The organism is Nocardiopsis terrae, from assembly GCF_014651695.1.
GTDB classification, from domain to species: domain Bacteria; phylum Actinomycetota; class Actinomycetes; order Streptosporangiales; family Streptosporangiaceae; genus Nocardiopsis; species Nocardiopsis terrae.
Map to the genome: position 1 here is coordinate 368,529 of NZ_BMXJ01000003.1, position 448,563 is coordinate 817,091.

The 448,563-nt window shown below is 71.3% G+C and carries 418 protein-coding genes, 14 pseudogenes and 1 CRISPR repeat array (1 of these 433 cut by a window edge); of the genes and pseudogenes, 205 read left to right on the top strand and 227 right to left on the bottom strand.

What is annotated here, in order from left to right; all coding sequences use genetic code 11:
- Together IE195_RS26575 and IE195_RS26465 are read right to left on the bottom strand one after the other, a co-directional pair.
- Positions 1–1,027, bottom strand: the 5' portion of a protein-coding gene (locus IE195_RS26575) for a S8 family serine peptidase (RefSeq protein ID WP_191269706.1). The gene continues 737 nt to the left of window position 1, outside the view; the window shows 1,027 of its 1,764 coding nt (coding positions 1–1,027); the start codon lies at positions 1,025–1,027; its stop codon lies off the left edge, out of view.
- 95 nt (positions 1,028–1,122) lie between these two features.
- Positions 1,123–4,002, bottom strand: a complete 2,880-nt coding sequence (locus IE195_RS26465) for an ATP-binding protein (protein WP_191269708.1) — start codon at positions 4,000–4,002, stop codon at positions 1,123–1,125.
- A 294-nt stretch (positions 4,003–4,296) separates the two neighbouring features.
- Here IE195_RS26465 and IE195_RS09450 point away from each other — a divergent pair, with 294 nt between their 5' ends.
- Complete coding sequence (locus IE195_RS09450; protein WP_191269710.1) at positions 4,297–5,004, top strand: 4a-hydroxytetrahydrobiopterin dehydratase family protein; 708 nt, start codon at positions 4,297–4,299, stop codon at positions 5,002–5,004.
- Between the two features lie 87 nt (positions 5,005–5,091).
- Here the strand turns inward: IE195_RS09450 and IE195_RS09455 are convergent, their stop codons facing one another.
- The 4 genes from IE195_RS09455 to IE195_RS09470 form a co-directional block, all read right to left on the bottom strand.
- Positions 5,092–6,546, bottom strand: a complete 1,455-nt coding sequence (locus tag IE195_RS09455) for an FAD-dependent oxidoreductase (RefSeq protein WP_191269712.1) — start codon at positions 6,544–6,546, stop codon at positions 5,092–5,094.
- 99 nt (positions 6,547–6,645) lie between these two features.
- Positions 6,646–8,763, bottom strand: coding sequence for a molybdopterin oxidoreductase family protein (locus tag IE195_RS09460; RefSeq protein ID WP_191269714.1), 2,118 nt, complete (start codon positions 8,761–8,763; stop codon positions 6,646–6,648).
- On the bottom strand, positions 8,760–10,151 hold the full coding sequence (locus IE195_RS09465) for an MFS transporter (protein ID WP_191269716.1): 1,392 nt from the start codon (positions 10,149–10,151) through the stop codon (positions 8,760–8,762). Before IE195_RS09465 ends, IE195_RS09460 begins: the two co-directional genes overlap by 4 nt.
- Before the next feature lie 347 nt (positions 10,152–10,498).
- On the bottom strand, positions 10,499–10,657 hold the full coding sequence (locus tag IE195_RS09470) for a glycine zipper domain-containing protein (protein WP_191269718.1): 159 nt from the start codon (positions 10,655–10,657) through the stop codon (positions 10,499–10,501).
- Between the two features lie 94 nt (positions 10,658–10,751).
- Here IE195_RS09470 and IE195_RS09475 point away from each other — a divergent pair, with 94 nt between their 5' ends.
- Positions 10,752–11,087, top strand: coding sequence for a DUF2000 domain-containing protein (locus tag IE195_RS09475; protein ID WP_191269720.1), 336 nt, complete (start codon positions 10,752–10,754; stop codon positions 11,085–11,087).
- A gap of 109 nt (positions 11,088–11,196) precedes the next feature.
- Here IE195_RS09475 and IE195_RS09480 read toward each other — a convergent pair whose 3' ends face one another.
- Complete coding sequence (locus IE195_RS09480) at positions 11,197–11,718, bottom strand: GNAT family N-acetyltransferase (protein ID WP_191269722.1); 522 nt, start codon at positions 11,716–11,718, stop codon at positions 11,197–11,199.
- 308 nt (positions 11,719–12,026) lie between these two features.
- Here IE195_RS09480 and IE195_RS09485 point away from each other — a divergent pair, with 308 nt between their 5' ends.
- Positions 12,027–12,527, top strand: a complete 501-nt coding sequence (locus IE195_RS09485; RefSeq protein WP_191269724.1) for a hypothetical protein — start codon at positions 12,027–12,029, stop codon at positions 12,525–12,527.
- Positions 12,528–12,557: 30 nt separating this feature from the next.
- Here the strand turns inward: IE195_RS09485 and IE195_RS09490 are convergent, their stop codons facing one another.
- The gene (locus IE195_RS09490) at positions 12,558–13,370 is read right to left on the bottom strand and encodes an NAD(P)H-binding protein (protein ID WP_191269725.1); all 813 of its coding nucleotides are present in this window, start codon (positions 13,368–13,370) and stop codon (positions 12,558–12,560) included.
- An 85-nt stretch (positions 13,371–13,455) separates the two neighbouring features.
- Between IE195_RS09490 and IE195_RS09495 the strand changes: the two genes are divergently transcribed.
- Positions 13,456–13,869: a winged helix-turn-helix transcriptional regulator gene (locus IE195_RS09495; protein ID WP_191269727.1), complete on the top strand. Its 414-nt coding sequence runs from the start codon at positions 13,456–13,458 to the stop codon at positions 13,867–13,869.
- Positions 13,870–13,908: 39 nt separating this feature from the next.
- Here IE195_RS09495 and IE195_RS26580 read toward each other — a convergent pair whose 3' ends face one another.
- Both IE195_RS26580 and IE195_RS09505 read right to left on the bottom strand, forming a co-directional pair.
- Positions 13,909–15,222, bottom strand: coding sequence for a DUF2716 domain-containing protein (locus tag IE195_RS26580; RefSeq protein WP_191270497.1), 1,314 nt, complete (start codon positions 15,220–15,222; stop codon positions 13,909–13,911).
- 270 nt (positions 15,223–15,492) lie between these two features.
- Positions 15,493–15,579, bottom strand: a pseudogene (locus IE195_RS09505) (MerR family transcriptional regulator); the annotation flags it as partial.
- A 223-nt stretch (positions 15,580–15,802) separates the two neighbouring features.
- On the opposite strand from IE195_RS09505, the gene IE195_RS09510 reads away from it, so the two are divergent.
- Complete coding sequence (locus tag IE195_RS09510; protein WP_191269729.1) at positions 15,803–16,612, top strand: thioesterase family protein; 810 nt, start codon at positions 15,803–15,805, stop codon at positions 16,610–16,612.
- Between the two features lie 197 nt (positions 16,613–16,809).
- Here the strand turns inward: IE195_RS09510 and IE195_RS09515 are convergent, their stop codons facing one another.
- From IE195_RS09515 to IE195_RS09530, 4 genes are all read right to left on the bottom strand, one after another.
- Complete coding sequence (locus IE195_RS09515) at positions 16,810–18,138, bottom strand: helix-turn-helix domain-containing protein (RefSeq protein WP_225942436.1); 1,329 nt, start codon at positions 18,136–18,138, stop codon at positions 16,810–16,812.
- Between the two features lie 740 nt (positions 18,139–18,878).
- A complete protein-coding gene (locus IE195_RS09520) occupies positions 18,879–19,763 on the bottom strand; it encodes a metal ABC transporter permease (RefSeq protein ID WP_191269731.1) in 885 nt (294 codons plus the stop codon).
- Positions 19,751–20,497 carry a metal ABC transporter ATP-binding protein gene (locus IE195_RS09525; protein ID WP_191269733.1) on the bottom strand — a complete coding sequence of 249 codons (747 nt, stop codon included), beginning with the start codon at positions 20,495–20,497 and terminating at the stop codon, positions 19,751–19,753. Before IE195_RS09525 ends, IE195_RS09520 begins: the two co-directional genes overlap by 13 nt.
- Before the next feature lie 14 nt (positions 20,498–20,511).
- Complete coding sequence (locus IE195_RS09530; RefSeq protein ID WP_191269735.1) at positions 20,512–21,450, bottom strand: metal ABC transporter substrate-binding protein; 939 nt, start codon at positions 21,448–21,450, stop codon at positions 20,512–20,514.
- A gap of 258 nt (positions 21,451–21,708) precedes the next feature.
- Here IE195_RS09530 and IE195_RS09535 point away from each other — a divergent pair, with 258 nt between their 5' ends.
- Entirely contained in the window at positions 21,709–23,295 is a 1,587-nt protein-coding gene (locus tag IE195_RS09535; protein ID WP_191269737.1) for a serine/threonine-protein kinase, read from the top strand.
- 67 nt (positions 23,296–23,362) lie between these two features.
- A complete protein-coding gene (locus IE195_RS09540) occupies positions 23,363–24,331 on the top strand; it encodes an exonuclease domain-containing protein (protein WP_191269740.1) in 969 nt (322 codons plus the stop codon).
- Between the two features lie 16 nt (positions 24,332–24,347).
- Here IE195_RS09540 and IE195_RS09545 read toward each other — a convergent pair whose 3' ends face one another.
- Positions 24,348–24,995, bottom strand: a complete 648-nt coding sequence (locus tag IE195_RS09545) for a TetR/AcrR family transcriptional regulator (protein ID WP_191269743.1) — start codon at positions 24,993–24,995, stop codon at positions 24,348–24,350.
- Positions 24,996–25,072: 77 nt separating this feature from the next.
- Here IE195_RS09545 and IE195_RS09550 point away from each other — a divergent pair, with 77 nt between their 5' ends.
- From IE195_RS09550 to IE195_RS09570, 5 genes are all read left to right on the top strand, one after another.
- Positions 25,073–25,990 (top strand): SDR family oxidoreductase, encoded by a 918-nt coding sequence (locus tag IE195_RS09550; RefSeq protein ID WP_191269745.1) that lies wholly within the window; start codon positions 25,073–25,075, stop codon positions 25,988–25,990.
- 144 nt (positions 25,991–26,134) lie between these two features.
- Positions 26,135–27,289, top strand: a complete 1,155-nt coding sequence (locus IE195_RS09555; protein ID WP_191269747.1) for a Gfo/Idh/MocA family protein — start codon at positions 26,135–26,137, stop codon at positions 27,287–27,289.
- Complete coding sequence (locus IE195_RS09560) at positions 27,286–28,446, top strand: dihydrodipicolinate synthase family protein (RefSeq protein WP_191269749.1); 1,161 nt, start codon at positions 27,286–27,288, stop codon at positions 28,444–28,446. The genes IE195_RS09555 and IE195_RS09560 overlap by 4 nt, the downstream gene beginning before the upstream one ends.
- Positions 28,443–29,357, top strand: a complete 915-nt coding sequence (locus tag IE195_RS09565) for a sugar phosphate isomerase/epimerase family protein (protein WP_229826143.1) — start codon at positions 28,443–28,445, stop codon at positions 29,355–29,357. Before IE195_RS09560 ends, IE195_RS09565 begins: the two co-directional genes overlap by 4 nt.
- On the top strand, positions 29,354–30,430 hold the full coding sequence (locus IE195_RS09570) for a mandelate racemase/muconate lactonizing enzyme family protein (protein ID WP_191269751.1): 1,077 nt from the start codon (positions 29,354–29,356) through the stop codon (positions 30,428–30,430). The genes IE195_RS09565 and IE195_RS09570 overlap by 4 nt, the downstream gene beginning before the upstream one ends.
- Before the next feature lie 78 nt (positions 30,431–30,508).
- Here IE195_RS09570 and IE195_RS09575 read toward each other — a convergent pair whose 3' ends face one another.
- The 5 genes from IE195_RS09575 to IE195_RS09595 form a co-directional block, all read right to left on the bottom strand.
- The gene (locus IE195_RS09575) at positions 30,509–31,540 is read right to left on the bottom strand and encodes a LacI family DNA-binding transcriptional regulator (RefSeq protein ID WP_191269753.1); all 1,032 of its coding nucleotides are present in this window, start codon (positions 31,538–31,540) and stop codon (positions 30,509–30,511) included.
- Between the two features lie 77 nt (positions 31,541–31,617).
- On the bottom strand, positions 31,618–32,511 hold the full coding sequence (locus tag IE195_RS09580; protein ID WP_191269755.1) for an NAD-dependent epimerase/dehydratase family protein: 894 nt from the start codon (positions 32,509–32,511) through the stop codon (positions 31,618–31,620).
- Between the two features lie 44 nt (positions 32,512–32,555).
- Entirely contained in the window at positions 32,556–33,395 is an 840-nt protein-coding gene (locus IE195_RS09585; RefSeq protein WP_191269757.1) for a DUF6807 domain-containing protein, read from the bottom strand.
- Positions 33,392–34,564, bottom strand: coding sequence for a Gfo/Idh/MocA family protein (locus IE195_RS09590; RefSeq protein ID WP_191269759.1), 1,173 nt, complete (start codon positions 34,562–34,564; stop codon positions 33,392–33,394). The genes IE195_RS09585 and IE195_RS09590 overlap by 4 nt, the downstream gene beginning before the upstream one ends.
- Positions 34,564–35,874: a Gfo/Idh/MocA family protein gene (locus tag IE195_RS09595; protein WP_191269761.1), complete on the bottom strand. Its 1,311-nt coding sequence runs from the start codon at positions 35,872–35,874 to the stop codon at positions 34,564–34,566. The genes IE195_RS09590 and IE195_RS09595 overlap by 1 nt, the downstream gene beginning before the upstream one ends.
- Before the next feature lie 422 nt (positions 35,875–36,296).
- Between IE195_RS09595 and IE195_RS09600 the strand changes: the two genes are divergently transcribed.
- From IE195_RS09600 to IE195_RS09615, 4 genes are all read left to right on the top strand, one after another.
- The gene (locus IE195_RS09600; protein WP_191269763.1) at positions 36,297–37,274 is read left to right on the top strand and encodes a carbohydrate ABC transporter permease; all 978 of its coding nucleotides are present in this window, start codon (positions 36,297–36,299) and stop codon (positions 37,272–37,274) included.
- The gene (locus tag IE195_RS09605) at positions 37,264–38,136 is read left to right on the top strand and encodes a carbohydrate ABC transporter permease (RefSeq protein WP_191269765.1); all 873 of its coding nucleotides are present in this window, start codon (positions 37,264–37,266) and stop codon (positions 38,134–38,136) included. Before IE195_RS09600 ends, IE195_RS09605 begins: the two co-directional genes overlap by 11 nt.
- A gap of 17 nt (positions 38,137–38,153) precedes the next feature.
- Entirely contained in the window at positions 38,154–39,479 is a 1,326-nt protein-coding gene (locus IE195_RS09610; RefSeq protein WP_191269767.1) for an ABC transporter substrate-binding protein, read from the top strand.
- A 74-nt stretch (positions 39,480–39,553) separates the two neighbouring features.
- Positions 39,554–40,876 (top strand): ABC transporter substrate-binding protein, encoded by a 1,323-nt coding sequence (locus IE195_RS09615; protein WP_191269769.1) that lies wholly within the window; start codon positions 39,554–39,556, stop codon positions 40,874–40,876.
- A 103-nt stretch (positions 40,877–40,979) separates the two neighbouring features.
- Here IE195_RS09615 and IE195_RS09620 read toward each other — a convergent pair whose 3' ends face one another.
- Positions 40,980–42,473 (bottom strand): aldehyde dehydrogenase (NADP(+)), encoded by a 1,494-nt coding sequence (locus IE195_RS09620; protein WP_191269771.1) that lies wholly within the window; start codon positions 42,471–42,473, stop codon positions 40,980–40,982.
- The gene (locus IE195_RS09625; protein ID WP_225942435.1) at positions 42,470–43,432 is read right to left on the bottom strand and encodes a 5-dehydro-4-deoxyglucarate dehydratase; all 963 of its coding nucleotides are present in this window, start codon (positions 43,430–43,432) and stop codon (positions 42,470–42,472) included. Before IE195_RS09625 ends, IE195_RS09620 begins: the two co-directional genes overlap by 4 nt.
- A 139-nt stretch (positions 43,433–43,571) precedes the next feature.
- Between IE195_RS09625 and IE195_RS09630 the strand changes: the two genes are divergently transcribed.
- Complete coding sequence (locus IE195_RS09630; RefSeq protein ID WP_229826144.1) at positions 43,572–44,375, top strand: IclR family transcriptional regulator; 804 nt, start codon at positions 43,572–43,574, stop codon at positions 44,373–44,375.
- A gap of 24 nt (positions 44,376–44,399) precedes the next feature.
- On the opposite strand, the gene IE195_RS09635 is transcribed toward IE195_RS09630, so the two are convergent.
- A complete protein-coding gene (locus IE195_RS09635; RefSeq protein ID WP_191269775.1) occupies positions 44,400–45,305 on the bottom strand; it encodes a LysR family transcriptional regulator in 906 nt (301 codons plus the stop codon).
- A gap of 59 nt (positions 45,306–45,364) precedes the next feature.
- Here IE195_RS09635 and IE195_RS09640 point away from each other — a divergent pair, with 59 nt between their 5' ends.
- Both IE195_RS09640 and IE195_RS09645 read left to right on the top strand, forming a co-directional pair.
- Entirely contained in the window at positions 45,365–46,177 is an 813-nt protein-coding gene (locus IE195_RS09640; protein WP_191269777.1) for an NAD(P)-dependent oxidoreductase, read from the top strand.
- A gap of 145 nt (positions 46,178–46,322) precedes the next feature.
- Complete coding sequence (locus tag IE195_RS09645) at positions 46,323–46,691, top strand: VOC family protein (RefSeq protein ID WP_191269779.1); 369 nt, start codon at positions 46,323–46,325, stop codon at positions 46,689–46,691.
- A 116-nt stretch (positions 46,692–46,807) separates the two neighbouring features.
- On the opposite strand, the gene IE195_RS09650 is transcribed toward IE195_RS09645, so the two are convergent.
- Positions 46,808–47,962, bottom strand: coding sequence for a baeRF2 domain-containing protein (locus IE195_RS09650; RefSeq protein ID WP_191269781.1), 1,155 nt, complete (start codon positions 47,960–47,962; stop codon positions 46,808–46,810).
- A gap of 176 nt (positions 47,963–48,138) precedes the next feature.
- Positions 48,139–49,428 (bottom strand): MFS transporter, encoded by a 1,290-nt coding sequence (locus tag IE195_RS09655; protein ID WP_191269783.1) that lies wholly within the window; start codon positions 49,426–49,428, stop codon positions 48,139–48,141.
- 205 nt (positions 49,429–49,633) lie between these two features.
- Between IE195_RS09655 and IE195_RS09660 the strand changes: the two genes are divergently transcribed.
- The gene (locus IE195_RS09660) at positions 49,634–50,512 is read left to right on the top strand and encodes an AraC family transcriptional regulator (protein WP_191269785.1); all 879 of its coding nucleotides are present in this window, start codon (positions 49,634–49,636) and stop codon (positions 50,510–50,512) included.
- Between the two features lie 72 nt (positions 50,513–50,584).
- Here the strand turns inward: IE195_RS09660 and IE195_RS09665 are convergent, their stop codons facing one another.
- The 3 genes from IE195_RS09665 to IE195_RS09675 all read right to left on the bottom strand — a co-directional run bounded on the left by IE195_RS09665 (position 50,585) and on the right by IE195_RS09675 (position 53,638).
- Entirely contained in the window at positions 50,585–51,439 is an 855-nt protein-coding gene (locus tag IE195_RS09665) for an alpha/beta fold hydrolase (protein ID WP_229826145.1), read from the bottom strand.
- Between the two features lie 107 nt (positions 51,440–51,546).
- Positions 51,547–52,779, bottom strand: coding sequence for an MFS transporter (locus IE195_RS09670; protein WP_191269787.1), 1,233 nt, complete (start codon positions 52,777–52,779; stop codon positions 51,547–51,549).
- Positions 52,780–52,993: 214 nt separating this feature from the next.
- The gene (locus IE195_RS09675; protein WP_191269789.1) at positions 52,994–53,638 is read right to left on the bottom strand and encodes a TetR/AcrR family transcriptional regulator; all 645 of its coding nucleotides are present in this window, start codon (positions 53,636–53,638) and stop codon (positions 52,994–52,996) included.
- A gap of 122 nt (positions 53,639–53,760) precedes the next feature.
- Between IE195_RS09675 and IE195_RS09680 the strand changes: the two genes are divergently transcribed.
- Both IE195_RS09680 and IE195_RS09685 read left to right on the top strand, forming a co-directional pair.
- Positions 53,761–54,711, top strand: a complete 951-nt coding sequence (locus IE195_RS09680) for an NAD(P)-dependent alcohol dehydrogenase (RefSeq protein ID WP_191270508.1) — start codon at positions 53,761–53,763, stop codon at positions 54,709–54,711.
- A gap of 269 nt (positions 54,712–54,980) precedes the next feature.
- Positions 54,981–56,594 (top strand): alkaline phosphatase D family protein, encoded by a 1,614-nt coding sequence (locus IE195_RS09685; protein WP_191269792.1) that lies wholly within the window; start codon positions 54,981–54,983, stop codon positions 56,592–56,594.
- A 324-nt stretch (positions 56,595–56,918) separates the two neighbouring features.
- On the opposite strand, the gene IE195_RS09690 is transcribed toward IE195_RS09685, so the two are convergent.
- Positions 56,919–57,617 carry a metal-dependent transcriptional regulator gene (locus IE195_RS09690; RefSeq protein ID WP_191269794.1) on the bottom strand — a complete coding sequence of 233 codons (699 nt, stop codon included), beginning with the start codon at positions 57,615–57,617 and terminating at the stop codon, positions 56,919–56,921.
- A gap of 329 nt (positions 57,618–57,946) precedes the next feature.
- Between IE195_RS09690 and IE195_RS09695 the strand changes: the two genes are divergently transcribed.
- Positions 57,947–58,909 (top strand): bacteriocin fulvocin C-related protein, encoded by a 963-nt coding sequence (locus IE195_RS09695; RefSeq protein ID WP_191269796.1) that lies wholly within the window; start codon positions 57,947–57,949, stop codon positions 58,907–58,909.
- Here IE195_RS09695 and IE195_RS09700 read toward each other — a convergent pair.
- The 3 genes from IE195_RS09700 to IE195_RS09710 all read right to left on the bottom strand — a co-directional run bounded on the left by IE195_RS09700 (position 58,842) and on the right by IE195_RS09710 (position 61,517).
- Complete coding sequence (locus IE195_RS09700) at positions 58,842–59,573, bottom strand: DUF4291 domain-containing protein (protein ID WP_191269798.1); 732 nt, start codon at positions 59,571–59,573, stop codon at positions 58,842–58,844. The genes IE195_RS09695 and IE195_RS09700 overlap by 68 nt on opposite strands.
- 95 nt (positions 59,574–59,668) lie before the next feature.
- Positions 59,669–60,364 (bottom strand): type 1 glutamine amidotransferase domain-containing protein, encoded by a 696-nt coding sequence (locus IE195_RS09705; RefSeq protein ID WP_191269800.1) that lies wholly within the window; start codon positions 60,362–60,364, stop codon positions 59,669–59,671.
- Positions 60,365–60,557: 193 nt separating this feature from the next.
- Positions 60,558–61,517 carry a GlxA family transcriptional regulator gene (locus IE195_RS09710; RefSeq protein WP_191269802.1) on the bottom strand — a complete coding sequence of 320 codons (960 nt, stop codon included), beginning with the start codon at positions 61,515–61,517 and terminating at the stop codon, positions 60,558–60,560.
- 71 nt (positions 61,518–61,588) lie between these two features.
- Between IE195_RS09710 and IE195_RS09715 the strand changes: the two genes are divergently transcribed.
- On the top strand, positions 61,589–62,542 hold the full coding sequence (locus IE195_RS09715; RefSeq protein WP_225942434.1) for an NADP-dependent oxidoreductase: 954 nt from the start codon (positions 61,589–61,591) through the stop codon (positions 62,540–62,542).
- Positions 62,543–62,601: 59 nt separating this feature from the next.
- Here the strand turns inward: IE195_RS09715 and IE195_RS09720 are convergent, their stop codons facing one another.
- The gene (locus tag IE195_RS09720) at positions 62,602–64,101 is read right to left on the bottom strand and encodes an amidase (protein ID WP_191269804.1); all 1,500 of its coding nucleotides are present in this window, start codon (positions 64,099–64,101) and stop codon (positions 62,602–62,604) included.
- 117 nt (positions 64,102–64,218) lie between these two features.
- A complete protein-coding gene (gene pabB, locus IE195_RS09725; RefSeq protein WP_191269805.1) occupies positions 64,219–66,249 on the bottom strand; it encodes an aminodeoxychorismate synthase component I in 2,031 nt (676 codons plus the stop codon).
- Between the two features lie 213 nt (positions 66,250–66,462).
- Between pabB and IE195_RS09730 the strand changes: the two genes are divergently transcribed.
- Positions 66,463–66,711 carry an SHOCT domain-containing protein gene (locus IE195_RS09730; protein WP_229826146.1) on the top strand — a complete coding sequence of 83 codons (249 nt, stop codon included), beginning with the start codon at positions 66,463–66,465 and terminating at the stop codon, positions 66,709–66,711.
- A gap of 297 nt (positions 66,712–67,008) precedes the next feature.
- Positions 67,009–68,679 carry an ABC-F family ATP-binding cassette domain-containing protein gene (locus IE195_RS09735; protein WP_191269806.1) on the top strand — a complete coding sequence of 557 codons (1,671 nt, stop codon included), beginning with the start codon at positions 67,009–67,011 and terminating at the stop codon, positions 68,677–68,679.
- Between the two features lie 150 nt (positions 68,680–68,829).
- Here IE195_RS09735 and IE195_RS09740 read toward each other — a convergent pair whose 3' ends face one another.
- Entirely contained in the window at positions 68,830–70,254 is a 1,425-nt protein-coding gene (locus tag IE195_RS09740; protein WP_191269807.1) for a sugar porter family MFS transporter, read from the bottom strand.
- A gap of 309 nt (positions 70,255–70,563) precedes the next feature.
- Between IE195_RS09740 and bioB the strand changes: the two genes are divergently transcribed.
- Entirely contained in the window at positions 70,564–71,625 is a 1,062-nt protein-coding gene (gene bioB, locus IE195_RS09745; protein WP_191269808.1) for a biotin synthase BioB, read from the top strand.
- 84 nt (positions 71,626–71,709) lie between these two features.
- Here the strand turns inward: bioB and IE195_RS09750 are convergent, their stop codons facing one another.
- Entirely contained in the window at positions 71,710–72,000 is a 291-nt protein-coding gene (locus IE195_RS09750; protein WP_191269809.1) for a YiaA/YiaB family inner membrane protein, read from the bottom strand.
- Positions 72,001–72,130: 130 nt separating this feature from the next.
- Entirely contained in the window at positions 72,131–73,249 is a 1,119-nt protein-coding gene (locus IE195_RS09755) for an NAD(P)/FAD-dependent oxidoreductase (RefSeq protein ID WP_191269810.1), read from the bottom strand.
- Positions 73,250–73,393: 144 nt separating this feature from the next.
- Between IE195_RS09755 and ddaH the strand changes: the two genes are divergently transcribed.
- A complete protein-coding gene (gene ddaH / locus IE195_RS09760) occupies positions 73,394–74,188 on the top strand; it encodes a dimethylargininase (protein ID WP_191269811.1) in 795 nt (264 codons plus the stop codon).
- Positions 74,189–74,270: 82 nt separating this feature from the next.
- On the top strand, positions 74,271–74,675 hold the full coding sequence (locus IE195_RS09765) for a RidA family protein (protein WP_191269812.1): 405 nt from the start codon (positions 74,271–74,273) through the stop codon (positions 74,673–74,675).
- Between the two features lie 99 nt (positions 74,676–74,774).
- On the opposite strand, the gene IE195_RS09770 is transcribed toward IE195_RS09765, so the two are convergent.
- Positions 74,775–75,320, bottom strand: coding sequence for a CGNR zinc finger domain-containing protein (locus IE195_RS09770; protein ID WP_191269814.1), 546 nt, complete (start codon positions 75,318–75,320; stop codon positions 74,775–74,777).
- A gap of 55 nt (positions 75,321–75,375) precedes the next feature.
- Between IE195_RS09770 and IE195_RS09775 the strand changes: the two genes are divergently transcribed.
- Together IE195_RS09775 and IE195_RS09780 are read left to right on the top strand one after the other, a co-directional pair.
- Positions 75,376–76,584 (top strand): MFS transporter, encoded by a 1,209-nt coding sequence (locus tag IE195_RS09775; protein ID WP_191269816.1) that lies wholly within the window; start codon positions 75,376–75,378, stop codon positions 76,582–76,584.
- A gap of 25 nt (positions 76,585–76,609) precedes the next feature.
- Positions 76,610–77,572: a helix-turn-helix transcriptional regulator gene (locus IE195_RS09780; protein WP_191269818.1), complete on the top strand. Its 963-nt coding sequence runs from the start codon at positions 76,610–76,612 to the stop codon at positions 77,570–77,572.
- Between the two features lie 50 nt (positions 77,573–77,622).
- Here IE195_RS09780 and IE195_RS09785 read toward each other — a convergent pair whose 3' ends face one another.
- A complete protein-coding gene (locus tag IE195_RS09785; protein WP_191269820.1) occupies positions 77,623–78,204 on the bottom strand; it encodes a Uma2 family endonuclease in 582 nt (193 codons plus the stop codon).
- A 190-nt stretch (positions 78,205–78,394) separates the two neighbouring features.
- On the opposite strand from IE195_RS09785, the gene IE195_RS09790 reads away from it, so the two are divergent.
- The gene (locus IE195_RS09790) at positions 78,395–78,781 is read left to right on the top strand and encodes a DUF2784 domain-containing protein (protein WP_191269822.1); all 387 of its coding nucleotides are present in this window, start codon (positions 78,395–78,397) and stop codon (positions 78,779–78,781) included.
- 103 nt (positions 78,782–78,884) lie between these two features.
- On the top strand, positions 78,885–79,817 hold the full coding sequence (locus tag IE195_RS09795) for a GNAT family N-acetyltransferase (protein WP_191269824.1): 933 nt from the start codon (positions 78,885–78,887) through the stop codon (positions 79,815–79,817).
- Here the strand turns inward: IE195_RS09795 and IE195_RS09800 are convergent.
- Positions 79,795–80,811 carry a Gfo/Idh/MocA family protein gene (locus tag IE195_RS09800; RefSeq protein WP_191269826.1) on the bottom strand — a complete coding sequence of 339 codons (1,017 nt, stop codon included), beginning with the start codon at positions 80,809–80,811 and terminating at the stop codon, positions 79,795–79,797. The genes IE195_RS09795 and IE195_RS09800 overlap by 23 nt on opposite strands.
- 113 nt (positions 80,812–80,924) lie before the next feature.
- Here IE195_RS09800 and IE195_RS09805 point away from each other — a divergent pair, with 113 nt between their 5' ends.
- Positions 80,925–81,308 carry a hypothetical protein gene (locus IE195_RS09805; RefSeq protein ID WP_191269828.1) on the top strand — a complete coding sequence of 128 codons (384 nt, stop codon included), beginning with the start codon at positions 80,925–80,927 and terminating at the stop codon, positions 81,306–81,308.
- Between the two features lie 15 nt (positions 81,309–81,323).
- On the opposite strand, the gene IE195_RS09810 is transcribed toward IE195_RS09805, so the two are convergent.
- The 3 genes from IE195_RS09810 to IE195_RS09820 are packed head-to-tail and all read right to left on the bottom strand — an operon-like array spanning position 81,324 to position 84,296.
- Positions 81,324–82,295, bottom strand: coding sequence for a DUF4097 family beta strand repeat-containing protein (locus IE195_RS09810; RefSeq protein WP_191269830.1), 972 nt, complete (start codon positions 82,293–82,295; stop codon positions 81,324–81,326).
- A 49-nt stretch (positions 82,296–82,344) separates the two neighbouring features.
- Positions 82,345–83,043 carry a response regulator transcription factor gene (locus IE195_RS09815; protein ID WP_373295647.1) on the bottom strand — a complete coding sequence of 233 codons (699 nt, stop codon included), beginning with the start codon at positions 83,041–83,043 and terminating at the stop codon, positions 82,345–82,347.
- Positions 83,040–84,296 carry a sensor histidine kinase gene (locus IE195_RS09820; protein WP_225943197.1) on the bottom strand — a complete coding sequence of 419 codons (1,257 nt, stop codon included), beginning with the start codon at positions 84,294–84,296 and terminating at the stop codon, positions 83,040–83,042. The genes IE195_RS09815 and IE195_RS09820 overlap by 4 nt, the downstream gene beginning before the upstream one ends.
- A 354-nt stretch (positions 84,297–84,650) precedes the next feature.
- Here IE195_RS09820 and IE195_RS09825 point away from each other — a divergent pair, with 354 nt between their 5' ends.
- From IE195_RS09825 to IE195_RS09845, 5 genes are all read left to right on the top strand, one after another.
- Positions 84,651–85,418 carry a (2Fe-2S)-binding protein gene (locus tag IE195_RS09825; protein ID WP_191269836.1) on the top strand — a complete coding sequence of 256 codons (768 nt, stop codon included), beginning with the start codon at positions 84,651–84,653 and terminating at the stop codon, positions 85,416–85,418.
- A 414-nt stretch (positions 85,419–85,832) separates the two neighbouring features.
- Entirely contained in the window at positions 85,833–86,264 is a 432-nt protein-coding gene (locus IE195_RS09830; RefSeq protein WP_191269838.1) for a helix-turn-helix domain-containing protein, read from the top strand.
- A gap of 50 nt (positions 86,265–86,314) precedes the next feature.
- A complete protein-coding gene (locus tag IE195_RS09835) occupies positions 86,315–86,683 on the top strand; it encodes a DUF4180 domain-containing protein (protein ID WP_229826147.1) in 369 nt (122 codons plus the stop codon).
- Between the two features lie 202 nt (positions 86,684–86,885).
- Positions 86,886–87,689, top strand: coding sequence for a class I SAM-dependent methyltransferase (locus tag IE195_RS09840; RefSeq protein ID WP_191269841.1), 804 nt, complete (start codon positions 86,886–86,888; stop codon positions 87,687–87,689).
- Between the two features lie 121 nt (positions 87,690–87,810).
- On the top strand, positions 87,811–88,218 hold the full coding sequence (locus IE195_RS09845) for a MarR family winged helix-turn-helix transcriptional regulator (protein ID WP_191269843.1): 408 nt from the start codon (positions 87,811–87,813) through the stop codon (positions 88,216–88,218).
- A 16-nt stretch (positions 88,219–88,234) separates the two neighbouring features.
- Here IE195_RS09845 and IE195_RS09850 read toward each other — a convergent pair whose 3' ends face one another.
- The gene (locus IE195_RS09850; RefSeq protein ID WP_191270517.1) at positions 88,235–88,798 is read right to left on the bottom strand and encodes a GNAT family N-acetyltransferase; all 564 of its coding nucleotides are present in this window, start codon (positions 88,796–88,798) and stop codon (positions 88,235–88,237) included.
- Between the two features lie 197 nt (positions 88,799–88,995).
- Here IE195_RS09850 and IE195_RS09855 point away from each other — a divergent pair, with 197 nt between their 5' ends.
- Positions 88,996–89,715: a sensor domain-containing protein gene (locus IE195_RS09855; protein ID WP_191269845.1), complete on the top strand. Its 720-nt coding sequence runs from the start codon at positions 88,996–88,998 to the stop codon at positions 89,713–89,715.
- A 52-nt stretch (positions 89,716–89,767) separates the two neighbouring features.
- Here the strand turns inward: IE195_RS09855 and IE195_RS09860 are convergent, their stop codons facing one another.
- Entirely contained in the window at positions 89,768–90,607 is an 840-nt protein-coding gene (locus tag IE195_RS09860) for an alpha/beta fold hydrolase (RefSeq protein WP_191269847.1), read from the bottom strand.
- A 158-nt stretch (positions 90,608–90,765) separates the two neighbouring features.
- Between IE195_RS09860 and IE195_RS09865 the strand changes: the two genes are divergently transcribed.
- Positions 90,766–92,652, top strand: coding sequence for an ABC transporter ATP-binding protein (locus IE195_RS09865; RefSeq protein ID WP_191269849.1), 1,887 nt, complete (start codon positions 90,766–90,768; stop codon positions 92,650–92,652).
- 128 nt (positions 92,653–92,780) lie between these two features.
- On the opposite strand, the gene IE195_RS09870 is transcribed toward IE195_RS09865, so the two are convergent.
- Positions 92,781–93,167: a VOC family protein gene (locus tag IE195_RS09870; RefSeq protein WP_191269851.1), complete on the bottom strand. Its 387-nt coding sequence runs from the start codon at positions 93,165–93,167 to the stop codon at positions 92,781–92,783.
- Between the two features lie 148 nt (positions 93,168–93,315).
- Between IE195_RS09870 and IE195_RS09875 the strand changes: the two genes are divergently transcribed.
- Positions 93,316–94,050, top strand: coding sequence for an SDR family oxidoreductase (locus IE195_RS09875; RefSeq protein ID WP_191269853.1), 735 nt, complete (start codon positions 93,316–93,318; stop codon positions 94,048–94,050).
- A gap of 503 nt (positions 94,051–94,553) precedes the next feature.
- On the opposite strand, the gene IE195_RS09880 is transcribed toward IE195_RS09875, so the two are convergent.
- Positions 94,554–94,931, bottom strand: coding sequence for a VOC family protein (locus tag IE195_RS09880; RefSeq protein WP_191270518.1), 378 nt, complete (start codon positions 94,929–94,931; stop codon positions 94,554–94,556).
- Positions 94,932–95,011: 80 nt separating this feature from the next.
- Here IE195_RS09880 and IE195_RS09885 point away from each other — a divergent pair, with 80 nt between their 5' ends.
- The 6 genes from IE195_RS09885 (at position 95,012) to IE195_RS09905 (ending at position 98,139) form a co-directional block, all read left to right on the top strand.
- Positions 95,012–95,437 (top strand): fluoride efflux transporter FluC, encoded by a 426-nt coding sequence (locus tag IE195_RS09885; RefSeq protein ID WP_191269855.1) that lies wholly within the window; start codon positions 95,012–95,014, stop codon positions 95,435–95,437.
- On the top strand, positions 95,434–95,802 hold the full coding sequence (gene crcB, locus IE195_RS09890) for a fluoride efflux transporter CrcB (protein WP_191269857.1): 369 nt from the start codon (positions 95,434–95,436) through the stop codon (positions 95,800–95,802). The genes IE195_RS09885 and crcB overlap by 4 nt, the downstream gene beginning before the upstream one ends.
- 36 nt (positions 95,803–95,838) lie before the next feature.
- Positions 95,839–95,979, top strand: a complete 141-nt coding sequence (locus tag IE195_RS26135; RefSeq protein ID WP_225942433.1) for a hypothetical protein — start codon at positions 95,839–95,841, stop codon at positions 95,977–95,979.
- A gap of 12 nt (positions 95,980–95,991) precedes the next feature.
- A complete protein-coding gene (locus IE195_RS09895) occupies positions 95,992–96,498 on the top strand; it encodes a class I SAM-dependent methyltransferase (protein ID WP_225943192.1) in 507 nt (168 codons plus the stop codon).
- Between the two features lie 120 nt (positions 96,499–96,618).
- The gene (locus IE195_RS09900; RefSeq protein WP_191269859.1) at positions 96,619–97,251 is read left to right on the top strand and encodes a class I SAM-dependent methyltransferase; all 633 of its coding nucleotides are present in this window, start codon (positions 96,619–96,621) and stop codon (positions 97,249–97,251) included.
- Positions 97,252–97,440: 189 nt separating this feature from the next.
- Positions 97,441–98,139 (top strand): DUF4287 domain-containing protein, encoded by a 699-nt coding sequence (locus IE195_RS09905; protein ID WP_191269861.1) that lies wholly within the window; start codon positions 97,441–97,443, stop codon positions 98,137–98,139.
- 166 nt (positions 98,140–98,305) lie between these two features.
- Here IE195_RS09905 and IE195_RS09910 read toward each other — a convergent pair whose 3' ends face one another.
- Both IE195_RS09910 and IE195_RS09915 read right to left on the bottom strand, forming a co-directional pair.
- Positions 98,306–98,728, bottom strand: a complete 423-nt coding sequence (locus IE195_RS09910) for a hypothetical protein (protein WP_191269863.1) — start codon at positions 98,726–98,728, stop codon at positions 98,306–98,308.
- A 48-nt stretch (positions 98,729–98,776) separates the two neighbouring features.
- Entirely contained in the window at positions 98,777–99,652 is an 876-nt protein-coding gene (locus tag IE195_RS09915) for a hypothetical protein (protein WP_225942432.1), read from the bottom strand.
- A gap of 205 nt (positions 99,653–99,857) precedes the next feature.
- On the opposite strand from IE195_RS09915, the gene IE195_RS09920 reads away from it, so the two are divergent.
- On the top strand, positions 99,858–100,859 hold the full coding sequence (locus IE195_RS09920) for an ArsR/SmtB family transcription factor (RefSeq protein WP_191269865.1): 1,002 nt from the start codon (positions 99,858–99,860) through the stop codon (positions 100,857–100,859).
- A 320-nt stretch (positions 100,860–101,179) separates the two neighbouring features.
- Here the strand turns inward: IE195_RS09920 and IE195_RS09925 are convergent, their stop codons facing one another.
- Complete coding sequence (locus tag IE195_RS09925) at positions 101,180–101,599, bottom strand: RidA family protein (protein ID WP_191269867.1); 420 nt, start codon at positions 101,597–101,599, stop codon at positions 101,180–101,182.
- A gap of 80 nt (positions 101,600–101,679) precedes the next feature.
- Between IE195_RS09925 and IE195_RS09930 the strand changes: the two genes are divergently transcribed.
- Entirely contained in the window at positions 101,680–102,054 is a 375-nt protein-coding gene (locus tag IE195_RS09930) for a winged helix-turn-helix transcriptional regulator (RefSeq protein WP_191269869.1), read from the top strand.
- A 113-nt stretch (positions 102,055–102,167) separates the two neighbouring features.
- Here IE195_RS09930 and IE195_RS09935 read toward each other — a convergent pair.
- From IE195_RS09935 to IE195_RS09950, 4 genes and pseudogenes are all read right to left on the bottom strand, one after another.
- Positions 102,168–102,882, bottom strand: a pseudogene (locus IE195_RS09935) (IS701 family transposase); the annotation flags it as partial.
- A 295-nt stretch (positions 102,883–103,177) separates the two neighbouring features.
- Positions 103,178–103,705, bottom strand: a complete 528-nt coding sequence (locus tag IE195_RS09940; RefSeq protein ID WP_229826149.1) for a TetR/AcrR family transcriptional regulator — start codon at positions 103,703–103,705, stop codon at positions 103,178–103,180.
- Positions 103,706–103,853: 148 nt separating this feature from the next.
- Entirely contained in the window at positions 103,854–104,321 is a 468-nt protein-coding gene (locus IE195_RS09945; RefSeq protein WP_191269873.1) for a nuclear transport factor 2 family protein, read from the bottom strand.
- Positions 104,322–104,590: 269 nt separating this feature from the next.
- Positions 104,591–106,879, bottom strand: coding sequence for an ATP-binding cassette domain-containing protein (locus tag IE195_RS09950; RefSeq protein WP_191269875.1), 2,289 nt, complete (start codon positions 106,877–106,879; stop codon positions 104,591–104,593).
- Positions 106,880–106,960: 81 nt separating this feature from the next.
- Between IE195_RS09950 and IE195_RS09955 the strand changes: the two genes are divergently transcribed.
- Together IE195_RS09955 and IE195_RS09960 are read left to right on the top strand one after the other, a co-directional pair.
- Positions 106,961–107,803 carry a TetR/AcrR family transcriptional regulator gene (locus IE195_RS09955; RefSeq protein WP_191269877.1) on the top strand — a complete coding sequence of 281 codons (843 nt, stop codon included), beginning with the start codon at positions 106,961–106,963 and terminating at the stop codon, positions 107,801–107,803.
- A gap of 66 nt (positions 107,804–107,869) precedes the next feature.
- The gene (locus IE195_RS09960) at positions 107,870–108,430 is read left to right on the top strand and encodes a pyridoxamine 5'-phosphate oxidase family protein (RefSeq protein WP_191269879.1); all 561 of its coding nucleotides are present in this window, start codon (positions 107,870–107,872) and stop codon (positions 108,428–108,430) included.
- Between the two features lie 193 nt (positions 108,431–108,623).
- Here the strand turns inward: IE195_RS09960 and IE195_RS09965 are convergent, their stop codons facing one another.
- Positions 108,624–109,388 (bottom strand): class I SAM-dependent methyltransferase, encoded by a 765-nt coding sequence (locus IE195_RS09965; protein WP_191269881.1) that lies wholly within the window; start codon positions 109,386–109,388, stop codon positions 108,624–108,626.
- Between the two features lie 98 nt (positions 109,389–109,486).
- On the opposite strand from IE195_RS09965, the gene IE195_RS09970 reads away from it, so the two are divergent.
- On the top strand, positions 109,487–109,954 hold the full coding sequence (locus IE195_RS09970) for a pyridoxamine 5'-phosphate oxidase family protein (protein ID WP_191269883.1): 468 nt from the start codon (positions 109,487–109,489) through the stop codon (positions 109,952–109,954).
- A gap of 93 nt (positions 109,955–110,047) precedes the next feature.
- On the opposite strand, the gene IE195_RS09975 is transcribed toward IE195_RS09970, so the two are convergent.
- Positions 110,048–110,908, bottom strand: a complete 861-nt coding sequence (locus IE195_RS09975) for a helix-turn-helix transcriptional regulator (RefSeq protein ID WP_191269886.1) — start codon at positions 110,906–110,908, stop codon at positions 110,048–110,050.
- Between the two features lie 143 nt (positions 110,909–111,051).
- On the opposite strand from IE195_RS09975, the gene IE195_RS09980 reads away from it, so the two are divergent.
- Complete coding sequence (locus IE195_RS09980) at positions 111,052–111,990, top strand: alpha/beta hydrolase (protein WP_191269888.1); 939 nt, start codon at positions 111,052–111,054, stop codon at positions 111,988–111,990.
- A 170-nt stretch (positions 111,991–112,160) separates the two neighbouring features.
- Here IE195_RS09980 and IE195_RS09985 read toward each other — a convergent pair whose 3' ends face one another.
- Positions 112,161–113,135, bottom strand: coding sequence for an NsdA family TPR-like regulatory protein (locus IE195_RS09985; RefSeq protein ID WP_225942431.1), 975 nt, complete (start codon positions 113,133–113,135; stop codon positions 112,161–112,163).
- A gap of 693 nt (positions 113,136–113,828) precedes the next feature.
- Here IE195_RS09985 and IE195_RS09990 point away from each other — a divergent pair.
- Entirely contained in the window at positions 113,829–114,149 is a 321-nt protein-coding gene (locus IE195_RS09990; RefSeq protein WP_191269890.1) for a MerR family transcriptional regulator, read from the top strand.
- Between the two features lie 120 nt (positions 114,150–114,269).
- On the opposite strand, the gene IE195_RS09995 is transcribed toward IE195_RS09990, so the two are convergent.
- A complete protein-coding gene (locus IE195_RS09995; protein ID WP_191269892.1) occupies positions 114,270–114,776 on the bottom strand; it encodes a DinB family protein in 507 nt (168 codons plus the stop codon).
- A gap of 307 nt (positions 114,777–115,083) precedes the next feature.
- Here IE195_RS09995 and IE195_RS10000 point away from each other — a divergent pair, with 307 nt between their 5' ends.
- Together IE195_RS10000 and IE195_RS10005 are read left to right on the top strand one after the other, a co-directional pair.
- On the top strand, positions 115,084–115,428 hold the full coding sequence (locus IE195_RS10000; protein ID WP_191269894.1) for a hypothetical protein: 345 nt from the start codon (positions 115,084–115,086) through the stop codon (positions 115,426–115,428).
- A 118-nt stretch (positions 115,429–115,546) separates the two neighbouring features.
- A complete protein-coding gene (locus tag IE195_RS10005) occupies positions 115,547–116,521 on the top strand; it encodes an aldo/keto reductase (protein WP_191269896.1) in 975 nt (324 codons plus the stop codon).
- A 99-nt stretch (positions 116,522–116,620) separates the two neighbouring features.
- On the opposite strand, the gene gdhA is transcribed toward IE195_RS10005, so the two are convergent.
- On the bottom strand, positions 116,621–117,988 hold the full coding sequence (gene gdhA, locus IE195_RS10010; RefSeq protein WP_191269898.1) for an NADP-specific glutamate dehydrogenase: 1,368 nt from the start codon (positions 117,986–117,988) through the stop codon (positions 116,621–116,623).
- Between the two features lie 188 nt (positions 117,989–118,176).
- Positions 118,177–119,472 (bottom strand): FAD-dependent oxidoreductase, encoded by a 1,296-nt coding sequence (locus IE195_RS10015; RefSeq protein ID WP_191269900.1) that lies wholly within the window; start codon positions 119,470–119,472, stop codon positions 118,177–118,179.
- 172 nt (positions 119,473–119,644) lie between these two features.
- Here IE195_RS10015 and IE195_RS10020 point away from each other — a divergent pair, with 172 nt between their 5' ends.
- The gene (locus IE195_RS10020; protein ID WP_191269902.1) at positions 119,645–120,241 is read left to right on the top strand and encodes a TetR/AcrR family transcriptional regulator; all 597 of its coding nucleotides are present in this window, start codon (positions 119,645–119,647) and stop codon (positions 120,239–120,241) included.
- A gap of 125 nt (positions 120,242–120,366) precedes the next feature.
- On the opposite strand, the pseudogene IE195_RS10025 reads toward IE195_RS10020, so the two are convergent.
- Positions 120,367–120,647 (bottom strand): annotated as a pseudogene (locus tag IE195_RS10025) (DUF418 domain-containing protein); the annotation flags it as partial.
- On the opposite strand from IE195_RS10025, the gene IE195_RS10030 reads away from it, so the two are divergent.
- Together IE195_RS10030 and IE195_RS10035 are read left to right on the top strand one after the other, a co-directional pair.
- Positions 120,605–121,126, top strand: a complete 522-nt coding sequence (locus tag IE195_RS10030) for a TetR family transcriptional regulator C-terminal domain-containing protein (protein ID WP_191270569.1) — start codon at positions 120,605–120,607, stop codon at positions 121,124–121,126. The pseudogene IE195_RS10025 and the gene IE195_RS10030 sit on opposite strands and share 43 nt — an antisense overlap.
- 244 nt (positions 121,127–121,370) lie before the next feature.
- A complete protein-coding gene (locus IE195_RS10035) occupies positions 121,371–122,195 on the top strand; it encodes an aminoglycoside phosphotransferase family protein (protein WP_191269904.1) in 825 nt (274 codons plus the stop codon).
- An 11-nt stretch (positions 122,196–122,206) separates the two neighbouring features.
- Here IE195_RS10035 and IE195_RS10040 read toward each other — a convergent pair whose 3' ends face one another.
- Positions 122,207–122,767 carry a helix-turn-helix domain-containing protein gene (locus tag IE195_RS10040; protein WP_191269906.1) on the bottom strand — a complete coding sequence of 187 codons (561 nt, stop codon included), beginning with the start codon at positions 122,765–122,767 and terminating at the stop codon, positions 122,207–122,209.
- Positions 122,768–122,808: 41 nt separating this feature from the next.
- Between IE195_RS10040 and IE195_RS10045 the strand changes: the two genes are divergently transcribed.
- Both IE195_RS10045 and IE195_RS10050 read left to right on the top strand, forming a co-directional pair.
- Entirely contained in the window at positions 122,809–123,327 is a 519-nt protein-coding gene (locus IE195_RS10045; protein ID WP_191269909.1) for a GNAT family N-acetyltransferase, read from the top strand.
- A gap of 118 nt (positions 123,328–123,445) precedes the next feature.
- Positions 123,446–124,471: an EamA family transporter gene (locus IE195_RS10050; protein WP_191269911.1), complete on the top strand. Its 1,026-nt coding sequence runs from the start codon at positions 123,446–123,448 to the stop codon at positions 124,469–124,471.
- 35 nt (positions 124,472–124,506) lie between these two features.
- On the opposite strand, the gene IE195_RS10055 is transcribed toward IE195_RS10050, so the two are convergent.
- Together IE195_RS10055 and IE195_RS10060 are read right to left on the bottom strand one after the other, a co-directional pair.
- Complete coding sequence (locus tag IE195_RS10055; RefSeq protein WP_191269913.1) at positions 124,507–125,436, bottom strand: ribonuclease Z; 930 nt, start codon at positions 125,434–125,436, stop codon at positions 124,507–124,509.
- Between the two features lie 106 nt (positions 125,437–125,542).
- Positions 125,543–126,304, bottom strand: coding sequence for an MBL fold metallo-hydrolase (locus IE195_RS10060; protein ID WP_191269915.1), 762 nt, complete (start codon positions 126,302–126,304; stop codon positions 125,543–125,545).
- Positions 126,305–126,579: 275 nt separating this feature from the next.
- On the opposite strand from IE195_RS10060, the gene IE195_RS10065 reads away from it, so the two are divergent.
- The 3 genes from IE195_RS10065 (at position 126,580) to IE195_RS10075 (ending at position 129,598) form a co-directional block, all read left to right on the top strand.
- Positions 126,580–127,584 (top strand): pirin family protein, encoded by a 1,005-nt coding sequence (locus tag IE195_RS10065; RefSeq protein WP_191269917.1) that lies wholly within the window; start codon positions 126,580–126,582, stop codon positions 127,582–127,584.
- Positions 127,585–127,868: 284 nt separating this feature from the next.
- Positions 127,869–129,485 carry a sodium-dependent transporter gene (locus IE195_RS10070; RefSeq protein WP_191269919.1) on the top strand — a complete coding sequence of 539 codons (1,617 nt, stop codon included), beginning with the start codon at positions 127,869–127,871 and terminating at the stop codon, positions 129,483–129,485.
- A complete protein-coding gene (locus IE195_RS10075; protein WP_191269921.1) occupies positions 129,485–129,598 on the top strand; it encodes a methionine/alanine import family NSS transporter small subunit in 114 nt (37 codons plus the stop codon). The genes IE195_RS10070 and IE195_RS10075 overlap by 1 nt, the downstream gene beginning before the upstream one ends.
- A gap of 103 nt (positions 129,599–129,701) precedes the next feature.
- On the opposite strand, the gene IE195_RS10080 is transcribed toward IE195_RS10075, so the two are convergent.
- The 6 genes and pseudogenes from IE195_RS10080 to IE195_RS10100 all read right to left on the bottom strand — a co-directional run bounded on the left by IE195_RS10080 (position 129,702) and on the right by IE195_RS10100 (position 134,215).
- Positions 129,702–130,244 (bottom strand): type 1 glutamine amidotransferase domain-containing protein, encoded by a 543-nt coding sequence (locus IE195_RS10080; RefSeq protein ID WP_191269924.1) that lies wholly within the window; start codon positions 130,242–130,244, stop codon positions 129,702–129,704.
- A gap of 162 nt (positions 130,245–130,406) precedes the next feature.
- Complete coding sequence (locus tag IE195_RS10085; protein ID WP_191269926.1) at positions 130,407–131,552, bottom strand: RNA polymerase sigma factor; 1,146 nt, start codon at positions 131,550–131,552, stop codon at positions 130,407–130,409.
- A gap of 6 nt (positions 131,553–131,558) precedes the next feature.
- Positions 131,559–131,966 (bottom strand): YciI family protein, encoded by a 408-nt coding sequence (locus IE195_RS10090; RefSeq protein WP_225942430.1) that lies wholly within the window; start codon positions 131,964–131,966, stop codon positions 131,559–131,561.
- A 175-nt stretch (positions 131,967–132,141) separates the two neighbouring features.
- The gene (locus IE195_RS10095) at positions 132,142–132,297 is read right to left on the bottom strand and encodes a hypothetical protein (RefSeq protein ID WP_191269928.1); all 156 of its coding nucleotides are present in this window, start codon (positions 132,295–132,297) and stop codon (positions 132,142–132,144) included.
- Positions 132,298–132,581: 284 nt separating this feature from the next.
- A pseudogene (locus IE195_RS26750) lies at positions 132,582–132,758 on the bottom strand (DUF6199 family natural product biosynthesis protein); the annotation flags it as partial.
- 80 nt (positions 132,759–132,838) lie between these two features.
- Entirely contained in the window at positions 132,839–134,215 is a 1,377-nt protein-coding gene (locus tag IE195_RS10100; protein WP_191269930.1) for an FAD-binding oxidoreductase, read from the bottom strand.
- 274 nt (positions 134,216–134,489) lie between these two features.
- Here IE195_RS10100 and IE195_RS10105 point away from each other — a divergent pair, with 274 nt between their 5' ends.
- The gene (locus tag IE195_RS10105) at positions 134,490–135,233 is read left to right on the top strand and encodes an SDR family oxidoreductase (RefSeq protein ID WP_191269932.1); all 744 of its coding nucleotides are present in this window, start codon (positions 134,490–134,492) and stop codon (positions 135,231–135,233) included.
- A 13-nt stretch (positions 135,234–135,246) separates the two neighbouring features.
- Here the strand turns inward: IE195_RS10105 and IE195_RS10110 are convergent, their stop codons facing one another.
- From IE195_RS10110 to IE195_RS10125, 4 genes are all read right to left on the bottom strand, one after another.
- Complete coding sequence (locus IE195_RS10110) at positions 135,247–136,128, bottom strand: ABC transporter permease (protein ID WP_225942429.1); 882 nt, start codon at positions 136,126–136,128, stop codon at positions 135,247–135,249.
- Positions 136,125–137,120, bottom strand: a complete 996-nt coding sequence (locus tag IE195_RS10115; protein ID WP_191269934.1) for an ATP-binding cassette domain-containing protein — start codon at positions 137,118–137,120, stop codon at positions 136,125–136,127. Before IE195_RS10115 ends, IE195_RS10110 begins: the two co-directional genes overlap by 4 nt.
- Positions 137,117–137,941, bottom strand: coding sequence for an alpha/beta hydrolase (locus IE195_RS10120; RefSeq protein ID WP_191269937.1), 825 nt, complete (start codon positions 137,939–137,941; stop codon positions 137,117–137,119). Before IE195_RS10120 ends, IE195_RS10115 begins: the two co-directional genes overlap by 4 nt.
- A 205-nt stretch (positions 137,942–138,146) precedes the next feature.
- Positions 138,147–138,620 carry a hypothetical protein gene (locus IE195_RS10125; protein ID WP_225942428.1) on the bottom strand — a complete coding sequence of 158 codons (474 nt, stop codon included), beginning with the start codon at positions 138,618–138,620 and terminating at the stop codon, positions 138,147–138,149.
- A gap of 235 nt (positions 138,621–138,855) precedes the next feature.
- On the opposite strand from IE195_RS10125, the gene IE195_RS10130 reads away from it, so the two are divergent.
- The gene (locus IE195_RS10130) at positions 138,856–139,680 is read left to right on the top strand and encodes a nucleotidyltransferase domain-containing protein (protein WP_191269939.1); all 825 of its coding nucleotides are present in this window, start codon (positions 138,856–138,858) and stop codon (positions 139,678–139,680) included.
- 30 nt (positions 139,681–139,710) lie between these two features.
- Here IE195_RS10130 and IE195_RS10135 read toward each other — a convergent pair whose 3' ends face one another.
- The 3 genes from IE195_RS10135 to IE195_RS26660 form a co-directional block, all read right to left on the bottom strand.
- On the bottom strand, positions 139,711–140,250 hold the full coding sequence (locus tag IE195_RS10135) for an MOSC domain-containing protein (RefSeq protein ID WP_191269941.1): 540 nt from the start codon (positions 140,248–140,250) through the stop codon (positions 139,711–139,713).
- 107 nt (positions 140,251–140,357) lie between these two features.
- Complete coding sequence (locus tag IE195_RS26475; RefSeq protein WP_264081831.1) at positions 140,358–140,483, bottom strand: hypothetical protein; 126 nt, start codon at positions 140,481–140,483, stop codon at positions 140,358–140,360.
- Entirely contained in the window at positions 140,422–140,679 is a 258-nt protein-coding gene (locus IE195_RS26660; RefSeq protein WP_373295648.1) for an MmyB family transcriptional regulator, read from the bottom strand. The genes IE195_RS26475 and IE195_RS26660 overlap by 62 nt, the downstream gene beginning before the upstream one ends.
- A 138-nt stretch (positions 140,680–140,817) precedes the next feature.
- Here IE195_RS26660 and IE195_RS10145 point away from each other — a divergent pair, with 138 nt between their 5' ends.
- Positions 140,818–141,822: an aldo/keto reductase gene (locus IE195_RS10145; RefSeq protein ID WP_191269943.1), complete on the top strand. Its 1,005-nt coding sequence runs from the start codon at positions 140,818–140,820 to the stop codon at positions 141,820–141,822.
- A gap of 23 nt (positions 141,823–141,845) precedes the next feature.
- Here the strand turns inward: IE195_RS10145 and IE195_RS10150 are convergent, their stop codons facing one another.
- Together IE195_RS10150 and IE195_RS10155 are read right to left on the bottom strand one after the other, a co-directional pair.
- On the bottom strand, positions 141,846–143,066 hold the full coding sequence (locus IE195_RS10150; RefSeq protein ID WP_191269945.1) for an FAD-dependent monooxygenase: 1,221 nt from the start codon (positions 143,064–143,066) through the stop codon (positions 141,846–141,848).
- On the bottom strand, positions 143,063–143,641 hold the full coding sequence (locus tag IE195_RS10155) for a TetR/AcrR family transcriptional regulator (protein WP_191269947.1): 579 nt from the start codon (positions 143,639–143,641) through the stop codon (positions 143,063–143,065). Before IE195_RS10155 ends, IE195_RS10150 begins: the two co-directional genes overlap by 4 nt.
- 531 nt (positions 143,642–144,172) lie before the next feature.
- On the opposite strand from IE195_RS10155, the gene helR reads away from it, so the two are divergent.
- The 4 genes and pseudogenes from helR (at position 144,173) to IE195_RS10170 (ending at position 148,383) form a co-directional block, all read left to right on the top strand.
- Entirely contained in the window at positions 144,173–146,332 is a 2,160-nt protein-coding gene (helR, locus tag IE195_RS10160) for an RNA polymerase recycling motor ATPase HelR (protein ID WP_191269949.1), read from the top strand.
- Between the two features lie 621 nt (positions 146,333–146,953).
- The gene (locus IE195_RS10165; protein ID WP_191269951.1) at positions 146,954–147,658 is read left to right on the top strand and encodes an AAA family ATPase; all 705 of its coding nucleotides are present in this window, start codon (positions 146,954–146,956) and stop codon (positions 147,656–147,658) included.
- Between the two features lie 258 nt (positions 147,659–147,916).
- Positions 147,917–148,105, top strand: a pseudogene (locus tag IE195_RS26665) (transposase); the annotation flags it as partial.
- Between the two features lie 59 nt (positions 148,106–148,164).
- On the top strand, positions 148,165–148,383 hold the full coding sequence (locus IE195_RS10170; protein WP_191270523.1) for a hypothetical protein: 219 nt from the start codon (positions 148,165–148,167) through the stop codon (positions 148,381–148,383).
- Here IE195_RS10170 and IE195_RS10175 read toward each other — a convergent pair.
- Positions 148,376–149,149 (bottom strand): SDR family NAD(P)-dependent oxidoreductase, encoded by a 774-nt coding sequence (locus tag IE195_RS10175; protein ID WP_191269953.1) that lies wholly within the window; start codon positions 149,147–149,149, stop codon positions 148,376–148,378. The genes IE195_RS10170 and IE195_RS10175 overlap by 8 nt on opposite strands.
- A 53-nt stretch (positions 149,150–149,202) precedes the next feature.
- Between IE195_RS10175 and IE195_RS10180 the strand changes: the two genes are divergently transcribed.
- A complete protein-coding gene (locus tag IE195_RS10180) occupies positions 149,203–149,568 on the top strand; it encodes an ArsR/SmtB family transcription factor (RefSeq protein ID WP_191269955.1) in 366 nt (121 codons plus the stop codon).
- A 184-nt stretch (positions 149,569–149,752) separates the two neighbouring features.
- Positions 149,753–149,941 (top strand): annotated as a pseudogene (locus tag IE195_RS26140) (DUF4158 domain-containing protein); the annotation flags it as partial.
- A 296-nt stretch (positions 149,942–150,237) separates the two neighbouring features.
- On the opposite strand, the gene IE195_RS10190 reads toward IE195_RS26140, so the two are convergent.
- Genes IE195_RS10190 through IE195_RS10205 form a run of 4 tightly spaced genes read right to left on the bottom strand, consistent with a single transcriptional unit; the run spans position 150,238 to position 155,028 of the window.
- The gene (locus tag IE195_RS10190) at positions 150,238–151,161 is read right to left on the bottom strand and encodes a TniQ family protein (RefSeq protein ID WP_225942427.1); all 924 of its coding nucleotides are present in this window, start codon (positions 151,159–151,161) and stop codon (positions 150,238–150,240) included.
- Entirely contained in the window at positions 151,158–152,198 is a 1,041-nt protein-coding gene (locus IE195_RS10195) for a TniB family NTP-binding protein (RefSeq protein WP_191269959.1), read from the bottom strand. The genes IE195_RS10190 and IE195_RS10195 overlap by 4 nt, the downstream gene beginning before the upstream one ends.
- Positions 152,195–154,264 carry a TnsB C-terminal domain-containing protein gene (locus IE195_RS10200; protein ID WP_191269961.1) on the bottom strand — a complete coding sequence of 690 codons (2,070 nt, stop codon included), beginning with the start codon at positions 154,262–154,264 and terminating at the stop codon, positions 152,195–152,197. Before IE195_RS10200 ends, IE195_RS10195 begins: the two co-directional genes overlap by 4 nt.
- The gene (locus IE195_RS10205) at positions 154,261–155,028 is read right to left on the bottom strand and encodes a TnsA-like heteromeric transposase endonuclease subunit (RefSeq protein WP_191269963.1); all 768 of its coding nucleotides are present in this window, start codon (positions 155,026–155,028) and stop codon (positions 154,261–154,263) included. The genes IE195_RS10200 and IE195_RS10205 overlap by 4 nt, the downstream gene beginning before the upstream one ends.
- A 231-nt stretch (positions 155,029–155,259) precedes the next feature.
- On the opposite strand from IE195_RS10205, the gene IE195_RS10210 reads away from it, so the two are divergent.
- Together IE195_RS10210 and IE195_RS10215 are read left to right on the top strand one after the other, a co-directional pair.
- Positions 155,260–157,119 (top strand): ATP-dependent nuclease, encoded by a 1,860-nt coding sequence (locus IE195_RS10210; RefSeq protein ID WP_191269965.1) that lies wholly within the window; start codon positions 155,260–155,262, stop codon positions 157,117–157,119.
- Positions 157,120–157,469: 350 nt separating this feature from the next.
- Positions 157,470–160,085: a DEAD/DEAH box helicase gene (locus IE195_RS10215; protein WP_191269968.1), complete on the top strand. Its 2,616-nt coding sequence runs from the start codon at positions 157,470–157,472 to the stop codon at positions 160,083–160,085.
- A gap of 433 nt (positions 160,086–160,518) precedes the next feature.
- On the opposite strand, the gene IE195_RS10220 is transcribed toward IE195_RS10215, so the two are convergent.
- Both IE195_RS10220 and IE195_RS10225 read right to left on the bottom strand, forming a co-directional pair.
- Positions 160,519–161,280 (bottom strand): hypothetical protein, encoded by a 762-nt coding sequence (locus IE195_RS10220; protein ID WP_191269970.1) that lies wholly within the window; start codon positions 161,278–161,280, stop codon positions 160,519–160,521.
- Positions 161,281–161,326: 46 nt separating this feature from the next.
- Positions 161,327–161,494, bottom strand: a pseudogene (locus IE195_RS10225) (ISKra4-like element ISCot1 family transposase); the annotation flags it as partial.
- Positions 161,495–161,735: 241 nt separating this feature from the next.
- On the opposite strand from IE195_RS10225, the gene IE195_RS10230 reads away from it, so the two are divergent.
- From IE195_RS10230 to IE195_RS10250, 5 genes are all read left to right on the top strand, one after another.
- Complete coding sequence (locus tag IE195_RS10230; RefSeq protein WP_229826173.1) at positions 161,736–162,137, top strand: transposase; 402 nt, start codon at positions 161,736–161,738, stop codon at positions 162,135–162,137.
- A 107-nt stretch (positions 162,138–162,244) separates the two neighbouring features.
- Positions 162,245–162,832 carry a recombinase family protein gene (locus IE195_RS10235; protein ID WP_229826150.1) on the top strand — a complete coding sequence of 196 codons (588 nt, stop codon included), beginning with the start codon at positions 162,245–162,247 and terminating at the stop codon, positions 162,830–162,832.
- 179 nt (positions 162,833–163,011) lie between these two features.
- Positions 163,012–163,362 (top strand): hypothetical protein, encoded by a 351-nt coding sequence (locus IE195_RS10240; RefSeq protein ID WP_191269975.1) that lies wholly within the window; start codon positions 163,012–163,014, stop codon positions 163,360–163,362.
- 1 nt (position 163,363) lies between these two features.
- A complete protein-coding gene (locus tag IE195_RS10245; protein ID WP_191269977.1) occupies positions 163,364–163,912 on the top strand; it encodes a hypothetical protein in 549 nt (182 codons plus the stop codon).
- Positions 163,913–164,816: 904 nt separating this feature from the next.
- Positions 164,817–165,599, top strand: coding sequence for an SDR family NAD(P)-dependent oxidoreductase (locus tag IE195_RS10250; protein WP_191269979.1), 783 nt, complete (start codon positions 164,817–164,819; stop codon positions 165,597–165,599).
- Here the strand turns inward: IE195_RS10250 and IE195_RS10255 are convergent.
- Entirely contained in the window at positions 165,563–166,522 is a 960-nt protein-coding gene (locus IE195_RS10255) for a phosphotransferase family protein (RefSeq protein ID WP_191269982.1), read from the bottom strand. The genes IE195_RS10250 and IE195_RS10255 overlap by 37 nt on opposite strands.
- A gap of 318 nt (positions 166,523–166,840) precedes the next feature.
- Here IE195_RS10255 and IE195_RS10260 point away from each other — a divergent pair, with 318 nt between their 5' ends.
- Positions 166,841–167,311 (top strand): LysR substrate-binding domain-containing protein, encoded by a 471-nt coding sequence (locus IE195_RS10260; protein WP_268249163.1) that lies wholly within the window; start codon positions 166,841–166,843, stop codon positions 167,309–167,311.
- A gap of 772 nt (positions 167,312–168,083) precedes the next feature.
- On the opposite strand, the gene IE195_RS10265 is transcribed toward IE195_RS10260, so the two are convergent.
- The 3 genes from IE195_RS10265 to IE195_RS10275 all read right to left on the bottom strand — a co-directional run bounded on the left by IE195_RS10265 (position 168,084) and on the right by IE195_RS10275 (position 170,959).
- The gene (locus IE195_RS10265) at positions 168,084–168,974 is read right to left on the bottom strand and encodes a dihydrodipicolinate synthase family protein (RefSeq protein WP_191269986.1); all 891 of its coding nucleotides are present in this window, start codon (positions 168,972–168,974) and stop codon (positions 168,084–168,086) included.
- Between the two features lie 8 nt (positions 168,975–168,982).
- Positions 168,983–170,284, bottom strand: coding sequence for an aminotransferase class I/II-fold pyridoxal phosphate-dependent enzyme (locus tag IE195_RS10270; RefSeq protein ID WP_191269988.1), 1,302 nt, complete (start codon positions 170,282–170,284; stop codon positions 168,983–168,985).
- A gap of 363 nt (positions 170,285–170,647) precedes the next feature.
- Positions 170,648–170,959, bottom strand: a complete 312-nt coding sequence (locus IE195_RS10275) for an MBL fold metallo-hydrolase (RefSeq protein ID WP_225942425.1) — start codon at positions 170,957–170,959, stop codon at positions 170,648–170,650.
- Between IE195_RS10275 and IE195_RS10280 the strand changes: the two genes are divergently transcribed.
- Complete coding sequence (locus tag IE195_RS10280; RefSeq protein WP_229826151.1) at positions 170,947–171,180, top strand: TetR-like C-terminal domain-containing protein; 234 nt, start codon at positions 170,947–170,949, stop codon at positions 171,178–171,180. The genes IE195_RS10275 and IE195_RS10280 overlap by 13 nt on opposite strands.
- A gap of 317 nt (positions 171,181–171,497) precedes the next feature.
- Here the strand turns inward: IE195_RS10280 and IE195_RS10285 are convergent, their stop codons facing one another.
- Positions 171,498–171,818, bottom strand: a complete 321-nt coding sequence (locus tag IE195_RS10285) for a winged helix-turn-helix transcriptional regulator (protein ID WP_373295649.1) — start codon at positions 171,816–171,818, stop codon at positions 171,498–171,500.
- Positions 171,819–171,961: 143 nt separating this feature from the next.
- Here IE195_RS10285 and IE195_RS10290 point away from each other — a divergent pair, with 143 nt between their 5' ends.
- The gene (locus IE195_RS10290) at positions 171,962–172,801 is read left to right on the top strand and encodes an SDR family oxidoreductase (protein WP_191269991.1); all 840 of its coding nucleotides are present in this window, start codon (positions 171,962–171,964) and stop codon (positions 172,799–172,801) included.
- Positions 172,802–172,992: 191 nt separating this feature from the next.
- A pseudogene (locus tag IE195_RS26670) lies at positions 172,993–173,282 on the top strand (hypothetical protein); the annotation flags it as partial.
- A 611-nt stretch (positions 173,283–173,893) separates the two neighbouring features.
- Here the strand turns inward: IE195_RS26670 and IE195_RS10305 are convergent.
- Positions 173,894–174,607: a DUF6518 family protein gene (locus IE195_RS10305; protein ID WP_225942424.1), complete on the bottom strand. Its 714-nt coding sequence runs from the start codon at positions 174,605–174,607 to the stop codon at positions 173,894–173,896.
- 995 nt (positions 174,608–175,602) lie between these two features.
- Positions 175,603–176,583 (bottom strand): NAD(P)/FAD-dependent oxidoreductase, encoded by a 981-nt coding sequence (locus IE195_RS10310; RefSeq protein WP_191269995.1) that lies wholly within the window; start codon positions 176,581–176,583, stop codon positions 175,603–175,605.
- A gap of 225 nt (positions 176,584–176,808) precedes the next feature.
- On the opposite strand from IE195_RS10310, the gene IE195_RS10315 reads away from it, so the two are divergent.
- Positions 176,809–177,831 (top strand): aminotransferase class V-fold PLP-dependent enzyme, encoded by a 1,023-nt coding sequence (locus IE195_RS10315; RefSeq protein ID WP_191269997.1) that lies wholly within the window; start codon positions 176,809–176,811, stop codon positions 177,829–177,831.
- Between the two features lie 28 nt (positions 177,832–177,859).
- On the opposite strand, the gene IE195_RS10320 is transcribed toward IE195_RS10315, so the two are convergent.
- Positions 177,860–178,522: a class I SAM-dependent methyltransferase gene (locus IE195_RS10320; RefSeq protein ID WP_229826153.1), complete on the bottom strand. Its 663-nt coding sequence runs from the start codon at positions 178,520–178,522 to the stop codon at positions 177,860–177,862.
- A gap of 121 nt (positions 178,523–178,643) precedes the next feature.
- Between IE195_RS10320 and IE195_RS26675 the strand changes: the two genes are divergently transcribed.
- Both IE195_RS26675 and IE195_RS10330 read left to right on the top strand, forming a co-directional pair.
- Positions 178,644–179,288, top strand: coding sequence for an ArsR/SmtB family transcription factor (locus IE195_RS26675; protein ID WP_191269998.1), 645 nt, complete (start codon positions 178,644–178,646; stop codon positions 179,286–179,288).
- A 181-nt stretch (positions 179,289–179,469) separates the two neighbouring features.
- Positions 179,470–180,132 carry a pentapeptide repeat-containing protein gene (locus IE195_RS10330; protein WP_229826154.1) on the top strand — a complete coding sequence of 221 codons (663 nt, stop codon included), beginning with the start codon at positions 179,470–179,472 and terminating at the stop codon, positions 180,130–180,132.
- Positions 180,133–180,214: 82 nt separating this feature from the next.
- Here the strand turns inward: IE195_RS10330 and IE195_RS10335 are convergent, their stop codons facing one another.
- Both IE195_RS10335 and IE195_RS10340 read right to left on the bottom strand, forming a co-directional pair.
- A complete protein-coding gene (locus IE195_RS10335) occupies positions 180,215–180,682 on the bottom strand; it encodes a TIGR03618 family F420-dependent PPOX class oxidoreductase (RefSeq protein WP_191269999.1) in 468 nt (155 codons plus the stop codon).
- 108 nt (positions 180,683–180,790) lie between these two features.
- On the bottom strand, positions 180,791–181,213 hold the full coding sequence (locus tag IE195_RS10340) for a MerR family transcriptional regulator (protein ID WP_229826156.1): 423 nt from the start codon (positions 181,211–181,213) through the stop codon (positions 180,791–180,793).
- A gap of 243 nt (positions 181,214–181,456) precedes the next feature.
- On the opposite strand from IE195_RS10340, the gene pip reads away from it, so the two are divergent.
- Positions 181,457–182,410 carry a prolyl aminopeptidase gene (pip, locus tag IE195_RS10345; RefSeq protein ID WP_191270000.1) on the top strand — a complete coding sequence of 318 codons (954 nt, stop codon included), beginning with the start codon at positions 181,457–181,459 and terminating at the stop codon, positions 182,408–182,410.
- A 74-nt stretch (positions 182,411–182,484) separates the two neighbouring features.
- On the opposite strand, the gene IE195_RS10350 is transcribed toward pip, so the two are convergent.
- Positions 182,485–183,648 (bottom strand): aminotransferase class V-fold PLP-dependent enzyme, encoded by a 1,164-nt coding sequence (locus tag IE195_RS10350; RefSeq protein WP_191270531.1) that lies wholly within the window; start codon positions 183,646–183,648, stop codon positions 182,485–182,487.
- Positions 183,649–183,839: 191 nt separating this feature from the next.
- Here IE195_RS10350 and IE195_RS10355 point away from each other — a divergent pair, with 191 nt between their 5' ends.
- The gene (locus tag IE195_RS10355) at positions 183,840–184,823 is read left to right on the top strand and encodes an adenosine deaminase (RefSeq protein WP_191270001.1); all 984 of its coding nucleotides are present in this window, start codon (positions 183,840–183,842) and stop codon (positions 184,821–184,823) included.
- Between the two features lie 70 nt (positions 184,824–184,893).
- Here IE195_RS10355 and IE195_RS10360 read toward each other — a convergent pair whose 3' ends face one another.
- Both IE195_RS10360 and IE195_RS10365 read right to left on the bottom strand, forming a co-directional pair.
- The gene (locus IE195_RS10360; protein WP_373295651.1) at positions 184,894–185,871 is read right to left on the bottom strand and encodes a DUF2332 domain-containing protein; all 978 of its coding nucleotides are present in this window, start codon (positions 185,869–185,871) and stop codon (positions 184,894–184,896) included.
- Positions 185,872–185,905: 34 nt separating this feature from the next.
- Positions 185,906–186,896, bottom strand: a pseudogene (locus tag IE195_RS10365) (GlxA family transcriptional regulator).
- 220 nt (positions 186,897–187,116) lie between these two features.
- On the opposite strand from IE195_RS10365, the gene IE195_RS10370 reads away from it, so the two are divergent.
- The gene (locus IE195_RS10370; protein ID WP_191270005.1) at positions 187,117–187,812 is read left to right on the top strand and encodes an ABC transporter ATP-binding protein; all 696 of its coding nucleotides are present in this window, start codon (positions 187,117–187,119) and stop codon (positions 187,810–187,812) included.
- A gap of 9 nt (positions 187,813–187,821) precedes the next feature.
- On the top strand, positions 187,822–188,286 hold the full coding sequence (gene soxR, locus IE195_RS10375; RefSeq protein ID WP_191270008.1) for a redox-sensitive transcriptional activator SoxR: 465 nt from the start codon (positions 187,822–187,824) through the stop codon (positions 188,284–188,286).
- A 123-nt stretch (positions 188,287–188,409) separates the two neighbouring features.
- On the opposite strand, the gene rnhA is transcribed toward soxR, so the two are convergent.
- Entirely contained in the window at positions 188,410–188,883 is a 474-nt protein-coding gene (gene rnhA, locus IE195_RS10380; RefSeq protein ID WP_191270010.1) for a ribonuclease HI, read from the bottom strand.
- A 642-nt stretch (positions 188,884–189,525) separates the two neighbouring features.
- On the opposite strand from rnhA, the gene IE195_RS10385 reads away from it, so the two are divergent.
- Positions 189,526–190,281 (top strand): hypothetical protein, encoded by a 756-nt coding sequence (locus IE195_RS10385; RefSeq protein WP_191270012.1) that lies wholly within the window; start codon positions 189,526–189,528, stop codon positions 190,279–190,281.
- A gap of 42 nt (positions 190,282–190,323) precedes the next feature.
- Here IE195_RS10385 and IE195_RS10390 read toward each other — a convergent pair whose 3' ends face one another.
- The 3 genes from IE195_RS10390 to IE195_RS10400 form a co-directional block, all read right to left on the bottom strand.
- Positions 190,324–191,097, bottom strand: a complete 774-nt coding sequence (locus IE195_RS10390) for a bestrophin-like domain (RefSeq protein WP_191270014.1) — start codon at positions 191,095–191,097, stop codon at positions 190,324–190,326.
- 197 nt (positions 191,098–191,294) lie between these two features.
- Complete coding sequence (gene def / locus IE195_RS10395) at positions 191,295–191,960, bottom strand: peptide deformylase (protein ID WP_191270016.1); 666 nt, start codon at positions 191,958–191,960, stop codon at positions 191,295–191,297.
- A 91-nt stretch (positions 191,961–192,051) separates the two neighbouring features.
- A complete protein-coding gene (locus IE195_RS10400; RefSeq protein WP_017580370.1) occupies positions 192,052–192,495 on the bottom strand; it encodes an SMI1/KNR4 family protein in 444 nt (147 codons plus the stop codon).
- A 435-nt stretch (positions 192,496–192,930) separates the two neighbouring features.
- Between IE195_RS10400 and IE195_RS10405 the strand changes: the two genes are divergently transcribed.
- Together IE195_RS10405 and IE195_RS10410 are read left to right on the top strand one after the other, a co-directional pair.
- Positions 192,931–194,202, top strand: a complete 1,272-nt coding sequence (locus IE195_RS10405; protein WP_191270018.1) for a sensor histidine kinase — start codon at positions 192,931–192,933, stop codon at positions 194,200–194,202.
- Positions 194,154–194,801 carry a LuxR C-terminal-related transcriptional regulator gene (locus IE195_RS10410; RefSeq protein ID WP_191270020.1) on the top strand — a complete coding sequence of 216 codons (648 nt, stop codon included), beginning with the start codon at positions 194,154–194,156 and terminating at the stop codon, positions 194,799–194,801. Before IE195_RS10405 ends, IE195_RS10410 begins: the two co-directional genes overlap by 49 nt.
- Before the next feature lie 324 nt (positions 194,802–195,125).
- Here the strand turns inward: IE195_RS10410 and IE195_RS10415 are convergent, their stop codons facing one another.
- The 4 genes from IE195_RS10415 to IE195_RS10430 form a co-directional block, all read right to left on the bottom strand.
- Entirely contained in the window at positions 195,126–197,129 is a 2,004-nt protein-coding gene (locus tag IE195_RS10415) for an AMP-binding protein (protein ID WP_191270022.1), read from the bottom strand.
- A 142-nt stretch (positions 197,130–197,271) separates the two neighbouring features.
- Entirely contained in the window at positions 197,272–198,471 is a 1,200-nt protein-coding gene (locus tag IE195_RS10420) for a multidrug effflux MFS transporter (protein WP_225943171.1), read from the bottom strand.
- Positions 198,472–198,681: 210 nt separating this feature from the next.
- Positions 198,682–199,110: a DUF3037 domain-containing protein gene (locus IE195_RS10425; RefSeq protein WP_191270027.1), complete on the bottom strand. Its 429-nt coding sequence runs from the start codon at positions 199,108–199,110 to the stop codon at positions 198,682–198,684.
- Positions 199,107–199,874, bottom strand: coding sequence for a HipA family kinase (locus tag IE195_RS10430; protein WP_191270029.1), 768 nt, complete (start codon positions 199,872–199,874; stop codon positions 199,107–199,109). The genes IE195_RS10425 and IE195_RS10430 overlap by 4 nt, the downstream gene beginning before the upstream one ends.
- 523 nt (positions 199,875–200,397) lie before the next feature.
- Between IE195_RS10430 and IE195_RS26680 the strand changes: the two are divergent.
- Positions 200,398–200,891, top strand: a pseudogene (locus IE195_RS26680) (helix-turn-helix transcriptional regulator).
- On the opposite strand, the gene IE195_RS10440 reads toward IE195_RS26680, so the two are convergent.
- Positions 200,888–201,601, bottom strand: coding sequence for a hypothetical protein (locus IE195_RS10440; protein ID WP_191270031.1), 714 nt, complete (start codon positions 201,599–201,601; stop codon positions 200,888–200,890). The pseudogene IE195_RS26680 and the gene IE195_RS10440 sit on opposite strands and share 4 nt — an antisense overlap.
- A gap of 147 nt (positions 201,602–201,748) precedes the next feature.
- On the opposite strand from IE195_RS10440, the gene IE195_RS10445 reads away from it, so the two are divergent.
- The 5 genes from IE195_RS10445 to IE195_RS10465 all read left to right on the top strand — a co-directional run bounded on the left by IE195_RS10445 (position 201,749) and on the right by IE195_RS10465 (position 206,632).
- Positions 201,749–202,816, top strand: a complete 1,068-nt coding sequence (locus IE195_RS10445) for an AAA family ATPase (protein ID WP_191270033.1) — start codon at positions 201,749–201,751, stop codon at positions 202,814–202,816.
- Between the two features lie 187 nt (positions 202,817–203,003).
- Positions 203,004–203,972 (top strand): DUF58 domain-containing protein, encoded by a 969-nt coding sequence (locus IE195_RS10450; protein WP_191270035.1) that lies wholly within the window; start codon positions 203,004–203,006, stop codon positions 203,970–203,972.
- Between the two features lie 72 nt (positions 203,973–204,044).
- Positions 204,045–204,992, top strand: coding sequence for a VWA domain-containing protein (locus IE195_RS10455; RefSeq protein WP_191270037.1), 948 nt, complete (start codon positions 204,045–204,047; stop codon positions 204,990–204,992).
- Between the two features lie 129 nt (positions 204,993–205,121).
- A complete protein-coding gene (locus IE195_RS10460) occupies positions 205,122–205,853 on the top strand; it encodes an HAD family hydrolase (RefSeq protein WP_191270039.1) in 732 nt (243 codons plus the stop codon).
- Entirely contained in the window at positions 205,850–206,632 is a 783-nt protein-coding gene (locus IE195_RS10465; protein ID WP_229826157.1) for an NUDIX hydrolase, read from the top strand. The genes IE195_RS10460 and IE195_RS10465 overlap by 4 nt, the downstream gene beginning before the upstream one ends.
- A gap of 92 nt (positions 206,633–206,724) precedes the next feature.
- Here the strand turns inward: IE195_RS10465 and IE195_RS10470 are convergent, their stop codons facing one another.
- Entirely contained in the window at positions 206,725–207,987 is a 1,263-nt protein-coding gene (locus tag IE195_RS10470; RefSeq protein ID WP_191270041.1) for an APC family permease, read from the bottom strand.
- A 327-nt stretch (positions 207,988–208,314) separates the two neighbouring features.
- Complete coding sequence (locus tag IE195_RS10475; RefSeq protein ID WP_191270043.1) at positions 208,315–208,818, bottom strand: dsRBD fold-containing protein; 504 nt, start codon at positions 208,816–208,818, stop codon at positions 208,315–208,317.
- 138 nt (positions 208,819–208,956) lie between these two features.
- Here IE195_RS10475 and IE195_RS10480 point away from each other — a divergent pair, with 138 nt between their 5' ends.
- The 6 genes from IE195_RS10480 (at position 208,957) to IE195_RS10505 (ending at position 215,164) form a co-directional block, all read left to right on the top strand.
- Complete coding sequence (locus IE195_RS10480) at positions 208,957–209,622, top strand: class I SAM-dependent methyltransferase (RefSeq protein WP_191270045.1); 666 nt, start codon at positions 208,957–208,959, stop codon at positions 209,620–209,622.
- A 117-nt stretch (positions 209,623–209,739) separates the two neighbouring features.
- Positions 209,740–210,300, top strand: coding sequence for a TrmH family RNA methyltransferase (locus IE195_RS10485; protein WP_191270047.1), 561 nt, complete (start codon positions 209,740–209,742; stop codon positions 210,298–210,300).
- Positions 210,301–210,528: 228 nt separating this feature from the next.
- Positions 210,529–211,908 (top strand): hemolysin family protein, encoded by a 1,380-nt coding sequence (locus IE195_RS10490; RefSeq protein ID WP_191270048.1) that lies wholly within the window; start codon positions 210,529–210,531, stop codon positions 211,906–211,908.
- On the top strand, positions 211,905–212,915 hold the full coding sequence (locus tag IE195_RS10495; protein WP_191270049.1) for a CNNM domain-containing protein: 1,011 nt from the start codon (positions 211,905–211,907) through the stop codon (positions 212,913–212,915). Before IE195_RS10490 ends, IE195_RS10495 begins: the two co-directional genes overlap by 4 nt.
- A 281-nt stretch (positions 212,916–213,196) precedes the next feature.
- Entirely contained in the window at positions 213,197–213,796 is a 600-nt protein-coding gene (locus IE195_RS10500; RefSeq protein WP_191270050.1) for an SDR family NAD(P)-dependent oxidoreductase, read from the top strand.
- A 162-nt stretch (positions 213,797–213,958) separates the two neighbouring features.
- Positions 213,959–215,164 (top strand): low temperature requirement protein A, encoded by a 1,206-nt coding sequence (locus tag IE195_RS10505; protein ID WP_191270051.1) that lies wholly within the window; start codon positions 213,959–213,961, stop codon positions 215,162–215,164.
- Positions 215,165–215,585: 421 nt separating this feature from the next.
- Here the strand turns inward: IE195_RS10505 and IE195_RS10510 are convergent, their stop codons facing one another.
- The 3 genes from IE195_RS10510 to amaB all read right to left on the bottom strand — a co-directional run bounded on the left by IE195_RS10510 (position 215,586) and on the right by amaB (position 218,270).
- Complete coding sequence (locus tag IE195_RS10510) at positions 215,586–216,014, bottom strand: organic hydroperoxide resistance protein (RefSeq protein ID WP_191270052.1); 429 nt, start codon at positions 216,012–216,014, stop codon at positions 215,586–215,588.
- A 49-nt stretch (positions 216,015–216,063) separates the two neighbouring features.
- Positions 216,064–216,552 carry a MarR family winged helix-turn-helix transcriptional regulator gene (locus IE195_RS10515; RefSeq protein ID WP_191270054.1) on the bottom strand — a complete coding sequence of 163 codons (489 nt, stop codon included), beginning with the start codon at positions 216,550–216,552 and terminating at the stop codon, positions 216,064–216,066.
- 170 nt (positions 216,553–216,722) lie between these two features.
- The gene (gene amaB, locus IE195_RS10520; RefSeq protein ID WP_191270056.1) at positions 216,723–218,270 is read right to left on the bottom strand and encodes an L-piperidine-6-carboxylate dehydrogenase; all 1,548 of its coding nucleotides are present in this window, start codon (positions 218,268–218,270) and stop codon (positions 216,723–216,725) included.
- A 205-nt stretch (positions 218,271–218,475) separates the two neighbouring features.
- On the opposite strand from amaB, the gene IE195_RS10525 reads away from it, so the two are divergent.
- The 3 genes from IE195_RS10525 to IE195_RS10535 all read left to right on the top strand — a co-directional run bounded on the left by IE195_RS10525 (position 218,476) and on the right by IE195_RS10535 (position 222,252).
- Positions 218,476–219,549 (top strand): PA0049 C-terminal domain-containing protein, encoded by a 1,074-nt coding sequence (locus tag IE195_RS10525; RefSeq protein WP_191270058.1) that lies wholly within the window; start codon positions 218,476–218,478, stop codon positions 219,547–219,549.
- A gap of 151 nt (positions 219,550–219,700) precedes the next feature.
- Positions 219,701–221,305 (top strand): polysaccharide deacetylase family protein, encoded by a 1,605-nt coding sequence (locus IE195_RS10530; RefSeq protein WP_191270060.1) that lies wholly within the window; start codon positions 219,701–219,703, stop codon positions 221,303–221,305.
- A 218-nt stretch (positions 221,306–221,523) separates the two neighbouring features.
- Positions 221,524–222,252, top strand: a complete 729-nt coding sequence (locus tag IE195_RS10535) for a polysaccharide deacetylase family protein (protein ID WP_308428423.1) — start codon at positions 221,524–221,526, stop codon at positions 222,250–222,252.
- An 87-nt stretch (positions 222,253–222,339) separates the two neighbouring features.
- On the opposite strand, the gene IE195_RS10540 is transcribed toward IE195_RS10535, so the two are convergent.
- On the bottom strand, positions 222,340–223,749 hold the full coding sequence (locus IE195_RS10540; protein WP_191270062.1) for an aldehyde dehydrogenase family protein: 1,410 nt from the start codon (positions 223,747–223,749) through the stop codon (positions 222,340–222,342).
- A 59-nt stretch (positions 223,750–223,808) separates the two neighbouring features.
- Here IE195_RS10540 and IE195_RS10545 point away from each other — a divergent pair, with 59 nt between their 5' ends.
- Positions 223,809–224,447 (top strand): TetR/AcrR family transcriptional regulator, encoded by a 639-nt coding sequence (locus tag IE195_RS10545; RefSeq protein ID WP_191270064.1) that lies wholly within the window; start codon positions 223,809–223,811, stop codon positions 224,445–224,447.
- A gap of 57 nt (positions 224,448–224,504) precedes the next feature.
- On the opposite strand, the pseudogene IE195_RS10550 reads toward IE195_RS10545, so the two are convergent.
- The 3 genes and pseudogenes from IE195_RS10550 to IE195_RS10560 form a co-directional block, all read right to left on the bottom strand.
- Positions 224,505–224,872 (bottom strand): annotated as a pseudogene (locus IE195_RS10550) (ATP-binding cassette domain-containing protein); the annotation flags it as partial.
- Positions 224,873–224,898: 26 nt separating this feature from the next.
- Positions 224,899–225,696, bottom strand: a complete 798-nt coding sequence (locus IE195_RS10555; RefSeq protein WP_191270067.1) for a DUF4097 family beta strand repeat-containing protein — start codon at positions 225,694–225,696, stop codon at positions 224,899–224,901.
- Positions 225,697–225,776: 80 nt separating this feature from the next.
- Positions 225,777–226,310 (bottom strand): histidine kinase, encoded by a 534-nt coding sequence (locus IE195_RS10560; RefSeq protein ID WP_373295652.1) that lies wholly within the window; start codon positions 226,308–226,310, stop codon positions 225,777–225,779.
- 535 nt (positions 226,311–226,845) lie between these two features.
- On the opposite strand from IE195_RS10560, the gene IE195_RS10565 reads away from it, so the two are divergent.
- The 5 genes from IE195_RS10565 to IE195_RS10585 all read left to right on the top strand — a co-directional run bounded on the left by IE195_RS10565 (position 226,846) and on the right by IE195_RS10585 (position 230,721).
- Positions 226,846–227,448 (top strand): DUF6368 family protein, encoded by a 603-nt coding sequence (locus tag IE195_RS10565; RefSeq protein ID WP_191270071.1) that lies wholly within the window; start codon positions 226,846–226,848, stop codon positions 227,446–227,448.
- Between the two features lie 288 nt (positions 227,449–227,736).
- Positions 227,737–228,138: a hypothetical protein gene (locus IE195_RS10570; protein WP_191270073.1), complete on the top strand. Its 402-nt coding sequence runs from the start codon at positions 227,737–227,739 to the stop codon at positions 228,136–228,138.
- Positions 228,139–228,299: 161 nt separating this feature from the next.
- Positions 228,300–229,115 carry an NAD(P)H-binding protein gene (locus IE195_RS10575; protein WP_191270075.1) on the top strand — a complete coding sequence of 272 codons (816 nt, stop codon included), beginning with the start codon at positions 228,300–228,302 and terminating at the stop codon, positions 229,113–229,115.
- A 74-nt stretch (positions 229,116–229,189) separates the two neighbouring features.
- The gene (locus IE195_RS10580) at positions 229,190–230,278 is read left to right on the top strand and encodes an Rv2578c family radical SAM protein (protein ID WP_191270077.1); all 1,089 of its coding nucleotides are present in this window, start codon (positions 229,190–229,192) and stop codon (positions 230,276–230,278) included.
- 137 nt (positions 230,279–230,415) lie between these two features.
- The gene (locus IE195_RS10585) at positions 230,416–230,721 is read left to right on the top strand and encodes a YrhK family protein (RefSeq protein ID WP_191270080.1); all 306 of its coding nucleotides are present in this window, start codon (positions 230,416–230,418) and stop codon (positions 230,719–230,721) included.
- Between the two features lie 65 nt (positions 230,722–230,786).
- Here the strand turns inward: IE195_RS10585 and IE195_RS10590 are convergent, their stop codons facing one another.
- Positions 230,787–232,034, bottom strand: coding sequence for an MFS transporter (locus IE195_RS10590; protein ID WP_191270082.1), 1,248 nt, complete (start codon positions 232,032–232,034; stop codon positions 230,787–230,789).
- 113 nt (positions 232,035–232,147) lie between these two features.
- Here IE195_RS10590 and IE195_RS10595 point away from each other — a divergent pair, with 113 nt between their 5' ends.
- Complete coding sequence (locus IE195_RS10595; RefSeq protein ID WP_225942423.1) at positions 232,148–232,696, top strand: CGNR zinc finger domain-containing protein; 549 nt, start codon at positions 232,148–232,150, stop codon at positions 232,694–232,696.
- Between the two features lie 95 nt (positions 232,697–232,791).
- Here the strand turns inward: IE195_RS10595 and IE195_RS10600 are convergent, their stop codons facing one another.
- On the bottom strand, positions 232,792–234,615 hold the full coding sequence (locus IE195_RS10600) for a PASTA domain-containing protein (protein ID WP_191270084.1): 1,824 nt from the start codon (positions 234,613–234,615) through the stop codon (positions 232,792–232,794).
- A gap of 344 nt (positions 234,616–234,959) precedes the next feature.
- On the opposite strand from IE195_RS10600, the gene IE195_RS26155 reads away from it, so the two are divergent.
- On the top strand, positions 234,960–235,472 hold the full coding sequence (locus IE195_RS26155) for a glutaminase (RefSeq protein ID WP_225942422.1): 513 nt from the start codon (positions 234,960–234,962) through the stop codon (positions 235,470–235,472).
- A 130-nt stretch (positions 235,473–235,602) separates the two neighbouring features.
- Here the strand turns inward: IE195_RS26155 and IE195_RS10610 are convergent, their stop codons facing one another.
- From IE195_RS10610 to IE195_RS10645, 8 genes are all read right to left on the bottom strand, one after another.
- The gene (locus IE195_RS10610) at positions 235,603–236,379 is read right to left on the bottom strand and encodes a hypothetical protein (RefSeq protein ID WP_191270086.1); all 777 of its coding nucleotides are present in this window, start codon (positions 236,377–236,379) and stop codon (positions 235,603–235,605) included.
- Positions 236,376–236,987: an ABC transporter ATP-binding protein gene (locus IE195_RS10615; RefSeq protein ID WP_191270088.1), complete on the bottom strand. Its 612-nt coding sequence runs from the start codon at positions 236,985–236,987 to the stop codon at positions 236,376–236,378. Before IE195_RS10615 ends, IE195_RS10610 begins: the two co-directional genes overlap by 4 nt.
- Positions 236,987–238,669 (bottom strand): polyprenyl diphosphate synthase, encoded by a 1,683-nt coding sequence (gene uppS / locus IE195_RS10620; RefSeq protein ID WP_225942421.1) that lies wholly within the window; start codon positions 238,667–238,669, stop codon positions 236,987–236,989. Before uppS ends, IE195_RS10615 begins: the two co-directional genes overlap by 1 nt.
- 623 nt (positions 238,670–239,292) lie before the next feature.
- Positions 239,293–239,949 carry a DNA alkylation repair protein gene (locus IE195_RS10625; protein ID WP_225942420.1) on the bottom strand — a complete coding sequence of 219 codons (657 nt, stop codon included), beginning with the start codon at positions 239,947–239,949 and terminating at the stop codon, positions 239,293–239,295.
- 138 nt (positions 239,950–240,087) lie between these two features.
- Entirely contained in the window at positions 240,088–241,302 is a 1,215-nt protein-coding gene (locus tag IE195_RS10630; protein WP_229826158.1) for a helix-turn-helix domain-containing protein, read from the bottom strand.
- A gap of 550 nt (positions 241,303–241,852) precedes the next feature.
- Positions 241,853–242,830, bottom strand: a complete 978-nt coding sequence (locus IE195_RS10635; protein WP_191270095.1) for a mechanosensitive ion channel family protein — start codon at positions 242,828–242,830, stop codon at positions 241,853–241,855.
- A 308-nt stretch (positions 242,831–243,138) separates the two neighbouring features.
- The gene (locus IE195_RS10640) at positions 243,139–243,318 is read right to left on the bottom strand and encodes a DUF397 domain-containing protein (protein ID WP_191270097.1); all 180 of its coding nucleotides are present in this window, start codon (positions 243,316–243,318) and stop codon (positions 243,139–243,141) included.
- Positions 243,315–244,076: a Scr1 family TA system antitoxin-like transcriptional regulator gene (locus IE195_RS10645; RefSeq protein ID WP_191270099.1), complete on the bottom strand. Its 762-nt coding sequence runs from the start codon at positions 244,074–244,076 to the stop codon at positions 243,315–243,317. The genes IE195_RS10640 and IE195_RS10645 overlap by 4 nt, the downstream gene beginning before the upstream one ends.
- Positions 244,077–244,173: 97 nt before the next feature.
- Between IE195_RS10645 and IE195_RS10650 the strand changes: the two genes are divergently transcribed.
- The 4 genes from IE195_RS10650 to IE195_RS10665 all read left to right on the top strand — a co-directional run bounded on the left by IE195_RS10650 (position 244,174) and on the right by IE195_RS10665 (position 246,094).
- Complete coding sequence (locus IE195_RS10650) at positions 244,174–244,455, top strand: hypothetical protein (RefSeq protein WP_191270570.1); 282 nt, start codon at positions 244,174–244,176, stop codon at positions 244,453–244,455.
- 166 nt (positions 244,456–244,621) lie between these two features.
- Positions 244,622–244,804, top strand: a complete 183-nt coding sequence (locus tag IE195_RS10655) for a hypothetical protein (RefSeq protein ID WP_191270101.1) — start codon at positions 244,622–244,624, stop codon at positions 244,802–244,804.
- A gap of 174 nt (positions 244,805–244,978) precedes the next feature.
- Positions 244,979–245,539, top strand: coding sequence for a dihydrofolate reductase family protein (locus tag IE195_RS10660; RefSeq protein ID WP_191270103.1), 561 nt, complete (start codon positions 244,979–244,981; stop codon positions 245,537–245,539).
- Positions 245,540–245,734: 195 nt separating this feature from the next.
- Positions 245,735–246,094 (top strand): VOC family protein, encoded by a 360-nt coding sequence (locus IE195_RS10665; protein ID WP_191270105.1) that lies wholly within the window; start codon positions 245,735–245,737, stop codon positions 246,092–246,094.
- Positions 246,095–246,262: 168 nt separating this feature from the next.
- On the opposite strand, the gene IE195_RS10670 is transcribed toward IE195_RS10665, so the two are convergent.
- Together IE195_RS10670 and IE195_RS10675 are read right to left on the bottom strand one after the other, a co-directional pair.
- A complete protein-coding gene (locus tag IE195_RS10670) occupies positions 246,263–246,985 on the bottom strand; it encodes an SDR family oxidoreductase (protein WP_191270107.1) in 723 nt (240 codons plus the stop codon).
- Positions 246,985–247,242 carry an Atu4866 domain-containing protein gene (locus tag IE195_RS10675; protein ID WP_191270109.1) on the bottom strand — a complete coding sequence of 86 codons (258 nt, stop codon included), beginning with the start codon at positions 247,240–247,242 and terminating at the stop codon, positions 246,985–246,987. Before IE195_RS10675 ends, IE195_RS10670 begins: the two co-directional genes overlap by 1 nt.
- A 144-nt stretch (positions 247,243–247,386) precedes the next feature.
- Between IE195_RS10675 and IE195_RS10680 the strand changes: the two genes are divergently transcribed.
- The 4 genes from IE195_RS10680 (at position 247,387) to IE195_RS10695 (ending at position 252,893) form a co-directional block, all read left to right on the top strand.
- Positions 247,387–248,274, top strand: coding sequence for a helix-turn-helix transcriptional regulator (locus IE195_RS10680; RefSeq protein WP_191270110.1), 888 nt, complete (start codon positions 247,387–247,389; stop codon positions 248,272–248,274).
- Positions 248,275–248,802: 528 nt separating this feature from the next.
- The gene (locus IE195_RS10685; RefSeq protein ID WP_191270111.1) at positions 248,803–250,362 is read left to right on the top strand and encodes an alanine/glycine:cation symporter family protein; all 1,560 of its coding nucleotides are present in this window, start codon (positions 248,803–248,805) and stop codon (positions 250,360–250,362) included.
- Between the two features lie 246 nt (positions 250,363–250,608).
- A complete protein-coding gene (locus IE195_RS10690; protein WP_191270112.1) occupies positions 250,609–251,880 on the top strand; it encodes a glutaminase in 1,272 nt (423 codons plus the stop codon).
- Positions 251,881–252,071: 191 nt separating this feature from the next.
- Positions 252,072–252,893 (top strand): SAM-dependent methyltransferase, encoded by an 822-nt coding sequence (locus tag IE195_RS10695; protein ID WP_191270113.1) that lies wholly within the window; start codon positions 252,072–252,074, stop codon positions 252,891–252,893.
- Positions 252,894–253,009: 116 nt separating this feature from the next.
- Here the strand turns inward: IE195_RS10695 and fahA are convergent, their stop codons facing one another.
- The 5 genes from fahA to IE195_RS10720 form a co-directional block, all read right to left on the bottom strand.
- Positions 253,010–254,221 (bottom strand): fumarylacetoacetase, encoded by a 1,212-nt coding sequence (fahA, locus tag IE195_RS10700; RefSeq protein ID WP_191270114.1) that lies wholly within the window; start codon positions 254,219–254,221, stop codon positions 253,010–253,012.
- 20 nt (positions 254,222–254,241) lie between these two features.
- Complete coding sequence (locus IE195_RS10705; protein WP_191270115.1) at positions 254,242–255,090, bottom strand: hypothetical protein; 849 nt, start codon at positions 255,088–255,090, stop codon at positions 254,242–254,244.
- Positions 255,087–256,307, bottom strand: a complete 1,221-nt coding sequence (locus tag IE195_RS10710; RefSeq protein WP_191270116.1) for a homogentisate 1,2-dioxygenase — start codon at positions 256,305–256,307, stop codon at positions 255,087–255,089. Before IE195_RS10710 ends, IE195_RS10705 begins: the two co-directional genes overlap by 4 nt.
- A gap of 81 nt (positions 256,308–256,388) precedes the next feature.
- Positions 256,389–258,053: an FAD-dependent monooxygenase gene (locus IE195_RS10715; protein ID WP_191270118.1), complete on the bottom strand. Its 1,665-nt coding sequence runs from the start codon at positions 258,051–258,053 to the stop codon at positions 256,389–256,391.
- A gap of 131 nt (positions 258,054–258,184) precedes the next feature.
- On the bottom strand, positions 258,185–259,147 hold the full coding sequence (locus tag IE195_RS10720; RefSeq protein WP_191270120.1) for an MBL fold metallo-hydrolase: 963 nt from the start codon (positions 259,145–259,147) through the stop codon (positions 258,185–258,187).
- A 270-nt stretch (positions 259,148–259,417) separates the two neighbouring features.
- Here IE195_RS10720 and IE195_RS10725 point away from each other — a divergent pair, with 270 nt between their 5' ends.
- The 5 genes from IE195_RS10725 to IE195_RS10745 all read left to right on the top strand — a co-directional run bounded on the left by IE195_RS10725 (position 259,418) and on the right by IE195_RS10745 (position 265,111).
- The gene (locus IE195_RS10725) at positions 259,418–259,957 is read left to right on the top strand and encodes a MarR family winged helix-turn-helix transcriptional regulator (RefSeq protein ID WP_191270122.1); all 540 of its coding nucleotides are present in this window, start codon (positions 259,418–259,420) and stop codon (positions 259,955–259,957) included.
- A 159-nt stretch (positions 259,958–260,116) separates the two neighbouring features.
- Complete coding sequence (locus tag IE195_RS10730) at positions 260,117–261,178, top strand: aminotransferase class V-fold PLP-dependent enzyme (protein WP_191270124.1); 1,062 nt, start codon at positions 260,117–260,119, stop codon at positions 261,176–261,178.
- Positions 261,179–261,321: 143 nt separating this feature from the next.
- On the top strand, positions 261,322–262,581 hold the full coding sequence (locus tag IE195_RS10735) for an MFS transporter (RefSeq protein WP_191270126.1): 1,260 nt from the start codon (positions 261,322–261,324) through the stop codon (positions 262,579–262,581).
- Positions 262,582–262,825: 244 nt separating this feature from the next.
- A complete protein-coding gene (locus IE195_RS10740) occupies positions 262,826–263,461 on the top strand; it encodes a maleylpyruvate isomerase family mycothiol-dependent enzyme (protein ID WP_191270128.1) in 636 nt (211 codons plus the stop codon).
- Positions 263,462–263,728: 267 nt separating this feature from the next.
- Positions 263,729–265,111, top strand: coding sequence for a PepSY-associated TM helix domain-containing protein (locus IE195_RS10745; protein ID WP_191270130.1), 1,383 nt, complete (start codon positions 263,729–263,731; stop codon positions 265,109–265,111).
- On the opposite strand, the gene IE195_RS10750 is transcribed toward IE195_RS10745, so the two are convergent.
- The 5 genes from IE195_RS10750 to IE195_RS10770 all read right to left on the bottom strand — a co-directional run bounded on the left by IE195_RS10750 (position 265,108) and on the right by IE195_RS10770 (position 269,037).
- Positions 265,108–265,665 carry a copper chaperone PCu(A)C gene (locus tag IE195_RS10750; RefSeq protein ID WP_191270132.1) on the bottom strand — a complete coding sequence of 186 codons (558 nt, stop codon included), beginning with the start codon at positions 265,663–265,665 and terminating at the stop codon, positions 265,108–265,110. The genes IE195_RS10745 and IE195_RS10750 overlap by 4 nt on opposite strands.
- Positions 265,666–265,727: 62 nt before the next feature.
- The gene (locus IE195_RS10755) at positions 265,728–266,993 is read right to left on the bottom strand and encodes a Dyp-type peroxidase (RefSeq protein ID WP_191270134.1); all 1,266 of its coding nucleotides are present in this window, start codon (positions 266,991–266,993) and stop codon (positions 265,728–265,730) included.
- Complete coding sequence (locus tag IE195_RS10760) at positions 266,990–267,610, bottom strand: SCO family protein (RefSeq protein ID WP_191270136.1); 621 nt, start codon at positions 267,608–267,610, stop codon at positions 266,990–266,992. The genes IE195_RS10755 and IE195_RS10760 overlap by 4 nt, the downstream gene beginning before the upstream one ends.
- Before the next feature lie 38 nt (positions 267,611–267,648).
- Positions 267,649–268,245 (bottom strand): RNA polymerase sigma factor, encoded by a 597-nt coding sequence (locus tag IE195_RS10765; protein WP_191270138.1) that lies wholly within the window; start codon positions 268,243–268,245, stop codon positions 267,649–267,651.
- Positions 268,246–268,464: 219 nt separating this feature from the next.
- A complete protein-coding gene (locus IE195_RS10770; RefSeq protein WP_191270140.1) occupies positions 268,465–269,037 on the bottom strand; it encodes a hypothetical protein in 573 nt (190 codons plus the stop codon).
- Between the two features lie 270 nt (positions 269,038–269,307).
- Here IE195_RS10770 and IE195_RS10775 point away from each other — a divergent pair, with 270 nt between their 5' ends.
- The 3 genes from IE195_RS10775 (at position 269,308) to IE195_RS10785 (ending at position 273,546) form a co-directional block, all read left to right on the top strand.
- Positions 269,308–270,948 carry a transposase gene (locus tag IE195_RS10775; RefSeq protein ID WP_191270142.1) on the top strand — a complete coding sequence of 547 codons (1,641 nt, stop codon included), beginning with the start codon at positions 269,308–269,310 and terminating at the stop codon, positions 270,946–270,948.
- 98 nt (positions 270,949–271,046) lie between these two features.
- Positions 271,047–272,438: a hypothetical protein gene (locus IE195_RS10780; RefSeq protein ID WP_191270144.1), complete on the top strand. Its 1,392-nt coding sequence runs from the start codon at positions 271,047–271,049 to the stop codon at positions 272,436–272,438.
- A gap of 145 nt (positions 272,439–272,583) precedes the next feature.
- Positions 272,584–273,546 (top strand): SDR family oxidoreductase, encoded by a 963-nt coding sequence (locus tag IE195_RS10785; protein WP_191270146.1) that lies wholly within the window; start codon positions 272,584–272,586, stop codon positions 273,544–273,546.
- Positions 273,547–273,561: 15 nt separating this feature from the next.
- Here IE195_RS10785 and IE195_RS10790 read toward each other — a convergent pair whose 3' ends face one another.
- Positions 273,562–273,900, bottom strand: a complete 339-nt coding sequence (locus IE195_RS10790; RefSeq protein ID WP_191270148.1) for a hypothetical protein — start codon at positions 273,898–273,900, stop codon at positions 273,562–273,564.
- Positions 273,901–273,927: 27 nt separating this feature from the next.
- Here IE195_RS10790 and IE195_RS10795 point away from each other — a divergent pair, with 27 nt between their 5' ends.
- From IE195_RS10795 to IE195_RS10835, 9 genes and pseudogenes are all read left to right on the top strand, one after another.
- Entirely contained in the window at positions 273,928–274,551 is a 624-nt protein-coding gene (locus IE195_RS10795; protein WP_225943158.1) for a hypothetical protein, read from the top strand.
- A gap of 59 nt (positions 274,552–274,610) precedes the next feature.
- Entirely contained in the window at positions 274,611–275,249 is a 639-nt protein-coding gene (gene ribA, locus IE195_RS10800; RefSeq protein ID WP_191270149.1) for a GTP cyclohydrolase II, read from the top strand.
- Complete coding sequence (locus IE195_RS10805; RefSeq protein WP_191270151.1) at positions 275,246–275,896, top strand: CDP-alcohol phosphatidyltransferase family protein; 651 nt, start codon at positions 275,246–275,248, stop codon at positions 275,894–275,896. Before ribA ends, IE195_RS10805 begins: the two co-directional genes overlap by 4 nt.
- Positions 275,893–276,870 carry a zinc-dependent alcohol dehydrogenase gene (locus IE195_RS10810; protein WP_191270154.1) on the top strand — a complete coding sequence of 326 codons (978 nt, stop codon included), beginning with the start codon at positions 275,893–275,895 and terminating at the stop codon, positions 276,868–276,870. The genes IE195_RS10805 and IE195_RS10810 overlap by 4 nt, the downstream gene beginning before the upstream one ends.
- A gap of 25 nt (positions 276,871–276,895) precedes the next feature.
- Entirely contained in the window at positions 276,896–277,294 is a 399-nt protein-coding gene (locus tag IE195_RS10815; RefSeq protein ID WP_191270155.1) for a 6-pyruvoyl trahydropterin synthase family protein, read from the top strand.
- Positions 277,291–278,325, top strand: a complete 1,035-nt coding sequence (locus IE195_RS10820) for a glycosyltransferase family 4 protein (RefSeq protein WP_229826159.1) — start codon at positions 277,291–277,293, stop codon at positions 278,323–278,325. The genes IE195_RS10815 and IE195_RS10820 overlap by 4 nt, the downstream gene beginning before the upstream one ends.
- 207 nt (positions 278,326–278,532) lie before the next feature.
- Positions 278,533–280,116 carry an MFS transporter gene (locus IE195_RS10825; protein ID WP_191270545.1) on the top strand — a complete coding sequence of 528 codons (1,584 nt, stop codon included), beginning with the start codon at positions 278,533–278,535 and terminating at the stop codon, positions 280,114–280,116.
- 208 nt (positions 280,117–280,324) lie between these two features.
- The gene (locus tag IE195_RS10830) at positions 280,325–281,179 is read left to right on the top strand and encodes a class I SAM-dependent methyltransferase (RefSeq protein ID WP_191270157.1); all 855 of its coding nucleotides are present in this window, start codon (positions 280,325–280,327) and stop codon (positions 281,177–281,179) included.
- Positions 281,176–282,000 (top strand): annotated as a pseudogene (locus tag IE195_RS10835) (lysylphosphatidylglycerol synthase domain-containing protein); the annotation flags it as partial. The gene IE195_RS10830 and the pseudogene IE195_RS10835, both read left to right, overlap by 4 nt.
- On the opposite strand, the gene IE195_RS10840 reads toward IE195_RS10835, so the two are convergent.
- A complete protein-coding gene (locus IE195_RS10840) occupies positions 282,001–282,801 on the bottom strand; it encodes a creatininase family protein (protein ID WP_191270159.1) in 801 nt (266 codons plus the stop codon). It abuts the pseudogene before it with no gap.
- Between the two features lie 440 nt (positions 282,802–283,241).
- Between IE195_RS10840 and IE195_RS10845 the strand changes: the two genes are divergently transcribed.
- Positions 283,242–284,732, top strand: coding sequence for an MDR family MFS transporter (locus IE195_RS10845; protein ID WP_191270162.1), 1,491 nt, complete (start codon positions 283,242–283,244; stop codon positions 284,730–284,732).
- 43 nt (positions 284,733–284,775) lie between these two features.
- Here IE195_RS10845 and IE195_RS10850 read toward each other — a convergent pair whose 3' ends face one another.
- A complete protein-coding gene (locus tag IE195_RS10850; RefSeq protein WP_191270164.1) occupies positions 284,776–286,611 on the bottom strand; it encodes an immunity 49 family protein in 1,836 nt (611 codons plus the stop codon).
- Between the two features lie 547 nt (positions 286,612–287,158).
- On the opposite strand from IE195_RS10850, the gene IE195_RS10855 reads away from it, so the two are divergent.
- The gene (locus IE195_RS10855) at positions 287,159–288,181 is read left to right on the top strand and encodes an alcohol dehydrogenase catalytic domain-containing protein (RefSeq protein ID WP_191270166.1); all 1,023 of its coding nucleotides are present in this window, start codon (positions 287,159–287,161) and stop codon (positions 288,179–288,181) included.
- A 25-nt stretch (positions 288,182–288,206) separates the two neighbouring features.
- On the opposite strand, the gene IE195_RS10860 is transcribed toward IE195_RS10855, so the two are convergent.
- Positions 288,207–289,577: an MFS transporter gene (locus IE195_RS10860; RefSeq protein ID WP_191270168.1), complete on the bottom strand. Its 1,371-nt coding sequence runs from the start codon at positions 289,575–289,577 to the stop codon at positions 288,207–288,209.
- A 252-nt stretch (positions 289,578–289,829) separates the two neighbouring features.
- Here IE195_RS10860 and IE195_RS10865 point away from each other — a divergent pair, with 252 nt between their 5' ends.
- Positions 289,830–291,263, top strand: coding sequence for a gamma-aminobutyraldehyde dehydrogenase (locus IE195_RS10865; RefSeq protein WP_191270170.1), 1,434 nt, complete (start codon positions 289,830–289,832; stop codon positions 291,261–291,263).
- A 32-nt stretch (positions 291,264–291,295) separates the two neighbouring features.
- On the opposite strand, the gene IE195_RS10870 is transcribed toward IE195_RS10865, so the two are convergent.
- The gene (locus IE195_RS10870) at positions 291,296–291,961 is read right to left on the bottom strand and encodes a TetR/AcrR family transcriptional regulator (protein ID WP_191270172.1); all 666 of its coding nucleotides are present in this window, start codon (positions 291,959–291,961) and stop codon (positions 291,296–291,298) included.
- A gap of 217 nt (positions 291,962–292,178) precedes the next feature.
- On the opposite strand from IE195_RS10870, the gene IE195_RS10875 reads away from it, so the two are divergent.
- The 4 genes from IE195_RS10875 to IE195_RS10890 all read left to right on the top strand — a co-directional run bounded on the left by IE195_RS10875 (position 292,179) and on the right by IE195_RS10890 (position 298,161).
- The gene (locus IE195_RS10875) at positions 292,179–293,618 is read left to right on the top strand and encodes a flavin monoamine oxidase family protein (protein ID WP_191270174.1); all 1,440 of its coding nucleotides are present in this window, start codon (positions 292,179–292,181) and stop codon (positions 293,616–293,618) included.
- A gap of 126 nt (positions 293,619–293,744) precedes the next feature.
- A complete protein-coding gene (locus tag IE195_RS10880) occupies positions 293,745–295,277 on the top strand; it encodes an APC family permease (protein ID WP_191270176.1) in 1,533 nt (510 codons plus the stop codon).
- A gap of 83 nt (positions 295,278–295,360) precedes the next feature.
- Positions 295,361–296,437, top strand: coding sequence for an agmatine deiminase family protein (locus tag IE195_RS10885; protein ID WP_191270179.1), 1,077 nt, complete (start codon positions 295,361–295,363; stop codon positions 296,435–296,437).
- Complete coding sequence (locus tag IE195_RS10890; protein WP_191270181.1) at positions 296,437–298,161, top strand: amidase; 1,725 nt, start codon at positions 296,437–296,439, stop codon at positions 298,159–298,161. Before IE195_RS10885 ends, IE195_RS10890 begins: the two co-directional genes overlap by 1 nt.
- A gap of 208 nt (positions 298,162–298,369) precedes the next feature.
- On the opposite strand, the gene IE195_RS10895 is transcribed toward IE195_RS10890, so the two are convergent.
- Both IE195_RS10895 and IE195_RS10900 read right to left on the bottom strand, forming a co-directional pair.
- Entirely contained in the window at positions 298,370–298,693 is a 324-nt protein-coding gene (locus IE195_RS10895; protein ID WP_191270183.1) for a hypothetical protein, read from the bottom strand.
- A 102-nt stretch (positions 298,694–298,795) separates the two neighbouring features.
- The gene (locus IE195_RS10900) at positions 298,796–299,263 is read right to left on the bottom strand and encodes an ATP-binding protein (protein ID WP_191270185.1); all 468 of its coding nucleotides are present in this window, start codon (positions 299,261–299,263) and stop codon (positions 298,796–298,798) included.
- A 304-nt stretch (positions 299,264–299,567) separates the two neighbouring features.
- Here IE195_RS10900 and IE195_RS10905 point away from each other — a divergent pair, with 304 nt between their 5' ends.
- From IE195_RS10905 to IE195_RS10935, 7 genes are all read left to right on the top strand, one after another.
- On the top strand, positions 299,568–300,389 hold the full coding sequence (locus IE195_RS10905) for a helix-turn-helix domain-containing protein (RefSeq protein WP_229826160.1): 822 nt from the start codon (positions 299,568–299,570) through the stop codon (positions 300,387–300,389).
- The gene (locus tag IE195_RS10910; RefSeq protein WP_191270187.1) at positions 300,379–300,558 is read left to right on the top strand and encodes a DUF397 domain-containing protein; all 180 of its coding nucleotides are present in this window, start codon (positions 300,379–300,381) and stop codon (positions 300,556–300,558) included. Before IE195_RS10905 ends, IE195_RS10910 begins: the two co-directional genes overlap by 11 nt.
- A 168-nt stretch (positions 300,559–300,726) precedes the next feature.
- Positions 300,727–301,182: direct repeats of the CRISPR family, unit length 29 nt; unit sequence CGGTCCATCCCCGCGTGCGCGGGGCTCAC.
- Positions 301,183–301,395: 213 nt separating this feature from the next.
- A complete protein-coding gene (locus IE195_RS10915; RefSeq protein WP_225942419.1) occupies positions 301,396–302,022 on the top strand; it encodes a TetR/AcrR family transcriptional regulator in 627 nt (208 codons plus the stop codon).
- Positions 302,015–302,623: a GNAT family N-acetyltransferase gene (locus tag IE195_RS10920; protein ID WP_191270189.1), complete on the top strand. Its 609-nt coding sequence runs from the start codon at positions 302,015–302,017 to the stop codon at positions 302,621–302,623. The genes IE195_RS10915 and IE195_RS10920 overlap by 8 nt, the downstream gene beginning before the upstream one ends.
- 435 nt (positions 302,624–303,058) lie before the next feature.
- Positions 303,059–303,394, top strand: a complete 336-nt coding sequence (locus IE195_RS10925; protein WP_191270192.1) for a hypothetical protein — start codon at positions 303,059–303,061, stop codon at positions 303,392–303,394.
- Positions 303,381–303,641, top strand: a complete 261-nt coding sequence (locus IE195_RS10930; RefSeq protein WP_191270194.1) for a hypothetical protein — start codon at positions 303,381–303,383, stop codon at positions 303,639–303,641. Before IE195_RS10925 ends, IE195_RS10930 begins: the two co-directional genes overlap by 14 nt.
- 164 nt (positions 303,642–303,805) lie before the next feature.
- Positions 303,806–304,786, top strand: a complete 981-nt coding sequence (locus IE195_RS10935) for a DUF6994 family protein (RefSeq protein WP_225942418.1) — start codon at positions 303,806–303,808, stop codon at positions 304,784–304,786.
- A 219-nt stretch (positions 304,787–305,005) separates the two neighbouring features.
- Here the strand turns inward: IE195_RS10935 and IE195_RS26685 are convergent, their stop codons facing one another.
- The 6 genes from IE195_RS26685 to IE195_RS10965 all read right to left on the bottom strand — a co-directional run bounded on the left by IE195_RS26685 (position 305,006) and on the right by IE195_RS10965 (position 309,267).
- Positions 305,006–305,227 carry a helix-turn-helix domain-containing protein gene (locus tag IE195_RS26685; RefSeq protein ID WP_191270196.1) on the bottom strand — a complete coding sequence of 74 codons (222 nt, stop codon included), beginning with the start codon at positions 305,225–305,227 and terminating at the stop codon, positions 305,006–305,008.
- A complete protein-coding gene (locus IE195_RS10945) occupies positions 305,224–306,102 on the bottom strand; it encodes a VOC family protein (protein WP_191270198.1) in 879 nt (292 codons plus the stop codon). Before IE195_RS10945 ends, IE195_RS26685 begins: the two co-directional genes overlap by 4 nt.
- Before the next feature lie 116 nt (positions 306,103–306,218).
- A complete protein-coding gene (locus IE195_RS10950; RefSeq protein WP_191270199.1) occupies positions 306,219–307,451 on the bottom strand; it encodes an MFS transporter in 1,233 nt (410 codons plus the stop codon).
- 165 nt (positions 307,452–307,616) lie between these two features.
- On the bottom strand, positions 307,617–308,099 hold the full coding sequence (locus IE195_RS10955; protein WP_191270200.1) for a hypothetical protein: 483 nt from the start codon (positions 308,097–308,099) through the stop codon (positions 307,617–307,619).
- Positions 308,100–308,175: 76 nt separating this feature from the next.
- On the bottom strand, positions 308,176–308,709 hold the full coding sequence (locus IE195_RS10960; protein ID WP_191270201.1) for an NUDIX hydrolase: 534 nt from the start codon (positions 308,707–308,709) through the stop codon (positions 308,176–308,178).
- A 141-nt stretch (positions 308,710–308,850) separates the two neighbouring features.
- A complete protein-coding gene (locus IE195_RS10965; protein ID WP_191270202.1) occupies positions 308,851–309,267 on the bottom strand; it encodes a GNAT family N-acetyltransferase in 417 nt (138 codons plus the stop codon).
- Positions 309,268–309,481: 214 nt separating this feature from the next.
- Between IE195_RS10965 and IE195_RS10970 the strand changes: the two genes are divergently transcribed.
- The 4 genes from IE195_RS10970 to IE195_RS10985 all read left to right on the top strand — a co-directional run bounded on the left by IE195_RS10970 (position 309,482) and on the right by IE195_RS10985 (position 312,643).
- On the top strand, positions 309,482–309,838 hold the full coding sequence (locus tag IE195_RS10970) for a DUF3817 domain-containing protein (protein ID WP_191270203.1): 357 nt from the start codon (positions 309,482–309,484) through the stop codon (positions 309,836–309,838).
- A 108-nt stretch (positions 309,839–309,946) separates the two neighbouring features.
- The gene (locus IE195_RS10975; protein ID WP_229826161.1) at positions 309,947–310,837 is read left to right on the top strand and encodes a LysR family transcriptional regulator; all 891 of its coding nucleotides are present in this window, start codon (positions 309,947–309,949) and stop codon (positions 310,835–310,837) included.
- A 109-nt stretch (positions 310,838–310,946) separates the two neighbouring features.
- Positions 310,947–312,032 carry an S-(hydroxymethyl)mycothiol dehydrogenase gene (locus tag IE195_RS10980; protein WP_191270204.1) on the top strand — a complete coding sequence of 362 codons (1,086 nt, stop codon included), beginning with the start codon at positions 310,947–310,949 and terminating at the stop codon, positions 312,030–312,032.
- Positions 312,029–312,643: an MBL fold metallo-hydrolase gene (locus tag IE195_RS10985; protein WP_191270205.1), complete on the top strand. Its 615-nt coding sequence runs from the start codon at positions 312,029–312,031 to the stop codon at positions 312,641–312,643. Before IE195_RS10980 ends, IE195_RS10985 begins: the two co-directional genes overlap by 4 nt.
- Positions 312,644–312,756: 113 nt before the next feature.
- Here the strand turns inward: IE195_RS10985 and IE195_RS10990 are convergent, their stop codons facing one another.
- From IE195_RS10990 to IE195_RS11025, 8 genes are all read right to left on the bottom strand, one after another.
- Positions 312,757–313,512, bottom strand: coding sequence for a DUF4352 domain-containing protein (locus tag IE195_RS10990; RefSeq protein ID WP_225942416.1), 756 nt, complete (start codon positions 313,510–313,512; stop codon positions 312,757–312,759).
- 254 nt (positions 313,513–313,766) lie between these two features.
- Positions 313,767–315,509, bottom strand: a complete 1,743-nt coding sequence (locus tag IE195_RS26480) for a protein kinase domain-containing protein (RefSeq protein ID WP_191270206.1) — start codon at positions 315,507–315,509, stop codon at positions 313,767–313,769.
- Positions 315,506–317,809 carry a transglutaminase-like domain-containing protein gene (locus IE195_RS11000; RefSeq protein WP_191270207.1) on the bottom strand — a complete coding sequence of 768 codons (2,304 nt, stop codon included), beginning with the start codon at positions 317,807–317,809 and terminating at the stop codon, positions 315,506–315,508. The genes IE195_RS26480 and IE195_RS11000 overlap by 4 nt, the downstream gene beginning before the upstream one ends.
- Positions 317,797–318,927, bottom strand: a complete 1,131-nt coding sequence (locus tag IE195_RS11005) for a DUF58 domain-containing protein (RefSeq protein ID WP_191270208.1) — start codon at positions 318,925–318,927, stop codon at positions 317,797–317,799. Before IE195_RS11005 ends, IE195_RS11000 begins: the two co-directional genes overlap by 13 nt.
- Positions 318,927–319,961: an AAA family ATPase gene (locus tag IE195_RS11010; protein WP_229826162.1), complete on the bottom strand. Its 1,035-nt coding sequence runs from the start codon at positions 319,959–319,961 to the stop codon at positions 318,927–318,929. The genes IE195_RS11005 and IE195_RS11010 overlap by 1 nt, the downstream gene beginning before the upstream one ends.
- Before the next feature lie 27 nt (positions 319,962–319,988).
- Positions 319,989–320,375: an ABC transporter permease gene (locus IE195_RS11015; RefSeq protein ID WP_191270209.1), complete on the bottom strand. Its 387-nt coding sequence runs from the start codon at positions 320,373–320,375 to the stop codon at positions 319,989–319,991.
- A gap of 25 nt (positions 320,376–320,400) precedes the next feature.
- On the bottom strand, positions 320,401–320,697 hold the full coding sequence (locus IE195_RS11020) for a WXG100 family type VII secretion target (protein WP_191270210.1): 297 nt from the start codon (positions 320,695–320,697) through the stop codon (positions 320,401–320,403).
- 58 nt (positions 320,698–320,755) lie between these two features.
- On the bottom strand, positions 320,756–321,088 hold the full coding sequence (locus tag IE195_RS11025) for a hypothetical protein (protein ID WP_191270211.1): 333 nt from the start codon (positions 321,086–321,088) through the stop codon (positions 320,756–320,758).
- Between the two features lie 393 nt (positions 321,089–321,481).
- Here IE195_RS11025 and IE195_RS11030 point away from each other — a divergent pair, with 393 nt between their 5' ends.
- Positions 321,482–321,901: a hypothetical protein gene (locus IE195_RS11030; RefSeq protein ID WP_191270212.1), complete on the top strand. Its 420-nt coding sequence runs from the start codon at positions 321,482–321,484 to the stop codon at positions 321,899–321,901.
- Between the two features lie 41 nt (positions 321,902–321,942).
- On the top strand, positions 321,943–324,552 hold the full coding sequence (locus IE195_RS11035) for a TPR repeat domain-containing protein (RefSeq protein ID WP_191270215.1): 2,610 nt from the start codon (positions 321,943–321,945) through the stop codon (positions 324,550–324,552).
- Between the two features lie 76 nt (positions 324,553–324,628).
- On the opposite strand, the gene eccD is transcribed toward IE195_RS11035, so the two are convergent.
- Positions 324,629–325,975: a type VII secretion integral membrane protein EccD gene (eccD, locus tag IE195_RS11040; protein ID WP_191270217.1), complete on the bottom strand. Its 1,347-nt coding sequence runs from the start codon at positions 325,973–325,975 to the stop codon at positions 324,629–324,631.
- 327 nt (positions 325,976–326,302) lie between these two features.
- Here eccD and eccCa point away from each other — a divergent pair, with 327 nt between their 5' ends.
- A complete protein-coding gene (gene eccCa, locus IE195_RS11045) occupies positions 326,303–330,202 on the top strand; it encodes a type VII secretion protein EccCa (protein ID WP_229826175.1) in 3,900 nt (1,299 codons plus the stop codon).
- A gap of 127 nt (positions 330,203–330,329) precedes the next feature.
- Here the strand turns inward: eccCa and IE195_RS11050 are convergent, their stop codons facing one another.
- The 4 genes from IE195_RS11050 to IE195_RS11065 form a co-directional block, all read right to left on the bottom strand.
- On the bottom strand, positions 330,330–330,791 hold the full coding sequence (locus IE195_RS11050) for a hypothetical protein (RefSeq protein ID WP_229826163.1): 462 nt from the start codon (positions 330,789–330,791) through the stop codon (positions 330,330–330,332).
- 41 nt (positions 330,792–330,832) lie between these two features.
- Positions 330,833–333,004: a fibronectin type III domain-containing protein gene (locus IE195_RS11055; RefSeq protein ID WP_191270220.1), complete on the bottom strand. Its 2,172-nt coding sequence runs from the start codon at positions 333,002–333,004 to the stop codon at positions 330,833–330,835.
- A gap of 254 nt (positions 333,005–333,258) precedes the next feature.
- Positions 333,259–333,723, bottom strand: coding sequence for a GNAT family N-acetyltransferase (locus IE195_RS11060; protein ID WP_191270222.1), 465 nt, complete (start codon positions 333,721–333,723; stop codon positions 333,259–333,261).
- 89 nt (positions 333,724–333,812) lie between these two features.
- Positions 333,813–337,001 carry an AfsR/SARP family transcriptional regulator gene (locus IE195_RS11065; protein WP_191270224.1) on the bottom strand — a complete coding sequence of 1,063 codons (3,189 nt, stop codon included), beginning with the start codon at positions 336,999–337,001 and terminating at the stop codon, positions 333,813–333,815.
- A 188-nt stretch (positions 337,002–337,189) separates the two neighbouring features.
- On the opposite strand from IE195_RS11065, the gene IE195_RS11070 reads away from it, so the two are divergent.
- The 4 genes from IE195_RS11070 (at position 337,190) to IE195_RS11085 (ending at position 340,697) form a co-directional block, all read left to right on the top strand.
- The gene (locus tag IE195_RS11070) at positions 337,190–337,951 is read left to right on the top strand and encodes an SDR family oxidoreductase (RefSeq protein WP_191270226.1); all 762 of its coding nucleotides are present in this window, start codon (positions 337,190–337,192) and stop codon (positions 337,949–337,951) included.
- A gap of 250 nt (positions 337,952–338,201) precedes the next feature.
- Positions 338,202–338,738: a pyridoxamine 5'-phosphate oxidase family protein gene (locus IE195_RS11075; protein WP_191270228.1), complete on the top strand. Its 537-nt coding sequence runs from the start codon at positions 338,202–338,204 to the stop codon at positions 338,736–338,738.
- A 148-nt stretch (positions 338,739–338,886) separates the two neighbouring features.
- Positions 338,887–339,096: a hypothetical protein gene (locus IE195_RS11080; protein ID WP_191270229.1), complete on the top strand. Its 210-nt coding sequence runs from the start codon at positions 338,887–338,889 to the stop codon at positions 339,094–339,096.
- A 317-nt stretch (positions 339,097–339,413) separates the two neighbouring features.
- Positions 339,414–340,697, top strand: coding sequence for an AI-2E family transporter (locus IE195_RS11085; protein WP_229826164.1), 1,284 nt, complete (start codon positions 339,414–339,416; stop codon positions 340,695–340,697).
- A gap of 46 nt (positions 340,698–340,743) precedes the next feature.
- Here the strand turns inward: IE195_RS11085 and IE195_RS11090 are convergent, their stop codons facing one another.
- Both IE195_RS11090 and IE195_RS11095 read right to left on the bottom strand, forming a co-directional pair.
- The gene (locus tag IE195_RS11090) at positions 340,744–341,964 is read right to left on the bottom strand and encodes an aromatic amino acid transaminase (protein ID WP_191270233.1); all 1,221 of its coding nucleotides are present in this window, start codon (positions 341,962–341,964) and stop codon (positions 340,744–340,746) included.
- Positions 341,958–342,920, bottom strand: coding sequence for a DMT family transporter (locus tag IE195_RS11095; protein WP_191270235.1), 963 nt, complete (start codon positions 342,918–342,920; stop codon positions 341,958–341,960). The genes IE195_RS11090 and IE195_RS11095 overlap by 7 nt, the downstream gene beginning before the upstream one ends.
- 82 nt (positions 342,921–343,002) lie before the next feature.
- On the opposite strand from IE195_RS11095, the gene IE195_RS11100 reads away from it, so the two are divergent.
- The 3 genes from IE195_RS11100 (at position 343,003) to IE195_RS11110 (ending at position 345,938) form a co-directional block, all read left to right on the top strand.
- Positions 343,003–343,467, top strand: coding sequence for an Lrp/AsnC family transcriptional regulator (locus IE195_RS11100; protein ID WP_191270237.1), 465 nt, complete (start codon positions 343,003–343,005; stop codon positions 343,465–343,467).
- Between the two features lie 25 nt (positions 343,468–343,492).
- Positions 343,493–344,590, top strand: a complete 1,098-nt coding sequence (locus tag IE195_RS11105) for a M20 family metallopeptidase (RefSeq protein ID WP_191270239.1) — start codon at positions 343,493–343,495, stop codon at positions 344,588–344,590.
- 139 nt (positions 344,591–344,729) lie between these two features.
- Complete coding sequence (locus IE195_RS11110) at positions 344,730–345,938, top strand: cysteine desulfurase-like protein (RefSeq protein ID WP_191270241.1); 1,209 nt, start codon at positions 344,730–344,732, stop codon at positions 345,936–345,938.
- Between the two features lie 31 nt (positions 345,939–345,969).
- Here IE195_RS11110 and IE195_RS11115 read toward each other — a convergent pair whose 3' ends face one another.
- Positions 345,970–346,704: a MerR family transcriptional regulator gene (locus tag IE195_RS11115; protein ID WP_191270243.1), complete on the bottom strand. Its 735-nt coding sequence runs from the start codon at positions 346,702–346,704 to the stop codon at positions 345,970–345,972.
- Positions 346,705–346,886: 182 nt separating this feature from the next.
- On the opposite strand from IE195_RS11115, the gene IE195_RS11120 reads away from it, so the two are divergent.
- On the top strand, positions 346,887–347,504 hold the full coding sequence (locus IE195_RS11120; RefSeq protein ID WP_191270245.1) for a stage II sporulation protein M: 618 nt from the start codon (positions 346,887–346,889) through the stop codon (positions 347,502–347,504).
- Between the two features lie 200 nt (positions 347,505–347,704).
- Here IE195_RS11120 and IE195_RS11125 read toward each other — a convergent pair whose 3' ends face one another.
- Positions 347,705–348,457 (bottom strand): TetR/AcrR family transcriptional regulator, encoded by a 753-nt coding sequence (locus tag IE195_RS11125; protein WP_191270247.1) that lies wholly within the window; start codon positions 348,455–348,457, stop codon positions 347,705–347,707.
- Positions 348,458–348,534: 77 nt separating this feature from the next.
- Here IE195_RS11125 and IE195_RS11130 point away from each other — a divergent pair, with 77 nt between their 5' ends.
- A complete protein-coding gene (locus IE195_RS11130; protein ID WP_191270249.1) occupies positions 348,535–350,403 on the top strand; it encodes a CPBP family glutamic-type intramembrane protease in 1,869 nt (622 codons plus the stop codon).
- A gap of 199 nt (positions 350,404–350,602) precedes the next feature.
- Positions 350,603–351,049 carry a carboxymuconolactone decarboxylase family protein gene (locus IE195_RS11135; protein WP_191270251.1) on the top strand — a complete coding sequence of 149 codons (447 nt, stop codon included), beginning with the start codon at positions 350,603–350,605 and terminating at the stop codon, positions 351,047–351,049.
- Between the two features lie 79 nt (positions 351,050–351,128).
- Here the strand turns inward: IE195_RS11135 and IE195_RS11140 are convergent, their stop codons facing one another.
- The 18 genes and pseudogenes from IE195_RS11140 to IE195_RS11220 form a co-directional block, all read right to left on the bottom strand.
- Positions 351,129–351,932: a methyltransferase gene (locus IE195_RS11140; RefSeq protein ID WP_191270253.1), complete on the bottom strand. Its 804-nt coding sequence runs from the start codon at positions 351,930–351,932 to the stop codon at positions 351,129–351,131.
- Complete coding sequence (locus IE195_RS11145) at positions 351,932–353,545, bottom strand: class I adenylate-forming enzyme family protein (protein ID WP_191270255.1); 1,614 nt, start codon at positions 353,543–353,545, stop codon at positions 351,932–351,934. The genes IE195_RS11140 and IE195_RS11145 overlap by 1 nt, the downstream gene beginning before the upstream one ends.
- Entirely contained in the window at positions 353,545–355,197 is a 1,653-nt protein-coding gene (locus tag IE195_RS11150) for a CoA transferase (RefSeq protein ID WP_191270257.1), read from the bottom strand. The genes IE195_RS11145 and IE195_RS11150 overlap by 1 nt, the downstream gene beginning before the upstream one ends.
- A complete protein-coding gene (locus IE195_RS11155; protein ID WP_191270259.1) occupies positions 355,194–356,801 on the bottom strand; it encodes a class I adenylate-forming enzyme family protein in 1,608 nt (535 codons plus the stop codon). The genes IE195_RS11150 and IE195_RS11155 overlap by 4 nt, the downstream gene beginning before the upstream one ends.
- Positions 356,801–358,147, bottom strand: a complete 1,347-nt coding sequence (locus tag IE195_RS11160) for a protoporphyrinogen/coproporphyrinogen oxidase (protein ID WP_191270261.1) — start codon at positions 358,145–358,147, stop codon at positions 356,801–356,803. The genes IE195_RS11155 and IE195_RS11160 overlap by 1 nt, the downstream gene beginning before the upstream one ends.
- Positions 358,144–359,130 (bottom strand): UbiA family prenyltransferase, encoded by a 987-nt coding sequence (locus tag IE195_RS11165; protein WP_191270263.1) that lies wholly within the window; start codon positions 359,128–359,130, stop codon positions 358,144–358,146. Before IE195_RS11165 ends, IE195_RS11160 begins: the two co-directional genes overlap by 4 nt.
- Positions 359,131–359,159: 29 nt before the next feature.
- Positions 359,160–359,489, bottom strand: coding sequence for a hypothetical protein (locus IE195_RS26165; RefSeq protein ID WP_225942415.1), 330 nt, complete (start codon positions 359,487–359,489; stop codon positions 359,160–359,162).
- An 83-nt stretch (positions 359,490–359,572) separates the two neighbouring features.
- Positions 359,573–360,715, bottom strand: a pseudogene (gene iscB / locus IE195_RS11170) (RNA-guided endonuclease IscB); the annotation flags it as partial.
- Positions 360,716–360,806: 91 nt separating this feature from the next.
- Positions 360,807–361,952, bottom strand: coding sequence for a DegT/DnrJ/EryC1/StrS family aminotransferase (locus IE195_RS11175; RefSeq protein WP_191270265.1), 1,146 nt, complete (start codon positions 361,950–361,952; stop codon positions 360,807–360,809).
- Positions 361,949–363,154 carry a DegT/DnrJ/EryC1/StrS family aminotransferase gene (locus tag IE195_RS11180; protein WP_191270267.1) on the bottom strand — a complete coding sequence of 402 codons (1,206 nt, stop codon included), beginning with the start codon at positions 363,152–363,154 and terminating at the stop codon, positions 361,949–361,951. The genes IE195_RS11175 and IE195_RS11180 overlap by 4 nt, the downstream gene beginning before the upstream one ends.
- 94 nt (positions 363,155–363,248) lie before the next feature.
- Entirely contained in the window at positions 363,249–363,776 is a 528-nt protein-coding gene (locus IE195_RS11185; protein ID WP_191270269.1) for an EF-hand domain-containing protein, read from the bottom strand.
- 159 nt (positions 363,777–363,935) lie between these two features.
- Positions 363,936–364,406, bottom strand: coding sequence for a DUF6917 domain-containing protein (locus tag IE195_RS11190; RefSeq protein WP_191270272.1), 471 nt, complete (start codon positions 364,404–364,406; stop codon positions 363,936–363,938).
- Positions 364,403–365,326 carry a Gfo/Idh/MocA family protein gene (locus IE195_RS11195; RefSeq protein ID WP_191270274.1) on the bottom strand — a complete coding sequence of 308 codons (924 nt, stop codon included), beginning with the start codon at positions 365,324–365,326 and terminating at the stop codon, positions 364,403–364,405. The genes IE195_RS11190 and IE195_RS11195 overlap by 4 nt, the downstream gene beginning before the upstream one ends.
- Positions 365,323–366,462, bottom strand: a complete 1,140-nt coding sequence (locus IE195_RS11200) for an Ldh family oxidoreductase (protein ID WP_191270276.1) — start codon at positions 366,460–366,462, stop codon at positions 365,323–365,325. Before IE195_RS11200 ends, IE195_RS11195 begins: the two co-directional genes overlap by 4 nt.
- Entirely contained in the window at positions 366,459–367,739 is a 1,281-nt protein-coding gene (locus tag IE195_RS11205; protein WP_191270278.1) for a M20/M25/M40 family metallo-hydrolase, read from the bottom strand. Before IE195_RS11205 ends, IE195_RS11200 begins: the two co-directional genes overlap by 4 nt.
- The gene (locus IE195_RS11210; RefSeq protein ID WP_191270280.1) at positions 367,736–368,614 is read right to left on the bottom strand and encodes a sugar phosphate isomerase/epimerase family protein; all 879 of its coding nucleotides are present in this window, start codon (positions 368,612–368,614) and stop codon (positions 367,736–367,738) included. Before IE195_RS11210 ends, IE195_RS11205 begins: the two co-directional genes overlap by 4 nt.
- Positions 368,598–369,611, bottom strand: coding sequence for a Gfo/Idh/MocA family oxidoreductase (locus IE195_RS11215; RefSeq protein ID WP_191270282.1), 1,014 nt, complete (start codon positions 369,609–369,611; stop codon positions 368,598–368,600). Before IE195_RS11215 ends, IE195_RS11210 begins: the two co-directional genes overlap by 17 nt.
- 251 nt (positions 369,612–369,862) lie before the next feature.
- A complete protein-coding gene (locus IE195_RS11220; protein WP_191270284.1) occupies positions 369,863–370,171 on the bottom strand; it encodes a hypothetical protein in 309 nt (102 codons plus the stop codon).
- Between the two features lie 371 nt (positions 370,172–370,542).
- On the opposite strand from IE195_RS11220, the gene IE195_RS11225 reads away from it, so the two are divergent.
- Positions 370,543–371,463: a ketopantoate reductase family protein gene (locus IE195_RS11225; RefSeq protein ID WP_191270287.1), complete on the top strand. Its 921-nt coding sequence runs from the start codon at positions 370,543–370,545 to the stop codon at positions 371,461–371,463.
- Between the two features lie 67 nt (positions 371,464–371,530).
- Here IE195_RS11225 and IE195_RS11230 read toward each other — a convergent pair whose 3' ends face one another.
- On the bottom strand, positions 371,531–372,325 hold the full coding sequence (locus IE195_RS11230; RefSeq protein ID WP_191270289.1) for an SAM-dependent methyltransferase: 795 nt from the start codon (positions 372,323–372,325) through the stop codon (positions 371,531–371,533).
- Between the two features lie 288 nt (positions 372,326–372,613).
- Here IE195_RS11230 and IE195_RS11235 point away from each other — a divergent pair, with 288 nt between their 5' ends.
- Positions 372,614–373,135, top strand: coding sequence for a hypothetical protein (locus IE195_RS11235; protein ID WP_191270291.1), 522 nt, complete (start codon positions 372,614–372,616; stop codon positions 373,133–373,135).
- A gap of 68 nt (positions 373,136–373,203) precedes the next feature.
- On the opposite strand, the gene IE195_RS11240 is transcribed toward IE195_RS11235, so the two are convergent.
- On the bottom strand, positions 373,204–374,061 hold the full coding sequence (locus tag IE195_RS11240; RefSeq protein WP_191270293.1) for an SDR family oxidoreductase: 858 nt from the start codon (positions 374,059–374,061) through the stop codon (positions 373,204–373,206).
- Positions 374,062–374,177: 116 nt separating this feature from the next.
- Between IE195_RS11240 and IE195_RS11245 the strand changes: the two genes are divergently transcribed.
- From IE195_RS11245 to pdxA, 3 genes are all read left to right on the top strand, one after another.
- Entirely contained in the window at positions 374,178–374,576 is a 399-nt protein-coding gene (locus tag IE195_RS11245; RefSeq protein WP_191270295.1) for a winged helix-turn-helix transcriptional regulator, read from the top strand.
- 151 nt (positions 374,577–374,727) lie between these two features.
- Complete coding sequence (locus IE195_RS11250) at positions 374,728–375,207, top strand: hypothetical protein (protein ID WP_191270297.1); 480 nt, start codon at positions 374,728–374,730, stop codon at positions 375,205–375,207.
- Positions 375,208–375,299: 92 nt separating this feature from the next.
- Positions 375,300–376,325, top strand: a complete 1,026-nt coding sequence (pdxA, locus tag IE195_RS11255; protein ID WP_191270299.1) for a 4-hydroxythreonine-4-phosphate dehydrogenase PdxA — start codon at positions 375,300–375,302, stop codon at positions 376,323–376,325.
- A 69-nt stretch (positions 376,326–376,394) separates the two neighbouring features.
- On the opposite strand, the gene IE195_RS11260 is transcribed toward pdxA, so the two are convergent.
- The gene (locus IE195_RS11260) at positions 376,395–378,227 is read right to left on the bottom strand and encodes an ABC transporter ATP-binding protein (RefSeq protein WP_373295653.1); all 1,833 of its coding nucleotides are present in this window, start codon (positions 378,225–378,227) and stop codon (positions 376,395–376,397) included.
- A complete protein-coding gene (locus tag IE195_RS11265; protein WP_191270301.1) occupies positions 378,224–379,951 on the bottom strand; it encodes an ABC transporter ATP-binding protein in 1,728 nt (575 codons plus the stop codon). The genes IE195_RS11260 and IE195_RS11265 overlap by 4 nt, the downstream gene beginning before the upstream one ends.
- Before the next feature lie 277 nt (positions 379,952–380,228).
- On the opposite strand from IE195_RS11265, the gene IE195_RS11270 reads away from it, so the two are divergent.
- The 7 genes from IE195_RS11270 (at position 380,229) to IE195_RS11300 (ending at position 387,327) form a co-directional block, all read left to right on the top strand.
- Entirely contained in the window at positions 380,229–380,996 is a 768-nt protein-coding gene (locus IE195_RS11270) for a siderophore-interacting protein (RefSeq protein ID WP_191270562.1), read from the top strand.
- A gap of 92 nt (positions 380,997–381,088) precedes the next feature.
- The gene (locus IE195_RS11275; protein ID WP_191270303.1) at positions 381,089–382,090 is read left to right on the top strand and encodes an iron-siderophore ABC transporter substrate-binding protein; all 1,002 of its coding nucleotides are present in this window, start codon (positions 381,089–381,091) and stop codon (positions 382,088–382,090) included.
- Between the two features lie 148 nt (positions 382,091–382,238).
- The gene (locus IE195_RS11280) at positions 382,239–382,808 is read left to right on the top strand and encodes a TetR/AcrR family transcriptional regulator (RefSeq protein ID WP_191270305.1); all 570 of its coding nucleotides are present in this window, start codon (positions 382,239–382,241) and stop codon (positions 382,806–382,808) included.
- An 88-nt stretch (positions 382,809–382,896) separates the two neighbouring features.
- A complete protein-coding gene (locus IE195_RS11285) occupies positions 382,897–384,078 on the top strand; it encodes a GDSL-type esterase/lipase family protein (protein ID WP_191270307.1) in 1,182 nt (393 codons plus the stop codon).
- A 257-nt stretch (positions 384,079–384,335) separates the two neighbouring features.
- A complete protein-coding gene (locus tag IE195_RS11290; protein ID WP_191270309.1) occupies positions 384,336–385,496 on the top strand; it encodes a FecCD family ABC transporter permease in 1,161 nt (386 codons plus the stop codon).
- Positions 385,496–386,281 carry an ABC transporter ATP-binding protein gene (locus IE195_RS11295; RefSeq protein ID WP_191270311.1) on the top strand — a complete coding sequence of 262 codons (786 nt, stop codon included), beginning with the start codon at positions 385,496–385,498 and terminating at the stop codon, positions 386,279–386,281. Before IE195_RS11290 ends, IE195_RS11295 begins: the two co-directional genes overlap by 1 nt.
- Positions 386,278–387,327, top strand: a complete 1,050-nt coding sequence (locus IE195_RS11300; protein WP_225942414.1) for an ABC transporter substrate-binding protein — start codon at positions 386,278–386,280, stop codon at positions 387,325–387,327. Before IE195_RS11295 ends, IE195_RS11300 begins: the two co-directional genes overlap by 4 nt.
- Positions 387,328–387,385: 58 nt before the next feature.
- Here IE195_RS11300 and IE195_RS11305 read toward each other — a convergent pair whose 3' ends face one another.
- The 4 genes from IE195_RS11305 to IE195_RS11320 are packed head-to-tail and all read right to left on the bottom strand — an operon-like array spanning position 387,386 to position 390,937.
- The gene (locus tag IE195_RS11305) at positions 387,386–388,405 is read right to left on the bottom strand and encodes a pyridoxal-phosphate dependent enzyme (RefSeq protein ID WP_191270313.1); all 1,020 of its coding nucleotides are present in this window, start codon (positions 388,403–388,405) and stop codon (positions 387,386–387,388) included.
- A complete protein-coding gene (locus tag IE195_RS11310) occupies positions 388,363–389,430 on the bottom strand; it encodes a GHMP family kinase ATP-binding protein (RefSeq protein ID WP_191270314.1) in 1,068 nt (355 codons plus the stop codon). Before IE195_RS11310 ends, IE195_RS11305 begins: the two co-directional genes overlap by 43 nt.
- Before the next feature lie 11 nt (positions 389,431–389,441).
- A complete protein-coding gene (locus IE195_RS11315) occupies positions 389,442–390,218 on the bottom strand; it encodes a Rossmann-like domain-containing protein (protein WP_191270315.1) in 777 nt (258 codons plus the stop codon).
- Positions 390,215–390,937, bottom strand: coding sequence for a class I SAM-dependent methyltransferase (locus tag IE195_RS11320; RefSeq protein ID WP_191270316.1), 723 nt, complete (start codon positions 390,935–390,937; stop codon positions 390,215–390,217). Before IE195_RS11320 ends, IE195_RS11315 begins: the two co-directional genes overlap by 4 nt.
- Positions 390,938–391,464: 527 nt before the next feature.
- Here IE195_RS11320 and IE195_RS11325 point away from each other — a divergent pair.
- The 3 genes from IE195_RS11325 to IE195_RS11335 all read left to right on the top strand — a co-directional run bounded on the left by IE195_RS11325 (position 391,465) and on the right by IE195_RS11335 (position 394,130).
- On the top strand, positions 391,465–392,700 hold the full coding sequence (locus tag IE195_RS11325; protein ID WP_191270317.1) for an MFS transporter: 1,236 nt from the start codon (positions 391,465–391,467) through the stop codon (positions 392,698–392,700).
- A gap of 143 nt (positions 392,701–392,843) precedes the next feature.
- Positions 392,844–393,164, top strand: coding sequence for a hypothetical protein (locus tag IE195_RS11330; protein ID WP_191270318.1), 321 nt, complete (start codon positions 392,844–392,846; stop codon positions 393,162–393,164).
- Between the two features lie 111 nt (positions 393,165–393,275).
- Positions 393,276–394,130 (top strand): SDR family oxidoreductase, encoded by an 855-nt coding sequence (locus IE195_RS11335; RefSeq protein ID WP_191270319.1) that lies wholly within the window; start codon positions 393,276–393,278, stop codon positions 394,128–394,130.
- A gap of 179 nt (positions 394,131–394,309) precedes the next feature.
- Here the strand turns inward: IE195_RS11335 and IE195_RS11345 are convergent, their stop codons facing one another.
- The 3 genes from IE195_RS11345 to IE195_RS11355 form a co-directional block, all read right to left on the bottom strand.
- On the bottom strand, positions 394,310–394,726 hold the full coding sequence (locus tag IE195_RS11345; protein WP_191270321.1) for a ChaB family protein: 417 nt from the start codon (positions 394,724–394,726) through the stop codon (positions 394,310–394,312).
- A 160-nt stretch (positions 394,727–394,886) separates the two neighbouring features.
- Positions 394,887–395,306: a CBS domain-containing protein gene (locus IE195_RS11350; RefSeq protein ID WP_191270323.1), complete on the bottom strand. Its 420-nt coding sequence runs from the start codon at positions 395,304–395,306 to the stop codon at positions 394,887–394,889.
- A gap of 264 nt (positions 395,307–395,570) precedes the next feature.
- A complete protein-coding gene (locus IE195_RS11355) occupies positions 395,571–396,962 on the bottom strand; it encodes a carboxylesterase family protein (protein ID WP_191270325.1) in 1,392 nt (463 codons plus the stop codon).
- 280 nt (positions 396,963–397,242) lie between these two features.
- On the opposite strand from IE195_RS11355, the gene styA reads away from it, so the two are divergent.
- On the top strand, positions 397,243–398,493 hold the full coding sequence (gene styA / locus IE195_RS11360; protein ID WP_191270328.1) for a styrene monooxygenase subunit StyA: 1,251 nt from the start codon (positions 397,243–397,245) through the stop codon (positions 398,491–398,493).
- Here the strand turns inward: styA and IE195_RS11365 are convergent.
- Complete coding sequence (locus IE195_RS11365) at positions 398,490–399,443, bottom strand: DMT family transporter (RefSeq protein ID WP_229826166.1); 954 nt, start codon at positions 399,441–399,443, stop codon at positions 398,490–398,492. The two genes, styA and IE195_RS11365, sit on opposite strands and share 4 nt — an antisense overlap.
- A 37-nt stretch (positions 399,444–399,480) precedes the next feature.
- Between IE195_RS11365 and IE195_RS11370 the strand changes: the two genes are divergently transcribed.
- Entirely contained in the window at positions 399,481–400,896 is a 1,416-nt protein-coding gene (locus IE195_RS11370) for an aminotransferase-like domain-containing protein (protein WP_191270332.1), read from the top strand.
- 12 nt (positions 400,897–400,908) lie between these two features.
- Here IE195_RS11370 and IE195_RS11375 read toward each other — a convergent pair whose 3' ends face one another.
- Positions 400,909–401,475, bottom strand: coding sequence for a TIGR03086 family metal-binding protein (locus tag IE195_RS11375; RefSeq protein ID WP_191270334.1), 567 nt, complete (start codon positions 401,473–401,475; stop codon positions 400,909–400,911).
- A gap of 129 nt (positions 401,476–401,604) precedes the next feature.
- On the opposite strand from IE195_RS11375, the gene IE195_RS11380 reads away from it, so the two are divergent.
- Positions 401,605–402,783 carry a saccharopine dehydrogenase family protein gene (locus IE195_RS11380; RefSeq protein ID WP_191270337.1) on the top strand — a complete coding sequence of 393 codons (1,179 nt, stop codon included), beginning with the start codon at positions 401,605–401,607 and terminating at the stop codon, positions 402,781–402,783.
- Between the two features lie 15 nt (positions 402,784–402,798).
- Here the strand turns inward: IE195_RS11380 and IE195_RS11385 are convergent, their stop codons facing one another.
- Positions 402,799–403,263: a hypothetical protein gene (locus IE195_RS11385; RefSeq protein ID WP_191270339.1), complete on the bottom strand. Its 465-nt coding sequence runs from the start codon at positions 403,261–403,263 to the stop codon at positions 402,799–402,801.
- 197 nt (positions 403,264–403,460) lie between these two features.
- A complete protein-coding gene (locus IE195_RS11390) occupies positions 403,461–404,486 on the bottom strand; it encodes a hypothetical protein (RefSeq protein WP_191270341.1) in 1,026 nt (341 codons plus the stop codon).
- A gap of 214 nt (positions 404,487–404,700) precedes the next feature.
- Here IE195_RS11390 and IE195_RS11395 point away from each other — a divergent pair, with 214 nt between their 5' ends.
- Positions 404,701–405,126 (top strand): GNAT family N-acetyltransferase, encoded by a 426-nt coding sequence (locus IE195_RS11395; RefSeq protein WP_191270343.1) that lies wholly within the window; start codon positions 404,701–404,703, stop codon positions 405,124–405,126.
- Positions 405,127–405,252: 126 nt separating this feature from the next.
- On the opposite strand, the gene IE195_RS11400 is transcribed toward IE195_RS11395, so the two are convergent.
- Both IE195_RS11400 and IE195_RS11405 read right to left on the bottom strand, forming a co-directional pair.
- Positions 405,253–406,746, bottom strand: coding sequence for an aminopeptidase P family protein (locus IE195_RS11400; protein ID WP_191270345.1), 1,494 nt, complete (start codon positions 406,744–406,746; stop codon positions 405,253–405,255).
- Between the two features lie 148 nt (positions 406,747–406,894).
- On the bottom strand, positions 406,895–407,431 hold the full coding sequence (locus IE195_RS11405; RefSeq protein WP_191270347.1) for a GNAT family N-acetyltransferase: 537 nt from the start codon (positions 407,429–407,431) through the stop codon (positions 406,895–406,897).
- Between the two features lie 194 nt (positions 407,432–407,625).
- Here IE195_RS11405 and IE195_RS11410 point away from each other — a divergent pair, with 194 nt between their 5' ends.
- Complete coding sequence (locus IE195_RS11410; RefSeq protein ID WP_191270349.1) at positions 407,626–408,723, top strand: pyridoxal-phosphate-dependent aminotransferase family protein; 1,098 nt, start codon at positions 407,626–407,628, stop codon at positions 408,721–408,723.
- Positions 408,724–408,840: 117 nt separating this feature from the next.
- Here IE195_RS11410 and IE195_RS11415 read toward each other — a convergent pair whose 3' ends face one another.
- Positions 408,841–409,275, bottom strand: coding sequence for a CBS domain-containing protein (locus IE195_RS11415; protein WP_191270351.1), 435 nt, complete (start codon positions 409,273–409,275; stop codon positions 408,841–408,843).
- Between the two features lie 49 nt (positions 409,276–409,324).
- Positions 409,325–410,308 carry an oxygenase MpaB family protein gene (locus tag IE195_RS11420; protein WP_191270354.1) on the bottom strand — a complete coding sequence of 328 codons (984 nt, stop codon included), beginning with the start codon at positions 410,306–410,308 and terminating at the stop codon, positions 409,325–409,327.
- Positions 410,309–410,514: 206 nt separating this feature from the next.
- Between IE195_RS11420 and IE195_RS11425 the strand changes: the two genes are divergently transcribed.
- Positions 410,515–411,225 (top strand): nuclear transport factor 2 family protein, encoded by a 711-nt coding sequence (locus IE195_RS11425; RefSeq protein WP_191270356.1) that lies wholly within the window; start codon positions 410,515–410,517, stop codon positions 411,223–411,225.
- Positions 411,226–411,291: 66 nt separating this feature from the next.
- On the opposite strand, the gene IE195_RS11430 is transcribed toward IE195_RS11425, so the two are convergent.
- Together IE195_RS11430 and IE195_RS11435 are read right to left on the bottom strand one after the other, a co-directional pair.
- Positions 411,292–411,981, bottom strand: coding sequence for a response regulator (locus IE195_RS11430; RefSeq protein ID WP_191270359.1), 690 nt, complete (start codon positions 411,979–411,981; stop codon positions 411,292–411,294).
- Positions 411,948–413,333, bottom strand: coding sequence for a sensor histidine kinase (locus IE195_RS11435; protein ID WP_191270361.1), 1,386 nt, complete (start codon positions 413,331–413,333; stop codon positions 411,948–411,950). The genes IE195_RS11430 and IE195_RS11435 overlap by 34 nt, the downstream gene beginning before the upstream one ends.
- Positions 413,334–413,486: 153 nt before the next feature.
- On the opposite strand from IE195_RS11435, the gene purB reads away from it, so the two are divergent.
- Both purB and IE195_RS11445 read left to right on the top strand, forming a co-directional pair.
- Positions 413,487–414,917 carry an adenylosuccinate lyase gene (gene purB / locus IE195_RS11440; RefSeq protein WP_191270363.1) on the top strand — a complete coding sequence of 477 codons (1,431 nt, stop codon included), beginning with the start codon at positions 413,487–413,489 and terminating at the stop codon, positions 414,915–414,917.
- A 214-nt stretch (positions 414,918–415,131) separates the two neighbouring features.
- Positions 415,132–415,395, top strand: coding sequence for a hypothetical protein (locus tag IE195_RS11445; protein WP_191270365.1), 264 nt, complete (start codon positions 415,132–415,134; stop codon positions 415,393–415,395).
- Between the two features lie 40 nt (positions 415,396–415,435).
- Here IE195_RS11445 and IE195_RS11450 read toward each other — a convergent pair whose 3' ends face one another.
- From IE195_RS11450 to IE195_RS11460, 3 genes are all read right to left on the bottom strand, one after another.
- Positions 415,436–415,840, bottom strand: a complete 405-nt coding sequence (locus tag IE195_RS11450) for a four-helix bundle copper-binding protein (RefSeq protein WP_191270367.1) — start codon at positions 415,838–415,840, stop codon at positions 415,436–415,438.
- Between the two features lie 114 nt (positions 415,841–415,954).
- On the bottom strand, positions 415,955–417,979 hold the full coding sequence (locus tag IE195_RS11455; protein ID WP_191270369.1) for a CocE/NonD family hydrolase: 2,025 nt from the start codon (positions 417,977–417,979) through the stop codon (positions 415,955–415,957).
- Between the two features lie 11 nt (positions 417,980–417,990).
- Positions 417,991–419,304, bottom strand: a complete 1,314-nt coding sequence (locus IE195_RS11460; RefSeq protein WP_191270371.1) for an ATP-grasp domain-containing protein — start codon at positions 419,302–419,304, stop codon at positions 417,991–417,993.
- A 212-nt stretch (positions 419,305–419,516) separates the two neighbouring features.
- On the opposite strand from IE195_RS11460, the pseudogene IE195_RS11465 reads away from it, so the two are divergent.
- Together IE195_RS11465 and IE195_RS11470 are read left to right on the top strand one after the other, a co-directional pair.
- Positions 419,517–420,757 (top strand): annotated as a pseudogene (locus tag IE195_RS11465) (SDR family NAD(P)-dependent oxidoreductase).
- Positions 420,758–421,061: 304 nt separating this feature from the next.
- The gene (locus IE195_RS11470; protein ID WP_373295656.1) at positions 421,062–421,955 is read left to right on the top strand and encodes a sigma-70 family RNA polymerase sigma factor; all 894 of its coding nucleotides are present in this window, start codon (positions 421,062–421,064) and stop codon (positions 421,953–421,955) included.
- A gap of 55 nt (positions 421,956–422,010) precedes the next feature.
- Here the strand turns inward: IE195_RS11470 and IE195_RS11475 are convergent, their stop codons facing one another.
- The 3 genes from IE195_RS11475 to ctaD form a co-directional block, all read right to left on the bottom strand.
- Positions 422,011–422,868, bottom strand: a complete 858-nt coding sequence (locus IE195_RS11475; RefSeq protein WP_191270375.1) for a Rieske (2Fe-2S) protein — start codon at positions 422,866–422,868, stop codon at positions 422,011–422,013.
- A 226-nt stretch (positions 422,869–423,094) separates the two neighbouring features.
- On the bottom strand, positions 423,095–423,451 hold the full coding sequence (locus tag IE195_RS11480) for a hypothetical protein (protein WP_229826167.1): 357 nt from the start codon (positions 423,449–423,451) through the stop codon (positions 423,095–423,097).
- Positions 423,452–423,506: 55 nt separating this feature from the next.
- On the bottom strand, positions 423,507–425,174 hold the full coding sequence (gene ctaD, locus IE195_RS11485; protein ID WP_191270379.1) for an aa3-type cytochrome oxidase subunit I: 1,668 nt from the start codon (positions 425,172–425,174) through the stop codon (positions 423,507–423,509).
- A gap of 547 nt (positions 425,175–425,721) precedes the next feature.
- Here ctaD and IE195_RS11490 point away from each other — a divergent pair.
- Complete coding sequence (locus IE195_RS11490) at positions 425,722–426,111, top strand: DUF2267 domain-containing protein (RefSeq protein WP_191270381.1); 390 nt, start codon at positions 425,722–425,724, stop codon at positions 426,109–426,111.
- Between the two features lie 100 nt (positions 426,112–426,211).
- Here IE195_RS11490 and IE195_RS11495 read toward each other — a convergent pair whose 3' ends face one another.
- From IE195_RS11495 to IE195_RS11505, 3 genes are all read right to left on the bottom strand, one after another.
- Entirely contained in the window at positions 426,212–426,517 is a 306-nt protein-coding gene (locus IE195_RS11495; RefSeq protein WP_191270383.1) for a hypothetical protein, read from the bottom strand.
- Between the two features lie 65 nt (positions 426,518–426,582).
- Positions 426,583–428,391 (bottom strand): thiamine pyrophosphate-requiring protein, encoded by a 1,809-nt coding sequence (locus tag IE195_RS11500; protein ID WP_191270385.1) that lies wholly within the window; start codon positions 428,389–428,391, stop codon positions 426,583–426,585.
- Positions 428,392–428,439: 48 nt separating this feature from the next.
- Positions 428,440–429,624, bottom strand: a complete 1,185-nt coding sequence (locus IE195_RS11505) for an alcohol dehydrogenase catalytic domain-containing protein (protein WP_191270387.1) — start codon at positions 429,622–429,624, stop codon at positions 428,440–428,442.
- 430 nt (positions 429,625–430,054) lie between these two features.
- Here IE195_RS11505 and IE195_RS11510 point away from each other — a divergent pair, with 430 nt between their 5' ends.
- Positions 430,055–430,399: a DUF3140 domain-containing protein gene (locus IE195_RS11510; protein ID WP_191270389.1), complete on the top strand. Its 345-nt coding sequence runs from the start codon at positions 430,055–430,057 to the stop codon at positions 430,397–430,399.
- 117 nt (positions 430,400–430,516) lie between these two features.
- Here IE195_RS11510 and IE195_RS11515 read toward each other — a convergent pair whose 3' ends face one another.
- Positions 430,517–432,607, bottom strand: a complete 2,091-nt coding sequence (locus IE195_RS11515) for a catalase (protein WP_191270391.1) — start codon at positions 432,605–432,607, stop codon at positions 430,517–430,519.
- Positions 432,608–432,862: 255 nt separating this feature from the next.
- On the opposite strand from IE195_RS11515, the gene IE195_RS11520 reads away from it, so the two are divergent.
- Positions 432,863–433,288, top strand: coding sequence for a hypothetical protein (locus IE195_RS11520; RefSeq protein WP_191270564.1), 426 nt, complete (start codon positions 432,863–432,865; stop codon positions 433,286–433,288).
- A gap of 72 nt (positions 433,289–433,360) precedes the next feature.
- Here IE195_RS11520 and IE195_RS11525 read toward each other — a convergent pair whose 3' ends face one another.
- Complete coding sequence (locus tag IE195_RS11525) at positions 433,361–433,981, bottom strand: TetR/AcrR family transcriptional regulator (protein ID WP_191270393.1); 621 nt, start codon at positions 433,979–433,981, stop codon at positions 433,361–433,363.
- Positions 433,941–434,519: a DUF7134 domain-containing protein gene (locus IE195_RS11530; protein ID WP_191270395.1), complete on the bottom strand. Its 579-nt coding sequence runs from the start codon at positions 434,517–434,519 to the stop codon at positions 433,941–433,943. The genes IE195_RS11525 and IE195_RS11530 overlap by 41 nt, the downstream gene beginning before the upstream one ends.
- Positions 434,520–434,866: 347 nt before the next feature.
- Here IE195_RS11530 and IE195_RS11535 point away from each other — a divergent pair, with 347 nt between their 5' ends.
- Entirely contained in the window at positions 434,867–435,799 is a 933-nt protein-coding gene (locus IE195_RS11535) for a PASTA domain-containing protein (RefSeq protein ID WP_225942413.1), read from the top strand.
- A 45-nt stretch (positions 435,800–435,844) separates the two neighbouring features.
- On the opposite strand, the gene IE195_RS11540 is transcribed toward IE195_RS11535, so the two are convergent.
- Entirely contained in the window at positions 435,845–436,804 is a 960-nt protein-coding gene (locus IE195_RS11540) for a threonine ammonia-lyase (protein WP_191270397.1), read from the bottom strand.
- A 49-nt stretch (positions 436,805–436,853) separates the two neighbouring features.
- Here IE195_RS11540 and IE195_RS11545 point away from each other — a divergent pair, with 49 nt between their 5' ends.
- Positions 436,854–437,447 (top strand): flavin reductase family protein, encoded by a 594-nt coding sequence (locus IE195_RS11545; RefSeq protein ID WP_191270399.1) that lies wholly within the window; start codon positions 436,854–436,856, stop codon positions 437,445–437,447.
- 28 nt (positions 437,448–437,475) lie between these two features.
- Here IE195_RS11545 and IE195_RS11550 read toward each other — a convergent pair whose 3' ends face one another.
- The 6 genes from IE195_RS11550 to IE195_RS11575 form a co-directional block, all read right to left on the bottom strand.
- Complete coding sequence (locus IE195_RS11550; RefSeq protein ID WP_191270402.1) at positions 437,476–438,147, bottom strand: maleylpyruvate isomerase family mycothiol-dependent enzyme; 672 nt, start codon at positions 438,145–438,147, stop codon at positions 437,476–437,478.
- A gap of 95 nt (positions 438,148–438,242) precedes the next feature.
- A complete protein-coding gene (locus tag IE195_RS11555) occupies positions 438,243–439,304 on the bottom strand; it encodes a lytic polysaccharide monooxygenase (protein ID WP_191270404.1) in 1,062 nt (353 codons plus the stop codon).
- 76 nt (positions 439,305–439,380) lie between these two features.
- Positions 439,381–440,736 (bottom strand): cellulase family glycosylhydrolase, encoded by a 1,356-nt coding sequence (locus tag IE195_RS11560; protein ID WP_191270406.1) that lies wholly within the window; start codon positions 440,734–440,736, stop codon positions 439,381–439,383.
- Positions 440,737–440,792: 56 nt separating this feature from the next.
- Positions 440,793–442,193: an endo-1,4-beta-xylanase gene (locus tag IE195_RS11565; protein ID WP_191270408.1), complete on the bottom strand. Its 1,401-nt coding sequence runs from the start codon at positions 442,191–442,193 to the stop codon at positions 440,793–440,795.
- 76 nt (positions 442,194–442,269) lie between these two features.
- A complete protein-coding gene (locus tag IE195_RS11570) occupies positions 442,270–444,948 on the bottom strand; it encodes a glycoside hydrolase family 48 protein (protein ID WP_191270411.1) in 2,679 nt (892 codons plus the stop codon).
- Between the two features lie 248 nt (positions 444,949–445,196).
- Positions 445,197–446,966: a glycoside hydrolase family 6 protein gene (locus tag IE195_RS11575; RefSeq protein WP_191270413.1), complete on the bottom strand. Its 1,770-nt coding sequence runs from the start codon at positions 446,964–446,966 to the stop codon at positions 445,197–445,199.
- Between the two features lie 293 nt (positions 446,967–447,259).
- Between IE195_RS11575 and IE195_RS11580 the strand changes: the two genes are divergently transcribed.
- Positions 447,260–447,478, top strand: a complete 219-nt coding sequence (locus IE195_RS11580) for a hypothetical protein (protein WP_191270415.1) — start codon at positions 447,260–447,262, stop codon at positions 447,476–447,478.
- Positions 447,479–448,563: the final 1,085 nt, after the last annotated feature.

The following is a 448,563-nucleotide window of genomic DNA, read 5'->3' on the forward strand; positions in this document are numbered from 1 at the left end:
AGTCGCCGCCGGGCATGGTGGAGGTGATGCAGGAGCCGGGGGCGGCGATGTCGACGGTGGTGCCGAAGTTGGAGAAGTAGGACAGGGTGTCGTCGTCATCTCCGGTGCAGCCCAGGGAGCCTCCGTTGCCGCCGGGGGCGCCGTCGGAGTCGGCGAGGGAGGAGACGGTGAGTACGTCGGGGTGGTTGGCGGGGAAGAAGTTCACCGCGTCGCTCGAGCTGTTGCCCGCGGCCACGGCGTAGGCGACGCCCTCGGCGACGGAGTTGGTGATGGCCTGGCTCAGGGCTTGGTCGGTGCAGCCCTCACAGCCCAGGCTCATGTTGGCCACGCCGATCTGGTCGGCGTTGGCGGTGACGTAGTCCACGCCGGCGGCGATCCCGGCGAGGGTGCCGCTGCCGCCCGAGGTCAGGACCTGCACGTTCCACACGTCGGCGCCGGGGGCGACACCGACCACGCCGAGGCCGTTGTCGACGGCGGCGGCGCTGCCCGCGACGTGGGTGCCGTGGCCGTTGCCGTCGGAGGCGGTGTTGGACACGCAGGTGCCGCTGGTGCAGTCGACCGACTCCACGACGTTGAGGTCGGGGTGGGAGCCGTCCACTCCGGTGTCCAGGACGGCGACGGCCACGTCGGGAACGTAGTCTTCCTCGCCGTTGACCTGGAGGTTGGGGTTGTCGGGGGCGAAGGTTCGGGCGATGCCGTCGGGGGTCTGCTGGTCGAAGGTCTCGACGACCTGGTCCTCCTGCACGTAGGCCACGTCGGTGTCCTGGAGCAGGTCGGCGGCGTCGGCGGCGGTCATTTCCGCGGCGTAGCCGGTGAGGGCGTGTTCGTAGACGCCCAGGGGGGCGTCGCCGTTGCGGTCGGCGACGTCGTCGGGGTCGGCGTCCTCGTCCAGGACGACGATGTAGGTGCGCTCGGTGGGGTCGTTCGTGTTGAGGAAGGAGGGCAGATCGGGTTCTGCTGCGGCGGGCGCCACTGCCAGGATCGGCAGTAGGACAGCAGCCGCGATCACTGCACCGAACTTGCGCATGTGTGCGGGGACCCTTCTGTGACGGGGGATTGTGGAAGGGTGGCCACCCGAGAGTCATGATCTGTTGCGCGGTGCGGCCAGACAATACGTAGTTACTACGTAGTTCGGTCCGTTGTCGGGGACCACGTAGTGGGTTCGGGGCTCGTGGGGGCGGTCAGGTCTCGGCGTGAGCGCAGGCCGAGTTTGGCCAGGGCGTTGGCCACGTGGGTTTCCACGGTGCGTGGTGACAGGTGCAGCAGTGCGGCGATCTCGCGGTTGGTGTGGCCCTGTGCGGCCAGCACGGTGATCTCGTTCTCCCGGGGTGAGAGGCGGTTGTCCCCCGTGCCCCCGCTTCTGGCGGGGGGTACGGCCACGCCGTGCTCGCGCAGTCGGCGGCGGACCCGTGCGGCGTCCCAGGTGGCGCCGAGTTCGGTGTACTCGGCCAGGGCCGCCTGGAGTGCGGTCACCCCCAGCGCCGGGTCCTGCCGCCGGTCCGAGGCCAGGTGGGTGTGGGCGCTGGCTTCGCGGGCCAGTGCGGCGTCGTAGGGGCGGGGCATCTCCCGGTAGGCGGCTTCGGCCTCGGTGTACAGGTGCAGGGCCCGGTCGTGGTGGCCGCGGTGGTGGGCCAGGGCGGCCTCGAACCGGACCAGGGCGGCCTGGGCGGCGGGGGCGCTGGTACCGCGCAGGCCGGCGCGCAGCCGGGTGCACAGGTCCTGGGCCACGGCCTGGCGTCGGCACAGCAGAAGGGCCTCCATGCCCGGGACCAGGTCGGCGGCCCACACCCAGATGCCTTTGCTGGCGATCAGTGAGACCAGGCCCTCCACCTGTTTCCAGGCGGTGTTCGGGTCTTCCTGGGCCAGGGCCAGGCGGGCCAGGAGTCCGGCGGCGAAGGCGCGTACGGGCACGGTGTAGTCGGGGCCCTGGTGGTGGGAGCCGGGCAGGATCCGTTCCAGGTGGGTGCGGGCGGTGGCCGGGTCGCCCTGGGCCAGGGCCAGGGCCGCGCGGACCACGGTGAGTTCGGCGGTGACCGAGTGCAGGTGGGCCAGGCGGCGTGAGCGCAGGTCGTGTTCGGTGCGTTCGGCCAGGTCGGACCAGTGTCCGCGGTTCCAGTCCAGGATCAGGTGCAGAACGCGTGCGCTCTCGTGGATGTAGGGGTCGCAGGATCCGGTGGCGTCGCTCAGGTGCCGGTCGGCGCGGTCGTAGTGGCCCAGGATGACGGCGGCGTCGGCGAGGTTGAGGGAGGCGCGGGCGAATTCGCGGCGCCGGGCCAGGGCTTGGGGGTCGGTGCGGGGTGAGGTGGTGCCGGGGTCGGGCAGGGTCACCTCCCAGGCGGTGGGGTCGCCGATCTGGGCGAGCAGGGTGGCCTGGTTGACGCGCACGGTCTGGTCCACCGCCGGGTCCTGGCTGCGTTGGGCGGCCGCCACGGCCTGTTCCATCCAGCGGCGGTGGGTGGAGACCGGGTCGGGGGTGGAGCGGGGTACGGCCAGGGCGCACATGACCCGGGCGGCCAGGGCGGGTCGGGAGGAGAGTTCGGCGGCGGCGCGGACGAGTTCGCCGCGGGCGGAGCGGTTCTGGGAGGCCTGGTTGAGCAGGAGCAGGCCCAGTTCCATCCGGAGTTCGCCGCGTTCGGTCGCCGACAGGCCGGGGGTGTCCAGGACGTCGCGCAGCAGGTCGATGGTGTGTTCGGCGGACAGGCCGGTCAGGGCGGCCCGGCCGAGTTTGAGGGCGAGGGCGCAGCGGCGTTGCGGCGGTAGGGAGTCGCGGTTGAGGGCGTCGCGCAGCAGGGCGACGGCGGTGGCGTCCTCTCCGCGGGTCAGGGCCTGGTCGGCGGCGTGTTCGGCGTGGTCGGTCCAGGTGTCCAGGAGTCCGGCCTCGCGGGCGTGGTGGGCCATCCGGTCGTGGGGCGGCTCGTGCTGTTCGCCCAGGACGTGCAGGCTGGCCCGGTGCAGGTGGCGGCGTTTGTCGCGGGGCAGGGCGGTGTAGCAGGCCTGGCGCAGTAGCGGGGTTCGGGGGGCCAGGGTGGTGGGGTCGGTGGGGTGTAGCAGGCCGTGTCGGTGGGCGCGGGCCAGGGCCCTGTCGGCGCGGGTTTCTGGGAGGTCGGCCACGCGGGCCAGTTGGGTGTCGGTGGCGGGCCGGTCCAGGACGCAGGCCGCGCGTACCAGGCGGCGGGTGTCGCGGTCCACCGAGCGCAGTTGGTCCAGGATCCAGTCGCGCAGGGGTGCGGGCACGGGCGGGGTGGTGGGGACGGCGGGTTCGCCTGGGGCGGTGGGCAGGTGGGACAGGTGGTGCAGGGTCTCGACCACGGCCAGGGGGAGCCCGCCGGTCCAGGTGTGCAGGCGTCGGGCGTCGGTGTCGGTGGGATCGGTGGTGAGCAGGTGCTGGGCCAGGGTGTGGACGTGTTCGACGGACAGTGGGCCCAGGGTGATCTCGTGGTGGGTGGTGCCGGGCGGGGTGCGGGCGGCCAGGGCGGCGACGGGGAAGGTGTGCGGGAGTTCCTCGGGCCGGTAGGTCAGGACCAGGGTGAGGTTCGGGGGCAGGCGGGGTGCCAGGTAGGCGAGCAGGTCGCGGGTGGGCGGGTCGATCCACTGCATGTCCTCGAGGACGAGGACGGCGGGGCCCAGGGCGCCCAGGAGTTCGGTGAGGGCGCGGTAGGTGCGGTGGTGTTCCGCTGCGGGGCCGACCGGGGGCAGCGGTGGCGGCAGGGCGGTGCCGTGTTCGGGTAGCAGGGGCGCCAGGGCGCCGCACAGCGGGCTGAGGCCGGTGGGGATCGGGGCTTCGTGCAGGGCCTCGATGACGGGGGCGTAGGGGAAGGGGGCGGCGCGGGGCGGGCAGTGGCCGGTCAGTACGGTGCCGCTGGTGGCCTCGTGCAGTTCCTGGACCAGGCGGGTCTTGCCTGTTCCGGCCGTCCCTGCCAGCAGGACGATGGTTGCGGGAACCGCTGCCTCGCGCAGCTGCCGTCGTTCGGCCTCGCGCCCGACGAGTGGGGGGGAGCACACGCGGTCACGGTATAGCGACAGCGGGCTGTGCGGTAGGGGGAGAGCTGTTACGTATCGGCTTCGTAGCCGGTGGGTTCCGGAGCGGCACGTGGTGGAGGCCGTGGACTGTGGCGCCCGGTGCGCGGGACTGCTTCGATGAGGGTATGACGTGCCCCCCGGGGACGGCACGGTCGGGAAAGGGCGGGCGCGTTCACATGGCGAAGACGGTGTTCGTGGTCCTACCGGTGCCGGCCGGCGTGCTGACCGGGGGACACGGATCCGACCGCAACCCCCCACCCGGAAAGAGTCCAACTGATGCACCTGAGCAGACAGGAGGCCTCCGAGGCCGTCGCCGACCTGGGCTGGCGTTACCTGCTGGGGAACCTGCGCACCTGCGTTCCGGTCCCCTCGATGGACCATGCCGCCGAGGTGAGTGCGATCGCGGTGGATGCCTGCGGGCCGCGCGCGGACGCACACCTGAGCGTCGACCTGCGGCCCCGCCGGGTCGTGTTGACCCTGCAGACGGCTGAGGTGGCCGACTTGACCAGGACCGACCTGGATCTGGCCAGGCGCGTCAGCGCCGCACTGGAGCGGGCCGGGGCCCGCACGGGGGCCGACACCGACGACGGGGCCGGCGGGGCGCCGAGAGCGGTCCAGATGCTGGAAATCGCTGTCGACGCCCTGCACCCCGAGCGGATCCGCCCGTTCTGGAAGGCGGTCCTGGGATACGTCTGCGAGCCCGGCCACGACGGCCCCCGGGACCCGCTGGTGGACCCGCTCGGCCAGGGTCCGGCGGTGTGGTTCCAGCAGATGGAGCACCCCCGCCCCCAGCGCAACCGCATTCACTTCGACGTGTGCGTGCCCCACGACGAGGCGCGGTCCCGGTTGCGGGCCGCTCTCGGGGCGGGAGGCGTCCTGGTCGCCGACGAGCGCGCCCCGGCTTTTTGGGTGCTGGCCGACACCGAGGGCAACGAGGTCTGCGTGACCACTTGGCAGAACCGGGACTCACCCGCTCGGTCGTGAACGAAGGGGCGGCGGTGCCGAACCGCGAAACTCCCACCGCCCGGCCCCCGGGGGCCGCCAGGATCCCGGGGGCCGGGCGGGGAGCGCTCAACCCACCGGTTCGGCGCTGCGGCCGCCCTCCATGCCCGCCAGGAGGGCGTTGACGTCGCGCACGCAACCGCCGCACCCGGTGGTGGCGCGGGTGCGCTCGGCGATGGTCTCGCGGGTGCGGGCCCCGTCCAGCCAGGCCTGCTCGATGTCCTCGCGGCTGACCGCGTTGCACCGGCACACCAGGGCCGGAGCGGCCTGGGGGTCCTCCTGCGGGGCCACGGGCAGCCCCTGGAGCAGGGCGAGCCGGTCGGCGGGCACCGGGGCGCCGGTGTCGTAGAGCTGGGACAGGTTCGCCGCGGCCTGCGGGAAACCGAGCAGGACCGCGCCGACCACCCGCTCCCGGCGGACCGCGAGCTTGGCGTAGCGGCGCCCGTGCGGGTCGCTGACCGTGACCGTCTCCGTTTCCGGGCCCAGGTCCTCCTCCTGGACCAGGCCGAACGCGGTGAGTTCGATGCCCTCGGCCTTGAGCCGGGTCAGCGGGCGCGCGCCCGTGTAACGCGCCTGGGGCGCCTGCCCGGTGAGCCGCCGGGCCAGTACCGAGGCCTGCTCCCACCCGGGTTGGACCAGGCCGGCGCCGCCGCCGGGGTGCTGGGCGCAGTCACCGATGGCGTGCACCCGGGAGTCGGAGGTGGCCAGGCAGTCGTCCACCACAACGCCGTGCTCGACCTCGATCCCGGCGCCGGTGGCCAGCTCGGTGTTGCCGCGGACCCCCGCGGTGACCACCAGGGCGTCGCCGGGCAGGACCCGGCCGTCGTCCAGCTCCAGGCCGGTCCCGGGGATCCATCGGGAGGCCACCCGCCACGAGTGCACGCTCACCCCCAGGTCCTCGTAGCAGCGGGCCAGGGTCCGGGCGGCGTCCTGGTCGATCTGGCGGCGCATGATCCAGGGCGAGGACTCCACGACGCACACCCGGGCTCCGCGCCCGACCAGGCCCCGGGCGGCCTCCAGTCCCAGGACCCCGCCGCCCAGGACCACCACCGGCGCGCCGGGGCGGGCCAGGGCGAGCAGCCGTTCGCAGTCGGCGAGGTCGCGCAGCGCGGTGACGCCCTCGCCGGGCCGGCCGTCGGGGGCCGTGACCCCGGTGATGGGCGGGAAGGCGGCGCGGGCGCCGGTGGCCAGGACCAGTTCGTCGTAGGTCAGGTGGGTGCCGTCGTCCAGGTCCACGCGGCGCTCGGCGGTGTCCAGGCCGGTGGCGGCCACTCCCAGGCGCACGTTGACGCCGGGGGTGTCGGGCATCGGCAGACTGATCTGGTCGGGTGTGTACTCTCCGGCGACCACGCCCGAGAGCAGTACCCGGTTGTAGGCCCGGTGGTGCTCGGCGCCCACCACGGTGACGTGGACACGTTCGCCGTCGGGGTCCAGGCGGGCGACCTCCTCGGCGAAGCGGGCGCCGACCATGCCGTTGCCCACGACGACGATCCGACGCGGTGACGCGCTCTGCACGGTGCTCAACTGCTGCCTCCTGGTGGGTGGTGCCTGCCCGGGCGGCCTCGGCCGGGAACTGCGGCGGCGGGTCGGTTCCCGCGCGGGTTCGAGGGACGGGTGTGGTGGTCAGGGGGTGCCCGGGGCGGTGGGTGCGGGTTCCAGGCGTACGGCGCTGACCTTGAACTCCGGCATGCGGCTGGTGGGGTCCAGTGCCGGGTGGGTGAGGTTGTTGGCGGACTGCGCGCCCGCGTAGTGGAAGGGCAGGAACACCGTGTCCAGGCGGGCCGTGGGGTCCAGGCGCACCCGGGCGGTGGTGCGGCCCCTGCGTGAGGTGATCCGGGCCAGGTCACCGGCGCCCAGGCCGGCGCGGGCGGCGGTGTCCGGGTGCACCTGTACGTACACCTCGGGTTCGGCTCCGTGGAGTTCGGGCACCCGGCGGGTCTGGGCCCCGGACTGGTAGTGGCCCATGAGTCGTCCCGTGGTGGCGATGAGCGGGTGGTCGCCGTCGGGTTCCTCGGCCGGGGGCCGGTGTGCGACGGCGACGAACCGGGCGCGCCCGTCGGGGTGGGCGAAGGAGTCCAGGAACAGGCGGGGCGTGGGCTCCTGGCCCACGCGTACCGGCCAGTGCAGGGCCTCCTCCGACGCCAACCGTTCGGGGGTGACGCCGGAGTAGTCGGCCGCTCCCCCGGCCGAGGCGGCGCCCAGTTCGGCCAGGACGGTGTCGGGGTCGGTGGGGAAGCGCTCGGCGGGCTGGCCCAGCCGCACGGCCAGGGCGGAGAGCACCTCCAGGTCGGTGCGCACCCCCTCGGGCGGCGGGACGGCCCGCCTGCGGCGCAGTACGCGCCCCTCCAGGTTGGTCATGGTGCCCGACTCCTCGGCCCATTGGGCCACCGGCAGGACCACGTCGGCCAGGGCGGCGGTTTCGGAGAGCACGAAGTCGGCGGCCACCAGCAGGTCCAGGTCGCACAGCCGGGATCGGACACGCTCGCTGTCGGGGGCTGAGACCACCGGGTTGGAGCCGAACAGCAGCATCGCCCGCGGGCCGCCGGGGGTGCCCAGGGCGTCCAGGAGTTCGAAGGCGCTGCGGCCCGGTCCGGGCAGTGTGTCGGGGTGCACGCCCCACACCCCGGCCACGTGGCGGCGGGCCTCGGGGTCGTCGATCCTGCGGTATCCGGGCAGCTGGTCGGCCTTTTGGCCGTGTTCGCGCCCGCCCTGGCCGTTGCCCTGGCCCGTGATGCACCCGTAGCCCGAACCCGGGCGGCCCGGCAGGCCCAGGGCCAGGGACAGGTTGATCCAGGCCGAGACGGTGTCGGTGCCCTTGGCGTGCTGTTCGGTGCCGCGCCCGGTCAGCACGTAGGCGGACCGGGCGCGCGCGGCCCGTCCCAACAGGTCGGCGGCGGCGCGGATCTGGGTGGCGGGCACTCCGGTGGTGAGTTCGGCGTGCTCGGGCCACCAGGCGGCGGCGTGCTCCCATGCCTGATCGAACCCGCTCGTGCGCTCGGCCACGTAGTCCTCGTCGACCCAGCCCCGGGCGCGGACGGCGTGCAGCAGGCTCAGGGCCAGGGCGAGGTCGGTGCCGGGGCGCGGTGCCAGGTGCAGGCCGCCGTTGTCCAGGGCGACCTGGGCGGTGGCGGTGCGGCGGGGGTCGATGACGATGAGGGCGGGTGCGGACAGGTGGCCCATCATCGGTGGCATGGTCTCGGCGGGGTTGGCCCCGGCGAGCAGGACCACCTCGGCCGAGCCGACGTCGGTGAGGGGGAAGGGCATGCCCCGGTCCAGGCCGAAGGCGCGCATGCCCCCGGCCGCCGCGGAGGACATGCAGAAGCGGCCGTTGTAGTCGATTTGTGAGGTGCCCAGGGCCAGCCGGGCGAACTTGCCCAGGGCGTAGGACTTCTCGTTGGTCAGGCCGCCGCTGCCGAAGACCGAGACGGTGTCGGGGCCGGATTCGGCGCGTAGCGCCAGGATGCGGTCGGCGACGTGGTCCAGGGCGGTGTCCCAGTCGACCTCGGTGAACTCCGAGGTGCGGTCCTTGCGCAGCAGGGGGCTGGTGAGGCGGTCGGGGACGGTGAGGACCTCGGCGGAGGTCCAGCCCTTGCGGCACAGCCCGCCCCGGTTGGTGGGGAAGTCGGCTGGGCGGGCGGACAGGCGTCCCTGCGGTCCGGTGTCCAGGTGCATGGCGCACTGCAGCGCGCAGTAGGGGCAGTGGGTCCGGGTGCTCTGCGGTGCGGGCTCTGCCGGGTTCATCGGGTGACCGCCTCGGTGGAGGCCGGGGCGGGTGCCGCGGCGGAGGTGGCCGGTCGGCGCATGTACACCAGGTAGGTGATGGCCGCGCAGACCAGGTAGAAGACCCCGAAGGCGATAAAGCCGGGGGCGGCCGACTCGGTGGCGCGGAAGGATTCGCGGAAGACCAGGTTGATGGCGACGCCGCCCATGGCGCCCATGGCGCCGATCAGGCCGAGCATGGAGCTGGCGATGCGCTTGTTGTAGGAGAGGGTCTCCTCGCGGGGGGCGCCCTGGGTGATGGCGTTCTGGGCCTTGGCGGCGTAGATGGAGGGGATCATCTTGTAGGTGGAGCCGTTGCCGATGCCGGTCAGGACGAACACGACGCAGAAGGCTCCGATGAACAGGGCCAGGGAGTCGGCGTTAATGGCAGCGACGACCACACCGGTGCCGGCGACCATCGCGACGAAGTTCCACAGGGTGACGCGGGCGCCGCCGAAGCGGTCGGCCATCCTGCCGCCGACGGGGCGGATGAGCGAGCCGATCGCCGGGCCCAGGAAGGTGACGGAGGCGGCCTGAAGGGGTTCGAGGCCGAACTGGTTCTGCAGCAGCAGGCCGAAGGCGAACCCGAAGCCGATGAAGGAGCCGAAGGTGCCCACGTACAGGAACGACATGATCCAGAAGTGGCGGTCCTTGGTGGCGGCCAGCTGTGCGGAGGCGTCGCTGCGGGCGCTGGCGAGGTTGTTCATGTGGCGGACCGCGACCCAGATCGCCAGCAGGATGAACGGCACGTAGAACAGCGGGACGAAGTGTCCGGCCTGTGCGGTGAAGAGCGCGATGACGCCGAGGCCCACGAGCTGGACGGTGGCCACCCCGATGTTGCCGCCGCCGGCGTTCATGCCCAGGGCCCAGCCCTTCTCCTTCTCGGGGAAGTAGAAGTTGATGTTGGCCATGGAGGAGGAGAAGTTGCCGCCGCCGATGCCGGCCACGGCCGCCAGGACGAGGAAGAGCCAGTAGGGCGTCTCGGGTGCCTGGATGAGGAAGACGGCCAGGCCGGTGGGGACCAGCAGCATCGTGGAGGAGATGATCGTCCAGTTGCGGCCGCCGAAGAAGGGCACCGCCAGGGTGTAGGGCACACGCAGGACCGCGCCGACGAAGGCGACCACGGACACCAGCAGGAACTTCTGTTCAGGCGCCCAGTCGAACCCGGTGGCGGGGGTCATGAACAGGACCAGGACCGACCAGATACTCCAGATGGAGAAGCCGATGTGCTCGGAGAAGATCGAGGCCCACAGGTTGCGCTTGGCGACGGGGCGTCCCTTCTCCTGCCAGAACGCCTCGTTCTCCGGATCCCAGTCGGAGATCCAGCTCGGTCCGGTGCGTGGCGTGCGTGTTCTGGTCTCGGGGGTCACGACCAGGCCTTCCTGCTTGACGGTTGCTGACGTAACCGAAGGTAGGTAGGGGGCATTGCCTGGAGGTGTCGGGCCGTAACACGCGGGAAACACCTGCCTCACCCGGGCGTCGAAGGTGCGGTGAGACCGGTGTTTTCCCTGGTCGTCGGGGGCATGTCGGAATGGGGAGTGTGTCAGGGAACACTCTCGTGTTCAGGGTGTTGCCGGGGTTCGGGAGGTCCACGATCGCAGATCGCGGCCGGGACGGCCACCACGGTAGGCGATTTCCCGGTTGCTGAACGGGACGGTTTCGGGGTGTTTTCCGCTTTGCGGCGCCGGGGGCGGGTCGCCCGTGGCGGTGGCTTTGGTTACTCCTCGCGCTTCCTGGACTGGGAGGCGCCGAGGGTCAGGCCGAAGACCAGCCCGAGAGCGATGCCCAGGCCCAGGTTGTCGAACAGTATTCCGAAGGCGACGCCGAAGGCCAGTCCGAGCGCGAGTCCGGTGCTCTGGTTGTACTTCTTGCTCATGCGTTCTCTCCCTCTGAGTACTTCTGTCCACTATCAGACGTTTCGCCGGTTTTTCGGGTTCCCCTGACCGCGGACGGCGGATCGGGGCGGGGCCGTGCTCGGGCTGGCGTTGGGGGCACGGCTGGAGAACTCACTGGGCGCCGCCGGCAAGGACGCGGACGGCACCGTGCACGCCGGGATCAACCCGCATCCGGTACCGGCCCTGTCCGCCACCGGCGAGGAGCTGCGCCGGATCAAGGCTCTGGCGGACCAGCGCGACCTGACGGTGGTGGGCTTCAACGAGGTGGCCCGCAGCTCGTGCACCTACGTCGAGTACCTGGACCGGCTCGCGGTGACCGAGCCGCAGGAGTTGGAGTACGTGGGCCTGGCGCTGTTCGGTCCCAGGCAGGACGTCAACAAACTCACCGGGAAGCTGTCCCTGGCCACCTGAGCGGGAGAAGCAGGGCAGCGGCGGGTCCCGTCTGGTTGGAGCACTGGGAAGGGGCGTGCCCGCCGCGGGGATGCCGCGGCGGACACGCTGTTTCACCCGGAAGGCCGGATCAGATACCGAAGGCCGCCGGGTACTGGATGGTGCCGCGCGGGGTGGGGCGCGACGGGTCCAGGGCCAGGGCCATCATGGCCTCGTCCGGAACCTCCATCGGGGCGTACACACCGAACCCGGAGGCGGGGGTGAACCCGAACCGCGGGTAGTAGCCGGGGTGGCCCAGGACCAGGACGAGGTTCTCCCCCATCGCACGGGCGCTCGCCAAGCCGGTGCGGATGGCGGCCGAACCGGCGCCGGTGCGTTGGAACTCGGGCAGGACCGCACACGGGGCCAGCGCCAGAGCCGGTCGTTCGTCGACGTGGCAGCGGGTGAACAGGGCGTACCCGGCGAGGGTGCCCTCGCCGGACTCGGCGACGATGGACAGGCCGTCGATCCACGCCCCGGTATCGGCGCGCAGGGCGTCGACCAGGTCGGCCTCGGCCGGGGTGTCGAAGGCGGCGCTGTTGATCGCGTGAACGGTGGCGGTGTCGGCACTGGTCTCGGGTCGGGTGGACCAGGTGCGAGCGGAATGGAACAACTCAAGGACCTTCGTGTTCGGGGGTCCCGTCGTTTGATCAGGCCGGGACCCGGAGGTGGGAAGTACTGGGGGCGCTGGTCACGACAGCCATCAACTCACCTCGGTCCGCGCGGCCGACCCTCGGCTCCGCGAAGGCCCACGTTAGCAGGGGGCTGGGGGTTTCCCTCGGTGGGAGCGGTGGAGACGTTCCCGGGGCGGCACGGTGTTCTCGGGACCTCCTGTGCGGAACCGTTCGGCTGGCTAGGGTGTCTTATCCACGGGGCTTTCCGAGCGCTCGGAAAGCCCCGTGGACACAGTGGTGGGACGGCATGGAGGGTGACGCGGTGGAGCTGTTCGAGGAAGGCGCCAGGGTCCTGACCCAGGAGATGGTCAAGGGCAGCTGGACCATGGTCCAGGGGTGGATCACCCAGATGTTCCAGGGCGACGAGGCCAAGAGGCAGAAGGCCCTGGCGGAGCTGGAGGAGTCCCGCAGGGAGCTGGACGAGGACGCAGGGGAGGCCGTCTCGGCCCAGGAGATGGAGCAGAACTGGAAGACCCAGCTGCGCCGCCTGCTGCGGGAGGACCCCGAGGCCGCCGCCGAGCTGCGCGCGATCCTGGACGAGGCGGCTCCGGAACGCGGCGGGACCCAGATCATCACCAACACCGCCCGTGACGTGCACGGAACACTGATCCAGGCGGGCACCGTCGGCGGGGTCGAGCATCACGAGACCCGCTACGGGGGCGACCACATCGACATGCGCGGTGTCGAGGCCGAGGGCGACGTGATCGGCACCCAGCACAACCACGGTGACCGCCCCCGGAAGAGCTAGCAGGAGTGCGTGTCGGAGCCCGGTCGGCCCCTACGCGAGGACCGCTGAGATCGGAGAGCGGGGTGCTCGGCCCAGCAGCCGACGCAGATCACCACCGGTGCGGGCCATGAATCCGGCAGCGATGGCGGAGCAGGTGCCGACCAGCATCGGAACCTGGAACGGTTCGGCTCCGGAGGCAGCGACGCGCGCACGGGTCCGGGACATCGCCTCCGGCTCGTAGGTGACACGGGGACCGTGCGCCTGTGCCAGGTCGGCGCCGCCAACGCTCTGCTCTCCGACGAGTTCGTAGACGCGCCCCGCATGAGCGGGTGCCTCCACCGCGACGCGTGCTGCGGCCTCGGCCAGGTCCGCGCGTGCGACAGCGGCCAGCCGGCCCTCACCGAGAGGGGCCGTGATCCGCCCCTCCGGTGACGGCGCCGCGATCTCGGCCAACAACTCCGCGTAGAGGCCGTTGCGCAGGATCGTCCAGGCCATACTGCTCTCCCGCAGTCGCCGTTCGGTCCAGCGGTGCGGCAGTGCGTACGGAAGATGATCGCCGTCGGCGGTCAGGCTCGTATAGACGACATGGCCCACACCCGCCCTTTCCGCGGCCTCGACGGCAGCACCGTGCCGTGCGATGACGGTGTCGTCCTCACCTGCTCCCGCGGAGATCATCAACAGCACGTCCACTCCCTCGAAACCCGTGGCGAGGGTGTCGGGATCGTCGAAGTCGATGCGGCGCGCAGGCAACGGGGACCGGGTTCGCCGGAGGTCTCGGGTTCCGAGGGCGACGTCCGCACGGTCGGCCAACCGCTCGGCGACAAGCGTGCCCAGAGCGCCAGCAGCACCGGTAACCAGAATCATCAGGGTCTCCCTGCTCAGATAGGTTCTCTTCGGTAACCAGGAACATCCTGCTGTTTTCCGTCAGAGAGCGTAAGGAGGCACTTCGGTGTCAGTCGGGCACACAGAGGTAACCACCGCCCCTGTCGTCAGCTGCGGGGAGCAGCACGAGGACTGCGGGATCCGTGAGGTGCTCGACCGCATCGGGGACAAGTGGTCGGTCCTGATCGTGGTCGAACTGGCCCGGGGAGTACACCGTTTCCGTCAGTTGCAGCGTGCCGTTCCCGGCATCTCGCAGCGGATGCTGACGCTCACGGTGCGCCGGTTGGAACGAGACGGGTTGGTCACCCGGACGGTGCATCCGACGGTGCCCCCACAGGTCGAGTACGAACTCACGGCGATGGGCCACAGCCTTACGCATCTGGTCAGGGCCCTCGCGGACTGGTCGGCGGAACACCGTGACGCGATCGCACAAGCGCGACAGGAGTGGGACGCCGAACATCCTGACTCGGGGATCCGCTGAACGGACGTTCCCCGTGTCACCGTGTGCCGTTCCGTCCGTTCAACCGGTGGCGCGCCCGTCCCTGCGGATCGGGGCGCCGAGCAGCCGGTGGAGGTCCTTCTCCACCTCGGCCAGCAGCTCCGCGCCGAACACGCACAGGGTCCCCCGGCCGTGCGGGCCGCTCTCCCAGGGGTGGCCGAACGTGCCCAGGCGCAGGTCCCCGGTGAGGTTGATGTAGTAGTCCCCGTCGGGGAAGACGAACGCCGGGTGGGGAGGCTGCCCGGGTCCGCCGACCCGGCGCGGGTCGTAGCGGCGTCCGATGTGCTGCCAGTCCAGGGAGTACAGGGACTCCCCCGCCGGGATGGCAGCGGCGAGTCCGCGCCGCACCGCCCGGTCCAGTTCGGCCACGTGCTCGGGGCGCTCGTCGGTTTCGTGGAGCGGCCAGGTCACCGAGGGGGTGGGGTCGACGATGCCGGGGAAGACCGTGGTGCTGGGGGTGAAGAAGAACCGTTCGGTGAACCGGTCCCACAGGTCGTCGTGTTCGCGGTCGTCGAAGAGTTCGGTGACCGGCCGGGCCACGGCGGGGATCCCGAGCGGTTGCCAGGTGTGGGTGCGCACGGTGGTGATCTCGTGGAAACCCGAGTCCAGGAGCATGCCGTACAGCTCCGGTTGGGCTGCGGGCTCGACCTCGGCGGTCATGAGTCGGGCCTGAGCCTGCCCCCAACCCCACCACAGGCCCCGGCCGGGTCCCGCGTTGCGGGCCCACTCCCCCAGGAACTCCGGGCGGGGGGCGGTCATCCCCTCCAGGACGAGGAACGGGGTCTCCTTGCGGAGGGCGGCCCAGCTGGCCGCGCGTACCCGTGTCCTGCGCACCAGGGCGAGGGTTCGGTGCTCGAAAGAGATCCCGTCGGCCTCGTGCTCCGCCAGGGGGCGCCGGTGCGGTCCGGAGGTCGCGGCCAGCTCCCGCACGGCCTGGGCGGACATCCGGTCGTTCTCCCGGAGTTGTTCGTCCTGTGCGGGCGGCACGGAGGGCAGGGCGGAGAGCTCGGCGACCAGGACGGAGCGTTCGGGGCCGGGGGTGAAACCGGCCGCGTGCAGGGCGTCTTCCAGGGCGGGCGGGTCGTGGGCGTGCACCGGCCAGTGCGCGGGTTCGGTGCGCGCCTCGAACCGGTCCCGCTGGCGGGCGACCAGGGCGGGCAGGTCCGTGTCCGGTGGCAGTGGGCCGTGGTCGACGCTGCCGTGGGTGCCGTAGTGGGAGCGGACCAGGCGGGCACCGGTCAGGTGCGGGTCCGGCAGGTGTACTGCCCCGGCCCTGGGCGGTGTGGGGAGGTGACCGCGCAGGTGGGTGTCGTAGGCATGGCGGAGGTCGTGCATGGTGGCAGCCAGAGAGAGGGTCGGGCCCGGGCGGAGGGAGGAGGGCGAGGGGCGAAGCGGCGGAGGCGGCGCCCATTCTGCCAGGGCCGGGGTCCGGACGCCCGTCCCCGTGGCGGGGCGCTGGGCCGGAAGCCGGGGCGGTGGTGTCCGATTGTCCTGGCCGGTCCGTAACCTCGCTCCGGGACCGGGCGAACGCTCCGTCGGGGGGTCGCCCCAGCTCTGGCGGTCCTCCTCGGTGCGGGTGTCGCCGTCGAAGTGGAGGCGGTAGCCGGCGAGTGTGCGCTCGGCCGGGACGAGGAGCCCGATCCAGTCGTAGTGGTGCAGGACGCGCACGGTCTGTCCGGTGATCCGGGCGACCTCGCCGACGGTGCGGCCCGCGGTCTGCCTTCCGCTCTTGCTGGTGGTTTCGGCCCCGTTCCCGGTGCAGTGGTGACGAAGCTGGGGCCCGACGTCGCGTCAGGGTCAAGCGGCGCGCGGATGCCGCCCGTGGTCGCGGGTGTCGGTGTGGGGGTGCCCACATAACCGAATAGTGTTCGGTTGTGGTGTGGCCAGCGGTTCTACTCGTCGGTAACATAATCGCATGAGCCTTGACCACCCCGCCGAGGGTTACGAGTTCGACCAGGACACCCGGGTCGAGAAACGAGCCGACGGCGAGTTCACAGCCACCCTCACCGACGGCTGGACCACGTTCACCTCGCACCCCAACGGCGGCTACGTCCTGGGGACGGCACTCAACGCGCTGGGACAGACCCTCGCCCAGCCCGACCCCCTGGTGGTGTCCGCCTTCTACCTGCGCCCCGCCGCCCCCGGCGAGGCCGCGCTGCGCACCGAGACCATCCGGGAGGGGCGCCGCACAGCTACCGGCGCCGTCGTCCTGGAACAGGGCGGCAAGGAGATCGTGCGGGCCACCGCCACCTACGGCGACCTCAGCGCCGAGGGCCGCGAACTGCATCTGCAGGGCCCGCCGGAGCTGCCCGCCCCCGAGGAGTGCGAGGTCCCCGCCGAGTTCGCGGGCAAACCGGAGGGCGTGACCATCGCGCACCGGGTCGAGTACCGCTACCCCCAGCGCCCCCAGTGGCTGGACGGCCGCAAGGACGGCAACCCCCAGGTCGACTTCTGGATGCGTTTCGCCGACGGACGCGACGCCGACGTGCACTCCCTGCCCGCCATGGTCGACTTCGCCGTCCCGGCGGTTCTGGAGATCGGTGAGTTCAGCACCATCACGGTGGAGCTGACCACCCACATCCGAGCCAGGCCCGCGCCCGGCTGGCTGGCCTGCCGGGTCTGGACCAAGCACGTCTCCCACAGCCTCCACGAGGAGGACATGGAGATCTGGGACAGCGAGGGAAAACTCGTCGCCCAGGCCCGCCAGCTGGCCATGCTGATCTGATTCTCCGAACCTCCTCCGGGCCGCCGCTCTCCGCCGAGCCGCGGCCCGTTGTGCTTTTCCGTCCCCGTCCCGGGCGCTCGACGCAAAGCCGCCTGCTCACTCGCACGACGACGAAGGGCTCTGCCGACCTGCGAGGAAGAGGAACCCTCCCGCCGTCCGGCACACCCCCCGGGCGACCGGGGCAGCCTGGGGGCGGATCAGCCGACTGCGGTCAGCGCGGGTACGGCTTCGGGAGTGTCGGTGCCCTCAGGTCGCCGGGGACGCTCGAACCGCTCGCGCAACTGGTCCAGGAGAGTCAGGGTCTGGGGTGACAGTCCCGAGGTGCGGGCGGATCGGACCGTGCTCTTGGCGACCGGATCGGCGGCGGGTGCGCGTTCACCACCGTTCAGGGAGACGAGCATCCGTGCCCGCAGCTCTGGGACCAGGGCGGCTTCCGCCGAGCCCGGGGGAGGATCCGAAGGCTCCGGCCCAGGCGCGCTCCGGGGTGCGCGCTGGGGCGGCGGGTTGGCTCCCCGCCCGGGTTCGGGCATGATCTGGCCGGGCTCCGACCGGCACGGCTCACCGCAGATCGTGCAGTTGCCACCGGGGAGGTTGCGCGTGTTGTCGTGCACGGGGCAGGTGCCGGTGGCCCGCCCCAGGCTGTCCAGCCGGAACTCCTCGGGCCGGATGGAGGTCTCGTCCCCGTACGAGCCCGGCCACGGGATCGTCCGCGGGGGTGACGTGTGGATGCCTCGGCCCAGTGAGCCGTTGAGGAAGTTCAGTGCGTACGTGATGTCGCCCAGGCGCCGCATCAGCGCCGGGAACGGTCGGTGCAGCCGTTCCATCCCCGAGAACAGGGCTCGCACGTCGGGTTCGCCCAGCCCCTGACGCAGGAGTTTCTCCACAGCCAGCGCCAAAAGGTCCCGGTCGGTTTCCGGAGAGGCCAGGAATGAGTTGGGTATGCGATTGATAAGGCCGAAGATTCCGATCCGTGGCCTTTGTCGAGTTTGTTCTCCTGTGCTTGAGGTGCCACGGACGGAACGATCCACCTCGCTGCCAGAACCGTCACCAGGGGAACAGTCTGTGGGTCGATCTGAGCTGGGGGCGGGGTCAACCTGAGCCGGGGTCCGGCGGCGCTTCAGAGGAGGTCGGTTGTGCACGGTGAGGGGCTCCTCCCCCAGTTGGGCCCGGCAGGCGTTGATCTCTTCGAGCACCAAATCGGTGTAGTCCTGAGCCGGGACGAGCAGCTCCAGTACGCACGGCAATTGGTGGGCGGAGCGGCCTCGGTTGATGCTTTGGGCGAAGAACTCGATGGTCTCCGAGCGAGTGAGCTTGCGCACGATGCCCGCTTCGACCAGGTCGTCGATGGCGCGCTTGAGGCTGCTGACACTGAGGAGGCCGCCGGAGCGCTTGGCCAGGTTCTCCAGCAGGAAGTAGCACCACCGCCCGTCGGCGTCCACCACGTCGGCGATGGCCATCAGGGCCAGTACCGAACGAGGCTTGGTCAACAGGCCCTTGTTGAAGATCTGCTGGACCCAGATGGCCATAATGAACCCGATGCCCTTGAGTGCGCCTTTGGGGCGCTTGCGGGGCGGAGAGAACCCAGTCGGATTCGTGGTTTCGGCTGTGCTGGCGGGGATCGAGGCGTTAGACTCCATGACGAGTCGCCTTCCTGGTTTGTTCAGGGAGGTGGCGGAGTCGACAAACCTGGTAACGCAGGCGTCGGCCACAACCCGACCAGGTGTTGTCAGCACCTGGTCGGGTTTTTTCTTGTCGCGATCCAAACTAGCGACCCGAACAAGAGTTCGCCGGGATTTCTCTCAAATTCCCGCACGGGAAAACAGCCCACAGAGCCAAGAAGTCGCACTTGTCTATTTCCATGGAAAAGCGACACCCTTGCCCGCAATGTCGACGTTGGGCCAGTGTGGAAATCATGGAGAGGACCGGTGCAGCAGGGTCGCCGCGGGGCGGGACCTGGACCGGGCCCTGTGCGCCTGGCCGGGGAAGGGTTGGACAGAGGTGGTCTGGGAGGACCGCCGCGGGCGCATCTCCGGTGTCACCGTGGACGGGGACGGCCGCTCGGAGCTCATCAGGCTGCTGTCCGACTCCCGAGGCGCACTGGCCCTGTCCGTCTACGCGGCCGAGGATCCCCGCTGCTTGCCGGGGTACTTCCGGGCCCCGACGGTGTGCTGCGCGTCCGCACCGGCCCCTGCCAGGGTGACCGAACCCCTCCCGCACTCCCCCGGTGCCCGGGTGCGCCCGTGTCGCCGCACCCTCCTCCGCTCCTTCAGCGCCCGGTGCGCGCCGCCCGCCTGGCCCGGGCGGTGCGTCCCTTCCACAGCACGCCCTGCCTGGGCGAGAACAGGTAGGCCAGGGCGAACGCGACCGCCTGGGCCAGCACGATGCAGCCGCCGGTGGACACGTTCAGGTGGAAGCTGGTGAACACCCCGGCCACGGCCGCGACGAAGGCCACCGCGGCGGAGATGACCAGCATGCGCTCGAAGCGGTCGGTGAGCAGGTAGGCGGTGGCGCCGGGGGTGATCACCATGGCCACGACCAGGATGATGCCCACGGCCTGCAGCGCCACCACGACCGTCACCGACAGCAGCCCCAGCAGCAGGGTCTCCAGCAGGCGCGGGTTGACGCCGATGGCGTGGGCGTGGACCGGATCGAAGGCGTACATGGTCAGGTCGCGGTGCTTGTACCAGACCACGGCCAGCACCACGGCGGCCAGCAGCAGCACCTGGAGGATGTCGCCGTCGGACACCCCCAGGACGTTGCCGAACAGGATGTGGCCCAGGTCGGTCTGGCTGGGGACCCGCGAGATCATCACCAGGCCCAGGGCGAACATGGCGGTGAAGACCACCCCGATCACCGCGTCCTCCTTGACCCGGGAGGTGCGGTTGACCACCCCGATCAGCGCCACCGAGCCGGCCCCGAAGACCAGGGCGCCCAGCGCGAAGGGCATCCCGAACATGTAGGAGAGCACCACTCCCGGCAGGACCGCGTGCGAGACCGCGTCGCCCATCAGCGACCAGCCCACCAGGGTCATCCAGCACGAGAGCACCGCGCACACCACGCCCGCGACCACGCTCACCAGCAGCGCGCGTTGGACGAACTCGAACTGCATCGGCACCGTGAACCACTCCACGAGCGCGGTCAGCGGGTCCACTGGCGTCCCTCCTCACTGGGGTGGATACCGAACGCCTCCAGGAGTACGTCCGGTTCCAGTACCTCCTCGGGGGTGCCGTGCGCGATCACCCGGCGCTGCAACAGCACCGCCTCGTCGCACAGCACGGGCACCTGGGCCAGGTCGTGGGTGGACACCAGCAGGGTGTGTCCGGCCCGGCGCAGCTGTAGGAGCAGGTCGGTGATGGTGGCCTCCGAGCGTTTGTCCACGCCGGCGAAGGGTTCGTCCAGGAGCAGCACGTCGGCGCCCTGGGCGATGGCGCGCGCCACGAAGGCGCGTTTGCGCTGGCCGCCGGAGAGCGCGCCGATCTGGCGGTCGGCCAGTGAGGTGAGGTCGGTGCGGGCCAGGGCGTGGTCGACGGCCTCGCGGTCGGCGGGGCGGGGCCTGCGTCTGCGTCCCATGTGCCCGTAGCGGCCCATCATGACCACGTCGCGCACCCGTACGGGGAAGGCCCAGTCCACCTGTTCGGACTGGGGCACGTAGCCGACCAGTCCCCTGCGGCGGGCGGCGGTGTTGTCGGTGCCCAGGAGGCGGACCCGGCCGCGGTCGAGGGGGACGAGGCCGAGCACGGCCTTGAACAGGGTGGACTTGCCCGAGCCGTTCATGCCCAGGAGTCCGCACACCCGTCCGGGTCGCACGGACAGGTGCACGTCTTCCAGGGCGAGGACGTCGCCGTAGCGGACGGTGGCTCCGGTGACCTCGATGGCCGCTGTCACGTCGGTTTCCTCCCTCACACGCCGGTCAGCCCGGCGACGATGGCCTGCGCGTCGTGGCGGAGCAGGTCGAGGTAGGTGGGTACGGGGCCGCCGGGTTCGGAGAGGGAGTCGACGTAGAGGGTCTGGCCCATGACGGCGTCGGTCTCGCGGATCACCGACTGCTGGGCGCTGTCGTTGACGGTGCTCTCGCAGAACACGGCGGGTACGTCGTTGTCGCGGACGAACTCGGCCACGGCGGCGATCTTTTGGGGGGTGCCCTCGCGTTCGGCGTTGACCGGCCACAGGTACTGCTCGGTCAGGCCGGCGTCGCGGGCCAGGTAGGAGAAGGCGCCCTCACAGGTGACCAGGGCGCGAGCGGGTTCGGGGACCTCGGCGAGTTCGTCCTCCAGGTAGGTGCCGACCTCGGTGATCTCCTCCTTGTAGTCCTCGGCGGCCTCGGTGAACTCCGTCTCGCCCTGGGGGTCGAGTTCGATGAGGGCGTCGCGGATGTTGTCGACGTAGACCAGGGCGTTGTCGGGGGACATCCAGGCGTGCGGGTTGGGTTCGCCCTCGTAGCCGCCCGAGGTCACGGGGATGGTGTCGATGCCCCGGCTCAGGACGGCGGTGGGGGCGTCCACGCGTTCGGTGAACTGCTGGAACCAGGCCTCCAGACCCAGGCCGTTCTCCAGGATGAGGTCGGCGCCCTGGCCGCGCACCAGGTCGTCGGGGGTGGGTTCGTAGCCGTGGATCTCGGCTCCGGGCCTGGTCAGTGAGGTGACGTCCACCCGGTCGGCGGCGACGTTCCCGGCCATGTCGGCGATGACGGTGAACGTGGTCAGGACGAGGGGGCGCTCGCCCTCCTGGCCGCTCTGCCCGGAGGAGGTGGAGCAGGCGCCCAGGGCGAGGGAGAGCGCGGCCGCGGGGATCACCGTCGACACAGTCTTTGAAGAGAACCAATCTCTAAAGTTCGGCACGCCTAACTTTTTATCACAACCAGGCCAAACTGCGCATCGGGGGCTGGTCCCGAGGGGCTCCTCGGGCTGGGGCGGGCGCACTCCCGTAGCGCCGCCGACCGCCTGGTCCGCGACTTCCCGACCGAGCCCTCCGCCTGAGCCCCGCGGAGGTGCGCGGTAGGGGCAGAACCTTCCTAGAATGAGCCCCTTGGCGCGCGATCTCCCGCTCCCGCGGCTGTCGCGTCGCCCATTCACCCACCCCCACCCCAGGAGTTCCAGGTGGTCAATCCCCACCGCACGCTGTGTGGACGCTACGAACTCGTCTCCGAGGTCGGACGAGGTGGCATGGGGAGGGTGTGGCGGGCCCGCGACACCGGACTCAACCGCACGGTGGCGGTCAAGGAGATCCTGTGGGGACCGGGCCTGGACGCCGACGAGCGCTCCCGGGTCGCGGCACGGGCCTGGCGTGAGGCCCAGGCCACCGCGATGGGCCAGCACCCCCACATCGTCACCGTGCACGACATCGTCGAGGACGACGGCCGCCCCTGGATCGTCATGGAGTTCCTCGAAGGGGAGTCCCTGCACCGCCTGGTACACGACCGGGGCCCGATCCCGGTCGAGCGGGCCGCGGCCTGGGGGCTGGACCTGCTGGACGCGCTGACCACCGCGCACGACCAGGGCATCACCCACCGCGACGTCAAACCCGAGAACGTCATGGTCACCGGATCCGGCCGGGTGGTACTCACCGATTTCGGCATCGCCACCATCGTCGACACCGCCGCGATCACCCAGACCTCCGGTGTCATGGGCTCCGCCGCCTACGTGGCCCCCGAACGGCTCGCTTCCGAACCGGCGACCCCGGCCAGCGATCTGTGGTCGTTGGGCGCCACCCTCCACCACGCGGTCACCGGGGTGTCCCCGTTCCAGCGCGAGGGCGTTCCGGCCACCCTGCACGCGGTGCTCAGCGCGGAACCGCCCCCGACCCCGCCCGGGCCGATGGGAGAGGCGATCCGGGGACTGCTGGCCAAGGACCCCGCCGGGCGGCTGGACGCCCGGGGCAGCCGGGAACTGCTGACCGCCGCGGCCCGGGGCGAGCGTCCGACCGGCTTCCACAGGCCCCCCGCCGCCCGGGGTGGAACGACTCCTCAGGAAACCCTCCCCGACCTGTCCCCCGCCCCGCAGGCCGAGGGCGCCGCCGTCAGGGCCCGGCCCGGCCGTCCCCGGCGCCTGTCGTGGCCGGTGGTGGTACTCACGCTGGGGCTGGCCGCCCTGGTGGTGGCCGCCGCCCTGGTCGTCGTCGACCCCTGGGGAGACGGCGGGCAGGGGCTCGGCCAGGCGGGCCAGGACGCACAGACGTCCCCCTCCCCTGACGTGGACGCCGCGGACCAGGCCCCGGTCGAGGAGGCGAACGGGGAACCAGCTGCGGAGGGCATGACCTGGACCCGGGATCCCGAAGGCTTCGCCCTCCTGGTCCCCGACGGCTGGCCCCGCCGCACCGAGGGCGCGAGCGTCTTCTACGACTCCCCCACCAGCAACGCCTATCTGCAGATCGACCGCACCCCGCACTCCAACGACGACGAGTACGCGCACGTGGTGGAGCAGGAGAGCGACTCGGTCGCGCAGAACCGGCTGCCCGGGTACGAGCGGATCAGGCTGGAGGACGTCACCGCCCGTACGTCCTTCGCCTCGGCCGCCGACTGGGAGTTCTCCTGGGACGGGGGTGAGGGCCCCCGGCGGCTCCTGGCCCGCAACATCGCAGTCGGCGAGGGCGACTACTACACGCTGGCGTGGAGTTCCTCCGAGAGCCTGTGGGCCGAGGACGCCCGGTGGCGTGAAAAAGCCATCGACTCCTTTGACCCGTTCTGACCTCGGCGGTGTGAACGCCCCGGTACGCTCGACCCGTTCCGACGCAAGTACAAGGGAGGTAGCGGGGGTGTCCCACACCTGGACCGCGATCGACTTCGAGACCGCCAACCAGGACCGCGGCAGCGTCTGCGCCGTGGGTCTGGTCCGGGTGAGCGAGGGGCGGGTGGTGGACCGGTTCAGCACCCTCATCCGCCCGCCGGAGCCGGTGTCCTTCTTCTCCCGGCACAACACCGCCGTGCACGGCATCACCGCCGCCGACGTCGCCCGGGCGCCCGGCTGGGAGGCGGTGCGCGAGCAGGTGCTGGAGTTCGCACAGGGCGGGGCGCTGGTGGCGCACAACGCCGCCTTCGACATGGGGGCGCTGCGCCAGGCGTGCGCCCACACGGGCCAGGCGCTGCCCGCCCTGGACTACGCCTGCACCCTGGCCCTGTCCCGGCGCACCTGGGACCTGCCCGACCACCGCCTGCCCACGGTGTGCGCGCACGTGGGCCACCAGATCACCCGGCACCACCGGGCCGACGCCGACGCCGAGGCGGCCGCGCACATCATGATCGCGGCGATGCTCCGCTACGGCACCAGCTCCCTGCCCGAACTCTCCCGCGCCGCGGGTATGCGGCTGGGCCGCCTGGAAGCGGTCCGGGCCGCGGTCCGCCTCCCGGACGCCGCCCCCGCCACGTCGGCGGCGCCCGTCGTGGAGGACCGTTACGGCCGCTGGCAGCGGGCCGCGCAGAGCCCTCTTCCCGAACCCTCGCCGGAGGCCGACCCGGCCGGTCCGCTCTACGGCCGCACGGTGTGCGTCTCCGGCGACCTGCGGGCGATGGACAAGCCCGAGGTGTGGAAGCGCGTCGCCGAGGCCGGAGGGGTTCCGGCCAAGAACGTCACCAAGAAGACCGACGTGCTGGTGGTGGGTGACAGCGACCACGGCGGTAAGACCTCCAAGCACAGGCAGGCCGAGGCCTACATGGCCAAGGGCCAGCGCATCGACATCATCACCGAGTCCGAACTGATGCTTCGTCTGGGCATGGCCTCCGCCTGATCCCCGGCCTCCCCGTTCAACTCCCCGAGTCCGGGGGGCCGATGAGCTGGTGGCTGACCGCGTCGGCGGCCCAGGCGGCCCAGCGGTCGGTGCTCCAGCCGAGTTGGCCGGTGTAGAGGGTGTACAGCTCGGGGCTGAGCAGACCCAGCAGGGTGTCGGCGGCCTCCTGCGCGTCCAGGCCCCCGCGCAGGGCGCCCCGGTCGGCCAGGGCCCGGGCGAACACGGTGTGGACGGTGCGTCGCTGCTCGGTGTTGGTCCGCCACAGCTCGGCCAGTTCGGGCTGGGAAGGGGCCGCGCCGCGGAGCACCTCCACCAGGGCGGCGACGCGGACCATCACCCGGGCGGTGCCCCGCACCTGGAGCCGGACCAGCTCGTGCGGGTCCTGGGCGGCCAGTGCGGCGCGGACCCAGGGGCGCTCGAGGGTGGCCACGGGTTCGGCGTCTCCGGCCACGGCCTGGTCCAGGGCCTCCTTGAGCACGGCCGCCTTGGTGCCGAAGGCGTAGTAGACCGTCTGGGTCGCCACCCCCGCCTCCTCGGCGATGCTCGCGATGCTGGTGGCGGTGTAACCGCCGGTGGTGAACAGCCGTGTCGCGGCCCGGGCGACCCGGACACGGGTGGCGGCCGAGCGCGCGGCGCGGCCGTCGGCGGTTTGTCGTATGTCCATGGTCACCATCCTACGACTTGACTGTAGTGCCACTACAAATATCTTATTGTAGTTCTACTACAGAAAGTTGGGCGGAGATGCGAGTACTCGTCCTGGGCGGTTACGGGGCCGTGGGGGCTCCGGTCGTGGAGGCGCTGCGCGGAGCCGGGCACACCTGCGTGGTCGCCGGACGCGACCCCCGGCGCGCGGATCGGACGGTGGATCTGGCCGAACCCGGCCTGGCGGGCTACCTGAGCGCCCTGCGGGGTGCGGACGCCGTGGTCAACGCCTCCGGGGCCGAGGATCCGGCCCTGGTCCGGTCCGCGACCGACCGGGGCGCGGCCTTCGTCGACGCCACCGCCACCTCCGGCTACGTCACCGAGGTCGAGCGGCTCCGGCCGCGCGCACCGGTCCTGCTCAGCGTCGGGCTGGCCCCCGGGCTGACCAACCTGCTCGCCGCCGACCTCCCCGGAAGGGGGCCCGTCGACCTGGGGGTGGTCCTGGGGTCGGGGGAACGGCACGGGGCGGCGGCCACGGAATGGTCCCTGAACCTGCTCGGCCGGTCCTTCCCCGATCCGGCCACCGGGGAGGTCGTCCGCAACCTCACCCGGGGGCGGACCTTCGACCTGCCCGGTCGTCGGCGGCGCCTGTACCGGGCCGACTTCTCCGACCAGCACACGCTCACCCGTGACCTCGCGCGCCCGGTCCGCACCCACCTGGGCCTCGACTCCGCGGCTGCCACCACGGCCCTGGCCCTGCTCGCCCGGTTGCCCGGGGCGGGGGCGGGGGCGCTGCGGAGCGTCCCGCATCTGCCCGGCTCCCGGGAGTGGACCCTGGTGGCGGTCTCGGGAGGACGCCGGCGCTGGGCGCGCGGGCAGGGCCAGTCCCGGGGGACGGCGGCGGTGACCGCATGGGCCGCCTCCCTGACGCTGAACCTGTCCGCCGGGGTGCACCACCTGCACGAGGTGGCGACCCTGGCCGATCTGCCGCCCACGGAGGGGATCTCGCTGGGCTGAGGCGCCCTCCAGGGGTCGGGCCCCCTGCGGAGCCGAGTCCTCCGCAGGGGGAATTCCCCGTCCCCGGTCTCGACACCTCTGGCGGGGCGGGGTAGCTTTGCCCTAGTCTGGAAAGCGCTTTCATCTGAGAGGTGGTAACAAGCCATGAGTGATCACGTGCTGGGCGTCGCGATGAACGGCGTCACCGGCCGCATGGGGTACAGGCAGCATCTGACCAGGTCGGTGCTGGCGATCCGGGACTCCGGCGGTGTCGAACTACCCGACGGCTCCCGCGTCATACCCGAACCCGTACTGGTGGGCCGGTCGGAGCGCAAACTGCGCGCCATCGCCGACAGACACGGCATCGAGCGCTGGACCACCGACCTGGACTCGGTCCTGTCCGACGACAACGTCCCGCTGTACTTCGACGCCCAGATCACGCACGCCAGGGAGGACGCCGTCCGCTCGGCGATCGCCGCGGGCAAGCACATCTACGTCGAGAAACCCACCGCCGGAACGCTGGACGCCGCACTCGAACTGGCCAAGCTCGCCGAGCAGGCCGGGGTGCGCAACGGCGTGGTCCAGGACAAGCTCTTCCTGCCGGGCCTGCTCAAGCTCCGCCGCCTCCTGGACAGCGGTTTCTTTGGAAAAGTCCTTTCCATCCGCGGTGAGTTCGGCTACTGGGTCTTCGAGGGGGACTGGCAGCCCGCCCAGCGCCCGAGCTGGAACTACCGGGCCGAGGACGGGGGCGGCATCGTCCTGGACATGTTCCCCCACTGGCACTACGTCCTGGAGCACCTCTTCGGCCCGGTGCACACGGTCACCGCCAAGACCGCCACCCACGTCCCCCGGCGCTGGGACGAGCAGAACGAGTCCTACGAGGCCACCGCGGACGACGCCGCCTACGGCATCTTCGAGGTGGGCGAGGGCATCATCGCCCAGATCAACTCCTCCTGGAGCGTGCGCGTCAACCGCGACGAACTGGTGGAGTTCCAGGTGGACGGCACCCACGGCAGCGCCGTGGCCGGGCTGCGCTCCTGCCGGATCCAGCACCGCGCCACCACCCCCAAGGCGGTCTGGGACCCCGACGCCGTCGACCCCGTCCGCTACCGCGAGGACTGGAAGGACGTCCCCGACAACGGGGAGTTCCCCAACGGGTTCCGCGCCCAGTGGGAGGACTACCTGCGGCACGTGGTCCTGGGCACCCCCTTCCACCACGACCTCCTCTCCGGTGCGCGCGGCATCCAGATGGCCGAGGCCGGGCTGCTCTCCGCCCGCACCGGCCGTACCGTCGAACTCGGTGAGGTCTCCACCACGTGAACGCACTGAACCTGCCCTCCGGAGAGGGCACCATCGTCCCCTACACCCTCAGCGGGGCTGCGGCCGACGCCTCGCCCCTCCCCCCGGCCCGCCTGCGCACCGCCTACGCGGCCGCGCACGTGGTCGCCGACCCCTGCGCCGTCAACGCTCCCGGGGCCCCGGCCGCCCTGGACTGGGAGGCCACCCTGGCCTTCCGCCACCACCTGTGGGACCAGGGGCTGGGCGTGGCCGAGGCCATGGACACCGCCCAGCGGGGCATGGGGCTGGACTGGCCCGCCACCGCCGAGCTGATCCGCCGCACCGGGGCCCAGGCCCGTGACCGCGGGGCCCTGCTGGCCTGCGGGGTCAACACCGACCACCTGGAGTCTTCGCACGTCGATCTGGAAAGCGTTATCACCGCTTACGGTGAGCAGTTGGAGGTGGTCCAGGAAGCCGGCGCCACCCCCATCGTGATGGCCTCCCGGGCCCTGGCCGCGGTGGCCGAGAGCCCCGAGGACTACGCCCGGGTCTACTCCGCCGTCCTCAAGCGGGCCGAGCGGCCGGTGATCCTGCACTGGCTGGGCACCGCCTTCGACCCGGCTCTGGCGGGCTACTGGGGCTACGACTCCCCCGAGGAGGCGATCGAGCCGGTCGCCGAACTGATCGCCGCGCACGCCGACCACGTCGAGGGCATCAAGGTCTCCCTGCTCGAAACCGCGCTGGAGGTACGCCTGCGGCGTCTCCTCCCGTCGGGGGTGCGCCTGTACACCGGGGACGACTTCCACTACCCCGAACTCGTGCTCGGGGACGAGCACGGCCACTCCCACGCCCTGCTCGGCGTGTTCGCCGCCATCGCCCCGGCCGCCGCCCGGGCGCTTGCCGCCCTGGACCGGGGCGACACCGACGGCTACCGCGCCCTGCTGGAACCGACCGTGCCCCTGGCCCGTCACCTGTTCTCCGCGCCCACCTACTACTACAAGACCGGTATCGCCTTCCTCGCCTGGCTCAACGGGCACCAGAAGGGGTTCCACATGGTGGGCGGCCTGCACAGCGCCCGCGACCTCCCGCACCTGGCGCAGACCCTGCGCCTGGCCGACGCGGCGGGGGCGCTCAGCGACCCGGCCCTGGCCGAGGAGCGCATGCGCGCCCTGCTCCGGGTCTCGGGGGTGGACCAGTGACGACCACCCCCCGACACCGACCCGTGGTCCCGGCCCCGGTGGACGTCCCCTCCGGCAGGTCCGTGCACACCGAGACCCCGGCCCCCGGCGACCCCCGCCTGGCCCGGCTCTCACTCAACCAGGCCACCGTGAAGCGCTGGAGTCTCACCCAGGCCGTGGACGGGTGCCTGCGCGCCGGGCTGCCCGCCATCGGGCTGTGGCGTGAACACGTCCAGGAGACCGGCCTGGAACGCTCCGCCCGCCTGGTCCGCGACGCGGGGCTGAGGGTGTCCTCCTACTGCCGTGGCGGTTTTCTGAGCGACCCCTCCCGTACCGACGCCCTGGAGGACAACCGGCGGGCCATCGACGAGGCCGCCGAACTGGGTGCGCCGGTGCTGGTCATGGTCGCGGGCGGGCTCCCCGAGGGTGACCGGGACCTGGCCGGTGCCAGGGAGCGGGTGGCGGAGGGGATCCACGCCCTGGCACCGTACGCGGCCGAACGCGGCGTGCGCCTCGGGCTCGAACCCCTCCACCCGCTGTTCTGCGCCGACCGTGCGGTCCTGTCCACCCTGGGCCAGGCCCTGGACCTGGCAGAACAGTTCTCCCCGGAGGTCGTGGGAGTGGTCGTGGACACCTACCACGTGTGGTGGGACCCGGCGGTCTTCGACCAGATCGCCCGGGCCGGCGCCGCGGGCCGCATCACCTCCTTCCAGGTCTGCGACTGGATCACGCCCCTGCCGGTGGACTCCCTGCTGGGCCGGGGCATGGTCGGCGACGGACACATCGACGCGCGCGCACTGCACCGGGCGGTTCTGGCCGCCGGTTACGAGGGCGACGTGGAATGGGAGGTCTTCAACGAGGACGTGTGGTCCGCCGACGGTGACGAGGTCATCGCCACGATGGCCCGCCGCCACGCGGAGTGTGTGCTGTGAGGGTGACCCGGGTGACGGCCCGCGCCCACCGGTTGCCGCTGCGCCGGGCCTGGGACGGCGGGGTCGATCGCAACGACGTCGTCGTGGTCCGGGTGCACACCGACGAGGGCCTGGTGGGAACCGGTTTCTCCTGGACACCGCTGATCGGGGCGCGGGCCGTGGAGGCGCTGGTCAACGACGACCTCGCCCCTGCCCTGCTGGGACGGCGGGCGCATCCGGCCCTGTGGGACGAGGCGCTCTGGCACCTGCGCGAGGCGGGCACGACGGGGTTGACCCTGATGGCCCTGGCCGGTGTCGACATCGCCCTGTGGGACCTGCACGCGCGCTCTGCGGGCGTGCCCCTGGTGGAGCTGTTGGGGCGGCGCCGGGAGAGCGTCGCCGCCTACGGCAGCGGTGTGAACCTGGACTACTCGCTTTCGGACCTGCTGGCACAGGTCCGGGGGTGGGTGGAGCGGGGGCACCACGCGGTGAAGATCAAGGTGGGTTCGGCCTCGGTCGACCGCGACGTGGAACGGGTGGGCGCGGTACGCGACCTCCTGGGCCCGGAGCGGTTGCTGATGGTCGACGCCAACCAGCGGTGGGACGTCCCGGGTGCGGCCCGGGCGCTGGAACGGTTGGCGCCCTTCACGCCGCACTTCGTGGAGGAGCCGCTGCCCGCTCCGGACCTGGCGGCCCACGTCCGGCTCCGGGCGCGTACCGCGCTGCCGTTCGCGCTGGGTGAGAACCTGCGGTCGGTGGCGGAGTTCGAGCGGTTCGTGGACGCGGGTGTGTGTGATGTCGCCCAGCCCAACGTCGTACGGGTCGGGGGCATCACCCCGTTCCTGCGCATTGCCGAGTCGGTGGCCCGGCGGGGGGTGCCGGTCGCCCCCCACCTGCTGCCGGAGCTTTCGGGCCAACTGGCCCTGTGCCTGCCCGAGGTGGCCATGGTCGAGGACATCGACCACGCCTCCTTCGCCGCGCTGGGGGCTTTGGCCGCCCCGAGCGGGGTGGAGTTGGCCGACGGCCGCCTGACCGCGCGGACCGGCCCCGGCCACGGGCTGGTGTTCGCGGAGGACCTCGCCCCGCTCCCCTAGCGCTCGGCGGCACTGGGCGAGGAACGGCGGCGGTCCCCGGTCGGGGACCGCCGCCGCGGGTGGCGCCCGCGAAGGCGCTCAGTTCCTGGGAGGTGCGGTGCTCTCCCTGGCCATGACCGTGCCCTCGACGCTGACCACCCTCGGTTCCCCGTGGTGGTCGGAGTCCAGGGCCAGGGCGGCGGCGCGTTCGCCCATCTCCTCCAGGGGCAGGCGCACCGTGGTCAGCGAGGGGGTGAGGTCCCGCAGCGTGGGGATGTCGTCGAAACCGGCCACGGACAGGTCCTCGGGAACGGTCTTGCCCATGGCGCGCAGCGCGGCGATGGCTCCGGTGGCCATGACGTCGTTGACGGCGAACAGGCAGGTGGCGTCGGTCCCCAGGGCCATCAGGCGCCGTGTGGACTCGTATCCGCCGTCCCGGGTGAAGTCCCCGTGCACGACGTTGTGGTGGGCGAGTTCGAGTCCGGCGGCCGAGAGCGCGCAGTGGAAGCCGTCCAGGCGTTCGCGTGCGGTCCGCAGGTTGGGAGGGCCGGCCAGGATCGCGAAGCGCCGGTGCCCCTGAGCGACCAGGTGCTGGGCCAGGGCCGCGGCCCCGGAGTGGTTGTTCGGGGTGACGGTGTCGGCGGGCAGGGTGGCCTGGGAGACGAGGGCGACCCTGCCGCCCTGGCGCCCGAAGGCCTCGATCTCCTTGGCCAGACGGGCGTCGCTCTCCTCGCTGGTGGTACGCGAACCGGCGATCACGATCGCCTTGGCCCGGTGGGAGCGCAGCGCGGAGATGATGCGCGTCTCCGCCTGCGTGGAGCGGTTGGTGGTGCCCAGCACCAGCACCAGCCCCAGCTCCTCGGCGTACCGGGTGACCCCGGCCGCGATCTGGGAGAAGTACGGGTCGGCGATGTCGTGCACCACCAGGCCCATCAGGGAGCTGCTGTTGCGGGCCAGGGTCTGGGCGGAGGCGTTGGCCAGGTATCCGAGCTCGTGGGCGCTGGCCTCCACCTTCTCCCGGAGCCGCTGGCTCACCTGCCGTGTGCTCCCGTTGATCACGCGTGAGGCGGTCGCCAGGGAGACCCCGGCGTGTTCGGCGACCTGTTCCAGAGTCACGTAACCGGGATCCACGGCCCTGCCCCTCCTACCACCGTTGGGAAAACTCTTTCCCAGAGTAGCGGAGGGGCGGGGTCCTTCCCTCGTTGCCACTAGGCCTCTTCCGTCTGGTGCAGAAGGTCGCGCCAGGTGCGTTCGGGCCTCCACCCCAGGTCGCGGCGGGCCCGCTCGGAGGAGAACACCGCCCGTCCGTCGGCCAGCGCCGGAGCGTGTTCGGCCGTGGCCGGGTGCAGTCGGGCCAGGTCGGCCTCGACCGGGCCCCGGGCGAGGGGGTCGGGGGCGATGGCGTTGTAGACGGTGCCGCCGGTGACGCGCTCGGGGTTCTCCACGATCAGCGCGAACAGTTCGGCGGCGTCGTGGGCGTCCACGTAGTTGAACAGGGAGCCGGCGGCCAGGGCGGGGTCCTCCAGGCGTTCGCTGAGGGTGTGGCCCTGCTGGGTGACCGCTCCCCGCCACTCCTCGGGAGAGACCACGTAGCCGGGGCGGACGGCGGACAGCACGCACTTGTCGGAGGTCCGGGCCAGGGCCCGGACGGTCTCCTCCACCATCACCTTGCTCAGGCCGTAGGCGTGCCAGGGCGCGACGGGGTGCTCCTCGTCCAGGGGCAGGTACCGCGGTTTCCAGGAGGGGGTGTTGTACCCGTAGACGGTGGGGCTGGAGGCCGCGACGGCGCTGTGGGCGCCCGCCCCGACGGCGGCGCTGAGCACCTCCCAGGCCAGGGTGGCGTTCACCCGCAGGGTCTCGGCGTCGGGGCGGGCGAAGGGCACGGCGATACCCGCCAGGTGCACCACCGCCTCCGGGGCGGCGCGGGCGAACAGCTCCGCGCGGGCCCCGCTGTCCAGCAGGTCGCAGACGGCCGGGGTGATCCCCTCCGGCCACGGGTGTTCGGCGGTGTCCACCGAGGTCACCTCGTGTCCGCGTGAGGCGAGCACGGTCACGACGCTTCGCCCCAGTCGTCCGGAGCCTCCGGTGACGAGCACGCGCATGTGTGCGGTTCCTTTCCAGACCCCGGTGCGGGGTGTCGTGGTGGTCAGGCCAGCGCCGCGACGGCTGTGGCCAGTGCTTCGTGGTCCGTTACCGGGCCGTCGGTGACGGCGGTGCGCAGCCCCAGTTCCAGGGTCCGGTCGGCGCCCAGGCGCAGCCGGGTGTCCCAGGCGGGGGCCGGGCACACGCCCGGGTACTCCTCGGCCCGCAGGAACCAGGGGTCCGTGCGCGGGCCGGGTTGGAGGAAGAGCAGCGTCCACGGGGCTCGGTGGGAGGCGGTGGAGGAGAGGGCGAGCCAGCGGGCGTGTGAGCCGTGCAGGGCCTCCTCCCCCTTCGCTCCGTCGGGGCCGGTGACCGAGGGCGGCAGGTCACCGATCGGCGCCCGCCAGAACACCCCGCCGTACCCGGCTCCGGGGCGGCCGTTGGTGGCGGGGCTGCCGATCCCCAGCTCCCGGCCCGAGGTGTTGTGCAGTGACGAGTGCAGGTCCAGGACCCAGGTCTTGGTGTCCAGGGTGAGGGCGCGGACCGTCCTGTGCTCCCGGAGGAGCTCGGTGCCCTCGGGGTCGGTCCAGGAGAGCACCTCGACGGTCCGGTCCGCGGAGCACTCGCCCCAGGACAGGTGTTCCTGGCGGCCGTGGTTGTCGAGCATGACCGATCCGTGCTCGCGGGTGAAGGTCCGACCGCCCCAGAAGCTGGTCCCGGAGACGTCGGCCAGGGTCACGCTGACCCCCAGGTGGTGGCGGTGGTCGGCGGGGCCGGTCTCGGTCACCTCCGTTCCCGCGAGGGTGCGCACCGGGTGCAGGTAGGGGCGTGGTGAGAGTTCGGTGGGCACGGAGGTACCGCTGTGGTGGGTGGCCACGAGGGTGTGGCCGAGGGACAGGTTCACGTGGTGACCTCCGTGGGGGCGGGGCTGGCCCAGGGGGCGTCGAGTTCGGAGAACAGCGCCAGGGAGTTCGCGCTCTCGTGCACCAGGTCGGTGATCCGGGGGATGCTCCGGTGGGTGACCCCCTCCTCCTGGTGGACCTGCTGGTGCCGGGCCGGGATCGGCCGGGGGTCGGGGGCGGTGCGCACCGCGTCCAGGACGTGGGTGAAGCCCCGGGTGCGTTCGGGCGGCACCAGGAGGGGGGACTGCCCCCGGATGTGTGCGACCAGGTTCTCCAGGAGGTTGACGCGCCCGTGGGTGGTGGTTCGCGGTGCGTGGCCGGGCCGGTGGAGGGTGATCCGGTCCAGGGTGTACTCCAGTGTCAGGCTTGCCCGGTCGCCGTGGAGCGTGATGGCGGGGGGTTGGCTCTCGGGTGCGCACAGGGTGACGGCGACGGTGAGGACGGTGCCGCTCCGGGTGCGCAGGCGCAGGGAGGAGGTGTCGTCGCTCTCGATGGGGTGGGCGTGGTACATCTCCAGTTCCAGGGAGCGGGGGGCGTCCTGTTCGGCGCGGGCCAGGGCCAGGGAGGTGGCCACGGCGTGGGCGAAGGGGTTGGTGAGGGCTCCGTCCACCACCTGGTGCCCGTCCAGCTCGCGCCGACCGGCCCAGGGTGCGCGGTCGTAGTAGGCGGAGGTGCGTTTCCAGGCGCCGGCCGCTCCGATCCCGCGTAGTTCGCCCAGGACGCCCTCGCCCACGAGTCGGCCGACCTCGTCGATCGCCTGCGAGCCCAGGCTCTGGAAGCCGATCTGGCAGGCCAGTCCGGAGTCGTGCACCGCCTCTTCCAGACTGGTGAGCTGGGCCAGGGAGGGGGTGGTGGGTTTTTCCAGCAGCAGGTGTGAGCCGTGCTCCAGGGCCACCCTCGCCAGGGGCAGGTGGGTGTGGATGGGGGTGACCAGGACGGTCAGGCGTGCCTGTGTCCGGTCCAGGGCGGTGGCCAGGTCGTCGAAGAAGGGGACGTTTCCGTGCCCTTCCAGGTCGTCGTCGGGTGCGGGGGGCCTGCGGTCGCAGACCCCGACGAGGCGGACGGTCCCGGCCCTGGCCAGGGGCAGCAGCGCGCGCAGGTGGGAGCGGCCGTGCCCGTGGATGCCCACCAGGAGCAGGGGCAGCGGTGCGGTGTCGTCGGTTCGGGGCATCAGTGCTCGCCCGAGAGCAGGTCGGCCACGCGCACGGGTGCGCCCGAGGCCATGGAGGCGTTGGCGGCCAGCCCGGTCAGGAGGGCGTTGCCGCCGTCGGCGTGGTCGGGGCGGATACCGTCGTCGGTCCCGCCGAGCAGGGAGTCGAGCATGGCGTTGTCCCCGCCGCCGTGGCCGCCGCCGCCCACGCGCACGGGGATCTCCTCCGGGGGCTGCCAGTGGCGGCGCAGCAGGAGCCTGGCCTCGGTGTTCTCCTTGGGGGCGGGCATTCCGCGCACGGGGTGCGCCTCGTCCTGGCCCGGTGTGGTGCTGGCGAACTCGGTCATGTCCAGCTCGAGTCTGCCGCGGCTGCCGGTGAAGGAGATGCGGTAGCCCTCCCAGGGGGCGTAGGCCACGAGGTGGTAGCTGAGGCGCACACCGGTGTCGTACCTGACCATGACGGACATGTCGTCCTCGATGGTGATGTCGGGGCCGAAGACGTTCAGGTCGCGCCGGTAGCCGTCCTCGTGTTCGGCGTCCAGGTACAGGGCGGTCAGGTCGGGGCTGTCCCGCATGTGCAGGGCGAAGGGGTCGCTCTCGGCCGCCTCGGCGTCGTGCCCGCGCTCGTAGTCGTTGAGGAGCCCGTGGCGGCGTCCGTTGTCCTGGCCGTAGAAGAACAGGCCGCCCCAGGCGAAGACCTCGCGGGGGTGCGCGTTCACCCACCAGTTGACCAGGTCGAAGTGGTGGCTGGCCTTGTGTACCAGCAGTCCGCCGGACTTGGTCTTGTCCCGGTGCCAGCGGCGGAAGTAGTCGGCTCCGTGGCGGAGGTCGAGGAGCCACTCGAAGTGGACGGAGCCCACCTCGCCGATGGCTCCGGAGGAGATCAGCTCGCGGACCTGGCCGTGGACGGGGTTGTAACGGTAGTTGAACCCGACCGTCACCCGGCCCCCGGTGCGGGCCTGGGCGTCGTTGATCCGGCGCAGGCCTTCGAGGTCGGCGGTCATGGGCTTCTCGGTGATGGCGTCCGCGCCGGCTTCCAGGGCGGCCACGACGTAGTCGGCGTGGGTGTGGTCGACGGTGCACACGATCACCTCGTCCACGGCCTGTTCGCGGAGCATGCGGGTGAAGTCCTCGGCCCCGTAGGCGGGCACGGCCTCCGCTCCTGCGTCGGTGATGATCCGGTTGTGCACGGCCATTCGCGTGCGGTTGGTGTCGCACAGGGCGACCAGGCGCCCCCGGTCCCGATGGGTGTCCACCAGGGCTCGGGTGTACATGCGGGCCCTGGAGCCGGTGCCGACGATCGCGTACCTGCGTTGAGTGGTGTCGTTCACACAGGAATGGTAAACGCTTTCCGAAGCGCACGACAAGAGGGGGTGCACGACTGGGGGGCGTGAGCGGTTTTCCGTGCCAGCCGAGAGATCGAAGCTCAGAGTGTTCACTCGAGCACCAGGAGCGACTATTTACCCGAATGGGAGCCCCGCGGTGAAGATAACGATCTGGTGGGTGCTCGGGGGCGGGGGTGAAACAAGGCGTTGACAGCCATGTAACCCGGTGCTAGAAACTGAACATCCTAATATCTGGATAGCGCTTACCAAGCCATGGCCTGCGAAATTCACCAGTGTTCTCAGCCACATAGTGTGAGCGTCTCCCTCATCAGTGCGTTTTCCGACCAGATTGGCGGTCACCACATGAACCCCGGTCCAGGCGTGCCGACGGCACGCACGACAACGGCTCGGGAAGGAGGTGTGTCGTCTTGACCGCTCTTCTCCACAGCAAGGCGGGGGCGTCCGACGGCCCCGACACCGGGGCGCGCCCGCCCCGGACCCGCCGCAGGGCCGCGGCTCCCCGCAAGGGGGAGCGCAGGTACGAGAACCTCGCCGCCCTGGGGTTCCTCGGCCCGTGGTTCCTGGGCCTGGCGCTCATCACCGCGGGACCCCTGCTGGCCTCCCTGTACTTCTCCTTCACCGACTACAACCTCATCGGTGAGCACCAGTGGGTGGGCGGGGAGAACTACGAGCGGATGCTGACCGACACGCGCCTGCACAGCGCGCTGAAGGTCACCTTCGTCTACGTGTTCGTCTCCGTCCCCCTCCAGCTCGCGATGGCCCTGGCCCTGGCGATGGTCCTGGACCGGGGACTGCGGGGACTGCCCCTCTACCGGTCGGTGTACTACCTGCCCTCGCTGTTGGGCGGCAGTGTCGCGGTGGCCATCCTGTGGCGCCAGGTCTTCGGCGCCGAAGGCCTCATCAACCAGGTCCTGGCGTTCTTCGGAATCCAGGGCGAGGGCTGGGTGTCCCACCCCGACTACGCCCTGGGCACCCTCATCGTGCTCAACGTGTGGACCTTCGGTGCGCCGATGGTCATCTTCCTGGCCGGACTGCGGCAGATCCCGGCGATGTACTACGAGGCGGCCGCGGTGGACGGAGCCAGCCCCATGCGGCGGTTCTGGCACATCACGGTCCCCATGCTCACGCCGATCATCTTCTTCAACCTGGTACTGCAGATCATCAACGCCTTCCAGACCTTCACCCAGGCGTTCATCGTCAGCGGCGGTACCGGCGGCCCCTCGGACTCCACCCTCTTCTACACCCTCTACCTGTACCAACGCGGATTCGGCGCCTTCGACATGGGCTACGCGTCCGCGATGGCCTGGCTGCTCCTGATGATCATCGGGGGGTTCACCGCGGTGAACTTCCTCGCCTCCAAGTTCTGGGTCTTCTATGGCGACTGAGACCGCGGCCTCCGCCCCCACCCGGCGGACCAAGGCCGAACGCACACGGCGACTGCTCATCCACCTGGGACTGATCGGCTTCGGCCTGATCATGCTCTACCCGCTGCTGTGGATGCTCTCCAGTTCCTTCAAACCCACAGCCGAGATCTTCCGGGAACCCGGACTGATCCCCTGGAACTTCACCCCCAGCAACTACACCGAGGGGTGGACCGCACTCCAGCAACCGTTCCACCGCTACCTGCTGAACTCGGCGATCGTGGTGGGCGGAGCGATCATCGGCAACCTCATCGGCTGCTCGATGGCCGCCTACGCCTTCGCGAGGCTGGAGTTCCGCGGCAAGCGCCTGTTCTTCGCGATCATGCTCGGCACGATCATGCTGCCGATCCACGTGGTGATCGTGCCGCAGTACATCCTGTTCGCGCAGCTGGACTGGATCAACACCTTCTACCCGTTGATCGTGCCCAAGCTCCTGGCCACGGACGGCTTCTTCATCTTCCTGATGGTGCAGTTCATCCGAGGACTGCCCAAGGACCTGGACGAGGCGGCCCGCATCGACGGCTGCGGACACGTGCGGATCTTCTGCCAGATCATCCTGCCCCTGTCCCTGCCGGCCCTGGCCACCACGGCGATCTTCACCTTCATCTGGACCTGGAACGACTTCTTCAGCCAGCTGATCTTCCTGACCAGTCCGGACATGTACACGGTCCCCGTGGCACTGCGCACCTTCGTCGACTCCACCTCCCAGACCTCCTGGGGTCCGCTCTTCGCCATGTCCGTCGTGGCCCTGGGGCCTGTCTTCGGCTTCTTCCTGGCCGGACAGCGCTACCTGGTCAAGGGCATCGCGACCACCGGAATCAAGTAGAGGAAAGGAAGCCACCCATGAGCCTCCCCGCCGGTGGTGCGCGCCCGCCGCACCGACACCGCCACACGCTCCGCACGGCCGCGATGGCCGGTGTGCTCGCCATGGCCGCGACCGCCTGCGGGGGAGGATCGGGCTCCGGGGACGACGTCGTCGAGCTGCGGTTCTCCTGGTGGGGCTCGGACGACCGGCACACCCGTCTCCAGGAGGCCATCGAGGTCTTCGAGGAGCAGAACCCCGACATCAGGATCTCGCCGGACTACACCGACTGGGCCTCCTACTGGGACCGCCTGGCCACCAGCACCGCGGCCGGCGACGCCCCGGACGTCATCATGCAGGACGAGAGCTACCTGCGCGAGTACGGCGAACGCGGCGCCCTGGCCGACCTCGCCGAGCTCGGTGACTCCCTCGACCTGTCCGGCCTCGACCCGAACGTCGCCCAGAGCGGCGAGATGGACGGGCAGACCTTCGGCGCCGCCACCGGGGTGAACGTCTCCGCGATCCTCGCGGACCCGGAGGCGTTCGAGGAAGCCGGTGTCGACATGCCCGACGACACCACCTGGACCTGGGACGACTACATCGAGATGTCGGTGGAGATCAGCCGGGCCACCGACGGTGAGATCGTCGGCACCCAGGGGATGACCAACGAGAACGCCTTCCACGTCTTCGCCCGCCAGCACGGCGAGAACCTCTACGACGAGGACGGGAACCTGGCCTTCTCCGCCCAGACCCTGACCAGTTGGTACGAGATCACCGAACGGCTGCTGGAGGACGGCGGACAGCCCTCCGCGACCGAGGGCGTGGAGATCGCGGCCGGCGGCCCCGACCTGTCCGTGCTCTCCACCAACACCGGTGCCACCGCGTACTTCTGGACCAACCAGCTCGGTGCGATCACCGAAGCCTCCGGGCGTGACATCGAACTGCTGCGCTTCCCGGGCGAGACCGAGCTCGAACGCACCGGAATGTACTTCAAACCCGCGATGTACTACTCGATAGCGGCCGGAAGCGACCACCCCGAGGAGGCCGCGCGCTTCGTCGACTTCCTGCTCAACAGCACGGACGCGGCCGAGTTGGTGCTGTCCGACCTGGGACTGCCCGCCAACCTGGACGTGCGCGAAGCCGTCGCGGACGACCTGCCTCCGGCAGGCGAACGCGGAGCTGCCTTCCTCACCGAGGTCGAGGACGAGATCGTCGACGGCAACCCGCCACCGCCGGTCGGCTCGGGCGAGATCGCCAACATCAACGAGCGGATCTACCAGGAGCTGGTCTTCGGCAACCTCACCGCCGAGCAGGCGGCCGAACAGTTCATCGAGGAGCTGGAAACGGCCATCGGCAACGGCCCCTGAACCCGGTTCCGGCTTCAACACCCGGCCAGAACCCCGTACTCACGTTCATCACGCACAGAGAGGTCAATCCCCCCATGAACCCATTCTCCGGCAGTGCACCCGCACGGCGCCGACGCCGTCCCCTGCTCGCCACGACCGCGGCGGTCGCCGCCCTGGTCATGGCCGCCACCGCCTGCGGTTCCTCCGAGTCCGACGGCGACGTCGTGGAGCTGCGCTTCTCCTGGTGGGGCGCGGACGACCGCCACTCCACCATGCAGGAGGCCATCGACGTCTTCGAGGAGCAGAACCCCGGCATCAAGGTCTCCCCGGACTACACCGACTGGGGATCCTACTGGGACCGCCTGGCCACCAGCACCGCGGCCAACGACGCCCCCGACATCTTCATGCAGGAGGAGCGGTACCTGCGCGAGTACGGTCAGCGCGGCGCCCTGGCCGACCTGAGCCAGTACGGTGACCAGCTCGACCTGTCCGCCCTCGACCCGCTGGTGGCCGAGACCGGTGTGCTCGACGGGCAGACCTTCGGCATCCCCACCGGCGTGAACGCCTACGCGATCATGGCCGACCCCCAGGCCTTCGAGGAGGCGGGGGTGGAGATGCCCGACGACACCAGTTGGACCTGGGACGACTACGTCGAGATCGCGAACGAGATCTCCGAGGCCACCGACGGCGAGCTCGCCGGTGTGCAGAGCATGGCCTACAACGAGTCCGGGTTCCAGATCTTCGCCCGCCAGCGCGGGGAGAACCTCTACGCCGAGGACGGCACCCTGGCCTTCTCCAAGGAGACCATGACCTCCTGGTTCGAGATCACCGAACGGCTGCTGGAAGGAGGCGGGCAGCCCAGCGCCTCGGAGAGCGTCGAGATCGAGGCCGGCGGCCCCGACCAGTCGGTACTGTCCACCAACCAGGGGGCGATGGCCCACTTCTGGACCAACCAGCTCGGCGGGATCAGCGAGTCCTCCGGTCGTGACATCGAACTGCTGCGCTACCCGGGTGAGACCGAGCACGAGCGCACCGGGATGTACCTCAAGCCCGCGATGTTCTACGCGGTCTCCGCGAACTCCGAGCACCCGGAGGAGGCTGCCAAGTTCGTGGACTTCATGCTCAACAGCGAGGACGCCGCTGAGCTGACCCTGTCGGACCTGGGGCTCCCGTCCAACGTGGACATGCGCGAGCACATCCTGGGCGACCTTCCGCCCGCGGACGAGCGCAGCGCGGCGTTCCTGGAGGAGATCACCGAGGACATCGTCGACGGCAACCCGCCGCCGCCGATCGGTGCGGGCGAGGTCGTGGAGATCACCAAGCGGACCTCCGACGACCTCGGCTTCGGCGACCTGACGCCCGAGGAGGCCGCGGAGCAGTTCGTCAACGACGTCAGCGAGGCCACCGGCAGCTCCTGATCAGTGGTGTGGGCGCGCTGCCAGCGCGCCCACATCCAGGGTGCGGTAACCGATGAAGCGGCCCCGGGATCATTCCCGGGGCCGCTCTCGTGTGTCTGGTGGGTCAGGACTCGCGTCGGGCGACGGGGTGTTCGGGCTCGTCGCGCAGCTCGTCCGGCAGCAGGTCCGCGGGGGCGTTCTGCCAGCTCACCGGGCGCAGGAAACGCCGCAGGGAGGTCGCGCCCACCGAGGTGTGCAGGGCGTTGGTGGTCGCGGGCCAGGGGCCGCCGTGCTGCATGGCGGCGCTGACCGCCACCCCCGTGGGGAAGCCGTCGTGCACCAGACGGCCGGTCCGGGTCAGGAGGCGTTCCGCCAGCCTGCCCCGCAACCCGCGCTCGTCGGACTCGGAGAAGAGCGAGGCGGTCAGGGAGGCCGGCAGTTCCTCGATGAAGCGGAGCAGTTCCTCCTCGTCGTCGTAGGTGGCGACCAGGGTGAGGGGGCCGAAGCACTCGTCGAGACCGTCGGGGGTGAGCTCGGCGAGCCGGGCCTGCAGCAGCCGTGCGGGAACGGACCAGCCCTCCTCGTCCGCCGGGCCCTCGGCGACCAGGCGGCCGGGAAGCTCCGCGGAGGTGTAGGCGGCCTTGATGCCCTCGGTCAGCAGGGTCTGGGCCGGGTGGGTGCGCACGGCCTGTGCCAGCCGGTCGACCAGGGCCGAGCCGGCCTGGTCGCCGGGGAGCAGGACCAGACCGGGCTTGGTGCAGAACTGTCCCGCGCCCAGGGTGAAGGAGCCGAACAGGCCCTCCGCGATCTGCTCACCGCGGGCGGCGGCGGCCGCGGGGGTGACGACCAGGGGGTCGAGGCTGCCGAGTTCGCCGTAGAAGGGGATGGGGTCGGGCCGGGAGCAGGCCAGGTCCCACAGGGCGCGGCCCGCGCGGGTGGAGCCGGTGAAGGCCGCGGCTCGGATCTCGGGGGCCAGGACCAGGGCGCGTCCGGATTCGAGGCCGTGTACGAGTCCCAGCAGCCCCTCGGGGGCGCCTACGGCCCGGGCGGCCCCGGTCAGTGCCTCGAAGGTGCGCTGTGAGGTCGCGGGGTGGGCGGGGTGCGCCTTGACCACGACCGGGCAGCCCGCGGCCAGGGCCGAGGCGGTGTCCCCGCCGGGTACGGAGAAGGCGAAGGGGAAGTTGCTCGCCCCGAACACCGCGACCGGGCCCAGGGGCACCAGCATGCGGCGCAGGTCCGGCCGGGGGCCCGCGGGGGTCTGGCCGGGGCGGTCGACGACCGCCTCCAGGTAGGCGCCCTCGCGGATCTCCTCGGCGAAGGTCTGGAACTGGTAGGTGGTGCGGGTGAGTTCGCCGTTGAGCCGTTGCGGGCCCAGGGCGGTCTCGCGGTCGGCCAGTCGGACCAGCTCCTCCCGGTCCTTCTCCAGGGCGTCCGCGCACGCCTGGAGGAGGTCGGCCCGCCACAGGCGGCCGAGGCGGGCGAGGGCGGGCGCTGCGTCGGCCGCGGCCCGGCAGGCCTGCCGCACCTCCTCGGTGGTGCTCTCCCGGGTGACCGTCTCCACGTCCTTGCCGGTGCGGGGGTCGATGCTGGTGACGGGGGTGGTTTCGGGGTTGGTCATCGGACGATCTCCAGACCGGCGCGGATCAGGGTCCGGGCCTCGGCGAGGTGTTCGGGGGCGGGCTGGGCCAGCGGCGGTCGCACCGGGCCCACGTGGTAGCCGAGTTCGTCGGCACGGTCCTGTGCGGCGGCCTTGACCAGGGAGACCGCGTAGCCGGTGCCCCGGTCCCGCAGTCGGACCCAGGGCACGAAGAACTCGTTGAGCAGGCGGTCGACCAAGGCGTCGTCACCCCGCCCGAGGGCGGCGTGGAAGGCGTGGGAGATCTCCGGGGCCACCGCGTGGATGGCGGACGAGTAGGCGCTGACGCCGATCGCCGCGTAGGAGCGTGCCTGGAGTTCGGCGGTGGGGACACCGTTGAAGAACAGGAAGCCCTCGGGGGCGGCGAGGACCAGGCGCTGCATCTGGTCCAGGTCACCGTGGCCGTCCTTGACGCCGACCAGGTTGGGGATGGCGGAGAGCTCGGTCAGGCTCTCGGGGGTGAAGGAGACCTGGGAGCGCTGGTAGGCGATGACCGGCAGGCGGGTGGCGGCGCACACGCGGCGGGTGTGCTCGACCAGGCCCGCCTGGGGCCCGTTGACCAGGTACGGGGGCAGCAGGAGGACCGCGTCCGCTCCGGCCCGTTCGGAGGAGCGGGCGAAGGCGCTGGCCAGCGGGGTTCCGTGGCCCGCTCCGGCCACGACCGGGATCCGGCCGTCGGCGACCCGTACGGCGGCGGAGACCAGGGCCTCGTGTTCGTCCAGGTCGAGGGAGAAGTACTCACCGGTGCCGCAGGCGACGAAGAGGGCTCCGGGGTCGGCGGCCAGTTGGTGTTCCAGGTGGGCTTCGAAGGCCTTGAGGTCCACGCCCCCGTCCTGGTCGAAGGGGGTCAGGGGGAAGGCGAGAACCGAGCGGTCCATGCCCTGGGACAGGCGTTGGGCCACCTCGGCGACGTGTTCGGGGCGTTCAACGGGGGAAACCAATGTTGTCTCCGTATGTAGATGGTATTCTCATATACAAACAGAGGCTATGTTTGTGATCGGAGGACGTCAACACCCGGCCGAGAACATCCGCGGCGGGGCGCGGCTAGACTCCGCTCGACGGCGAACGGAAGGCACAGACGTGAGGACAGGTGTGGACGGCGAGAAGGAGGGCGTGCGCGAGGTCAAGTCGGCGGCCCGCACCGTGGAACTGCTCGAACTGCTGAGCGGACTGGGCCAGGCCGCCTCGCTCCGTGTCCTGTCCCAGCGCATGGGGGTGCCGCGCAGCAGCCTGTACGCGCTCCTGCAGACCCTGGTCCAACGCGGCTGGGTGCGCACCGACGCCACCGGCACCCTCTACACGCTCGGTATCCGCGCCCTGCTCACCGGGACCGGCTACATCGACGCCGACACCCGCACCGCCCAGGTCCGCCCCCACCTGGACGCGCTCTCCGAACGCACCGGGGAGACCCTGCACTTCGCCCGCCTGGACGGCGCCGACGTCGTCTACCTGGCCACCCGCGACTCCCGCCACTACCTGCGGCCCTACAGCAGGGTGGGCAGGAGGCTGCCCGCGCACGCCACCGCCCTGGGCAAGGCACTGCTGGCCGAGCGCACCGATGCCGAGGCCGACGCCCTGCTCCCCGACGCGCTGGCCCCGCTCACCGCGAGCACCGTCACCGACCGCCGGGTGCTGTTCGCCGAACTGGCCGCCATCCGGGACCGCGGTTACGCCACCGAGGACGGGGAGAGCGTCGAGGACGTCCGCTGCCTGGCGGTCCCGCTGCGCTACGACCGCCCCGCCACCGACGCCCTGAGCTGCTCCATCCCCGCGGCCCGCCACAGCGAGGAGCTCGAACGCGAGAGCCTGGCCGCCCTGCGCCAGACCCGCAGCCTGCTGGAGCAGAGCGTGGTCACCGAGGCCTTCACCAGCGCCGCCACCTGAGCAGGACGCGGGGCGGGGTCCTCCTCACGTCGCCGCTCCGGCCAGGACGGCCCGGGCCGCGGCCCGCAGTTCCTCCAGGAAGGCCTCGGTGGCAGGGGCGGTGCGCCGGTCCGCGGGCAGGGCCACGTACACGCCGCGGTGCGGCAGCTCCCCCGGGTCCATCGCGGCCAGGGCGATGTCCGGGCGGGCCGAGGCGGCCGCCAGCGCGGGCAGCAGTGTCACGCCCAGCCCGGCGGCGACGAAGCCCTGTTTGGCGATCCACTCGCGTACCACGTGCGCAACCCTGGGTCGAAACCCCGGACGTACCGCCGCGGCCAGCAGGGTGTTCTCGGGACGCTCTCCCCCGGCGATCCACTCCTCCCCCTCCAGCTGCGCGAACCGCACTCCCCGCCGCCCTGCCAGCGGGTGTCCGGCCGGGAGCGCCACCAGAACCGGTTCGTCCGCCAGGTGCGACAGGCGGACCCGGGCGCCGTCGGGCGGTGAGCTGACCACGGCCAGGTCCAGTCCGCCCTGCTGCACCCGGTCCAGCAGGTCCACGGTGAACCCCTCGTCCCGGGACAGGTGGACACGGGGATGGCGTGTGCGGAAGGCGGCGATGGCACGGGGCACCAGGGCGGCGTCGGCGGTGGCGAAGGAGCCCACCCGAAGGCGCCCGCCGTCCAGGCGGCGCAGGGCCTCCAGGTCGGTGCGGGCCGCCGCCAGCCGTGACACGACCGCCTCGGCATGGGGCACGAGGACGTGTCCGGCCTCGGTGAGCGCCACGCCCCTGGGCAGCCGGTCGAACAGGGCCGTGCCGAGGTCGTGTTCGAGGGTGTGGACCTGGCGGGAGACCGCGGACTGCGTGTACCCCAGGCTCCGGGCGGCGGCGGTCAGGGAGCCGGCTTCGGCCACCCGGAGGAAGGTCTCGTACGCGTCATGTCGTTCCAGCATGCCTCCCATGCTAGACATTCGCTTGTGGCATGGGTACGCGCGGCCCTAGCGTCGAGGGCATGGACACGATCGCCTTTCTGGGGCTGGGCCACATGGGCACGCCCATGGCCCGCCGCCTCCTGACCGCCGGACACGACCTCACCGTCTGGAACCGCACCACCGACAAGGCACGGAGCCTGGGCGCGGAGGGGGCCACGGTGGCCGACTCCCCCGCCTCCTGTGTGGCCGGGGCCTCGGTGGTGATCACGATGCTGGCCGACCCGGCCGCCGTGAGCTCGGTCGCCGAACAGCTGCTCCCCGCCCTGCGACCGGGAACGGTCTGGGTGGAGATGTCCTCGGTGGGCCCGGACGCGGTCGCCGACCTGCGGGCCCGCCTACCCGAGGGGGTGTCGTTGGTGGACGCCCCGGTGATGGGCAGCGTGGACCGTGCGGCCTCCGGTGAGCTGCTCATCCTGGCCGGGGGCGCGGCTGCTACGACGGAGAACGACGCGGCGGCGAACGCAGCGGAGAAGGCGCTCAACCTGTTGGGGACCGTACGGCACTGCGGTGGGCCGGGGTCGGGAGCCGCGCTCAAACTGGTGTTGATCAACGCGGTGATCGGCGGGGTGGCGGTGGTCGCCGACAGCCTCAGGCTCGCCCGCGAACTGGGGGTTCCCGAGGCGGAGGCACGCGAGGGGCTGCTGGCCGGACCCGCGGGCGGGGTGGCCGGTCGGGCCTTCGCCGCCGAGGCCCTGTACCCGGTGCGCCTGGCGGCCAAGGACGTCGCCCTGGCCACGGCTAAGGCGGAGCTGCCGGTGCTGGAGACGGTTCACCGGGTTCTGGTGGAGGACCCCGAGTTGGCCGAGCGGGACCTGGCTGCCATCCGCCCCTGACCGGGAGGGGGGCGGAGACCGGGGTGTCAGGAGCCCGGGACGCGCAACACCGCCAGGACGCGGCGGCCGTACTCGTCGGGGCCGGTGCGACCGCACCGGGATGTTCGCCCCCGTTCTGTCGGAGCCATCGGGGACAATGCCCGGCATGAGTGAATCAGCGCAGCACCGGCACCACGCCCTGGACTACGTCGAGATCTCGGTCACCGACATGGAGGAGGCCAAACGGTTCTACGCCGAGGCGTTCGGGTGGCGGTTCAACGAGTACGGGCCCGCGTACACGGGGATCCGGTCGCCCGACGGGGAGTCCGAGGTGGGCGGACTCAACCCGAACGGTGAGGTGCGGGGAGGAGGGCCCTTCGTCCTGCTCTTCTCCGAGGATCTGGACCGGACGGTGAAGGACGTGGAACGCGCCGGCGGCCGGATCCTGGAAGCCCCCTACGCCTTCCCCGGCGGGCGGCGTTTCCACTTCGCCGACCCGAGCGGGAACGAACTGGGTGTCTGGGCCCAGTCCTAGGCATCGTGGCCCACGGGCGATCCCGGCACACGCACACGGGGCCCGGCACACGGGGGCGCCCCGCTCCCCCACGGACGGGAGCGGGGCGCCGGCTTCTCGGGCCTGTCGGGGTCCCGCTACTTCGGGAACCGCAGCGTGGCACACGCCTCCACGGGGTGCACGTCCTCCTCCGGAGGGGCGCTCTGCTCGGTCTGGGGCAGTTCGGTGAAACCGGCGTCCGACATCACCGCCGCACGCAGCATCAGCGCGCTGGCCGGAGCCTTGAAGCCCGCGTTCGGGTCGTCGAGATTCCTGGGTGAGGTGTCCACCAGGACCGGTGAGTGGTACGAACCCCACAGCTCGGGCTCGTTGATCCGGTCGGAACCCAGCAGCAGCGTCTCCACCCGGGCCTCCGACAGCATCGGCAGGACGGACTCGGTGCCCCTGACAGCCTGGTCGTGGGCGAGCTTGCGCTGGTAGTCGGAGAAGGCCTGTGCGTGCTCCTCCCGGATCAGCTCGTGAAGGCACTCCTCAGCGGCCTCGTGCAGGCGCTCCTCGGCGTCGGCGCCGCCGCGCCCGCCCGCGACCACCTTGATCGGGATCGTGAGCTGGCGGGGGCCGAGGTTGTCACGCAGGTAGGCGATGGCCTCGTCGTCACCGCCGACGATGATCGCCGCGGCGTCGACCTTGCGTACCGCCTGACGCACCATCTCGGCGACCTGGGCGGTGTTCTCCTTCCACAGCTCCTGGGAGATGTTGGTGTCGGCACGGCGGCCTCCGGCATCACCGCGCTGGCCGGGGTGGACTCGTCCCTGCGATTCCATGTCCTGCAGGTCGTAGCCCTCGTTCTCCATTTCCACCGTGGGTTTGGCAGCGGGCTGTGCGGTGTAGGCGAACACCTTGGCGTGGATCCGGTCCAGGGCCACCAGGACGTAGGGGACGCTACGGCCCCGGTCGACCGCCAGGGGGAGGACATCGGGGATGGGAAGCAGCGAGGCCCGGTCCTGCCTGGGTGTTTCGGCGAGTGTGTGAGCCCCCAGCAGACGCCCCTCGGAAGCGTAGAGCGCCTGTCCGTGGTCGCCGTAGGCGCGGGAGTCACCCTGCCCGATGGCCTCCTCCAGGACGTCGAGTGTGGCTTTGTCGGTCCCGAGATCGGCCAGGTGTTCGCGCAGGTGCCGCCAGCGCAGTTCGATCTTCTTCTCGGCGTCCGTGGTGTCGCGGCTGGTGTCCAGGTGCACCGAGGCCACTGGGCCGTCGCTTTCGTACAGAGGTCGCAGAAAACCAAGGTCCATAGTCTGCGGGGCGTGTGTACCCCCGCCCCGCCCACCTCCTTCTCGGGGTCGGCCTGCGAGTCATCCTGGGGGCCATGGTGGTGTCCGACAGCACGCCACGTCGAACGAGACACGGTCCTTGCCCGATGATTTCCAGATTTTTCCCGTCCGTACCTCCCGGGTGAGCCCGGGGACGGTCAGGCCGGATCCGGGGCCTCGGCCAGTGCCCGGTCGATCGCCCCGGCGGTGAGCACCAGGGCGGGGGCCCAGGCCAGGGCCAGACCGATCAGCCCCGCCCCCACGAAGGGGGCCGACAGCGCCCACTCGCGCCCCAGCGGCCCCTCCAGGGCGGCGGCCAGGGCCCCGCCCAGGGCCAACCCCACCGACAGCATCCCCCAGGACAGGGTCCGGTGGGCGCTGAAGGCCCGGGAGCGCAACCGGTCGGGGGTCAACCGCTGGAACAGCGAGAGCACGGTGATGTTCCACCAGGTCGAGGCGAACCCGGTGAGGAGATAGCAGACCGCGAACACCGCGACGTCGTGCAGCAGGCCCACGGTGAGCGCGCTCGCACCCAGGACCGCCAGGATCACGGTCAGGGCGGTGGAGGGGTGGATCCGCGCGGAGAAGGAGGGCACCACCAGCGCCCCCAGGACCGCCCCCGCCGCGGTGACGGTCATCAGAAGCCCGTATCCCTGCGGCCCCACATCCAGCACGTCCTGGGCGAAGAGCACCAGCACCGACCCCATCAGCGCCGAGGCCAGGTTGGACGCCCCCGTGACCAGCGCCAGCGGGCGCAGTACCGGGTGACGCCACAACCACACCATCCCCTCACGCAACATGGAACGGACGGAGGGCCGGGGTCCCCCGGCCGGTGCCGGGTGGAAGTTCCCGCGCAGGCTGAGCAGGCAGACCACGGCCAGCAGGACGAGTACGGCCTGGGCGCCGAAAGCCCACGCGGTGGAGGCGGCCAGCAGCGCACCGGCCAGCGGGGCGCCCAGGAACTTGTTGAGTACCCGCTCCACCGCCTGGAGGTAACCGTTGGCCCGCTCCAGCCGCGAGTGCGGTACCACGGTGGGCACCACCGACTGCGCGGTGTTGTCGAAGAACACCTCGCACGCCCCCACCGCCAGGGCCACCGCGATCAGCAACGGGATCGACCCGGCTTCCAGGGCGACCACAGCGGTCAGGGAGACCAGCAGCAGCGCCTTGGCTCCCCCGCCGGCCACCATCAGGCGGCGCCGGTCGACCCGGTCGCCCACCACCCCGGCGACCAGGGCGAACAACCAGGGCAGGCGGGTGGCCGCGCCCACCGACGCGACCAGGAAGGGGTCGTCGGTGAGGGTGGTGGCGTACCAGGGCAGTGCCACCACCGCGATCCCATCGCCCAGGTTGCCCAGGCCCACCGCCCCCAGGAGTTTACGGAACTCCACGCCCAGGGGGGCGCGGCGGGGGCGTTCGGCCGCGGGCTGCGGTGTTTTCTGGGCCATGGGGCCTTCCGGGTGGGGGTGGAGCGGTCTGAGGCCGACACGGTGAAGCGTAGGCGGACGGGACGACAGGCGGTCTTCCCTCGGCAGAAACCCGTCCGGGGCACAGGTCGAGGAGGGGAACCGACCTGACCGGAGGCGAACCCGAACTGTCGGGTCGGGGCGGGGGCGCCGTCCGTAACTTGGCTGGTGAACGAGGGAGGAACAGGTGCTGGACCGGTTGAACGAGGCGCTCGGACGGGTCGAGGAGAACCCGGGGGAACCGGTGGACGTGGCCGCGATGGCACGGGCCGCGCTCACCTCCGAGCACCACTTCCGGAGGATGTTCTCGGTGCTGGCGGGGATGCCGATCTCCGAGTACGTGCGTCGGCGCCGCCTCACCCTGGCCGGGGCCGAGGTGATCGAGGGCAGGGACACCCTGCTCGACATCGCGGTCCGCTACGGCTACGGGTCGGCGGAGGCCTTCGGGCGGGCGTTCCGGGCCGTGCACGGGATCAGCCCGGGCCAGGCCCGGCGCTCGGGTGCCGCGCTCAGCTCCCAGTCACGACTGACCTTCCACCTCACCGTCGAAGGGAGCACCGCCATGCGTTACCGGATCGTCGAGAAGGAGGCGTTCCGCCTCATCGGCCCCGGGACCCGGGTCCCGCTGGTCCACGAGGGCGTCAACCAGCCCGTGGTCGAGTTCGTCCGGGGTCTGGGCAGGGACGTCCACGAGCGGGTCGGGGAACTGTCCGACCAGGAGCCGCACGGCGGCCTGTCGGTCACCGTCACCCACGATCCCGACCAGCGGGAGGGCAGCGACGTCGACTTCTACGTGGCGGCCGCCAGTTCCGCCCCCGAGGTCCCCGAGGGCATGGAGGCCCTGGAGGTACCCGCGGGCACCTGGGTGGCCTTCCAGTTCGAACGGGTGACCTCTCCCGAGTCCATCCAGCGGATCTGGGTGTACGCCCACTCGGAGTGGTTCCCGGCCAATCCCGCCTACCGGGCCAGGCAGGGCCCGCAGATGGTGAGGGTGGAGTACGAGGGGCCGGACGGAAACCTCGCCACGGGCGAGGTGTGGATGCCGGTGGAGAGAACCGTCGTCTGACCCGGTCCGCCCCCGGCCCGACGGTCCGTCCGGTCCGGGGGGCGGGCGTTCCCGGGGCAGAGCGCCCCGGGATCAGAGTGCGCGGGAGCGGGTGCGGGCCTGTTCCAGAAAGCGGCGCAGGACCTCGTTGAACCGGTCCGGGCGCTCCAGGTTGGGCAGGTGCCCGGCGCCCTCGATGATCTCCACGACCGAGTCCGGGACCTGGACGTGCATCAGCTCGGCTCCCCCGGGCGGGGTGAAACCGTCGTGCTGTCCCACCAGCAGCAGGGTGGGCGCGGAGATGCGTTTGAGCAGCGGGGTGTGGTCGGGGCGTTCGGCCCTGCCCAGCTGTGCTGCGGCAGCCCCTTCGGGCGGGGCCGCGTACATCATGGCGCGCACGTGGTCGGCGACCGCGGGCAGGTCGCGTACGTTCTCGGCGGTCATCATGCCGACCAGCATCTCGTCGGCGTAGCCGCGCATGCCCTCTTCGCGCAGACGTGCGGCCATCCTCTTGCGGGAGAGCCTGCCCTGGTCCGTCTCGGGCATCGGGTTGGTCGCCGCCAGGGTCAGTGAGTCCACCCGGTCGGGGAAGAGCCGGTACATCTCCAACGCGACCTGTCCGCCCATGGACAGGCCCACCACGTTGACCACGTCCAGCTCCAGGTGGTCCAGGAGCGCGGCCAGATCCCGGGCCAGGGTGTCCATCGAGGTCACTCCGGGCACGACGGTGCTGCGCCCGTAGCCGCGCAGGTCCGGGACGATCGCCCGGTACCCGCGTCCGGCCAGTGCCCGGACCTGGGGTTCCCACATGCTCTTGTCGAAGGGGTGGCCGTGGATGAACAGGACGGGGCACCCTGCTCCACGGTCGGTGTAACTGACGCTGATCCCGCGCACGGACGCAAGGCCCGGGCCGTCACTGTTCGCGGTGTTCGTCGTCTGGTGTGTCACAACAAACGATGCTATTCACGGATGCAAGGGGATGAACAGGGGGCGCCGGGAAAGCGGGCGGGCCGCAGGCGGTTCCTCCCCGCCCACGGCCCGCGCACCGTATCAGTTCATCGCGCCGACGCCCGGCGGTTGCCGCCCCGGGCCATCAGCACGGCCGTGAGGAGGTAGGGGGCAGCGAACAGCACGAAGGCCGGCCCGTGCCCGAGTACCAGGAACGCCCCTGCGTACAGCGGGAAGGACAGGATGTTCACCGCCTCCGTACCCAGACCGGCCAGGGAGGTGACGGTGGCCCGGCCGGGTCCGGTGATGCTGTCCTGGAGCCGGGCGTCGACTACCACGTTCATCATTTGGCACACGCCGAAACCACCGCCGAGCAGGATCCAGCCGACCGGGTTCCCCAACAGGGCCCCCGCGCCGATCGCCACGGCGGCCAGGGCCAAGAGCACCCCGAGGGTCCGCGGGGACAGGCGGGAGGCGGGGCCGGCGAGCAGCCCGCCCGCGGTGACGCAGACCCACACCGTCAGCACCACCAGTGGCACGTCCTGGTCGGCCACCCCGGCGGAGGCGGCCAGCAGGGGGACGTACTCCTCGAGCATCTCCCAGAACACGGTGACGACCACGACCAGCACGATCGCGTGGCGCACGGTCCGGCTGCCGCGCGCCTCGGTCAGGCCGGCCCGCAGGGTCCGCAGGTAGCCCGGAGCGGGATCAGCTCCTTCTGCCAGGTCGGTCGCGGTGCCGTCGGAGCGCGGGGGGCGGTTCTCCGGCAGGGCCGTACCGGCGAGCGCGCACAGCACGCAGGCGGCCACGCTGGCCGCACCGATCGCCGCGTAGCCGCCGTGGGCCATCACCGGCACGGCGAGCAGGGTCGCCGTGCCCACCGAGGCCACGCCCAGGGCCCGGGCCACCCCCATGACCCGGGCGTACCGGCCGGCGGCGCCGCGGTGCGCGAGTTCGGTGTAGACGAGTGCTTCGAGGGCGCCCGAGGACAGTGCGCCGCCCGCGCCCCACAGGACGAACCCGAGGGCGAACGCCCAGTAGGACGGGAGGAGCAGCCACAGTGCGAACCCGGCGCCGGCCAGGAGCGGTGCGGCGGCGATCAGGTGGCGGCGGGGCACGACGTCGGCCCAGGCGCCGACCGGGATCGCCAGGAGCGCGCTGGTCAGGGACCACAGGACGAAGAGCGAGCTGATCTGTGCGACGGACAGCCCGGTCTCGGTGAAGAGCAGGGCGTACAGCGGATAGAGGAGGACGAACTCCTCGAGGAGGGCGTAGGCGTAGAGCGGCCGGGTCAGCCCGGACGGGCGCGTGTCGGGCACGCGCGAAGGCAGGGTGGTCATGGAGGACTTTCGGTCGGGCGAACTGGGGCACCTGGGGTGGTGGTCACCCGGCGGTGCCCGGGCGTTCGCCTCGGACCGGCCTCGGCCGCAGCCTAGGAGTTAATGTCGCTGGTCCATGCGTCCAGGATAGGCGCCGGGGGCGGAGCGGCGCGAGGGGTTGCGGACTCCTTCGTCGGGCGCCGTCCCGGGGCCGGACGCTCGCATGGCCAGGCGTTCACCGCCAGTGCGGCCCCCGCAGGGCCGGATGCGGACCGAGCCTGGGGGCGGGCGGAAGGGGGTGGCGTTCGGGGACGGCCTGGAAGGCCTGGACCAGGTAGGCGGCCAACCTTCGGGAGGCGGCCAGGGCGTCCTCCCCGGAGTCGGCGGTGATGCCGCTGTTGGCCATCATCACCAGAGTGAGGTCGTCGCGGACGAAGTCGGGGCGCAACCGCCCGACGGCCTTGGCGCGGCGGGCGAGTTCGGCGAGGGCGTTCTCGACCCGGACCCGTTCCTGCTCGAAGACCGTGATGTCGGGGACGGAGGCCAGGAGCACGGTGGTGAGCCCCCGGTCGACGGCCTGCAGCTCACACAGTTGCTCGATCACGGTGCGGAAGCCGTGCCAGGGATCGGGGTCGGCGAGGGCGCGGTCGATGGCCGCCACGCACTCGGTGATCTGATCGGTGAACACCTCGATGACCAGGTCGCTCTTGGCGGGGAAATGGCGGTAGAGAGTGGCGATCCCGACCCCGGCCCTGCGGGCGATCTCGGTCATGGACACGTCGAGGCCGCCCGCGGCGAAGGAGGTACGGGCGGTGCCGAGGATGCGGTGGTGGTTGTGCAGGGCGTCGGAGCGCGGCTTCCGAGAGGATTCCGTCGGCATGCCTCTCACTTTAACGCCAAACGGATCGCCCCCTCCGTTTAGCTTGTTAGCTTCGACGACGAGGGCGGGGGACGACCAGCTCCTCCCCTGGATCGGAACGGACGGAGAAGACCTTGGCGGAGATGCGCGCAGCCCGCTTCGACGGCTACGGGGCACCCGAGGTGCTGTACGAGGGCAGGGCCCCCCGCCCCGAACCTGGCCGGGGCCAGGTTCTGGTGCGGGTGCACGCCAGCAGTGTCAACGGCGGTGAGCTGCTGATGCGCGCGGGGCGGCTCGCTCCACTGACCGGTCGGCGCTTTCCCAAGGGTATCGGCATCGACTTCGCTGGTGAGGTCGCGGAAGTGGACGCCCAGGTGAGCGGGCTCGCCGTGGGCGACCGGGTGTGGGGCACCGTGGGACGGGCCGGAGGCAGCGCCACCGCCGAGTACGTGGCCGTGCGCCCGGAGCAGGTGTCCCTCAGCCCCGCCGGGCTCGACCCGTTCCAAGCGGTCTCGTTGCCCGCAGGGGGCACCACCGGGATCACCGCGCTGCGGGACAAGGCGAGGGTCAGGCCGGGGGACCGGGTGCTCGTACGCGGGGCCGGCGGCGGGGTCGGCAGCGTGGTGGTCCAACTGGCCAAGGCCATGGGAACACACGTGACCGCACTGGCCGGGGCACGCAACCTCGACTTCGTCCGCGGCCTCGGCGCCGACGAGGCCTTCGACTACGCGACCACCGGCCCCGGGGAACTGGCCCGGCTGGAACGGTTCGACTCGGTCATCGACATCGTCGCCACCGACCTGCCCGCCTACCGCCGGCTGCTCGCCCCGGGCGGACGCATGGTGGCCGTGAGTTTCGGGTCGTTCGCCTCGGTACTGCACATCCTGGGTTCGCAGGTGCTGGGGCGGCGTCGGACCATCTTCTTCAGCGGGAATCCCAAGACCGCGCTCTTAGCCGACCTGGCCGGGTACGTGGAACGCGGTGAGGTCCGCCCGGTCGTGGACACGGTGCACGAGCTCACCGACATCGCCAAGGCCCACCGCGCACTGGAGGCCGGGGGTGTGCGGGGCAAGCACGTCATCAGCCTGCTCTGAGCCGTGCTCGAGGTGACCAGGGGTCGGCGCCGGACCGGGGATGACGCGGGGCGCGGGCACGGGGCGGAAGGCGGCGGCGACACCAACGCCTGGAAATTACAGAAACGCCCAGTTCACAACCCTCAGTTACTTTTCAGTCACTCTGGGGAGGACAATGTTCACCGTGCAGTGGTTGGGACGTACTGCTTTCCGTGGCGGGATGGAGCACGGCTTCTCCCGTCCTGAGCGCTCGCCGGGGCGGCCCCCACGTGAACTCCAGGAGACCGTGCATGCCGGGTACACCCGTATCGCCCGCATCCCCCGCAGCTTCCGTACCGTCCGGTCCCCCCGTGGCGGGGTCCGCCACAACCCGCCGCCAGGCCCTGGTCGGTGGAGCCGTCACCCTGGGCGCCGCAGCCCTGGGCGGTGCCCTGGGCGCGCCCTCCGCGTTCGCGGCCGCTCCCCGGGGCCCCGTGATCACCGAACCCTTCTCCCTGGGCGTCGCGTCCGGCGACCCGCGCCACGACGGTGTCGTGCTCTGGACCCGGTTGGCCCCCGACCCCCTCGCGGAGGACGGTCTGGGCGGGATGCCCGCCCGCACGGTCGAGGTGGAGTGGCAGGTCTCCCACCGGGAGGACTTCTCCACGCTCGCCGCCTCGGGCACTGTCGAGACCGGTCCCGAGCAGGCGCACTCGGTACACGTGGAACTGGAGCACCTGCGCCCCCGGGCCGACTACTTCTACCGTTTCCGGGTCGGCAACGAGATCAGCCCGGTCGGCCGGACCCGGACCGCTCCGGTACCCGGTACCCGGCTGGACCGGTTCGCCTTCGCGTTCGCCAGTTGCCAGAGCTACACCCACGGCCACTACACCGCCCAGGCCCACCTCGCTGACGAGGACCTGGACCTGGTGGCCTTCCTCGGCGACTACATCTACGAGACCGGCGACCAGGGCGAGATCGGCCGCGGGCACTTCCCCGGGAGGGAGGTCCGTTCCCTGGCCGAGTACCGGCTCCGGCACGCCCAGTACAAGACCGACCACAACCTCCAGGCGGCGCACGCGGCCTTCCCCTGGGCGGTGGTCTTCGACGACCACGAGCTGGAGAACAACTGGGCCGACGACACCTCCTACGGGGAGGACGTGCCGCCGGAGGAGTTCCTGCTGCGCCGGGAACACGCGCTCAAGTCCTACTACGAGCACATGCCGCTGCGCGCCGCCCAGCGCCCGGCAGGCCCCGACCTGCACCTGTACCGCAGACTGACCTTCGGCAACCTGGTCGACATGCACCTGCTGGACACCCGCCAGTACCGGGACGCGCAGGTGGAGGACTCCGAGCGCGACGACCCCGAGCGCACCCTGCTGGGCGCCGACCAGCGCCGGTGGCTGTCCCGGGGGCTGGCCGATTCCACCGCCACCTGGAACGTCCTGGCCCAGCAGGTGTTCTTCTCCCAGCGCGACTTCGCCGAAGGCGGGGCCACCAACTTCAGCAACGACGCCTGGGACAACTACCGGGTCGAGCGGGACGGCGTCCGCGACGAGCTCGCCGGGGTGTCCAACCCGGTGGTCCTCACCGGTGACGTGCACGCCAACTACGTGGTGGACGTCAAGGCCGACTTCGACGACGAGTCCTCGGCGACCGTGGCCACCGAACTGGTGGGCACGTCCTTCACCAGCGGCCGGGACGGGGTGGAGCAGAACCCGGGCGACGCGGTCCAGCTCACCGAGAACCCGCACATCAGGTTCATCAACCGCAACCGGGGCTACGTGCGCAACACGGTCACCCCGACGGAGTGGACCGCCGACTACCGGGTGGTCGACTACGTGAGCGAACCGGGGGCGCCCATCCGCGACCGGGCCAGGTTCGTCATCGACTCCGGCAACCCCGGCGTGCGCCCGCAGAAGTAGGTCACGGGCCTCCTGAGCGGCCCGCCGCCCCGGTGGCGGGCCGTCCCCGTGCTGTTGGGCACTCCCCTGCCGGAACCGTCTCCGGGAGAGCTGTCCTCGCTGACAGGCCGCCCTGACCAGCTGTCAGTCCCCGCCGGGCCAGAGTTGACCGAGGTCGATGTCCGTGAAAGGCGCTGAGCGCCTGAACCGGCCCCGGTGCGCGCGGAGGGCCGGGAGCAACCACCGGCGGTCGGACCGTTCTCGTTGCCCGCGGCGGCCGATCCTTTCGCCTGGTCACCGGGCTTTCGGGGAACTTCCTCCCCGGGATTCCGGAGGCGTCCTGGTCTACCTGTCCTCGGGGCTGAGCCAGAGGGCTTCTGCGGCGACCAGGCCGAGGGCCTGGCCCCTCTCCTCGCCGCCCTTCTCCGGGTGCACCGAGATCTGGATGGAACCGGCGAACGGAAGCCGTTCCACGACCTCCACGCGCATACCGATGCCGATGTCGATGTCGGCCAGGTAGCGCAGGAGTTCGGGGTCGGTGTCGTTGACCCGGACGATCACCCCGGACGTTCCGGCCTCGGCCTCGGAGAGCAGTACGGACTCGCGTTCGACGATGGTGCCCTCGCGGGTGGGGATGGGGTCGCCGTGCGGATCCACCACCGGTTCCCCCAGGTGTGCGGCGATGCGGTCGACGAACTTGTCCGAAACCACGTGTTCGAGGATTTCGGCCTCGTCGTGCACCTCGTCCCAGGAGTAGCCCAGCTCGGCCACCAGGTAGGTCTCCAGCAGCCGATGGCGGCGCAGTACCGCCAGGGCGGCCTTGGTCCCGGTCTCGGTGAGGCTGACGTTGCCGTACCGCTGGTGCTCCACGAAACCGAGCTCGTTGAGTTTGCGGAGCATCCCCGACACCGAGGAGTTGGACACCGAGAGCCGTTCGGCCATCCCGGAGATCGTCACCGGCCCGGTGCCGCGTTCCTGGAGGTCGTAGATGACCTTCACGTAGTCCTCGGCCGAAGTGGACGGCCGTGCCGGTGTGTTCCCCATGCCCGTAACCGTATCGCGGACCGTCCTGGGACAACGATTTCCGCCACCCGCCCTGTGGACGACCTCCGCGAGCGTTCTCGTCAACGGACTCTCCCCCGATCACGTTCCCCGAAGGGTTCACGACTCGGAGCAGTTGGTGCACAAGGGCGAACCCGGGTTCGAGTAGTACCGAAACGAGTGAGAACGGGCGGTGCGAGCGCGGATTCATCCGTGTTCGCGCCGTTTCTGCCTTCGGTTCCCACTGATTGGGCATGCCAAGTTCCGAAAACCCGCCCCACACCGGGGTCCGTGCCCCAACACTGGGATGCGGCGGTTGGGGAAGGGAGAACATGAGGAACATTCGGACTCGGTACGTACTGGCCTTCGACTCCTCGTGCGACAGGTGCGCCGACATCTCCCACGCGGTGGAGGCCGTGTCCGGCGGCAGGCTGGAGACGCTGCCGCTCACCCACCCGGACGTTCGGGAGTGGCGGGGCCGCCAGTGGGGGCCGAACGCCCCCTGGGTGCCGACGCTGGTACGCCACCGCGGCGACGATGTCCGCTGCTGGAGCGGGGCGGCGATGGTCCGTCCGTTCGTGCGCGGCCTGGGCGCGCGGGTGGCGCTGCGGGTCCTGGAAGCACTGGGGGAACTGAGCCGCCAACGCTGCCGCGCCCCCTGGGAACGGGCACGGGTCTCCGCCGCCCGCGTCCCGGTGCGGCCGCGCCTGCTGCGCTGGGCTGCGGGCGGCGCCGCGCTCGTGACCCTGGCGCTGGCCGGACGCACCCCCGGGCTGGCCCGCTCCGACCACGCCCTGGCCCGGGAGTGGGTGGAGACCAACCGGGACCGGCTGCCGAGGGACTACGACGCGTTCGTGTCCCACCCTCTGGTCCGCCGCCGCCTCGTCTTCGCCGAACTCCCGCCCCTGGCCCGCCGTGACCTGTGGCTGGAGCACCTACGCCGCTACGAGCGGGCCCACCCCCACCTCACGGCCGCCCAGCGCGAGGTCGTGGACCTGGCCCGCCGGACGCTGTCCGACGTGCTGGTGTTCCGGGACGGACTGGACCCGATCCGGGAACGGGAGCTGCGCGGCCTGGCCGTCTCGGCCTTCGGCACCGAGGAGGCCCATGCGCTCCTGGCCACCCTGGGTCCCGACGAGCCGGATCCGGACGGTGCCGCCCACGCGGGGAAGGGGCGTTGCGGAGCCTGGGAGCCGTGTCTGTCGAAGGGGTGCCGGGAGCTCCCCTTCACCTGCGGAACCGCCTGGGCGTACACCCGTGACGGCATCCGCGTCCGTGCGGAACCGGCCGGTTAGCGCTCCGCACGGAAGGTCCCGGAGCGGGAGGGAGGCCCCTGCCGGGTCGGTCCGTCCGGGCCGAACCGGGGTCCGGGCGCAGGTGGGCGATCGTCCCCTCCGCGACCGGGTACGGGTGCTCCCGCGGCAACAGCTCGGACGCCGCGTCCAGGTCACCCTTCCGCACCAGGCCGTGCACCTCGTGGGCCAACGGGGTCACGTCGGTGATCGCCACCGTCCACTCGTCGGCGTAGCGGCGCGAGGCCTCACCCGACAGGCCGAGCTGGAGCGAACGGTGGCCCAGCGGGTTCAGGCGCAGGTCGCGTTCGGGATCCCACTGCACCCGTGCGGGGGCCTCGCGCAGTTCGCGCTTCCAGGCCTCCCGGTCGGCGTGCACGCCCCGTTCGTAGTGCGACAGTGCCGAGTTGCGCAGTGCCCACTCGAACCCTGCGCGGTCGACCTCCACCGCCAGGACGGTCTCCTGGTTCTCCTTGAGCCCCCAGCCGCAGCGGTACATCATCCACCGGAACGACGGTTTGACCCAGGTCATCCGCTCGCGCTTCCACGAGGGCGGAAAGCGGCCGTCGCGCGCCGCGGGGACGCCGATGGCGGGGCTGTAGGCCTGGTAGACGGTGACCGTGGTGTCGGTGTACCGGGCACGGATCTGGAACGGGGGGATGCTCACGGGACACCAGGGTGCCGCTGGCCAGCGGCCGGGGCAACCGGTTTTCCGCCGGCCAGCGCAGGTCCCGGTGCGGGGCCCGCCCGTTCGGACTCCGCTCAGCCCAGCTGCTTGAGCAGCTCCTGGGCCAGCGGGGCGGAGGAGGCCGGGTTCTGGCCGGTGACCAGGTTCCGGTCCACCACGACCTTGGGCGCCCAGGGCTCCCCTTCCTGGAAGTCCACCCCGGCCTCGACCAGGCGGTCCTGGAGCAGCCACCGGGCCTTGTCGGCCAGCCCCGCCTGGGTCTCCTCGTCGTTGGTGAAGCCGCTGACCCGGTAACCGGCGAACGCGTTGGTGCCGTCGGCGCGCTCGGCTGCCAGCAGGGCGGCCGGTCCGTGGCAGACCACGCCGAGCGGCCTGCCCGAGTCCAGGGCGTCGGTGAGCAGCCGGCCGGAGGTGGTGTTCACGGCCAGGTCCTCCATGGGGCCGTGCCCGCCGGGGTAGTAGACCGCGGCGTACTCGTCGAGGTCGACCTCCTCCAGCTTGACGGGCGAGCGGAGTTCGGTGAAGGAGTCCAGGGCGGCGGCGACCCGGTCGGCGTTCTCCTGGCCGCCGTTGGCTCCCGCGGCCAGACTGCCCTGGTCGACGGGGGGAACGACCCCGCCGGGGGTGGCGACCACGATTTCGTGTCCGGCGTCCTTGAAGGCCTCGTAGGGTGCCACGGCCTCCTCGGCCCAGAAACCGGTCGGGTGCGGGGTTCCGTCGGCCAGTGTCCAGTGGTCGGCGCCGGTCATCACAAAGAGGATCTTGGACATGCTGTGTCACTCCGAAGGTGCTCGGGCGGTGGGCCTGGATGATGTGTTGCCTGTCGCTGACCCTGACGGATCGCACACGGAGAGTCAGGACCGCGACCTCACCGACGCTAGTTGCCTGAGCAATTATTTTCCAATGAGGCACCCTATGTCTGTCATCAGTATTTCAATGAGTTCCTGATCAGCACCCCTGACCTCAGGAAACACCGGCCACGGCGCCTCGGAACGTGCGCCGGTAGGTGAGCGGGGACACCCCGATCGCGGCCCGCAGGTGTTGTCGCAACGAGGTCCCGGTGGCGAAGCCCACCTGCCCGGCGATGTCCTCCACCGGCAGGTCGGTGGACTCCAGCAGGTGCCGGGCCCGCAGTATCCGCTGCTGGGTCAGCCACCGGCCCGGACTCACCCCGACCTCCTCGTTGAAGCGCCGGATGAAGGTGCGCAGGCTCATGTTGGCGTGCGCGGCCAGGTCGGTGAGGGCGAGCGGTTCACCAAGGTGTTCCAGGGCCCAGCCCCGGGTGGCGGCTGTCCCGTCCCGACCCTCCTCGGGCACCGGCTGTTCGATGTACTGGGCCTGGCCGCCGTCCCGCCAGGGCGGCACCACGCAGGTCCGCGCCACCCGGTTGGCGACCTCGCTCCCGTGGTCGGCGCGCACCAGGTGCAGGCACACGTCCACCCCCGAGGCGGCACCCGCGGAGGTCAACAGGTCTCCGTCGTCGACGAACAGGACGTCGGGGTCCAGGTCGACCCGCGGGAACCACTGCCGGAAGAGCGGTACGAGCTTCCAGTGGGTGGTGGCCGGGCGCTCGTCGAGCCACCCCGCGGCGGCCAGGAGGAACGCCCCGGTGCAGATGGAGACCACGCGGGTCCCCGGTCGCACCGCGTCCAGGGCCGCACCGGCGGCGGAGGGCAGCCCTTCGGAGAGCAGGTGGTGGTCGAAGGGCGGGATCACCACGGTGTCGGCGGTGGACAGGAGTTCGGGTCCGTGTTCGACGGTGATCGCGAAGTCGGTGTTGGTGCGCACCGAGGAACCCTCGATCCCGCAGGTCAGCACCTCGTACAGACCCTCGGCGGACCCGAGTACCCGGTTCGGGATGCCCAGCTCGAAGGGGTAGACGCCCGGCAGGGCCAGGACCACGACACGGTGCGGAGTGCTCATGGCAAGATCCTATCCAAAGATGGCAATCATGCCATGGTGCCGACGGCGCCCGATCCGCCAACCTGGGAACCATGAGCAACGACAGCAACGCCACCATGCGCGCCATCAGTCAGGACACCCACGGCGGACCGGAGGTCCTGCACGAGGTCCGGGTCCCCCGCCCGGCACCGGGCCCCAGCCAGATCCTGGTCTCCGTCCGCGCCGCCGGGGTCAACCCCACCGATTGGAAGCACCGTGCGAGCGGTCTCTTCCTGAACCGTCTCCCCCTCGTCCTGGGCTGGGACGTCTCCGGAGTCGTGGAGTCCGTGGGTTACGGCGTCACCCTGTTCAAGCCCGGTGACGAGGTCTTCGGGATGCTGCCCTACCCGCACGGGGTGGGCTCGCACGCCGAGTACGCCCTGGGCCCCGCGCGCGCCTTCACCCACAAACCCGCCTCGGTCGACCACGTCCAGGCCGGAGCGCTGCCGCTGGTCTCCCTCACCGCCTACCAGGCACTGGTCGACACCGCCCGGCTCCGGGCCGGACAGCGCGTGCTGGTACACGCCGCCGCCGGAGGGGTCGGACACGTGGCTGTGCAGATCGCCAAGTCCCTGGGCGCGTACGTCATCGGCACAGCGAGCGAGCCCAAGCACGCCCTCCTGCGCGAGCTGGGCGCGGACGAGGTCATCGACTACCGCACGACCGACTTCACCGAGGCCACCGGGGACATCGACGTGGTCCTGGACCCGTTGTCGGGGGAAACCCGGACCCGCTCCCTGGAGGTGCTGCGCCCGGGCGGGACCCTGGTCTCGCTCCTGCCCGGCCAGGACCCGCAGGAGGAGGCCCGGGCGCGGAGCCTGGGGGTCCGGGTCGAGACACTGCTGGTGGAGGCCGACCACCAGGGTATGAACGCGATCGCCGGGTTGGTGGGCCGGGGAGAACTGCGGGCCCACGTGGAGACCGTCCTCCCGCTGGCCGAGGCGGCCAAGGCGCACGCCCTCGGTGAGACCGACCGCACCACCGGCAAGATCGTCCTGACCGTTTAAGGGCACGAGCAGGTGCGCCGGTGCAGCCCCCGCCGCGGCGGGGGCTGCCGGGGGCCGGTTCACGCCGGGGCGGGGTACGGCACCCCCGTCGGGCGTCGGTGCGCCCAGGGGCTGGCCTCCTCCAGTTGGGCGGCCAGGCGCAGCAGGAGCCCCTCGCCCGCCGGAGCCGCGACGAACTGCACGCCCAACGGCAGGCCGGAGGCCGTCCAGTGCAGCGGCACCGACATGGCGGGGGTGCCGGTCAGGTTGGCCGTCAGCGTGAACGGGGTCGCGGTCAGGTTGTTCATGACCTCGGTGGTCACCAGGTTGGTCGCGGTGACGACGCGTTCGGTGCGGGTGCGTACCAGCAGGCGTTCGACGGTGCGCAGCCACGGCGGCGGGTCCAGGCGCCCCACGGTCACCGGCGGGCCCGCGATGGTGGGGGTGAGGAGAAGGTCGTGGCGGGAGTGGAAGCCGGCGAGCGCGAGGACGTGGTCGTTCCAGCGGTTGTTGCCGCGCACGTAGTCGGCGGCGGTGCGGGTCCGGCCCATGGCGGCGAGCATGAGGGTGTCGGGTTCGAAGTGGTCGTCCGAGCAGCCGGTGTCGGCCTTGACCCCGTCCACCAGGGCGGCCATCGAGCCGTACCAGAGCGTCAGGAAGTCCTCGGTGAGCGCCCGGCCGTCGATGTCGGGTTCGGCTTCGACCACCTCGTGGCCCAGCCCCTCGAGCAGTGCGGCCGCCTCACGGACCGCCCGGACCGCCTCGGGGTGCACCCGGGTGCCCAGCGGCGAGCGGTCGGTGAAACCGATCCGCAGCCGCCCCGGGTCGCGGCCGACCTCCTCGGTGTAGGGGCGATCGGGCGGAGCGATCGGGTAGGGCGAGGTGGCCTCGGAGCCCGCCGTCGCCTGGAGCAGAGCGGCGCTGTCACGCACGGTTCGGGTGAGGACCCCGTTGACCGAGGCGCCGTGCATGGGCTCGCCCCCGTTGGGCCCGAACGGCACCCGGCCGCGCCCGGGCTTGAGCCCGAACAGCCCGCAACAGGCGGCGGGGATACGGATGGAACCGCCGCCGTCGTTGGCCCCCGCGGCCGGTGCGATGCCCGCCGCCACGGCGGCCGCCGAACCGCCCGAGGAGCCGCCGGGGGTGTGCGCCGGGTTCCAGGGGTTGCGGGCCGGGCCGAACTCGTCGGACTCGGTGACCCCCTTGGCGCCGAACTCGGGGGTGTTGGTCTTGCCGAAGGGCACCAGGCCGGCCGAGAGCCAGCGGTTCACCACCTCGGAGTTGCGGTCCGCGGGCAGGCGGCGCAGGGCCCGGTTGCCGGCGGAGGTGGGATATCCGGCGTAGTCCTGGAAGAGGTCCTTGAGGAGGAAGGGAACACCGCCGAGCGGGCCCTCGGGGAAGGCCGAGGCGAGGCGTCGGCCCTCCTCGTACATCGGGAGGATGATCGCGTTGAGCGCGGGGTCGACCTGCGTGGCGCGCTCGATGGCGGCCTCCAGGACTTCGGCCGGGGTGACCTCCCCGGCCCGGACCAGTGCGGCCAGGCCGACGGCGTCGTGTTCGAGGTACTCGTCTACTCGCATGGCCGGAACCTAACACCGTGCTGCAACACGTTCTAGTTCGCCGACGGGTGTTGTTACCGACGAGTTGGAAGCTAGCCCCGGGAGTGCCCCCTCGGGATCGCTGAGGGGGCGGACGCCTCAGCGCCCGCGAAGGGGGACCTCGGCCTTGAGCAGCATCTCCCCGTACTCCTCCTCCGGGTCGGAGTCCAGCACGATCGCGCCGCCCGCACCCACGCTGACCTCGCCGTTCGCGCGCACGGCGGTACGGATGACAATGCTCAGATCCGCCTCACCCGAGTGCGAGACGTACCCCAGCGCACCCGAGTACACCCCGCGGGCCGAGGACTCCAGGCGGTCGATGATCTCCATGGTCCGCAACTTGGGGGCACCGGTCATCGAACCGCCCGGGAAACTCGCCCGTACCGCCTCCACCGCCGACACCTCCGGACGCAACCGCCCCCGGACCGTGGAGACCAACTGGTGCACGGTGGCGTAGGACTCGGTGTACATGAACGCGGGCACCTCCACCGAACCCACCTCGCACACCCGGCCCAGGTCGTTGCGGAGCAGGTCCACGATCATCAGGTTCTCCGCGCGGGTCTTGGCTCCGGTGCGCAGCTCCTCGGCGACGCGGGCGTCGGTGGCGGGGTCCCCGTGCCGCGGCGCGGTGCCCTTGATGGGCCGACTCTCAGCAGTCCGGTCGGCGTCCACGCGCAGGAAGCGCTCCGGGGAGGCGCTGAGCACGGTCACCCCGCCCAGCCGCAGGAAGGCGGCGTAGGGTGCGGGGTTGGCTGCTCGGAGCCGACGGTAGAAGTCCAGGTCGTCCCCGCCCGGGTCGGGCAGCCGGACCCGGTTGGTCAGGCAGATCTCGTAGCTCTCCCCCTCGGTGAGGTGGCCCAGGCACGCCTTGACGTCGTCGACGTACCCCTCGCGCGGCCGCTCCAGCAGGCCGGGCAGGTCGACGGGGTCGGCGGAGGGGGCGGGCCCGGGGAGCGGAGGCAGGTCCAGCAGCGCGGCGCGGGTGTCCTCGGCCCAGGCGCGGGCGTCGGCCGCCCCGTCGGCGCAGACCACGTAGGTGCGGTCCTCGTGGTGGTCGACGGCGACGAAGCGGTCGCAGCGCATCCACACCGCGTCCGGGGTGGAGGCGTCGTGGGCGCGTACACCTCCGGTGTCGGCCTTGAGCTCGTAGCCCAGGTAGCCCACGTAACCGCCGGTGAAACCGAAGGGCAGGCCGGTGCCACGGGGCGTGTGGCCGGTGCGGCGCTCCAGCGCCTCGAACACGCCTCCGGGCTCGATCCGGGTACCGGTGGCGGTGCGTACCCGCACCCCCGCATCGCCCACGTCGTAGGTGAGCACCTCGGCGGTGGGGCCCGAGGCCTCGCCCAGGAACGAGAACCGGGCTGGCCCCTCGGGGCGGGAGCTGTCCAACCAGAACGCGTACTCGGCGCCTGCGTGCAGCCGGGCGAAGGCGCGTTCGGTGTCCACGGCCCGCGCGATCTCCACCACCACGGGTTCGGGGGCCGCCGCGGCGGCCGGGCGCGGTGAGGAGGCCCCACGGGGGGCCGGGTCCGGGCAGGTGCGTACACGCGCATGCGGGCGGGCCAGGTCCAGGAAGTTGGCGACCAGGTCGGAGCCGTGGTCGCTGGCGGTCGACTCGGGGTGGAACTGCACGCCCCAGCGCGGGAGTTCGCGGTGTTCCAGGCCCATGACCACACCGTCCTCGGCCCAGGCGGTGGCCGCCAGGGAGCCGGGGAGGGGCTCGGGGACGGCCAGTGAGTGGTAGCGCACAGCCGTGAAGCCCTGCGGTACCCCCGCGAAGAGTCCCGCACCGTCGTGTCGCACCCGGGTGAGGTGACCGTGGCGGGGCTCGGGTGCCGAGGACACCTCGGCCCCGGCCATGTGGGCGATGGCCTGGTGCCCCAGGCACACTCCCAGGACCGGCAGGCGGGTGTGCGCCAGCAGTGCGGGAACCCGTCCCAGGTCGCGGGCGGTCTGCGGGCGGCCCGGCCCCGGGGAGACGACCACGGCGTCCACGGAGGCGGGGTCCAGGTCCGCCCAGCCCGGGCCGTCGTTGGTCAGCACCCGGGGCTCCTCGCCGAGTACGCGGGCGAGGAGCTGGAACAGGTTGTACGTGTATGAGTCGTGGTTGTCCACGAGGAGAACGCGCATCCCGCCCTTTCTGGAACGGCTTCCGGATCGCGATATCCCAGGTTACGGCGGTTTGTCCGGTCCCGGGTGCGCTCGGACCCCCGACCGGCCCCTGCCCGGCTCCGTCCGGGCCCTCACCGAGCCGGTCCCCGCTCTGGCGGGAGGCACCCGGAAGAGAGTAGACAGGGAGGAGGTGAGGTACACCGGCCCTCGCACAGCCAAGGGAGTGGGTCTGTGAACATCTTCGTCGCCGCGGTCATGATCCTGGTCATGTTGGCGCTGGCCTTCTTCTTCGTGCTCACCGTCACCGAGGTCAGCCGGGCCCTCAGGCAGCGCCACGGGAAACCGCTCCCCGAGGCTCCCCGGCGGCCCGCCTCCCCGGAGCTGGACGCCGCCGCGCAGGAGCTGCGGATGCGCTACGCCCGAGGTGAGATCAGCCGGGAGGAGTACCTCCAGCGCAAGATCGACCTCGAGGAGTACTGACCTCCTCCTCCGCGGCCTCCCCGCGCCTCCCTCACCGGAGCCCCCGGAAAACGGTTGACAGCACGGACCGGATGGGTAGGGTACTCACGTCCTGTCGTCTCCGATAGAGGTGGACGTTGCGCATCTGAGGTTCGCGATCATCACGCGGTACGGCGCCGGTAACCGGCCTGCCCGTCGCGTGTATGGAACCTCGGTGTATGAGCCGTCCCTGACCACTCCAGGACCCTCTCGCCCGTCTGCCGCGTGGTGCTCGCACACGAAGCCCTTTCCACACCGCTTCTGACTGCGAGAACACCCATGTCAAAAACCAGTACCACCGCGAGTGCCGCCGCGGCCTGCTCCGACCTGTCCTTTCGGTGGAAGGACGGCACCGCGGTCTTCGACGGGCTCTCCCTCACCCTGGGCAGGGGCCGTACCGGGCTGGTCGGCACCAACGGCGCAGGCAAGTCCACCCTGCTCCGGCTGCTGGCCGGGCGGTTGCGCCCCGCCCGGGGCTCGGTGACCGTCGGCGGCAGCCTGGCCTACCTGCCGCAGAACGTCACCCTCGACACCGGCCTGCGGGTCGACCGGGCCCTGGGCATCGCCGACAAGCGCGCCGCGCTGCACGCCATCGAGGCGGGCGACGCCTCGGAACGGCACTTCGAGACCGTCGGCGACGACTGGGACATCGAGGAGCGCACCCTGGCGACCCTGGGCTCACTCGGCCTGGGCGGCATCGGACTGGATCGCACCGTGGGCCAGCTCTCCGGTGGCGAAACCGTCCTGCTGCGCCTGGCCGCGGTACTGCTGGAGCGCCCCGACGTGCTCCTGCTGGACGAGCCGACCAACAACCTCGACCTGTACGCGCGCCGCAGACTCCACGAAACCGTGGAGACCTGGCGCTCCGGTTCCCTGATCGTGGTCAGCCACGACCTCGAACTCCTGGAACGGGTGGACCGTATCGCCGAACTGCGCACCGGCTCCGTGACGGTCTACGGGGGCGGCTGGTCCGACTACCAGGAGGCCTTGGCCGTCCAGCAGGAGGCGGCCGAACGTATGCTGCGCTCCGCGGACGCGGACGTGCGCCGACAGAAGCGCGAACTGGAGGAGACCCAGGTCAAACTGGCCAAACGGCAGAGCAGGAGCAGGAGGCTGGACGCCCAGGGCGGTGTCCCGAAGATCGTCGCGAACGAGTTGAAGAAGGCCGCCCAGCAGTCCGCGGGCAAGCTCCGCGGTGTGCACGAGGACCGGCTGGAGGAGGCCCGCGAGCGGCGGGAGGAGGCGGCCGACGCTGTCCGCAGGGACGCCGAGATCAGGGTGGAGCTTCCGCACACCGAGGTACCCAACGGCCGTGACGTGCTGGAACTGAGCGGGCTGCGTCCCCGGTTCGGCAGACTGGTCGGGGGAGACCTCATGGTGCGCGGCCCCGAGCGGATCGCCCTGGTCGGCCGTAACGGCTCCGGTAAGACCACGCTGTTGCGCACCCTCACCGGATCGGACGAACCGGTGGAGGGCCGGGTCAGGGTGTCCGTTCCGGCCCGGTTCCTGCCGCAGCGGCTGGACGTGTTGGACGAGGAGTTGAGCGTCTTCGAGAACGTCTCACGGATGGCGCCGGGCGTGACCGCCCAGCACATCCGCGCCCAGTTGGCCCGATTCCTGTTCAAGGGGTCGCGGGCCGCGCAGACCGCCGGGACGCTGTCCGGTGGTGAGCGCTTCCGGGCCGCCCTGGCAGCGACGATGCTGGCCTCCCCTGCCCCGCAGCTGCTGATGCTGGACGAGCCGACCAACAACCTGGACCTGTCCAGCGTGCGGCAGCTGACCAACGCCCTGGAGGCCTACCGGGGAGCGCTTCTGGTCGCCAGCCACGACCTGCGGTTCCTGGAGTCGGTCGGGATCACCCGGTGGTTGCTGCTCGATGACGAGCTGCGGGAGAGCACGGCCGAGGAGGTGCGCGACCTGTTCGAGGGCCGGGCGCCCGGTCAGGTCTGAGCGGACGGCCTCCGAGCCCCGCCCCGAACGGCCGGTGCGGTTCCCGTGCACGGGAACCGCACCGGCCGTTCGCCCTTCCTGCCCCCCATCTGCCCCCCCCGGAAGCCTCAGCTGCTGGCTCGTGGCAGGCGGGAAAGGGCCGCCGGGCGATCAACCCCGCATCTCCTCCAGGGTCTTGCCCTTGGTCTCCTTGACGAACTTCCACACGAACAGGAACGACAGCAGTGCGAACCCGGCGTACATCACGTACGTACCCGGCAGGCTCCAGTCACGCAGACTCGGGAAACTCACGGTGATGAGCCAGTTGGTCAGCCACTGGGTCGCGGTGGCCACACCCATGGCGGCGGCGCGGATACGCAGCGGGAACATCTCACCCAGCAGCACCCACACGACCACACCCCAGGACAGCGCGAAGAACAGCACGAAGGAGCTGGCCGAGACCAGTGCCACCACACCCCAGTCGAACGGGAGGACGACCTCCTCGCCCCGGACCACGGCGTTGCTGAACGCGTAGGCGGTCGCCGCCAGTGCCACGGTCATCCCGGCCGAACCCACCAGCAGCAGGGGTTTGCGGCCGACCCGGTCCACCAGCAGGATCGCGATCACGGTACCCACGATGTTCACCACCGAGGTGAACAGGCTCAGCAGGAGCGAGTCCGACTCGGCGACGCCCACCGACTGCCACAGGGAGCTGGAGTAGTAGAAGATGACGTTGATGCCCACCAGTTGTTGGAAGGCCGAGACGGCCATACCGATCCACACGATCGGCAACAGCCCGTAGCGCCCGGTGAGGTCGCGCAGCCGGGTGCGGACCTCCGCCCCCAGGGCCTCCCGGATCTCACCGATACGCTGCTCGATCCGCGCGGTCCCGCCGCCCTCGACACCGCTCAGGATCTCGCGGGCCTGGTCCACCCGCCCCACCCGGACCAGGTACCGGGGGGACTCGGGGATGACCAGGCTCAGGCTCAGGTAGACCAGGGCGGGCAGCACCTCGATGCCCAGCATCCACTGCCAGGCCTGCACGGGCCCCAGCGCGTTCTGCGCGCTGCCGCCGGCCGCCTGGGCGATCGCGTAGTTGACCAGTTGCGAACACGCGATGCCCAACACGATGGCGAGCTGCTGCAGGGAGGCCAGCCGACCGCGGTAGGCGGCGGGTGAGACCTCGGCGATGTAGGTCGGCGCGATCACCGAGGCCATACCGATGGCCGCCCCGCCGACGATCCGCCACAGGGTCAGGTCCACCACCGAGAACGGCAGGGCCGAGCCGATGGCGCTGACGGCGAACAGCACACCGGCGATCTGCATGACCCGGATCCGGCCCAGCCTGTCGGCGAGGTTGCCCGCCGTCGCCGCGCCCACCACACAGCCGAGCAGGGCGGCGGCGATGGTGAACCCGAGCACCCCGGGGCCCACCTCGAACCTCTGCTGGATGGCGTCGACCGCACCGTTGATCACCGCGCTGTCGTAGCCGAACAGGAATCCGCCCATCGCGGCCGCCGCCGCGATCATCGTCACGTGGACCAGACTGACGTCCCCGCCGGACCCCCCAACCTGGCTGCTTCCGACTCCACTCACTCCGGACTCCCTCCCCTGGGCGTGCCCGACTGCCCGGGCTGGCACCACGATGCAGCACGTTCCGGGGGAATGTGTGAACGCAACGCTGAGAAGGCCGAACACACGCCGACGCCCGCCCCTGTGGCAGAGGCGCGAGCCCCGGCCCGGCCACCGGCAACGGCCCCCCTGAAGAGCCGTGGCCGGATACGGCCAAACTCCCCCGAGAAGGTTCCTGACCAGGCACACTTGCGCAGCACACAAGACTTCGGCCGGATTCTTGGCGGGTTCGGCAACTGTGCGGGCGCGCTCCCAGCCTCCAGGATCGACCCCGTGACGACATTCCACACCCTGGCCGAGAAGGCCCTTCGCCGTGAGACGCCCACCCGCGACGAACTCCTGGAGGTGCTGACCAGCACCGACGACGACCTGATGGACCTGGTCGCCGCCGCGTCACGGGTCCGCCGTCGCTACTTCGAGCGCCGCGTCAAACTCAACTACCTCGTGAACATGAAGAGCGGACTGTGCCCGGAGGACTGCTTCTACTGCTCCCAGCGCCTGGGTTCACAGGCCGAGATCGTCAAGTACACCTGGCTCAAACCCGACCAGACACGTGAGGCCGTCTCCCACGGGGTCAGGGCCGGGGCCAGCCGCGTGTGCCTGGTCGCCAGCGGACGCGGCCCCACCGACCGCGACGTGGCCCGTCTCGCCCCGGCGGTGGAGGGGATCAAGGACGAGTACCCCGGTGTCGAGGTCTGCGCCTGCCTCGGACTGCTCTCCGACGGCCAGGCCGAGAAGCTGCGTGAGGCCGGGGTCGACGCCTACAACCACAACCTCAACACCTCCGAAGAGCGCTACGCCGACATCTGCACCACACACGAGTTCACCGACCGGGTGGAGACCGTCGAACAGGCCAAGCACGCGGGGCTCTCCCCCTGCTCGGGGCTGATCGCGGGCATGAAGGAGAGCGACGACGACCTCGTCGACGCCCTGTACGCCCTGCGCGAGCTCAGCCCGGACTCGGTTCCGGTCAACTTCCTCATGCCCTTCGAGGGCACACCGCTGGAGGGCACCTGGGACCTGACCCCGCAGCGCTGCCTGCGCATCCTGGCCGCCACCCGGTTCGTCTTCCCCGACGTGGAGGTACGCCTGGCGGGCGGGCGCGAGATCCACCTGCGCTCCCTCCAGCCCCTGGCGCTGCACATCGCCAACTCGATCTTCCTCGGCGACTACCTCACCAGTGAGGGGCAGGAGGGCAGGGACGACCTGGAGATGATCGCTGACGCCGGTTTCGTGGTGCAGGGCGCGGGCGAGCCCACGCTCCCCGGCGAACGCCACGACCTGCTCAGGACACGCCAGCGGGGCGCCGGGACCGCCCTTCCGCCCAACGCCTGACCGCTGACGTGCCCGCCGGAACGGCGCCGCCCCCGCCGGCGCCGTTCCGGCGGGCACCGCGCTCCCCCGGCGCGGTGCCCGGCTTCAGGACCTGGGCTGGACCTGCTGGTCCCCCTGCCATATCGGCAGCTGCTGGTAGTACTGCGCCTGCTCGGCCATGGCCGTGTCCTCCTGCCGGTCACGGACGCACTTGGCGAGTGTGAAGGTGGAGGTGATGACGAACAGCAGGCTCATGCCGAGGAAGGCACGCATCCACAGGTCGACGGGGAGGAAGACGATCCCGACGCCGGAACCGGCGGCGGAGACCGCGAAGGCCAGCATCGACTGCAGGTAGAACTGGGGGGTGGACCGGGGCTGAGGGATCGGTGCGTTCATGGGTCCATGGTGGCCGAGTCCTCCGGTCAACGCCTGAGTATCCCTACTCAACCGCCCGCCCCGCCGCCGACCGGGGACCGAAGACCGCGACGACCGGGCCCGTGCCCCCCGATACCCGGTCCGATCGGAGTCAGCGCGGTGTCTGGCTGCGTTCGGGAACGAAGGCGGACAGGTCCACGCCGGGGTCCTCCCCCATCGCCAGACGGGCGGCGACCAACCCCTGGAAGGGACCGAAGGTCAGCCCTTCCGAGCCCAGACCGGTGGCCACCAGCACTCCGGGGAGGCGTTCGACCGGGCCGAGCAGCTGATGTCCGTCGTGGGTGCCGGGCCGGAAACCGACCCTGGTCTCGACCACGGTCGCGTCGGCCAGCCCGGGTAGGACCTCCATGGCCGTGGAAAGGTTGTGCAGCAGGCCCGTGGCCGTCACCCTCCGGTCGAAGCCCGCCCCGGGTTCCAGGGTGCCTCCGGTCACCACCCGGTCGGGGCCGAACGCCAGAGCGAAGTAGTCCCGCTCGCCGAAACGCACCACCGGCCAGGCACGCGTGTCCCTCCCGGGCAGGGCGAAGTGGGTGATCTGGCCCCGGACCGGGCGCACCCCCAGCTCGACGCCGGTCACCGCCAGCAGGTCGGCCGACCAGGCTCCGGCCGCCACGACCACCACCGGCGCCTCCAGGTCCTCGGCGCCCACCCGGACCCCGGTGACCCGGCTCCCGTTCCACAACAGCCGGGCGTCGCCCTTGAAGTAGTGCAGGCCCCGTTCCTCGGCGGCGTTGAACAGCGCCGTGCGCGCCCTCACGGCGTTCAGCCGGGCCATGCCCTCCACGTACACCCCGCCGTAGGGTTCGGGAACCAGCGGGAAGCGCTCGCGCGGCTCGCCCTCCGCCAACCGTTCCACGCGCCCCATCGACGCGTACTCGGGCAGCTCCGCCAGGGTGCTGAGCAGCTCGTACCCCGCGTCCTCGCCCTCGCGGTCCACCGACATCCCGCCGACCACCTCGTAACCGGTGACCTGACCGTCCTCGGCCAGCTCCGCCATCAGCCGCGGGTAGTGCTCGGCCGCACGAGCCTTGAAGTCCCGCACCGGAGGCGGGTCCCAGGGGAACGGCCAGGGGAAGACCACCCCCGCTCCGGCCGCCGTGGCCTGCCCCGGGTGCGAGGAGTCCACCAGCGCCGTGGACACGCCCTTCCCGGCCAGGTGGAAGGCCGCGCTGGTTCCCACGATCCCGCCGCCGACAACGATGACGTCCATATGTCCCACCCTGCCCCGACCAGCTCCCACGGACAAGCCGCCGGGCCCGCGTGCCGGTCCCGGAAACGGGGTATGGGAGCGCGATACGCTGCGGCTTCCCAACGGAGCCCGGCCCCCTTTCCCTGACCAATCCCAGGAGGTCGTATGGACGGTTACACCTACCACGGTGTCGCCCTGATGCGTCGTCCCAGCCCCCGGCTGGCGGAGGGCATCGTCACGCACATCCCCCGGACCCCGGTGGACCCGGTGCTGGCGGCGCGCCAGTACACCATCTACCAGGAGACGGTCGCCTCGGCGGGCTGGCGGGTGCACGAGGTGGACCCCGCACCGGAGCACCCGGACTCGGTGTTCGTCGAGGACCCGCTGGTGGTGTGCGAGGACCTCGCTGTCCTGACCCGGCCCGGGGCCGAGACCCGGCGCGGTGAGGTCGAGGGGGTGGAGGAGGCCGTCCGCGCCCTGGGGCTGCGGGTGGCCCGGATCGAGGCGCCCGGAACCCTGGACGGCGGCGACGTCCTCCAGGTCGGGGACACCGTCTACACGGGTGTGGGCGCCAGGACCAACGAAGAAGGCGTCGAGCAGCTCGAACAGCTCCTGGCGCCGCTGGGCCGCAAGGTTCACCGGGTCGCCCTGGGACGGGCGCTCCACCTGAAGTCCGCGGTGACCGCTCTGCCCGACGGCTCACTCGTCGGTCTGCCCGAACTGGTCGACTCCCCCTCCCTGCCGCCGATCCGGCGCGCCCCCGAGGAATCGGGCGCGCACGTTCTGCCCCTGGGCGGACGGGACGTCCTGGTCAGCGCAGCCGCCCACGAGACCATCCGCGGGCTGACCGCGGACCACTGGCGGGTGCTGCCTGTGGACATCTCCGAGTTCGAGAGGCTGGAGGCCTGCGTGACCTGCCTGAGCGTCCTGATTCCTGACGGGGCGCGCAGCCGCGCCTGACGGATTTCCGCCTCGGGGCGGAACCGCGGGCCGCGCGCAGCCGTTGTCCCCCCGAAACCTCCGAACGGCGGGAAGGGAATCCATGAGCGGTGCGGTCAAGCTGATCCGCAACGAGGAACTGACCTCGGTGGTGGAGTACGCCTACGCGGCCTCGGCGCAGTCCCCGGCACGCGTGGTGTGGACGGCGGGGGCCTGCCCGCTGGACGAGCACGGCGCCACGGTGGCCGTGGGCGACCACGCGGGCCAGGCCCACCAGGTGATGCGCAACCTGGCCACCGCCCTGCGCGGGGCCGGTGCCGAACTCACCGACATCGTGCAGATGAGGATGTACGTGGTCTCCGACAGACAGGAGGACCTGGTCGAGGTCTGGAAGGTGGTGCGCTCCCACATGGGAGAACACGACGCGCCAGGCACCCTGCTGGGTGTGTCCGTGCTGGGCTACGAGGACCAGCTGGTCGAGGTGGAGGCGGTGGCCGTCACCCCCTGAGGCCGCCCGGAGAGGTCCGGCGCCGGGTCCGGACGGAGGACCTGAGCCTCGGTCTGCCCGACCGGCGACGGGCCGGAACGCCGTCGGACCCGAACCCGGTCACGTGCGTGCGCGGTGGGCGGCGACCCGCTCCCGGGTGGCGCAGCGGCGGGAGCAGTAACGGCGGCGGCTGCCGTGCGCGGTGTCGACGAACACCCGCTCGCAGCCGCCCGCCGCGCACACCCCGCCCGGGAGGCGTTGGCGGTCACTGATCAGCAGGGCCAGCACCAGACCGGCGGAGGCCAGGAACCATTCGGCCAAGGGCGCCTCCTCATCGTCGCTGTCCACGTGCACGTGCCAGCTGAAGGCGCCGCCGTGGTTGCTCAGCCGGGGCGGGTGCGCGGTGCGGGCCAGCAGGGCGTTGACCCGTTCGGCGGCCAGGTCCAGGGTGGGGGCGGCCAGCACGGAGCGGAGTTCGGTGGCGGCCCCGCGCAGGGCCGCCACGTCCTCGGGGGTGGGGTCGGGGCCGGTCTCGCCGTGCTCACGCAGGACCACGGCCACCTCGGCGGGGGTGACTACCTCGGATGCCAGGGTGTCGAGCAGGTCGACGGTGCGATCGACCACGGACTGGACCGCCCCCACCGCAATCACGCCGGGTGTCTCCATGACTCCAATGTAACGCCCATGGTGCCTTCTGGCGTTACTTTGTAGCGTCCTGTGGATGATCCGACGCCACGCACTGCCCCGGTACCTGTTCGGTGCGGCCACGGCCCGCACCGGCGACGAGATGTCGGGCCCCGCTCTGCTGCTCCTGGGGGTGGCGGCGACCGGCACCGCCGCCACGGGTTCGGCCCTGCTCGCGGGGATCACCGCGACCGCCGCGGTCGGCGGGCCCGCAGTGGGTGTCCTGCTGGACCGCGCACTGCGCCCCGGCCGTGTTCTGGCAGCTGCTCTGGCTGTCTACACGGCCGGGCTGGCCTCCGTGGCACTGCTGTTGGAGCGGATCCCGCTCGCCCCGGTGGTGGTGCTGGCTCTGGGCACCGGCCTGCTGGGGCCCGCGTTGTCCGGCGGCTGGACGGCGCAGCTGCCCCGGCTCCTGTCCCCGGAGCGCATGGCCGGGGCGAACGCCTGGGACGCGATGACCTTCAGCACGGCCGGCCTGCTCGGGCCGGCACTGGCCGGAGCGGTCGCGGTCTGGGCCGGTGCCACGGCGGCGGTGGTGACCGCGGTGGTCCTGATCGCCCTCGCGGTCCCCGTGGCCTGGGCGCTGCCTGCCCGCCCCGCCCGTCCCGACCCCTCTCCCGTGCTGGGCGAGCTCGCCGCCGGGGTCCGTGCCGTGCTGGGCAAACGGGCGCTGCTGCGGGTCACCCTGGTCTCCACGGTGTCGGTCACCGGGACCGGCATGCTCGTGGTGAGCGCGCCGCTCCTGGGCCAGCGCCTGCTGGGCGGGGCCGAACACGGGGCGATCCTGTTGTCGGTGACGGCCGTGGCCTCTGTACTGACCAACCTGTTCCTGGCCCGCCGCCCCTTGCCGGTGCGCCCGGACACCGTGGTGCTGGTGTGTGTCCTGGTGCAGGCGGTGGGGGTGGGGTGCGTACTCGCGGCGCCCTCCGCCCCGTGGCTGGTCCTGGCCGCCATCGCGGTGGGCGCCGCCGAAGGCCCCCAGCTGACCAGCCTCTTCGCGGTCCGCCACCGGGAGGCGCCCGAGCGCCTGCGCACCCAGGTCTTCACCACCGCGGCGAGCCTGAAGGTCAGCGCCTTCGCGGCCGGGGCCGCCCTGGCCGGTCCCCTCGCCGACCGGTCCCCGGACCTGTGCCTGGGGGTGGCCGCCGCGCTCCAGGTCGGTGCCGCCCTCGCCCATGTCGCGGTACGTCCCGAGCCCCGGAGGGTACGGCGTCCACGCAGCTGTCGACTGAAGGACAGGGACTGACCTGGACTCCTGGCAGACTCAGGGCATGAAGTCGACATCGGCCCGACTGCTCCAGCTCCTGTCCCTCCTCCAGACCCGCAAGGACTGGCCCGGATCGGACCTCGCCGACCGCCTGGCGGTGAGTCCGCGCACCGTACGGCGCGACGTGGACCGGCTCCGGGACCTGGGCTACCCCATTCAGGCGACCATGGGCACCGGCGGCGGCTACCAGCTGGGGGCGGGCGCCGCGCTGCCCCCGCTGCTGCTGGACGACGACGAGGCGGTCGCGGTGGCGGTTGGTTTGCGAACGGCCGCCCAGGGCGGGGTCTCCGGGATCGAGGAGACCTCGGTGCGGGCTCTGGCCAAGCTCCTGCAGGTCCTGCCCTCCCGGTTGCGCCGCCGGGTGGACGCGCTGGGCGCCTTCACCGTGCCGATGCCCTCCGAGGGGCCCACGGTGGACGCCGACACCCTGGCCCTGATCGCGGCGACCTGCCGCGACAGCGAACGGCTCCGGTTCGACTACGAGAGCCACGGGGGTGCGGCCAGCCGCCGGATCGTGGAGCCGCACCGGCTGGTGTCCCACGGGCGCCGCTGGTACCTGGTGGCCTGGGACACCGGCCGTGAGGACTGGCGGACCTTCCGGGTGGACCGGATGCGCCCGCTCACGCCCACCGGCCCGCGCGTGCCGCCGCGCGACCCGCCCGAGCAGGGGGTGGCGGCCTACCTGGCCGAGCGGATGAACCTGCACATGTGGCCGATCAAGGCGCGCGTTCGCCTGGGCGTGTCCGCCGAGGAGGCGCTGGAGGGCCCGGCCGCCCGCTACGGGCCCATCGAGGCCGTGGACGAGCACTCCTGTGTGCTGTTGTGCGCGGGTCAGGAACTGGTGGGCATGGCCTGCTACCTGGCCATGCTGGACGTGGAGATGGAGGTCGAGGAGCCCGCGGAACTGCGCGCGGAGATGGCCCGCCTGGGCGAGCGCCTCACCCGCACGGGCCGGACCCCGAGTTGAAGGTGGAAGCGGCCCCTGCCCACGGCACGGGCGCCCGAGCGCTGCCCGGCTCAGATCCGGTGTCGGACTTCGTCCAGGTCGATGTCGATGGGGTACGGCTGATCGACCCTGACACGGCCGTGATAGATGCCCGTAACGACATAGCAGGATTTGACGGGTTCCAGTTCGTGGACGTACACCACCGGAGACCCGTCGTTGTCCTCGATCCGCCAGAAGTGCGGGATACCGGCCTGGGCGTAGATCTGAGGCTTCCGGTAGCGGTCGCGCTCAGCGGACTCGGGTGAGACCACCTCGATCGCCAGGAGTACGGAGTCGGCCGTGTACCCGGTCTGGTCCTTACCGGTGGAGGCGTCCGCCCTGACCACCATCAGGTCCGGTTCGGGGCGCTGCCGGGGAGCCAGGGTCACCGATATCTCCCGGCGGACTCGGTACTCGCGAGGGGTCGCCAGATACAGGGCCGCCACCAGCACGTCGATCAGGATGCTGTGGAAGACCTTCTGAGGGCTCACGAGGACGAGGCTCCCGTCGATCAGTTCGGTGTGCGGCGGCAGGTCCGGCAGATGGTCCAGGTCCTCCGCTCTGAACCCCTCCGTCGGTGGGATGAGCCAGTCAGGCACGGGCTGAGCGCACATCTTGCCTCCACTGATCGGGTTCCTCGACACGAGGATAGCCGCGGGTGCTCCTCCGCGCCCGGCTCCAACGAACGACGGCCGGGACGGACCCCGGCAGCGGCACGGGCCAACCCGCATGAGTACGGGCACCCACCGGCAGTGGGTACGGGAACCGATGGGCGCGGGGCCCCTCTCCGCCTAGGTTCGTGCCATGCCGCACCTCCTCATCGGCCACACGGCCATGGTCCTCCACTACCTGTTCTTCGCCTACGTGGTCCTCGGCGGGTTCCTCTCCTGGAGGTGGCCGCGGCTGTTCTGGCCGCACCTGTTCGTCGCCGCCTACGCGCTGGGGATCGTCATCGTCGACTGGCCGTGCCCGCTCACCGAGATCGAGAACTGGTCGCGGCTGAACACCGGCCGCGAGGTGATGGGATCCGGGTTCATCGACCACCACATCACCGGATCCCTCTACCCGGCAGAACACCTGATGACCTCGCGTTACGTCATCGCGGGCCTTGTCGCGCTCTCCTACGCGGGGGCCGCCCGGGGCCTGCGCCGGAGGCGGGCCGCGAGGGTCGAGGGGGCCCTGTCCGGGTAGTCCCGGGAACCTCCGAATGAGCCAACCCGGCCCGGGAACACCCCAAAGACGCTACGTTAAGGAGTCGTTTACTTTCGTAGAGTAATGAAAGTGGGGCTTCCGCGTGCCCGACCAGACCCGACTCCCCTGCCCGGAACTGCGCGAACTCAGTGTCCCCCCGACGGTTCGCCCGCTACGGCCCGGCTACCGCATCGCCCGCTGGGACACCCCGGCCGACCTGGCACCCGAGTGCCGGGAACTGCTCCACACCACCCTGCGCGACCTGGCGGCCCGGGCCTTCGGAGCCGACCACTCCGGTTACTGGCGCGCCCGTATGTCCGCCGGCTTCTTCGACCAGGTCTCCTCGCTCGCCCTGGTCCTGGGGCCCGACGGCGTCCCCGTCGGCTGGGGCGGCTACCACCGGCGCCGCTTCGCCTCCCGCCGCGCCCTGTACCTGGACGCCGCCGGTGTGGTCCCCGCCCACCGGCGCTCCGGTCTCTCGGCCGCCCTCATGACCCACTTCCTGGGCCGCGAGGTCATGGCCCACCCCCTGTCCAACACCTACGTCGTCCTGCGCACCCGGCATCCGGCCGTCTACGCCGGCTGGCGCAAGGGGGTGGGGCGTGCGCGGGTCTTCCCCCGCCAGGGCCGTCCCGTCCCGAGCCTGGTCCGCCGGATCGCCGCCGACGCCGCCGACTGGCTCGGTGACGGACCCCGCCTGGACCCGGACAGCCTGCTCGTCCGCGACGCCTACCGCATGTTCGACGGCGAGATCTACGGGGTCGCACCGCGCAGCGGCGACGCCGCCCTGGACGCGCGCTTCGCCCGCGACGTCGGCCCCAAGGACGCCGTTCTGGTGGTCGCGCGCATGGGCGCGCTCCCCCTGGCCCGAGCCAATCTGGGCCGGGTCCTGCACGCCCGCGCACCCCGCGGCACACACCGCGCGCCCGCCGGCGGAGGCCGACCCGTCCGGGGCTCGGTTCCCACGAACCTCACCGGCCGGGCCGCCCCCACCGGGGCGGGCGCGAGCGGTCTCATCCCAGGGGGACGGCTTTGACGGTGGTCGGACTGTAGACCAGTCCGCCCACGTCCCGCACCTGGTCCATGACCCCGGCCAGCCGCAGACTCTCCGCCCAGGGCATGTCCGGGCTCTCCCGCTCCCCCGCGGCCAGACAGCGGCCCACCTCCTCGGCCTCGTACTCGTAGCCGTTGGCCCGGAAGGGGCGGTGGAACCGCTCCGGATCGTGCCCGTCACGGTGCAGAACCACATCGGTGGCGGCCCAGAAACGCGGGATCTCCAACCAACCCGCCGTCCCCGCCAGCACCGCGCGGTTGGGCAGAGCGGTGCGCGAGGCACAGCTCAGGGTGGCCGAGGCACCGTTCTCTCCGCGGGCCAGGACCACGGTGTGGGTGTCCACCATCCGGTCCGGGGACAGTTGCCGGGTCGCGCCCACCACGGTGAGCTCCCCCAGGTACTGGGAGGCCAGGGCCAGCGGGTACACACCCAGGTCCAACTGGGCGCCGCCGCCCAGGTCGACGTTGAACAGCCGGTGGTCGGGGTCGTAGGGGACGTTGATCCCGAACTCGGCCGAGACCGTGCGCAGTTCGCCGAGGGCGCCCTCGGCGACCAGTTCGCGGACCAGCCGGGAAGCGGGAAGACAGCGCGTCCACATAGCCTCCATCAGGAAGCGGTCGTTGGCCCGGGCCGCCGCCACCATCTCCGACACCTGGAGGGCGTTCATCGCCATGGGCTTCTCTACCAGCACGTGCTTGCCGGCGTTGAGCATCAGCAGGGTGTTCGGATGGTGCCAGGGGTGCGGTGTGGCCACGTACACCACGTCCACCTCGGGGTCGGCGGCGAGCTCCTCGTAACTGCCGTGGCGGTTCGGGATCCCCCACGCCTCCCCGAACTCCTCAGCACGGATTCGGGTGCGTGAGCTCACCGCCGTTACCCTGGCCGAGGGGACGGCCCGGAGCCCTTCGACGAAGGCGTGCGCGATACCGCCGGTTCCCACCACGCCCCAGCGCGGCCCACCGTTGTGTTGTGTCATACAGGCATCCTAAAAACCCGGTCATGTCCGGGTCGAGGCGGGGAAGGTCCTCGGATTCGACGCGGTGGAACCGTACGGTGGCCGAGAGACCACGAAGGTGAAACGGAGGAGGAATGTCGGAGACACTCGCCCGGAGGCTCGGGGTCGAGCCCGGGGACCGGCTGCTCGTCCTCAACGCCCCGGAACGCTACCTGAGGCTGTTGGACCCACCGCCCGACATCCACATCGACCTCGGGCCGATCGAGGGCGCCGAGTACGACGACGTGCACATGTTCGCCCTGGACCGGGGGACCGTCGATCGGGAGGGGCCGCGTGCCCTGGAACTGGCGGGCGCCGCTGGGCGGCTGTGGGTGTGTTTCCCCCAACGGGGAGGGACCATCATCACCGATCTGACCGCGGACAAGGGCTGGGACACCCTCACCGACGCCGGATGGCGCAGCACCGCCCAGGTGCCGATCGACTCGGACTGGGCGGCGCTGCGCTTCGAACGCCGCTGACCGACCGGCTGTCGCCTAGTGGAGAACCTGCACCGATCCGCTCGTGGTGTTGACGTCGATGCGGCTGTCGGCGCCGGAGGAGGTGTCCACATCGAACTCGCGTGAGCCGGACACCGACTCTCCGGTGATCTCGTAGACCCCTTCGGGGACGGACGCCTCGACCCTGCCGCTGACGGTCTCCACCGACATCAGGTCGAAGGGGGTGCCGGTCGCGATGTCCACACTGCCGGAGGTGGAGGACGCCTCCAGGGTGGTGAACCCGCCGCCGAGTTCCAGGGAACCGCTCACCGACTCGGCCCGGACCTCCTCGGCCGTGAAGTCCGCGGCGCTGACCGTCCCCGAGGTCGTGGAAACGTCCAGGAGGGGGCCCTCCCCTCCGGCCGTGATACCGCCGCTGGTGGAGTGGGCCGTGACCGCGCCTTCCATACCTTCGAGCGTGATCCGGCCCGAGACCGTCTCGATCCGGGTGTCGCCGTTCTGCTCGGCCACCTGCACCCCGCCGCTGACACCCTCCACGCTCAGCTCACCCTCCAGACCGCGGGCGTGGACCCCGCCGCTGACGGTCTCCACCGTCACCCGGGTCCCCGCAGGGACGGTGACCTCGTAGTCCACCGCGCAGGTGGTGAAGAACGGGAAGCCGTCGCAGTCGGTGTCGACCGCCAGTGTGTCGCCGTCGGCGTCGACGTCCTCGTCCGGTTCCGACAGGGGGCTGCCGCGCAGGCTGCGCTCCAGGAGGACCTCGTCCCCGTCACCGCCGCGCAGCGTCACCTGCCCGCCGGTCTCGTTGGTCAGTTCGAGCGCGGACACCCCGGCGAAGGAGTCGTCGCGGTCCGTCTGGTGGACGACCACGTTGCCCAGCACGGACACCGCCGTCACCACCACGAGGATCAGCACGAGCGCACCGCCCAGGACCATCCACGGGCCCCAGCGGAAGCGCCCCCGCTCCTTGCTCGACGAGGCGTACAGACCCCGTGCTCTGAAAGTCATGTTCTTCCTTCCCCGGAAGGCCTGGCCCTCCTTCTTCGGTCGGTTCGCGTCAGTCACGGTCGGTGCCGCGCAGGTAGCGCAGTACCGCCTGGACCCTGCGGTGGTCGTGGTCGTCCTGACCCAGGTCGAGCTTGGTGAAGATCGACCTGATGTGCTTCTCCACGGCCCGTTCGGTGATGGAGAGCCGACCGGCGATCCCCGCGTTGTTCAGGCCCTGCGCCATCACCTCCAACACCTCGGTCTCGCGCGGGGTGAGCCGCTCCAGAGAACGGTCACGGTGCCTGCTCAGCAGTTGTGAGACCACCTCCGGGTCGATCGCCGCGCCGCCGTCGGCCACTCGGCGCAGTACGGACAGGAACTCCTCGATGTCGGCCACCCGGTCCTTGAGCAGGTAGCCGACCTTGGACGCCCCGCCGCCGAGCAGGTCCGCGGCGTAGCGGCTGACCACATGCTGGGACAGCAGCAGAACCGCCACCTCGGGGTGGGCCTGCCGGATCCGCACGGCCGCCTGGATGCCCTCCTCTGAGTAGGTGGGCGGCATCCGGATGTCGACCAGGCACAGGTCCACCTCGGGGTACTCGGCCACCGCACGGGTCAGCGCGTCGGCGTCCCCCACCGAGGCGAGGACCTCCACCCCCGCGTCCTCCAGCAGCCGGACCATGCCGCTGCGCAACAGCACCGAGTCCTCGGCGATGATCACGCGCGGCCCGGGCCGCTCCTGCTGTGTGTCGGCCGCACTCACGGTCATGCCTCCCATGGGATGTTCGCGGTCAGGACGGTGCCCCCGCCGGTCGGGCTGTGAACGGTCAGCACACCGTCGACGGCGTCCACCCGGTCCCACAACCCGTAGAGGCCGGTGCCCGCTTCGGGGTCGGCGCCCCCGACACCGTCGTCGGTGACGGCGATCCGCAGCAGGTCGCCCTTGCGCCCGGTGCCCGCGACCCGTTCCGCGGCCACGGTGACCTGCCCGGCGCCTGCGTGCTTGGCGATGTTGTTCAGGGCCTCGCAGACCACGTAGTAGGCCACGCCCTCGGCCCGCGCGGAGGGGCGCTCCTCCAGGTCCACGTCCACCCGCACGGGGACCGGGGAGCGCCCGGCCGCGACCGGCAGCGCCGATCCGAGCCCGTGGTCGGTCAGGACGCGGGGGTGCAGACCGCGCGCCACCTGGCGCAGTTCGGTCATGACCTCCTTGGACTCCTCCTGGGCCTCGGTGATCAGTTCCCGGGCGCCGTCGGGGTCGTCGGTCAGCCGGGCGCGCGCCAGGGTCAGGGTCATGCTCAGTGCGAGCAGGTGCTGCTGGGCGCCGTCGTGCAGGTCGCGTTCGATGCGGCGGCGTTCGGCCTCGGCCGCGTCCACCATGCGCAGGCGGCTGTCCTGGACGTGCAGCAGGCGGCGCCGCATCCGCACCTCGGGGGCGTCGAAGAGCAGGATCCGGTGCAGGAGGACCTCGGAGGAGATCATGTACGGGGTCAGGCGCAGTCCGACCAGGACGGCCAGGGGCCCGAGGGCGACCAGGGCCAGAGGTCCGACGATGTCCTTGGCCGAACCCTGGGCCAGGACGTAGATGATGCCGAAGAACGCTCCGAGGGCGGCGGCCCCGCCGCACACCACGAGTACGACGATCAGGCCCGCGGCGACCAGGCCGTGGACACCGGCCACGGTGCTGTAGACCACCATCGACCAGGCTTCGCGGCCGAACACGTAGCGCAGCGCACGCAGCCAGACGTTGTCCTCGGCGAGGGGGTCGGGGGGATTGGTCTCCACGACCCCGAACACGTTCGCCAGGCGGTTGCGCTGCACCTGGCAGGCCAGGCGGGCCAGCAGGGTCGTGGCCACCGGCGGCAGGGCGGCGAGGAACAGCACCTCCACGGCGAGCCGACCCGCGCCGTGGCTCTCCGGAAGCATCCAGGGCAGGAACAGCACGAGTCCGAGCCAGGAGGCCGCCGCGACCAGTAGCACGGCAGGGAGCAGGTAGAACAGGGCCAGCGCGAGGGAGGTCATCAGGTGCAGGACCTCGACCAGGAGGGCGCGCCAGGATCTGCCCTGGGTGTCGGCGAGGAAGGGTACGTCCACGCGGGCGGTCGGCCGGGGCCTCACCCGCCGCTCCGCCCTGCGCCCCGCGCTCGGCGCCCGTCTTCCCTGTCTCCCGTTCACAGCACCAATCTAGGTTTCGCGGGCACACCGGTACGAGGCCATCAGCACGAGAAACGCGGGTGGTGCTGACACTACCGTTCCGGTGGCGCCGCACCGGAGCGTTCGCACTGGTAGGGCCCGGGCCGGTGGCCCGGTTGGCGCCGCGGTCCCGGACGTGGTCCGATGGTGCCGCGCACGGCGGGTGTTCGCGAGGGGGTTCCGATGTGCGGCCACGAGTACCACCTGTCCACCGCGTTCCCGGCCGGGGGTCCGCCGCTCACCCCGGTACTCCGGGACGTCGGTCAGATCAACATGTTCTTCCGGGTGGAGCCCGGGCCGCCGACACCGGGGTGGGTCCCGGTCACCGGTGACGGGCTCACCCGGGAGCGGGTCGCCGAGGAGGTGGAGCTGGTGCGGGCCCGGCTGGGGGCTTTGTCGGGCGGGCCCGAGGACGTGGAGTGGCGGGTGGGCGCGTCGCTGTTCCACCAGGGTCTGGCCTCCCGACTGCTGTCTCCCGTCCTGGCTGCCGCACTGTGCTACGGGGTGCGTCTGCGGGCCGGTCGCTTCCTTCTCGAACCCGAGCGTGCGGGGACGCTGGTGCTGCGCACGGCACAGACCCGCGCCGAACCGGTGTCCGACCGCCCCGGGGAGGTCGTGGAGTGGCTGGACCAGGACGTGGTGGGAGGGGTCCTGGCGGGTACCGAGGCGGCGTTGGCCGGGGTCGGGCGGATCTCCCCGGGCCTGTTGCGCGGCAACACCGCGTCGGCGCTGGCTGGTGCGGCCCGTGCCCTGGGCGGTGCCCGGCCCCACCATCGCTCGGGAGCCGAGGAGGTGGTCCGGCTGATGCTGGAACGCCCCGCGCTGAAGGGGGCCGGCGCCTACACGGGGGTGGACCGGTCGGGGCTGGCGGTGTTCCGGCGCACCACCTGCTGCCTGTACTACCGGTTGCCCGAGGGCGGTCTGTGCGGGGACTGCGCGCTGCGTTCCTGAGCGGGTCGGAGCGAGGGGGCAGGTGCCGTCGGCGGCCCGGCGCACCATCTCCAGGTCGATCCGGCGCATCATGAGCATGCTGGGTGGCCCGGTGCGCTCGCTCGGGGCCTGGATCCTCCAACAGGGTGTTCAGCTCCTCCGGGTGAACCTGCCAGGACAGTCCGAACCTGTCCCGGAGTAGTCGCATGGGCTCTCCTGGCCGCCGTCGGTGAGCCGGTCCCAGGAATGGTCGGACTCGGCCTGATCCCGTGCAGGAGCGCCATGGTCCTCTCCTCTCCCCCTCGGGGGTCTCCCCCTCTCATCCGTCCCGGCCTCTCATTCCAGCACCCAAATCCTCAAACTACTCTTTCCTTCCTTGCCATCAAGTACGATTAGGGAAATTTGAGGTTGAATAAGACGTTAGTGAGGAGAGACGTGGCCCAGCAGTACTACTCGGTGGACCAGGTTGCGGACCTTCTGGGTCTGCACGTCAAGACCGTGCGCGCCTACGTCCGGGAGGGGCGCCTGGCGGCCACCCGGATCGGGAAGCAGTACCGGATCCGGCGCCGTGACCTGGAGGAGTTCACCGGTGGCCCCCTGGCCGAGGAAGGACCCCCCGCAACAGAGGAGGCCCTCCGCGCGGAGGCGTCCACCGTCGTGCAGGTCGACGGGGTCGACCGGGCCACAGCCGACCGTCTGACCACCCTGCTCACCGTCACCGGGCGGCCCGAGGAACGAGGACGCTCGCACGTCCAGGTCGTCCACGACCCGGAGCGCTCCCGGCTGAAGGCCGTCATCGTGGGTGACCTGGCATCCACCGCCGTCCTGCTGGGGTACATCGACTCCCTCACGGGTGATCAGCCGTGAACCTCCCGAACACGCCCGACCCGAGCCCGGACGGAAGGCAAGCAGAACCGGTGTCCGAGACCCTCCCCGAAACCCGCCGGGTGGGCGGGTGCCCGGTCATGTTCTGCCCGTCGGGCGGCCCGCCCCTGCGCGAGGCCGCGGACGTGATCGGGGACGCCTTCCACCACGGCGTCACCTGGATCGCGGTGCCCGTCGAACGCCTCGACCCCGACTTCTTCCGGCTGCGCACGGGCGTGGCGGGCGATTTCCTCCAGAAGTTCGCCAACTACCGGCTCCGCCTGGCCCTCGTCGGGGACGTCTCGCGGCAGGTGGCGGCCAGTGACGCCTTCCACGCCCTCGTCCGCGAGTGCAACCGCGGCACACAGTGCTGGTTCGTCCCCGACCTGGGCGCGCTGGGGCGGCGACTGGCCGCCGCCTGAGTCGTGCTCCTTGGCCTTTTCGGGGTCCTGCCCCAGGTGGGTGAGGGACTCCGCCGGCTCGTCGGGATCGGGCAGCGCCGGACGTTTTCCCGGCCGAGCAGCCCCAACAAGAATTGTCTCACATGACGAGAAAGGCATCTCATTTATAGAGACAACAGGGTAGGGTGACCGACCAGGAACCCGGAACGAAGGACGGCACGCGATGGCGCGGTACACCCACGGACAGCATCCGACGGTCACCACCTCCTACCTGTGGCGTGACGCGGAGAACTCCGCCGCCTACGCCCTGGGCGAGATACGGCCCGGCCGCTCCCTGCTGGACGTGGGCTGCGGCCCGGGCAGCATCACCGCCGACCTCGCCCGCAGGGTCGCCCCCGGCCGGGTCACCGCGGTGGACAACTCCGCCGAGGCGGTCGAGCAGGCCCGTGCGGGCGCTGAGGAGGCGGGGGTCGCCAACATCGACTTCCTGGTCGGCGACGTCCACGACCTGGACCTGCCCGACGACACCTTCGACGTCGTCCACGCCCACCAGGTCCTCCAGCACGTGGACGACCCGGTACGCGCCCTGGCCGAGATGGGCCGCGTCGCCAGACCGGGCGGTGTGGTGGCGGCCTGCGACAGCGACTACTCGGCCATGCACTGGTACCCGCGCCTGCCCGAACTGGACTCCTGGATGGACCTCTACCAGAGCATGGCCCGCCTCAACGGAGGTGAACCCGATGCCGGGCGCCACCTGCTCGCCTGGGCGCACGCGGCCGGGTTCGGTGAGGTGAGCTATGTCGCCGAGGTCTGGAACCACTCCGCGCCCGACCGCCGTGCCTGGTGGGGCGGCATGTGGGCGCGTCGGATCCTGGAGTCGGCGATGGGCCGCGACGCGGTTCGGAAGGGGTACGCCACAGAGGAGGAGCTGGCGGACATCTCCGCGGGCTGGCGTCGCTGGAGCGAACACCCCGACGCCGTGTTCGTCATCCCCCGCGGCGCGATCCTGTGCCGGGTCCCCGACTGAACCACCGCGACAGGGCCGGTCGGCGAACAGTTCGGACACCCTCCGGGAACGCTGGCCGAGCCCAGGCCGACGATATATCGTTGATCTATCGGCACGTAGTCATTGGCCACCCGGAGGAACCATGTCCGACCTACCGATCGGATTCTGGCTCAAACACCTGGACCGACTCATCGAGAACGACTTCGACCGCGCCCTGGCCTCGGAGTCGCTCGGGCGCCGCCAGTGGCAGGTGCTCAATTCCCTGCACGGCGAACCCGGAACGGTGCACGACCTGGACCAGCGCCTGACCCCGTTCCTGGATGAGGACGAAACCACCGTCGCCCCGGTCGTGGAGACTCTGCGCCGACGCGGCTGGGTGAGCGGATCGGAGCCGCTGAAACTGACCCCGGAGGGCCACCGGGCGCACGGAGAACTCCTGGAACAGGTCCAGCGGACACGCAGCCGGTTGTGCGAGGGCATCAGCGACCAGGAGTACCGGGACACCGTCAACGTCCTGGAACGGATGTCGGCCAACCTGGAGCAGACCTGACCCGGGCTCCCCGCCGCTAGTCGGCGGGCAGTTCCCGGGTGAGTTCGACGAAGGCCAGGTCGTCCCGCTTGGGCAGCCCGAACGCCTCGTCGCCGTAGGGAAAGGGCTCGGTCCTGCCGGTGTTGGTGTAACCCCGCCGTTCGTACCAGGCGATCAGTTCGGGGCGCTGCTTGAGGACCTTCATCCGCATCAGTCGGCACCCCCACTCCCGGGCGGCCATGCGCTCGGCCTCGGCCAGGACGATCCTGCCCAGCCCCGCGCCCTGGAGTCCGGGGCGCACCGAGAACATCCCGAAGTACGCTCCGTTGCCACTGCGCTGCAGCTCACAGCAGGTGACGATCTCCCCTTCGGACTCACCGACCAGCACCAGGGTGTTGGGGCGGGAGAGCAGCTCGGCCATGCCTTCGGCACCCACCCGCTGGCCATCGAGGAAGTCGGCCTCGGTCGTCCACCCCTGCCGGGAACTGTCGCCCCGGTAGCAGGAGTTGACCAGATCCACCAGGGCGGGGACGTCCGCGGCCGCCGCGCCCCGGAAATCGATCTTGGCCTGTTCGTCCGGCATGCCCCGGCCGCTCCGCATGGTGCCCACGCCCCGCTCCCCTCGGTTCCGTCCGACTACGCCACCCAGTATGTACAAGTTCGGGAAGTACTCGCGCCCGGCCCGGGGTAGTTCCACCGGGGAACGTCCGCGCCAACGGCCGGTGGGGCTGGCACCACCACGGACTCGCCCGCCCGCAGCCATGACTCGGGCGAGCCTCCCGGCGTAGCGTCGGGAACATGAGCTCCTCCCTCTTCACCCGTGTGGGTCGGGACACCCGCTACGTCCTGTTGGGCTTCCCGCTGGCGCTCCTCTCCTTCGTCCTCGTCCTGGCCGGTCTGGCCGTCGGAGCCGGAACCTCCGTGCTCTTCGTGGGCCTGGCGCTGTTGTCCGCCACCCTGGTCGCGGCCCGGGGGCTGGCACACGTGGACCGCATCCGCCTCTCGGACCTCTACGGCCACCCGGTGGTGCGCCTGCCCTACCGCGGGGCTCCGCAGGGGGCCGGGCTCCTGCGGAGCCTGCTCAACCCGCTGACCTGTGCGCGCACCTGGCTGGACGCACTGCACCCCCTGCTGCGCCTCCCGGTCTCCCTGGTCACCTTCGCCGTCGCGGTGACCTGGTGGGCGCTCGCTCTGGGCGGCCTGCTCTACCCGCTCTGGGGCTGGTCGCTGTACTTCATCCCCGGTTACACCGACGTGGGCAGCTTCGTCCTCCCCGAGTACCCGGTACTGGCCACCCTCGCGGTCCACATGGTCGGCGGGGCGCTGTTCGCCCTGACCCTGCCGGCGGTCCTGCGCGTGCTGGCCCAGGCCGAGTCCACCCTCGCCCGCGCGTTGCTGCTCGCTCCCGAGGGCACCGGTGTGCGGGTCCTGTCCGCCCCGGGCCCCAAGGACCCGTCCGCCCCCGCATCGGGATCCGGTCAACGGCTACGGCGGCACAGGTTCGTGTCCACTCGCTGAGCGCAGGGGAGGTTCCTCGGAGAGGGAGGGGCGGCCGGGAGGCCGAGGACGCTCACCCCCGTAGGAAGTCCAGCACCGGTTCGGTCTGGCCGAGGACCGCATGGCCGACCCCGGGCAGAACTCTGACCTGGGCGTGCGGGACGCACTCGCGTACCCGTCGTGCGGTCTGGTCGGAGTCGAACATCAGATCGTGCGCCCCCACGGTCACCTGGACCGGCACGGCCAGGGTGCGCAGGGCCTCGTCCGGGAAGACCGGCAGGGTTTCGGTGCGCGGACGGAACTGGGCGAAGCTTTCGACCACCGAGTCCAGCACCGCCTGGTCCCCGGGCCGGTCCAAGCCGGTCATCAACCGGGCGGCCAGGCGTTTGCCCCGGCGCCCGAACAGCATCAGCAGGGCCGCGCCCAGGATGCGCCACCGCCTCTGGGCACCCACTCCACCAGGGCACAGCAGGGACAGCCGGGTGACCCGGTCGGGGCGGCGGATCGCGTAGTCCAGCGCGGTCCAGCCGCCCAGGGACATCCCCGCCACAGCGGCCTGCTGCAGGCCGAGTCCGGCGAACACGTCGTCCAGCCACAGCGCGCCGGCCTCGGTGGCCAGGTCGGGGCGTGAGGGCGCGCTCAGCCCGGGTTCACCGGGCAGGTCCACCGCGTACACCCGGAAGTGCTCCGACCAGGCGGGTAGGTCTGCGAACCAGGCGGCGGTGTTGGCCCCCGAGCCGTGCAGCAGTACCAGCGGCGGGGCCTGCTCGGGCCCGCAGGCGAGCACGAAGGTCTCTCCCTCGCGGGTGGGCAGGTACAGGTGCTCGGCGGGGACCGGTCCTTCCGCCAGGGCCTGGCGGTACCGCTCCTGCAGCCTCAGTCCTCCGGCTTCGGTTCGGTAGATCATACTCATGACATGGAACCTCCTTGTGGTTCTCTAAATTACCCTAAAGTTCCCTCGCATAGTGGAACATGAGGATCATAAGAGGAGTATGCTTGAAAACTTGACCTCAACTAATGTTGAGGTTCTACGGTTCAAGGGAACCCAACCCAACGGACCGGTGGACGACCATGAGTATGGAAATGGCCGCGTGGAACTCGATCTACCACGCGATGCACGCCCAAGAGGACCAGCGCCCCTTCTCCCTGCCGATCCTGCGCAGGATCGCCTCCTTCGCCCGCCCCCACTCCCGGCACCTGGGCTGGTTCCTCGCCCTGAGCGTGCTCACAGCGGTCCTGGCCGTGGCCTCCCCGCTCCTGGCCGGGGAGGTCGTCAACGCCATCGTCAGCGGCTCCGCGATCGAACCCGTCCTCCGCCTCGCCGGGCTCATCGCCCTGGTCGCGGTCGCCGAGGCGGCCCTGTCCCTGATCGTGCGCTGGCTGTCCGCCAGGATCGGCGAAGGACTCATCCTGGACCTGCGCACCACCGTCTACGACCACGTCCAACGCATGCCGGTCGCCTTCTTCACCCGCACCCGCACCGGAGCCCTGGTCAGTCGGCTCAACAACGACGTCATCGGCGCCCAACGCGCCTTCAGCGACGTCCTGTCCGGGGTGATCAGCAACCTCGTCACCCTCGTCCTCGCCCTGGTCGTCATGGCCACCCTGTCCTGGCAGATCACCCTGATCGCGCTCCTGCTGCTGCCCGTCTTCGTCCTGCCCGCCCGCCGCATGGGCGCCCGCCTCGCGAAGATCGAACGCGAACGCACCCTCCACAACGCCGCCATGGGCACCCAAATGACCGAGCGCTTCTCCGCACCCGGTGCCACCCTGGTCAAGCTCTTCGGCCGCCCCGGTGAGGAATCCGCCGAGTTCGCCCGCCGCGCCTCCCGCGTCCGCGACATCGGCGTACGCACCGCCATGGTCCAGGAGGTGTTCTTCACCGCCCTGACCCTGGTCTCCGCGCTCGCCCTGGCCCTGGTCTACGGGCTCGGCGGCTTCTACGCCCTGCGCGGCCAGATCGACGCCGGAACCGTCGTGTCCATGGGAATGCTCCTCACTCGCCTGTACGCGCCGCTGACCGCCCTGGCCAGCGCCCGCGTGGAGGTCATGAGCGCCCTGGTCAGCTTCAGCCGGGTCTTCGAGATCCTCGACCTCAAGCCACTGGTGGACGAGAAGCCGGACGCGCGTCCGGTCCCCGAGGGGCCGGTGTCCCTGGAGTTCGACGGCGTCACCTTCGGATACCCCACCGCCGACAGGGTCTCCCTGGCCTCCCTGGAGGAGGTCGCCACCCTCGACACCACCGACAACGGGCCCGTCCTGCACGAGGTGTCCTTCCGCGTCGAACCCGGACAGACCGTGGCCCTGGTCGGCTCCTCCGGCGCGGGCAAGTCCACCATCGCCCAACTCACCCCCCGCCTGTACGACGTGGACGAGGGCACCGTCCGCCTGGCCGGAACCGACGTCCGCGACCTCACCTTCGACTCCATCCGCGCCACCCTGGGCATGGTCACCCAGGACGGCCACCTCTTCCACGAGTCCATCCGCGCCAACCTTCGCCTGGGCTCCCCCGAAGCCACCGACGACCGGATCTGGGACGCCCTGCGCCGGGCCCGCCTGGACACCCTGGTCGCCTCCCTGCCCGACGGCCTGGACACGGTGGTCGGTGAACGCGGCTACCGGTTCTCCGGCGGTGAACGCCAGCGGCTGACCATCGCCCGCCTCCTCCTGGCCGGACCCGAGGTGGTCATCCTGGACGAGGCCACCTCCGCCCTGGACTCCACCTCCGAAGCCGCGGTCCAGGCGGCCCTGGCCGAGGCACTGGAGGGCCGCACCGCCCTGGTCATCGCCCACCGGCTCTCCACCGTGCGCGCCGCCGACGCCATCCTCGTGATCGAGGCCGGACGGGTCGTGGAGCGCGGCACCCACACCGAACTGCTGGCCCGGGGCGGACGCTACGCCGAACTCCACCGGACCCAGTTCGCCGAGGGGAACCCCGAACCGGCCACGGTCAGCTAGGCGCCCCCCAGCAGCACGGGAGGGCCGGGGCCCTCCGGAGCCGGAACCCTGCCAGGAACCCCGTCCCCCGGTGGCGCCACACCGGGGGACGGCCGTTTTCGGCCACGGGGATGGCGGAGCGGGTTCGCTCAGCCGAGCAGGTCCCAACGGTTTCCGGCGATGTCGAGAAAGACCGCGACACGACCGTAGGGCTCCGTGCGCGGCTCGGTGACGAACCGGACCCCGGCGGCCGCCATACGCGTGTGGGCCGCCTGGAAATCGTCCACACGCAGGAAGAAACCGACGCGTCCGGCGACCTGGTCTCCGACCACCCCGGCCTGTCTGTCACCGTCGGCCCGGGCGAGGAGCACGCCCGTCCCCGATCCGCGCGGACGTACCACGACCCAGCGTTTGGGGCGCCCGTCGTTGGTCAGCGAGGGCGAATCCTCCACGAGCTCGAAGCCCAGGGCGCTGACGAAGAATTCAATCGCGGGATCGTAGTCGTCGACGACGATGGTGACCAGGTCCAGGTTCATGGCTTCAGCCTAGGGAGTTCCGGCAGGGTGAACGGGGGCGAAGCCGAGCGGGACCGCGCCCCGGCCGGCGGACGAGCGCGGCCCGAGGGCGGGGCGGCACCCGTAAATCCGTGGCCCCTGGCACGGCGCCCGTGCCAGTCTCTCCGCCATGACAGCGAACGAGGCACACGAAGCGTCCCTGCCCGACGGTACGGATCCGGTCAGCGGCAGGGTCCTGGTCAGCGGGGCGACCGGCGGGATCGGCTCGGCCCTGGTGGACGCTCTGGTGGCGCGAGAATGGTCGGTGACGGCCCTGGGCCGTGACCGCGAACGCCTCGCCGCACTCTCCCGCGGACGTCCGCGGGTACGTACGGTGCGAGCCGACCTGCGCCGTCCCGAAGCCCTCGCCGAGGCGGTGGCCGACCTCGGGGAACTGGACGCGTTCGTGCACTGCGCCGGGGTGTCCCCGGTCGCCCCGGTCACGGACTCCCCGGTGAGCCTGTGGCAGGAGGTGCTGGCGGTCAACCTGGTCTCGGCCGCCGAACTCACCCGCGTCCTGCTGCCCGCCCTGCGCGCCAGCCGCGGGCACGTGGTGCTGGTCAACGCCGCACCCGGTCTGCGCGAGGTACCGGGGTGGGCGGCCTTCGCCGCGAGCAAGGCGGGGCTGAGCGAGCTGGCGGGCTCCCTGCGCCAGGAGGAGGCCGCGCACGGGGTGCGGGTGACCGGTGTCCACCCGGGCGGGACCGCCACGGAACTGCTGCGCGAGGTGCGGACTGCGTTCGGGCGTGACTACGACCCGGCGGAGTGCATCCAGCCCGCCACCCTGGCCCGCGCCGTCGTCGGTGTACTGGAGCTGCCGAGCGACGCCCAGGTCACCGAGATCCACCTGCGCCCGGGCGCATGAGACGGCTCGCCCGCCGCCCCGGGCCGCCCCCGCGTTGAACGGGGACGGCCGGGCACAGCGGCCGGGCTCGGACCGGTGGTCCGGAACGGCCGACACGCCGGTCCGGTCAGAGGATGCGCCTGACCGTTCCTTAACAGTGTGCGGGAGTGCCCTGTGGTGTTCTCCCGGTACTGCGCGCGTCCCGAACGGTGTTGGACGCGCTGGTCCCCCGTGTTCTTCGTTCCCCGGTTCGGGCACGCGCATCGTGTGCGCGCTCCGGGGCCGGGCGGCGGGTTCCCTCGCGCCCGGGGACACCACGATCGGCCTGGGCGGTCCGAGGCCCGCGCCCATCGCCCCGGTGGGTGCGGGGCGGTGCCGTCCGACGCCGGACCGCGTGCCCCTGGGCGCGCCGCCGACCGCGATGCTGGCCGCATCGTGACGGGAGGTCTTGCGTTTCTTGTTGGTCAGTCAGAAGGCCATGGGGGATGCCCCTGAACACTCCCTGAGCCGGACCCTCGGACGCCTCAGCCGTCGATCAGGCAGAACTCGTTGCCCTCGGGGTCGGCCAACACCACCAGGCCGGGGTGGCGGTCCGCCACCCGGGCTCCCAGGGCCAGCAGTCGATCCAGTTCCGCACCGTCCCCGACCAGGTCGACGTGCATCCGGTTCTTGACCGCCTTGGATTCGGGGACCCGCTGGAAGAAGAAGGACGGGCTCCCCTGAGGGCCCTCCACCATCACCTGGGGGTCGTCCTCGGGGTCGTGGACCCTCAACGAGCGGAGCCGCGCCAGCTCCTCCTCGCCGTAGGGCGCCACGGCGTACCCGTCCATGGCCGCGGCCCAGAAGCGGGCCAGTGAGGCGGGATGGCGGCAGTCCAGGACGATGTCGCGCAGTCGGGCCAGGGCTTTTCCCGCACGGCAGGGGTGCCTTCGGGCGCGGGGCCGTGTACGGGGAGGGAGTCTCCCAGGTGCAGAATGAACCCATGTCCTCACCCGCACGGGGCGCTCCGTGGCCCCTGGTCGCCGCCGTGTCCGCGGGCGGGGCTCTGGGCGCACTGGTCCGCCACGGCCTGGACGTGCTCGGACCGCAGTCGGCCTCCGGGGTCTCCTGGACGGTCCTGGCGGTCAACGTCAGCGGCAGCCTGCTGATCGGCCTGCTCATGGAGCTGATCGCCCACCGCCGACCCGGGAACCGCTTCGTCCGGCCCTTCTGGGGCACAGGGTTTCTCGGCGGCTACACCACCTTCTCCGCCTACGCCATGGACGTGGTGAGCGCCCTGGAACGGGGAGCACCACAGGTCGCACTCGCCTACCTCGCCCTCACCCTGGCCGGGGCGCTCACCGCCGCCTGGGCCGCCTCGTCCCTGGCCCACCGCTTCCTGAGCCACGGAGGGGGACGCGACCGGTGAGCGCGCTGATGGTGGCCCTGGGAGCCGCCCTGGGAGCCCCCGCCCGATTCCTCGTGGACCTGGCGCTCAAACGCCGGTTCGGGGAGGACTTCCCCTGGGGAACTCTGCTGGTGAACGCGGTGGGCAGCCTGTTCCTGGGCGCGTTGACGGCGCTGCCGCTGTCCTCCGAGGCTGCGGCGTTCCTGGGCACGGGGCTGTGCGGGGCTCTGACCACCTACTCCACGTTCGCCCACGAGAGCGTCCAGCTCACCAGGGCCAAAGCTCGGGGCCGGGCCCTGTCTTACGTGCTGGCGAGCCTGTGTCTGGGGCTGGGCTCGGCGTGGTTGGGCCTGACCGTGACGGCCCTCCTGCTCGGCGTGGACTGATCGCCGCCCCCATCCCGATCTCACTACTGTGGTCGCATGCCCCTGCTGACACCTCTGCTCTCCCGTCTGGACCGGTTCAACCGGCGTCACCCCTGGAGCCACAACGACCGCCTCTCCCCCTGGGTGGTGCGCAGGGTTGCGGCCAGCGGGGCACGCGAGGTCCTGGACGTGGGGTGAGGCACCGGAAACCTGGTCGCCCGCCTGGGCCGCCGAGCGGACTCGGTCACAGGTCTGGAACCAGACCCGGAAACCGCGCGGATCGCCGCGGCCCGCTTCGTGGACACCCCCGGCGTCACCATCACCGGGGCCCGGTTCGACCAGCGCGACTCCACCCGCCGCTGGGACGCCATCACCCTGGTCGCGGTCCTGCACCACCTGCCCCTGGAACCGGCCCTGCGCGAACTCCGCGGCGCTCTGTCCTCCGGCGGGCGCCTGGTGGTCGTCGGCTGCCACCGAGACGAAGGTCCGGCCGGCCAGTTCGCAGGATTGGTCTCACTCCTGCTCAACCCGCTCGTGGGTCTGTGCCGACACCCGGCCCCGGCTGCTGGTCCGCCTCCGCACATGCGCGCGCCCACCACGGAACCGCGGGAGACCCTCTCCCGCATTCGTGCCGTGGCCGCCAGGGAGCTGCCCGGGGCGCGCGTGCGCAGACGCCTGTTCTGGCGGCACACCCTGGTCTACGATCACCCGGCCTGACCCACACCCAATTATTGCCGTTCCGGCAACAAGCTTTGCCGCAGAGCCGGTGGTCGGGGCACCGTGGTGGCGGAGGAGGTCAGCAGGCTCCTCCGAACCCCGTCACCGAGGAGACCGACCATGGACGCACAGTTCTGGGACGACAGGTACGGCAGCCGCGCCCAGCTCTTCAGCGGTGACCCCAACGGCGTCCTCGTCACGGAGCTGGCCGACCTGCCGCCCGGGCAGGCCCTCGACGCGGGCTGCGGCGAGGGCGGCGACGCGCTGTGGCTGGCCCGCCGGGGCTGGCTGGTCACAGCCGTCGACCTCTCCCAGGTCGCCCTGGAACGCGCGGCCACCGCCGGAGCCGACGTCCAGGGACGGGTGTCGTGGAAACACGGCGACCTGACCATCACGCCTCCTCCGGCTGAGGCCTTCGACCTGGTCTCGGTCCACTACTTCCCACTCCCGCGCCGGGCCGACCACTCCGCGCTGCGCGGCCTGCTCTCCGCAGTCGCTCCGGGCGGCACACTCCTTTTCGTCGGCCACGACATCACCGGCCTGCCCGAGCGTTTGGACGACGGCCACGTTCCCGCGGACTACTACCAGCCAGCCGAGGTCGCCGATCTCCTGGGCCCCGACTGGGACATCTCCGTCAACGAGACCCGCCCGCGGGTCGTCCCCGCGCCGCCGGGTTCGCACCACACCCATGACACCGTCCTGCGGGCCCATCGCACACGGCGCCCCAGCCCCCTCCCCGACCAGGGCTGGTGACCCAGCGACGATCGGAGTAGCGTGGGAGGCGGCGCGGTCCCGCGCCCAACCTCCGGCTCCGGCGCCCACGCCGTCGGCCTCGCGGAGGCAAAGGGGACCCTGGAGTTCTCGGGACGCCGGTCTGACGTGTGGCCCTTCCGGCGGGGCGGCGGGAGCGTGGGGCTCGTCGCGGACCGCCGAGGAGCCGTCATGACCAGCCAGAAGTCCTTCAAGCAGCTCGTGCGTTCCCGGATGGACAGGACCGGCGAGAGCTATACCGCCGCCCGCGCCCACCTGATCACGGACCCCGAACCCGTGCCGAGCTCCGCTCCCGCCGACGAACCCGCCCCGCGTGCGGGCACCGGTGCCGCCACCATCCGCGAGCGCGTCTCCGGCACCAAGCTCGCCGAGGCCACCGGCCGCGACTACGAGGTCTGGTTCGCGCTGCTGGACGCCTGGGAGGCCACCGCGCACACCCACACCGAGATCGCTGCCTGGTTGGTCGAGGAGCACGGTATGAACGGCTGGTGGGCCCAGACCGTCACCGTCGCCTACGAGCAGGAACGCGGTCTGCGCGTCCCGGGCCAGAAGAAGGACGGTTTCGCCGCCAGCGCCAGCAAGACCGTCAACGTTCCGGTGGAGCGGCTGTTCGCGGCCTTCGCCGACCCCGGACTGCGTGCCCGCTGGCTGCCCGTCGAGGCGGCCGCGCGTACGGCCAAGCCGGGCAGGCGCTTCACCGCGGACCTGCCCGAGGCCACCCGTATCGCCGTGACCTTCCAGGCCAAGGGCGAGGCCAAGGCCCTGGTCGGCATCGAGCACACCCGCATCACCACCGCCGAGCGCGCCGCGGGGTGGAAGGGCGACTGGCGCACCTGGCTGACCGACCTCAAGAAGCTCCTGGAAAGCTAGAACGACGAGTGCGCGCTACTGGGATACGCGGGCCTGTCAGTCTTGACACCCGGACACTGGAGGAGGGCCTTCGGGACGGAAAGGACGGTCGTCCCCACCGCCCCGAAGGCCCCGCCTTCCCGAGCCGGTCACGGGCCGTGCGGACCCGCCGCGGTCGGCGCATCGGTCACAGGTTGATCCACATGTGGGAGGAGATGTTGTTGTTCAGCGTCTGGCCGGAACCGGCGCCGGTGTCGGCGTCGAAGTACCAGTGGCTCAGGTTGGCGAAGGCCATGCCGTTGCGCACTCCCCGGTGGGCACCGGAGTGGTTGAGCCCCCAGTAGACCCGCACGTCGTCGAGGTTGCCCGGGTAGCCGTTGTTCCACAGTGAGGACGTGGTGTTGCGGCACGACCCCCAGTGGGAGGAGTTGCCCTCCCAGGACCCGCAGTAGTTCTTGTAGTCGAAGCCGTGATAGGCGTGCAGCCTGCCGTCGGCGGCCGAGGCCGCGGTGGGGGAACCGACCTCCTCGGCCTGCGCGACGGGGGCGTTGAACAGGGTCGCGGCGGTGATCGCCGCGGCGACCAGGGCCGTCATGCGCTTGGTCCTCATGGTTTCTTGCCTTTCTCGCCGTGTCTCTTACTCCCCCGGGGGTGGGGATCACCCCCGGTGTTCGGGGCCCTCGGTTCGCTCCGCCTCACCGACGACGGTGCGGGCCCGGGGCAGGGCGTCAAGTTGCAGACGCCGCTGCGTCTCCAGCGCGGAGCGGTGGCGCTCGCGCAGTTCCTGGTCGTGCTGTTCGTCCAGTTCCGCCACGGTCCCGGCCAGTCCGGAGTCCGTGGCGCAGCGGGCTTCCGCCAGTGCGAGCCCGATCTCTTCCTGCCGGGGCAGGGGGTCCTGCAGTGGAGGCAGGGAGGCGCGGACGTCGGCCGGTGTGGCGTAGTCGTGTCCGGCGGCGCGCATGCAGTCCGCCCAGGGCCGGACGGCCTCCAGGTAGCGCGGATCGTTGACCACGCCCTGGTGGCGGAGCGCGGGAAGGGCGTCGACGGTGGTTCGGGCCTGGAACCAGGAGGCCAGGTCGCCGTAGAGTTCTCTGTCGGCCTGCGACTGGCATCCCTGGTCGCTGCGGCCGAGTTCCATCCCGTCGGGTGTGGTCGCCGTCAGTCCGACGGGACTGGGCCCGTTGGCGGCCACCAGCGCCTGGGCCCGGCGTTCGGGAGACAGGCTTTCGAAGTAGCGCTCGTTGGGGTCGTTCTCGCGCAGTTCCACGGCCTCGCGCTGAAGCTCGGTTCCGTAGCCGTGCTCAGAGGCCCATTCCGGATCATCGATGACGTAACGGAATTCCTCAAAATCGGCGACAGTGTCGCCCGAAACGACCTGGTATTCAAATCCGCGGCTTTCCATGCATTCTCTGAGCAGGAGTTGCCCGGCCGCCTCCAGCAGGCTTTCCTCCTCCGGTGTGACGTCCCGCGCGTGCGCGTCCCGGTCCTCGTGGCCAGGGGCGCAGGAGGTGGCGAGAAGGCTGGTCAGGGCCAAGACGACGAGAGGAGTGCGAGCACCTCCCGCGCGGGCCCCCCGGCGCCTGCCACGCCCGGCTGCCGCTTCCTCTTTCATGGAATTCCCTCCCTGCCCGTAACGCTCACCCTTCGCTGCTTTCCTGGTTATTATTAACACTCGCTTTCGGGTTCGTGCGTACGTTTTCCTCCTGGCGACAACATGGCCGGAAATGGGAAAGTCCGAAATGTCAAAAAACAGCACAAAGCTGAGCATTTATTTCAGCAGTGACGACCTCATGCGCCTGCGCCTGGCCGACTCCGCCAACCCCCTGTGGGAGACCGTCAACAGCCTCCACATGCTGCAGCACAGGCAGGGCGCCCTGTTCTTCGACGAATGGCGGGAAGCCGTGCACCGGACGCTGCTGGACGGCGGCCCCCGGGAACGCACGTTGCGGTTGCTGTTGGCGCTGGTCCCCTACGGGAACTACTGTCCCGACTTCCTCACCCCGACCGATGCAGACCCCGACCCCGACCTCGGTATCGAGTCCGTGCTGACCACACCGGTCCCCCGAATCCGTCAGGAGCTGGGCACCCTGGCCGACCACGCCCGTTCGCCCTCGTCACTCGGCTGGCTGGCCTTGGGCGAGGCCGGGTCCATGCGCCTGCTCGGTGGTGCCCTTCGCACCTACCACCGCGCCGCGCTCGCGCCGTTCTGGACTCGGATCCGCGCCCAGGTGCACACGGACCTGGTGCACCGTGCACGTGCCCTGCGGGGCGGGGGCTCCGAAGCGCTCCTGGCCTCTCTGGGCCCCACCGCGCTCTGGAGGTCACCCGTTCTGGAGATCGACTACCCCTTCGACCGCGAACTCCACCTGCAAGGCCGCGGCCTGCTCCTGGTGCCCTCCTTCTTCTGCTGGGGCAGGCCCGTGGCTCTCGCCGACCCCGGTCTCCCCCCGGTACTGGTCCACCCGATCGAGCACAGTCTCGGCTGGGCACGACCGGCCCCGCACCCAGTCGGCCTCGCCCCGCTCCTGGGACCCACGCGCTCCCGACTCCTGGAGCTGGTGGCCGAGGGCGGGGTGTGCACCACGACGGGCCTGGCCCGCAGACTCACCGTTTCCCCCGCCACGGCGAGCAAGCATCTGAACGTGCTCCGCGAGGCCCACCTCGTGCAGAGCCGTCAGGAGGGCCGATACGTGCTGCACAGCGTCACCGGCCTGGGCCTGGGCCTGCTGCGAAGGTCGTGAGCGCTCGCGCCTCCGCGCGGCCGGACGAATCGCCCGCAGTCCGGTGCCCCGCGTTTCACGGGAGGGGGCGCACCCGGGCCCGGACCGTGGTGAGAGCCCGCCCAGCCCGAGGGCTTCGGCTCGACGAAGGTCCGGCGGGCTCGAAGGCGAGCGCGTCCTCGTGCGGGTCCCGTCCCGCCCGGGTCGCGCTGAAGCCGTCGGCCCAGGAACCGCCTCCCAGGAAGGCGCGCATGTCCCGACCGGGCGGATGGAGTAGTCATGCGGGCCAGTATCGCGGGGCGGCCTCCGGTCTGAACGAACTCGGAGGCCGTCGACGCCGGTCAGTCCAGGACGGCGTACGCCTCGACCTCGACGAGCACGTCGGGCTCGAACAGGTAGTCGACGCCGATGGCCGACACCGGAGGCAGCGGCTGCGGGAGCCCGAGTTCGTCGGTGACGTTCTCGATACCCGCCATGAACGCGCCCACCTTCTCTCCCCGGTCAGGGCCCCAGCCGGTGAGGAAGAAGCGCAGGCGTACGACGTCGGAGAAGGTCGCTCCCGCGCCGGCCAGGCCGCGCCCGGCGTTGCGCAGGACCTGCTCGACCTGGCCGGTGAGGTCACCGGTCGCGATGAGGGCGGCGTCGGCGTCGCGCGCGATCTGGCCGGCCACGTGTACCTGGCGGGTACCCGTGCCGATCGCGACGTGGTGGTAGGGGACGGGCTGGAACATGCCCTCGGGGGTCAGCAGCTGCACACTCATGGAAGGTTCCTCCGTTTGGCGTTTTCCGGTATCCAATGTCTACTAGGTAGACAAAGGGAACCTCAACGAGACCAGGTGTCATGCAGGAAACCGCCCACTCCCCGGCCACCCCGCCCCAGATCAGCGCGGAGCACCGAGAACTGCTCGACCAGATGCTCGACAAGTGGTCGCTCCACGTGCTCGACCGGCTGTGCGAGCAGCCCTCGCGCTTCAACGAACTGCGCCGGGCGATCCCCGCCGTCACCCAGAAGTCCCTCACTGCGACCCTGCGGCGCCTGGAGCGCAACGGGATGGTCGAGCGGGTCGTGGTGAGCACGCGCCCGCTCGCCGTCGAGTACCGCATCTCATCGCTCGGAAAGACGCTCCAGGACCTCATCGACGCGTTGCTGCGCTGGACCACGGTCAACATGCCCGAGGTCGAGCGCGCACGCGAGCGGTTCGACGAGCAGACCTGACCGTGCACCGAGCCCCGGAGGGCCGCAGTAGGCGTGCTCAGAGCAATCGGTACATGACGTGCAGCCCGACGTGGCCGTGCACGGGGTGGCGGAAGCCCTCCGGCAGCGTGGGGGGTCGAATCAACGGGCCGTTGTGGTGCCGGGTCGGCGGCGAGGGCGGTCAGGAACGCCAGCGCGAGCATGGCGAGCGTGATGTGCCGGTGCCAGGAGGTCCAGTGCCTCACCTGGTAGTGGTCGAGTCCGACCTGGTCCTTGGCGGCCTGGAAGCACTCCTCGACGCTCCAGCGGACACCGGCGACGCGGACCAGTTCGGACAGGGCCACCTTTGTGGGTGACCAGCACAGGTAGAAGGCGAGTTCACCGGTGGTCCGGTTGCGACGGATGAGCAGGTGGCGGTGGCAGTCGGTGCCGATAGAGCCGACGGTCGATCAGGGCCCGTCCCCGGCTGGTGGCGTAGGCGAGGAAGATGCCGACCCGAGAGTTTTCGATGCGTCCCGCGGTGCCGGTGTACTGCCGTTGTACACCGGCCGAGGCCCGGCCCTTCTTCAGGAAGCCGGTCTCGTCGACGACGAGAACGGCGCCGTCGGCACCGAGGTGTTCGGCGGTGTACGAGCGCAGGTCGTCGCGGACCGCATCGGCGTCCCAGCGGGCGTAGCGCAGCAGGCGCTGCATCGGCCCGGGTCGGCTGTGGCCGGCCTGTTCGGCCAGCTGCCAGCAGTTCTTGCGCTCGACGTTCGACAGTAGCCCGAGCAGGTAGCCGCGGGCCGCGGCCCGCGGCTCAACTCGCCCGAAGCGGCCCGCGATCCGGTCCATGGCCTGGTCGAACATCGTCCGCCAGCGAGCAGGGTCTACGCTATGGCCCGCAACCACCGCACGATCGTCATGAGTCCACACAACCCTTGATGATCACGCGGTGGCCGTACCCGTTCCCAGCCGGGTCCGCGACAAGATCGCGAAACCAGACTGGAGTACTAACCCGGGACGCACCTGTGGCACAACTTCTGGGACGGTCCTGACCTGGGCAGTGTCGATCGACGTCGACACCGTCGGACGGCGTCCCAGTTCCAAGGAAGTGGGACGGCCTGGCCGGCCGCCTACATAGCCGCCTGTTTTTCGGCGGAAGCTACGGCGACTCCCGGTGGGCGAAGCTACCGCCGTCCGAACGAGACCGTTGTCCGCTGAGGGTCCGCGCCCAGGGCTCGTCGACGTCGGCCAGGCCGAGGGTCAGCGTGACATTTTCGAGCATACCGGCGCCGAACCAGTGCCGGACCGCAGCGTCGTCGTGGTTCAGGAGCTCACTGACGAGTTCGACCTGCCTGGCATAGCACGTGCGCAACGCCTCAGCCACGAGCGGCTCATCGGCTGCGCAACTGGCCTGCATGAGGAACTGCATGACGTCCCGGTCCTCGATCAGGGTGCTGTAGGCGGACCGGATCGCACGCATCACCGCCTCCGGCTGCCGGTGCGGCCCGGCCTCATCGGCGCCGGTCAGAGCATCCGAGATCAGCTCGGACACGTGGAGGATGGCACCGGCGAACAACGCCTCCTTGCTGGCGAACAGGCGGTAGACGTAGGGCTGAGAGATTCCGGCCCGTTCGGCGATCTCACCAGTGGTCGTGCCGTAGTAACCCTTGCGCGCAAAGCAGGCCACGGCAGCGTCCAGCACGACTCGACGGCGTTGATCGCTCTTCACTCTGGAGCCAGGGGCGGGCATGTCTCCCAGTCTCTCACTGCGGAGTGGGACAGGGTGCGATGGGGCAAGACGGGTGGGTGACCTGTCTCACCCCGTCGAACCGGGATCAACGCTCCGAGGGCCACGACACGTCTTGGCCGCTGGCCGTCTCGTCGGGGGTCATGGCCTCGATGACCACGAGAGGATTCCAGTAGTCGACGAACTGCTCGACCAGGCCCGCCTCGTCGAGGCGGATCACCGTGATGACTGTCTGCTCGTACGGCTTGCCGGTGCTGAGGGCGATCCCCTCCGAGCGGTATTCGGCGACCGCGGTCCGGGGGTTGGCCGTCTCGATGAACTTCACGTCGACGAACTTCACGTCGAAGGTCTGCGGGAAGCCGCGCATGTGGGCGATCAGCGCCTCGCGTCCCTGCACCAGGGTAGGCACACCGGCGGGGGCGAAGGGGAACTCGACCGTGCCGTCCGCGGCGTACAGCTCGATCCACTCGTCGATCTGGCCGGACGACACCAGCCGAAGGTGCTCTGCCAGGGCGTGCTGTGCGGGGGTGAGCTCGTGGGTCGGGTTGACGCTCATGAATACTCCTCTGTTAGTGGTTGAACAATAACAAACGTAACAGGGAGACGTCCGAGGAGTAAGGGTGAGGGCCGTCACGGCCCAGCCAGGACAGACGTCGGTAGTCCGACTCTGGTTGTAGTAATCCTCCTCGACCCCCGCGTGTCCGCCCCCTCGAAGCCGAGCGACTCGTACAGTCGCACCGTATTGGCGTTGGTCGCCACGACGGCGTTGACATGCGGGGCCCGTCCCGGGAGACGGGCCCCGTGCCGGGTGGCATCGTCCTCGTCCTAACCGTCCTGCACCTGGCGCCCCAGGTAGGCGCGCAGGTGGCGGGCGGTCAGGGTCTCCGCCCCGTCCACCAGTCCGGCGGGGGTCCCCTCGAACACGACCCGGCCGCCGTCGTGACCCGCTCCGGGGCCGAGGTCGATGACGTGGTCGGCATGGGCCATGACGGCCTGGTGGTGCTCGATCACCACCACCGTGTTGCCGTCGTCCACCAGACGGTCCAACAGCGCCAGCAGCCGGTCCACATCGGCCAGGTGCAGGCCGGTGGTGGGTTCGTCGAGCACGTACACCGCGCCCTTCCTGGCCATGGAGACGGCCAGCTTCAGGCGCTGGCGCTCACCACCGGACAGGGTGGTCAGCGGCTGCCCCAACCCCAGGTACCCCAGGCCCACGTCGTACATCCGGTCCAGAATGGTGCGGGCGTTGCCCGAGGGGAAGAAGTCGCGCGCCTCCACCACGGACATGGCCAGCACCTGGCTGATGTCCCTGCCGCGGAGCTTGTGTTCGAGCACCTCGGCCTTGAACCGGCGCCCCTCACACTTCTCGCAGGTGGAGGCGACCCCGGCCATCATCGCCAGGTCGGTGTAGATGACCCCGGCCCCCCTGCACTCACCGCACGCCCCCTCGGAGTTCGCACTGAACAGGGAGGACTTGACCTTGTTGGCGCGGGCGAAGGCGGTGCGGATCGGGTCCAGCAGCCCGGTGTAGGTGGCCGGGTTGGAGCGGCGCGACCCCCGGATCGCCGACTGGTCGACCACCACCACGTCCTCGCGGCCGGGCAGCGCCCCGTGGATGAGTGAGCTCTTGCCCGAACCCGCCACCCCGGTGACCACGGTGAGCACACCCAGCGGGATGTCCACCGACACGTCCCTCAGGTTGTGCGAGCTGGCCCCGCGGATGGGGATGGCCCCGGTGGGGGTGCGCACGCTCTCCCGGAGCTGGGCCCGGTGGTCCAGGTGGCGCCCGGTCAGCGTGCCCGACTCGCGCAGCCCGGCCACGTCTCCGGTGTAGGTGACCGTGCCGCCGTCGGGGCCGGCGCCCGGGCCCAGGTCCACGACGTGGTCCGCGATGGCGATGGTCTCGGGCTTGTGCTCGACCACCAGTACGGTGTTGCCGTTGTCGCGCAGGCTGAGCAGGAGGTTGTTCATCCGCTCGATGTCGTGCGGGTGCAGGCCCACAGTGGGCTCGTCGAAGACGTAGGTGACGTCGCTGAGGCTGGAGCCCAGGTGGCGGACCATCTTGACCCGCTGGGCCTCACCGCCGGACAGCGTGCCCGACTCCCGGTCCAGGCTCAGGTAGCCCAACCCCACCTCCACCAGGGAGCCCAGGGTGTGGGCGAGGTTGTCCACGAGCGGCTTGACGGAGGGCTCGTCGATGCTCCTGACGAAATCGGCCAGGTCGCTGATCTGCATGGAGGCGCACTCGGTGATGGTGCGCCCGTTGACCCTGACCTGCCGTGCCGCGGCGTTGAGCCGGGTACCCGCGCACTCGGGGCAGACCGAGAAGACCACGGCCCGGTCCACGAAGGCGCGGATGGAGGACTGCATCTTCTCCCGGTCCTTGGCCAGGTAGGTTCGTTTGATCTTGGGGACCAGGCCCTCGTAGGACAGGTTGCTGGTGCCGACCTTCACCTTGGTTGCGGGCTGGTACAGGAAGGACTGCCACTCCTCGTCGGTGTAGTCGCGCAGCTTCCGGTCCGGGTCCAGCAGTCCGGAGTGGGCGAAGACCTGCCAGTACCAGTTGTCCACCGCGTACCCGGGGACCGTGATGGCGCCCTCGTTCAGGGACAGGTCCCGGTCGTAGAGCTCCGCCACGTCGATCTGGTTGGTGCGACCCAGCCCCTCGCACTCGGGGCACATGCCTTCGGAGTTGTTGAAGCTGAAGACACTGGAGGGCTCCAGGCGCGGGGTGCCCGCACGGCTGAAGACGATCCGCAGCATCGCGTGGGCGTCGGTGGCGGTGCCCACGGTCGAGCGCGAGTTGGCGCCCATCCGCTCCTGGTCCACGATGATCGCCGCACTGAGGTTGCGCAGTGCGTCCACGTCCGGTCGGCCCACACTCGGCATGAAGGACTGCAGGAACGCGGTGTAGGTCTCGTTGATCAGCCGCTGGGACTCGGCGGCGATGGTGCCGAAGACGAGCGATGACTTGCCCGATCCGGACAGGCCGGTGAAGACGCTCAGTCTCCGCTTGGGGATGTCCAGGGAGACGTTGTCGAGGTTGTTCTCCCTGGCCCCGCGGACCTCGATGGTGTCGTGGGTGTCCGCCATGGTGGTGGGTTCGGAAGGCAAGCTGCTCCTCAGGGTCCTGGGAATCCTTATGCGGTAAACTAACAGCCAGCGAACATTAGTTTATTCCGTAAGGAGATGCAAGTGGTGGTCTACGCCGGACAGGGCGACCCGCGCCGCTCCATGGCACTGCTGTGGCGCGGCCAGGAACCGACCGAACGCACCGGCCCCGGCCCCAAGGCACAGCTGAGCGTGGACCTGGTGGTGGAGACCGCCATCGAGGTCGCCGACACCGAGGGCATGCAGGCCCTGTCCATGCGCGCCGTGGGTGAGCGGCTCGGCCGCACCGCAATGTCCCTGTACACCTACGTGGCCAGCAAGAACGAACTCATCGACCTCATGTACGACCACGCCTTCGGTGAACTGGTACGCGAGTGGGAGGAGAACCTCCCCGAGGCACCCACCCTGCAGGACACCGACGACGGAACGGGCTGGCGCGAGGCCGTCCTGGACTGGGCCGGGAACCTGTGGCGCTTCTACCTGCGCCACCCCTGGAGCCTGGAGGTCTCCCAGGCACGGCCGGTCCTGGGACCCAACGACTACCGGCTCTTCGAGGCGTTGGCCGCGGTCCTCCACCGCGCGGGGCTCGGCCCCAAGGCCATCAGCAGCGCCTACGGCAGCCTGTTCAACCTGGTCCGAGGCATGGTCCGTACCGCCGCAGAGGCCCGCCAGGCCCAGACCGTGACGGGGATCGCCGAGGACGAGTGGTGGTACGCACGCTCCGCCCAACTGGAGGAGGTGGCGGTGGACTTCTCCGAACGCTTCCCCACCCTGACCCTGATGAGCCAGGGCGGCGCCTTCGACAACGCGGATCCCGAGGAGCCCTACCTGGAGCAGGAAGCCTGGGAGACCTTCCGTTTCGGCCTCAACGCGCTGCTGGACGGCATCCAGAGCCAGATCGACGGCCCCTCATCCGCCGCCCCCTGAGCCGCACGGCCCCGGCCGTGCGACCTCCCCGCGGCCGGGGAACACCCGCGTGCCACACTTTCGGCCATGGGAAGGATCCACGAGACCATCGGGCCACGGCTGGAACGGTTCCTCCTCGACCAACCGGTCTTCTTCGTCGGCACGGCACCGCTGGACTCCCAGGGCCACGTCAACGTCTCCCCCAAGGGCATGGGCGGCACCTTCGCCGTGCTCGGCGAGCGCCGGGTGGCCTACCTCGACTACACCGGGTCGGGTACCGAGACCATCGCCCACCTGCGGGAGAACGGTCGCATCGTGCTGATGTTCTGCGCCTTCGAGGGGCCGCCGAACATCGTCCGCCTGCACGGGCAGGGCCGCGCCGTCCCGCCCGGCACCCCCGAGTTCGACGACCTGCGCCCCCATTTCCCCAAGGAGCGCACCATCGGACAGCGCTCGATCATCGTGGTCGAGGTCCAACGCATCGCGGACTCCTGCGGGTTCTCCGTGCCCCTGATGGACCTTCGCGAGGACCGCGACCTGTTGGACCGGGCCCACGAACGCAGCGGTCCGGAGTACTTCGACAGCTACTGGCGCAGACACAACGCCGCCAGTATCGACGGCCTGCCCGGAGTGCCCCCGCCCCGGTGAATCCGGGCGCCCCTCAGACACACCGCGGATCAGCAGGAGCTCAGCAGGAACAACAGCAGCGCGGTCAACGCGATCGAGACCAGCAGGGACGTCATACAGCCCCACCGGCTGTTGTAGAAGACGAACACGGGCACCTCCCTCAGCTCCGTGAGCTTTCCGGTGCCTCTTATCTACCCCGACCCGACGACGCTTCTCAGGCCGGGCGGGCGAAGGTGATGATCTCCGGGCTCGTACCGGTGAGCGGACTGCGGTCCCAGTACCCGTACTGCGCGCTCACCGCCAGCCCGGCCCCGGCCAGGAGAACGTTGAGGGTCTCCGCGTCCAGGAACCGCAGGGTGCTGCGGCTGACCTGGGACTGCGCCCAGCCCTCGACGCTGAAGCCGGAGGTGAAGGTGACCAGGTCGCCCTCCACCCCGCGCAGGCGGTGCACGCAGGTGGCCCTGTGTCCGTCCGGGCCCGCCACGGTGCGCGCCCGTTCGGGGTTCCAGGCCTCCCAGCCCCGCACGGCGGGGTTGCGGGTCTCGAAGACGAACCGGCCATCGTCGGTCAGCACCCTGCGCACCGCGGCCAGATTGGCGTGCACCTCCTCGTCGGTGAGGAACACCTGAAAGGCGTGCCCGGACATGATGACCAGGTCGAACCCGCCCTCCTCCAGCGGTTCGGCCTCCCCCTCGTAGGGACCCGCCACCAGATCGCCCAGGATCCACTCGATGTCGTCCCGCTCGCGGCGGCCCACCTCCAGCATCGCCTCGGCCGGATCCAGCCCCACCAGGCGACCGGTGTGCCCGCGCTCGCGCGCTACCCGCTGGATCTTGCCGGTTCCGCAGCCCACGTCCAGGACCGAGCGGGCTCCCATCACCAGGTCGAGGTAGAAGTCGTCCTGTGGGGAGACCTGCCAGTGGTCGAAGTAGTCGTAGAGCTCGGCCAGGTCCGGGTGGGAGAAGCATCGATCGACCATCCGCACATTGTGGCGTTCCGCTCCCCTGCGGCCAACGGGTTTTCCACAGCCTTCGGGCGCCTCTTCTCCCGCGCTTGATCGCGACCTAGCCTGAAGGGGTGACCGACATTCCCGGCAGCCCTCGGCAGGACCATCCCTTCGACGTCGACGCCTTCCTTGCCCGACCCCTGGTCGCCCGGGTGGCCACCACCAACACCTCCGGCGAACCCACGGTCAGACCGGTCTGGTTCCTGTGGGAGCAGGGATGCTTGTGGTGGATCACCGGGGAGTACGCGGTCATGGCCAAGCACCTGGAACGCGACCCGCGTACCGCCGTGGTGGTGGACACCTGCGACCTGGAGCGGATGGAGTTCCTCCAGGTGGTCATGCGCGGCAGAGCCGAGGTGGTGCCCTTCGACCCGGTGCTCGCCCGACGGAAGTTGAGCCGTTACCTGGGAGCGGACGAGGCGGCCTGGCATCCGGACTTCCGGCACTACGCCGACGACGCACGCCTGGTCCGTTTCCGACCCGAGCGCACCGTCGTCAAGGACCTGTCCAAGACCATGCCGTCCATGAATCGTCCGTGAGCGCATGAAGCATCCTGTTCGGCGGATGCACGACTTCGAACTCGCTTCCGGGAAGAGCGGCGTCCCGCCACGGTATGAACCCGCTCGGAGCACTCAGGCTTCGGGCGCACCTCGTGACGCCGAGACGAGGGTTGCCAGGGCATGGGCGTCAGGGCTTCCGGCCTCGGCCGACCACAGGATGAGCTGCTGTCGTGCCGCGCCTGCGTAGCTGAAGGAGTCCCAGTTCAGGCGCATCCGTCCTGCGGTGGGATGGAGCATGACCTTGGCTCCGAAATCCTGCTCCGCGACGCGGTGCTCGGCCCACCACCGGCGAAAGTCGTTGCTGGCGATGGAGAGCCGCCCAACGAGGCCGACCAGTTCCGGGTCGTCGGGGTTCTCCGCGGCCTCACGTCGGAGAATCCCCACGCACGTGCGTGCGACAGAGCTCCAGTCCTCGTACAGGTCCCTCATCCCGGGTGTGGTGAAGGTGATCGAGACATAGTTGCGTTCGGTGGCTGGAAGCCGTGCGAAGTCGGTGATCAACGTTGCGGCGGGGCCGTTCCAGGCAAGGACGTCCATCCGGGGCCCGAGGACGAGAGCTGGAAGTTCGGTGAGCTGGTCCAGCAACAGCTGGAGCCGGTTGTGGGCGGCCTCTCGCCCAGGCACTGTCATCACGTAGCCGCGGGCGTGGTTGAGGAGGTCCTCGGCGTAGGCCCTCTGTTCCGAGGACAGCGCGAAGGTTCGGCACAGTAGCGCGAAGACCTGGTCGGAGGGGGCGAGTCGCCCCTGCTCGACCCGCGTGTAGTAGTCGACGCTGACCGCGGCCAGTTGCGCCACCTCCTCCCGCCTCAGACCAGTGACGCGTCGTCGTCCGGCGGCGCTCACGACGTGTGCGGGGACCGTGTCCGGGGAGATCTCGCCGCGTCGGGCGCGGAAGAACTCACCTAGGGCCTTGAGCTGGGGTGACGAGGACATAGCGTCACCCTAGAGCGGGACCGCACCCGTTGTCCTGGGACAGATCGTTCCTGGGCGGGAACGCGGACTGGTTCGGCTCCCGGTCAGGACGGAGGGTGGATGTCACGACGGGGAACAACCCCAGCCACGACAGAGGGGGCACCATGACCACCGGGGCCATCGAGCACATCACGTTCCGCAACTCCGACATGTACTGGGACATCGCAGCGGATCTCCACTTCCCGCCGGACTTCGACGCGTCGAAGTCCTACCCGGCGATCGTTGCGGCGCATCCGATCGGAAGCTGCAAGGAGCAGACCGCCGGCAGCGTCTACGCCCCTGCACTCGCAGAGGCCGGACACGTGGTGATCGCGTTCGACGCCAGCTTCCAGGGGGCCAGTGGCGGCGTGCCACGGTTCCTGGAAGACCCGTCCCAGCGGATCCAGGACTTCAGCCGCGTCGTCGACCACCTCGTCACGCTGCCGTATGTCGACGAGGACCGCATCGGTGTGCTCGGCGTCTGCGGCGGCGGTGGGTACACGCTGGCCGCGGCGAAGACCGAGAAGCGTTTCAACGCCGTCGTGTCGATCACCGGGGTGAACTTCGGCCGCATGCAGCGCGACCTGGCCCGACAGAACGGCGGGGTCCGACAGGCGCTCGAGGGCATCGCCCAGCAGCGCACGGCTGAGGCCCGCGGGACGGAGAGCGCGGTCAACGGCTTCCTGCCCGAGACGGCCGAGGCGGCGAAGCAGACCGGGGACATCGACATCATCGAAGCCTTCGACTACTACCGGACCCATCGGGGCCGGGCCGAGAACGGCTGTGTGCTCTTCGAGGCTGCGCACGGCACGACCGCACTGGGGTGGGACGCGTTCCATCTGGCTGATGAGCTTCTGGACCAGCCCCTGCTGATCGTGGTCGGCGACAGGCAGGGCGCGTTCGGCGCCTACCGCGACGGCCACGAGATCTACGAGAGGGCCGCTTCTGCGGACAAGCAGCTTCTCGAGCTCGGGAACGTCTCCCACTACGACCTCTACGACCGCCCCAACGGGGCAGGAGAGGCCCTGAAGAGGGTCGTTCCGTTCTTCGCCGAAAAGCTCTGACCTTCACAGGCCGGAACCAGGCCAGGACAGAGGCCGACCATCAGGCACTCACCCGGGTCGGTCCTTGTCCTGCCCCCCGTGCCGGAGATCCACAGTTCTGCGCGACATCCGGGCTTGCTCGGACCGGTAGGGAGCGAGCAGGACAGGCAGCCCCGGGTCAGGGGCGCTGGTCAGAGCTGGCGGGCCGCCTCGCGCAGGGAGGGCCTGCGACGGGCTCCGTCCAGCAGGCGGGCGGCATGGTCGAGTATGCGTCGGGTGCGCACCGAGGCCACCTCTCCCCGGTGGGGCAGGACGTCGCGCACCAGTACGGTCTCGGCCTCGTCCCAGGAACGGGCCTTGGCCAGCGCACACAGCAGGCTCGCCCGGTAGACGGCGATCGATCGTCCGCGGTTCGGGGTCCCCTGGCAGGCGGCGTGGAAGAGTTCGGCGGCCTGCCCCCAGTCCCCGGCGTCGACCCGGATCATGGCGTGGTGCCAGCTGATCTCCGCCTCGGTCAGCCACCACGCCCATGCCGGATCCTCCGGTCGGGTTCCGTCCAGGTGGCGAGCGCGTGTGTGGCGTATCAGGAGTCGGGCGCGGGCGTGTTCGCCTGACTGGGCGGCGGCTCGCGCGGCCCGGAGGGTGAACAGGGCGGCCACACTCCCCCGGGCACCGCCGGAGAGGGCGGTGTCGCAGATCCGTGCGGCCTCGGCCGGTCGTCGGAGGTGGACGTCCTGCATGGCCAGTTGGCTGAGTACGAAGTACTCCATGGACCGGTCCCCGGCCGCCCGGGCGAGCTGCAGGGCCGTCACGCTCATCCGTCTGGACAGGTCCTGGTGTTCGGAGTCGAAGGCGATCCACCCGGCGACCTGGTGTGCCTCCGAGGCGGCTGCCAGGACGTCCCTGTGGTCGGCGAACCCTGCCGCGAGGGCGCGGCGCGCCAGTGCGGCTGCCCCGGCCGCCGTGTCCACCACGTCGCGGGCACCGAAACGGGTGTCCAGGGCGATGATGCGCGCACTCGTGGCCCGCACCGCGACGGTCGTGTTCTCGGCTCCGCCTTTGCCGAGAAGGCCAGGGGTGCTGGCCCGGGCGGGGCCGGTGTCCGGCCTTCCGGTCAACTGGGGCTGTCCGTGTTCACCGGGACTGACGGGGGTTTCGAAGGACATGATCGGTCTCTCTCCACAGTGAAATGTCCCCAACCGCCCCCTCTGGCGGCCAGCTCGGATACCTCATCGCGGGACACGAAAAAATCTATAGCGGCCACTGTAGACATCCCCATGGGGTGCTGTTAGATTTCCTGTCGTAGGAACAGAGATCCACCAGCATGACCACCGGATACGCCGGTGGGAGCAGGACAGAAGTACCGCAGGACCGGTCCTCCGCCCGCACGGGGAGGACCGTGCAACAAGGAAGAGAGCAGGACGGCTCGACCAGCGTGCACGTGCTTCAAGACGCTGGGGGCCGGTAGGACCGCAGTACGCATCACCGCAGGACGGAGTCCCGCCCGCACGGGGGACGCCGAGCAGGACGAAAGGCGCAGTAAGGCTTGACCGGCGCATGGTTGTAGGCGCCGGGGGCCGGTAGCACCGTAGTAGTGAGAAGTGCACGAACTGAGATCGAGAGGAGTAGTTGCCATCAGGATCGCCTGGGCGCGCGAGAACACAGCCCGGGTACCGCAGGCCCCGGTTCGGAAGAAGGTGGTCCACGGTCACACAACCGCGATCCCCGCTATCCCGTCCCAGCTTGACCCCGGGAAGCGGAAGACCGGCAGCGGCCGGTAGGTGGTAATGAACTCTCGGGCCCCAGCGCCAAGCGGCGCTGGGGCCCTCGACGTGCGATCAGGAGAGAAAGAGAAACGCTTGTCCCGTCCCGCAACCGGTGACCAGTTCGACGATGACGACTACCCCGCCTACACGGTGGGCAACGCCGCGGAGATGCTCGGCACCACGCCGGCGTTCCTGCGCGCACTGGGTGAGGCCCGGCTGATCGAGCCGCTGCGCTCGGAGGGCGGACACCGCCGTTACTCCCGCTACCAGCTCAGGATCGCCGCCCGGGCGCGTGAACTCGTGGACGAGGGCACCCAGATCGAGGCCGCGTGCAGGATCATCATCCTGGAGGACCAGCTGGAGGAGGCCAAGCGCATCAACGAGGAACTGCGCACCGCCGACCCGCCCGACTGAGGGCGCACCGCCCGGACCCGGAGACCAGCCCAAGCCGTCTTCCGGGAGGCCTCTTCCTGGCGTGGAGTGCGGCAGGGCCGACACCGGAACCGCTCGGGCCCGTGCAGGCCCGAGCGCTGGCTACTCCCCCGTGGCTCCGTCGATCCGCTCCCGAATGAGGTCGGCGTGGCCGTTGTGGCGGGCGTACTCCTCGATCATGTGCACCAGGATCCAGCGGTACGAGCAGTCCTCGCCGTGCCGTTGGGCCTTGCCCACCGCGTCCAGCGGCAACCCCTCAGACACCTCGCGGGCGTGCCCGATCTCGGCCCGCCACAGCGCGAAGGCCTCCTCGGGCGAGGCGGCATCCACGTCCAGGAAGTCACCGTCGGGGTTGTCGGGGGTCTTGACCGGGGAGCGGCACTCCTCCCCGTTGAGGACGACGCGGAACCACATGTGCTCCACGTGGGCCATGTGCCGGACCAGGCCCAGCAGGGACATCGGCGAGGGCGGTGCGGAGCGTTCGCGTAGCTGCGGAGCGGACAGGCCCTGGCACTTGACCGCCAGGGTCTGGCGGTGCCAGTCCAGCCAGTTGTTCAGCATCGTGCGCTCGTCGGCGATGAAGGGCGGATCGGTTCGGGCGTCGTTCATGAGCCGTGACCCTAGGGCCCCGCTCCGCTCCGGGCAACGGGTTTCTCGGCAACGGGTCTCCCGCTCCCCCCCGCCCGCGGCGACACCGGTCGTCGTCGGTGGGCGCACCGAACCGGCTCCGAGGTGTACCTTCGCCCCAGACGGCGGCATGGTCCCGGGCGGCGGGGCCGACCACGAGCTCCCCCCCCGGGTACGGCGGTGGCCGCGGCAACGGTCTTCGGCGCGCCTGGCCTGACAGCGGGTGGGGAGACCGGCCCCTGACCGGGGAGTGGGACACGGCCCACGGTTTCGAGGAAGGAGCGCACACATGAGCGACCGGATCCGCACCTTCGAGGTCATCGTGTCCGGTTACGCCGACTTCGAGGAGGTGATGGCGGCCAACAGCCGTGTGGCACTGCTGCTGTGCCCCGAGCCCGACCACTCCGGCCCCTGCGAGGTCCCCTGGAGTCTGGCCGCGCGCACCGAGCCCGAGGAGGAGTACCCCACGGGCACGGGGGAGAGCGTGGTCGCGGCCATCTGCGCCACCCCGGAAAGGGCCGAACGGACGGCCGAGAGTATCGGCGCGCTGCTGGGGCGTCCCGCCCGCCTCGTGGAGGCCGACCACGGGGAGCTGCTCGATCAGTACCGGGCCGAGCGCGGTCTGACGGACTGACCTCGCGTGCAGCTGACCAGCCGCACGGGCCGGTCGGCGGCACCTGGACCGCCACCGAATGCGGTCCGGGGCCAAAGGCCCGACTGGGAGCGATTCCAGAGGGCCTAGGATCACGTGCATGGACACACGTGTACTCGGTACCATCGCCGACGTCGGCGCCGTGGGCTTCGGTGCCTGGCAGATCGGCTCCGCCTGGGGCGAGGTCAGCGAACCAGACGCCATGAGCGCCCTGCACACGGCGGTGGAGGAGGGCGTCACCTTCATCGACACCGCTGACGTCTACGGCGACGGGCGCAGCGAACGGCTCGTCGGACAGCTCCTCAAGGAGCACCCCCATCTGACCGTGGCCACCAAGATGGGCCGTCGCATGGCCCAGGAGCCCGCCCACTACAACTCGGGCAACTTCCGGGCCTGGAACGACGACTCACGCCGCAACCTGGGTGTGGACACCGTCGATCTCGTCCAGTTGCACTGTCCGCCCTCGACCGTCATCGACAGCGACGCCGTCTTCGACGACCTGGACGCCATGGTCGACGAGGGCCGCATACGCGCCTACGGGGTGTCGGTCGAGACCTGCGACCAGGCCCTGGCCGCCATCGCCCGACCGAACCTGGCAAGCGTCCAGATCATCCTCAACGCCTTCCGCCACAAGCCCCTGGAGCGCGTTCTGCCCGCAGCCAGGGAGGCCGGGGTCGGTGTCATCGCGCGCGTCCCCCTGGCCAGCGGTCTGCTGTCGGGCAAGTTCACCGCCGAGAGCCGGTTCGGCCAGGACGACCACCGCAACTTCAACCGCCACGGTGAGGCCTTCGACCGCGGCGAGACCTTCTCGGGCATCGACTACGGAACCGGGCTGGAGGCCGTGGAGCGCCTGCGCCCGCTGGTCCCCGAGGGCGCCACCATGGCCCAGTTCGCGCTGCGCTGGATCCTGGACCAGGACGGGGTGAGCGTGGTCATCCCGGGCGCCCGCAACGCCGAGCAGGCCCGCGGCAACGCCGCCGCCGCGCAGTTGCCTCCGCTGGACGCCAAGACCCACGCGCAGGTGCGCGAGGTCTACGACGAGCTCATCCGCCCCCAGGTCCACCACCTGTGGTGAGATGACCCCTGCTTCACCCGGCGGGCCGGGGCCGACAGAGCGCGCCGGCCCCAGCCCGGGCCAAGTTCTCGGGGCCCCGCGGGGCCCCGAGAACACCGGCTAGATGAGCCCCTGGGCCAGCATCGCGTCGGCGACCATCTCGAATCCGGCCACGTTGGCGCCCAGCACGTAGTCGCCCCTGGCGCCGTGCCGCTCCGCGGCCTCCTCGCAGCGGTCGTGGATACCGGCCATCGTCTCGGCCAGCTCCGACTCCGCGTGCTCGAAGGACCACGAGGTGCGGCGCGCGTTCTGCCGCATCTCCAGCACGCTGGTGGCCACACCGCCGGCGTTGGCCGCCTTGCCGGGCGCGAACAGCACCCCGGCGTCCCGGAGGACCTTGACCGCCTCGGGGGTGGTGGGCATGTTCGCGCCCTCGGCCACCGCCAGCACGCCGTTGTCCACCAGGGTCCGGGCCGCCTCGGCTCCCAGCTCGTTCTGGGTGGCCGAGGGCAGCGCCACCTCGCACGGAACGTCCCACACGCTGCCGCCCTCGACGAACCTCGCGTCGCCGCGCCGCTGCGCGTAGTCGCTGATCCGCCCGCGCTCGACCTCCTTGACCTGTTTGATCAGGTCGAGGTCGATGCCCTTGTCATCCACCACGTAGCCGGTGGAGTCGGAACAGGCGACCACGGTGGCGCCCAGCTGCTGGGCCTTCTCCACCGCGTAGATCGCCACGTTGCCCGACCCCGAGACCACCACACGCATGCCGTCCAGATCACGGCCGTTGCGCTCCAGCATCCGCTGGGTGAACAGCACCGCCCCGTACCCCGTGGCCTCGGTACGGACCGCCGAACCACCCCAGTCCAGGCCCTTGCCGGTGATGACCCCGGCCTCCCAGCGGTTGCTCAGCCGCCGGTACTGCCCGAACAGGTAGCCGATCTCGCGGGTGCCCACCCCGATGTCGCCGGCGGGGATGTCGGTGTACTCGCCCAGGTGGCGGTGCAACTCGGTCATGAAGGACTGGCAGAAGCGTTCGATCTCCGTGGCCGAGCGCCCCTTGGGGTCGAAGTCGCTGCCGCCCTTGCCGCCGCCGATGCCCATCCCGGTGAGCGCGTTCTTGAAGATCTGCTCGAACCCCAGGAACTTGACCACCCCGAGGTTGACGCTGGGGTGGAAGCGCAACCCGCCCTTGTAGGGGCCGAGCGCGCTGTTGAACTCCACCCGGAAACCCCGGTTGACGTGGACCCTGCCCTGGTCGTCACGCCACGGCACCCGGAAGATGATCTGGCGTTCGGGCTCACAGAGGCGCTCCAGGACGCGCTCGGTGGCGTACTCGGGGTGTCGGGACAGGGCGGGCGAGAGGCTGTCGAGTACCTCCAGGACAGCCTGCTGGAACTCCGGCTCGTCGGGGTTGCGGCGCGCTACGTGCTCGTAGGCGCTGCGGACCCCCGGGTGGTGGTCCTCCCGGTCGCCATTGGAAAACGGCATGCGTGTGTGTTCCCTTCTCACCGCTGGAACGGGCAGCCCGCACGCCGTTGTGCCGGGAACCTCGATCGTCTGGAAGCAGGCGGGGCGCCGCCCCAGGGCCCTTACAGGTGGCGGCCCCCGCTCGTGTTGCCAGTGTATTGCCCCGGTGTAAACACGCCCGTTGGGTCCGAGCCCGTCGACGGCCCCTCTCAGGGCCGGGCTGGGTTCTCCTGCCGTGCCGTGCGCCGAGCCCACACGGGCACCCTTTCCGGCCGCGGACCGATACCGATGAAGGCCGCGGGCAGCGCGGTCAGGGCGGGGACGCGGCGGACCAGGGCGAGGAGCCCGCGGGGCGGTTCGGTCACTTCGCCGTTGAGCGCGGGAGCGATGACACGGGCGTGCGCGAAGCGTTGCACGGCCTGGACGGCGACCGTGGGAAAGGTGCGGCGCCGCTGCACCCGAGCGAGGAAGCGCCTGCTCCCCGAGTTCCTCAGGAAGCCGCGGGCCAGGGGGCGGGCGAGCAGGCGGGCGGCGGCGACGGCGTCCTGCACGGCGAGGTTGATGCCCACACCACCGACCGGTGACATGGCGTGGGCGGCGTCGCCGATGCACAGCACCCCGGGTGCGTGCCAGCGCCGCAGGCGGTCCATGCGCACGTCGAGGTGTTTGACGTCGTCCATCGATGCGATTCCCGAGACGTCCTCGGCCAGTTCGGGCATCATCGAGGCGGTTTCGGCGCGGAGGGCCTGCACACCCCGCGCGCGCAGTGCCGCATCGGTCCCCTTCCGGCCTATGTACGCGACCTGCGCGTAGCCTTCGCGCGGAATGGTCACGATGACCCGCCCCTTCGCCATGCGCGGCAGCAGTGATTCGGCCAGCCGGCGGGGGGTGGGTACGCGGTACCACCAGACGTCGAAGTCGACGGGGAACTCCTTGCTGGGCAGGTCGACGGCGCGCCGCACTGCCGACCACCGCCCGTCGCAGGCGACGACCAGGTCGGCGTGGAGTCGGCCCGGGCCCTCCGGGGAGTCGTAGTCGACGCCGCTCACCCGACCGCCCTCGCGGACCACGCCGGTCACCTCGTGCTCGGTGCGCAGGGTGAACGTCGGTTCCGTCTCGGCGGCCTCGGCCAACAGGTTCAGCAGGTCCCACTGCGGGACCATGGCGATGTAGGGGTGGCGCAGCGGCAGCCGTCCGAAGTCGGCGACCGGGACCTGCCGCCCGTCGGGGAAGGTGAAGGCGGCCTGCTTCAGGTGGGACTGCGGCAGGGCGTCGAAGCGGTCGAAGAGGCCGAGGTCGTCCAGCATGGCCAGGGTCGTGGGGTGGACGGTGTCGCCGCGAAAGTCCCGTAGGAAGTCCGCGTGCTTTTCGAGCACCGTGACCCGGACTCCGGCACGGGCGAGCAGGAGCCCCAGGACGAGCCCTGCCGGTCCGCCGCCCACCACGGCGCAGGTTGTCCTGGACGTTCCGACGGAGGCGGACGGGGCCTCGGGTGTGTCGGCCATGACGGTTTCCTTCCGGTTCGGAGTGAGGGGCTGCTGCAGGGCACCTGCGGCGCGTGGGCCTCACTGTTCCAAGCCTTCCCACTGTCCGTGCCGCGCAGCCTCCTTCTTCCCTCATCATCGCCTCAACAACTGATGATGTCAACAGGTGATGATGTCCGGGTAGACTGCGAACATGAGGAACGGTGAGCGCACGGGCAGGCCTGCTGGCAGCAAAGGCGGTAACAAGGAGCGGATCCTGGAGGCCGCGCGCGCGGAGTTCGCCGCCAAGGGCTTCCGCGGCACGACGATGCGCTCGATCGCGACCGGGGTCGGCCTCGACGTCGCTCTGCTCTCGCACTACTTCGGAAACAAGGAAGGCCTGTTCGCCGCCACCATGGAACTGCCCGAGGAGGCGCAGGACATACTCACCGAGGCCCTGTCCGGCCCCTTCGAGACCCAGGGCGAGCGCCTCACCCGCGGCTACCTGGGTCTGTGGGAGAACCCCGCCACCGGACCGCAGATGCAGGTCCTGGCCCGGTCGGTGCTGGGAAACGAGGCCGCCACCGAACGCATGCGCACCCTGGTCACCGGCGCGATCACCGGACCGGGTGTCACCCCCCTCATCACGGACCGGCAGAGCGGGTTCGCCCTCGCCATGACCCAGCTCGTCGGTGTGGCCTTCGCCCGCTACCTCGCTCACATCCCGCAACTGGCCGAGCTCGACTTCGAAACGCTCGTCGCGCGTACCGCGCCCGCCGTCCAACTCCACCTGGGTGCCGCCGACGACTGAGGGGGCGTGATGCCAGCCGTCGACTCCTCCCGAAGGCCCGCCTTTCCCGCTGACGAGGCGACAGGCAGGTCCCTGACGCGGGTCGAGGAGGAGCCAGAGATACACGGCACCGGCCCGCGCCTCCCTCAGGGCCGAGACCGTTCCGGGCGATAGGTCAGCCTGCGCAGCAGTACCTCCGCAGGGCCCCGTCGGTCCACCCGCTCCAGCGCGGCCGCACCGGCCACGGTCGCCCCCCAGGTGAGCACCGCCAGCAACGACGCCGACCAGCTCGACAGGTGCGCGCCCAGCCCAAGCCCCCAGGCGGCCAGCACAGGCCCCACACCAGCGGCTGCGCCAGGTACCCGCTCATCGACCGTCGTCCCGGTGCCCCGATCCAGCGCACCGGCCGCGCCGCGGCCGCCGCACGCCCTACAGGACGCGGTACTCGCGGGGATCCACGAGACGGTGTTCCCGGGCGACCCCGTCCATGACACGGAGCTGCCCGCCCGGGACCGACTGGTCGCCTGCCTGCGGCAGCTCCTCGCGCCCGCCGGGACCGGGGAGGAGGCGAGGAAGACCTGGGCCACGATGCACGAGACGTACTTCGCCCGGGAGCCGACCGAGGAAGCACGGCAGGCCTACCTGGTCATCGAACGCCGGATGCGGCACCGTGTGGAGCACTGGCTGTCGGTCCTGGGCGACGAGGGGGCGCTGCCCCGCGGTGACAACGCCCAACGCGCGGAGTTCCTGCTCACCCTCGTCAACGGCCTCATGTTGGAGCGGTCCCTCCCGGGCGCGGAGGCCCTTCTCACGTCCGAGACCGCGCCCCTCTTCGCCGCCGCCGACAGCGTTCTGCGCGGTTGGGACCCGTGCGCCGTGCGTCACGTGAGCCGCCCGCAGGTGTGAGTGCGGGCCTTTCTCGCCGTGCCCGCCCCGACGTCGGGGACCGTCGCCAGCCTGAACCGGCGTGAGCGCAGCCGGGCCGACCCCCGGCTGCGCTCACGACCGGATGGTTGAGCGGCAGACTGGACGGGTGCGAGAGCACCTTCGTAAGGCAGGAGCGGGGCTCCTTCGGCGCCGATGGGACGGTGCACGGTACCGGCGGGTTCTCGCGCAACTTCAGGGATTTTCGAGGGAGTCGACACCGGATATGACCGCCAACCCCCAGAACGGGGACCAGGACCGGCCGTTGAGCGGCGGCATGATGAACACCGTCATCCGCCGTGGTGACCGGGTCCTGCGCACTGCCCCGCCCCAGGCCCCCGCCTTGCAGGCCTTCCTGGCGGCCCTGGCCGGAAGCGGGTTCGAGGGCGCTCCCCGCCCGTTGGCCCTGCACGGCGACGGCACCGAGGAACTCACCTTCGTCGAGGGCGACGTGGCCGTGCCGCCCTTCCCGGACTGGTCCGCCCGGGACCGGGTGGTGACCGCCTCGGCCCGCCTGCTGCGCCGCTACCACGACGCCGCCGCCCGTACCCCCTTCGACCCCGACGCGAACTGGCCCACGCACCTGAGTGACCCCGAAGGCGGCACCCTGCTGTGCCACAACGACCCCTGCCTGGAGAACCTGGTCTTCCGCGGCGGTGAGGCCGTCGCCCTGATCGACTTCGACCTGGCCGCCCCGGGCCGCCCCGTGTGGGACCTGGCCGCCCTGGCCTTCTACCTGGGGCCGACCCTGCCCCCGGAGGCGCTCGCCGACACGGAGTTCGCCGGGGCCGACGTGCTGCGCCGTCTGCGCCTGCTCGCCGACGGCTACGGCATGACCCCCGAGGACCGACTGCTCCTACCCGAGGCCATCGACCAGTACGACGAGGCCTCCCAGGCCTTCGTCAAGGGCATGGTCGAGCGGGGCGAACCCCTGTTCGTCCAGGAGGTGGAACGGGTGGGCGGACGGGCCGAATGGGAGCGCCGCAGGGAACGCCGCAGCGCCTGGATGCGGCAACAGCGCCCCGCCTTCCTGACGGTCCTGACCGGGTAGCCGGACCCGTCCTAACCCCGTCGGGTGACGGCCACCAGATAGCGACAGGGCTTCCCGGTCGGATTGCGGTACTCACAGGGCACCGGTGCACCGAGCCGGAGGCAGTCCCCCCGTTCGAGAACGTGCTCCTCCGAACCCTCACCGAAGGCGAGCGTGCCCTCCAGTACCCAGATCTGGTGGTGGGTGAAGCTGTAGGACTCGGCCGGGTAGGCCACCCGTGCCCCGGGGGGTAGTTCGACCTCCACCAGTTCGAGCGGTCCGCCGGAAGTGGGTGAGACCGCGCGGCGGCGATAGCCGGTCTCGGGGTCGGTCCAGGTGGGTTGTTCGTCCAGCCGGGCCAGCCGGCGGTCGCCCTGTTCGGCCCGGGCGATCAGTTCGGACAGGGTGATGCCCAGGGCCCCGGACAGGCGGCCCAACAGGGAGGCGGTGGGCTGGGCGTCCCCGTTCTCGATCCGGCTGATCATGGCGCGGGAGACCCCGGAGAGTTCGGCCAGGGCGGCGCCGCTCAAGCCGCGGTCCCGGCGCAGGGCCTGCAGGGTCACGGCGAGGGCGGGGCCCAGTTCGTCGCTCATGCGTTCACCATAGTCGACACGATCGCTTATCATGTTCAACTATGGATTCCCTGCTGACACGCCCCGGTATCCGCGACGCCACCGTCGCCGACGCGGCGGCGTGCGCGGCCCTCTACGCGCCCTACGTCACCGACACCGCCATCACCTTCGAACTCACCCCGCCCCCGCCCGAGCAGATGGCCGAGCGCATCACCGCGGCCCAGCGCGAGCACGCGTGGATCGTCCTGGAGGACGAGGAGGGGGTGGCCGGTTACGCCTACGGCGGCACCTTCCGCACCCGCTCCGCCTACCGGTGGACCTGCGAGGTCAGCGTCTACCTGCAACGGGGGCGGCACCGCCGCGGCGCGGGCCGGGCGCTGTACGCAGAACTCCTGCCCCGCCTGGCCGAACGCGGCATGCGCACCGCCATCGCCTGCATGACCCTGCCCAACGACGCCAGCCAGGGCCTGCACCGGGCCATGGGGTTCGAGGACGTGGGCGTCATGCGGCGGGTGGGACACAAACACGGCACCTGGCACGACGTCGCCTGGGCACAGCTGGAGCTCGGCCCCGCCGGCTGAACCACGACCCGGACCCCGGCGGGCGGGCCCGCTCCTCACGCCCCCTCCGCGCAGATCGGCCACACCCCAGGCCCGACGCGATCCCCTCCTTCGCCCACTACCCTCCCTGGAGCGCCCCGTGTCCGCGCACACCGCCCGCCACCGCCCCTCGGGGCTGGCCTTCGCGCTCGCCTCCGCACTGGCCTTCGGCGGCGCCGGGGTCTTCGCCCGCCCCCTGCTGGACGCGGGCATGGACTCCCTGCACGTGACCTGGCTGCGGTTGGCCGTCGCCGCGCTGATCCTGCTCCCGATCGCGATCCGGCACCGCCGCATCGTCCGGCGCAGACCCCTGCTGCTCCTGGCCTACGGCATCTTCCCCATGGCCGGTGTCCAGGCCCTGTACTTCGCCGCCGTCGCCCGCATCCCGGTGGGTATCGCACTGCTCCTGGAGTTCCTCGGCCCGGTGCTGGTCCTGCTGTGGGTACGGGTGGTGCGCCGCCACCGGGTCTCCCCCGCCGCGGTGGCGGGCGTGGTCCTGGCCGTGGCCGGGCTCGGACTCCTGCTGGAGGTCTGGGCGGGGATGCGCCTGGACGCGATCGGCGTCGGCCTGGCCCTGGGGGCCGCCGCCGCCCAGGCCACGTTCTTCCTGCTCGGCGACGCCATGGGAGAGGACACCGACCCCCTTGCGGTCATCGCCTTCGGCGCCCTGGTCGCCACGGTCCTGCTGGGCGTGCTCGCCCGCCCCTGGACCCTGCCGTGGGGCCTGCTCGCCGAACCGCTTCCGCTGGGCGGCGTCCCCCTTCCGGGTTGGGGTGTCGCGCTGTGGCTGGGGCTGGTGTGCACCGCCCTGGCCTACTTCGTCGGGGTCTCGGCGATCAGGCGACTGTCTCCACAGGTCGCCGGGGGTGTGGCCTACCTGGAGGTGGTCACCGCGATCGTGCTGGCCTGGGTGCTGCTCGGCGAGGCGCTCACCCCGGTGCAGCTCCTCGGCGCGGCGGTCATCGTGACCGGGGCCTTCATCGCCCAGACCGCCGTACCCGCCTCGCCGGCCGCCGCTTCCGCGGCCGACGAGGCGGCGGCCGGGAACACAGGCCGCACCCCCAACCGGCCTGAGCCGCGCGGGCCCGGTCCTGATCAGGACCACGCGGCCCCGGAACGTTCCTGAGGGCCCGCCCGATCCGTGTCGAGCAGTACACCAGGTCAGCGCCGTGCGGGCAGCGGAATCCGGTCCAGGTCGGCGGCCAACACCACCGACCCGTCGAACTCCTCACCCGCCTGGGCCACGAAACGCTCCTCCTCGTCCTCCTCGTAGCGCTCCGACAGATGGGTCAGTACCAGCAGGCGCACACCCGCCTGCGCGGCGATCCTGCCGGCCTGCCGTGCGGTCAGGTGCCCGTACCGCTCGGCCAGTTCCTCCTCGGAGTCCAGGTAGGTGGACTCGATGACCAGCATGTCCGCTCCCCGGGCCAGCTCCACCGCCTGGGCGCACACCCCGGTGTCCATGACGAACGCGAACACCTGCCCGGGCCTGGGCTCCGCGCAGTCGGCCAGGTCCACCACCCGCCCGTCCCCCAGCACCAGCGACCCCTCGCGCAGCAGACGGGAGACGTCGGGCCCGCGCACCCCGAAGTGCCCAAGCCGTTCGGGTAGCATCCGCCACCCGTCCGGTTCGGCCAGCCGGTACCCGTAGGCGGGCAGCGAATGGCGTAGTGGCAGCGCCGTCACTGTGAAGGGCTCCCCCTCCCCCACCGGACAACTCCCCGACCCGCCCACCGGCTGGGGGAGGACCACGTCGGTGTCGTGGAAGGACGTGGCGTGGCGCAACCGGCGCCAGTACTCCTCTCCGGCGCCGGGGTAGGCCACCCGCACGGTGTGCGGCACCCGGTCGCGGGAGATGCGCTGGATCGTCCCCGGCAGGCCGAGGCTGTGGTCACCGTGGAAGTGCGTCACACAGATCCTGGTGATGTCGCTGGCGGCCAGCCCGGCGAAGCGCATCTGCCGCTGCGTGCCCTCCCCGGGATCGAACAGCACGCCCTGGTCGCCCCAGCGCAGGAAGTATCCGTTGTGGTTGCGGCGACGGGTGGGCACCGCGCTGGAGGTCCCCAGGATGACGAGTTCGCGTACGGACATGGGGTGCATTGTCCCACCACCGTGCACCCCCTGGGCCTACGACAGGGGCGCCCCCGACCTGGCCTCTGAGCGGTCAACGCAGAACAGCACGGCCCCGGCGGTCCGTTCAGCGCACCCCCGTGGAGCGGGCCCGCACGGCCGCCAGGCGCGGTCCGTCAGTGAAAGGGTCACCGTGTCCGGGCAGCACCAGCGTGTTCTCGGGCAGCGCGGCCAGCCTGTCCAGCGAGTCCAGGGCCAGCACGGAGTCGTGCGTGGACATCCGGCTCACCACCCGGGGCCCCACACAACCGGTGGTGGGGTCGTCGGTGACCAGGGCGTCACCGCTGAACACCACACCGCGGTCCTCGAAGAGCACCAGGGAACTGCCCGGGGTGTGCCCCGGAACCGACAGCACCCGGGGCGCCCCCGGCACCTCTTCCAGCACCTGGTCGTGGCCGAAGGTGGTGTACTCACGCACCCGTGCCGAACTGAACGCCCCGGCGTATCCCAACCGCATCAGCGTCTGAACGGCACTGGGGCGGCGCAACAGGTAGGAGAACAGCGGGCGTTCGGGGCGGGCGTGGATCACCGAACTGGTGGGACCGTCATCCAGGATCGGCGCGTCGGCCTCGTGCACCCACACCCGGGCCCCGGCCTTGTCCCGGGCACGCTCGGCCAACCCGGTGTGGTCGGGGTGGGCGTGGGTGAGCACCACGGCACGCAGCCTGCCGCCCACCCAGGCGACCGTGTCCAGGAACCGGCCGCTGTGGGCGGGCAGCCCCGCATCGACCATGACCAGCCCTTCGGCGGTCTCCACCAGGTAGAAGTTCACGAGTTGGTCGCCGAGCCGGTGTACACCCGGGGCGACCTCGGAGGGGACATGGCTCATGGCTGCCTCCCGGTGAACCGTGTGTGAGCACCCGGCATGGATCCTCAACCCATTTCTACCCACGAATGTCCCCTCGGCCCCTCCCGACCCGCAGGAAACACCGGTCCCGTCCTCGAAGCGAGGGCGCCCTCCGCGCCGAGTGCGGGCACCCCCCCTGCTGGTCCGGGGACTGCCCGGTCTCACCGGACAAGGGCACATGCGCCGGTGGTCGGAGACCGCCCGGCGGGGCACGCCGGTCCGGGTCCGCCGCGGCCGACTGGGTTAGCGTCAACCACGTGAGCAACGTAGAACCCCATCCCACCGAACAGCGGGTCTGCGGAGGCGAGGTCGACCGGACCGGCCCCGAACCCGACACCGAACTCCTCGAAGCCCGCGAGGTACCCCTGGGCGGACCGCGCGCGATGCTGGTCCACCGCGTCCTGCCCGGCAAGAACCGCCGCATGGTCGGCGCCTGGTGCTTCGCCGACGTCTACGGGCCCACCGACGTCACCGTCGGGGCGGGCATGCAGGTGCCGCCCCATCCCCACATCGGGCTGCAGACCGTGAGTTGGCTGGTCCAGGGCGCCGTCCACCACCTGGACGGCCTGGGTTCGGACCAGATGGTCCGCCCCGGCCAGCTCAACCTGATGACCGCCGGGCACGGCATCGCCCACTCCGAACGCACACCTTCCGGTGCTCCCGGCCTGCTCCACGGCGCACAGCTGTGGGTGGCCCTGCCCGCGGACACGCGTGAGGGCGCCGCCCACTTCGAGCACCACGCCGACCTGCCGGAGTTCACGGTGCCGGGAGCGCGGGTCACGGTGATCATAGGAGAACTGGACGGGCACCGCTCACCCGCGAGCACCCACACGCCCCTGGTGGGGGCGGAGATCATCGTGGAGGCGGGCCAGAGAGTGCACCTTCCGGTCGATCCCGCCTTCGAACACGGCCTGCTGCCCCTGGACGGCCCCGTCCGAGCGCACGGACACCGGGTCGTGCCCGGCTCCCTGCTCTACCTGGGCACCGGGCGGGAGGGCGTACGGGTGCACGCCGACGAACGCACCCACCTGCTTCTTCTGGGCGGGGAACCCTTCCGTGAGGACCTGGTGATGTGGTGGAACTTCGTGGGCCGCGACCACGAGGAGATCGTGCGCGCCCGTACCCAGTGGGAGGAACAGCGCGACGGCCGGACCGGGGGGACGCGCTTCGCTCCCGTGACGGCGGACGGGGGTGAAGCACTGCCCGCCCCGGAACTGCCCAACGCCCGGCTGCGCCCCAGACCTCGGCACCGCGAATCCTGACACCCGCCGAGAGGGGCGCGCCCCGTCGGGCCCGGCGCGCGTGACGACCTCGGCGGGGCCGGGTCCGCCACGCGCGCCGCCACAGCCGTACTGAAAGCGTCCGGTAAGCCCGCCTTGACAGCTTTCGTCCCTGCCTCCCGCTCTCCTGGGGTCTAGACAAAACAGAACCAAAGACACTCATCACAAAGACATCCAGCCCACGGGCCAGGCTCCACCGTGCTCAGAGGGCCAAATCCTGCTACCGTGCGGATCGCGAACTACGGGATGATTTAGGAGACCTGAACATGGGGCAACAGCCTCGCGAGCAGTGGGGGACGCGCGCGGGATTCCTCATGGCCGCGATCGGATCGGCCATCGGACTGGGCAACATCTGGCGATTCCCCTACATCGCCTACGAAAACGGGGGCGGGGCCTTTCTCCTGCCCTACCTCATCGCCCTGCTGACCGCGGGTATCCCGCTACTCATCCTCGAGTACAGCATCGGCCACCGGTACCGTTCCTCGGCGCCGCTCTCCTACCGGCGCATCTCCCGACCGGCGGAGGCCATCGGCTGGTGGCAGGTGGCGATCTGCTTCGTCATCGCGAGCTACTACGCCGTCATCGTCGCCTGGGCCGTGCGCTACGCCTGGTTCTCCGTCGGCCAGCAGTGGGGCGATGACCCGGACGCGTTCTTCTTCAACGACTTCCTCCAGGTCGGCGAGGAACCCGGGATGATCTCCGGGTTCGTCGCCGGCGTGGCCTGGCCCCTGGTGGCCGTGTGGGCGATCGTCCTGGTCGTGCTGGCCCTGGGCGTGCGCAAGGGCATCGAGAAGAGCACCAGGATCTTCATCCCCCTGCTGGTCGTGCTCTTCGTACTGCTGGTCATCCAGGCGCTCACCCTGGACGGTGCCGCCGCGGGACTGAACACCCTGTTCACCCCGGACTGGAGCAAGATGCTCGACGGCGGGGTGTGGATCGCCGCCTACGGACAGATCTTCTTCTCGCTGTCCATCGGGTTCGCCATCATGGTCACCTACGCCTCCTACCTGCGCCGCAAGGCCAACCTGACCGGATCGGCCATGGTCGCGGGCCTGGCCAACAGCTCCTTCGAGCTCCTGGCCGGTATCGGTGTCTTCGCCGCGCTGGGCTTCATGGCCACCGCAGCGGGAACGAGTGTCGACGAGGTCGCCACCTCCGGGATCGGGCTGGCCTTCGTCGCCTTCCCGCAGATCATCTCCACACTGCCGCTGGGCGGGACGCTCTTCGGGGTGGTGTTCTTCCTCTGCCTGGTCATCGCCGGCCTCACCTCACTGATCAGCATCGTCCAGGTGATCATCTCGGCGGTGCAGGACCGCACCGGGCTGGGCCGCGTCCAGACCGTGCTGGTGGTGGGCGGCGCCACCGCGCTCGCCTCCATCCTGCTCTTCCCCACACCCGAGGGCCTGTACATCCTCGACGCCGCGGACCGCTTCATCAACCAGTACGGCATCGCCCTTGCCGGTCTGGTGATGGTCCTGGTGTTCGGCTGGATCCTGCGCAGGCTGCCGCTGTTCGAGAAGCACGCCAACGCCGTCTCCTCGATCCGCCTGGGCTGGTGGTGGAAGATCGCCCTGGGCGGGATCACCCCGGTCCTGCTGGGCTTCATGATGTGGGACAGCCTGCGCACCGAGCTGACGACCAACTACGAGGGCTACCCGGAGAGCTTCCTGCTGGTCGCGGGCTGGGGCGTGGCCATCGGAGCGATCGTCTTCGGCATCGTCATCTCCTGCATCCCCTGGCGGCGCGCCGACACCATCGCCCGACTGGACGCCGAACGCGGCGCCCAGGGGGACGGGCAGACCCCGGTCGAACTGGACGAGCCCGACAGGATCGCGCCCCTGGGCCGGCCCGCCGAAGACACAGACAAGGAAGGGGACCGCTGATGTCCGCCAGCGCCATCACCATGATGGTCATCTCCATGGTCGTGCTGTGGGGCGGCCTGGTGGCCGCCATCCTCCACCTGCGCAACCACCCCGACGAACCCGAGTCTCAGTAGCCCGCCGGGGAGAACCGACCACACCGAGGGGGTCGCGGACACGTGTCCGCGACCCCCTTTCACGGCCTCCGGACAGGCCCGGGCCGATCCGTCCGCGGGAGGCTCAGCCGGCGAACTCCCGCACGATCCGTTCACAGAAAGCCGGGAGATCGTCCGGGTTGCGGCTGGTGGTGAGCCCGTGGTCGGTGACGACCTCCTCCTCCACCACCACGCCCCCGGCATTGCGGATGTCGGTACGGATGCTGGGGTAGGAGGTCAGGGTGCGTCCGCGCACCACGTCGGCCTCGACCAGGATCCACGGGCCGTGGCAGATCGCCGCGACCGGCTTTCCCCGGGCCACGAAGTCGCGCACGAACCGCACCGCGTCGCCGTCGGAACGCAGGTTGTCCGGGTTGACGGTGCCGCCCGGGACCACGAGGGCGTCGTAGTCGTCCACACCGACCTTGGACACCTCCCGGTCCACCGTGAACTGGTCAGCCGGTTCGATGTCCCCGTTCATCGCCTGGATCCGGCCGTCGTGCAACGAGACCAGTTCCACGTCGGCGCCCTGATCGACCAGTGCCTGCCTCGGTTGGACCAGCTCCACCTGTTCGACCCCGTCGGCGGCCAGAACCGCCACGCGGCGTCCGGTGAGTGCGTCAGCCATGACGTTCCCCCTCACGTACTGCGGCGTCGTTCTCTGGTACCGGGCCCCTCCGACAAGCCCCGTACCGCGTTGGCCGCCCTACCCGCCCAGGCGTGGCCACTCACCTGCCCGGTGCCCCGAATGTTGGCGAATGTACCGATCAGAGGCTCTTCGGATGGAAACTCAACCGCGCAACCGCACGTTGAGCCGTGCGGCCTGCCGCGTGAGGTGGTCGCGTTCGGGAAGGTTGGGCGCCGCCCGGGCGGCCCGGGCGTAGAGCCGCGCCGCGGTGACCGGGTCGCCGTCACGTTCGTGCAGGTACGCCGCCGCCGCGGTGTGCCGGGGCACGCCGGGGTCCAGTTCGGCCAGGGCGGCCAGCCCGGCCCTCGGCCCGTCGGCCTCCCCGACCGCGACAGCCCGGTTCAGACGCACCACCGGGCTGTCGGTGAGCCGCACCAGTTCGTCGTACCACTCGACGATCTGCACCCAGTCGGTCTCCTCCGCCGTACGGGCGTCGGCGTGCAGAGCGGCGACGGCGGCCTGGGCCTGGAACTCCCCCAGACGGTCACGGGCCAGGGCCGCCTGGAGCACGTCGACTCCCTCGGCGATCAGGCGGGTGTCCCACAGGCCGCGGTCCTGCTCGGCCAGGGGCACCAGCCTGCCGTCGGCTCCGGTGCGGGCCGAGCGTCGCGCGTGGTGCAGCAGCATGAGCGCGAGCAGACCCGCGACCTCCTCGTGGTCGATCCCTGCCGCCAGCCGGCGAGTGAGCCGGATCGCCTCGCCGGCAAGGTCGACGTCACCCGAATAGCCCTCGTTGAAGACCAGGTAGAGCACCCGCAACACGGTGGCGATGTCACCGGGCCGGTCGAACCGGACACCGGAGACGGTCCGTTTGGCCCGGCTGATGCGCTGGGCCATGGTCGCCTCCGGCACGAGGTAGGCCCGCGCGATCTGACGTGTGTTCAGACCGCCGACCGCGCGCAGCGTGAGCGCGACGGCCGAGGCCGGTGTCAGGGACGGGTGCGCGCACAGGAAGTACAACTGGAGGGTGTCGTCCACCGCCCGGCCCGGACCGGGAACGGGTTCCGCCTCGACCCGGACCTCGCGCCGACGTCGGGAGATCTCGGCACGGGTGGTGTCGAGGAACCGGCGCCAGGCCACGGTGACCAGCCAGCCCTCGGGGTTGCGCGGCGGCTCCCGAGGCCACACGCGCACGGCCTCGACCAAGGCGTCCTGCACGGCGTCCTCGGCCGCCGCGAAGTCGGCTCCGCGACGGACGAGAACGCCGATCACGCTGGGGACCAGGGCCCGCAGCAGAGCTTCGTCCACCGTGTCTCACTCCGTGATGGTCGGCGGTGCGGCCAGGAACGGGCGCACCTCGAGCCACTCGTGGATCGGCCCGCCACCCGCCCCCGGGGCCGCGGACAGCTCCCCGGCCAGCTCCAGCGCCCGCTCATGGGTCTCCACGTCGATCACCATCCAGCCGGCGATCAGGTCCTTGGTCTCCGCGAACGGGCCGTCGGTGACCGGCGGCCGCCCCTCGCCGTCGTAGCGCACGAACGTGCCCTCCGGGGAGAGCGCCTGGCTGTCGACGAACTCGCCGGTGCCCTCGAGCCGGTCGGCGAAGTCCTGCATGTACTGCACGTGGGCCGAGACCTCCTCCGGTGTCCACCGGTCCATCGGTACGTCGTTGACCGCCTTCGGCGCGCCCCGGTAGTGCTTGAGCAGCAGGTACTTGGCCATCATGTCCTCCTCGGTGCGGCACGACCCATTGTGGCCGTGTTCACCGGGGAGACGGAGCCGCACACCGATTCTCGACATCCCACCGGAACGTTTTCCAGCGAACTTCGAAACTCGGAACGCTGTCGGGCGGGGACTGAGCCGTCCTTGGCCCGCCACCCCACTGCTCCGGGCCCGCTCAGGAGTCGAACGTGATCTCGTCGCCATTGGTGTCCACGACCGTCCGGTCCCCCAGCGGTGCGTCCAGCTCCACGAGCGCTCTGTACGTTTCGGGCTCTTCCCAGACCTCCTCGTCGTCGTTCCCACAGAAGATCGAGCCACGGGTGATCTCCACAGCGAAACGGACGCTCTTCTCCCCTCGACGGCCCGCACGTCCAAAGGCGCCAGAGGGTCACGCACACACCCCTTGACCGAGGCAGAGATCATGACCTCCTCTTCCTCCTCCAGCACCCTGTAGTAGCTGATCCAGCCCGTTTCGGTCACGGTGTCCGTCAGGGAGACGGTCTCCTGTGCGGGTATCCCGTCCTCAGGTACTGCTGCGGACTCCTGCGCGGTGACGGACTCCGACGCCGCCTCGTCCGGGTCGCTCTCCCACGTCAAGGACCACGCGAACAGGCACAGCACGATCGCCACGGCTGCGCCGACCCGGTGCAGTGTGAACCATGTGTCGCTGGGGTAGTTGGCCTCCGGGTCGCGGTACTGCCACGCCCGCACATACCACGCCACCTGGGGTTTGGCCACGATCAGGGCCATCCACCCGATCACGGCGGCCAGCAGCAGATGTAGGAGGACCACAAGCAGCCTTTCCGATCCAGCGGTGGGGCGGGCACGGGTATATGCAGGAGGCGAGCGGGCGCCGTGGTTCCCCGGCCCGGCTAGGCGAACACCTTGCCCGGGTTGAAGATGCCCCGGGGGTCCAGCGCCCCCTTGACCGCCCGGTGCATCGCCAGCACGGACGGGCCCAGCTCGTCAGCGGCACCGCGCATCTTCAACAGACCCACCCCGTGCTCACCGGTAACCGTCCCGCCCAGGGCCAGTGCCTCGTCCACGATCACCTCGAAGGCCTGCTTGGCCCGCTCCCGAGCAGCATCGTCACCGGCAGGAACGATGAACAGCGGATGCAGGTTCCCGTCGCCGGCGTGCGCGATGTTTCCGATCCGGGTCCGGAACCGCTCCCCGACCGCCTCGATCGCCTCCAACATGTACGGCACCTTCGCCTTGGGCACACACACGTCCTCGGTCAGCAACGGCCCCAACCGCTCCAGCGCCGGATAGGCCAGACGACGCGCCTGGAAGAGCGCCTCAGCCTCCTCCTCGTCGGTGGAACGCACCGCGTAGACCGCCTTCTCCCGCTCGAAGCACTCCAGGATCCGGTCAGCCTCCGCCTGACCCGACTCCCCGGGCAGGTCACTGCGGGCCAGCAACAGCACCTCACCCTCCGCGGACAGCCCCATGTTCTTCCACTCGTCCACGGCCCGCAGGCAGAACCGGTCGATGAGCTCCATGGCCGAGGGCACGATGCCCGCCGCCGCCACCGCGGCCACCGCACGACCGGCATCGGTCAGGGAGTCGAAGTAACCCACCACGGTGTGCTCCACCCCGGTGCGCAACGGCACCAGCCGCAACGTCACCTCGGTGACCAGACCCAGCGTGCCCTCGGAACCGACCATGAGCCCGGCCAGGTCGTACCCGGTCACCCCCTTGGCGGTGGTCCGACCCAACCGCACCACCTCACCGGAGCCCACCACCGCCTCCATGCCCAACACGTAGTCCCGGGTCACCCCGTACTTGACGCAGCACAGCCCGCCCGCGTTGGTGGCCACGTTGCCGCCGATGGTCGACCACGGCGCCGACGCCGGGTCCGGCGGATACCACAGCCCGTCCCGGGCCACCCGCTCACGCAGGTCGCCGTTGACCACACCCGGCTGCACGGTGACGGTCTGCTGGACGGCGTCGACCTCCAGCACCCTGTTCATCCGCTCGAAGGAGACCACCACCCAGCCCCGGCCCGCGTTGGCCGCACCCGACAGGCCGGTCCCGGCACCGCGCCCCACCAGAGCGACACCGAGGTCGGCACAGACCCGCACCACCCGGGCCACGTCGGCGGTGTCACGGGGACGCACCACCGCGGCCGGTCCGCCGTAGGGAGCCCACTCGGCCTCGTCATGGGAGTAACCCTCCATCACCGCGGGATCGGTGATCACCTGTTCCGCTCCGATCGCGGACAGCAGCTCCTCAACGACCCCCGGCATGGGCACACCCCTCATCACTGTGACTCAGCGCTCACTGCGCCAACGCTGCCCAGCACTCTAACCGGGACGGCCCACCCCACAAGGGGCACAGCAAGGAGCAGGGCGGGACAGCTACGGGATCCGCTCCCGGGGCCAGGCGGGAAACCAGAGGCAGGAGACCCGGGCCCGAACGCACCCCCACGACGACCAGCACCGAAAGCACACCGAATACCCGGAAACCTCCCCCCTTCGGTGTTAGCGTGATCCCCTGAGCAACGGACTCGGAGGTGGGGACTTGAGCACGATCCTGGTCACCGGCGCCACCGGCACCCTGGGCACGCCCGTGGTGGAACAACTACGCCAGACCGACCACGAGATCCACACCCTGAGCCGCCACCCCGGTTCCCTGGAAACCACCGCCCACGCCGTGGACCTGCGCACCGGACACGGACTCGACCAGGCCCTGAACGGCGTCGACACCGTCGTGCACTGCGCCACCAGCCCCACCGGCGGCGACCTCCGAGCCGCCACCCACCTCATCCGCTCCGCCCGCGCAGCCGGAGTCACCCACCTCGTCCACGTCTCCATCGTCGGATGCGACCAGATCCCCCTGGGCTACTACCGCACCAAACACACCGTCGAGGAGGCCCTCCTGGCCTCCGGCCTGGGCGTCACCGTCCTACGCGCCACCCAGTTCCACCAACTGGTCCGGAGCATCTGCGCCCGCGCGGCCCGCCTGCCCGCCATGCCCTACCCCGACATCGACGTCCAACCCGTCGACGCCGCCGAGGTCGCCCTGCGCCTGGCCCGCCTGGCCCAGGAGGAACCCGCCGGACGCGTCCCCGACCTGGGCGGACCCCACGTGGAGTCCTTCCGCGACCTGGCCCGCGCCTACCTGGACGCTACCCACGCCCAACGCCGCCTGTGGCCGCTACGCCTGCCCGGCCGGGTCTTCGCCGGCTACCGCTCCGGCGCCCACCTGACCCCCGACCGGGCCGTGGGCCGCACCACCTTCGCCCAGTTCCTCGCCCGAGGCTGAACCCGCACCGCACTCAACGACTCAACCGCCGGTAACGCCGCACCGCCAACGGCACGAACACCACCATCAGCACCAGCGGCCACACCACCGCCATCAACAGCGCGTTCTGCGCCACCCACGACTCACCCACCACCGTGGTGTTGCCGAACAGCTCCCGGCAGGCCAGCACCGTGGCCGACAACGGGTTCCACTCGGCCACCGGCGCCAACCAACCCGGAATCACCTCGGTGGGCACGAACGTCTCCGCCACCATCGCCAACGGGAACACCAGCGAGAAGAACTTCATCGCCGCCTCGGGACTGCGCACCAGCAACCCCAGGTAGATCCCGATCCAGGTGAAGGCCAACCGCAACAGCAACAGCAAACCCAGCCCCGCCAACGCCGCCCAGGGACCGTGGTGCCACTGCCACCCGATCAGCAGCCCCATCCCCACCAGGACCAGCAGATCCACCACCGCCGAAACCACATCGGCCATACTGCGGCCCACCAACAGCGCTGACGGCGCCATGGGCAAGGTACGGAAACGATCCACCACACCACGGCCCACATCCGTGACCACCGCGATCGTCGTGTTGCCGATCCCGAACGCCATCGTCAACGCGAACAGCCCCGGCATCAGGAAGTCACGGTAGTCCTCACCGCCCACCCCCATGGCCGCGCCCATCGCCTCACCGAAGACGAACCCGAACAACAGCACCGCCAGCACCGGGATCATCAGGGTGCCGACCACCTCGTCAGGCTTGTACACCAGGTGCGCCAGGTACCGGCGTGCCACCACCGCGGAGTCGGCCACCGCCCACCCCGCCCGGGCCGCCCACACGCGAGGGCCCCGGGGCTCACCCCCGAGGGCGTCCGCGCTCTGCTCCCCGTCCGGGGCGCCCAGCACCCGCGTCATGACCGATCCCCTTCCGCGCTCTGCTCCCCGGCCACCGGTTCCCGCGTACTCTGGTGCCCGGTCAGACTCAGGAAGACGTCATCCAGTGTCGGTCGGCGCAACGCGATGTCCTCCACGTCCAGACCCGCCTCGTCCAGGGCCCGCACCACCTTGACCAGCGCCCCGCCCCGGCCCCCGACGGAGGCGCACACGCTCAACGCGTCCCGGTCGACCACGGGCGGCGACCCCGCCATCCGGCCCATCACCTCCGCGGCCACCGGCAACTCGTCCGCCTGCGAGACCACGACCTCGACCCGGCCGCCACCCACCCGCGACTTCAACTCCTGCGGGCTCCCCTCAGCGATCACCCGCCCCGCGTCGACCACCGAAACCCGGTCGGCCAACCGGTCGGCCTCCTCCAGGTACTGGGTGGTCAACAGCACCGTCGTGCCCGCCTCCACCAACTCACGCACAGCCCGCCACACCTCGGCGCGACTACGCGGATCCAACCCCGTCGTGGGCTCGTCCAGGAACAGCACCCGGGGATCCAGCACCAACCCCGCGGCCAGGTCCAACCTGCGCCGCATCCCACCCGAATAGGTGCGCACCGAACGGTCGGCGGCCTCCACCAGGCCGAAACGCTCCAACAACTCCACGGCCCGCTCCCTGGCCCGCCGCCTGCCCAGGTGGTAGAGCCGACCGAACATCTCCAGGTTGCGCCGCCCGCTGAGGATCTCGTCCACCGCCGCGTACTGGCCCACGAACCCGATCCGGGAACGCACCAACCCGGCCTGAGCGGACACGTCGGCGCCGGCCACCCGGGCCCGGCCCCCGTCGAACCCCAACAGGGTCGCCAACACCCGGACCGAGGTGGTCTTGCCCGCACCGTTGGGCCCCAACAAACCGTGCACCGTCCCGGGGGCCACGGCCAGATCCACACCGTCCAGCGCGACCCTGCCGCCCGGATAGAGCTTGCGCACCCCCTCGGCCAGGATCACCGGTTCGCCGTTCACCGAACCACCGTCTCCCCCGCCCGCACGTCCCACGACCGCCGCGGAGCGGGCACGCGCACCGGGGTCACCTCGGCGTGGCGCCCCACCGCGATCCGCGCGATGTTGCGCACCGACTCACTGCCCTGCTGGTAGTACGAACAGTGCCCCGGGATGTCACCGGTCTCGAAGAGCCGCGCCCCGTACCCCCGCCGCACCGGCGAGGGGCCGTGCCCGATCTCGCCCACATGCCCCCGGGGAAAGAACCGGATCCAGTCGTTGGGCCCCAGCGCCGCCCACAGGTTCCCCCCGAACCCCAACTCGGCACGCTCGCGCACCCCCATCCCGGGGCTGCCCAGCGCCACGCAGTCACTGACCCGCCCCTGTTCCAGGGCCAGACCGCACACCACCGTCCCGTAGCTGTGCCCCACCAACGTCACCCGCGCCGTACTGGGCAGGAACTCGGTCAACCGCACCAGGTCCCGGTACCCCTCCAGGGCCGGGCGGCGTGAGAACGCCTCCCGGAAGCCGCGCGGGGTCCGGTAACCCACCCACACCACCACCGCCACGCGCTCCCCCGGAGCCACCAGGCGCATCGTGTCCAACAGCGTCTGCGCGTTGACCCGCGGCCGTGTGAGCCTCTTCTGGTTGAAGTAGTTGCCCAGGTAGTTGTCGTTGCCCGGAACCAGCACCGCGATGTGGTCCGCGGTGGCCGCGTCCCCCAACTCCTCCACGATCCGACCGTCCTCGGTCTCGTCACAGGCCAGCAGATGAACGCCGTGCCCCACCCTGCGCTCGTAACGCAAGGGACCGGTAACCGGAACAGCGGTTGGGGCCGCGATCATGACTCTCCCCGAGGATCCGTACAACAGGCTCTCTGACCTGTTCCACGCTAGATCTACGGAGATGACCGGCACGATGACGCAGACACCCTCTTCCAGGTCCAGCCCTACCCACCAAAAACAGTGGTGCCAGCACTACCGGACCCCTCGGCCAGCTCCCTGAACGGCCCAAACCCGATTGCCGGCCAAAGCCGCCACTGGGACTCGCTCAGTCCGCACGCACAGCGGCCAGCCGGTCCTCCAGCGCGGCCAGGCGGCGGGCTTTGGCGTGCCACTCCCGCCGGGACCGGTACCCGCCCGGTGCCTTCTTGGTGCCCCTGGCATCGACCGGCAACGACAACCGACGCCGGAGGGTGGCGATCCCCGCCTGGAGGGAGCGCAGGTGCGCCGCCTGGCTGCGGCGGGCCAGCGCCCACTGCTCATGGGTGGACCTGGTGATCGACCCCGCCCACCGCGCCGACGACACAGGGGTCAGCACCCGCTTACGCGCCGCCCACGTGCGAGAGTCGTGGTCCACACCATCAGCGCACCGGGCCTTGAGATCCCTGGCCGCCAGCGAGCCCAGATGGGCGCCGACCCGCCGCAACACCTCCTCGTCCTCGACGGTGAGGTGCTTGAGGCGGGTGCGCACCGCCACACCGGTCGGGCCCGGGGCCAGACAGGGCGCAGCGATCGACCGCACACCCTGCTCCTTGGCATGCACCGTCCGCCCCTCACCCCCGCCCCCTGACCCTGACCCGTTCATGTGTTCGAGAACGACGCTAGCCGCACCCGCAGGCGCGTGTCCCAGAAACCGGAAAACTCCCGTGACCGGGTTGGGTGCGGACCGGTCGGGTCCGGCACCAACGCCCTTCACCAGCGGAGCGGTTCGAGGTGTGCACCCGCGTACATTAGTGTGCGCTCATGTGACCTCACACATGAACAGACGAGAACCCCCGCCCCCGCCCCGGGGACTGCGTCCCGACGGCACCATCGCCCGCGAGGGCTCAGTGGACCAGGTCCCCGCTGCCTTCGCGCCAGCGGTCACCGCACTGCTCGCCCGTATCCCCGAGGTCTTCGGCCCCCGTCTGCACAGCGCCTACCTCTACGGGAGCATCCCCCGCGGTACCGCCCTCCCCGGCAGTTCGGACCTGGACGCCCTGGTGGCGCTGCACACCGGCCCCGACGAGACCGAACACGCACGGACCCGAGCCCTGGAGAACGAACTCGACTCGACGTTCGCCCAGGTCAACGGGGTCGGCATCCTCCTCGAGGGGATCGACTTCCTCACCAGCGCACCCGAACGCCACGACTCCGGGTTCTTCCTCGCCTGCCTGTGCACTCCGGTGCTCGGCCCCGACCTGGCCGAACAACTACCCCGGTACCGGCCCACTCCGCTGCTGGCCCGCCAGACCAACGGCGACCTGCACCAGGTCCTGCCGCGCTGGCGCGCCGGCATCGCCCGGGCCACCACCCGGGCCGAACACCTCAGCCTGAGCCGGAGGATCTCCCGCCGGCTGGTCCGCACCGGTCTCACCCTGGTCATGCCCGCCTGGGGCGGCTGGACCAGCGACCTGGACCTGGCCGCGGACGTCTTCGGCCACTACCATCCCGCCCGCCACGACCAGATGCGCACCGCCGCCCACACCGCGCAGTACCCGACCACCGACCCCGACCACCTGCGTGAACTCGTCGAGGACCTAGCCCCCTGGCTGGCCGCCGAGTACACCGCCACCCACGGCCGCAAGACCCCCGGCCCCTGAACAGCGAGCGCTCCCTGGAACAGGTACGGGTCAGACCCGTTCCAGCGGCACGTGCGCACCGGCGGGCTCACGCACACCGATCGCCATCCCGGGTTCGACTACACCACCCTCCAACACCACTCCCATCACCCCGGCCCGACGCACCAGACCACCCTGTTCGTCCCGGTACACCATCTGCCTGAGCAGCCCCGGGGAGAATCCGTCGATCTGCGCGCACGGGTTACGCAACCCGGTCACCTCCACCCGCGCAGACCCGAAGCCGAGCACGGTGCCCCGGGACAGTCCCAGCAGGTCCAACCCCCGGGTGGTGATGTTCTCGCCCATCTGCCCCGGCCGGACCCCGAACCCGGCCAGGGCCACCTCCTCGAGGAGTTCGGCGTGGATCAGGTGCACCTGGCGCAGGTTGGGCCGGGTGGGATCGACCGCCACCCTGGACCGGTGCTTGACCGTGCGTCCCAGGTGAGCGTCACCCTCCACCCCCAACCCGGCCAGAAGCCGGATGCGGGGCCGGGCCGGTTTGCTGAACGTGTGCTCGGGACTGCTACTGACGGATTCCACCACGGGGGCCACCGCGGCCCTCCCCTCTGCTCACACCAACGGGCACCCCGAGCCTAGGGACCCCGAACCGAACAACCCCCGGCCGGGGCGGGGCCCACGAGAACGCACCCGAAGAAGCCCTAACCGCCCACCATGCGCAACGCGGACCGGTTGAGCCGCTCCAGGGCCTCGGCGGCAACCTGGTCAGCGGGCAGGTAGACCACCAGGTACTGGCCCTCCGCGTCCAACAACCCCAACGGCCTCATAGCCCGCGGTGTACGCCAACGTCTCACCGAGCCGGTTGAACAGGGCCGCCGGAGTCGGCTCCAGCCGGTCGAGCAGCGCCCGCATCGTCGCACGCACCCACCCTCTCCGGCGGCAACCCGCCCGGACCCAGCGCGCCCGCCCCCGAAGCCACTCACGACACTCACGCAGGAACGCACCCATACCGCTCTCGTCCATGCGCTGAGTCTACGAGCGCACCGCCCGGCCGAACCTGGCCCTGTCAGGGCCAGTCCCGCCACGGCCTCCCCCCGGGCGCCCGGTGGTCCCACCACAGGCCGGGCCCATGAACGCCACCCACGCCCTGGAGACCCCCTGATGCACTACCGAATCCTGGGGACCTCAGGACTGCGTGTCTCCCAGCTCTTCCTCGGCGCCATGACCTTCCGCAGCCCCGAAGAGGCCCGCCGCATGCTCGACCTCTACCGGGAGGCGGGCGGCAACACCATCGACACCGCTTCCGCCTACGGCGACAGCGAACAGGTCCTCGGAGAGCTCCTGCGCAAACATCGCGACCGCTTCGTCCTGGCCACCAAGTTCACACTGCCCCGTGACCCCGCCGACCCCAACACAGGCGGCAGCCACCGCAAGAACCTCACCCGCACCCTGGAGCGGAGCCTGCGCCGCCTGCGCACCGACCACGTCGACCTGCTGTGGGTGCACTCCTGGGACGAGTACACACCGATCGGGGAGACCATGCGGGCCCTGGACGACGCCGTGCGCGCGGGCAAAATCCTGCACGCGGGCGCCTCCAACACGCCCGCGTGGGTCGTCGCTCAGGCCAACACCCTGGCCCGACACCACGGGTGGACCCCTTTCTCCGCACTCCAGGTGCCCTACAACCCGCTGCGCCGCGACATCGAACGCGAACTCCTGCCCATGGCCCGCTCACACGGACTGAGCGTGGCCACCTACAACGGGCTGGCCGCCGGGGTGCTCTCGGGCAGGTTCACCGGCCCCGGCGCCGCCACCAGCGGGCGGGTCGACCCCGCTTCACTCACCGACCACGAACACCGGGCCGCCCGCACGCTTCAGGAGGCCGCCCGGGAGCTGGACGCCACCGCGGCGCAGGTCGCCATCGCCTGGGCCCTGGCCCGCTCCCCGCGGATCCACCCCGTCATCGGGGCCAGTAGCGCCCGCCAGCTCAGGGACAACCTGGACGCCACCGCCCTGGCCCTGCCGCTCCGGACCATGGAGCGCCTGAACGCGCTGGCCGACTTCGCCCCCGGCTATCCCGCCGACCAGCATCCGCAGACCCAGGCCTGGTTCGACGGCGGCCACCGGGTCCACCCGCCCGTCTTGGAGCGCCCCTTCGGCAACTAGCCCAGGAAGGGCGCCGGCCCCGCTCAGTCCTGCGCGGTGGAGGCCAGGTCCTTCACCACCCGGGTCGGTTTACCCGACAGGGACGTCGCCACCAGCCGGTCCACTCCTGGCAGGGCCGACAGCCGCAGGAACATCCGCCGCAACCGCAACCGCGTGGGGGTGTCCGGTAGGAACCAGGAGGTGCCGGTGCGGGCCGTGCGCTGACGCTCCTCCACCACCGGGCGCCACCGCTGCTCGTAGCGGGCCAGACCCTCGGCGAGACCGCCGGCACGGGCCAGCTCCTCCCCCAGGACGTAGGCCCCGCCCACCCCCAGCGAGGCGCCCTGTCCTGCCAGCAGCGACACCGCCTGGCAGGCGTCACCCAGCAACACCGTGCGCCCGCGGCTCCAGCACCCCATCTCGATCTGGGCGACGTGGTCGTAGTAGACCCGCTCCGGAGGCGGGCACAGCTCCAGGGCCCGGGGTACCACCCAGCCCAGCCCGGCACAGGCCTCGCGGACCGCGGCCCGGGGGTCCTCGGGAAGGCGGGTGTCGCGGGTGCGGTGCACGGTGAAGGCCGCCACCCGATCCCCGGCCAGCGCGTACAGTCCCATCTGGGCTCCCAGGCTGTCAGTGAGCTGGAAGCGGCCCCGGGTGGCAGCGTGTACGCGGGCGTCGTCGAAGGTGTAGGCGGCGGTGTGGAACCCCAGGTGGCGCAGGTACTGTTCCTCCGGGCCGAAGACCAAACGGCGCACGGTGGAGTGGATGCCGTCGGCCCCCGCCAGCAGGTCGGCCTCCAGTGCCGTGCCGTCGGCCAGACGCACGCCCACCCCCTCAGTGCCTTCTCTGACCTGCACGACCTCGCTGTCATAGCGCAGTTCCACCCGGGAGGGCAACGACTCGCGCAGCGCCAGTTCCAGGTCGGGGCGCATGATCGAGACCAGGGAGCCGCCCAGGGATTCGGCGAAGCGCTCGAAACCGACCGAGGCCCGTCGGCGGCCCCGTTCGTCGACCAGGACGGCCTCGGTGAAGTGGTGGCCCAGTTCGTGCAACCGGGGAAGGAGCCCCATCGCCTCCGCCGCGTCGTAACCGGGCCCGAAGAAGTCGATCATGTACCCCTGCGGGCGCGGCCCCGGAGCGCGTTCCAGGACGCTCACCCGCCAGCCGTGGTGGTCCAGCCGGTGGGCCAGGGCCAGCCCGGCGATACCGGCGCCCACGATGAGCGCCCGTCCCGTTTCCCGCCCCGTCGGGGGCGCGGCGTTCACCTCTCCCCCTCGGTGGCGACGGGCACGGGTTGCAGGATCCGCCGTAGGACGGGGGCGACCGCGCCTGCGGTCAGGTCGGGGTCCAGGGCCCGGTGCAGCATGATGCCGTCCACGGCCGAGGCCAGGACCCGGGCGGTGGCCTCGGGGTCGGGGACCCCGCCCGCCCTGAGCCAGTCGGCCAGTGCGGCGCGGAAGCGTTCCAGGACGTCGGTGATGCCCCGACGCAGTTCCTCGTCGCGTCCGGCCGCCAGGTAGGCCTCGATGAACAGGGCCGAGGTGGGGTCGTCGCCGGGGTAGGCGTCCAGGGCGCCCAGGGCCAGGTCCAGCCCCTCCTGGGGTGCGGTGCCCCGCAGGTGGACCGCTGTCTGGTCGGCCACCTCGGCCAGCACCCCCAAGGCGGCCTCGTTGAGCAGGGCGTTCAACGAGGGGTAGTGGTAGTGGACCAGCCCGGGCCCCACCCCGGCCCTTTCGGCCAGTACCCGTGTGCTCACCGCGGACCATCCCCGCTCCCCGATGAGTTCGGCAGCCGCTCCGAGCAGGCGCTCGCGCACCTGTCGGCTCCGTTCGGTCGTCATGTCCGTCCTCTCGACACCATTTTTGGGCACTCGCACTGAACAAGTGCACTGGGCGATCGTCCAATTATTAGCATGGCACGAACCCCGACCCGTGTACACCCCTCGAGTGCACCCACTGCGGGAACGAACGCCCCCAGACCCTGGTCCACGGCTGGTGCTCAGTCTGAGTGCTGGGCGCAGAGCACGAGGAGACCTTCACCGGGGACACCACGCTCAGCGATCCGAGCCTGGGACGCCTACGTGCACCGGTGGGCGACAAGGCGCCCGTGCAGGGCGCCGGCGCGCCCGCCGCGACGCGCACCGCACCGAGGGTGCTGTCCGAACCCGCGGGCGCCCCAGGAGGAGAGGGCGCGGGGCGGCGCGGAAACCCCACGCGAAAAGACCGCCCCCGAAGGGCCGCACAAGAAAAGGCGGGATTCTGGACACTCCCCGCCACTCTTAACTTATAGCGCCCCCCGGGGCTTGCGGCAAGACCCGGGGCATGCCGCACAATCGTCGTCCGTGACCAGAACACACCAGTCGCAAGACGACATGAAACCACTGATGAACAGCGCGTTCGCCCTTCCGGACCACCTCTCCGCCAAAGCCGATCCGGCCCTGATCGCCAACGACGATCAGCACTTCGCAACCATCGCGAACAGCCTCCAGGACTCGGTCACCGACCTGACCGAGCGCCTGGCCGCCGAACGACGCGCTCCCCGCGGCACCGGCCGGGAGGTCCTGGAACGGGACCTGCAGGTCCACCGGATGAGTGCCCGGCTGCGCACCCTGCGCCGCTTCGGCCTGGACCTGTGCCTGGGCCACATCATCAGCGAGGACCACCCCGAACCCGTCTACGTCGGACGGCTCGGCCTCACCGACGGTCAGGGGCGCCGACTGTTGATCGACTGGCGCTCCCCCGCCGCCGAACCGTTCTTCGCAGCCACCCACGCCAACCCGATGGGGCTGAGGAGCCGCCGCAGGTACCGCTGGACACACGGACGCATCAGTGACTACTGGGACGAGGTGTTCACCGAGCAGGGACTCGAAGGGCACGCCGCACTCGACGACCAGTCAGCCTTCATCGCCAGCCTGGGCAGTAGCAGGTCGGACCGGATGCGCGACGTGCTGGGCACCATCCAGGCCGACCAGGACGCCATCATCCGTGCCGGCTCGGCCGGAGCCCTGGTCGTCGACGGCGGCCCGGGAACGGGAAAGACCGTCGTCGCCCTGCACCGCACCGCCCACCTCCTCTACTCCGACCCCCGCCTGAGCCACCGCCGGGGCGGCGTGCTGTTCGTGGGACCACACCAGCCCTACCTGGCCTATGTCGCCGACGTCCTGCCCAGCCTGGGAGAGGAAGGGGTGCACACCTGCACCCTGCGGGACCTGGTTCCGCAGGGCGCCGAGGCGGTGGCCGAAACCGACCCGGGCGCCGCACGGTTGAAGTCCTCGGCAGACCTGGTCGGGGCGGTCGAGGAAGCCGTCAGGTTCTACGAGCAACCGCCCACCCGGGGGATGACGGTCTCCACGGACTGGTTCGACCTGTGGTTGGGCGCCGAGGACTGGGCCGAGGCCTTCGACGCACTGGACACGGGGACCGCGCACAACGAAGCACGTGACCAACTCCTGGAGGAACTGGTCACGATCCTGGTGGACAAGTACGGCGGCCACGACGATGACGAGATACCGCCCGACCTGGTCCGCAGGTCACTGCTACGCAACACGGAACTGATCGGGGCCCTGTACCGGGCATGGCCGCTGATCGAGGCGGAGGACCTGGTCGGGGACCTGTGGTCGGTACCCGCCTACCTACGCAGGTGCGCGCCCTGGCTCAGCCCGCAGGAGATCCACAGACTGCAACGCCAGGACGCCCAGGCCTGGACGGTGCAGGACCTGCCGCTACTGGACGCGGCACGCCAGCGGTTGGGCGACCCGAAGGCCGCAAGCCACAGGCACCACCGCGCGGCCTCCGCAGCCGTGGAACGCGAACGCATGTCCCACGTCATCGACAACCTGCTCCAGGCCGACGACGACGGCGAGGGGCTGGTGACGATGCTGCACGGCCAGGACCTGCGCGAGAGCCTGGTCGACGAGTCAGCCCTGCCGGGCACCGAAACGGACGTGTTGGCCGGCCCGTTCGCGCACATCGTCGTGGACGAGGCCCAGGAGCTGACCGACGCTCAGTGGCAGATGTTGCTGCTGCGCTGCCCCTCCCGCAGTTTCACCATTGTCGGGGACCGAGCCCAGGCCCGGCACGGCTTCACCGAATCGTGGTCGCAGCGGCTGGAGCGGGTCGGGTTCGACCGGGTCGAACTGGCCCCTCTGAGCGTGAACTACCGGACGCCGCAGGAGGTGATGGCACAGGCCGAACCAGTGATCCGGGAGGTGCTCGCCGACGCCAACGTGCCGACCTCGATCCGCAGCAGCGGCATCCCCGTGACTCACGGGAGCGTCACGGACCTGGGCGCGGTCATCGCGGAATGGTTGGCCCAGAACACCGAAGGAGTGGCCTGTGTGGTCGGTGACCCCTCCTTCGAGGCGGGGCCGCGCGTGCGGTCGTCGACCCCGAACCTGGTCAAGGGCCTGGAGTTCGACCTGGTGGTCCTGGTGGATCCGCAGGAGTTCGGCAGGGGGACCGAGGGAGCGGTGGACCGCTACGTGGCGATGACCCGGGCCACCTGGCAACTGGTCGTCCTCACCAGCGGGTGAGGACGACCAGTTGCCCAAGGTTGTCGGACCCGGGGCGGCGGGAACGGTCCCGGCCGAAGCGGAACCCGTGGCGGTTCACGCCCCCGACACCAGGAAACCGGGTGAAGCCTCCAGGCAGCCGGACCGGAACAGGGCTCACCACGGTTCCGGTCCGGTGATCACGGCACGGGCGGTGGCGCGCCCTTCGGGGCGGGTGAGGATGTCGGTGCTGTCGACACACTGGTCCAGGGCACCGACGCTGGTCGAACGGTTCTCCCCTGCGCGGTGAGCGCAGAGAACAAGCCGCGTGACCCCGACTGCTCTTTGAACGTGACACCTGCTTTCACCCGCCTCCAGGCCGAACCCGGGATCGGCTCTGCCGGGCCGTCCGTGCGCGCCCGCTCATACGGCGTTCGAGGCCGCGCGCGACCAGCCCCGTGTCAGGTCTGGAGAGATCATGTCTTCACCTGTTTGTTGGGCGTGGCAGCACGGGCGTTCACGCCCGGCAGGAAACGCCCCGATCGTCGGCCAGGGCGTGTTTCGTGAGTGGATCAAGGTCATACGATGATCATGTCTCGTGGCTCGGAGAGATCTGACAGACGCTCAGTGGGCGGTGCTGGAGTCGTTGAGGAGCTACCAAAGATGTTCCAGGGTCTGGCGCGGTATGTGCCCACGATGAATGACGCGATGGTGCGCGGAGCGGTCTACCCTCGGCGGTCCCTGATTCTGGTCGCCGGGGTACCCGGGGCTGGGAAGAGCACCCTGCTGCGGCGGCTGTTCGGTCTCCACGGGGACGAGGAACGCCCCGTGCTCACCGCGGACGGTGTGCGGGTGATCGACTCGCTGCAGTCGCGGTACCAGCTGGGACCGCTGCTCGCCCGGGTCCCCTACCCCTTGTGGCGCTGGGTGGTGCATGTGCTGCACCTGGCCCAGGTGGCCGCGGCGCTGCGCGGCGGCCCGGTGGTGGTGCACGAGTGCGGGACCCGGCGCCCGATCCGCGTGCTGCTCGCCCTGCTCTGCCTACTCCGCCGGTACGAGGTGCATGTGCTGATGATCGACGCCACCCCGCAGGAGGCCCGGAGCGGGCAGAACGCCCGGGGGCGGCGGGTGACCGAGCGCAGCCACCGGGCGCATTCGCGGCGCTGGCGACGGCTGCGCGCGGCCACCCGGAATGGTCCGGCGGCGTTCGCGCCGGGCGCGCGCAGTCTGCTCGCACTCGACCGGCGTCGGGCCCGGGAGCTGGCCTGGATCCGATTCGGCCCCTGTACGAATACCCGTGGTCCCCTGCCCACCGCGATGGAGTCGCCCCCTACCCAGTTTGAACTCGTGATGTCCGATACCCAGTGACACTGGCTGGTCACGGCGGCACGACGTCCCATGAGATACGCGCCAGGGGAACGGGTCGGCGCCCCAGGAGCAACAGCGACGAAAAACGGGGGCGGCTACGGGCGGCCGGGCTCTTCACCCGTGGTGACAGGAGCGGGACCACCGCCAGGGATCTGCGGGTGACCGCGCGGTCGGTGTGAGGCTGGCGACGCGCCTGGGGCCAGGGACTGTTCTTCGGGGGTGGGAGCGGAGCAGGACCCGCCCTGGCGGGCTGTGAACGTGCCCGGCCGTCATGAACTCACCGATGCCGAGTGGGCCCTGCTCGCCCCGCTCCTGCCCGACGACGCGTCCGAAGGCAAGAAGCGGGCTGACCACCGATGCATCATCAACGCGATCCTGCTTCCGCACCCGGCACCGGCTATCCCCTGGCGTGAGGTACCCGAACGCTACGGCCCCTGGGAGACCGCAGCCGCCCGGACCGACTCCGGGAAGACAAGGCCTGCTCCAGCCGCGCCAACCAGGACCACATGCGCAAACGCAAGATCAGGGCGACGATCCCCCAACCCTGCGACCAGCGTGAGCACCACCGAGGCAAGGGGGGCGGCGGGCGGTGGGCCCCGGCCTTCGACCAGGTGGCCCACCGCGACCGCAACACCGTGGAGCGGGCCCTCGACCTGCTCAGGCAGACCAGAGAGGTCGCGCCCCCTGCACACAGGCCCCTGGGGCGCGGCCCCGGGATCAGGTGAGTTCGAGGCCGCCGTCAATGGTGAGGACCTGCCCGGTGAGCCAGGTCGTGCCCGGGTCGGCGAGCCGCAGCACCCACTGGGCGACCTCCTCGGGTTCACCGCGGCGGCCCAGCGGGATCTGCGCGGCCTCGCTCTCCTTGATGCGGGCCACACCGGCCTCGGTGAGCCCGGCTGCTGACAGCGCCTCGCTTTCGGTGGGGCCCGGCGCCAGGGCATTGACCCGTACCCCCTCCGGGGCCAGTTCCAGCGCCCAGCAGCGGGTCAACTGCTCGATGGCGGCCTTGGAGGCCGCGTAGTGGGCGGCGCCGGGCAGCGGCCGGTGCCCATAGGTGCTGGAGATGTTGACGATCGTTCCCTTCTGTTCGCGCAGGTGCGGCAGGGCCGCGGCGGCCAGGAGGCTGGGGGCGGTGACGTTGAGCGCGAACAGCGCGGCGATGCGGTCCGCATCGGTTTCGGCCAGCGGCATCATCGCGGTGGCACCGGCGTTGTTGACGAGCACGTCGATGCGGCCCCACCGTTGCGTCGCGGCCTGGGCCACCCGGGCGGGGGCGTCGGGGGCGCGCAGGTCGGCGGGGTGGACGGCGATGCCGGGGTGGTGGGAGGCGGTGGCCTGAAGCGCTTCGTGGCGCCGGCCCACCCCCAGGACGCGGGCTCCGGCGCGGGCCATGGCGATCGCGGTGGCGCGGCCGATGCCCGATCCGGCGCCGGTGACGATGGCGACCCGGCCGTCGAGGTCAGTGTGTTGGTGGTGTTGCGGCTCGGTCAACCCGACCCCTTTGTTCGTTGTTCGTCGAATATCGAACAAGCTAGCATGGGCTCATGAGACACGCACACCACCCGGCGACCGAGGAACTGTCGTTGCCCGAGACGATGGCGGCGCTCAGCGACCCGTTGCGGATCGGGCTCGTGCGGGTGCTCGCCGACGGCGCCGAGCGCGGTTGGGGGGAGTTGCGGGCGCCGGTGGCCAAGTCGACGCTCAGCCACCACCTGCGGGTCCTGCGCGATGCGGGGGTGACCCGCACCCGCCAGGAGGGCACCCGTTGCTTCGTCACGCTGCGCCGCCAGGACCTGGACGAGCGCTTCCCCGGGCTGGTCGAGGCTCTGCTGGGGGCGGCCGACGCCGAGGACGTGGGCGGCGGCGTCCACCTCGCACCCGGCGCCGACTCCACGGGCGCTTGCCGCTGACACCTGGTGCGGGTGCACCGCTGGCATCGAGCTGCAGAGGAGACTCGACACCGGTCACACGGTGCCTCGGGGCTGAGGAACAAGCGGGCAGGATCCGGCGCTGAGCCCTTCCCTCCTACTCGTAGCTTCTGGGGGCATGCGGTTGGGTTCCTCACTGATGAGCGAGCGGCCCGCTGCGGCCGCTATGCCGATCCGCCCTCGCACGCACCTGGACCGCTTCTTCCACCTGGACGACCCCGCCTGCCTGAACGACTACGCCGCCCGGGAGAGGACGCGGCTCGAACATGCCTGGGAGATCCGCGACGCATGCGGGTTCGAGGACTTCGCCGCCAGGCAGGACGAGCTACGGGCGTGGCTGCAAGCCCAGGTGCGGACCACCACCGCCGGCCCCAAGGCGCGCTCTTCGACTGCGCGGTGTCCTGGCTGCGCCGCCGCGCGGTGCTCCTCCGGGGCGTCTCGCCCCCGGCCCGGCTGGACGCCCCACCCGGTAGGTGGCCGGGAGGTTCTCACACCGGTGGTTCCGATGGATGAGTCACTTCCGGCTTCTGTGCTTGGCCAGAGCGTGCACCACGGCGTGGCGGCCGCATGGCGGTTCCAGGGGCCCACAGCAACTGTCCGTTCTCATTTGAAGTGGCGAGTGAGATGCCCTCTGAACTCGGGCTCGCCAGTTCACCTGGGAAAGAACAGTGAGTGTTCTTCTCGTCTGAACTGGCGATTTCCTGACCCATCGCGCTTGGCCTGCTCAGCGCGCTCTTGGATCAGGAGGTACCAGAGCGTGAACAGCTCGATCCCGGTGTGCTCACTCGCTGCCGTGAGGTACGAGCGGGGCACCGGGCCAAACGTTTTCGGAGGGCACCCCCACGTGGGGTCAGTGAGGAATCGGGTAAGGGCCACGGTTTCGGGAAACCGGATGAGTTCCAAACGTCGGAACGTCAAAGCGCTGCCGGGTCCGGGGACCTCCAGGCGCGCCGCACGTTCTCTCCACCGCAAAACGTTGGGGAAGCCCCGCTCTCGTACCTTGCCGCTCTTCATGATGTGGCGGGCTCTCCGGTACCAAAACAGGATGTGGGGGCGTGTCCCGATGAGCTTGCGGAACTGCCGGTGGGCCTTGACGACTTCGGGGGTCGTCGCGAGATCGTGGTGTTCCCAGTACGTCCACATGCCGTGGCGCTCGCAGACGCGGCGGGTCGCGGCGTTGTGCAGCAAGATGACGCCAGTCCATCCGATCTGGAGGGTGCAGCGCCGACATGCCCGCTGCGGACTGAACTTGCGCGACCACAGTTGGGGCTGGTCTGTGACGGTGCTGGGGTCGTGGGCGAAGGGGATACGGAACAGAGGAAGGGCGCGGGCCAGACCTTGCGGGCTGTGTCCGCACAACACGGCGAGCCGTTGGACGGCTGCGGCGTTGAGGTAGGCCTCAGTGCGCGGAAGCCAGTGTTTGCCGGGAGTACATGGTGCGATGTGTCGAAACAGCGTGGGGTAGCGGAGGTGGTTGGCCTCGGCGAGTCGGTAGACGTAGGAGAGGACGCTCTCGTTGCCCATCGGGCGCACGGTGATGGGTAGAGCGCGCGGTGGTGTCTGCCATGCCTTCATCCGGCTGCCTTGCGGTTGCTCACCCGCTTGGGGCTGCGCCTCCTGGGCGGGGTCGCGGCTTGGGCCGCGGTGTCCACGGGGATGCCTTCCAGGAGAGATTTGGTGATGCGTTCGCTGCCATCATGGATCGCCTGACTGGCGGCGGCTCTGATCAGGTGTGTGAGGCTGCCGATCATGCCCGCGGAGCGATCATGAAGGTAGGCGGCCTGCCCGAGGAGTGTGCCGTCGCGGTGGTGGTGCAGGCACAGGGAGTGTTCGAGTCTGGCCACCAAGGCTTGCCAGTCGCGGCGATGTTGCGGGGTGGAGTGGCGGAAGGGTTCGGTGAGCTGGGTGACGAAGCGTCCGGCGATCTGTCGCCCGCGTGGACCGGCGAATAGACCAGCGTACTCGACGTCGATCCCGGCGTAGATGAACGTGGCCGGGATCCGCTCGGACAGGTACTTGAGTTGGTCGGAGGCTTCGGCTCCGGAACGGGTTGCCAGGTTGAGGTTGTGAATCTCGTCCACGATGACCAGGTCACAGCCCAGCTCGCACAGCACCGAGCAGACTGCGTTGGTGATCTCCACCTGGCTGTGGCGCGTGTTGACCGGCAGCCCAAGGAAGCGAGCAAATTCCACTGCCAGGATCTTGGGGGTGGCAGCTGGTGGGACCGTCACGTACACGACCGGCATGCGGCCGGCCCCGTTGGGGAGGCGGCGGCGTACGCTGTAGTGGTGGGCCTTGCCGAACTGGGTGATCGCGGTCGTCTTCCCGGTTCCTGGGGCTCCGGTGACGATGAGGCCGCGTCGGGCGGAGATCTGGTGTCGGTTGATCACCAGCAACTGCTTGCCAGTCGTGACAATGGAGCGCATCGTGGGAGTGGTGACCGTGACCAGGCGCGTCTCGTTGTAAACGGCTCGCTCGGTGGAGTCCAGACGCTGGAAATCCTGCTCGGGCAGCAGTGTCGGCGTTGGTCGCAAGGCGGCGGTGGCGAAGGCGTCCCACCCTTCCCTGGTCGTCAGCGGGAAGTGGGTGCCGACCTCGTTTCCTACGCTCACCAGGCGTCTCCTTCCTCGAAGGGGTTGAACTCCTCGAACGGGATGACCTTGGCTACGGTCTCCACTTCCTGTTCGGCCCCGTCCCCGTCGTCTCGGGTTTCCTCATCCAGGTCCTGTGGCGTGGGCGGTGGAACGCGTGGGCGTTGGGGCATATCGGTGGAGGCCCTGGCCCGAGCGGTGGCGGCTTGGTCGGGGCCTGGGCCGTCCTCGCAGCGGCGGAGCAGTGCGGCCAGTACCACGGCCAAAGAGGTCTCGTTGGTGGTGTCGACTCCGCGCTGGGTGGCGAGCCTGCGCGCATAGCGCCATGTGAAGTCGGCGAAGGGCCGGTTGACCAGCCCCTGGTGGACCCAGGGTGCCTCGATCCAGCCCTGGTCCCGGTGATGGTCGCGTACCCAAACTCGGCTCAGGTCGTAGGGGTCATAGTGGATCTCCCACTTGCCGGACTTGGCGCTCATCGGCGAGGGTTGGCGCCGGTAGGGGTTAAGTTCAGCGCTGTCGTAGGTGCGGTAGTCGATCTGCACGCCGTAATCGTTGATGGATCGCCACACTGCGGGCAGCATTTCGATGTAGGCGTCGCGGTCCAACACGACCGGGACGTGCCCAGCGGCCGCGACCAGCGCCGCATAGGCATCGTTGGGTGACAGGATTCGCTCAGGCGCATATGGGTGGCGCAGGCCCTCGTGGGGGCGCACCTGCCATCCGGCCACCACCCACTCATCCAGCAGGTCCTGTAAATCGGCCACGTTCCACACTGTGTCCGCATCGACGCGGGCGCCGCGGCGGGTGACATCCCGGCCGGTGTATCCGGTCACGTGCTGGCAGAACAGCGTGTTGATCGAGGAGAAGGTGCGCTCCACCACGCTCTTGTCGGTCGGGGTCCCCGGGTGCGCGGGCTGGACCGAGATCCCCAGGCTCTGGCAGGCGCGCAGGAACGTCTCGGAGACGAAGACCTTGCCGTGGTCGATTACGATGGTCTCCGGGGCGATCACCGGTTTGGCCGCAGCATGTTCCATCCGCTGGTCGACACTCATCAGTCGGGTGTGCGGGATGCGCGAGGCCGACATCCTCAGCGCCTCGGACCAGCCGGGCCGCATCGGCTCGGGCACCAGCATCCGGGCCAGCAGAAGCGAGGCGTCCACCGCCTTGGGTCGCGCCGGGTGAAGGAGCGCGGCGCAGATGGTGCGTGTGGCGACGTCAACCGCGATGGTCAGCTCGGCTCTGCCGACCACGCCGTCGTCCATCACCGTCATCACGTCCAAGGGCGTGGTGTCGATCTGGACCTGCTCGCCCGGACGAGCGGCCGTGGTCGGGGTGAACGGTCGGGTGGGGCGGTTGGCCGAAGAACGGCGAGTGGCTGCCGACCCGAAAGTGTGGCGGCCCACGGACAACACGTCCAGCAACCGGTAGAACGTCGAGGTCGAGGGCATTGGCACCACACCGGCCCCATGCTCTTCCTCCACCCTGCGGCGCACCTGGCCCATCACCCGCGCTTTGGTCCCGGTGGAGGCCGGTGTCTGAGCCTCGATCACGTGCACCGTTGCGGTAACCACACGCTCATCGATGTTGCCCGTAGGGCGGTTGCGACCGACTAAGCGCTGATCGACCAGCCCCCACACGCCTTGTTCGCGGTAGCGCCGGCGCATCCGCTGGACCGTGCGCTGCTTGCAGTCGACCCCCAAGGCCGTGAGTTCCCGGGCCTTGGCTGCCTCGCGTTGGGCCAAGGTGGTGTGGGCAGTGTCGTACTCCGGTCGGGGCGCGGCATTGCTGTCGGAGTCGGGCATGTGTCCGCTCTCCACCTCGATGAGGTGGCGCTCCCACAACCGGGCCCGCTCAGCCACCTCGGCTGGAACACCGTCCAACAACCCCAAAGGGGCGAAGCCCTCTGGTGACCGCACTCCGATCACCGCGAAGTCGACAGCCGACAGCAGATAGGGCAGGAGCACCACCGAGTGCCGTCCGGACGCTGCCACTAACCGGACCGATGTTCCGGCGAGCGCGACCACCGTGTGCTCATCGCCCCTGAAAACAACGCGGTCACCGACCCGCAACACCCCCAGAGTGTTCACCGAGTGGCTCCCCTCGCCACGCTCACGGGTGTGTGCTCTCCCAACAGCAGCGACAGATCCGCCACCAGTTCGCGGCGCCACATCAGATGGAACAGCACCGGCAGGGTGCGCAGAGGCTCACCCGCCTGTACCGCGCCCTGTGTGAGAGGGACCTCCTGGTCAGTGAAAACGCTCCTGAGCCGGTCCGCGACCGTGGCGTTGTAGCAGCGCTCGTGGCGGTATCCCGCTAGCCAACGCATGTTCGCCATGAACACCGGATCGACCTGACCCCACACCCGGTAGTCCCACCCCAGCTCCGAACACGCCTGGCGTGTAGCCTCGAACGCCCGTTGGTCTCGCGGCCTGATCCGTTCGGCGGGCCGCGAGTCCACGACCAGCGCCGAGCCGTCCGCCCGACGGGCGAGCAGGTCAGGGGCGTGTGAGCGTCTGAGTCCGTGTTCAGTGGCCCAGAACAGCCAGAACGGCTGCGCGGCGATGGCGTGCACGTCGGGGTCGAAGTCCAGGCACATCAGGTGATCGCGCTCCAGCCAGGACTCGAAGGCGATGTGTCCCTGCGTGGTGGCTGCGTAATACCAGCCGGGGAAGTTGCGCTGCCCTTTGAAGGTCGGGAACGCCCGGACCGGCCGGACCTGCTCGAATGGCACATCCGCCGCCGCGGCCAGCGGCATTCGGTGCTCGCGGCCGTCAGCGTCGACAAAACCGATCTCCATTCCGCGAGGGTCGTTTGGTGCACCTCCGGTCAGCAGGTGCAGGCCATCGCCCATGGGCCCCTCCTCGCCAAATCATCTGACAACCTGCCACACCACTCGCCGGTCCACCCGAGAAACCGCCAAATCCAGGGGATGTTCTCCCATGGGGCCAGCGACAAGACGCTTCGTCGCGCCAGGGCCGGACTGCAAGGGCTGGCGGCATCTGCCAGTGTGACCCTGGTCTCATGGAATAGCATGATGTGCCCTTGACCAGGTCTTAGGCAAAGCAGAGAGATGAGGACGTCGATGCGTTTGCTGTCCGCTCATGTCACCAAGTACAAGAGCATCACCGACTCCACAGAGTTCGACCTCGCTGGTGACGTCACGGCTCTAGTCGGCAAGAACGAGTCGGGCAAGACCGCTGCCCTTGAAGCCCTCTACCGAATCCAGCCCCTCTCCAGCGGCCATACCACCGGGTTCAACGAACTGCACGACTACCCTCGCCGCTACCGCTCCCGGGACAGGGACTCTATTCCCGGAACAACCCCGATCAGGGCCAGGTTCGAGTTGGAGAAAGCCGACGTGGATGCCGTCGCTGACCGATTCGGGCCCCAGGCTCTCAAGGGAGCTACCGTCCAGGTGAGCAGACAGTACGGCTCTGACAGTGTGTTCTACAACTTCTCAACCGATGAGCTGGCCGCAGCAAGACACCTGGCCGACAGGGCCGGGCTGAGCGCAGACCGCTACCCCGCCACGACCAAGGAAGAGTTCGTCGCCGCCCTACGCGCCGACCAAGATGCTGAGGCGGCGGTCTCCCTGGCGCAAGATCTCGACGAACGGGACCTGGAGGCGGAGATCCGCAAGGTCCTCCACGCACGGTCGCCGCACTTCCAGTACTTCGATGAGTACAACGTCCTACCCGACGAGGTGTCGATCGAGCGGTTGCAAAAGGTCGACGAGGACAAACTAGAACCCGAGGAGCGCACCGCGCTGGCCCTGCTGCGTTTGGCCGGCGTGGACACCGCCGAGTTCACCGAGGACGAGTACGAGAGCCGCAAGGCAGCACTTGAGGCTGCCGCCAACGAGCTGACCGACCAGCTCTTCGAGTACTGGCATCAGAACCAAGACCTGCTCGTGGAGTTGGACATCGACTACCGCACGGAGCCAACCCCGCAGAACGCCCACCGGACGGTGCCGTGGCTGAAAATCCGCATCAGGAACCAGCGTCACCGGGTCACGCTGGGCATGGGCGGCCGTTCCAAGGGGTTCATCTGGTTCTTCTCATTCCTGGTGGCGTTCTCCGAGTACACCAACACCGCGCAGCGGAGGATCATCCTGCTCGACGAACCCGGGCTGAACCTGCACGCCAAGGCCCAGGCCGATCTCCTGCGCTATATCGAGGAACGACTCGCCCCGCACCACCAGGTCATCTACACCACGCACTCGTTGTTCATGATCCAACCGACCAAGCTCGACCGCTGCCGGACGGTGGAGGACGTCAACAACGACGGAACGAAGATCAGCCAAGACATCTGGAAGGCACGGCCCGACACCGTGTATCCGCTACTGGGCGCGCTCGGTGTGGACATGACGCAGACCTTGGTCATCGGCCCTCACCAACTGCTCGTGGAAGGCCCTTCCGACGTGGTCTACCTGACCATCATGAGCGACTTGATCAGGGCCAACGGCGGCCGTCCCCTCGATCCCCGCTGGACCGTCACACCGGCCGGCGGACTGGACAAGGTCCCCGCCTTCGTGTCCTTGTTCGGCGGCAGCCACCTATCCGTCACGGTTCTGATGGACGTGGCCGCCGGAGCCAACCAACGACTCTCACGTCTGGCCGACCGCGGCCTTCTGGCGAGCGGGCACCTGGTCTACCTGACCGAGATCACCGGAACCAGCGAAGCTGACATCGAAGACCTCTTCGATGTCAGCTGGTACCTGAAGCTTCTCCGGGTCTCCAAGGTAGGCCGATTCACCAAGACCCAGCTCAACGGTGGCGGTCGCATTGTCAAACAGGTCGAAGCACGGCACGGGGGCCGTTATGACCACTATCAGCCGGCCAACCACCTAATGCGCTCGCCCGGCAACCTGATCGACCAGATCGACGAGGCCACACGTAGCCGGTTCCAAGACCTGTTCGACCGCCTAAATCGGTTGCTGTAACGGGGCTATGGGGGATATCTGCAGGACTTGGTGTTAGGGGTGTGAACTGGACGATGGTTCGGCGACGAGCCGGTTCGTCCTGTTCGCGCCCCCTACATTCGTGTCCGTGCCGCGTGAGTACCTCTTCGGCGACCAGATCCCCCGTTTCGGCCTCGTCCCCCACGAGCCGTGAGTGGCCGACCTGGAACGGGACCAGGACTCCAGTTACCTGCTCTGCCACGACCCTGTCGAGCCTGGGGCCGAAGAGAGATCTGCGCATCCTCCGTGCGCAAGCCGCGCGAAGTGCTATGAATTGGGCGCAGCAACGCGGGGGCTTGCTCTCCCGTGCGGAGCACAGGGTGGGAGGAATCATGGGATTCAAGCGACGGCAGGCGGACCCGGTCGGAGTTCCGAGTGATCCGGAGCAGCTGTACCGGTTGCTGGCCCGGGGGAATCAAGGACCTGCCTCCGTCTGGGGGCATCAGGCGAAGGTCATGGAGCACTGGCACGGGCAGTTCCGTGCCAAGAGCGATGTCGCCCTTGAGTTGCCGACCGGGGCGGGAAAAACCCTCGTCGGTGGACTGATCGCTGAGTATCTGCGCCGGACTGAGGGATCCCGCGTTGCCTATCTTTGTCCTACTCGGCAGTTGGCTGTTCAGACGGCACGGAAGTTGGATGACTACGGAATCCCTCCCTCGCTTCTCATCGGCCCGTCGAGAGAGTGGGATCAGGCTGACCTAGCGCGTTACCAGGCCGCAGGATCCGTTGCCGTCAGTACTTACAGCCACGTGTTCAACTCACGGCCGAGGATCGACACAGCCGACGTACTGATCCTTGACGATGCGCATGCGGCGGAAGGGTACGTTTCTTCGCCTTGGAGCCTGAGAATTAAGCGCCGCTCGCATGAGAGCGCCTACAAGGACCTGCTCGCTGCACTGAGCCCTGCTCTGGACCCCCTCCTGCTGCCCCATCTACAGTCCGAGAACCCAAGGGGCCAATACCTCACTGCGATCTATCTCGCCTCACCTGCTGCCGTCGCCGCCCGTGCTGGCCATGTGGAATCGGTCATCCGGGAAGCTGTTGCTCAAAACAAGGTCAGCGACGACGCCGTGTACGCGTGGAAGTTCCTTGAGACCCACGTGGCGGACTGCCTGGCGTACGTGTCATACCGCGAGATCCTCATCCGCCCGCTGATCGCTCCTACCTTCCAGCACAGCGCCTTCAACAGCCCGAAGCAACGCATCTACATGAGTGCCACGTTGGGCGCTGGCGGGGAACTGGAGCGAGCCTTCGGGCGGCCCAGGATCCACCGCATTCCCGTCCCCGCAGGTTGGGACAAAGAGGGTACGGGGCGGAGGTTCTTTGTCTTCCCGGAACTGGCCCGTGACCTGACCTCCGACACGACGGTAGTCGCATCGTTCGTCCAGCGAGTCATTGCCCAAGCCGGACGGGTGGTCGTGCTTACCCCAGAAACCCGGGTGGCGGATAAGTTCTGCGAGCGCTACCTACCAGAGGACTACCGCACCTTCACCGCAAAGGAGGTCGAGGAAGACCTTTCTGTCTTCACCTCGCAACCTACCGCCGCGTTGGTTCTGACGAACCGATACGACGGCGTTGACCTTCCCGATGAAGACTGCCGGTTGGTTGTCTTCAACGGCCTGCCAGCCAACGGAGACCTTCAGGAAAAGTTTCTCCATGACTCCGTTGGCGCCGAAGAAGTACTACGGGAACGTATTCGTGCGCGTATCCAACAGGGCGCTGGTCGGGCAACGCGCAACCTTCGCGACCATGCTGCCGTGCTCGTCCTCGGCCGCAGCTTGACGTCTTATCTGGCCCGCCGCGACATCCAGGCATCAATGCACCCTGAGATTCACGCTGAGCTGGAGCTCGGCGTCGACGCTTCCCTTGGCCAGACGTCGGACGACGTGTGGGAGAACCTCGTCATCTTCAACGACCAGGGTCCCGATTGGAACGAAATCGAAGATGACATCATCCAAAATCGGGAAACCTACGATCGGAAAGACGGTCCCGGCGCTGCGGCACTCCAGCAGGCCGTTCGCAGCGAGGTCGCCGCTGCGAACGCCCTCTGGTCTAAAGATCACCACTTCGCGCTTACCTCGATCAAGAACGTCACTGACCAGCTCCGCAACGCCCAAACGCCGAAGCGGTACAGTTCGCTATGGAGCTATCTAGGATTTTGTGTTGCCCACCGCCTGGCCGAGGCCACCGGGGAGGCGCAGTTCCAACGGACCGCCGACACCTACTACAGGGAGGCGCGGCGGAACAGCCTCGGAACGACGTGGTTCGATCGCGTTGCCCCCGTTGTAGCACCCAGCGCAGCTGCGGTCGAAGGACTCGACCCGACCGACGAGGCAGCCATGAATTCCATCCTGGCTGCGAATGATCTGTGGGAGCCCGAAGCCTTCCAAGCCGCCCTAGCAGCCAGGGCCGGCCTCCTGGAGACGAATCCCGATTCGTACGAAGACGGCCTGGTCCATCTCGGGCGCCTCGCTGGTGCGACCAAGAGCTACGGCGATCCCCGCGATGGCAGGGCGGCCATGCCGGATGCCGTGTGGATCTTTGACAGCGCCCGGTGGGTGATTTGGGAAGCAAAGAACCAGGCTACGAACACTGGCGAGATCGGAGCAGAACAGGCACGGCAAGCTGGCGGCCACCGGCGAACTACAGAGAAGACGGAGGGCGTCGTGGCGCCCGGTGACTCCATTTGCGTCCTTGCTTCTCCGAAGCCGAAGGTGCACGAGAGCACATACAATGTTGCTGAGGAGAACGTCTATTGGGTACAGCCACCCCAAGTGCTTGAACTCTTCGACACGCTCACACGTGCATGGCAGGACGCACGAGCCCGCAATCTTCAGACGATGTCCGTCGCTGCACTCGCAGCGGTCTTTCGGGAGCACCAAGCGCTGCCCTCCCAATGGCTTCCTGCTCTCCGCCAGCATCCCCTCTGGCGTACGCCAGAAGAGTAGTTACAACGCGTGAGTGTTCACTCAGGCCTTTCCTCTGGTGGGTGGGATCAACTGTCCGCGTTTGGTCCCACCCACCAGAGCAAAAGCGCGAGGACAGATGCTCCAGTCGGTAGCGCGCTTGCACTCGTGCAGACAGGCCTCCGGCCGCGGCATTGCGGTCGGCTCCGCCGAAGCCGGTACATGGAGACCGGAAAGAACCATGGGGGGACCGGGCCGCGTTGCCGGGGCCGGTCGGCGGGTCTTCGCACCGATTCTCCAAGGATCCGAAGCCTCTGCCGGAGTGTCGAAGTGGGTCGGGGCAGCTGGTGCTGTCGACCGGTCACCGCTGCCGGAATGCTGGCCAGCGCACGGCTGTTAAAGCCCCATTCTCGTATGGGTGCCGCCACCCGACACGTGTCTGGTCACAGTCCATCGGCATACCGCACACGACCGCTCACACGGTGGTCCGCTGTTGGTAGAGCTGCAAACCGGCCCCATACATCATGTGGGTCACCTGCACGAAGAAGGTGAGGTAGGGGATTGAGGGGTTGACCTGCGCTACCTGGGTGCTTTCTCCCGACGGTGGCTGAACTTCGATCTCGAAGACACCGATGGACGCATCGTCGCCGTGAGCCAGACCGCTGCAGGCGCCCCAGACAGCACCGGCCGTGGCACCGTCCATGGCGGGGATCAGCGCCCCAGCCTTCTCCACGATCTGCCAGTACTGAGTGCTCTCGCTGTTGGCGGATACGTCGGCCTGCTGAGCCAAGTCCCGCAGGTCGGCCAGACGCCGGTCGTAGTACGACAGATCGGCCTCTTGCTGTTTGGCCATCACATTGCGACGGAGGTTGAGTTCGGTCTGCTTCGCCGCGAGGCGACGGGCGACCCGTACCTTGCGGTCGTCGGGCCCCACCAACCAAACCGCGCGAGCGGCGTTTTCGATCGCTCCCCGCAGTACCGAATACTGGCCATGAAGGTACAGCGCGACCTCCCCATCGTGGTCTCCCCGGAGGGAGGCATGCAGAACGCGCCAGTGGTCATGGGCGACCTGCAGGGCCGTGTGGGCTGCGGCCGAGACGGGAAGGCCTTTCGTGAGGGCGTCATCCTGGGCGAGTTCACTTCCCAGGGCGACGTCCCAGGGTGGAGGTTCAGATTCGACGGCGTCCTGTACTAGTGACCACACGTCATGGAGTTGCAGTTCTTCATCAGAGGTCATAGAAGGCACGCTATAGCGGATTCCCGCCTCGACGCTGGTGCCCGCCTTAGGTGACGTGATCGATATCCTGCTCGGGCGGGGCGAAGTCGGCGGCCAGGTCGCCGTTGAGCACGCGGGTGCGGACCTGGAGGAGCAGGTGGGCACCCTTCGGTGACCAGCGCATCTGCTGCTTCTTGACCATGCGGCGGCTGATCACCTGGTTCGCTGCGGACTCGGCCGAGGCGATGTAGGTGCGGAACTCGCCCATCTCCTCCTCCAGGCGGGTCGCCGTTTGCTCGACGTGCTGGCGCACCGACGCGGCCTGGGGCTGCCGATCCGGCGGGAACGTCTCGCCGTAGGAGGTGAGCGCGGCGTACTTGGCCTCCCAGAACAGCAGCTCGGGGGTGGTGCGTTCGGGCAGCGGCGCCGCGAACGGGCTGACCGTCGCTGAGCAGCACCAAAAGCCCCTGTCGGTGGTGGTCACGGCCGGGCAGCGCGGGGACGCCCCGCAGTTCGAGCCGGTCATGGAACGTATCCGGGTGGCGGGGCACGGGCGGAGCGGTCCGGTGCGCGCCCGGCCGGTGCGGGTGCGCGCGGATAAGGCCTACAGCTCGAAGGGGATCCGTGTCTACCTGCGTCGACGCAAGATCGCGCACACGATTCCCGAGCCTGCCGACCGGGTGCTCAACCGCAAGCGGAAGGGGCTGTGCGGGGGTCGTCCGCCCGGTTTCGACAAGGTCGACTACCGGGCCCGGCACGCGGTGGAGTGCGGGATCAACCGGCTCAAACGCAACCGGGCGGTGGCCACGCGCTATGACAAGCTCGCCCTTCGCTACGAGGCCACCATCCAGATCGCTGCCATCAACGAATGGCTCTGACTTTCCCAACAGGCCCTAGGCGCGGCCCCGCCGTGGCGGGGGTGATGCCGTCGCGTTCCAGCGCACCCGCCTCCCACGTGCGGGGTTCGGTGCCGTCCTGGGGGTCGATGACCAAGCAGGACCTGACCCGCCAGATCGACACCCTGAACACCGAAGGCATCGACGACGGGCGGATCTGGGTGGACAAGAAGACCGGCGCCACCGTCGAGCGCGACGGCCTGGAGGGGCTACTCGCCTACGCCCGGCCCGGCGACACCGTGGTGGCCCACACCCTGGACCGGCTGGGCCGCAACATCCGCGAGTGCCTCAACCTCATCCACGACCTGAGCGAACGCGACATCGGCGTGCGAACCCTGGCCGACCCCATCCGCATCGACACCCGCGACATCGCCTTCCTCATGCTCGCCCTGTTCGCGCAGATGGAGCGGGTGTTCACTCGGGAGCGGGCCGCGCACGCCCGATCGGTCGCGGCCAAGACCGGCCGCCGACTACAACGTGGACTGCTCCACCCTGTACCGGCGGGTGGAACAGCTCCGTCTGGAGGAGCAGGAGGTGCGGTGCCGCGACTGCGAGGCCCTCATCGACTCCCCGGGCGTGGCGTGCGGGAACTGCGGCCAGGACGACCCGGCCCCGTCCGCCCGCGCCGACCTCGAAAAGGTGCTCGCCGAACAGCCTCCGGCGATGCAGCCCGATGACCACGGGGGATCGCTTCGGGCCGGTCCGGCATCGCGCCGGGTTCACTCGCTGATCAGGAGGCTGATCAGCGCTCACCCTCCCACGGTTTTTCCGGTCTTCCAAATACGAGATCCTGATCATGCGGTGGGGCATGTTTCTGTCACGCCGCCCCGACCCACAACGACGAGGAGACGAACCGATGATCGACATCCTCCCCACCATCCAGGGCGTCATAGACGGCCTCACCGCCAACGGCATGACCGCCTTCATCGCCGCCATCCCCGCCCTCTTCCGCCGCGCCAGCCGCGCCGAACTTGACCAGGTCACCGATGCCGCCGTGCGCTACGACACCGCCACCACCGACACCGGCCGAACCGACGCACTGGGCGACCTCCGGGTCCTTATGAGCAGCTACCTCACCCGCTACCCCGAGGACGCCATCGCCTTCGAGACGTGGGGCAAGGCCGGTATCGTCATCGAGAACCACGCGCCGAACCAGGGCCAGCAGGGCATCTTCAACGGCGGCACCTTCACCAACAACAACGCCTGACGTGCGCATCGAGAACCACGCGCCGAACCAGGGGCAGCAGGGCATCTTCAACCTCGCCCCCCGCTCGCAGGCGGACAGGATCGAGGAGGCCGGTCGGGCATTCCACGAAGCTGCTCGCCGCTACCGGGCGCAGACCGCAGAGCCCGTCACCACCCTCGGCCTGATCATCGCCATCTCGCTGACCGAAAAGCTGGTCGAAACCGACTCCAAGCGACAAGCCGCCGAGCGCCTGACCGGCTACGTCAGCCGTGAGCAGCTCGCCGGCCTCCGCGCTTTCGAAGATCCGCCCGCGGAACTGGGCCCCGCAGAGCTGCGCCCGGCCGCCGATGACCTGCATGCCGTGTGCGCCCCGCTGCACCCGGCTGCCGACGAGGTCTGCCAGGCCGCCTTCAGTCTCCACCTGGCGCTGATGAAGGCCGCCGAGACGCTGCGCGATCCGCCTCCCCCCTTCGCCTGGTGCGAGCCCGATGAGGCCGTGATGAAGCACCGGGCACTGAACGAGAGCATCACCCGGTTCGCCGAAGCGCTCAGTGCCCGGCTGGAGAGCTAGTCCCAACGCCGTGTGTAGGTGAGGCTGTGTGGGGGGTGGTCAAGGACGGTCCACGGCCAGGAGGTCGATGCCGCCAGTGGCCTTGTAGCTGGTCCGGTCCACGATCTCCCATGGTTCTTTGCCGGTCTCCTACATGCTAGAGCCTCCATCACACCCGGAATGAAACATCCTCGGGCCCTGGCTTCGTCGGTAGCCCCCAGGCCAGACCAACTCGCAGGGCGCTCTCCTTGCCAGATCATCTGACAACTTGCCACACGGCTCGCCAGTTCAACTGAGAAATCGCCAAATCCATTAGGAACCGACAGCAACGGCGCTGATGCGCACGGGGCGCTTCTTGAATAACGTTTGGTTTGTAACGTTAATAAATAACGTTAAGCAGAATCAGGAAACGAAACCCTCCCTGTGGGGTCGAGAATCCTGACTTCCGATAAGTCAACCTTCTAGGAAGTCAGACCCCCAGGGGTGCCCGAACCCCCTCCGAGCCTCCGGTACGGCCCCGCAACGTTATTCAGCCCAGGTCAGGACCCGCGAAAACGAGATGGGTACACCATGGGCTGTACTGTCCAGGTCGTGCCAGAGAGGCACGGCCCACATACCGGGGGTGTTCCGGTCCGCTCACCCCCACCGGCGGCTCCGACCGGAGCCGCCGCCCTGTACAAAACGAATCCTCCAGCGGAGCCGGTCTGTGTGCCATGCCCGCATGCGTTCCTGAGAGTTCCGGTCCCCACGTGCGCGGCGTACGGCCCCGTGGGACTCCGCTCAGGACGCCCGTGTCCACTCCCGGCCTCCCCCTTGTCCTCGGTGTGCGCCTTCAGTTCCCGCCCGTGGACCTCCGCCCATAGGGCGGGTGTCCGCGCCCGTCTCCCCCGTCCCCGACCGGTCCGAGAACCACCGAGGAGAAACGATGATCGACACTCGCCTGGCGGGCCGGACCGTCCTGGTCACCGGCGGGTCCGGCAACATCGGTGCGGCGATCAGCCGTGCGTTCGCCGCCCAGGGGACACGGGTGGCGATCCACCACCTCACCCAGGACCCTCCGCCTCCCCCAGGCACCGAATGGGCGCACATCACCCCCGCCGCGGAGGGGGCAGCCACACTCGCGAAGGAACTCGGCAACGGCTCCTTCGCCCCCAGCACTGACCTGTCCGACCCGGACGGGCCGGCCCGGCTGGTCAGTGAGGTCGCGGCCCGGGCCGGTGCGATCAACGTCCTTGTCAACAACGCCGCCCACTGCGAAACCCCGGACACCGTCGACACGTTGGACCACGCCTCGTTGGAGCGCCACTACCGGGTGAACGCCATCGCCCCCGCGCTCCTCACCGCCGAGGTGGCGCGACTGCACCGTGGGGACGACCCGTTGTGCGTCATCAACATCACCACCGACGCCGCGCAGGCCTTCTCCGGCCAGATCGGCTACGGCACGTCCAAGGCGGCGTTGGAGGCGCTGACCCGCTCGACCGCGCTGGACCTGGCGGCGCGCGGTATACGCGTGAACGCCGTCGCCCCGGGCCCTGTCCAGACCGGCTGGATGGACGAGGAGCTCCTCGCGCAGGCGAGGAAGACCGTACCGATGGGCCGTGTGGGTGAGCCGGACGACATCGCCGACGCGGTAGTGTACCTGGCCTCCCACCAGGCCCGATGGGTCACCGGTCAGGTTCTGCAGGTCGCCGGCGGGCACGCCCTGTGACCGCGGCGGCCGCCCTCCTTGGAGGCGAGTGACGGTGCCAGCTCGGTCCAGGGCGTGGGCGGGTTCGCGGTGAACAGGCGCAGCAGTCCCAACAGGCGGCTGGCGGGTGGGGCGGTCCAGTGGCGCTGCCCGGGTTGGGGGACGGGTTCGCCCAGGCGGGCCAGGGCCCAGGTCAGATGGTGCCACAGGATACGAGTCTCCCAAGGGTGGTCGGGGTCCCCGCCCACCGTGCGGCGATAGCCGTGCAGAACCCGGGGCAGCCAGTGGGGCGGGAGCTTGGCGAAGTCCGTGGCGGGATCGGCCAGGGCGGCATCACCCCAGTCCACGACGGCGGAAAACTCACCGGCCGGAGTGGCCATCAGGTTCTGGGGGGCCAGATCGCCGTGCACGAGGCAGGGCACGGGATCTGCGGGCAGGCGGGTGGCCAGGTGGTCGCACCATGACTCCAACCAGCGGGCGGTTCCGGCGTCGACGTGTCCTTGCCGGTGCAGGCGTTCCACCAGAGGCGCGGGGTCGGTGACGTGGGTGTTCCGGGGGAGTGCGGGCAGACCGGCGGTGGGGATGCGGTGGATGCGGGCCAGTTGGCGGCCGACCTGCTCCAGGAAGCCGGGTGAGGGTTCGTGGTGGGCCATGTCGGTGCCGGGGGCGCGCTCCAGGAGCATGTGGGGAAGTTCGTCTCTTGGGTCAGCGAACTCGACCAGCGCGGGGGTGCGTACCCCCGCGCGGTGGACGATGGGGATCAGGAGCGCCTCCTTGCGCAGGTCGGCGGCGTAACCGGAGGTGCGGGGCAGGCGCAGGACCAGGTCGCGGCCCAGGGCCAGGACGTGGTTGGCCGCTCCCCGGGGCAGGGGGCGGACCTGCGAGGGCGGGATGCGGTGGCGGGCGGCGATCGTGTACGCGGCGTGGGGTGCGGAGTGCTCCATGAGCGCAGATCCTTACACGGACGAGTCCACGAGGCTCGTGGGTTTTGCACACGAGGCCACTGGCCACCACGCCCGCTCGCTGTTGGTGCAGACGGGCACGTGTCCGAGTTGTCGAGTCCGCCGTGGGCGCGGCCCTTTTCGAGAGGAGGGCACGCGGGGTGACACCCACGGAGGCCGGCGTGGCGTTCGCACGGCACGCGGCCGACGTGCTGTCGGGCCTCGACGCAGCCGTCCGTGAGGTCAGCGCACTGCGTCAACACATCACGGGCTGTGTGACGATCGGCGCGATCCCGGCTGCGGCTGCAGCTCTGGTTCCGCGTGCCCTCGCGCAGATGGCGGACGAACACCCCCCATGTGACCGTCGGCTTCGTGGAGGATTCAACCCCCAGCCTTTTGCGGCAGCTACGTTCCAACCGTCTGGACATTGCCGTCGTGGGTGTGTGCGCCGGGCCGCAGGAGCATGACCTCGACGGGCTGCGGCAGGAAACGCTCCTGGAAGATGATCTGCGGGTCGCGCTGCCCCGGCATCACCCGTTGGCCACCCGGCCCCTGGTGCGGGCCGACGAACTGCGCCACAACCGTTGGATCGTGGAGAACGCTGCCGGCCTGGGAGTCTGTCTGCTGCCGGGTATGGCCGTCTCCTCCGCTCCAGCCGGCGTGAGAATCATCCGGGTCGAGGACCGCCACTGGCAGGGAGGCGCGACCATCGCCGTGACCAACGAACAGCGCTCGGCGGAAGCCGACGCGGCTGTTGCAGCCCTCAGGCAACAGGCGTCTGTCGGCGTCTGACCTGTATCGGGTTCTTCCCCGCATTGCCTCTCCCGGATGGAGATGGCTGCGGTGACGGCGTCATTCGCTTCGGGCTGTTCGCTCGAAACCCGGGCCCGCGCGTCTTCAAAACCGTTGTCCGAGTCGGCGCCGCGGTCATGGCCGAGCCGGTGGACCGCCCCTGGGGAGGACGGTCTGCCTGTATCGCTGACCCGGAAGGCAACCGCTGGGAGATTGCTTGGGCGTCAGAGGCGAGGTTCGACGACCAAGGCTCACTGACGAAACCTGTTCTGAAGCAAGGGCCAAGAAGCGCAGACTCGACCATCATCGGTCGCTGGGGGCGTAGCGGTTCCAGGTCCATCCCACCCGGGCAAAGACCCGGGTGGGTGAAACCCCAGCGCCTGGGTGCTACCCGGAGCTGGGGCCTGGAGCACGAGTTGGCGCAACGCGGAGGTGCGCACCGCTGTTCCAGGGATGCCGATGTCTTGGATCCGCTCCGCGAGGCCGTCCGGCCCCGTGGCCGGGGAACAACCAGGTTGCATCCCGGTTGTTCGTGTTCATGTTGGTCCTCTGGTCCCCGGCCTGGAGCAAAAGGTCAGCGAAGGGTCCGGAGACCGGGGGCGGTGGATCGCCGAGCCGGATCAGCACCTGCCCGTCGGTGTCCTGGATGATGTCGTCCTTGGCCAGCAGGACGATGCGGCTCGCGGGTTGGGCGAAGAGCAGCATCAGGCAGGCCACTGCCCGGGAGCGCAGCGGGCCTGCCTTCTCGTCGGGGAGGCGCCGGTGGCCCGGCTCATGACAGATGTAGTTCCTCGACCACACGGACCACGTTTTCCCGCTGGGAGGTGGACAGCCCCAGGACCGGGCGGGGCAGGCAGCGCGGGGCGACCAGTCCCAGGTGTTCGGCGATGGCCGCCGTCACCCGCAGGCTGCCGTGGGCGGCGAACAACTCCCACAGCGGCCGCAGGCGCTCGGAGTGGGCCAGGGCGCCGGCGGGGTCGCCCTCCTGCGCGGCGCGCACGATCGGCAGCACGGCCTCGGGCACGGTGCCGCCCACGACGGAGAACCAGGACTGGCATCCGGCGTTGAGGCCGGTGGAGGCGGCGCTGTCACCGGAGACTCCGATGCTCACGTGGCCGGGGACGAGCGCCCGGATCGCGTCGATGCGCTTACGCGCGGCGGCAGCGTCCAGCGGGACCGGGGGGATCTTGATCGCGGCCACGTTGGGCAGCGCAGCGATGCGCGCGTACAGCTCGGTCGAGAAGGTGAAGTGCGTCGTGCCCGGGTTGTCGTAGACCACCAGCGGCACCGACAGCTCTGCGGTGACATCCTCATAGAGTCCGAACACGTCTTCGTCGGTGAGCGGCTGGTAGCTCATCGGGGCCAACAGCACAGCAGATGCCCCGGCTTGTTGGGCGTCCTCGGCCAGGGCTTGCACGTGGGAAGTGCGCAGCGCGCCGATACCGACGACCACCGGCACCCCGTCTGCCTCGCGCACACTGGCCCGGGCGACCTGGTGGCGCTCGTCGCGGTCGAGGTAGGCGTAGGAGCCGGTCGATCCCAGTGCGCCGATGGAGTCGACACCGGCGTCGATCAGGCGGGTGATGAGCCCGGCGTGTGCGGCTTCGTCGAAGCGGTCCTCGATCAGCGGGGTCAGGGGGAAGGCGCTCAGGCCGGTGAACATGGGTTCTCCTAGTTGATCGAGGCAAGGGTGGTGGACAGGCGTGCGGCGAAGGCCTCGGTGTGCTCGGGGGTCAGGGTGGCGGTGGTGATGCGGATGGCCGGTCGGTGGGTCAGGGTGAACAGTGATCCGGGGCGCACGGCCCACCCGTGCTCGGCCAGCTCCTGCACCACGGCCTCCTCCCCGGCACCGGCCAGCGGTATCCACACGTTGAGACCGTCCGGACCGGCCAGCCAGGACACGCTGTGAGCGTGAAGCGCGTCGGTCAGCAGCCGACGGCGACGTGTGTACACCTGGGCGGCGTGCTCCAGTCGCGCCGGGGTGGCGGGGTCGGTGAGAACCTCGGCGACCAGGTGTTGCAGGAGGTGGCTGACCCACGTGGCCGCCGCCAGGCGGGCCTGCAACCGGGCCGCGGTGTCGGCATCGCACACGGCCAGGCCCAGGCGCAGGTCCGGGCCCAGGAACTTCGACACCGAGCGCACCAGCGCCCACCGCGGCGTCTCGGCGGGGGTGATGCGCCGGTAAGGGGTGCGGGCCAGCGCCGAGAAGTGGTCGTCCTCGATCACCAGCACGTGCGGGTGATCGGCCAACAGGGCGCGCAACTCCCGGGCGCGCTGCTCGGTCAGGCTCGCTCCGGTGGGGTTGTGCGCCCGAGGAGTGCACACCACCGCCCGGGCACCGGCGTCCAGGGCGGTGCGCAGCCCCTGGGCGCTCATGCCCTGTGCATCCACCGGTACCGGCAGGGCACGGTATCCGTTGAGCCGGAACGTGCCGATGCTCGACAAGAAGCACGGGTCCTCGACCGCGACGGCGTCTCCGCGTGTCAGGTGCGCGCTCAGCACGCGCTCGACAGCGTCCGCGGCCCCGTGGGTGAGCACGGGTGTCCCACCGGAGCCGGTGTCCGGGAGCATGTGCTCTTCGGCCCAGCGGCTCAGCCTCTCGTCGATACCGGGCGCGCCGTACAGCACGGTCGCATAGCCCTGAAGGTCGGGCAGTGGCGGCAGGAGCGCCGGGTCGGGGTTGCCGTCGGCGAGGTTGACCGTGTTCACGGGCGCTGGTGCGCCCTCGCCGGGTACGGGGGGTATGTCGCGCACCACGGTGCCCCCGCGGCGGCGGGTCTCGACGATTCCCGCTGCGGCCAGCGCCGCGTAGGCGGCCGCGACGGTGTTGCGGTTGACCCCTTGCCGGGCGGCCAGTCCACGAACCGAAGGCAGGACCTCTCCCGGGCGCAGCTTCCCTTGTGCGATCAGGCCGCGTACCGAAGCGGCGATCGCTGCGGCGGTGTCTCCGGTGATGGACGGCTCTTCGGGCATGCCCCCACCATACAAAAATATGTCCTAGGACAAAGTGGGGGCAGGGGGTGGAGTTCGCCCACCTGGCCCCCGCCCTGCGGCTGGCCCGTCTCGCTGAGCTGCGGGCCGCTCTGGAGCAGACCCTGTTCGGCGGTGGCCATCGATCCGCCGCGTGAGATCGATCAGGTCATCGCCGCGGCGGGGACGGACCGGTCCTTCTACGCCGAGGTCGAGTCCGCGGTCCACAGCATCTCCGTCGACCACGTCCCCGCACCGGCCAAGGCTCTGGGCGTGGGACCCTCCGGGCTGTTCCAGAACGTGGCTCCGGACGGCCGGCAGAGGAGGCCGTGCCCGGAGTGTGACCGATGCGGTGTGGCAACGGCATCAGGAAGCGGGGACGGGCTCCAGCCGGTAGGCGTCACCGTGGGCGACCACACGGCCGGCGGTGGGCGGTGCGAAGTGGGTGCCCAGGAGGAGGGTGTCCGTGCCGGCGAGGGAGCCGAGCAGCGTGCGGCGGGTGACCTCGGACTGCCGCGGGTCGATGTCGACGCAGGCGCCGATGACGGGGTGGGCAAGGACGGGGTGGGCAAGCTGGACGGGATGGTGGACGCAGTCGCCGGAGACCAGCGCCGTCTCACCCCGGCTGGTCAGTTCCACGGCGACGTGGCCGGGGGTGTGGCCGGGTGTCGGGATCAAGCGCAGGCCAGTGCTCGGCCTACGCGGCCGAACAGGTCGACGTCATTCTCGCCCGCGCGATCGGCCGCAAGGAGAACACTCCCGACGTCGAGACGGCGATGGACCGCGTGGTCGCCCCCATGATGTACCGCATCCTCTTCCGCCCGAGCGGACTCGAGGCCGCCTACGCCCGTCGGCTCGTGACCGAGCTCCTCGACGCGGGAGAAGTGGCCGGTCAGTGACCCGGTGACGGTGCGGCGGGGCGCGATCCCCGCCGCGGCTTCGCAAGAACCGGGTCTACCCGCGGGTTGCTCGGCACTCGGTGAGGCGGTTCTTGCCCACGCCCCGGTGTGCAGGGCGCACTCGTGACAGGGTCAGGGCCCCGACTCTGGCGGGGAACCGGTGCTGCCACTCGGCGTCCAGGGGATGGGCGTCGTCCTTGGCCGGGTGCGGTTGCGGCACAGGCAGCAGGTGATGTGGGGCTCCGGGGTGCCATAGGGCCCATCCTGTGCACCCATGCCGTCCCTCACCTCGCGGGTGTGCACCAGCCGCTGCCGCGCTACCCTGCGCTGCCCGGCGACAGCCGCCGTGTGATCCGGTCGAACAGCTCCGTCAGCGGCTCGCCGACGTCCCGGCCGAACCCGGTCAGCCCGTAAGTGACCTGGGGCGGCGTCGTCGGCTCGACCTCCCGCCAGACCAGGCCGTCCTGGACCAGCGCGCGCAGGGTCTGGGCGAGCATCTTCTCGCTGATGCCCTGGATGCTCTCGCGCAGCTCGTAGAAGCGGAGGCTGCTGCCCCGCAAGGAGATCAGCACCCAGACACCCCACCTGCTGGTCACGTGGTTGACCACATCACGCGCGGGACAGTCGGTATGAAACACGTCATAATGCCCCCCCGCCTCGGCCTGTCTGTGCTGCGCGCCTTCTGTCATGTCATGAGCTTACCTCAAGGTATGTCCTTACCAAAAGTTAGCCCGCGCTCCTAGCATGAGGACCACAGAAGACATCCGACAAGGAGCTGATCATGATCGTAGTGACCGGGGCTACCGGAAATATCGGCCGACCGTTGACGCAGGCGCTGGCCGAGGCTGGCCAGCAGGTGACGGCGGTGTCACGGCACACGGCGGCGGTGCCGAACGGCGGCCGCCACGTGGTGGCCGACCTGTCCGAGCCGACCAGCCTCAAACCCGCGCTGACCGGAGCGAAGGCTCTGTTCCTGCTGCTGTCCGGCAACCTGCACGCCACGGGAGCCAGCCCTGCCGACATCATCAGGGAAGCTGAGGCCAGCGGGGTTCGCCGGGTCGTCCTGCTCTCCACCCTGGGCGTGGTGACCAGACCCTTCGGCCCCACGCGGATCGCGATGCGCGCGCTGGAGGACATGCTGCGGGAGTCCGGCCTGGAGTGGGCCATCCTGCGGCCGGGCGGCTTCGCCTCCAACGCCCTGTGGTGGGCCGAGTCCGTCCGCACGCAACAGGTCGTCGCCGCGCCCTTCGGCGACATCGGGGTGCCGATCATCGACCCGGCGGACATCGCCGCGGTCGCAGCGGCCTGCCTGCTGGATGACCGGCACACCGGCGGCGTCTACGAACTGACCGGCCCGGAGGTGATCACTCCGCGCCAGCAGACAGAGGCCATCGCCGCTGCGCTGGGCTCACCAGTGAGGTTTCACGAGTTCACCCGCGACGAAGCCAAGGCCGCCATGGCCCAGAGCATGCCAGCAGAACTCGCCGACGACACTCTGGACATCCTCGGTTCCCCGAACCCGGCCGAACTGCGCATCAGCCCCGACGTCCAGGGGGTCCTCGGCCGCGCCCCGCACCCCTTCGCCGACTGGGCCGCCCGCAATGTCGCCGCGTTCCGCTGAGACCAGGTGATCACGCAGGGGCGGGGCCTCCCGGTCCCGCCCCCACACCGAGGTCCGGACGCGAGCCCAGGTCCAGGGCTTCGTGACGGGCCGGTGCGCGGAGTTGTCGGAGTGAAACTCCAGAACACCCAGCAGCTCGATCGCCAGCGCCGCGCCGGGGTGGGCTTCCACTCCCCGCACGAAGCCCTGGACCCGGCGGGCGTCTGGTCCCCCACGTTTTCGCCGCGCTGGCCGGTTCATCCGCGAACTCATCGTCCAAGGAACCAAGGAAGGCTTGGACGCCGCCCGCGCCACCGGAAAACGCCTGGGCCACCCGCCAGCGACGACCCCGGAACAGGTCCGTCACGCCCGCCTGCTCGGCGTCAGCAGCTCGACCCTGTACAAGCACGTGCCGAAGTTGTCGGTGGCACGGGTCCTGCCCGAACAGATCGCGCTGCTGCACAAGCACTGGGCTTCCCCCGGGCCCGCGCAAGTGGACTGAAGCGGCCACGGTCACCACCCCGACCTGCCCGCGCTGCTACACCCGCTCTCCGATGAGACCACAGCCCCCAACCACGGGCCCCGGCCCGAGGACCTGGCCGGGCTCTCCCCCTACATCCGCGCCCACATCACCCGGTTCGGCGCCTACGCCACCGACGTGCTGGGCATCGAGCCCGAGGCGTTCAACCCTGCCCGGGACGAAGTCGACTTCACCGTCCTGGACCTGGCCGCCTGAACGGGCCGAGCCCCCCGTGACCGACCGTGGTCGCCCCGGGCGCGGGTCCGTGCGCCCTCACCGTTGCTATCCCGGGCTTATCGGCGGCAAGAACCGTCCGAAACAGGCACGAACTACGCGGATTGGGTAGACCACTCCGAATACCCGGATTGGTCTACCTCCTGACCTGGGGGAACGTCGCGAAGGTGGACGTGACGGGTCACTGGGGCGTCGTTCGCCGCGCAGTCACGGTGCGTCGTCGGCCGGAGCGGTGCCCCGCTCCTTCAACAGGGGGATGAGCGCGTTCGCCGCCTTCTTGGTGAGCCGGTCGATCACCGTCGTGCGCCGTTCCCGGGGCCCCACGCAACGCGACGTTGCGCGCGGGGGCTGTCGTGATGTCAGGCGGAGGTGTGGTGCTGGAAGCCGGAGACGGTGACCGGTCCGGTACTGCTCTCGGTCGGGGCCGGTGGCTCGCCCCCGCTCAGGAGGTGGTGGGCTGTCGCGTAGACCCCGCAGATCAGGCCCGCAACCAGGGCCGTTGTCGCGACCGCGGTCAGGACCGGCCGTGCCCGGGGAAAGCGGCGCGCGCACGCCCAGACCAGCAGTGCCAGCCCCGCCAGGATCGACAGAGTCCAGTACACGGGCGAGGTGGTCTCCAGCACGGTCAGCAGGCCGTTGGCGCCGTCCCCCACAAGGATCCCTGCCATGAAGCCGACGCCGACCGGCGCCCACCGGTTCCGGTGGCGCAGCATATGGGCGCCCCACCCCAGCAGGGGGCCGACCGTGACCGCGGCCGCACCCCAGAACAGGGTGTAGAAGGGTGAGACCCCAGAACCGCGCAGTATGGAGGCCAGGTCATAGCCGAGCACCATGGCCACCAGCGCCAGGACGCCGATCCCCACGCTGACCCACATGCGGCGGTCGAGCAGGGCCAGCAGAAACGCCACCAGGCTCCAGGACCCGCTGGCGTTGGCCAGCGAGCTGATGGGGGCGGGCAGCCATCCTTGAGCGAAGGAGGTCAAAAAACCGATGAGGAGGGCGCCCGCGAGGGCAATCCCCAGGGCTGGGAGCGGGGATGCCGTCGCAGCCGGGGACGTTGCGGTGCTGTCCATACCCGTGTTAACGCCCCCGGAGCCTGCACCGGTTCGACGATGGCCTGTGGCCTGGAGAAGGGGCCCTGCGACGCCCTCCAGCAGGGACGGAGGGCCCACCCGTCATCCCACCATCGGGTGCGCAGGTAACCGACGAGGTCCACGGTCGGGTCGATGATCCGGGGGCTGAGGAACTCAACCGGCACGCCCCCAGAAGGTAGAGCCCTTCGCGCGAGGCTTAGCGCGGGTTTTCGTCCCCAGGTTCAAGCCCCGCGTCGAAGTCCTTCGCGCTCACCTGTTGCCGGCACACGCGCTCTTCGTCTACTGCGTGGCACCTGACGGGAAGGGGGCACGGCCGGTGAGCCACATGCTCGCGGCCCTGGTGGCACGCTCCGCCAGGGGGTCAGGAGAACACGGTCGTTGGAGGGCCGGTGCGGCGGTCGCCTCACGGCGGATGGCACAACAGGGTTCCTGCCACCTCACGGGTGCGGTATTCCCTGAAGGCTTCGGTTGAGCCCGGGGGACACTTGCTACCGCACCGGCCCGGATCAGCTGGAACAGGTAAGGGCAGGCAGGTATTCCCCGCGTTCGCAGAGCATCTTCCGTCCCTAACGGAGCGGCCGGCCCCGAGAGGGCACGGTCTTGGCCCACACGCCCCTGCGGCGCCCAGCTCCGCAGTTCCTAGCGGCGATCCGGTGCCGGTGCCACCCGGGCGTGGCCCCACGGGAACAGCGCGGTTCCCTGGTGTTCACACCCCGTTGCCCACGCCCGGTTAGCCTCGACACCGTCCGGCTGCGCGCACGGAAAACCGCCCCCTTTCCGCCCCCGCCCGCGCACTGACCCCATCAGGCCCTCTCCCCTGGGGCGCCCGAGGCCACGTGCGGGTGGCCCGGGTGCCCCGCCCCAGCACCGCCAAACGAACAAAGATGTGGTCACAGATACCCCTGTGACCACACCCCAGCATTTCGGCAGAACCAAGACCACTCAGAAGAAGCCCCTGACCACGCCGCTACCTCCTACGCCACCGGGGCCTCCTGCACACCACGGCCCCGTTCCAGGGCCCGTTCGGCCTCGGCCATCACCAGGTCGGCGTTGATCGCCGCCCCGGCCCTGCCCCCGGCGGCGGCCGCACCGATCACCTGCTCGGTCACCGAGGTGACGTTGCCCGCCACCCACACCCCCGGCGCCGCGGTGGCACCCATGGGCCCGGCCTCCACACAGGTACCCATCACGTGTTCGCCCATCTTCTGCTCGACCACCTCAAGCCCCAGGTCCACCAGCAGCTGCGAACGCGAACGCATGAACGTGGGCACCACCACCGCGTGCACGGGCACCACCGACCCGTCGGCGGTACGCACCCCGCTGACCCCGCGACCGTCGGCCTCCACGGCTTCCACCGCGGTGTCGACCACGGTGATGCCGCGTGCGGCCAGTTTCTCCCGCTCCGGGCCGGCCAGGCTCTGACCGGGGTGGGCGAACAGGGTCACCCGGTCGGTCCACTGCCGCCACAGCAGGGACGCGTGCACCGCCACGGGCCCGCTGGCCACCACCCCCACGGGCTCGTCGCGTACCTCCCACCCGTGGCAGTAGGGGCAGTGCAGCACCCCGGTACCCCAATGCTCGGCCAGACCGGGGATGTCGGGGAGTTCGTCGACCAGCCCGGTGGTGACCAGCAGCCGCTGGGCCGCCACCACCGATCCGTCCTCACACTCCACGGTGAAACCGTCCCCGGTGCGTTCCAGGGCCACCACCCGGCCCTGTTCGACCACGCCGCCGTAGGACTCGACCTCGGTGCGCCCTCGCGCGAGGAGTTCGGCGGGGGAGGCCCCCTCCGACCCCAGGTAGCCGTGTACCCCCCGGGCGGGGGCGTTGCGCGGCTGGGCCGCGTCGATGACCAGCACCGAACGGCGGGCCCGGGCCAGCATCAGCGCCCCGCTCAGCCCGGCGGCACCGCCACCGACGACCACGACCTCGAAGCTGCGTGTGGGTTCGTTCATGGATGTCTCCTTTGCTCGTACACCCATCCTGCGCACCGCCCCACCATCTGACAAAGATCGTTGCCAAAGCAGCAAAATCCCAGTCCGTGGCCGCCCACAACAACCACCCCGGACGTTGTGGACCTCGGCCCTCGCACTCTCCGGGGCCAGCCGCCACTGCTGGCGGCGTCCCCGGACCGGGACCGCTCAGACACCACCCCGCACCGGCCGTTAGGCTCCCCTGCCATGGACAGCCTGTGGAACACCGACACCGTCTGGCTCAACACCGCCCAGTACGGCATCCCACCCACCACCGCCCACACCGCACTCACCCACGCCATCAACACCTGGCACACCGGAACCGGCGACCCCCACCACTGGTCCCAGGCCGTCGAAACCACCCGCGCCCGCTTCGCCCACCTGCTCAACGCACCCACCGACGACATCACCCTGGGCGCCTCCACCTCCCAACTCGTGGGCACCATCGCCGCCTCCCTGCCCCGCGGCGCCCACATCCTGGTGCCCGAAGGCGAATTCACCTCCACCACCTTCCCCTTCCACACCCACACCGACCGCGGCATCACCGTGCACACCGCACCCCTGCACTCCCTGGCCGAACACATCACCCCCACCACCCACATGGTCGCCTTCAGCCCCGTACAGTCAGCCGACGGCACCCTGGCCCCCACCGACCAGATCCTGGCCGCCGCCCGCACCCACCACACCCTCGTCCTGGCCGACGCCACCCAGGCCGCAGGCTGGCTCCCCCTGGACGCCACCCGCTTCGACGCCCTGGTCTGCTCCGCCTACAAATGGCTCATGGCCCCCCGCGGCCTGGCCCTGGCCTACCTCTCCCCCGCCCTGCGCACCCGCCTGCGCCCCACCAACGCCGGCCCCATGGCCGACACCAACCCCGCCACCGCCTTCTACCGGGACCACTTCGACCCCGCACCCACCGCCCGCGCCTTCGACCTGTCCCCCAACTGGTTCGCCGCCCAGGCCGCCGCCCCAGCCCTGCAAACCCTCCTCCACAGGGGGGTGGAACACATCCACACCCACAACACCCGCCTGGCCGACCGCCTGCGCGCACACCTGGACCAGCCCCCGGCCCACTCCGCCATCACCACCGTGGACATCCCCGACGCCCTGCAAACCCTGCGCCGGGCCGGCATCGTGGCCACAGAGCGCAGCGGACAGACCCGCCTGGCCTTCCACCTGTACAACACCGAAGCCGACGCCGACCTGGCCGCCAAGGTCCTCACCGGCTGAACCGCGCCCAGGGCTCAGGGCTCAGGGCTCAGCGGAACGCGGATGTGGTCTGGGTGATGCGCCACAACCGTCGAGGCAGCTCACCTTCCTCGAAGGGGGCGACCTCCACCAGGTCCCACCCGGCAGCGAGGTCGGCGACCAGGGCGCGGTCGAAGAAGTGCACAGCGAACCCGCCGTGCTCGAAGATGTCGTCGCCGTGGTCGAGGCCCGCCCCGTAGTGGGCGTCACCGGTGTGGCGCACCGTGTACACCAGCGTGCCGCCGGGTCGCAGCACCCGACCGATCTCGTTCACGAGCGCCTGGATCTGGCCGGTGGTCAGTGCCATGCACAGCAGCATGTGCGCGAAGACCGCGTCGACGGAGCCGTCCGCCAGGGGCAGTGGTGCGCGGGCGTCGTGCAGGTGCGTGTCCACGCGCTCCGCCACCCCCTGTTCCCGGGCGGTGCGGGCCAGTTGCTCCAGGGCGGTGGCGCTGAAGTCGGCGGCGTGCACCCGGAGTCCCCGGGCGGCCAGCCACAGGGCGTCGCGCCCGTGCCCGGCTCCCAGCTCCAGCACGGTGCGGGCACCGCGGTCGGTGAACGCCTCCAGCGCGTACCGGGCGGGATCTGAGGGGTCGGCACCGTACATGTGCGGGTTGCGGTCGTAGACGCTCTGCCAGTGCTCGCGCTGGGACGCGCCCAGATCGGTGTCCACGTCGGCCTCCTTCGGTGGGGCGCGCAACGGCGCTCTCCAGGCGGAGGGGACTGTGCGCTTCCCGCGGCCCCTCGATCACGTACCATCTATTCTAAAAATACATGGAACTATGGAGTGTGGGATGGGTAAGACCGACCTGTACGACGCCATCGCCCGCACCGGCAAGGCCCTGGCCCACGGCAAGCGCTTGGAGATCATCGAACTGCTGGCCCAGGGAGAGCACCCCGTCCAGGAACTGGCCCAGGCGGTGGAGCTGAAACTGTCCACCGCCTCGGCCCACCTGCAGGTACTACGCCAGACCGGGCTGGTCACCGCCCGGGCCGAGGGCACCCGGATCTTCTACCGGCTGACCGGCGACGACGTGGCCGCCCTGATGACGGTGCTGTGCCGCGTGGCCGACACCCACCAAGCCGAGGCCGCAGCCGCCCGCCGCTCCCACCTGGACCACGACGACATCCGCCTGGTGGGACGCCAGGAGCTGCTGGCCTCGGTCGCCCAGGGCACCGCCCTGGTGCTGGACGTGCGCCCCGCCCGGGAGTACGAGGCCGGGCACCTGCCCGGCGCGGTGTCCATCCCCCTGGAGGAGCTGGCCGAGCGCCTGGACGAGATCCCCGAGGGCACCGAGGTCGTGGCCTACTGCCGTGGCCGCTACTGCGTGCTCTCCCACGAGGCCGTGCGCCTGCTGCGCGCACACGGCCGCAACGCCGCCCTGCTGGAGGAAGGGGTCCTGGAGTGGCGCTCGGACGGCATCACCCTCACCCCCTGACCCGGGCCCGGAGGAGATCGCAGAGCCGACCGCCCCCGCACCCGAACGCACCGGTCACCACCCCCCGTCTGCACGGTGGTAGGTTCCACTGGCCAGGAGACCGCGGTTCCCTCAGGTACGAACCCGCCCCGCACCCGCATCCACCCCGCGGCCCCCGAAGGGCCGCCCCCGGAGAGGCCCCGTGACCACCCGCCCCGTCCCCACCACGCTCTCCGACCTGCCCTACGCCGAGGAACTACGCCCCTTCGACAGGGACCAGCTCCACATGGACCCCCACGAGGTCACCCACTTCGACGGTGAGAGGTTCGCAGCCATCAACCTCACCGGCGCCCGGTTCATCGAGAGCGCCTTCACCGACACCCACTGGGACGGCGGAGTCCTGCGCAGATGCAGGTTCACCGAGGTGTGGATGCACAAGGTACGCATGGCCGGCACCGACACCGCCGAATGCACCTGGCTCGACAGCCACATCGTGGCCAGCATGTTCGCCGGAACCGCGTCCTTCAACTCCGAGGTCCAACGCGTGGTCTTCTCCTCCTGCAAACTCAGCGGGGTCAACTTCCGGGCCACACGCATGGTCGACGTGGTCTTCCAGGACTGCGTCCTCACCGACGTGGACTTCGGGCAGGCATCCCTGACCCGGGTCACCTTCCCCGGCTCCAGCCTGCGCGGCCTGCACCTGGCCAAGGCCGCACTGCACGAGGTGGACCTGCGCGGAGCCACCGAACTCGACCTGGCCTCGGGCTTCGAATCACTGAGCGGCGAGGTCATCGGCCAGGCGCAACTACTCGCGATCGCCCCCGCCCTCGCCGCCAACACGGGCATCACCGTTCGGGACGCGTGAGCGCCCCCACCGGGATACCGCAACCGCCCACACACCGGCCCAACAGCAGCACCGACCACCCGCAACCGCCGGAGCCGGGACCCTAGGGAACGATCCCCTCCCGCTCCGGACGCACGTTGCCCAGCACCCGCTTCACCGCGATCTCGATCACCACCCGCTCGGGGTTGGGGCGCGGCCGCCGGTACCGCTGCGCGTAACGCCGCTCCGCCTCGGCCACCGCACCCTCATCGGAACGAACCGTGGCGGTGCCCTCCAACGTCGACCACCGGGCCCCCTCCACCTGGCACACCGACACCCGCGCCCCCGGACGAGCTCCCAGATTGCGTGCCTTGTAACTGCTCCCGGAAGCGATCACCCGCGCCAGGTGCCGCTCGGGGTCATAGGTCACCCCCACCGGCACCTGGTGGATACTGCCGTCCGGACGCGGGGAAGCCAGCGTGCACAGACGGCGCTCACCCCAAAACACCAGGAAGGGATCCTGGTCACGGGACTCCTCGGACACGGAACCGGGCTCCTCGGACACTTTCCTGTCGGGCACGGAGACTCCCATCGTCGACTGACCTGCCAGACCACCAGCATCCCAGCCCCCGCACCACGCCCCGACCCAGGTCAGGAAAAGACCCCGGCACGAGCACACCCCGCCCACGCCTCGCACCCATCACAGCACCGACCTCCACACCACTGTTCGTTCCACCAACCACGACTCACCCACCAACCCGCACCGGCCGCGCCACCCACGCGAACGCCTCCCGCTCTCCCACCCGCTCCCACGCACGCAGATACCCCGAAAACCCCCCACAGGCCGCACACCCCGCTTCCGGGCCGCCTCCTCCACCCCCGCGTACGCCCCCATGATCCGCGGATAGAAACAGTCCCCACGCGCCACCTCAGCCACCAACCCCACCGCCTCCTGCGGCGGAGCCGCCACCACCTGCGCCACCATCGCCAACGGCATGTCCATCCGGCGCAGCTCCCGCACCCGCACCGCCGCCCCCACCTGCTCAGGCAGGTAGTACCGGTACCCGTTGGCCCCCTCCACCCGGTGCGGCACCAACAACCCCGACCGCTCGTACAGCCGCAACGCCTTGGCGGACAGACCGCTGCGCCGCGAGAACTCCCCCCCCGCGACAACTCTCCCGAGACCACCGACCCGTTCATGGCCCGAGTCTGGACCGTGCCCCAGGGGCACGGTCAACCCCCGCCACAACCACCCCCGCCCCGCACACACGGCGGTAGCATCAGCGCCGGCTCACACACCGAAAACAGCCCCGGCCCCAGGCGTCCAGAAACACCACCCCCGCCCCGCCCCCCAGGAGCCCACACCATGTACCCCGTCAGCGCCCCCCACACCAGCAACCACCTGCCCCGCCCCGGCGGCCACCACCTGTTCTGGCAAGAATGCGGAAACCCCCACGGCACACCCGTCCTGGCCCTGCACGGCGGCCCCGGCTCCTCCTCCGACCCACACTGGTCCGCACTGGCCGACCCCGGCCACTACCGCCTGATCCTGCTCGACCAACGCGGCGCCGGAGCCAGCACCCCCAACGCCGGCGCACCCACCACCGACCTGACCACCAACACCACCCCCCACCTGGTCCAGGACTGCGAAGCCCTACGCACCCACCTGGGCATCGACCGCTGGCACCTCATGGGCGCCTCCTGGGGGGCCTGCCTGGCCCTGGCCTACGCCCAAACCCACCCCGACCAGGTCATCTCCCTCATCCTGTTCGCCGTCACCACCGGCACCCGCCAAGAGATCACCTGGATCACCCACGACATGCGCCGTGTCTTCCCCCAGGAATGGGAGGACTTCCACGCCGCAGCCGGACCCGACGCCGACCCCCGCGCCCTGCCCACCGCCTACGCCCGCCTCCTGGCCGACCCCGACCCCCGGGTACGCCACGACGCCGCCCTGGCCTGGTGCCGCTGGGAGGACACCCACGTGGCCACCGTCCCCAACTTCACCCCCAACCCCCGCTTCCAGGACCCCGACTTCCGCCTCACCTTCGCCCGCCTGGTCACCCACTACTGGTCCAACGACTGCTTCCTCGCCCCGAACCAGCTCCTGGACAACGTCGAACGCATCGCCCACATCCCCGCGTACCTGATCAACGGCCGCCTGGACATCAGCGGCCCCAGCGACACCGCCCACCACCTGGCCCGCCGCTGGCCCGCCGCCGAACTGCGCATCGTGGGCGGAGCCGCCCACACCGCCAACAACCACGGCATCGGCCGAGCCGTCCTGGAAGCCACCGACCACCTGCGCCACCTGACCTGACCCCGCCAGCACGAAGGCCCCCGGGAAGGGCGCCACCCCCCGGGGGCCTTCGACAAACCCACTCACCGGCCTGTTCAGACCAGCCGACCCACCTCGTCCATCACCCGCCCCAACTCCTCCCCGGTGTTGTAGTAGTGCACCGAAGCCCGCACCACCGAACCCTCACCCGCACCCGACCACCGCTGCTCCCCGGGCCGGGACACCCCCGCCCGCACCCCGCGCTCACGCAACTCCCCCACCACCCAGGGCGCCTCCCGACCAGCCACCGTGAACGTCACGATCCCCGACCGCTCCCGACCCCGATCACACACCGCCACACCCGGCACCCCCGCCAACCCCTCACGCAACAACCCGGCCAACCCGCCGATGCGCTCACGAGCCCACCCCATCCCCACACCACGCGCATAACGCGCAGCCACCCCCAACCCGATCCGGGCCGCCACCGAGTGCTCAAAAGACGCGAACCCCGCCGCACCCGCCAACACCCGGTAGGAGTCCGGCCCGCTCCACTCACCCCCGATGTGGTTGACCGACAACGGCTCCCCCAACCGCACCCCGTCCCGCACGTACAAGAACCCCGTCCCCCGCGGCCCCCGCAGGTACTTACGCCCGGTACCCGAGAGCAGATCACACCCGATCCGCTCCACATCCACCTCCCACTGGCCCACCGACTGGCATGCATCCAGCAGGTACACCGCCCCGAACCGGGCACACAGCTTCCCCACCGCCTCCGCCGGGTTCACCAACCCGTTGTGGGTGGGCATGTGGTTGATCGCCACCAACCCCACATCCCCCCGCCCCAACTCCTCCTCCAACACACCCACATCCAGCACCCCGTCGGCATCATCAGGCACCACCTGCACCCGCACACCCCGCAAAGCCGCCATCCGCAACAACCCCACCCCGTTGCCGGCGTACTCACTGGTCGTGGTCAGCACCCGCTGACCCGGCTCCAACACCACCGCACCCAGAGCCTGCGACCACGCCTGCGAAGCCCCCTCGAAGAACACCACCTCCCGCGGCGACGCCCCGATCAACCCCGCCACCTGCGCCGTACTCTCCTCCACCAGCTCCGCAGCCAAACCCTCGGCCTCATAACCCCCCACCCGCGACTCCAACTCCAGGTGGGACACCACCGCCTCATGCACCTGCCGCGGCACCAACGACGCCCCCGCGTTGTCCAGGAACACCAACCCCGCACACCCCGGGGTCTCCTCCCGAAGCCCGACCACATCCACCACGAACCCACTCCTCAACAACCGGGGACCACATCCGCCCGCACCCTGCCACACCCCCACACCACAGGGGGTGCCCGCCCCCACCCACGACCGTGTCCCACACCAACCCCGCCACCGGCCCGCGCACCACCCACCATCAGCCACAATGGCCAACAACCACCACCCACCCCACGAAAGGGCACCCGGCTGCCATGACCATCCCCAAAGCCGAACTCCACCTGCACATCGAAGGCACCCTGGAGCCCGAACTCGCCTTCCACCTGGCCGAGCGCAACAACATCACCCTGCCCCACGCCGACATCGACGCCCTGCACTCCGCCTACTCCTTCACCGACCTGCAGTCCTTCCTCGACCTCTACTACGCCCTCATGGACGTACTGCGCACCGAAGCCGACTTCCACGACCTGGCCGAGGCCTACCTGACCCGCGCCGCAGCCCAGGGGGTCCGCCACGCCGAGATCTTCTTCGACCCCCAGGCCCACACCAGCCGCGGCATCGCCCTGGACACCGTCATCAACGGCCTCACCGCCGCCCTGGACACCAGCCTGCAGCGCCACAACATCTCCACCACCCTCATCCTGTGCTTCCTGCGCGACCGCCCCGCCACCGAAGCCATGGACACCCTCAACGCCGCCCGCCCCCACCTGGACCGCATCAGCGCCGTCGGACTGGACTCGGCCGAGGTCGGCAACCCGCCGGAGAAGTTCACCGAGGTCTTCGCCGCCGCAGCCGAACTCGGTCTGCACCGTGTGGCCCACGCCGGCGAGGAAGGCCCCGCCTCCTACATCTGGCAGGCCCTCAACCTCCTGGGCGCCGAACGCATCGACCACGGCATCCGCTGCCTGGACGACCCCGCCCTGGTCACCCACCTGGCCACCACCCGGACCCCCCTGACGGTGTGCCCCTTCTCCAACGTGCGCCTGCGCGCCGTCCGCACCCTGGCCGAGCACCCCCTGCCCGCCCTGATGGAGGCCGGCCTGCTGGTCACCGTCAACTCCGACGACCCCTCCTACTTCGGCGGCTACGTCCACGACAACTACCTGGCACTACAGCAACACCTGGGCCTGGACCACGAACAACTGCGCACCCTGGCCCGCAACTCCTTCACCGCCTCCTTCCTGCCCGCCCAGCGCCGTGAGGCCCTCATCGCCGAAGTCGACGCCTACACCTTCTGACCCCACACCCCGAAGGGGCCCTCACACTCATACGAGGGCCCCTTCGGCGTCCTTCACCCGTGGTCCCCGATCACCGCCAGGTCAGCGACTGGCCGTGCTCACCGGTGTAGGCCACCACCCGCCCATCCACCGCCAACGTGAAGTCACCCTCCACCGACGGCCGAGCGTGCTCCCACTCGGGAAAAGCACGCCACCCCTCGTTGGACACCCAGTGCCCGCGCAACTCGCCCATCAACAGCTCGAACCGCGCCCGCTCGGCCGCCGACAGGTAAGCCAACACCGCGCTGTGGAAAACCACCAACGTCGCCCCCGCAGGCGCCTGGGCCGCCACCTGCGGCAACACCTCCAACAGGTCCCCCGACACCAACAGCGCCGGGTCGGCCGCGGCCACCGACGCCGCCGCCCGCAACCGCTCCACCCGCTCCCGCCAGTTCCGCCCGGGCCAGACCAACGACTCCAACCACCGCACGTCCGACCCCTCCCCCGCATCCAACGGGTTCAGGTCCACCCCCGCCCGCCACACCACCCGCGGCGGTGCCTCAGGGACGGGCACCTCACCGCGCGTGCGGCACTCCAACAGCACCGGGCTGTCCTTCGGCCCGATCGGCGGCGCCCCGTCGAAGGAGTACCGGTACCGGTCCGGGTACAGGCACAACCCCGCCGAGGCCCCCACCTCGATCAACGCCAACGGCCCGTCCAACCGCGCCAGAACGGGCAGCAGCGTCGCACACCGGCGCACCTCGTTGGTCTGGTTCATCCGCGCCAGCACCACCTGGCGCACCGACCCCCAGTGCGCCACCACCCAGTCCCGAAACCCCTCCCAGGACCCGGTGGGCCCGCCCAGGTAGCGCACCGCCCCCAACAACAGGTTGGGCTGGCGCTTGTTGCCCGCCGGCAACGACAACACCAGATCCAGCACCCGCTCGTCCCGGGCCACCCCCGAAGCGATCCGCTCATAGTCCGCCGAACCACCCCGGGCATAGCTGGCCGCGAACCGCCGGTACCCCTCAGCCAACCGCTCCCGCTCCACGCTCACATCCACGGGCACACACCCCTCCTCAAGACAGCACGTGCGCGGAAACCTACTCTCCGGCACGGCCACACCCACCCCCCGCCCCCACCCGGAACCGCTCCCGGTACTGAGTCGGCGCACACCCCAGCACCCGCACGAACGCCCGCCGCATCGCCTCATCGGTACCGAACCCACACCCCCGCGCGATCGCCGCCACCGGAGCCGACCCCTCCTCAAGACGCCTACGCGCCCACTCCACCCGCACCCGCTCCACGTACCGCCCCGGCGTACACCCCACCTGATCAGCGAAGACCCGCGAGAACTGGCGCACCTACAACCCCGCCCGCTCGGCCAACACCGCCAACGACCACACCCGCCCCGGGTCGGCATCCACCAGATACTGCACCTGACGCACCTCCGCCCGCTCCGCACGCTGGGTGGCCAACTGAGTGGAGAACTGCGCCTGCCCCCCGGGCCGCACCAGAAACACCACCAGGGTGCGCGCCAACCCCAACGCCACCTGCCGCCCCAGATCCTCCTCCACCACCGCCAACGCCAGATCGATCCCCGACGTCACCCCCGCCGAGGTCCACACCCGCCCCGAGCGCACGAACACCGGATCCCGCTCCACCCGCACCCGGGGAAACTCCCGCGCCAAGCGCTCACAGTGCCGCCAGTGCGTGGTCGCCCGAGCCCCCTCCAGCAGACCGGCGCGAGCGAGCACGAACGCCCCCGAACACACCGACGCCACCCGCCCCGCACGAGTGGCCAACCCCCGCACCGCCGCCACCAGCTCCGCATCCGGCTCATGGGCGCCCTCACCCCCCCGCCACCACCAGGGTGTCCACCCGACCCACCCGCTCCAACGCCACCGAGGGCACCAACCCCACCCCACTGGAGGAGGTCACCACCGCCCCGCCCAGGGAGGCCGTACGCACCCGGTAACGCGAACCCGGCACCCGCGCCGCCCCGGCGAAGACCTCCAACGGCCCCGTCGCGTCCAGACTCTGCACGCCCTCGAAAACAACAATGACCACCTCGTGGTGTGTGCCGTGCTCCATACCCCCACCCCACCAGCGCCCGGGAAACGACCACAAGGTCGCGTGCCCCAACCATCCGGCCACCACCCCTCCCACCAGCGCCCGACACACAACACCCCGCGGCCTCACGGCCCCCTCACCCGCCCGCGCCTACCCTTGAGGACACGAAAAGATAACGAGAACTCTCGCGCGCCCGGGACGATCCCAGGCAGGAGACAACCACCCACACGAACGGACACCCGTGAGGCTCTCCACCCGCCACCACCTACGGCACAGCACCCGCACCACACCACCCGCCGCGCCTCTGCTCGAGCTTCACGACGTGTCCCTCACCCGCGCCCACCACCCCCTCCTGCACCACCTCGACCTCACCATCCGCCCCGGCCAACACATCGCCCTGGTCGGCCTCACCACCGCCGCCGCCACCGCACTCACCCACCTGCTCAACCACACCGCCCACCCCACCCACGGCCACATCACCACCCACACCCCCATCCACACCACCCAGCCCGACCCCACCCTCGCCCAAACCATCACCGGACACCCCCGCCCCAACCCCCACGACCACCACCTGACCCACACCCTGACCACCACCCACCTGGACCCCCGCCACCTCAACACCCCCCTCACCGACCTCGACCCCGCCCTAACCCCCCGCATCCACCACGCCCGCACCCTCTACGCCCACCGCACCGGAGCCCACCTCCTACTCATCAACCACCCCCACACCCCGACCCCGCCTCCCGCACCCGACACCGCCCACCTCACCCTCACCAACCACCCCACCCTGGCCCGCACCGCCGACCGCATCCTGCTGCTCCACCACGGACAGACCACCGAAACCGGCACCCACCGCCAACTCCTCCTCCGCGGCGGCGCCTACGCACGCCTGTACGCCCGCCAAAGCACCCGGCCCCCCACCCCCACCACGCCCTAAACTGGACCCGTGCCACCCATCGCCAAGGAACTCACCGTCGGACAGGTCGCCGAACGCGCCGGAGTCGCAGTCTCCGCCCTGCACTTCTACGAACGCCAAGGCCTCATCCACAGTCGCCGCACCACCGGCAACCAACGCCGCTACCGCCGCGACACCCTGCGCCGCGTCTCCTTCATCCGCATCTCCCAACGCGTGGGCATCCCCCTGGCCCGCATCCGCGAAGCCCTCGACGAACTCCCCGAGAACCGCACCCCCACCCGCGCCGACTGGGCCGCCGTCTCCGCCCAGTGGCGCACCGAACTCGACGCACGCATCACCCAGCTCATCCGCCTGCGCGACGACCTCACCGGATGCATCGGCTGCGGCTGCCTGTCCCTGGACACCTGCGTGCTGTCCAACCCCGAGGACGAACTCGCCGCCACCGGCTCCGGCCCCCGCCGCCTACTCGTGGGCCCCTTCAAGGACCAGGACTGAGCCCACCCTCCCCCGCACGGAAGCGCCGCCCACGGCCCGCCTGACCCGTCTGCCGCCAGCGCTCAACCACGAAGCGGCGGCACCCCGCCGGGCACCGCCGCTCACACCCCGCACACCGGACCGCTACAGTCCGGCGGCCTCGTCACGTCCGCGCCGGGCCAGCTCGTCGGCGCGTTCGTTGCCCTCGTCGCCGTTGTGCCCGCGCACCCACTTCCACTCCACGTCGTAGCGCGCGGCCACCTCGTCCAGGCGCTGCCACAGGTCCACGTTCTTCACGGGTTTCTTGTCCGCGGTCTTCCACCCGCGTTTCTTCCACCCGTGCACCCAGGAGGTGATGCCGTTGCTGACGTAGGAGGAGTCGGTGTGCAGCAGCACCGGCACGTCCCGCTTCAGGCTCTCCAGCGCCTGGATGGCCGCCATCAGCTCCATCCGGTTGTTGGTGGTCTGGGCCTCGCTGCCGAACATCTCGCGTTCGTGTTCTCCGTAGCGCAGCCACACACCCCACCCGCCCGGGCCGGGGTTGCCGCTGCATGCCCCGTCGGTGTAGATGACCACGCGTTCCGTCGACCCCTGGTCGACCTCGTCCCCGTTGTGCATGCCGCGCAATCTACCGCCCTCCCGGGTCACAAAAAGGCCACAACCCCTGGGAAGAGGTCCAATTTCAGCGCCAATCGCCACCATTGGCACCCATAAAACAGCCATTACGGACTTCCAGCTTGACCAAAGGCGCCCCCACACCCCGCCCCACCAACCACCGCATCCGCGACCGCCGAACGCGCCCAGAGCCCCTCACGGACACGACAACCAGCCAGAGCAGTGGAGTCGAAGCTGGCAGAAGCCGTTGATCCAGTAATCTGTCGGCGCAGACAGAGGAGGAAGAGCAGCCCCGGCTCTGTCCGAGGCCGAGACCAACGTGCTCCGTGATGCTGGTGTTCGGGCTCGTGTGGCACGCTGCCCTGGTCAGCGGTGCTCTCCGCGCAGGTCGTGCCCCGGGGGCCGCTTGCCCTGGACGGGGGTGCGCCGAGTGACCGCGTCGGGGCTCTGCCCGTCATGTCAGCGGTGCTGGTCCGCGAGACCCGCTTCATCCGATGCGAAGCGGGAGACCGGCTGACGCACACCGACCACACCCAGACGTTCGCCCCCTGACCAGCTAGCCCTGCCCCCGACCAGGAACGCTCCCCGCTCGCTCCACAAACACAACCCATCACTCCACGTCCCCGCGTGGATACGATGGGCAACATGCTCCCCTTGCGCCGTATCCCACCCGTCCTGCTGGCCCTGAGCGCGCTCCTGCTCACCTGCGGCTTCCCCTCCGCACTCGCCCTGGAGAGCTATCCGCCGACCCCACCACCGAGCGCGAACACCGAGGACCCGGCCCCGCACGTGAGCGTGGACGGCCCCGGCGTGAGCGCGGACGACGGAACCTCCAGTGTGCAGGTGGACCCCACGGGGGTCTGGATCGAGGCACCCGGCACACTGGTCGAGGTCTCCTCGGACTCCTACGTCCTGGTGTGCGCCAACGGTGTGCGGGTGGTGGTCCGCAGGGACCAGGCACCGCCGTGCGAGCCCCGCCCCCAGACACCGGAGCAGCCCACCCCTCCCCCACACGAGGAACAACCTCCCCAGGCACCCGAACCCGCCCCTGAGAACCCCGCCCCCGAGGCACCGAACGACCCCGGGGCCCCGGACGAACCCAGCCAGGCGCCGCCCGAACCGGCCGACCCGCCCCAGAGCCCCCCAACCACACCACCGGACCCCGACCAGGAGCGCACGGCCGACCCCGCGCAACCCTCCCCTTCCCCCTCCGCCTCCCCCGCAGTTCCACCCGCAGCACAGGAGGCGGCCGGAGGACAACTGCTGGCAGACGTCTCGACGCCCTCGGCGCCGCAGAGCGCCGGCGCCTTCACCCCCATGCGCACCATGGTGGTGCTCATGGTCGTCATCGCCGTGGCCGCCACAGGCGCGGGCCGCGCCGCCGCACGCTCCGCCGGCTGACCGGCCACGGCACCGACCTCTCACGCAGGCGAAGACCCCCAGCTACTGGGGGTTGAGCACGGCGTCGGTCCGGTCGAACCCGGCCAGTGAGTCCTGGATCGCGCCCGCATCGTGGGCCAGGGCGCCGTTGTACGGGTTACCCAGGTAGAACAGCAGCAGGATGGTGGAGAAGACGAACACCAGGTTGGCCGCGGCCCAGAAGTAGGCCACCGACGAACCCCGCCGGATCATGGCGAACGGCAGCACCGCCACGGCGACGGCCGACAGGGCCGCGATGGCGTTCAGGACCGGCGGGACCCCCTCCCCGGCCGCGTCGGCACGTTTGATCCGCGCGTCACTGAGCTCGGCGAGCTCCTGGCGCGCGGTCAGACGGTCCAGACCGTCCCCGCTGTCGGAGACCGACAACTCCCGCACCGACGCCGCCAGGTCAGCGAGTGCCTCCTCGCTCGCAGAGCTCAACTCACCGCTGTCACGCATCAGCGGCCAGTCCTTCTCCGCAACGGCACCCATGTACGTACGCAACTGCCCACGCACCGCCTCCGCCTCGCCCTCGGGGAAGGCAGCGGTGCTCCAGTACAAGGACTCGGCCGCGCCCACCTCCGCGATCACCCCGTCCCCGGCTCCGGTGAAGTTCTCCCAGCCGATCACCACCCCCATCGCCGCCGAGGCGAGATAGAGCGCGAGCACGCAGGGGGCGACCACGACGCTGACGGCTCCCCCCGAGGATTCGTCGTCCACGCGGAACCTTCCCACTGCCAGCAGGGCGCCGCCGACCATGGTGATCAGGACGATGAGAACGAGGGACAACGTCAGCATGTGGATTCCAGGAGGAGAGACCGTCGGGGAACGGGTCCATCCGTAGCACGCTCACGCCCGCCCCTCCGGCAGAACGTCGGAACGCCCGCAAATGTCCCCCGCTGCTGTGGCCAGCAGGGCCCCGGCGGCCAGGGCGCCCCCGGACACAACGACGGGGGCGCCCCGGAAAACCCGGAACGCCCCCGCACGGGACCACGCTAGCCCGCCAGCTCACGCTCCAACTCCTGGGCGCGCTCCTCACGACGGGCGAAAACGCTGTCAGCCATCTCGTTCATCTTCTTCAGGACCCGCTTGCGCTCACGCGCCGAGAGCCGGTCCACATACAACTTGCCGAAGGTGTGGTCGGTCTCGTGCTGCAGACACCGCGCGAAGTAACCGCTGCCGGTCAGCACCACCTCGTTGCCGTCCTTGTCCACCCCGCGCACCGTGGCGTGCTCGGCCCGCCCCAGGTCCGCGTGCGGCCCAGGCACCGACAAGCACCCCTCGCTCTCCACCACCACCGGATCGTCCAGGTCACGCTCGTCCAGCACCGGATTCACCACATGCCCCACATGCCGCACCCCGTCATCGTCGGGGCAGTCGTAGACGAACACCCGAAGGTCCACACCCACCTGGTTGCCGGCCAACCCCACACCCTCGGACGCATACATCGTCACGAACATGTCATCGATCAACCGCGACAACTCCGCGCCGCCCAGCATCGACTCGGGAACATCGGCATTGACCCGGTGCAGGACCTCCTCACCGGTCACCGTGACCCTCAGGACACGACCCCGGGCGGCCTCAGGCGCGAACTCCGGAAAGTCCGCCACCTCCCGCCCCTGGACAACGACAACGGGCACGGGCACGGGCTGCTCCGACATGGTCCTTCTCTCACGGCCAACTCAAGGGGATCCGGCGGTCACAACACCACCGACCATGAAAAATAGCATGCCCCACCACCCCGCCCCGGCGCTAACGGAACCACGCGTTGCCCTGGATGAAACACCGCGCCAGGTAATCCCGCAACGACACCACCACCAGCCGCCGCCGATCACTCTCATGATCCCACACCACGATCCCCGGACCGTAGTCCGTGTGCACGTAGGCGAACTGCGGCCCCATGTCCGAGTCACCGAAGAAGATCATCTCGTCGAAAGGCGCGTACAACTCCAGATAGTCCGGCTCCCCCCGCATCGCCAGGTTGTCCTCCACCAGCCGACGCGCGCTCCACACCACCGCGTCCCCGTACTCGTTGGTCACACCGTCCGTCTCCCGCAACAGGGAAGCCAGCTCGAACGGCAGGGGCAGCATCAAGTGCTTCTCGACCTCGGCCAGGGTCACCTCGTCAGCCGGATCACTCAGATCGGCTTCGGGATACATCTCCAGGATCAGTTCACGCCACACACCCACGATCATCACAGGTCGTGGCAAGACACGGGAAATCGAGGACGGCGAGTTGCGCCGAAAATCCACCGACTCCCCACCCAGGACCTGCCCAAAACACCATCCACACCCCGGAATACCCACAGGCCACACCCCGTTGACCCCACTGCGGACCGGTGCGGTAGCAAGTGTCCCCCGGGCTCACCCAACGCCTTCGCGGAATACCGCGCCCGCCATCGGGCGGGCGGCCACGGAGCCGCGTTGTGCACCACGCCGTGAGGCGACCGCCGCACCGGTCCGCACCCACCCCAAACACCTAAAGCGCCCCAAAACAACCACCAGCATCACCCAACGAACACAACCCAACACCCAAAGCACACAAAAACAGGGAGTCACCACCCCCGAAACCACCCACCTCCACCCCCCAAAATAAAAGAAAGGCGCACCACCACGACGGAAGAGAACCCCATGGCCACCGCCAGCCCCCACAAAGCCGGCCCCCTCACCACCCTGGCCTACATCCTCCTCCTCGTCTCCCACAACATCGCCGCCTTCCTCCTCCTCCCCCTCGTCCTCGCCTCCGCCCTCCTCACCCTCATCTGGGTCGGCCTCCCCTTCACCATCCTCACCGCCGCCACACTCCGCACCATCGCCAACGCCCAACGCACCACCCTCACCCGCCTCAACCCCCACCACCCCGTCCCCACCGCCTACCGCCCCATGCCCCCCACCGGCGTCCACTCCCGCGTCCGCGTCATCCTCACCGACCCCGCCACCTGGCGCGACCTCCTCTGGCTCACCTCAGCACCCCTCCTCACCCTCCTCGCCCTCCTCAGCTACACCCTCTACGCCCACGCCATCTACCAGACCCTCTACGCCCTCCTCCTCTGGCGCCTGCACCCCGACCTCTACGGCTTCATCACCCCCCACACCCCCACCCAAGCCCTCCTCATCCTCATCCCCGCCGCCCTCACCCTCCTTCTCGCCCACACCCTCAAACCCCTCACCATCAGCGCCTACACACGACTCTCCCGCCTCATCCTCGCCCCCTCCGAAAAAGCCCGACTCACCGCACGCGTCGCCCACCTCGCCACCAGCCGCGCCGACACCATCGACACCCAGGCCGCCGAAATCCGCCGCATCGAACGCGACCTCCACGACGGAGCCCAAGCCCGCCTCATCGCCCTCGGCATGAACCTCGGCATGGCCGAACAAATGATCGACACCAAACCCGACACCGCCAAACACATGCTCGCCGAAGCCCGCGAAACCACCCGCCACGCCCTCACCGAACTCCGCGACCTCGTCCGCGGCATCCACCCACCCGTCCTCGTCGAACGCGGACTCGACGGAGCCGTCCACGCCCTCGCCCTCACCCACAACCTCCCCATCACCGTCACCACCCAACTCCACGGACGCCCCGGCGACCCCGTCGAATCAGCCGCCTACTTCGCCATCGCCGAACTCCTCACCAACACCGCAAAACACGCCAAAGCAACCCACGCCTGGGTCCACATCAACCACGGCCGCCAACGCCTCGTCATCACCATCACCGACAACGGCCAAGGCGGAGCCCAACCCACCCCCGAAAGCGGACTCTCCGGCATCGCACGCCGCCTGGACGCCTTCGATGGCACGATAAACATCACCAGCCCACCGGGCGGACCCACCATCGTCACCCTGGAGATCCCGTGCGAGTTGTCATCGCCGAAGACCTTGCCCTCCTCCGCGACGGACTGATCCGACTCCTCGAAGCCCACGACTTCACCGTCGTGGCCGCAGTCGACAACGGACCCGACCTACACACCGCCCTCACCGAACACAAACCCGACGTCGCCGTCGTCGACGTCCGCCTACCCCCCACCTTCACCGACGAAGGCCTCCAAGCCGCCATAGGAGCCCGCACCCAGGTCCCAGGCCTGCCCATCCTCGTGCTCTCCCAACACGTCGAACAGCTCTACGCCCGAGAACTCCTCTCCGACGACGGCGGAGGCGTCGGCTACCTCCTCAAGGACCGCGTCTTCGACATCGGCCAGTTCATCGAAGCCATTCGCCGCGTCGCCGACGGCGGCACCGCCATGGACCCCGCCGTCATCTCCCAACTCCTCGCCCGCCAGGACCAGAGCGGCCCCCTCGCCCAACTCACCCCCCGCGAACGCGAAGTCCTCTCCGAAATGGCCGAAGGCCGCTCCAACTCCGCCATCGCCGGACGCCTCTACATCACCGAAAAGGCCATCAGCAAACACATCAACAACATCTTCACCAAACTCGACCTACCCCCCTCCTCCGACGACAGCCGCCGCGTCCTGGCCGTCCTCGCCTACCTCAACGGCCAGTAACCAACAAAGGCCGCGGCCCCCGAAGGGACCGCGGCCACACCCGCACAACCCAGCCCAGCACCCTCGCGCCACAAAGCAGCGTCCGAAAAGGCAACCGAGAACTGGTCGGCAACAGGAGCAGAGCCACACCACTGAGCCCGATGCCGTCAACGGCCAGCACCGCGCCGAGGCGGGCGACCACCACCCGCCACGACTCTCCCGGCCCGTGGCCCGTGTTCTCAGGCACCGAATCGGAAGACTTCGCATCCACCGGGTTCGAGCTCGTGGCCGGCGCGCGTGCCGACCGCTACCTGACGGCCCACCGTGGTTGCGGGAGCACCGGACCTACTCACGACGCACCCGATACAACCCGTCGATCTCCTCCGAGAACGCACGCAACACCGCCTCGCGCCGCAACTCCCCCGTCGGGCGCACCAACCCCGACTGCACCGTGAACTCCTCCGCCAACACATGGAACGACCGCACCGCCAAATGCCGCGGCACACTCCGATTGGCCTCATACACCAAGCCCTGCACCTCACGCAGAAGATCACGATCCCCCGCGATCTCCTCCGGCGCCATCGACAACGGACGCCCGTTCACCAAGCGCCAGTACTCCAACTGATCACGCACCAGCGTCACCAACGCACTCGCGAACGGACGCCCCTCCGCTATCACCAACACCTGACTGATCAACGGATGCGCCCGCAACCGGGCCTCGAACTCCGCCACCAGCTCGGCATCACGCGACCGGTCCCCGTCCTGCACCGCCGCGAACTCCCCCGTACCGCCCCGGGTCCGCTCCCCCGACTCCATCGGAGCCGGAGCCAACTCGGCCACGACAGCAGGGGCCTCCACCGACGGAACCACATCGGGAGCCCGCACCGCCTCCGGTCCGGCCTCCACCACACCCTCCAGCGCCGGTGCCGGCCCCCGGGGCACGAACCGACCCGGAACCTCCGCCACCGAGGCCTGCGGCCGCACCCGGCCACGCACCCGCACGAACCCCGCCTCATCCACCTCGGCCAGCACCCCCGTGGCCAACCAGCCCTCCCGGAACGCCGCCCGCGAACCCTCACCGTCGGCCCAGTAACCCGAGAACACCGCACCACCGCGCACGTACAGCTCGCCCTCACGCGAAACCCACACCTCACGGCCGGGCATCGCCTGACCCACCGTGCCCGGACGCCGCTCCCCCGGCGCGTTGGCCGTGAACACACCGGCGGTCTCCGCCACACCGAAGACCTGCATCACCGGCACACCCACACCGGAGAAGTAACTGTCCAACCGCTCCGAGAGCCCGCCACCCCAGCACACGGCCAGGTGAACCCGGCCGCCCACCAGATCCCGGACCTTCGAGAACGACCAGTCGTACATCGACCGGGACAACCGCTGCCAGGCCCCCTTCTTCGGTGACTGGTCGAACTGCACCGCCGCGTCCATCGCCGCGTTGAACGTCCCCACCGAATCCCAGTCCGTGGAATGGGCGCTCTCCCGCTCCGAACCGTGGATCCGCTCGAACAGACCGGGCCTGCACACCAGCACCGTCGGCCGGAACCGCTCCAACTCACTCCGCAACCGCCCCGGAGCCACCACCCCGACCCGGACCCGGCCCACCACACACGCCACCAACGAGGCCAGCCCCGGAAGCTCCGACAACGGCAGGTCCAACACCGCGCTCGCCTTGCCCGGCGCCAGCTCCGACAACCGCGGCCACATCCGATCAACCAGATCGGCCGCAGCCGTCAACAACGCACCGTGCGAGAGCACCACCCCCCGCATCCGCCGCGAGACCGTACTCATCGGGAACAGCACCACAGCGGCGTCCTCTGAGACCACCTCGTCCCGTCGGAACCGCACCGCCGAGGCATCCATGTACGTCCCCAGACTCACCACATCCGGCAAGCCCTCCTCCAGGCGCCACACCCGCCCCAGATCCGGCATCTCACGCTGCAACGCCACCGCGGTCCTGTACTGGCGCTCGCCCTGCACCACAGCGGCCGCAGGATGCACCTGACGCACCACCTGGGCCACCCGCTCCGCCGTCGCCACCTCCGGCAACGGCACCAGCACCGCCCGCACCGACCACACCGCGTAGGCGAACCGCACCCAGTCATGGTGCGCACCGGACACCAACAGCACCCGGTCGCCCTCCGCGACACCGGCCGCCACCAACCCCTTGGCCAGTGCCGTCACCTCGGTGGCGAACTCCCCCGCCGTCCGGCGCCCCCAGCCCTCGGCCCCCAGGACCGAAAACATGTGCGCGTGCGCGTCAGAGCCCGCCATCCCATAGACCAGGTCACTCAACCCGGAATGCCCTCGAGCCAACGAACCGGGGGTCTCGCCCATACCCACTCATCCTCTGTTGCGTCCAAAGGCGGGCCCAACACGATCCCCACCCGCCTTAATCGGGGAATTCTGCCCTACTGTGCCCACTTCCCCACAGAACGGCAACCTCAAGGTTTTGGACAAAACCACAAAACACCTGGGCTCATCGGACCTTTGAACGGGCTGACCACACAAACGCCGACAACGACAACACCGCCACCGACGCCATCACCACGGACATACTCAACAGCGAAGCCTCACCCGAGGGCGTCAACCCCGCCAACGAGGCCACCGAACCGCCCAACGCGAACTGCAACGACCCCATCAGAGCCGAGGCCGTACCCGCCACCGACGCCGGCTGACCGTCCAGAGCCGACACCGTCGCGTTCGGCATGATGAAACCGACGCTGAGCATCATCAGCGCCAACAGGGCGACCACCACCCACAGCTGCGAAACCCCGAGCAGGGCCGACACCAACAGCGACACCACCGCGACCAGAGCCAGAACCAGCCCCATCAACAACCGCCGCCGCGTGTCCACCCGGCCCACCAACAGACCGTTGCTCTGGGTACCGGTCATCAACGCCAACGAGTTCACCGCGAACAGCCACGCATAGGTCTGCGGCGAGACGTCGAACTCGTTCTGGGAGACGAACGAGAACGCCGACACGTACGTGAACAGCATCCCGAAGCTCAAACCCAGCGTCAGCACCGGGCCCACGAACCTCGGATTGCGCACCAGGGACCACACCGTCGAGGCCAGCTGACGCGGCCCCTGACTCTGGCGGGACTCCGGCGGCAGGCTTTCGGGCAGCCACAACAGCACCAGCACGAAGCTCAGCGCCGACATCCCCGCCAACACCCAGAAACTCAACTGCCACGGCCCCACCAGCAACAGCTGCGCACCCACCAACGGCGCCAGCAGCGGAGCAAGCATCATCACCAACGCGAGCCGGGAGAAGAACCGCACCGCGTCATCGCCCTGGAACATGTCACGCACCACGGCCCGGGCCACCACCGCACCCGCGGCACCGGCCACCCCCTGCACGAAACGCAACGCGATGAACACCGTCACGTTCGGCACGAACACACACAGCACCGAAGTCACCGTGAACAGGGCCACGCCCACCAGCAGCGGGCCGCGACGCCCCCAGGCGTCACTCATCGGCCCGATGATCAACTGGCCGACGGACAGCCCCAGCATGATCGCGGTCAGGGTCAGCCCGATCTGCCCCTCAGTAGCTCCCAGTTCACGGGTGATCTGGGGGAAGGCCGGAAGGTACATGTCGGTCGCCAACGGCCCGGTGGCCGTCAGCACACCCAGGACCAGCACCAACAACGCGATCGACTTGCGCGACCGCATCAGGTTCGGTTTCGGGTCGACCTCCTGCTCAGAGGTGGGGGCGGGGGACGTCGGGGACTGCACAGGCACTCCATTCACGAGAGCGAAGGAAAGGAAGGTCGGGAGCGTGCCCACAGGCATGGACCACTACATACCAACACCGGAACGGGGGGATTCGCTCCCCACCCGACCGCCCGAAAGTCCGTGACGTCCCTTACATTGACATCCGGGTCACCTCACCAGACAGTCCAGCAGCCTCTCCACCTCGGCCTCCGGATCCTCCGTCAGGCCCCCGTGGATCGGCCCCGGCTGCACGATCGTGCTCCTCGGCGCGGTCAACCACCGAAACCGCGGCCCCGGCCGTTCACGGCCTGCCGCCCCCGCACGGACACCGCCCGCACACATCATCTCGACCGCGGCCAGAGCCCGTCGCACCCCGGGCACGTCCGCCCCGGGGTCGACCGCCCGCAGCCTGTCCTCGTCCAGGGCCGAACGCGAGGCCAGGAACGCCCGCTCCTGGCAGTAGAGGATCACCCCGGCGTTCACGCACTCACCGCGCTCCAACCGCGGGACCACCCGCAACAAGGCGTACTCGAACACCGCACGCTCCCGTTCCACCCCCACCTGTCCGGTGGTCACCGTGGTGTACCGCTCGTTCACGACGCCACCTCCGGCAGCCAGACACGGTCCGCCACACGGGCCCTCAGGTGCTTCACGTACGCCTCACGCACTTCCTCCGCCGAAGCGAACCCCGGCTCGTCCACCAGCCACTCGTCGGGCACCAGCCCCACCACTCCGCGCAGCAGGTCCTCGTCCACGAGCGGGGCCAGTGCGGCGTCGGCGGCCGCCACGTCGGGGGCGGCTCCGGACAGCACGTGGTCGGAGGCGTCATAGGCCCGGGCCACGAACCTGTCGGCGTTGGCCCAGCTGTGGTGGAAGATCAGCGTCGCACCGTGGTCTATCAGGTAGGGCCGACCGTGCCACAGCAGCATGTTCGGATTGCGCCAGGAACGGTCCACGTTCCCGGTCAGGGCGTCGAACCACAGCACCCGCCCGGCGAAGGCCGGTTCCACGTCGAAGGTCAGCGGGTCGAACCCCAGGGAGCCCGGCAGGAAGTCCATCCCCAGGTTCAGGCCGCCACTCGCCTTGAGCAGCTCCTGGACCTCCTGGTCCGGCTCACCGCGGCCGATGACCGCGTCGAACTCCACCAGGGCCAGTTCCGGAACCGGCAGCCCCAGGGCCCGCCCCAACTCACCGGTGATGACCTCGGCCACCAGGGTCTTGCGCCCCTGCCCGGCACCGATGAACTTGACCACGTACATTCCCAGGTCGTCGGCCTCGACCAGACCCGGGAGCGAACCTCCTTCGCGCAACGGCAGCACGTACCGCGTCGCGATCACCTTTTTCAGCACGCTGGCCAGCATAGGCAACCCCGCACGGCGTCCGTGCCCGACGAATCCCGCGGACGCGCTGTACCGAACACAGACGACACGGCCCTTCGGACCCATCGCAACACCGGCAGTCATCTTTCCAGGGTCGGCTAAACAAGGCTGAACACGTTCTAGACATGGCTCCCGGCCGCGCCGACACGCCGAACGCTTTCTGAGGGGAAAGCTGGGAAGCGGGCGGCGTAGCCGCGCGAATCTCTTTTGATCTTCCTGTTCTATAGAACAGCTGCCCCACCTTTACGACGTAGATTTATAGATGTGGAACACGTGCCGACCCACTGCCGTTCCCTCCTTCCGGAGCGCCCGAACCGCGCAGAGTCCTGAAGACGGGGGCCTCCCCTGGGAGACAGGCACCTTCGCCGGCCACCGCCTCTCCCCGGTCAGGGGGTGCGCCCCTGGGGCGGCCCCGCTCCCCTGCCGAAGGGGCCGCCCCAGGGGAAGCGGTATGCGGACCGCTGGGCTCGGGAGGCCCCCGTTGCCGGCCTGGCAAACTGGGGGCATGGCAGAGGAGCTCGACCAAACCCTCTCGGCGGTCGGTCCGCGACTGCGTGAACTGCGCCGGAGGAGGGAGACCACGCTCGCGGACCTGGCCGAGGAGACCGGTATCTCGGTGAGCACGCTGTCCCGGCTGGAGGCGGGGTAGGACCACCACCCTTTCGGGTGGGGCACCGGCCCGTGAAGCAGGAACCAGCGGACGCCGCGAGGCTGTGGGAATCCCCGGGGGGCTCACCCCGGGGAGGACGTCAAGAGTGGCTCTACGTCCTCAACGGACGGCTGAGGTGCGTCCTGGGCGAGCACGACCTGGTACTCGTCCCCGGGGAGGCCGCCGAGATCGACACCCGGCTCCCCCACTGGTTCGGGGCCGCCCGCGACGAGGCGGTGGAAATGCTCAGCCTGTTCGGCCGCCAGGGCGAACGCGCACACCTGAGAGCCCGGCCCACACGCCGCCAGAGCCCCCGGGAAGACGCCCAGGGCCCCGGAAGGGATCCCTAGAGGTTGTCCTCGGGCTGCTCGCTCCAGCCGTCGCCGCCGTTCCCACCCGGAAGCGTGGGCACCGGGCTGGCCGGTTCGCCCTCCCCCTCGTCCCCGGGGGCTGGACTCGGCTCGCTCTCCTCGGCCGACTCGGACTGCTCGAAGTCGGGCGGTCCCGTGGTCGGCATCTCCGGGGAGGGGAACTGCATCATCCACACGTACAGGAAGAACACCAGCAACAACAGGAGAGCCAGCAACGCGCCGAGGCCACCGATCAGCCACCAGTTCGCCTCACCCGCGGCCACCGCGCTGTCCCTGCGCCCCGCCCAGGGGGCCCAGCGCACCGCGGAGCCCCCGCGCTCGCCCGCCCAGTGCGGCATCACCACCGGTCCCTGACGGACCAGGGGCCCTCCCCGCGCCGCCTCCTCGAGGAAACGCTGTGCGCCCGCGCCGTCCCCCTCGTAGGGGACCGCGACCCACAGCGCCGAACGCCCGCTCGTGCGCGCGGCCGCCACGCCCCAACCGTCTCGCACCGCCTGGGCGAACCGCTCCCGGGTCGGCTCGTCGATCCCGGCGGCGTCGTTGAGCATCGCCACGCTCATCCGCTCCCCGGCGGCGTCCCGGCCCAGGTAGACCACGCCCAGCCGGGACTCCCTCAGCCGTCCCAGCAGCCGGTACCCGCCGAGCTGACGCGGGTCGGCCTCCTTCAACCCTTGTGCGGGAGCCGTCATGTGCTGTCCCCTCCCAGCTCGTCCGGTTCCATCCTCGCGTTGTCTGACGGACCGCGAGCACCTGAACAGGTAGTGTCGCCACAGGTGATCCACAACCTACTCCTACCGGCGCCCTCGCACGGGGCGCCCAGTCTGGGAAGGCGGGACATGGCAGAAACCTCACCCGGGAACGGCTCCGCTTCCGCACCGGTTCCGGAGAGCACCCCGGGGGAGCCGACCCGGCTGCTGCGCGCTGCGCTGCACGAGGTGTCCACGGTCATCGTCGGCCAGGAGCGCATGGTGGAACGCACCCTCATCGCCCTGGTGGCCAAGGGGCACTGCCTCATCGAGGGTGTTCCCGGCATCGCCAAGACCCTCGCGGTCTCCACGCTGGCCAAGGTCACCGGGGGCTCGTTCTCCCGGGTGCAGTTCACCCCGGACCTGGTGCCCTCCGACATCATCGGCACCCGCATCTACCACCCCTCCACCGAGCGGTTCGACGTGGAGCTCGGTCCCGTCTTCGCCAACTTCGTGCTCGCCGACGAGATCAACCGCGCCCCCGCCAAGGTCCAGTCCGCCCTGCTGGAGGTCATGGCCGAGGGGCAGGTGTCCCTCGGCGGGACCACCTACACGCTCCCCTCCCCCTTCATCGTCATCGCCACGCAGAACCCGGTGGAGTCCGAGGGCGTGTACCCCCTCCCCGAGGCACAGCGTGACCGGTTCCTGATGAAGGTCAACGTGGGCCACCCCCAGGCGCACGAGGAGATGGAGATCCTGCGCCGGATGAGTTCGACGCCACCGACCGCGCACCAGGTCCTGGACCCGGTCACTCTCGGTGAGCTCCAGTCCGACGCCGAGCGCGTACACGTGCACCAGCTCATTGCCGACTACGTGGTGCGCCTGGTCATGGCCACCCGCGAGCCGGAGAAGCACCAGATGCCCGACCTGCGCCAGGCGCTGGAGGTGGGCGCCAGCCCGCGTGCCACCCTCGGGCTGGTCGCGTCGGCCCGAGCGCTGGCGCTGCTGCGCGGCCGGGACTACGTGCTCCCCGACGACGTGCGCGTGCTCGCCCACGACGTCATCGCGCACCGCCTGGTCCTGACCTTCGACGCACTGGCCGACGGGATCACCTCCGAGCAGGTGGTCGACCGCATCCTGTCCACCGTCCCGGCTCCCCGGGTGATCTGGGACGAACCACCCACGGGCGAAACCGCCTCCTTCGCCTCGCAGAGGTGAGGAGAGTGTCCGGTTTTGTCCGGCGATCCGGTTCACACAGCGCCCCGGCAGGGGAAGAAGGCCGGTACATCCGAAACGGGCGCGTCCGTCCGATCCGGCGACCGGGCGGTCGCACCCAGACCACACAGTGGGGAGGCAGGGGCTTCCTCCTCCGCCCGAGGGCGGGGGCGTTCGCCCCGAACACCAGGTGAACACACCCTCCGTCGGTAGCGATCCCCGTCTGCGGGCGGCGCTGCGCCGACTGGACCTGCGCATCGTGCACCGGTTGGACGGGCTGCTGCACGGCGAACACCTCGGGCTGCGGTTGGGGCCGGGTTCGGAGGCGGCCGAGGCCCGCCTCTACCAGCCCGGGGAGGACGACGTCCGGCACATGGACTGGGCGGTGACCGCCCGTACCGACACGCCCCACGTGCGCGACCTGGTCGCCGACCGGGAGTTGGAGAGCTGGACGCTGTTGGACCTGTCACCGAGCATGGACTTCGGTACCGGCCTGCGTTCCAAGCGCGACGTCGCGGTGGGGGCCCTGGTCGCGGCCAACCTGCTCACCCAACGGGTCGGCGACCGCTTCGGCGCGCACTTCCTGCACCAGGGGCGGATCCGGCGCTGGCCCGCCCGTTCCGGCAAGGAGGCCCTGTTGTCGCTGCTGGCGACGGTGGCCGCGGCCCCGCCGGGTGACCGGCGCGCCCCGGAGGCCGGTCAGGCCGGTCTGGCCGACGCCCTCACCGACCTGGTGCGGACTCGGCGCCGACGAGGGCTGCGGGTAGTCATCTCCGACTTCCTCGACACGCCCGCGTTCGGCGGGGAGGTGGCCTGGGAGCGTCCGCTGCGCCAGCTCGCCTCCCGGCACCAAGTGCTGGCGGTGGAGGTCCTGGACCCCCGGGAACTGGACGTGCCGGAGGTGGGTGACGTGGCGTTGCGTGATCCGACCACCGGCCGGGTGCGTGACGTGCGCCTGACCCGCACGGTGCGGGAACGCTACCGTCGGGCCGCCGAGGCCCAGCGGGCGGCGATCCGGGGGGCCCTGCGCCGCTGCGGAGTACACCATCTGGTGTTGCGCACGGACCGGGACTGGGTCCTGGACACCGCCAGGTTCGTGATCGACCAGCGCAGAACCGCGCACCACATGGCCAGGCACACCCCGGGGGTGCCGCGGTGAACGGCGCTACGGCGAGAAGGAGGGCGCGGGAGGTTCCCGCGCCGCGACGAGTACGGGGGACGTGAGGCGGCCATGACCTTCCTGGAGCCCCAGCGGCTGTGGTGGCTGCTGATCGTACTGCTGTTGGTGGGCGCGTACGTGTTCGCGCAGCGGCAGCGGCGCGAGTACACGGTGCGTTTCACCAACCTGGAGTTGCTGAACCAGGTGGTGCCGCACCGTCCGGACATCCGCCGGCACGTTCCGGCCACCCTGTTCACCCTGGCCATGGGGGTGTTGATCGCCGCGATGGCGGTGCCCGCCATGCCGGTGGAGGCGCCCCGGGAACGGGCGACGATCATGGTCGCGGTGGACGTGTCGCTGTCGATGGCCGCCAACGACATCGAGCCGGACCGGTTGCACGCGGCCAAGGAGTCGGCGCGCGGGTTCGTGTCCACGCTTCCGGAGCGGTTCAACGTCGGGCTGGTGTCGTTCTCCTCGACCGCGACGGTGGTGGCGCCGCCCACCCAGGACCACGAGTCGGTGATCAGTTCGATCGAGAACCTGCGGCTGGGCCCGGGGACCGCGATCGGCGAGGGGGTGTTCGCCTCCATGGAGGCGATCCGCAGCTTCGACGAGGACGCGGCCGAGGATCCGCCTCCGTCAGCGATCGTGCTGCTCTCCGATGGTGAGAACACCAGCGGGCGCGAGATCCGCCAGGCCTCGGCCGAGGCCGCCGAGGAGGAGGTGCCGGTGTCCACGATCGCCTTCGGCACCGGGGCGGCGATGATCGAGATCGACGGTTACCAGGTACCCGCCGACATCGACAAGGAGGCGTTGCAGGGGCTGGCCCAGGAGACCGAGGGTCACTTCTACGAGGCCGAGAGTGAGACGGAGCTGAACCAGGTCTACGAGGACATCGGTTCCTCGCTCGGTTCGGAACTGGTACATGAGGAGATCGTCACCCGGTTCGTGCTGGTGGCGATCGTGCTGGCGTTGGCGACCGCATTGACCTCACTGCTGTGGTTCCAGCGTCTTCCCTGATGGGGTGAGACCCAATCCCCACCATTGGTGATGTTGGTCACATCCCTTTAGGTGGGGTTTACACCTTTTCCCGTACCGCCACAGGTTAGCGTTGGCATGTTTTGTCATGCCCATCCACTTCGAGGAACAATGCCGAACACACCCGCACCCCCGGCTGCGATCTGCTTCGACCTGGACGACACCCTCATCGATGACGTCGCCGCCTCGTCCGCGGGTCTGCGCGCGGTCATGGAGCGGCTCGGCCACCCAGACTTCGGCGCGGCCCGCGCGCTGTGGGACGCCCAGACCGAGATCTCCTTCGGCGCCTACCTGCGCGGACACCTGAGTCTTGAGGAACAGCGCCGCGAACGCATCCGGGCCCTGGCCGTCCAGGCAGGCCACAACGAGATCGCCGACCACCACTGTGACGAGCTCTACCGAACCTACCTGGACGGTCACCGCACCGGCTGGCAGGTCTTCCCCGACACCTTCCCGGTGCTGGGCGCCCTGGCCTCGGCCGGATACCGGCTGGCGATCCTCACCAACGGTGTGGAGGCCATCCAGCACGCCAAGCTCCAGGCCCTGGAGCTGACCCCCTACTTCCACACGGTGGTCTGCGCGGACACCGCGGGTGCCGGCAAGCCCGACCCGAGGATCTTCCAGGTCACCGCACAGCGCCTGGGTGTGGAACCCGGCTCCTGCTGGCACGTGGGCGACCAGGTCCAGGCCGACGGGGTCGGCGCCGTGGCCTCCGGCATGCGACCGGTCATCATCGACCGCCAGGGCCGCCAGCCCCTGGAGGGTGTCACCACCCTGGGCAGCCTGGACGGGCTCCTGCAGCAGGTCGGCCTACCCAGCACGGCCGCGACAGGCGTGCTGTGACCTCGATCGACGACTGGATGGCCCGCCGGGTCACCGTGCACCTGATCACCTCCGGCACCCGGGGTCCGGTCCTGCTCGGCACACGTGTGCTGTTCGGCCAGGACCCCGGGGAGGTGGCGCGCGCTCTGGGCGGCCTGCCGCCGGAGGCGCCGCTGGTGGCCCTGGACGTGCTCACCGAGACCATGATCCTGTCCCGCGCCAGCGGGCGCGGCCTGCACGTGGACCGCATCGTGTTCGCCGAGCCCGGTCTGGTGTCGGCCTGGCCCGCGGTCGTGCCCGCCGAGGGGCTGACGCCCGCGGCGCCCGCTCTGGCGGACGAGGAGGAGCCCGCCCCGGCCGACGCGCGTCCCCGGCTGCGCAGGTTCGCCTCCTACGGGATCGTCACCGACCCCGACGGGCGGGTCCTGCTGAGCCTGATCGCCGAGGGCTTCCCCGGCGCCGGCACCTGGCACCTGCCCGGCGGCGGCGTGGACACCGGTGAGGACGTGCGCGCGGCGCTGCGGCGCGAGGTGCTGGAGGAGACCGGCCAGTCCGGCGTGGTCGGAGAGCTCATCACCGTGTCCAGCCACTGCCGCACCCAGACCACCGGGACAGACATCTACGCGGTGTGGGTCTTCTCCCACGTACACGTCACCGACCCGTGCGAACTCCGGGTGACCGAGGAACAGGGCTCCACCGCGGACTGCGGCTGGTTCACCCCCGTCGAACTGGCGGAGCTGCAACTGTCCACCACCGCCAGGCGGGGCATGGACTTCCTGGTCCGGCACCGCCGCGGCTGATCCCCGGCGGTGCTGCTCCCAGCGCCCCTTCCGGACACACGGAACAGGCGCTGGGAGCGGGAACGGCCGGGCTTTCAGGAGAGGCCCGGCCCTCAGGGGGCAAGGCGGTGGCGCAGCCACCACAGGCCCGCACCCGCGCCCAGCACCAGGACACCGGTGACGACCACGGGCAGGGGCAGACTGGTCGCCAGGACCACGCACCCGACCAGACCGCACACCGGGGCGATCAGCGGCGGGCGGTCCTCGTCCGGGCCCAGGCGCAGCGCCGAGGCGTTGGTGATGGCGTAGTAGACCAGGACCCCGAAGGCGGAGAAGGCGATCGCGCCGCGCAGGTCGGCGACCAGGACCAGGGCGATCACCACGGCGGCCACCACCGCCTCGGCCCGGTGCGGAACGCCGTGGCGCCCGTGCACGGCGGCCAGCGGGCGCGGCAGGTGCCCGTCGGCGGCCATCGCCGCGGTGGTGCGCGATATCCCCAGCAGCAGCGGCACCAGGGCGCCCAGACTGGCCAGGGCCGCACCGGCCACCACGAACGGCACCATCACGGGGAACCCGGCGACCAGGACCGCGTCGACCATGGGCGCGTCACTGGTGGTGAGGTTCTCCCGGCCCAGCACGATGAGCAGGCCGGTGCCGATCGCCAGGTAGAGGACCAGGACCAGGCCCAGGGAGAGCGTCATCGCCCGGGGGATGGTGGTCCGGGGGTCGCGGACCTCGCCCCCCAGAGTGGCGATGCGCGCGTACCCGGCGAAGGCGAAGAAGATCATCCCCGCGGCCCCCAGGACACCGAAGGAGCCGGGCCAGGGCCCCAGGCCCTCAACCTCGGCGACGGCGGCCAGGCGCCCGCTCACCAGCATCGTGACGAGCACCGCGACCAGGATCGCCAGGACGGTCAGGAGCAGCACCTTGACGACCAGGACGGATCTGCGCACCCCCCGGTAGTTCATCGCGGCCAGGATCACCACGGCGGCCACCGCGACGGGTTTCTCCCAGCCGGGGAGCGTGTAGGTGGCGAAGGTCAGGGCCATCGCCGCGCAGGAGGCGATCTTGCCGACCACGAAGGACCATCCGGCCAGGTAACCCCACAGGTCGCCCAGGCGCTCCCGCCCGTAGACGTAGGTGCCGCCGTTCTCGGGGTGGCGGGCGGCCAGGCGCGCGGAGGAGATCGCGTTGCAGTAGGCGACCAGTCCGGCGATGAGGATGGCGACGGGAAGCCAGGCCCCGGCGCCCAGGGCCGCCGGGGCGAAGACCGAGAAGACCCCGGCGCCGAGCATCGCCGCGGCGCCGATGGCGGCCGCGTCGACGGTTCCCAGCGTCCGGGCGGGTCTGGCCTGCGGTCCGGAAGAGGTGGCCAACGAGGTCTCCTTGGGTGAGTGCCTCCGGCCTGTGGCCGGCGGACGCGCTTGTCCCCCGTTCCCGAAGCCGCGGACCACCTGGGCCGGGAGGCCGCTCGGAACGGGCCAAAGGTCGTGTCCGACTTCCGAGTGTGCCCGATGCAGGTGACCGCCGGGCGCGAACCCCCCGCGCCGGGGTGGCCGGTTCCGGACCCGTGGGGCCCCGGGGCCGGTCGCCCGGCACCGACCGTGCCGGGCCGGGTGCTACGGGGCACAAGCGGGCCCCCGACCGGAAGCCGGGGGCCGCTCACACCTGTACTGCCGTCCGCGCCGGCGGGCGGAGACCGGTCAGGTGGGGCGCCAGGGTGATCCGGTGTTGTCGTTGATGTCCTCGGCCGCCACCTGGCGCAGCTGGCGTGAGAGGTCGGACAGGGCGCGCGAGACGGCGAGTTCCTCCCCGATCTCGGGCACGTCCAGGTCCGACGGGTGCTTGCGGGCCATACCGTGGCCGCGCAGCGCCGTACCGTCGTCAGCGACCAGGCCCACCTCCGCCCAGGTGCGCGCGGCGTCCCCCTCGCTCTCCTCTGCGAGGACCACGTCGACGTTCCAGCGCTTCATCGTCTGCATGGCATCCGCTCCCTCTCCGCCCGCGCCCGTCGCGGACGGGTGTTCGATGTGCGCGTCGGGCCCCGGGTAGACCAGGGCGTCGCGGCCCTCGTCCGTGCCGAGCCAGTGCACCTGGTAGGGCGGTTCCCCCTGCCTGCCCCGGACCTCGGTGACCACCCCCGTACGACGGTGGGTGTCGGCGTTCGGGCTCTCGACGACCAGCCGGTCTCCTACATCTGCTCGCATGGATCCCCCCACAAACCTCGCTTATCCCCATCTTCCGTTCTGATTCGCCCTTCGACAGGGGGTTGGCGCTTTCGTTTCCGGTGGTATGCAAGGTTTTTGCCGGTCAGATCCCCCGCCCGTCCCTGGTAGCGTCACGGCGTGGCCCAGCACTACTTCGACTCCGATCCCGGCGCCGCCAGTCGGCCCTCCACCGCCGACCTGGTCCTGCCCGACCTGCACCTGCGCCTGCACACCGACCGCGGGGTGTTCTCACCCGACAAGGTCGACCTCGGCACCCGGGTCCTGCTGGAGAGCGTGCCGGCCCCGCCCGCCGAGGGGCGCCTGCTCGACCTGGGGTGCGGGTACGGCCCCGTCTCCCTGACGATGGCCGCCCGAGCACCCGGGTCCCGGGTGCTCGGGGTCGACGTCAACGCCCGCGCCGTGGGCCTGGCCCGCCGCAACGCCGCCGAGCACGGCCTGGCTCACGCCCGGTTCGCCGTGGTCGGGCCCGAGGGGGGCCCGGCCGCGGAGCAGGGCCCCGGGGACACCCCCACGGCCGAGGAGCTGCTCGGCCCCTTCGACGCGATCTGGTCCAACCCGCCGATCCGGGTGGGCAAGGGCGTACTGCACTCGATGCTGCGCACCTGGCTGAACCGGCTCACCCCCGAGGGCGTCGCCCACCTCGTCGTCCAGCGCCACCTGGGCTCGGACTCGCTGCAGAAGTGGCTGGACTCCCAGGGACTGCCCGCCGAGCGGGTGGCCTCCCGGGCCGGGTTCCGCGTCCTGGCCGTACGCAGGGCCGGCGACCCCGCCCCGGCCCCCTAGCCGGACCCACCGGAAGGTGACCCGGGTCACGCGTGCGTACCCGATCCCCGACCGGTAATCTGTACCGACGACCGCCGGGAACCGTCCCGGCCCGCACCCACGAGGAACACACCGCAGTTGAGCACGCAGTTGCGTCCCACGGACGTCAAACGCCTGAACCGCCAGTGGCGCAGGCGCACCGAGGGGCGCCTGGCCCTTCTCGTCGAGTCCGTCACCCAGCCCTACAACCTGGGATCGATCCTGCGCACCTGTGCGACCTTCGGCGTCGACCAGCTCTGGCTCACCGGTAACAGCGCGGACCCCGACGACCCCAAGGTCGGCAAGACCGCCCTGGGCACCGCCGCCAAGGTCCCCCACACGCGCCTGGCCACCACCGGGCAGGCCCTGGAGGCCGCCCGCACCGACGGCTACAAGGTGGTCGCGGTCGAACTGGCCAAGGGCGCTGTGCCGCTGCACGCCGCTCCGGTGGAGCCCGACGTGTGCCTTGCCGTGGGAGCCGAGGACCACGGCTGCTCCCCCGCCCTGCTGGCGGGCGCGGACGCCGTCACCTACATTCCCCAGATCGGCCGGGTCGGATCGCTGAACGTGGCCGTGGCCACCGCGATCGCCCTCGCCGAGGCCCGCCGCCGTGAGTGGGCCGGCTTCGGCGACGAGGCCGACGCCCCCGCCGGGATCTGAGCCGGGGAATCTTTCCCCTCCGCCGGACGTCCCCTCATTGACCAGACCCACGCATCTGACACACCCGACGCGCCACGGCGCAGAGAGAGGAACAGTGGATCCGTCCCGAAGTACCAGCAGTATCCCTCAGGGATGCTGTGACCCAGATTCCGACGACCCTCCTTCTTCGGAGGGCGCACACCTTCCCAGGCACTCTGCTGACAGACGGACCCGGGCGGTGTGCGCCCGATGACCACCGTCCTCAGTATCGCCCTGGGCTTCCTGGTCGTCCTGGTGCTGATCGCCGCGAACGGCTACTTCGTCGCCCAGGAGTTCGGCTACATGGCCGTGGACCGCTCGCGTCTGAAGGCGCGGGCCGCGGCCGGTGACGCGGGGGCCAAACGCGCCCTGGCGGTCACCAAACGCACTTCGTTCATGCTTTCGGGGGCCCAGCTCGGCATCACCGTCACCGGTCTGCTCGTCGGTTACGTCGCCGAGCCGATGATCGGTACGGGCATCGGCGTGCTCCTCGGCGGTGTCGGCGTCCCGCTCGGCACCGGTGTCGCGGCCGGCACCCTGTTCGCCCTGATCTTCTCGACCGTCGTCCAGATGATCTTCGGTGAGCTCTTCCCCAAGAACCTGGCCATCGCCAGGCCCGAGCCGGTGGCCCGCTGGCTGGCGCTGTCCACGGGGATCTACCTGAAGGTCTTCGGCCCGGTCATCTGGCTGTTCGACCAGGCGGCGATCGTCCTGCTCAAGGCGGTACGGATCGAGCCCGTGGAGGACGTCCAGCACGCGGCGACCCCGCGCGACCTGGAGAGCATCATCGCGGAGTCGCGGCAGAGCGGCGACCTTCCGCCCGAGCTGTCCGTCCTGTTGGACCGCACCCTGGACTTCCACGACCAGACCGCCGGGCACGCGATGATCCCGCGTCCGGACATCACCACCGTCGAGGAGGGCGACCCGGTCAGCCGGGTCGTGGAGCTCATGGCCTCCGACCACTCCCGCTTCCCGGTGCTGGGCGAGGGCGTGGACGACATTGTGGGCGTGATCTGCCTGCGCGACGTGCTCGCCCTGGGCGACCGCGACCTGTCGGCCGTCCGGGTCAGCGAGGTGGCGCGGCAGTCCGTCATGGTCCCGGCCTCGCTCCCGCTGCCCGGCGTGCTCGACCAGCTGCGCGAGGCGGGCGAGGAGTTCGCGTGCGTGGTGGACGAGTACGGCGGCCTGGCCGGGGTCATCACCACCGAGGACCTGGCCGAGGAGCTGGTCGGCGAGATCGCCGACGAACACACCCCGGAGGAGGAGTCGCCCGCCCACCTGGAAGGGGAGGACGGCTACCTCGTGCCCGGGGCGCTGCACATCGACGAGGTCGAGCGGTTGATCGGCCACGACCTGCCCGAGGGCGACTACGAGACGGTCGGGGGCCTGGTCATCCGCGAGCTGCACCGGCTGCCCGAGGTCGGTGACCGGGTGGAGATGGAGCTCCCCCGGCCGCCCAGCGCCCACGAGGGCGACCCGGACATGGCCCTGACCATGACGGTCAGCGCGGTCCAGAGGCGCGTGCCGCACACGGTGGAACTGCGGCTGCGGGAGCTCGCCGGTGAGGAAGCACAGGAGGTGCGCGCATGAGCGACATGAACGTCTGGTTGGCCCTGGCGCTGACCGTGGGCATCATCGCGCTGAGCGCGTTCTTCGTGGCCATCGAGTTCGCCCTGGTGGCGGCCCGCCGCTACCGGCTGGAGGAGGCCGCCGAGACGAGCGCGGCGGCCCGGGCTGCCGTCAAGAGCGCCCGTGACCTGTCCCTGCTCCTGGCCGGTTCGCAGCTGGGCATCACACTGTGCACGCTGGCGCTCGGCGCCATCTCCAAGCCCGCCGTCCACCACCTGCTGGAGCCGCTGTTCGGCGGCCTCCCCGGCTCGGTGGGGTACGTGGTCTCGTTCGTGCTGTCCCTGGTCGTGGTGACCTTCCTGCACCTGGTCGTGGGCGAGATGGCGCCCAAGTCCTGGGCGATCTCCCACCCGGAGCGGTCCGCCATCATGCTGGCCCCGCCGATGCGGGCGTTCATGTGGGCGACCCGGCCGCTCCTGTTCTTCCTGAACGGTCTGGCCAACTGGTTCCTGCACAGGGTCGGGGTGAACGCGGTGGACGAGATGTCGGCGGGACACAACCCGGACGACGTCCGCGAGCTGGTCGAGCACTCGGCCAAGGCCGGCGCGCTGGACTCCGAGCGCCGTGACCAGCTGGCCACGGCCCTGGAGGTCAACTCCCAGCCGCTGGAGGGGCACATCACCGCGCGGGAGGACATCGCGTGGGTGGCCCCGGAGGCGGGGTTGGAGGAGATCAAGCGGGTCTCGCGTGAGTCCACACACCTGCGCCTGGTGGTGTTGGAGCAGGACGCGCCCGTCGGGGTACTGCACGTGCGCGAGGCGCTGACGAGCCCGGACGGAACCACCGCCGCCGACCTCATGCGCCCGGTGCTGACGTTGTCGGCGAGTACGCCGATGTACGCGGCGATGGGCATCATGCGGGAGAGCCGCAGCCACCTCGCCCTCGTCGAGACGGACGGGGAGCTGCTGGGCCTGGTGACGCTCCAGGACATCCTGGACCGGCTGCTGCTGTTGGACACCGCCGCGTAGGAGACCGCGCGGGGCCGTGTCCCGGGGGAGGGCGTTCGCGCCCTCCCCCTTTCGTGTGCCCCGACCCTTCCCGCGGAGCCACCGCTCAGAGCTCATCTCAGAAGCCAACGGTCGTATCAGCCGTTTCGAGACCAGCCAAGCGTGAACGTCCCCGCCGATCCCAAACCCATCGTCGGCCTGTGGGTGGACCATGTCGGGTTCAGCGCCAGGTGTCGATGCCGTACGGGCAGGTGCTCCGGATAGGACACGCCGAGCGCGGGGATCTCCGCGGAGGAGCCGTCATGTCAGCATTGAACGTCTTGGTCACCGGCGCCTCTACGGGTATCGGACGCCTCAGCGCCCAGACATTGGCGGGTGCGGGCCACACGGTTCACGCAAGCATGCCTGACACGACCGACCACAACGCCGAGAACGCGGCCGCAGCGCGTCGGCATGCACAGGACAACGAGGTGGACTTGCGAATAGCGGACCTGGACGTCACCCGGCAAGGGCCGGCGGACTCGGCCATGAACACGGTCATCACCGCCCACGGCCGGGTGGACGTGGTCGTGCACAACGTCGGCCACGGAGCGCTCGGGCCCGCCGAAGCCTTCACCCCCGGGCGACTGGTCGGCCCGTTCGACAGGAACCTCATCGGCGCGCACCGGGTCAACAGGGCGGCCTTGCCGCGAATGCGGCACTCTCGGTCCGGGCCGCTGGTGTGTGTCGGCTCGACCACCAGCCGCGTGGTCCACCCGGTGCTGGGCCCGTACTGCGCGGTGAAGACCGCCTTCGAGACCCTCGCCCCAGCGGCACGGTTCGAGGTGGCCCGGTACGGGATCGAGCCGGTCACGGTCATGCCGGGCCCGGTCACAGAGGGCGCGGGGGCACTGCGGTTGTGATGTGCAGGCAGTATCCGGGCGGGAAAGCCTGCCCCGGGACCCTGCTGAAGCTGTTGTTGGACCTGACGTCCCCGGTTGCGGTCCCGCGGGCCACTGCTGCCTTCCACATCAGGCGACCATAGTCCGCGGCACGGCCGGAACACGTCATCAGGGAAGGAAACCATGACCCAGAATCGCGATTCGCACCGCACCCAGGAAGCGCGGCCCCGCCTGATGCGGCCGGAGGGCGCACGACGCTCGGAGGTCGCGCCGATCGAACTGTTCTTCGACCTGGTATACGTCTTCGCGATCATCCAGGTCTCGCATACGCTGCTGGCCGACCTCACCTGGCTGGGCGTGCTGCAGGTCGCGGTGTTGTTCGGGGCCGTGTGGTGGGCCTGGAACTACTCGGCCTGGGCGATGAACTGGCTGGACCCGCACAGCGGACTCGTCCGAGTCCTCAACGCGCTGCTGATGCTGGCCGCGTTGGGGATGTCGCTCGGGCTGCCGCACGCCTTCGCCGAGGACGGCCTGCTCTTCGCGGCCTGCTACGTGGCAGCCCAGGTCGGCCGTCCGGCGTTCACGGCTCTCGCGTTGCGCGGGCACGTGCTCGCGAAGAACTATACGAATCTGCTGGCTTGGAGCGCCACGGCGGGGGTGCTGTTCATCGTCGGGGCGTTTCTTGACCCCGGGCCACGGCTGGCAGTCTGGCTGGTTGCCCTGCTCGTGGACATGGCGGCTCCACGGCTGCAGTTCCGCTTCCCCGGTCTCGGTTCGGCACCGATGCACACCTGGCCCACCGACGCCGAGCATCTCGCCGAACGCAACCGTGGGGTGTTCGTCATCGCGCTCGGCGAGTCCATCCTCATCATGGGATTCACGCTGTCCGAACTCGACCCGATCCCGGCACGCGCGGTCGCCGCGGCACTGCTCGGGTTCACCGGCCTGTTCGTGCTGTGGTGGGCCTACTTCGCCCTGGCCGGGCCCGACACGCGGGCCAGTCGGGGCAAGGCCGGCACTGGCGCTTTGCGTTCGGCGTTCGCCTACGCGCACGCGCTCATGGTCGCCGGCGCGATCGTCGTGGCCGTGTCGATCGAGCTGCGGATCAGTCACGCCGAGACCACCCCGGCGCTGGTGCTGACCAGTGTGGGCGGGCCGCTGGTCTACCTGGCGGGCAACATTCTGTTCCTGCGCTCTCGGACCGGCTCGGTGGCCCGTGCCCGCTACCTCGCTGCGGCGGCACTGGTCGTGGTCGGCGCCGCAGGTCTGGCCGTCGGTCACGTCCTGCCGTCACTGGCCATCGGGCTGGCCACCGTCGCGATCATGGGCACCCTGGCCGTGGTCACCCAGCTCACCGCCCGGCGTACTCCCGCAATGACTGCGGGATGACCGCGTTCCGGTGCTCACGTTGATCGGCTCGGCCCTGATCGGCTCGGCCCTGCCCCAGCCCCGCCTTCCACAGCGGGGGCGAGGTCCGCTCCGCCGTCCTGACCGGCGAACGGAACCAGCGCGGACGCGACCCCTGGCCGCTCGACCACCACGCGTACGTGCACGCCCGCGCTGACCGGATGAGGTAGGGGGTGCGTCACGAGCCCGGGGTCCACTTCCCGGAGAACCAGCTCCAGAACGGGGACCGTCCGTCATGCCCTGGTCCTGAGCAGGCCCAGCGTCCGTCCGGTGGACCCCCGGTTCGAGCGCCGCCCGGCCGCCTGTCGCGGCCTCTGAGGCGCGCGGGCCCCGGACACGGGCGGGGCCGACCGCACACCTGGGTGCGGCCGGCCCCGGTTCCCGTCGCACGGGAGGAGACACGCTAGGCGGTCTTGGTGATCAGCTCGACCTCGATGTTGCCGCGGGTGGCGCGGGAGTAGGGGCACATCTGGTGGGCGGCCTCGACGAGCTTCTCGGCCTCGGCCTGCTCCAGGCCCGGGATGGTGACGGTCAGCACGACCGCGATGTCCAGGCCGTCGTCGGACTTGCCCAGGCTGACCTTGGGGTTGATGGTGGCGTTGTCCACGTCGGCCTTGGCCTGACGGGCGACGTTGCGCAGGGCGCCGTGGAAGCAGGCGCCGTAACCGACGGCGAAGAGCTGCTCGGGGTTGGTGCCGGGGCCGTCGTCGCCGCCCAGGCCCTTGGGCACGGACAGGTCGACCGCGAGACGGTCGTCGTCGGTCTTGCCGAAGCCCTTGCGGCCCTCGCCGGTGACGGTGGCCTCGGCGGTGTACAGGACGTTGTAAGCCATGGATTCCCTCTCCCGGGTCCGGACGCGCCGGACCCGGTGTCGTGTGGGTTCAGGTGTCGGTGCCGCGGTCGGTGCGCGTGGCGGTTCCCTCCGTGGCGGCCGTCACCGAACGTGTGACCTGGTCGAGCAGCGTGCGCAGCTCCCCCAGCCGTTCCGGGGGCAGGCCGGTGGCGCACAGGATCTGGGCGGGGACGGGGCCGGCCCTGTCACGCAGCCGGGACCCCTCCTCGGTCACGCTGACGTGGACGATCCGTTCGTCCTCGGGCCCGCGTCTGCGGGTGAGGAGTCCGGCGCCCTCCATCCTGCGCAGCAGAGGCGAGAGCGTTCCCGTGTCCAGGTTCAGGGCCCGGCCGAGCTCCTTGACCGGCAGGGTTCCCTGTTCCCACAGCACGAGCATCACCAGGTACTGCGGGTAGGTCAGCTCCAGGTCGGCCAGAATCTCCCGGTAGAGCCCGGTCAGGGCACGGGAGGCGGTGTAGAGGGAGAAGCACAGCTGCCGGTCCAGGGCAAGGGGGTCCCCCTCGTCGGTGCCCGCCATGGTTCCTCCTCCGTCTTCGCTCGCTGCCGTCATCACCGTAACAGAAAATGGTTGTGCACAACAGTATTGGACACAACTGTTTTGGGGCGCGGTGTGCCGGAGACGGGCGGGTCCGCATCCCGGGGTGCGGACCCGCCCGTCCGGGCCCCGTGTCCGGGCCCCTGCTCCGTTCAGAGGAAGCGCACGCCCTGGGCCAGGGGGAGCTCCCCGCCGTAGTTCACCGTGTTGGTGGCCCGGCGCATGTACGCCTTCCAGGAGTCCGAACCCGACTCCCGGCCGCCGCCGGTGTCCTTCTCACCGCCGAAGGCACCGCCGATCTCGGCCCCGGAGGTGCCGATGTTGACGTTGACGATGCCGCAGTCGGACCCGGCCGCGGACAGGAAGCGCTCGGCCTCGGCCTGGTCCTGGGTGAAGATCGCCGAGGACAGCCCCTGCGGGACCGCGTTGTGCAGCTCCACGGCCTCCTCCAGGGTGCGGTAGGTCAGCACGTACAGGATCGGCGCGAAGGTCTCCTGACGCACGACCTCGGTCTGCGCGGGCATACGCACCACCGCGGGCTCGACGTAGTAGGCGTCCTCGGCGTCCTTCTCCAGGCGCCGTTCACCGCCCGCCAGGACCTCGCCCCCGTCGGCGCGGGCCTGCGCCAGTGCCGCACGCATGGCCGTGTGCCCGCGCTCCCCCACCAGCGGGCCGACCAGCGTCGACTCCGCGTAGGGGTCGCCGATGCGCTCGCTCAACTGCTGGTAGCCGTCCACCACGCGCTCGACCACCTGGTCGGCCACGTCCTCGTGCACGATCAGCCGGCGCAGCGTCGTGCAGCGCTGCCCCGCGGTCCCTGCGGCCGCGAACACACTGCCGCGCACCACCAGGTCCAGGTCGGCCGAGGGCCCCACCACCGCGGCGTTGTTTCCGCCCAGTTCCAGAAGGTAGCGGCCCATCCGGGCGGCCACCTTGGGAGCCACGGTCCGCCCCATCGCGGTGGAGCCGGTGGCCGAGAGCAGCGCCACCCGCTCGTCGCCCACCAGAACGTCGCCGACCTCGGCACCGCCCAGGACGAGCCGGTGCACGTCCGAGGGCGCACCGACGTCGGCGGCCGCGCGCATGAGCAGGCCGTGGCAGCCCAGCGCGGTCAGGGAGGTGAGCTCGGAGGGCTTCCACACCACGGTGTCGCCGCACACCAGCGCCACACAGGTGTTCCAGGACCACACGGCCACGGGGAAGTTGAAGGCGGTGATGACACCGACCACGCCCAGCGGGTGCCAGGTCTCCATCAGCCGGTGACCGGGGCGTTCGGAGGGCATGGTGCGCCCGTAGAGCTGCCGGGACAGGCCCACGGCGAAGTCACAGATGTCGATCATCTCCTGGACCTCGCCCAGGGCCTCCGAGCGGATCTTGCCCGCTTCGAGGGTGACCAGCTCGGCCAGGTCGGCCTTGTGCTCGCGCAGCAACTCACCCAACCGGTGGACGAGCTGCCCCCGGACAGGTGCGGGGGTGTCCCGCCAGACGGAGGTGAAGGAGGCGTGCGCGGCGGCCACGGCGCGCTCGGCGGTGTCCGGGGTGTCGAACTCCACGGGGAACAGGGTCCGTCCGGTGATCGGCGTACGCGCCGCTCCGGGCGCCCCGACGGGCTCGGGCAGACGGGTCGCTCCGCACCGCTCCAGAGCGGTCCGCGCCCGTTCGGCGAGGACCTCGGTGTCGGGGAGGGCACCAGTGTGCATGTGTGTTCTCTCTCCGTTGAGAGTGGGAGGCTGTCACCACACACCTTGCCAACTCCGAGCCCCCCGGTCCAGCCCCGGTGTCAAGGAACGGCGGGAACGCCGCCGGGCCCCGCGACCGGAGCGCAGCCCGGCGGTATCGGCGCCGCCCGGCGGCGTTAGACTCGCCAGGCCCGCTCAGACCGCCCCCGACCCAGACAGCTGGCCCGTGCACCACGACACCACCCCCGAAGAGGACCGCGCCGACCGTCCCGAGCCCCGTCGGATCCTGGCGCGCTCGGGGTTCGGCGCCGCCGAGCCCCTGTTCGCCGCCGACCTGCGCACGAGCACCGACCCCGAACAGGCCCGGGAGGTGGTCGCCTCACACGCCTCCCGGCTGTGGACGGAGGCCACCCGCACCGGCACCGACCCCGTCGACGACCGCCCCCTGTACTGGGCCCGCCTGGTGCTCCGCGCCCGACTGCGCACATGGACTCCCTCCTTCGACCTGTCCGAGGAGGACCACTCCGAACTCCTGCACCTGTTCGAGAGCACCTCGCGGGGCATCGCCGACCTGCACTTCCCTCCGGGGGAGAGGTGGATCCGCCTCGTGGTCACCGGGTTCGACCCCTTCCACCTGGACACGGACGTGGAGTGCTCCAACCCCTCCGGGGCCGCCGCCCTGGACCTGAACGGGTGGACCTTCCCGGTGGGTGAGCGCACCGCTGTGGTGCGCACCGCGGTCTTCCCCGTGCGCTGGGCCGACTTCGACGCCGGAGTGGTGGAGGAGGCCCTGGCCGGGCAGTACGGGGCGGCCGACGCGGTCCTCACCCTGAGCCGGGGCCGCCCCGAACGCTTCGACCTGGAGGTCTGGAACGGGGTGTGGCGGGGCGGCGGCCGGGACAACCTGGGGGTCTCGCGGACCGAGCGCGCCCCGGTGCCCGGAGCCGGGGCCCCGGAGTGGACGCGCTCCTCCCTGCCCCTGGAGCGGATCCTCGGCGCGGCGACCGGCCGGCACGAGGTGGTGGCCAACACCGAGGTGAGTGAGGTCCCCGCCGCGGGCGGCGGGCCGGTGCCGCGCTCCGAGGGCCCCAGCCCGGGTTCGGCGGCGCGACGCGGGGGCGGCGGTGACTACCTGTCCAACGAGGTCGCCTACCGGAACACGCTCCTGCGTGACCGCGCCGGGTCGCAGATCCCCGCCGGGCACGTGCACCTGCCCGGAACCGCCCGCCCCGAGGAGCACACCGCCGCCCTGGCCCAGGTGCGCGCCATCGTGGCGGCCGTGGCAGGGGAGAGCCCCTGAGGCGGGGCTGCGTACGTGGTGACACGCCCGACCCCGGGACTGGATGACAAATTTCGCGTTCCGGTCATCAGAGGGCAATCAATCACTCTCTGATTCTGCGACATCACGCTGGGGTTATCCTTTGAGTCCGCGGCTCCGATATGGTCCCCACGTGGATGCCACCTCTCTGCGACGAAAACTCACTGTCAGCGCTGCCCTGGGGCTGCTATTGGTTCCCGGCTGTCACGCGGCGGAGGACGCGCTGCCCTACGCCGAGGCGATCCGGTTCTCCCCCGACTCCCTGGAACACCTGCGAACGCACACGGTGGCGGTGCAGGCCGAGCACAGCACGGTGAGCTACCGCTATCCGGTCCTGGGCGAGTCCCATCCGCTGACCATCGAGGTCCGCACCCGGATGGCCGAACGCCAGACCGCGTTCCTGGAGGAGCTGCCCGACCGCGGCAGCCCCGGACTGACCCAGGACGTGGAGCTGTTGGCGGCCTCCGAACACGTCATCGGGACCCGCACCACCGCCGTCACCTCGGGTACACCCGGTGACGGCACCGAGGCCGCGACCCTCTGGTACGACTCCGCCACCGGGGAGGTACTGCCCTGGACCTCGCTCTTCCGGGACGAACAGGCCCTGGAGAACGCGCACCTGGCGGTCGCCGACGTCCTGCAGGACGGCTACGACCTGTCCTTCGAGCAACTGCCCGGGCTCGTCGGCGAGGTCGCCGCACGCGCCGAGGCGGGGTCGGACCCGGCCTCGGCTGCGGCCTCCGCTCCCGACGAGGCCTCCGGGGCCGCCGGGGCCGCCGGGGCCCCTCGCCAGGCCCCGGCGGAGGAATCGGCCGAACAGACCCCGCAGGACGGCGGCAGCGACCTGGCCGACCCCGAACAGGCCTGGGAGGCCGCCGAGCGCTGGTCCGCCTCCCCCCTGGCCGACCTGGCCTTCAGCACCGCCGGCGGACTGGCCGTGCGAATGGACCCCGCGGTGGTCCCCAGCGCGGGCCGAGTGGACGAGGTCCTGCTCCCGGTGGAGCCGGAGGAGGCCGAGGAACTCCTCTCCGAACTGGGTTACCACGCCCGGAGCGCGGCCGTGGCCGGCAACTCCGACCCCGGGGACTTCCCCTTCGACGGCACCCTGACCGCCGAGGGCGCCACCCTGGACTGCGAACGCCTCAAGTGTGTGGCGCTGACCTTCGACGACGGCCCCGGCGAACACACCGAGGAACTCCTGGACACCCTGGACGAGTACGACGCCAAGGCGACCTTCTACGTCCTGGGCTCACTGGTCGACGAGTTCCCCGAGATCGTGGAGCGCACCCACGCCGAAGGGCACGAACTGGGGAACCACACCTGGAAGCACGACGACCTCACGACCCTGTCCGCCGCCGGGGTGACCAAGGACCTGGACCGCACCGACAAGGCGATCCAGGAGGTGACCGGCGAACTCCCGCCCACCCTGCGACCGCCCTACGGCGCGCTGAACGGCACCGTGCGCAGCGCCACCCGGCACCCGATCATCCTGTGGGACGTCGACACCATGGACTGGCAGAGCCGCGACACCGACGCCGTGGCCCAGCACGCGCTCGAGGAGACCCAACCGGGCAGCGTGGTCCTGTTCCACGACATCCACAAGACCAGCGTCGACGCCATCCCCGAGGTCCTGGAGGGCCTGCACGGCGACGGGTACCACTTCGTGACCGTCAGCGAGATCTTCGGGCTGGGCGGTATGGAACCCGGCGCGCTGCACACCGACGCCCGGGTGAGCTGAACGGTCCCCGGCCGCGCAGACGGACTCACCCCCAGGGGCCCGGCCGCCCCAATACGACACCACAACGCCAGCGCGCGGCCGGGTCCCTCGGATGTCCCGGAGCCACAGGGCGAACCGGGTTTCATTCCCGTGTGAAACCAAAGAGTCCTTTCTCACTTCAAGACCCTGAGCTGGCTTTATCTTTGCCTCATCGGTTCACGTCACATACATTTCGACGCGTGAACGTTACCTCTCTGATGCACAAAGCTTCCGTCGGGACTGCCGGAGGGCTGCTGATCACCTCGGGGCTCCTCCTGAGCACGGCGGTACCCGCGGCCGCGTCCCCCACTGACAGGTCCCCGGACTGCACAGAGGTCAAGTGCGTGGCGCTGACCTTCGACGACGGTCCCGGGCAGTACACCGACGAACTCCTGGACACCCTCGAGGAGCACAACGCCAGGGCGACCTTCTACCTCCTGGGCTCCAGGGTGAGCAGCTACGAGGAGGAGGTCGAGCGCATGGCGGAGCAGGGCCACGAGGTCGGCAACCACACCTGGAAGCACGACGACCTGGCCACGCTCTCCGCCGAGCAGATCCAGGACGACCTCGACCACACCGACAAGGCCATCAGCGAGATCACCGGCAGGACCCCCGCGACCATGCGCCCGCCGTACGGGTCGCTGGACGACACCGCGCGCGGGGCCATCGACCACCCCATGGTGCTGTGGGACGTGGACACCCTGGACTGGGAGCACCGCGACGGCGACAGGATCCTCGACATCACCGAGGACGAGACCCGGGCGGGCAGCGTGGTCCTGTTCCACGACATCCACAAGACCAGCGTCGACGCCGTCCCCGACGTCCTGGAGCAGATGGCCGCGAACGACTACCACTTCGTGACCGTCAGCTACCTGTTCGATCACGAGCTCGAATCGGGCACGGCCTACTCCAACGCCCGACCCGAGTAGGCGGGAAGGGCCCGGACCGGCTGGTCCGGGCAGCGGCCCGCGCGGTCGGCTCATCCGCCGGTGCCGTGACGACGAGCCGTCGCGGCACTAGAGCATCCTGCGCAGGAGCTTCTCCTTGACCTGGCTGATCGGCGCGTAGGCCACCCGCATGGTGTCCATCAGCAGGGACTTGTCGAGCACCGACTTGGTGTGCGAGAACGTGTCGACGGACGCCGAGGAGTGGTAGGCGCCCATGCCGCTCTCCCCGACCCCGCCGAAGGGCAGGTCGGGCACGGCCAGGTGGGCGATCGGCAGGCCGAACCCCAGGCCGCCCGAGGAGGTCTCGGTGGTCAGACGGCGCTTGGTGGCCTCGGAGCCGGTGAAGGCGTACAGCGCCAGGGGCTTGTCGCGCTCGTTGACGAACCGGATCGCCGCGTCCAGGTCGGGGACCCGCACGACCGGCAGGATCGGCCCGAAGATCTCCTCCGCCATCACCGGGGTGTCCGGCTCGACGTCGCCGAGCACCGTGGGCGCGATGTAGAGGTCCTCGCGGTCGGTGCGGCCGCCCGCGACCACCTCACCGCTCTCCAGCAGTGCGCTGAGCCGCTCGAAGTGGCGCTCGTTGACGATGCGCCCGTAGTCGGGGCTCTGTGCCGGGTCGGATCCGAACATCTCGGTGATGGCGGCGCCCAGCTCCCGCTGGAGCTCGCCGGCGGTGTCACCGATGGCGAGCACGTAGTCGGGGGCCACACAGGTCTGGCCCGCGTTGGTGTACTTGCCCCAGGCCAGGCGGCGGGCCGTGGTGGCCAGGTCCACGCCGGGTTCGACGATGGCCGGGCTCTTGCCGCCCAGTTCCAGGGTGAGGGGGGTCAGGTGCTTGACGGCGGCCGCCATGACGATGCGGGCCACCGCCGAGTTCCCGGTGTAGAAGATGTGGTCGAAGCGTTCCTCCAACAGGGCGGTGCTCTCCGCGACACCCCCCTCGACCACTGCGATCGCCTCACTGTCCAGGTAGCGCGGGATCAGGTCTGCCAGCACCCCGGAGGTGGCCGGGGAGAGTTCGCTGGGCTTGACCACGGCGCTGTTGCCCGCGGCGATCGCACCGACCAGCGGGGCCAGGGCCAGGTTGACGGGGTAGTTCCACGGGCTGACGATCAGCACGGTGCCCAGGGGCTCGCGCACGCGGCGCGCCCTGGCCGGGGCCAGGGCCATCGGCACGGACACGCGCTGGGGCCGCAGCCAGGAGGCCAGGTGTTTGAGCGTGTGGTCGATCTCGTTGACCACGAAACCGATCTCGGTGGTGTGCGCCTCCACCGGGGGCTTGCCCAGGTCGTCCTTGAGGGCCTTCTCCAGGGCCGGGCGCTCCTCGGTGAGCATGCGGCGCAGGGCCCGCAGCTGGGCGCGGCGCCAGGAGATCGGTTTGGTGCGACCGCCGTCGAAGGCGGCGCGCAGCCTGGCGACGACCGGAGGGATGTCGGTGGTCAGCGTCAGGGGCTGGGGGGTCTCGGTGTTGGACATGCCACAAGACTAAACGAAAACGTTTCGTTTCCAATAGGGGCCTGGCATAAGATCTACCCATGACGACGGACCATCTGCCGGAGACGTCCGCCGTGGCCGCCCATCGGGGCCGGCCACGGGACGCCAACCGGGACCGCGCGCTGATGGACGCCACCCTCACCGAACTCCAGCTGCACGGCTACAGCGGTCTGACCACCGCCGCCGTCGCCCGCCGGGCCGGGGTGTCCACGGCCACCCTGTACCGCCGCTGGCGTTCGAAGGAGGACCTGGTGGTCGGCGCCGCCCGGGCCTGGGCCGAGAACCTGGGCCCCGACCACGACAACGGCGACCTGGGCTCGGACCTGGGCGCACTGCTACGCGACAAGGCCACCGCGTTGGAGGGCCCCTCCGGCCGCCTCCTGCGCGCCGTGCTCGGCGAGGCCGCGCACAACCGGGCCCTGGCCGACGTGCTCTTCGGCGCCTTCGTGATCCCCCTGCAGGAACGGGTCTTCGCCCTGCTGGAACGGGCGGTGGAGCGCGGGGAGATCCCCCCGGTGGCCGACCCCCTGGTGGTCGCGGAGATGGTCATCGGACCGATGGTCAGCCACACCTTCCTGGTCCCGCCGCAGGAGGGCGACGCCGGCACCACCCCCGGCACCGACATCGCCGAACGCCTCCTGCCCTACCTGCTCAGGGCCCTGGGCTCACGGGAACTCTGAGCGGAAGACCCGCAACCGACACGGGCGCCCGGGCCGGGAGCAGAACCCCCGGCCCGGGCGGCTGCGCGGGTCCGGTCCGGTGGTGGGTTCGTCCAGGAAGATCAGCCGCGGCTCCCCCACCAGGGTCATCGCCAGGTCGAGACGGCGGCGCATGCCCCCGGAGTAGGTGACGGCCGGTTTCCCCCGGCCTCCACCAGGTCGAAGCGTTCCAGCAGCTCGGTGGTGCGTCGCCGGGCGCGGTCGGCGTTGATCAGTGTGGACAGGATCTTGACCACGGTGGTCTTGCCGGCTCCGTTGGGGCCCAGCAGCGAGAAGACCGTGCCGGCCGGAACGTCCAGGTCGATGCCGTCGAGCACCGTGTGGTCGCCGTAGGACTTGCGCAGTCCGGTGGCGGTGACGGCCGGCCGGGGGGTGTGCTGGTTCATCTCTGCCCCGTCTCTGTGGTCTGCAGTCAGGACCGGTGGAGCAGGATGTCGCCCCAGACGCTGCGGGCCCGGACCTCGACGGTCTGTTCGGTGGGGGCGGGGCCGTCGGCCGCCTCCAGCGAGCTGCGCACGACGCCCTTCGTGGAGACCGCGTCCAACCAGGCCGCGGTGCCCGCGCGGACACCGATCTCCAGTTCGCCGTAGGAGGTCTCCACGTTGACGCTGCCCTCCACCACCTGGCCGAGGCGGACGCTGCCGTGGGTGGTGCGCGCGGTGACCGAGCCCAGGGCGCGGTCGACGATCACGTCGCTGTGCGCGGAGTTCGCCCGCAGCTCCCCGGTCACCTCGCCGAGGGTGATGGTGCCGCTGGTGGACCTGACCATGGCGGAACCGTCGATCTCCGCCACCCGGACCGAGCCGTGGCCCGTGGTGAGCTCGGTGTTGCCCGCGATACGGCCCACCGTGACGTTGCCGTTGGTCAGGGAGAGCTCGGACGTTCCCAGGCTGCCCTCACAACGGATGTTGCCGAACCCGCCAGAGGCGTGGACGCGCGAGCCCGCGGGCAGTTCGACGGTGATGTCGACCATGCCCTTGCGCCCGATCATCCGGCCCAGGCCCGAGGGCTGGGGGTCGCGGACCTCGAGGCGGTCGTTGGCGTAGTCGACCTCGACCAGTTCCGCGGCGCGCACGTCACTGTCCCTGTCCTCGACGCGCGGTCGGATCTCGACGGTGGTCTCGGTGCGGTCTCCGGCGAAGATCTGAAGGGTTCCGGCGACCATGGTGATGTCGGCGGTGATCGGTTCGGGGGTGTCGAAAGTCGGCACGGCGGTCTCCCTGAGGTGGGTGGGGTGGGCGCCTCCCCTGGTGGGAGACGTGTCGGTGTAGGTCATGCGGTTCGGTCCGCTCAGCGGGCCCAGCCGGTGTAGCCGCGACCCATCTGGCGACCGGCTCGCCGGGTGCCCCGGCTGCCCCCGGGTTCGAGGGAGGTGGCGACGGCCCGCACCAGCCAGGCGTTGACCGAGAGCCCCTCGGCCTTGGCGGCCTCCTCCACGAGCGGCTTGAGGCGGTCCGGGAGACGCAGGGTGATCCGTGAGGTTCCGCCCTCCTCGCCGTCACCCCGAAGCAGACTGACGTCACCCTGACGTCCCAGTGATGCGACGGGTTCGTCCTCCTCGGCATCAAACGGTTCGTCGGCCGGAGGTGGCGTCACGATGAAGTCGGTCCGCCCACCGCGGAGGCGGACCTCGACCGACCCCGGGGCGAGGTCCCTGGTGATCTCGTCCGCGGCTGCGGACAGGGCGTCCATCAGGGCCAACCGGGCGGAGGGCTCCAGCGCCGCGGCCAGGCGTTCGGCGGTGACCCGGGTGTCCTCTCCCCCGGCCTCGGCGGCTACCAGGAGTTGGCGGCGGAGCTCTTCGACATACGGCATCAAATCCATGATGTCATCATGACGCCACAAGTGACGTCATGTCAAGCAGCATTCACGCATCAGCAATGCCACCCAGTGTCAGGCTCGGCTTCCACTGTCGCCCAATCTGGATGACGAGTTCCTTCTGGGGCGTGAAAAACTGCCCCACCTTTACGACGTAGATTTCTATTACCTCTGACCGCTTGACACTCAGCGGCGCAGCCCCCGTCCCGGTTCCAGGACTGGCTGGGGCACATGGCGTGCCCCCGCCCTCCCGGAAGAGTGCGTTACGGCACCGCCCGCCGGCCCCGGGCTTGCTCCGATTGCCTCCTCCGTCGTCGCCAGGTCCGGCCCGGCCACGATCGCCCCTCCCCCGGCGCGGCGAAGCGGGTCCGGGCCCCTTCCCCCTCATACCGTCCCCCGGGGGTGAAGGGACGGACCGGTGATCTCCGGTCGCCTGTCACCGGCTCTCCGCGCTACGGGCGAGCAGGCCGGCGACCAGGTTCTCCAGAGTGCCGTCCGGTGCCCGTCCTGAGCAGGTTACGATCCCACGAGGCGATGGCGCGTGCAGGTCTGGGGTGGCGTGGTGGGCGTGGGACCGGCGGTGGGGTTGTGGCTCTTCGAGCGTCGTGGGTTCGAGGACGTGCTCGCCCGGGTGACCCCGTGGCTGGGGAGCTTCTGCGAGCAGGTCGAGAACAGGACCGGCGACGAACTGGACTTCCATGTGCGGGACGGATCGGCCGTGGGGCTGCCTGGACTCGATCCCGGCAGCACTGGTGTGTTCTTCCTGGCGGAGGCCGAGGAGATACCGGCACGGGACGAGGACTACTCGGCGTTCTCTCGGCCACCGGTACAGGGGCTGGTGCTCGGTGCGGGCCGCTCGGGCTCAGTGCACCACCTACCGCTCGGCCACCTTGCGCTCATGCTCGCCGAACGCCTCGACGCGCTGATCGACTTCGATGGTGTTCTCGGCCATCCCACCCCGCGCGATGGCACCGACGGTGACGCGTTCCTGGGCCGGTCGAGAGCATTGGTTGCTTCCCTCCCGGGAAGTGTGGCAGAGGTTTCGTACGACACCGGGGGTGGTGGGCGGTGGTTCCGGCACGTCGGCGATGCGGAGTTCCTGCGGTCCTGGCTCAGCCACCCGCAGTTCCACCTGGTCGAGTAGACCGACTCCCGCTGAAGAACGGTTCGTCTCCTCCTGCGACCGCATCGCGACCACAGGGCCGGCGCGTGCTCCCTGGATCATGGGCGGAGGAGGCGCTGCGGCTGCTGTCGGTCGTGGGCGCCCGGTGTTCTGGCCCCGTGTACCCCGCCGCAACACGTTCGAGCAGGCCGGTGGACGGCCGCAGGGGGGTGCCCGTGATCCGGGCTCCCTGCCGGAGGGCGGCGGTTTCTGATCCGCCCAGCGGATCGGGGTTGGCCGCGGGGCGCCACGGGGCGGCAGCATTGACCCATGCCGACCGCACCCGAAGCACCGATCCTGTTCCACAACACCATGCGCGTGGCGAAGGGCCATTGGGAGGGTTTCCGCCTGGCCGCACGGCGTGCCGTGGACTTCACCGAGAAGCAGGCGCCCCAGATCATGGTGGAGTTCTTCACCGACGAGGCGAACATGCTGGCCCACAGCTTCCAGCTCTACGCGGACTCCGCCTCGATCCGCGCGCACTGGCGGATGTCGGGGTCCTTCATCAACGACGTGATGGACCACTGCTCCGTTGAGCGACTCGATGTCTACGGGCAGCCCGACGCACAGGTCAGGAGCGCGTTGGAGGCCTTCGGCCGCGACCTCCCAGTCACCGTCCATCCCCGCCTGGCGGGGTTCACCCGTTTCGCAGGACCTTCACCGGACCGGTAGGGGGTTCTGTTCTCGGCGAGCGGTGACATCCCTACCGTTCACGGCGGTCAGATGCTGCCTGGAGGGGATCGTGCCAGGTGAAAAGGGGATGAGCTGGCGCCACACACCCACACGCCGACGGAGTCTTCACAGACGGCGCCGCCCGGTGTTCTGGTGGAGACATGAGTGAACGACCGATTCTCGTCCTGGGCGCCACCGGAACCGTCGGCCGCCGTTTGGTGGAACTCCTGAGCGCACGGGGGCACCCCGTGCGGGCGGCCTCACGGAGCAGCCGGGTGCCCTTCGACTGGTCCGCCCCCTCCACCTGGGAGGGTGCTCTCGACGGTGCGGGGGCGGTGTACCTGATGGCGCCGGACGGGGTGCCCGTGGACCCGGAGTTCGTCCGTCTCGCGGTGGATCGGGGCGTGCGGCGCCTGGTGCTGCTGTCGAGCCGGGCGATCGAGGAGATGGACGACCAGCGGCTGTTGGCGGCCGAGCGTACGGTGCGTGCCAGCGGCGCGGACTGGACCGTGCTGCGCTGCGACTGGTTCGACCAGAACTTCGACGAGGGGTTCCTGCACGGCTCGGTGCGCTCGGGGCTGATCACGCTCCCGGTGGGCGGGATACGGCAGGCCTTCGTGGACGCGGGCGACATCGCCGCGGTGGCGGCCCGGGCGCTGACCGGGGACGGGCACGCGGGGCGGACGTACGAGGTGACGGGGCCGCGCGCGCTGTCCTTCGCCGAGGCCGCCGAGACGATCACCGACGCCGCCGGGTACCCGGTGCGGTACAGCGGTGAGCCCGAGGACTTCGTCCGGGCCCAGGTCGCCGAGGGGTTGTCCGAGGAGGAGGCGCGGGGCGCCGCGGCGGGCTTCGAGGCACTGCGCGCCATGGGGGACGCCGAACCCAGTGGGGACGTGCTGCGGGTGACGGGCCGGGAGCCGAGGGACTTCAGGGACTACGCCGCGGACGCGGCACCCGCCTGGCGGGACTACTAGGACGTGCTGGGCAGCTCAGGCCCCGTCCCGCAACGGGACTGGACAGCTAATCGAAAACGTGTTCGAATCAGGGCATGCGCTGGGAGAACCTGCGGGACGACACCGCCACCGGCCAGACCGCCCTGTTCGAAGCACCCGCGGCCCCAGTGGCCCGCGGCTCGGGCCGGGCGGGGCTGGGCACGCCCCCGCCCGGGCCGGTACGGGCGGGCCAGGACGGCGAACCGGTCTCCATCGAGGTCCGGGCCCGCTCGGTCATCAACCGGGTCCCCGGTGCCGATCCCATGTTCCGGTGGACCGTCAACCCGTACCGCGGCTGCTCGCACGCCTGCGTGTACTGCTTCGCCCGGCGCACCCACGAGTACCTGGACCTGGACAGCGGGCGCGACTTCGACACCCGCATCCTGGTCAAGGTCAACGCCGGGGAACGGCTGCGCGCGGAGCTGGCCCGCCCCTCCTGGCGCGGGGAGCACATCGCGATGGGCACCAACACCGACCCCTACCAGCGGGCCGAGGGCCGCTACCGGCTGATGCCGCAGATCATCCGGGCGCTACGCGATGCCGCCAACCCGTTCTCCATCCTGACCAAGGGGACGCTGGTACTGCGCGACCTGGACCTGCTCGAACAGGCCGCCCGGGTCACCGACGTCGGCATGGCCTTCTCCGTGGGGTCGGTGGACGAGGCGGTCTGGCGCACGGTGGAGCCGGGCACGCCCGGCCCCAGGGCCCGTCTGGACGCGGTGCGCCGCCTGACCGAGCGCGGCCTGGGGTGTTCGGTGCTGATGGCACCGATCCTGCCCGGGCTGACCGACTCGGTCGAGCAGATCGAGGAGACCGTGGCGGCCGTCGCCGAGGCCGGGGCCACCCGCCTCACCCCGGTGGTGCTGCACCTGCGGCCCGGCGCCCGGGAGTGGTACCGGTCCTGGCTGCACCGGGAGCACCCCCGGCTCCTTCCGCTGTACCGGGAGCTGTACGGCCGGGGCTCCTACGCACCCGAGTCCTACCAGCGGATCGTCACCACGGCCGTCCGGGAGATCGCCGAGCGGTACGGGTTGAACCGTCCTGGTTCGGCGCGAAAGCCGCAGCACGACGCCGAACCCGACGCGGCCGCCGGCGGGCCCGACGCCCAACTCTCCCTCGACCTCGCCGAGTCCGGCGGCCGGTGATCGACGGAGCGCCGGGCCGCGACGCCGCGCGGGCCGTCGGCAACGCGCCGAGGAACACACCCTGAACAGTGGCGACAGGCTCGGGGACGGATGATGGCCGGGCAGGAGGAGACCGCAGGAGACACAGGAGGCCGCGCATGTCCGACCCCGAGTCCAATCGTCCCCTGACCGTGCACATCGGTCACGAGGAACTGGTCGTCCGGCAGCGCTACGAGGCGTTGAGCATCCTCAACGACATCCTGATCGCCCTGTGGTTCATCGCGGGCAGCATCATGTTCTTCTTCCCGGAGTGGACGGTCGCGGGGACGTGGTGCTTCCTGGCGGGCAGTGTGGAACTGCTGATCCGACCGCTCATCCGGCTCGGCCGCCAGGTCAACCTCTCCCGTGTGCGGGCCCGCACGCGCCCCTCCGGGATGCCGCCGGAGGCCCCGCTGGACTTCTGATCGCAGCCCCCGTCCGGCCCTCCGGCCGAGGATGTGCGTGCGACAGGTCAGCGATGTGGCTCCGGTCAGTGCTCGGGGACGGCGGCGAGCGCGCCGGGGGTGACCACCCGCAGGAACGGCACGACCGCCAACAGCGCCGCGAGCGCGAAGAACCCGAAGGCCACCCGCACCCCGGCCAGTTCGGCGACCGCACCGACCAGGACCGCACCCAACGGCATCGCGCCCCAGCCGAACAACCGGAAGGCCGCGCTGAACCGGCCCAGCACGGCGGTGGGGACGATTCGTTGGCTGATCGTGCGGGTGTTGACGGTCCACAGTGTGCCGCCCATTCCGCCGAGGAAAGCGGCGGCACCGACCACCCACACGTTCGAGCTGAGAGCGGGGGCGGCCATCATCGCGGCGGTGCCGAGCAGGTCGGCGAACATCGCCCACCGCCGCCCCAGCAGGCGGTTCACCCAGCCGACGGTCAGCGCCCCGACGAGGCCGCCCGCACCGAGCGCGCTCATCAGGGCCCCGTACTCCCCGGCGCTCAGGTCCAGCAGGTCGGTGGCCACCAGCGGCATCAGCGCCAGCCAGGCGCCCCAGCAGGCGCAGAGCACGGTGAGCAGCAGGGCCGTACCGCGCAGCATCGGCTGCCGCCACAGGTAAAGCAGACCCTCGCGGATGCGGTGGTGCACCGAACCCACAGGGCGTTCCCCCTGGGACAGCGGGGCGAAACGTCCCACCAGAAGCATCAGCACGAGCATTCCCAGCACGTACGCCGCTCCCGTGGCCCCCAGGGCCAGCCCGGCTCCCACGGCCACCAGCAAGCCGCCCGCGAAGGGGCCGGTGAACTCCCCGCAGGCGGTCTCGGCCCCCGCCATCCAGGCGTTGGCCCGTTCCCGGCCGACGGGCGTCACAGCCGAGGGAGCCAGGGCTACGGAGGCGGTGGTCGCGACGACCTCGGCGACGCCCATGAGTGCCCCGCCCGTGTAGATCAGCGGCAGCGAGACCGAGTCCGCGGCCAGAGCCGACACCAGGCACACCATGGTGGCGACCCGGGCCAGGTTGGCCACCAGCAGCAGCCTGCGGCGGTCGAACCGGTCGACCAGCACCCCCACGTGCAGGGAGGTGAGCAGCCAGGGCAGTGTGAGCGTGGTCGCGACCGCGGCGACGGCGGCGGGCGAGTCGGTCAGGGCGATGGCCGCCAGGGGCAGAGCCACCTTGAGCACCCCGTCGGCGAGGTTGGTGAGCGCGGTGAAGACGACCAGGACCCCGGTGTTGCGTGCGTCGGCCCGGCCGGCGCGGGTCGGCGAGGAGACGATCTCCGACATCTATAACCACCTTAAGTCTTTTGGCGGATAGTAACCTGGGGGAGACTGGGATTGAATCGATCAGAGAATCGAAACCGGTAAAGTAATTTCGACGGTTACTCGAAGGAGGGATCATGGAGCGACCGCCCAGCGCGGAGCGCATCGAACTGTTCACCAACACCTTCGACCTGGAGAGCGGCCGGGACGAGCTCTCCGGCCTCGAGGAACTGGGCCGCTGGCTCCGGGAGAACCGGCTGGTCGGCGAAGGCGTGCGCGTGGACGAGGCCGACCACCGGGCGTTTTTGGACCTGCGCACCGGACTGCGCGAGGCCGTCGACGGGGAGGAAGCGTCTCCGCACGTGCTCGCCCGGGCCGACGCCCTGTTGGCGGAGCTGCCGCTGCTGGCCGCGCTCGCCCTCCCTCCCTCACGCACACTGGTTCCGAGCCCGGAACTCTCCCCGGCACGACGGGCCTGCGCCGAACTCGCCCTGGACTGGGTGCGGCTGGTGATGACCGGCGAGGCGGCACGGCTCAAACGGTGCGCGGAGCACACCTGCCGGTGGGTGTTCTGGGACGGGTCCAAGAACCAGAGCCGACGCTGGTGCTCGATGCGGGTGTGCGGCAACCGCACCAAGTCCCGCCGCCACCAGGACCGGGAACGCCAGGCGCGCAGGACCGGCTGAACCGTCCGCTCCCCGGTCAGGGTCCCCCGCCCGTTCCGGGGAGCGGACGGGGAACCGTTACGGCCCCGGCGTCGCGGCGCCCGGAGCCGGAACCGTCAGCAGGAGGCGACCGGGCGCCACGGGCCCCACTCGTTCGACTCCGCGGGCGAACTCTCGGTGTTCCACCACACGGCCTCGTACTCCTCGCCCTCGTGCACGACGCGCGCCCCCTCCGGGTACACCTCGCCCTCCGACCATCCGCCGGACGTGCAGGGGGCGGGCTCTTCCTCCTCGGACGGCGCCTCCTCGGGGTCGGTCTGTGTCGGCGGATCGGCGGCGGCCTGCCCCTCGTCGCTCCCGTCCTCGGCGCGTGGCTCCTCCTCCGACGCGGGCTCCTCGTCGTCCTCCTCGTCCTCGCCGGAGCCCGGGGAGACTCCGAGCACGACGGTCGCCCCGTCCTCGACCACGGCCCCGGACCCGGGGGTGTGCCGTTCGACCTCGCCCTCGGGGCGTTCGGAGCCGGCGGCCTCCTCGACCCGGGACTCCAGGCCCAGCTCGGCCAAGGCGTCCACGGCCTCCTGTTCGGTGCTGCCGACCAGGTCGGGTACGGTCACCCCCTCCACGACGGTGAGCACCACCGCGGAGTCGTAGGGCACGCTCTCCCCGTGTTCCGGATCACTCCCGGTGACGGTTCCGGCGGGCAGGCCCTCGGAGGGCTCCTGGACGAGCTCGACGTCGGTGAACCCCTCCGCCACCAGGGCCAGGCGCGCCTCCTCCTCCAGGGAACCGACCACCTCGGGCATGGTGACGGTCAGGGGGCCCGCGGCCACGGACAGCAGTACGTCCGCGCCCTCCGCCAGTTCGCTGCCGCTCTCGGGGGTGGAGGAGGCGACCAGCCCGGCCTCGACGTCGTCGCTGCGCACGTCCTGGTAGGAGACCTCCGGAGAGACCGGCAGCCGCGCCAGTTCCTCGGCGGCCTCGGAGGGGGAGAGCCCGACCAGGTCGGGCATGAACGCCTCGCCCGGGCCCGTGCCCCGGCCCGGTCCCTGTTGCGTCGCGGCCCACAGCGCCGCTCCCCCGGCCAGCACGACCACGAGTGCCAGGGCGGCCCACAGCACCGCGCGGCGGCGGGGCGGCGCGGCCTGGAACCGTTCCTCCTCAGCGGGTTCCTCCCGCGCCACGTGTTTGCCCGAGGCGGGGGGCAGGGAGTCGGCGGTGCGGCGCAGCAGGGCGCGGTACTCGAAGGCGTCGGCGGGGCGGCGCCGCGGGTCGGGGTCGGTCCCCCTGGCCACCAGGGCGCTGATCGCCCTTCCCACCGCGTCGTGTCCGGCGGGCGGATCGCCCTCGTCCCGGTGGCCTCCCGCGACCATGGCCTCCAACAGCCCGGCGACGGCGGCGACGTCGTCCTGCGGGCCGAGGACGGTCCCGTCCGCCGCGGGGGGCGGCGGGGACGCCAGGAGCAGGAGGCTGACACCGCCGTCGTCCGCCAGCGAGACGCTGTGCGGGCCGATGTGCCCGTGTACCAGGTCCCGCTCGTGCAGGTCCTGGAGCGCTCCCAGGAGGACGTCCGCGATGTCGAGCGCCTCCCGTCGGGAGACCCTTTCCTGGAAGCGCTCGCCGGTCAGGTCGCCCACCCAGGCGCCGTGGTGGGGTTCGGTGACCGTGTACGCCGCTCCCCCGCGCATCCCGCCGGACAGCACGGGGGTCAGGGTGGGGTGTTCGAGTTCCTCGAAGGCGCGCAGACGCTCGCGGAAGGCCCTGGTCAGGGCCGCCCCGTCGGGGCCCGAGACGTCGAACAGCTCCACGCGGACCGGGCTCCGGGTCTCGGTGTCGTCCGCTTCGAGCAGGGTGGTGCGGGTGGAGATCCGACGCTCGCCGCGCACACGGAAACGTCGCCCGAGCGTCTCGTTTGCGGGGGAATCGGGGGGAAGGGTGGCCATGGGAGGATTTTAGTTACTCTGCGGAGTCCTGGAGCGCCCGAGTACCGCTGACGCCGCGGAATCTGAGGTGTTCGGACGGGGTACCAGGAGGGATGCGCGCGGCACCCGTTTTTCGGTGGTGTCACCGACCCCCGCCGAGCGGGCGGCAGCGTTACCGGCTCGTCCGCTCCCCCACCCCGCTCCGCCGAAGCAGCGGTCGAGCCATGTCAGCCCCGGCCAGTACGGGGGTGCGCCGTTGGCCTGAGACCCGCTGCCCGGCCAGAAGGCAGCCGCCCCCGATGGGCAGGCTCGGGGGGTGGTCCGCACCGGCAGGCGGCCGTACCGAACCCGACAGGGGGAGACTGATGCACGCACCAACCCTCAACTATCTCGACGAGATCATCGCCCAGACGGGCCATGTCGACTCCGGATCCCTGCCCGAGGGCATACCGGACCTCGCCGCCGCCGACCCCGGCCGTGCGGCGGTCGCCCTGTGCACGGTCAACGGAACCGTGTACGCCAGCGGCGACACCGAGGACCGGTCCGGCATCCAGTCGATGTCCGAACCCTTCGCCTACGCGCTCGCGATCGAGGACCGGGGACTCGACGCGGTGCTGGAGCGGATCGGGGTCGAGCCCAGCGGCGAGGCTTTCGACCAATACAGTCAGCTTTACCTCGTAGATTCTCTGCCGGTCGCCAGGGGGCGGCCGAGGTCCCCGCCCCGCATTCCGGAACGGGGCGGTTCACGCACCTCCCACGGACTCCTGCCGACGGCGAGTGGGTGTGGTCACGGAACCGAGTCCATGAGCCCTCGATCACCGGGGACCTGCGAATCACGTCGAACCCGGGCAGGGATCCGCGTCGCTTGCTGTCAGTGACAGTGCCACGGCCAGGCCCTTGCCGGATGCCCTGCGCCGCCTGCTCGCCCTGACCCGAAACTGAGCCGCGAGTCTTGGTCCTCCCACCCACCTCCCTGTCCGGGGCGGGCTCCGCCCCGGACAGGACCGCTCAGATTCCGGGCGGCCCGCACACCCCCTGGGGTGTGCGGTCACGTGTGCGTGCGGCGAATGCCCCCAGGGCGACCACTCCGAACACCGCCGTCCACCCCAGGCTGAGGAGCACCGACGTGAGCGGGACGGTATCGGTGAACGCCCCTGCCGTACAGACCTGCATCGCTCCGTACCCGGGTAGGAGGAGAACGGCGTCGGCGTCCGCGGTCGGGTTGATGATCGGGTTCTGCAGGGCGTTGTCGACCACCGTCGCCACGATGATCACGAACGTGCCCTCCAGCTCCTCCGGTAGGAACAGGGCCAGGAAGAGCCCGATGGCACCGTAGGCCGCCCCGCCCAGGAAGAGGCCCGCCCACAGCGCCAGTGGCTGCTCCGCGGCCCAGTGCAGGGAGGTCCAGGCGGTGGTGTAACCGCTGACCGTTGCCGAAGCCACCACCAGCATGGTGAGCTTGGCCAGGATGAGCGCCGTACGGGGGTAGCCCACCCGGGCCAGGCGCCGGTCGAAGTCGGCCGAGCGGTGCGCCGCGGTGAACATGGCGAACCCCACCAGCAAGGACACCAGATTGAGTACACAGCCCAGGGTCGTGACCTGGTGCCCCAGCGCCTGGATCCGCGTGTCCGTGGACCGGTGCACGAACTCGACGGGTTCCCCGGTCACCACCGAGTCGATCAACCAGATCAACAGGGGTACGAGGCAGACCAGCACCACCACCGCGAGACGGTTACGGGCCAGCTCCAGCAGCGAGTACCGGGTCGCCACCAGATAGGCGTTCACCGGCCGCTCCCGAGGTCGCTCTGCTCGAACGTGCCCGCACGCAACTGGTACAGGGTGTCCAGACGGTCGACGTCGTGGGCCAGATGGGAGATGACCACGATGGCGCGTCCTTGGGCCTGCAGTTCCGCGGAAATCTCCCAGAACCGCAGGTAGGTCTCCCAGTCGAAGCCCTGGTAGGGCTCATCCAGCAAGAGGACGGCCGGGTCGTGCATGAGGGACAGGACCAGGTTCAGCTTCTGCCGTGTTCCGCCGCTCAGGTGCCGGACCCGGGTGGCACCGTACTGCTCGAACCCGAGTCGGTCGATGAGGGCGCGAGCCCGGTCCAGGCGGCGCAACCGGTAGGCGACGGCGAAGTAGCGCAGATGCTGGTCCACGGTCAGTTCCGGGTTGGTCACCGGATGCTGGGGACAGTAGCCGATCCGGCCCTCGACCTGCACCCGGCCGGAATCGGGCGCGAGTTCACCGGACAGGATCCGCAGCAGGGTGGTCTTGCCCGCTCCGTTCTCGCCGACGATCCCCACCAGCTCCCCGGGCGCGGCCCGCAGGCTCACCCCGCGCAGGACACGCCTCGGCCCGAAGGCCTTGTGCACGTCCGCCACACGCAGCATCAGACGCTCTCCTCGCTCAGGGTGCCGCCGAAGCTCCTGCGCCGTCCCGCGTAGGCGTTGACGGCGCGTACCAGGTGGGAGCGGTCGAAGTCGGGCCAGAGAGCGTCCTCGAAGAAGATCTCGGCGTAGGCGGTGTGCCAGGGCAGGAAGTTGCTGGTGCGCTGCTCGCCGGCGGTTCTGATCAGGAGGTCCACGTCGGGCAGCTCGGGATCGTAGAGGTACTCGGCGAGGTCGGACTCCGTCATGCGCGTCGGGTCCAGCCGCCCCGAGAGCGCCTCGGCCGCCGTGCGTTTGAGCGCGTCCACCATCTCCTGGCGGCCTCCGTAGTCCAGGCAGAACGTGAACGTGACCCCGCTGTTGCCCGACGTCAGCTCCTCGGCCCACTCCAGCCGTTCGCGGAGTACCGCCTCGACCCTGCTGCGGCGGCCGCACCAGCGCATCCGAACGCCCCGGGCGTGCAGGCGCCCGGCCAGCCCCGGAACGCCCCGCGTCATCATCCTGAACATAGAGGACACCTCTTCGGGAGGACGCGACCAGTTTTCCGTGGAGAAGGCGAAGGTGGTCACGTACTTGATGCCCAACTCCCCGGCGGCGTCCACCAGACGGTACATCGCCTCCTCTCCCGCCGAGTGCCCTTCCACGGCGACCAGACCGAGCGCCCGGGCCCACCGCCGGTTACCGTCCATGATCACGGCCACGTGCTCGGGGACCGCGGCGGGAGGGCCCCCGGGGCCCGGGGTCGGGACGGGGAACCGCCGTTGCCGCAGCCCGGGCACGAGTGGCAGGACTCCGACAGGTGTCTCTCGGGTTTGCGACAACCGGGCGGGAACGGCTGTTCGCGGTGGAGCGCCCGGCCGGTCCGCTGGAAGGTACGCGCACTCGTCCAGGCCCGTTCGCAGCCCGGCCACCATGGATGCGAGGAAGGGACGGCTGGAAGGGTGTACGGCATCGACCACCTCCTGCCCCTGGTGCAGCAGTCCGCGTGCCCGCTGCACCTGTAGTGCGATCAGTTCCCGATAGGCGTTCGTGCCGCGCGCACCGATCAGGCCGTCCGCGTCCAGGCCGAACCGCTCCAGGTCCTGGCGGGGCAGGTAGCAGCGGCCCTGTTCGAGGTCTTCGGGCAGGTCGTGGAGGATGTCGATGTACTGGAGGGCTTCGCCCAACAGCGACATGAGTTCCGGGGCGTCCTCCCGGACCGGCTCCAGCACGGTGCCGAGCAACTCCCCGACGGTGCCGCTCGTACCGCGCATGTAGCCGCGTAGGTCGGCGAAACCGGGAAAGTCGGGCGGCCGACGACTGTCCTGCTCGAGTGTGGTGAGAAGCTCCTCCAGCACCGGTACGGGCATGTCCCACGCCCGCACCGTGTGGACCATGGCGCGCTGGACCGGCAGCAGGCGGACGGGTGCACCGGGTTCGTCGGCCAGCGCGGCCAGGGTGTCGGTGCGGAACCGGGCCAGGGCCGGCCCGCGCTCGGAGACCTCCCCTTCGTCGGCCAACCGATCGGCCCATAGCGCGAAGGCGACCAGTGCGTGCGCGTAGGGGCGCTTGTGGGCGGGCAGCAAATCGACGATCTGCGGAGAGAGGTGGTCCGCACCCGTGTGGATCCTGCGACAGACCTCGAAGGCGCGCGCCAGACCAGTGTCGGCACCCCGCTCCGCGACCAGCAGGGAATCCGTCCTCATGTGCCCGCTCATCGCTGGTCCTGCACGGTGGCCGCGGGAGTGCGCCCTCGCACCCGTGAACCGTTTCCCGTGGGGGGACACGCCTGTGCCCACACCTTGACCAGAACTGAGGGGATCTGAATAATCACGCTGGGTAGCTTAATGGTTTCCGGGCCTGCTTTGAACTGCGGACGGTGGCCCGCAGGGCCGCTCGCCCACCGCTGCTCCGGCCGCGAACACGCTCGGGACGGCTATCGATGACCACCGACCCGGGCTGGGAACGACGCCCCCTCCGGTCACGGGGTTCAGGGCGGATTCAACCAGCCCTGGACCTTCACCCGCTGGGCCGAGGAGTCCGGAATGGCACCCTCTACGGGGTCGCCCGGAAGGTGTTCGACTGAGCCTGTACAACGCATGCTCAGTTTGAGGAACGGTTCGGCGAAACCACCTCGTCCGAGGAACTCCGCCGGCATCCGACGCCCGGCCTCTTCGGTTTCCCACTCGCGTGGACGGGGGTCAGCAGGCCTCAGCGCGCTCCGGTGCGGGAGTGTCGAGGTCCGCGGGCGTTGGGATGCTCTTGATCCGCTCACGCGCCTGGTCGGCGAAAAGCCGGACTTTGGGTGACAGCCCAGGGACGGGGCGGTTCACCAACCTCCCACGGGCTCCTGGCGACGGCTCACCATCTCGTTGATCCAGACGGGGGCGAACGGGGACGTGCAGCCGGGCGGGGTCGGGTAGTCCTTGAGCACCTCCAGGCGCTCCCCGATGCCGACGGCCCGGGCGCGGTGTTCGGCGTGCTCGATGCCGATCTGCGCCAGGCAGGTGTTCATCGCCCACTGCAGGCGCTCCGGAGCGTCCCGCATCCGCTCCTCGATGGTCTCGAGCAGTCCCGGAAGGTCCAGGACCTCGGGCCGCTTGGTCACCAGGTCGGCGGTGAGCGCCCACCCGGCGCTCGCCACCACCGGGTCCGGGTCGGCGAACCAGGCCAGGCGCAGCTCCTCGGCGTGCGGGCCCTTCTTCACCACGTAGTTGACCAGCCAGTCGTGCACCTTGGGGGCGCGGGCCTGCCGCAGCATGGTGTCCAGCTCGTCCCGACCGAACGCCTTGGGCCGGCTGATCAGGATCGCCAGCAGTTGCGTGGCGCTGTCCCCGGTGGCCCAGAGTTTCAAGGCCAGGTCCTGCTGCTTCTTGAGCCGCTTGGCCACGGCTCGCAGCTTGGTGAGATTGACGCCGTGGTCGTCACCGTGCTTCTCGTTGACCGCACGGATGTTCGGGTCCTTGAGCTCAGCCAGCTCAGCCATCACTTCATCGACCGTCGTATCAGCCACCTCGGCCGCCCCTCCCCTGCTCGTGCCACCCAACCTACGCCGGGACTCGGACGTTTTCGCAGGACCGCTCCCGGGGCGCAGGCACTCCCCCCTTCGATGGGGGCGAACCCTTCAGGGCGTGACGCAGACCATCGAGGGTGGTCCGGCCCCCGCCGAGATACCCGAGCCCTGACCGGGTCCCCGCTTGACGCGCGGGGCCCTGACGGGGCCGGGAGTAGACCCACCAGAGAGGGAGGCGCTCATCCGTGCCAGCAGCTCCGGATCCAGGCCCTCCTCCGGGGCGGGAGAGGGCTTCGCGGGCCGGGGGCCGTTCTCGGGCGATGGGGCGGGCACGGGCTCGTGCATGAGCTCTCCGGGCACCGACCGGCACCGCCTTCCGCAGATCACGCAGGTGCCACCGGGGACATTGCGCGTACTCCCGTGCTCGGGGCAGGTGCGGTTGGCCCGGCCCTGGGAATCCACCAGGAACCGCTCAGGCTGGGCGAACGGGTCGCCTTCACCCGGCACCGGCCATGACGGCGCGGGCAAGCCCGAGTGGATGCCTCGGCCCAGCAAGCCGTCCAGGTATTGACGCGCGGAGCGCATGTTGCGCATCCGCCACATCAGCGCCGGGAACGGACGTCGTAGTGCTTCCAGTCCCGAGATCAGCCCCCGCGCATCGTCCACGCTCAGGCCTTGGCAGAGGAGCTTTTCCACAGCCGCCCCCAGCCGAACCCGATCCGCGACCGGGTCGGACAGGAATGTGTCGGGGATTCGATCAATGAGACCGAACGGCCCGTTCCTGGGCTTTGTCCGGGTTTGCTCTCCTGTGCTTTCGCTGCCACGGACGGAACCGTCGGCCCCCTCATCAGAACAGTCCCCAGGGAAACAGTCTGTGGGGCGATCTGAGCTGTGGGCGGGTTCAATCTGAACCGGGGTGCCACGGCGCTTCAACGACGGCCGATTACAGGAATCGAGAGGCTCCTCCCCCAGCTGCGCACGGCAGGCGTTGATTTCTTCGAGCACCACCTCGGGATAGTCCTCAGCCGGGATGAGGAGCTCCAGCACACACGGCAGTTGATAGGAGGATCGCCCGCGCTCGATGTCCCTGGCGAAGAACTCGATGGTCTCCGAACGGGTCAGCTTGCGGACCACACCGGCCTCGACCAGGTCGTCGATGGCGCGCTTGAGGCTGCTGACACTGAGGGTCCCACCGGAGCGTTCGGCCAGGTTCTCCAGGAGGAAGTAACACCATCGGCCGTCGGCGTCGACCACATCGGCGATGGCCAGCAGGGCCGAGAGCGAGCGCAGCGTGGGCAGCACGCCCCGGCGGTAGACCTGCTGCACCCAGATCGCGAGGATGAACCCGATGCCCTTGAACGCGCCTCTGGGGCGTTTGCGGGGCGGAGAGAACCCCGACGGATTCGGAGTTTCGGATGTGCTGCGGGGGCGCGTGAGGGTAGACTCCACGACGAGTCGCCTTCCTGGGGTAAGCAGGGCGTGGCTCAGTCGACAAACCTGTTTCCGCAGGCGTCGGCCACAACCCGACCGGGTGTTGTCAGCACCCGGTCGGGTTTTTCTTGTCGCCGTCCAACCTAGCGAGCCGAACAAGAGTTCGCGGGGATTTCTCTCAAATCCGCACACGTGAGAGAGACGAAAAACCAACCGCAAACCCATAATGCGAAGCTCGCCCTATTTGGTCCGTTACGCGAGAACTCCCTTTTCGTGCAAAAGGGGCCTCCGACTTCTGGGCCAGCGGGCCTTCGTGTGCTGTACCCGAACAGCATTCCCGACAACACTCCGGTGGCCGCCCTCGCGACCGACCAGGCTCCCGCATGGGCGACCTACTTGCGGGTAACTGTCCAGTGGTGCTCCGCACGGGGCGGAAGCGGATCCGTCAGACGGCGCTGCCGTCGCCGGACCGCATCCAGACGGTGCGCTGGGGGAACGGGATCTCGATACCCGAGGAGTCGAGGGCGGCCTTGACACGGCGGCGCAGCTCGCGGGTCACGCCCCACTGCTCCAGGGGAACGGTCTTGGCGGCCATGCGCACGACGACGCCGTCCGCGTCCAGGGACTGCACGCCCCAGACGGACGGGTCCTCCAGGAGGAGCTTCCCGAACTCCGGGTCCTCGCGCATGTCCCGACCGGTCTGCTCCAGGACGGCGTAGACCTTCTCCAGGTCGGACTCGTAGGCCACGGAGACGTCGAGGACGGCGCGGGCCCAGCCCTGGCTGTCGTTGCGCACCCGCTGGATCTCACCGTTGCGGATGTGCCACAGGCCGCCGTTGATGTCGCGCACCTGCGTCAGGCGCAGACCGACGTTCTCGACCTCGCCGACCGCCTCGCCGAGGTCGACGACGTCGCCGACGCCGTACTGGTCCTCGGCCATGATGAGCAGGCCGGACAGGTAGTCGGCGACCAGGCTCTGGGCGCCGAAGCCGATCGCCAGGCCGACCACGCCCGCGCTGGCCAGAAGCGGACCGAGGGCGATGCCGACCTCGCCGAGCACCATCGCCAGGGCCGTCGCCACGATGACGATGGACGCGAAGCTGCCGAGCACCGAGCCGAGGGTCTTGGCGCGCTGCTGGCGCCGCTCGTCGGCCCGCGACGGGTCGCGTTGGAGGACCGCAGGGCCCCGTGCGGGACGGCGCTGCCCGTTCCGGCTATCGCCGGGCCGCAGGACGCGTTCCATGAGGCGGGAGATGGCGCGCCTGGCCAGGGCTCGGACGATCAACGCGCCGACGATGATCAGGAGGATCCGCAGGGGGACACCGATCAGCAGATCGAGGTTGTCCTGCAGCCACGCGGGCAGGGCGGCGGTGGCCTGATCAACAGCTTCGCTGTTCACCAGGTCGAGCTCGGCGGGTGCCATGGAAAATGCTCCACTTTGTCAGAGGGATGTACGCAACGATCGCCGTAGAACGTACTTGCGCAGCTCCACGCTGGTCAAAGCTTGTGAGACTGGTCTCCGCTCCACCACGGGACCGCCGAGGAGGCTCCCGTCCGCTCGGAGGGGGCCTTCCCCGACTGTCGCGGCGTCGTGGCGCCCGGAGCGGTGGGACCGCCCGGCGTTCACCCCTCGAAAGCCACGATCCCCGCACCTCCCTGAAATGCAGGGTGCTGCGAGGATCGCCAGAACCCGCCGAGACGAAGGGCCCTTGAGGTGTTCGGGGGCCAGTACTACTGGGAGCGCGCTCCGCTGAGCAGGGCCAACCACTCGCGGCGGGCGAAGGTCAGGTGCCCGGCCTCGCGGTTCTGGGTGTCGCGCACATCCGCCCCAACCTCGAACTCACGAACCTCGACGCAGTTGCCCCCGTTGGCGCTGTAGCTGGACTTGTGCCATTCGGTGGTGGTGTTCATGTGAGCTTCCTCAGTACTTCGAGCGAGAGTGCGAGTGGCAGGGAGGCTGCCAGCGCTGCGGTGACCTGACTGGACAACCTGTCATGCGCGCTGTCCTCGTGGATCACGTTACCGTCAGCATGGTCGCTCACCGCCGCGAGTTCCCCTGATCCGAGGCGGAACAGCATCAACGGAGCAGAGGGAGCCATCAGCGTTGTTCCCTCCGGTACCAGATGAACAGCCACTCGCCCGGTTTTAGCCCATTCAATGAGGTGAAGCGCCTGCGGTCGGCGCAGAGGCTCGGTCAGGGCGGACACCGCCGTAACGGGAAAGACGGCGGTTACTTCAAGCTCGGGGAGCTCTTTCAGCCTTCCGGTGCGCAGCGCAACCAATCGGTCAAGCTCATCTGCGGTCGCCAGCGGGTGCGCCGCTCGGAACACGCAGCGAGCAACTTCGGAGTTCTGCAACATGCCCGGCACCAATGCGGGCACGACGATCGTGACCTGCCTTGCCGCGCGCTCGATAGCGTCCAGGTCCCGAGCCCACTCAGGAAGCCCGTTTCCGGTGGCCACAGCGCGCCAGGCGGCCAGCAACACCCCCTCCGCCCCGAGCGCCTCGTCCAAGGCCTCCGCGTTGTCCCGCTTTGGCAGCGAACCACCCTTCTCCCATCGGTTTACGGAGGAGTGAGCTGTCTGGGACTTCTTGGCTAACTGCAACTGTGTGAGACCTGCGAATTCACGGAAACGAGCGAGGGCTCCGGCGAAGTCATTGGGGATCATGCTTCATGACTACCCCCAGGATCCCGTCTCTGCACAAGAAATCCCAAGTTTCATTGAAACACTATGAGATGACTTGGGGATCACACACCATGGAGTCATGACTCCGCACACAAGCCCTGTTGTAGATTCAGATAAAACCGCACTATATGCCCTGCTCTCCGCGCTGCGGCGACGGGGGCTGATCCCCCGCGATGATTCCATCAACGGAACGGTGACGGTGGAATACGGCTATCGGGTGATCGCCGTACGCCTCGGCGACGACGGGTGGGCGCGGTCCGTCCCCGGCGAGCCCGACTCCGCCGTGGTCATCGCGCGGCAGGGAAACGAGGAGACCCTGGCACGGCAACTGGCCCGCGAGCTCCTGGACCGGCTGCCGTGACCACCACTCCCGAGCCCGGAAAGCCCAGGGCGCTCACGCTCGCCGACCTCGCACGCCTGCTGAGGCCGCGCACACCACCCGACTCCCTCAGCCCTCCGCAGCACAAACTCCCCCTCCCCCGCAGGAACCGCAGGCCCGCACCGCCTCCACTCGAAGGAGAATCCTGATGAACCCGCTCCAGGAACAGGCCGACTCCCTCTTCGACGAACTCTCCGCCGTGCTGCGCCACGCCCCCGAGGACCCCGGGCAGGCGATCCAGACCCTGCGCGCCGCCGACCGGGCCTTCGACAGGCTCCACGCCTGGATGCGCGAGGGCAAGCCCCTCCCCCAGCCCTGGAACGCCCGCTGAGCACCGGCCGCTCTCTCGGACTGCCGCCGCATCCGCCCAGCGTCGCTTGGACGCGATCCGCGCGGGGAACGGGAGTTGTGAGACGGCTGTCCGGGTTCCACCAACAGCGATCCTCGTGCCGCGGTTCGCCGCGAGGTGCCCGAGAAGCCCGGCGGCACGGGAAGGGGCTCGACCATGCTGCTCGTATCGATGGGTGTCTCGGTGGACGGCTTCATCGCCGACCGCACCGGGAGGTTCGACTGGACGGTTCCCGAGGAGGAGCTGTTCCGCTTCCACCTCGCCCGGGTGGGGGAACTCGGCGGTTGTCTGTGCGGCCGGCGGCTGTACGAGACGATGCTTCCGTGGGAGACCGAACCGTCGATGCGTGACGGCGAGCTCGGCGCCGCGTTCGCCGACGCGTGGTCGGCGCTGCCGAAGGTCGTGTTCAGCCGCACGCTCGATCGTGTCGAGGGCAACGCCCGGCTCGCCGAGGGATCGGTGGCCGAGGAGGTCGCCGCGATGCTCGCTTCGGCCGACGGGGATGTGGAGATCGGCGGCGCCGTCCTGGCCGGGCAGGCGATCGAGCTCGGGCTCGTCGACGAGCTCCGGCTCTTCCGCCACCCGATCATCGTCGGCGGAGGCACGCTGCTGCTGCCGCCGGTCACCGACGCGATCGCGCTTGAACTCGTGGAGAGCCGGACGTTCGCCTCGCACGTGGTGTACGAGCGGTACCGCCGTACCGGCGGGCCCGGCTGACCGCGACCCGGGATCACGTGGCGGGGCGGCCCCGTGCCGGACCAACCGCAGGGGAGGTCCTGGCCGGGCGCCTCCGCTGAACGGTTCCTCGTCCTCGCGCCCGTCGCGGAAATGTGGGCGGTCCCGGTTACACTCCCCCCGCTCCAGGACGGACCCGGGAGCACGTCAGTCACCAACTCCCAGGAGGATTCACCCATGTCCATCCGCCGCGTCATGCCCGACATCCGCTCCGAGGCGATGGAGGAGAGCCGGGACTTCTACGGCCTCATGGGGTTCGAGACCGTCATGAACCTGGGCTGGGTGATGACGCTCGCCTCCCCCGCCAACCCCACGGCACAGGTCACGTTCATGAGCCACGACGAATCCGCTCCGGTCGTGCCCGACATGAGCGTGGAGGTGGACGACGTGGACGCCGTGCACGCGGTGATGCTCGAACACGGCGCGGAGATCGTGCACCCGTTGCAGGACGAGGAGTGGGGGGTGCGCCGGTTCTTCGTCCGCGACCCCAACGGCCGGGTGGTCAACGTGCTGGGCCACCGCACCGCCCGTGGCTGATGCCATCGGTTCACGGTGAGGCACCCGCCTGGCCGGTGGATCCGGCTCCCGCGCCCCGCACCCTCTTCAGGTCGAGGATGCGGGAGCGGTTGACCGGCGTCCCGGGGCCGGGGCGAGCACATGGACCTGTAACAGGTCTCGGAGGGCGTCGAGGGCCCGGCCGAACCGTCAGCGCTGGGCCGCCGGCCGCACCACGATCTCGTTGACGTCGACGTCCTCGGGCTGCTCGACCGCGAAGGCGACGGCGCGGGCGATCGCCGAGGGCGGGATCGCGTTCGCGCGGTAGGCGGCCATCGCCTCACGGGCGGTGTCGTCGGTGATCGTCTCGGCCAGTTCCGACTCGACCACCCCGGGGGTGACCGTGGACACCCGCAGCCAGGGTTCGCTCTCCAGGCGCAGACCCTCGGTGATCGCCCAGGCTGCGTACTTCGTGCCGCAGTACACGGCGGCGGTCGGCGACACCTCGTGGGAGCCGATCGAGGCGACCGTGACGACATGGCCGCCGCGCTGGGCCTCGAACACCGGCAGGGCGGCGGCGATGCCGTGCAGCAGCCCGCGTACGTTGACGTCGACCATCCGGTCCCACTCGTCGGTCCTCAGCGCGGCCAGCGGGGACAGCGGCATGACGCCCGCGTTGTTGACGAGCACGTCCACGCGGCCGTGTTCGTCGAGGGCGCCCTCGACGAAGGCGCGCACGTCGGCCGCGTCCATCACGTCGAGGGAGTGGGCCCGGGCCCGCCCGCCTGCGGCCTCGATCCGTTCGACCAGCGACTTCAGGCGGTCGAGGCGGCGCGCCCCGAGCACGACGGTGCAGCCGCGCTCGGCCAGGTGCAGTGCGGTGGCCTCGCCGATACCGCTGGACGCTCCGGTGATGAGCACGGTCCTGTCCATCAGGTGTTCTCCTTCTCGGCGCGGCGGGTGAGCACCATGCCCGCGTGGTGCAGGGTGTCGGTGTCGACGAAGTCCCCGTCGGCGCTGAAGCCGGTGTCGTCGACGTAGTCGATGTGGGTGCCGGTCACGGTGTAACGGCCGGTGTAGGCGCGTTCACGGCTGCCGCGGGCCTCGACGTAGCGGCCCCGCGGCAGTAGTTCGTGGCGGATGTGGCCGTCGGCGGTGACCCACAGCCCGGCGTAGGGGTGGTCTGTCATGGTGCTGCTCGCCCTCCCGGCGGAAGTGCCTCTTCTTCTGTCGGGACCCCACTCTGTGGGCCTCGCCGCCGGGGTACCAGGCCGGCCTGAGCCTGGGTGCGACGCACCCTCCCCGTCCGGGGCTGCGCGAGGTAGCGTCGCGGCATGACAGCACCGTCCCTGGCCCGGTTCCTGCGAGCCCGCCGTGACGCGACCCCGCCGGAGAGCGCAGGGCTGCGCGGCAACACCCGGCGGCGGGTGCCCGGTCTGCGCCGGGAGGAGGTCGCGATGCTCGCCGACGTGAGCGTCGACTACTACGTCCGCCTCGAACAGGGGCGGGAGACCGGGCCCTCGGCGCAGGTGCTCGACTCCCTCGCCGACGCCCTGGCCCTGGACGACGACGGGCGCGGCCACCTCTACCGGTTGGCCGGGCTGGCGCCCCGTCCGCGCGCCGACCTCGTCGGCGGGCGCGTGGACCCGCACCTGCTGCGGCTGATGGACTCCTGGGCGGGCACCCCGGCGCTCATCGTCAACGCCGCCTACGACGTACTCGCCCGCAACGTGCTGGGCGACGCCCTCTTCTGCGGGTTCGCGGTCAGCCGCAACCTGTTGGAGAAGGTGTTCCTGGACCCGGCCTCGCGGAGCTTCTACGCCGACTGGCGGCTCGCGGCGGAGAACTCCGTGGCCGGTATCCGCCTCGCCGAGGGGCGGGCGCCGGAGCATCCGCGCATCCGCGCCGTCGTCGACGGCCTGGTCGGGGCGAGTCCGGAGTTCGCGCGGTTGTGGGCGCGGAACCAAGCCCGGGGCAAGCGCATGGAGGTCAAGGAGTTCGTGCATCCGGCCGTGGGCGAGCTGACCCTGTGGATGCACACCTTCGACGTCGCCCAGGCTCCGGGGCAGCAGCTGCTCTGCTACCAGGCGGAGCCGGGCAGCCGCAGCGCCGAGGCCCTCGCCCTGCTCGGCTCGGTCTCGGCAGGGGCGGCGCCCGGCACGAACCGTGCTGGTTCCCCTCCTGGCCGGGGCGGGAGGGCGTCGGGTACCCGGCCCGGGTGAGTTCCTTCGGGCCGCCTGCTTCCGACGTCGGCGAGGAATCCCAGAAAACATCCCATGATTCCATAATCGGTTTAATTCGAACCCGGGGCAGCAGATCACGGCGACGTAACGAATTGATCAATCAGCCCCGCCGGCCCGGACTCCGACACCGGTCGGCCGCCAGACGCACGAAGGCCGCCGCCAAGCCCCCAACCGTCGGGCATGGGGCTTGTCGAGGGCGCTCTGATCAGCAGTGTTTACCCGAATCCCCCCTCCGACCGGGGAACGCGGGGCAAAAGTAAAACTTCGTGACCTTTGTGACTCAGGTCTATTTGTGGGCCTAGGATCCGAAAAGTGAAGTTCCACTAAAGCCCGCACGTAGGGCGTCTAAACCCTCCGCCAACCGCGGAGTCAACGGAACTTCGCCCACCACTTCCCGTCCGACGGGCCAGAACCGGTCGCCCACGAAGCGACCGGCCGGGTGCCGTGCGTCCGACCACCGGACCGCGGAGCCGTTCTGACCGTCACCCCGGCCGAAAGGTGCGCTACATGATCAGCGCTGACGCCGCCTCCCCCGAGGGAGGAATCGGCGCGACCATCGAGAACGCGGTCGACGTCGTCTTCAACCCGATCGCCACGACCCTCAGCAACGTGGTGTTCGCCAACGTCAACGTCTTCGGGATCGAGTTCCCCTGGATCGTCGCCTGGCTGATCGCCGCGGGCGTCGCCCTCACCCTGTACTTCGGGTTCGTGCAGTTCCGCAGGCCCCTCACCGCCGTCCGAATCGCCCGCAGGGGCCTGGGCGACGACGCTCCGGGCGAGGTCTCCCACTTCCAGGCGCTCACCGCGGCCGTCTCCGGCACCGTGGGCCTGGGCAACATCGCCGGTGTGGCCATCGCGGTCACCATCGGCGGACCCGGCGCGACCTTCTGGATGGTCCTGGCGGGCCTGCTGATGATGGCCGTCAAGTTCGCCGAGTGCACCCTGGGCGTGAAGTACCGGGAGATCGGCCCGGACGGGACGGTCAGCGGCGGCCCGATGAAGTACCTGGCCAAGGGTCTGGCCGAGCGCGGCATGGCGGGCGTCGGCAAGTTCCTCGCCGGACTGACCGCCGCGTTCATCCTCATCTTCGCCGTGGCGGGCGGCAACATGTTCCAGGCCAACCAGACCCTGGAGCAGCTGCGGGCGGTCACCGGCGGCGAGGAGGGCCTGCTCGGCGGCAGCACCGGATCATTCGTCTTCGGAGTCTTCCTGGCCCTGCTCGTGGGTGCCGTGGTCATCGGCGGCATCACCAGCATCACCAAGGTCACCAGCAAGCTCGTCCCGAGCATGACCGTCGTCTACGTGCTCGCCTGCGTGGTCGTCATCGGCATGAACATCCCCGTGCTGCCCGACGCGATCGGCCAGATCATCAGCGGCGCGTTCGCCCCGAGCGGCGTCGCGGGCGGAGCCCTGGGCGCGATGATCATCGGCTTCCAGCGCGCGGCCTTCTCCAACGAGGCCGGGATCGGCTCCTCCCCGATCGCGCTGGCCACCGTCAAGACCAACTACCCGGCCAGCGCCGGTCTGGTCGCCATGCTCGGCCCGTTCCTGGACACCGTGGTCATCTGCACCATGACCGCGCTGACCATCGTCATCGCCTCCCCGCAGTCCTGGATCGCGGCGCGTGAGGCGGCCGCCGCGGGCGAGGCCCTGCCCGGCGGCGTGAGCCTGACCTCGGACGCCTTCGGCACCGCCCTGCCGTGGTTCCCCTACGTGCTGACCGTGGCGGTCGTGCTGTTCGCCCTGAGCACCGTCATCACCTGGAGCTACTACGGGCTCAAGGGCTGGACGCACCTCTTCGGCGGGGGCAGGCGCAGCGAGCGCGTCTACCTGGTCATCTACTGCGCGTTCCTGGTCATCGGCTCCGTCCTGACCCTGGGCGCGGTCCTGAACCTGGCCGACGCCCTGGTGTTCGCTGCGGCGCTGTTCAACATCATCGGCCTCTACCTGCTGGCCCCGGTCGTCAAGAAGGAGCTGGCCCGCCTGCTCACCCACCTGCGCGGTGAGAGCGAGCCCGAGACCTCGGCCGACAGGCCGGAGGGCCCCGCCGAGGAACTGGTCGAGTAAGCCGGTCCACGGCTCCGCGCCACGCCGCCCGCCCGGCCCCCACCGGGCGGGCGGCGCCGTGCGCGGGGTTCCTGCCCCTTCCGCCGAAACGACGGCCGGGCATGTCGGCCCAGGCCGGCGCGGGGGCGCGCGGTTAGTCTGAGGCTCGCCGCCGGACCGGAGGGTGTGTACATCCCGAGGGGCGAGCCCCGGGGCGAAGGCCCCGGCGACCGGTCGGCGGTACCGATCCCGAGACGGGGGACCCCGATGCGCTCACCGATCCTCGACTACCTCGACGGCATCATCGCCGAGACCGCCCACGTCGACTCCGGCGCCCTGGCCGACTACATACCGGAGCTCGCCGCCGCCGACCCCGACCGGGTGGCGGTCGCGCTGTGCACGGTCAACGGGACCGTGTACGCGAGCGGGGACAGCGAGCACCTGTTCAGCATCCAGTCGATGTCCAAACCGTTCGCCTACGCCCTCGCGATCGAGGACCGCGGGCTCGGGGACGTCCTCGAACGCATCGGCGTCGAGCCCAGCGGCGAGGCCTTCAACGAACTGTCGCTGGATCCCGAGACCGGCCGTCCCCGCAACCCGATGATCAACGCCGGGGCGATCGCCGCGCACGCGCTCGTCAGGGGCGGGGGTTCAGAGGCCGTCGACCGTGTGCTGGCGCTGTTCTCCGAGCTCGCCCAGCGACCGGTCGGGATCGACGAGTCCCTGGCCGCCTCCGAACTGGCGACCGGGGACCGCAACCTCGGACTCGCCTACCTGCTGCACGCCTCGGACCGCCTGGCACAGGACCCCGGGACCGCCGTCCGGGGCTACGTCCGCCAGTGTTCGGCCTCCGTCACCGTGCACGACCTCGCCCTCATGGCGGCGACCCTCGCCAACGGCGGGGTCCAGCCCAACACCGGCGCCCGGCTGTTCAGCAGGCGCACCACCAGGCACCTCCTCAGCGTGATGACCTCGTGCGGCATGTACGACGCGGCCGGGGACTGGCTCACCGGCATCGGCATCCCCGCCAAGAGCGGTGTCGCCGGAGGCATCATCGGGGTGCTGCCCGGGCAGGTCGGCCTCGCGGTCTTCTCCCCCCGGCTGGACCCCCACGGCAACAGCGCGCGGGGAGTGGAGATGATGCGGCGCCTGTCCGAGGACCTGGGTCTGCACCTGATGGAGGCGGGCCGGCCAGCACGGTCGTCGCTACGGGAGACCCACACGACGACGGTGGAGGGGCGCACCGCGACGGTCTACGTGCTCCAGGGCGACCTGGTGCTCAGCAGCGTCGAGTCGCTCGTGCGCGAGATCATCGAGCGCCCTCCCGCCACGGACGTCGTGGTCTTCGACATGAGCCGGGTGGACGAGGTCCTGCCCGTGGCGCGCAGGACCTCGGCGGAGACCGCCACGAAACTCGTCGACAACGGGTACCGGATCATCCTCGTCGACCCCGAGCAGACCCTGCACGGCTTCCGGGACAGCCGGGGCCGGGACGTCGAACGCTGGTCAAGCGCACGCCTGGCGAAGAGCCAGCGGTAGCGGAGGTGCCGACGGGCGGTCGCGCCCGGGACGCCGGTTCCCCCGCATCCGCAATCCGGTGGGGCTTTGCACCGCGTTCCCCTATGTTTGGTGCGACGAGAACCCAGTCGGGGGGCGGGTTCCCGGGCGCTCGCGTGCCGGGTTCCACTCCCCCCGGCGCGAACCCCCTTGCGTATCGAGGTAGATGCACCATGACCGAAGGCCCGTCCTCCACCACCCCCGCGGGCTCCGACCGCCCCCCGCAGATCGACACCACCCGGACCCACTCGGCCCGGATCTGGAACTACTGGATGGGCGGCAAGGACCACTACCCGATCGACCGCACGGCGGGCGACCAGGTGGCCGCGTCCTTCCCGGAGATCGTGGACCTGGCCCGCACCAGCCGGGAGTTCCTGGTCCGTGTCGTGACCCACCTGGCCGGCGAGGCGGGGATCCGTCAGTTCCTCGACATCGGCACCGGCATGCCCACCGCCAACAACACCCACGAGGTCGCCCAGGCCGCCGCCCCGGAATGCCGTGTGGTCTACGTGGACAACGACCCGCTCGTGCTCGCGCACGCGCGCGCCCTCCTGGTCGGCACCCCGGAGGGTGCCACCGACTACCTCGACGCCGACCTGCGCGACCCCGACGCCATCCTCAGCCGGGCCGCCGAGACCCTGGACTTCGACCAGCCCGTCGCGCTGATGCTCATGGGGGTCCTGGGCCACGTCCCCGACGGGGAGGTCCTGCCGATCGTGCGCCGCCTGGTGGACGCGCTGCCCTCCGGGAGCTACCTGGCCAGCTACGACGGCGCCAACACCAGCGAGGCCTACAACGAGGCCATCGAGGTCGGGAACAAGCAGGGCGACGTCCCCTACCTGCTGCGCAGCCCGGAGGACATCGCCGCCCGTTTCGAGGGCCTGGAACTGCTGGAGCCCGGGGTGGTCCCCTGCCCGCTGTGGCGCCCCTACCCGCTGGAGGTCGGCGCCCGCCGCGGCCTGGACCAGTACGGCGGGGTGGCGCGCAAGCCCTGACGGGCGCCCTTCCGTCGGCGGCCCCGGACTGACACGGGCGGCGGGCGGGAACAGCCACGCACGGGCGGCGGTGCGCACCGCCGCCCGTCCGGCGTCGTGTTCCGGTTCCGTTGCGGCTACTTCGCCGGCAGGATCCTCCCGGTGACCTCGCCGAAGTCCACCCGGGTGCCGTCCGGGCCGGGGGCGGTGGCGGTGATGGTCACCTCGTCGCCGTCCTCCAGGAAGGTGCGCTCGGTGCCGTCGGGCAGCCGCAGGGGCTCCTTGCCGGACCAGGTCAGTTCCAGGAAGCAGCCGCGCTGGGAGGGCTCGGGGCCGCTGACGGTACCGGAGGCGTACACGTCACCGGTGCGCAGGGACGCACCGTTGACGGTCATGTGCGCCAGCTGCTGCGCCGCCGTCCAGTACATCTGGGCGAAGGGCGGGTGGGACACCACGTGCCCGTTGAGGCGGACCTCCAGACGCAGGTCCAGGCCCCAGGGCTGCGAACCCCGCAGGTAGGGCAACGGCTCGGGGTCCTGGGCGGGCTGCTCCACCCGGGCCGACTCCAGCGCGGCGACCGGCACCACCCACGGCGAGACCGAGGTGGCGAACGACTTGCCGAGGAACGGGCCGAGCGGCACGTACTCCCAGGCCTGGAGGTCACGGGAGGACCAGTCGTTGAGCAGGAACACCCCGAACACGTGGTCGGCGAAGTCGTCCACGGCCACCCGCTCCCCCATCGGACTGGGGGTGCCCACCACGAACCCCACCTCGGCCTCGATGTCCAGGCGCGCGGAGGGGCCGAAGACCGGAACCGGCTCGGTCGGGGGTTTGCGCTGGCCGGTGGGGCGCACGATGTCGGTGCCCGAGGCCACGACGGTGCCCGAACGGCCGTGGTAGCCGATCGGCAGGTGCTTCCAGTTGGGGGTGAGCGGCTCCTGCTCGGGGCGGAAGATGCGGCCCACGTTGGTGGCGTGGTGCTCGGAGGCGTAGAAGTCCACGTAGTCGGCGACGGTGAACGGCAGGTGCAGCGTCACCGAGGCGCGGTCCACCAGGTGCGGGCGCACGACCTGCTCGTGCACCGGGTCGGTGAGCCAGGTGAGCAGGCTCTCGCGCACCTGGTCCCACACGGGCCGCCCGGCGGCCAGCAGGGCGTCCAGGTTCGGGCCGCTGACGGCGTCGGCGAACGGGGCGCCCTGGGCGCGGGCCGCCGCGCCCAGGTCCAGCACGCGGTCGCCGACGGCCACGCCGACCCGGGGACCGCCCGCGCCGGTGGTGTAGACGCCGTAGGGCAGGGTCGCCAGGCCGAACTGTGCGTCGGGGGCGATGTCGAGCCAACTGTCAGGCATGGGTCTCGCTTTCTGGGTCTTCAGAGGGTGAGCGCCCCGAGGACGACCAGGTCCTCCAGGGGTTCGGTGATGCTGCAGGTGCCGAAGGAGCGGAAACTCGAACGCACGCCCTCCGCCTCGGCGGCGGTGAGCGCGGCGGCGCGGGCGGCCAGGGCGGGGCCGTCCCGGTCGGCCAGGACCGCCTCGGCGTCGGCGGGCGTCCCCCCGGTGCGCAGGGCGTGGGTGGCCAGCAGCACGTTGAGGAAACCGTGCTGCTCGAACCCCTCCGTGCTGGTGTGGCGGACCGCGTGGTGCAGCCCGGCCGTGCACTTGAAGGGCACCCCGGCGCCTACCGCGGCGGCCAGCAGCGAAGCGAGCTCGTGCTCGCCGGGGTGGGCCGCCGCGGTGACCCCGCCGGTGCGGAACTTGGCGCTGGCGCCGGTCCCGGCGAGGGCGGCGGTGTCGGCCGCCGCCCCGTCCCCGCGGGCCACCTCGACGTAGCCCTCGGCCCCCGCGGGCAGGGCTCCGGTGAGCACGGCGGCGGTCCGGGCGGCCTGCCCGGGTTCCGCTGCCACCTCCGTTCCGACCAGGCTCAGCGCCGGGTCGGCGCAGACCGCCTCCACCGCCGCGGCCACGCCGTCGGCGCCGCCGGGGACGGTGACCGCGACCGCGAGCGGCCCGTGGCCGCCGTCCTCCCGGGCGAGGACCGCGCGCAGTTCGGCAGTGCGGGCGTCGGAGACCAGGAACGGCCCCACGTAGGGCGCCCGGCGCGAGGTCCGGTGGCCCCAGTGGGCGGGGATCGCCTCACCCATGGGTGCGTTGCCGGGCGGGAACAGCGCGGCGTCGTCGAACAGGGCCCCGTAGAGGGCGCGGCTGGGGAGGTCGCTCACGCCTTCCCCCGCCCCTCGCCGCGGCGCCCCTCGGCCCAGGTCCAGGCGTAGCTGCCGTCGTCGACGGCTCTGCCGCCCTCGCCCAGGTCGAGGGGGCGGAAGGTGTCGACCATGACCGCGAGTTCGTCGAAGGCCTGCACGCCGACGCTGCGCTCGTAGGCTCCGGGCTGCGGGCCGTGCGAGTGGCCGCCGGGGTGCAGGGAGACGGAGCCCTGGCCGATCCCCGAACCCTTGCGGGCCTCGTAGTCGCCGCCGCAGTAGAACATGACCTCGTCGGAGTCCACGTTGGAGTGGTAGTACGGCACCGGGATGGAGGCGGGGTGGTAGTCCACCTTGCGGGGCACGAAGTTGCAGATGACGAAGTTGTGGCCCTCGAACACCTGGTGCACGGGCGGCGGCTGGTGGATGCGGCCGGTGATGGGTTGGAAGTCGTCGACGTTGAACACGTACGGGTACAGGCAGCCGTCCCATCCCACGACGTCGAAGGGGTGGGTGGGGTAGGTGTAGCGGGTGCCGGAGATGCCGCCGGGGCCGTCGCCGCGGTGCTTGATGAGCACGTCCACGTTCTCGCCCTCGACGAGCAGGGGCCCGGCGGGGCCGCGCAGGTCGCGCTCGCAGTAGGGGGCGTGTTCCAGGAGCTGGCCGTAACGGGACAGGTAGCGCCTGGGCGGGGCGATGTGGCTGTTGGCCTCGACCACGTAGGCGCGCAGCGGTTCGTCGCCGGCGGGCACCCAGCGGTGGGTGGTGGCGCGCGGCAGGATGACGTAGTCGCCGCGGCCCACCTCCAGCGCGCCGAAGACCGTCTCCACGCGGGCGGTGCCGGACTCGACGTACACGCACTCGTCGCCGATGCCGTTGCGGTACAGCTGCGAGGGCGCTCCGGCGACCACGTAGGAGATGCGCACGTCGCCGTTGCCCAGGACGAGGCGGCGGGACTCGACGACGTCGGCGGCCTTCCAGTCCTGGCCGCCGAAGAGGTCGTGCAGCCTGAGGTGGCGGGGCACCATCGGCGCGTTGCGCTGGAGCGACTGGTCGGGGACCTGCCACTCGGCGGCGTCGACGATGGCCGAGGGGATGGCCCGGTGGTACAGGAGCGAGGAGTCGGAGGAGAAGCCCTCCTCCCCCATCAGCTCCTCGTAGTACAGGCCGCCCTCGGGGTTGTGGTGCTGGGTGTGGCGGGTGCGGGGCACCTCGCCGACCTGGCGGTAGTACGCCATGTGATCCTCCTCCTTGGATGTGTCCGGTGGTCCGTGCGGGCCCGGTCCGACCCCGTCCCGGTCGTCCTCGTCCGGGCCGCGTCAGGCGGAGACGGTGTCGGCGGCCGGGTGTCCCAGGGCGGTGCGGACCGCCCTGCGGACGGTGTCGGCGTCGGTCCCCGCGACGACAGCGGCGACGTGGGCGTCGGGGCGCACCAGCCAGACCTGGCCGGGTTCGGGGGCCAGGGCGCGGCGCAGGGCGCCGGTGGTGTCGATCTCGTCGAGGCGGAGTGTGGTGACGGGGGCCGGGGTGGCCTCCGTGGCAGCGGTGTGCACGGCGCGGCGCAGGGCTTCGCGGTCGGTGCCGGTGTCCGGTCCGGTGCCGACCAACAGGGTGAGTCCCTCGCGCAGCAGCGGGCGCAGCCGGGTGGTGCCGGGGCGGTCGGCCACCGTGACGGGCGCGTCGGGCAGGATCACGCCGGGGCAGGGGTCGGGTGCCCGGCCGCGCGGGGGGCGGCCGCCGAAGGGGCGTTCGGGGCAGGCGGTGGTCAGCGCGGACCCGGTGTACCAGAACGGTTCGGCCAGGCGCCCGGAGTCCACGTGCGGGTGGGCCGCGGCGTCGGTGAGGGCCCGTTCCAGGACGCTGACGCGCCGCTCGCGGGCGGCGTCGTCCTGGGGGACGAGGAAGCGCATGGTGGCGCTGGTGACGTCGGCGTTCTCCAGGGCCGCGGCGTGGCGTTCGGTGTGGTAGCTCTCCAGGAGCTCCTCACCGGCCCAGCCGTTGCGCACGTAGGCGAGTTTCCAGGCGGCGTTCTCGGCGTCCTGGACCCCGGAGTTGAGGCCGCGGGCCCCGAAGGGCGCGACCAGGTGGGCGTTGTCCCCGGCGAGCAGGATCCGTCCCGAGCGCATGCGGTCGGTGACGCGGGTGTGGAAGCGGTACACCGAGTGCCAGACGATCTCGTACGGGGTGTCGCCGATGATCTGGCGGATGCGGGCGTCCAGGCGGCCGCTGGACTCCTCGGTCTCCAGGTCGAAGTCGGAGGGGACCTGCCAGTCGATGCGGAAGACCGAGTCGGGGCAGGGGTGGATGAGGACCTGGCGGCCGGGGTTCCACTCGGGGTCGAAGTAGAAGCGGCGTTCGCGCGCCCAGTCGCCGAGGTCGGCACGGATGTCGCAGATCAGGAAGCGGTCGTCGAAGCTGGTGCCGGAGAAGTCCAGGCCCAGGGCCCTGCGGACGACACCGCCGTGGGCGCCCATGCAGGACAGGGCGTGGGAGCCGCGCAGGCGCACCGGGCCTTGGGGGGTGTCGCACTCGACGGTGACGCCGTCCGCGTCCTGGTCGATGCCGGTGACCTCGTGGCCCCAGTGGACGGCCACGCCCGCCCGGGCGAGGAGGTCGTCGAGGACCTCCTCGGTGCGGGACTGGGAGATGTTGACGAAGGAGGGCCGGGAGGAGGCGCCCGGGTCGGGCAGGCGCACGCTGAAGAGTTCGTGTCCCCGGTAGAAGGTGCGGGCGGTGTCCCAGGTCAGCCCTTCCGCCGCGATGGCGTGTCCGCCGAGCCAGTCCCAGACGTCGAGGACGTCGCGCTGCTGGCAGATGGCCTTGGAGCCGACGGCGTCGCGTTCGGGGCGGCCGTCGACGACCAGTACGGGGACCCCACGGCGGGCCAGCAGCAGGGCCGCGGTCTGCCCGACCGGGCCCGCGCCGAGCACCAGCACGGGGTCGGCGGTGGTCTCGGCCGGGGTACGAGGCGCTGGGGGGCGCATGGTGAGCTCCGTTCGTGGGGCGCCCCGTACGGGCGCGGTGGACGTGGACAGGGCCGGGGCCACGGGTGGTCAGCGCTGTGGCCGGCCGGACCCGTGGCCGAGGCGCCGGCGGGTCCCGGGGCGGCCCCGGGTCAGTCCTGCAGCTGGTCCCAGACCTCGCGGTCGCGCTCGGCGGTCCAGATGACCGGGCGCTCGATGCCGGAGAACTCGTCCCACAGGCGCGAGACGTCGAAGGGCAGGCAGTGCTCGAAGATGGGCCAGTGGCCGTAGTCGTCGACCAGGGCGGCGTGGGTGGCGGTGAAGGCCTCCTTGAGGGTGCCGCCGCGCTCGTGGACGGCGCCGACCTCGCGGATCATCACGTCGAGGAAGTTGCGGGTCTGCTCGATGGCGGCGTCGACCTCGGCGCGGCCCCGGCTGACGGCGCCGCGTCCGCCGACGAGCATCTCGGCCTCCAGCGCCTTGACGCTGTCGAGGGTGGCCCCGGCCCAGTCCCTGTGGAAGGCGTCGCCGGTGTAGAGGGCGGCCTGGGCCTCGACGAGGTCGCCGGCGAAGAGGATCTTCTGCTTGGGCAGCCAGGCGACGATGTCGCCCTCGGTGTGGCCGCGGCCGAAGTACTCCAGGACGAGTTCGCCGCGGTCGCCGCCGAGGTCGATGGTAGTGCGGTCGGCGAAGGTCTGGGTGGGCCAGGTCAGGCCGGGGACGGAGTCGGCGTCCTTGGCCAGGCGGGGCATGCGGCCGAACTCGCTGGCCCAGTCCTCCTTGCCGCGTTCGCGGATGAGTTCGTGGGTCTTCTCGTGGGTGAGGATGACGGTGGCGTCGAAGGCGCTGGCGCCCAGGACGCGCACGGCGTGGTAGTGCGAGAGCACCAGGTAGCGGATCGGCTTGTCGGTGTGTTCGCGGAGCTTGGCGAGCCACTCCCCGGCCGCGGTGGGGGTGGCCAGGGCCTCGAAGGCCACGACGAAGTCCTCGCCCTCGATGGCGCCCACGTTGGGGTCGCCCTCTGCGGTGAGCGCGTAGACGCCGTCGGCCAGGACCTCCAGGGTCTGCTCCTTGGCCTCGGTGTCGGCGGATGAGGCGAACGGCTTGGCTGCCATGGTCGAAGGACCCTTCACTCGTCGCGGGCGGCTGCCACCGCCCAGATGATCAAACGTTTGATGAATCTGACCATAACGTGTTCCGCACCACAGGGCCAAGAGGTCCGCGACCACCTGATACGTGATGCAGGTCACTCAATCAGGCTACCCATCACCCCTCCACACCACCCGGACCCGCACCGGAGCCCCCACGGCCGAGTCGGCCCGGGGAAGAACGCAAGGTGAAGACAGGGCGAACCACGGATACCTCCGCGTACTAGGCTGGTCCGCGTGACTCACAACACCGCACCCCCCGACGAGCTCACCTTCTGGTCATTCGTGGACTACGCGGTGCAGAAGGCCGAACGGGAGCTCCCCTCGGTCAACGCCGAGGCCATGCGCATGGTCCTGACCCTCAACCGGGCGACGAGCATGGTCGTCTACGACCTGGAGTCCTCCGTCCACCGCCCCCGGGGATGGACCTGGCCGGGCTTTCGCGTGCTCTTCGCACTCTGGTTGGCCGGACCCATGGAGGCCAAGACCACCGCCGAGATCTCCGGCATGAGCCGCGCCGCGCTGTCCGCCCTGCTCAACACGCTCGAACGCGACGGTCTGATCACCCGCGAACGCGCCACACACGACCGCCGCGCCCTCCAGCTCAGCCTCAGCGAGGCCGGGTACGGGGCCATCCTGGGCGTCTTCCGCGCACACAACCGCCGGGAGAGCGCCTGGGCGCAGGCCCTCGAACCCGAGGAGCGCCGCGAACTGGTGCGGCTGCTCAACAAGCTCATGGCCGGTTCCACCGACGCCGAGGCCAAGTTCCGCAACTAGCGCTGCGACCGGAAGCGTTGCCGGCGTCAGCCAGGGGCCCGGTCCCCTCCCCGATGATCTTGCTACCAGAGACGACTTCGGCTCCTACCGGGCAAGTGGCCTGCTCCCGGGCCCGAATTGGCCCTTGAGTGAACGGCCCCGCCCTGTGAGCATCACCGCATGGACCACACCGACCGCGCCCGCCTGCGCGAAGCACAGCAGCAGTTCTCCTCCGAGAACACCTACCTCAACACCGCCACCCACGGCCTGACGCCCCACCGGTCCCGGCTGGCGCTGGAGCGCCACACCCACGAGGTGGCCACCGGGCGCTTCTCCCCCGGCGCCGTCGACAGCGTGATCGACGACGCCCGGGCCGCCTACGCGCGCCTGGCCGGAGCCAGCGCCGACCGCGTCGCGGTGGGCACCCACACCTCGCAGTTCGCCGGAACGATCGCCGCGAGCCTGCCGCCGGGTTCGGAGGTCCTGCTCGCCCGGGACGAGTTCACCTCGGTGGCCTTCCCCTTCCTGGCCAGGCAGGCGCACGGGGTCCGGGTCCGGGAGGTCCCCCTCGAACAGCTGCCCGAGGAGGTCGGACCGGCCACCACCCTGGTCGCCGTGGCCGCCGCCCAGTCCGCCACCGGGGCGCTCGCCCCCGTCGAGGACCTGGTCACCGCCTGCGCCGACCACGGCGCCCGGCTCATGCTCGACACCAGCCAGTCAGCGGGCTGGCTGCCCGTGCCCGCCGGTGTGGACTTCCTGGTGTGCAGCACCTACAAGTGGCTGCTGGGCACCCGGGGCGCGGCCTTCCTCACCGGGACCGCGGAGGCCCTCGACACCCTCGAACCCCTCGCCCCCGGCTGGTACGCGGGCGCCGAACCGTGGAACGCGCTCTACGGCGGCCCGCTGCGCCTGGCCGAGGGGGCTCGCCGCCTGGACCTGGCCCCGGTGTGGTCGGCGTGGATCGGCCTGGCCCCAGCCCTGGACCTGCTGAACGAGGTCGGGATCCCGACCGTGCACGCGCACGACACCGCCCTCGGCGACCGGTTCCGGACCGCGATGGGGCTGGCGGAGGCGGGTTCGGCGATCGTGTCGCTGCCCGTCCCCGAGGGGGCCGCCGAACGCCTCGCCGAGGCGGGGATCGCCGCGGCCACCCGCGACGGGCGGCTGCGGGTCTCCTTCCACCTGTACAACACCGAGGATGACGTGGACCTTCTGGTCAAGACACTGTCCGCGGCACGCTGACGGACGGTTCCGGCCCCTTCCGCCACGGGAGGGGCCGAAACTCCCTTGCCCCGCCGCGCGCCACGCCCTAGCTTGTCCGGGGCCCCGACACCTGCCACACCCCGCCCCTGACGAACCGAGCGACCCGAAGCGGAGACCGCGACTTGCCACGCCGTGCCCTGCCGGTCCCCCGGGCACTGCGACACCGGAACCTGCGCCTGCTGCTCGGCGGCAGGGGCGCGGGCGACCTGGGCTCGGAGATGCTGCCGGTCGCGATGGTCGGCCTGGTGCTCGTCGATCACGGGCCCCTGATGCTCGGGTTGGTCCTGGGCGTGCGCGGAGCGGCCGGATCGCTGTTCGCCCTGCTGAGCGGGGCGCTGCTGACCCGGATGCGCAAGTCGACGGCGCTGGTGGCCAACGACTCCGTGCAACTGCTGGTGATGCTGGGGTTCGCCTTCGGACCCGGGAGCGGAACGTGGCTGCTCGCCCTGGCCGTGCTCAGCGGGGTGGCCGGTTCCGTGGTGGAACCGGCCAGCGGCTCCCTGATGCCGCTGATCGTCGCGCGGGAGCGGCTCCAGCAGGCCAACGCCCTGCGCAACATCGTGGGACGCGCCGCCGGGATCACCGGGCCCGCCACCGCGGGGGTTCTCCTCGCCGTCCTGGACGTGCGAGCCGTGTTCGTACTGATCGCGGCGCTGTTCGCGGTCTGCGCGGGCACCCTGGTGTGGATCCGGGAGGCGCCGCCCGCACCCGAGCGGACCGCGGAGAGCACGGGGACGAGTCTGCGGGCGGGCTGGCGCGAGGTGGTGCGCAGACCGTGGGTGCTGGCGGTCATCGCGGTCGCCACCGTGCAGGCTCCCGCCACCCTGGCCCCCGGGTTCACCCTGCTGCCGATCGTGGTCGCGGACTCCTACGCCGAACCCGTCTACGGGCTGGCCCTGTCCTGCATGGCGGCGGGCCAACTGGCGGGCGGAGTCCTCGCGGCCCGGTGGAGACCGGCCCGGCCCGGACTGGTGTCGCTGGCGGGCGTGCTCTGCTACCCGCTGGTGCTGCTGGGCCTGGCGCTGACCGCACCGGTGCCGGTGCTGCTGACGGGCTACGCCGCCACCGGAGTGGGTTTCATGGTCTTCGGCGTGTACTGGTACACCGCGTTGCAGCGGGCCGTCCCGCAGGACCGGCTGAGCGTGGTCATCAGCATCGACCAGGTGGGCAGCTTCGGACTGGAGCCCGTCGGGTACGCGGTGGCCGGCGCCCTGGCGGAGACCGCGGGCGCCCGACCGGTGCTGTTCGGTGCGGCCGCTGTGGGTGTGGCCACCAGCCTGCTTCCGCTCCTGGTACCCGGGGTGAGCCGGTTGGCGGACCGGCCCCCTCCCGCCGACCCGCACTCCGGCACCGCGCCCGCCCCTGCGGGCCAGCCCTCCTGACCCCCGGTCGGGTCTGTGCCCTTTCCGGAGGACCCCGGCCAACGGAGAATCCCGCCGCCGGGAACGGTTCTGGCGCTGATCTTGTGGTGCGGTGACAGCCCGTCATGTTGACGAGCGCGAAATTGTCGGAGGCCGGAGTGATAATCCCGGTGTCCACCCACAACCGCAGGGGCAGGGCGAAAGCCCGTTCCGAGGAGCGTCCGATGACATCACCAGTACCCTGCCCGTGCCGCGGAGTCCGCCGATGAGCGGTCGCGCGGACCTGTGGCCGCTGATCCACCAGGAGCGGGCGGCGTTGGCCGACGATTTGTCGGGACTGAACGAGGAACAGTGGGCGACACCGTCGCTGTGTGAGGGCCTGACCGTGCGCGAGGTACTCGCACACCTGACGTCGGCGGCGACCCTCAACGGCTTTCGATGGCTGGCCGGGGTCGTCCGCTGCCGGTTCGACTTCGACGCCCAGGTCGCGATGCGCCTGGCCGAGCAGATGGGGACCTCCGGCGCCGAGACCCTTGCACGCTTCCGAGGGGTCACAAGGAGTACGACCTCACCGCCCCTGCCGAAGCCCGCCATCCTGGGAGAGGCCATCGTGCACGGAGAGGACATCAGGCGGCCCCTGGGCATCGTCAGCGCCCGTCCGATCGCCACGCTGACCCGCGTGGCGGACTACTACCAGGGCTCGGACCAGGTCGTCATCGCCAAGAGCCGGGTCCAAGGGTTGAGACTGCAAGCCACCGACGGTCCGTTCGCCTCCGGCACCGGAGCGCTCGTCTGCGGGAGCACACTCGCTCTGATCATGGCGATGACCGGTCGCTCCGCACACCTGGACGAGCTCACCGGCGACGGTGTGGAAATCCTGCGCGAACGTGTGGACGGCTGACCCGCCCCGACCGTGGGGCGAGGGGGCGGCGGCCGCAGTGGGTGTGGCCACCAGCCTGCTCCCGCTCCTGGTGCCCGGGGTGAGCCGGTTGGCGGACCGACGGCCTCCTGTCGCCGACCCGCGCCCCGGCACCGCGCCCGCCGCAGAGAATTCCCTCCTCTGAACGCGCCGGACCCCGCCCTTTTCCGGAAAATCCCGCCGCCGGGAACTTCCCGGACCCGCCGGACGACGTCAGTGGCGACCGGGACACCGACGGCGAGGAGACCCATGGAACCGGCGCCCAGCACGACCGAAACCGCAACCGGAAGGGACTCCGAACGTCCCCCGCCCCGCCCGGGGGCCTGGGCCCAGCTCAGGCCGCTGGTGCTGCGGCTGCACTTCTACGCGGGCGTACTGGTCGCCCCCTTCGTACTGGTGGCCGCGGTCTCCGGGCTGCTGTACGTGTGGACGCCGCAGATCGAGAACGCCCTGTACGCCGACCAGTTGCGGGTCCCCGCCGCGGAGGAGTCGCTCCCCCTGAGCGAACAGGTGCGGATCGCCGAGGCCGAGGTCCCCGGCTCCCGGGTCGACTCCGTACGTCCGGCCACCACCCCCGAGGACTCCACCCGGGTCCTGCTGGCCCGGCCCGACGGGGCTTCGGGGCCGCAGCCGACGGTGTTCGTGGACCCCCACGCAGGCGAGGTGCTGGGGGTGGCCGAGACCTACGGCACCAGTGGCGCCATGCCCGTGCGGACCTGGATCGACCTGCTCCACCGCGAACTGCACCTGGGCGAGGCGGGCCGCCTGTACAGCGAACTCGCGGCCAGTTGGCTGTGGGTGGTCGCCCTGGGCGGGTTCGCGCTCTGGGTGGCCCGAGCCCGGCGCCGACGGGCGCGCCGCCTGCTGGTCCCCGGGGCCGGGACCGCGCCCGGGCGGGGCCGCACGGTCTCACTGCACGCCGCCACCGGGGTGTGGCTCCTGCTGGGGCTGCTGATGCTGTCCGCCACCGGTCTGACCTGGTCCAAGTACGCGGGAGCGAACATCGCCGACCTGCGCGGGGAGATGTCCTGGACCACCCCGGCCGTGGCCACCGACACCCCGTCCGCGAACCCCGGGGTGGACGCGGGACTGGACGCGGTCCTGGCCAGCGCCCGCGAGGCCGGTCTGGACGGGCGGGTCTCCGTGGAGGTTCCCGGCGACCACGCCTCGCCCTACGTCGTCACCCAGATCGAACGCTCCTGGCCGACCAGGGCGGACTCGGCCGCGGTGGCCCAGGACACCGCCGAGGTCACCGACGTGGTCCGGTTCGCCGACCACCCCCTGATGGCCAAGCTGAGCCGCTGGGGTGTGGACGTGCACATGGGCGTGCTGTTCGGGGTGCCCAACCAGATCCTGCTCACCGCCGTGGCCGGAGGGCTGGTCTGGGTGATCGTCCTCGGCTACCGGATGTGGTGGCAGCGTGGTCCGGTACGCGCGGGTACGGCCGGTCCGGGCCGGCCGTACCCGCGCGGGTCCTTCCTCGCCCTGTCCTGGCCCCTGAGGGCCGCGGTGGTGGTGTTCCTCGCGGCGGTCGGTTGGGCGATACCGGTGCTGGGGGCCTCCCTGCTCCTGTTCCTGCTGGTCGACACCGTCGCGGGTTGGCGGGGGCGGCGAGGCCCGCGGGCCGGTTAGTGGTGGCCGTCGTGGGCTCCGGGGTCACCGCTGTCGGAACGGGCGGTCATCTCCTGGACCGGGGCGTCGACCTCGACCTCGGCTCCGCTCGCGAAGGTGAGCCTGACGGTGACCCCGTCACCGACGGTGAGGGGCTCGGTGATGTCGTTGACCATGACGTGGTAGCCGCCGTCCACGAAGGTGGTGGTCCCCCCGGCCGGAACCGGGATCCGCGACACGGTCCGCATGACCGAGGCGCCGGACCCGGTGGTCCCGGTCTCGCACAGGTCGGCGTCCTCGGAGGCGCTGGTGCGCACCCCGGTGACGGTGTCGTCCTCGGTGGCGGTGTTGGTGACGGCCAGGTAGACCACGCCCACCTCGGGGTTGGCGGGCTCGGGCATCCAGGCGTCCTCGACGAGGAGGTCGCCGACCCGGGCGCTGCCCCTCCCCGCGGCCTCGGCCGCGTCGGTGGCGGCGTGCTCCTGCGACTGGGCGTCCGGGCCCACGGCGCAGGCCGCCGCGAACAGGGGCAGAGCCGCCAGTGCCGCCGCGGTGACCGTCCGGTTGGTCCTCATGTTCTCGTTCCTGTCATCGTTCGGATGGTTGCGCGGGGCGGCCCCGCCTGCTGCCGCGGGAGTCACCAGAGGCCGTACGCCACGTGGGGTTCGTCCTCACGGACCGGGGGCACGGCGAACACGGCGCTGCCCTCGTGCCGGACGTAGGCGTTGAGCGCGTCCCCTCCCCTGTCGAGTTCGCGCTGCACGGCGGTGAAGCCGGTACGCGGGTCGGCCTGCCAGGCGGTGAACAGCAGCCCGGCCTCCCGGCCGTCGGAGCCCCAGCCCAGGTCGTAGTTGAACCCCCGCCGCAGCATGCGGGCACCGAGGGTGCGTTCCGGGCTGGCCAGGCGGATGTGCGCGTCGGCCGGGATGACCGGCTCCCCGTCGGCGTCCCGGGCGGCCAGGTCGGGGAGGTCGTCCTCCCGGGCTCCGCCCAGGGGCGCCCCGTCCGACAGGCGGCGGCCGACCACCCGTTCCCGGGCCCGGGGTTCCAGGGCGGACCAGTCGTCCAGGAGCATGCGGATCCGGCGCACGACCACGTAGGTTCCGCCGTCCATCCAGGACGCGCCTCCCCCGGGGTGCGCGGCCAGGACCTGCGGGGCGAACCGCGCCTCGCCGGGGTCGGGGTTGACCGTCCCGTCGATCTGCCCCATGAGGTTGCGCGGAGTGGCCGAGGGGTCGACCGCGGTGGCCGCCGCCCGCTGGAACCCGGGGAGCGACCACCGCACGGTGGCGTGCTCGCGGACCCCGCCGAGCAGGTGTTCCACCGCCGCGCTCACCACGAGGGGGTCCTCGGCGCCCACGTGCAGCATCAGGTCGCCGCCGCACAGCCCGGGTTCGAGCCGGTCCGCCTCGAACCCGGGCAGGTCCGCCAACGGGTCGGGGCGGCGGTCCGCCAGTCCGGCCCGCTCCAGCAGGCCCGCACCCAGGCCGAGGGTGACCCCCAGGGAGGCCGGGTGCAGCCCCCGGGCGGGTGTGCCGGGGGCGAGTTCCGGCAGACCGTGCCCGTGCAGTTCGCGGGCCTGCGCACTCCACCGTTCCAGGACCAGGCGGGCCTGTTCGGACACCTGCGCGGGCTCCTCGGCGTTCAGGTCCACCGCGACCACGTGCACGTGGGCCGGGGTCGGGGTCAGGACCGCGGGCGGCAGCCCCTGACGCGGCCCTCCCCGGGACAGGGACAGGTCCCGGGCGGGGTCTCCCGCCCCGGAAGAGCTCCGGACCGCGCCGGCGCCGAGGAGTCCTCCGCCCGCCAGTCCCGTCGCCCCGGCGGCGCCCAGCCCGGCGAGCAGCCCCCGGCGGGAGACGCCCTCGGGGGCGCGCCCCTGCGCGGGGCCGGACCGGCTCACAGCAGCTCCTCCCGGAGGGCGGGCAGCAGGGGCGCGATCTGGTCGGCGGTGACCCCCTCGTCGAACATGCCCGCGGCCTCGCCGCCCGGGGTCAGGACGAGGATCCGGCCCCCGTGGGAGACCAGGTACTCCCCCTCGGTCTCCTGGGGCGCCTCGATGGGGACGCCGTAGTCCCGGGCCGCCTCGACCGTCGCGTCGACGTCCCCGCGCACCCCCTGGAAGTCCGGGTCGAACCGGTCCAGCCAGGAGCGCAGCTGCTGGTCGGTGTCGCGGACGGGGTCGCTGCTCACCATCACCACGTCGAACCCGTCCGCGTCGTCCCCGGCCTCGTCCAGGGCCAGGTCGATCTCGGCCATGGTCATGGGGCACACGTCCGGACAGCTCGTGTAACCGAAGAAGAGCAGGGTGAGGCGGTCCTCGGCGACGTCGGTGAAACCCCAGGGCTCGCCGTCCACCGTGGCGAGTTCGATCTCCGAGGCGGCCATGGGCTGGTCGGAGAGGTCGAGGTAGTGCTCGACCCCGGCCGGGTCGACGCCGCCTCCGCAGGCGGTGGCGCCGAACAGGAGCAAGGCGGCCAGGGCGCTCCACCGGGCGGGGCCGGTGCGTGGGTCCGTCATCGGATACTTCCTCGTGGATCGGTGGGTGCGGCGGGCGTTCACGCCGCCTCCCGGAGCAGGCGTGCCAGGTCGCGGCGGCCGCGGGCGACGCGTGAGCGGACGGTGCCGACGGGAACGCCGGTGAGCTCCGCGGCCTCGGAGTAGGGCACGCGGTGGACCTGGGTGAGGACGAAGGCGGTGCGCCGGTCCTCGGGCAGGTTCTCCAGCAGGGAGACCAGGGCGAGGTACTCGTCGAACCTCCCCGGTGACGCGGAACCGGGGCCGAGTACGCGTTCCCAGTCCTCGACCGGTTCCGTGCGGGGGGCGCGCTCCCGGCTGCGGTAGCGGTCGGCGACGGTATGGCGGGCCACGGACAGCAGCCATGCCCGGACGGGCGCCCGTCCGGCGTAGCGGGGCAGCCCCCGCATGGCGCGGGAGAAGGTCTCCTGGGTGAGGTCCTCGACCCAGGAGGGGTCGACGCGGCGTGCGATGTAGCGGGCCACGTCGCCCCGGGTGAGCGCGAACAGGGTGTCCATCGCCCCGAGTGAGCCCGCACCGGCGCGCAGGGCCAGCCGGGCCAGGTCGGGGTGTTGCGGGTCGGGGCGGGGGGCGGGGTAGGAGGTGCGGGCGACCACGCGCCCGTTGCCACAGGTCATAACGTGTGTGCTTTCTGTCACCGACCGCGTGGTGGCCCGGCAGGGTACGGCGCTCGCGCTCAGGACGGAGCGGCCCGGGGGCCAGTTCGGGAGGAACCGGATCGGGACCGCTTCGGCGCGGGGCCGGGCCGTTCGGGAACGGGGCGGCGCGGGACGGGTCCGCGCGGCGCGCGCCCGTCCGGGCAGCCGGGTACCACGGGGTGTTCTGGCTGGTGTGGGTCAGGCGGCCAGAACCGGCGGCGGCCCGCGCAGGACCCGGGAGTGGCGCAGGTAGGGCGGGCGCGACCGGGAGCGTTCGTCGGTGGCGGCGAACCTGGGGCGCGCCGTCTCGCGGGCGGCCGGAACCGCGCCGACCACCAGGAGCAACGGGATCAGGGAGAGCGCCATGAAGCGCAGGAACGCGAAGAGGGCGTTCTCACCCACGTGCAGCCACCACGCGCTGACCAGGGCCATCACGAGGTGCATCACGATCATCGCCCACGCGGGCATGGCCTCCTGTGCCAGGACCGCCCCGCCGTGGCCGTCGTGCCCCGAACCCGCCTCCTGGGTGTAGGCGAAGGTCACGTGCAGGGCGAACTGCCCCCAGAGCATCCACGCGGTGAGCATCCAGGGGCTCTGCCGCCGGCTCGACACCGCCCACGCCATGGCGAGGACGGCGGCCGTTCCCAGCAGGAGACCGACGAGGGGCACGTCGTGTCCCGAACTGACGGCGTGCCCGATCGCGGACAGGCTCGCGCACACCAGGGTGAACACCCCGGCGCGCAGCGGTCGGCACTGTTCGCTCTCGGTCATCGCCCTCACATCGTCGCACCTGTCTCCGGGGGTCCGCCACGGGGGTCTTGTCTGTTCGTGTGTGCGGTCGCATGAGCACACGCGAACGTGCACGGGTGCACACGTTGAACCGCTTCGCTGGTGAAGGGCGCTGGTGCCGGACCCGGCCGGTCCACGGCCTACTCGGTCACAGGAGTTTTTCGGTTTCTGGGACACCGGACCCCGGATGCGTCTAACGTCGTTCTCGAACACATGAACGGGTCGCGGTCAGGGGGCGAGGGTGAGGGACGGATGGCGCATGCCAAGGAGCAGGGTGTGCGGCCGATCGCGGCCCCCTATCTGATCCCGGGCCCGACCGGTGTGGCCGTGCGCACCCGCCTCAAGCACCTCACCCCTGGGGACGAGCAGGTGTTGCGTCGGGTCGGTGCCCATCTGGGTTCGCTGGCGGCCAGGGACCTCAAGGCCCGCTGCGGTGACGGTGTGAACCACGACGGCCGTACCTGGGCGGCGCGTAAACGGGCCCTGACACCGGTGTCGTCGGCGCGGTGGGCGGGGTCGATCACCAGGGCCACTCATGAGCAGTGGGCGCTGGCCCGCCGCGGCCAGGTCGCGCACCTGCGCTCCCTGGAAGCCGGGGTCAGGACGATCACGTACAGGTTGTCGTTGCCGGTCGGTTCGAAGGGCACCAAACGGGTGCCGGGCGGGTACCGGTCAGCGAAAGAGTGGCACGCCAAGTCCCGGCGCCTGCGTGTCCTCCAGGACCGGCTTGCCGCTGTGCGTGCTGACTGTGAGGCTGGTCGGGTGCGGGTGGTGCGGGGCGGCAAGCGCCTGGCCCGCAGCCGCCACCACCTCAACGCGGCCCAGTTGAGCGAGGCCCAGTGGCGCCAGCGGTGGGAAGCCGGACGGTGGTTCCTGCAGGCGGACGGCGAGTCCGGCAAGCGGTTCGGTAATGAGACGATCCGTATCGGCCCCGACGGGCAGGTGAGTATCAAGCTCCCCGCCCCACTGGTCGAGTATGCGAACGCCGCGTACGGCCGGTACGTGCTCTCGGGCCGCGTGGCCTTCTCCCACCGGGGACAGGAGTGGGCCGACCGCGTCCAAGCCGACCGGGCTGTGGCCTACCGCATCCACTACGACGTGGGCCGGGGGCGTTGGTATCTGACCGCGTCCTGGCAAATCCCGGCCACGCAGACGGCCCCGCTCGGGGCCGCCCTCGCCCAGGGGGTGATCGGTGTGGATACCAACGCCGATCATCTGGCCGCCTGGCAGCTGGATGTGCACGGCAACCCGACCGGGTCTCCACGCCGCTTCGACTACGACCTGTCCGGAAGCGCCACCCACCGCGATGCCCAGGTACGCCATGCCCTGACCCGCCTGCTGCACTGGGCGCGAGAGAGCGGTGTCAAGGCCATCGCGATCGAGGACCTGGACTTCAGCGATTCCACGACCCGGGAGAAGCACGGCCGTAAGAAGCGGTTCCGCCGGGTGATTTCCGGTATGCCCACCGCCAAACTGCGTGCCCGGCTCGTCTCGATGGCCCAGGCCACCGGCACCGCGATCGTCGCCGTAGATGCGGCCTACACCTCCCGGTGGGGCGCCCAGCACTGGCAAAAACCCACCACCAGCAAACGCAAGACGTCCCGACACGCCGCCGCTGCGGTGGCGATCGGGCGACGCGCCCAGGGGTATCCGATCCGGCGACGGACGGCACCGCCCCGCACCCACCGGAGCGATGGGTGCGGGCCTCGGACCGTCCAGGCCGATCGTGGTGCCCCCGGGCGCGAGGGAACCCGCCACCCGGCCCCGGAGCGCGCACACGATGCGCGTGCCCGGGCCGAGGGAAAGAGAACGCGGGGGACCAGCGCGTCCAACACCGTTCGGGACGCGCGCAGTACCGGGAGAGCGCCAGAGGCCACTCCCGCACACTACTGAGGAACGGTGGGTTCCGCACAGATCGGTCCCGCCGGGGCTTGACGCGGCGGTCTCGACTATGCTCGTGGACGTCCCCAGTGTGAGAACAGAGGTCGCCTGTGTCCGTCTCCCCGCTCGCCCTGTTGCACGAGTGGACCTCCCGTACCGACGGGGCTCCGCTCCGCGAGTTCCTCTTGGTCGGTACGGAGATCGATCTCCCCGCCCTGGAGGAGGGCATCGTCCCCGCTGCCCTGGGCCTCGGTGCGGCGGTCACGGTCCTGGGCGCGGCGGCCGAGGGCGAGGACCCCGCGGGGGTTCAGCGTCCGGACCGCGTCTACGCCCTGATCGACCGGACCTGCCACGACCTCCTCCCCGAACTGGCCCTGCTGGTGGGGGACGAGTACGTCGCGGCCGCTTTCGGCAGTGGGGCGCCCGGCACCTGGGACCGCGCCTGGACGGTGCTGCGCGGCGGCCCCGAGGGGGTTCCGTGGGCGCTGGCCGAACTGGGGGTGTGGCTTCGGGGCTGCCCGGGCGCGGTCACGCTGCCCGCCGCCACGGCCCAGCGGTTGGCCGAGGTCGCCGACCGTCTGGAGGACCTGCTGCTGACCGCCCCGGTGGAGACCGAGGCGCGCGTGGTGCACAACCTGGACGCCCCGCTGGTCAGCCACCTTCCCGAGGGGCCCGTGGCCGAACTCACCCTGCACGCGCCGCTGCGCGGTTACGACGCGCGGGCGCTGCACGCCCTGACGGACCGGCTCTCCCCTGCCCGCGTGGTTCTGGGCGTCCCCGGTTCGTGGCCGGTGCAGGACCGGGACGCGGCCGCCGACTCCCTGGCCTCGGCGGGGATCGAGGCCACCCTCCGCCCCGTCGCCGAGGGCTTTCCCGAACACGGCGGTCTCATCGAATGGACCGTGCACGACCGGCACTCCGCACTCACCTGCGGTGCCAACCCGAACGCACTCACCCGTACCGCCAACGAGCGAACGAACCTGGAGCTGGGCCTGATCCTCCCGACCACCGTTTCACCCGAGCCCGAGAACCCCGCCCCCTCCGCCGAGGAGGACAGCTACCTGCCCCAGGTGGCCGCCGACCTGGAGGCGTCCGGCTGGAGCCTGGAGTACGACGCCGGCATGCACCGCGTGTACGGCGGCTTCACCAACCCGATCCCGGTCGTCGCCCAGGTGGCCGAGCTGCTGGAGAAGCACGTCGACACCGTCCACGTCCACGCCGAGGGCCCCAAGGGGTGGGCGCTCATCGTGTGGAAGCGGCCGATGATGCTGCTGGCCTCCGCCCCCAGGGGCAGCGCCTGGCGCCTGTACCGTGTCGACCCGCCCGCCACCCCGTCCTCGCGGCTGGGCGGCGGCGAAGGCGTGTCCCGGGTCGGCCTGCTGCGCACCAGCGCCCCGCTGCACCGGGTCCCGCACCGTGACGTGCTCGCCTTCCTGGAGACCCTGGGCACCGACCACATCAGTCTGCTGGAGCAGGTCGGCTTCCTCACCAAGCCCCTCTGAGCGGCCGCCCGACCGCGATCCGCGGGAACCTCCCGGTCCGGGACGGGTCCCCGCCCATCCGGCGGACCGCCCTCACCTCGGGCTAACGCACCGAGGTGAGGGCGCTGACCAGCGATCCCGGGACAGCACGCTAGGGTCTGTCCCCATGCGGATTCTGGTGTTGGGCGGTACCTCTTTCGTCGGTCGGGCCATCGTTGACGACGCACTGCGGGAGGGACACGAGGTCACCCTCTTCAACCGGGGCAGAACCGGACCGGAACTCTTCACACAGGCGGAACGGCTCCTGGGCGACCGGGAGGAGGGCGACTACACCGCGCTCTCCGGGGGTTCGTGGGACGCGGTCGTGGACGTCAGCGGGTTCGTGCCCCGGCACGTACGGCAGGCCGCCGACGCGCTCGGGGACCGCGTCGGCCGGTACCTGTTCGTCTCCAGCAACGCCGTCTACGCGGCCGGGGTCGGACCCGGGGCGGACGAGTCGGCCCCGCTCAGGGCGGCGGAGTGGACCACCGAGGAGGTCGGTCGGGACACCTACGGCCCGTTGAAAGCGGCCTGCGAACAGGAGGCGGCCTCCCGTTACGGGGAGCGCGCCACGATCGTGCGGCCCGGGATGCTCGCCGGCCCGCACGACAACGTCAACCAGTTCACCTACTGGGTGCGGCGGACCGCGAGGGGCGGCAAGGTCGTCCTACCCGGCGACCCCGGCCAGCCGGTGCAGGTCCTGGACGTGCGCGACCTGGCCAGGTTGGTGTCCCGGCTGCTGGCCGACGACCGCGGCGGCGCGTTCAACGCCATGGGACCCGCAGAGCCCCTCACCCTGTCCGAGATGGTCCGTGTCTGCGCGCAGGCGACCGGGAGCGAGATCGAGCTCGTCCTCGTCCCGCCGGAGACGATGATGGCCGCGTTTCCGCTGGTGCGCCCCGACCGGGTGTCGGAACAGTCCTTTCAGCGCGACTTCGGCAGGGCGCGCGAGGCCGGTCTGCCCTCGACCCCGCTGCTCACCACCGCCGCCGACGTGCTGGCCTGGGACCGTGACAGGGGCGAGCCGCCGCTGGACGTGGGCCCCGCCCCCGAGGTCGAACGCACCCTGCTCTCCTATGTCCAGGGCTGAGCCGGGGCCGACCGGTCAGCGGTTCCCGTCCCTGTTGCCGCGGACCCGCCGCAGCAGGCGGCCGATTGTGGCCACCGGCGGACCGGACCGCACCGCCGCCAGCCCCGAGCGGACCCTGTTCCCCGGGCCGCGCAACCCGTGCCCGGTGGCGGTTCCGACAGCCGCGTTCCCGGCGGTCCCGGTCCCGACCTGCCCCTCCTCCGCCCGGCCGACCTCGGCGGCCCGGGCGTGGAGACGTTCCCTGACCTGCTCCGGGGTGTAGGCACGGCGCTGCCGTTCGGCTCGCGCGATCGCCACTCCGCTGGCCGCCACGCCCACGAAGGCGGCCGCTCCCAAGGCTTTCCACCACTTCATACTCCTAGGCTAGGGCCTGTGGCAGATATGAGTATGGCCCTTGACGAGGCGGTCGACCTGACCAGAACGGGTGACGTGTGGGTGTTCCGCGGCACGAGCGTGCCGGACCGGGCCATCCAGCTCACCACCAACAGCCCGGTCAACCACGTCGGTATGTCCATCGTGGTCGACGACCTCCCGCCCCTGATGTGGCACGCCGAGCTGGGCCGGTCCCTGGTGGACATGTGGACCGGAACCCACCAGCGCGGGGTGCAGTTGCACGACCTCCGGGACGCCGTCCTGGTGTGGGGTCGCCGGTACGGGCAGAAGGGCTGGCTGCGCCAGCTCGACCCGCTGGCCGACCGGGGGATGGAGGACGCCGCGCTGCGGATGGTGGCCCGGTTGAACGGCACCCCGTTCCCGTCCACCGCGCAGCTCGCCGGCCGGTGGGCGCTGGGCCGGATGCCGTCCCGGCGGCGGGCCCGCGCGAACCGGTTGGAGACCGCCTACTGCGCGGAGGTCATCGCGCTGACCTACGAGGAGATGGGGCTGCTGCCCCCGGGGAGGCGTCCCGGGTACTACGACCCGGGACGGTTCTGGAGCGGGGACTCCCTGGAGCTGGAGGGCGGGTTCGCGCTGGGCGGGGAGATCCGGGTCGACCTGCCCGAGTAGGGCCGCGGTCGGTTGGGGAGACACCCGGACGTACCGCCGTCGGCGGTGAGGGGAGACAGATGTCAGAACACGCACTGGACGACGGCGCGGTCGCCGAGTCCGACCTGGTGGTACGCCGGGGGACGTTCCGCTGTGTGGCCTTCCGGGACCCGGTCGACGGCCGGGAGCACCTGGCCCTGGTCCTGGGTGAGATCGGGGACGGCGAGCGGGTCCTGGTCCGGGTGCACTCCGAGTGTGTGACCGGTGACGTCTTCGGTGCGCTGCGCTGCGAGTGCGGCGACCAGCTGGAGGCCGCCCTGGACGTGATCCTGGCCGAGGGCCGCGGGGTGCTGGTGTACCTGCGCGGCCACGAGGGGCGCGGGATCGGACTCGTGGACAAGGTGCGCACGCAGACGCTCCAGGACGAGCGGGGGCTGGACACCGTGGACTCGGCGAAGGCGCTGGGGCTGCCGGTGGACGTGCGCGACTACGGACCGGCCGCGCGGGTGCTCCGGTACCGGGGGGTGCGTTCGGTGCGGTTGCTGTCCAACAACCCGGAGAAGACGCGGGCGCTGGAGGAGTACGGGCTGAAGGTGACCGAACGGGTGCCGTTGCTGGTGGCCGCGCACGTGGACAACATCCGGTACCTGACCGCCAAACGGGACCGGCTCGGCCACGACCTGCCGCACCTGGACGGCGGGCCGGGGGGCCGCGGGTGACTGATCCGGCCTCCTGGCCGGACACCCGGGGGTGGGTCGCAGGGGCGTTGTACGCCCTGGTGGTGACCGTGCTGCTGGTGGCGGCCGTCCGCCGGTACCGGCGCTGGCCGCCCGGCCCGGCGGACCTGGTGACCCTGGTCCGGGTCGGTCTGATCGGCGCGGTGACGGTGTTGGTGGCCGACGGCGGCCCGGTGGGGGTCCTGGTGCCGGTGACGGTGCTGGCCCTGGTCCTGGACGGGGTGGACGGGCTGGTGGCCCGGGGGACGCGCACGGAGTCGGACTTCGGGGCGCGCTTCGACATGGAGGCCGACGCGTTCCTCATCCTGGTGCTGAGCGTGTACGTTTCCTGGTCCCTGGGGCCCTGGGTACTGGTGATCGGTGTGCTGCGGTACCTGTTCGGGGCCGCAGCGTGGGCGGCGCCGTGGTTGCGGGGGCCGTTGCCGCCGAGCCGGGCCAGGAAGGCGGTGGCGGCCGGGCAGGGGATCGTGTTGACGGCGGCCGCCTCGGGGCTGCTGCCCGCGCCGGTCGCCGTGGCGGCGGTGGCGGGTGCGCTGGCCGCCCTGGTGTGGTCGTTCGGACGTGACGTATCGGGACTGTGGCGGGCGCGTTCCCCTCGAACGGGCGCCCGCCGGGAGAGGTGGTTATGAAACGGACGGCGCGAGCTTTCTGGGTGCGTACCCCCGGTGTGGGCGAGGTGCGGGAGACCGCCCTGCCCGACCCCGGACCCGGCGAGGTGGTGGTGCGGAGCCTGTACTCGGGGATCAGCCGGGGTACGGAGACGCTGGTGTTCGGCGGCGGGGTGCCGCCGAACCAGTACGGGGTGATGCGGGCGCCCTTCCAGGAGGGCGACTTCCCCGGTCCGCTCAAGTACGGCTACCTGAACGTCGGTGTGGTCGAGGAGGGGCCGCAGGAGCTGGTGGGGCGGACGGTGTTCACGCTGTACCCGCACCAGACCCGCTTCGTGGTCCCCGCCTCGGCGGTGTCGGTGGTGCCCGAGGACGTTCCGGCGGGCCGGGCGGTGCTGGCGGGCACGGTGGAGACCGCGGTCAACGCGCTGTGGGACGCGGCCCCGCTGGTGGGTGACCGGGTGACGGTGGTCGGCGCGGGGATGGTGGGGTGCTGTGTGGCCCGTCTGGTGTCCCGGGTGCCGGGTGCTCGGGTCCAGTTGGTGGACGTCGACCCGGACCGGGCGGAGGTCGCCGCACGGCTGGGGGTGGACTTCGCCCTCGCCGAGGACGCCGAGGGCGACCGCGACCTGGTCTTCCACACCAGCGCGACCGAGGCGGGACTGGTCCGTTCACTGGGGCTGCTGCACGCCGAGGGCGAGGTCGTGGAGCTGAGCTGGTACGGGGACCGGCAGGTGATCCTGCCGTTGGGCGAGGACTTCCACTCGCACCGGCTGGCGGTGCGGGCCAGCCAGGTCGGCATGATCTCACCGGCCCGCCGTTCCCGCTACGACCACGCCGAGCGCCTGCGGCTGGCGCTGCGGCTGCTCGGCGACCCCGCCTTCGACGCCCTGGTCACCGGGGAGAGCGGTTTCGAGGAGCTGCCGCGGGTACTACCGCGACTGTCCGAGGGCACGCTGTCCGCGCTCTGCCACCGGATCACCTACGACACCTGACCGCGACACCCCGCTGGGAGCCCTCTTGTTCAGTGTCACCGTCCGGGACCACCTGATGGTCGCGCACAGTTTCCGGGGTGAGGTCTTCGGCCCCGCCCAGGCCCTGCACGGGGCGACGTTCGTGGTGGACGCGACGCTGCGCCGCCCGGAGCTGGACCCCGACAACATCGTGGTGGACATCGGCGCCGCCACCCGGGAGCTGGGCGGGGTCGTGGCCGCGCTCAACTACCGCAACCTGGACGAGGTGCCCGAGTTCGCGGGGGTGAACACCTCCACCGAGTTCCTGGCCAAGGTGGTCGCCGACCGGCTGGCGGAACGGATCTCGGCGGGGGCGCTGGGGCCGCACGCCGACGGGTTGGCCTCGGTCACGGTGACGCTGCACGAGTCGCACGTGGCCTGGGCCTCCTACGAACGGGAGCTGTGACGGTACTCTTCGTCGTTCCCGAGGCGAGCGCGCCCAGCGGCGGCCACACCTACGACCGGCGGATCGCGCGGGCGATGACCGCGCTGGGATGGCCGGTGCGGACGGTGGCGGTGGCGGGCGGGTGGCCGCGCCCCGCCCGGGAGGAGCTCGACGGGCTCGCGTCGGTGCTGGACGGGGAGCCCGACGGGGCGCGGGTGCTGGTGGACGGGCTGGTGGCGTGCGGGGCGCCCGAGGCCGTGGTCCCGCACGCGGCGCGGCTGCGCCTGGCGGTGCTGGTGCACCTGCCGTTGGCCGACGAGACCGGGCTGGCGCCGGAGACCGCCCGGGAGCTGGACGCCCGGGAGCGCGAGGTGCTGCGGTGCGGGGTGAGGGTGGTGGCCACCAGCGGGTGGGCGGCACGGCGGTTGGCCGCGCACCACGGTCTGGCCGGGCAGGGAGGGCGAAGCGGGGTGGAGGTGGTGGCGCCGGGGGTGGATCCGGCGCCGTTGGCGCGCGGGAGCGGGGGCGCGGCGGGCGGTCGCCTGGCGTGTGTGGCCTCGTTGACCCCGCGCAAGGGTCACGACCTGCTGTTCGAGGCCCTGGCCGGACTGCGCGGCCTGCCCTGGGAGTGCGTGTGCGCGGGCCCGGGTGCCCCTCCCCCGCGTCCGGGGATCGAGGATCGGGTGCGGTTCACCGGCTCTGTGGTCGGCGCTGAACTGGCCGGTGTGTACGACTCGGCGGACCTGTTGGTGCTGGCCTCGCGTGCGGAGACCTACGGGATGGTCGTCACCGAGGCTCTGGCCCGGGGGGTGCCGGTGGTGGCCGCCGGGGTGGGGGGTGTGCCCGAGGCGCTGGGGCGCGCTTCGGACGGGCGGGTGCCGGGGCTGCTGGTGCCGCCCGGGGACGCGGACGCGTTGGGCCGGGCGCTGCGGTGGTGGCTGACCGATCCGGGGCTGCGAAAAGGGCTGCGGGAGGCGGCCCGGTCGCGCCGCCAGGAGCTGGCGGGCTGGCCGGACGCGGCCCGGGCGATGGCCGGGGCGCTCGGCCTGTGACCACGGCCCCGGCCCCGCGAATGTGGCGGTCTTCTCCCCCGCATGTCTCGCTCCTGTCTCACCCGCGGTGATAACGTGCATTGAGTGCAAAAATGCTTACTCTGTATTTTTGCTCCCCCAGCACTCTTTCTCCGTCTGCAAGTTCTCTTCTCCAGAGGTCAGCCCTTGAGTACTCCTCAGTCTCCGGGCACCGGACGCCCACAGATCATGCGCAGCCTGAGCGGGCTGCTGATCGTCCTGGGTGTGACGATGCTCAGCGGCACGATCGTCTCGGTCGCCCTGCCCCAGATCGTCGGTTCCCTCCAGGGGACCCAGTCCCAGTACACCTGGGTGGTGACCGCGACCCTGCTGGCGTCCACGGCCTCCACCCCGATCTGGGGCAAACTCGCCGACCTGTTCCCCAAGAAGCGACTGCTCCAGGTCTCGATCGTCCTGTTCATCGCCGCCTCCCTGCTGTGCGGTTTCGCGCAGACCACCGGACAGCTCATCGCCGCCCGCGCGGTGCAGGGGCTGGGCATGGGCGCCTCCCAGGTCCTGGTGCAGGCGACCATCGCGGCCCTGGTCAGCCCCAGGGAACGCGGCCGCTTCAACGGGCTCATCGGCGCCATCATGGCCGTGGCCACCGTCGGCGGCCCACTCGTCGGCGGCGCGCTCACCGACGTCTCCTGGCTGGGCTGGCGCTGGTGCTTCTTCATCGGCGTACCGTTCATGCTGGTCGCACTGGTCGTCCTCACCCGCACCCTGAACCTGGTGGAGGAGCGCCGCAGGGACGTGCGCATCGACTACCTCGGCGCCGCACTCATCGCCGCCGGCGTCAGCACGCTGCTGCTGTGGGTGACCTTCGTCGGCGGCAGCTTCGACTGGATCTCCTGGCAGTCCGGAGCCATGGCCGTCGGCGGCCTCCTGCTGCTGACCCTGGCCGTGTGGGTGGAGAACCGGGTGTCCGAGCCGGTCATCCCGCTGCGTCTGGTCGTCCGCCGGGAGACAGCGATCGCGATCGTGGCCAGCGCGGCGGTCGGCATGGCGATGTTCGGCGGCGCCGTCTTCCTGGGCCAGTACTTCCAACTGGCCCGCGGCTACTCGCCGACCGAGGCCGGGCTGCTGACCACCCCGCTGATGCTCGGCATGATGGCCTCCTCGACCGTCTCCGGCCTGTTGGTCTCCCGCTCGGGCCGGGTCAAGCCCTACGTCATCACCGGCCTGGTCTCGCTGACCCTCGGTTTCCTGCTGCTGTCCACCATCGACGAGACGACCTCGCTGCTCGTGGTGTCCCTGGGCATGCTCGGCGTCGGCGTGGGCGTGGGCATGTCGATGCAGAACCTGGTGCTGGTCGTGCAGAACTCGGTGCCGCTGCGCGAACTCGGCGCGGCCAGTGGAGCGGTCGCGTTCTTCCGCTCCCTGGGCGGCACCGTCGGGGTGTCCGTGCTCGGCGCGATCCTGGCCAACCGGGTCAGCACCAACATCTCCGACGGCCTGGCGGCCTCGGGGGCCGACGTGCCCGCGGGAGGAGGCGACAGCAGCACCCTGGACCTGGCGGGCATGCCCCCGTTCCTGCGCCACATCGTGGAGGGCGCCTACGGTGCGGCGACCGGCGACATCTTCCTGGTCGCCACCGGGATCGCCGTGGTCGGCCTGGTGGTGGTGTGCTTCCTGCCCCGGGTCCGACTGCGCGACACCCTCGACCTGGTCCGGGCGAAGGACGGCGGGGAACAGCAGGACCGGCCGGAGCCGACCGGCACGGAGGGGCCCGAGGAGCGCGGGGAGCGCGGGGAGCACGGAGCCCCGGTCTGACCCGCGCCCCGCAGCGGAGTCCCGCGGCCCGCCGGCCGCGGCACCGGGCCCCACCGGACCACCGGCGGGTCCGCGGCCACGGACCGACCGGGCGGTGACAGAACCGGGCAAAAGCTTGCGCGTTCGACCCGCCCGGGCACGGTCGAGCTGGCACTCTGGAAGGAGGCGGCCACCCCTCGGCGGCCGCACGCCACCGGGAGGAGTCCCGTTGAGTCCAGTTTCCGAGAACCCGCCTCCGGCGTTCGATCCGGCCTGGCTGTCCCTGCGGGAGGCGGCCGACGACGACGCGCGGGCCACCGCTGCGCTGGACCCGCTCCGGGTCCACCTGGCGGAGCGGGGCACGGGCCCGGGCGCGGCGCCGGTCCGGATCGCCGACCTCGGGTGCGGCACCGGATCACAGGGGCGCTGGCTGGTCCCGAAACTGTCGGGCGCCCAGCGGTGGGCCCTGTACGACATCGACTCCGCCCTGCTGTCGCTGGCCGGGGCGCACATGCCCGCGCGTTCGGCGGACGGGGCGCCGGTGACCGCACGGATGTGTCTGCGGGACCTGGGGTCGGTCACCGCCCCGGAGCTGGCCGGAACCGACCTGGTGACCGGCTCCGCCCTGTTGGACCTGCTCACCCGCGAGGAACTCGCGTCGGTGGCCCGGGCGGTGGCCGGGGCGGGTTGCGCGGCCCTGTTCACCCTGTCCGTGTCGGGGCGGGTGGAACTGTTCCCGAGCGATCCGGCCGACGCCGCGGTCACCGGAGCGTTCAACGGGCACCAGCGCCGCGAGGGCCGGCTGGGTCCGGACGCGGCGGAGGCCGCCGTCGCGGTGTTCGGGGAACTGGGCTACCGGGTGCTGACCTTCCCGAGCCCGTGGCGGCTGTGCCCGGAGAGCGTGCCGCTGGCCCTGACGTGGTTGCGGGGGTGGGTCGGGGCCGCCCGTGAACAGGACCCGGCCGCGGTCCCCTGCGGTTACCCGGAACGCCGGCTCGGCGAGTGCGAACGCGGTGAACTGGGCGCCCTCGTACACCACACCGACCTCCTGGCGCTGCCCGACGGGGGCGCGGGACGGCCATGAGTCGCACGGCATCGCGTCGCTCGGCGTGGCTGCGGTCGCTGGCCGGGGCGGCGATCCTGGCCGGGGTGCTGTGGTGGTACCCGCTGGGGGCCTTCACCGACGCCTTCGGCGCGGTCGACGCCGGGGCCCTGGCCGCGGCCCTGGCGATCGGTCTGGTCACCACCGTGCTGTGCGCCTCCCGCTGGGTGCTGGTGGCGCGCGGGGTGGGGCTGCGCTTGCCCTGGGGGCGCGCCGTGGGCGACTACTACCGTGCGATCCTGCTGAACGCCGTCCTGCCCGCCGGGGTACTCGGCGACGTGCACCGGGCGGTGAGCCACGGACGTTACGCGGGCGACCTGGCCCGGGGTGTGCGCGCCGTGGTGTTGGAGCGGGTGGCCGGGCAGGTGGTGCTCGCCGCGACGTGCACGGTGCTGTTGTTCGCCCTGCCCGCCGCCCTGCTGGGGCCGGGTCTGCTCGCGGTCGCCGCCTCCGTGGGGGTGCTGGCCGTGGTGGCCGGAGCGGTGGGAATCGGCTGGGTGGTGGGACGACGGCGCCGTTCACGCTGGTGGCGGGCGCTGGCGGCGACGGTGGCGGACACCCGGGCCGGCCTGTTCACGGGCACGACCGGCCCGGGGGTGCTGGTGCTGTCGGTGGCCGCCCTGGCCGGGCACGTGACCCTGTTCCTGGTGGCGGCCCGGACGGCGGGCATCACCGCGCCCGTGTTCGCGCTGGTCCCGCTGCTGGTGTTGGCTCTGGTCGCGATGAGCGTTCCCGCGAACGTGGGCGGATGGGGGCCGCGTGAGGCGGTGACGGCGCTGGCCTTCGGGGTGGCCGGGCTGGGTTCAGCGGCGGGTCTGACCGCGTCGGTGGTCTACGGGGTCCTGGCCCTGGTCGCCGCCCTGCCCGGTGCGCTGGTCCTGGTGTGGCGGCTGTTTCGGGTCGAGCACGCGCAGGTACCCCGCGAAGGCCTCGACCAGGTGGGCCAGCAGATCACGGCCCTCGGCCGCGGTGGCGCGTGAGGGCTGGCCGACGACACCGGAACGGGTGTAGCGGGCCAGGCCGGCGGTGAGCATGTGGTCGCGCCGGTCCGCGAGGTGGTCGGCCTCCTCGTAGCCGGGGCGGACCAGGTCGGGCCGCACGTGCAGCAGCACGGAGGTCTCCAGTTCGCCGGCGTGCATGTCGCGGTCGTTCCAGGTGCTCATCCGCGCCGCCTTCCGGGCCGCCTCCCAGTCGTGCGGACCGGGGAAGAGCGCCATGTCCCCGCCGGAGGCCTGCACCAGGTTGGCCAGGACGTGGTTGCCGCCGTGCCCGTTGACCAGGACCAGCTTCGGGGTGCCCGCCCTGCGCAGGGAACCGGCGATGTCGGAGGCCGTCGCGTACAGGGTGGGCGCCGAGACGCTGACCGTGCCGGGCCAGGCCTCGTGCTCGTGGGAGCAGCCGAAGGCGATCGGGGGCAGGACCCGCAGCCCGGGGTGCGCGTCGGCCAGGACCCGCGCCAGGGTGGAGGCGATGACGGTGTCCGTGGTCAGCGGCAGGTGCGGGCCGTGCTGTTCCAGGCTGCCCACCGGCAGCAGGGCCACCCGGGCGACGGGGGCGCCCTCGTCCTCGCTGGTGCTGCTCGGCAGGGGGTCGGAGAAGTCCATGGGGACATCCTGCCGTGTCGCCCCGCCGCGGACCAGGCCCGGCGGCCGCGGTGCGCAGGACCTCGCGTTCGCGGCCGGTGAGCGGCCTGGGCCAACCGGTCAGGGACTCACCGGAGAGTCGGGGTGACGACCCGCAGTTCCCGGCGGGTCCGGCGGAGGAGTTGGTGACGGGTCGCGCGACCCCAGCCCCCGGTGTGGCGAAGGGCACAGGCAGGGCTCCGAAGCACCGGAAACGGGGCGAGACGGGACGTCCCGTCACTTAGGCTGAACCCCGGGGCTGTTCTGGGCGAAAAATCCCTGTTCCTCTCCCCGACCGGACCGGAATACTGCCGTGGGCGGCGGGGTTGACCCCCCGTCGGGACCGGAACCGGACCCTTCCGGCAGACCCCCGCTCCCGACCCGCCCCTGTCCCAACCCGTCTCTAGCGCGCAAGGAAGTACGTGACCAGGCAACCCGACGCAACACACGACGAAGAGGCCGCGGAAAGCGGTGGCGCGGACCAGAAAGCCGCCCGCCTGGTCATCCCGCTTCTACTGGTCTCGGCCTTCGTCGTCATCCTGAACGAGACGATCATGGGCGTGGCCCTACCCGCGCTCAACCGCGACCTGGGCATCTCGGTCTCCACCGGACAGTGGCTGACCTCGGCCTTCATGCTCGTGATGGCCGTGGTCATCCCGGTGACCGGTTTCCTGCTCCAGCGGTTCCACCTACGCCAGGTGTTCATCACCGCGATGAGCCTGTTCAGCCTCGGCACCCTCATCTGTTTCCTGGCCCCGAGCTTCACCTTCCTGCTCCTGGGCCGCATCGTTCAGGCCGGCGGCACCGCGATCATGATGCCGCTGCTCATGACGACCGTGCTGAACATGGTCCCGGCCGACCGCCGGGGCCGCGTGATGGGCAACATCTCCATCGTCATGGCGGTCGCTCCGGCCGTCGGACCGACCCTGTCCGGGTTCATCCTGAGCGTGCTGGACTGGCGCTGGATGTTCGGCCTGGTGCTGCCGATCGCCCTCCTGGGCCTGGGTCTGGGCGCGGCCTTCATCCGCAACGTCACCGAACCGCGGGCCGCCCGGATCGACGTGCTCTCCGTCATCGTGTCGGCCTTCGCCTTCGGCGGCCTGGTCTACGGCTTCTCCAGCCTGGGCGAGGCGGCCGACCCCGACGCCGCCGTCCCGCCGTGGACGGCGCTCGTCGTGGGCGCGGTGGCGCTGGTGCTGTTCGTGTGGCGCCAGCTCAGGCTGCAGCGCGAGGACCGGGCCCTGCTCGACCTCCGCGTGTTCCTGTCCCGTCAGTTCTCGGTCTCGATCGCCCTCGTCATGGTCAGCTTCATGGCCCTGTTCGGCACGATCATCCTGCTGCCGCTCTACATGCAGAACGTCCTCGGTTACGACACGCTCGTCACCGGGCTCACCCTGCTGCCCGGCGGCCTGGTGATGGGTCTGCTGGCACCGTTCGTCGGCCGCCTGTACGACCGGTTCGGCCCCCGCCCCCTGGTCACCCCGGGAGCGGCCGTGGTCACCCTGGTGATGTGGGGCATGACGTCCTTCGGCGTCGACACCCCGATCGGTTACGTGGTCGCCGCGCACATGGTGCTGAGCGTCGGCCTGGGCCTCATGTTCACGCCGCTGCTCACCGGTGCGCTGGGTTCCCTGCGTCCTGAGCTGTACTCCTACGGCAGCGCCGTGGTCGGCACCGTCCAGCAGGTGGCGGGCGCCGCGGGCACCGCCACGTTCATCGCGGTCATGTCCGCGGTCGCCGCCGGGCAGCTGGGCGAGGGCGCGGACGCCGTCGCCGCCGAAGCGGGCGGGATCCACGTCGCCTTCATGCTGGGTGCCGCCATCACGACGCTGGCCTTCTTCGCTTCCTTCCTCGTCCGCAGGTCCGCCCCCGGAGAGAACTCCCAGGAGCAGAGCACTCCCGCCGTGCACTGAGTCTGGGCGAGCAGGAGGGGCCTCATCGGACGAAGGAGGGCCCTCAACCGAACATCTCGGCCGCCCGGTCGAGTACGCCCTCGGGCAGGTAACCGCTCTCCACCCCGACCTGCCACCCCTGGGCGCGGGCGAGGCAGGCCAGGGCCAGGAGGTGCGGGTTGACCAGGGAGTCGGGGTCCTCGGCACGGTCACCGATGCTGTACGCCTCCCGGTGCTGCTCCAGCGCGTCAGCCAGCGCCAGGCTGAACCCCTCCCGGTCCCCCGCCACCAGTTGGGAGAGCAGCAGCACCGGCGGGGGCGGGAAGCCGGGCATGTGGTACTCGGCGAGCGCGGCGACGGCTTCGTCCGTCGCGGCGCGCACCGCCCCGTTCGACGGGCGGGTCTCGTCCTGCGACCAACGCCGCCAGCCGCGTGCCCGCTCCGCCTTCAGGTAGGCCAGGAACGCGGTGTTGTAGCGGGGGAATACCGCGAAGCCCTGTTCCTCGTCCTTACGGAGGAAGGCGTCCCGGGGGTAGGCGACCAGGGTGTCCAGGCGCTCCAGCGAACCCGAGAGCAGGGCGTACTCGATCGCGATCCTGCGCGCGCCCTCGGACACCTTCCTCGTCGGTGCGACACAGCGCAGGGGCGCCGTGGTCCGGCCGATGGTCACGTCGACCGTCTCCCCCGGTTCCCCGGTGGCGCTGGCGAAGACCGCCGCGGTGTACTGCGAGGCGTGGGTGAGAGCGGCGAGCTGGCGCGGGTGCCGGGCGTGCGGGTCGACCACCGAGTAGAACCGGAAGCTGAGGAGTTCGCTCCAGGCAGAGCGCTGCAACGCTGAGGGCAGTTCCGTCGGGATGATCTCGGGCCGCCAGATCGTGTCGAGCTTCCGATCCGCGGACTCGAACAGGGAATCAGCCTCACGTCCCCCGGAGAAGTTCTCCGTGGGGCGCTCGACGGCCAAGGGTCCTTCGGACAGTGCCCGGAGCGCCTCGGGGTCCTTGTCGGTTCCGTACGGGCCGACCCGTGGGCCGCTGCGGCGGCTCTCCCCCTCGACCAGCTGCCCGGGCAGGTAGTCGGACTCGAACGGCATCTCCCAGCCCTCGACCCGCACCGCCAGGGCCGCGAAGGCGAGTTCGGCCACCGGCAGCAGGGACCTGGGGGAGGAATCGCCCAGGGTGTCCCGGAACCATGACAGGCGGGCGGCCATGGTCGTCCAGAACGCCTCCTCGTTGCGGGTGAGCAGGGCGTGCAGGAGCAGGAGGTCGGAGTCGACCGAGCCGAGATCAGGGTGCTTGTCCCCGGGTTCCCTGCCGAGGGAGGCGAAGAAGGGTTCGAGCGCGGACTCCACGTAGCGCACGAGCTGGTCCCGTTCGGCGCCCAACTCGGGGAAGACGTGGAAGGCGAGCGCGCGGTGCAGTACGTCGTCCTCCCCGAAGGCGGAGGCGAACTGGACGAGGGCGCCCTCGTTGCTGTCGTGGAGGTCGGCGACGACACACAGGTAGAGTGCCTCGGCCCAGTCCCCGAGGGGGACTCGGCGCTGACTCCGGGGCTCGTCCCCCGGTTCCTCGTCGTGGTCCCGGTAGGAGACTCCGGTCCCCGTGTAGGTGAGGTGGACGGAGAACTCCGCGGAGCTGGGCGCCCCGTCCAGCTTGAGCCCGCCGATCCGTGCCTCGGCGGCGGAGTACAGGGCGGCGCGGATGTCGGCGTCGGTCTCCGGAACGGCCGCCGAACGCGCACCCGCGTAGTCGAGCAGGTCCCGGGAGATCATCTCCCAGCCGAACCCGTCGCGTCCCGTTTCCTGCTGGCCCCGAACCTGGAGACTGACCTCGTCGAAGAAGCCCTCGGTGGCTTTCCCCAGAGCCTTCTCGCTCACCCTGTGCCGTTCGATCCGCGCGGTCAACGAACCCTCTTCCCGTCCTGGTTGGGGGCGTGTTCACCCCGATACGCGGGAGAGTCTGGCACAGCCTGACGACAGGAAGGCAGCGACGCAGGACATCCCCGCGTGCGCGGGGAGCAGTCTTTTACCTGGCAACTTACCGGCGGCAAGAGGCCGTTTCTACAACTTCTCGAGAAACAGACAAATCAGGCGCCATTCCAGGAGCGCCTCCCCGGCTGAGTCTACGGCTGACCCGTTGAGCCCGCTCTCGGACCCGAAGCCGACCTTTCCTCCGAAATCGGAGGGCACCTCTGCCGCGGAGCGCCCCAGGCCCACCGGGAGTACAGAGACTCGCGGATCCGATGGCGAAGTTCCACCCGTTCAGGGCTGTGAGCTGCCACGATCACCTGGGGGTTCCGGCATCGCCCGGTACACGACCCCCGTTCCCCGGCTGCGTCGGCGCCCTGGCTTCCCTGATGCCCCGTCCTCCCTGATGGTGAGCACCGAGGTGTCCTGCGTGCGGCGGCGACAGCCGGGGACGGAACCACCCACGACCCACGGGGAAGGAACAATGCGCGCTGCGTTGATGTACGGGGCCGGCGACGTCCGCATGGAGGACGTGTCGGACCCGAAACTGGAGGAGCCCACCGACGCTCTGGTACGTGTGGTGCGCTCCTGTGTGTGCGGTAGCGACCTGCACGCCTACCGCGCCATGCCCGCCTGCGGACAGGGACAGCAGATGGGGCACGAGTTCATCGGCGTGGTCGAGGAAACCGGCTCCGAGGTAACCGGTCTGAGGGCAGGCGATCTGGTGGTGGCCCCGTTCGCCTTCGCGGACAACACCTGCGACCTCTGCCGGGAGGGTCTGCCCACCTCCTGCCCGCGCGGCGGGATCTTCGGTGCGGCCCAGGCCGAGGCCCTGCGGGTACCCCAGGCCCAGGGCACCCTGGTGCGGCTGCCCGTGGACGAGGACTCCGAACTGCTTCCCTCCCTGCTGACCCTGGCCGACGTCTACGGCACCGGCCACCACGCCGCCGTCACCGCCGGGATCAGGCCCGGAACGACCACCACGGTGATCGGCGACGGCGCGGTGGGCCTCCTGGCCGTGCTGTCGGCCAGGCGTCTGGGCGCCGAGCGGATCATCCTGATGGGCCGTCACACCGACCGCACCGACCTGGGGCGCGACTTCGGCGCCACCGACGTGGTGCCCGAGCGCGGCCAGGAGGGTGTCGAACGGGTCCGCGAGCTGACCCGGGGCGAGGGGACCCGCACGGTGCTGGAGGCGGTGGGCCACCTGGACGCCTACGAGACCGCCATGGGCGTGGTCCGCGCAGGAGGCGTGGTCAGCCGGGTGGGCGTGCCGCAGTACGAGCAGGGACCGATCGGGTTCGTGCCGATGTTCGGCAAGAACGTCACCCTGACCGGTGGACCGGCGCCGGTTCGGGCCTACATCGATGAGCTGCTGCCCGACGTGCTGTCGGGCCGGGTGCAGCCGGGCAGGGTCTTCGACCGCACCGTCGGTCTGGAGGAGGTCCCCGAGGGCTACCGGGCGATGAACGAACGTGAGGCACTGAAGGTCCTCGTCCGCCTCTGAATCCCGCCCGGCAACACCGGTGCGCCTACTCACCGTCGCCGGGCCGGAAGGGCGGTTCCTCCCCCGTTCCGCGCGGGCGGGGTTCGGGAGCGCCCCGGTCCTCCCCGCCACCGGGACCGTCCCCCTCGTCGGGGCGGTCCCCGTCGGTGGACACGCCGCCGCGGCGCAGTGCGCGGGGCAGGGTCAGGGCCACCGCGACGGTGGCGAGGAGTCCGCCCGCGCCCGCGGCCACGAGGGCGACGGGGGCGGAGGTGGCGTCGAGCAGCAGCCCGCCGGCCACGTAGGACAGCCCGGCGGCCACCCCGACCGCGCCGTACAGGTTGCCGAAGACCCTGCCGAGCATCCCGGCCGGGACCATGCGCTGGAGCAGCGTGTTGGTCGCCACGTCCATCGCCGCGATACCGATGCCCCGCACGGCCTGCAGGGTGAAGGCCGCGGCGACCGCCCAGGCCAGACCGGTCAGCAGGTTGCCCAGGCTGCTCACGGCGAACCCGAGGAGCAGCAGGGCGAGCATCGAGCCGCGCGTGCCGTGGCGCGCGAGCAGCGCGTAGCCGGCCACCAGGCCGATACCGACCGCGCCCAGCAGCAGGCCCACGGCCGAGTCCCCCGCACCGAAGGTGTCCTTGGCCAGCAGCACCAGCGCCACGTCGTCGATCCCGTTGAAGGCGACCACGACGCAGAATCCCAGTGCGATCACCCGGACCGGCGAGACCGACCAGATGTAGCCCAGCCCCTCCCTGGCATCGGTCAGCAGCGAGGTGGACCCGTGCTCCTCCCGGACCGGGGGCAGCGGCCGCACCCTGAGCAGGAGGAGCGCGGAGAACCCGTAGGCCGCCGCCGCACCGAACAGCACGCCCTGGATCCCCAGGAACGGGAACAGCGCGGCGGCCAGCAGCGGACCGACGGCCTCGGCCCCGTTGGTGCCGAACCCGATGCTGGAGTTGGCCGCCTCCAGGTCGCGTCCGCGCACCAGTGCGGGCACCGCCGCACGGGAGGCCGGCATGAACACCTGACCGGCCGCCGCCCGTGCGGCCACCAGTACCAGCAGCAGCGGGAGCGGCGGCATCGACAGGGCGATCAGCAGCAGCGCGGCCCCCTGGACCGCCTCGCAGGCGATCATCACCCGTTTGAGGTCGAAGCGGTCGCTGACCGCGCCGGTGATCGGCCCGAGCAGGGCCGGAACGAAGTCCCCGACCAGGAGCAGGAGAGACACCGCGATCGCCTGGCCGGTCGAGTCGGCGACGAACAGCATGAGCGCGACCAGGCTGACCGCCTCACCCGTGTACGACACGGTCCGCGAGGTGAACAGGGCGCGGAAGGGCGCGTTCGTCAGGAGGAGGCGCAGTCCTCCCGTCCTCTTCTCCTCGGGTCGCGGACCGGCGCCCGGGTTTGTCATGTGCGCTTCTCTCGTCGCCCGTACCCGTCGTGGACGGGCGCGATTGTTCCACGGTCGGATGCCGTTTCGCGAAGCTTTTTCCGAGGCCCGCCGGTCACTCCCAGGCGGCCGTCGCCCGTTGCGGGCCGGGCGGTCCCGCCGCGCCCCGGCCTCCGACCGAGTGACCCCTCCGGCAGGGTCGTGTGTTGCCCCTCACCTCACGCACCCCTAAAATGAACGAACATCATTTTTCTACACGGCCGAGGAGACCCCATGGGCAGCCGCCTCCAGAACTTCGTCAACGGTGAGTTCGTCGACGCGCACGGGCAGAAAAGCATCGACGTCGTCGACCCCGCGCAGGGGCGCACCGTCGCGGTGTCGCCGGTCTCGGACCGCGTCGACGTCGACGGCGCCTTCGCCGCGGCGCGCGCCGCCTTCGGGTCCTGGAGGGACGTCACCCCGGCCGAACGGCAGCGCCTGCTGCTCAGGCTCGCCGACGCGGTGGAGTCCCACGCCGACGAGATCGTCGAGGCCCAGCACCGCAACACCGGTCAGCCGCGCTGGATGATCTCCCAGGAGGAGATCGGCATGGGCGTGGACCACCTGCGCTTCTTCGCGGGCGCCGCCCGCACGCTGGAGGGGCGCGCGGCCGCGGAGTACATGGAGGGCCACACCTCCTACGTCCGCCGGGAGCCGGTCGGTGTCGTGGCGCAGGTGACCCCCTGGAACTACCCGCTGCTCATGGCGGTGTGGAAGATCGGTCCGGCCCTGGCCGCCGGGAACTGCATCGTGCTCAAGCCCTCGGACACGACCCCCGAGTCGACGCTGGTCCTGGCGCGGCTCATCGGAGAGGTCCTCCCCGCGGGCGTGTTCAACGTGCTCCTGGGCGACGCGAGCACCGGGGAGCTCATGGTGGAGCACCCCGAACCGGCCATGGTCTCGCTCACCGGTTCGGTGCGGGCGGGCCGGCAGGTGGCCGCCTCGGCCGCCAGGGGCCTCAAGCGCGGCCACCTGGAGCTCGGCGGCAAGGCGCCCGCCGTGGTGTTCGCCGACGCCGACCTGCCCGCGGCGGCGAAGGCGCTCGTGGAGTTCGGCACCTTCAACGCCGGACAGGACTGCACCGCCGTCACCCGGGTGCTGGTCGAGGAGAGCGCGCACGAGCGGTTCGTGGAGCTGCTCGCCGAGGCGGCCCGCCAGACGCGCACCGGCCGGGCCGAGGAGTCCGAGAACGACTACGGGCCGCTGAACAACGCGCGGCACTTCGCGTCGGTCACGGACAAGCTCGCCAGGCTGCCCGAGCACGCCACCGTGGTGGCCGGGGGCAGGCCGGTCGAGGGCAGCCCGGGCTACTTCCTCGAACCGACGGTGGTCACCGGCGTCCGCCAGGACGACGAGCTGGTCCAGGAGGAGACCTTCGGGCCGGTCCTGACCGTGCAGAGCTTCACCTCGGAGCAGGAGGCCGTGGCGCTGGCCAACGACGTGGACTACGCGCTGGCCTCCAGCGTCTGGACCCGCGACCACGGGGTGGCGATGCGCCTGACTCGCGCCCTCGACTTCGGCTGCGTCTGGGTGAACACGCACGTGCTGCTCACCGCGGAGATGCCCCACGGCGGCTTCAAGTCGTCCGGGTACGGCAAGGACCTGTCGCTGTACTCGGTGGAGGAGTACACCCGCGTCAAGCACGTCATGCACGCGCTCCAGGTGTGAGCGGACGCCGCCCGCGCGGGCCCCGCCCCGCCTCAGCCGTCGGTGACGGCGTACCTGTGGCGCAGGCCGACGATCAGTGCGTCGAGCGCGAGCTCGAAGGCCCGGTCTGCGGCCGCGCGGGGGTCCGCCGACCGCTGGGCGGCGAACCGGGTGAAGGTCGGGGCCAGTTCCTCCAGGCCTCCCGGGTCGAAGATGTCGTTCGGGGCGGAGGCGTCGTAGGCGGCGCCGAAGACGAGCGCCTCGATCCCGACGATGATGTCCACGGCGTCCGCGCCGACGATCCCGGCGTCCTGCAGGGCGCGGGTGACGCGTTCGTACATGCGCAGCGTCTGGGGGGAGTCGGCGACGGGCAGCACCGCCATGACCGGGATGAGCGCGGTGTGCTCCGTGAAGCACCGCCGGTAGGAGCGCGCCCACTGCCGCAGCGCCTGGTCCCAGGGCTCGGTGGCGAACGCGGAGCAGTCGATCTGTTCGTTGATGCGGTCCTGGATCAGTACCAGCACGTCGCGCTTGGCGGAGACGTGGTTGTACAGCGCCGAGGCCGCGACTCCGAGCTCGCGCGCCAGGGAGGCCATGGTCAGGTGACGGTAGCCCTGCTCGGTCACGATCCGGATCGCGGCCCGGGTGAGGCGTTCGCGGGACAGGACCGGTGAGGAGGGCCTGCCCCGGCCCCGTCCGTTGCGGGCTTGCTGGGTCACTGATGCCTTCTTCCTGTCGGCCGCGCGGCGGGGCCCCGATGGGTTTTCCCCTCAAGTGTAGAAGCGGCGCGAAAGCGCCGAATCGGTGCGGTGGCGGGCCTTCAGCCCGCTGACCGGCCCGTATGTCGTCCCCGGGTGGAGAGTGAGCTACTTGACATCGGGGACGCCTTATCCGTTAATGAATGAAGTTCATTTTGATGTTCGAAGGAGCACACCCATGAGTGGCACACACGTCATCGGCAGCGACGAGATCCTCGACCGCGATGTCGTGATCGTGGGAGCCGGCCCGGCCGGGCTGATGGCCGCACGCACCCTGCAGGCCGCCGGCCGCTCCGTCGCGGTCCTGGAGGCCCGCGACCGCGTGGGCGGCCGCACCTGGTCCCGTGAGATCGACGGCGCCTTCCTGGAGATCGGCGGCCAGTGGGTCTCGCCCGACCAGACCGAGCTGCTCGGACTCCTCGACGAACTCGGCATGAGCACCTTCCCGCGGCACCGCGAGGGGGCCAACGTCTACCTCGCCGCGGACGGCTCCCGGCACGAGTACACCGGGGACATGTTCCCCGCCGGGGAGAGGACCGAGGCGGAGATGGAACGCGTCATCGCCGCCCTGGACAAGCTCGTCGCCGAGATCGGCGCCGAACGCCCCTGGGACCACCCGCGCGCCCGTGAACTGGACACCCTCTCGTTCACCGAGTGGCTGCGCCGCCAGACCGACGACGAGGCCGCCCGGGAGAACATCGGCATCTTCATGGCCGGGGGCATGCTGACCAAGCCCGCCCACGCCTTCTCGGTGCTGCAGGCCGTCCTGATGGCCGCCTCGGCCGGGTCCTTCTCCAACCTCGTGGACGAGGACTTCATCCTCGACCGCCGCGTCGTCGGAGGCATGCAGTCGGTCTCGGAGACGATGGCCGACGCCCTTCAGGAGGGCACGGTCTTCCTCGGGAGCCCGGTCAGGACCATCCGCTGGAGCGAGGACGAGGCCTCCTCCCACGGCGCGGAGCACACCGGACCCGCCGTCGTCCGGTCCGACCGCGTGACCGTGCGGGCCCGCCACGTGGTCGTGGCGGTGCCGCCCAACCTCTACTCGCGCATCTCCTTCGATCCCCCGCTCCCCTGGTTGCAGCAGCAGATGCACCAGCACACCTCGATGGGCCTGGTCATCAAGGTCCACGCGGTCTACGAGACCCCGTTCTGGCGGGACAGGGGCCTGTCCGGCACCGGCTTCGGCGCCAAGGAGCTGTGCCAGGAGGTCTACGACAACACCAACCACGGGGACACCCGCGGAACCCTGGTCGCCTTCGTCTCCGACGAGATCGCCGACGGCCTCCTGCGCGGGCCCGCCCAGGAGCGCCGCAACGCGATCCTGCGCTCCCTGGCGAACTACCTCGGCGAGCAGGCACTCGACCCGCTCGTCTACTTCGAGTCGGACTTCGCCTCCGAGGAGTGGACCCGCGGCGCGTACGCGGCCAGCTACGACCTCGGCGGCCTGCACCGCTACGGGGCCGACCAGCGCAGCCCCGTGGGCCCCGTCCACTGGGCCTGCTCGGACCTGGCGGCCGAGGGCTACCAGCACGTCGACGGCGCGCTGCGCCAGGGCCGGCGTGCGGCCGAGGAGATCCTCGGTGCCTCCCCCGGCTCGCAGGCACCGCTCGGGTGACCCAGTCCCGGGGGATCGGCGCCGCGGCGCACGAACCCCATCCCCTGGTGGGCGCACAGGCCCACCGGTTCCCGCGGCGCCGTCCCCTCGGCGCCGACACCCACCCGGCGACCACAGGAAGAACCCATGACCCACACCACCGGACAGCCGGCAGAGGCCGGCACCGACACCCCGAACAACTGGAAGGGCCTCAGCAAGGGAGCGATCGGACTCCTGGGAGGCCTGGTCATCGGCGTCTCCACCATCGCCCCGGCCTACACCCTCTCGGGCGCCCTGGGCCCGACGGCCTCCGCCGTCGGTGAGCACCTGCCCGCGATCCTACTGGTCGGCTTCGTCCCGATGCTGCTGGTGGCGATCGGCTACCGCCAGCTCAACAAGGCGATGCCCGACTCCGGCACCACCTTCACCTGGGCCTCCCGGGCCTTCGGTCCCTGGGTCGGCTGGATGGCCAGCTGGTGTCTGCTGGCCGCGACCATCCTGGTGCTGTCCAACCTCGCGGGGATCGCCGTCGACTTCTTCTACCTGGCGATCGCGCAGCTGACCGGCCAGGAACAGATCGCCGAACTGACCCGCAACGTGCCGGTCAACATCCTGACCTGCCTCGCCTTCATGGCCGCCGCGGCCTGGATCTCCTACCGGGGGCTGGAGGCCACCAAGACCTTCCAGTACATCCTGGTCACGTTCCAGCTCGTGGTGCTGGTGTGGTTCTCGATCGCCGCCTTCGTCCAGGTCAACGCCGGTTCGGCCTTCGACGCCACGCCCGTGCGGCTGGAGTGGTTCAACCCCTTCGGCGTCGACTCCTTCTCCGCCTTCGCCGCCGGTGTGGCCCTGTCGGTCTTCATCTACTGGGGCTGGGACGTGGTCGTGACGATGAACGAGGAGAGCCGCGGCGCGACGACGACCCCGGGCAAGGCCGCCATCGCCACCATCCTGGTGGTCGTCGCGCTCTACACCGCGGTGTCGGTGGCCACCCTCTCCTTCGCGGGTGTCTCCACCGGTGAGTTCGGCCTGGGCAACCCCGGCATCCAGGAGAACGTCTTCGCGGCGCTGGCCGGCCCGGTGATGGGCCCCTTCGCCGTCCTGATGTCCCTGGCGGTACTGTCCTCCTCGGCCTCCTCGCTGCAGTCCACGATGATCTCGCCGGCGCGCACCATGCTCGCGATGGGCCACTACGGGGCGCTCTCGCCGAAGTACGCCCGGGTCAGCCCGGTGCACCGGACCCCCGGCTACGCGACCGTCGTGTCGGTGGTCATCGCCTCGGTCTTCTACGCGGTCATGCGGGTGCTCTCCGAGAACGTCCTGTGGGACACCATCACCACGCTGGGCATGATGGTCTGCTTCTACTACGGCGTGACCGCCCTCGCCTGCGCCTGGTACTTCCGGCGCGAGGCCACCGCGTCGCTGGGCGGCCTGTTCACCAAGCTGGTGGCACCCCTGGTCGGCGGGCTCCTGCTGCTCGTCTTCTTCTTCCAGACCGCCTGGGACTCCATGGACCCCGCCTACGGCTCCGGGTCGCAGATCGGCGGGATCGGGCTGGTGTTCGTCCTGGGGGTCGCCGTCTTCGTCCTCGGGGGCGCGGCCATGGTCGTGCAGTACCTGCGCAGCCCCGAGTTCTTCCGGCGCCGGTTCGTGACCACGGAGTACCCCACGGAGGGCTGAGCCCCACCGTCCCGGGGCCGGGCCCGCAGCGGGCCCGGCCCCGGGATAGGTCCCGTGACCCCTGTTCCCTGACAAGGATTGGCATGTTCGCTCACAGTTCCGCCGAGGAGCCTCCCACCACGGTGATGCCACCGGAATGGGCACCGCACGAACGCACCTGGATGGCCTTCCCGCCCGCCAACGACACCTTCGGACCGCACGGGAGCCCGACCCTGGAGCGCGCCCGTACGGCGTGGACGGCGGTGGCCCGCACCATCGCACGCCACGAACCCGTGACGATGGCGGTCTCCCCCGAGGACACCGAGGCGGCCGCGGCACTGCTCGGCCCCGGGATCGAAACGGTGGTGATGCCCCTGGACGACGCCTGGATGCGCGACATCGGGCTCACCTTCGTGCACGGTCGCGACGGGGACGTCCGGGGCGTGGACTGGGTCTTCAACGGCTGGGGCGCCCAGGGGTGGGCGGCCTGGGAGTCGGACCGGCTCGTGGGCGGCCGGATGGCCGAGCTGGCCGGGGTCCCCCGGATCCCGAGCAGCCTGGTCAACGAGGGCGGCGGGTTCCACGTCGACGCCTGCGGCACGGTCCTGCTGACCGAGACCGTGCAGTTGGATCCGGGCCGCAACCCGGGGCTGGACAGGGCGGACGCGGAGGCGCGGATCCACGCGAGGCTGGGCACCAGCCACGCCGTCTGGCTGCCCCGCGGGCTCTGGCGCGACTACGACGAGTTCGGCACCCGCGGGCACGTCGACATCGTGGCGAGCTTCACCGAGTCCGGCACCGTGCTGCTGCACCGCCAGGACGACCCCCGCCACCCGGACCACGAGATCACCCGGTCCCTGCGCCGGGTCCTGGAGAGCGCCGCGGACGCCGACGGCAACCCGCTGCGCATCGTCGACGTGCCCGCCCCCGAAACCCTCACCGACGAGGACGGGGAGTTCGTGGACTGGTCCTACATCAACCACTACGTCGCCAACGGGGCCGTGGTGCTGTGCGCCTTCGACGACCCGCGGGACGAGGAGGCCGCGCGCATCCTGGCCGAGGCCTACCCGGGACGCCGGATCGAGCAGGTCGACGCCCGCGACATCTTCCGTTTCGGCGGCGGCGTCCACTGCATCACCCAGCAGCAGCCGACCCCGTGTGAGCAGGAGAGGACACACTGATGGAGCTCTACGACGTCGTCGAGGCCACGATCCCGCAGCTGCGCGAGGACCTGGAGCGGGGCCGCGTGAGCAGTGAGGCGCTGGTGCGCAACTACCTGGCGCGGATCGAGGCCTACGACCGGAGCGGGATCGCGCTCAACGCCGTGGTGGTGACGAACCCCGACGCCCTCGCCGAGGCCCGGGCCTCCGACGAGCGCCGGGCGCGCGGTCGGGTCCTGGGGCCGCTGGACGGGATCCCCTACACCGCCAAGGACAGCTACCAGGCGCGCGGGCTGACGGTCGCGGGCGGGTCCCCGGCCTTCGAGCACCTGGTGGCCCGGCGCGACTCGTTCACGGTGCAGCGGCTGCGTGAGAACGGGGCCGTGCTGATCGGGCTGACCAACATGCCGCCGATGGCCAACGGCGGCATGCAGCGCGGTGTGTACGGGCGCGCCGAAAGCCCCTACAACGGGGACTACCTGACCTCGGCCTTCGCCTCGGGTTCCTCCAACGGCTCGGGCACGGCCACCGCCGCCAGCTTCGCCGCCTTCGGGCTGGCCGAGGAGACCTGGTCGTCCGGGCGTGCGCCCGCCTCCAACAACGCGCTCTGCGCCTACACCCCGTCCTGGGGGGTCATCTCCATCCGGGGGAACTGGCCGCTGGTGCCCACCATGGACGTGGTGGTGCCGCACACCCGCACCATGACCGACATGCTGGAGCTGCTGGAGGTGCTCGTCGCCGACGACACCGAGACGCGCGGGGACTTCTGGCGCTGCCAGCCGTGGGTCGAGGTCCCGGCGGCCTCCCGGGTGCGGCCCAAGTCCTTCACCGACCTGGGCGCGGCCGACGCGGACGCGGGACGGCGGGCCCTGGACGGGCTCAGGATCGGCGCCCCGAGGCTCTACACCGGCCGGGACCCCGAGGCGGGGACCTCGGAGAACCCCGGTATCGGCGGTCCCACCGGGCAGCCGGTGGCCACCCGGCCGAGCGTGCTGCGGCTGTGGGAGGAGGCCCGGGCCGACCTGGAGGCCTCCGGTGTCTGCGTCCGGGAGACGGATCTGCCGGTGGTGACCAACTACGAGGGAGACCGGCCGGGCGCCCCCACCATCAGGACGCGGGGGCTGGTCAGCCGGGAGTACCTGGACCGTGAGCTGCTGGACCTGTCCGCCTGGTCCTGGCAGGACTTCCTGCGCGCCAACGGCGACCCGAAGCTGAACGACCTGGGCCAGGTCGACGGCGCCCGCATCTTCCCGCACGAGCCGGGCACCCTGCCAGACCGCTACGACGGGTTCGACGACGACATCGCCGCCTACCCGGAGTTCGTGCGCCGCGCGGGGGCCCCTTCCTCCCTCACGGAGATCCCGCACCTGGAGGAGGGTGTCCGGGGCCTGGAGCGCACGCGCCGGGTCGACTTCGAGGACTGGCTGGACGAGCTGGGGCTGGACGCGATCGCCTTCCCGGCGGTCGCCGATGTCGCCCCGGCGGACGCCGACGTGAACCCCGAGTCCGCCGACGTCGCCTGGCGCAACGGGGTGTGGGTCGCCAACGGGAACCTCGTCTGGCGGCATCTGGGCATCCCCACGGTGACGGTGCCGATGGGCACGATGCCCGACACCGGTATGCCGGTGGGGCTGACCTTCGCCGGACGCGCCTACGACGACGCACGGCTGCTGAGGATCGCGGCGGCCTTCGAGGCGACCGGGCAGCGCCGTCAGGAACCGCCCCGGACGCCGCGCCTGTCCTGAGGGGCCGGGACGGTCGGAGGGCTCGGGGTGATCTGAGGCCCGCGCTGGTCTGGGAGCCGGGGAGGGCGTCTGTTTCGGCCGCGCCGGGGGCAGTGCCCTCGGCGCGGCCTCAGCGTGCCCGCCTCGGTGGCGTGTAGCGCTCCCGGGCGGGCCCGTCGGAGCGGAAGGTGTGGAGCCGTTCGGGTTCCTCCTGCGGGGAGCGGCGGGGCTACCGCTCCGGGCAGGGATCCAGCAGTACGAGCAGGCTCCCGGAGTCGGCGGCCTCGGTCAGGCCCCGGGCGTCGGCGACCCAGTAGGACTGGGTGCTCTCACCGAACCAGATGAGCCGGTGCGGGTTGCGGGCCTGCAGAGCGGCGGCACGCAGGTGTTCGCGGGCGAACTCGCGGCGGTGGCCGCCCAGGAGGGGCAGGTGGCGGGCGCGCAGGAGGCGACAGGTCCGGTGGGCGCAGGTGTCACAGGCCGGTCCGGACTGGGCGGGTTCGCGAAGCGAAACCCGTGCGGCACTCCGGGGTTCGGGGATAGGGTTCGTCATTGATCCTGCTTTCTTCTTATTCTGGGATGTTGGATTTCGGGATCGGGGCCCGGAAAGCGTTGCAGCGCCTTCCGGGCCCGTTCTGGTTCTCGGGAAATGGTCTCACCGGTCGGTGAGATCCAGAACGACCTGAACGGTCAGTTCGCGAATACGGTGCCCGTCCCAGGACCAGGAGAAGTCCCAGTACACGGAAAGCCGTTCGACGAGGGCCAGGCCGCACCCGCCTGCCTGCCTCTCCAACCTGGGGTAGTCGATACCGGACCCGCGCAGGGGGCCGTTGTCGGTGACGTAGAGGTGCGGCAGCAGAGGCCGGGCCCGGTCCAGCACGACACGGACGGTGCCGCCGGGGCTCCCGGAACGGCTGTGCCGGTGGGCGTTGTCGACCAGGGCGCGGGCGACCTGGATCAACGGTCGGGCGTGCCCGGGCAGGACACTGCGGCACCAGCCGATCAGGGGTGCGTACTCGCAGGTATGGCCCAGGAGGATGCCGTGCTGGTGGGGGCTGTCGAGCCGGAGCCGTCGGGGGTAGGACCGCTCTGGCACCGCCTGTCGTGCGGGGATATCCTGCATTCGTCTCACCTCGGGGGTTTCGGGGTGGGCCACAGCCCCGGTTCGGCCGCCTTCGACTTCGGCCCCGGGGCTCCCTGTTTTCCGGAACGCCCCTTAAGGGCGTTACGCACCTTGCTGTGCAGAGGAATCCATATTTCACTCTGGCTTCTCCGTAGGCACACCATCCCCCAGCGAAACCAGCTCTTCAATAGAGTTCGCAGGATGGCAAACAGATTGCAGATGTGGTGAAAAAGATCGCCCGCTCGGAGAACTACTTGTGTAACCTGTGAATCGACGGCGAAATCAGGTAGTGGGGAGCCCTGCGGTGGTTCGGCACATCGACCCGGCCTGGAGGACCTTCGGGCGCAGCATGCGCGGTTTTCGGGACAGCCTTGGCCTCAGACAGGCAGACGTCGCCGACGCGATCGGAGTGGTCATCAGCCACTACTCCTCGTGGGAGACCGGGAAGCGCCGACCGGACCCGAAGTACGTGAACCATCTGGACGAGGAACTCCAGGCGAGCGGACGACTCGTGGAAGCCTGGGAGAAGGCGAATCGGCAAGTACAGACCCCCATGAGGTTTGCCGAACTTCCCGACCTGGAAGCAGCCTCCACCCAGATTCGGGAGTATCAGCCCCTGGTGTTTCCCGGCCTCATCCAAACCGCCGAGTACGCTCGCGCGGTGTTCGAGGACACCTTCCCGGGGATGAGCGCTGACAGGGTTGACCAGTTGGTGCGAGCCAGAATGGACCGACAGGAAATCCTTGACCGAGATCCGCGGCCCCTGATCATCCTTCTCATCACGGAGGGGGTCCTGCACCAACAAGTCGGTGGGCGAGGACTCGCCCTCCTGCGTGACCAGCGTCGGAGGCTACTGGCTGATGCGGAGGCCGGTAGGGTACGTGCGCAGATCATTCCCCGAGACACCGGCCGCCACTACGGCAACGGTGGCGCGTTCCGGCTGTACACCTTCGCCGGAGAACCCCCTGTGGCCTCGGCGGAGTACATGACCGGGGAGATCGTCATCAGCGACCCTGAACGCCATCAGGAATGTCTGACCAGCTTCGGGCTCCTCCAGGGCGAAGCTCTGCCCGAGGCAGCCACCCTCAAGATGTTGCAGGAAATGGTGAACGACAATGGCAACTGAACACCTCTGGCACAAGTCCTCCTACAGCGGTGGTAGCGGCAGCTGCGTGGAGGTGGCGGAAGGATCGGATACCCGGGTCAGGGACACCCAGAACCGCGAATCCGGGCACCTCACCTTCGCGAGTGCCGAATGGACTGCTCTCCTGAGCACGGTGGCTTCCACCGAGTAGCCACAGCACGAACCGGTCCCTTGCCAGAACTGTCGGCGAGGGACCGGTGGCGTTTCAGGTTGCTGGGCGACACCTTGTCTGTTCGGCCCCGAGTGCACTCATAGGCCCCGGTTCTTCCCGCATGCACGGGGCTCACGCCTGGGCGCGGATCGTGGTGACCGTCTGCCCCGGCCCATCCCCGCATGCGCGGGGCTCACGTCCAGCCTGGCCTCGGCCAGTTCCAGGGCGACGGTCCATCCCCGCGTGCGCGGGGCTCACGGCCCTGGCCGGGCTCCGCCGCCTGGAGGTGGCGGTCCATCCCCGCGTGCGCGGGGCTCACTTCCGCACTGAGGACGCCTTCACCCGCAACGACGGTCCATCCCCGCGTGCGCGGGGCTCACCGACGAGCAGCCGCCAGCCCCTGCGTGAAGGGCGGTCCATCCCCGCGTGCGCGGGGCTCACACCACCACGGCCGCACCGATGTAGACATAGGTCGGTCCATCCCCGCGTGCGCGGGGCTCACCGCGGGTCCGCGGAGAAGGTGTACCCGCCGTACGGTCCATCCCCGCGTGCGCGGGGCTCACGGAGTGTCATCACTCCGCTCTCGGAAAGCTCCAGGTCCATCCCCGCGTGCGCGGGGCTCACAGTTAATGACCTGCGACAACACAAGCCGTTATCTCCCCGCAACAAAGGTACGAGCTGGCTCGCGCCCAGCCATCATGACACGACCCGGACGAGTTCCGAGAAGCCCAGAACCACCGCATCCGCAACCTGGGACGAACTCAACTCGCTTGCCATCCACGCAGCCCTAGATAGAATGAACACATGTTCATTCAAAAAACGGGAGGCTGACGATCGATGCCACGGACTCCGGAACAGCACGAGGCGATGCGTGCCGCCACCCGGGAGCGGGTGCGCTCGGCGGCGGTGCGGCTGTTCGCACGCCACGGGTACGCGGCGGTGAACATGCGCCGGATCGCAGCGGAGGCCGGTATCAGCACCGGATCGATCTACCGCCACTTCGCCACCAAGGAGGAACTCTTCGGCGACCTGGTCACGGCGGCAGCTGCCGGTCTGCGGGCGACAGCCGAACGGTTCCGTGACTCGGATGCCCCCGTGGAGTCACTGCGGGAGTTCACCGGGGAGTTCCTGGCAGACCTGCGGGGCGAGGGGGACTTCGTCGACTTCTTCCTGCTCATGCACCAGGCCTTCACCCAGGGGGTCAGCGCGGGACCGGAAGCCCCGCCCGCCGTCCGCGAACTGGTCGAACGGAACACGGAACTGCTCAGGGCGACCGTGCGGCTGATCGGACTCGGCCAGGAACAGGGGGCCCTGCGCCCCGGACCGCCCGAGGAACTGGCGACCTGCTTCTTCGCGGTGTTCGACGGTTTGGTGACGATGCGCTCCGCATTGGGCGAGGAGGGCACCGTGCCGACCGTGTCCACCGTGATGGGGCTTCTGCTCAAGGAGGGCGGCGATGTCTGAGGAGACGGTGATGATCGAGGTCCGGCGCGGCGACGAACTGGGCGAGGAATACCGGCACGGGATCGCGGAGGTGTTCGTCGACGGGTTCGGCGAGGACCTGGCCTACTTCGCGAAAGACCCGGAGCGGCTCGTCACGGCCATCGAGCACATGCTGGTGCTGGAACGGTTCCACGTGGCACTGATCGACGGGCGGCCGGCGGCGCTGGCCAGCCTCACCGAAGGCGGCCAGGAAGCCATCGACCACGACGCCCGGACTCTGCGCGAACACCTCGGGCTGGCCAGGGGGACCATCGCGGACCGGGTGTTCCGCAGGCACTTCCAGGGGAACGGCCCCGCGCCACAGGCGGGCCGGGCCGAGATCGGCTTCGTCGCCAGCTCCCGGCGGTTCCGCGGCCGGGGTGCGGCGAAGGCCGTGCTGAACCACATCCTCGACCTCCCCGGGTACGACGAGTACACGTTGGAGGACGTCAAGGACGACAACGAGGCCGCACTCGGTCTCTACGAGCGCCTCGGTTTCCGGGAGTACAGGCGCCGCCGGGTCAACCACACCAGGTGGAGCGGTTTCCACGCCTACGTGTCGATGAAGCTCACCCAGGACTGAACGGAGCCCCCGACGCTGCTTCCGGGCCCCGCCCCCGGTACCGGTCGGAGACTCTCAGCCGCTCCCCGAAGGACAGGCCGGGTGCGGTGCGCAAGTCCCCGGCACTCCTCGACCCGGGTTGCCGGGGACCGGGCAGAACAGCTAGGTGTCAAGGCCCCTGCACTCGGCCCGGTCTCGCCAGTTCTCATCAGCCACGCGCGGAAACACCAGGCGGATGGGGCACGCGTGCGGTGGTACCTCTCCGGCGCTTGGTGGGGTCTTCCTGAACACGGAAGCGCCCCGGGCCGGTGCTGGGCCCGGGAGCCGTTCCCGGCTTGGGGGAGAGCGGCCGGTGGCATCATCGGGGCATGAGCGACAAGGACAAGGACTACGTACTGGACCTGTGCGACGAGGTCCTCGGCCATCCCTGCGAACGCCGGTACACGTTCGACTGGCTTGCGGGGCGACCCGCCCGCGCCGGGCCGCGAGGGTCGGAAGCTGCCCGCCATCGGTGGCTACTGGCCGGACCTGCGGCTGGTCGTGGAGTACCGGGGACCGCACTACGACCGGCCGGAACGGCACTACGCCAACCGGGCCACGGTCAGCGGTGTGGAGCGCGACGAGCAGCGGGTGATCTACGCCGCCCAACGCGACGAGCTGATCCCGCAGCACGGCCTGCGGCTGGTGGTGATCCGCTCCGCCGACCTGGACGCCGACGCCCGGGGCCGGTTGCACCGCAACCGGGCATCCGACCTGGAAGCGGTGCGGAGGTTCCTTCATGGCCACCTTTGACAGCGTCTGGCGCAGGATCGAAGCGTGCTCGGGACAGGTGTTCCACACCAAGACCGGTGTCCCGTTCAGCTACGCCGTCCGGCACGGGCAGGTCCACCTCAACAACACCAAACGCATCATTCCCCGCAGTGACTTCGTCAAGGCGCATGCGCTCATGCCGTTGAACGGCCCTGGGCGGATCAGCAATCTCGTCCAGGGATCGGCGTACGTCTTCGGCGTTCTTACTGACCGGCGCATCGGACCCTGATCCGGCCTCTCTGGATGCCCACGCGCCCCGCCCTGTCGGTTAGGCTTCTCGACCCCGCACAGCCGATGACCCGGCAGACATCCCCTGACCACGAGGAGGACAACCGTGGAACCTCTGCTTCCCCGGCATGCTGAGACCGAGCACAACCGGAGAGGAACACGGGCGTGACCGACGAACGAGACCTGATCGGGTACGACGAGCCCCGCGTCCTGAGCGAGGTCTTCCCCGACCGGAACGCCACCGACCCCGAACTCCGAAAATGCTCCACATGCGGGGCCGTCCTGCCCGCTGACCAGTTGACCGTCATCAAGCACCGTCACGCCCGGCACGCGAAAGGGCATCTACGGATCCACTGCCCCGACCACTTCGCCCGCGCCGACGAGCACGCCGTAGGCGGCGCATCCGGACCTGCGGCTCGACCGTCAAGCAGGGCGTACCCGCTCGACGCCCCCTTGATCGACACGACGTACGACTTCCAGACCGACACTCCCCCGGGCAAAGACCCCGACACGTACAGCAACACGCTGCACCGCTACCACCGAGCACTCTGGAGCAAAGAACTTCCAGGCGGGACGCGCTTCGACCTCGCCGACGGAAGGCCGGGGGGGTACCTCGTCCACGAGTCAGAAAAAGGACAGTTCTGGCTCAGCAGCGACGCCGTCATCCCCACGTTCCCGCACAAGGCAAGGGCCATCGTCGCGAGGCTCGATGACGGCGAGTTCGAGGCGTTCTGGAACCTGGGATACACGATCGCTGGGACGATGATCTGGCCGGGCAACAGGATCGGAAACAAGCAGACGATCAACGGCGCCCGTGGTTTCCATCCACGGATCGCCGACCGGTTCGACCTCACGGTCGAGTGCGTCCGGCGCCACTACACGGGCCAGCGGAGTCCACTCAGTGACGTTCTCGCCCGGTACGCCGATTTCTTCGCCCTGTTCGAAACCTTCGAAGGGTTCGTCGACCACTTCCTCCTCCAAGACCTGCTCGACGGGGACCGAGTCCGGTTCGCGATGCCGTTCGATGAGTTCGCCATGCCGTCAGTGCCGCAGGATCTGGCAACGTACCGCCGTTACATGGAGAAGAGCCTGGAGTTCATCCACGCCAGGAACGCCCGCATCGCCGCGTACGCCAGGATTCTTTAGGCCCCTCTGGGTAAGGAGCCACCGCCCCTTCGCGTTTGCCTGGCGTCTCCCAGCGCACGCGACGCCCCGGCACCCGCCCCGCACACGGAAGGGCCCCGGAAGCCCACGGCGAGAGCTTCCGGGGCGCCCCCGGTCAGCGTGCGCGGTTGCGCTCGCTCTCGGCCCGGACCGCGTCGGCACGCCCGAGGCCAGCGGCCCACCGCTCGGCCGTCTTGGCGATCACCGTCTCACCGTCGGACCACCGCATCCGCATGGTCCTCGGAACTGCCGCCTCCGGCCGTCATAGCGCGTCTCCTCGCCATCTTTGCGAATCCAGCCGTGCAGAGTCTCGCGGTTGATACCGAGCTCCTCGGCGATCTGAGCGATCGTCGCGCCGGTGCGGGTCCGGTAAAGGCGTGGGGGCGCCGGTGCGAAGCCTCTCGGGTTCGGACCCGGACTCACTCCGGGGGGCGGTGGAACTCGTTGACCGCTATGGCCGCGCCCCTCGGGTCCTGGAAGGCGCCGTAACGCAGGCCGCCCAGGTCGGCGAGGGGGGTGACGACGGTGCCGCCGAGCTGCACGACCCGGCTCAGGACCGATTCGGCGTCCGAGACGGTGAACTCCACGGACCACTGCGGCACGGTCTCGGCGAGGGCCTCGTAGGGGACCACCGACAACCAGCCGACCGCGTCCATGAACCCCTCGGGCGCGCCGGTCGCGGCGTGCCGGTCCCGGAGCCCCGGGTCCTGCTTCTCCCGGAAGTCGCCGTACCCCGGAAGGTACAGCATCGTGGCCTCCTCGGCCCCTCCCATGGTCACCCGCTGGGTCTTCCAGCCGAAGACCTCACCGTAGAAGGCCTCTGCGGCCTCGGGGTCGGAGGTGACCAGGTTGCTGAAGTTCCAGGTCCCCGGCATGTTCGCCAGGTGGGCGCCGCCGCTTCCCCGGGCCTCCCAGAGCCCGAACCGGGCCCCCGCCGCGTCGGCGCAGACCGCCACACGCGCCACACCCTCGACGTCGTCGGGGCCGCGCAGGACGCTGCCGCCCGCCGAGACCACCCGTTCGGCGGTCTCGTCCGCGCTGTCCACCCGCACGTAGGTGGTCCACACGGGTGCGTCCACGGGTTCGGCGAGCAACGAGCCCAACCCGGCGACGTCTCCCTCGCGGTCGGGGAGGCCCGCCACGAAGTAGGGTTTCGGAGCCCCTTCGGGTGTGCGGTCCTCGAACCGCCATCCGAGCACGTCCCCGAAGAACGCGGTCGCGAGTTTGTCCCCGGGTTCGGAGAGCTCCACCCAGCAGGGAACCCCGGCCGGATAACGGGCCTGTTCGAGCTCGGCCATCACTCCCCCTCTCATCGTCGCTCGGTGTCCCCCGAACCCTTCCCCGAACCCGGCGCCTGAATCCGGCTCCGCCTTCCAGAACCCGGCTCCGAGGGGGTCCGGTCAGGTCGGATGTCTCACACCGCGGGTCTCCGCTCCAGGCGGAGCCGGGCCCGGATCCGCGGCACGAACCACAGCGCGGCCGCCGACGCCAGCAGGCAGTACGCACCGAGGGCGGCGACCTGGGACGGGTACCCCACCCCCGCGTCGATGAGGAGGCCGGCGGCCCCGGGGCCCGCGGCCGAGGCCAGGACCAGCACCACCACGATGTTCGACCGGATCGCTCCGAGGTGGGCGACCCCGTACACCTCCGGCCACACGGTGCCGATCAGGCTGAGGGACAGGCCGTTCGTGACCCCGTAGAGGGCCATGAACACCAGCATGCTCCACGGGCCCTCGACGACCGCCAGGACCAGCAGCCCCGCGCCCAGGGGGAGCAGGAAGCAGGGCACGAGCCGGAGCCCGGTGACCCGGTCGACGAGGACGCCGCCCGCCAGGTTGGCCGCGACGGTCACCGCCGCGTACACGGAGAAGGCCGAGGCGGACAGGGCGGGCGGCCAGCCCCGCAGCTCGGCCAGGTGCGCCTGGTGGAAGAACACCGTGTTGCCGATGAGCGCCGGAGCCGCCATCGCGGTGAGCAGCAGGAAGAAGTAGGGGTCCCGCAGGGTCTGGTTCCTGGTCCAGCTGCGGGCCGGGGCCGTCGGCCGCTCACCGGCGGCCCGAAGCGGGGCGCGTTCCCTGCGCACGAGAACGGACATCGGCCAGGCGAGCAGTACGAGCGCACCGGCCACGAGCCACCAGGCCTCCCGCCAGCCGACGACGGCCAGCACCGCCACGACGGCGAGCGGGAACAGGGCCTCCGCCGTGTTCAGCCCCAGCGTGGCCACCGAGGTGGCACGGCCGCGTTCCCGGTCGAACCACCGCCCGGCCAGGGTGAACGAGGTGTGCGAGAGCATCCCCTGACCGAACAGTCGCAGGAGGAACAGGGCCAGCAGGAGGACCCACACGTTGGTGGCGAGCGCCAGGGCCACTGCTCCAGCGGCCAGCATCAGCATGAGCGCGGGCACGACCCGTCCGGCGGGGTGGCGGTCCACGACCTTGCCGAGCTGGGCCAGTGCCAGGGCGCCCGCCAGGGTCGCGACCGTGAACAGGGACCCGAACTGCCCGTGCGACAGGCCCAGGGACTCCCGGATGTCGGCGGAGAAGAGGGAGACGAAGAAGGTGTGCCCGAAGGAGCAGAACAGGAAGAGCGCGAAACAGCCCAGCAGCCAGCGCCGGTCGGCTCTCAGGAAGGACAGGTATCCACGCACGACAGCCCTTATCCGTTCCGTGTCCGGTGATCCCCGTGCGCCGGGGGCAGGAGAACCGTACCCGCATCCGCCGGAACCGGGGCGTTTCATGTCATGACCGGAACAGCCCAGGGAGGACCGAAGCGGAACCGCAGGAGCGGGGGCCGCCGGGCTCCCCGCCCCCGGCTACTCCCGGCGGGCCCCTGCGGGCCAGATGACGTCGACGGGCACCCCGCGCTCACGGGCGGCCCCGACGGCGTCACCGGTCCCGCCCCGGCCGCCCGCGGGCCGACCGTCCCACACGGCGAACAGGCGGTCGATCCCGCCCAGGACCGCCTCGTTGGCGTCGGCGTAGGCGGCCCTGTCCGCGGTCCGGTGCGGCATGTACCGCACCAGGGTCGAACGCATGAGCAGGGTGTCGAACCGTTCGAGGTTGTCGGGCTTGACCTTGGCCTCCCGGTAGTCGACGGACGGCAGGACCACTTCGAGCCCGCCGCCCGCCCGGAGCACGGCCTCGGCGAAGAGCTGGTCGGCCCCGCGCGCCAGGCAGGAGACGCCGACGAGACCGTCACCCGCATGGGGTGCGAGTGCCCCGGCCAGGGCCGCACGTACCAGCGGCACACTGTCCGAGGTGAGGTTCGAGTGACCGGTGATACCGATGCGGGTCACACTGGCTCCCTGGTTCGGTTGTTCGACGGCAGGGTAGGCGGGCCCTCGTCCCGGTTCCGGACACTGTGGCGGGCGCTCATCCCGGTCGGCCCGTCCCGTACAGGTACAGCAGGGCCGTCATCGACGTGCCGTTGACCAGCCTGCGCTCCCCCACCAGCTTCGGGACCTCCGTGAGGGGCACCCACTCGACGCGTTCGGCCTCCCAGTCATCGGCCGGGTCGCCGACGTGTTCGGCGGACTCCGCGAGGAAGACGTGGTGCTCGGCGTCGCTGATCCCCGCGCTCGGCTGCACGTACACCAGCGGCCGCAGCGGGCCGGGACGCCACCCCGTCTCCTCCTCCACCTCGCGTGCCGCAGCGGCCTCGGGCGTCTCACCCTCCTCGACCGCCCCCATGGGGATCTCGTAGGCCCAGGTGTCGGTGATGAACCGGTGCCGCCACTCCAGCAGGACCTCGTCGTGACGGTTCACGACCACCGCCCCGGCTCCGGGCGCCGAGCGGATCAGCCGGTGTTCCAGGCGGCGTCCACCGCTGATCTCCACGTCAGCGACCCGGATGTCCAACCACCGGTCCGCGTAGAGGGAGGTTTCGGAGTGAACGGTCCAGCGCACGGAGAACTCCCGGTCTTCGGTGACAGTGCCGCCACAAGGCAACCACAACCCGGCCCGGGCACGTCCCTGACCGCTGCCCGGTACTCCGCGGTCAGCAGGACGAGGCCGTGGAGCCGACCAGAGTCCGGACGCGGGGCGGCCTCACCGCAGCCGGAGCAGGCCCGCCCGGGTGGGACCGAACCCGCAGGCCCGCCGGTAGAAACCTTCGAGGTGCGGCTCGTAGTCGACGTGCAGCCACTCCACGCCCGACCCGCGCAGGTCCTCGGTCAGGGCCGCGACGACGCGCCCGCCGACACCGCGGCGCCCCATGTCCGGGGCCACCGCCGTGTCCAGCAGGAACGCGTGCTTCCCGCCGTCCCACACGGCGTGGACGAAGCCCACGAGCCTCCCGCGGACGAAGGCCCCGGCCCAGGACCGGCTGTGCCTGGCGAGCCTCTCGGACCAGGGGGTCAGCTCGAACTCGTGGTCGAACGCCTCGGCGTGCAGGCGGGACAGCTCCTCGTCGTCGACGGGGAACCGGACGCGGATCTCCTCGGCTCCTGGTGGCTCCTCAGGCATACGGAGACGCTACTACCCGCCGCCCTCCTCGTGGTGCGTGCTCTCCCGTGGTGTGGGTGGTACCGCGCGGGCTCAGGACACCTGGCCGGTCACCCTTCCCTGTGGCGGACACGGCCCCGGAGGCGGACCCCGGAAAGGGTGGCCTAACCTGGACACGGCCCGGAGGTCCCCCGGGGCCTCCCCCGAACAGCGACGACAAGCCCGAGGAACCGCGTTGAGCATCACAACCCTGACCGCCCGGACCTTCCGCGTGGTGGCCGTCTTCGAGGCCTTCACCTGGGCCGGGCTGCTCGTCGGCATGTACTTCAAGTACCTCGGCAGCGGCAGCGAGCTGGGCGTGCAGGTCTTCGGCCCGCTGCACGGCGGAGCGTTCATGGTGTACGTGCTGGTGAGCCTGGTCGCCGCCTACCAGTTCCGCTGGGGAGTGTGGCCGACCCTGGTCGCGCTGGCCGCGTCCATCCCTCCCCTGGGCACCCTGCCCGCCGACTGGTGGCTGCACCGGACCGGGCGCCTGACCCCTGCGGACGAGCACACCCGCAAGGCCGCCGGGGAAACCGAAAAAGCCGCCTGACAAACGGAACCGTCAGTTCTCCCGGGCACCGGGCCCGCCGTCGGAGCCTGTCCCGGACGGGTCCGTTCGCCGGTCCGGGACCGCGTCCGACCCTTTAGGCTGCGCGATGTGGAGCTACGACATCTGAGACACTTCGTCGCGGTCTGCGAGGAGGAGCACTTCACCCGGGCCGCCGAGTACCTCGGCATCACCCAGTCCGGCCTGTCCGCGTCGATCCGCTCCCTGGAACGGGACCTCGACGCGCAACTGCTGCTGCGCACCACCCGCCGGGTCGCCCCCACCCCGACCGGGCGGCTGCTCCTGGCCGAGGCCCAGCGCATCCTGGCCGCGACCGACGGCCTTCGGGAGCTGGTCACCGACGACCACGGGGTGCGCGGCGCCCTGTCCCTGGGCACCGAGCAGTGCATGGGCGTGGTGGAGGCCGCGCCCCTCCTGCACTGGTACCGGGAGCGCCACCCCCACGTGGCGATCAACCTCCAGCAGGCCGCCACCGGGCAGTTGCTCGACCTGGTGGGCACGGGCAGGCTCGACGCCGCCCTGGTGGCCGGACCGCTCGACGCGGTCGGGGGTGTGCGGCTGCTGCGGATCACCGAGGAGCCGCTGATGCTGCTGACCGCCGCCGACCACCCGGTGGACGGGGAAGCCCTCCCCGAGGCACTGGGCGAGGAGGAGTACGTGGACCTGCACCCGGGGTGGGGCGCCCGGGACTGCGCCGACCGGGCGTTCGCCGACTTCGGGATCGCCCGGCGGGTGGCCCTGCAGGTCAACGACGTGTACACGCTGCTGGACCTGGTGCATAGGCGGATGGGGGTGGCGGTGGTCCCCCGCCCGGTGACCCGCAAACCCCAGGCCGAGGGCCTCAGGAGCACCGCCCTCCCCGGACGGACGCGGTGGCGGGTGGCTCTGGCGATGCCCGGATCCGCTCGCCCCTCCGCGGCCACCCGCGCCTTCCTGCAACTGCTCGGCGAGAAGCATCCGATTGATGACTCCCATTTGTGAGTCCCACACTTTCCACATGTTGGACACGCGTACCGGCGGTGCGGCAGGGTGACCTGAGGCGGTGCCCTCCGGCACCGCCCACCGGCCACGAGGTTCAGGGAGAACTCGCATGTCCCAACAGGTCCAGGGTGTGATCTCACGCGCGAAGGGCGCACCGGTCGAACTGACCACCATCGTCATTCCCGACCCCGGTCCGGGCGAGGCGGTCGTCCGGATCCAGGCGTGCGGGGTCTGCCACACCGACCTGCACTACCGCGAGGGCGGGATCAACGACGAGTACCCCTTCCTGCTCGGCCACGAGGCCGCGGGCGTGGTGGAGACCGTCGGTGCCGGTGTCACCGGCGTCGAGCCCGGCGACTACGTCATCCTCAACTGGCGTGCCGTGTGCGGGCAGTGCCGCGCCTGCCGCCGGGGACGGCCGCAGTACTGCTTCGACACGCACAACGCCGAGCAGAAGATGACCCTGGAGGACGGCACCGAGCTCTCCCCCGCCCTGGGGATCGGCGCGTTCGCGGAGAAGACGCTGGTCGCCGCCGGCCAGTGCACCAAGGTCGACCCGGCCGCCTCCCCCGCCGCGGCGGGCCTGCTGGGCTGCGGGATCATGGCCGGGATCGGGGCAGCCGTCAACACCGGCGGGGTGGGCCGCGGCGACTCGGTGGCGGTCATCGGCTGCGGCGGTGTGGGCAGCGCTGCCGTGGCCGGGGCCCGCCTGGCCGGGGCCGACCGGATCATCGCCGTGGACCTGGAGGACCGCAAGCTGGAGTGGGCGCGCGGGTTCGGCGCCACCCACACCGTCAACGCCGGTCAGAGCGACCCGGTCGAGGCGATCCGCGAACTCACCGGCGGGTTCGGGGCGGACGTGGTGATCGACGCCGTCGGCGTCCCCAAGACCTACGAGCAGGCGTTCTACGCCCGCGACCTGGCGGGCACCGTGGTGCTGGTGGGCGTGCCCACCCCCGAGATGCGGCTGGAACTGCCGCTGCTGGACGTGTTCGGCCGGGGCGGTGCGCTGAAGTCCTCCTGGTACGGCGACTGCCTGCCCTCCCGCGACTTCCCCATGCTCATCGACCTCTACACCCAGGGCAGGCTGGACCTGGACGGATTCGTCACCGAGGAGATCGGTATCGGTGACATCGAGGAGGCCTTCGCCCGCATGGAGCGGGGCGATGTACTGCGATCGGTGGTGCGACTGTGAGTGACGCGCGAGTGGAACACCTGACCACGTCCGGGGTCTTCACCCTGGACGGCGGTTCCTGGGACGTGGACAACAACGTCTGGCTGGTGGGGGACGACGAGGAGGTCGTCGTGATCGACGCCCCGCACGACGCCGGGGCGATCACCGCCGCGGTGGACGGGCGCCGGGTCGTGGCGGTGCTGTGCACACACGGCCACAACGACCACGTCAACGCCGCCCCCGCGGTGGCCGACGCGACGGGGGCGCCGATCCTGCTGCACCCCGAGGACCGGGTGCTGTGGGACATGACCCACCCGGACCGGGCCCCGGACGGCGACCTGGCCGACGGCCAGAGCGTGCGGGTCGGGGGCACGGAGCTGACGGTGCTGCACACCCCGGGCCACGCACCGGGGGCGGTGTGCGTGTACGCGCCCGAGCTGGGTGTGCTGTTCAGCGGTGACACCCTGTTCCAGGGCGGTCCGGGCGCAACGGGCAGGTCGTACTCGGACTTCCCGACCATCGTGGACTCGATCCGCCGGAAGCTGCTGACGCTGCCCGCGGACACGGTGGTCAACACCGGACACGGCGACTCCACGACCATCGGCGCGGAGGCCCCGAACATCCGGGAGTAGCCCGAGCGGGAGCGTGGACCCGGGTGCCGGATCCACGTGAACGGGCGGTGCGGGGGGCAGCCCCCCGCACCGCCCGTTCACGGTTTTCCGTGCGGTGTCCGGATCCTCGGCGTTCAGTCGAGCCTGATCTCGAGCGGCGCTTCCATGCTCCAGATGTCACTCACCTCCAGCGCCACCGCCTCGGTCCCTTCGGGGACGTCGAAGGCGGCCCTGCCCGTGGCCTGGTTCCCCGGGTTGATCTGTTCCAGGAAGAACGAGTCGGCTTCCAGGGTGGTGCTCGCGGAGTGGCTGTTCCCGTCGGCGTCGATCAGGGAGAGCGCGCTGCTGTCGAAGGTGGTGGCCTCGCTGCCCCCGTTCTCCACCGTCAGGTCGACGATGACGAACTCGCCCTGGGCCTGCTTCTCGGTGAACTCACCGCCGAACGTACCGGCGGTCTCCGTGCTGTTCACCGTGACCTTCCAGTCACCCACCTCACCGGTGTCACCGACACCGACGGTCTCCTCGCCTTCGGCGGCTTCCTCGGAGCCTTCCTCTTCCGCTCCGTAGATACTCTCCTCGCCACCCGAAGTGGTCTCGGCCTCCTGACCGCCTCCGGCGGTACACGCGAACATCCCCAGGACGATCACGGCGGCGGCCAGCAGGATCCACGGCCACTTCCTCCTCTTCTTCGGCGGGGCCGCCTGCGGAGGCCAGTACTGCGGCGGCGGGCCGTACTGCTGCGGGCCACCCTGCAGCGGCGGTCCGTACTGCTGGGGACCGTACTGTGGTGGCCCGTACTGCGGCGGCCCTCCGCCCTGCGGCGGCCCCTGCTGCTGTGGCCCGTGCTGCTGTGGATCGTTCTGCGACGGTCCGCCCTGCATGCTGCTCATGGCGCACAACTCCCTGGACAATCTCAGCGGAGGGCAAAACATCCCCCTTCCAGGGTCACGCACCTCCCCGGGAAAACAGGAAAAGCAAAGGACATATTTGCTTTCGGATGGAACAATGTGACAGCAAATTCACTGACCCAATAACCAGGCCACGGCAACCTTTTTCGCATTCCCCGGACGGCGTCTCCGTCTCACCGTGGCCGAACAGGGCGCAAACCTGCCGATCTGGGCCGGCAGGGGTAGGAAAGGGCGGGTCAGGCCGAGTCCGACCGCTCCGTGCACACCTGCTCCGAGGGGGCGATCTCGTCCACGCTGAGCACGGCGATGACCACGAAGCAGTACTCCCGCCCCGGGTCGAGGCCACTGACCCTGGCCTGCCCCGCACCGGGCTCGGCGTCGGCGAGGTTGCCCGGACTCTCTCCTGCGGGGCCGCCGACCACCTGGTGGGCCGTGGCGGGACCGGTGTTGTCGGTCCAGCTCACCACCACGGTGTGCCCGGTGTCCTCCAGCGCGACGTCGGTGGGTGCGGCCTCCTCGACCCGGTCGGCGGGTGGCGCGGGGGCTCCGCTCTCCCCTTCCTCGGGACTGTTGGCACCGCTCTGCTGTTCCTGCGGTGACACAGCGGCCTCCGGCGAGGAACCATCCTGCCGGACCTGTTCGACGAGGTCCCCTCCGGCACCGGGCCGGAGGACGGCGACCGCGCCGAGGGTGACGGCGACGAAGGCGATAGCTGCGACGGTGACCCCGATGAACAGGGGGCGCCGGGGGGCCGGGCCGTGCGGTCGGGGATCGGTCTCGGGCGGCCCCGGAGGTTCGGGGGGCTCCGGGAACGGCGACGGAGGCTGCGGCGGTGACGGGCGATCGGCCGGTGACGCGGTCCTCCTGGGCGGGCCCGGAGCGGGTGCGGCAGGCGGGGGCCCTGCCGAGGTTCCGGCCCACCCGGGCAGGGCCGCCCAGGCGAGCTCCGGCGAGTCGGCCGGGAAGCGTTCCGGGAATGCGGGGGCGGAGCGCCCGTCCTCGGAAACGGTGTCGTCCCTTCCGCCGCTCCGTTCGTCGGTGGCAGCGGAATGGCCCGCAGCGAGTTCCTCCGCCTCTCCCCGGTCCCCCGGGCCTTCCGCGTCCTGCGGGTCTTCCGTGGTCCCAGGATCCTCCTCGCCCCCTGCTCCCCCGGGACCCGCCACCGCCGCGCCCGTGTCCGGAGCACCACCGAGTTCCTCCGCGAGAGCGGCGGCGTCCTGGCGTCGCCCGGGGTCCCGGGACAGTGCGCGGTCGAGGACCTCGCGCAGGTGCGCGGGCAGGTCGGCGCGCGGCAGTCGGGGCGGATCCTCGGCCAGGACCCGCTCCCGGTAGGCGAACGGGTCCTCCGGCCCGCTGTCCCCCCGGGCGAAGGGCGGGTGTCCGGCGAGCAGCGTCCAGAGCACCGTGGCGAGCCCGTAGACGTCGGACGCGGGGGTGCGGCGGTCCGAGCGCAACGCCTCCGGGGAGGCGTGTGCGACCGCCACCGGGTCGGGCCCGACGGGTTCGGGCCGCTGCTCCGCGGGCAGCACACCGCCGACGTCGGCGAGGACGGCCCCCGCCGGGGCGCACAGGACGTTGCCCGGCTCCACCCGGTTGTGCAGCAGGCCCCGGCCGTGCAGCGCGGCCAGTGCCCGGGCCACCGAGCGGCCCACGACGAGGACCTCCTCCAACGGCAGCGGCCCGCGGTCCTCCAGCGCGGCCGCGTAGTCCCCCCGGGGGTACAGGTCCATGGCGACGAAGGCCCTGCCGGAGGAGGTCCGTCCGCCGCCCACCGCCGCGACCAGGCCCGGGATCCCGGTGAGTTCACCCAGCCGGTCGGCCTCGGCGGTCCCGGCCGCGTCCCGCATGACCTTGAGCGCGACCGGGGCGTCGTCCCCGTCGCGCCGCGCCCGGTAGACGGTCGAGGCCGACCCCCGGTAGAGCACCTCCGGGGAGTGGAACCCCGGGGCCAGTCTGCTGTGCTGTTCCGCTCCGCTCATCGGAGTCCCCTCCGTCCGCGGCCCGTAGCCGGGCCGTCCCGCCACAACAGCGGGCGGGGGTCGAACCACCAGGCCAGCCGCCTGATCCGGGGCCCGCCCTTTCTCAGTGCACGCTGGTGGTCCCGCACGGTCCGCGCGGCACCCGCCGCGACCTCCGCGTCGACACCGATCCCACCGCCGAAGCCCGCGCTGTTGACAGCGCTCGCCAACCGGTCGAGCCCCGGGGCGAGCGCCGGGGAGGGCACCAGGTCGCGGGCGAGGGCGACGGTGTCGGTGACGGTGTGCCCGGCGGGCGGTTCCGCCGTGCTCATCCGGATCCCGTCCCGCAGTTCGCGCCAGGCTCCCAGGACGCGGTCCGTGGGCGGTCCGGTGCCCAGTCGCAGTGCACGGCGGGTGAGCCGCGACGCGGGGACGAGCAGGAGTACGGCGAGCAGGGTTCCGGCGAAGACCGCCGCCCACACCGCTCCGCGACGGTCCCCGCCCTCGCGTCCGGGTGCCGCCTCCCCCTGGTCCTGCCCGCCGGAGGAACCCTCGAACTCCTCTGCTTCGGGGCCGTCGGAGCTCTCGCCGCCCTCGAGGTCGGGCCCCGCGCTCTGTTCGTCCTCCCCGCCGGGGGTGACGTGGAAGGGCACCCAGCCCAGACCGTCGAAGTACACCTCGCCCCAGGCGTAGGCGTCGCCGGTGCGCACCTCGTACTCCCCGTCGCCCCGTTCCGTGCCGGGGGCGAAACCGACGGCGACCCGGCTGGGCAGTCCGGCGGCGCGGGCCAGCATGGCGAAGGCGCTCGCGAACTGTTCGGAGGTGCCTGCGCCGCCCCGGCCTCCGGGCGCCGCGAGGAGGGCGTCGATGTGCGCGTAGCCGTGCCCGCCGGGGGTCGTGGGGTCGAAGGAGTGGGAGTCGCGCAGGTAGTCGGCGATGGCTCTCGCTCGGTGGTGGTACCCGCCCTCGGAGGCGATCTCGGAGACGACCTCGTCGAGGATGGGCGGTGCCCCAGGGGGCAGGTCCCGGTAGAGCTCGTAGACGTCCCCCACGGGCGGGGCCGCGCGGGAGGCGTCGACGCCGCTCCAGTCGGCGAGCTCGCCGGACACCTCGTAGCTGTGGCCCGCCACACCGCCGTCCAGGTTGACGACCGTGCCGGTGAGCGCGTCGTATCCGGGGGCGTCCACCCCCACCCTGCGGGGCACCCCGACCACCGGTACCCAGCTGCCCGGGAGGTCGTCGCCGACGGTGATCCGTGCGGTGACGGTCTCGGCTCCCGGCGGCGGCGGTACCGGTTCGGGGAGGGTCTGGCCCGCGTTCCGGTAACCGCTCTCGGGCAGCCAGGTGGTCCCGGTGAAGTCGGCGAGTGCGACCCAGCGCAGCTCCACGGGTCCCTCGGACTCGACGGTGAGCAGGTGCCCGTCGGGCCGGGCGGCCCACCCGGGCAGGTAGCTGAGCGGGTTGAGGGCCTGCTGTGAGTCCATGGGCGGGACGAGGGCGGCGCGCGGGTCGGCGGGTTCGGCGGACCATCCGGCGAGCAGCAGCGGGCCGCCGAACACCGCGGTGGCGGCGGTGAGCACGCAGACGGTCCCGGTGACCGCGGCGTCGCGGACCCGGGAGGGCGCGGCGGGGCGCTCGTCCACCTGGATGCCCAGCGCGGGCGAGCCCGCGCCGTCCGTGCCGGGGCCCGACCGGACGGACATGACGAGGACCGCGGCCGCGCCGAGCAGGCCGATGGAGGTGAAACCGGGCGGGGCGACGGGCCCGTTGAGGACCACGGCGCCCACGAGCAGCAGGAGCCCGGGCAGCAGGGCGAGCACCCGGCGTTCGTCCCTCCAGGCCAGGGCCGCGGCGGTACCGGCCAGCCAGGTGGCCAGCAGCGGCAGGGTGAGGGTGTCGACGTTGGGCGGGACCGGCGCGGTCGTGGTGAGGATGCGCGCCCCCGAGTGCAGGAGCGCCTCGCCCGCGCCGCGCAGGACCCCCGTCTCCTCCCCCGGGAGCCGGGCCGCGCCGAGCAGCACGGCGGCCAGGGGCAGCGGAACACCGGTGAGTACCGTCCGGAGCTCGCTGTACCGGGTGCGCAGGAGCAGGGCGAGCGTGACGGAGACGACCGCGGTCGCGGCCAGGACCGCGTGGACCGGAGCGGACGGGGCGTAGGAGGGCGCCAGGGCCGCGCCGCCCGCGTAGGTGGTCAGGACCAGCCCGGTGGCGGCCGGGAGGGTTCCGGGCGGGGGCGGGAACACGCGCGGCCGCCGTGTGGGGGCGGCGGGTGCGGGGTTCGGCGCGGTCTGTTCCGGGGCGGGGGCCGTCACCGTGGCCATGGTGCCTCGTTCCAGCGGTCGGCGAACGACGCGGCGTCGCCGGCGGTGATGAGTGTGACGGAGGGCGGCGCGGGCGGGCGCTCCCGTTGGCCCAGGAGCGCCGCGAACAGCCCGGAGTAGCGGTCTCCGAGCTGCCCGAGGGCCCGCAGGTCGGCCGTGTCCAGGGCTCCGCTGACCAGGATGGCGGTGTCGCCCTCGCTGCGGGTGCGGGCCAGGTGGAGGGCGTCGGCGAGGTTTCCCCCGGGGTCGGGTTCGGCTTCGGCGAGCAGGTCGAGCAGGGGCGGCAGGCCCCCGCTGCTGTCCCTGCCGCGTCCGCTGACCAGCCGCAGCTCGCAGTGGAGCGCGGCGCGCACCCCGGTGGCCAGGAGGGAGGCCGCCGCTCCGGTGACCTCGTCCAGCAGGGGGGTGCCTCCCGGGCAGGGCCGGTCGTCGACGAGGACGCACACGCGGGTCTGGGAGGTGTCGACGTACTCGCGGACCACGAGTCGGTCCAGGCGGGCCGAGCTGCGCCAGTGCACGTGGCGCAGGTCGTCGCCGGGCGCGTAGTCGCGCAGCGTGTGGAAGGTGAGGGTTCCGGCCCGGGCCCCGTCGACCTCGCCGTCGGGGTCGGCGACGTTGCCGACGGGGATGGCGCGCAGGTACTGCCGGCGCGGGTGCACCCACACCCGGTCGGTGGCGCCGTGGGAGCGGCCGCTCTCGGCCAGCCCGAGGGGGTCGGAGCGGCCGGCGCGCAGGGGGCCGAGTTCGACGACCCCGCGCCGGAAGGGCTGGAGCCAGTAGTCCGAACCGCCGGTGCCGCCGCCGGGCAGGGACGCCAGGGGGACGTCGTGTCCGCCGTCGGGGCCGAGGACCCGTTCGGTGATGCGCAGGCGGCGGCGTCCGGTGTTACGGGCCCGCATGTGCACCCGCACGGACCGGCCGGGGGTGGTGCGGGTGCCCGAGGGCAGGGAGCGCAGCACCGCGACGTCGGCGGTGCGGCCCACGGCGAGGACGGCCGCGGCCACGGCCAGGACGGCGAGCGCGCCGAGCAGGGCGAGTTCCTGGTACTGGGAGAGGACTCCGACGGCCAGCAGCAGCGCCCCCGCGCCCGCCACCAGCCACCCCCGTGTGGTCGGCATCAGCTGACCGCCGTCGCCCCCGGTCGGCCCGGCCGTGGGGCCGGGGTCGCCTCGAGGATCTCGGCGAGCACGTCGGTGCCGGTGCGGCCGCCGACGGAGGACTCCGGGGACAGCACCAGGCGGTGCGCCCACACCGGCTGGGCCAGGGTCTTGACGTCCTCGGGCGTGGCGTAGGGGCGGCCGGAGGTCAGGGCGAGCGTGCGGGCCGCATGGGCCATGGCCACGGTCGCCCGGGTGGACAGGCCGACGCTGAGCGCGGGGTGTTCGCGGGTGGCCCGGGCCACGCGCAGCACGTACTCGTAGACGGAGTCGTCGACGTGCACGCGGCGGGCGGCCCGGCGGACGCGGTCCATCCGTTCGGCGTCGGTGCAGGCGGGCAGGGAGTCCGGTGAGGTGAGTCGGTCGCCGCGGATGATGGCCAGTTCGGCGACCGGGTCCGCGTAGCCGACGGTCAGCCGCATCAGGAACCGGTCGAGCTGTGCCTCGGGGAGCCGGTAGGTGCCCGACATCTCCACGGGGTTCTGGGTGGCCACCACCAGGAAGGGCGCGGGGACCGGGTGGCGGACGCCGTCCACCGTGACCGCCCCCTCCTCCATGACCTCCAGGAGCGCCGACTGGGTCTTGGGGGAGGCCCGGTTGATCTCGTCGGCGATGACGACGTTGGCGAAGACCGGCCCCGGGTGGAACTCGAACTCGCGGGTGGCCTGGTTGAACACGGTCACGCCGGTCACGTCGGAGGGCAGCAGGTCGGGGGTGAACTGCACGCGCCTCCAGACACCGTCCACGGAGGAGGCGACGGCGCGGGCCAGGGTGGTCTTGCCGGTACCGGGGACGTCCTCCAGCAGGAGGTGTCCCTGGGCGAGCAGGGCGACCAGGGCGAGCCGTACCACCTCGGCCTTGCCCAGGAGCGCGGACCCGACCGAGGCGGCCATGCCGTCGAACTCGTCCGCGTGGACCGCCGCCTCGTCAGCCGAGACCGGCACGTTCGGGCCGGGCTGGTGGAAGGGGGGTCCTGCGTGGTCGTTGGTGTTCACTGGTGTCTTTCGGCTGTGCGAGGGCGGTCAGGGCGTCGGGTCCGGTCCCTGCGGGTCCCTCTCCTGCGGGGTCACGGGCGTCAGCGGGTTCTGGGTCTGGTCCTGCCCCTGGCCGCGTTCCTCGTTGAGGTCGCGTTGGGCCTGGAAGGCCCCGAACACCACGACGGCCGCGGCGAGGACGGCGGCGATGATCAGGCCGACGACCACCGAGGGCCACACGCGCTGGCGGGCGCGCCAGTAGCGGCTGGAGCCGTACAGGAGTGCGGCGCGCAGCTGTCTGCGGCGCAGGGCGTCGGCCTGCAGGACGTAGCGCTCGGTGTCAGGGGTGGCCTGGAAGGCCTGCGGCAGCTGCGTGGGGGGCGGCGGGACCGGTTCCTCCGGCGCCGCCCCCGGTGTCCGGGTCGGGTGGGACATGCGTGTCAGGGGACCGTGCGCCGGATCAGTCGAACAGGCCGTCGAGGTACTTCTTGGTGCTCTGGTAGCCGTCCACGGTGCCGTCCACGGCGTCGATCATCTTGGTGAAGCCGCGGTTGGTCATGTCGAAGGCGTTGTTGAACTCGGTCGCGCGGGCCTGGAACTTCTCGTCGCCGCCCTCCCACTTCTCGACGAGGCCCCTGGCCTGGGTGTCGATGTCCTGCATGATCGTCCGGAAGTAGCCGAGGTACGTTCGCTGGTCGATGTTCAGGTCGTTGAGCTGGTCGATGTCGGCGCCGACCTCGTACCTGTTCACGCTCATGTGGTGGTCTCGCTCTCTAGGTGGCCCGTTCCGGGAGGCCGGGCAAGGGGGGTCGGGCTCAGTTGATCGGCTTCATGTAGGTGAGCTCCTGTTGGGCCTGCGCGAAGGCCTGCTCACTGTCACCGTCGGTCTCGTTGATCTTCGCCTGCCCGAGGTTGAGGTTGACGCCGTACTTCTCGCACCACCCGAGGAGCGCGTTGAAGCCGGTGACCAGCTCGGCCTGACCTTCCCGGTAGGCCCTGAGCGCGCCTCCCTGGAGCGCCTGCCCGTCCTGGTCGAGGACGTCGAGGAGCGACCGCAGGCGTTCCGTGAGCCCCTGGCTCTGCTCGTCGAGACGGTTCCCGCCCTGGGACAGGGAGGTGGTCTCCTCTGTTCCGACCCTCTGACTCATGTACCGGTCCTTTCCCCTGCCGACCGCCCTGACCTGCGTTCACCGCCGGTTCAGGGGCGTTGTCACTCCGCGGAGTTCCGGGAGGCCGGTCCGTTCGGTTCTGAAACCACTCGGAACGGGAAGGTAGTGAATCCTCACATCTGCTGTCAACGCGGTAGAAATCGCGTCAACCAATGCGGTGTTCGCGGCATCTCAGGCGGACGAAGGCGCCCGCGGGCGAGGTGGCGGCGTGTGACCGCCGCCACCACACCCAGGGGTGACGCGTCGGAACCTCCGGGGTGCTCCACACGGTCCCACGGAGGGCGCGTTCCCGCGGCGCCGGCCGGTACCTCGTGCCCCCGGACCCCGGCCGCACCGGTACATCCAGCGAAGCGCAGGTGAGGAGAGTCGGTCATGGGCGAGGCGTCGACAGTCGCGGGCAACACCGAGGAGGGCAAGGCCGCCGGCCGGATCAGCACCCGGCTCACCAGTGCTTTGGAGGGGGTGACCAAGGCCTTCGAGACGACCTCGGAGAACCTCGACCAGGAATCCGTGGAGGCGAAGATCAACGGGGCCTTCTCCGAGTACTACCTGACCTACAAGCAAGCGGTGCAGACGGTCGAGAGGAACGGCATGGCGATCTCCGAGAACGTCATCGCGGCGGCGGACCGTCTGGACGGAACCGACTGGGAGTCCGGGTCGGGGTTCCTCAGGAGGGTGGACGTGCCGCCGCCCATGCTCCGCTCACCGGATTACTACGACCCCAATCACATCCTGCGCGAGATCAACAACAAACCGTCCGAGCCCGGGCCCGGCTCCTTCGGCAGGCGCTGAACCCCCTTCACCACCTTCGACACCACCGAGGAGAAGCGACTATGCCGGCGAGCACGGCAGGCGCCGACGTCACCCCCGCCATTCCTTCGTTCGACCCCCCGGACACCGAGGTCGACGTCCTGAAACTGACCTGGGAGAAGGCCGCGGCGTGGAAACTCGCGGGCCGGGTCCTGGGAGACGCCCAGGACGGAAGCCGGGCGATCAAGAACTCCGCCAAGGAGTTCAGCGAGATCATCAGCACCGACATCAGCTCGGCCAACTCCTACAACAGCCAGGAGTGGCAGAATGCCTGCATGGCCCTGACCTATGCGGCTTCGATCGCCGAAATGTGGTGCGAGGACGTCGAGGACTTCCAGGAGAAGCGCAGGAAGCTGATCAACAGGTACAGGACCGAGGCGTACGCGATCACGGACAAGGTCGACTCGAGCGGCTACTACCAGCCGGGGACCATCTGGGCTGTGCCCAAGGGCCCCGAAGCGGTCAGAGAGATGCTCGCGGACCTCGTGGCCAGGTACCAGAAAACGGGTCAGGACAGTTACCAGAAACTCCTGGACACGGCGGAGAAGCGGGCCGCCATGCTGGAGGAGGGGCCGGAGCCGAAGAACCTGAAGCTCCTCGTGGAGGCGGGCATCCTCGGCTGGGGCGCCCACAACATCCTGGGCGTGGACAAGGACACCCCGCTTCCCGTCTCCGCCGAGAAAGCCAAGGAACTCGTCAGGGACCTCGAACTCTTCCTGCGCGGCGGCGTCGAACCGGACAGCAGGGTTACCGAGGCCCTCGCCGTTCTCGCGGCGGTGTCGGACAAGGCCAGGGCCCTCCAACAGGCCGGAGGCAAGAGGTCCGGGAAGCTGAGCGACGACGAGATCGAGTTCCTCGAGACTTTCTACGGCGAACTGGAGGACATGACCCCGACCGGCGTCGTGCACGTGATGCCCTGGTTGGAGGGGGACTCCGGCCCGGACTGGAGTGCCGCGGAGCGGAAGGCCTTCGCGACCGGGGTTTCCAACGGTCTGCTCGCCCTGTCCGACGAGGACATCGGCGGCGGCCAGGAACGTCTGCCCGAGAGCGTCCAGGACCTCGCCAACGGGATCCCCTTCACCGCCTGGCGGGAGAACGGGTTGTCGGGCAGCCGGGCCGAGGGGGTGGATTCGCACAACTGGCTCGCCGACGCCGACGACTTCAGCCGTCTGCTCCGGCACTCCGACCCCGGCCTGCGCGGCGGCACGGAATTCTCCAGCAACCTCACCCTGAGCACGGGGCACCACCTGGGCAACGACCACCTCGCGATCACCCGGGAACGCGAGAAGGCGCTCGGTGCACTCCTGGACGTGTCCACACGCAACGAGGAGGCCAACCACCGCGTCCTGACCACGGCCAAAGCGCACCCGGGCAGCCACACGGACGACCCGCGCTACGACGCCGCGCGTATGCCCGGCTTCGACAGCAACGCCGACGCCCTGCTCGGGCTGTACGGCCACGACTGGAAGGACGGCGGCGAGGCCGTCGCGGGCCTCACCGACTGGATTCCGGAGTTCAGCCGGGGAACGTCCGCACAGGCGGACATGGCCGGTACCGCGACCGTGGGGCTGATGGAGACCCTGGCGGGAAACGGGGACGAAAAGCCCTTCCACGACGCAGCAGACGACAGCGAAACCCGCCATTCTCTCGCGGTCACCGAGATCAACCCGGAACTCACCGAGAGCTTGGTCAGGATCTACGAGAACTACGAGGACGACTTCATCCTGCACGAGAACGACACGAACCGGTACGCCACCGTGTCGGGCCCGGAGGAGAGGTACCTGCTCCACGAACCCGGAGACCGGGCCCTTCACCTGACAAACGGCACGAAGGAGGGGTTCCTCCAGCTCCTGATCGCGGACGACAGGACCGCGCCGATCATCACAGCCTCGGTCGAGGAACTGGAGCGGCGCGTCATCAACACCGCCGTGGGCGATCCCACGGAAGGTGTGGCCGGCGTGGCAGGGGGGAGGGTGGGCACGATCAGAACCCTCCTGCACGACGCGATGATCAACGAGTACACCTCCCGCTACGACGACAGCGAAGAGGCCAAGCAACACGCGGCCGACAACTGGCAGACCGCGTTCAACATCAGCGTGGCGATCAACAACGGCGTCTTCGGTTCTGTCCCCGGTGCCGGCAGCGGGCTCGCCACGGGCGGTGAGACCATTCTCCGTCTCCTCGAACATCCCCAGAAAGAGGAATATCTGGAGCGCTGGGAGAAGGAAGCGGAAGAGAGGGAGGAGAAAAGGCGGAAGAACGACGGCGTGGACCCCGACTACGACCCCATGTCAGGTTTCATCGACTCCAAGGTGCAGGCGAACCGGCACGCCCAGCTCCAGCTCCTCCAGGTCTACCTCGACCGTGGCGTGGTCGACCCCCAGACGTTGAAGGACAGCAATCTGCTTCCCGCGAACCACGACGTGACCGCGGGGCACGTGTTCCCCGCCGTCGTCGAGTCCATGTCCCAGGACCCCGGCGGGGACTTCCCCAGGCTGGACAAGGTCCTGGAGGAGGCCAGCAAGAAGGCCGGAGCCAACGGTGGCAACAAGGACTGGGTCGACGACTACCTCGCCGATATGGAAAGGAGCTACGAACCAGAGAAGTACGTGCCCAAGAGCATGAAGAGGTGACCTGTGCCCGCTCCTGCTCCGGCAGGTCCGCGCCGCCCGTGCGCTCCCCTCTCGGAAGGCACGGGCGGCTCCCGCCTCAGAACGGCAGTTCGATCGAGGTCACGGCCTCGTACACACCCAGGGCCCACACCGCGGCGACGCACATGCCGATGACGGCCGCGACCTCCACACCGTTGAGGGTCCGCCGCAGGGAGGCGCGGGGAACGTCGGTCAGGCGCACCGCGCTCAGCGCGGCGACCGCCGTGCCGACCAGCAGGGCCGCGGCGGGCGCCAGGGCCAGGGACCACCCGGAGCCGGCGGCCGCGACGGCGCCGGCCACGGCCAGCCCGCACACGCCGCCCAACCGGACCGGCAGCACGTGGGCGACTCGGTCGAAGAGCCGGGAGCGCATGAGCAGGACCAGCGACACGAAGGCGGCCAACACCAGGTCGCGGGCCCCCTCCCCGGTGAGCGCCAGGAGCGCGGTCGCCGCCACGGCCGCCGCCACCACCCCCAGGAGCGACCCGAGCAGCAACCGGTCGCTGGTGGCCAGACCCGCCTCGAACCTCCCGGTGTCGGTCCGGCCGACCTGGCGCACCTCGTAGTCCAGTCCGGACAGCCCGCCCAGGGCCAGGGCCATCCGCGGCAGCGCCCCGATCCCCAGGACCAGCAGCACGGACAGCAGCCGCAGGGCCATCGGGCCGTCCACGAACAGGCCGACGGCCACGAGCAGGACCGAGGAGCCGGTGACCACGCTCAGCCCGGCGAGGTGGGGCAGCAGCGCGTGGTCCAGCGCCCACCCCGCCGCGGCCGCGGCCAGCGCGCCCGCACAGGCGAACAGGGCCAGCGCCACGGGCGCGGGCGGGGCCCCGCCCACCGCGAGCACCGCCAGCACTGCGGTCAGGGCTCCCCAACCGCAGGCGGCGACCTGGACGGCGTGGGCGACCCCGGTCAGGGACCGGCGTCCGGCCAGCCACAGGAGGCCCAGGGACACCAGGAGTCCCAGGGGCGCCACGGCCAGGTCCGCGGGCGCGGTGCGGACCGCGGCCATCACCAGGGCCAGCAGCAGGGGGCCCAGTGCCGCCAGGGCCAGGCCGAGACCCAGAGTGGTGGAGGGCCGCCACAGCCACGCGGTCCCGTCCACGCGGTCCTCCACGGAGCCGCGCACGTCGTCGACGAAGCCCGGGCGTTCGGGGGCGGTCTCCCTGCGCAGGACGAGGACGTCGCCGTCCAGGACACCGGCCTCCCGCAGGGACCCCCCGGCGGGCAGCGGGGTCCCGTCGACTCGGGCCAGGCTCCACTCGGCGGCCTGGAGGCCGTCCGGTCCGGGTGAGCACACCCGCACCACCTGGGGCATGAGGGTGGCCACGGAGACGGTGCCCGGCAGGGCGAGGTCGGCCCACTTGTCGGGCCCCGTGACCGTGACCCGGCAGTATCCGCTCACGAAACGTGCTCCGTTCTCGAGTTCTGGAATCGGGTGCCCCGACCGGGAACCGGGGGCTCGGGGATGGGATCCCACGAAACCGCGGCCGGTTTTCCACAGGGCCGCGGAAGCTGAGTTGTCCGGCGCCGGGGCGGCGCGGGATCATCAAGTTAGCAATCGGTGCGTCCCGGGCCTTCGGGGCACACGCGACTGGAGAGGCGCTTCGTGTCCACAACGCTGGTTCACCGGCCCGCCCGCCACACGGTCCCGGACCCCGGTCGGTCGCCGCTGGTGATCGCCACGCCCCCGCAACTGCCGGAGAACCCCCCGGCGGCGGGTTCCTCGGCGATGATCATGATGCCGATCATCACCGGGTCGGGCTCCCTGCTGATGACCATCACGCTCGGCAACCGTCCGCTGTTCGCGGTGATCGGGGCGATGGTCATGATGGCGAGCGTGGCCGTGGGCATCGTGATGTTCGTGGCCCAGCGCAACGGCCCCCGGCGTCGTATCCGCGAGCAGCGCGAGCGGTACCTGGACTACCTCGACCACCTGCGTGAGACGGTCCGCGAGGTCGCGGGGCTGCAGCGGGCGGCGGCCCTGTTCCGGCACCCGGCCCCGCACCTGCTCGCCGGGGCCGCGCGGCTGCCGGCCCGGCGGTGGGAGCGGCGCGTGGGCGACCCCGACTTCCTGCACGTGCGGGTCGGGGAGGGCACCCGGCCCCTGGCCCGGCGGCTGAGCCTGAACATCGACAGGGCCAACCCGCTGGTCGTGTACGACCCCGTCTGCCAGGGCATCGCCGAACAGCTGGTCGACCTGTACGCGGAGGTGGCCGAACAGCCCCTGGTCCTGCCGCTGCGCGAATGCGGGGTGGTCTCGGTCGTGGGCGACCGGGCGGCGGCCCGAGGTGTGGCCCGGGCCGTGGCGGCCCAGCTGGCGACCTTCTCCGCCCCCGGGGACGTGCGCCTGGGCGTGGTGCGCCACCAACGGCTGGTCCCGGAGTGGGACTGGTTCAAGTGGCTGCCGCACAACTCCCTCGACGGTGTCCAGGACGGCCCGCTGCCCGCACGCCTGGTCGCGGCCAACACGGTGGAGATGACCGAGCTGCTGTCCGCGGAGATCGAGCAGCGCACCATCGACCTGCAGCGCAGACGCGGCGCTCCCCCCGGGCCGGGCACCGCGCGGCTGGTCGTGGTCGTGGACGGCGAGTTCCAGGCCACCCTCTCCGGGCTGGCCGCCGAACCGCCGGTGCACTCCCTGGCCGACATCGGCATCCACCTGGTCTTCCTGGTGGGCGAACGCCGCGAGGAGCCCGGGCACGTGGACACCCGCCTGTACGTGGAGGCGGACGGCACCCTCCGGGAGGACCGGGAGACCGTCCGGCAGCCGCCCGGCCAACCCGGCCCGGAGGAGACCGACCCGCCGTTGCGGGGGCGGGCGGACCGGGCCGACCGCGACCAGCTCACCACCCTGGCCCGGACCCTGTCACCGGTGCGGTTGGCCGCGGCCGACAGCGCCGACGCCATGCACGCCACCGTGGGGCTGCCGGAGATCCTCGGGGTGCCCGACGTCGCCCGGCTGGACACGGCGCGGACCTGGAGCCCGCGCGGGACCGGTGACTTCCTGCGGGTCCCGATCGGGGTGGGCCCGGAGGGGAACCCGGTCCTGCTCGACCTCAAGGAGTCGGCCTTCGGCGGGATGGGCCCGCACGGGCTGGTGGTGGGCGCCACCGGTTCGGGCAAGTCCGAGATGCTGCGGACCCTGGTCGCCTCGCTGGTGATCAACCACGGCCCCGAGCAGCTCGCGCTGCTCCTGGTGGACTTCAAGGGCGGGGCGACCTTCGCCGACACCGACCTGCTGCCGCACAGCGCCGGGCTGATCACCAACCTCGCCGACGACGACTCCCTGGTGGAGCGGTTCCGTGAAGCGATGTTCGGTGAGCTGACCCGCCGCCAGCAGGCGCTCAAGGACGCGGGGAACCTGCCGAACCTGCACGCCTACGAGAGCGCGCGAGGCCGCCGCCCGGAGCTGGAACCCCTTCCCCACCTGCTGGTGATCATCGACGAGTTCTCCGAGCTGCTCACCGCGCACCCGGACTTCGCGGAGCTGTTCGTGGCGATCGGCCGGATCGGCCGGTCCATCGGCGTGCACCTGCTGCTGGCCACCCAGCGGCTGGACTCGGGCAAGATCAAGGGCCTGGAGTCGCACCTGTCCTACCGGATCGGTCTGCGCACCTTCTCCGAGGCCGAGAGCCGGGAGGCCATCGGTGTCGGCGACGCCTACCACCTGCCCCCGGAACCGGGGTCCGGCTACCTGAAGGTGGACACCACCGTCTTCGAGCGGTTCAAGGCCGCCATGGTCTCCCAGCCCTACGTGCCGCCCAGCCAGGACCGGGAGGAGGAGGTTCCGCAGGTGCTGCCGCTCATCTCCTTCAACGGGCTGGCGTCCCTGACCCGGCCGCCCGGGTCCGTGACGAATGAGGACACCCGGGACGGTGACGGGGACGGGGAGGAGGCCCCCACGACCCTTCGGGTGACGGTGGACCGGCTCGTGGCCTCGGGTGCGGCACCGGTGCGGCCGGTCTGGCTGGCACCGCTGCCCGCGCTGATGACCCTGGACGGGTTGCTGGAACGGCTGGGCGAGGACCTGACCGGGGCCGACGGGGCCCCGGTGGAACCCGACCCGGCCGAGGCCCGGGCGATCATCGGGCTGGCCGACCTGCCCCGGGACCAGGCGCAGACCGCCGCCGACCTGGACTTCACCGGCGGGGAGAGCAACATCGTGGTGCTGGGCGGCCCGCAGTCCGGCAAGTCCACCCTGCTGCGCACCCTCATCGCCAGCCTGGCCTGGCGCTACCCGCCCGGACGGATCGCGGTGTACGCGATCGACTTCGGCGGCGGGTCGCTGGCTCCGTTCGAGGAGGTGCCGCACGTGGCGGGTGTGGCCGGGCGCTCGGACCTGGAGCGGACGCAGCGGGTCCTGGCCGACGTACGAGGGCTGCTCGACCAGCGCGAACGCGTCTTCCAGCGCTCCCGGTTGGACTCGCCCGCCGACCTGCGCCAGGCCCGGGCCGAGGGCAGGGTGCCCTCGGGGGTCCACGGCGACGTGTACCTGCTCATCGACGGCTGGGCCGGGGTGCGGGAGGCGCTCCCCGACGTGGACGACGTCCTCAACGACATCGTCTCGCGCGGCCCGGCCCTGGGTGTGCACACGGTGCTGACCGCCTCTGCCGGGAACCAGGTCCGCTCCAAGACGCAGTCGCTGTTCGGCGGCAGGTTCGAGCTGCGCCTGACCGACCCCTACGACTCCCAACTGGGCCGCAAGGTCGCCGAGCGGATGCCCAAGGACGTGCCGGGCCGCGGGCTGCGCTCGGACGAGTCGTTCGTACAGGTGGCCCTGCCCCGGTTGGACGGGGTGGCCGAGGACGCCGACCTGGGCGACGGGGTCCGCGAGGCGGTGCGGGTGCTCGCCGAGCGCTGGCCGCACGACCCGGTGCACCGGGTGCGGGTGCTGCCCGCACAGGTTTCCCTGGACGAACTTCTCCCCCGCCACCAGGGCCCCGGCCTGCTCCTGGGGCTCGGCGAGAGCGACCTGGGCCCCTGCCTTTACCGGCCGGACGAGGACCCGCACCTGGTGGTCTACGGCGACCCGCAGACCGGCAAGAGCAACCTGATCCGCACCCTGGTGCGGCAGGTGGCGCAACGGCCCGCCCGCGAGGTGGGCATCGTCATGGTCGACTACCGGCGGGCGCACCTGGGGCTGGTGCCCGAGGACCACCTGCTGGCCTACAGCACCAGCCCCCAGCACACCAGGGGGCTGGCCGGGGAGCTGGCCGGGATGATCCGTCAGCGGCTGCCCGGACCGGAGGTCACCCCCCGCCAACTGCGCGAGCGGAGCTGGTGGGACGGGTTGGAGGTGTTCGTCTTCGTCGACGACCTGGACCTGGTGGCCGGGCGCAGCAACCCGTTGGAGCCGCTGGCGGAGTTCCTCAGCCAGGGGGCCGACCTGGGGCTGCACATGGTCACCGCCAGACGGACCGGTGGCGCCTCGCGGTCGATGTTCGACCCGGTGACGCAGACGATCGTGGACATGGCCACGCCGGGTCTGCTGTTCTCCGGGGACCGGATGGAGGGGCGGCTCGCCAACGGGGTCGCCTCCCGGCGCCTGCCCCAGGGCCGTGCCCTGCTGGCCCGCCGGGGCCGCCCGCCGGAGCAGGTCCAGGTCGCCTGGACCGAACCGGAGGGGTAGAGGCCCCGGGCAGCGCCGTCCCGAAGGTGGAAGGGGCGCCCGCCGGACCGGTGGGCGCCCCTGGGAGGGGCGGCGGGCGAGGGGTTGCCTGCGGGAACCGACGGTCAGTGGCGAGGCCCCGCGCGGCTCAGGCGTTACAGTTCGTTCCCCTGCTGGTGAAGGAGCGCTCGCCCACGGCCGCGGTCACATCGACGCAGAAGCCCTGGGCGGGGATGAGGACCGGCCCGGCGACCGTAGCGGCGGTTTTGTCGTCCCAGCCACGTTCGCCGGTGCCGTCGCTGCGGCGCAGGCCGATGTCGATGTAGGTGGGGCCGCCGTTGGAGACCACGATCGCGCAGTTGTAGCCGTAGTCCGGCTCGTAGAAGACGTGGATCATGCCGCCCGGGTCGCCCGGAACCGGCAGCGGCCAGCCGTCGGCCGGTTGGCTGTACTCGGGTGCGTCGTCCATCGGGTGCGCTGAGTTGCACAGGTCCTGGGGATCAGCGCCCTGCGCGGCGGTGGAGGAGGTCAGCACCAGCCCCGAGGCGATCAGCGCCGTGGCAGCCGCCATCGCCGCCCAGGTCGCGCGACCCTTCCGTGTTCTGGGCACCTCGTCCGTCCTCTCCCTGTCCGCTGTCCGTTCCGGCACCGCTACCACCTCATACAGGCGGGAGCGCTGCGCACACCCGCGCTCTCGGTTCCGCCGGGCCCCAGGGCGGTGACCGTGAAGGAGAAACACCGCTCGTCGCCTCGGGTGAAGGAGTGGGAGGTGGCCCCCGCCCCGGCACTGGCCTCGTTCAGGAACACCGCGCCGTCGCCGTGCGGGGTGATCCGGTACCCCTCGGCGTTGTCGGCGGCCGTCCAGGTGACGGTCACCGTGCTGCCCGAGACGCTGTGGGCGACACCGCTCGGGTCCCCCACCTGCTCTTCGGGCATGGTCACCGAAGCGCTGGTGGCGGACTCACCGGTCACACCGCCGGGGCCGCGCGAGGTAACCGTGAACGTGTAGGTCGCGCCCGCCTGCAGCCCGGTGACCTCCAGTGAGGTCTGTCCGGTGGTGCGGTCGCTGGGCGCGCTCGCGCCGCCCCCGGCGGAGGTGGTGACCAGGTAGTCGACGGCGTTGTCGGCGCCCTCCCAGGTCACGGTCGCGCTCTCGTCGCCGGTCGCCTCCGCCGTGACCGTGCCGGGTGATCCGGGTGCCTCCTGGCTCGGAGTGACCTGGGGTGACTGTGCCGCGGGTCCGGTTCCGTGCTCGTTGGTGGCGCGGACCCGGAACCGGTAGGCGGTGCCGTTGTCCAGACCGGTGATCCGGGTGTGCAGCTCGGAGCCGTCCACGGTGGTCTCGCCGTCCTCCCAGGTGATCTCGTAGGACTCGACGGGAGCGTCCGGGGAGTAGGCCTCGGGCCAGCTCAGCTCGACTTCGCCGTCGCCCGCCTCGGCGGTGACGGGTGTGGGAGCCCCGGGCGGCCCGGTGGACTCCTCGCCGGAGCCCTCACCTTCGCCGGGCCCCTCACCCGGTCCCGTGCCCTGCCCCGGACCCTGGCCTTCGGGGGCGTCACCGCCCTCGGGGTTCCCGCCGGACTGGGGTTCCGTTCCCGGGGACCCCGGTTCAGGTGCGGCTTCGGGGGTGTCGGCACGGACCTCGCCCGGCCCCGGCGGGGCCTCGTCGGTGTCCACCAGGGTGGCCCGGCCCGTCTCGTCCACGACCGCGGCCGCGCCGGTGTCGGGGGCGTTGACGAACAGGCTGCCCTCGCGGGCGTCCAGCTCCAGCGCGCCCTCCGCGCCCGGCAGGGTGACAGTGTCGAGTTCGCGGCCGTCGGGTGCGTAGGAGCGGACCACACCCTCCTCGTCGAAGGGGACGTAGACGCGTCCGGAGAACGGCACCGCGATCCCGCCGCCCGGTTGGCCCACCGGGAAGTAACTGGTCTCGGCGGCACCGTAGGGGTGCAGGAGGGTGACGATCCCGTCGTCCTCGGTCTTGGTGACGGCGGCCATGTCCCCGCGGGTACGGGCCGGCATGGCCGAGTCGTCCATCGGCGCGGGCATGGTGACCATCACGGGGTCGTCCCCGTCGCGCATGGCCACGACCTGTTCGCTGCCCCGGTCGACGGCCAGCGCGCCGTCATCGAAGACCGTGACGCCGATATCGGCCCCCGGGGAGGCCACCGCGACCGTCTGGGTGACGGCGGCCTCCCCGTCGGTGACCCTGATCCCGACGGCGTGCCCCTGCGCGGGCGCGCCCACCCACAGGGTGTCGGAGTCGTCGAAGGCTCCGCCGACCAGCGGCCCCTCCAGGGTCAGGGAGGCGCCGGTGGCCTGGAGCGTGGCGGGGTCCACGGCCCTGATCTCGCCGCCCTCGCGGTCGATCACCACGGCGGACTCCCGGCCGAGCACCACCCCGAAGTCGCCGGACCCCAGTTCGAGCTTGCCGGAGAAGCCGAGCTCGTTGAGGTCGACCGAGGTCACCTTGCCCGTCTCGGGGTCGGTGAGGATCAGGTAGTCGTCGTTCTGTTCCACCTCGACACGGCCGCCCCCGGCCTCGGGGAGGGAGGCGACCAGGTCGATCTCCGCGTTGTTGCCGTTGACGCGGACCGCCTCGCCGGCCGGGGCGCTCCACAGCCAGGCGGCGCCGTCGGAAACCTCGTCCGAGCGGCCCAGGGCCCCGACCCCGAAGGCGGTGCTGACCAGCGCGGTCGCCATGAGGCTGAGGACCAGGCCCGAGGATCCGGCGCGGGTGCGCCGGGCGAGGGTTCCGAGCAGGCGGCGTGAACGGCTCCGTTCGGCCGGGTCGGTACCGCTCGATGCCGTCTGGCGGCTCGCCATCCACGTTCTCCTTCGCCTACCGCGGGCGCGTCCGGCCTCCGGAGACAGGGGAGGTGGGATCGGTTTCGCTTGTGTTCGGGGCCCGCGGGGGACGGGCATCTGTACGAAACCAGACAGTCGATGCGGCGTCAACGCGCCCGGGAACGGTCCGGTTCACCCGCTCTGGGATGCGCCCGACCCGCTTTCCGGTTCTCGCCCGACCCCGGAAATCCGCGCCGTTTCGGGGCCCCGCCGTCCACCGCGGGGCGGTGCGCTCAGTCGAGGAAGAGCTCGCCGATGACCTCCCCGTCGTTCACCCGGCCGGTCCTGCGGAAGCCGAGCGCCAGGTAGAAGTCCTCCGGGCTGCCCTCCCCCGGTACCCAGGAGACCGTGACCCGCGAGATCCCCCGGTCCCGGGCCTCGGTGAGGACCCCCTGCACCGCGAAGCGGCCGTAGCCCCTGCCCTGGTGTCCCTCCCCGATGTTCAGCCGCCAGATCTCGGCCCGGAAGTCGGGGTCCTCCTCCTCGGGATCGAAGCCGACCATGACGAAGCCCACGGCCTCGTCGCCGTCCATGAGCAGGCGGGGCCATGCGGTGTCACGGGCGGCGTAGGCCTGGGCGAGGGAGCGTTCGACCGAGGCGACGAACCTGTGCTGGTCGTCGCGGACGCGCACCCCGAGTGCGGCGTCGACGTTGTCGGGAGTGATCTCCACCAGACGCGGAGCGGGGGGTTCTGTCATACGGGGGACCCTACGGCCGGTTCCGCCCGCCACACCATCCGTTTTCGCCGGCTTCGAGCCGTCCCGGCGGTCGGGTGCAGAGCCGGGGCTCAGGTACCCGGACGGGAGAGGACGCGGTCGACGTCGAATCGCTCGGGGGCGGTGAGCGGCGCACCCGATCCCTCACGGAGCCGAGCGGCCTCGGTGAGCAGGTCGGCGGCCCGGTCCGGCTCCCCGGCCAGGGCGTGCGCCCCGGCCAACCCTTCGAGCGCGGCGGCGACCGCACGGGGGTCACCGCTGGCCTCGGCGTCGGCCCGGGCCAGAGTGTGCAGGTCCAGGGCGGCCGCGGCGTCTCCGCGCTGTTCAGCGACGTACCCCAGCTGGGTGCGCAGGAACGCCGTTCCGACGTGGCTGCCCGTGCGCAGGTTCCAGTCCACCCAGCGGCGCAGGAGGCGTTCGGCGTGGTCGAGGTCGCCGCGGCGACGGGCTGCCAGGACGGTTCCGGCGTCGGCGAACTGTTCGGCGCCCGCGTCGGAGTGCTCCGCGGCCAGGGCGGCGGCCCGGGCGTGCAGAACATCGGCCCGGTCCAGGTCACCGCGGAGCAGGGCCACTCGGCCCAGCCCGGACAGGGCGAGGGTGACGTTGCCCCACAGACGCAGTTCCTCGGCCAGGCGCAGGCTGCGCTCGTGGTGGGCAGCGACGCCGTCCAGGTCGCCGAGGGACTCCAGTGCCTGAGCGAGGGCGTCGGTGGCCTGGAGGGCACCCCAGCTGTCACCGAGTTCCCGTAGTGCGCTCTCCGCCCGCCGCGCCGCGTCCAGTGCCCCGGCGATGTCGCCCCGGCCGAGTGCGGCGTAGGCCAGGGTGACCCGGGAGACCTCGACACCCCAGCGGTCCCCGGTCTCGATGGCCGCCTCGTGGGCGGCCCGCACGCGGGCAGCGGCCAGGCCCCGGTCGCCCAACCCCCATCGGAGGTGTTCGATCAGCCAGGCGAGCCGGGCGCGGACGACCGGGTCGGTGACCCGGTCCAGGTGTTCGGGCACACGGGCGCGGCGGTGCGTTTCGTCGTCGGTGGCGGGTACGGCGAAGGCGGTCCGCCACAGGTCGGCCTCGGCGCGGGCGGAGGCGGTCCCGCCGGGCAGATCGAGTGCCCGGTCCAGGGCCAGCCGTGCCTGTCCGGAACGTCCGCGCAGGTAGCGATGCCAGCAGGAGGCCACGGCCAGACGCAGGGCCAGGTCGGTGTCGCCGACACGGACGGCGTGGTCCAGGGCGGTGTTCAGGTTGGCGGCCTCCCGGTCCAGACGGTCGAGCCAGCGGCGCTGGTCGGGGCCGCGCAGGTGGGTGTCGGCCCGGGCGGCGAGGTCGGCGAGGTGGCGGGCGTGCCGGTCCTGGACCCGGGGCTGGTCACCGGAGGCGGCCAGGTGTTCCAGGGAGTAGGCGGCCACGGACTCCAGGAGGCGGTAGCGGGTGCGGGCGGGATGGGCCTCGACGGTGACGAGGGAGCGGTCGGCCAGGGCGCCGACCAGGTCCAGGACCGCGTTCGGAGGCACAGGGGGCACGTTCGCCGGCCCCTCGCCCTCCTCGGGCCCCTCCCCCGGTTCCGGCCCGGAGCAGACGGCCCCGGCGGTGTCCGGTTCGCAACCGTCCGCGGTCACGGCCAGGCGGGACAGGACGGCCCGTTCGGTCGGATCGAGCGGCTCCCAACTCCAGTCGATCACCGCACGCAGGGTGCGCTGACGGGCGGGGGCGTCGCGGCGGCCGCTGCCGAGCAGGGCGAACCGGTCGTCCAGCCGGGCCACGACCTCGTCGATGCCCAGGTGGCGCAGGCGGGTCGCGGCCAGTTCCAGGGCCAGCGGGATACCGTCCAGTCGGCGGCAGACGGTAACGACGGCGGGGGCGCTCTCGGGGCCCAGGAAGAAGGTGGAGCGGGCCGCGCGGGCGCGGGCGGCGAAGAGCTGGACCGCGCCCGAGGCGGCGAGTTCGTCGGGGTCGGTGGCCCCCGGGGCGGGCAGGTCGAGCGGGGGCACCGCGTACAGGTGTTCTCCCGCCACGTCGAGGGGTATCCGGCCGGTGGCGAGGACGCGCAGGTGGGGCAGGGCGCCCAGCAGGTGGGAGACCAGGGCGGCCACGGGCGCGACGACGTGTTCGTGGTTGTCCAGCACGAGGAGGGCGCGCCGCCCCCTGAGCAGCGCCACGATCCGAGCCAGCTCTTCGGGCCCCTCGCCGGTGTGCCCGTCCCGAGCCCCGAGGGTGGCGGCCAGGAGGGGCACGGGGTCACCGCCGGGGGCGAGTCCGGCCAGTTCGACCAGCCAGGCGCCGTCCCCGGCAACGGACACTTCGCTCTCGGGCTCTCCCCCGGAGCTGAGCGCCGCCCCGGCTGCCAGGGCGAGGCGGGTCTTTCCGACGCCGCCCGGTCCGGTCAGGGTGACGAGCCGGTGTTCGGTGAGCAGGGTGCCGAGTTCCCGGAGGGGACGGTCCCGGCCGATCAGGGCGTCCACGGGTTCGGGCAGGCGTCCGGGCGGCGGGGCGGGGCGGGGCGCGGGGTCCAGCGCGGGGTCGCGGACGAGCATGGCTCGGTGCAGAGCCGACAGCTCCGGTCCGGGGTCCGCCCCCAGCTCCTCGGCGAGGCGGGAGCGCAGGCGCGTGTAGGCGGCCAGTGCCTCGGCGTGGCGTCCGGCCCCGTGCAGGGCGCGTAGGTGGGCGGCGTGCAGGCGTTCACGGTAGGGGTGGAGGGCCACCGCGTCGGTGAGATCGGCGGCCAGAGCGCTGTGCTCGCCCAGTTCCAGGCGGGTTTCGGCGAGGTCCTCCAGGGCGCTCAGGCGCATCTGCTCCCAGCGGGTCAGCTCGGTCCAGCGGTCCTCGGCCGGACCGGGCCCGGCGTGGGTGAACTCGGCCAGTGCCGGGCCGCGCCACAGGTCCAGGGCCTGGGAGAGGCGGTCTGCGCGGGTGCGGGGGTCGGTGGCACGGGCGGCCTGGTCGAGGAGGTCCTCGAAGAGTACGGCGTCGAGGTGGTCGGTAGCCAGGAGGTAGCCGGGGGGACGGTGGCGGACCAGGGCACGGGCGCCCGGTTCGGCAGCGTCCAGAGTGCCGCGCAGCTGGGAGATCCGGGCCTGGAGGACTGCGGCGGGACGGGCGGGCGGGGTGTCGCCCCACAGGTGGTCCACGAGTCGGTCGACGGAGACAGGACGGCCCCGGGCCAGGAGCAGGTGGACGAGCAGGGCGCGGACCTTGGTGTCGGGGACCCGGACGGGTTCGCCGTGGTCGGTCAGCGCCGACAGTGGACCGAGGACCCCGAATCGCATGCCCTCACCGTAGCGGGGGCGGAACGGTTCCCGTACTCGCGACGCCCTTCTCCCCCGCCGCCGTCGGGCTTTCGAGGGCCCACCCGTAGCGGAGCCGTGGCGAACCCGTGGCGGTGCCCGGCAGCGTGGGGACGACCGGTCGAGGCGGTCACCGGGCCGCCCGCGGAAGGGAACAGGAGAGTTCGGACATGGGTGTCTACGAGGGCAAGCGGGCCGTGGTGGTCGGCGGGACGCACGGTATGGGCCTGGGCGTGGTCGAGGAACTCCTGGCCGGCGGGGCTCAGGTCCTGCTGACCGGTAACAACGAGGAGAACCTGGCGGAGGTACGGGGCAGGTTCGGGCCCCGGGCACAGGCGGTGCGCGCGGACGCCGCCCGGGTCGGGGACGCGGACGTGCTGGCCGAGACGGTGCGCCAGACCCTGGGCGGGGTCGACTTCCTGCACGTGAACGTGGGTGTGGCCGCGGCGGAGCCGTTCACAGAGGTCTCAGAGGAGACCTACGAGTGGATGTTCGGGATCAACGCCCGGGGCGCGTACTTCACCGTGCAGAGGCTGGCGCCGCTGCTCGCCGAGGGCGGCTCGGTCGTGTTCACGACGTCGGTCACCAACGCCACCGGAACGGCCGGTCTGAGCGTGTACACCGGCGCCAAGGCGGCGGTGGCGGGGTTCGCCCGGAGCTTCGCGGCCGAACTGCTGCCGCGCGGGGTCCGGGTCAACAGCGTTGCTCCCGGATTCATCCACACGCGTTCGGGCGGGTTCACCGGTGCCTCCGAGGAGGAACGCGCCGCCATCGCCGCCGCCGGTGACCAGGCCACTCCGATGGGCCGCCACGGGACGGTGGCCGAGGTGGCGCGGGCGGTGCTGTTCCTGGGCTTCGAGGCGACCTTCACCACCGGTGCGGAGCTGCCTGTGGACGGTGGTATCGGCCCCGCCCTCCAGGGTCTCGCCTGAGGGGAGTTGCCGGATCGCGGGGGCTTGACGCCATGGCCGACGGTCCCGGTAGGAACACCGCCACCGTCACCCTCGACCCTCCCGGTGGGGACGGCCTCAGTGACAGGTTCGGGGGACGGAGCCCATCCCGCCCTCGCCGTGCGCCTCGGGGAGTTCGAGGGCACTCCCGAGGGGCACGGCGCCCCCGGACTGTCGGCACCGGAAACTAGGGTGACCGTCACCACAGGACACGATCCCGGAAGGCCGAGCCATGGTCACAAACGACCCCCGCGCCGAAGCCCTGACCGACGACGCCCCCGGTTCCTGGGAGGAGGTGCTCGGCCACCTGGCGGAGGTGAGCGGGACGTACTGGCTGACCCTGCCCCGGGAGGGCGGGACCCCGCACACCCGGCCGCTGCTGGCGGTGTGGGTGGCCGGGCGGCCGTACTTCGCCTGCGGTGACGGAACGAAGAAGGCCCGGCTGCTCGCGGCCTCGCCCCGGGTGAGCCTGGCGGTGTCCACCGGCCTCCTGGACGTGGTGGTCGAAGGGCGGGTCGAGCGGATACGGGACGAGGACCGGGTGAAGGAGGTGGCCGGGGCCTACCCCGTCGTGTACGGGTGGCCGCCGGTCGCCGAGGGCGACCTGTTGACCGGCCCCGACGGCGCCCCGACCGCCGGTCCTCCGCCCTACGCGGTGTACGGGATCGTCCCCGGGACCGGCTACGCCTTCCCCACCGGCGACGTCGGCCACGGAGCCACCCGGTGGCGGTTCGGGCCGCAGGAGGAACGGTTCGGGGACGTGAGGTGACCGATGCGCCCCTGCGCCGAGCCCCCGAACCGCCCCGGGGGCCGGAAACCGGGTGAGGAAGGGGGATCGGCGGGTAAAGGTCCCTAGGGAACCCGCAGCACCGAGAACCCCGACGACCACCTACCGCCCCACCCCCCAGGAGGTAGCAGTGCGCACCAGCATCGTCCTTTCGGTACTCGTCCTGCTCTGGTTGGCGATCGGGCTGGCCGCCGCCGTCCAGCGCGGCTACTTCAGTACCTCGGAGGCCTCCTGTTCGACGCTGGGCAGCACCGTGGTGACCGTCTTCGTCGGTCCGCTGAACTATCTCGGCGTCAACCCGACCGTCGAGTGCCCGCCCGTCCCCGAACCCTCCGAGTAGCCCGCGTCAGGCCGCACGCGCTCCGGCGGGGCGCGTGCGGCCTGACGGTGGCGGCCCGAGCCACCTGCCCCGGGTCGTTCACGACCGGGTGGTCGAGGACAGCAACGCGCCGGAGGCCGGATCCTCCCGGGGACACCAGGAAACATGCCGTGTCGGACTTCGTCACCTGATCACACCGCGACACGCCCTTTTCGGACTCGCCCGCGAACCTCCTGGCCCGGGCCGGTCGAGCCGGACAGACTCTGTATCGCCCAGCTCAGTGTCACCCAGTTATCGGAGTCCATGTGCAAGCCCAGTGGCCAGGGGTCGGCGCCCTTGTGAACAAGTGGAACGCCGCGCGGAGCGCCCGTGCGCGAAGGAAGGAGGCCGAACCCGTCGACGAGGCCCCGGACCCCCGGGGCCCGGAAACCCAGACCCCGGAAACCCAGGACGACGCGCGCGCCGGCGACCTGCTGCGCACGGTCAGCGACACCGCCTGGCGAATCCTGGTCATCGGCGTACTGGCAGGCCTGGTGGTCTACGCGGTCGCCTACCTGTCGGTGGTCACCCTGCCGCTGATCATCGCGGTCTTCCTCACCGCGCTGCTCATGCCGCTGGCCAACTGGCTGCGCCGTCCCAACCCGATCAAACGCTCGGGGCTGGGCCGGGGGTCCTCCACCGCCATCACCCTGCTGATCGCGCTGGTGGTCTACAGCGCGGCCATCACCCTGATCGTGACCCCCGCCGTCGCGGGTTTCGAGGACCTGGTGGACAGCGTCAACAGCGCCGTCGACCAACTCCAGGCCATGGACCTGCCCTTCGGCCTGAACCCGGCGCTGCTCACCGAGGCGATCGACAGCGCCTGGGCCGAGACCCAGTCCCTGATCACCGAGAACACCAACCAGATCCTCACCGGCGCGTGGACGGCGACCACCGCCGTGACCCGGGTCGTGCTCGGTATCGTGCTGATCATCGTCCTGACCATCTACTTCGTACACTCGGGCGACAAACTCATGGACTGGATCACCAGCCTGCTGCCGCCCCCCTCCCGCCCGGGTCTGCGCCACGGCGCACGGGTCTCCTACCGGGTGATGGGCAGCTACGTGCGCGGGGTGGCCCTGGTGGGTGTCTTCGACGCGTTGGGCATCGGTATCGTGCTGTTCCTGCTCATCGACCCAGCTCTGGCGGTCCCGCTGATCGTGCTCACCTTCGTGGGCGCGTTCCTGCCGATCATCGGCGCCTTCCTGAGCGGGCTCCTGGCCGTTCTGGTGGCTCTGGTGACCGAGAACTGGATCGTGGCCCTGGTGGTGCTGGCCGCGGTGATCGTCGTGCAGCAGTTGGAGAGCAACGTGTTCGCGCCGCGGATCTACGGGCAGGCCCTGGAACTGCCCTCGGCCGTGGTGCTGGTCGTTCTCACGGTCGGCGGGATCCTGGGCGGGGTCACGGGCCTGTTCCTGGCCACCCCGATCGCTGCGGTACTCGCCGCGCTCCTGCGCAACCGCCCGGGTCCGCACCGGGAGAAGACCCCCCGGGGAGCGGACGGCGAGGGGGAACCGGAGCGGGCCAGGACCGGGCCGGGCGCGGACGAACCGCCCTCCGGCCCGACCGCCGAGCGGTCCTGAACCACGGCCCCGTCCGGAGCCCGGGTGGGCGTCGCCGCGCGGTCGCTCACCCCACCGGCAGGGGTCGGGCGGCCTGCTCGGAAACCCTGTGCACGCGGGCGATCGCGTCGGCGAGGTGGTCGAGGCGGTGGGTGGGGACCCCGGCCAGGTTGATCCGCCCGGAGGGCAGGCCGTGGATCGCGTGTTCCTCGCGCAGCCGTCCCATGTCCGGTTCGGCCAGGGGCAGCCGCAGGAACATCCCCCGCTGTTCGCGGAGCGGTTCGAACACCGTCGTTCCGGTCCGGTGGGCGAGGGCGTCGGCCAGACCGCCGCGCAGAGCGCCCAGGCGCTCGCGCATACCCTCCAGTTCGGTCAGCCAGTCCGTGTACAGGCCGGGGTCCCGCAGGATCTCGTGGACGATCCGCGCTCCGTGGTCCGGGGGCTGGGAGTAACCGGCCCGGGCGACCGTCTCCAGGATGCCGTAGGCGTGTGCCCTGCGGGTGGAATCGTCGGAGACGACGACGGCGCAGCCGGTGCGTTCGTTGTACAGGCCCCACGCCTTGGAGGCGCTGACCGCGACGACCGCTTCGGGCAGCAGGTCGAGCATGCGCCGCATGCCCTCGAGGTCGGCTTCGAGCCCGTCCCCCAGGCCGAAGTAGGCCTGGTCGACGAACGGGACCACCCCGCGGGCGAGCATGGCGCGGGCGAGCTCCTCCCAGCGCTCCGTCGGCATCGCGGTGCCGGTGGGGTTGTGACAGCACCCCTGGATCATGAGCACGTCCCCGGGGGAGGCGGTGGCGATCGCCTCCAGCGCCGCGTCGGGATCGGGGCGGCCGTCGGCCAGCAGCATCGGGTACTCGTGGACACGCAGCCCGGCCGTGGCGAGGATGGTGCGGTGGTTGAGGTAGGCGGGCGTGCCCAGGTACACGGTCCGGTCGGGGCCGGTCTCGGCCAGCAGTTCCGCCAGGAGGCGCAGGGCGCCGGTGCCGGCGACCGACTGGATCGCGAGCGTGCGCTCCCGGACCCGGTCGGAGGGCAGGAGCAGTTCGGTGAGCGCGCCGGTGAAGGCGCGGTTTCCGGCGGGCCCCAGGTACTCCTTGGAGGGGGAGCGTTCAGCGAGGCGGCGTTCGGCCTCGGCGACGGCGCCGAAGACGGGCGAGGTGCCGGTGTCGTCCCGGTAGACGCCGACGATGAGGTCGAGTCGGTGCGGACGCCGGTCGGCGTCGCAGGCGGCGGTGAGCCGCCAGAGGGGGTCGGTGCGCGGTTCCCGCAGGGACGGCATCAGCATGAGGGCTCCAGTTCGGGGCTTCGGTCCGCGGTTTCGGCGGGGGGCGGGGCGGGCCGCCGGGCGGGCCGGGCGGCGAGGAGGTTGAAGGCGACCACCCCGGTCAGCACCAGCAGCAGGGTGGCCGTGGTCGCGACGGTGACGGGCTCGCCGAGCAGCGGTGCGGCGACGACGAGGGTGAGGACCGGGCTCAACGCCCCCAGGGTGGCGGCGACCGGACCGCCGAGCACGCGGATGGCGGTGGCGTAGCACAGGGCGGCGAGCACACCGACGCCGACGCCCTGGACCGCGACGAAGGTCAGGACGTCGCGGGTGGCGGCTCCGCCGGTCAGGGACGAGGGCACCAGGCGCAGCAGGATCGGCACCCCGGACAGCAGGGCGGAGGGGGCGCAGAGCACGACAGCGGCGCTGACGGGGTCGAGTGTGGTCTCCCGCAGGGCCAGGGTGTACACCGACCACACCAGTCCGGCGCAGAGCAGGACCGCGACCCCGGTGACCTGGTCCGGGGAGACGGCGGCCACCACGGTCACCGCCACGCCCAGGACGATCAGCACGAGCGCGCCCAGCTGGGCGGGTCGGGCCCGGGTGCGCCAGAGTCCGAACGCGAGCACGGTAACGAACAGCGGCACCGTGCCGGGGATCACGATCCCCACGAGGGCGGCGCTGGTCAGTGAACCGCCCCAGGCGGCGATGAGGAAGTACGGGAGTCCGGCACCGACGCAGAGCGCCGCCAGGACTCCCCCGCGTTCGTGGCGCACCCGCCGTAGGGCGCGGGGGATCCAGGGGGCGAGTACGACCAGCGGGGTCAGGAAACGGAGGAAGGCGGTGTCCAGGGCTGTGAGGTCGGAGGCGCCGATCCCGCGGATGCTCAGGGCGAAACCGGCCCACAGCACCACGGTCGCCGCCATCGCCGCCAGCCCGACGGCGAGTGCGGGGGTCGCCCCGGTAGGTCTGCTCATAGAAGCGAAGGTACGGGGACAGAAGAGGCTGACGATTGCTCATTATTGCTCCACGGGAGGTTACTTTGGCAGGATCTGCCACATGCAAGGACTAGACGAGATCGATCTGCGGATCCTGCACGAGCTTCAGAGTGACGGGCGGATCAGTAACCAGGACCTGGCCGACCGGGTGGGCCTGTCCCCCTCCCCCTGTCTGCGCCGGGTGCGGAGGTTGGAGCAGTCCGGTGTGCTGGACCGGTACACGGCGGTGGTCGACCCGGCCTCGGTCGGGCTCGACATCACCGCGTTCGTGCGGCTGCGCCTGGACTCGCACGGCACCGGTGTGGTGGAGCGGGTGGAGGAGGCCATCCGGGCGATCCCGGAGGTCACCGAGGCCTATCTGCTGGCGGGTGACCACGACTACCTGCTGAAGGTCGCTTCTCGCTCGTTCGCCGCCTACGAGGAGCTGATGCGCACCAAGCTGCGTGCGATCCCGGCGGTCTCCTCGATCGAGACGACCTTCGCCATCAGCGTCACCAAACCCAGTTCCCCGCTGCCGATCGACTGAGTGCGAACACCCTTAGCCTTGCGGCATGGTGAAGCACGAAGACGGCGGCGCGAGCGTCGACGCGATGTTGGAAGACCTGCGGACGCTCGTGGAGACCGAGTCCCCCTCCCGTGACGTGGAGTCCCTGAAGGGGTCGGCCGGGGCGGTGGCGGCGCTGGTCGAGAGGCGGCTGGGCGGGCGGGCCGCCCTGGTGGAGAGCCCGGCCGGGCCGCACGTGCACTGGTCGGGCGGGGGTGAGCCCCGGGTGCTGGTGCTGGGCCACCACGACACGGTGTTCCCGTTGGGCACGTTGGCGCGGCGCCCGTTCCGGGTGGAGGGGGGCCGCGCCACCGGCCCCGGGGTGTACGACATGCTCGGCGGGCTGGTGCAGGCCGTACACGGTCTGGCGGCGCTGGACGACCTGGCGGGGGTGGAGGTCCTGGTGACGGCCGACGAGGAGGTCGGCTCGCACCACTCGCGGGCGCTGATCGAGGAGCGGGCCCGCGCCTGCGGTGCGGTGCTGGTGTTCGAGGGGGCGGCCGAGGGCGGACACCTCAAGATCGCCCGGAAGGGCTGCGGCACGTTCGAGGTGTTCGTGCGGGGCCGCGCCTCGCACGCCGGACTGGAACCCGAGGCCGGGGTGAACGCGCTGGTGGAGGCAGCCCACCAGGTGTTGGACATCGCGGCGCTGAACCGCCCGGAGGCCGGGACGACCGTGACCCCGACGGTGGCCGCGGCCGGGACCACGGACAACGTGGTCCCGGCGGAGGCGGTCGTCACCGTGGACGTGCGGGTCGAGACGGACGAGGAACGCCGACGGGTCGAGGCGGCGTTCGCAGCCCTCACCCCGCACCTGGAGGGGGCCCGGGTCGCGGTGACGGGTTCGGTCAACCGTCCGCCGATGCCCGCGGCCGTGGCGGAGGGGCTGCTGGCGCAGGCCCAGCGGCTGTTGCCCGGGGTCGGCGGCGTGGCGGTCGGCGGTGGCAGTGACGGCAACTTCACGGCGGCGCTCGGGGTACCGACCCTGGACGGCCTGGGAGCGGTCGGCGGCGGCGCGCACGCCGACCACGAGTACCTGGTGGTCGGCGCCATGGTGGAGCGGGCGCACCTGGCCGCCGGGTTGGTGGGCTCCCTCCAGCGGTGAGTGCCCGGGGTCCCCGCCCGGGTCTGGTCACCACTACGACCATTTCGCCGCTCCTCCTCCCGGGCCTCACGGGCCTCACGGGCGGGTCCGGGCGTGTGCGATCGTGGTCGGCGAACGCCCTCGGCAGCGAAGGAGCCCCATGCCCCAGTTCGACCTCGACTCGTTCCGGTCCGGCTTCCCCGCGTTGAAGTCCGGTATCGCGCACTTCGACGGACCCGGGGGCACCCAGACCCCCGCGCGGGTGGGAGAGGCGATCGCCAGGACCCTCACCGGCCCGCTCTCCATCCGGGGCGCCGGTCTGGTCTCGCAGACCAACGCGGAGGAGGCCGTCCGTTCCTTCCGAAGCGCCTACGCCGACCTGCTGGGCGCCGACCCCTCGGGGATCGTCTACGGGCGCAGCGCCACCCAGTTGACCTACGACTTCTCCCGACACCTGTCCGGAGGGTGGGGCCCCGGTGACGAGGTCGTCGTGACCCGGCTGGACCACGACGCGAACGTGCGGCCCTGGATCCAGGCGGCCGAGCGGGCGGGCGCGGCGGTGCGGTGGATCGGCCTGGACCCGGACACGGCCGAACCGGACCTGTCCGACCTGGACGAGGTGGTCAACGAGCGCACCCGGCTGGTGGCGGTGACCGCCGCCTCCAACCTGCTCGGCACCAAGCCTCCGGTGCGTGTCATCGCCGACCGCGCCCACGCGGTGGGGGCGCTCGTGTACGTGGACGCCGTGCACTTCGCGGCACACGAGACCGTGGACGCTGGGGAACTGGGCGCCGACTTCCTCGTGTGTTCCCCGTACAAGTTCCTCGGCCCGCACTGCGCGGTGCTGGCCGCCTCCCCCGCTCTGTTGGAGTCGATCACCCCGGACAAGCTGCTGCCCTCCACGAACGACGTGCCGGAGCGGTTCGAGTTCGGCACCCTGCCCTACGAGACCATGGCCGGGGCGACCGAGACGGTGGAGGTGCTCGCGGGTCTGAGCCCGGGCGGTTCGTCGAGGCAGGCGCGCCTGGTCGCCGCGTACGAGGCGATCGCCGAACACGAACACGCCCTGCGCAAGCGGGTGGAGTCGGGGCTGGCCGCCCTCGGTGAGGAGGTCGTCCTGCTTTCGAGGGCGGCCGAGCGCACTCCGACCCTGTTCATGGCCTTCCCCGGTCGGCGCAGCCTGGACGTCTCCCGGGCCCTGGCGGAACGGGACGTCCTGGCTCCGGCCGGGAGCTTCTACGCCCAGGAGGCCTTCGCCCGGCTGGGTCTGGACGACGAGGCCGGACTACGCGTGGGTATGGCACCGTACGTGTCGGAGGAGGACGTCGACCGGCTGCTCACCGCTCTGGGCGAGCACCTGGGGGCCTGACCGCCACGGCGGCGACGCGCCCCGGCACCCGTCAGGGCGCGTCGCCGGTCGCGGCCTCTTCGGTGAGGAGTTCGTTCAAGCGCTTCAGCACGCGTAGCTGCGCGGTGTTGTACAACTGCACGACCGCCTCGGCCATCGTCTGCGCGGCGTGCTCCGCACCACGCGGCGCGTCCACCGTCGGGGCCCGCGACCACGGATTCTCCTCCCGGCCTCGGAGAACGACCGGCAGTATGCGTTCGGCGAGACTTTCGATCACGGCGTCGTCCGCGTCCGGCGGCAGGGCCTCGAACTCCTCGTCCGTCTCGTCGGGTTCACTGATCAGATCACGGAACCTCTCGACGGAGTCCTCGCTGAGCACGGTCGAGAAGACCATCAGCAGGGACCGCTGCCGCTCGGAGAGGTCACCGGAGATCGACGCGAACTCCGGCGGAACGTACGCGGGCGCGCGATGGCGCAGGATGAGGGCCAGTTCCTCCCGGACCCGGTTGAGCCGGTTGACCGTCGCCTCCAGTTCCCGGTCCAGCACGCGGATCGCCTCGTCCGGCTGCTCGTCCGCCCGCTCCATGGACGCCACCTCGGACAGCGGGACCCCCAGATCACTCAGACGCCTGATCTGGAGCAGTCGGACCAGGTGCGGTACCTCGTACTGCTTGTATCCGTTGGCAGCCCGCCTCGGCACGTCCAGCAAACCGATCCGGTGGTAGTACCGGACGGCCTTGACCGTGGTCCCGGCGAGTTCGGCAACCTGCTGGGTACTCCACGCCATGTGCTTCCTCCTCCTGCACCGCCGGTGCGGGGTCCCGCACTCCACGCGCAGTCCACCCCCTGCCCCGGGGGCAGGGTCAAGTGTCCGACCCGGGCTTGACCCTGCCCCGAGGTCATGGTGCGCAATGTCGGGCGAAGGGGCCCGAGCGGCCCGCCGCCTCTCTCGACCCCGGAGCAGGACCCATGCGCATCCTTCGCCAACCATTCCGGATCATCCGCGCCAACCTCGGCGCCTACCTCGTGCTGAACGCGATCGTGTACGGCGTGCTCCTGGCCGGTCTGGCGGTGGGGATGCTCTTCCCCGAACTGACCGCGGCACTGGTCACCGGTCAGGAGGACGACGGAACGGCGGACCTGGTGGTGTCGTTGCTCGGGAACGTCTGGCTCTTCGCCCTGACCATCCTCGCGGTCAACGTGCTGACGGTCGGCGTGCTGAAGATCCTGCTGCCCTCGCTGGTCGTACCCTTCGCCGGGATCGCCCTGCTCGTCCACAAGACGTTCGAGAGCGGCGTGATCCTCGCTCCGGTCGACGAGACCATGGCGACGCTCCTCGTCCCGCACTCCCTGACGATGGTCATCGAGTTCCAGGCCTACATCCTGCTCTCGCTCGGCTCCTACGTTCTCGGAAGGGCCTGGCTGCGCCCCGCGGCGGTCGGCGCCCCCAACCGCCGTCAGGGATACGCGCGCGGGTTGCGACAGTTCGGTTGGCTGAGCCTGCCCGCACTGGCGCTGTTGGTCATCGGCGCGGTCTACGAAGCCTACTCACTCGTCTACGTCGTCCCCCGGATGCTGATGGGCTGACCCCGACCTGAAGGCCGGGGTCAGCGCCACCAACACACCAGCCCGCTCCTGGTCCTGAGGCGCTGACGTACCGCCGACCATGCCGCCCCTCCCAGGCCGGTGCCTCAACGCCTGCCACTCCTGAGCATCCTGCTGCCGAACCCTGGGCGGCGGATTGCCGACGTTGCCGACGGCTCGGACGCGGCGGCCGGACCGACCACTCAGCCCCGGGCGTCGTTCCGGGCCGCCCGGACCTCGGTGATCCTGCGTTCGACCCCGTCGAGCAGCCAGGCCAGGGCCCGCTCGAAGACCTCCGCGGGCGCCAGGGGCGCAGCCAGGCGTTCGATGGCGGGGAAACGGCCCGAACCGATCCAGCGGGTGGTCAGGTAGCTCTCCTGAACGGTGGCGAACGAGCGTCCGTCGGGAAGGGTCCAGCGTTCGGCGCGGTCGGCCGCGACCACCTTGGCGAGGTGGCCGTGGACCAGGCCGTCGACGGCCTCCACCACCGCGAGGGCCTCCTCGGCGCTCAGGCCGGTGCCGTCGAAGACCCGGATGGCGGAGTCGGTCCAGGCGAAGCCGTTGGGGCCCACGAACGGGCCGGTGACGATCCCGGCCAACCACGGGTGTTCCCGGAAGGAGGCCAGGTCCTCGCGCGCCCAGGCCTCGACCTTCTCCCGCCAGGTGCCGGGGCGAGTGTGCGGCAGGGGCGCCTGCCCGACCATCTCGTCGACCATCAGGGCCAGCAGGGCTGCCTTGTCCGGCACGTAGGTGTACAGGGTGGCGGCGCCGACCCCCAGGCGGGCGGCGACCCTGCGCATGGACAGCGCCTCGACCCCCTCGGCCTCGGCGACGGCCATGGCCGCCTCGACCACCCGTTCCACGGTGAGCTGGTGGCGGGGACCGCGTCGGGGCTGCCCGAGCCCGGCCCACAGCAGGTCCAGGGTGGCCTCGATGCCCTTGCGTGTACTGCCCACTCGGCTCCCCCTTGCCAGAACTCCGTACACCGTTCTACATTAATCGAACAGTGTGCGGAGTTTTTGAGGAGGCCCCCTTGAACCAGTCCTACCCGCCCCGGGCGCGCGGCGTGCTGCCCCGAATCGCGTTACTGGTCCTGGTGTTCACCCTGGTCGGCACGGCCGCCCAGGCACTGGTCCCCGCCCTGGCCACCGAACCCGACCGGCCCTTGGGCCTGGCGGTGCGTTCGGCCGCCGCGGTGCTGGTGCTCATCCCCCTGCTGTGGGTGCTGTGCCGTACCGCCGGACGCACGGTGGCCTCGACCGGGCTGGGCACCCCCGCCCGTGCCTGGCCCCCGCTGGTGGCCGCGGCCCTGCCCTGCTGGGTCGCGGTCACCCTGATCACGGTCACGGCCCTGAACACCGGCAACGCCGCCCTCGATCCCGACGCCCTGCCCGCAGCCGCGTTGAACGCCCTGTTCCTGGCCCCCTTGATGCTCACCGCGCAGATCCTGCCCGAGGAACTGGTCTTCCGCGGCTACGTCCAGCACATGCTGGGGTTCCACCTGTCCCAGGGCGTCGTGCTCCTGACCCAGGCCGTGCTGTTCGCGGGCTCGGCCTCCCTGGTGCTGGGCCACACCGGAGAACTGGTCAACCTGGCACTCCTGGGCCTCTTCCTCGGGCTGTTGCGCATGAGCACCGCCGGGATCTGGGCGGGGGTCGGGGTGCGCCTGGCCCTGACCGCCACCGCCATCGTGCTGGACGGCGCCGGCCTCACCTTCACCACCAGCGCCCGGGCCTGGGAGCTGGGGCTGAACATGGGCGGCGCCATCGCCGCCTACCTGGTGGTCCACTTCCTGTTCGCCGCCCGCCCCGAACTCGTGCAGACGCCCGCGGAAGGGGACGCCCTACCGCGCCGACGCATCCCCGTGCGCGGCATCATGTACGACGTCGGCTCCAGCTACGTGCCCGGACAGAACTCGCGTGAGCGCTGGAACCCCGAGGCGGTCCGCGAGGAGATGCGCGTCATCCGCGAGGACCTGCACTGCACGGCCGTGTCCCTGTTCGGCCACGACCCGGACCGCCTGGATCAGGCCTGTCGCCTCGCCCTGGAGCAGGGCCTGGACGTGTGGCTGCAGCCGCGTTCCCCGGAGGCCGGGCACGACGAGACCATCGACCACGTGGAGCGCGCCGCCGAGCTCGCCGGGCGGCTCGCCGCCGAGTACCCCGGCCGGATCGTGCTCAACGTGGGCTGTGAACTGACCGTCCTCAACCGGGGCATCCTCCCCGGACGCCACATGGGTCAACGGGGGCGCGCCCTGTACGTGTTCAGCCTGTTCCCCTCCTACTACAACCGCAGGCTCAACCGGCTGCTGGGCCGCCTGGCCGCCACCGCGCGGAAGCACTTCCCCGGTCCGCTCACCTACGGCTCGGGCACCTGGGAGACCGTGGACTGGACGCCCTTCGACATCATCGGGGTGGACTACTACCTCGACGAGAGCACCCGGAGCTCCTACCGGCAGGGGCTGCGCGCCCTGAACCGGCTGGGCAAACCGGTGGTGGTCACCGAGTTCGGCTGCTGCTCCTACCGGGGCGCCGAGACCAGGGGCGGCTCCGGCGGCGACCCCCTGGACTGGCGCGACCTGGACGACCGCCGGGTGCGCGGCGGCCTGGTCCGCGACGAGAGCGTGCAGGCCGACACGATCGAGAGGCTGATCGACGTGTACGAGACCGAGGACGTGCACGGCGCGTTCCTGTGCATGTTCGTCGAGGGCGACTGCCGGTACTCCCCCGACCCCGCCCGCGACTGCGACATGGCCAGCTTCGGGATCGTGCGCCCGCCGAGCCCGGAGTCGGAGCTGTCCCCCGACGACGGCCACTGGGAACCCAAGGAGGGCTTCCACGCCCTGGCCCGCCGCTACGGCGCCGAGGTCCGGACCGGCGCGAACGGAACGGACCGGGGCTGACAGACGCCTCGGCGCCACGACCGGTCAGGCGGTGCGCGTTCCCACCGGCGGAAGGGGCTCACTCCCAGGCCAAACCGGGACCCATCACCGCCAGGACGACCATTCGGAAACCCAAAGCACCAAACCGGTGACCCTTGGTAGTTTTCCGGTGTTCAGCGGGCACCCCGTGTCCGGACGCGTACGACACCGAGGACGAACCATGGGCACGGCCCGCGTACAGGTTGCACAGCATCTGCCCGAGGCGTACACCGAACTGGCCCGGCTCAACGCCGTGGTGGACGCCGCCCTCGACGAGGACCTGCACACCCTGGTCAAGATCCGCGCCTCCGTCCTCAACGGCTGCGCCTTCTGCGTCGACCTGCACACCCACCAGGCCCTCACGGACGGGATGTCACCGCGGCGCATCGCCCTCGTCGCGGCCTGGCGCGAGGCCGGGTCGCACTTCACCGAGGCCGAACGCGCAGCGCTGGCGCTCGTGGACGCCCTGACCCGGGTCGGTGAGGCCGGACTGCCCGACGAGGTCTACTCCGCGGCCGCCGCGCACCTGTCCGAGCGGGAGACGGCCGCGCTCATCACCGCCGTCTCCCTCATCAACCTCTACAACCGGCTGGGGGTCGGCACCGGCATGGCCCCGTCGGCGCGCTGACCGCGCCGACCCCGCCCCGGCGGGACCCCACCGGAGGCCTCACCGCGGGCCTCGCCGCGGGCCTCGCCGGGGGCGGGGCTCACTCGGGGCGGCGTCCCTGCACCGAGTAGACCACGCAGGAACAGGCCCGGAACGAGGGGTCGGCCAGCAGACCACGCACCCGGGCCAACTGCCCGTCGGTCATCCCCTCCCGCACGAACGCGTCCCGCAGGTGGCGGGTGTGGTGCGCAATGAGGTGGACCCCCGGAGAACCGGAGTCCCAGAGCTCCACGTGCGGCTGCGGGTCGACGTCCACCAGGCCCGCACGGCGCATCGCCCCGGCCGCGTGGCGCCCCCACGCCGGGTCGGCCCCCGCACGGGACATCACCCGGATCTTGGCCGACAGGAACTCCTCGTACAGCTCCCGCGCCCCCGTGTCCGGCATGAGCAGCGACGGGCCGTAGGTGATGTCGAACTCGTCCAACTGCAGCACCCCGCCCGGTTTGAGGGCGTGCACCAACCGGTTGAGGACCTCGATCCGCTCGGGCAGGTGCAGCAGTACCAGACGGGAGTGCACCAGATCGAACTCCGCCTCCGGCAGGGGGTCGCTGGTGACGTCGTGCCGCCACACCCGCAGCCCCTCAGCGGGGGCGATGTGGTCGGGCTTGACGTCGGTGGCGACCACGGAGCCGCCGGGGGCGACCCGGCGGGCCAGCCAGTGGGCGACACCTCCGCCGCCCGCGCCCACCTCCAGGCAGCGCCACCCCGGCCCGACACCGGCCCCGTCCAGCCTGCGGGTGGTCAGCGGGTCGTATGCGGCGGCCAGGAACCGGTGCTGGTCGCGGGCGTTCTCGTTGTGGTTGTCGAAGACGTAGCCGGGATCCGCGGTGGCGGTGTCCGTCATCAGGGGCCTCCTGGGAGTGCGTTCGGTCGGTCGCCGACAGCCTCGGCCGCCATCCGGGACAAGGTGGCGGTGCACACCTTCCCGGTGGGGCCGAGCGGCAGCGCGGGCAGGAACACCACGTGTTCGGGCAGAGCGCGCGTGTCCACGCCGTGCCCCTCACGCAGGTGCGAGATCAGCTCCCGGGGCGAGGGCGGATCCACTCCCGGCAGCGGGCACACGCAGGCGCACATGCGCTCCCCCAGGTCCGGGTCGGGCACGGGCACGCACTGGGCCTCGCCCAACGCCGGGTGGGCGTTCAGGGCGCGTTCCACCTCGGCCGGGAAGAGGTTGACCCCGCCCCGGATCACCGTGCGCCTCAACCGGTCCACGACCCACAGCACACCGTCGGCGTCCAGGCGGCCGGCGTCCCCGGTGCGCACCCACCCCTCGGGATCGCGCCGCTCCGCGTCCAGGCCGGGGTCGGCCACATGGCACAGGGGCGTCATCGGACCCCGTGCCCGGATCTCCCCGACCTCCCCGCCCGGCAGGGGCCGCCCCCGCGGATCGCACACCCGGATGTCGGTGACGGCCGGGTCCGGACGGCCGGCCATACCCGGTTCCCAGGCGTCGGGGTCGTGCCCGGTGTGGCAGTTGACCCCGTCGGTGGAGCCGTAGACGTTGACCACGGGCCGACCGAAACGCCGCGCGCACAGGTCGCGGACCTCCCGGTGCAGGGGCGCCCCGCTGGCCACGACCATCCGCAGCGACGAGACGTCGGCCCCCTCCCGCATCAGGGCGACGCGGCGCAGCATGGTGGGCACGCCGACCAGGTGGGTGGGGCGGTGGCGTTCGACGGCGCGCAGCGCGGCCACCGGGTCGAACCGCCCGGGGACGATCAGGGTCGCCCCGTGCCGGACCAGCGCCACGATGCCCAACGAGCCGAAGGAGGAGGCGAGGGGGACCAGCACGAGGGCGCGTGCGGGACCGGGGCCCGAGAGCAGAGCCCCCACGTAGTTGCCCCGTCCCCCGGCCACGGCGTTGTGCGAGTAGGCGACCATCGACGGCTGCCCCTGCGAACCGGAGGAGACGAGGAAGCGGGCGGGCGACTCCGGGTCGGGGCGCACGGGTTCGGGGACCCCCGTGTGCGCGAACGGGCCGTCGGGGTCCAGGGACGCGGTGTCCACGACCAGGGCCGGGGTGCCCTCGACGTCGTCCGCGCGGGAGGGGTCGGTGACCACCAGTGCGGCGCGTGAGCGCCCCAGCAGGGAGCGCACGTCGGCGCGGGGGCGCCCGTGCGGGACGGGCAGGGAGACCGCGCCCAGGGCGGCGGCGGCGAGTTCGACGGCGACCGCGTCCCGACCGTCGGGCAGCAGCACCCCGATGACGTCGCGTTCACCGCACCCGCGGGCGGCCAGTGCGGCGGCGGCCCGTCGGACCCGCGCGGCCAGAGCGGCGCGGTCCAGGCTGCCGCGCCCGTCCGCGACCGCTTCGTGCCCGGGGTCCTCGCGTACCCGCTCCAGGAAGAGGGAGTGCAGGTCCAGGCCCGGGCACAACCCCTCCCGGACCCACCGGGCGCGCAGGTCGGCGGGGACCGGGTCGGTCAGGGACAGCCCCGCGGAGGAGGTCCAGGTCATCAGCGGCCCTCCTCGGTCAGGGGGACGAACGTCCACGGTGCCCGGGGCAGGGCCGTCCCGTGGACCCTGGTGAAGGCCTCCGGGAAGGTCCGGGCCGCCGACGCCGGGTCCGCGACCGGCGCTGTGCCGGTCCGGGGCCGGTGGGCGGTGCCGCGCCCGACCCGGCGCAGCAGGCGGGCGGCGTCGACCAGCGCGGTCCGGCCGCTCGCACCGACACCCGTACGGGACCGCAGCAGCAGACCGGCCAGGGCGGCCTCGGCGGCGAGGATCCCGCCGAGGACGTCGGTGAGGGTGACCAGGGAGGGCGCCGGATCCGTGACACCGTCGAACAGCAGGTCGGCGATCCCGCCGTGGGCCTGGACCAGGAAGTCGGTGGCGGGGACCCCGGGAGAGGGCTCCGCACCGGCCCACCCGTCGGCGTGGACGTGCACCAGGCCCGGGGCGCGGTCGGTGAGGTCGTCCACGCCCAGGCCGAACCGTTCGGCCCGGCCGGGCGGCCAGTTGTAGAGCAGGACGTGGCCGTCGACCGCCAGGTCGGCCGCAGCGCGGCGGCCCCCGGCGGTCCTGAGGTCGCATTCAACCGCCTCCTTGCCCCGGTTGAACGCGGCGAAGCGGGCCGAGAGGCCGCCGGCCAGGGGCGGGACGCCGCGCATGGGGTCGCCGCCCGGCGGTTCGACGCGCACCGTGTCGGCGCCCAGCAGGGTCAGCAGCAGTCCGGCCAGGGGACCCTGGACCCGGTTGGTGGCCTCCACCACCCGCAGCCCGGCCAGGGGTCCCGGGCCCGTGGCCGACCACGGCGGCAGGTCCGGTCCCGCGGGCGCGTCGAGGCCGCGGAGGCGCCGCGGCGGCTCGGCCTCGTCGGTGACGTCGGCCAGCGGGCGCAGGGGGACCGCGCCCACACCGTGTTCCCGGGCGAGGTCGCGCACGGCCGTGAACGGCACGGACGCCAGGGCCGCGAACAGTGCCGCGGGCAGCGGGCACACCGCGGTGGCGAACCGGCGTTGGAACGGCGCCCACCCGGCGGCGATCGCGGCCGTGGGCGCACCCAGTGCCTCCCAGAACCGCAGCCACGCCTCGGGGTCGAGGGTCTCGATCTCGAAGCGGACGCCGTCGGCGGACCGGAACGGCGGCGGCTCCCCCGGGCCCGGGGACGGCGGCGTCCCCCGGGTCGCGGTGGCCTCGGCGGTGTAGGGGGCCACCGCGAGCAGCGCGGCCCCGGCCACCGAAACCGACGCCCGCAGGGCCGGTCCTCCGCGGAGCAGGGTCAGCGCCGCGACCGCCACCGCCTGGGCCGCCAGCGCTCCCGCGCACAGCGACGCGTAGTCGACCGGCAGGAACCGGGGGCCGCCCCGGGACCGCCCGTGCAGGTACGCGAGGCCGCACGCCGCCTGGACGTCGCGTTCGTCGGCCAGGGGCACGGAAGGCAGCGACCAGGCGAGGTCGCAGCCGACCGGAGAGGCCGTTCCCGCGGGTCCGGTGACCAGGTCGATCCGCCCGGCGGACGCGGCCGCGGGCGGTCTGCCGCCCACCCGATCGACCGCGCAGCCCAGCGCCCGCAACCGGGACGCCGCGACCCGCACCGGAACCGTGTCGCCCACGGCCCGCACCGCGGTCCCCGCCAACGGGGCGGCGGCAACCGCCGTCGCGGTCATGTCCACCGCCCCCGCCCACGGGTGTCGGCGGGCAGCCCCAGGTGCTCGCGCAGCGCGTTGCGCCGGACCTTCCCGGTTCCGGTGCGCGGCAGCTCGTCCCAGGTGAGGACCACCGGTTCGGCCATCGTCGGCAGGTCGGACACGGCCTCCTTCCACACACCGGGTTCCAGGGACCCGTCCTCGACGGCCACCACCGGGACCGGCGGGCCGTCAGCGACCCCCAGCACGACGCACTCCAGCACCTGCGGGAGCCGTTCGTCGACGACGTCCTCGATCTCCAGGCAGCCGCCCTCGGCCAGGGCGTCCACCTCCCGGTCCACCAGCCGAACCCTGCCGGTGCGGTCGACGGAGCCGATGTCGCCGGTGCTCCACCACTGGCCGACGAGCTTGTCCCGCCAGCGGCCCTCCTCGCCGACGTAGCCCAGGCACAGGGCGTCGGTGCGGCAGAACAGCAGGCCGGGCGTGCCCGCCGGTACGGGGCGCAGGGTCCGGGGGTCGACGGCGCGCAGCCGGGCCCGGCCCGGGATCGGGCGCCCCAGGTCGCGGGTGGCGGGTTCGACTCCCTGCCGTTGGGCCAGCGAGCGGCGGGTGAAGAAGCGGAAGGTCAGCGGCCCCGTCTCGCTCTGTCCCCACCCCTGCATCCACACCGGGGTGCGGCGTTCGCTGGCGTCGAGGAAGGTACGGACGGTGGAGGGGTGCACCGCGTCGAAGGTGCTGACGAACAACCGCACCCGCCGCAGGCCCTCCCCCGCCTCGTCGAGGCGCCGCTGCCAGCGCACCAGGGTGGCGGGTTGGGCCTCCAGGGTGGTGGGGCGGTGCCGACGCAGCGCGGGCCCGGCCTCGGCCCAGTCCGCCGAGGTGATCACCGAGACCGCTTCGGGGAACAGCCACAGCACCCCCGCGGTCCAGGCCAGGGCGCGGCCGTGCGCGTAGGAGAACGAGGAGGTGACGGTGTCGTCGCGGCGGCTGCCCAGCACCGGCCACCGGTGCGATTCGAACCCCGCCAGCCTGCGCATGATGGTGCGGGTGGAGTGCACGGCCAGCTTCGGCACACCGGTGGTCCCGGAGGTGTGCATGACCGCCAGCGGGGCGTCCAGGTGCGGGCGGCGCGGCGGGGGCGCGGTGCCGCCGCGCACGTCGCCGAGGCAGAGCGCGCCCTCGGCGGCCCCGTCCACGACCAGGGTGCGCCGGGCGTGCGCCGAGGGGGCGTGGCCCGCGTCCCGTGCGTTTCGGAGCAGGTCGGTGTCGGTGACCAGCAGCGCCGGGTCCAACCGGCGCAGCAGGACCTCCAGGGTGCCCGGGGCCAGGTGCGCCGACAGCGAGGCGGGGACGGCGCCCAGACGCGCGGCGGCGCACGAGAGCAGCACGTAGTCCCAGTGGTTGCGTTTGGCGATGGCGACCCGGTCCCCCGAACGCACACCGGCCTCGGCGAACCATCCGGCGGCCCGGCGCACCAGGGCCGCGGCTCCGGGCACGTCGAGTTCGGGGCCCGCCTCCGGGGCGATGTCCAGGGGGCGGCTCAACCGCACCGCGGTGGTGGACCCGCGCGCGGTCAGGTCGTCGAAGAGGGTGCCCAGGTGAATGGGTTTGCTCAGCAGTGTCATCAGATCTCGATCGGGGTCGGTTCGCGGGTCGCGGCGAGGAAGGCCGAGACGCGTTCGGCGGCCGTGAACGCCGAGGTGACCGCCCCCTCGCTGCACGGGCGCAGCGAGGTCCAGTCCCCGGCGTAGTCGACGGCCGCAGGGGGGCGGGCGGCGAACGCGGGGCGCGCGGCCAGCGTCCGGGGTTCGGGCAGGGGCAGACCGTGCCGGAAGCGGTGGGTGAGCGCCCCTCGCACGCGCGCACCCACTCCGGGAAGGATTCGTTCGGCCCTTTCCACCAGACGCCGGACCACCACGTCGTCGGGGGCGTCGAGCAGTTCCTCCGTTCCCGAGGGGGTGGCGATCAGGGAGACCAGGCCCCGCCCCCGGGGCGCCCGGCCGGGGTGTTTGGCGTGGTCGACGGTGACCACCGCGAGCAGGGGGTCCCCGGGCACCAGGTGGGCGAAGCCCCGGCGTGCTCCGCGCGGGGACAGCGGTGCGTCCAGCATCAGGGACAGCCGGAGCATCGGCGCGTACCCGCAGGAGGTCAGGTACTCGCGTTCGGCCGGGGGCGCCCCGGGGTGGAGGCGGGCGGCGACGGGGGCGGGTACGGCCAGGACGGCCGACCGGGCGGTGAGTGCCCCTCTGGGCGAGTCCAGGCGCACCCCGCCGGGGCCGGGGTCCACCCCGGTGACCGGGTGGTCGGTGCGCACGTCGAGCCGGGCCGCCAGCGCCCGGGTGAGGGTGTCCATCCCGTCCCGGTAGGTGCGCCAGGTCGCGGTGCTGCCGGAGGCGACGAGGTGGGCGGCGAAGGGCGCGGCGGCGGCGCGTTCCACCGGCCACCCGAAGAACCCGGAGGCCAGCGGGCCCAGCAGGCGTTCGCGCAGGTGCGGGTGGTGGTGCTGCAGGAGGTCGGCGACGGTCCGTTCGGGGAGCGCGGCCCGCTCGGGCCGGTCGGGGTCCAGCCCGGCCCTGCCCAGCCGCAGTTGCAGGCGTGCCAGGTCCAGGCGGGCGCGCAGGGGCAGGCCCATGCCGGTGAGCAGGCCCAGGGGGCGGCCGGCGTGCGGGCGGGACCGCCCCTGCCACCACACCGACAGGGCCTCGCGTACCAGGGGGACCGCCCGCGGGTCGGCGTCCAGGCCCACGGCTCGGATGAGCCGCCAGGTGGCCGGGTAGGCGTCCGCGGACGGGAGCATCTCCGCTCCGGTGTCGACGAGGTGGCCGTCCGTGCGCAGTGTGCGCATCCGCCCGCCCACGGCGTCGGCGGCCTCCAGGACCCGCACGGTGTGCCCGGCGGCGGCCAGCAGGTGCGCGGTGGCGAGCCCGGCGGGTCCGGCGCCGACCACCGCCACGTCGACGGGGGCGCTCACACCGACATCCCGGGCAGGAACGGGACGAGCAGGTTGGCGCCGATGAGCAGCACCACCGTGACCCGGTGGGTGTGGATGGCCATGCGGCGGGCGCGCAGGATGTCGCCGCGGACGAACCCGATGAACAGTTGGGCCGCGCGCAGGGCGATGACGGGCAGCAGGACGACAGGGAACCACCACGGGGCGACACCGACCAGGTGCGAACCGGTGACCAGCAGGGTCTCCGCCGCGGTGAGCGCGACGATGAAGGCCGTGTTGGTGCGGGACGAGACCTGCGCGGCGACGGTGATCCGCCCGGCGGACCGGTCCCCGTCGGCGTCGTTGGTGTTGGAGTACAGGCCGAAGATCATCGGGCCGCCCCCGAAGATCAGCGCCTGGACGACGACGAACCCGTCGACCTGCCCGACGAGCAGCCCGTAGGGGACCAGGACCCAGCCGACACCCAGTCCGATGAGGAAGAGTTCCTGGAACCCCCGGTAGCTGATCTTCAGCCCCCAGGAGTACTGGACGGACGCGACCAGGCACAGCGCCGCGCCGGCCACGGCCCACAGCGGCCGGTGCGGGGCCAGTGCCACCACCAGGGCCCACAGCAGCACGCTCGCGGTGGTCGCCGCACGCCCGAAGTTCAGCGCCTGGGGCTCGGTGAGGGTGCCCGCGACCAGGGGTTTGCGGGCGAGCCTGCGCCGGGCCGCGTCGGAGCCGTAGTTCGCGGCGTCGGAGCCGTCCCGGTACCCGGTGACGTCGTCGAAGGCGACCATCGCGGCCACCACGGCGATCTCGGCGACCAGGACCAACAGCAGGAAGCCGAGGTTCTGGACGCGCAGCCCCAGCAGGGGCAGGGTCATGGCGAAGACCAGCGGCAGGCCGATGTAGTAGTCGACGATGTCGAGCTTGGCCAGCCGGGCGTAGGCGCCGAGGGTGGGGCGCGGTGCGGCCGCCGGCGGACTCGGTGCTGCCGGGGGTGCGGTCAGGTGGTCGGTCATCGATTTTTTGGGCGTGGAAACCCGGCCCTTCAAGGCCGGGAGGAAACGCCCTCCTCCTTCCAGGTGTAGGCATAGCCGTCCGCCCGCTGGAGCAGACGCACATGCCTGTGGTTGACGCCCTGGACAGTGCCCTGGACGGTGGTGATGTTGAAGCTGCCCGAGGCGCGTACCGCGACCCGCCCGGTGTGCGTGCCCGCCTTCTTGCCCCTGGGCACCACGGCCCGCACCAGATCACCGGTGGCGAAGGAGAAGAAGTGTTTGGTGCGGGGCAGACGCAGCCGGGGGAATCCGTGCTTGTCGGTGCGGGTGCGTGCGTAGGAGCCCCGGCCCGCGCACCCGGCGACCAGTACCCGGTCCACGGTCTGGGTGACGGCCCGATCTTGCCGACGGCCAGGGCGTCCAGGGTGTGGGTCTTGGGCAGCAGGTTGCGGGTGCGGTTGAACTTGGTGCGCCCACCCGAGGCAACATGGGTGGGCAGGGACCGGTCCAACGCGCGCCAGAGCGCCCACCGGGTGGACTGCGCAGCAGCCGCATCCCGTAGCGGGGCTTTTGCCCTGGCCAGGACCCGGGCCAGGGTGCGTTTGCTGGTCACGAACTCTTCGACGGGCCGGCCCGCTTTGGCCTGGTTGCAGGGCACACACGCCAGCACCAGGTTCGACACCCGATCCGACCCGCCCCGTGAGCGGGGATACACGTGGTCGATGTTCAACGGCACGTTCACAGTCCCGCAGTACACACAGGCCCGGTCGAACTTAGCCAGCAGATACTCACGCACCTCGAACCCGGCCAGAGTCCCCTGCTGGTACTCCACCCCCTCCAACGGCTTCCCGGCGGACAGGGCATGGGTGTCGAAGGCGACCCGCTCCACGTGTACCGCATTGACCGGCGCCCACCGACACAGCCGCTCCACCCACGAAAGGGTGGTGTCCACCCGGTGCCGTAGCGAGGGTGCCAACCACCCTCGGGGGCGGGTGCGGTTGGAGAACCGGGGCGTGCGGTGGCGCAGGTTCGCGCTCCGGCGCCGCCGCCGGTAGGCGGACCTCTGGTCGAGTTTCTTACGGATAGCTGCGCCCCGGTGGTTGAGCTGGATGCTGTACCGGCCCCGGCGCTCCTCCGCTTGGTGGGTGAACAGGGCGATGCCGGTGTGTTTGCTTCCGGGGTCGATCCCGACCTGGACACCGTCCACCTCGGACTCCGCGGCGGTGCGGTCGGTGAGGCGGATGGTGAAAGGGGTGTGCCGGGCCACCACCGCGCGCCCTTTGGTCAGGAGCTTGCGGGCCCGGGCGGGCGGGCACGGCTGTAGCGGGACACCGTTCTTGTCCAGGACGAACGCATACAGTGCGGTGTTCTTGGTGTGGGCCTCACGGCCCCGCTCCCCAACAGGGTTGGGGGTGACGCCACCGGCACCAGGTGAGGTGCTGGTGGTCTCCCCTCGCACAGGGTCCGCGCCGGGTACCGCCTGGCGGCGGTCTCGGAGTCCCGTTTCGTGCCCGATCCGGGGCTTGTCTGCTGACTCCGATTCCAGAGCCACCTGCTGAGGAAGCACAGGTGGGTGGGTCTGCTGTCCTACGCGGAACGTAGCCATCAAGGTCACCTCCTCGGTGATGGCTGGTGCTGGTAAAGGCGGCCCTCAACCACAGGGGTTGAAAGCCCGGGCCCTCAGACCCGAGATCCCTTTACGGTTGCCTCCCAAGGGCGAACGCGCGAACCACCGCGGCCACGTGCTCGACGTGGGCGTCGGTCAGGTGCGGGTACAGGGGCAGGGAGATGTTGCGGCGCGCCGCGTCCCGTGCCCGGGGCCAGTGGCCGTCGGACCGGGCGTGCGGGGCGAAGGCGGGCTGTTCGGGCAGGATCCTGGGGTAGTAGACGTGGGTGTCGATCCCCTCCGCCGCCAGGTGGTCGCGCAGCCCGTCGCGGTCCTCGCACAGGAGCGTGTACACGTAGGGGAAGCGGCCGTCCCCGCCCGCGGGCGGCGCGACGATCCCCGCGTCGGCCAGGTCGCGGAACTGTTCGGAGTAGTAGGAGCAGATCGCTGCACGGCGGGCGAGGCGCTCCTCCAGTCCGGCCAGGCGGTGCAGTTGGAAGGCGGCCATCACCTCGTCGAAGCGGCTGTTGTGGCCGACGCGGTGGTGGAGGAACCTGTTGCGTCCGTCCTGGCCGTGGTTGCGCAGCATCCGCACCCGGTCGGCGAGCCCGGTGTCCTCGGACAGGGCCACGCCGCCCTCTCCGGGCATGCCGAAGGTCTTGACCTGGACGAAGGAGTACACCCCGGCGTCGCCCCACAGCCCGGCGGGGCGGCCCCGGAGTACGCCTCCCTGGGCCAGCGCCGCGTCCTCGACGAGCCGTACGCCCGCCTGGTCGGCCAGGGCGCGCAGGCGCGGCATGTCGGCCATGACGGAGAACATGTGGGCGGGCATCAGCACCCGGGTCCGGTCGCTGACCAGTGTCCGGGCGTGCTCGGGGTCCATGGTCATCGTCTGCGGGACGATGTCGGCGAACACCGGGGTGGCGCCCAGGGACAGGACGGTGCTCGCCAGGGGCGCGCACCCGAAGGCGGGGACGATCACCTCCTGGCCGGGGCCCAGGTCCAGGGCCGCCAGAACCAGGGTGAGCGCGGAGGTCCCGCTGGAGCAGGCCACCGCCTCGCCCGCGCCCAGGCGGGCGCGTATCGCCTCCTCGAACCGGGCCGTGCGCCGTCCCAGGATGAACTTCTGTTCGGGGTCGGTGCCGACCTCGTACAGGGCGTCCAGCAGGGTCTCGCGGTCGCCGTCGAACAGGTCGGGCGGGAAGAACGGGATGGCCCGTTCCGTGGTCACGGTCACCTGGTCCCCCCGGTGAGGAAGCGTTCGATCTCGTCGCAGACCCGGTCGACCTGTTCCGGTTCCAGGTCGGGGTAGAGCGGCAGCGCCACGGCCGAGCGGCACACCGCCTCGGCCCGGGGCAGGTCGCCCGGCCGGTGGCCCAGGTGGGCGAAGCACGGCTGCAGGTGCAGCGGGCGCGGGTAGTAGACCTCGGTGCCGATGCCCGCGGCGGTCAGGTGGGCCACCAGTCCGTCGCGGTCGTCCACCTCGACGAGGTGGACGTAGACCACCCGGTCCTCTCCGGGGCGGGGGGCGGTACCGCCCGGCACCGCGCGTACCCCGGGCAGGTCGCTCAGCCGTTCGTCGTAGCGGCGCGACAGGGCGGCCCGGCGTTCGATGTCGGCGTCCAGCCGGGTGAGCTTGGCCAGCAGCACCGCGGCCTGGATGTCGTCCATCTTGCTGTTGCACCCGGTGACGGCAGTGGGGTTGGAGATGCCGGGGAAGGCGGCCAGGGTGCGCCCGGATCGGCCGTGGTGGCGCAGCATCCGCGCGGTCTCCGCGATGGTGTCGTCGTCGGTGAGGACCGCCCCGGCGTCACCGACGGCCCCCAGCGTCTTGGCCGGGAAGAAGGAGAGCACGCCTCCGGTGCTGAGCAGCCCGGCGTGTGTTCCGCCCGAACGCATGCCGATGGCCTCCGCGCTGTCCTCCAGCACGGTCAGCCCGTGCGCGCGGGCGAGCCGGTTCACGCCCTCCATGTCGGCGAGCCGGTCGAAGAGGTGGACCGGCATGATCATGCGGGTGCGCTCGGTGAGGGCCCGTGCCGCCGAGGCCGGGTCGATGCCGTACCCGTGCTCCTCGATGTCGGCGAAGACGGGGACTCCGCCGGCGTGCACGACGGCGGTGGCGGTGGCGACGAAGGTGTAGGCGGGGACGATCACCTCGTCCCCGGGGCGCAGCCCTGCGGCGCGCAGCAGCAGAACGAGGGCGTCGGTCCCGGAGTTGACGCCGACGACGTGTCGGGCCCCGGTGTGGTGTTCCAGCGCGCGTTCGAGTTCGGCGACCGTGGCGCCGTGGGAGAACTTACCGTCGTCCATGACACGGACGCAGTTCTCCCTGATCTCCTCCCACAGTCTTCGAAAGGTCTTCGACTGGTCGAAGAAGGGGACTCCCGGTCCGCGTGTACTATGCTCTTCAAAATCCTGGGAGGAAAGAACTGAATTCACTTTTCCCGCTTCGCGGAGAATGGTTGGGGGTTCGGGGGCGGGGGTTCGGCCACGAGGGTTCGTGGCCGAACCGGGACTCTGGCTCCGGGGGAGGTCAGACGCCGAGCAGGGGGATGTCGTTCTTGCCGAGGTGGTAGTCGCGCACGGCAGCCACCAGTTCGGCGGTGGACAGGTTGCCGCTGCCGTCGGTGTCGATGTCGGTGAAGGCGCTGTCGGCCTGTGCGCCGCTCAGACCGATGGAAGCGAACCACTTCTCCATCTCGGTCCGGCTGATCTCGCCGTCACCGTCGACGTCCAGGACATCGACGATGGCCTGGATCGTCGGCTGGACGACCCGGGCGAAACCGGCGTCACCCTTGCTGACGATCTCCTGCATGGCGACCTCGGTGAACTGCTCCTTGCTCATGCGGTCGGTGTTGGCCGCGTTCGCCAGAAGGTCGAACATGCCCAGGTAGGCCGCCCGGAGCTCCGCACCCTTGGGGCTGTCCTGGGCACCGAACCGGTTGATGATGTCGTCGGCCTCGGCCTCGAAGTCCGAGCGCTCGATCACGCCGTTGCCGTCGTTGTCCCACAGGCGGAAACGCTCTTCGAGGCGCTCACTGGACTTGGTGGCAGTCGTCATAGGATATCCTCCACAAAAAATCACGGAAAGTGGCAACAAAACATCGGGGAAAGAAGCCCCAGGAGGGCCGGGTGATCACCTCGGCGTCGCCAATAGATTACCCCACCGGACAACTCTTCAAAAGCCAGAGCAAAGAGAATTCCCCACCCTATTGAATTTTTATATCGGACATTTGCGAGAATTCATGGAGGATTGCGCGAAAGGGTGGCCCGCCGTGTCCAGCGGTACCCCCTGGCGGAACACGACCGGCTCACCCGGTGACAGCTCCAGATCGCTCCCGGTCGGCACCGGATCGGCGTGCACCAACACGTTGTAGTGGTTGGGCGCGTGGCACGCGTCGAACCCCAGGACCACGCCCACCCGGCGGGAGCCGATCCACACCTCGTCGCCCCGGTCCACGACCCCCGCACGGATGACCTCGGCGAAGCCCAGGAACCCCACCCGGTCGATCCTGGAACCCGCGGCGGTCCCGGTGTGGTCGGTCGCCACCAGCTCATGGACCTCACCCGCGCGCACGCACCGGCTCGCGAACGGCTCCAACCGCATCCCCCGCTCGTCCCTGCGGTGCACCAGCACCTTGACCAGGTCAGCGGTCACCTCTCGTTTGGGCCCGTCCTCGTACGGGTTCACCGCCCCGCCCCCTCCTGCTGTAGCGCCGTCCGGTAGACCTCACCGACCAGGCGCAGCTCCGACACACCGTCCTCGCCCACCGCCCCGGCCCGGCGCGCCCGCCGGGCGAACTCGGCGGCGATGCCCTCGTACTCGTGCCACAGCGACTCCTTGAAGGCGGGGCGCCCGGACAGCAGGTCAGCCGTCCACACCCGGCCGTCGGCCGCGCGCACCTCGACGTCCTTGCGCTCACCGGGATGGGACCAGTCCAGGAGCACCCGGGCCCGGGCCCGCCCGGAGACCATCGTGACGTCGGCCCACCGGTCCACCCCGGCCTCGTCGTAGCCGACCCGGGCACCGGTCACCTCGGCCCGGCCCAGCAGTGCCTCCACCAGGTTGAAGGCGTTGGGCCCGTTGTCGGCCACACACCCGCCTCCGCAGCGTTCCGGGTCCAGGTACCAGGTGTCGGAGCCCGCGTGCTCCTCGATCCGTTCCAGGTAGCGCACGGTCACCTCCGTCACCGTCCGCCCGCCGATCCGCTCCCGCAGGGCGGCGAACTCGGAGTTGTGGCGGCGGTGGAAGGCCGTGGTCAACGGCACCCCCCTTTCCCGGGCCAGGGCGGCCAGCGCCTCCCCCTCCGCCAGGTCCAGTGCCAGGGGCTTCTCCACGCACACCGCCGCCCCGGCGGTGAGGGCGTCGGCGCAGATCCGGGCGTGCGTGTCGTTGGGCGCGGTGACCACGACCGCGTCCAGGCCGGCCTCGGCCAGCATCCGGGTGTGGTCGGTGTACCCGGTCACACCCGGCCGCGGTTCGAGGGCCCTGGCCGGGTCCAGGTCGCACACCGCCACCAGGTCCCAGTCCGGGGAGGCGGCCAAAGCCGCCAGGTGGAAGCGGGCGATCACCCCCAGCCCGACCACTCCCACCCGCAGGGGCCCGCTCATCGCACCTCCCCCGAGACCGGCGGCGCGGGGACGCCCTCCCGTGCGGCCACCTCCACCAGTTCCGCGTACAGGTCCGCGGCCAACGGCACCCCACGGGCGGACCGCTCCCGCATCCTGTGGTGTTCGTGCCAGCCCGGGTAGCGCACCGGTCGGTCCCGGTCGAGGGGAGGGCACGCCGCGACCGCCCCGAACAGGTCCTCGGCGTCGGCTCGGGCCCCTGCGCGCAGCGCGTCGGGGGCGATGGCCAACAGCAGGAACCCGATGTCGTCGTCCCGACCGCCGGGCCCTCCGTCACCGGCCAGGGCGTCGGCGTGGGGGCCGCGCCCCGAACCGGACACCACGGCGGACAGCACCTCCACCATCAGCCCCAGGCCGAAACCCTTGAAACGGCCCACCTCGCCGCCCAACCACCTCAGGTGGGCCCGGCCGGCGTCGAACTCCGCCGGGTCGGTGACCGGGGAGCCGGAGTCGTCGCACAACAGTCCCTCGGGCAGCGAACGGCCCTCCCGTGCCGCCTGCCGCACCCGGCCGGTGGGCGCGGCCGTGGTGCTCATGTCCAACAGGAACGGGGGGTGCGCGCCCGCCGGGGCGGCCACGGCGAGCGGGTTGGTGCCCAGCATGGTCACCGCACCGCCCGGGGGCCGGGCGATGCGCTGGCCCCCGCAGTTGCTCGCCACCACGCCGACCAGCCCGCGTTCGGCCGCGCGCAGCGCCGGGTGTCCGGCGCACCCCAGGTGGGTGGCGCCGCGCACCGACACCAGCCCGACCCCGTGGCTCTCGGCCCGCCGCACGGCCAGGTCCATCGCCTCCGGGGCCGCCCACAGCCCGAGGGACCGGTCGGCGTCGAGCAGCACGGCCGCACCCAGGTCCGCCAGGATCCGGGGCTCGGCCCGGGGGTCGGCCCGCCCCTCGTCGAGCAGGGGCAGGTAGAGCCGGGCCAGGTTGGCGACGCCGTGGGAGTCCATCCCGGTCAGATCGCCGTGGCACAGGGCCCGCGCCGCCTCGGCCGCACGGCCCGGGGGCACGCCCCGGCCCGTGAACACCTGCCTGAGGAAGGACAGCAGGGCGCCGTGGTCGGTCAGGACGGTCGCTCCCGGCGGGGAGGCTCCCGGGGACTCCGGGGAGAGGGTCGTCACAGTCGTCCAATCGTCTCGTCGGTGAAGGAGGTCAGCAGGCGGGCCACCGTGGCGGCGAACCCGTCCAGGTCCGACAGGCGGGCGAACTCCGCGTCGCCGTGGGCGCCGTTGGCGGCCAGGTCCCCGGGGCCCAACACGACCGTGCAGGCCCCGGGGACGCCCGCCATCCAGATGGCGTCACAGGTGAAGGCGGGCTCGTCCTCGGGCCAGGGCGGGATCCCGGCCCCGCGCAGCAGGTCGTGTCCCCACCCGTCGCGGTCGTCCAGCACCGGCAGCCCGCGTTTGGGCCAGTCCAGCCGGGTGAGCCGCCGTGCGTCCCTGGCGGTCCGGGCGAACAGGGCGGTGTCCGCGAAGGAGTGGGAGAACTCCGCCACGGCGGTGTCGAACGCCGTGGTCACGGCCTCCTCCAGGGCGTGGCCCGCCCCGGCGTCGCCGTAGGAGAGGTTGAGCAGCAGGCCTCCGGTGCCGTACACCCGGTTGTGCAGGGTGCCGGTGTGCAGTCCGGCCACGCACACCGCCCCCTCGCGGGCGCGCCCGTCCAGGGAGCGGCCCATCCGCTGGGCGAGGAACCCCAACAGGACCGAGGCGTTGTGCCCGGTGTGCGGCCGGTCGTCGACGGCGTCGTCGCCGTGCACCGACACCCGGGCGGTCATCGATGCCGTGGAGCGGGTGAGGAACCTCCCGGACGTGGGTTCGCAGAACACGTTGAGGCGGCCCACGTGGCCGCGTTCGACCAGGGGGCGGGTGCCCAGCACGCCCATGGCGCCGCCCTCCTCACCGGCCACCGCCTGGACGATCACCGCGCTGTCGCGGCCCAGGGCCGCCGAACGCTCCCGGGCGGCGCGCACCCCGGACAGCAGCGCCACCGCGGGCCCCTTGGCGTCGATGGCTCCCCGGCCGTGGAAGACCTCCCCGTCGAAGGCGACCGGTGGTCCCCCCGCGACCGTGTCGAGGTGGACGTTGAACATCACGGTGCGTTCGCGCGGCACCTCCTCGGGTCCCAGGCGCAGGACCAGGCTGGGCTGGTCGGCCAGGAAACCGGGGTCCGCTGCGGCCTCGCGCACCGTGGCGGGCACCCCGTCCGCGGCCAGGTCGGCCGGTTCGGCCGGGGCGTGGCGGACCACCCTGAACCCGATCCGTTCGGCGGCGCGGGCGTACTCGTGCTGGGCCTCCCACAGGCGGGGGGCGGGGCCGGCGTCACCGACCTCCAGGGGGCCCGCGGTGGGTGTGTCCAGCAACCGCAGCAGCAGGGCGCGGTCCGGATCGGTCAGCGTCATGAGGTCTCTTCCGTCTCGCGGATCCGGAGCACCATCTCCTCCAGTGCCCGCCCGTACTCCACGAACGCGGCCCGGTCGCCGCGGCCCGGGTCGGCGCCGTCCGCCCCCAGGTGGGGGCGCAGAGCCAGGTGGGGTTCGATGGACAGGGCTCCCCGGTACCCCTGCTCGGCCAGGACCCGCAGGCACTCGTCCACCCCGGCCCCGCCCTCACCGGGTCGTACGTAGGCGGTGTCGCCGCCGGGGAGGCTGACCGCGTCCTTGACGTGGACGTGGGCCACGTACTCCGCGAGCGGGCGGAGCATGGTCACGGCGTCGTAGCCGTGGGCGACCCCGTTGCCGGTGTCGAACAGCACCCGCAGTGCCGGGCTGTCGACCCGCGCGATCAGGTCCAGGACCCGGTCGGCGTCATCTCCGGCCCACCCGGCGCAGTTCTCGTGCACCAGGACCAGACCCGAGTCCTCGGCGCGCCGGACCAGTTCACGCATCCGGGAGAGGACCAGCCGCCCCCACTCGGGCTCGGCGAGCCCTCCGGAGGGGTAGGACATGATCCGCACCATGCGCGTCCCCAGGACCGCGCAGCGCCGGGCCAGCACGTCGAGTTCGGCCAGGTCCACCGCGAAGTCCCCGGTCGCGGGGCGTGACCAGTCCCCGATCTTGGCCGCGACGGCGACCACCTCCACACCGTGCGCACGGATCTGCTCCGCCGCCCGAGCGAAGTCGGCCTCCGGCAGGGCGGCGACGGGCACACCTTCCAGGGTGCGCAGCTCCAGCAGGTTCCAACCGAGCTCCGTCACGGCCGTGAGCTGTTCCGGCAGCCCCGGTGCGGCCTCGTCCCCGATCCCTGCCAGGCGGAACGGCTCAGGCTCCGACAGCACTGTTCACCTCCCGGTCCGCGGTGTGCGGTGAGCACAGGTTCTTGGCCTCGACCAGCAGGCGGACCGCTTCCACGTGCACCGACAGTTCGCCCGGGGGACGGGGAGAACTGGAGTAGCGCGCGTAGCAGGAGCCCAGGAGCTCGGTCAGCGCGTCGTCGGGAAAGACCGACCGGGCCGGTTCGTGTCCCGGGACGGCCACGGAGAGCTGCGCGGTGTGGTCGGCCTCGCTGCACGGGAAGTGGCCGGTCAGCACCGCCTCGTCGAACTCCAGCACGATGCGCCTCTCACGCAGCGGCGCGGTCAGGTCGGACTCGATCCGGGTGAGCACCCCGGTGTGGTGGACCAGGTCCAGGCGTGCCCCGCCCAGGCCGGGCAGCCGGGCTCCGGCGACGGCCATGTCGGACAGTTCGGCCGAGGCGACGTCGGCCCCGCCCGCGAGTGCGACCGCCAGGGCCAGGGCGTGGGGGACCTCGACGTCGAAGGCGCTGGGGTGCCCCGGGAACTCCAGGGTGCGGGTGAAGCGGGGTTTGTGCTGGAGCACGGTGAGGGCGCGCAGGCGTCCGAAGGCTCCGCCGTGGCGTACCGCGAGCAGCCGCCGGCTCAGCGAGCTGGCCGACCACGGGGTGGAGACGGTCAGGTCCATCCCCCAGCGGCGGCGCAGCCGGGCGATCTCGGCCAGTTCCGCCAGGTCCAGGGCCAGGGGCTTCTCCACGATGACCATGCGGTAGCCCAGGAGTGCCAGGTCCCGCAGTATCCGCGCCCGTAGGTGCGGCGGCGTGCACAGGTGGACGACCGTCTCGGAGGGCGGACGGCGCCGGGCGGCCTCCTCCAGGGAGGGGACCGTGAGGACCCCCCCGGCCCGGCCGCGGTGGGGGTCGTACCCCAGTACCGGCCCCGGAGCGAAGTGGGCGGGGGCCGCCGCCCGCGCCTTGGCGAGCGACGGCGCATGCAGTCCCAGTCCCGATCTGCCCAGGCCGACGATGAGGGTGTGCAGCATGAGGGGCGTGCACCTTTCCGGTTCGCTGTCCCCGCCCCGCGCCCTTTCCAGGGAGCCCGGGGCCGTTTTCCAGGGGCACGGGGCCATCGAAGCAGGAACACATCATGAACCACACGCGAAAACCGTGTCAAAAACACAGCCAGACCGGATACCCCAAACCACACCATCGGGCATTCCCCAACCGCACGAAAAGACGGGAAGAACAGGGAATCCGAAACACATACCCTTTTGTCCCTTTCGCCAGCCCCGGGTCAGGCCACCGAGAAGCTGAACAGACCGCTGGGCGGAGCGTGCCACCCCCGGTCCGGCTCCACGAGCACGCCCGGTGCGAAGCACCCGGGACCCGGGTGCAGGCGAACGTCCGCGTCGGTCAGGTTGACCAGCACGTGTGCGGTACCGGGGAGCCGCACACAGCTGCCCGACCCGGGGTCCGGGTAACGAACGAGGTCTTCGAACTCGGTCGTGAAGACCACGACCTCACCGGTCGCCGCGTGAGCGGGCGCCGCCCCCAGGAGCAGACCCCCCAGGGCCAGGACGACAGCAGCGGAAAGAGCCCTCATCCCGCATCCTCCCTCTTTCTTGTGCACATTCCACAGGAACAGCCCCTCCGACATAAACAACCCGGAGGGACAGCAGGAAGATGTTCTCCGAAGCCGCGGCACACCGCAACCCCCTGGCCGACCATTCCTTTTTCGGACAACCGCACACCCGGAACAGAACCCGAACAGCACGAGACTCAAAAATGGTCATAAAAACAAATTTCACCTCATTCCATGAACACATCCGGAAGAAGGTGGTCGCCCCGGCTCGCTCCGGATCGCGTCGGGCGGGGAGCGCCGTCGTCCACAGGCCGCCGGGCCGCCCTTGCGGCAGGGCATCCCGTCGTCATACGTTCTGCCTGTTCCACAGGGGCCGTCGAACCGGGAGTGACATGAGGATCCTTGTCGTGGGTGCGGGTGCGGTCGGCGGCTACTTCGGAGCGAAACTCGTCCGTGCCGGACGCGACGTCGACTTCCTGGCCCGCCCGGCACGCGCCGAACTCCTCAACGGGCACGGCCTGGACATCCACACCCTGGACGGGCGAACCGAGAACGTCCCCGTCCGCGCGGTCACCGCCGACCGGCTCACACCCGACTACGACCTGGTCATCGTCTCGGTCAAGTCCTACGGCCTGGACGGCGCCGTCGACGACCTCGCCGCGGCGGTCGGCCCGGACACCGTCGTGCTGCCCTTCCTCAACGGCATGCGCCACCTGGACGTGCTCACCGGGCGCTTCGGCCCGGACCGCGTCTACGGCGGGGTGTGCATGGTGATGACCCGCCTGGACGAGCGGGGTGGCATCGTCGAGGTCGGCAGGATCAGCGAACTCGTCTACGGGCCGCTCTCCGACTCCCCCGTGGTCGGCCCGGACCGGGTGCACACCGCCCTGGAGGGGGCCGGGTTCACCGCCCGCTCCGCCGAGGACATCCGTCAGGAGATGTGGGACAAGTGGATCTTCCTGGCCAGCCTGGGCGCCGTCACCTGTCTGATGCGCGCCCCCATCGGCCGGGTCAACCGGGCCCCGGGCGGAGCCGAGTTCAGCGCGGGGATGCTCGCCGAGGCCGTCGCCGTGGCCACCGCCGCCGGCCACCCGCCCGGCGAGCGGATCCTGGAGTTCGCGAACGACGTCGTCTCCGACACCGAACGCGACACCTCCACGTCCATGTACTGGGACCTCACCCACGACAACCCGGTGGAGGGCGACCACATCGTCGGCGACCTGGTCGCCAGAGGCCGCGCACTCGGGGTTCCCACCCCGCTCTTCTCCCTCGCCCACACGCACCTGAGCGTGTACTCGGCCGCCCGGGGCTGACCGGCCCCGCCGGGGCGACGGCGAAAGCGCCGTCCCGGGGAGCCGTACCCGGGGGTGGGCCCGCCCGTCAGGGCTTGCGGCCGACCCCGCCGTACTGGTCCACCTCGGCGGGAGGACCGTCCCCCCTCAGTACGGGGCGCCACCGGGTGACCGAGACCAGCCCCGGCTCCACCAGCTCCAACCCCTCCAGGTAGCCGCCGATCTGCTCGGGGGTACGCGGGACGTAGGGCACCGCGCCGCTCTCGTTGTACTCGCCCTGGGCCTCGGCGTTCTCCTCACTGTGCACGTTGCTGCCCTCGCTGACGGTCAGGTAACTGCCGGAGGGCAGACCCGCGAGCAGACGCCGCACGATCGAAACGGCCTCCTCGTACTCCTGCACGTGTCCCAGGACACCCATCAGCATCAGACCGACCGGCTGGTCCAGGTCCAGCAGGTCGGCGGCCTTCTCCAGGATCAGCTCGGGATCGTACAGGTCCGCGTGCACGTACTGGGTGCGCCCCTCCGGCGAACTGGTCAGCAGGGCCCGCGCATGGGTCAGCACGAGGGGGTCGTTGTCCACGTAGACGATCCGCGCCTCGGGGGCCACCGACTGCGCGATCTCGTGGGTGTTGTTGTGCGTGGGCAGGCCGGTACCCACGTCCAGGAACTGCCGCACGCCCGCCTCACCCGCCAGGTGTCTGACCGCGCGCTCCTGGAAGGCCCGAGAGGAACGCGCCAGCTGCGCGATCCCGGGGAAGACCTTCAGGAACTGCTCCCCCGCCTCCCGGTCCACCGGGTAGTTGTCCTTACCGCCCAGCCAGTAGTTCCACACCCGTGCCGAGTGCGGAATCGTCGTGTCGATCGCAGGAGCCTGGTCGCTCATCGTTTGGTACCTCACCGCGTATAGCCGTATCAGTGCCCTGATCCTACGGTCATCGGGTAACACCGGATCACCCACGGCGCAGGGGATGCAGCCGGATCTCCTCCGGCGGGCGGGCCGGGGCGGGCGCCCGGTGCCCTCCGGCCCGGACCGCCCGCGGGGACACGCCGAAGCGACACTCCGCGGCGGATTCCCCCAGGCCCGGTGTGACCTGTGTTCTTCGTTCCCACCGCCCTGCGGAGCCGTCCCGAAGGGCGCACAACGCGTGAAGCCGGTTGGCACAATCACGGCATGCCAGTCCTCGACAGAGCCACCCTCAGACAGTTGGTAGCCCTGCCCCCGGCGTGTCTGCTCCTGACCTCGTGCATGTCCGACGGGGGCGCCGCGGGTGCCGTCGCCACCGGGCACTTCTCCGCCCGACACCAGTTCCCCGTCGTCATGATCTCCTGGTGCGGGGACAGCCCTCCCGCGCGGATCGACCTGGACTCGCAGGAGCACGGGTGGCAGCTGCACGCCACCCGGGACTTCCCCGGCGACGAGGTCGAGGTGGACCTGTCCGCCCCCGGGGAGGACTGGGAGATCACCGACAGCGAGGGGGCGCCCGCCTACCGGGTCGTCCCGGAGTCGGCGGCCACGGAGTACACGCTGGGCGTGACCTCAGCCGACGCGCTCGAGGACGAAGCCGAGCACGACATCGCCACGTTGAGTTTCAACACCGAGCTTCTGGCCGCCGACGACGGTGTGTACGTGGGTACGGAGGACCCCGGAGACGGCACCCTGGTGAGTGCCGACGAGTTCCCGCCCGAGTGCTGATCCGCCCCTGGACGGGTGTCGACGGTTCCCGCCGTCCGGGGTGCCGCCCGGCACCCCGGACGGAACCCTCAGAGGAGTCCGCGCAGGGTCTCGACCACCGGGGTGGTGGGGCGTCCGATCAGCTTGGACAGGGTTCCAGGGGTGGCCGCCAGTTCTCCGTCGCGGACGTTGCGGTCCAGAGTGACCACGAACTCGACGGTGTCCTCGTCCAGGCCTGCCCCGGCCAGCACGGTGCGGTGCTCCTCGGGGCTCAGGTCCCGGTAGCGGACCTCGCGCCCCAGCAGCTCACCGAGGTCCCGGGCGAGCTCCTCGTTGGTCCAGGCGGTGTCGCCGCTGAGCTCGTGGACGGCCCCGGCGTGCGGTGCGGGGTCGGCCAACACCACGGCAGCGGCCTCGGCCAGGTCCCGGCGGGCCGCGCTGGCGGTGCGCCCCCGACCCGCGCTGCCCGCGAAGGCCCCGTGTGCCCGGGCCTGCTCCAGTGCCTGCTGGGAGAGTTCGTTGTACCAGCCGTTGCGCAGGACCGTGTGGGTCAGCCCGGAGGCGGCGAGGAGTTCCTCGGTGGCCCTGTGCTCGGGTGCCAGGACCAGCGTGGTCTCGTCGGCCCTGGGCGCGCTGGTGTAGACGAGGTGCCCGACCCCGACCCCCCTGGCCGCCTGGATGGCGTTGCCGTGCTGTTCCACCCGTCGGCCGAGTTCGGTGCCGGAGACCAGGAGGACGGTGTCGGCTCCCCGGAAGGCCTCCCGCAGCGACTCCGGGTCCTCGAAGTCGGCTCGACGTACGGTGACGCCCCGGTCGGCCAGGTCGGCGATCCTGGCGGTGTCACGGCCGGTGGCGGTGATGTCCTCGGCGGGGTACCCCCTCTCCAGCAGGGACTCTACGACGAGGCGGCCCAGTTGGCCGGTGGCACCGGTGACGACGACGGACATGGGGTCTCCCTTCGATCACCTGTCGGAAAGACCTCCCGACAGTTCTTAGGTGCCAACGAGCCGTCTCTTTCACACATTCCATGAGTGGGGTACGCACCTTTTGGTAAGTTAGGAGGATGGACACCACTCAGGACACTCGCAAGAAGGAGCCCCGGACGGAGCTTCCCCGCATCGGCGGGCGCGTCCTGCCCGCGGGCTGCCCGTCGCGGGCCCTGCTCGGCGACATCACCAGCAAGTGGGGGGTGCTGGTGCTGGTCGGTCTGTCGGAGGGGCCGCGGCGCTGGAGCGACCTGCGGCACGGGATCGACGGCATCAGCGAGAAGATGCTCGCCCAGACCCTGCGCACCCTGGAGACGGACGGCCTCGTGGCGCGTGACGCCAAACCGGTGGTGCCGCCCTACGTCGAGTACAGCCTGACCGGAGACGGCGCGGAGGTCACCGCGCTCCTGCTGCCCCTGTTGGACTGGGTGCAGGCGCACGTCTCCCAGGGGAGGACCACTGCTTTTCCGGGTTGATGACGAATGGGGTCCCGGTGAGCGGCCGGGGCCGCCTCGACCAGGGCCGCGGTCGGTTCGGGGCCCGGCCGGGAAGACAGCACGGGGAACCGTGCGCGCCCCGGGGGCGTCCGATCCGCAACCCCTCCGTCTCCTGGAAGGTGCACCCGCCGTGCCGACAGCGCGCTCCCTCCCGCTCCTCCTGGCCGTCGTACTGCTGACCTCGTGCGCGTCCCCGGAACCGCAACAAGCGTCCCCCGGACCGGGACGGGACGAGGTGACCACCCTCGGGGACGACCCGCGCATTCTCGTGCACGACTTCTCGAGCTCGATGGAGGCCCTGGTCCACGGGGAACTCGCCTATCTGCCCGAGGAGCGCTGCCTCGTCGTCCTCTTCCGGGATGATGCCTCCGGGGAGGTCGTGGGATCAGCGGCTCCGCTCTGGCCGGCCAACGTCACCCCCCTGGACGACGGGCGGGGCGGGGTCGAGGAGCCCGCGATGGGAACGATCGTGGACGGAGACCGCTTCACCGCCGGAGGCGGCCACCGGGACGCCGAACCGGAGTGGGGGGCCGACCTGCCCGAGGCGTGTGTACCGGACGGCGCGTCCGTCGTCCTCAACGAGGACTCGTTCGAGCCGGGCCACACCTGAACGGTCAGTGCTGTCGGTCCCGCCCGTGGGGATACTCGTACCCGGGGAGCGCCACCGTGCCGCCCCCGTCCCGGACAGGAAGGAACACGAACATGACAGAACGACCGATCCTGGCCGTGACCGTCGGCGATCCGGTCGGCATCGGCCCGGAGATCACCGTGCGCGCGCTCGCGGAGGTGGGGACGGGGGCCGCCGCGCGCGGCGTGGTGGTGGCCGACCCGTCCGTGCTGGTCAGGGCGGCACGCCTGTGCGGGATCGACGCGGAGATCCGTTCCTTCTCGACCTGGGACACCCTGCCGCCCGAGCGGGAGGGGGTGATCGACTGCCTCGACATCGAGTTCCTCGGCGGTACGAAGCTGCCCTGGGGCGAGGTGAACGCCCGGGCGGGCGCCACCGCGGTACGCGCCGTCGAGGTCGCCACCGCCTCCGCGATGGCCAAGGAGGTCGCCGGGATCGTCACCGGCCCCATCAACAAGGAGGCCGTCTGGGCGGCGGGCAGCGAGCACCTCGGACACACCGAGATGCTCGGTGCGCTGACCGGCGCCACCCGGCAGAACACCATGTTCGTGGTGCGCGGGAAGAAGATCTTCTTCGCCACCCGGCACGTGTCCCTGCGCCGGGCTCTGGACCGGATCAGCCGGGAGCAGCAGGTCCGCTGCATCGACGAGGCGCTGACCGCGCTCCGGGTGTTCGGTGACGACGAGCCCCGGCTGGCCGTGGCCGCCGTCAACCCGCACGGCGGGGAGAACGGAGCCTTCGGCGACGAGGAGATCGAGCACATCGCCCCCGCCGTGCGGGCGGTGCGCGAGCGGGGCGCGGACGTACACGGCCCGGTTCCGGCCGACTCGGTCTTCCACCAGCTCCTGGCGGGGCGCTTCGACGGGGTGCTGTCCCAGTACCACGACCAGGGGCACATCGCGGCCAAGACCGTCGACTTCGACGGGACGGTCTCGGTGACCGTGGGACTGCCGATCCTGCGCACCTCGGTGGACCACGGCACCGCCTTCGACATCGCGGGCCAGGGGGTCGCGGACCCGGGGACCATGAGGTCGGCGTTCCTGCACGGTGCCGACTTCGCCCGGTTCGCCGACCGCATCCGCGCCGAGTACGGCGGCTGAGGCCGGGGGCCCGGGCCCGAACGACGTTTCCTGCCGGGCCCGGGCCCCTCTCCTCCGGCGGCCGGAGGGTCAGCCCTGCCAGCTGCGCCAGAGACGGGCGTAGCGCCCCCCGTCGGCGACGAGGCGCTCGTGGGTGCCCTCCTCCACGATCCTCCCCTGGTCCATGACGACCACGCGGTCGGCGGTCTGCGCCTGGGTGAGGCGGTGCGCGACCACCAGTGTGGTGCGGCCCTTGGTGGCGGCGACCGCGGCCCTCTCCAACCGGCGTGCCCCGGAGCTCCCGGCCTCGGCGGTGGCCTCGTCGAGCACCGCCAGGTCCGGGTCGGCGAGGACGAGTCGGGCCAGGGCCAGGTGCTGGGCCTGTTCGGCGGTGAGCGCGTGGCCGCCCTCGCCCACGACGGTGGCCGTGCCCTCGGGGAGGGCCCGCACCCAGTCCAGGGCGTCGACGGCGTCCAATGCCTCCTCCGCCTCCGCGGCGGTGGCCCCGGCTCGGGCCAGGCGCAGGTCGTCCAGGAGCGTCCCGGCGAACACGTGGGTCTCCTGGCTGACCAGGAAGACGTGTTCGCGTACGCGCTGTTCGCCGAGTTCGTCCAGGGGGGTCCCGCCGAGGTACACCGTTCCCGAGGTGGGGGTGCGCAGGCCGCTGACGACGGCGGCCAGGGTGGTCTTGCCGGCTCCGCTGGCACCGACGAGGGCGACCCGTTCGCCCGGGGCGACCCTGAGGTCCACCCGGTCCAGGGCCTTGGGGGCGCCGGGAGCGTAGGTGTGGCTGACCCCCTCCACACGCAGGGAGGACCCGGCGGGGCCCTCCTCGGCGCCCGGGTCCCGGGCGGTGGGCAGGTCCACGACCCCGGCCAGGCGGGCCAGGCTCGCACCGGCCTGTTGGACGTCGTTGAAGTTCATCACGAGGAAGCCCAGCGGTCCGAAGAGCCGGTGGAAGTACAGGGCGGCGGCGGTGACCATGCCGACGGTGGCGAGGTCTCCTCGGACCAGCCAGAACCCCACCACCAGCACGGCGCCCAGCCCCACGAACTCGGAGCCGTTCATCCGCGCGCCGAGCCGGGTGAACAGCCGGAACACGTCCAGGGTCAGTTGCATCGCGGTGCGGGACCGGTCGGCGATGCGCTGTTCGTGCTCCTCCTCCAGCCGGTAGGCGCGCACGGTGCCGCGGCCGCGCAGGGCGCCCATGAGGGCGTGCGAGCGCTCGCCCATGGCGATGCGCTCCCGGGCGTAGTAGGGGCCCGACCTGGGCATGTACCAGCGCACCGCCCAGACGTAGAAGGGCACGGCGGCCAGTCCGGCCAGGCCCAGGCGCCAGTCGAGGGCGGTCATGCCCCCGGTGGTGAGCACGACCACGGCCAGGGCGGTGACGACCTCGGGGCCGTTGCGGGCGATGGCGGTGGTGACCACGGCGACGTCGTCGCCGACCCGGGAGAGCAGGTCTCCGATCCGTACCCTCTCCAGCCGTGCGGCGGGCATGTGCAGGACACGTTCCATCACGCGTTCGCGCAACCGGGCGAGGATGGTCTCGCCGACCCGGCTGACCTGCCAGGCGCCGAGCCCCACCAGGATTCCGCCGACCAGGGCGGCCGCGGCGATGAGGACGGCCGACCGCAGGATCGCGTCCGGTCCGGCCCCGGCGGAGATGTCGTCGACCATAGAGCCGAGGACCCAGGGCGCCACGAGTCCGGCCGCGCTGCCCGCGAGTACGGTCGCGACAGCCAGTGCGGTGGCCCGGGGGGCGGCGCGGACCCCGTCGGCGAGCACGGCCCCGGTGCGTTTGGCGGTTGCGGTGGGCAGCAGCTCCGGCCCGCTGTCGGGCCCCTGGTGTTCCCGGGGTCCGGTCCCGGTGGCGGGTTCCGTCTCCCCGGGGCCGGCCTCGGTGGTGGGTTCCGTGCTCAACGCAGCACCGCCTCGCGGTAGTGGGGGTCGTCCTCGGCCAGCTGTGCGTGGGTGCCCAGGGCGTGCACTCTGCCCTCCCGCAGGACCACCACTCGGTCGGCGCGGGCGAGCAGCGCGGGGCTGCCGGCGATGACGAGGGTGGCGCCGAGGGGGGCGCGTCCGGCGCGCAGCTCGGCCGTGCCCCGGGCGATGACCTCCTCGGTGACGGCGTCGACCGCGGTGGTGGGGTCGTGCAGGACCAGTACCGGCGGGTCGGCGACCAGGGCGCGGGCCAGGGCGACGCGTTGGCGCTGGCCGCCGGAGAGGTTGGCGGCGTGGTCGGTGACGGGCCGGTCGAGCCCTCGGGGGTGACCCGTGACCAGGTCCTGCGCGGCGGCCGCGGCCAGGGCGGCCAGCAGGGCGGTGTCGTCGCGGTGACGTCCGTCGGTGGTGACCAGGTTGGAGCGCAGGGTGCCCTCGAACAGGACGCTGTCGTGTTCCTCGACCAGCACCGTCGCGCGCAGCGAGGTGAGGTCGAGTTCGCTCACGGGCACCCCGCCGATCCGGGTGGTGCCTCCGGCCCCCTCGGCCCGTCCGGCGAGGACTTCGACCAGGGACTCGGCGTCCCGGGGGTCGGTGGTGAGCACCCCGACGAGCTCCCCCGGAGCGACCGTCAGGTCGACGCCGTCGAGCGTGCGGTGGCTGACCCCCCGGAGCTCCACGGCGTGCGGCGCGTCGGGGAGGGTCCGGTTGCCGGGGGTGACGGCGTCGGGCGCGTTGAGGAGGCGAACCAGGCGCTGGGCCGAGGCGCGGGCGATCGCGAACATCTGCCCGACCATGCCGAGTACCTGGACGGGTTCGGCGAGGAACTGGGCGAGGCCGACCACGATGACGAGTTCGCCGACGGTGAGGTGCCCCCGGAGGGCCATCCACCCGGCGGTTCCGGCGACGCAGGCCAGGAAGAGGGCGCCGGTGGCGGTGACCAGGCCCTTGTAGAGGCCGTTGGTGGCGGCGGCGCCGACGGAGGCGGTCAGGGCGCGGTCGCTGACCTCGCGGTAGCGCAGGGCCGCGTTGTGCCGGGCGCCGATGCCCATGAGTACGCGCAGACCGCCGACGAGGTCGGTGGCCATGGCGGTGGCCCGGGCGGCGGTGGCCTGTTTGGCCTCGGTGCGGCGGGTGATGCGGGCGGCGGGGACGCGCAGCAGCAGGAGCATGAGCGGGACGCCGAGGAGCACGCCGAGGCCGAGGGGGATGTTGATGGTGAGCAGGACGACTGTGGTGACGACGATCCCGGTGGCCTGGGCGATGCCCACGGCCCAGGCGCGCACATAGGTGGCGGCCTGTTCGGCGTCGGAGGTGGCCACGGCCAGGACCTCGCCGGAGCGCAGGCCGCTGCGCTCTCCGCGGGGGTGCAGGATGCGGCGGGCGGACTCCAGCCGCAGCAGGTGGGCCTCGCGTTCCAGGGCGTCGAGGGTGAAGCGGGCGCCGAAGCGGTAGGCGGAGGCCAGGACGGCGAAGAGCAGGGCCAGTCCGCCCACGCACCACAGCAGGGCGGTGACGTCTCCGGTGGAGACGGCGAGGTCGATGGTGAGGCCGATGGCGACCGGGACGAGTGCCTCGCAGACCTGGTGGAGGGAGAGCAGGATGACGCCGAGGGTGACGCGGCCGCGGTGGCGGCGCAGGGTGCGCGAGCGCAGTTCCCGAGCGGTGGCGGGGACGGGTTCGGGGGCGGGGGCTTCGGTCACGGGGCGTCTCCGTTCGGGGCCTGTCCGTCCCGTCCGCGGGGGCGCGGGGTCGGCCCCCCAGGCGTGGTCATCCGTTTCCCGTCCCCTCGTGTCAGACGTCCAACCGGGCAATCCTAGCTATCCCGGGCGCGCCCTCCGACCACAGGATGACCGTTCCGTACCTGGAAGGGCGTTTTCCTACGAGTCATGATATTGGTTAGGCTAACCTCACGCTCCACCGACGTACCCGCCATCGAAGGGCCTCTCGTTGCGCATCCAGCACCCGAGCCACCGCCAGATGATCCGCGCCCGGGTCGTGCGGGCCGAACGGACCACCGACCACTTCATCACCGTGACCTTCGGCGGCCCGGACCTGGCCCGGTTCGAGTTCCTGGGCCTGGACCAGTGCGTTCGCGTCTTCCTCCGGCGCCCCGGCCAGGAGCGGCTGACCCTGCCGGACTCCGACGAGGACGGCTGGTACCCCGAGTACCGCGAGATGCCTGACGAGGTGCGGCCCTACGTGCGCAACTACACGATGCGCCGGTTCGACCCCGAGGCCCTGGAGCTGGACGTGGAGTTCGTGGCGCACGAGGACGGGGGCCCGGCCTCGACCTGGGCGGCCTCGGCCGCAGTGGGCGACGAGGTGGGCCTGTTCCCCGAGGGGATCTACTACCTGCCCCCGTCCGAGGCGGACTGGCACCTGCTGGTCGGTGACGAGAGCGCCGTGCCCGCCCTGCTGTCCATCGTCGAGCAGGCCCCCAGGGACCTGCGCGCCCAGGTCTACCTGGAGGTCCCCTCACCCCGTGACGTCCGCCCGGTGCAGGCGCCGCCCGGCGTGGAGGTGCACTGGCTGCCGCGCGAGGACGCGCACGCCGTCCCGGGGCGGCTGGCCCTGGAGACGGTCCGGTCCGGGCCCCTGCCGAAGGGGCGCCCGTACTGCTGGGTGGCCGGGGAGAACGGTCTGCCCACGGGGCTGCGCCGCGCCCTGGTGCGCGAGCACGAGGTCGCCAAGGACGACATCACGTTCGTGGGCTACTGGCGCGCCGGGGTCGCGGGGGTCGACTGACCCCACCCCGTGGCCGCACCGTTCACGAGAAGCGCTAACCTGGTCAAACTCGGCTTAGGCAAGGCTAAGCTCATCTTCGACAGCGAGGTCCCATGAACCCCGGTCCGCCCACCCGCCTCGGCCTGATCACCGCCGGAACCCTGGCCACCGTCCTGCTCACCGCCTGCGGCGGCTCCGACACCTCGGCGGAGCCCACGGGCGAGACGGCCGAGGGCTACCCCGTCACCGTCGGGACCCTCTTCGGCGACGTGGAGATCGAGGACCGCCCCGAGAACGTGGTCGCGCTCGGCTGGTCCGACGCAGAGACCGCCCTCGCCCTGGGCGTGCAGCCGGTGGGCGTCGCCGACTGGCAGGGGTACGGGGGCACCGGCGTGGGCCCCTGGGCGTCCGACCTGTTCGACTCAGAGCCCGAGCAGCTCGGCACCATGGAACCCAACCTGGAGGCGATCGCCTCCCTGGAGCCCGACGTCATCCTCGACACGCGCTCCGACAACTCCCAGGAACGGTACGAACTCCTCTCCCCGGTCGCCCCGGTGGTCGGCCCGCCGCCCGGGGTCGAGGTCACCTACGGCACCAGCTGGCAGCAGCAGACCCGCCAGGTCGCCGAGGTCCTCGGCGAGCAGGAGCGCGGCGAGGAACTGGTCACCGAACTCGAGGACCGCTTCGCGCAGCTGCGGGCGGACAACCCCGATTTCGCGGACCTCACCATCGCGGTGGGCGCCTACTTCGACGGGCAGTACGGGGCCTACGTCCCCGGTGACACCCGGGTGGACGTGCTCGCCGAGCTCGGTTTCGAGTACGAGCCCGAACTCGTGGAGATGGCCGACGGCGCCTTCTACTCCGACCTGAGCTCCGAGCTCGTGGAGGAGCTGGACGCCGACCTGACCGTCGTCTTCCCGATCGGCGGCCCCGAGGCCGTGGAGTTCCTGAACGAGGACCCGGTCCTGCAGGGGATCCCCTCCGCCCAGGACGGACGCCTGATCGTCCTGGACGACCCGGAGCTGGTCAACGCCTTCTCCAGCGGCTCCACCCTGGGCGTCAACCACGCCCTGGACGGGATCGTCCCCCTCATCCAGGAGACCCTGGAGGACTGACCGCCCCCGCAGGAACGCTCTTCGGCACCCGTGACGCCCCCGCGTCACGGGTGCCTTCGTGTCCGCACCCGCTTTCCCCTCGGAGCCGAACATTTGCCTAAAGGTCTTAGGTAAATACAATAAGGCCTTAGGCAAGTAGGGGGCATCCATGACACGCGCAGGACTCACGGCGCAACGACTCACACAGGCGGGCGCCGAGCTCGCCGACGAGGTCGGCTTCGACCAGGTGACCGTCTCGGCCCTGGCCAGACGGTTCGACGTCAGGGTCGCGAGCCTGTACTCGCACGTACGCAACTCCCAGGACCTCAGGACCAGGATCGCCCTGCTCGCCCTGGAGGAACTCGCCGACCGGGCCGCCGAGGCCCTGGCCGGCCGCTCCGGCAAGGACGCCCTGACCGCCCTCGCCGACGTCTACCGCGACTACGCGCACGAGCACCCCGGCCGCTACGCCGCCGCCCAGCTCAGGCTCGACCCCCAGACGGCGGCGGCCAGCGCCGGGGTCCGGCACGCCCAGATGACCCGGGCGCTCCTGCGCGGCTACGACCTGCCCGAACCGGACCAGACCCACGCGGTCCGCCTGCTGGGCAGCGTCTTCCACGGCTACGTCTCGCTGGAGATGGGCGGCGGGTTCAGCCACAGCGCACCGGACACCCAGGAGACCTGGTCACGGACCCTGGACGCCCTCGACGCGCTGCTGAGGAACTGGCCTCCGCGCTGACCACGGGCCCGCGTCCCGCAGCGGGCGCCCCCCGGTCCACACCCCGCGACCGGCACACCCGAACACCCCGAACAGCAAGGCCGACACCATGCACGCCCCACACCTGACCACGACACCCGTCACCGCGGAGCTCCTGCGCGGAGCCCTCGACCTGGAGGACACCGGGCGCGGCGTACTGCCGCACCGGCTGCCCGCCCGGGCCCGCGCCCAGAACACCGACCCGCAGCTGGCCATGGCCGAGGCCCAGCCCTCCGGCGTCCGGCTGTGCCTGCGCACCGGAGCCACCGTCATCGAACTCGACACGGTGCCCACCAAGAGGATCTACCCGGGCCTGCCGCCCCGCCCGGACGGCGTGTACGAGCTGCTCGTCGACGGCCGCCCCACCGCACGGGCCACCGTGGCCGGCGGGGACACCCTGACGATCGACGCGGCCACCGGAGGCTTCGAGCACCGGCCGGGCCCGGTCGGCACCGCCCGGTTCACCGGCCTGCCCGACCGGGTCAAGGACGTCGAGATCTGGCTCCCGCACGACGAGACCACCGAACTCGTCGCCCTACGCGCCGACGCCCCCGTGGAGCCGACGCCGGACCGGGGCTGCCGGGTATGGCTGCACCACGGGAGTTCGATCAGCCACGGCTCCGACACCGACGGTCCGACCGGGACCTGGCCCGCGGTCGCCGCCGCCCGCGCCTCCGCGGAGCTGGTCAACCTCGGCCTGGGCGGCAGCGCCCTGCTGGACCCGTTCACCGCCCGCGCCATGCGGGACACCGAGGCCGACCTGATCAGCGTCAAGGTCGGCATCAACCTGGTCAACACCGACCTGATGCGAATGCGGGCCCTCACGCCCGCGGTGCACGGCTTCCTGGACACCCTCCGGGAGGGCCACCCCACCACGCCGCTCCTGGTGGTCTCGCCGATCCTGTGCCCCATCCACGAGGACACCCCGGGGCCGTGCGCCTTCGACACGGACGCCCTGCGCGCCGGGGAGAAGCGGTTCCGGGCCACCGGCGACCCGGAGGAGCGCTCCGCGGGGAAGCTGACGCTGACCGCCATCCGGGAGGAGCTCGCCCGCATCGTGCGCCAACGTTCGGCCGAGGACCCGAACCTGGGCTACCTGGATGGCCGCGAGCTCTACGGGGAAGCGGACTTCGCCGAGCTTCCACTGCCCGACGAACTGCACCCGGACACCGCCGCGCACCGCCGCATCGGCGAACGCTTCGCGGAGCTCGCCTTCGGCGGGCGGGGCCTGTTCTCCACCGGGTCCGCCTGAGGCAGGCAGCCGGCAGACCCGCACCTCACCAGCACGCATCCGACCCACCGAGGCCCAGGCGCCCGCCGGTGGTCCGCGCCCCGGTTCCCCGAACCGGTCGGCGGCGGACCGCCGACGGGCGTTTCGGCGTTCCCGCCACTCCCCTGCCCCGGCCGCGCCTCCTCCCCCTGTCCCTGTCTGCCGGTTGTGGACACAAGCGGTCGACTCTGAGCTTAGAATGAAAACCGTTTTCATATCCAGACAGGAAGGGAGGTCCGATGCGGAAAACCCCCGTTCCCCCCGGCGAGGCCGCCGACACCCCGCCCGGCCCGGTGTCCGCCGACCAGAGCGACACCCTCGCCGCCGCGTCCCCCGCCCCCGCTCCGAAGCCCCGCTGGCTGACCACCCCCACCGGAACAGCCACCACAGTCGCGGCCCTCGTCCTCGCCCTGGCCGTGTCCGTGGTCCTGGCGGTCGGCCTGGGCTCGGCGGTCGTCCCCCCGCGTGAGACCCTCCGCTACCTGTGGGCCGCGCTGACCGGCGGCCTGATCCAGGCCGACGAACTCATGCGCTACCAGGTCATCTGGCAGATCCGAACCCCCCGGGTGCTGCTCGCCGCGGTCGTCGGCGCCGGCCTGGGAGCGGTGGGTGTGGCCATCCAGGCGATGGTGCGCAACGCGCTCGCGGACCCCTACATCCTCGGCGTCTCCTCCGGGGCCTCCGTGGGCGCGGTCCTGGTCGGCGTCCTCGGGGCGTTCTCGGCCCTGGGCATCTACGCGGTCTCCGCCGGCGCCTTCGCCGGAGCCCTGGTCGCGACCCTGCTCGTCTACGCCGTCTCCCGCTCGCGGGCGGGCACCACTCCCCTGCGGCTGGTCCTGACCGGGGTGGCGCTGTCCTTCGGGTTCCAGGCGATCATGAGCGTGATCGTCTACCTGGCCCCCAGCAACGAGGCCACCAGCACCGTCCTGTTCTGGACCATGGGCAGTTTCGGCGCCGCCGTCTGGGGCTCCCTTCCGGTGGTCGCGGCCGCCGTACTCCTCGGAGTCCTCCTGCTCCGGGCCCTGGCCCGTCCCCTGGACGTGCTGGCACTGGGCGACGAGACCGCCGCCAGCCTGGGCGTGAACGCCGACCGCCTGCGCCGTCGGATGTTCGTCCTCACCGCCGTGATGACCGGGGCGATGGTGGCGGTCAGCGGGGCGATCGGTTTCGTCGGCCTCGTCGTCCCGCACATCGTGCGCATCCTGGTGGGCGCGGACCACCGCAGGGTCCTCACCGTCGCACCACTGGCGGGAGCGGTGCTCATGGTCTGGGTCGACCTGGTCTCCCGGGTGGCCGTGGCCCCCCGCGAACTCCCCCTCGGCGTCATCACCGCGCTGGTCGGCGTACCGGTGTTCATCCTCCTGATGCGCCGCCGCGGCTACCTGTTCGGGGGCCGCTGATGGACCTGCGACTCGACGGGCTCTCCGTGGACCTGGGCGGCGCGCCGATCGTGCGGGAACTGACCCTGGACGTCCCCGACGGCCAGGTGGTCGGGCTGGTCGGCCCGAACGGCTCGGGAAAGTCCACCGCGCTGCGCTGCGTGTACCGGGCACTGGGCCCCAGCGCGGGCCGGGTGCTGCTCGGCGGGCAGGACCTGTCGGCGCTGGGGCTGCGGCACAGCGCCCAGCGGATCGCCGCGCTCACGCAGGAGGGCGGAAGCGACCTCGACTTCACGGTGGAGGAGCTGGTCGCGTTGGGACGCACACCCCACCTGCGCGGGAACCAGCCGCTGAGCGCACGCGAACGCGACCTGTGCCGCCGTTCGATGGAGCTGCTGGACGTGGCCCACCTGGCCGGGCGCGGTGTGCTCGAACTGTCCGGCGGTGAACGCCAGCGGGTCCTGGTGGCCCGGGCCCTGACCCAGGAACCCGAGGTCCTGGTGCTGGACGAGCCGACCAACCACCTGGACGTGCGCCACCAGCTCGAACTGCTCTCCCTGCTGCGCGCCGCGGGCGTGACCGTGCTCGTGGTCCTGCACGACCTCAACCTGGCCGCCTCGGCCTGCGACCTGATCGGGGTGCTCTCCGAGGGCGCCCTGGCGACCGCCGGTACGCCGAAGGAGGTCCTCACCCCCGCCCTGCTGCGGGACGTCTTCGGGGTGGAGGCCTCCGTGGTGCCCCACCCCCTCACCGGCGACCCCCAACTGCTGTACGAACTCCCACCCCCGAAGAAGGGCCTGCGATGACCACCCGAACACCGGCGACCCCCCTCCCGCCGAACCGTCCGCCGAACCGCTCCGTCCCCCTCGTGCACCCCCGGGCCCTGCTCCCCCTGGCCGCCGCCTCGGTCCTGCTCGCCGGGTGCGGCGCCGAGGTCGAGGAGGTCGCCGAGGCGGGCGCGGGCCCGGTCACCGTCCAGCGGTGCGGGGAGGAGGTCGAGTACACGACCCCCCGGCGGGTGGTCGCCTACGAGGGCGGCAGCGCCGACAAGCTGTTCTCCCTGGGGCTGGTCGACCACGTGCACGGCTACGTGATGCCCCCGGCCAACCCGCCGGTCTCGGAGTCGCCGTGGGCCCGGGACTACGAGGCGGTGGAGTTCCTCAGCGACGACCTGCTCAACCGGGAGCTGGTGGTGGACGCCGAGGCCGACCTGGTCGTCGCGGGCTGGAACTCGGGGTTCAGCGACCAGCGGGGCATCACCCCGCAGATCCTGGACGGAATCGGCATCCAGAGCTTCATGCACACCGAGTCCTGCTACAACTACCCGGGCCACCCCGAGCGGGTGACACCGTTCGAGGGCCTGTACGCCGACCTGGACCGGCTCGGGCGGATCTTCGGTGTGCAGGAGCGCGCCGAGGAGCTGGTGTCCGGGTTCGAGGAGCGGGTGGCGGCGGTGGAGGAGCAGGCGCCCGAGGGCGACCCCGTCCCGGTCTTCCTGTACGACTCCGGCACCGACCAGCCCTTCACCGCGGGCAACCAGGTGCCGCCGAACGACATCATCAGGTACGCCGGGGGCGAGAACGTCTTCGGCGGGCTGGAGGAACGCTGGACCCAGGTGGGCTGGGAGCCCGTGGTCGAGGCCGAGCCCGAGGTCGTCATCATCCTGGACTACGGCGACCAGCCCGCACAGGAGAAGATCGACTTCCTCACCTCCTCCCCCGCCATGGCGGAGGTGCCCGCGGTGGTGGAGGAGAACTTCTTCGTCCTGGACTACAACGAGGGCATCTCCGGGCCGCGCAACATCGACGGCCTGGAGAAGTTCGCCGAGTACCTGCGGGAACTGGACCGCTAGGGCCCGCGGGCCCGGCAGGGTCGGTGCGTCCCTCCCGGGCCCCGGGCGCGCGGGCGCCTCAGTCGGCCAGGTGGACCGCCTGGTCGGGGGCCGGCTGCCGGCCCCACTCCATCCGGCACCAGGGCGGGGCCAGCTCCTTGAGGTCGCCGACCTCCCGGGGGGAGAGGTCGGCGACCTCGGGGGCCTGCCCGTGGCGGGCGAAGACCGACTCGACGTAGCGGTGGCCGGTGTCGGCGGCCACGAACACCACCCGTCTGCCGGGGTCGGCCGACGCCTCCCAGCGCGCCACCAGGTAGGCGGCACCGGTGGAGAGCCCGGCGAAGACCGCGTGGCGGCGGAGCAGGTCCACGCTTCCGGCGAGGGCGGCGTCGAAGCCGGTCCAGTGGACGGTGTCGTAGAGGGTGTGCTCGACGTTGCCGAACGGGATGGAGCTGCCGATGCCCGCGATGAGGATCTGCGGGTCGGTGACGTGGTCGCTGCCGAAGGTGACGCTGCCGAACGGTTGGACACCCACCAGCGGGGTGTCCGGGGCGCTCTGGCGCAGATAGCGGGCGAGCGCCCCGGTGGAGGCCCCCGAACCCACCCCGCCCACCAGCGTCAGCGGCCCGGCGCCGGCCTCCTCGCGGATCCGGTCGGCCACGGCGCGGTAGCCGAGACCGTGCACGGTGTCGTGGTACTGGCGCATCCAGTGGTAGTCCGGGTGCTCCCGTAAGACCTGCTTGACCCGGCGGACCCTGCGGTTCTGGTCCAGCCCCAGGTCGTCCGAGGGCGGCATCTGCTCCAGGGTGGCGCCCAGGACCGCGAGCTGCAGGCGCAGGGTGTGGTCGATGGTCGTGGACCCGATGATGTGGCAGCGCAACCCGTACCGGTGGGCGGCCAGCGCCAGCCCGTAGGCGTAGATACCGCTGGAACTGTCCATCAGGGTGTCACCGGGGCGGACCGCCCCGGTGTCGAGCAGGTGCCGTACGGCCGCCAGGGCCGAGGCCACCTTCATGGACTCGAAGCGCAGGCACAGCAGGCCTGCGCCGAGGTCGATCAGATCAGGTCTGGCGATGGCTTCGGAGACGTGTTCGTCCAAGATCGCTCCCCGGTGCTCTGGGTGGATGGGACCTGCGGGTGCCCGCCGCGGGCGGGGGTGTTGGGCGCGGCGGTGTTCGGCTTGGAGTTGCTCGGGTTCGGCGGCCCCGGGGCGACGGTGACCCGGGTGGAGGTGGAGAAGACGCGGTGCGGGGCGAGCCCCCGCCGGCCGAGCCGGTCGACCGCCGATTCGAGGCGGGCCCCGAGTTCGGGGTCGGCCGCGTCGAAGAGGACCCCGGCCACGTTGCCGCTGTGCGCCACCTGGATGCCCGCCGCCCCGCAGCCCCGGGCGACCTCCCGGAGCGCACCGAGTTCCTCCTTGGGCAGTACACGCTGGTTGAGGACGGCGCTCTCGGTACAGACGTGCCCGACCCCGGCCACGTCGCGGTCGGTGATCGCGGTGCGCAGCACGGCACGCAACCTCTCGTAGACGGCGATGTCCCCCCGCCGTGCGGTACCCGCCAGGGAGAGGGTGTCGACCGGTTGGCCACATCCGGTCAGGCAGCCCACGACGGCCATCTCCGGCAGATCCGGCCCCAGCTCCTCCAGGACCCGGCCCTCGCGCTGGGCGAAGAGCAGCGGCCGGTCACCGAACATGACCGGATCACTGGCACCCTCCGCGGCGACCGCCACCCGGGCGACGGCAGCGGGTGGAAGCTCCACCCCGAGCCCCGCCGAGACCGCTCGGACGGCCGCCGTGACGTCACTCGTGGAGGACCCCATGCCGAGCCCCGGCACGGCACCGCCGCGGACCCGGAGGTAGCCGCCGACCGGCCGCACCCCGCCCGTGCGCGCGCACTCGGCGACGGCGAGCTCGGCGGCGCGGGCCGCCTTGGCCCGGTCCGGCGGGTCGACGACGACGCGGCGGGGCGCCCGGGCCGGGAAGGGGGTGAACACCGCACGGGTGCGGGGGTCGGCCATCGGCAGGGTGACCAGGCCGCGGGTGGGGCGTCCCCGCCCGTCCAGGAACACGCCCTGGAGGATCTCGCCGTGGTGGCAGGTCGCCTGTCCAGTTCCAAGGGTCACTCGTGGGTTCCTTATCGGTAACGGTAGAGATGTGTCGGTTCCGCGCTGAACTGCGAGAACGGGAAGGGTTCGGCGGACAGGGCGGTGACGCCGGAGCCCAGGAAGGCCCGGGCCACCGCGCTGCCGCTCTGGGCATAGACGACCAGCGGCACCGCGCGCTCCCGGCAGCGCTCCAGGATGCGGTCGAAGGTGCCGTTGCCCAGGGTCATTCCGGTGGCGACGACGGCGTCGGCCTCGGCCAGGACCTCGTCCGTGTCGGTGCTGACGGGGTCGCCCCACTGGGTGCGGCGCAGGTTCAGGTCACAGGGCAGGCATTCGCCGCCCCGTTCGCGGATGGCCGCGACGAGCGGGTTGACCACGCCGATCAGGGCGATTCGCCGGCCGTCGGGGTCGGGGAGGAGTCCGGCGATGGCCCGGTCGCGGGCGACGGCCCGTTCCTCGGGGGTGCCGTACGGGAGGGTGAGGCGTTCGGCGCGGGCGTCCTCGGAGTGCGGTTCGGCCTGGCCCAGGTAGGCGTCCAGTGCGGCCAGCCGGACCGGGGCGGGGCCCCGCAGGAGGTCGGCCAGGGGGCTGCCGGACAGTTCGGCGCACACGCCGGGGTCCACCTCGCCCGCCTCGAACGCGCACGCGCCGAAGGCCCGGCCGATCCGCACCAGGACGTACTGGTTGAGGTAGGTGACCTCGCCTCCGGCGAGACGGGTGCCGTGGTGGACCCAGAACACGCTGGTGGCGACGGGGAGGTCGGGGGTGGCGAGCACGGACCGGTGGAGCTCTTCGAGGTCTCTCACTGGCTGGTCTCCCTGGTGAGGCGGAACAGGTAGGTCAGGACGCCGTCGTCCCAGTCGTGCAGGTGGTGGACGTGCGCGGTGAAGCCGCAGTCGGCGGCGTGTCCGATGATCTGGCGCAGGTCGGCGGTGTTGGAGGCGATGAAGTAGACCTCTCCGCCGGGGGCCAGGAGGTCGCGCTCGGCGAGCTGGGTGAAGAAGGCGTCGGTGACGGGGCGGCCCGCGCAGACGTTGCGGACGATGTCGGGGTCGTCGCTGACGGGCTGGCTCACCGCCGGGGGGTTGAACGTGACGGTGTCGAGCCTCGTGCCCTCGGGCAGGCCCGCGAAGAGGTCGGATACCAGCGGGACGAACTCGCTTCCGCCCCCGGGCCCGACGAGCCGGTGGTAGTTGTGCTCGGCCGCCGCGACGCTGGCGGGATGGACGTCCACCGCGAGGACGCGTTCGGCTCCGCGCAGCCCGGCGACGACGGCCTCGACACCGAGCCCGGCCCCCATCGCGGCGTAGACGCGTTCGCGCACGTCGATGTCGTCGTCGAGGATGCGCTGGTGGATCATGCGGCTGGTCGCGCCGGGCAGGAAGACTCCGGGGGGAACCTCGAACTCCCACCCGTTCCAGGTGTAGCCGCGGAGGGTGTGGAGGTCGGCCCCGGGCTGGTTGAGGCCGATGATCTGCTCGGGCGGCAGCGGAGGGGGCAGCTGGGCGATCTGCGAGGGGTCCACTCGGGTCCTTTCGGGGGGAGGGGGTCGTGTGCGGTGGCTGAGCCGGTTCCGGGGCGGCCCTCGGGGTCGGGCGGTCCCGTCCCGAAGTTCGGGGGCGGCGCGGGGCCCGGACGGGTGTGGGGGGCGGGGGCCGCAGACGGGGCACCCCTGCTGGAAGGGGGGCCTGTGGTCGCGAAGGGGTCCGTGTGGCGGTACCGGGGCCATGGGCGCCCTTCCCTGTCGGTCGCGGAGTCCGGTGGCGGCGGTCCGCCGGGGAGCGGCACCTTCGCCGACCATAGCGAAAACGATAATCGTTGTCACACTCCGTCCACCGAAATCCACGCGCCCCACGGAATCTCGTTGCCCCCTCCCTGCGGGCGCCAACCCCCACGAGCGGGACATCCATCACCCCACCGGACGAACCCCGCAACCGGGAGAGCGAGCCGCCCAGCCAAGGCGCAATTGATAACCGTTTTCACTATAGTGGTGCACGCACACACACCGAACCGAGATGAGTACTCTCCGTGTCAACGACGACGACGCCGAACATGACCGATCCGCTGAAGCGCCGCCGCAACCCGCTCCTGCGACCGGACTTCGTCCGCCTGTGGTGCGGAACCACCGCCTCGGGCCTGGCCACCTGGGCGATGCCGTTCATCCTGGGCCTCGCGGTCCTGCACGGTTCGCTGAGCGCGGTGGGACTCGGCCTGGTCCTGGCCACCCGCACCGCCGGTTTCCTGGTCGCGGTCCCCCTCGGCGGGCTGCTCGCCGACCGCCACTCGCGCCGCTCGGTCGTCCTGTGGTCCGGCCTCGCCGCGGCCGCCGCCAGCCCCGTCCTCGCCGCGGGCCTGGGCACCTCCACCGCGCTGATGGCGGTGGCCGCCGCCGTGGTGGGCGTGGGCCAGGGAGCCTGTCGGCCCGCCTTCCAGGCGCTGACCGCCGAGGTCGTCGCCCCCGAGGACCGCCAGCAGGCCAACGCCGCCCTGACCTTCTCCGTGCGCGGGGTCACCTTCCTCGCCCCCGGACTGACCGCACTGCTGGCCACGGTCACCGGCCCCGGGACCCTGCTCCTGGTCACGGCCGCCCTGTGGCTGGCCGCGGCGCTCCTGCCCCGGGGCGGCGGGACCGCCCCCGCCGAACGCCCCGCCCGCTCGCCCTTCCACGTCGAGTTCGCGGAGGGCCTCACCGAGGCCCGGCGCCACGCCTGGTTCCTCGCCGGTCTGGGCGCCCTGACCGTGGTCATCGCCCTGGGCTACTCCGCCACCAACGTCCTGCTCCCCCTCACCAGCCGCGAGCACTACGGCACCGAGGCCGTGCTGGCCGGGGCCCTGACCGCCTACACCGGCGGCGCGCTGGCCGGCGCCCTGCTGGTCGCCCGGTGGAAACCACGGGCCCAGGGCTGGTGGGCCCTGTTCGGCCTGGGGCTGTACGCCCTCGCCCCGCTGAGCCTGGTGTTCCCCGTGGGCGCCGTCTGGGTGTTCGCCGCCTACGCGGTCGTGGGCCTGGGTGTGGAGCTGTTCAACGTCCCGTGGTTCACCGCCGCCCAGCGCGAGGTCGCCCCGGACAAACTGGCCCGGGTGTCCTCCCTGGACTTCCTGTTCGCCTACGGTTTCGCCCCGGTGGGCCTGGCCCTGATCGCCCCGGCCGCCCAGGCCTTCGGCGTCCAGAACGTGCTGCTGGCCTGCGCCGCCCTGTGCGTCCTGGCCCCGGCCCTGGCCGCCCTGGCACCCGGCGCCCGCGACTTCCGCACCCGCCGGGCCACGCCCGAACACCTGCGGGGCTGAGGACCCGCCCGGACCCGGGACCCGCGGATCCGCCCCCGGGAACCTCCCCGAACCGTGCGGGGAGCCCCGAACTGCCGGGCGGATCCGCCCTCCCCCGGCGGGCCGTCTCCCCTGCCCGGCACGATCCACCGCAGGATGGGCGTATGAGCATCACTGAAAGCACGGACCAGATCGCCGACGGCGCGGTCCAGGACGACGACGCGTACATGCCGGTGAGCCTGGTGGGAGGTCCGCGCGCCTACGCGGGCCTGGTCATGGAGGACGTGTACACGCGCTGGGAGATCCTCCGGGTGCCCTTCCACGAACTGGGCGCCGACCTGCCCGAGCCGGGAGACCTCAGACCCTCGCCGCCCGTGGCCCAGTACCGCCCCCTCAGCCTGGAGGAACCCCAGGTGTGGCACTTCACCGGCTGGCATCCGACGAGTGCGGAACCGGGCCACGAAGGCCCGGCCGGGCCCCGGTGACCGAATCGGCGGCCGATTCGGCGGCCGGGCAAAGCTTCGGTATCGGACCGTGAGCCGCGTGTGCCGACCGGCCCGGTCGGGCAGGTCGGCCGACGGAGAGGGAGGACGAGCATGGACAGCACGCAACCGCCGGCCCAGAGCCAACCGCACCCGGGCCGGACCGAACCCATGGACCCCCAGCCCCGCGACGAGATGCGCGACTACGAGGGCCGGGGCCTGCTCAGGGGCAAACGCGCCCTGATCACCGGGGGCGACTCCGGGATCGGCCGAGCCGTCGCGGTGGCCTTTGCCAAGGAGGGCGCCGACATCGTCTTCGGCTACCTCAGCGAGGACGCCGAGGCCCAGCACACCGTCGGCCTGGTCCAGGAGCAGGGCCGCCGGGCCGTGGGGGTCCGCGGCGACCTGGCCGACGAGTCCCACTGCTCGCACCTGGTGCGACGGGCCGTGGAGGAACTCGGCGGGATCGACGTCCTGGTGGAGCACGCCGCCACCCAGCACCCGGTGGACGACTTCACGGACCTGACCACCGAGCAGCTGCGCCGCACCTTCGACGTCAACGTCATGGGGGTGTTCTGGACGGTGCGCGAGGCGCTCCCGCACATGTCCGAAGGGGGTTCGATCATCATCACCGGATCGATCAACGGCCTGCGCGGAAACGACTCGCTGATCGACTACGCCGCCAGCAAGTCGGCCGTGATGAACCTGTCCCTGTCCCTGTCGCAGGTCCTGAGGGACCAGGGCATCAGGGTGAACTGCGTGGCCCCGGGACCGGTGTGGACACCGCTCATCCCGTCCACTCTCGGGGAAAGCGGCAGCGAGGGCTTCGGCAAACAGGCCCCCATGGGCCGGGCCGCCGACCCGGACGAGATCGCACCCTCCTACGTGTTCTTCGCCAGTGACCGGCTCTCGTCCTACTACACGGGCGAGACCCTCACCCCGACCGGGGGCGAGATCCAGGGCAGCTGAGCCCGCGACGGGAGGGCGGTGCGAGCCGTCCTCCCGTTCGGGCCGCAGCTGCGGCGGGGCCCGTGGCCCCGGGGCCCGTGGCGGCGGGGCCCGTGGCGCCGGGGCCCGTGGCGCCGGGGCCCGTGGCGCCGGGGCCTTCCCGGCCCCGGACCGCGTTGTTCAGCCGGATTCGGCGAGGTTCAGCGGGAGCGACCGGAACCGGAGGTCCTGCGGTTGCTCTCCTTGCGCAGCGCCTCCACCAACTCGTCCTTGCGCATCCGGGAACGCCCGGGGATGTCCAGCTGACGGGCCCGCTGGTAGAGGTGTTCCTTGGTGGCCTTGGCGTCGACACCCCCGGCCGTGGGCCTGTCGCGGCCGGGCCGCCGGCCGGCCCGCGGGTTCTCGGCCTGCTCGTCCGAAGGACCCTTGGACTCCTTCGGCTCCCAGCGGTCGCCGACCTTCTCGAACTTGCGCTTGACCGCCGCGAAGGCGACCCGGTGGGCGCGTTCGCCCTCGCCGTACTCCTCGACGGCGCTGTCGTGCGCCTCGATCCAGGTGCGCTGCGCCTTCTCGGGCGACCGGCGCAGGGTGTCCGGGAGTTCGTCCGTTCCGGGCACCGCCCTCACCTCCAAACCACGGGCCGCGGAGCGCGGCCCTCGACGAGTTGGTCCGCGGGCCCCTCGGGTGAGAGGACCCGCTACGGGCCGGACCCCGGTCCGGCCCCCGTACCGGGCGGGCACCCCGGCCCGGGGCTCCCGGTCAAGTGTCGGGCTCGGCTCAGGTGTTGGGCTCGGCCGCGCTCACGTCGGCGAGCGCCGAGTCGGAGTCCACCGCCCGGGCCAGGTCACCCATGGTGACCACGCCCACGACCTCGTCCCCCTCGACGACGGGCAGACGGCGTACGGTCGCCGAGCGCATGGCGTGGACGGCGTCCCCGACACTGCTCTGGCGCGGCACCGTCACCAGCTCGCTACTGCACACGTCCTGGGCACGGACCCGGTCCGGATCGCCTCCGGCGGCCAGACAGCGCACCACGATGTCGCGGTCGGTGACGATGCCGCGCAGATGTCCTGACTCGGTGACCACGACGTCGCCCACGTTCTCGTCGCGCATGATCTGGGCGATCTCACGCAGATGCGTGTCCGGGGTGACGCTACGCACGATCGGGCTCATCACTTCGGCAACACTGTCCACCATGACTGACTCCCTTCACGTCTGTTGTTCCTGTTCAGGGCCCTGACCGGAGAAGAGCGGACCGAAACATCACCGGGACACGTTCTCGCCGGGTTCCGCGGGCCAGGAGCGCTGGGCAGGATCCGACCGGGCCGCGGAAGTCGCGGGCAGGGGGCGCAAGAGGCAGCTCAGAACCGCGGTGATCTTGCTACCAGGGGCGATTTCGGCGCCGAAGTTGCCCCTGGTAGCAAGATCACCGCGAAAGGGGGGCGGGGGCGGGGCCGGGGCTCACGCCCGGATCCTGCCGGGGAACGCCGCGCGGTCGGTTGAGGAACGGTGCACGGTCAGGCTGCCGGAGGCGGCCGCGGCCGCCTCCGCCGACACCGTGCCGGTGCGGGCGAAGTCGGCCCACAGCCTGCGCACCGCCCGGCCGCGCCGGTCGAGCTCCGCCCAGCCGGTCCGGCCGACCAGCCTGGCGTTCTCCCAGGACCTCCGGGTGCCGAGCAGCAGGGGGACGTCGACGATGTGCGCGGCACCGAAGGGACTGCCCCGCGGACGCCAGGTGAGCGTGTAGCGGATGGCCCTGCCCCCTGCGCGGCGGTGCCGGCGGGCGAACCGCCTGGCCGGGACCGTGTAGATGAGGTCCGTGGTGGCCCGGACCAGCAGGCGGCGCAGGGCCGCGCCCACGAGGGGCAGTCCGCTCAGCCTTCGGACCGGGGGGAGGAAGTCGGCGAAGAGCCCGGTCTCCTCGCTGGTCGCGCCGATGAGCACGTCGATCCCGGGCGCCGCCGCGCGCCAGGCCCGGTCCCGAAGGGTCTCCGGGGGCAGCGGCGCGTGCCCGTACTGGGTACCGAACGGCATGGCGCTGCGCAGACCGAAGCGCCTGGCGACCCGGACCGCCTCCGTCTCCAGGGCGACCAGGGCGGCGGCCGGGGTCCCGGGCGCGGGAGTGCCCACCGCCTCGGACATCGCCTCGGACATGCGGGCGCGGCCGGAGAGCAGGCCCAGCGGCGCGCTCTGGACGACGGCACGCCGGAAGAGGCCCTCGGCTCCCCGGCTGATCATCAGGTGGGCGACGGCGTCGCCGCCCGCGGACTGGCCGAAGAGGGTGACCAGGTCGGGGTCCCCGCCGAACGCCGCGATGTTGGCGCGCACCCAGCGCAGCGCCTCGATCTGGTCGAGCAGGCCGAGGTTTGCGGGCGCGGTGTCACCGATACGGAGGTAGCCGAGCACCCCGAGGCGGTAGGTGAGGGCCACGACGATGACGCGCTGCTCGGTGACGAGTCTCGTGGGGTCGAAGATCTCCAGGTCGCCCGCGCCCGTGACGTAGGAGCCGCCGTGGATCCACACCATGACGGGGAGGCGTTCGTCCGGGTCCCGGTCGGCGGGGAAGGTGACCGAGAGCCGCTGGCAGTGTTCGTCGTGGCGGCCGACCGAGATGCCCTCGATGGCCCCCGACACCACCTGGGAGGACAGCTGGGGCGCGGCGGGCGCGGGCCGGGTGGCGTGGAAGGGTTCGGCGAACTCCGGTTCCGGCCGGGGCGGCGCGAACCGTTCGGCCCGTGCGTAGGGGATCCCCAGGGCGCGGACGACCCCGTCCCGGACCTTCCCGATGACGGGACCGGCGGGGGCGTCGACACGGTGGAGCCCGTCCCGGGAGACGGCGTTCGGTTCGGTCATGGTTCTTCCGTTCCTTACCGGCTCGGGACGTGCGCGGGGCTTCCCGGGACGAGACGCGGGGCCCTTCGGGACGAGGGTAGTCCACCGGACGCGCGAGGGCCCGGCAGATCGGAACGGCCGGCCCCGTGTCCGCCTCGGGGACCGGACACGGGAGCACCGCGCACCCTAGGATCACTCCTGTGCGTGTACGGGCCGAACGTACCTCCTCTCGTTCCCCCAGGAGCGGAGCCCGCACGGCCTGTTTGCCGCCCCCCGCAAACACACGAGCCACAGGAGCAGCGTGAGCAAGAGGATCGGCATCATCGGAGCCGGGACCGCGGGCCTCCACCTGGGTCTGTACCTGCGCCGCCACGGGGTCGAAGCCACGGTCTTCACCGACCGGACACCACAGGAGCAGCGCGGTTCGCGCATCCTGAACACCGTGTCCCACCATGCCGTCACCGTCGAGCGCGAACGCGGGCTGGACGTGGACCACTGGCCGGCCGAGGAGTACGGCTACACCCAGCACCAGTACCGGGTCGGCCCCGAACCCCTGCGGTTCGAGGGCGACCTGCACGCCCCCAGCCGTTCGGTGGACTACCGGATCTACCTGCCCCGGCTGATGGAGGACTTCGCCGAGCGCGGCGGGGAGTTCGAGTTCGGGCGCCTGTCCCCCGACGACCTGCCCGCCCTGGCCGCCCGCTTCGACCTGCTGGTCGTGTGCACGGGCCGGGGACCCTTCGCCGAGATGTTCGCGCGGGACCCGGAACCGTCCCCGTTCACCTCCCCGCGACGGGCCCTGTGCGCCGGGATCTTCACCGGGGTCGCCCAGCAGCCCACCCGCGCGGTGACCTTCCACATCTCCCCCGGAGCGGGCGAGATGATCGAGATCCCCACCTGGACCGAGGGCGGCCTGGCCACCGCGATGGTGATCGAGAACCACTTCGGTTCGCCGTTGGAGGCGCTGGCCGCCACCCCCTACGCGGACGACCCCGGGGCCTACGTCCGGCTGATGCTCGACCTGTACCGGGAGCACTACCCGGGATGCTTCGAGCGCATCGACGTGAACGGGTTCGACCTGGCCAACGGCCCGAAGGACATCATCCAGGGCGGGGTGACCCCGGTGGTGCGCCGGTCGCACACCGTCCTCGACGACGGCACCGTGGCGATCGCGCTCGGCGACGCCCACTCCACGGTGGACCCGATCGTGGGCCAGGGCGCCAACATGGCGTCCTACGCCGCGTGGATCCTGGGCGAGGAGATCGTGGCGCGGGAGGTGTACGACGAGAGGTTCGTCGAGCACGTCGACCGGCGGCGCGGTGACCGGGTGCTCTCGGCCAGCCGGTGGAGCAACTTCATGCTGGAGAACCTGACCGCGCCCACGCCGCAGTTCCAGGAGTTCCTGGGCGCCCTGGGCAGGGGCGGGTCGCTGGCCGACGAGTTCACGGACGGCTTCAACCATCCCGAGCGCCTCTGGGACGCCCTCGCCACCCCGGAGCGGACGAGGGCGTGGCTGGCCCGCCACTCCGGGGACGGGTCAGGAACCGACTAACGGCGGTCGGCCCGGAGGGGGTCCGGGGGCCGTTCCCGCGGCTCCCCCCGTTTTCCGCGCGCGGCCGCCGTTCGCCCGAGCCTGGTGCGGACGGCGGCCGTGGCGCACAGGACCACCGCGAGGCCGCCCAGGACCGTGGGCCAGGTGAGCTGTTCACCGAGAAGCAGTGCGGCCCAGCTCAGGCTCATCACCGGTTGGGTGAGCTGGACCTGGCTGACCTGGGCCATCGGGCCGATCGCCAGCCCGCGGTACCAGGCGAAGAAGCCGAGGAACATGCTGACCGCCGCCAGGTAGGCGAACGCCGCCCACTCGACCGGTGTGCCGCTCGGCGGCTGCCGGGCCACCGCGAGCCCGGTGAGGACGGCCGTCAGCGGCACGGAGAGCACCAGCGCCCAGGACACGGTCTGCCAGGCGCCGAGCTCCCGGGCGAGCAGGCCGCCCTCCGCGTAGCCGATCGCGGCCGCGACGACGGCGCCGAACAACAGCAGGTCGGACCAGCGCAACCCGCCGGACCCGCCGCCCTGCAGCGCCGCGAAGACGACCGCGGCGACAGTGCCCACCGCGGCCATGGCCCAGAACGGGGCCGGGGGCCGTTCGTGTCCGCGGAGCACCACCGTCACCGCGGTGGCCGCGGGCAGGACCGCGATCACGACGGCGCCGTGGCTGGCCGAGGCGGTGGTGAGCGCGAACGAGGTCAGTAGCGGGAAGCCGATCACCACCCCACTGGCGACCAGGGACAGCCGGGCCCACTGGGCGCCCCGGGGAAGTCGCTGCCGGGTCAGGGCCAGCGCGGCGGCGGCGAGCGTGGCGGCCACGACCGCCCGTGCGGAGCCGATGAACAGCGGGGACATGGCGCCGCTCGCAACGGCCACGCGGGTGAGGGGAACGGTGAAGGAGAACGCCGCGACCCCGAGCAGGCCCCACCAGAGCCCGGCCCGCCGGGGTAGCACTGGAGCTTTCTGGAGAGTAGCGCTACTATCATTCTTCATGTCCAACGATAGCAGAACACGGATCGTCGAGGGGCTCCGCGCGTGGATATCGACGGCTCCGCCGGGGGCGCGACTGCCGTCGACACGGGAACTGGTGGCCGAGTACGGGGCCAGCCCGGTCACGGTGCAGAAGGCGCTGCGGACCCTGGCCGCGCAGGGGGCGGTGGAGAGCCGCCCCGGCGTGGGCACCTTCGTACGCGCGGTCCGCGTCGCCCGCCCCAACGACTACGGGTGGCAGACCGCCGCGCTCGGCACGCCCCGGAACCGCGTCCGGGGCCTGTCCACGGCGCTGCGCAGCCCGCCCAACGACATGATCGCCCTGCACTCGGGCTACCCGGACCGGGAGCTGCTCCCCGAACGCCTGGTACGCGCCGCGTTCACCCGGGCCGCCCGCGGCGACGCCACCGTCGGCAGGCCCCCGGCCGCGGGCCTGCCGGAGCTCCAGGCCTGGTTCGCGACCGAACTCGGCACGGCGGCCCCCGTCGGGGTGGCGCCGCCCGCGCCGAGCGACACGATCATCCTGCCGGGAAGCCAGAGCGGGCTCAGCGGCGCCTTCCGCGCCCTGGTCGGGGCGGGCCGCCCCCTCCTGGTGGAGTCACCCACCTACTGGGGGGCGATCCGCGCCGCGGCCCAGGCCGGCGTGGCGGTCGTGCCAGTCCCCAGCGGTGCCGACGGGCCGGACCCGGAGGAACTGGACCGCGCCTTCGAGCGCACCGGGGCGCGGGCCCTGTACGCCCAGCCGAACTTCGCCAATCCCACGGGGGCCCGCTGGTCCGCCGAGCTGGCCGACCAGGTGTTGGAGATCGTGCGCGGGCACGGGGCGTTCCTGGTCGAGGACGACTGGGCACACGACTTCGGGATCACCGCGGATCCGGCGCCCCTGGCCGCACGGGACGACGGAGGGCACGTCGTGTACCTGCGTTCGCTGACCAAGAGCGTCTCCCCGGCCGTGCGCGTCGCCGGGATCGTCGCCCGCGGCCCCGCACGCGAGCGCATCCTCGCCGACACCCAGGCCGAGTCCATGTACGTCAGCGGGATGCTGCAGACCGTGGCGCTCGACGTCGTCACCCAGCCCGCCTGGCGCACCCACCTGCGGGGGCTGCGACACCAGTTGGCCGCCCGCCGGGACCTGCTCGCCGGGGCGGTCCGGGAACACGCCCCCACCGCGTACCTGGAGTCGGTGCCCCGGGGAGGGCTGAACCTGTGGGTGCGGCTGCCCGACACCACCGACCTGCCCAGGCTGGTCCGGGACTGCGAGGCCGCGGGGGTCCTCGTCGCCCCCGGCGACGAGTGGTTCCCCGCCGAACCCACCGGCCCGCACCTGCGGCTCAACTACTCGGGCCCGGGTCCGGGCGCCTTCCCGGAGGGGGTACGGGTGATCGGCCGGGCCCTGGAGCACGCCTGCGGGGACTGAGCCGGGCCGGCCTCAGGTCTTCCTGCCGGTGAGGGCGAGCAGCCTGGTCTGGGTGTCGGCGTCCTCGCCCACGGGAACCGGAGCGGCGAACAGGCCGCTGCCCGACAGCTCCTGTTCGTGTCGCCCGGCCCAGGTGTACAGCTCCCCGACCAGGGTCGCGTCGAGTTCCTCGTCCGCGCCGATCGCCCTGGCCAGGTCCCAGGCGTGCACCCCCAGGTCGAAGGTCATCTGCCACAGGTACTCGCGGCCGGGGGCGTCCCCGAAGGACAGGTGGACCGTCCGGTCCAGGGCTGAGGGGGCCAGCCAGGCCGCGCGGGACTCGCGGGCGGCGACCGCCCAGGCGGCGGCCGGTTCCTCTCCCAGGTTGTCGCCGTCGAACCGGTCCCCGATCTCCTCGACACGCGCCCCGGCGAGCAGGTTCGGCACCCACAGCTGCTCGGCGGTCAGGTGGTTGACCAGGTCGTGCACGTCCCAGTCGGCGCAGGGGGTGTCGAGCGCCCAGTCGGTCAGGGCCACCGCTGCCACCCGGCGGTCGAACTCCGCCATCGCGGTACCGTGCAGATCGACCAGCTCAGTCATGTTCTCCCCCGGAAGCGGACGTCGGTTCCGGGCCTGTCTACCCGGTCTCCCCGGGGGGTCAAACAGGTTCGGCGGTCCGTGCGAGACTGAGCAGCGGCTTACGGAACAACCTTGGGAGGCTGGACCATCTTGGAACGCGGTCATGACATCGTCCTGTTCGGCGCGACCGGGTACACCGGAGCGCTGACCGCCGAGTACCTGGCCACGAACGCCCCGCGTGAGCTGCGGTGGGCCGTGGCGGGACGTGACCGGGACAAGCTGGAGGCGCTGCGCGCGGAACTGGCCGAGATCGACCCGGACCGGCCCCTGCCCGACCTGCTGCTCGCCGACGCGGGCGATGCCGCCTCGATCCGGAACCTGGCCGCCTCGGCCCGGGTGGTCGTCACCACGGTGGGGCCCTACAGCGAGTACGGCGAACCGCTGGTCGCCGCGTGCGCGGCGGAGGGGACCGACTACGTGGACCTGTGCGGGGAGCCCGCGTTCGTGGACCGGATGTACGTCCGCCACCACGCGACCGCCGAGCGCACCGGGGCGCGGATCGTGCACGCCTGCGGTTTCGACTCGGTCCCCCACGACCTGGGTGTGCTGTTCACCGTCGGGCAGCTGCCCGAGGGCGTGCCCCTGCACGTGGAGGGTTTCGTCCGGGCCCGGGGGACGGTCTCCGGCGGCACCCTGCACTCGGCGCTGGGCGCCTTCGCCGACCCCGCGGGCATGCTGGCGGCGGCCCGGGAGCGGCGCGCGCTGGAGGGGCGGCCCGAGGGGCGCCGGGTCCGGATCGACCAGCGCGGCCGACCGCGCACCCGCCTGGCCCGGGGCTGGACGGTCCCGCTGCCCACCCTGGACCCGCAGGTGGTGGTCAGGTCCGCGGCCGCGTCGGAGCGGTACGGCCCGGACTTCTCCTACGGTCACTACGCGGCCTTCCGACGGCTGGCCAGCGCGGCGGGCGCGGTCGGCGGTGCCGCCGGGGTGATGGCCGCGGCCCAGGTGCCGCCGTTGCGCGAACGCCTCGGGGCCCTGCGCCCGTCAGGTGCGGGCGCCACCGAGGAGGAGCTCGCCAACGGTTGGTTCACCGTGCACTTCGCGGGTTCGGGCGGCGGGCGACGGGTGCACACCCTGGTCTCCGGCGGCGAACCGGGGTACGCGGCGACCTCGGGGATGCTCGCGGAGTCGGCGCTGTGCCTGTGGCAGGACGAGCTGCCGCCGACCTCCGGTCAGGTGACCCCTGCCACGGCCATGGGTGAGTCGCTCATCCGCCGCCTACCCCGGGCCGGTGTGGAGTTCGAGGTCCTGCGCACGTTCGAGGACTGACCCGGGGCCGCGTTCTCAGCAACGGCCCCGGGCCCGGGGCCATCCCGAGCAGGCGGCACGGGCGAGGCCGACGGCCGCGGCGTCCTCCAGGGCCGCGCCCGCCCAGGCCCCGCGGCCGGTGCCCCACCAGGAGCGCCAGCGGAGCCCGGCGGCGGCGCCCAGGGGTGCTGCGGCCGCGGCGATCCCGGCGGTGGCCAGGACCGGCTGGCCCAGCCCGCGGGCCAGGAGCGCGCCGCCGAGACCGCCCGCCAGCACCCGGACCGCCGTGCCCGGCCCCTCCAGGCGGCTCGGCGCCCAGGGGAGTTTGTCGACCGCCAGCTCACCGATGACCGCCAGGGCCACGGAGCACCGGCCGGACACGCTACCCCGGGCCCGGGCCCCGGCCCACAGGGGTGCGGCCGCGCCGAGGGTGCTCCGGGATCCGGCGGCGAGGCCGAGCAGGATCGCCCGGGCCGTGGTCGAGGCGGTCGGAACGCTCATCTGGTCCCCCAGTGGTCGGCTCGGAACATGTCGCACACCGCCACCCGACCACACCGCGCCCCGTGTCATGCGGTGCCCCGCCCAGAACGGTGGGGTAGGTGTGCCCGAACGCTCCGAGGACAGCACTCCGGAGACGCCGGGGGCGTGGTCCCCGGAAGGTGTCCGGCCGAGGCGGGCCCGCTCCGCGTCCCTCCCGCTCAGTCGGGCGCGTGCAGCGCGTACACGCCCTCCGTGGTGGCCAGGACCACGACCCGGTCCGGGGCCGCGACCAGGTCCTCCAGCTCTCCGGGCCAGGTGCCGGGGAGCTCCACGACCGGCTGCCCCGGCCGGTCCAGGTAGCGGATCCGCAACCGCTCCAGGTACCAGGAGCCCAGCCCCTCCGGGCGGGCGTCCTCCTCCTGGTAGACGGCGACGGCCTCGCCACCCCACTCGACCAGGGACACCAGGGTGCGGGGCCCGCCGAGTTCGGCGACCAGTTCCAGGTCCGGCAGCGAGTGCACGCGACCGGCCACCGCGAGCAGGGGTCGGCCGCCGACCAGGGCGGCGACGGTCTCGGAGTCGGCGTGGCTCTCCACCTCGCCGAGGTACTCGCCGTCCTCCAGCCGGTACACCCGCTCGCGGGGGTGTTCGTAGTCGGCGAGGAGCACCGGGTCGAAGCCGGGGTCCTGGCCGGGTGCCACCAGGAAGTCACCGGCGAAGGACATGCGTTCGCCCCGGGCCTCGTGGCCCGGTCTGGAGTCGGTGAGGTCGGGCACCGTGGCGCCGGTGCGCGGGTCCACCGCCCACCAGCGGGTGCCCCCGCCGCCGTCCTCTCCGGGATCGCCGGACTCACCGAACAGGAGGACGACCGCCTCCTTCGCCTCGTTCAGAACGCACAGCGCCACGTCGTCGGGCCAGCGCTCCCCCGGTTCGGCCAGATCGGTCTCCAACAGGGGGCTGCCGGTACGCGGGTCGCGCACGCTCACCGAGCGGCGTGAGGCCTGGACCAGCACGGTGCCCGGCCACACCTCGCCCTCGGGGGCCCTGGCCAGGTTGACCGGCCCCTGCACCTCGAAGGCCGTGCCCAGGGGGCGCAGCGAGCGGGTGTCGAAGGCACGGGCCTCGTACCGCGACTTCCTGGGATCCGGGCTCGGGTCGACGTCCCCGTGCACGAGGACCGTCCGGTCCGCCAGGAACAGACGCGGGAACCTCAACCCCCTGCGCCACAGTCGTTCCGCGCGCACGTGCGGACCTCCCCCGGTTCTTCCCTGCGTAGTGCCCGACACGAAAAACCGTAGCGGGTACCGGAACGGGCCGCCCCCGTATCCGGAAGGACACCCGGCGAACAGCACCGATGCCGGCACGGCCGTCCTGGTGGATATCCGCACGGGACGGGCATGACACACTCCCACGAACGGCGGGCAACGGACCAGCGGGCGACCGAATCGGAGGTGGGACGTGTCGGAGCTCCGGGTCGCGGTGTGCACGGCGGACGAACCGGACCGTGCGGAGGCGCTGGCCCTCTACTCGGCGGTGGGCTGGACGGCGTACACGGAATCACCCGAGGTGCTCGTCCGCGCCCTCGCCGGTTCCCACCGGGTGGTGGCCGCCCGCCGGGGCGGGCGGCTGGTGGGTCTGGCCCGCTCGGTCTCCGACGGCACCACCGTCGTCTACCTCCAGGACGTGCTGGTGCACCCCGACGAACAGCGCCGGGGCGTGGGACGGCTCCTCCTGGCGGAGCTCCTCGCAGGCTACCCCGGGGTCCGGCAGCGGGTGCTGCTCACCGACGACGAGGACCGGCAGCGGGCGTTCTACGAGGACCTGGGGTTCGCCGAGGTCCACGACCACACGCCGCCGCTGCGATCGTTCGTCAGGTTCGACTGACCCCGGAGACCCGTTCCGCCGGCCCGGGCGCGGAGCGGCCCGGACGACCCCGGACTGACACGGCGGGACGCCCTCCCCGCCCGGGGAGGGCGTCCCGCTCGCGATCACACGTCCCGGCCGTGCCGGTCAGCGCGGAAGCCGGTCGGCGAGCCAGGCCTCGACCTCGGCCGAGGAACGCGGCAGGCCGGCCGACATGACGGTGCGGCCCTCCTCGGTGACCAGGACGTCGTCCTCGATGCGCACACCGATGCCGCGCAGCTCCTCGGGGACGGTGAGGTCGTCCGGCTGGAAGTACAGGCCAGGTTCGACGGTGAGCACCATGCCCGGCTTCAGGTCGCCGTACAGGTGGACCTCCTGGCGGGAGACCGCGCAGTCGTGCACGTCCAGGCCGAGCATGTGGCCGGTGCCGTGCAGGGTGTAGCGGCGCTGCAGACCCAGCTCCAGGACGCGGTCGACCGGCCCCTCCAGCAGGCCCCACTCGACCAGGCCCTCGGCGAGGACTCGCTGGGAGGCCTGGTGGAAGGCGGTGAAGGGCTGCCCCGGCGCCACGGCGGCGATCCCGGCCTCCTGGGCCTCGTACACCAGGTCGTAGACCTTGCGCTGCAGATCGGTGAAGGTGCCCGAGACCGGCATGGTGCGGGTGACGTCGGCGGTGTAGAGGGTGGTGGTCTCCACACCGGCGTCCAGCAGGAGCAGGTCGCCTTCGCGGACCGGGCCGTCGTTGCGGGTCCAGTGCAGGGTGGTGGCGTTGGGGCCGGAGGCGGCGATGGTGCCGTAGCCGACGTCGTTGCCCTCCACCCGGGCACGCAGGAAGAAGGTGCCCTCCACGTAGCGCTCGGAGGTGTCCTTGGCCTGCGGCAGCGCCCTGGCCACGTCGCCGAAGCCGCGCACGGTGGCGTCGACGGCCAACTGGAGCTGCGCGATCTCCCACTCGTCCTTGACCAGGCGGTGGTCGGCCAGGGTCACCCCCAGGTCCTCGTCCAGCTGGGCGGACTTGGTGCGGGCACCCTCGTCGGTGTCGGCGCGCAGCCCGTCGACCAGGGCGTCGAGTTCGGCGTCGTGGCCGCGCACGATGCGGGTGGTGACCGAGGCGTCGCCGCGCAGGGCCCCGGGCAGGGTGCGCACGTCGGCGGTGGGCAGGCCCAGCAGGTCGGAGGCCTCACCGAGGCTGTTGCGGCGACCGGTCCACAGTTCGCCGTAGCCGCCGAGCCAGAACTCGCCGTTGTCGCGGTCGGAGCGCGGCTTGAGGTAGAGGACCGCGTCGTGGCCGCCGTCGGCCCGGGGGGTGAGCACCAGGCAGTTGCCGTCGGTGGTGTCCCCGGTGAGGTAGGCGTAGTCGGTGGCGGCCCGGAAGGGGTACTCGGTGTCGTTGGACCGGGTCAGGAGCTGACCGGAGGGGATCACGAGGCGGTCGCCGGGGAAGGCCGCGCTGAGCGCGGCGCGGCGGCGGGCGGTGTGCCCGGCCTGCTCCACGGGCTCCAGGTCGCGCAGCTCGGTGTCGGCCCAGCCGGTGGTCATCCACGCGGCGAGCTCGTCGGAGACCGACTGCGCCTGGCCGTTCTTACGTGGACTGAACACGGGGGCGTTCGTCTCGGCCTCGGGGCGCTGCTGCTCGCTCACGTCGTGACTCTCCAGAGTTCGTCGGAAGGGTGTGAAGAACCGGTGACCGCTGGTGGCGGCCGGTGTCTCCTCATCGTACGGGGGCGTTCGCACCCCTGTCCGCCCGCGGGACATAGCGCTGCCCATAACGCGGGCGGGACCGGCGCGGTCAGGGCAGAAGCTCGTGCGCGAAGGGGATCGCCTTCGGATAGGGCAGGTCGTCGATGGCGGCCGGGTCCACCCACCGGTAGCCCAGCCGCTCGTACAGGGCCACGGCCTCGGGCTGCGAGGGGCCGGTGAAGAGCATGACGCGGGTGTAGCCGAGATCTCGCGCGGCGTCCTCCAGAGCGGCCATGATCAGGCGCCCCAGGCCCCGGCGCCGGTGCCGGGAGCAGGTCCAGATCCGCTTGAACTCGACGGTGTCCGCCTCGCTCGCCCGGTCCCTGCGGTAGGGGCGCAGGGCTCCGCCGGCGACGATCCCGCCGTCGAGTTCGGCCAGGACCAGGCAGCCGTGCGGGGCCACGAACTCGGTGACCGGGTAGCGGCTGAGCTCGTTCGCGGCACCCTCGGCCCCGTAGCGCTCGGTGTACTCCTCCAGGAGCCCGGCGAGCAGCCCGTCCACCCTGGGGTCGTCGTGCTCCACCCGCAGGATCCTCACGCCGCCGGTGTCCGCCCCGGCGGCCGCTTCGGTGTTCGTCTCGGTCATCGGCGTCCCTCCCCTCGTACGCACCCCGCCCGGGTCCGCGGCCCGGGGCGTCCGGGGTGTCTCCCGTCCGCCGGAATACTACGGCCCGGCACGGCCCGCCACGGACGCGGTCGGACCGGTTCCGCCCCCGGGCGTCCCGCGCACACGACACCCCGGTTTCGCCTCCGGCGCGGAGCCCCGGCTAGTGTTCGACCATGTCAGTCACCGAACGCATTCTGCTGGGACCGGGACCGAGCAATCCGTACCCGGAGGCGACTCTGGGCCTGGCCGCTCCCCTGCTGGGTCACCTGGACCCCGAGTTCATCACCCTGCTGGAACGCACCTGCGGGCGCCTCCGTTCCCTGTGGGGCACCGAGAACCCGCTCACCCTGCCGCTGTCTGGGACCGGGTCCCTGGGCATGGAGACCGCCTTCGCCAACACCGTGCGGCGCGGCGACACGGTGGTCGTCGCGGTCAACGGGCTGTTCGGCGAGCGGATGTGCGAGGTGGCCGGGCGCTACGGCGCCGAGGTGGTCCGGGTGGACCACGAGTGGGGCCGGCCCGTGGACGTCCAGCGCGTCCTGGACGCCCACCCCGCCCCCGGTCTGGTGGCGGCCGTGCACGCGGAGACCTCCACCGGTGCGGTCAGCGACATCGGCGCCCTGGGCCGTGCCCTGCGCGAGCGCTCCGAGGACACCCTGCTGATCGCCGACTGCGTCACCTCCCTGGGCGGTATGCCCATGGCCCTGGACGAGTGGCGGGTGGACATCGCCTACTCCGGCACCCAGAAGTGCCTGGGCGTGGCTCCGGGCCTGGCTCCCTTCACCTTCTCCGAACGCGCCTGGGAGCGCCGGGTGCAGGCCCCGCCCGTGTGGTACGTCGACCTCGGTCTGCTGGGCGCCTACGTGCGCGGCGGCCCGGGCGGACGCGCCTACCACCACACCGCCCCGACCTCGATGGTCGCCTCCCTGGACGCGGCGCTGGCCCGCATCGAGGAGGAGGGCGCGGAGGCCGTCGCGGCACGGCACGAGGCGGCCGGGGCCCGGCTGCGCGAGGGGCTCCAGGAGATGGGGCTGGAGCTGTTCGCCGAGGAGGGGCACCGCCTGTCGCAGCTGACGTCGGTGCGCGTGCCGGAGGGTGTGGACTCGGGCAAGGTGCGTGAGCGGCTGCTGCGCGACTACGGCCTGGAGATCGGCGCCGGGGTCGGACCCTACGCGGCCTCGGTCTGGCGGATCGGCCTGATGGGCCACAACGCCCGCCTGGACCGGGCGGAACTGGTCCTGAGCGCGCTGCGCCGCGTCCTGGGCCGCTGACCCGGTCCCCGCCGCCGTGTACGGGCGGGGCCGGTGCGGGCACCGAAGCACGGGGAGCCCGGGCCCGGGCGGGCCGTCGCGGGGCCCGGCCCGCCCGGGTCACGGGTGTGGCCGGGCTCAGGTGACCCGGTCGGTCTGGCCCTGCTTGATCGACTCCAGGAAGTGCCCCACCATCGAGTCGGGCAGGTTCTGCGCGATGTCCGCCTCGCTGATCATCCCGACCAGACGGCGGTCGCGGACCACGGGCACACGCTGGACGTGGTGGCTGGCCATCATCTCCAGGACCCGGCCGATCTCGTCGTCCGCCTCCGCGTAGAAGGGTTTGCCCTGCGCGAGCTCGGCGGCGGTGCAGGTGGCCGGGTCCTTCTCCCGGGCGACGCACTTCAGCACGATGTCGCGGTCGGTGATGATGCCCTTGAGCCTGTCGTCGCTTCCGCAGATCGGCACGGCTCCGATGCCGAGGTCCTGCATGACCCTGGCCACGTCCAGGAGGGTGTCCGTCTCGCTGACGCACGTGGCTTCCGAATGCATGATCTCCATTGCGGTGGTCATCGCTCTCCCCTTTGCCGAAATGGACATATCGGACATTTCTCTCTTCACGTTACCCAGCCGGGCTGGGACGACACCCTTCGTCCACAGGTGAGGGGGAGGATCCCGGGACGGATTCGGGAGCAGCGGCGACCGCGGACGCGGGCGCCCTGAAACGGGTGCGGGAGCGCAGGGCCCGGAAGCCGTTCTCCATCTCGTACCCGGCCGCCAGCAACCGCTGTTTGGCCTCTTCGGCGCTGCGTACCGTGGCCTCGTCGAAGATGAGGTTGTAGTAGCGCTCGGGCACCCGGTTCAGCCCCGAACGCAGCGCCCGCAGGCCCGCGGTGGCCGCAGCGTCCGCACCGGGCAGCTCCGGGAGCGTCCCGTAGGCCCGGCGCGCCCAGGCTGGCAGGGTCGCGTAGGACAGGGCGCCCACCGGGAACCAGAGCGGTTTGAGCGGGGCCAGCCAGGAGAGCCGTTCGGGGACCTTGGGCCACAGCAGGAAACGCACCGCCTGGCGGGCCTCGGGGGTGACGCGCAGGTTCGGCCGGACCTTGGCCAGGTAGCGACGCATGTCGGCGACGTTGCGGGGCACGTCGTCGGGGGCCAGGCCGACGTAGGCGGCGGTACGCGACTGTTCGTCGAGGTAGCGGTCCAGGTCCGCGGCACCGAGTTCGAGCCCGGCCCGGCGGGTGGTCTCCAGGTAGGACGTGACCTCGGCGCAGTGCACCCACACGAGCAGGTCGTGCTGGTCGACCCGGTGCGGCCGTCCGGTGGCGGGGTCGGTGAAACCCAGGGAGCGGTGAACCCGGCGGATGTGCTCGCCGAGGGTCTCAGCCTCGGTCAGGCTGCCGTAGGTGGTGACCGCCACGAAGTGGGCGGTGCGCATCAGGCGGCCGGTGGGGTCGGAACGGAAGTCCGACAGCTGCCACACGCCCTGCATGGCCACGGGGTGAAGCGCCTGGAGCATCAGCGCGCGCACCCCCGCGACCCACATCGACCGGTCCAGGTGCACTCTCCAGGTAACGCTCTCGGGGGCGGCGACCGTCGGCTGCATCCTGCTCTCCTCAGGGGTTGCGCGGGGGCTCGCACCGTCTGGCGGGGGCACTGTCCAAGATACGTCCGGCCCGGCGCCGGGCCCCGGCACCCCCGGGCCAACCGATTCCTGACCGGAACTTGAGCGAACCGCACCCGGACGGAGGAGGACGCTGGGTAGTGGGCCCCTGGGACCGGCAGGGGCGACCGTTCGGAAGGAGAAGGCCCATGTCCTCCCCCAGCAGCACACACTTCGATCCCGACATGTTCAGGGTGGCCGTAGAGGAGGGTGACACCGGCTCCCTGGTCCAGCTGTTCGCCGAGGACGCCGAGTTCGAGATGATCGACCGGCGCACCCCGCCCAGTCAGCCCACCGTCGTGCGCGGCAGGAGCGCCATCGGCGACCTCATGCGCCAGATCCACTCCAGGGAGATGACACACGAGGTCCTCCAGTGCGTCATCGAGGGCGACCACGCGGCCTACACCGAACGGTGCGTCTACCCGGACGGCAACAAGGTCCTGAGCATGGCCATGCTGGACCTCGCGGACGGCCGCATCGTCCACCAGTCCACCGTCCAGGCGTGGGACGAGGAGCCCTCGGCCGCGCCGGTCTCGGAGGACTTCTCCGAACCCGCGCGGGTCGACGAGTCCCCGATGGGCCGCATCGAGTTCGCGCACATCGGTGGCCGCGACGTCGTGCGCATGGTGCTCCAGCCCGGATGGCGCTGGAGCGAGCACGTCAAGCCCAACCAGGGCACGGACCTGTGCATGATGCACCACAGCGGCTACCTGGCCTCCGGGACCATGGGCTGTCGCATGGCCGACGGCACGGAGGCGGAGTTCGGCGCGGGCGAGGTCATCGACCTTCCGCCCGGACACGACGGGTGGGTCGTGGGCGAGGAGACCGCCGTCTTCATCGACTGGCGCATGTGCGAATGACACGGTCGCCCGACGGTTCCGCACCGTGCGCGCAGCCGCGGCCGCGGAGGTGGAACCGCCGGGCGGTCAGCCGCTCTGGGTGCGCAGGTAGGCGAGGACCGCCTGGACCCGGCGGTGCACGTCGTCGTCGGGGGCGAGGTCGAGTTTGGCCAGGATGTTGCCCACGTGCTTGCCCACCGCCGCGTCGCTGACCACCAGCCTGCGGGCGATGGCCCCGTTGGAGTGCCCCTCGGCCATGAGTTCGAGCACCTGGCGTTCCCGCGCGGTCAGCCGTTCGAGCGGGTCGGAACTGCGGCGCAGCAGCTGTCGGACGACCTCGGGGTCGACGAAGGTGGCGCCCTCCACGACCCGGCGCAGCACCGAGGCGAACTCACGGACGTCGCCCACCCGCTGCTTGAGCAGGTAGCCCACGCCCTTGCCGTCGCCGGAGTCGAGCAGGTCGGTGGCGTAGCTCAGCTCCACGTACTGGCTGAGCGCCACCACCGCCAGCCCGGGGTTCTCCTTGCGCAGCCGCACGGCCGCGCGCAGCCCCTCGTCGGTGAAGTCCGGGGGCATCCGGATGTCGGTGACGACCAGTCCGGGACGGTGTTCGGTGACCGCCTCCACCAGGGCGTCGCCGTCCTCGACCGCGGCGACCACGGGGAACCCGAACCGTTCCAGTACTCCCACCAGCCCCTCGCGCAGCAGCACCCCGTCCTCGGCGAGAACGGTCGGTACGGGGGTCACGGCATCGGGTTCCGGGGAATCGGTCCGCACGGCAGCTCCACTCGGATTCGGGTCGGCCCGCCCTCGGGGCTCGTCAGCCCCATTGTGCCGCCCATGACGGCGACCCGGTCCCCGAGCCCGGTCAGCCCGCTGCCGCGCACGGCGTCCGCTCCGCCCCTGCCGTCGTCGGTGACCTCGACCGACAGGATCGCGCTGGCGCCCTCCGCCCTGGGGTCGGCGGGGGCGAGATGGGCGCGCACGGTGACGGAGTCGGCGTCGGCGTGCTTGTAGACGTTGGTCAGCGCCTCGGCGACCACGAAGTAGGCGGTGCCCTCCACGTGCACGGGCAGGCGGTGCGGGATCGCGGTTTCCACGGTGACGGGGACGGGGCAGTGGTCGGCCAGTTCCTGGAGGGCGTCGTGGAGTCCGCGGTCGGTGAGTACGCGCGGGTGGATGCCGCGCACCAGTTCGCGGATCTCGTCGATGAGCTCGTCCGCCTTGGCCTGGGCGGCGGCCACCCTGCGGTCGGCAGGCGAGTCCTCGTCCAGGTCGACGCGGGCCATGCCCAGGTCCATGCTGAGCGCCACGAGCCGCTGCTGGGCGCCGTCGTGCAGGTCGCGTTCGATCCTTCTGCGTTCGTACTCGAAGGCGTTGACCAGCCGGGCCCGGGACTCGGTGACCTGGTCGAGTTCGGCCCGCAGTTCCTCCTTGGGCGGGCCGACCAGGAGGGCCCGGGCGATGACCCCGTGGCCGTAGGACATCAGTCCGCAGGCGTAGAGGAGCAGTGCCGCCAGGAGCGGGGAGAGCAGGGTGTAGGGAAGGGCCTCGGCGGGGGTGGTGAGGGTGATCCAGCCCATGGAGATGGAGATCGCGGGCTCGTTGATCAGCAGGAGGGGGCTGATCGCCAGGAGGGCCGTGGCGCTCGTCAGGGTTGCCGTCACGAGGAAGGCGAGACCGAAGACGGGGAACAGCACCGTCGCGTAGGCGACCTCGCGCCAGGTGGCGGCCTCGGAGTAGCGGGTGCGGGTCCAGCCCCACAGGCCTGCCGGAGGGGGCCGGTGCCCGCTGCCGTTCTCGTCGGGCATCACCAGGTACAGGCGGCGGCGCTCCAGGGCGCCCAGGGGGATGGCGATCAGCGGGGCGAAGCAGAACGTCATGAGCGCGCCGAACGTGAACCAGAACGCCAGCGGGCCGGTGGAGTCCTGCTCCCCCAGCGTCGCGACGAACACCGCCCAGGGCGTGTAGACGGGCAGGGCGACCAGGAGCAGGAGACCGCCGACGAACAGGGTGGTCAGGGTGTAGGCCAGGGCCCGCCACGGCCAGGCGGTGAGCAGGTACCTCGGGCTCACCAGTGCCTGGAGCAGGGTCCCCGGGCCGCCTCTCCGGCTGTTCAGCTTGGTCATGCCACAACGCTAGGGCGCCGTCCCCGGGCCGGGACATCCGCCGGGCCCGTCACTTCACGGTAGGGGTGTCCCTACCGTGCCGCCGTGGCCGGCCCCCGTCCGGGCGGGGCCGGGGCGCGCCCGCCCCAGTTCAGGGCGATAGGGTCGGACGACGTGAGCGCGAAACCTCTGATCCCCGATGTCCTGGCTGCCCGCTACGCGTCCGCGGAGCTGACCCGGCTGTGGTCCCCCGAGTACAAGGTGGTCGCCGAACGGCGGCTGTGGCTGGCCGTGCTGCGTGCCCAGGCGCGTCTGGGCGTGGACGTTCCGGCCGGTGTGGTGGAGGACTACGAGAAGGTCCTCGAACAGGTCGACCTGGCCTCCATCGCCGAACGCGAGCGCATCACCCGGCACGACGTGAAGGCGCGGATCGAGGAGTTCAACGCCCTCGCCGGGCACGAGCACGTCCACAAGGGCATGACCTCGCGTGACCTGACCGAGAACGTCGAGCAGCTCCAGGTCCGCGACAGCCTGTTGCTGGTGCGCGACCGCGTGGTGGCGCTGCTGGCCCGGCTCGGGCGGCTGTCCGCCGAGTACGGCGAGACCGTCATGGCGGGCCGCTCGCACAACGTGGCCGCGCAGGCCACGACCCTGGGCAAGCGGTTCGCGTCGATCGCCGACGAGGTGCTGGTGGCCCACGGCCGCCTGGAGGAGCTGATCGCCCGGTACCCGCTGCGCGGGGTCAAGGGCCCGGTCGGTACCGCCCAGGACATGCTGGACCTGCTCGGCGGCGACCGCGCGGCGCTGGACGCCCTGGAGAGCGAGGTCGCCGCCCACCTGGGCTTCGAGCACCGGTTCACCAGTGTGGGCCAGGTGTACCCGCGTTCGCTGGACTTCGAGGTGCTGACGGCACTGGTGCAGTTGGCCGCCGGTCCGTCCTCCCTGGCCAAAACGATCCGCCTGATGGCCGGGCACGAGCTGGTCACCGAGGGCTTCGCCGAGGGCCAGGTGGGTTCGTCGGCGATGCCGCACAAGATGAACACGCGTTCGTGCGAGCGGGTCAACGGTCTGACCGTGATCCTGCGCGGCTACGCGTCGATGACCGGCGAGCTGGCGGGCGACCAGTGGAACGAGGGCGACGTCTCGTGCTCGGTGGTGCGCCGGGTGGCGCTGCCGGACGCGTTCTTCGCCTTCGACGGTCTGGTCGAGACCATGCTGACGGTGCTGGACGAGTTCGGTGCCTTCCCCGCGGTGGTCTCCGCGGAGCTGGACCGCTATCTGCCGTTCCTGGCCACCACCAAGATGCTGATGGCCGCGGTGCGCGCCGGCGTGGGCCGGGAGACCGCGCACGAGCTCATCAAGGAGCACGCGGTGGCCTCCGCCCTGGCCATGCGCCAGGAGGGCGCGGGCAACCAGCTGCTCGACCGGCTCGCCGCCGACGAGCGCTTCCCGTTGGACCGCGCCGCCCTGGACGCCCTGCTGGCCGACCGGATCACCTTCACCGGCGCCGCTGCCGACCAGGTGGCGGCCGTGGTGTCCCGGATCGAGGGGATCACCGCCGCCCGTTCCGAGGCCGCTGCCTACGCGCCGGGCTCGATCCTGTAGGCCCTCGACCGACAGGGCCCCGGTCCCCCGATGCCGCCGAGAGCGGTTCGGCGGGGCCGGGGCCCTCCGTCGTGTGCGGTCCCTCCCCCCGGGAACACCGTTCCTGGACCGCCCTCGGGTATGACGCAGTTCACCCGAGCTAACACTGGGTTTGAAAGTTAACGCCTATTACGGTTGGAGGCGTCGGAGCGTCCCACGACCCTCGGAGCCCCCCATGATCGACCCGACCTCGTTCGGCACCGCACTGACCGCGCTGGCGGTCGTCGCCGCGATGGTCATCGCCTTCGGCCTGGCCGTCCTGTCCGACATGGCCATGCGCCGCCGTGAGGACCGAGCCGCGACTGCCGACCCGTCCGCCGAGCCCCGGGGATCGGCGGACCGCGGGGAGGCCAGCGCCGAACAGCCCGGCCGAACCCGCGAACTGGTGGCCAGCGCGCCGACCGGCGACCCGGCCGCCAACGGCTCCTCCTCCGGCTGACGGAGACCGCGCCCGGGCGCCCGGGCGCGATCCGCCCTCCTCACACGAGGGCCAGCACCAGGTCCCGGCACGCCCGCGCGCAGTCACGGCACGCCTGGGCGCAGACCCGGCAGTGCTCGTGGTGTTCCGCGTGCTCCTCGCACTCCGCGGCACACCTCTCGCAGGCCTGGACGCACGCCTCCAGGACCGAGGTGACGAAACCGTCCTCCTCGGCGGTCCGGCGTACGAGGACCCCCTGGGTGGCCGCGCAGAGGTCGGCGCAGTCCAGGTCGGAGCGGGCGCAGGAGATCAGTTCGGCCGCCGTCTCCTCCCGCATGCAGGCGTCCGCGCACACCACGCAGACCTGGGCGCAGAGCCCGCACGCCTCCACCGCTGCGCGCACCTTCTCCCCCACCCCCTCCGGGTCGTCGGGGTGGGCGTACAGCATCTGTCCGATCACACTCATGGCCGGTGCCTCCTGTCTGGTGTCGTCCTGTGCCGCTGACCGGTGCGCACGGGCTCCCGGCCCTCGGTGGTCCGCCCGCGGTGCGGGCACGTGGTCGTGACCGGCTCGTACGGTTCACACGTGGTCACGGGGCACGGTCTCCGTCCACTGCCGGGAGAAGATCCTCTCCCCGGACTCGTAGGCGTCGAGTGTGGCGTGGACCCGGAACTCGTCCTCGCTGCACTCGAGCGTCGTGTGCGTCTCGGTCCTGGTGTGCCACTCCCCCCTGGAGAAGCACATCGTCCACGCCGAGCGGCCGCGCACCGAGGTGAAGTCGCCTCCCACGGCGTCGTAGACCTCGTGGGCCTTGCGGGTCACGTCGAGGTCGATGTCGTCGAGGTGCAGGATGCCTCCGTCCTTGACGATCTCCAGGGAGAAACGGTTGTCCGCCAGGTTCCGGTGGACCGACCAACTGTGTTCGCCCGTGCGTCTGCGGGTGGTCTCGATCGCGGGGGCCGCCTCCGGCTCATCGAAGCCCTCCCACTCGGAGTGCTCCTCCTCGGGTGCCGGACGCACCGGCAGGACGAGGGCGCTCGCCCCGGGATGGACCGACATCAGCGCGGGCCGCGGCGGAGGCCAGGCCAGCGGCCAGTAGGAGGTGGACAGTGACAGTCGCACCCGGTGCCCGGGCGGGAAGGCCTGCGCGACACCGTTCATGGTGACCTCCACCCGGTAGGGCTCACCCGGCACCAGCGTGCGGGGGGCCTCGTGTCCGTCCCGGTGGGTCAGGTTGAGCAGACCGTAGGTCACCCGTGTGGCGCTGCCGTCGGGGGCCACGTCGCACAGCCGGGCGGCGACCATCGCGACCGGTTCCGCGACGGAGAGTTCGAGGACCACCCGCGTGGTTCCCAGGATCTCCATCCGTTCCCGCAGGGGGTCGGTGTCGAAGACCAGGGAGCCCCCGTCCTCCTCCCGCTGGTCGTAGGGCAGGTCCGGCGGGGCGCTGTAGGAGGCCCACTTGCCCGCGAACTGCCCCACGGACAGGGGCGAGCGGATGCTCTTCGCCGCGGTGGTCCCCTTCTCCCCCGGGGAGAGGAGCCGGTTCTCGGACAGCGGCAGGGAGAGGTCCTCGACGCGGTCGGAGGGCCACCGGGGCTCGTGCACCCAGCGTCCGGGGCGCTTCCGGTAGGAGGTGGAGGGCGGGACGCTCTCCTGCATCCAGACCCAGAGCCCGGTCTCCTTCTCGACCCCGTTGTCCTCCCCCTTGGTCCAGCGGTCGAGCCAGCGGACCACTTCCTGGAGGTAGCCGATCGCCGGGCCGGGGTCGCCCATGTGCGGGTACCGGTGGGACCAGGGGCCCACCAGGCCCTTGACCGGGCTGTCGAGGTGTTCCATCAGCCTGAGCACGGCGTTGGAGTAACCGTCCGCCCAACCGCTGGAGGCCAGGACCGGGCACCGGACCCGGGCGTAGTCCTCGCTGACGGAGGCGTGTCGCCAGTAGTCGTCCCTGCGCTGGTGCCGGAGCCACTCGATGATCCAGGGGCGGTTGGCCTCCAGCCGGTCCAGCCACATGCTCCGCCAGTCCGCGCCGACGGTCTCGGGGTCCGGCGGGCAGGTGCTGTAGGCGAACGTCGTTCCGGCCTCGGCCAGGTTGTCCGAGAGCAGACAGCCGCCCATGTAGTGGAAGTCGTCGGCGTAACGGTCGTCGGTGAAGGAGGTGATGGCGATGGTGCGCAGGCTCGCGGGTCGGCGTGCGGCCACCTGCAGGGCGGAGAACCCGCCCCAGGACAGGCCCATCATCGCCGTGTTGCCGTCGCACCAGGGTTGTTCCGCCAGCCAGGCCAGGACCTCCTCGGCGTCCTGCTGCTCGCGTTCCAGGTACTCGTCGGTGAGCACGCCCTCGGAGTCACCCGTGCCCCGCAGGTCGACGCGCACGCAGGCGTAGCCGTGCCCCGCGATGTAGGGGTGGTGCATGGAGTCGCGTACCGCCGTCAGGTCCCGTCTGCGGTAGGGGATGTACTCCAGGACGGCGGGGACCGGGAGGCGGTCCGCGGAACGGGGCCGCCACAGCCTGCCCGCCAGGCGCACACCGTCCGACATCGGCACCCAGAAGTGCTCCTCGGAACGGATCTCGAACGGCAGTTCGTCCACCAGATGCATGCGGGCCCTCCTCAGCTCCGTGCGGTCTCGTCCTCGGACCGTCTCCGGTCCTCCTCGACCTCGAACCGGAGGCCCTTCACACAGCGTTCGTACTTGGCCTGCATCTCGAGTTCGTCCGCGCCGCCGATGACGATCTTGGCCAGTTCGTAGCTGTAGCTGTCCTGGGCGAGCATCTCGGAGAGCCGCTGCCCCTCCCGCGGAACGATCTGGACGCGCACCCCCGGCAGCGACCTCTCCAGGGCCGCCACCTCCTCCGGCGTGGGCACCCGGGTGACCACGCCGTCCCGGAACCGGCGCTGGAACCACTCCGCCGCCACCGCGAACTCCCCCGCGGCCGTTTCGGGGAGGGCCGGTTCCTCCCCCAGCGCCAGGCGGAGCACACGCTCGTGGTTGGCCACCCCGTCCACCAGCTCGAAGAGGGGCGTGTGGCTCTGCGAGTGCCGGGGGTTGATCTCCACGATGGCGAGTTCGTCCTCGAGCGGGTCGTAGAAGAACTCGACGCTGAACGTCGCGTGGTCCAGCCCGTGCTGTTCGATGACCTGTTCGGAGATGTCGGTGATGCGCCGTTGGACCCCCTCGGGCAGTCCGGAGGGGTACTGGTGGCGCAGGAAGGACGGGTTCCCCGGGAAGTCGACCGAGTCCAGGATGGCGTACACGGTGACGTCGCCCTGGTACACGTATCCCTCGGCCGCGGTCTGCAACCCGTGCAGCGCGCCCTCGGCCAGACAGTGGCGCCGGCCCGCCTCGGCGACCCCTTCCGGCAGGTCCACCCGTTCCAGGATGCTCTCGAAGGGCCGCCCGATCCGGTCGACACCACGACGCAGGCGCTCGACCGCGTCATCGAAGTCCCGGTCGTCGCCCACCCGGTAGGCCAGCTCGGAGGAGGTCGACTTGATGGGTTTGAGCCACAGGGGGTAGTCGAGGCCCGGTTCGAGGTCCTGCCGGGGGTCGGGCGAGTCCAGGTCGACCAGGGAGAAGGCCGGGTGGGCGTCGGTGACCTGTTGCTGGAGGAGCCTGCTCCAGTACTTGTGCTCGCACCTGACCACCGCTTCCAGGTCCGGCGCGGGCAGCCCGCGTTCGGCGCACAGGATCGGCACGAGCAGGGTGACGGGGAAGTCACGGAACCCGATGACGGCGTCGACCGTGCCCTCGAAGCCGTCGAGCACGGCTCTGGCCGAGGCGAGGGTCTCCTCGATGTCGATCTCGCCTCTCTGGAGTTCCTCGACGCTCAGCAACCGGTGGAACCTGCAGTCCCGACCGGTCGGGGTCCTCTCCAGCAGGTCGAGGTTGCGCTCGTCCAGGCCCATGACGAAAACGTTCCTCATGTCCTACACCGTCCTTCGCACAGGAGTGTGGGTGACAGGGACGGGGGATCTACTCACGCGCCTACCCAGCGCACTCCTGTCTCATACGTACCGTCTGCGCAGCTTCGGCCGAGGTCGGCGAACAGCTCCGACCTCGGTTTTCCCGCCGGGAACACCGGGTAGCCGTACTCGCACATCCCCCGCCCCGCGCATCCGACCGAACGGGGGCTTCGATGCTCGGCCCGAAGACGTTCCCGGCCCTGGCCGGGGCCCGCTGGGCGTGGAAACGGCACCGTCGCGGTTCCACCCGGCCCGGAGCGGCGTCCGCCGACCGGAGGGGCGCCGGGCTCCTCGCCTGGGGCGCGGCGGGGGCCGCCCTCGGCGCAGGGGCGGCGGCCCTGTCCGCGCGCGGGAAAACCCCGCGCATGAACGGGAAGGTCGTCCTGGTCACCGGTGGTTCACGCGGGCTGGGGCTCCAGCTGGCCCGCGAGTTCGGGGCCAGGGGCGCCACGGTGGTGATCTGTGCCCGCGGCCGGGAGCACCTGGACCGGGCGGTCGCCGATCTCACCGGGAGGGGCGTGCGTGCCCACGGGGTGGCCTGCGACGTCACCGACCCGGAGCGGACCACGGCCCTCCTGGCGGAGGTCGACGAACGGTACGGCCGCCTGGACGTGCTCGTCAACAACGCCGGGATCATGCGGGTGGGTCCGCAGCAGGCCCGGCCGAGGAGCATTTCGCCCAGGCCGTGGACACCGTGTTCCGGGGGCCGTTCCACCTGTCCCGCGCCGCCGTGGAGCGGATGCGCGGGCGGGGCGGCGCCATCGTCAACATCACCTCCATCGGCGCCTACCTGTCGGTGCCGCACCTGATGCCGTACTCGGTGGCCAAACACGCGGAGGCGGCCCTGTCCGAGGGCATGGCGGCCGAGAGCGCCGGTACGGAGGTGCGCGTCACCACGGTGGTGCCCGGTCTGATGCGCACCGGTTCGCACCGCGGTGCGGTGTTCGACGGCGACCCCGAACGCGAGTACGCGTGGTTCGCCCTGCTGGCCGGGCTGCCGCTGCTCAGCGTGAGCGCCGAACGCGCCGCCCGCCGCATCGTCGACGCGGTCGTGCGCCACCGGGGCTTCCTCGTCCTGACTCCGGCCGCCCGGCTCGGTCTGGCCGTCCACGGTGTCGCCCCCGGGCTCGTCCAGGGGACCTCGCGTCTGGTCGGTCGGCTGCTGCCGGACACGCCGTCCGCCCCCGGGGAGCGTTCGGGCTCGGAGGCGGCCCGGAGCCGGATGGGACGCGCGGTCGGCGTCGTCGCGGCCCTGAACGAGCGGGCCTTCGACCGCCTCAACCAGGTGTCGCGCACCCGTCAGGCGCGCAGTGCGCGAGCACGGACTTCCGCGCCGGAGGCGGGGAGGGCGAGCCCGTCCAGGTCGGGGACGGCCAGAACGGGTTCTTCGGCTCCTACGCCGAGGAGTTCCTGACCGGACTCCGCACCCCGGACGAAGCAGACCTCGGGCGTCCGGCCCCGCCCGTCCCGGTGGAAAAGACCACGAAACGGTCTCGGGACGGCCCTGTGGGCCCAACCCGGCAGCAAGAGTCGGCCAAGACCGCACATCGGTGTTTTCCCTCCGCGCCGTCAAGGGCACCTCTGCCTCTGATGTGTTCTCCGTGGGCCGCGTCCCCCACACCAGGGGCCACGCGGAGAGCCGTCCGAAAGCGGACACCATTCCGCTTCCGTACGGAGTCCCGTACACCGAGGACGAGGAGGCACACATGCACGCACCCATGACGACCGCCGCTGCGACGGGCCCGGAGCAGGCGCCCGTAGCTCCCGCCCCCGGAGGGGAACCGGGCCAGGAGGCCTCCGCGGAGGAGCTGCTCTCGGCCCTGCAGGGCCTGAACTGGGACGATCCCCTGGCCGTGCGACTACGCGAACGGATCATGTCGCACTACCAGCCGCTGCTGAACCGCATCGCCCGTCGTTACGGGGGCCGCGGCGAGGACAGCGAGGACCTGCGGCAGACGGCCTACCTGGGGCTGGCCAAGGCGATCCGCGGCTACGAACCCGACCGCGGCAAGGCCTTCATCTCCTACCTCCTGCCCACCGTCACGGGAGAGATCAAACGCCACTTCCGGGACCACACGTGGGCGGTCCACACACCACGCACCCCCCAGTCGCGCCGCCCCCAGATGAGGCAGGTCAGGCGGGAGCTGGAACAGCGCCTGGCCCGTACCCCCTCCCACGCCGAGATCGCCCGGGAGATGGGGATCAGCGTCAAGGAGGTGGAGGAGGTCCTGCTGGTGTCCGAGGCCTACGACACCCTGTCCCTGGACGCGCCAGAACCCCGCGGGGAGGGCTCGTCCTCCCCCTGGGAACGGTTCCTGGGGGCGGAGGACCCCAATCTGGACCTGGTCGTCGAACGGGAGACCGCGCGGTCGGTCCTGAGGAGCCTTCCCGCCCGGGAGAGGCTCATCCTGAAGCGGCGCTTCTTCGACGAGTGGAAGCAGGAGCGGATCGCCGAGGAGTTGGGCTGCTCCCAGATGCACGTCTCCCGACTGCTCGCGGCCTCACTGGAACAGCTGCACAGGGAACTGACCGACGACGAGCCTCCAGGCTCCCCCCACGGGGCAGCCCGTCGGCCGACACCGGTGCCCCGGCCCAGGACCAGCCCGACCTGAGGTGGAGCGGGCGGACGACCGTGCACCCGCCCGCTCCACCGACAGTCCCTTCGGACTACCTCGCGGACACGGGGAGCCGGACCCACAGCCGACCTTCCACGACCGACGTCTCCAGGGCCTGCGGCGCAGCGGTCGCGGGACCGTGCACGACCGTGCCCCCGTCGAGCCGGAACTCGCTCCCGTGCCAGGGGCAGCGCAGACAGCCGTCGGTCAGCTCGCCCTCCGCCAGCGGCGCTCCCATGTGGGGGCACGTGCCCAGGAGCGCGTACACCGAGCCCTGCGTGCGGGCCACCACGACCGGGACGCCCTCCACCTCGTCCCCGACCGGGCCTTCCTCGGGGTACCGCTCCAGCGGCCCCAGGTCGTGCCAGCCCTCGGGCAGCAGGTCCAGGAGGTGGTCGGCGCTGTTGGCACCGGCCGCCCGGTAGTAGGCGAGGTGCCCGCCCAGCGCACCGCCGAGGCCGACGGCGCCGAGGCCGGCCAGGGCCAGAGCCCCGCCCCAACCCTGTCGTCCGCGCCCACGCACGAGGGAGGAGGCGCCGAACAACAGCGTCCCCAGTCCGTTGGCGGCGGCGTGCACCACGCCCACGCGCTGCTGGCGCTCGTGCTGTCGCGACCAGTCCGCCAACCCGCTGAGTACGGCGGGCGGGACGGTGAGCAGGCCGACGTTGACCAGCGCGCGGGCGCCGCGTCGGTGGTCCCCGGGCAGCAGGTCCAGCAGGACCGCGGCGGTCCACGCCCCCAGGGGCAGATGGATCATGATCGGGTGGAGCGGGTGCCCGAGCTGGACGCCGTGCAGTACGTCGCGCACCGCGCCGGCGGGCAGGCGTTCGGCGAGCCGGCTCATACGGGAGACCGCCGGGTCGAGGCGGTCGTCGCGTTCGATCTCGCGGATTCGTTCACCGAGTCTCATACGGCCCCGGCTACCCCCGGGCGGCGGGCGGTACTCCCCCGGATACGCGCCCCGCGCGAGCCTTGACCGGTATTTTCCCGGTGCTCGGCACGGTGGACGGGGTGTTCGTCCACGGTGGGGCTCCAGCGGCCCCAGGCACCGCTCCCTCTCCGCCATCGTCGGCCCCTCCACGCCTGCGCCGCGCTCACCGCTCCCGTGCCGGTCCCACCCGACCGGGCCTGCGGCCTCAGTCCGCGGTTCCGGCCTGCCCCCGGTAGACGAGGCTACGCAAACCCGTCACCGCGTAACGGGCGCCGCCACCGTCGGGGGTGGGCAGGACCAGAACCTCCGTGTCCCTGCCCACGGTGTCCGGAGGCAGGCGGGCGCCGTCCATGGGCCCGCCGATCACCTCGAACGCGGCCTGGTGGCGGCTGCCCAGGCAGAGCGGTACGACGGCCGCGGCCAGCGCCCCGGCGACGATGGCGAACACGGTCCCTCCGGTCCAGGTCCACATCATCATCAGACCGGCCGCGGACAGCAGGAGGGAGAAGACCCCGGCGGCCCGGCCGTTCCGGGGGACCGGGCCCGGCCGGTGGTCACTCACACCCACAGCGGGGCCTCCTCTTCCTCGGCTGCGCAACGTCTCGTTCCCGGCCCGCTCAGTTGCGTTCCGGATCGGTCCGGAACGGGGTCCCCGCGTACGGGTGGTTGAGGTCGAAGGCCGGACGCTCGGACCGGATCCGCGGCAGCGACGTGAAGTTGTGCCGCGGCGGCGGGCAGGAGGTCGCCCACTCCAGGGAGCAGCCGTGCCCCCACGGGTCGTCCACGGTGACCAGCGGCGCCCTCTTCGCCGTGATGACGATGTTCCAGAAGAAGATGAGCGTGGAGGCCGCGAGCACGAACGAGGACACCGAGGAGATCTGGTTCAGCTCGGTGAACCCGTCACCGGGCAGGTAGTCCGCGTAACGGCGCGGGAAGCCCATGGCGCCCAGCCAGTGCTGCACCAGGAAGGTGCCGTGGAAGCCCAGGAACAGCAGCCAGAACTGGAACTTGCCCAGCTTCTCGTTGAGCATCCTGCCGGTGAACTTGGGCCACCAGAAGTAGAAGCCCGCGAACATCGCGAAGACCACGGTGCCGAAGACCACGTAGTGGAAGTGCGCCACCACGAAGTAGGAGTCGGTGACGTGGAAGTCGATGGGCGGGGAGGCCAGCAGCACACCGGTCAGACCACCGAAGAGAAAAGTCGCCAGAAAACCGATACTGAAGAGCATCGGCGTCTCGAAGGTGAGCTGGCCGCGCCACATCGTCCCGACCCAGTTGAAGAACTTCACACCGGTCGGAACCGCGATGAGAAAGGACATGAACGAGAAGAACGGCAGCAGCACGGCGCCGGTCGGGAACATGTGGTGGGCCCACACGGTCACCGACAGACCGGTGATGGCGATGGTGGCCGCCACCAGGCTCTTGTAGCCGAAGATCGGTTTACGGCTGAACACCGGGAGGATCTCGGTGACGATACCGAAGAACGGCAGCGCGATGATGTAGACCTCCGGGTGCCCGAAGAACCAGAACAGGTGCTGCCAGAGGATGGCGCCGCCGTGTTCGGCGTTGAAGACCTGGGTACCCACCATACGATCGGCGCCCAGGGCGATCAGGGCCGCGGTCAGCACCGGGAACGCGATGAGCACCAGGACACTGGTGAGCAGGGTGTTCCAGACGAAGATCGGCATCCGGAACATCGTCATACCGGGCGCGCGCATGCACAGGCCGGTGGTGATGAAGTTGACCGCGCCCAGAATCGTACCCAGACCGGACACGAGCAGGCCCAGGATCCACAGGTCGCCGCCCAGGCCCGGAGAGCGGACCGCGTCGGACAGCGGCGTGTAGGCGAACCAGCCGAAGCTGGCCGCGCCGCCCGGGGTCAGGAACCCGCCGACGGCGATGAGGCCGCCGAACAGGAACAGGTAGTAGCTGAACAGGTTCATCCGGGGGAAGGCCACGTCCGGGGCGCCGATCTGCAGCGGCATGATCACGTTCGAGAACCCGACGAACAGCGGGGTCGCGAACAGCAACAGCATGATCGTGCCGTGCATCGTGAACATCTGGTTGAACTGCTCGTTGTCCATGATCTGCGTGCCCGGCGAGAACAGCTCCAGGCGCATCATGAGCGCCAGCACGCCGCCCAGGAGGAAGAAGGCGAAGGAGGTGATCAGGTACATGTACCCGATGACCTTGTGGTCGGTCGAGGACAACCAACTCACAATGATCGAACCCTTGCCCTTCACCTCCTCCGGTTCCGAGGTCCGCACACTCGTCTCAACCGACATACAGTTCCTTATCAGGATCATGCACAGGAAAGCCCGAAATGGAATCCTTCAGGGTGAAGCGAAACACGAACGAGCGAAGGATACTCCCCTACCCTTCACCATCCGGGCGACCCGCGCGAAAACGACCGTTACGATGATTCTGGTTTCGACGCCGCCCCCGAAACGACAGGGCATGCGTGCTCGACGGGGAACCGTGGCAGATCCTCCCACCCGGTCAGCCAATCTAGCAAGCCCGAAAGCTTTCACCCGGGAAGCGAATCGGCCCGGGCGGGCGCCCCCCTCGAAACACAGTTCTCCCGTTCTTACGCAGCAGCAGATTTTCCGCAGAAACCATCAGAATATTCACACGTCACCATTTTCGGCCCCGCGGGGGCCCGGAGCCCGCCCGCCGAACGAGGGGGCCTCGATCCCACCCGGGCACGAACACCGGCCCCCGATCCCGTCCCGGCCGGTCCCACCCGATCCGGTGATTCGGATCTTCCGTCGCCGGGCAGGGTGACCGGTACCGAACGAGGAGCTCGAACTTCGACGAGAGGCGGGGTGTGCGATGCGCTACGACGAGTTCCTGGCCGAGGTGCGCGAGCTCGGGGAGTACCGCGACCAGCAGGAGGCCGAACAGGTGACGACGGCGGTCCTCTCCGTCCTGGCGACCCGGCTGCCGGGCCCGACCGCGGAGAAGCTGGCCGCGCAGCTGCCGGAACCGCTGCGGGAGGGGGTCCGGGAGGCGGAACAGCCGGAGGCCGAGTCCTTCGGGGTGGAGGAGTTCCACAGCCGCGTGGCGGAGCTGCTCGGCGGACGCGCGCTGACCGCGGAACAGGACACGGGGGCGGTCCTGACGACCGTGGCCGAGGCGGTCTCCGGAGGCGAGCTGAACCAGCTCCTGAGCCACCTGCCGTCCGGCTACGCCGTGATGTTCGGCAAGGCCGAACTGTCCTGAACCCGCCCGGCCCCGGTGCGGCCCGGGGAGGGGGCTTCCCGGGCCGCGCCAGCCGACGGTATCCGGCAACGACGCCCCCACGGCCCCGTCCGGGCAGCCGTCACCGGTCGTCGAGCCGGTGCAGGGCCTCCTCCCAACGGCGGCGCCGCTCGTCGCCGGACATCTCCCACCAGGGCACACCTCTCTCACCCAGGCCCTGTTTGGCCCACCCGACCCGCTGCCTCGCTCCGCGCTCGGACTCGGGGTCCCCCGCCCGCCGTGCCGCCGCGACGGCACGTCGGGCAGACATCAGATGCCGGACCAGGCGTTCACGCACCCGGTCCGGCAGCAAGGGGTCACTGGCGCGCCACCGCCGCCCCCGAATCAGGAGGTAACGGCCGTCGGGCGTGGTCTCGGGCTCGGACACACCCCAGGCATGCCCGGTGGCGCACGGGAGCACACCGACCGCCCCGGAGGAAGGGCGGACCGCGGCTACCGGCGGTGCGGCAGGAACTCCTGGATCTTGGTGGCCAGCCCGCGAGCCGCCACCCCCACCCGGTCGGGGTCGTCCGACAGAAGCGCCCTGAGCGTGTCGGTGACCTGCTCCCGTTCGGCCTGCGGCGGGATCGGCGGAACGTCACCGTCACAGCGCACGTCCAGCACCACGGGGCCCTGCGCCGCCAGGGCCCGGTCCCAGGCCGGCCCCACGTCCTGCGGGCGGTCCACCCGGATGCCGGTGAGCCCGATCGCCTCGGCGAAGCCGGCGTAGGACATGTCCGGCAGGTCCTGGGAGTAAGGCGTCTTGGGCGATCCCGTCATGGCGCGCAACTCCCAGGTGACCTGGTTGAGGTCGTTGTTGTGCAGGACGCACACCACCAGGCGCGGGTCCTGCCACAGGTCCTGGTAACGGCGTGCCGTGAGCATCTCCATCAGCCCGTTCATCTGCATCGCCCCGTCTCCGACGAGGGCGACCGCAGGCCGGTCCGGAACCGCGAACTTGGCCCCGACCGCGTAGGGGACCGCACACCCCATGGTGGCCAGGGTGCCCGAGAGGGAGGCCCTGTTCCCCTCCCCCAGGCGCAGGAAGCGCGCGTACCAGTTGGTGACCGAACCGGAGTCGGCGGTGACCACGGCGTCATCGGGCAGGCGCGGGGAGAGCTCGCGGATCACCAGCATCGGGTTGACCGGGTCGGCGCCCACCTCGGCCTGGGCGTCCAGGACCGACCACCAGCGCCGTACGTTCGCCTCGACCGTGGCCCGCCACTCCCGGCGTCCCTTGCTCCGCTCGGCCGACGGGTTCAGCCGTTCGCTGAGCGCGTGCAGCGTACTCGCGGCGTCACCCACCAGGTTGACCTCGGTGGGATAGCGCATGCCGATGTACCGGGGGTCGATGTCGATCTCCACGGCCCGTCTGCCGAAGGGCGGCAGGAACTGGGAGTAGGGCAGGTTGGAGCCCACGATGAGCAGGGTGTCGCAGTCGCGCATCAGCTCCCAGGAGGGCTTGGTCCCCAGCAGGCCGATGGACCCGGTGACCTGGGGCAGGGCGTCGGGCAGCACGTCCTTGCCCAGGAGCGCCTTGGCGATTCCGGCACCGGTCGCGTCGGCCAGCTCCAGTACCTCCTCGGCCGCGCCCCGGGCGCCCTGGCCGACCAGGACGGCCACCCGTTCGCCCGCGTCGATCACCTCGGCGGCGCGGTCCAGTTCGGACTCGGGCGGCAGCACCGTGCCGCCGCCGACCACGCGGTCGGGTGCGCTGGACGGCACGTGCTTGAAGGCGTGCTGAGGCGGTGAGTAGTCGAGTTCCTGGACGTCGGCGGGGATGATCACCGTGGTCGGGGCCCGTTCGGACAGGGCGGTGCGCACGGCCCGGTCCAGGACGTTGGGCAGTTGTTCGGGGACGTTGACCGTCTCCAGGAAGGCCGAGGACACGTCCTTGAACAGGCTGTGCAGGTCGATCTCCTGCTGGTAGGCGCCGCCCATCGCGCTACGGCTGGCCTGGCCGACCAGCGCCAGGACCGGCACGTGGTCGAGTTTGGCGTCGTACAGGCCGTTGAGCAGGTGGACCGCCCCCGGCCCGCCGGTGGCCATGCACACCCCCAGACCGCCGCCGAACTTGGCGTATCCCACCGCCTCGAACGCGGACATCTCCTCGTGGCGGCTCTGCACGAACCGCGGCCCGTCATCGACCTCGGCCATCTGCGCGACCAGCCCGTTGACGCTGTCCCCCGGATAACCGAAGATCTCGGTGACCCCCCACTGCGACAGCCGACGCAACAGGTGGTCTGCGACGTTCTGCACCATGTCCGCTCCTCTCCGCGGCCGTACGCTCCGTCCCGCACACCGGTCGGTTCAGGGTGTGAAGACCACCTTGAAGGTCCCGTCCTCCTTGTGCTGGAAGCGCCGGTAGGCGTCGGGCGCGTCCTCCAGGGACAGGTGGTCGGTGGCGAAGTCCTCCACTCCCAGGACGTCCTCCTCGTCCAGTAGCGGGAGGATCTCGGGCACCCAGTGGCGGACGTTGGCCTGCCCCATCCTCAGCTGGATCTGTTTGTCGAAGAGTGTGAGCATGGGCAGCGGATCGGCCATACCGCCGTAGACACCGATCAGGGAGACGGTTCCGCCGCGGCGCACCAGGTCGATCGCGGTCCGGAACGCGGCCAGGCGGTCCACCCCCGTGGTCTCCATGAGCTTGGCCGCCGCTCCCCTGGGCATCAGGGCGGCCGCGCGCTGGGCGAGCCAGGCCGATCCGTGCCCCTGGGCCTCCATGCCCACAGCGTCGATCACGGCGTCCGGTCCCCGTCCACCGGTACGGTCGCGGACCTCCCGGACGAACTCGTCGGTGTCCTCGGCGGGGTCGAACACCTCGGTTCCCCGGGCGGCGGCGCGGATGCGCCGTTCACGCACCGGGTCCGCGCCGAACACGCGCCCCGCCCCCAGGTGTCGGGCCACCCGGCAGCACATCTCCCCGATCGGCCCCAGGCCCAGGACGGCCACGGAACCCCCGAGGGGGACGTCCGCGTACCTCACGGCCTGCCAGGCCGTCGGCAGCACGTCGGACAGGAAAAGGTAACGGTCGTCGGGACCCTGGTCGGGGACAGGGACGGCGTTGTTCTCGGCGCGCGGCACCCGTAGGTACTCGGCTTGGGCGCCCGGCACCGAACCGTAGAGCGAGCTGTAACCGTAGATGCTCGCGCCCATCCCCTGTTCCTCGACCCGGGTGTTGTCACACTGGGTCTGGAGCCCCGTCTCACACATCGGACAGTGGCCGCAGGAGATCTGGAAGGGGACGGCCACCCGCTGGCCGGGGGTCAGCGAGACGACGTCCGAGCCCACCTCCTCGACCACGCCGAGCGGTTCGTGCCCGAGGACGTCGCCGGGGGTCATGAACGGCCCGAGGACCTCGTACAGGTGCAGGTCGGAACCGCACAGGCCGGAACTGGTCACTCGGATGAGGGCGTCACCGGGCTGTTCGATGCCGGGGTCGGGGACGGTCTCGGTCCGAACGTCTCGTGTACCGTTCCACAGCACGGCGCGCATGGTTCCCCCTGGTCACATAGCCGCTCGACGGAGGGGCCCGCCCGGATCCCCCCAGGCCGGGCGGGGCCCCTCCTCTTTCCGGAATGGTCTGTCAGCGGTTGGGCTCCGCCGCGCTCACGTCCGCCAGCACGGAGCGCTCCCCGAGCGCCTGCGCGAGGTCGCCCATGGTCACTGCCTCCTCCGTGTTCGTCGTTCTCATGGACCGCCCTAACCCGCCTCCGTCGCGGTGAAACCTCATCCGTCCCGCCGTCACCCCGAGCCCGGCCGATCCGGAGCCGAACGTATGAACGCGCGGTACTCGGGGTAGCCGTTCCCCAGACAGGGCGGTGCCGGGTGTGTGAGGGCACACCGTCACCGCCGGTTCCGGGACGCCGGGGCCACCCGTCCTCGGGCCGGTCCCGGAGTCCACGACCTGAGAGGGGGCGCCGCGATGGCGGCGAGTGATCCGGAGGTCGATCGCCTCTGGGAGGAGTTCCACGCCTCGGTCAACATGACCGGTGAGGAGCTGCGTCGCTGGCTTCTCACCGACGCTTCGGGGGAGGAGGCGTTTCCCGCCGGTGGTGATGTCAGCGCCGAGGGGGAGCACGTCGTCCAGCTCCTGGACAAGCGCCGAACGGACGTGACGTCCTCCGACGTCGAGCTGATGGAGCGGGTCACCCGGTTCGTGCAGGACGAGCTGGCGCAGCCACGCCGCCAGGACGACGACTGGCGCAGGAAGCTGATGCGCGTCGGCCACGACCCGCTGAAACCCGACTCCGGGCCGTCCGACACCTGAGTCCGGCGCCGGGGAGGGTCCGCACCGGACGGGACCAGGTGACCGGTCGCGGGTGGAAGGACGCCTTCCACCCGCGACCGTGCCTCGCGTCGGCCCCGTGCCGGTCCCGGCGACGGGTCAGGCGGAGACGGCGTCGGTGGGCCGTTCCCAGTGCCGGTGCAGTCCGATGAGCCGCGCGAACTCCTCGGTCAGGTCCGAGTCCGCGCCCGGGGACCGCACCACCCCTTCGATGCTCTCCGTCTCCAGCGGTGACTCGGACAGCCTCCCGGGCAGTCCCCCGCCCGAGAGCAGGGACGTCCCCTGGCCGACTGCGGCGATCGGCTTGTGGTGCTTGTAGGCCTCCAGGACGAAGTGGCGCGCCTCCCCGTCCTCCGCGAGCGAGGCGACCGAATCGGGGCCGCCGGGAACCGCGACCGCGTCGTAGAGCACCGAGGAGACCGTGGTGTAGGAACGGTCCACCGGCAGGTCCCCGCCCTCACGGGTGCGCACCGCACCGTCCAGGGGGGCGAGCATCTCGACCACGGCGCCCCGGCCCACGAGGGCGTCACGCAGCGCCTCGGCGGCGGTGCCGTCCACCCCGTGGTCGACGAGCACGGCGACCTGGCGGCCGGTCAGGTCACCGAAGGCCGTGTTGGCCTGGCTGAGCGCGGGCGAGGAATCGCCGTGACCGGCCGCACCGGGGTCCTCCGGGGGCTCCACCCCCACCCCCTCGGCGACGGCGACGGCGAGGCCGTGGTCGACGTTGACCAGGTTGGCCACCTCGCGCTGGCGCACCGCGAGTTCCTCACACTTGCCCAGCTCGAACCGGAACGCGGCCACCAGGTGGTCCCGCTCCCAGTCGGCGAGGCTGTTGTAGAACAGTCTGGCCTGGGAGTAGTGGTCCTTGAAGCTCTCCGCCCGTTTGCGGACCTTGGCGCCCTCGACCTTCTCGGTGTAGTGCCGGTACACCCCCTCGTCGGCCAGGGCCGGGCAGCCCCCTCCCAGGGAGTTGGGGTAGTAGGAGGTCTGTCCCCGGTGCACACGGTGCTGGGAGAACCCGTCACGCTGGTTGTTGCTCACCTCGGCCACCGGCCGGTTGACCGGGATCTGCTGGAAGTTGGAACCGCCCAGGCGCAACAGCTGCGTGTCCAGGTAGGAGAAGTTGCGGGCCTGGAGCAGGGGGTCGTTGGTGAAGTCGATCCCCGGAACCACGTTGGCCGTGTGGAAGGCGACCTGCTCGGTCTCGGCGAAGAAGTTGTCCGGGTTGCGGTCCAGGACCATCCTGCCGACGGGGCGGACCGGGACCTGCTCCTCGGGGATGAGTTTGGTGGGGTCCAGCAGGTCGAAGTCGAAGTCGTGCTCGTTCTCCTCCGGAACCAGTTGCACGCCCAGCTCCCACTCGGGGTACTGGCCGCGTTCGATGGCCTCCCACAGGTCCCGACGGTTGTAGTCGGGGTCCTTGCCCTGGATGCGTTGGGCCTCGTCCCACACCAGCGAGTGCGTGCCCAGCAGCGGCTTCCAGTGGAACTTGACGAAGGTGCCCTGTCCCCGGTCGTTGACGAACCGGAAGGTGTGCACCCCGAAGCCCTGCATGGTGCGGTAGCTGCGCGGGATCGCCCGGTCCGACATCAGCCACATCATCATGTGGGTGGCCTCCGGCTGCAGGCCCACGAAGTCCCAGAGGGTGTCGTGGGCCGACTGGGCCTGCGGGATCTCGTTGTGCGGTTCGGGTTTGACCGCGTGCACGAAGTCCGGGAACTTGACGCCGTCCTGGATGAAGAAGACCGGCATGTTGTTGCCGACCAGGTCGTAGTTGCCCTGTTCGGTGTAGAACTTGACCGCGAAACCCCGCACGTCGCGCACCGTGTCCGCCGACCCGCGCGATCCGGCCACGGTGGAGAACCGGACGAAGACCGGGGTGGTGACGCCGGGGTCGCTGAGGAAGTGCGCCGCGGTCAGGTCGGACAGGCCCTCGTAGGGCGTGAAGTGACCGTAGGCACCCGCACCCCGGGCGTGCACGACCCGCTCGGGAATGCGCTCGTGGTCGAAATGGGTGATCTTCTCCCGGACGTGGAAGTCCTCCAACAGGGTCGGACCGCGCTCACCCGCGCTCAGGGAGTTGTCGGTGTCCTCGACCCTGACACCGGTCTCGGTGGTCAGGGGCCCCTCGGAGTCGGTGCGGTCGTTCTCCAGCTGTCGGTTCTTGGCGTCCGGTGTTTCCTCGTTCATCCTCGAAACCCTCCCGTCGGGTGGCTCCCACATCGGTGGGCCGTCGTGGTTCGCCCTGACCGGACCGGTGCTCGCACAAACATCTGCGGATCGGACACCGGTCGGGCGGGGCACGTGTAGACGGCGGCTGCGTCGGCTAGGGGTGGGGATGGGTACGAGACAGCCACTGATCGCGGGGGGACGATGGGGAGCGCAACGGAGCGGATGCGACGCCGCCCCTGGTTGAAGGGGGCGGCCAGGGGTGCCGTGGGCGCGATGGCCATGAGCGGGATGCGGCAGGTCGCCGTGGGTCTGGGGATGATCGAGCGCACACCGCCCGAGGCCATCCTGCGGGAGGGGGTTCCGTCCCTGCTCCACGAGGTGCCCGCCCACCGCCGTACCGCCTTCATCGAGCTGGCGCACTGGGGTTACGGTGCGGCCGCGGGCGCTGCGTTCGGTCTGGTACCGGCGCGCGTCCGGGGGGCGAGACTGACCGGTCCCGTGTACGGGGTGCTCGCCTGGGGCCTGTTCGAACTGGCCCTGGCTCCGGCGCTCGACCTGGCCCACGCGCACAGGGTACGGCCGCAGGAGAGGCTGGCCCTGCTGGTGGACCACGCGGTCTTCGGCCTCATCGTCGGGGCGCCGCCCGAAGCGGACATCACCGAAGCCGAGCAGGGCACGGACGATCAGGACCGGAGCTGACCTTCGCACGGTTTCCGCGGCCCGCGGACTCCCGGCGTCCCCGGCGCCCGGCCGGTCGGGCGCCGAGACCGGTCAGGCTCCGAGAAGGGTGTCGACCAGCTCCGCGGCGTGCAGCTCGACGGGCGGGAAGTCGTCGTCGTGACCGAGGAAGGCCTCGAGGAAGCCGCGCTGGAAGCAGGCGCCGACCAGCAGGGAGGCGGCGGACCCGGGGTCCACGCCCGCGGGGAGGCGCCCCAGGGCGCGTTCGTCGTCCAGGTAGGCGGCGAGAGCGCGGTTGACGTTGAGGGGACCGGCTCCGTGTCCGGCCATTCCCCCGCGGTGGCGTGCGAGCAGACCTGGGTCGGCGAACAGCGAACCGAGCATGGGCGCCCCGTGGCGGTAGAAGGCCACGGCCCGGGGCACCAGGTCGAGCAGGGTGCCGCGCACGTCCTCCCGGCCGACCCGGCCGGGGAGTTCCGCGAGTACCTCGACGAACGGGGGGAAACGGTGCCGCATCACCGCCAGGAGCAGGTCCGACTTGTCGGTGAAGTGCTTGTAGAGGGTCGCCTCGGAGTAACCGGCGGCGCGGGCGATCTCCTTGGTGGTGGCCCTGGCCATCCCGAGCTCGCGCAGGACCTCGGCGGCGCTGTCCAGGAGGTGTTCGCGGGTTCGCTCAGGTGTGGAGCGGCGTCGTCTCCCGGGCTCGGTTGCCATGGCGCTCCTCGTGTTCGTTGAGCTCTCGGTGGCACCGCACCAGTTCTCCCGCGACGTAGGAACCCACGAGGAAGAGCGCGGTGACGGCACCGAAGGCGATCCAGGCCAGCATAGCGACGCCGGGGTCGGGGAGGCCCGCGGTGCGGGTGTGCACCCACCACAGGGAGGCGCCCAGGCCGACCGCGGTGGCCAGAGCGGGGATCATTCCGGGCAGGGCGAGGGCGGAGGCGGTGTACAGGGCGACCATGGGCGCCAGGAACATGCCGAGTTCGTGGTCGCGCAGCAGGAAGGCGGCGTAGGCGAGGGTCGCCACCGCCAGGGTGGTGGTCGGCAGCCGGCGCCGCCAGTACAGGGCCCCGCAGCCCACGATCACCAGGGCGAAGGACAGCGGGTCGATCTGTCTGGTGGCGGCCCATCCGTCGACGGGGTCGAGGGGTGGGCCGGTCAGGGCGCCGTAGGTCGCGAAGAGTTCGACGAGCAGGACCACGGTGGCGACCAGGGCGTCGAAGGCCCGGGGGTGACGGTCCGCCAGGGGCATGACAACCTCCGTTAGTGAGTATGTACTCACTAACTTATGGCGAAAGTCGTCCGCCCACAAGGGATCGGGAACGAACCGCGGGCTTCGCGCCCCGCAGGGCGTGAAGTGACCGAGTGGGTGATCTTCTCCCGGACGTGGAAGTCCTCCCACGGGGTCGGCCCGCGCTCACTCGCGCCCGGGGAGTTGTCGGCCGCGGGACCAAACCTCACCCTTCGTGTTTGAGCTGACCGAATCCAGTGATCCGGCCTGTTCCGATCGACCGGTTTCACTAAGGTCGGGGCAGCCGCACCGCGCGGCGCGGTGACCGGTGCCCGCTCCACCCTCCCCAGCAAACGAGACGGAGTCCGATGACCTTTCCCCCACCCGTGCCCGGAGCCGCCCCGAACCCCGCACGGAAGAAGCTGTCCCCGCTGGCCAGGATAGGGCTGGGATGCGGTGGATGCGCGACCCTGGCCTTCCTCGGGTTCGTCGGTCTGGTCATCCTCGCCATGATCCTGCCGCCACCGCCGTCCGAGGAACCCGTGTCGGTGTCCGTGACCGAATCCCCCTCGCAGGAGCCGGTGCTCGAACTGGTGGGGCTGGACCTGCCGGACGCCGAGGATCGGCTGGACGAGGCAGGTGTGGACCTCGGCGAGCTGGTGCTCGCCGCGACCGGCGCAGAGGCGGAGTGGACCCGTTCAGCGATGGTCGTGTGCGGCCAGGACGTGACGGAGGACCTGGCCGACCTGACCGTGGCGCCGGAGGGAGTGGACTGCCCCGAGGACGAGGACGCCACCGAGGAGTGGCCGGAGCTGCCGAAGTTCACCGACGGGTCCGTCGGCGACGCTCGCGAGTGGGCCGAAGGCGCGGGCCTGACCGTCGTGGTCGAGAGCGCTTTCGGGGACGTGGAGGCCCCGAAGCCGGCGGACGCCTCCGGGGACTCCGTGTGCGGCCAGTCTCCTGAGAGGGGCGAGAGGTCGGCACCGTTCGCCGACACCCTCATGGTGAAGCTGTTCGTGGTCTCCGCGGAGCAGGACTGCCCCGAGGAGATCGGCGACCCCAGTCCTGCGCCGGAGCCAGCGCCCGAACCGGAGCCCGAGCCGGAACCCGAGCCCGCACCGGAGCCCGCCCCCGAGCCGGAACCCGCTCCCGAACCGGCTCCGGACCCCGGCCCCGTGCAGGGTGTGCACCCGGGGGCCTTCTGCTCCCAGCACTGGCAGTACGGCCACACGAGCAAGGGGACGCTCATGCAGTGCACGACCACCGCCGAGGATTCGCGTTTCCGCTGGCGCGCCGCCTGACCGGGCGCGCCCGGTTTCCCAGACGCGCCGGGCCACTGGCCGGGTTCAGGCGGTGGCGACCAGCCGGGCGAACAGGTCCGGATCGACGTTGCCGCCGGAGAGCACCGCGACCGTCGCCCCGGGGCGTTCCGGGGCGACGTCCACCCGGCCGGACAGCACCGCCGCCGCGGCCACCGCCCCGCTGGGTTCGGCGACCAGACGGGCGCCGTGCGCGAGCGCGGCCACCGCCCGGGCGATCTCGTCCTCGGTGACGGTAACGATCCCGTCCAGGCGCTCCGCCAGGTGCGCGAAGGTGCGTTCGGACAGGCAGGCGCGCACCCCGTCAGCCATGGTCCGGTAGGTGCGCTCCGGCCCCCAGTCGACCAGCCGCCCCGCCCGGAGGCTCTCGGCGGCGTCGGCCGCCAGTTCCGGTTCCACCCCCACCACCCGGACCCGCCGGGGACGCGCCGCCCGGGCGGCGGTGGCCACGCCCGAGGCGAGCCCTCCCCCGCCCACCGGGACCACGATGGTGGTGACCTCGGGCGACTGTTCCAGGATCTCCGACCCCACGGTGCCCTGGCCGGCGATCACCCGGGGGTCGTCGAACGGCGGGACCGGGACCAGGTGCTCACGGTCCACGAACCCCTCCACGGCGGCGAGGCGTTCGGCCGGCGGCACGGTCACCACCCGCGCGCCGTACCCCCGGATCCGCTCGACCTTGACCCGGGGAGCCCCCTCCGGCACCACGACCGTGCAGGCCACCCCCTGCCGGGCCGCGGCGCGGGCCAGCGCGAGGCCGTGGTTGCCCGAGGAGTGGGTGACCACCCCGTACCCGCTTCGGACCGGGTCGAGCAGGGCCACGGCGTTGGTGGCCCCGCGCAGCTTGAAGGCCCCTGTGGGTTGGAGGCTCTCCGGTTTGAGGAGGAAACCCGCCCCCTCCGGGGCGGCCGTCAGGGGTGTGCGCAGCACGTGGCCCCGGATCCGGGCGGCGGCGGCCCGGACGTCGTCGGCTGTGACCAGTTCCATCCGGCGAGTATGCCCGCGCCCACCCCCGGCACACGGGATAATCGTGCCGATGCGCAACGAACAGAGCCCCGCCGACCTGCCCGGACGGGCCTTCTACAAGCTGATGACGTCGGTGGTGGTCCCGCGCCCGATCGCGTGGGTCTCCACCACCTCCGAGACCGGCGTGGACAACCTGGCGCCGCACTCCTTCTTCACGGTCTCCTGCACCGAACCGCCGATCGTGCAGTTCACCTCGGTGGGACGCAAGGACTCCCTGCGCAACGCCGAGGCGACCGGCGAGTTCGTGGTCAACCTGGCGCCCGAGTCGCTCCAGGACCAGGTCAACGCCAGTGGTACCCCCTACCCGGAGCACGTGAGCGAGTTCGACGCGCTCGGGATCGAGCGGGAGGCGAGCACGACCGTGCGCCCGCCCCGGGTCGCCGCCTCACCGGTGGCGGTGGAGTGCGCACTGCACTCGACGCTGCGCCTGGGCGACTCCACCGTGGTCTTCGGACGTGTGCTGAACGTGGCCGTGGACGAGAGCGTGCTGGTGGACGGCCACCCGGAGGTCACCCTGCTGCGCCCGCTGGCACGGCTGGGCCGTAACGAGTGGTCGACCCTGGGCGAGGTGCGGGCGATCGACCGCCTCCCCTACACACCCTGACCGTCCCCCGCGGCGCGGACCCCGGCGGTCACACCTCCAGGTCGGACTCGGCCGCGGGCAGGGTGGGCAGGAACGGAGCCACCGGGGCGGGGTCTCCGCCGGTCCAGTCCAGGGCCAGGATCTGGGCGAGGCTGCGCCGACCCGTCACCGCTCTGGCCAACTCGTGGGCGGTGCCGCTCAGGGTGAGCGCGGCGCCCTCCCCGAGGTTCCACTCCTGGCCGGTGTCGGTGGCCACCACGCGCACGGAGGGCAGTTCGGCGGGCCAGCCCTTGGCCAGACCGCCCAGCGGGAAGTCCGCGAGCTGGTCCGCGTCCTCGGTCTGGGCACCCAGGCCCAGGGCACCGCGGATGTCGTTCTCGTGGTGCCAGACGTCCAGCGCGGGCAGGGAGTAACGCCGCCGGCTCTCGGTACGCATGATCTCCAACAGGGCCGGGGCGCTCTCGCGCCATTGGGCGGAGATCTCCCCGATGCCCAGGTGGGCGCGGTCGGCGACCTGGCGCCCGGTGACCTCGTCGCCGGCCGGGGGTGTGACCTGACCCGAGACCACGTCGGCGCTGAGACCGGCGAGGTGGGCGTAGACCTGCTGGACGGTCCAGTCCGGGCAGGCGGGGACGACGGTGCCGAGCTGGGTCCCGTCCAGGTTGGCGGCCAGGTCCAGCAGGCGGTTCTGGCAGTTCTCGTAGATGCGCGCGGAGTCCATCGGACCATCGTAACTAACACCGTTAGGAAACGACCGGCCCGGTCCCGGGAGGAGGGGCCCGGGACCGGGCCGGCCGATGGGGGGCCGGAGCGGGTTCAGGACTCCTGGCACTCCACCTCGGGTGGGATGTTGACGCCTTCGAAGGTGGCGGTGAAACCGAAGGAAGCGGAGTCACCGGCCGCGAGGGTGCCGTTGTGGGCCGCGTTGGAGGCCTCGACGTGCGCTCCGTGGTTCACCGCCGAGGCGTTCCAGATGTTGGTGATCTCCTGGTTGTTGGCGAACACCCAGTCCACCATCCACCCGGACACCCCGTCCTCGCCCGCGGTGACCTCGACCTCGGCCTGGAAGCCGTTGGCCCACTCGTTGGTGACCGCGTACTCGGCCGTGCAGTACTCCCCCGCGGGCGGGTCCGTGGGGTCCGGGTCCGGCGGGTCAGTCGGGTCGGGGTCGGGCGGGTCCGTGGGGTCCGGGTCCGGTCCGGGCCCCGGGTCGTCGCCGAAGACGACGTCGGAGCAGTTGTAGAAGGCCTCCGGGCTGTCAGAGCGCTCCCAGACCGAGTAGACGATGTGGCGTCCCTCCCGGTCGGGCAGGTCCACGTCCCAGTAGTACTCAGCACCCGCCTCTCCCCCGCTGCGCAGCGGGGGGTCGACGGCCTCGTCGATCAGTTCCAGGTCGTCCCAGTTCAACGGTGAGTTCGGGTCCCAGCCGTCGACCGTGACGTAGGTGAGGAAGGTCCCCGGGTGGGCGGCCCAGGCGTTGTGGTGGAACTCCACCGTCGTGTTCGGCTGCAGCTGGGTGGACGGCCAGTCGGTACGGGCCGCGTTGAAGGCGCTGAACTGCTCGGTCGGCCCGCACAGCTCACCGTCGGCGACGAACTCCCGGTGCTGGCCCGCGGAGTCGCTGATCAGGTTGCCGAACCAGTTCCAGAAGGCGTAGTTCCCACCCTCCTCGAGAGCGTCCGCGCAGGCGTCGTTGACCGGCTGGAGGGCGCCCCCGGAGCTGCCACCGGTGGCGTCCTGGAAGCAGGCGTAGGTGCGTGAGGCGGGGTAGGTGAAGGCTCCGTGGGCCTCGGCGGGTTGGGGGGCGGCGACGACGGCGTAGCCGATGGCCAGGCTGCCGAGCGCCAGGGGCACGGCGATGGTGTGACGTGACCGCATAGGTCACTCCTTCGTTGCTTGTCGGGGGGACCCGGCCGCACTGGATGCGCGGCCGGGGACTGGCGCGTACGCGCGGTCAGGAGACCGCGGCGCACTGTACGTCGGGCACCGTGACGGTGCCGGTGCGGTTACCGGTGAAACCGAAGGAGGTGGACTCCCCCTCGGCGAGTGCGCCGTTGTAGGCGACGTTGGCGGCCCGGACCAGGGGCCCGTCCTGGGTGACCGAAGCGTTCCAGGCACTGCTCACGCTCGCGCCGCCGGTGTGGGTCCAGGTGGTGTCCCAGCCCGTGAGGTCGGTCAGCGCGGTAACGGTGACCTCGGCCTGGAAGCCGCCGTCCCACTGGCCGACGACGCTGTAGACCGCCTCGCAGTCGGAGGCGGCGGGCGGCTCGGTGGGCTCGTCCGTGGGGTCCGGGGTGGGCGGGTCGGTGGGCTCCCCGCCGCCGTAGACGGGCGCTTCGACCGAGGTCTCGGCGATCCCGTCCGGCCCGTGGAAGATCCGCTCGCCCCAGGGGGTCAGGGAGTCCACGTCGAAGTCCTCGACCATGTCCAGGTAGTCGACGCCCTCACTGTTACCGCTCCAGGACCAGCCTATGTAGCCCAGGCCGAGCCGTTCGGTGTGGTGCATGATGGCGTCCTCGTCGGGGTTGCCGTCGCTGTGGTCGAAGCCGAACTCCCCGACCAGCAGGGGCAGTCCGCTGTCGGTGAAGTGCTCCAGGTAGTCGACGACCACCGACTCCTGTTCGTAGACGCCGTACATGTGGATGGAGAACACGGTGTTGGCGTGCGGGTCGGAGTCGAAGACGCCCTGGGCGCCCTCACGCATGGTGTGCGCCCAGTCCTGCCCCCAGTTGGGGGCGTCCACGACCAGGGTGTGGTCGAATCCGGCCGACCGGAGGCGCTGAACGGCCTCGGAGGTGTCGTCGGCCCAGTTCTGGTTGGCGGCGGCGTCGTTGCCGTAGGGCTCGTTACCGATGTTGACGAGGACGTGGTCCTCCTCGCCCTCGAGCACGCTCTGGGTCCGCAGCCAGTAGTCGACGGCCTGGTCCAGGGTGGCGGCCTCGGACTCCTCGCCGTAGCCGGTGGTGTCGTGGACCTCCAGCATGCAGATCAGCCGGTTGGCCTTGCACAGCGAGACCACGTTGGCCACGTCCGAGGGTCCGTTCTCCTCCCAGCGGTCACCGCTGCTGAGGACGACGCGGACCGTGTTGGCGCCCAGCGACTTGATGTCGGCGAAGGAATCGGTCTCCTGGGTGTACCAGGAGTGGGGGTGGCTGACCCCGCGTACCACGAAGTCGTTTCCCGCGGCGTCGACGAGGCGCCCCTCGCTGACGCGGAACCCGGTGTCGGCGTGGGCGGGCAGGACGTGGACGAGCAGAGCAGCGATCAGGGCGAGGACGGCCGCCGAGGCGATCGTCAGGCGTTGTCTCATGGGGGACTCCGTTCTGGAGGGGCGCCCCGTGCCCTCGGGCACGGGGCCGTGACGGATCATCGTGTGGTGCAGCTGTGCTCACCCAGGGAGAAACCGTCGGGGACCGCCGGCCCGCCCGTGTGGGTGGTCTGGAAACCGAAGGAGACCTGGCCCCCTGGGTCGAGGCTGCGGTTCCACCCGACCGGACCGGCTGTGACGGCGGTACCGGTCTGTTCGACCGAGGCGTTCCAGGAGGAGGTGATCTGCTCGCCGGCGGGCCGCTCCCAGGCCAGGGACCAGTCCCGGATCGCGGAGTCCGAGCCGTTGTACACGCTCACCTGCACCACCGCTCCCCGGTCCCACCGGGAACTGATGTCGTAGGAGACCTCACAGGTGCCGGTCCCCGGCTCGCCGGGGTCGCCCGGGTCCTGGCCGTCGCCGCCCAGGGCCTCGTGGATCGACCAGTAGGCGGGTTTGGGGGCGTAGTCCTCGTCGACGGGCAGTGCCGCGCCCTGTCCGTCGAAGTGGTCCGGGACCCAGGAGTAGGCGTCGGTGACGCCCCACACCGTCACACCGGAGCAGCCGGGGACGGCGAGGCAGGCGTTGACGACCCGGGTGTAGTCCCTGGCCTGCTGTTCCAGCTTCTGCTGGGTGACGGGAAGCTGCATGCGGATGTCGAGTTCGGTGATCATCACCTCCAGGCCCAGGTCGGCGAAGCGCTGGATGTTGCGCTGGATGTCCGAGGGGACCTGTCCGGAGACCAGGTGGCCCTGGAAGCCGATGCCGTCGAGCGGCGCTCCCTGTGCCAACAGGTCCTGGGCCAGTTCGTAGTAGGCGTCGCTCTTGGCGTTGATCCCGTCGATGTTGTAGTCGTTGATGAACAGCGTGGCGTCGGGGTCCGCCGCCCGGGCCATGCGCAGGGACTCGGCGACGAAGTCCTCGCCCAGGGTGCGGTGGAACACCGAGTCCCTGAACTGCGCGTCGTCGCCGATGGGCTCGTTGACCACGTCCCAGGACCCGATCTGTCCCCGGTAGCGGCCCATGGTGGTGCCGATGTGGTCCTCCATGACCCGGGTCAGCTCGGCGGGGGTGAAGTCGCCGTTCTCCACCCAGGAGGGAAGCTGGCTGTGCCACACCAGGGTGTGGCCGTGGATCCGCTGGCCGTTCTGTTGGGCGAACTCCACGAGCCGGTCGGCGCCGGACCAGGAGTACTGGCCCCGTTGGGGCTGGACGCTCTCCCATTTGAGGGCGTTCTCGTGGGTCACGGAGTTGAACTCCGCGGCCGCGGTCCGTCGGTAGTCGGCCTCGTCCAGTCGGTGGGCGGCGACCGCGGCGCCCATCCGCAGTCCCTGTTGGTCGGCCAGGTCGCGGAGCGGGGCCTGTTGTGCCTGCGCGGCGGTGGCGGTTCCGGCCGTCAGGAGGACGGCTGCGGTCAGTGAGGCGAGTGCGGCCCGCACCCGTCGGGGGGTTCTCGGCATGGTCTCTTCCTCGGGTGACTGGTGGTGCGGGGCCGGGCGGTCTCGCGCACCCGGCCCCGTGCACGGCGGCGGCTCGCTACGGCCCGAAGAGCTCACCGTGCGTGGCCAGGGCCGTGGCCACGTCGACCTGGGCCCAGAAGCGGTGGTAGGTGAACTCGGGGGCCGGCCCCCCGTTCAGGTAGTCCTCCACCTGTCCCCAGTTCGGGTCGTCCCGGTAGAAGGAGCGGACGGAGGCGAAGGTGGAGTCGGAGTCGATGACGTCGCCGTTGGGCATCGTGCCGGTCCAGCCCTGGGGGACGTAGGTGCCCTCTCCGGTGGCCGGATCGTAGGGGTCGTCGAACCGCTCGTAGTCCGCCCTGACCTCCGGGACGGCCACACCGAGTTCCCCCTCGTGCTCCAGGAGCGCGTCCAACAGGGACTCGGCGGTCTCCAGGGAGTCCTCGTCCCCGGTGGCGGCGGAGTAGTGCATCAGGGTCTTGGCCAGGCCCGCCGCGATACCGACGTCCTGGTTGTGCGAGACCACCTCGACGCCCAGGCCCGGGTTGCCCGTGGACGTACCGGTCCAGGTGTCGGGCGCGCCGGTCCACTCCATCTCGGCGGGGACGGCGAAGTCCCCACCGGTACCGACCGTGGTGTTGGCGATCGCCCAGGGCACCCAGGAGTCGAGGATGTCCCCGGCACGTTCGTCACCGGTGAGGCGGTGGTACTCGGCGACCCTCTCGATGTCCCAGACCTGGAAGCCGAACCACTGGTTGGACGGCGGGTCGTGCCAGACCGGCTTCTCGTCGTAGTACATGCCGTAGAAGGTCGGGGTGCCCGCGGGCGGCTCGCCGTAGACGCCCTCCCAGCTGTTGGTCGCGCCTCCGGCGATGCCGCCGTCGGAGGACTGCAGCCACTGGAGGAACTCCAGCTGGCGGTCCAGGCTCACGCCCCAGTCGTCGGCCCCGGTGGCCGACCGCGGCCGCAGCGCCTCGGTCTCCGAGAGGGCGTAGGCGGCCATCACGTTCTGGTAGCCCTGGTGCGCGGAGGAACCGCCGATGCGCCAGGCCCAGGGGTACTCGGCGCTCTCCAGGGCGCCGCCCCAGGAGTAGTACCAGGACAGCAGGTAGTGGGCGGAGTCCTTGCCCGTTCCGGGCGGGCAGGTCTGGGCCCCGACGCAGTCGCCGACCTCCTTGAAGTACTTGTCGAACATGGCGTAGCGCAGGTAGTCGCCCATCATGGACGCCTTGGCGACGCTGTCGGCGATGTCGGACTCGTTGCCCTGCTCCGAGGCCCACTCGTGGGCGAGGTAGGCGACCTGGACCGCTCGGGCGTCGGCGTCGGGCGCGTTGGTGTAGCGCCACTGCTCGGAGTAGGTCTCGTCGTCGGTGAACAGGTCGAGGTAGCCGCTGTCCCCGCCGTGCTCGAAGGTCTCGCAGGAGGGGTGCGGGACGGTCTCCCAGACCGACTCGTTGGAACCGCGCTGGAAGGTGTTGAAGTAGGACGGGGCGTCGTCGGTGCCGTCACCGCAGAATCCGAAGCCGTAGGTGTTGTCCACGTCCAGCAGCCAGTGCATGCCGTAGACCTCGTCGGTGCCGTAGGTACCGCTGAGCTCGTCGGCGAGGGGGTCCTCGCCGGTCTGGACCTCGGGTCTCAGCGGCATCGGGTAGTCGCTGGGCTCCAGCGACTCGGCGATGTAGGTGGCCGGTGCGGCGGGGTCGTAGGAGGCGTTCGTGGGCTGGTCGGCGGTCCCCGGTACGGCGAAGGCCTCCATGGACTCCCAGGCGGAGTTGAAGGGGGCCCAGTCCTGGGTAATCCGACCGTAGGTGGCCTCCAGCCACAGGTAGTAGCTGTAGGCCTCGGAGGTGGTGGCGTGGCCGTGGTCGGGGGCCTCGACGATCAGGGTCTCCACGGCGTGGTAGGGCACCAGGAGTCCGTCGAAGTCACGGAAGTAGCCGCTGTCGGGGTCCTTGATCCTGTCGTACTGGTCGAGGAAGCGCTGCTCGTAGTCGCTGGTCGCCTCGGTGCGTTCCCTGGCGGTGACGACCACGGGCTCATAGCCCTGCGCCGAGACGGTGAACTCGGCCCGGGCGGGTTCGTCCGAGGAGGCGCCCGAGGAGGCGATGGTGACCTCCTGGGCCGTGTCCCAGTCGGTCTCGTCGAAGGACAGGGGCTGCGGAGAGTGCACGGAGAGGCTGTCGCTGCCCTGGGTGCGTTCGACGGCGACCTGCACCCCGCTGTCCGGTTCCGCGGACAGGGCGACCTCGAAGCTCGCCTCTCCCGCCGGGTCCAGGGTGAGCGTGGCGGGTTCGACGAGCAGCGTGTGCTCCGGAGGGGGCGGGTCCTCATCGTCGTCGCAGTTCACACCGTTGAGGGTGAAGCTGTCGGGGACGGGGTTGTCACCGTCGTGGTCGGCCTGGAAACCGAAGGTGGCGCTCGCACCCCCGGCCAGTCCCGGAGCCCAGGCGGGGCCGCTCGCGGTGACGGAGTCGGCGTCCTGGACGACCTCGGCGTTCCAGGCGTTCGTGACCTGCTGGCCGGAGGCGAACTCCCAGCCCAGGGACCATTGGGGCAGGTCGGCCGCCTCGTTGGTGAGCGTGACCTCGGCGGTGAAACCCGAACCCCAGTCGTTGGTGACGCGGTAGTCGACCGAACAGGGGCTCTGGGCCTGGGCGGGGCCGGCCGGGAGCAGCGCCGCGACCAGGGCGACGGCGAAGAACAGGGGGCCGGGGCGCGGGCGTCGGCCCGTGCGCCGGTCGGAGCGGGGGGTGATCACGTTGTCCTCCTGCGGGGGACCCTCCTCGGCGCTGCCGGTGCCCGGGGCGCGGGGGTGCGCGTGGCGGTACCACCGTGCGGGCGCACGAGACGGGGCGGGGGTCTGTGGAGGGGCTCGGGGCGGCGGTGCCGCCGTACCGGGCCAGACGTTGTGTGCCGGGGAACGTGGGCGGTGTTCCCGGGGTGGGCGCCCGCCCCGGGGTGGGGAGGGGCGGGCGCCCGGTTGTCGGGGTTGCTGTTGCGGAGCGGTTACTGGACGGGCGGGTAGGCGTTGGCCAGCAGCTCCTGGAACTGGTCGGAGAACCAGTGGCCGGCGACCGGCGCGTCGGGCAGAGCGCCGCTCATGTTGTTGCCGTTGCGCGGGTTGCCCTCATAGGTGGGGTCGCACATCCGGTCGAAACCCTTGCCCTCGTCGTTGGGGATCTCCTCGCTGGAGCCGTCCGACTCACCCGGGGGCTTCATCCACACGTAGGCGTCGATCCCGGGCTCGGGAGCGGTGGTGGGACGCTCGCCCAGTCCGGCACCGGACTGGTTGCACCAGTTCCCGGCCTGGATGCGGCGGTCGATGCGGCCGCCGTCCACGTAGGCGTTGACGTCGGTGGTCGGGCCCGCGCTGGTGGGCCGGTCGGGGCCGCCCCAGCCGTTACGGGAGGTGTCGATCAGCATCCCGATGCCGGAGTCGAACCCCTGGGAGACCAGCTCCTCGCGCAGTCCCTGGGCGAAGGAGAGCTCGTCGAGGTAGTTGTTCCAGTCCACCCAGTCGGACTGGCGCACCGGTGTGCCGTTGATGGTCTCACCGATCGCGAAGTGCTCCTCCTTCAGGGCGGAGTAGTTGGCGGTGTTGGCGATGAAGCCGTGCACGTCGTCGGGGGTGGCCCCGTTGGCGTTGGCGGCCTCGTGGAACAGGGCCGCGGAGGGTGCGAAGTTGTCCTCCCAGCCGATCCAGCCGTGGTGGCCGGCGTCCACGTAGTTGTAGACGTTGTCGATCGCACCGAGCTGGCCCAGGGCGTAGCCGACGCCGTTGACGTAGTTGCCGTTGGCGAGCATGACGTCGCACTCGGGCGTGGCGGTCTCGCGCGGGGAGACGTTGGTGACCAGGTTGGGCAGGGAGTCGATCTCGACCGTGGTGACCACCCGCAGGGAGGTGTCCTCGTAGTCGGCGAGGATGTCGGCGATCGGGTCGATGTACTCCGCCTCGTAGCGGTCGATCTCCTCGGGGCCCAACTCCCCGTTGGAGGCCAGGGCCGCGCAGTCGCGGCCGGGCAGGTTGTAGATGACCAGCTGGAAGACCAGCGGTTCACCCGCGGCCTGCTCCACCGCCTCGTCGAGGTGGTCACGCAGACCCATGGACCCGGTGGTGGGGCTGTTGTTGCCCTCGATGGCACTGATCTGGTCCATCCACACACCGGTGGGCTCGTCGGCCACGGCCTCGCCGCCCGGCTCGGCGGCGGCGTTGGCGGACCAGATCGGGTTCACGTAGACGTCAGCCCCCACGTAGGGGTTGTCGACGCGCTCACCGGGATCCGGGTCCGGGTCCGGGTCGGGGTCCGGGTCCGGGTCCGGGTCCGGGTCCGGGTCCGGGTCCACGCTGCCCTCGCAGAGCACGCCGTTGAGGCTGAAGTCCGTCGGGACGGCGTTGTCCCCGGAGTAGGCGGCCTGGAAGCCGAAGGAGGCGGTCCCGTCCTGGGGGATCGTGCCGTTGTATCCCACGTCGGTGACCGAGACGCTCTGGCCCGACTGACTGTGGGCGCCACCCCAGCTGTGGCCGATCTGCTGGTCACCGTCGAAGGTCCAGTCCAGGGACCAGCCGTCGACCGTGTCGCCGAGGTTGGTGATCTCGACGTTGGCGGTGAAGCCCGAGCCCCAGTCACTGAGCTGGTAGTCGACCGAACAGCCGGTGGCCGCTGCGGCCGGGGCAGAGGCGGTGAGTGCGGCGGTGGCGCCCAGAAGCAGGGTGGAGGCCGTGGCGAGCACGCGGCGCGACAGGGTTCGGGGGTTGTCTGAGGGGGGTCTGCTCATCTGTGTTTCCTCGCGTAGGGGGGTGCCAGGATCGTGAGCCTGCGGGGAACGTCGCACGGGTCCCGGAGAGGCCGGGAGGGCGACGGGGGTGTGGTCCCTCGGCCGGGGTGACGTGTTCTCCCGAGCCGGGTCCTCCACCTGTCGGTCGTGGTGCGGTCCAGACTGCGTGGCCGGGAACCCCGTTTCGGGAGCGCTCCCATGCAACGCTTTCCGGAAAGTTAACACCATTGAAAACCCACTGCAATGGGTGATGAGAAGAAACCTCTGCGAAACCCATACCAGATCGCGGGAACGTGTCGCCCACCGGCCCTCCCCCGACCACACCCGCTCGACCCCACCCACCGGACCGGGCCACTGACCGTGCCGCGACCCTCCTGTTCGGGGAACCGCCGCCCAGGCCGACCCGGGAGCGGGAGCGGGAGCGGGAGCGGGAGCGGGAGCGGGAGCGGGAGCGGGAGCGGGAGCGGGAGCGGGAGCGGGAGCGGGAGCGGGAGCGGGAGCGGGAGCGGTGAAAGCACACCGCCGGAGCCGGCGCCAGGGGCGAAGGACTCCGGGGCCGGCCGACCGCAGAGTGCCGCGTCACCCCCGCAGGGCCCGTGGAGTACCGACCCGGCACAGCGGCACCGGTGTTGATCCGACGCTCCTCCGCGGCTGCGCATCCGAGGCAGTGCCGTCGGCACGGTTGGCGGCCGCGACCGAACTCCGCCCGCGCCTCGCAGACAGGCGTTCCCCACGCCACCAGAAGCAGGGAATCGGACCCGGTGAACCTCAGAAGCAAGCCGACCTAAAAGCGCTCCTCGGGCACCCGACCTCCAACCGCACCCACGCGATCCCGGGACGGCGTCCTCCCGGAGGCAGCCGCCACCGAAGGCCGAACTCATAACACCAAGTTTCGGACATCCTAATCCAGGAAATCATCCGTGATCATTATTCGGCACCGCAGAAATCGGCACGGAGAACCACCGGGAACCCGATCAGAACCACGGACACGCGGCCGATTCTTTATTTCGCTGATAGTTACCTCACCCGGGCCCCCCGCGCCCCCGACCCGAGCAGCGGCACACCCACACGTTCACACGCTCGAAGGACACCTGATCCCGACCACGGGAACCCGCGGCCAAGCCAAGCGGGAAACCAGCAACCCACTTGCCACAGGGGCGCGAAGGCGCATCACAAGGCGTTCTCACCGGGCCCCGCAGAGACACCGGGGACTACCTGCCCACACAACCTTGCGTGGGGGACTTCGCACTGAGCGGAGTCCGAACCCGCACACAGCACCACAGAGATGGCAGAAATGTGATGCACGTCACCCTCCCATCAACCTTGACAGGCGGACACCAGGCAGAGAATCCACTTCCACACCCCACAAACCAGCAGCTCACCCCGGGCAGAGGGCGGGAGCGGGCCCCCCTGGACCCAGATTCCACCGCAACGCCGGAACTCTTCGCATTCAAACCAATACGAAGAGTTCTTTGACTTAGCTTCGGCAATGGTGCGAGCTTTATGTCCCCAGCTGGAAGTCCATCGCCCGCACCAGGACGAAAAAGTAAGTCACGCCTACTTGAAGCCCGCTGTCCAAAACCGGGAACGGCGCGCG

What these genes read in the sequence shown, in the direction of transcription:
- IE195_RS10790 (WP_191270148.1), bottom strand. Translation starts at nt 273,900, where the DNA reads ATGAAGTGGTGGAAAGCCTTGGGAGCGGCCGCCTTCGTGGGCGTGGCG.
- IE195_RS09615 (WP_191269769.1), top strand. Translation starts at nt 39,554, where the DNA reads ATGAACCCATTCTCCGGCAGTGCACCCGCACGGCGCCGACGCCGTCCC.
- IE195_RS10885 (WP_191270179.1), top strand. Translation starts at nt 295,361, where the DNA reads ATGTTCGCTCACAGTTCCGCCGAGGAGCCTCCCACCACGGTGATGCCA.
- IE195_RS10430 (WP_191270029.1), bottom strand. Translation starts at nt 199,874, where the DNA reads ATGCTGGCCAGCGTGCTGAAAAAGGTGATCGCGACGCGGTACGTGCTG.
- IE195_RS10900 (WP_191270185.1), bottom strand. Translation starts at nt 299,263, where the DNA reads ATGCAGGATATCCCCGCACGACAGGCGGTGCCAGAGCGGTCCTACCCC.
- IE195_RS10505 (WP_191270051.1), top strand. Translation starts at nt 213,959, where the DNA reads ATGACCCAGAATCGCGATTCGCACCGCACCCAGGAAGCGCGGCCCCGC.
- IE195_RS10720 (WP_191270120.1), bottom strand. Translation starts at nt 259,147, where the DNA reads ATGGCAGCCAAGCCGTTCGCCTCATCCGCCGACACCGAGGCCAAGGAG.
- fahA (WP_191270114.1), bottom strand. Translation starts at nt 254,221, where the DNA reads ATGCCTGACAGTTGGCTCGACATCGCCCCCGACGCACAGTTCGGCCTG.
- IE195_RS09450 (WP_191269710.1), top strand. Translation starts at nt 4,297, where the DNA reads ATGCACCTGAGCAGACAGGAGGCCTCCGAGGCCGTCGCCGACCTGGGC.
- IE195_RS11545 (WP_191270399.1), top strand. Translation starts at nt 436,854, where the DNA reads ATGCGCAACGAACAGAGCCCCGCCGACCTGCCCGGACGGGCCTTCTAC.
- IE195_RS11555 (WP_191270404.1), bottom strand. Translation starts at nt 439,304, where the DNA reads ATGCGGTCACGTCACACCATCGCCGTGCCCCTGGCGCTCGGCAGCCTG.
- IE195_RS11165 (WP_191270263.1), bottom strand. Translation starts at nt 359,130, where the DNA reads ATGACCGACCACCTGACCGCACCCCCGGCAGCACCGAGTCCGCCGGCG.
- IE195_RS09885 (WP_191269855.1), top strand. Translation starts at nt 95,012, where the DNA reads ATGTCCTCACCCGCACGGGGCGCTCCGTGGCCCCTGGTCGCCGCCGTG.
- pdxA (WP_191270299.1), top strand. Translation starts at nt 375,300, where the DNA reads ATGACAGAACGACCGATCCTGGCCGTGACCGTCGGCGATCCGGTCGGC.
- IE195_RS11115 (WP_191270243.1), bottom strand. Translation starts at nt 346,704, where the DNA reads ATGGCGTGGAGTACCCAGCAGGTTGCCGAACTCGCCGGGACCACGGTC.
- IE195_RS09710 (WP_191269802.1), bottom strand. Translation starts at nt 61,517, where the DNA reads ATGAGCACTCCGCACCGTGTCGTGGTCCTGGCCCTGCCGGGCGTCTAC.
- IE195_RS11245 (WP_191270295.1), top strand. Translation starts at nt 374,178, where the DNA reads ATGGACACCACTCAGGACACTCGCAAGAAGGAGCCCCGGACGGAGCTT.
- IE195_RS10625 (WP_225942420.1), bottom strand. Translation starts at nt 239,949, where the DNA reads ATGGCTGAGCTGGCTGAGCTCAAGGACCCGAACATCCGTGCGGTCAAC.
- IE195_RS09685 (WP_191269792.1), top strand. Translation starts at nt 54,981, where the DNA reads ATGCCGGGTACACCCGTATCGCCCGCATCCCCCGCAGCTTCCGTACCG.
- IE195_RS09635 (WP_191269775.1), bottom strand. Translation starts at nt 45,305, where the DNA reads ATGCTGGAACGACATGACGCGTACGAGACCTTCCTCCGGGTGGCCGAA.
- IE195_RS10715 (WP_191270118.1), bottom strand. Translation starts at nt 258,053, where the DNA reads ATGCGCCCCCCAGCGCCTCGTACCCCGGCCGAGACCACCGCCGACCCC.
- IE195_RS10875 (WP_191270174.1), top strand. Translation starts at nt 292,179, where the DNA reads ATGAGTGGCACACACGTCATCGGCAGCGACGAGATCCTCGACCGCGAT.
- IE195_RS11350 (WP_191270323.1), bottom strand. Translation starts at nt 395,306, where the DNA reads ATGGTGGACAGTGTTGCCGAAGTGATGAGCCCGATCGTGCGTAGCGTC.
- IE195_RS11525 (WP_191270393.1), bottom strand. Translation starts at nt 433,981, where the DNA reads ATGGCAACCGAGCCCGGGAGACGACGCCGCTCCACACCTGAGCGAACC.
- IE195_RS10415 (WP_191270022.1), bottom strand. Translation starts at nt 197,129, where the DNA reads ATGGGCGAGACCCCCGGTTCGTTGGCTCGAGGGCATTCCGGGTTGAGT.
- IE195_RS10740 (WP_191270128.1), top strand. Translation starts at nt 262,826, where the DNA reads ATGAGCGGTCGCGCGGACCTGTGGCCGCTGATCCACCAGGAGCGGGCG.
- IE195_RS09695 (WP_191269796.1), top strand. Translation starts at nt 57,947, where the DNA reads ATGAGGAACATTCGGACTCGGTACGTACTGGCCTTCGACTCCTCGTGC.
- IE195_RS10255 (WP_191269982.1), bottom strand. Translation starts at nt 166,522, where the DNA reads ATGGAGCACTCCGCACCCCACGCCGCGTACACGATCGCCGCCCGCCAC.
- IE195_RS11225 (WP_191270287.1), top strand. Translation starts at nt 370,543, where the DNA reads ATGAGGATCCTTGTCGTGGGTGCGGGTGCGGTCGGCGGCTACTTCGGA.
- IE195_RS10570 (WP_191270073.1), top strand. Translation starts at nt 227,737, where the DNA reads ATGCCGACCGCACCCGAAGCACCGATCCTGTTCCACAACACCATGCGC.
- IE195_RS10040 (WP_191269906.1), bottom strand. Translation starts at nt 122,767, where the DNA reads ATGAGCGACGAACTGGGCCCCGCCCTCGCCGTGACCCTGCAGGCCCTG.
- IE195_RS10745 (WP_191270130.1), top strand. Translation starts at nt 263,729, where the DNA reads ATGGAACCGGCGCCCAGCACGACCGAAACCGCAACCGGAAGGGACTCC.
- IE195_RS10980 (WP_191270204.1), top strand. Translation starts at nt 310,947, where the DNA reads ATGTCCCAACAGGTCCAGGGTGTGATCTCACGCGCGAAGGGCGCACCG.
- IE195_RS11280 (WP_191270305.1), top strand. Translation starts at nt 382,239, where the DNA reads ATGACACGCGCAGGACTCACGGCGCAACGACTCACACAGGCGGGCGCC.
- IE195_RS26675 (WP_191269998.1), top strand. Translation starts at nt 178,644, where the DNA reads ATGGGTAAGACCGACCTGTACGACGCCATCGCCCGCACCGGCAAGGCC.
- IE195_RS10180 (WP_191269955.1), top strand. Translation starts at nt 149,203, where the DNA reads ATGAGACACGCACACCACCCGGCGACCGAGGAACTGTCGTTGCCCGAG.
- IE195_RS10910 (WP_191270187.1), top strand. Translation starts at nt 300,379, where the DNA reads ATGGCAACTGAACACCTCTGGCACAAGTCCTCCTACAGCGGTGGTAGC.
- IE195_RS09875 (WP_191269853.1), top strand. Translation starts at nt 93,316, where the DNA reads ATGACAGCGAACGAGGCACACGAAGCGTCCCTGCCCGACGGTACGGAT.
- IE195_RS09845 (WP_191269843.1), top strand. Translation starts at nt 87,811, where the DNA reads ATGTCCGACCTACCGATCGGATTCTGGCTCAAACACCTGGACCGACTC.
- IE195_RS10770 (WP_191270140.1), bottom strand. Translation starts at nt 269,037, where the DNA reads ATGACCGAGAGCGAACAGTGCCGACCGCTGCGCGCCGGGGTGTTCACC.
- IE195_RS10055 (WP_191269913.1), bottom strand. Translation starts at nt 125,436, where the DNA reads ATGTCCGTACGCGAACTCGTCATCCTGGGGACCTCCAGCGCGGTGCCC.
- IE195_RS11375 (WP_191270334.1), bottom strand. Translation starts at nt 401,475, where the DNA reads ATGACTGAGCTGGTCGATCTGCACGGTACCGCGATGGCGGAGTTCGAC.
- IE195_RS10795 (WP_225943158.1), top strand. Translation starts at nt 273,928, where the DNA reads ATGAGTATGGCCCTTGACGAGGCGGTCGACCTGACCAGAACGGGTGAC.
- uppS (WP_225942421.1), bottom strand. Translation starts at nt 238,669, where the DNA reads ATGAGGACGGATTCCCTGCTGGTCGCGGAGCGGGGTGCCGACACTGGT.
- IE195_RS11185 (WP_191270269.1), bottom strand. Translation starts at nt 363,776, where the DNA reads ATGACGACTGCCACCAAGTCCAGTGAGCGCCTCGAAGAGCGTTTCCGC.
- IE195_RS11330 (WP_191270318.1), top strand. Translation starts at nt 392,844, where the DNA reads ATGAGCATCACTGAAAGCACGGACCAGATCGCCGACGGCGCGGTCCAG.
- IE195_RS11535 (WP_225942413.1), top strand. Translation starts at nt 434,867, where the DNA reads ATGACCTTTCCCCCACCCGTGCCCGGAGCCGCCCCGAACCCCGCACGG.
- IE195_RS11450 (WP_191270367.1), bottom strand. Translation starts at nt 415,840, where the DNA reads ATGAGTGTGATCGGACAGATGCTGTACGCCCACCCCGACGACCCGGAG.
- IE195_RS26660 (WP_373295648.1), bottom strand. Translation starts at nt 140,679, where the DNA reads ATGGACGAGAGCGGTATGGGTGCGTTCCTGCGTGAGTGTCGTGAGTGG.
- IE195_RS11335 (WP_191270319.1), top strand. Translation starts at nt 393,276, where the DNA reads ATGGACAGCACGCAACCGCCGGCCCAGAGCCAACCGCACCCGGGCCGG.
- IE195_RS09680 (WP_191270508.1), top strand. Translation starts at nt 53,761, where the DNA reads ATGCGCGCAGCCCGCTTCGACGGCTACGGGGCACCCGAGGTGCTGTAC.
- IE195_RS10685 (WP_191270111.1), top strand. Translation starts at nt 248,803, where the DNA reads ATGATCAGCGCTGACGCCGCCTCCCCCGAGGGAGGAATCGGCGCGACC.
- IE195_RS26135 (WP_225942433.1), top strand. Translation starts at nt 95,839, where the DNA reads ATGCCCCTGCTGACACCTCTGCTCTCCCGTCTGGACCGGTTCAACCGG.
- IE195_RS11425 (WP_191270356.1), top strand. Translation starts at nt 410,515, where the DNA reads ATGTCCTCCCCCAGCAGCACACACTTCGATCCCGACATGTTCAGGGTG.
- IE195_RS10690 (WP_191270112.1), top strand. Translation starts at nt 250,609, where the DNA reads ATGCGCTCACCGATCCTCGACTACCTCGACGGCATCATCGCCGAGACC.
- IE195_RS09515 (WP_225942436.1), bottom strand. Translation starts at nt 18,138, where the DNA reads ATGGCCATCTGGGTCCAGCAGATCTTCAACAAGGGCCTGTTGACCAAG.
- IE195_RS09610 (WP_191269767.1), top strand. Translation starts at nt 38,154, where the DNA reads ATGAGCCTCCCCGCCGGTGGTGCGCGCCCGCCGCACCGACACCGCCAC.
- IE195_RS09775 (WP_191269816.1), top strand. Translation starts at nt 75,376, where the DNA reads ATGATCCGACGCCACGCACTGCCCCGGTACCTGTTCGGTGCGGCCACG.
- IE195_RS10420 (WP_225943171.1), bottom strand. Translation starts at nt 198,471, where the DNA reads ATGCGGTCGCGCAAGTCGATCGCGTTGTTGGTGCTGGTCCTGGGTGTG.
- IE195_RS09975 (WP_191269886.1), bottom strand. Translation starts at nt 110,908, where the DNA reads ATGTCCTCGTCACCCCAGCTCAAGGCCCTAGGTGAGTTCTTCCGCGCC.
- IE195_RS11060 (WP_191270222.1), bottom strand. Translation starts at nt 333,723, where the DNA reads ATGACAGAACCCCCCGCTCCGCGTCTGGTGGAGATCACTCCCGACAAC.
- IE195_RS11275 (WP_191270303.1), top strand. Translation starts at nt 381,089, where the DNA reads ATGAACCCCGGTCCGCCCACCCGCCTCGGCCTGATCACCGCCGGAACC.
- IE195_RS10110 (WP_225942429.1), bottom strand. Translation starts at nt 136,128, where the DNA reads ATGACGCGGGTGCTGGGCGCCCCGGACGGGGAGCAGAGCGCGGACGCC.
- IE195_RS09930 (WP_191269869.1), top strand. Translation starts at nt 101,680, where the DNA reads ATGCAGGAAACCGCCCACTCCCCGGCCACCCCGCCCCAGATCAGCGCG.
- IE195_RS10655 (WP_191270101.1), top strand. Translation starts at nt 244,622, where the DNA reads ATGAACCCGCTCCAGGAACAGGCCGACTCCCTCTTCGACGAACTCTCC.
- IE195_RS10220 (WP_191269970.1), bottom strand. Translation starts at nt 161,280, where the DNA reads ATGACCTCTGATGAAGAACTGCAACTCCATGACGTGTGGTCACTAGTA.
- IE195_RS10455 (WP_191270037.1), top strand. Translation starts at nt 204,045, where the DNA reads ATGACCTTCCTGGAGCCCCAGCGGCTGTGGTGGCTGCTGATCGTACTG.
- IE195_RS10500 (WP_191270050.1), top strand. Translation starts at nt 213,197, where the DNA reads ATGTCAGCATTGAACGTCTTGGTCACCGGCGCCTCTACGGGTATCGGA.
- IE195_RS10250 (WP_191269979.1), top strand. Translation starts at nt 164,817, where the DNA reads ATGATCGACACTCGCCTGGCGGGCCGGACCGTCCTGGTCACCGGCGGG.
- IE195_RS10045 (WP_191269909.1), top strand. Translation starts at nt 122,809, where the DNA reads ATGGATTCCCTGCTGACACGCCCCGGTATCCGCGACGCCACCGTCGCC.
- IE195_RS09545 (WP_191269743.1), bottom strand. Translation starts at nt 24,995, where the DNA reads ATGGACATACGACAAACCGCCGACGGCCGCGCCGCGCGCTCGGCCGCC.
- IE195_RS11150 (WP_191270257.1), bottom strand. Translation starts at nt 355,197, where the DNA reads ATGACCGCGACGGCGGTTGCCGCCGCCCCGTTGGCGGGGACCGCGGTG.
- IE195_RS10215 (WP_191269968.1), top strand. Translation starts at nt 157,470, where the DNA reads ATGGGATTCAAGCGACGGCAGGCGGACCCGGTCGGAGTTCCGAGTGAT.
- IE195_RS09460 (WP_191269714.1), bottom strand. Translation starts at nt 8,763, where the DNA reads ATGAACCCGGCAGAGCCCGCACCGCAGAGCACCCGGACCCACTGCCCC.
- IE195_RS11470 (WP_373295656.1), top strand. Translation starts at nt 421,062, where the DNA reads ATGACGACCGCCGCTGCGACGGGCCCGGAGCAGGCGCCCGTAGCTCCC.
- IE195_RS10945 (WP_191270198.1), bottom strand. Translation starts at nt 306,102, where the DNA reads ATGGCCGAGCTCGAACAGGCCCGTTATCCGGCCGGGGTTCCCTGCTGG.
- IE195_RS10855 (WP_191270166.1), top strand. Translation starts at nt 287,159, where the DNA reads ATGCGCGCTGCGTTGATGTACGGGGCCGGCGACGTCCGCATGGAGGAC.
- IE195_RS10145 (WP_191269943.1), top strand. Translation starts at nt 140,818, where the DNA reads ATGCACTACCGAATCCTGGGGACCTCAGGACTGCGTGTCTCCCAGCTC.
- IE195_RS09735 (WP_191269806.1), top strand. Translation starts at nt 67,009, where the DNA reads ATGTCAAAAACCAGTACCACCGCGAGTGCCGCCGCGGCCTGCTCCGAC.
- IE195_RS10170 (WP_191270523.1), top strand. Translation starts at nt 148,165, where the DNA reads ATGCGCAAACGCAAGATCAGGGCGACGATCCCCCAACCCTGCGACCAG.
- IE195_RS10560 (WP_373295652.1), bottom strand. Translation starts at nt 226,310, where the DNA reads ATGGATTTGATGCCGTATGTCGAAGAGCTCCGCCGCCAACTCCTGGTA.
- IE195_RS10000 (WP_191269894.1), top strand. Translation starts at nt 115,084, where the DNA reads ATGAGCGACCGGATCCGCACCTTCGAGGTCATCGTGTCCGGTTACGCC.
- IE195_RS11035 (WP_191270215.1), top strand. Translation starts at nt 321,943, where the DNA reads ATGCCGGCGAGCACGGCAGGCGCCGACGTCACCCCCGCCATTCCTTCG.
- IE195_RS10730 (WP_191270124.1), top strand. Translation starts at nt 260,117, where the DNA reads ATGGACCACACCGACCGCGCCCGCCTGCGCGAAGCACAGCAGCAGTTC.
- IE195_RS10315 (WP_191269997.1), top strand. Translation starts at nt 176,809, where the DNA reads ATGGACAGCCTGTGGAACACCGACACCGTCTGGCTCAACACCGCCCAG.
- IE195_RS09720 (WP_191269804.1), bottom strand. Translation starts at nt 64,101, where the DNA reads ATGCGAGTAGACGAGTACCTCGAACACGACGCCGTCGGCCTGGCCGCA.
- IE195_RS09805 (WP_191269828.1), top strand. Translation starts at nt 80,925, where the DNA reads ATGTCGGAGACACTCGCCCGGAGGCTCGGGGTCGAGCCCGGGGACCGG.
- IE195_RS11215 (WP_191270282.1), bottom strand. Translation starts at nt 369,611, where the DNA reads ATGCTGCACACCCTCATCGTCGGCCTGGGCAGATCGGGACTGGGACTG.
- IE195_RS09470 (WP_191269718.1), bottom strand. Translation starts at nt 10,657, where the DNA reads ATGAGCAAGAAGTACAACCAGAGCACCGGACTCGCGCTCGGACTGGCC.
- IE195_RS10680 (WP_191270110.1), top strand. Translation starts at nt 247,387, where the DNA reads ATGACAGCACCGTCCCTGGCCCGGTTCCTGCGAGCCCGCCGTGACGCG.
- IE195_RS10765 (WP_191270138.1), bottom strand. Translation starts at nt 268,245, where the DNA reads ATGACCTGTGGCAACGGGCGCGTGGTCGCCCGCACCTCCTACCCCGCC.
- IE195_RS10890 (WP_191270181.1), top strand. Translation starts at nt 296,437, where the DNA reads ATGGAGCTCTACGACGTCGTCGAGGCCACGATCCCGCAGCTGCGCGAG.
- IE195_RS10645 (WP_191270099.1), bottom strand. Translation starts at nt 244,076, where the DNA reads ATGATCCCCAATGACTTCGCCGGAGCCCTCGCTCGTTTCCGTGAATTC.
- IE195_RS11235 (WP_191270291.1), top strand. Translation starts at nt 372,614, where the DNA reads ATGCCAGTCCTCGACAGAGCCACCCTCAGACAGTTGGTAGCCCTGCCC.
- IE195_RS09870 (WP_191269851.1), bottom strand. Translation starts at nt 93,167, where the DNA reads ATGAACCTGGACCTGGTCACCATCGTCGTCGACGACTACGATCCCGCG.
- IE195_RS09655 (WP_191269783.1), bottom strand. Translation starts at nt 49,428, where the DNA reads ATGGCCCAGAAAACACCGCAGCCCGCGGCCGAACGCCCCCGCCGCGCC.
- IE195_RS09855 (WP_191269845.1), top strand. Translation starts at nt 88,996, where the DNA reads ATGAGCTCCTCCCTCTTCACCCGTGTGGGTCGGGACACCCGCTACGTC.
- IE195_RS10895 (WP_191270183.1), bottom strand. Translation starts at nt 298,693, where the DNA reads ATGACGAACCCTATCCCCGAACCCCGGAGTGCCGCACGGGTTTCGCTT.
- IE195_RS10015 (WP_191269900.1), bottom strand. Translation starts at nt 119,472, where the DNA reads ATGGCCGACACACCCGAGGCCCCGTCCGCCTCCGTCGGAACGTCCAGG.
- IE195_RS09960 (WP_191269879.1), top strand. Translation starts at nt 107,870, where the DNA reads ATGGGAAGGATCCACGAGACCATCGGGCCACGGCTGGAACGGTTCCTC.
- IE195_RS09925 (WP_191269867.1), bottom strand. Translation starts at nt 101,599, where the DNA reads ATGAGTGTGCAGCTGCTGACCCCCGAGGGCATGTTCCAGCCCGTCCCC.
- IE195_RS10615 (WP_191270088.1), bottom strand. Translation starts at nt 236,987, where the DNA reads ATGCTGCGTGTGGCGGACGTGCACAAGGCCTTCGGGCCGAGGCGTGTC.
- IE195_RS11510 (WP_191270389.1), top strand. Translation starts at nt 430,055, where the DNA reads ATGGCGGCGAGTGATCCGGAGGTCGATCGCCTCTGGGAGGAGTTCCAC.
- ribA (WP_191270149.1), top strand. Translation starts at nt 274,611, where the DNA reads ATGTCAGAACACGCACTGGACGACGGCGCGGTCGCCGAGTCCGACCTG.
- IE195_RS11550 (WP_191270402.1), bottom strand. Translation starts at nt 438,147, where the DNA reads ATGGACTCCGCGCGCATCTACGAGAACTGCCAGAACCGCCTGCTGGAC.
- def (WP_191270016.1), bottom strand. Translation starts at nt 191,960, where the DNA reads ATGTCGGAGCAGCCCGTGCCCGTGCCCGTTGTCGTTGTCCAGGGGCGG.
- IE195_RS11005 (WP_191270208.1), bottom strand. Translation starts at nt 318,927, where the DNA reads ATGCCGACCACACGGGGGTGGCTGGTGGCGGGCGCGGGGGCGCTGCTG.
- IE195_RS10385 (WP_191270012.1), top strand. Translation starts at nt 189,526, where the DNA reads ATGCTCCCCTTGCGCCGTATCCCACCCGTCCTGCTGGCCCTGAGCGCG.
- IE195_RS10920 (WP_191270189.1), top strand. Translation starts at nt 302,015, where the DNA reads ATGTCTGAGGAGACGGTGATGATCGAGGTCCGGCGCGGCGACGAACTG.
- IE195_RS11455 (WP_191270369.1), bottom strand. Translation starts at nt 417,979, where the DNA reads ATGCATCTGGTGGACGAACTGCCGTTCGAGATCCGTTCCGAGGAGCAC.
- IE195_RS10210 (WP_191269965.1), top strand. Translation starts at nt 155,260, where the DNA reads ATGCGTTTGCTGTCCGCTCATGTCACCAAGTACAAGAGCATCACCGAC.
- IE195_RS10710 (WP_191270116.1), bottom strand. Translation starts at nt 256,307, where the DNA reads ATGGCGTACTACCGCCAGGTCGGCGAGGTGCCCCGCACCCGCCACACC.
- IE195_RS09865 (WP_191269849.1), top strand. Translation starts at nt 90,766, where the DNA reads ATGAGTATGGAAATGGCCGCGTGGAACTCGATCTACCACGCGATGCAC.
- IE195_RS09645 (WP_191269779.1), top strand. Translation starts at nt 46,323, where the DNA reads ATGAGTGAATCAGCGCAGCACCGGCACCACGCCCTGGACTACGTCGAG.
- IE195_RS10120 (WP_191269937.1), bottom strand. Translation starts at nt 137,941, where the DNA reads ATGATCGCGGCCCCAACCGCTGTTCCGGTTACCGGTCCCTTGCGTTAC.
- IE195_RS09510 (WP_191269729.1), top strand. Translation starts at nt 15,803, where the DNA reads ATGAGCCTTGACCACCCCGCCGAGGGTTACGAGTTCGACCAGGACACC.
- pabB (WP_191269805.1), bottom strand. Translation starts at nt 66,249, where the DNA reads ATGCGCGTTCTCCTCGTGGACAACCACGACTCATACACGTACAACCTG.
- IE195_RS11325 (WP_191270317.1), top strand. Translation starts at nt 391,465, where the DNA reads ATGACCGATCCGCTGAAGCGCCGCCGCAACCCGCTCCTGCGACCGGAC.
- IE195_RS11205 (WP_191270278.1), bottom strand. Translation starts at nt 367,739, where the DNA reads ATGACGCTGACCGATCCGGACCGCGCCCTGCTGCTGCGGTTGCTGGAC.
- IE195_RS11030 (WP_191270212.1), top strand. Translation starts at nt 321,482, where the DNA reads ATGGGCGAGGCGTCGACAGTCGCGGGCAACACCGAGGAGGGCAAGGCC.
- IE195_RS11020 (WP_191270210.1), bottom strand. Translation starts at nt 320,697, where the DNA reads ATGAGCGTGAACAGGTACGAGGTCGGCGCCGACATCGACCAGCTCAAC.
- IE195_RS11195 (WP_191270274.1), bottom strand. Translation starts at nt 365,326, where the DNA reads ATGAGCGGGCCCCTGCGGGTGGGAGTGGTCGGGCTGGGGGTGATCGCC.
- IE195_RS10540 (WP_191270062.1), bottom strand. Translation starts at nt 223,749, where the DNA reads ATGTCCAACACCGAGACCCCCCAGCCCCTGACGCTGACCACCGACATC.
- IE195_RS10090 (WP_225942430.1), bottom strand. Translation starts at nt 131,966, where the DNA reads ATGGCCAAGTACCTGCTGCTCAAGCACTACCGGGGCGCGCCGAAGGCG.
- IE195_RS10240 (WP_191269975.1), top strand. Translation starts at nt 163,012, where the DNA reads ATGATCGACATCCTCCCCACCATCCAGGGCGTCATAGACGGCCTCACC.
- IE195_RS11575 (WP_191270413.1), bottom strand. Translation starts at nt 446,966, where the DNA reads ATGAGCAGACCCCCCTCAGACAACCCCCGAACCCTGTCGCGCCGCGTG.
- IE195_RS11300 (WP_225942414.1), top strand. Translation starts at nt 386,278, where the DNA reads ATGACCACCCGAACACCGGCGACCCCCCTCCCGCCGAACCGTCCGCCG.
- IE195_RS11270 (WP_191270562.1), top strand. Translation starts at nt 380,229, where the DNA reads ATGATCCGCGCCCGGGTCGTGCGGGCCGAACGGACCACCGACCACTTC.
- IE195_RS10660 (WP_191270103.1), top strand. Translation starts at nt 244,979, where the DNA reads ATGCTGCTCGTATCGATGGGTGTCTCGGTGGACGGCTTCATCGCCGAC.
- IE195_RS09550 (WP_191269745.1), top strand. Translation starts at nt 25,073, where the DNA reads ATGCGAGTACTCGTCCTGGGCGGTTACGGGGCCGTGGGGGCTCCGGTC.
- IE195_RS11220 (WP_191270284.1), bottom strand. Translation starts at nt 370,171, where the DNA reads ATGAGGGCTCTTTCCGCTGCTGTCGTCCTGGCCCTGGGGGGTCTGCTC.
- IE195_RS11355 (WP_191270325.1), bottom strand. Translation starts at nt 396,962, where the DNA reads ATGACCGAACCGAACGCCGTCTCCCGGGACGGGCTCCACCGTGTCGAC.
- IE195_RS09790 (WP_191269822.1), top strand. Translation starts at nt 78,395, where the DNA reads ATGCCGCACCTCCTCATCGGCCACACGGCCATGGTCCTCCACTACCTG.
- IE195_RS10650 (WP_191270570.1), top strand. Translation starts at nt 244,174, where the DNA reads ATGACTCCGCACACAAGCCCTGTTGTAGATTCAGATAAAACCGCACTA.
- IE195_RS10440 (WP_191270031.1), bottom strand. Translation starts at nt 201,601, where the DNA reads ATGACGGCTCCCGCACAAGGGTTGAAGGAGGCCGACCCGCGTCAGCTC.
- IE195_RS09785 (WP_191269820.1), bottom strand. Translation starts at nt 78,204, where the DNA reads ATGTGCGCTCAGCCCGTGCCTGACTGGCTCATCCCACCGACGGAGGGG.
- IE195_RS09765 (WP_191269812.1), top strand. Translation starts at nt 74,271, where the DNA reads ATGAGCGGTGCGGTCAAGCTGATCCGCAACGAGGAACTGACCTCGGTG.
- IE195_RS10335 (WP_191269999.1), bottom strand. Translation starts at nt 180,682, where the DNA reads ATGGGAGTCTCCGTGCCCGACAGGAAAGTGTCCGAGGAGCCCGGTTCC.
- pip (WP_191270000.1), top strand. Translation starts at nt 181,457, where the DNA reads ATGTACCCCGTCAGCGCCCCCCACACCAGCAACCACCTGCCCCGCCCC.
- IE195_RS09670 (WP_191269787.1), bottom strand. Translation starts at nt 52,779, where the DNA reads ATGACCACCCTGCCTTCGCGCGTGCCCGACACGCGCCCGTCCGGGCTG.
- IE195_RS11405 (WP_191270347.1), bottom strand. Translation starts at nt 407,431, where the DNA reads ATGACCGAGACGAACACCGAAGCGGCCGCCGGGGCGGACACCGGCGGC.
- amaB (WP_191270056.1), bottom strand. Translation starts at nt 218,270, where the DNA reads ATGCACACTGGTGCCCTCCCCGACACCGAGGTCCTCGCCGAACGGGCG.
- IE195_RS09705 (WP_191269800.1), bottom strand. Translation starts at nt 60,364, where the DNA reads ATGTCCAAGATCCTCTTTGTGATGACCGGCGCCGACCACTGGACACTG.
- rnhA (WP_191270010.1), bottom strand. Translation starts at nt 188,883, where the DNA reads ATGCACAACGGGGACGAGGTCGACCAGGGGTCGACGGAACGCGTGGTC.
- IE195_RS09780 (WP_191269818.1), top strand. Translation starts at nt 76,610, where the DNA reads ATGAAGTCGACATCGGCCCGACTGCTCCAGCTCCTGTCCCTCCTCCAG.
- ddaH (WP_191269811.1), top strand. Translation starts at nt 73,394, where the DNA reads ATGGACGGTTACACCTACCACGGTGTCGCCCTGATGCGTCGTCCCAGC.
- IE195_RS11285 (WP_191270307.1), top strand. Translation starts at nt 382,897, where the DNA reads ATGCACGCCCCACACCTGACCACGACACCCGTCACCGCGGAGCTCCTG.
- IE195_RS10670 (WP_191270107.1), bottom strand. Translation starts at nt 246,985, where the DNA reads ATGGACAGGACCGTGCTCATCACCGGAGCGTCCAGCGGTATCGGCGAG.
- IE195_RS11120 (WP_191270245.1), top strand. Translation starts at nt 346,887, where the DNA reads ATGCGCATCCTTCGCCAACCATTCCGGATCATCCGCGCCAACCTCGGC.
- IE195_RS10635 (WP_191270095.1), bottom strand. Translation starts at nt 242,830, where the DNA reads ATGGCACCCGCCGAGCTCGACCTGGTGAACAGCGAAGCTGTTGATCAG.
- IE195_RS10355 (WP_191270001.1), top strand. Translation starts at nt 183,840, where the DNA reads ATGACCATCCCCAAAGCCGAACTCCACCTGCACATCGAAGGCACCCTG.
- IE195_RS09945 (WP_191269873.1), bottom strand. Translation starts at nt 104,321, where the DNA reads ATGAGCGTCAACCCGACCCACGAGCTCACCCCCGCACAGCACGCCCTG.
- IE195_RS10785 (WP_191270146.1), top strand. Translation starts at nt 272,584, where the DNA reads ATGCGGATTCTGGTGTTGGGCGGTACCTCTTTCGTCGGTCGGGCCATC.
- IE195_RS10290 (WP_191269991.1), top strand. Translation starts at nt 171,962, where the DNA reads ATGATCGTAGTGACCGGGGCTACCGGAAATATCGGCCGACCGTTGACG.
- IE195_RS11560 (WP_191270406.1), bottom strand. Translation starts at nt 440,736, where the DNA reads ATGAGACAACGCCTGACGATCGCCTCGGCGGCCGTCCTCGCCCTGATC.
- IE195_RS11515 (WP_191270391.1), bottom strand. Translation starts at nt 432,607, where the DNA reads ATGAACGAGGAAACACCGGACGCCAAGAACCGACAGCTGGAGAACGAC.
- IE195_RS10310 (WP_191269995.1), bottom strand. Translation starts at nt 176,583, where the DNA reads ATGAACGAACCCACACGCAGCTTCGAGGTCGTGGTCGTCGGTGGCGGT.
- IE195_RS11075 (WP_191270228.1), top strand. Translation starts at nt 338,202, where the DNA reads ATGGTCACAAACGACCCCCGCGCCGAAGCCCTGACCGACGACGCCCCC.
- IE195_RS10070 (WP_191269919.1), top strand. Translation starts at nt 127,869, where the DNA reads ATGGGGCAACAGCCTCGCGAGCAGTGGGGGACGCGCGCGGGATTCCTC.
- IE195_RS11460 (WP_191270371.1), bottom strand. Translation starts at nt 419,304, where the DNA reads ATGAGGAACGTTTTCGTCATGGGCCTGGACGAGCGCAACCTCGACCTG.
- IE195_RS10590 (WP_191270082.1), bottom strand. Translation starts at nt 232,034, where the DNA reads ATGTCGGAGATCGTCTCCTCGCCGACCCGCGCCGGCCGGGCCGACGCA.
- IE195_RS10585 (WP_191270080.1), top strand. Translation starts at nt 230,416, where the DNA reads ATGTCCGACCCCGAGTCCAATCGTCCCCTGACCGTGCACATCGGTCAC.
- IE195_RS11025 (WP_191270211.1), bottom strand. Translation starts at nt 321,088, where the DNA reads ATGAGTCAGAGGGTCGGAACAGAGGAGACCACCTCCCTGTCCCAGGGC.
- IE195_RS11475 (WP_191270375.1), bottom strand. Translation starts at nt 422,868, where the DNA reads ATGAGACTCGGTGAACGAATCCGCGAGATCGAACGCGACGACCGCCTC.
- IE195_RS11540 (WP_191270397.1), bottom strand. Translation starts at nt 436,804, where the DNA reads ATGGAACTGGTCACAGCCGACGACGTCCGGGCCGCCGCCGCCCGGATC.
- IE195_RS10020 (WP_191269902.1), top strand. Translation starts at nt 119,645, where the DNA reads ATGAGGAACGGTGAGCGCACGGGCAGGCCTGCTGGCAGCAAAGGCGGT.
- IE195_RS10205 (WP_191269963.1), bottom strand. Translation starts at nt 155,028, where the DNA reads ATGGGCGATGGCCTGCACCTGCTGACCGGAGGTGCACCAAACGACCCT.
- IE195_RS26155 (WP_225942422.1), top strand. Translation starts at nt 234,960, where the DNA reads ATGCACGCACCAACCCTCAACTATCTCGACGAGATCATCGCCCAGACG.
- IE195_RS10060 (WP_191269915.1), bottom strand. Translation starts at nt 126,304, where the DNA reads ATGAGCCATGTCCCCTCCGAGGTCGCCCCGGGTGTACACCGGCTCGGC.
- IE195_RS10880 (WP_191270176.1), top strand. Translation starts at nt 293,745, where the DNA reads ATGACCCACACCACCGGACAGCCGGCAGAGGCCGGCACCGACACCCCG.
- IE195_RS10825 (WP_191270545.1), top strand. Translation starts at nt 278,533, where the DNA reads ATGCGCAGCCTGAGCGGGCTGCTGATCGTCCTGGGTGTGACGATGCTC.
- IE195_RS10495 (WP_191270049.1), top strand. Translation starts at nt 211,905, where the DNA reads ATGAGCGACATGAACGTCTGGTTGGCCCTGGCGCTGACCGTGGGCATC.
- IE195_RS09690 (WP_191269794.1), bottom strand. Translation starts at nt 57,617, where the DNA reads ATGGGGAACACACCGGCACGGCCGTCCACTTCGGCCGAGGACTACGTG.
- IE195_RS10760 (WP_191270136.1), bottom strand. Translation starts at nt 267,610, where the DNA reads ATGACGGACCCACGCACCGGCCCCGCCCGGTGGAGCGCCCTGGCCGCC.
- IE195_RS09555 (WP_191269747.1), top strand. Translation starts at nt 26,135, where the DNA reads ATGAGTGATCACGTGCTGGGCGTCGCGATGAACGGCGTCACCGGCCGC.
- IE195_RS11155 (WP_191270259.1), bottom strand. Translation starts at nt 356,801, where the DNA reads ATGACACTGCTGAGCAAACCCATTCACCTGGGCACCCTCTTCGACGAC.
- IE195_RS10515 (WP_191270054.1), bottom strand. Translation starts at nt 216,552, where the DNA reads ATGGCGGGCACCGACGAGGGGGACCCCCTTGCCCTGGACCGGCAGCTG.
- IE195_RS11135 (WP_191270251.1), top strand. Translation starts at nt 350,603, where the DNA reads ATGGGCACGGCCCGCGTACAGGTTGCACAGCATCTGCCCGAGGCGTAC.
- IE195_RS09860 (WP_191269847.1), bottom strand. Translation starts at nt 90,607, where the DNA reads ATGAGTATGATCTACCGAACCGAAGCCGGAGGACTGAGGCTGCAGGAG.
- IE195_RS11065 (WP_191270224.1), bottom strand. Translation starts at nt 337,001, where the DNA reads ATGCGATTCGGGGTCCTCGGTCCACTGTCGGCGCTGACCGACCACGGC.
- IE195_RS11055 (WP_191270220.1), bottom strand. Translation starts at nt 333,004, where the DNA reads ATGGCGAGCCGCCAGACGGCATCGAGCGGTACCGACCCGGCCGAACGG.
- IE195_RS11505 (WP_191270387.1), bottom strand. Translation starts at nt 429,624, where the DNA reads ATGCGCGCCGTGCTGTGGAACGGTACACGAGACGTTCGGACCGAGACC.
- IE195_RS11140 (WP_191270253.1), bottom strand. Translation starts at nt 351,932, where the DNA reads ATGACGGACACCGCCACCGCGGATCCCGGCTACGTCTTCGACAACCAC.
- IE195_RS10165 (WP_191269951.1), top strand. Translation starts at nt 146,954, where the DNA reads ATGTTCCAGGGTCTGGCGCGGTATGTGCCCACGATGAATGACGCGATG.
- IE195_RS10965 (WP_191270202.1), bottom strand. Translation starts at nt 309,267, where the DNA reads ATGCCTGAGGAGCCACCAGGAGCCGAGGAGATCCGCGTCCGGTTCCCC.
- IE195_RS11240 (WP_191270293.1), bottom strand. Translation starts at nt 374,061, where the DNA reads ATGTCCGTCGTCGTCACCGGTGCCACCGGCCAACTGGGCCGCCTCGTC.
- IE195_RS11105 (WP_191270239.1), top strand. Translation starts at nt 343,493, where the DNA reads ATGGTGAAGCACGAAGACGGCGGCGCGAGCGTCGACGCGATGTTGGAA.
- IE195_RS09920 (WP_191269865.1), top strand. Translation starts at nt 99,858, where the DNA reads ATGTCAAAAAACAGCACAAAGCTGAGCATTTATTTCAGCAGTGACGAC.
- IE195_RS09755 (WP_191269810.1), bottom strand. Translation starts at nt 73,249, where the DNA reads ATGGACGTCATCGTTGTCGGCGGCGGGATCGTGGGAACCAGCGCGGCC.
- IE195_RS10460 (WP_191270039.1), top strand. Translation starts at nt 205,122, where the DNA reads ATGCCGAACACACCCGCACCCCCGGCTGCGATCTGCTTCGACCTGGAC.
- IE195_RS09965 (WP_191269881.1), bottom strand. Translation starts at nt 109,388, where the DNA reads ATGGTCGATCGATGCTTCTCCCACCCGGACCTGGCCGAGCTCTACGAC.
- IE195_RS10600 (WP_191270084.1), bottom strand. Translation starts at nt 234,615, where the DNA reads ATGGCCACCCTTCCCCCCGATTCCCCCGCAAACGAGACGCTCGGGCGA.
- IE195_RS09825 (WP_191269836.1), top strand. Translation starts at nt 84,651, where the DNA reads ATGTGCGGCCACGAGTACCACCTGTCCACCGCGTTCCCGGCCGGGGGT.
- IE195_RS11015 (WP_191270209.1), bottom strand. Translation starts at nt 320,375, where the DNA reads ATGTCCCACCCGACCCGGACACCGGGGGCGGCGCCGGAGGAACCGGTC.
- IE195_RS11090 (WP_191270233.1), bottom strand. Translation starts at nt 341,964, where the DNA reads ATGCTGATGCCGTCCCTGCGGGAACCGCGCACCGACCCCCTCTGGCGG.
- IE195_RS09715 (WP_225942434.1), top strand. Translation starts at nt 61,589, where the DNA reads ATGAGCAACGACAGCAACGCCACCATGCGCGCCATCAGTCAGGACACC.
- IE195_RS09815 (WP_373295647.1), bottom strand. Translation starts at nt 83,043, where the DNA reads ATGACCGTGAGTGCGGCCGACACACAGCAGGAGCGGCCCGGGCCGCGC.
- IE195_RS10305 (WP_225942424.1), bottom strand. Translation starts at nt 174,607, where the DNA reads ATGGACAGCACCGCAACGTCCCCGGCTGCGACGGCATCCCCGCTCCCA.
- IE195_RS09810 (WP_191269830.1), bottom strand. Translation starts at nt 82,295, where the DNA reads ATGACTTTCAGAGCACGGGGTCTGTACGCCTCGTCGAGCAAGGAGCGG.
- ctaD (WP_191270379.1), bottom strand. Translation starts at nt 425,174, where the DNA reads ATGTCGGTTGAGACGAGTGTGCGGACCTCGGAACCGGAGGAGGTGAAG.
- IE195_RS10445 (WP_191270033.1), top strand. Translation starts at nt 201,749, where the DNA reads ATGGCAGAAACCTCACCCGGGAACGGCTCCGCTTCCGCACCGGTTCCG.
- IE195_RS09590 (WP_191269759.1), bottom strand. Translation starts at nt 34,564, where the DNA reads ATGCCCCGAACCGACGACACCGCACCGCTGCCCCTGCTCCTGGTGGGC.
- IE195_RS11420 (WP_191270354.1), bottom strand. Translation starts at nt 410,308, where the DNA reads ATGCAGCCGACGGTCGCCGCCCCCGAGAGCGTTACCTGGAGAGTGCAC.
- IE195_RS10810 (WP_191270154.1), top strand. Translation starts at nt 275,893, where the DNA reads ATGAAACGGACGGCGCGAGCTTTCTGGGTGCGTACCCCCGGTGTGGGC.
- IE195_RS09995 (WP_191269892.1), bottom strand. Translation starts at nt 114,776, where the DNA reads ATGAACGACGCCCGAACCGATCCGCCCTTCATCGCCGACGAGCGCACG.
- IE195_RS10545 (WP_191270064.1), top strand. Translation starts at nt 223,809, where the DNA reads ATGACGACGGACCATCTGCCGGAGACGTCCGCCGTGGCCGCCCATCGG.
- IE195_RS10190 (WP_225942427.1), bottom strand. Translation starts at nt 151,161, where the DNA reads ATGAAGGCATGGCAGACACCACCGCGCGCTCTACCCATCACCGTGCGC.
- IE195_RS10405 (WP_191270018.1), top strand. Translation starts at nt 192,931, where the DNA reads ATGGCCACCGCCAGCCCCCACAAAGCCGGCCCCCTCACCACCCTGGCC.
- IE195_RS11370 (WP_191270332.1), top strand. Translation starts at nt 399,481, where the DNA reads ATGTCCAACGATAGCAGAACACGGATCGTCGAGGGGCTCCGCGCGTGG.
- IE195_RS09980 (WP_191269888.1), top strand. Translation starts at nt 111,052, where the DNA reads ATGACCACCGGGGCCATCGAGCACATCACGTTCCGCAACTCCGACATG.
- IE195_RS10840 (WP_191270159.1), bottom strand. Translation starts at nt 282,801, where the DNA reads ATGGACTTCTCCGACCCCCTGCCGAGCAGCACCAGCGAGGACGAGGGC.
- IE195_RS11520 (WP_191270564.1), top strand. Translation starts at nt 432,863, where the DNA reads ATGGCCATGAGCGGGATGCGGCAGGTCGCCGTGGGTCTGGGGATGATC.
- IE195_RS10400 (WP_017580370.1), bottom strand. Translation starts at nt 192,495, where the DNA reads ATGATCGTGGGTGTGTGGCGTGAACTGATCCTGGAGATGTATCCCGAA.
- IE195_RS11070 (WP_191270226.1), top strand. Translation starts at nt 337,190, where the DNA reads ATGGGTGTCTACGAGGGCAAGCGGGCCGTGGTGGTCGGCGGGACGCAC.
- IE195_RS09840 (WP_191269841.1), top strand. Translation starts at nt 86,886, where the DNA reads ATGGCGCGGTACACCCACGGACAGCATCCGACGGTCACCACCTCCTAC.
- IE195_RS11490 (WP_191270381.1), top strand. Translation starts at nt 425,722, where the DNA reads ATGCGCTACGACGAGTTCCTGGCCGAGGTGCGCGAGCTCGGGGAGTAC.
- IE195_RS09640 (WP_191269777.1), top strand. Translation starts at nt 45,365, where the DNA reads ATGGACACGATCGCCTTTCTGGGGCTGGGCCACATGGGCACGCCCATG.
- IE195_RS09820 (WP_225943197.1), bottom strand. Translation starts at nt 84,296, where the DNA reads ATGACCTCCCTCGCGCTGGCCCTGTTCTACCTGCTCCCTGCCGTGCTA.
- IE195_RS09770 (WP_191269814.1), bottom strand. Translation starts at nt 75,320, where the DNA reads ATGGAGACACCCGGCGTGATTGCGGTGGGGGCGGTCCAGTCCGTGGTC.
- IE195_RS10915 (WP_225942419.1), top strand. Translation starts at nt 301,396, where the DNA reads ATGCCACGGACTCCGGAACAGCACGAGGCGATGCGTGCCGCCACCCGG.
- IE195_RS11435 (WP_191270361.1), bottom strand. Translation starts at nt 413,333, where the DNA reads ATGACCAAGCTGAACAGCCGGAGAGGCGGCCCGGGGACCCTGCTCCAG.
- IE195_RS26580 (WP_191270497.1), bottom strand. Translation starts at nt 15,222, where the DNA reads ATGCACGACCTCCGCCATGCCTACGACACCCACCTGCGCGGTCACCTC.
- IE195_RS10270 (WP_191269988.1), bottom strand. Translation starts at nt 170,284, where the DNA reads ATGCCCGAAGAGCCGTCCATCACCGGAGACACCGCCGCAGCGATCGCC.
- IE195_RS09910 (WP_191269863.1), bottom strand. Translation starts at nt 98,728, where the DNA reads ATGAGGACCAAGCGCATGACGGCCCTGGTCGCCGCGGCGATCACCGCC.
- IE195_RS10080 (WP_191269924.1), bottom strand. Translation starts at nt 130,244, where the DNA reads ATGGCTGACGCACTCACCGGACGCCGCGTGGCGGTTCTGGCCGCCGAC.
- IE195_RS11415 (WP_191270351.1), bottom strand. Translation starts at nt 409,275, where the DNA reads ATGACCACCGCAATGGAGATCATGCATTCGGAAGCCACGTGCGTCAGC.
- IE195_RS11230 (WP_191270289.1), bottom strand. Translation starts at nt 372,325, where the DNA reads ATGAGCGACCAGGCTCCTGCGATCGACACGACGATTCCGCACTCGGCA.
- IE195_RS09620 (WP_191269771.1), bottom strand. Translation starts at nt 42,473, where the DNA reads ATGACCAACCCCGAAACCACCCCCGTCACCAGCATCGACCCCCGCACC.
- IE195_RS10865 (WP_191270170.1), top strand. Translation starts at nt 289,830, where the DNA reads ATGGGCAGCCGCCTCCAGAACTTCGTCAACGGTGAGTTCGTCGACGCG.
- IE195_RS09650 (WP_191269781.1), bottom strand. Translation starts at nt 47,962, where the DNA reads ATGGACCTTGGTTTTCTGCGACCTCTGTACGAAAGCGACGGCCCAGTG.
- IE195_RS10640 (WP_191270097.1), bottom strand. Translation starts at nt 243,318, where the DNA reads ATGAACACCACCACCGAATGGCACAAGTCCAGCTACAGCGCCAACGGG.
- IE195_RS09605 (WP_191269765.1), top strand. Translation starts at nt 37,264, where the DNA reads ATGGCGACTGAGACCGCGGCCTCCGCCCCCACCCGGCGGACCAAGGCC.
- IE195_RS10860 (WP_191270168.1), bottom strand. Translation starts at nt 289,577, where the DNA reads ATGACAAACCCGGGCGCCGGTCCGCGACCCGAGGAGAAGAGGACGGGA.
- IE195_RS10075 (WP_191269921.1), top strand. Translation starts at nt 129,485, where the DNA reads ATGTCCGCCAGCGCCATCACCATGATGGTCATCTCCATGGTCGTGCTG.
- IE195_RS10005 (WP_191269896.1), top strand. Translation starts at nt 115,547, where the DNA reads ATGGACACACGTGTACTCGGTACCATCGCCGACGTCGGCGCCGTGGGC.
- IE195_RS10390 (WP_191270014.1), bottom strand. Translation starts at nt 191,097, where the DNA reads ATGCTGACGTTGTCCCTCGTTCTCATCGTCCTGATCACCATGGTCGGC.
- IE195_RS26480 (WP_191270206.1), bottom strand. Translation starts at nt 315,509, where the DNA reads ATGAGCGGAGCGGAACAGCACAGCAGACTGGCCCCGGGGTTCCACTCC.
- IE195_RS09485 (WP_191269724.1), top strand. Translation starts at nt 12,027, where the DNA reads ATGGAGGGTGACGCGGTGGAGCTGTTCGAGGAAGGCGCCAGGGTCCTG.
- IE195_RS10575 (WP_191270075.1), top strand. Translation starts at nt 228,300, where the DNA reads ATGAGTGAACGACCGATTCTCGTCCTGGGCGCCACCGGAACCGTCGGC.
- eccCa (WP_229826175.1), top strand. Translation starts at nt 326,303, where the DNA reads ATGATCATGATGCCGATCATCACCGGGTCGGGCTCCCTGCTGATGACC.
- IE195_RS10475 (WP_191270043.1), bottom strand. Translation starts at nt 208,818, where the DNA reads ATGCGAGCAGATGTAGGAGACCGGCTGGTCGTCGAGAGCCCGAACGCC.
- IE195_RS11295 (WP_191270311.1), top strand. Translation starts at nt 385,496, where the DNA reads ATGGACCTGCGACTCGACGGGCTCTCCGTGGACCTGGGCGGCGCGCCG.
- IE195_RS10035 (WP_191269904.1), top strand. Translation starts at nt 121,371, where the DNA reads ATGACCGCCAACCCCCAGAACGGGGACCAGGACCGGCCGTTGAGCGGC.
- IE195_RS11410 (WP_191270349.1), top strand. Translation starts at nt 407,626, where the DNA reads ATGTCAGTCACCGAACGCATTCTGCTGGGACCGGGACCGAGCAATCCG.
- IE195_RS09850 (WP_191270517.1), bottom strand. Translation starts at nt 88,798, where the DNA reads ATGCGGAGCGGCCGGGGCATGCCGGACGAACAGGCCAAGATCGATTTC.
- IE195_RS10510 (WP_191270052.1), bottom strand. Translation starts at nt 216,014, where the DNA reads ATGGCTTACAACGTCCTGTACACCGCCGAGGCCACCGTCACCGGCGAG.
- IE195_RS10580 (WP_191270077.1), top strand. Translation starts at nt 229,190, where the DNA reads ATGCGCTGGGAGAACCTGCGGGACGACACCGCCACCGGCCAGACCGCC.
- IE195_RS10750 (WP_191270132.1), bottom strand. Translation starts at nt 265,665, where the DNA reads ATGAGGACCAACCGGACGGTCACCGCGGCGGCACTGGCGGCTCTGCCC.
- gdhA (WP_191269898.1), bottom strand. Translation starts at nt 117,988, where the DNA reads ATGCCGTTTTCCAATGGCGACCGGGAGGACCACCACCCGGGGGTCCGC.
- IE195_RS09985 (WP_225942431.1), bottom strand. Translation starts at nt 113,135, where the DNA reads ATGTCCTTCGAAACCCCCGTCAGTCCCGGTGAACACGGACAGCCCCAG.
- IE195_RS11530 (WP_191270395.1), bottom strand. Translation starts at nt 434,519, where the DNA reads ATGCCCCTGGCGGACCGTCACCCCCGGGCCTTCGACGCCCTGGTCGCC.
- IE195_RS10130 (WP_191269939.1), top strand. Translation starts at nt 138,856, where the DNA reads ATGAACAGACGAGAACCCCCGCCCCCGCCCCGGGGACTGCGTCCCGAC.
- IE195_RS10665 (WP_191270105.1), top strand. Translation starts at nt 245,735, where the DNA reads ATGTCCATCCGCCGCGTCATGCCCGACATCCGCTCCGAGGCGATGGAG.
- IE195_RS10265 (WP_191269986.1), bottom strand. Translation starts at nt 168,974, where the DNA reads ATGTTCACCGGCCTGAGCGCCTTCCCCCTGACCCCGCTGATCGAGGAC.
- IE195_RS11000 (WP_191270207.1), bottom strand. Translation starts at nt 317,809, where the DNA reads ATGGCCACGGTGACGGCCCCCGCCCCGGAACAGACCGCGCCGAACCCC.
- IE195_RS11445 (WP_191270365.1), top strand. Translation starts at nt 415,132, where the DNA reads ATGATCGACCCGACCTCGTTCGGCACCGCACTGACCGCGCTGGCGGTC.
- IE195_RS11290 (WP_191270309.1), top strand. Translation starts at nt 384,336, where the DNA reads ATGCGGAAAACCCCCGTTCCCCCCGGCGAGGCCGCCGACACCCCGCCC.
- IE195_RS10775 (WP_191270142.1), top strand. Translation starts at nt 269,308, where the DNA reads ATGGCGCATGCCAAGGAGCAGGGTGTGCGGCCGATCGCGGCCCCCTAT.
- IE195_RS09750 (WP_191269809.1), bottom strand. Translation starts at nt 72,000, where the DNA reads ATGAACGCACCGATCCCTCAGCCCCGGTCCACCCCCCAGTTCTACCTG.
- IE195_RS11565 (WP_191270408.1), bottom strand. Translation starts at nt 442,193, where the DNA reads ATGCCGAGAACCCCCCGACGGGTGCGGGCCGCACTCGCCTCACTGACC.
- IE195_RS10235 (WP_229826150.1), top strand. Translation starts at nt 162,245, where the DNA reads ATGACCAAGCAGGACCTGACCCGCCAGATCGACACCCTGAACACCGAA.
- IE195_RS10490 (WP_191270048.1), top strand. Translation starts at nt 210,529, where the DNA reads ATGACCACCGTCCTCAGTATCGCCCTGGGCTTCCTGGTCGTCCTGGTG.
- IE195_RS10695 (WP_191270113.1), top strand. Translation starts at nt 252,072, where the DNA reads ATGACCGAAGGCCCGTCCTCCACCACCCCCGCGGGCTCCGACCGCCCC.
- IE195_RS09490 (WP_191269725.1), bottom strand. Translation starts at nt 13,370, where the DNA reads ATGATTCTGGTTACCGGTGCTGCTGGCGCTCTGGGCACGCTTGTCGCC.
- IE195_RS09900 (WP_191269859.1), top strand. Translation starts at nt 96,619, where the DNA reads ATGGACGCACAGTTCTGGGACGACAGGTACGGCAGCCGCGCCCAGCTC.
- IE195_RS10990 (WP_225942416.1), bottom strand. Translation starts at nt 313,512, where the DNA reads ATGAGCAGCATGCAGGGCGGACCGTCGCAGAACGATCCACAGCAGCAC.
- IE195_RS11145 (WP_191270255.1), bottom strand. Translation starts at nt 353,545, where the DNA reads ATGACCTGGACCTCCTCCGCGGGGCTGTCCCTGACCGACCCGGTCCCC.
- IE195_RS26475 (WP_264081831.1), bottom strand. Translation starts at nt 140,483, where the DNA reads ATGAGGCCGTTGGGGTTGTTGGACGCGGAGGGCCAGTACCTGGTGGTC.
- IE195_RS11110 (WP_191270241.1), top strand. Translation starts at nt 344,730, where the DNA reads ATGCCCCAGTTCGACCTCGACTCGTTCCGGTCCGGCTTCCCCGCGTTG.
- IE195_RS10155 (WP_191269947.1), bottom strand. Translation starts at nt 143,641, where the DNA reads ATGACGACCGAACGGAGCCGACAGGTGCGCGAGCGCCTGCTCGGAGCG.
- IE195_RS09905 (WP_191269861.1), top strand. Translation starts at nt 97,441, where the DNA reads ATGACCAGCCAGAAGTCCTTCAAGCAGCTCGTGCGTTCCCGGATGGAC.
- IE195_RS10100 (WP_191269930.1), bottom strand. Translation starts at nt 134,215, where the DNA reads ATGCCGGGGGTCGTTGAGGAGCTGCTGTCCGCGATCGGAGCGGAACAG.
- IE195_RS11100 (WP_191270237.1), top strand. Translation starts at nt 343,003, where the DNA reads ATGCAAGGACTAGACGAGATCGATCTGCGGATCCTGCACGAGCTTCAG.
- IE195_RS11095 (WP_191270235.1), bottom strand. Translation starts at nt 342,920, where the DNA reads ATGAGCAGACCTACCGGGGCGACCCCCGCACTCGCCGTCGGGCTGGCG.
- IE195_RS09675 (WP_191269789.1), bottom strand. Translation starts at nt 53,638, where the DNA reads ATGCCGACGGAATCCTCTCGGAAGCCGCGCTCCGACGCCCTGCACAAC.
- IE195_RS10675 (WP_191270109.1), bottom strand. Translation starts at nt 247,242, where the DNA reads ATGACAGACCACCCCTACGCCGGGCTGTGGGTCACCGCCGACGGCCAC.
- IE195_RS10930 (WP_191270194.1), top strand. Translation starts at nt 303,381, where the DNA reads ATGGCCACCTTTGACAGCGTCTGGCGCAGGATCGAAGCGTGCTCGGGA.
- IE195_RS11385 (WP_191270339.1), bottom strand. Translation starts at nt 403,263, where the DNA reads ATGAGCGTTCCGACCGCCTCGACCACGGCCCGGGCGATCCTGCTCGGC.
- IE195_RS09800 (WP_191269826.1), bottom strand. Translation starts at nt 80,811, where the DNA reads ATGACACAACACAACGGTGGGCCGCGCTGGGGCGTGGTGGGAACCGGC.
- helR (WP_191269949.1), top strand. Translation starts at nt 144,173, where the DNA reads ATGAAACCACTGATGAACAGCGCGTTCGCCCTTCCGGACCACCTCTCC.
- IE195_RS11500 (WP_191270385.1), bottom strand. Translation starts at nt 428,391, where the DNA reads ATGGTGCAGAACGTCGCAGACCACCTGTTGCGTCGGCTGTCGCAGTGG.
- IE195_RS09580 (WP_191269755.1), bottom strand. Translation starts at nt 32,511, where the DNA reads ATGCGCGTGCTCGTCACCGGAGGCTCCGGACGACTGGGGCGAAGCGTC.
- IE195_RS10595 (WP_225942423.1), top strand. Translation starts at nt 232,148, where the DNA reads ATGGAGCGACCGCCCAGCGCGGAGCGCATCGAACTGTTCACCAACACC.